The sequence below is a fragment of the Chitinophaga sp. Ak27 genome, from assembly GCF_012726295.1.
Lineage (GTDB): Bacteria > Bacteroidota > Bacteroidia > Chitinophagales > Chitinophagaceae > Chitinophaga.
Genome location: NZ_JABAOB010000002.1, coordinates 1 through 461,373 on the forward strand (window position 1 = coordinate 1; position 461,373 = coordinate 461,373).

Annotated in this window: 360 protein-coding genes, 2 tRNA genes and 1 riboswitch (1 of these 363 only partly in view); of the genes, 206 read left to right on the forward strand and 156 right to left on the reverse strand. The window is 47.6% G+C overall.

Annotated features, from left to right (window positions below; all coding sequences use genetic code 11):
- Positions 1-228: 228 nt before the first annotated feature.
- The 6 genes from HGH90_RS07895 to HGH90_RS07920 form a co-directional block, all read right to left on the reverse strand.
- Positions 229-966: an SDR family oxidoreductase gene (locus HGH90_RS07895; protein ID WP_169190800.1), complete on the reverse strand. Its 738-nt coding sequence runs from the start codon at positions 964-966 to the stop codon at positions 229-231.
- Positions 967-1,028: 62 nt separating this feature from the next.
- Positions 1,029-1,901 (reverse strand): helix-turn-helix domain-containing protein, encoded by an 873-nt coding sequence (locus HGH90_RS07900; RefSeq protein ID WP_168764531.1) that lies wholly within the window; start codon positions 1,899-1,901, stop codon positions 1,029-1,031.
- Between the two features lie 111 nt (positions 1,902-2,012).
- Positions 2,013-2,468, reverse strand: a complete 456-nt coding sequence (locus tag HGH90_RS07905) for a DUF6223 family protein (protein WP_169190801.1) — start codon at positions 2,466-2,468, stop codon at positions 2,013-2,015.
- A 77-nt stretch (positions 2,469-2,545) separates the two neighbouring features.
- On the reverse strand, positions 2,546-3,352 hold the full coding sequence (locus HGH90_RS07910; RefSeq protein WP_168764529.1) for a helix-turn-helix domain-containing protein: 807 nt from the start codon (positions 3,350-3,352) through the stop codon (positions 2,546-2,548).
- 39 nt (positions 3,353-3,391) lie between these two features.
- The gene (locus HGH90_RS07915; protein ID WP_169190802.1) at positions 3,392-3,805 is read right to left on the reverse strand and encodes a DUF5946 family protein; all 414 of its coding nucleotides are present in this window, start codon (positions 3,803-3,805) and stop codon (positions 3,392-3,394) included.
- 112 nt (positions 3,806-3,917) lie between these two features.
- Positions 3,918-4,496: a TMEM175 family protein gene (locus HGH90_RS07920; RefSeq protein ID WP_168764527.1), complete on the reverse strand. Its 579-nt coding sequence runs from the start codon at positions 4,494-4,496 to the stop codon at positions 3,918-3,920.
- Between the two features lie 158 nt (positions 4,497-4,654).
- Here HGH90_RS07920 and HGH90_RS07925 point away from each other — a divergent pair, with 158 nt between their 5' ends.
- The 5 genes from HGH90_RS07925 to HGH90_RS07945 all read left to right on the forward strand — a co-directional run bounded on the left by HGH90_RS07925 (position 4,655) and on the right by HGH90_RS07945 (position 8,141).
- Complete coding sequence (locus tag HGH90_RS07925; RefSeq protein WP_169190803.1) at positions 4,655-5,146, forward strand: YdcF family protein; 492 nt, start codon at positions 4,655-4,657, stop codon at positions 5,144-5,146.
- Positions 5,147-5,174: 28 nt separating this feature from the next.
- Positions 5,175-5,606 (forward strand): DUF3592 domain-containing protein, encoded by a 432-nt coding sequence (locus HGH90_RS07930; protein WP_169190804.1) that lies wholly within the window; start codon positions 5,175-5,177, stop codon positions 5,604-5,606.
- 10 nt (positions 5,607-5,616) lie between these two features.
- The gene (locus HGH90_RS07935) at positions 5,617-6,027 is read left to right on the forward strand and encodes a DUF3592 domain-containing protein (protein WP_169190805.1); all 411 of its coding nucleotides are present in this window, start codon (positions 5,617-5,619) and stop codon (positions 6,025-6,027) included.
- A gap of 306 nt (positions 6,028-6,333) precedes the next feature.
- A complete protein-coding gene (locus HGH90_RS07940) occupies positions 6,334-7,404 on the forward strand; it encodes a hypothetical protein (RefSeq protein ID WP_169190806.1) in 1,071 nt (356 codons plus the stop codon).
- Between the two features lie 20 nt (positions 7,405-7,424).
- On the forward strand, positions 7,425-8,141 hold the full coding sequence (locus HGH90_RS07945) for a hypothetical protein (protein WP_169190807.1): 717 nt from the start codon (positions 7,425-7,427) through the stop codon (positions 8,139-8,141).
- 26 nt (positions 8,142-8,167) lie between these two features.
- On the opposite strand, the gene HGH90_RS07950 is transcribed toward HGH90_RS07945, so the two are convergent.
- The 5 genes from HGH90_RS07950 to HGH90_RS07970 form a co-directional block, all read right to left on the reverse strand.
- Positions 8,168-9,175 (reverse strand): bestrophin family protein, encoded by a 1,008-nt coding sequence (locus tag HGH90_RS07950; protein ID WP_169190808.1) that lies wholly within the window; start codon positions 9,173-9,175, stop codon positions 8,168-8,170.
- Positions 9,176-9,190: 15 nt separating this feature from the next.
- Positions 9,191-9,508 (reverse strand): phosphoribosylpyrophosphate synthetase, encoded by a 318-nt coding sequence (locus HGH90_RS07955; protein WP_169190809.1) that lies wholly within the window; start codon positions 9,506-9,508, stop codon positions 9,191-9,193.
- A 35-nt stretch (positions 9,509-9,543) separates the two neighbouring features.
- Positions 9,544-9,732 carry a hypothetical protein gene (locus HGH90_RS07960; RefSeq protein WP_169190810.1) on the reverse strand — a complete coding sequence of 63 codons (189 nt, stop codon included), beginning with the start codon at positions 9,730-9,732 and terminating at the stop codon, positions 9,544-9,546.
- A gap of 75 nt (positions 9,733-9,807) precedes the next feature.
- Positions 9,808-10,563, reverse strand: coding sequence for an SDR family oxidoreductase (locus HGH90_RS07965; RefSeq protein WP_169190811.1), 756 nt, complete (start codon positions 10,561-10,563; stop codon positions 9,808-9,810).
- A gap of 167 nt (positions 10,564-10,730) precedes the next feature.
- The gene (locus tag HGH90_RS07970; protein ID WP_169190812.1) at positions 10,731-13,403 is read right to left on the reverse strand and encodes a sigma 54-interacting transcriptional regulator; all 2,673 of its coding nucleotides are present in this window, start codon (positions 13,401-13,403) and stop codon (positions 10,731-10,733) included.
- A gap of 191 nt (positions 13,404-13,594) precedes the next feature.
- Between HGH90_RS07970 and HGH90_RS07975 the strand changes: the two genes are divergently transcribed.
- A complete protein-coding gene (locus tag HGH90_RS07975; protein ID WP_169190813.1) occupies positions 13,595-14,683 on the forward strand; it encodes a DNA topoisomerase IB in 1,089 nt (362 codons plus the stop codon).
- 26 nt (positions 14,684-14,709) lie between these two features.
- On the opposite strand, the gene HGH90_RS07980 is transcribed toward HGH90_RS07975, so the two are convergent.
- A complete protein-coding gene (locus tag HGH90_RS07980) occupies positions 14,710-15,129 on the reverse strand; it encodes a DUF6157 family protein (RefSeq protein WP_169190814.1) in 420 nt (139 codons plus the stop codon).
- Positions 15,130-15,475: 346 nt separating this feature from the next.
- Here HGH90_RS07980 and HGH90_RS07985 point away from each other — a divergent pair, with 346 nt between their 5' ends.
- From HGH90_RS07985 to HGH90_RS07995, 3 genes are all read left to right on the forward strand, one after another.
- Positions 15,476-18,715: a non-ribosomal peptide synthetase gene (locus HGH90_RS07985; protein WP_169190815.1), complete on the forward strand. Its 3,240-nt coding sequence runs from the start codon at positions 15,476-15,478 to the stop codon at positions 18,713-18,715.
- 1 nt (position 18,716) lies between these two features.
- Positions 18,717-19,181 (forward strand): GNAT family N-acetyltransferase, encoded by a 465-nt coding sequence (locus tag HGH90_RS07990; protein WP_168764514.1) that lies wholly within the window; start codon positions 18,717-18,719, stop codon positions 19,179-19,181.
- A gap of 119 nt (positions 19,182-19,300) precedes the next feature.
- The gene (locus HGH90_RS07995; protein WP_168764513.1) at positions 19,301-19,858 is read left to right on the forward strand and encodes a GNAT family N-acetyltransferase; all 558 of its coding nucleotides are present in this window, start codon (positions 19,301-19,303) and stop codon (positions 19,856-19,858) included.
- Positions 19,859-19,884: 26 nt separating this feature from the next.
- Here HGH90_RS07995 and HGH90_RS08000 read toward each other — a convergent pair whose 3' ends face one another.
- Positions 19,885-20,745, reverse strand: coding sequence for a glycoside hydrolase family 16 protein (locus HGH90_RS08000; protein ID WP_168764512.1), 861 nt, complete (start codon positions 20,743-20,745; stop codon positions 19,885-19,887).
- A gap of 265 nt (positions 20,746-21,010) precedes the next feature.
- On the opposite strand from HGH90_RS08000, the gene HGH90_RS08005 reads away from it, so the two are divergent.
- Positions 21,011-21,334 (forward strand): S24 family peptidase, encoded by a 324-nt coding sequence (locus tag HGH90_RS08005; protein ID WP_168764511.1) that lies wholly within the window; start codon positions 21,011-21,013, stop codon positions 21,332-21,334.
- 23 nt (positions 21,335-21,357) lie between these two features.
- On the opposite strand, the gene HGH90_RS08010 is transcribed toward HGH90_RS08005, so the two are convergent.
- A complete protein-coding gene (locus tag HGH90_RS08010) occupies positions 21,358-22,776 on the reverse strand; it encodes a PLP-dependent aminotransferase family protein (RefSeq protein WP_168764510.1) in 1,419 nt (472 codons plus the stop codon).
- A gap of 90 nt (positions 22,777-22,866) precedes the next feature.
- Between HGH90_RS08010 and HGH90_RS08015 the strand changes: the two genes are divergently transcribed.
- Positions 22,867-23,325 (forward strand): GNAT family N-acetyltransferase, encoded by a 459-nt coding sequence (locus tag HGH90_RS08015; RefSeq protein WP_168764509.1) that lies wholly within the window; start codon positions 22,867-22,869, stop codon positions 23,323-23,325.
- A 29-nt stretch (positions 23,326-23,354) separates the two neighbouring features.
- Here HGH90_RS08015 and HGH90_RS08020 read toward each other — a convergent pair whose 3' ends face one another.
- Positions 23,355-24,134 carry a hypothetical protein gene (locus HGH90_RS08020; RefSeq protein ID WP_168764508.1) on the reverse strand — a complete coding sequence of 260 codons (780 nt, stop codon included), beginning with the start codon at positions 24,132-24,134 and terminating at the stop codon, positions 23,355-23,357.
- 304 nt (positions 24,135-24,438) lie between these two features.
- Between HGH90_RS08020 and HGH90_RS08025 the strand changes: the two genes are divergently transcribed.
- The 7 genes from HGH90_RS08025 to HGH90_RS08055 all read left to right on the forward strand — a co-directional run bounded on the left by HGH90_RS08025 (position 24,439) and on the right by HGH90_RS08055 (position 35,400).
- Positions 24,439-25,029, forward strand: coding sequence for an RNA polymerase sigma factor (locus tag HGH90_RS08025; protein WP_169190816.1), 591 nt, complete (start codon positions 24,439-24,441; stop codon positions 25,027-25,029).
- Positions 25,030-25,154: 125 nt separating this feature from the next.
- The gene (locus tag HGH90_RS08030; protein ID WP_168764506.1) at positions 25,155-26,192 is read left to right on the forward strand and encodes a FecR family protein; all 1,038 of its coding nucleotides are present in this window, start codon (positions 25,155-25,157) and stop codon (positions 26,190-26,192) included.
- 4 nt (positions 26,193-26,196) lie between these two features.
- Positions 26,197-29,769 carry a SusC/RagA family TonB-linked outer membrane protein gene (locus HGH90_RS08035; RefSeq protein WP_169190817.1) on the forward strand — a complete coding sequence of 1,191 codons (3,573 nt, stop codon included), beginning with the start codon at positions 26,197-26,199 and terminating at the stop codon, positions 29,767-29,769.
- A 19-nt stretch (positions 29,770-29,788) separates the two neighbouring features.
- Entirely contained in the window at positions 29,789-31,156 is a 1,368-nt protein-coding gene (locus HGH90_RS08040; protein WP_169190818.1) for a RagB/SusD family nutrient uptake outer membrane protein, read from the forward strand.
- 2 nt (positions 31,157-31,158) lie between these two features.
- Positions 31,159-32,631: a TlpA family protein disulfide reductase gene (locus HGH90_RS08045; RefSeq protein ID WP_169190819.1), complete on the forward strand. Its 1,473-nt coding sequence runs from the start codon at positions 31,159-31,161 to the stop codon at positions 32,629-32,631.
- Entirely contained in the window at positions 32,628-34,232 is a 1,605-nt protein-coding gene (locus HGH90_RS08050) for a S41 family peptidase (RefSeq protein ID WP_169190820.1), read from the forward strand. Before HGH90_RS08045 ends, HGH90_RS08050 begins: the two co-directional genes overlap by 4 nt.
- Before the next feature lie 25 nt (positions 34,233-34,257).
- Positions 34,258-35,400, forward strand: a complete 1,143-nt coding sequence (locus tag HGH90_RS08055; RefSeq protein ID WP_168764501.1) for a TlpA disulfide reductase family protein — start codon at positions 34,258-34,260, stop codon at positions 35,398-35,400.
- A gap of 101 nt (positions 35,401-35,501) precedes the next feature.
- Here the strand turns inward: HGH90_RS08055 and HGH90_RS08060 are convergent, their stop codons facing one another.
- Positions 35,502-37,043, reverse strand: a complete 1,542-nt coding sequence (locus HGH90_RS08060; RefSeq protein WP_247679879.1) for a PLP-dependent aminotransferase family protein — start codon at positions 37,041-37,043, stop codon at positions 35,502-35,504.
- A gap of 203 nt (positions 37,044-37,246) precedes the next feature.
- Here HGH90_RS08060 and HGH90_RS08065 point away from each other — a divergent pair, with 203 nt between their 5' ends.
- From HGH90_RS08065 to HGH90_RS08080, 4 genes are all read left to right on the forward strand, one after another.
- On the forward strand, positions 37,247-37,858 hold the full coding sequence (locus HGH90_RS08065) for a hypothetical protein (protein ID WP_169190821.1): 612 nt from the start codon (positions 37,247-37,249) through the stop codon (positions 37,856-37,858).
- A gap of 35 nt (positions 37,859-37,893) precedes the next feature.
- Entirely contained in the window at positions 37,894-38,877 is a 984-nt protein-coding gene (gene bioB / locus HGH90_RS08070; RefSeq protein ID WP_168764499.1) for a biotin synthase BioB, read from the forward strand.
- A 154-nt stretch (positions 38,878-39,031) separates the two neighbouring features.
- Entirely contained in the window at positions 39,032-39,367 is a 336-nt protein-coding gene (locus tag HGH90_RS08075; RefSeq protein ID WP_169190822.1) for a YciI family protein, read from the forward strand.
- 12 nt (positions 39,368-39,379) lie between these two features.
- Positions 39,380-40,627, forward strand: a complete 1,248-nt coding sequence (locus HGH90_RS08080; protein WP_211172594.1) for an RNA polymerase sigma factor — start codon at positions 39,380-39,382, stop codon at positions 40,625-40,627.
- A 53-nt stretch (positions 40,628-40,680) separates the two neighbouring features.
- Here the strand turns inward: HGH90_RS08080 and HGH90_RS08085 are convergent, their stop codons facing one another.
- Complete coding sequence (locus tag HGH90_RS08085; protein ID WP_169190823.1) at positions 40,681-43,815, reverse strand: AsmA family protein; 3,135 nt, start codon at positions 43,813-43,815, stop codon at positions 40,681-40,683.
- A 386-nt stretch (positions 43,816-44,201) separates the two neighbouring features.
- Between HGH90_RS08085 and HGH90_RS08090 the strand changes: the two genes are divergently transcribed.
- Both HGH90_RS08090 and HGH90_RS08095 read left to right on the forward strand, forming a co-directional pair.
- Positions 44,202-45,197 (forward strand): DUF2167 domain-containing protein, encoded by a 996-nt coding sequence (locus HGH90_RS08090; protein ID WP_169190824.1) that lies wholly within the window; start codon positions 44,202-44,204, stop codon positions 45,195-45,197.
- Positions 45,198-45,345: 148 nt separating this feature from the next.
- On the forward strand, positions 45,346-46,878 hold the full coding sequence (locus tag HGH90_RS08095) for an MFS transporter (RefSeq protein WP_169190825.1): 1,533 nt from the start codon (positions 45,346-45,348) through the stop codon (positions 46,876-46,878).
- A gap of 107 nt (positions 46,879-46,985) precedes the next feature.
- On the opposite strand, the gene HGH90_RS08100 is transcribed toward HGH90_RS08095, so the two are convergent.
- The 11 genes from HGH90_RS08100 to HGH90_RS08150 all read right to left on the reverse strand — a co-directional run bounded on the left by HGH90_RS08100 (position 46,986) and on the right by HGH90_RS08150 (position 60,347).
- On the reverse strand, positions 46,986-48,608 hold the full coding sequence (locus HGH90_RS08100) for a glycerophosphodiester phosphodiesterase family protein (protein WP_169190826.1): 1,623 nt from the start codon (positions 48,606-48,608) through the stop codon (positions 46,986-46,988).
- A 1-nt stretch (position 48,609) separates the two neighbouring features.
- Positions 48,610-49,950 (reverse strand): PhoPQ-activated pathogenicity-related family protein, encoded by a 1,341-nt coding sequence (locus HGH90_RS08105; RefSeq protein ID WP_169190827.1) that lies wholly within the window; start codon positions 49,948-49,950, stop codon positions 48,610-48,612.
- Positions 49,951-50,000: 50 nt separating this feature from the next.
- Positions 50,001-51,704, reverse strand: a complete 1,704-nt coding sequence (locus HGH90_RS08110) for a SusD/RagB family nutrient-binding outer membrane lipoprotein (RefSeq protein WP_169190828.1) — start codon at positions 51,702-51,704, stop codon at positions 50,001-50,003.
- 22 nt (positions 51,705-51,726) lie between these two features.
- The gene (locus tag HGH90_RS08115) at positions 51,727-55,182 is read right to left on the reverse strand and encodes a SusC/RagA family TonB-linked outer membrane protein (protein ID WP_169190829.1); all 3,456 of its coding nucleotides are present in this window, start codon (positions 55,180-55,182) and stop codon (positions 51,727-51,729) included.
- An 84-nt stretch (positions 55,183-55,266) separates the two neighbouring features.
- On the reverse strand, positions 55,267-56,301 hold the full coding sequence (locus tag HGH90_RS08120; RefSeq protein WP_169190830.1) for a FecR family protein: 1,035 nt from the start codon (positions 56,299-56,301) through the stop codon (positions 55,267-55,269).
- Between the two features lie 72 nt (positions 56,302-56,373).
- Positions 56,374-56,922 (reverse strand): sigma-70 family RNA polymerase sigma factor, encoded by a 549-nt coding sequence (locus HGH90_RS08125; protein ID WP_169190831.1) that lies wholly within the window; start codon positions 56,920-56,922, stop codon positions 56,374-56,376.
- 98 nt (positions 56,923-57,020) lie between these two features.
- On the reverse strand, positions 57,021-57,536 hold the full coding sequence (locus HGH90_RS08130) for a hypothetical protein (RefSeq protein ID WP_169190832.1): 516 nt from the start codon (positions 57,534-57,536) through the stop codon (positions 57,021-57,023).
- 129 nt (positions 57,537-57,665) lie between these two features.
- Positions 57,666-58,895, reverse strand: coding sequence for an MFS transporter (locus tag HGH90_RS08135; protein WP_169190833.1), 1,230 nt, complete (start codon positions 58,893-58,895; stop codon positions 57,666-57,668).
- A gap of 15 nt (positions 58,896-58,910) precedes the next feature.
- A complete protein-coding gene (locus HGH90_RS08140; RefSeq protein WP_169190834.1) occupies positions 58,911-59,348 on the reverse strand; it encodes a MarR family winged helix-turn-helix transcriptional regulator in 438 nt (145 codons plus the stop codon).
- A gap of 152 nt (positions 59,349-59,500) precedes the next feature.
- Entirely contained in the window at positions 59,501-59,872 is a 372-nt protein-coding gene (locus HGH90_RS08145) for a DoxX family protein (protein WP_169190835.1), read from the reverse strand.
- A gap of 10 nt (positions 59,873-59,882) precedes the next feature.
- Complete coding sequence (locus HGH90_RS08150) at positions 59,883-60,347, reverse strand: hypothetical protein (RefSeq protein ID WP_169190836.1); 465 nt, start codon at positions 60,345-60,347, stop codon at positions 59,883-59,885.
- A 123-nt stretch (positions 60,348-60,470) separates the two neighbouring features.
- On the opposite strand from HGH90_RS08150, the gene HGH90_RS08155 reads away from it, so the two are divergent.
- Entirely contained in the window at positions 60,471-61,103 is a 633-nt protein-coding gene (locus tag HGH90_RS08155) for a MarR family winged helix-turn-helix transcriptional regulator (protein ID WP_169190837.1), read from the forward strand.
- On the opposite strand, the gene HGH90_RS08160 is transcribed toward HGH90_RS08155, so the two are convergent.
- On the reverse strand, positions 61,104-62,051 hold the full coding sequence (locus tag HGH90_RS08160; RefSeq protein ID WP_169190838.1) for a hypothetical protein: 948 nt from the start codon (positions 62,049-62,051) through the stop codon (positions 61,104-61,106).
- A 133-nt stretch (positions 62,052-62,184) separates the two neighbouring features.
- On the opposite strand from HGH90_RS08160, the gene HGH90_RS08165 reads away from it, so the two are divergent.
- On the forward strand, positions 62,185-62,985 hold the full coding sequence (locus HGH90_RS08165; RefSeq protein WP_211172595.1) for a methyltransferase domain-containing protein: 801 nt from the start codon (positions 62,185-62,187) through the stop codon (positions 62,983-62,985).
- A gap of 130 nt (positions 62,986-63,115) precedes the next feature.
- A complete protein-coding gene (locus HGH90_RS08170) occupies positions 63,116-65,479 on the forward strand; it encodes an ABC transporter permease (protein WP_169190839.1) in 2,364 nt (787 codons plus the stop codon).
- 7 nt (positions 65,480-65,486) lie between these two features.
- Here HGH90_RS08170 and HGH90_RS08175 read toward each other — a convergent pair whose 3' ends face one another.
- Positions 65,487-65,957, reverse strand: coding sequence for a hypothetical protein (locus HGH90_RS08175; protein WP_168764480.1), 471 nt, complete (start codon positions 65,955-65,957; stop codon positions 65,487-65,489).
- A gap of 126 nt (positions 65,958-66,083) precedes the next feature.
- Between HGH90_RS08175 and HGH90_RS08180 the strand changes: the two genes are divergently transcribed.
- Genes HGH90_RS08180 through HGH90_RS08190 form a run of 3 tightly spaced genes read left to right on the forward strand, consistent with a single transcriptional unit; the run spans position 66,084 to position 67,547 of the window.
- Complete coding sequence (locus tag HGH90_RS08180) at positions 66,084-66,518, forward strand: MarR family winged helix-turn-helix transcriptional regulator (protein ID WP_168764479.1); 435 nt, start codon at positions 66,084-66,086, stop codon at positions 66,516-66,518.
- Positions 66,519-66,549: 31 nt separating this feature from the next.
- On the forward strand, positions 66,550-67,119 hold the full coding sequence (locus HGH90_RS08185; protein WP_211172596.1) for a cysteine hydrolase family protein: 570 nt from the start codon (positions 66,550-66,552) through the stop codon (positions 67,117-67,119).
- Positions 67,120-67,163: 44 nt separating this feature from the next.
- On the forward strand, positions 67,164-67,547 hold the full coding sequence (locus tag HGH90_RS08190; protein ID WP_168764478.1) for a DUF5655 domain-containing protein: 384 nt from the start codon (positions 67,164-67,166) through the stop codon (positions 67,545-67,547).
- A gap of 9 nt (positions 67,548-67,556) precedes the next feature.
- Here HGH90_RS08190 and HGH90_RS08195 read toward each other — a convergent pair whose 3' ends face one another.
- On the reverse strand, positions 67,557-70,007 hold the full coding sequence (locus tag HGH90_RS08195) for an ABC transporter permease (RefSeq protein WP_169190840.1): 2,451 nt from the start codon (positions 70,005-70,007) through the stop codon (positions 67,557-67,559).
- A gap of 164 nt (positions 70,008-70,171) precedes the next feature.
- Between HGH90_RS08195 and HGH90_RS08200 the strand changes: the two genes are divergently transcribed.
- Both HGH90_RS08200 and HGH90_RS08205 read left to right on the forward strand, forming a co-directional pair.
- The gene (locus HGH90_RS08200; RefSeq protein WP_169190841.1) at positions 70,172-71,251 is read left to right on the forward strand and encodes an AI-2E family transporter; all 1,080 of its coding nucleotides are present in this window, start codon (positions 70,172-70,174) and stop codon (positions 71,249-71,251) included.
- Between the two features lie 31 nt (positions 71,252-71,282).
- Entirely contained in the window at positions 71,283-71,762 is a 480-nt protein-coding gene (locus HGH90_RS08205) for a hypothetical protein (RefSeq protein ID WP_168764475.1), read from the forward strand.
- A gap of 7 nt (positions 71,763-71,769) precedes the next feature.
- On the opposite strand, the gene HGH90_RS08210 is transcribed toward HGH90_RS08205, so the two are convergent.
- Positions 71,770-74,196, reverse strand: coding sequence for an ABC transporter permease (locus HGH90_RS08210; protein WP_169190842.1), 2,427 nt, complete (start codon positions 74,194-74,196; stop codon positions 71,770-71,772).
- A 203-nt stretch (positions 74,197-74,399) separates the two neighbouring features.
- Between HGH90_RS08210 and HGH90_RS08215 the strand changes: the two genes are divergently transcribed.
- The gene (locus HGH90_RS08215) at positions 74,400-74,918 is read left to right on the forward strand and encodes a GNAT family N-acetyltransferase (RefSeq protein ID WP_168764473.1); all 519 of its coding nucleotides are present in this window, start codon (positions 74,400-74,402) and stop codon (positions 74,916-74,918) included.
- Here HGH90_RS08215 and HGH90_RS08220 read toward each other — a convergent pair.
- Both HGH90_RS08220 and HGH90_RS08225 read right to left on the reverse strand, forming a co-directional pair.
- On the reverse strand, positions 74,907-75,242 hold the full coding sequence (locus HGH90_RS08220; protein WP_168764472.1) for a hypothetical protein: 336 nt from the start codon (positions 75,240-75,242) through the stop codon (positions 74,907-74,909). The genes HGH90_RS08215 and HGH90_RS08220 overlap by 12 nt on opposite strands.
- Positions 75,239-76,048: a DUF899 domain-containing protein gene (locus HGH90_RS08225; protein WP_168764471.1), complete on the reverse strand. Its 810-nt coding sequence runs from the start codon at positions 76,046-76,048 to the stop codon at positions 75,239-75,241. The genes HGH90_RS08220 and HGH90_RS08225 overlap by 4 nt, the downstream gene beginning before the upstream one ends.
- Before the next feature lie 133 nt (positions 76,049-76,181).
- Here HGH90_RS08225 and HGH90_RS08230 point away from each other — a divergent pair, with 133 nt between their 5' ends.
- From HGH90_RS08230 to HGH90_RS08255, 6 genes are all read left to right on the forward strand, one after another.
- Positions 76,182-77,204 carry a GlxA family transcriptional regulator gene (locus tag HGH90_RS08230; protein WP_168764470.1) on the forward strand — a complete coding sequence of 341 codons (1,023 nt, stop codon included), beginning with the start codon at positions 76,182-76,184 and terminating at the stop codon, positions 77,202-77,204.
- Positions 77,205-77,256: 52 nt separating this feature from the next.
- Positions 77,257-77,463 (forward strand): hypothetical protein, encoded by a 207-nt coding sequence (locus HGH90_RS08235; protein WP_168764469.1) that lies wholly within the window; start codon positions 77,257-77,259, stop codon positions 77,461-77,463.
- A gap of 55 nt (positions 77,464-77,518) precedes the next feature.
- Entirely contained in the window at positions 77,519-79,393 is a 1,875-nt protein-coding gene (locus HGH90_RS08240; RefSeq protein WP_168764468.1) for a M1 family metallopeptidase, read from the forward strand.
- A gap of 148 nt (positions 79,394-79,541) precedes the next feature.
- Positions 79,542-79,910, forward strand: a complete 369-nt coding sequence (locus HGH90_RS08245) for a YccF domain-containing protein (RefSeq protein WP_168764467.1) — start codon at positions 79,542-79,544, stop codon at positions 79,908-79,910.
- 63 nt (positions 79,911-79,973) lie between these two features.
- Positions 79,974-80,177: a hypothetical protein gene (locus HGH90_RS08250; RefSeq protein ID WP_168764466.1), complete on the forward strand. Its 204-nt coding sequence runs from the start codon at positions 79,974-79,976 to the stop codon at positions 80,175-80,177.
- Positions 80,178-80,427: 250 nt separating this feature from the next.
- A complete protein-coding gene (locus HGH90_RS08255) occupies positions 80,428-81,078 on the forward strand; it encodes a nuclear transport factor 2 family protein (protein WP_168764465.1) in 651 nt (216 codons plus the stop codon).
- 32 nt (positions 81,079-81,110) lie between these two features.
- Here HGH90_RS08255 and HGH90_RS08260 read toward each other — a convergent pair whose 3' ends face one another.
- The gene (locus HGH90_RS08260; RefSeq protein ID WP_168764464.1) at positions 81,111-81,689 is read right to left on the reverse strand and encodes a YdeI/OmpD-associated family protein; all 579 of its coding nucleotides are present in this window, start codon (positions 81,687-81,689) and stop codon (positions 81,111-81,113) included.
- 112 nt (positions 81,690-81,801) lie between these two features.
- On the opposite strand from HGH90_RS08260, the gene HGH90_RS08265 reads away from it, so the two are divergent.
- Both HGH90_RS08265 and HGH90_RS08270 read left to right on the forward strand, forming a co-directional pair.
- Positions 81,802-81,874: transfer RNA gene (locus HGH90_RS08265), tRNA-Lys, on the forward strand.
- Between the two features lie 416 nt (positions 81,875-82,290).
- Positions 82,291-83,355 carry an LPO_1073/Vpar_1526 family protein gene (locus HGH90_RS08270; RefSeq protein ID WP_168764463.1) on the forward strand — a complete coding sequence of 355 codons (1,065 nt, stop codon included), beginning with the start codon at positions 82,291-82,293 and terminating at the stop codon, positions 83,353-83,355.
- A gap of 282 nt (positions 83,356-83,637) precedes the next feature.
- On the opposite strand, the gene HGH90_RS08275 is transcribed toward HGH90_RS08270, so the two are convergent.
- Positions 83,638-84,996 (reverse strand): reverse transcriptase domain-containing protein, encoded by a 1,359-nt coding sequence (locus HGH90_RS08275; RefSeq protein ID WP_168764462.1) that lies wholly within the window; start codon positions 84,994-84,996, stop codon positions 83,638-83,640.
- A gap of 650 nt (positions 84,997-85,646) precedes the next feature.
- On the opposite strand from HGH90_RS08275, the gene HGH90_RS08280 reads away from it, so the two are divergent.
- The gene (locus tag HGH90_RS08280; protein WP_168764461.1) at positions 85,647-86,219 is read left to right on the forward strand and encodes a hypothetical protein; all 573 of its coding nucleotides are present in this window, start codon (positions 85,647-85,649) and stop codon (positions 86,217-86,219) included.
- Positions 86,220-86,429: 210 nt separating this feature from the next.
- On the opposite strand, the gene HGH90_RS08285 is transcribed toward HGH90_RS08280, so the two are convergent.
- A complete protein-coding gene (locus HGH90_RS08285; protein WP_169190843.1) occupies positions 86,430-88,043 on the reverse strand; it encodes a right-handed parallel beta-helix repeat-containing protein in 1,614 nt (537 codons plus the stop codon).
- Positions 88,044-89,016: 973 nt separating this feature from the next.
- Between HGH90_RS08285 and HGH90_RS08290 the strand changes: the two genes are divergently transcribed.
- Positions 89,017-89,841 (forward strand): M57 family metalloprotease, encoded by an 825-nt coding sequence (locus tag HGH90_RS08290; RefSeq protein WP_169190844.1) that lies wholly within the window; start codon positions 89,017-89,019, stop codon positions 89,839-89,841.
- Positions 89,842-90,135: 294 nt separating this feature from the next.
- Here the strand turns inward: HGH90_RS08290 and HGH90_RS08295 are convergent, their stop codons facing one another.
- Complete coding sequence (locus HGH90_RS08295; RefSeq protein ID WP_169190845.1) at positions 90,136-90,603, reverse strand: hypothetical protein; 468 nt, start codon at positions 90,601-90,603, stop codon at positions 90,136-90,138.
- Between the two features lie 192 nt (positions 90,604-90,795).
- On the reverse strand, positions 90,796-91,560 hold the full coding sequence (locus tag HGH90_RS08300; protein ID WP_169190846.1) for a glycoside hydrolase family 11 protein: 765 nt from the start codon (positions 91,558-91,560) through the stop codon (positions 90,796-90,798).
- 414 nt (positions 91,561-91,974) lie between these two features.
- Here HGH90_RS08300 and HGH90_RS08305 point away from each other — a divergent pair, with 414 nt between their 5' ends.
- Complete coding sequence (locus tag HGH90_RS08305) at positions 91,975-92,490, forward strand: GNAT family N-acetyltransferase (protein WP_169190847.1); 516 nt, start codon at positions 91,975-91,977, stop codon at positions 92,488-92,490.
- Between the two features lie 155 nt (positions 92,491-92,645).
- Here the strand turns inward: HGH90_RS08305 and HGH90_RS08310 are convergent, their stop codons facing one another.
- The 5 genes from HGH90_RS08310 to HGH90_RS08330 form a co-directional block, all read right to left on the reverse strand.
- Positions 92,646-95,918: a hypothetical protein gene (locus tag HGH90_RS08310; RefSeq protein WP_211172597.1), complete on the reverse strand. Its 3,273-nt coding sequence runs from the start codon at positions 95,916-95,918 to the stop codon at positions 92,646-92,648.
- A gap of 26 nt (positions 95,919-95,944) precedes the next feature.
- Positions 95,945-97,489 (reverse strand): pentapeptide repeat-containing protein, encoded by a 1,545-nt coding sequence (locus HGH90_RS08315; protein ID WP_169190848.1) that lies wholly within the window; start codon positions 97,487-97,489, stop codon positions 95,945-95,947.
- 16 nt (positions 97,490-97,505) lie between these two features.
- Positions 97,506-99,758: a pentapeptide repeat-containing protein gene (locus HGH90_RS08320; protein WP_169190849.1), complete on the reverse strand. Its 2,253-nt coding sequence runs from the start codon at positions 99,756-99,758 to the stop codon at positions 97,506-97,508.
- Between the two features lie 653 nt (positions 99,759-100,411).
- Positions 100,412-101,437 carry a glycosyltransferase family 2 protein gene (locus tag HGH90_RS08325; protein WP_169190850.1) on the reverse strand — a complete coding sequence of 342 codons (1,026 nt, stop codon included), beginning with the start codon at positions 101,435-101,437 and terminating at the stop codon, positions 100,412-100,414.
- 117 nt (positions 101,438-101,554) lie between these two features.
- On the reverse strand, positions 101,555-102,982 hold the full coding sequence (locus HGH90_RS08330) for a Gfo/Idh/MocA family oxidoreductase (protein WP_169190851.1): 1,428 nt from the start codon (positions 102,980-102,982) through the stop codon (positions 101,555-101,557).
- Positions 102,983-103,383: 401 nt separating this feature from the next.
- Between HGH90_RS08330 and HGH90_RS08335 the strand changes: the two genes are divergently transcribed.
- Both HGH90_RS08335 and sigJ read left to right on the forward strand, forming a co-directional pair.
- Entirely contained in the window at positions 103,384-103,908 is a 525-nt protein-coding gene (locus HGH90_RS08335) for a carboxymuconolactone decarboxylase family protein (protein WP_211172598.1), read from the forward strand.
- Complete coding sequence (gene sigJ, locus HGH90_RS08340) at positions 103,905-104,765, forward strand: RNA polymerase sigma factor SigJ (RefSeq protein ID WP_211172599.1); 861 nt, start codon at positions 103,905-103,907, stop codon at positions 104,763-104,765. The genes HGH90_RS08335 and sigJ overlap by 4 nt, the downstream gene beginning before the upstream one ends.
- A gap of 63 nt (positions 104,766-104,828) precedes the next feature.
- Here sigJ and HGH90_RS08345 read toward each other — a convergent pair whose 3' ends face one another.
- Positions 104,829-105,827, reverse strand: a complete 999-nt coding sequence (locus tag HGH90_RS08345) for a terpene synthase family protein (protein ID WP_168764450.1) — start codon at positions 105,825-105,827, stop codon at positions 104,829-104,831.
- Positions 105,828-106,311: 484 nt separating this feature from the next.
- Positions 106,312-106,902, reverse strand: a complete 591-nt coding sequence (locus tag HGH90_RS08350; protein ID WP_168764449.1) for a dihydrofolate reductase family protein — start codon at positions 106,900-106,902, stop codon at positions 106,312-106,314.
- A 194-nt stretch (positions 106,903-107,096) separates the two neighbouring features.
- Between HGH90_RS08350 and HGH90_RS08355 the strand changes: the two genes are divergently transcribed.
- From HGH90_RS08355 to HGH90_RS08380, 6 genes are all read left to right on the forward strand, one after another.
- Entirely contained in the window at positions 107,097-107,543 is a 447-nt protein-coding gene (locus HGH90_RS08355; RefSeq protein ID WP_168764448.1) for a GNAT family N-acetyltransferase, read from the forward strand.
- Between the two features lie 119 nt (positions 107,544-107,662).
- Positions 107,663-108,223 (forward strand): RNA polymerase sigma factor, encoded by a 561-nt coding sequence (locus HGH90_RS08360; protein WP_168764447.1) that lies wholly within the window; start codon positions 107,663-107,665, stop codon positions 108,221-108,223.
- A gap of 66 nt (positions 108,224-108,289) precedes the next feature.
- Entirely contained in the window at positions 108,290-109,285 is a 996-nt protein-coding gene (locus HGH90_RS08365) for a FecR family protein (protein ID WP_168764446.1), read from the forward strand.
- 388 nt (positions 109,286-109,673) lie between these two features.
- On the forward strand, positions 109,674-112,949 hold the full coding sequence (locus HGH90_RS08370; RefSeq protein ID WP_248276996.1) for a SusC/RagA family TonB-linked outer membrane protein: 3,276 nt from the start codon (positions 109,674-109,676) through the stop codon (positions 112,947-112,949).
- A gap of 11 nt (positions 112,950-112,960) precedes the next feature.
- A complete protein-coding gene (locus HGH90_RS08375; protein ID WP_247679878.1) occupies positions 112,961-114,415 on the forward strand; it encodes a SusD/RagB family nutrient-binding outer membrane lipoprotein in 1,455 nt (484 codons plus the stop codon).
- A gap of 71 nt (positions 114,416-114,486) precedes the next feature.
- A complete protein-coding gene (locus HGH90_RS08380) occupies positions 114,487-115,731 on the forward strand; it encodes an alkaline phosphatase family protein (protein ID WP_168764443.1) in 1,245 nt (414 codons plus the stop codon).
- Positions 115,732-115,765: 34 nt separating this feature from the next.
- On the opposite strand, the gene HGH90_RS08385 is transcribed toward HGH90_RS08380, so the two are convergent.
- The 5 genes from HGH90_RS08385 to HGH90_RS08405 all read right to left on the reverse strand — a co-directional run bounded on the left by HGH90_RS08385 (position 115,766) and on the right by HGH90_RS08405 (position 122,330).
- Complete coding sequence (locus tag HGH90_RS08385) at positions 115,766-116,686, reverse strand: helix-turn-helix domain-containing protein (protein ID WP_168764442.1); 921 nt, start codon at positions 116,684-116,686, stop codon at positions 115,766-115,768.
- 168 nt (positions 116,687-116,854) lie between these two features.
- Positions 116,855-117,760, reverse strand: a complete 906-nt coding sequence (locus HGH90_RS08390; RefSeq protein ID WP_168764441.1) for an NAD(P)H-binding protein — start codon at positions 117,758-117,760, stop codon at positions 116,855-116,857.
- A gap of 98 nt (positions 117,761-117,858) precedes the next feature.
- The gene (locus HGH90_RS08395) at positions 117,859-118,773 is read right to left on the reverse strand and encodes a helix-turn-helix domain-containing protein (RefSeq protein WP_168764440.1); all 915 of its coding nucleotides are present in this window, start codon (positions 118,771-118,773) and stop codon (positions 117,859-117,861) included.
- A 24-nt stretch (positions 118,774-118,797) separates the two neighbouring features.
- Complete coding sequence (locus tag HGH90_RS08400; protein WP_168764439.1) at positions 118,798-119,538, reverse strand: SDR family oxidoreductase; 741 nt, start codon at positions 119,536-119,538, stop codon at positions 118,798-118,800.
- Positions 119,539-119,657: 119 nt separating this feature from the next.
- A complete protein-coding gene (locus HGH90_RS08405; RefSeq protein WP_169190854.1) occupies positions 119,658-122,330 on the reverse strand; it encodes a hypothetical protein in 2,673 nt (890 codons plus the stop codon).
- A 458-nt stretch (positions 122,331-122,788) separates the two neighbouring features.
- Between HGH90_RS08405 and HGH90_RS08410 the strand changes: the two genes are divergently transcribed.
- Together HGH90_RS08410 and HGH90_RS08415 are read left to right on the forward strand one after the other, a co-directional pair.
- Positions 122,789-125,452: an ROK family protein gene (locus HGH90_RS08410; protein ID WP_168764437.1), complete on the forward strand. Its 2,664-nt coding sequence runs from the start codon at positions 122,789-122,791 to the stop codon at positions 125,450-125,452.
- A 43-nt stretch (positions 125,453-125,495) separates the two neighbouring features.
- Positions 125,496-126,872 carry a sugar porter family MFS transporter gene (locus HGH90_RS08415; protein ID WP_168764436.1) on the forward strand — a complete coding sequence of 459 codons (1,377 nt, stop codon included), beginning with the start codon at positions 125,496-125,498 and terminating at the stop codon, positions 126,870-126,872.
- A gap of 190 nt (positions 126,873-127,062) precedes the next feature.
- On the opposite strand, the gene HGH90_RS08420 is transcribed toward HGH90_RS08415, so the two are convergent.
- A complete protein-coding gene (locus HGH90_RS08420) occupies positions 127,063-128,499 on the reverse strand; it encodes a hypothetical protein (RefSeq protein WP_169190855.1) in 1,437 nt (478 codons plus the stop codon).
- Between the two features lie 252 nt (positions 128,500-128,751).
- Between HGH90_RS08420 and HGH90_RS08425 the strand changes: the two genes are divergently transcribed.
- The 9 genes from HGH90_RS08425 to HGH90_RS08465 all read left to right on the forward strand — a co-directional run bounded on the left by HGH90_RS08425 (position 128,752) and on the right by HGH90_RS08465 (position 141,821).
- The gene (locus HGH90_RS08425; RefSeq protein WP_168764433.1) at positions 128,752-129,318 is read left to right on the forward strand and encodes an RNA polymerase sigma factor; all 567 of its coding nucleotides are present in this window, start codon (positions 128,752-128,754) and stop codon (positions 129,316-129,318) included.
- Positions 129,319-129,412: 94 nt separating this feature from the next.
- Complete coding sequence (locus HGH90_RS08430) at positions 129,413-130,609, forward strand: FecR domain-containing protein (RefSeq protein WP_169190856.1); 1,197 nt, start codon at positions 129,413-129,415, stop codon at positions 130,607-130,609.
- Between the two features lie 190 nt (positions 130,610-130,799).
- Positions 130,800-134,225: a SusC/RagA family TonB-linked outer membrane protein gene (locus HGH90_RS08435; protein ID WP_169190857.1), complete on the forward strand. Its 3,426-nt coding sequence runs from the start codon at positions 130,800-130,802 to the stop codon at positions 134,223-134,225.
- Positions 134,226-134,242: 17 nt separating this feature from the next.
- On the forward strand, positions 134,243-136,120 hold the full coding sequence (locus HGH90_RS08440; protein ID WP_169190858.1) for a RagB/SusD family nutrient uptake outer membrane protein: 1,878 nt from the start codon (positions 134,243-134,245) through the stop codon (positions 136,118-136,120).
- Between the two features lie 195 nt (positions 136,121-136,315).
- Positions 136,316-137,311 carry a phytanoyl-CoA dioxygenase family protein gene (locus tag HGH90_RS08445; protein WP_169190859.1) on the forward strand — a complete coding sequence of 332 codons (996 nt, stop codon included), beginning with the start codon at positions 136,316-136,318 and terminating at the stop codon, positions 137,309-137,311.
- Positions 137,312-137,376: 65 nt separating this feature from the next.
- Positions 137,377-138,531 (forward strand): substrate-binding domain-containing protein, encoded by a 1,155-nt coding sequence (locus HGH90_RS08450; protein ID WP_168764428.1) that lies wholly within the window; start codon positions 137,377-137,379, stop codon positions 138,529-138,531.
- Between the two features lie 192 nt (positions 138,532-138,723).
- Positions 138,724-138,873, forward strand: coding sequence for a hypothetical protein (locus HGH90_RS08455; protein WP_168764427.1), 150 nt, complete (start codon positions 138,724-138,726; stop codon positions 138,871-138,873).
- A complete protein-coding gene (locus tag HGH90_RS08460) occupies positions 138,836-139,642 on the forward strand; it encodes a sugar phosphate isomerase/epimerase family protein (RefSeq protein ID WP_169190860.1) in 807 nt (268 codons plus the stop codon). Before HGH90_RS08455 ends, HGH90_RS08460 begins: the two co-directional genes overlap by 38 nt.
- Before the next feature lie 265 nt (positions 139,643-139,907).
- Positions 139,908-141,821, forward strand: coding sequence for a right-handed parallel beta-helix repeat-containing protein (locus tag HGH90_RS08465; RefSeq protein ID WP_169190861.1), 1,914 nt, complete (start codon positions 139,908-139,910; stop codon positions 141,819-141,821).
- Here HGH90_RS08465 and HGH90_RS08470 read toward each other — a convergent pair.
- The 11 genes from HGH90_RS08470 to HGH90_RS08520 form a co-directional block, all read right to left on the reverse strand.
- Positions 141,808-142,263 (reverse strand): AraC family ligand binding domain-containing protein, encoded by a 456-nt coding sequence (locus HGH90_RS08470; protein ID WP_169190862.1) that lies wholly within the window; start codon positions 142,261-142,263, stop codon positions 141,808-141,810. The genes HGH90_RS08465 and HGH90_RS08470 overlap by 14 nt on opposite strands.
- Positions 142,264-142,514: 251 nt before the next feature.
- Positions 142,515-143,198, reverse strand: coding sequence for an outer membrane beta-barrel protein (locus HGH90_RS08475; RefSeq protein ID WP_169190863.1), 684 nt, complete (start codon positions 143,196-143,198; stop codon positions 142,515-142,517).
- A gap of 9 nt (positions 143,199-143,207) precedes the next feature.
- Positions 143,208-144,470, reverse strand: coding sequence for a TolC family protein (locus HGH90_RS08480; RefSeq protein WP_169190864.1), 1,263 nt, complete (start codon positions 144,468-144,470; stop codon positions 143,208-143,210).
- A gap of 7 nt (positions 144,471-144,477) precedes the next feature.
- Positions 144,478-147,576 carry an efflux RND transporter permease subunit gene (locus HGH90_RS08485; RefSeq protein ID WP_169190865.1) on the reverse strand — a complete coding sequence of 1,033 codons (3,099 nt, stop codon included), beginning with the start codon at positions 147,574-147,576 and terminating at the stop codon, positions 144,478-144,480.
- Positions 147,577-147,602: 26 nt separating this feature from the next.
- A complete protein-coding gene (locus HGH90_RS08490; RefSeq protein ID WP_169190866.1) occupies positions 147,603-148,709 on the reverse strand; it encodes an efflux RND transporter periplasmic adaptor subunit in 1,107 nt (368 codons plus the stop codon).
- 41 nt (positions 148,710-148,750) lie between these two features.
- A complete protein-coding gene (locus tag HGH90_RS08495) occupies positions 148,751-149,482 on the reverse strand; it encodes a DUF4397 domain-containing protein (protein WP_168764418.1) in 732 nt (243 codons plus the stop codon).
- 286 nt (positions 149,483-149,768) lie between these two features.
- A complete protein-coding gene (locus HGH90_RS08500) occupies positions 149,769-152,318 on the reverse strand; it encodes a TonB-dependent receptor plug domain-containing protein (RefSeq protein ID WP_169190867.1) in 2,550 nt (849 codons plus the stop codon).
- Positions 152,319-152,432: 114 nt separating this feature from the next.
- Positions 152,433-153,422 carry a FecR family protein gene (locus HGH90_RS08505; RefSeq protein WP_169190868.1) on the reverse strand — a complete coding sequence of 330 codons (990 nt, stop codon included), beginning with the start codon at positions 153,420-153,422 and terminating at the stop codon, positions 152,433-152,435.
- A 78-nt stretch (positions 153,423-153,500) separates the two neighbouring features.
- Positions 153,501-154,019: an RNA polymerase sigma-70 factor gene (locus tag HGH90_RS08510; protein ID WP_169190869.1), complete on the reverse strand. Its 519-nt coding sequence runs from the start codon at positions 154,017-154,019 to the stop codon at positions 153,501-153,503.
- 118 nt (positions 154,020-154,137) lie between these two features.
- A complete protein-coding gene (locus tag HGH90_RS08515) occupies positions 154,138-154,869 on the reverse strand; it encodes a LytR/AlgR family response regulator transcription factor (protein WP_169190870.1) in 732 nt (243 codons plus the stop codon).
- 6 nt (positions 154,870-154,875) lie between these two features.
- Positions 154,876-155,892 carry a sensor histidine kinase gene (locus tag HGH90_RS08520; protein ID WP_169190871.1) on the reverse strand — a complete coding sequence of 339 codons (1,017 nt, stop codon included), beginning with the start codon at positions 155,890-155,892 and terminating at the stop codon, positions 154,876-154,878.
- A 192-nt stretch (positions 155,893-156,084) separates the two neighbouring features.
- Here HGH90_RS08520 and HGH90_RS08525 point away from each other — a divergent pair, with 192 nt between their 5' ends.
- Positions 156,085-158,532, forward strand: a complete 2,448-nt coding sequence (locus HGH90_RS08525) for a TonB-dependent receptor domain-containing protein (protein WP_169190872.1) — start codon at positions 156,085-156,087, stop codon at positions 158,530-158,532.
- Between the two features lie 57 nt (positions 158,533-158,589).
- On the opposite strand, the gene HGH90_RS08530 is transcribed toward HGH90_RS08525, so the two are convergent.
- The 6 genes from HGH90_RS08530 to HGH90_RS08555 form a co-directional block, all read right to left on the reverse strand.
- Complete coding sequence (locus HGH90_RS08530; RefSeq protein ID WP_168764411.1) at positions 158,590-159,573, reverse strand: methylenetetrahydrofolate reductase; 984 nt, start codon at positions 159,571-159,573, stop codon at positions 158,590-158,592.
- A gap of 83 nt (positions 159,574-159,656) precedes the next feature.
- Positions 159,657-160,583 (reverse strand): pentapeptide repeat-containing protein, encoded by a 927-nt coding sequence (locus HGH90_RS08535; protein ID WP_169190873.1) that lies wholly within the window; start codon positions 160,581-160,583, stop codon positions 159,657-159,659.
- Between the two features lie 261 nt (positions 160,584-160,844).
- On the reverse strand, positions 160,845-162,446 hold the full coding sequence (locus tag HGH90_RS08540) for a RagB/SusD family nutrient uptake outer membrane protein (protein ID WP_168764409.1): 1,602 nt from the start codon (positions 162,444-162,446) through the stop codon (positions 160,845-160,847).
- Between the two features lie 17 nt (positions 162,447-162,463).
- On the reverse strand, positions 162,464-165,622 hold the full coding sequence (locus HGH90_RS08545; protein ID WP_169190874.1) for a SusC/RagA family TonB-linked outer membrane protein: 3,159 nt from the start codon (positions 165,620-165,622) through the stop codon (positions 162,464-162,466).
- 93 nt (positions 165,623-165,715) lie between these two features.
- Complete coding sequence (locus tag HGH90_RS08550) at positions 165,716-166,765, reverse strand: FecR family protein (protein WP_169190875.1); 1,050 nt, start codon at positions 166,763-166,765, stop codon at positions 165,716-165,718.
- A gap of 70 nt (positions 166,766-166,835) precedes the next feature.
- A complete protein-coding gene (locus tag HGH90_RS08555; RefSeq protein ID WP_169190876.1) occupies positions 166,836-167,390 on the reverse strand; it encodes a sigma-70 family RNA polymerase sigma factor in 555 nt (184 codons plus the stop codon).
- A 144-nt stretch (positions 167,391-167,534) separates the two neighbouring features.
- Here HGH90_RS08555 and HGH90_RS08560 point away from each other — a divergent pair, with 144 nt between their 5' ends.
- The 3 genes from HGH90_RS08560 to HGH90_RS08570 all read left to right on the forward strand — a co-directional run bounded on the left by HGH90_RS08560 (position 167,535) and on the right by HGH90_RS08570 (position 174,255).
- Positions 167,535-168,710, forward strand: a complete 1,176-nt coding sequence (locus tag HGH90_RS08560; protein WP_169190877.1) for a FecR family protein — start codon at positions 167,535-167,537, stop codon at positions 168,708-168,710.
- Positions 168,711-168,952: 242 nt separating this feature from the next.
- Positions 168,953-172,309, forward strand: a complete 3,357-nt coding sequence (locus HGH90_RS08565; protein ID WP_168764404.1) for a TonB-dependent receptor — start codon at positions 168,953-168,955, stop codon at positions 172,307-172,309.
- 71 nt (positions 172,310-172,380) lie between these two features.
- Positions 172,381-174,255, forward strand: a complete 1,875-nt coding sequence (locus HGH90_RS08570) for a RagB/SusD family nutrient uptake outer membrane protein (RefSeq protein ID WP_168764403.1) — start codon at positions 172,381-172,383, stop codon at positions 174,253-174,255.
- A gap of 49 nt (positions 174,256-174,304) precedes the next feature.
- Here the strand turns inward: HGH90_RS08570 and HGH90_RS08575 are convergent, their stop codons facing one another.
- Together HGH90_RS08575 and HGH90_RS08580 are read right to left on the reverse strand one after the other, a co-directional pair.
- Entirely contained in the window at positions 174,305-174,859 is a 555-nt protein-coding gene (locus HGH90_RS08575) for an RNA polymerase sigma factor (protein ID WP_168764402.1), read from the reverse strand.
- Positions 174,860-174,979: 120 nt separating this feature from the next.
- Positions 174,980-175,783, reverse strand: coding sequence for an alpha/beta fold hydrolase (locus HGH90_RS08580; RefSeq protein WP_168764401.1), 804 nt, complete (start codon positions 175,781-175,783; stop codon positions 174,980-174,982).
- A 100-nt stretch (positions 175,784-175,883) separates the two neighbouring features.
- On the opposite strand from HGH90_RS08580, the gene HGH90_RS08585 reads away from it, so the two are divergent.
- Positions 175,884-176,570: a hypothetical protein gene (locus HGH90_RS08585; protein WP_168764400.1), complete on the forward strand. Its 687-nt coding sequence runs from the start codon at positions 175,884-175,886 to the stop codon at positions 176,568-176,570.
- Positions 176,571-176,623: 53 nt separating this feature from the next.
- On the opposite strand, the gene HGH90_RS08590 is transcribed toward HGH90_RS08585, so the two are convergent.
- The 5 genes from HGH90_RS08590 to HGH90_RS08610 form a co-directional block, all read right to left on the reverse strand.
- A complete protein-coding gene (locus HGH90_RS08590; RefSeq protein ID WP_168764399.1) occupies positions 176,624-177,163 on the reverse strand; it encodes a hypothetical protein in 540 nt (179 codons plus the stop codon).
- 1 nt (position 177,164) lies between these two features.
- Positions 177,165-177,875, reverse strand: coding sequence for a hypothetical protein (locus tag HGH90_RS08595; RefSeq protein WP_168764398.1), 711 nt, complete (start codon positions 177,873-177,875; stop codon positions 177,165-177,167).
- Between the two features lie 19 nt (positions 177,876-177,894).
- A complete protein-coding gene (locus HGH90_RS08600; protein WP_168764397.1) occupies positions 177,895-178,521 on the reverse strand; it encodes a hypothetical protein in 627 nt (208 codons plus the stop codon).
- A gap of 173 nt (positions 178,522-178,694) precedes the next feature.
- Positions 178,695-179,786, reverse strand: a complete 1,092-nt coding sequence (locus HGH90_RS08605) for a calcium:proton antiporter (RefSeq protein ID WP_168764396.1) — start codon at positions 179,784-179,786, stop codon at positions 178,695-178,697.
- Between the two features lie 196 nt (positions 179,787-179,982).
- Entirely contained in the window at positions 179,983-180,759 is a 777-nt protein-coding gene (locus HGH90_RS08610; RefSeq protein ID WP_211092970.1) for a type 1 glutamine amidotransferase domain-containing protein, read from the reverse strand.
- 98 nt (positions 180,760-180,857) lie between these two features.
- Between HGH90_RS08610 and HGH90_RS08615 the strand changes: the two genes are divergently transcribed.
- Together HGH90_RS08615 and HGH90_RS08620 are read left to right on the forward strand one after the other, a co-directional pair.
- Positions 180,858-181,430, forward strand: a complete 573-nt coding sequence (locus HGH90_RS08615; protein WP_168764395.1) for a Crp/Fnr family transcriptional regulator — start codon at positions 180,858-180,860, stop codon at positions 181,428-181,430.
- A gap of 29 nt (positions 181,431-181,459) precedes the next feature.
- Positions 181,460-181,744, forward strand: a complete 285-nt coding sequence (locus tag HGH90_RS08620) for a hypothetical protein (RefSeq protein WP_168764394.1) — start codon at positions 181,460-181,462, stop codon at positions 181,742-181,744.
- Between the two features lie 57 nt (positions 181,745-181,801).
- Here the strand turns inward: HGH90_RS08620 and HGH90_RS08625 are convergent, their stop codons facing one another.
- A complete protein-coding gene (locus tag HGH90_RS08625) occupies positions 181,802-182,311 on the reverse strand; it encodes a VOC family protein (protein WP_168764393.1) in 510 nt (169 codons plus the stop codon).
- A 149-nt stretch (positions 182,312-182,460) separates the two neighbouring features.
- Here HGH90_RS08625 and HGH90_RS08630 point away from each other — a divergent pair, with 149 nt between their 5' ends.
- The 5 genes from HGH90_RS08630 (at position 182,461) to HGH90_RS08650 (ending at position 187,058) form a co-directional block, all read left to right on the forward strand.
- Positions 182,461-183,279 (forward strand): helix-turn-helix domain-containing protein, encoded by an 819-nt coding sequence (locus HGH90_RS08630; RefSeq protein WP_168764392.1) that lies wholly within the window; start codon positions 182,461-182,463, stop codon positions 183,277-183,279.
- Positions 183,280-183,319: 40 nt separating this feature from the next.
- Positions 183,320-184,882 (forward strand): FAD-dependent monooxygenase, encoded by a 1,563-nt coding sequence (locus tag HGH90_RS08635; protein ID WP_169190878.1) that lies wholly within the window; start codon positions 183,320-183,322, stop codon positions 184,880-184,882.
- 112 nt (positions 184,883-184,994) lie between these two features.
- Entirely contained in the window at positions 184,995-185,897 is a 903-nt protein-coding gene (locus HGH90_RS08640) for a helix-turn-helix domain-containing protein (protein ID WP_169190879.1), read from the forward strand.
- Positions 185,898-185,983: 86 nt separating this feature from the next.
- Positions 185,984-186,760, forward strand: coding sequence for an alpha/beta fold hydrolase (locus HGH90_RS08645; RefSeq protein ID WP_168764389.1), 777 nt, complete (start codon positions 185,984-185,986; stop codon positions 186,758-186,760).
- 10 nt (positions 186,761-186,770) lie between these two features.
- Entirely contained in the window at positions 186,771-187,058 is a 288-nt protein-coding gene (locus HGH90_RS08650; protein WP_168764388.1) for a DUF1905 domain-containing protein, read from the forward strand.
- Positions 187,059-187,127: 69 nt separating this feature from the next.
- Here the strand turns inward: HGH90_RS08650 and HGH90_RS08655 are convergent, their stop codons facing one another.
- Entirely contained in the window at positions 187,128-187,577 is a 450-nt protein-coding gene (locus HGH90_RS08655) for an SRPBCC family protein (RefSeq protein WP_168764387.1), read from the reverse strand.
- A 198-nt stretch (positions 187,578-187,775) separates the two neighbouring features.
- Positions 187,776-187,952, reverse strand: a complete 177-nt coding sequence (locus tag HGH90_RS08660; RefSeq protein ID WP_169190880.1) for a hypothetical protein — start codon at positions 187,950-187,952, stop codon at positions 187,776-187,778.
- Positions 187,953-188,131: 179 nt separating this feature from the next.
- Between HGH90_RS08660 and HGH90_RS08665 the strand changes: the two genes are divergently transcribed.
- From HGH90_RS08665 to HGH90_RS08770, 22 genes are all read left to right on the forward strand, one after another.
- Positions 188,132-189,436 (forward strand): hypothetical protein, encoded by a 1,305-nt coding sequence (locus tag HGH90_RS08665; protein WP_169190881.1) that lies wholly within the window; start codon positions 188,132-188,134, stop codon positions 189,434-189,436.
- A gap of 280 nt (positions 189,437-189,716) precedes the next feature.
- On the forward strand, positions 189,717-190,181 hold the full coding sequence (locus HGH90_RS08670) for a hypothetical protein (protein ID WP_168764384.1): 465 nt from the start codon (positions 189,717-189,719) through the stop codon (positions 190,179-190,181).
- A 146-nt stretch (positions 190,182-190,327) separates the two neighbouring features.
- On the forward strand, positions 190,328-190,903 hold the full coding sequence (locus HGH90_RS08675) for a sigma-70 family RNA polymerase sigma factor (RefSeq protein ID WP_168764383.1): 576 nt from the start codon (positions 190,328-190,330) through the stop codon (positions 190,901-190,903).
- Between the two features lie 66 nt (positions 190,904-190,969).
- Positions 190,970-191,941 carry a FecR family protein gene (locus HGH90_RS08680; protein WP_168764382.1) on the forward strand — a complete coding sequence of 324 codons (972 nt, stop codon included), beginning with the start codon at positions 190,970-190,972 and terminating at the stop codon, positions 191,939-191,941.
- A 27-nt stretch (positions 191,942-191,968) separates the two neighbouring features.
- A complete protein-coding gene (locus HGH90_RS08685) occupies positions 191,969-195,439 on the forward strand; it encodes a carboxypeptidase-like regulatory domain-containing protein (RefSeq protein WP_211172600.1) in 3,471 nt (1,156 codons plus the stop codon).
- An 18-nt stretch (positions 195,440-195,457) separates the two neighbouring features.
- Positions 195,458-197,134 carry a DUF4397 domain-containing protein gene (locus HGH90_RS08690; RefSeq protein ID WP_169190882.1) on the forward strand — a complete coding sequence of 559 codons (1,677 nt, stop codon included), beginning with the start codon at positions 195,458-195,460 and terminating at the stop codon, positions 197,132-197,134.
- A 20-nt stretch (positions 197,135-197,154) separates the two neighbouring features.
- Entirely contained in the window at positions 197,155-198,471 is a 1,317-nt protein-coding gene (locus HGH90_RS08695) for a hypothetical protein (protein ID WP_169190883.1), read from the forward strand.
- 42 nt (positions 198,472-198,513) lie between these two features.
- A complete protein-coding gene (locus HGH90_RS08700) occupies positions 198,514-199,644 on the forward strand; it encodes a fasciclin domain-containing protein (RefSeq protein ID WP_169190884.1) in 1,131 nt (376 codons plus the stop codon).
- Positions 199,645-199,664: 20 nt separating this feature from the next.
- The gene (locus HGH90_RS08705; protein WP_169190885.1) at positions 199,665-200,894 is read left to right on the forward strand and encodes a fasciclin domain-containing protein; all 1,230 of its coding nucleotides are present in this window, start codon (positions 199,665-199,667) and stop codon (positions 200,892-200,894) included.
- 12 nt (positions 200,895-200,906) lie between these two features.
- Positions 200,907-201,890: a fasciclin domain-containing protein gene (locus HGH90_RS08710; protein ID WP_169190886.1), complete on the forward strand. Its 984-nt coding sequence runs from the start codon at positions 200,907-200,909 to the stop codon at positions 201,888-201,890.
- 10 nt (positions 201,891-201,900) lie between these two features.
- Positions 201,901-205,173 carry a carboxypeptidase regulatory-like domain-containing protein gene (locus HGH90_RS08715; RefSeq protein WP_169190887.1) on the forward strand — a complete coding sequence of 1,091 codons (3,273 nt, stop codon included), beginning with the start codon at positions 201,901-201,903 and terminating at the stop codon, positions 205,171-205,173.
- Positions 205,174-205,329: 156 nt separating this feature from the next.
- Positions 205,330-205,707, forward strand: coding sequence for a cupin domain-containing protein (locus tag HGH90_RS08720; RefSeq protein WP_168764375.1), 378 nt, complete (start codon positions 205,330-205,332; stop codon positions 205,705-205,707).
- A 227-nt stretch (positions 205,708-205,934) separates the two neighbouring features.
- A complete protein-coding gene (locus tag HGH90_RS08725; RefSeq protein ID WP_169190888.1) occupies positions 205,935-206,519 on the forward strand; it encodes an RNA polymerase sigma-70 factor in 585 nt (194 codons plus the stop codon).
- Between the two features lie 140 nt (positions 206,520-206,659).
- Positions 206,660-207,205 (forward strand): RNA polymerase sigma-70 factor, encoded by a 546-nt coding sequence (locus tag HGH90_RS08730; RefSeq protein ID WP_169190889.1) that lies wholly within the window; start codon positions 206,660-206,662, stop codon positions 207,203-207,205.
- Positions 207,206-207,303: 98 nt separating this feature from the next.
- Complete coding sequence (locus tag HGH90_RS08735) at positions 207,304-208,470, forward strand: FecR family protein (RefSeq protein WP_169190890.1); 1,167 nt, start codon at positions 207,304-207,306, stop codon at positions 208,468-208,470.
- Between the two features lie 258 nt (positions 208,471-208,728).
- A complete protein-coding gene (locus tag HGH90_RS08740) occupies positions 208,729-212,073 on the forward strand; it encodes a TonB-dependent receptor (RefSeq protein WP_169190891.1) in 3,345 nt (1,114 codons plus the stop codon).
- Between the two features lie 12 nt (positions 212,074-212,085).
- Positions 212,086-213,642, forward strand: coding sequence for a RagB/SusD family nutrient uptake outer membrane protein (locus HGH90_RS08745; RefSeq protein WP_169190892.1), 1,557 nt, complete (start codon positions 212,086-212,088; stop codon positions 213,640-213,642).
- Positions 213,643-213,758: 116 nt separating this feature from the next.
- Positions 213,759-214,880, forward strand: coding sequence for a DUF6528 family protein (locus tag HGH90_RS08750; protein ID WP_168764369.1), 1,122 nt, complete (start codon positions 213,759-213,761; stop codon positions 214,878-214,880).
- 4 nt (positions 214,881-214,884) lie between these two features.
- Positions 214,885-215,940, forward strand: a complete 1,056-nt coding sequence (locus tag HGH90_RS08755) for a DUF6528 family protein (protein WP_169190893.1) — start codon at positions 214,885-214,887, stop codon at positions 215,938-215,940.
- Positions 215,940-217,850, forward strand: a complete 1,911-nt coding sequence (locus tag HGH90_RS08760) for a family 20 glycosylhydrolase (protein ID WP_169190894.1) — start codon at positions 215,940-215,942, stop codon at positions 217,848-217,850. The genes HGH90_RS08755 and HGH90_RS08760 overlap by 1 nt, the downstream gene beginning before the upstream one ends.
- A gap of 9 nt (positions 217,851-217,859) precedes the next feature.
- Entirely contained in the window at positions 217,860-221,018 is a 3,159-nt protein-coding gene (locus HGH90_RS08765; RefSeq protein WP_169190895.1) for a glycosyl hydrolase, read from the forward strand.
- An 82-nt stretch (positions 221,019-221,100) separates the two neighbouring features.
- On the forward strand, positions 221,101-221,508 hold the full coding sequence (locus tag HGH90_RS08770) for a hypothetical protein (RefSeq protein WP_169190896.1): 408 nt from the start codon (positions 221,101-221,103) through the stop codon (positions 221,506-221,508).
- Between the two features lie 60 nt (positions 221,509-221,568).
- Here HGH90_RS08770 and HGH90_RS08775 read toward each other — a convergent pair whose 3' ends face one another.
- Genes HGH90_RS08775 through HGH90_RS08785 form a run of 3 tightly spaced genes read right to left on the reverse strand, consistent with a single transcriptional unit; the run spans position 221,569 to position 223,324 of the window.
- Positions 221,569-222,459 (reverse strand): alpha/beta fold hydrolase, encoded by an 891-nt coding sequence (locus HGH90_RS08775; RefSeq protein WP_168764364.1) that lies wholly within the window; start codon positions 222,457-222,459, stop codon positions 221,569-221,571.
- A gap of 9 nt (positions 222,460-222,468) precedes the next feature.
- Entirely contained in the window at positions 222,469-222,957 is a 489-nt protein-coding gene (locus tag HGH90_RS08780; RefSeq protein WP_168764363.1) for an SRPBCC domain-containing protein, read from the reverse strand.
- A 4-nt stretch (positions 222,958-222,961) separates the two neighbouring features.
- Entirely contained in the window at positions 222,962-223,324 is a 363-nt protein-coding gene (locus HGH90_RS08785) for an ArsR/SmtB family transcription factor (protein WP_168764362.1), read from the reverse strand.
- A 182-nt stretch (positions 223,325-223,506) separates the two neighbouring features.
- Positions 223,507-223,700: riboswitch (cobalamin riboswitch) on the forward strand.
- Between the two features lie 167 nt (positions 223,701-223,867).
- Here HGH90_RS08785 and metE point away from each other — a divergent pair.
- Together metE and HGH90_RS08795 are read left to right on the forward strand one after the other, a co-directional pair.
- Entirely contained in the window at positions 223,868-226,192 is a 2,325-nt protein-coding gene (gene metE, locus HGH90_RS08790; protein ID WP_169190897.1) for a 5-methyltetrahydropteroyltriglutamate--homocysteine S-methyltransferase, read from the forward strand.
- Positions 226,193-226,250: 58 nt separating this feature from the next.
- Positions 226,251-226,631, forward strand: coding sequence for an acyl-CoA thioesterase (locus tag HGH90_RS08795; protein WP_168764360.1), 381 nt, complete (start codon positions 226,251-226,253; stop codon positions 226,629-226,631).
- A gap of 150 nt (positions 226,632-226,781) precedes the next feature.
- Here HGH90_RS08795 and HGH90_RS08800 read toward each other — a convergent pair whose 3' ends face one another.
- From HGH90_RS08800 to HGH90_RS08820, 5 genes are read right to left on the reverse strand one after another with little or no spacing between them, the layout of a single operon-like run.
- The gene (locus tag HGH90_RS08800) at positions 226,782-227,585 is read right to left on the reverse strand and encodes an alpha/beta fold hydrolase (protein WP_247679877.1); all 804 of its coding nucleotides are present in this window, start codon (positions 227,583-227,585) and stop codon (positions 226,782-226,784) included.
- 24 nt (positions 227,586-227,609) lie between these two features.
- Positions 227,610-228,623, reverse strand: coding sequence for an alpha/beta fold hydrolase (locus tag HGH90_RS08805; protein ID WP_168764359.1), 1,014 nt, complete (start codon positions 228,621-228,623; stop codon positions 227,610-227,612).
- A gap of 27 nt (positions 228,624-228,650) precedes the next feature.
- Positions 228,651-229,418: a DUF1223 domain-containing protein gene (locus HGH90_RS08810; RefSeq protein ID WP_169190898.1), complete on the reverse strand. Its 768-nt coding sequence runs from the start codon at positions 229,416-229,418 to the stop codon at positions 228,651-228,653.
- A gap of 23 nt (positions 229,419-229,441) precedes the next feature.
- The gene (locus HGH90_RS08815) at positions 229,442-229,876 is read right to left on the reverse strand and encodes a hypothetical protein (RefSeq protein ID WP_168764357.1); all 435 of its coding nucleotides are present in this window, start codon (positions 229,874-229,876) and stop codon (positions 229,442-229,444) included.
- A gap of 7 nt (positions 229,877-229,883) precedes the next feature.
- Entirely contained in the window at positions 229,884-230,810 is a 927-nt protein-coding gene (locus tag HGH90_RS08820; RefSeq protein WP_169190899.1) for a heme-binding domain-containing protein, read from the reverse strand.
- Positions 230,811-231,065: 255 nt separating this feature from the next.
- Between HGH90_RS08820 and HGH90_RS08825 the strand changes: the two genes are divergently transcribed.
- Together HGH90_RS08825 and HGH90_RS08830 are read left to right on the forward strand one after the other, a co-directional pair.
- A complete protein-coding gene (locus tag HGH90_RS08825; RefSeq protein WP_168764355.1) occupies positions 231,066-232,094 on the forward strand; it encodes a sensor histidine kinase in 1,029 nt (342 codons plus the stop codon).
- The gene (locus HGH90_RS08830; RefSeq protein WP_168764354.1) at positions 232,069-232,833 is read left to right on the forward strand and encodes a LytR/AlgR family response regulator transcription factor; all 765 of its coding nucleotides are present in this window, start codon (positions 232,069-232,071) and stop codon (positions 232,831-232,833) included. The genes HGH90_RS08825 and HGH90_RS08830 overlap by 26 nt, the downstream gene beginning before the upstream one ends.
- Positions 232,834-232,880: 47 nt before the next feature.
- Here the strand turns inward: HGH90_RS08830 and nadC are convergent, their stop codons facing one another.
- Positions 232,881-233,720 carry a carboxylating nicotinate-nucleotide diphosphorylase gene (gene nadC / locus HGH90_RS08835; protein WP_168764353.1) on the reverse strand — a complete coding sequence of 280 codons (840 nt, stop codon included), beginning with the start codon at positions 233,718-233,720 and terminating at the stop codon, positions 232,881-232,883.
- Positions 233,721-233,843: 123 nt separating this feature from the next.
- On the opposite strand from nadC, the gene HGH90_RS08840 reads away from it, so the two are divergent.
- Positions 233,844-236,015: a TonB-dependent receptor family protein gene (locus tag HGH90_RS08840; RefSeq protein WP_169190900.1), complete on the forward strand. Its 2,172-nt coding sequence runs from the start codon at positions 233,844-233,846 to the stop codon at positions 236,013-236,015.
- A gap of 79 nt (positions 236,016-236,094) precedes the next feature.
- Here HGH90_RS08840 and HGH90_RS08845 read toward each other — a convergent pair whose 3' ends face one another.
- The gene (locus HGH90_RS08845; protein WP_168764351.1) at positions 236,095-237,165 is read right to left on the reverse strand and encodes a 3-oxoacyl-ACP synthase III family protein; all 1,071 of its coding nucleotides are present in this window, start codon (positions 237,163-237,165) and stop codon (positions 236,095-236,097) included.
- A 280-nt stretch (positions 237,166-237,445) separates the two neighbouring features.
- Between HGH90_RS08845 and HGH90_RS08850 the strand changes: the two genes are divergently transcribed.
- Entirely contained in the window at positions 237,446-238,477 is a 1,032-nt protein-coding gene (locus HGH90_RS08850; RefSeq protein WP_169190901.1) for an RNA ligase family protein, read from the forward strand.
- A gap of 39 nt (positions 238,478-238,516) precedes the next feature.
- Here HGH90_RS08850 and HGH90_RS08855 read toward each other — a convergent pair whose 3' ends face one another.
- The 3 genes from HGH90_RS08855 to HGH90_RS08865 all read right to left on the reverse strand — a co-directional run bounded on the left by HGH90_RS08855 (position 238,517) and on the right by HGH90_RS08865 (position 243,368).
- On the reverse strand, positions 238,517-240,949 hold the full coding sequence (locus HGH90_RS08855; protein ID WP_169190902.1) for an ABC transporter permease: 2,433 nt from the start codon (positions 240,947-240,949) through the stop codon (positions 238,517-238,519).
- A 193-nt stretch (positions 240,950-241,142) separates the two neighbouring features.
- Positions 241,143-241,580: a GNAT family N-acetyltransferase gene (locus HGH90_RS08860; protein WP_168764348.1), complete on the reverse strand. Its 438-nt coding sequence runs from the start codon at positions 241,578-241,580 to the stop codon at positions 241,143-241,145.
- A 12-nt stretch (positions 241,581-241,592) separates the two neighbouring features.
- Positions 241,593-243,368 (reverse strand): tetratricopeptide repeat-containing sensor histidine kinase, encoded by a 1,776-nt coding sequence (locus HGH90_RS08865; RefSeq protein ID WP_168764347.1) that lies wholly within the window; start codon positions 243,366-243,368, stop codon positions 241,593-241,595.
- 362 nt (positions 243,369-243,730) lie between these two features.
- On the opposite strand from HGH90_RS08865, the gene HGH90_RS08870 reads away from it, so the two are divergent.
- From HGH90_RS08870 to HGH90_RS08930, 13 genes are all read left to right on the forward strand, one after another.
- On the forward strand, positions 243,731-244,288 hold the full coding sequence (locus HGH90_RS08870) for a sigma-70 family RNA polymerase sigma factor (protein ID WP_169190903.1): 558 nt from the start codon (positions 243,731-243,733) through the stop codon (positions 244,286-244,288).
- 86 nt (positions 244,289-244,374) lie between these two features.
- Positions 244,375-245,526, forward strand: coding sequence for a FecR family protein (locus HGH90_RS08875; protein ID WP_169190904.1), 1,152 nt, complete (start codon positions 244,375-244,377; stop codon positions 245,524-245,526).
- A gap of 282 nt (positions 245,527-245,808) precedes the next feature.
- Positions 245,809-249,342: a TonB-dependent receptor gene (locus HGH90_RS08880; protein WP_248276987.1), complete on the forward strand. Its 3,534-nt coding sequence runs from the start codon at positions 245,809-245,811 to the stop codon at positions 249,340-249,342.
- A gap of 17 nt (positions 249,343-249,359) precedes the next feature.
- A complete protein-coding gene (locus tag HGH90_RS08885) occupies positions 249,360-250,781 on the forward strand; it encodes a RagB/SusD family nutrient uptake outer membrane protein (protein WP_168764344.1) in 1,422 nt (473 codons plus the stop codon).
- A gap of 22 nt (positions 250,782-250,803) precedes the next feature.
- The gene (locus tag HGH90_RS08890) at positions 250,804-251,886 is read left to right on the forward strand and encodes a TlpA disulfide reductase family protein (protein WP_169190905.1); all 1,083 of its coding nucleotides are present in this window, start codon (positions 250,804-250,806) and stop codon (positions 251,884-251,886) included.
- A gap of 22 nt (positions 251,887-251,908) precedes the next feature.
- Positions 251,909-253,117, forward strand: a complete 1,209-nt coding sequence (locus HGH90_RS08895; protein WP_169190906.1) for a TlpA disulfide reductase family protein — start codon at positions 251,909-251,911, stop codon at positions 253,115-253,117.
- 128 nt (positions 253,118-253,245) lie between these two features.
- Positions 253,246-253,587 carry a hypothetical protein gene (locus tag HGH90_RS08900; protein WP_169190907.1) on the forward strand — a complete coding sequence of 114 codons (342 nt, stop codon included), beginning with the start codon at positions 253,246-253,248 and terminating at the stop codon, positions 253,585-253,587.
- 41 nt (positions 253,588-253,628) lie between these two features.
- The gene (locus tag HGH90_RS08905; protein ID WP_169190908.1) at positions 253,629-254,702 is read left to right on the forward strand and encodes a hypothetical protein; all 1,074 of its coding nucleotides are present in this window, start codon (positions 253,629-253,631) and stop codon (positions 254,700-254,702) included.
- Between the two features lie 203 nt (positions 254,703-254,905).
- Positions 254,906-255,643 carry a hypothetical protein gene (locus HGH90_RS08910; RefSeq protein WP_169190909.1) on the forward strand — a complete coding sequence of 246 codons (738 nt, stop codon included), beginning with the start codon at positions 254,906-254,908 and terminating at the stop codon, positions 255,641-255,643.
- Positions 255,644-255,667: 24 nt separating this feature from the next.
- Positions 255,668-256,009, forward strand: a complete 342-nt coding sequence (locus HGH90_RS08915; protein WP_168764338.1) for a hypothetical protein — start codon at positions 255,668-255,670, stop codon at positions 256,007-256,009.
- Between the two features lies 1 nt (position 256,010).
- Positions 256,011-256,370, forward strand: coding sequence for a hypothetical protein (locus tag HGH90_RS08920; RefSeq protein ID WP_168764337.1), 360 nt, complete (start codon positions 256,011-256,013; stop codon positions 256,368-256,370).
- A 12-nt stretch (positions 256,371-256,382) separates the two neighbouring features.
- Positions 256,383-256,895 carry a hypothetical protein gene (locus HGH90_RS08925; protein ID WP_169190910.1) on the forward strand — a complete coding sequence of 171 codons (513 nt, stop codon included), beginning with the start codon at positions 256,383-256,385 and terminating at the stop codon, positions 256,893-256,895.
- 375 nt (positions 256,896-257,270) lie between these two features.
- Positions 257,271-257,708 (forward strand): SRPBCC family protein, encoded by a 438-nt coding sequence (locus tag HGH90_RS08930; RefSeq protein WP_168764335.1) that lies wholly within the window; start codon positions 257,271-257,273, stop codon positions 257,706-257,708.
- A 71-nt stretch (positions 257,709-257,779) separates the two neighbouring features.
- On the opposite strand, the gene HGH90_RS08935 is transcribed toward HGH90_RS08930, so the two are convergent.
- The 3 genes from HGH90_RS08935 to HGH90_RS08945 all read right to left on the reverse strand — a co-directional run bounded on the left by HGH90_RS08935 (position 257,780) and on the right by HGH90_RS08945 (position 261,785).
- Entirely contained in the window at positions 257,780-259,120 is a 1,341-nt protein-coding gene (locus HGH90_RS08935; RefSeq protein WP_169190911.1) for an ankyrin repeat domain-containing protein, read from the reverse strand.
- Positions 259,121-259,124: 4 nt separating this feature from the next.
- Positions 259,125-260,312, reverse strand: a complete 1,188-nt coding sequence (locus tag HGH90_RS08940; protein ID WP_168764333.1) for an ankyrin repeat domain-containing protein — start codon at positions 260,310-260,312, stop codon at positions 259,125-259,127.
- Between the two features lie 228 nt (positions 260,313-260,540).
- On the reverse strand, positions 260,541-261,785 hold the full coding sequence (locus tag HGH90_RS08945; RefSeq protein WP_168764332.1) for an amidohydrolase family protein: 1,245 nt from the start codon (positions 261,783-261,785) through the stop codon (positions 260,541-260,543).
- Positions 261,786-261,930: 145 nt separating this feature from the next.
- On the opposite strand from HGH90_RS08945, the gene HGH90_RS08950 reads away from it, so the two are divergent.
- Both HGH90_RS08950 and HGH90_RS08955 read left to right on the forward strand, forming a co-directional pair.
- Positions 261,931-262,410, forward strand: coding sequence for a DinB family protein (locus tag HGH90_RS08950; RefSeq protein WP_169190912.1), 480 nt, complete (start codon positions 261,931-261,933; stop codon positions 262,408-262,410).
- 60 nt (positions 262,411-262,470) lie between these two features.
- Positions 262,471-262,860 (forward strand): STAS/SEC14 domain-containing protein, encoded by a 390-nt coding sequence (locus HGH90_RS08955; RefSeq protein ID WP_168764330.1) that lies wholly within the window; start codon positions 262,471-262,473, stop codon positions 262,858-262,860.
- Positions 262,861-262,873: 13 nt separating this feature from the next.
- Here HGH90_RS08955 and HGH90_RS08960 read toward each other — a convergent pair whose 3' ends face one another.
- The 7 genes from HGH90_RS08960 to HGH90_RS08990 all read right to left on the reverse strand — a co-directional run bounded on the left by HGH90_RS08960 (position 262,874) and on the right by HGH90_RS08990 (position 277,776).
- Complete coding sequence (locus HGH90_RS08960) at positions 262,874-264,856, reverse strand: KUP/HAK/KT family potassium transporter (RefSeq protein WP_168764329.1); 1,983 nt, start codon at positions 264,854-264,856, stop codon at positions 262,874-262,876.
- Positions 264,857-265,100: 244 nt separating this feature from the next.
- Positions 265,101-266,015, reverse strand: a complete 915-nt coding sequence (locus HGH90_RS08965; protein WP_168764328.1) for a PorP/SprF family type IX secretion system membrane protein — start codon at positions 266,013-266,015, stop codon at positions 265,101-265,103.
- 10 nt (positions 266,016-266,025) lie between these two features.
- On the reverse strand, positions 266,026-274,785 hold the full coding sequence (locus HGH90_RS08970; RefSeq protein WP_169190913.1) for an MBG domain-containing protein: 8,760 nt from the start codon (positions 274,783-274,785) through the stop codon (positions 266,026-266,028).
- Between the two features lie 88 nt (positions 274,786-274,873).
- A complete protein-coding gene (locus HGH90_RS08975) occupies positions 274,874-276,016 on the reverse strand; it encodes an ABC transporter substrate-binding protein (RefSeq protein WP_168764325.1) in 1,143 nt (380 codons plus the stop codon).
- Positions 276,017-276,034: 18 nt separating this feature from the next.
- Positions 276,035-276,607, reverse strand: coding sequence for a phage tail protein (locus tag HGH90_RS08980; RefSeq protein WP_168764324.1), 573 nt, complete (start codon positions 276,605-276,607; stop codon positions 276,035-276,037).
- A gap of 25 nt (positions 276,608-276,632) precedes the next feature.
- On the reverse strand, positions 276,633-277,187 hold the full coding sequence (locus tag HGH90_RS08985) for a phage tail protein (protein ID WP_168764323.1): 555 nt from the start codon (positions 277,185-277,187) through the stop codon (positions 276,633-276,635).
- A 13-nt stretch (positions 277,188-277,200) separates the two neighbouring features.
- The gene (locus tag HGH90_RS08990; RefSeq protein ID WP_211092968.1) at positions 277,201-277,776 is read right to left on the reverse strand and encodes a phage tail protein; all 576 of its coding nucleotides are present in this window, start codon (positions 277,774-277,776) and stop codon (positions 277,201-277,203) included.
- Positions 277,777-277,960: 184 nt separating this feature from the next.
- Here HGH90_RS08990 and HGH90_RS08995 point away from each other — a divergent pair, with 184 nt between their 5' ends.
- The 7 genes from HGH90_RS08995 to HGH90_RS09025 all read left to right on the forward strand — a co-directional run bounded on the left by HGH90_RS08995 (position 277,961) and on the right by HGH90_RS09025 (position 288,669).
- Positions 277,961-278,809 (forward strand): hypothetical protein, encoded by an 849-nt coding sequence (locus HGH90_RS08995; RefSeq protein WP_168764322.1) that lies wholly within the window; start codon positions 277,961-277,963, stop codon positions 278,807-278,809.
- Between the two features lie 215 nt (positions 278,810-279,024).
- A complete protein-coding gene (locus HGH90_RS09000) occupies positions 279,025-280,872 on the forward strand; it encodes a type VI secretion system Vgr family protein (protein WP_168764321.1) in 1,848 nt (615 codons plus the stop codon).
- Positions 280,873-280,915: 43 nt separating this feature from the next.
- Complete coding sequence (locus tag HGH90_RS09005) at positions 280,916-282,304, forward strand: DUF3289 family protein (protein ID WP_168764320.1); 1,389 nt, start codon at positions 280,916-280,918, stop codon at positions 282,302-282,304.
- 1 nt (position 282,305) lies between these two features.
- Positions 282,306-282,809 carry a hypothetical protein gene (locus HGH90_RS09010; protein ID WP_168764319.1) on the forward strand — a complete coding sequence of 168 codons (504 nt, stop codon included), beginning with the start codon at positions 282,306-282,308 and terminating at the stop codon, positions 282,807-282,809.
- Positions 282,810-282,815: 6 nt separating this feature from the next.
- The gene (locus HGH90_RS09015) at positions 282,816-283,580 is read left to right on the forward strand and encodes a hypothetical protein (protein WP_168764318.1); all 765 of its coding nucleotides are present in this window, start codon (positions 282,816-282,818) and stop codon (positions 283,578-283,580) included.
- Between the two features lie 12 nt (positions 283,581-283,592).
- Positions 283,593-287,525 (forward strand): PAAR-like protein, encoded by a 3,933-nt coding sequence (locus HGH90_RS09020; RefSeq protein ID WP_169190914.1) that lies wholly within the window; start codon positions 283,593-283,595, stop codon positions 287,523-287,525.
- A gap of 10 nt (positions 287,526-287,535) precedes the next feature.
- Positions 287,536-288,669, forward strand: coding sequence for a hypothetical protein (locus HGH90_RS09025; RefSeq protein ID WP_168764316.1), 1,134 nt, complete (start codon positions 287,536-287,538; stop codon positions 288,667-288,669).
- Between the two features lie 73 nt (positions 288,670-288,742).
- Here the strand turns inward: HGH90_RS09025 and HGH90_RS09030 are convergent, their stop codons facing one another.
- Together HGH90_RS09030 and HGH90_RS09035 are read right to left on the reverse strand one after the other, a co-directional pair.
- On the reverse strand, positions 288,743-290,071 hold the full coding sequence (locus HGH90_RS09030; RefSeq protein WP_168764315.1) for a PQQ-dependent sugar dehydrogenase: 1,329 nt from the start codon (positions 290,069-290,071) through the stop codon (positions 288,743-288,745).
- Between the two features lie 119 nt (positions 290,072-290,190).
- Positions 290,191-291,150 carry an SGNH/GDSL hydrolase family protein gene (locus HGH90_RS09035; RefSeq protein WP_168764314.1) on the reverse strand — a complete coding sequence of 320 codons (960 nt, stop codon included), beginning with the start codon at positions 291,148-291,150 and terminating at the stop codon, positions 290,191-290,193.
- 219 nt (positions 291,151-291,369) lie between these two features.
- Between HGH90_RS09035 and HGH90_RS09040 the strand changes: the two genes are divergently transcribed.
- A complete protein-coding gene (locus tag HGH90_RS09040; protein WP_168764313.1) occupies positions 291,370-292,341 on the forward strand; it encodes a DUF1080 domain-containing protein in 972 nt (323 codons plus the stop codon).
- A 108-nt stretch (positions 292,342-292,449) separates the two neighbouring features.
- Positions 292,450-293,670: an MFS transporter gene (locus tag HGH90_RS09045; RefSeq protein ID WP_169190915.1), complete on the forward strand. Its 1,221-nt coding sequence runs from the start codon at positions 292,450-292,452 to the stop codon at positions 293,668-293,670.
- A 462-nt stretch (positions 293,671-294,132) separates the two neighbouring features.
- Here HGH90_RS09045 and HGH90_RS31615 read toward each other — a convergent pair whose 3' ends face one another.
- On the reverse strand, positions 294,133-294,771 hold the full coding sequence (locus HGH90_RS31615) for a hypothetical protein (protein ID WP_211172601.1): 639 nt from the start codon (positions 294,769-294,771) through the stop codon (positions 294,133-294,135).
- Between the two features lie 229 nt (positions 294,772-295,000).
- Between HGH90_RS31615 and HGH90_RS09055 the strand changes: the two genes are divergently transcribed.
- A complete protein-coding gene (locus HGH90_RS09055; RefSeq protein ID WP_168764309.1) occupies positions 295,001-295,600 on the forward strand; it encodes a hypothetical protein in 600 nt (199 codons plus the stop codon).
- Here the strand turns inward: HGH90_RS09055 and HGH90_RS09060 are convergent.
- Positions 295,597-296,253: an NAD-dependent epimerase/dehydratase family protein gene (locus HGH90_RS09060; RefSeq protein WP_211172602.1), complete on the reverse strand. Its 657-nt coding sequence runs from the start codon at positions 296,251-296,253 to the stop codon at positions 295,597-295,599. The two genes, HGH90_RS09055 and HGH90_RS09060, sit on opposite strands and share 4 nt — an antisense overlap.
- 112 nt (positions 296,254-296,365) lie before the next feature.
- On the opposite strand from HGH90_RS09060, the gene HGH90_RS09065 reads away from it, so the two are divergent.
- A complete protein-coding gene (locus HGH90_RS09065; RefSeq protein ID WP_168764308.1) occupies positions 296,366-296,872 on the forward strand; it encodes a DinB family protein in 507 nt (168 codons plus the stop codon).
- A gap of 74 nt (positions 296,873-296,946) precedes the next feature.
- On the opposite strand, the gene HGH90_RS09070 is transcribed toward HGH90_RS09065, so the two are convergent.
- Together HGH90_RS09070 and HGH90_RS09075 are read right to left on the reverse strand one after the other, a co-directional pair.
- Positions 296,947-297,831, reverse strand: coding sequence for a dihydrodipicolinate synthase family protein (locus HGH90_RS09070; RefSeq protein ID WP_169190916.1), 885 nt, complete (start codon positions 297,829-297,831; stop codon positions 296,947-296,949).
- A gap of 24 nt (positions 297,832-297,855) precedes the next feature.
- Complete coding sequence (locus HGH90_RS09075; protein WP_168764306.1) at positions 297,856-298,317, reverse strand: cupin domain-containing protein; 462 nt, start codon at positions 298,315-298,317, stop codon at positions 297,856-297,858.
- A 325-nt stretch (positions 298,318-298,642) separates the two neighbouring features.
- On the opposite strand from HGH90_RS09075, the gene HGH90_RS09080 reads away from it, so the two are divergent.
- The 12 genes from HGH90_RS09080 (at position 298,643) to HGH90_RS09135 (ending at position 320,344) form a co-directional block, all read left to right on the forward strand.
- Positions 298,643-299,218: an RNA polymerase sigma factor gene (locus HGH90_RS09080; RefSeq protein WP_168764305.1), complete on the forward strand. Its 576-nt coding sequence runs from the start codon at positions 298,643-298,645 to the stop codon at positions 299,216-299,218.
- A gap of 54 nt (positions 299,219-299,272) precedes the next feature.
- Positions 299,273-300,457: a FecR family protein gene (locus HGH90_RS09085; RefSeq protein ID WP_169190917.1), complete on the forward strand. Its 1,185-nt coding sequence runs from the start codon at positions 299,273-299,275 to the stop codon at positions 300,455-300,457.
- Positions 300,458-300,704: 247 nt separating this feature from the next.
- Positions 300,705-304,034: a SusC/RagA family TonB-linked outer membrane protein gene (locus HGH90_RS09090; RefSeq protein WP_168764303.1), complete on the forward strand. Its 3,330-nt coding sequence runs from the start codon at positions 300,705-300,707 to the stop codon at positions 304,032-304,034.
- A gap of 18 nt (positions 304,035-304,052) precedes the next feature.
- Complete coding sequence (locus HGH90_RS09095; RefSeq protein WP_169190918.1) at positions 304,053-305,486, forward strand: RagB/SusD family nutrient uptake outer membrane protein; 1,434 nt, start codon at positions 304,053-304,055, stop codon at positions 305,484-305,486.
- Positions 305,487-305,508: 22 nt separating this feature from the next.
- Positions 305,509-307,848, forward strand: coding sequence for a PDZ domain-containing protein (locus tag HGH90_RS09100; RefSeq protein WP_169190919.1), 2,340 nt, complete (start codon positions 305,509-305,511; stop codon positions 307,846-307,848).
- Between the two features lie 149 nt (positions 307,849-307,997).
- The gene (locus HGH90_RS09105; protein WP_168764300.1) at positions 307,998-308,585 is read left to right on the forward strand and encodes an RNA polymerase sigma-70 factor; all 588 of its coding nucleotides are present in this window, start codon (positions 307,998-308,000) and stop codon (positions 308,583-308,585) included.
- A 95-nt stretch (positions 308,586-308,680) separates the two neighbouring features.
- The gene (locus HGH90_RS09110) at positions 308,681-309,685 is read left to right on the forward strand and encodes a FecR family protein (protein ID WP_168764299.1); all 1,005 of its coding nucleotides are present in this window, start codon (positions 308,681-308,683) and stop codon (positions 309,683-309,685) included.
- Between the two features lie 190 nt (positions 309,686-309,875).
- Complete coding sequence (locus HGH90_RS09115) at positions 309,876-313,355, forward strand: TonB-dependent receptor (protein ID WP_169190920.1); 3,480 nt, start codon at positions 309,876-309,878, stop codon at positions 313,353-313,355.
- A gap of 18 nt (positions 313,356-313,373) precedes the next feature.
- Positions 313,374-314,975, forward strand: a complete 1,602-nt coding sequence (locus HGH90_RS09120; RefSeq protein WP_168764297.1) for a RagB/SusD family nutrient uptake outer membrane protein — start codon at positions 313,374-313,376, stop codon at positions 314,973-314,975.
- A 64-nt stretch (positions 314,976-315,039) separates the two neighbouring features.
- Positions 315,040-318,132 (forward strand): PQQ-dependent sugar dehydrogenase, encoded by a 3,093-nt coding sequence (locus tag HGH90_RS09125; RefSeq protein WP_169190921.1) that lies wholly within the window; start codon positions 315,040-315,042, stop codon positions 318,130-318,132.
- A gap of 3 nt (positions 318,133-318,135) precedes the next feature.
- Positions 318,136-319,332, forward strand: coding sequence for a nucleoside permease (locus HGH90_RS09130; RefSeq protein ID WP_168764295.1), 1,197 nt, complete (start codon positions 318,136-318,138; stop codon positions 319,330-319,332).
- 10 nt (positions 319,333-319,342) lie between these two features.
- Positions 319,343-320,344, forward strand: coding sequence for a Gfo/Idh/MocA family protein (locus HGH90_RS09135; RefSeq protein WP_168764294.1), 1,002 nt, complete (start codon positions 319,343-319,345; stop codon positions 320,342-320,344).
- Between the two features lie 3 nt (positions 320,345-320,347).
- Here the strand turns inward: HGH90_RS09135 and HGH90_RS09140 are convergent, their stop codons facing one another.
- Positions 320,348-321,292 carry a DUF1574 family protein gene (locus HGH90_RS09140; protein WP_168764293.1) on the reverse strand — a complete coding sequence of 315 codons (945 nt, stop codon included), beginning with the start codon at positions 321,290-321,292 and terminating at the stop codon, positions 320,348-320,350.
- A 2-nt stretch (positions 321,293-321,294) separates the two neighbouring features.
- Positions 321,295-322,731, reverse strand: a complete 1,437-nt coding sequence (locus HGH90_RS09145) for an MBOAT family O-acyltransferase (protein WP_169190922.1) — start codon at positions 322,729-322,731, stop codon at positions 321,295-321,297.
- Positions 322,732-322,972: 241 nt separating this feature from the next.
- On the opposite strand from HGH90_RS09145, the gene HGH90_RS09150 reads away from it, so the two are divergent.
- Complete coding sequence (locus tag HGH90_RS09150) at positions 322,973-323,554, forward strand: PhnA domain-containing protein (RefSeq protein ID WP_168764291.1); 582 nt, start codon at positions 322,973-322,975, stop codon at positions 323,552-323,554.
- A 75-nt stretch (positions 323,555-323,629) separates the two neighbouring features.
- Here the strand turns inward: HGH90_RS09150 and HGH90_RS09155 are convergent, their stop codons facing one another.
- A complete protein-coding gene (locus HGH90_RS09155) occupies positions 323,630-324,850 on the reverse strand; it encodes a glycosyltransferase family 87 protein (RefSeq protein ID WP_168764290.1) in 1,221 nt (406 codons plus the stop codon).
- A gap of 329 nt (positions 324,851-325,179) precedes the next feature.
- On the opposite strand from HGH90_RS09155, the gene HGH90_RS09160 reads away from it, so the two are divergent.
- Both HGH90_RS09160 and HGH90_RS09165 read left to right on the forward strand, forming a co-directional pair.
- Positions 325,180-327,579, forward strand: a complete 2,400-nt coding sequence (locus HGH90_RS09160) for a glycoside hydrolase family 2 protein (protein WP_168764289.1) — start codon at positions 325,180-325,182, stop codon at positions 327,577-327,579.
- A 148-nt stretch (positions 327,580-327,727) separates the two neighbouring features.
- Complete coding sequence (locus tag HGH90_RS09165) at positions 327,728-328,873, forward strand: hypothetical protein (RefSeq protein ID WP_168764288.1); 1,146 nt, start codon at positions 327,728-327,730, stop codon at positions 328,871-328,873.
- A gap of 60 nt (positions 328,874-328,933) precedes the next feature.
- Here the strand turns inward: HGH90_RS09165 and HGH90_RS09170 are convergent, their stop codons facing one another.
- On the reverse strand, positions 328,934-329,767 hold the full coding sequence (locus HGH90_RS09170; protein WP_247679875.1) for a ThuA domain-containing protein: 834 nt from the start codon (positions 329,765-329,767) through the stop codon (positions 328,934-328,936).
- 219 nt (positions 329,768-329,986) lie between these two features.
- Here HGH90_RS09170 and HGH90_RS09175 point away from each other — a divergent pair, with 219 nt between their 5' ends.
- Entirely contained in the window at positions 329,987-330,463 is a 477-nt protein-coding gene (locus HGH90_RS09175; protein ID WP_168764287.1) for a VOC family protein, read from the forward strand.
- 1 nt (position 330,464) lies between these two features.
- On the opposite strand, the gene HGH90_RS09180 is transcribed toward HGH90_RS09175, so the two are convergent.
- Positions 330,465-330,884: a VOC family protein gene (locus HGH90_RS09180; RefSeq protein WP_168764286.1), complete on the reverse strand. Its 420-nt coding sequence runs from the start codon at positions 330,882-330,884 to the stop codon at positions 330,465-330,467.
- A gap of 111 nt (positions 330,885-330,995) precedes the next feature.
- Between HGH90_RS09180 and HGH90_RS09185 the strand changes: the two genes are divergently transcribed.
- From HGH90_RS09185 to HGH90_RS09200, 4 genes are all read left to right on the forward strand, one after another.
- Complete coding sequence (locus HGH90_RS09185; RefSeq protein WP_168764285.1) at positions 330,996-331,988, forward strand: GlxA family transcriptional regulator; 993 nt, start codon at positions 330,996-330,998, stop codon at positions 331,986-331,988.
- Positions 331,989-331,990: 2 nt separating this feature from the next.
- The gene (locus HGH90_RS09190; protein WP_168764284.1) at positions 331,991-332,428 is read left to right on the forward strand and encodes an SRPBCC domain-containing protein; all 438 of its coding nucleotides are present in this window, start codon (positions 331,991-331,993) and stop codon (positions 332,426-332,428) included.
- Between the two features lie 102 nt (positions 332,429-332,530).
- Entirely contained in the window at positions 332,531-335,158 is a 2,628-nt protein-coding gene (locus tag HGH90_RS09195; RefSeq protein ID WP_169190923.1) for a glycoside hydrolase family 2 protein, read from the forward strand.
- 128 nt (positions 335,159-335,286) lie between these two features.
- On the forward strand, positions 335,287-335,757 hold the full coding sequence (locus HGH90_RS09200) for a GNAT family N-acetyltransferase (protein ID WP_168764282.1): 471 nt from the start codon (positions 335,287-335,289) through the stop codon (positions 335,755-335,757).
- Here HGH90_RS09200 and HGH90_RS09205 read toward each other — a convergent pair.
- The 3 genes from HGH90_RS09205 to HGH90_RS09215 all read right to left on the reverse strand — a co-directional run bounded on the left by HGH90_RS09205 (position 335,754) and on the right by HGH90_RS09215 (position 338,795).
- Positions 335,754-336,839: a mechanosensitive ion channel family protein gene (locus HGH90_RS09205; RefSeq protein ID WP_168764281.1), complete on the reverse strand. Its 1,086-nt coding sequence runs from the start codon at positions 336,837-336,839 to the stop codon at positions 335,754-335,756. The genes HGH90_RS09200 and HGH90_RS09205 overlap by 4 nt on opposite strands.
- 173 nt (positions 336,840-337,012) lie before the next feature.
- Positions 337,013-337,651: a VOC family protein gene (locus HGH90_RS09210; protein WP_168764280.1), complete on the reverse strand. Its 639-nt coding sequence runs from the start codon at positions 337,649-337,651 to the stop codon at positions 337,013-337,015.
- Position 337,652: 1 nt separating this feature from the next.
- Complete coding sequence (locus tag HGH90_RS09215) at positions 337,653-338,795, reverse strand: FAD-dependent monooxygenase (protein ID WP_169190924.1); 1,143 nt, start codon at positions 338,793-338,795, stop codon at positions 337,653-337,655.
- Positions 338,796-338,872: 77 nt separating this feature from the next.
- On the opposite strand from HGH90_RS09215, the gene HGH90_RS09220 reads away from it, so the two are divergent.
- Positions 338,873-339,484, forward strand: a complete 612-nt coding sequence (locus HGH90_RS09220) for a TetR/AcrR family transcriptional regulator (RefSeq protein ID WP_168764278.1) — start codon at positions 338,873-338,875, stop codon at positions 339,482-339,484.
- Positions 339,485-339,536: 52 nt separating this feature from the next.
- Here the strand turns inward: HGH90_RS09220 and HGH90_RS09225 are convergent, their stop codons facing one another.
- Both HGH90_RS09225 and HGH90_RS09230 read right to left on the reverse strand, forming a co-directional pair.
- Positions 339,537-340,019, reverse strand: coding sequence for a glycine zipper domain-containing protein (locus HGH90_RS09225; protein ID WP_168764277.1), 483 nt, complete (start codon positions 340,017-340,019; stop codon positions 339,537-339,539).
- Positions 340,020-340,073: 54 nt separating this feature from the next.
- Positions 340,074-340,529 carry a GNAT family N-acetyltransferase gene (locus tag HGH90_RS09230; RefSeq protein WP_168764276.1) on the reverse strand — a complete coding sequence of 152 codons (456 nt, stop codon included), beginning with the start codon at positions 340,527-340,529 and terminating at the stop codon, positions 340,074-340,076.
- Between the two features lie 213 nt (positions 340,530-340,742).
- Between HGH90_RS09230 and HGH90_RS09235 the strand changes: the two genes are divergently transcribed.
- Positions 340,743-341,693: a pectinesterase family protein gene (locus HGH90_RS09235; RefSeq protein WP_168764275.1), complete on the forward strand. Its 951-nt coding sequence runs from the start codon at positions 340,743-340,745 to the stop codon at positions 341,691-341,693.
- Between the two features lie 5 nt (positions 341,694-341,698).
- Positions 341,699-343,312 (forward strand): glycoside hydrolase 43 family protein, encoded by a 1,614-nt coding sequence (locus HGH90_RS09240; RefSeq protein ID WP_169190925.1) that lies wholly within the window; start codon positions 341,699-341,701, stop codon positions 343,310-343,312.
- On the opposite strand, the gene HGH90_RS09245 is transcribed toward HGH90_RS09240, so the two are convergent.
- The gene (locus HGH90_RS09245; protein ID WP_317166138.1) at positions 343,299-344,435 is read right to left on the reverse strand and encodes a LacI family DNA-binding transcriptional regulator; all 1,137 of its coding nucleotides are present in this window, start codon (positions 344,433-344,435) and stop codon (positions 343,299-343,301) included. The two genes, HGH90_RS09240 and HGH90_RS09245, sit on opposite strands and share 14 nt — an antisense overlap.
- A 104-nt stretch (positions 344,436-344,539) precedes the next feature.
- Here HGH90_RS09245 and HGH90_RS09250 point away from each other — a divergent pair, with 104 nt between their 5' ends.
- The 8 genes from HGH90_RS09250 (at position 344,540) to HGH90_RS09285 (ending at position 357,770) form a co-directional block, all read left to right on the forward strand.
- Positions 344,540-347,497: a SusC/RagA family TonB-linked outer membrane protein gene (locus HGH90_RS09250; RefSeq protein ID WP_169190926.1), complete on the forward strand. Its 2,958-nt coding sequence runs from the start codon at positions 344,540-344,542 to the stop codon at positions 347,495-347,497.
- Positions 347,498-347,514: 17 nt separating this feature from the next.
- A complete protein-coding gene (locus tag HGH90_RS09255; protein WP_168764272.1) occupies positions 347,515-349,155 on the forward strand; it encodes a RagB/SusD family nutrient uptake outer membrane protein in 1,641 nt (546 codons plus the stop codon).
- Positions 349,156-349,168: 13 nt separating this feature from the next.
- Entirely contained in the window at positions 349,169-351,400 is a 2,232-nt protein-coding gene (locus HGH90_RS09260; RefSeq protein ID WP_169190927.1) for a glycosyl hydrolase family 28 protein, read from the forward strand.
- A complete protein-coding gene (locus tag HGH90_RS09265; protein WP_169190928.1) occupies positions 351,390-352,562 on the forward strand; it encodes a glycoside hydrolase family 105 protein in 1,173 nt (390 codons plus the stop codon). The genes HGH90_RS09260 and HGH90_RS09265 overlap by 11 nt, the downstream gene beginning before the upstream one ends.
- Before the next feature lie 6 nt (positions 352,563-352,568).
- A complete protein-coding gene (locus HGH90_RS09270) occupies positions 352,569-354,035 on the forward strand; it encodes a tagaturonate reductase (protein ID WP_169190929.1) in 1,467 nt (488 codons plus the stop codon).
- A gap of 18 nt (positions 354,036-354,053) precedes the next feature.
- Positions 354,054-355,709 carry a UxaA family hydrolase gene (locus tag HGH90_RS09275; RefSeq protein WP_168764268.1) on the forward strand — a complete coding sequence of 552 codons (1,656 nt, stop codon included), beginning with the start codon at positions 354,054-354,056 and terminating at the stop codon, positions 355,707-355,709.
- A 19-nt stretch (positions 355,710-355,728) separates the two neighbouring features.
- Positions 355,729-357,135: a glucuronate isomerase gene (uxaC, locus tag HGH90_RS09280; RefSeq protein WP_168764267.1), complete on the forward strand. Its 1,407-nt coding sequence runs from the start codon at positions 355,729-355,731 to the stop codon at positions 357,133-357,135.
- A gap of 113 nt (positions 357,136-357,248) precedes the next feature.
- Positions 357,249-357,770, forward strand: a complete 522-nt coding sequence (locus HGH90_RS09285; protein ID WP_168764266.1) for a DinB family protein — start codon at positions 357,249-357,251, stop codon at positions 357,768-357,770.
- Between the two features lie 2 nt (positions 357,771-357,772).
- Here HGH90_RS09285 and HGH90_RS09290 read toward each other — a convergent pair whose 3' ends face one another.
- The gene (locus HGH90_RS09290; RefSeq protein WP_169190930.1) at positions 357,773-358,744 is read right to left on the reverse strand and encodes a GlxA family transcriptional regulator; all 972 of its coding nucleotides are present in this window, start codon (positions 358,742-358,744) and stop codon (positions 357,773-357,775) included.
- A 140-nt stretch (positions 358,745-358,884) separates the two neighbouring features.
- Between HGH90_RS09290 and HGH90_RS09295 the strand changes: the two genes are divergently transcribed.
- On the forward strand, positions 358,885-359,379 hold the full coding sequence (locus HGH90_RS09295; protein WP_168764264.1) for a DinB family protein: 495 nt from the start codon (positions 358,885-358,887) through the stop codon (positions 359,377-359,379).
- 14 nt (positions 359,380-359,393) lie between these two features.
- On the forward strand, positions 359,394-359,606 hold the full coding sequence (locus HGH90_RS09300; RefSeq protein WP_168764263.1) for a hypothetical protein: 213 nt from the start codon (positions 359,394-359,396) through the stop codon (positions 359,604-359,606).
- 156 nt (positions 359,607-359,762) lie between these two features.
- On the opposite strand, the gene HGH90_RS31620 is transcribed toward HGH90_RS09300, so the two are convergent.
- Positions 359,763-361,016, reverse strand: a complete 1,254-nt coding sequence (locus tag HGH90_RS31620; protein ID WP_211172603.1) for a YXWGXW repeat-containing protein — start codon at positions 361,014-361,016, stop codon at positions 359,763-359,765.
- Positions 361,017-361,373: 357 nt separating this feature from the next.
- Between HGH90_RS31620 and HGH90_RS09310 the strand changes: the two genes are divergently transcribed.
- The 3 genes from HGH90_RS09310 (at position 361,374) to HGH90_RS09320 (ending at position 364,097) form a co-directional block, all read left to right on the forward strand.
- A complete protein-coding gene (locus HGH90_RS09310; RefSeq protein ID WP_169190931.1) occupies positions 361,374-361,844 on the forward strand; it encodes a RidA family protein in 471 nt (156 codons plus the stop codon).
- Between the two features lie 20 nt (positions 361,845-361,864).
- Positions 361,865-362,938 (forward strand): dipeptidase, encoded by a 1,074-nt coding sequence (locus HGH90_RS09315; RefSeq protein ID WP_168764260.1) that lies wholly within the window; start codon positions 361,865-361,867, stop codon positions 362,936-362,938.
- A gap of 175 nt (positions 362,939-363,113) precedes the next feature.
- On the forward strand, positions 363,114-364,097 hold the full coding sequence (locus tag HGH90_RS09320; RefSeq protein WP_169190932.1) for an ABC transporter ATP-binding protein: 984 nt from the start codon (positions 363,114-363,116) through the stop codon (positions 364,095-364,097).
- Between the two features lie 11 nt (positions 364,098-364,108).
- On the opposite strand, the gene HGH90_RS09325 is transcribed toward HGH90_RS09320, so the two are convergent.
- Positions 364,109-364,501 (reverse strand): YrdB family protein, encoded by a 393-nt coding sequence (locus HGH90_RS09325; protein WP_169190933.1) that lies wholly within the window; start codon positions 364,499-364,501, stop codon positions 364,109-364,111.
- A 66-nt stretch (positions 364,502-364,567) separates the two neighbouring features.
- Here HGH90_RS09325 and HGH90_RS09330 point away from each other — a divergent pair, with 66 nt between their 5' ends.
- The 4 genes from HGH90_RS09330 to HGH90_RS09345 all read left to right on the forward strand — a co-directional run bounded on the left by HGH90_RS09330 (position 364,568) and on the right by HGH90_RS09345 (position 367,467).
- Complete coding sequence (locus HGH90_RS09330; protein ID WP_169190934.1) at positions 364,568-365,233, forward strand: GDSL-type esterase/lipase family protein; 666 nt, start codon at positions 364,568-364,570, stop codon at positions 365,231-365,233.
- A 7-nt stretch (positions 365,234-365,240) separates the two neighbouring features.
- Positions 365,241-366,326 carry a Gfo/Idh/MocA family protein gene (locus HGH90_RS09335; RefSeq protein ID WP_169190935.1) on the forward strand — a complete coding sequence of 362 codons (1,086 nt, stop codon included), beginning with the start codon at positions 365,241-365,243 and terminating at the stop codon, positions 366,324-366,326.
- Between the two features lie 4 nt (positions 366,327-366,330).
- Positions 366,331-366,714, forward strand: a complete 384-nt coding sequence (locus HGH90_RS09340) for a hypothetical protein (RefSeq protein WP_168764255.1) — start codon at positions 366,331-366,333, stop codon at positions 366,712-366,714.
- A gap of 258 nt (positions 366,715-366,972) precedes the next feature.
- The gene (locus HGH90_RS09345) at positions 366,973-367,467 is read left to right on the forward strand and encodes a hypothetical protein (protein WP_168764254.1); all 495 of its coding nucleotides are present in this window, start codon (positions 366,973-366,975) and stop codon (positions 367,465-367,467) included.
- Here HGH90_RS09345 and HGH90_RS09350 read toward each other — a convergent pair.
- Positions 367,435-367,851 (reverse strand): helix-turn-helix transcriptional regulator, encoded by a 417-nt coding sequence (locus HGH90_RS09350; protein WP_168764253.1) that lies wholly within the window; start codon positions 367,849-367,851, stop codon positions 367,435-367,437. The two genes, HGH90_RS09345 and HGH90_RS09350, sit on opposite strands and share 33 nt — an antisense overlap.
- 222 nt (positions 367,852-368,073) lie before the next feature.
- On the opposite strand from HGH90_RS09350, the gene HGH90_RS09355 reads away from it, so the two are divergent.
- On the forward strand, positions 368,074-368,859 hold the full coding sequence (locus tag HGH90_RS09355; RefSeq protein WP_169190936.1) for a DUF4349 domain-containing protein: 786 nt from the start codon (positions 368,074-368,076) through the stop codon (positions 368,857-368,859).
- On the opposite strand, the gene HGH90_RS09360 is transcribed toward HGH90_RS09355, so the two are convergent.
- The 4 genes from HGH90_RS09360 to HGH90_RS09375 form a co-directional block, all read right to left on the reverse strand.
- Positions 368,856-369,557, reverse strand: coding sequence for an alpha/beta fold hydrolase (locus HGH90_RS09360; protein ID WP_169190937.1), 702 nt, complete (start codon positions 369,555-369,557; stop codon positions 368,856-368,858). The two genes, HGH90_RS09355 and HGH90_RS09360, sit on opposite strands and share 4 nt — an antisense overlap.
- Positions 369,558-369,607: 50 nt before the next feature.
- Positions 369,608-370,216: a Crp/Fnr family transcriptional regulator gene (locus HGH90_RS09365; RefSeq protein ID WP_168764250.1), complete on the reverse strand. Its 609-nt coding sequence runs from the start codon at positions 370,214-370,216 to the stop codon at positions 369,608-369,610.
- Between the two features lie 34 nt (positions 370,217-370,250).
- Positions 370,251-370,715 carry a PA2169 family four-helix-bundle protein gene (locus tag HGH90_RS09370; protein ID WP_145670968.1) on the reverse strand — a complete coding sequence of 155 codons (465 nt, stop codon included), beginning with the start codon at positions 370,713-370,715 and terminating at the stop codon, positions 370,251-370,253.
- A gap of 260 nt (positions 370,716-370,975) precedes the next feature.
- On the reverse strand, positions 370,976-371,818 hold the full coding sequence (locus tag HGH90_RS09375) for an MBL fold metallo-hydrolase (RefSeq protein WP_169190938.1): 843 nt from the start codon (positions 371,816-371,818) through the stop codon (positions 370,976-370,978).
- Between the two features lie 111 nt (positions 371,819-371,929).
- Between HGH90_RS09375 and lgt the strand changes: the two genes are divergently transcribed.
- The 3 genes from lgt to HGH90_RS09390 are packed head-to-tail and all read left to right on the forward strand — an operon-like array spanning position 371,930 to position 374,527.
- Positions 371,930-372,745 (forward strand): prolipoprotein diacylglyceryl transferase, encoded by an 816-nt coding sequence (gene lgt, locus HGH90_RS09380; protein WP_169190939.1) that lies wholly within the window; start codon positions 371,930-371,932, stop codon positions 372,743-372,745.
- Complete coding sequence (locus HGH90_RS09385; protein WP_169190940.1) at positions 372,732-373,676, forward strand: CobW family GTP-binding protein; 945 nt, start codon at positions 372,732-372,734, stop codon at positions 373,674-373,676. The genes lgt and HGH90_RS09385 overlap by 14 nt, the downstream gene beginning before the upstream one ends.
- A gap of 56 nt (positions 373,677-373,732) precedes the next feature.
- Entirely contained in the window at positions 373,733-374,527 is a 795-nt protein-coding gene (locus HGH90_RS09390; RefSeq protein ID WP_211172604.1) for a DUF4846 domain-containing protein, read from the forward strand.
- Positions 374,528-374,587: 60 nt separating this feature from the next.
- Here HGH90_RS09390 and HGH90_RS09395 read toward each other — a convergent pair whose 3' ends face one another.
- The 5 genes from HGH90_RS09395 to HGH90_RS09415 all read right to left on the reverse strand — a co-directional run bounded on the left by HGH90_RS09395 (position 374,588) and on the right by HGH90_RS09415 (position 382,842).
- The gene (locus HGH90_RS09395; protein WP_169190941.1) at positions 374,588-375,484 is read right to left on the reverse strand and encodes a metallophosphoesterase family protein; all 897 of its coding nucleotides are present in this window, start codon (positions 375,482-375,484) and stop codon (positions 374,588-374,590) included.
- Between the two features lie 8 nt (positions 375,485-375,492).
- The gene (locus HGH90_RS09400) at positions 375,493-377,292 is read right to left on the reverse strand and encodes a RagB/SusD family nutrient uptake outer membrane protein (RefSeq protein WP_169190942.1); all 1,800 of its coding nucleotides are present in this window, start codon (positions 377,290-377,292) and stop codon (positions 375,493-375,495) included.
- 25 nt (positions 377,293-377,317) lie between these two features.
- Positions 377,318-380,782, reverse strand: coding sequence for a SusC/RagA family TonB-linked outer membrane protein (locus HGH90_RS09405; RefSeq protein WP_169190943.1), 3,465 nt, complete (start codon positions 380,780-380,782; stop codon positions 377,318-377,320).
- 293 nt (positions 380,783-381,075) lie between these two features.
- Positions 381,076-382,143, reverse strand: coding sequence for a FecR family protein (locus HGH90_RS09410; RefSeq protein WP_169190944.1), 1,068 nt, complete (start codon positions 382,141-382,143; stop codon positions 381,076-381,078).
- A 105-nt stretch (positions 382,144-382,248) separates the two neighbouring features.
- Complete coding sequence (locus HGH90_RS09415; protein ID WP_168764242.1) at positions 382,249-382,842, reverse strand: RNA polymerase sigma-70 factor; 594 nt, start codon at positions 382,840-382,842, stop codon at positions 382,249-382,251.
- Positions 382,843-383,007: 165 nt separating this feature from the next.
- Here HGH90_RS09415 and xseA point away from each other — a divergent pair, with 165 nt between their 5' ends.
- Positions 383,008-384,444, forward strand: a complete 1,437-nt coding sequence (xseA, locus tag HGH90_RS09420) for an exodeoxyribonuclease VII large subunit (protein WP_169190945.1) — start codon at positions 383,008-383,010, stop codon at positions 384,442-384,444.
- A complete protein-coding gene (xseB, locus tag HGH90_RS09425) occupies positions 384,437-384,652 on the forward strand; it encodes an exodeoxyribonuclease VII small subunit (protein ID WP_145670958.1) in 216 nt (71 codons plus the stop codon). The genes xseA and xseB overlap by 8 nt, the downstream gene beginning before the upstream one ends.
- A gap of 271 nt (positions 384,653-384,923) precedes the next feature.
- On the opposite strand, the gene HGH90_RS09430 is transcribed toward xseB, so the two are convergent.
- The 3 genes from HGH90_RS09430 to HGH90_RS09440 form a co-directional block, all read right to left on the reverse strand.
- Complete coding sequence (locus tag HGH90_RS09430; protein ID WP_169190946.1) at positions 384,924-386,075, reverse strand: BamA/TamA family outer membrane protein; 1,152 nt, start codon at positions 386,073-386,075, stop codon at positions 384,924-384,926.
- 152 nt (positions 386,076-386,227) lie between these two features.
- Positions 386,228-388,471 (reverse strand): hypothetical protein, encoded by a 2,244-nt coding sequence (locus tag HGH90_RS09435; protein ID WP_169190947.1) that lies wholly within the window; start codon positions 388,469-388,471, stop codon positions 386,228-386,230.
- Positions 388,472-388,549: 78 nt separating this feature from the next.
- Positions 388,550-388,668 (reverse strand) — tRNA-OTHER (locus HGH90_RS09440).
- A 241-nt stretch (positions 388,669-388,909) separates the two neighbouring features.
- Here HGH90_RS09440 and HGH90_RS09445 point away from each other — a divergent pair.
- Positions 388,910-389,320 carry a hypothetical protein gene (locus tag HGH90_RS09445; RefSeq protein WP_168764238.1) on the forward strand — a complete coding sequence of 137 codons (411 nt, stop codon included), beginning with the start codon at positions 388,910-388,912 and terminating at the stop codon, positions 389,318-389,320.
- Between the two features lie 76 nt (positions 389,321-389,396).
- On the opposite strand, the gene HGH90_RS09450 is transcribed toward HGH90_RS09445, so the two are convergent.
- From HGH90_RS09450 to HGH90_RS09475, 6 genes are all read right to left on the reverse strand, one after another.
- Entirely contained in the window at positions 389,397-390,836 is a 1,440-nt protein-coding gene (locus HGH90_RS09450; RefSeq protein ID WP_169190948.1) for a c-type cytochrome domain-containing protein, read from the reverse strand.
- The gene (locus tag HGH90_RS09455; RefSeq protein ID WP_168764236.1) at positions 390,833-391,765 is read right to left on the reverse strand and encodes a sugar phosphate isomerase/epimerase family protein; all 933 of its coding nucleotides are present in this window, start codon (positions 391,763-391,765) and stop codon (positions 390,833-390,835) included. The genes HGH90_RS09450 and HGH90_RS09455 overlap by 4 nt, the downstream gene beginning before the upstream one ends.
- 7 nt (positions 391,766-391,772) lie before the next feature.
- Positions 391,773-393,266, reverse strand: a complete 1,494-nt coding sequence (locus tag HGH90_RS09460; protein WP_168764235.1) for a DUF1501 domain-containing protein — start codon at positions 393,264-393,266, stop codon at positions 391,773-391,775.
- Between the two features lie 5 nt (positions 393,267-393,271).
- Positions 393,272-395,998, reverse strand: a complete 2,727-nt coding sequence (locus HGH90_RS09465) for a DUF1553 domain-containing protein (protein WP_169190949.1) — start codon at positions 395,996-395,998, stop codon at positions 393,272-393,274.
- Positions 395,999-396,086: 88 nt separating this feature from the next.
- Positions 396,087-396,968 (reverse strand): AraC family transcriptional regulator, encoded by an 882-nt coding sequence (locus HGH90_RS09470; RefSeq protein ID WP_168764233.1) that lies wholly within the window; start codon positions 396,966-396,968, stop codon positions 396,087-396,089.
- Between the two features lie 204 nt (positions 396,969-397,172).
- Positions 397,173-397,757, reverse strand: a complete 585-nt coding sequence (locus tag HGH90_RS09475) for a pentapeptide repeat-containing protein (RefSeq protein ID WP_168764232.1) — start codon at positions 397,755-397,757, stop codon at positions 397,173-397,175.
- Between the two features lie 88 nt (positions 397,758-397,845).
- Between HGH90_RS09475 and dinB the strand changes: the two genes are divergently transcribed.
- Positions 397,846-398,964, forward strand: coding sequence for a DNA polymerase IV (gene dinB, locus HGH90_RS09480; RefSeq protein ID WP_168764231.1), 1,119 nt, complete (start codon positions 397,846-397,848; stop codon positions 398,962-398,964).
- 353 nt (positions 398,965-399,317) lie between these two features.
- On the opposite strand, the gene HGH90_RS09485 is transcribed toward dinB, so the two are convergent.
- From HGH90_RS09485 to HGH90_RS09505, 5 genes are all read right to left on the reverse strand, one after another.
- Complete coding sequence (locus HGH90_RS09485; RefSeq protein WP_145670946.1) at positions 399,318-399,728, reverse strand: contact-dependent growth inhibition system immunity protein; 411 nt, start codon at positions 399,726-399,728, stop codon at positions 399,318-399,320.
- A gap of 335 nt (positions 399,729-400,063) precedes the next feature.
- A complete protein-coding gene (locus HGH90_RS09490; RefSeq protein WP_168764230.1) occupies positions 400,064-400,372 on the reverse strand; it encodes a hypothetical protein in 309 nt (102 codons plus the stop codon).
- A gap of 92 nt (positions 400,373-400,464) precedes the next feature.
- Positions 400,465-401,367 carry an NAD(P)/FAD-dependent oxidoreductase gene (locus tag HGH90_RS09495; protein ID WP_169190950.1) on the reverse strand — a complete coding sequence of 301 codons (903 nt, stop codon included), beginning with the start codon at positions 401,365-401,367 and terminating at the stop codon, positions 400,465-400,467.
- 54 nt (positions 401,368-401,421) lie between these two features.
- Positions 401,422-402,267, reverse strand: a complete 846-nt coding sequence (locus HGH90_RS09500) for an ankyrin repeat domain-containing protein (RefSeq protein WP_168764228.1) — start codon at positions 402,265-402,267, stop codon at positions 401,422-401,424.
- A gap of 134 nt (positions 402,268-402,401) precedes the next feature.
- Positions 402,402-404,165, reverse strand: a complete 1,764-nt coding sequence (locus HGH90_RS09505) for an ABC transporter ATP-binding protein (protein ID WP_168764227.1) — start codon at positions 404,163-404,165, stop codon at positions 402,402-402,404.
- A 121-nt stretch (positions 404,166-404,286) separates the two neighbouring features.
- Here HGH90_RS09505 and HGH90_RS09510 point away from each other — a divergent pair, with 121 nt between their 5' ends.
- Positions 404,287-404,802 (forward strand): DUF4251 domain-containing protein, encoded by a 516-nt coding sequence (locus HGH90_RS09510; protein ID WP_168764226.1) that lies wholly within the window; start codon positions 404,287-404,289, stop codon positions 404,800-404,802.
- Positions 404,803-404,845: 43 nt separating this feature from the next.
- Here HGH90_RS09510 and HGH90_RS09515 read toward each other — a convergent pair whose 3' ends face one another.
- Positions 404,846-405,322: a GNAT family N-acetyltransferase gene (locus tag HGH90_RS09515; RefSeq protein ID WP_169190951.1), complete on the reverse strand. Its 477-nt coding sequence runs from the start codon at positions 405,320-405,322 to the stop codon at positions 404,846-404,848.
- 58 nt (positions 405,323-405,380) lie between these two features.
- Between HGH90_RS09515 and HGH90_RS09520 the strand changes: the two genes are divergently transcribed.
- From HGH90_RS09520 to HGH90_RS09555, 8 genes are all read left to right on the forward strand, one after another.
- Entirely contained in the window at positions 405,381-406,001 is a 621-nt protein-coding gene (locus HGH90_RS09520) for an HAD family hydrolase (RefSeq protein ID WP_168764224.1), read from the forward strand.
- 365 nt (positions 406,002-406,366) lie between these two features.
- Positions 406,367-408,223 (forward strand): DUF1080 domain-containing protein, encoded by a 1,857-nt coding sequence (locus tag HGH90_RS09525; protein ID WP_169190952.1) that lies wholly within the window; start codon positions 406,367-406,369, stop codon positions 408,221-408,223.
- Positions 408,224-408,244: 21 nt separating this feature from the next.
- Positions 408,245-410,182 carry a hypothetical protein gene (locus tag HGH90_RS09530; protein WP_211092965.1) on the forward strand — a complete coding sequence of 646 codons (1,938 nt, stop codon included), beginning with the start codon at positions 408,245-408,247 and terminating at the stop codon, positions 410,180-410,182.
- Positions 410,183-410,637: 455 nt separating this feature from the next.
- Positions 410,638-411,270 (forward strand): TetR/AcrR family transcriptional regulator, encoded by a 633-nt coding sequence (locus HGH90_RS09535; RefSeq protein ID WP_145670938.1) that lies wholly within the window; start codon positions 410,638-410,640, stop codon positions 411,268-411,270.
- A complete protein-coding gene (locus HGH90_RS09540) occupies positions 411,260-412,618 on the forward strand; it encodes a TolC family protein (RefSeq protein WP_168764222.1) in 1,359 nt (452 codons plus the stop codon). The genes HGH90_RS09535 and HGH90_RS09540 overlap by 11 nt, the downstream gene beginning before the upstream one ends.
- A gap of 70 nt (positions 412,619-412,688) precedes the next feature.
- Positions 412,689-413,777 (forward strand): HlyD family secretion protein, encoded by a 1,089-nt coding sequence (locus HGH90_RS09545; protein ID WP_169190953.1) that lies wholly within the window; start codon positions 412,689-412,691, stop codon positions 413,775-413,777.
- 169 nt (positions 413,778-413,946) lie between these two features.
- Complete coding sequence (locus HGH90_RS09550) at positions 413,947-415,524, forward strand: DHA2 family efflux MFS transporter permease subunit (RefSeq protein ID WP_168764220.1); 1,578 nt, start codon at positions 413,947-413,949, stop codon at positions 415,522-415,524.
- Between the two features lie 151 nt (positions 415,525-415,675).
- The gene (locus tag HGH90_RS09555; protein WP_168764219.1) at positions 415,676-416,245 is read left to right on the forward strand and encodes a hypothetical protein; all 570 of its coding nucleotides are present in this window, start codon (positions 415,676-415,678) and stop codon (positions 416,243-416,245) included.
- Between the two features lie 2 nt (positions 416,246-416,247).
- On the opposite strand, the gene HGH90_RS09560 is transcribed toward HGH90_RS09555, so the two are convergent.
- On the reverse strand, positions 416,248-416,703 hold the full coding sequence (locus HGH90_RS09560) for a DUF962 domain-containing protein (RefSeq protein ID WP_168764218.1): 456 nt from the start codon (positions 416,701-416,703) through the stop codon (positions 416,248-416,250).
- Positions 416,704-416,777: 74 nt separating this feature from the next.
- Entirely contained in the window at positions 416,778-422,543 is a 5,766-nt protein-coding gene (locus HGH90_RS09565) for an alpha-2-macroglobulin family protein (RefSeq protein ID WP_169190954.1), read from the reverse strand.
- Positions 422,544-422,708: 165 nt separating this feature from the next.
- Between HGH90_RS09565 and HGH90_RS09570 the strand changes: the two genes are divergently transcribed.
- Complete coding sequence (locus tag HGH90_RS09570; RefSeq protein WP_168764216.1) at positions 422,709-423,596, forward strand: NAD(P)-dependent oxidoreductase; 888 nt, start codon at positions 422,709-422,711, stop codon at positions 423,594-423,596.
- On the opposite strand, the gene HGH90_RS09575 is transcribed toward HGH90_RS09570, so the two are convergent.
- Positions 423,593-423,985, reverse strand: a complete 393-nt coding sequence (locus HGH90_RS09575; RefSeq protein ID WP_168764215.1) for a winged helix-turn-helix transcriptional regulator — start codon at positions 423,983-423,985, stop codon at positions 423,593-423,595. The genes HGH90_RS09570 and HGH90_RS09575 overlap by 4 nt on opposite strands.
- A gap of 136 nt (positions 423,986-424,121) precedes the next feature.
- Between HGH90_RS09575 and HGH90_RS09580 the strand changes: the two genes are divergently transcribed.
- The 4 genes from HGH90_RS09580 (at position 424,122) to HGH90_RS09595 (ending at position 428,499) form a co-directional block, all read left to right on the forward strand.
- The gene (locus HGH90_RS09580; protein WP_168764214.1) at positions 424,122-424,511 is read left to right on the forward strand and encodes a DoxX family membrane protein; all 390 of its coding nucleotides are present in this window, start codon (positions 424,122-424,124) and stop codon (positions 424,509-424,511) included.
- A 240-nt stretch (positions 424,512-424,751) separates the two neighbouring features.
- Positions 424,752-425,255, forward strand: coding sequence for a hypothetical protein (locus tag HGH90_RS09585; RefSeq protein ID WP_168764213.1), 504 nt, complete (start codon positions 424,752-424,754; stop codon positions 425,253-425,255).
- A 13-nt stretch (positions 425,256-425,268) separates the two neighbouring features.
- Entirely contained in the window at positions 425,269-426,618 is a 1,350-nt protein-coding gene (locus HGH90_RS09590; protein ID WP_169190955.1) for a hypothetical protein, read from the forward strand.
- A gap of 21 nt (positions 426,619-426,639) precedes the next feature.
- Positions 426,640-428,499: a WG repeat-containing protein gene (locus HGH90_RS09595; protein ID WP_169190956.1), complete on the forward strand. Its 1,860-nt coding sequence runs from the start codon at positions 426,640-426,642 to the stop codon at positions 428,497-428,499.
- Positions 428,500-428,511: 12 nt separating this feature from the next.
- Here the strand turns inward: HGH90_RS09595 and HGH90_RS09600 are convergent, their stop codons facing one another.
- The gene (locus tag HGH90_RS09600; protein WP_169190957.1) at positions 428,512-429,927 is read right to left on the reverse strand and encodes an AAA family ATPase; all 1,416 of its coding nucleotides are present in this window, start codon (positions 429,925-429,927) and stop codon (positions 428,512-428,514) included.
- 179 nt (positions 429,928-430,106) lie between these two features.
- Entirely contained in the window at positions 430,107-432,017 is a 1,911-nt protein-coding gene (locus tag HGH90_RS09605) for an SPFH domain-containing protein (protein ID WP_168764209.1), read from the reverse strand.
- A 431-nt stretch (positions 432,018-432,448) separates the two neighbouring features.
- Between HGH90_RS09605 and HGH90_RS09610 the strand changes: the two genes are divergently transcribed.
- From HGH90_RS09610 to HGH90_RS09640, 7 genes are all read left to right on the forward strand, one after another.
- Positions 432,449-433,327: an ROK family protein gene (locus HGH90_RS09610; RefSeq protein ID WP_169190958.1), complete on the forward strand. Its 879-nt coding sequence runs from the start codon at positions 432,449-432,451 to the stop codon at positions 433,325-433,327.
- Positions 433,328-433,478: 151 nt separating this feature from the next.
- Positions 433,479-434,093 carry an RNA polymerase sigma factor gene (locus HGH90_RS09615; RefSeq protein ID WP_168764207.1) on the forward strand — a complete coding sequence of 205 codons (615 nt, stop codon included), beginning with the start codon at positions 433,479-433,481 and terminating at the stop codon, positions 434,091-434,093.
- Positions 434,094-434,156: 63 nt separating this feature from the next.
- Positions 434,157-435,275 (forward strand): FecR family protein, encoded by a 1,119-nt coding sequence (locus HGH90_RS09620; RefSeq protein ID WP_169190959.1) that lies wholly within the window; start codon positions 434,157-434,159, stop codon positions 435,273-435,275.
- A gap of 118 nt (positions 435,276-435,393) precedes the next feature.
- A complete protein-coding gene (locus tag HGH90_RS09625; protein WP_169190960.1) occupies positions 435,394-438,669 on the forward strand; it encodes a TonB-dependent receptor in 3,276 nt (1,091 codons plus the stop codon).
- Positions 438,670-438,687: 18 nt separating this feature from the next.
- The gene (locus tag HGH90_RS09630; RefSeq protein WP_168764204.1) at positions 438,688-440,286 is read left to right on the forward strand and encodes a RagB/SusD family nutrient uptake outer membrane protein; all 1,599 of its coding nucleotides are present in this window, start codon (positions 438,688-438,690) and stop codon (positions 440,284-440,286) included.
- Between the two features lie 202 nt (positions 440,287-440,488).
- Entirely contained in the window at positions 440,489-441,766 is a 1,278-nt protein-coding gene (locus tag HGH90_RS09635; protein WP_145670918.1) for a Gfo/Idh/MocA family oxidoreductase, read from the forward strand.
- 34 nt (positions 441,767-441,800) lie between these two features.
- Positions 441,801-445,157: a family 16 glycoside hydrolase gene (locus HGH90_RS09640; RefSeq protein ID WP_211172605.1), complete on the forward strand. Its 3,357-nt coding sequence runs from the start codon at positions 441,801-441,803 to the stop codon at positions 445,155-445,157.
- A gap of 52 nt (positions 445,158-445,209) precedes the next feature.
- Here HGH90_RS09640 and HGH90_RS31625 read toward each other — a convergent pair whose 3' ends face one another.
- A complete protein-coding gene (locus HGH90_RS31625; protein ID WP_211092963.1) occupies positions 445,210-445,347 on the reverse strand; it encodes a VOC family protein in 138 nt (45 codons plus the stop codon).
- A 65-nt stretch (positions 445,348-445,412) separates the two neighbouring features.
- A complete protein-coding gene (locus HGH90_RS31630; protein ID WP_211092962.1) occupies positions 445,413-445,553 on the reverse strand; it encodes a hypothetical protein in 141 nt (46 codons plus the stop codon).
- Between the two features lie 211 nt (positions 445,554-445,764).
- Between HGH90_RS31630 and HGH90_RS09650 the strand changes: the two genes are divergently transcribed.
- The 8 genes from HGH90_RS09650 (at position 445,765) to HGH90_RS09685 (ending at position 459,692) form a co-directional block, all read left to right on the forward strand.
- Entirely contained in the window at positions 445,765-446,814 is a 1,050-nt protein-coding gene (locus HGH90_RS09650) for a hypothetical protein (protein WP_168764203.1), read from the forward strand.
- Between the two features lie 25 nt (positions 446,815-446,839).
- Positions 446,840-448,282, forward strand: coding sequence for a coiled-coil domain-containing protein (locus tag HGH90_RS09655; protein ID WP_248276988.1), 1,443 nt, complete (start codon positions 446,840-446,842; stop codon positions 448,280-448,282).
- A gap of 79 nt (positions 448,283-448,361) precedes the next feature.
- Positions 448,362-451,604, forward strand: a complete 3,243-nt coding sequence (locus HGH90_RS09660) for a hypothetical protein (protein ID WP_169190961.1) — start codon at positions 448,362-448,364, stop codon at positions 451,602-451,604.
- A 65-nt stretch (positions 451,605-451,669) separates the two neighbouring features.
- Positions 451,670-456,160: a DUF6443 domain-containing protein gene (locus tag HGH90_RS09665; RefSeq protein WP_211172606.1), complete on the forward strand. Its 4,491-nt coding sequence runs from the start codon at positions 451,670-451,672 to the stop codon at positions 456,158-456,160.
- 9 nt (positions 456,161-456,169) lie between these two features.
- Positions 456,170-456,667 (forward strand): hypothetical protein, encoded by a 498-nt coding sequence (locus HGH90_RS09670; RefSeq protein ID WP_169190962.1) that lies wholly within the window; start codon positions 456,170-456,172, stop codon positions 456,665-456,667.
- Between the two features lie 158 nt (positions 456,668-456,825).
- Positions 456,826-457,188 carry a hypothetical protein gene (locus tag HGH90_RS09675; protein WP_169190963.1) on the forward strand — a complete coding sequence of 121 codons (363 nt, stop codon included), beginning with the start codon at positions 456,826-456,828 and terminating at the stop codon, positions 457,186-457,188.
- Between the two features lie 125 nt (positions 457,189-457,313).
- The gene (locus HGH90_RS09680) at positions 457,314-457,598 is read left to right on the forward strand and encodes a hypothetical protein (protein WP_169190964.1); all 285 of its coding nucleotides are present in this window, start codon (positions 457,314-457,316) and stop codon (positions 457,596-457,598) included.
- Positions 457,599-458,531: 933 nt separating this feature from the next.
- On the forward strand, positions 458,532-459,692 hold the full coding sequence (locus tag HGH90_RS09685) for a hypothetical protein (RefSeq protein ID WP_169190965.1): 1,161 nt from the start codon (positions 458,532-458,534) through the stop codon (positions 459,690-459,692).
- Positions 459,693-459,735: 43 nt separating this feature from the next.
- Here HGH90_RS09685 and HGH90_RS09690 read toward each other — a convergent pair whose 3' ends face one another.
- Entirely contained in the window at positions 459,736-460,524 is a 789-nt protein-coding gene (locus HGH90_RS09690; protein WP_169190966.1) for a zinc-dependent peptidase, read from the reverse strand.
- 7 nt (positions 460,525-460,531) lie between these two features.
- Positions 460,532-461,373, reverse strand: the 3' portion of a protein-coding gene (locus HGH90_RS09695) for a M28 family metallopeptidase (protein ID WP_248276989.1). 778 nt of this gene lie beyond the right edge of the window; 842 of the gene's 1,620 nt are visible here — the last part of the coding sequence; its start codon lies beyond the right edge, outside the window — the gene reads right to left on this strand; its stop codon occupies positions 460,532-460,534.

A 461,373-nucleotide genomic window follows, 5' to 3' on the forward strand; every position in this document is an offset into this window, starting at 1 on the left:
GGAATATTATAGAATCAATTTCTTTATATTTGCCTATCATTACTCCTGACTATAACGGTTATACGTAATCAGGTTAGCATTACGGTTAGCAATAAACGCTCACCACTCTAAAACACAGACTCTACAAGACATTACGAACATACGTGATACTCCCAAGGGGATCACGAAGGAGACGCTTCAGGTTTTAGGCCTGAAGCGTTTTTTTTACAAATACCCTATTAGTGGTTCTTACCAAGGTATTTCTCCTGTTTCGGGATTATTCTCCTCACTAAAGAATTTTCCTGTAGGCCCATCATTGCCAATTAGCGCATATTTTACTATTCGTTTTCCGGCATCTTCAACGGATCCGGGCCCGCGATGTCCATTGAAATCTGTTTTTGTATATCCCGGGCAAACGGCATTTATTTTGAAGCTGGTATTTTTAAATTCGTACGCCAAAACAACGGTGTACATATTCAGGGCCGATTTTGAAGAAAGATATACAGCGCCTTTGTAGTCGTAGTATTTGTAGGTGGGGTCGCTGTGCAGGGTAATGGAACCCTGGCTTGAACTTACATTTACAATACGGGGTGCTGGCGAATTTTTTAATAAATCAATAAATGCCTGCGTAACCCGCACCACACCGTAAACATTTGTATCATAAGCCGCTTTAAACTGGTCGATAGTTGAGTCGAGTGCCGTTTGTGGATAACCACCATAAACACCTGCATTGTTAATAAGTATGTCCAACACGTTTGTTTTTTTACCTATTTCTTTACGGGCTTTGACTACTGATTCGTCATCTGTAATGTCGAGCGGAATAGTTTCTACATTGTTTAATCCCTCCGCTTTTAATTTATCAACGGCTTCAACACCGTTTTCTACATTACGGCTGCCGAGGTAAACATAGATTCCCCGTTGAGCAAGTTGCCGGGCAACTTCAAAGCCAATGCTTTTGTTGGCGCCTGTTACTAATGCAAATTTCATTGCTGTGAATTTTATAAAGCAAAAGTAGAGGGCCAAAAAATAGCGGAAATGGACAATTCAACTTATTTCCCCGACAAATCTTGCCTGGGCAAAAAATCACTGGCACTTTTTCCCGTACTTTTCTTGAAGAGCCTGGAAAAATAATCAGGGTCATTAAAGCCCAATTCATAGGCCAGTTCTTTGACAGATGTATTGGAATAGCGTAACCTCCGCTGCGCTTCCGCCATCAAACGGTTAATAAAATAATCTTTAGGCGACGTTCCTGCGTATTCTTTTACAATCCGGTACAAACTGTTGGTAGATAAAGCTAATTTTTCTGCAATTGCATTGATAGAAGGTTGTTCTGTAAGGGACGTTTCCACGACTAATTTGAACTCGGCAAACTTTGAAAGGTTAGTGTTTAAGATATTGACGGGTCCTTTGTTTTTGAAATAAGCGCTGTTAAATTCTGATAGCAATGAGTTCACATAAGCTAATATTATTTCAGTGTCGGTCGCATATTTATCTGAGAGAAGTAGCTGGTTTAAAATTTCAAAAACTTTTATTACTCTTTCTTTTGCAGGATTGTCAAGAACGATGGTTTGTGCATTTGAAGGGTTGACTAAAAAGGGAAATTGTTGTGGCAACAATGCCAATGTATTTTCGTCAAACAGTAGCTTGAAATATTTAAGATCGCCTGTTTTAGCGGGTGGCGTAAAAATCTGATTGGGCATTGCAAAAAGAAGGTGGCCGTCAGTAAGTGTGAAGTCTTGTGCGTCTAAATGGTATGTAATTGACCCGCTTTCAATTAGTACAATAAAATAAGAAGATAACCTGCGCGGTTGCAGGATTTTTTGTTGCATATCAGCTGAAAGATAAGGATTGTCGTCTGAGCGAACCTTTATTCCCAGCTCATTATGTTGTAAGCCTTCATGTTTCCCTTTTTGTTCTTGCATATTGTTTGCTCAAAAGTTTGTGGGGTATTGCTATATAATGACTGCCGACTGTAATTACGTTATTACGAAATTCGCACTCTTTTTTTATATTTCATAATCGCCTCGAGCCTGTTACTTTTGGCGACTCATGCTTTCTCGTCGAAGAATCGATCCGCTAAGCACTATCCCTACCAAACTTAATATTATGGCGAGGATTGCGCCTGCTTTTCCACTGCCCGACCCAAACACGGCGCCTGCTGTTGTAGCGAAATGCAGGATACTGGAGGTAATTGCCAGTAAGCCTAGCGTGAGGGCTGTTTTTTTTCCTGTTAAAGAAGAGCGTTTCCTGGCCCGAACGGCAAAGACGATACTTAGTATACTTAAAAGCAATTCAGCTAGCCCGATAGCGCGTGCTGGCGTGATACCTTTTACATAACCACCTTCATTAAAAAGGCCTGGCTTTTTTGTTTCAGCAGTGCCTGTTTTATTTACGATGTCAGCGCCCTGAGAAAATATTTGTGTAGTTGTAAATAAACAACCAGCTACGATCAAGGTGATGGTTAGAATGAATAAGGTAATTTTTCCCATATCGGTATGTATTTATATTTTCGATTACAAAATTATCTTTCTCATGAAAGACAAAATTGTAAAAAAACGACATGCTGTTATGTAAACTCTACCGTACCTCTACCGGCCGCTGCCAGCGATTTTCTTTTGAAGTATTCTTTGGGGCTGATCCCGGAAAACTTTTGGAAATCATGAATGAAGTGCGATTGGTCATAATAGCCGGATTCGACACCTATTTCAGTTAAAGATTTGTCTTGAAAATCTTTAGTGAGAACAGAATTAAACCTCATGATCCGTAAAAATGACTTTGGTCGGAAACCCGATAATTCTTTGAATCGCCTCTCGAATTGTCGCAATGACAGGAAATTGGTATCGGCTAAAGTTTGTACCGAACTTGTTTGATAAGCATTCACAATAGTAGTAATTGCCGAGGAGATAGGTGAGTACTCGGTTCTTACATTTTTTAGCCTTGCTTCCAGGAAGTTTGATACAATTTTCGCTCTTTGGGCATTATTTGACGCTAATATCATTTTATCTTCAAGTATCTCACCATCTTTTCCCAGTACGGCGCTCATGGCGGCATAATGACTGGAAAGTTCGCTTGCAGGTAGGCGGAATAATTGAGGAAATGCATGAGGGTACAGGTAGATGCCAAAAATGCCAAAGTACTCATTATTTAAAGTCACCCGGCTAAAGGTGGCTGTTTGTCCGAATATGCCGGAAGTAAGCATGGTATCTTTACGATGTTCCATGCCATACTTGAAATATCCTTTGTAACAAAAGATAAATTCGGGGCAGGGATAAGCAAAAGCATGATGCACATACGGAAGGTTTCCTTCTACAAACCAATAGAATCGAACATAGTCGGTAAGATGTTTGGGCGGTTGTATAATACCATAGTCCATGTGTGATCCGGATGAATTGATTGTCTAATAGCCGAAAAATCAATATGATTTTTCAGTGAGTTTATTTTTAATTATTTGTAAAACATTCTCTGCCCAGTGCCGAACATCCCGGCAGTAGGCAGCTGCATTCAAGGTGCTAATGCTCAATATATCAATTTCCCAGTCAAATCGATTTAAATTTCGTTGCTGCTTATTTTCAATACCATGTTTATAATCAGATGAGTTTTGATGGAACTCGATAAATTGTTTCGGAGATATTCCCTCGTAAAGAAAGCCTTCGAGTAATTTGATTGCTTCATGGAAATATCCGGGGCTGTAACCATCTGTTTGCAACATATAGGTGATTACAAGTAAATGATGCACCTTGAAATAGGATGGAGCAGAAAATTCAATTGCCAGGCAATCAAAAAATTTTTGCTCCCACAATTCACTCGTGTAGATATTTGTTGCCATTTCGTTCATCCCAAAAATAGGAAAGATATTTTTACTTTAAAAGGTAATAAAGTGCCAATTGTGCCTCTAGCGGGTACTACCGGATGTTTTCGGTAGTACCCGCGGTCATTTATTACGATTCCAGCGCCTTGGCAATATTATTATCCGGGATAAACCAGAGTACGGCCACCAGGAAAATCAATGCGCCGGAAATAGCTGTATTTACGAAGGTCATCCCTATAGCTACCAGGTAAATGGTAACAGATAACAAGGCTTTGCGTTGTTGCCGTTTTAACACTCCCCGCATCTCCGCTGAATAAGGATTTGATTTGACGATGGTGAACTGCAGGATGGTAAAAGCGCCGCCTACCAGCATCAGGAATATTGCATAAACAATAACTGTGTGCGCTGCAAAGTGGTTTTCTCCCATCCAGGCAGTGGCAAAAGGAATCAGGGATAACCAGAATAATAGATGGGCATTGGCCCATATAATGGATGGCGTTACCTTTTTAACAGTGTGCAGCAGATGGTGATGATTGCCCCAATAAATAGCTACGTAAATAAAACTCAGTATATAGCTCAAGGCTACCGGGTACAAGGGCAGCAGGTCCCTCCACTCGGCGCTGTGCGGCGTTTTTATTTCCAGGACCATAATGGTGATGATGATGGCAATTACGCCATCGCTAAAGGCTTCCAGCCGACTTTTATTCATAAATGATATTGTTGAGGAAATAAATATAAGAGAAAGAATGGCTTGCTCCTAAATATAAGTCATTTTCATGCCCGTTTATTTTAATAAATTGAGTACCTTTTAATTATTATCATCATCAGGATAATACGATTTGAGGTAACCCAACAGGAACGAATTTTATGAATAAACTATTGATTGTACTTGGCGCACCCAACGATCACTTGGGAAACTTATCACAAATGGCAGAAGACAGGTTAGCATGTGTTTATAATTTCTATGACGCAAACAATGATTTTAAACTTGTTTGTACAGGAGGCTTTGGTCAGCATTTTAATACAACTGATAAGCCGCATTATTATTACGCTAAGAAATACCTGACAGACCGGGGCATTCCTGTGGATGCTTTCCTCAAGTGTCCGTCTTCTTCCAACACCATCGAAGACTTTCAAATGACTAAAGATTTGGTGCTTGAGGAGCAACCTGACATATTGGTAATTCTAACATCCGACTTTCATCTCGCAAGAGCCAGGGCGCTGTATCATAGGATTATCAATTATCCCAGGGTTGTTTTTATACCAGCTCCTTCTTCTTTGCCAGAGGAGCAGCTTTTACCTTTGTTGGCGCATGAAGACAAAGCATTGAAGAAACTGAATGATACGGCCTCGATATAACATTTTATAATACAATTCAATTCATCCTATGTGGTACAAACTATATTTGTTAGCCGGTATCATTTTACTTACTGTTTCCTTATACAAATTTAAACAGTCTATTGATTTCATCCGCAGAAGTGAGCGGACCGTTGGTACGGTTATCTCGCTCGAAGATATTGACGACGCCTACTCGCCGGTTTTTGCTGTGAAGACAAAAGAGAATGATCAGATTATTTACCATCATGCGGCCGCAAGTAACCCTGCGGCCTGGGATATCGGGGAAGAAGCTACCTTTTTGTACGATCCGGAGAATCCGGACTCTGCTACGATGATGAGTTATTTTTGGCTTTTCAACTGGGCGATACTTTTTCTGGCCATTGCTATCCCGTTGGTTATTGTTGGCGCTGGTTACTTTTTGCTTAGCCCACTGATAAGATTGCCGGAGGCAGCTACCATTGTTAAAAGGCGAATTATTTAAAGTTAAACAGATGATCACATATCTCATTTTTATAATCGTAGGGGCTTTACTATTAGCGGGTGCGTTAACGAGCCTGAAAGGCAGACTGGCCTTTGTGAAAAATGGTGAGCGGGCTTTGGGTACTGTTGTGCAACTTGTGGAAAGAACAGATGATGAGGGCACCTGGTATATTCCTGTTTTCGATATCCCCAGCCGGCAGCAGGAAACAATTACGTACAGACATGACGCTACATCTTCATCGTTCGAATGGCAATTGGGAGAGAAAGCTGCATTTATATTTGAGCCGGGAAAGCCCGATACAGTAAGGTTTCTCAGCTATTGGAAAATTTTTGGATGGTCATTGAGCCTGCTGGCGGCGGCGGTAGATCTTTTGCTGATAGGTGGCGGTTATTTCCTGTTGAATGGATATTGGGGTGCGTAATGCAGGGAAGCAACTTTGCAAGTTGCGAGCGGATAAAAATGAAAATTTGATACGTACATACAATGCGGATCGCTGGATTATTTTAGAAGAACAATCAATTTTTGTACTTCTAAAATTTCAGTCTATGATTATTCAGCGTATTTCGTCCTTGTCTACAACCCCGGGAACAGTAAACGATGTAGCAGAAGTATTGGGCTACTATACAACGGGAGATGGTGGTGGTCTGCGACTATCAAACTAGCTGGTATTGATACTAGAAAAATCAAAGAATAAACTACATTAGTAGCAGTAAATTTTATTATATCTATGAAAAAATGTTTGTTTACCGCCACCCTGGGACTTCTTACTGTATGCGCTAAATCCCAGGACCTGCAATCGGTGACCACCAATGGAAATACAACCACCAACCGTGTTGTACTGGGGTCCACAGATGATGGTTTCAGTAAACTCCAGGTAAATGGAGGTATAGCCCTTAGTTGGGGGCTGAGTAATTCCTCTAACCGGCCGCCTATTACTAATGGTACTTCCTACGAAATCAGGGGAAAGAGTACTTCCTATTATCAGGATGACGGTTTTTTGAGATTAACTGCGGGAGGAGGGACGAATGCGAGTACGAAGTCGTATATAGACTTAAGCGGATATTCCATCGTGCCCGACATGCAGCAGAACATCGTTTTCGGAACTTCCGCCCTGGAACGGATGCGTATCAACGCCGCAGGTCTTGTGGGTATAGGTGTTGCAAGTCCTACCGCGAGACTGGAAGTAGCAGGAAATGCAAAGATAAATGGACCGATTACCAGCACTATTAGTGATCCGGGCATTGGTGGGATGATTGTACTCGATAACCCGGCAAAGAAAACACTGGGTACCGCGAGGAGTTGGAAAATAATGAACATGAGTGGAAGCTATGGTAACAGTCTCCAGTTTTGGGCATATGATAGCATTGGTTGCCCATCAGGGTTATGTGCCCCTCGCTTTACGTTAATGGATAACGGCAACGTGGGTATTGGTACAAGCGCCCCGCAATCGTTGCTGGCCGTAGCCGGAACACTCACCTCCCAAAGGGTCAAAGTAACCATGACCGGCTGGTCAGATTATGTATTTGATCCCGGTTATAGACTGCCGTCATTGCCTGCCGTGGAAAAGTACATTTCCGATAATAAACATCTTCCTGGTATTCCCGCTGAAGCTGAAATTGTAAAGGAGGGACTGGATGTAGGTGATATGCAGCAAAGGCAAATGAAGAAAATAGAGGAGTTGACTTTGTATTTAATAGATCAGCAAAAGCAACTGGAGCAGCAGCAGCAGTTAATACAACGCCAACAACAATTGTTATTGGAGTTAAGCGACCAGATAAAGAAATTGGAAAAGAAATAATCCAAATAAAACCAGGCTATTTGAGAACTACTTCATTATCCCGGACAGCCTATCTCACCGCGGCCTGCATGGTACTCATCTACATGCTGGCGATTTCATTTAAAAGCTATGTATTCTATGTGGATCCGCCAGTGGATACTACGTTGCGTACAGCGATGTTCAAGGGAGGCTGGCCACTGTATCTGGCGTCATCAGCTGTAATGCTGGTGGGTTCATTTGTAATACTGTATCCGTTCGTAGTAATATGTGTGCATAACTTTCCTGTTTCACCAACGGCGTCTGTCACTGCGCTGTTAGGAATTTTCTTTTTCTTCGGCGTGAAGATATGTCTGCTGGCGATCTCGTTATTCAGAATACAGCGGATATTACCGGATCTAATGATGGAAATGAATGGCCCTGGTGTTCAGGAAGGTATACTCGGGGAATATTACCAGTTTCTGAAGCTATATAGATATCTCGATTTTCCCGTAACGGCAGCTGGCATGGTATCGAGCTTCTTGCTGCTACGTACCTTCAGCTCACAGTATCCACTCAACCGGTTGATAAAACTGGCATTGGGTATAAACCTGCTTTATCTCTCCGTACATTTTGCGGACCTTTTATTAAGCCTCTCTGCGCTGCAGGATTATAACCGTACTTTATGCTTACCGGTAGAGTTGTTGATATATGGACTGATATTTATATGGTTGATGTCCGCGCCAACAGTATTCATAAGCCGCTCGGAGAATGGCTTATGAATACTGTTGGTACGGACAGGGACCGGCTACAAGACTATATTATTCCGGAAGTCAAATGCCGGCGGCAGATCCGGTTTACCCAGCATCTCGAAAATATCCCGCTCTAAGCTCCTGCTCATCTGGGAAATGGGAATATCATTGGCATTGCCTTCAAATGGATTCTCTGTACTTTCTCCCACCTGCTCCAGCGAAGTATATACCCATGATATTAAAACGCTGAAGGGAATCACCAACCATACCATTTGGCCCTTAAACATGCCGGATGCAACATTATTGAGTTCATTGAACTCCTTGAGCATGGCAAAGGGCAGCAACAGGCAAAACAGCCATACAAAAATCCGATTGACAGTAGCATACTGCCTTGGATAAGGAAAGTTTTTGATTTTTTCACTTTTCCCCTGGAGTGCCGAAAACTCCCTCAGTGATTTATGTAATTCAAAAAAGCGGGAATTATCCAGGCGCCCTTCGTTGGCCAGCTTTGTTAATGCGTTACTTTGATGATTTAACAGTTGCATAGCAGGATGATGCTGAGAAAGAATGGTATCCAGTTCACCTGTGGAGATGTATTTTGCTAACTCCGTTCTTATGGGAATTTCTTTTTCAGGAATGCTATAAAACCGTGCATACTCCCTGTTGTACGACTTGCCGGTAGATTCCCAGTTGCGTGTAGTCCTTAGCTGGTAGCGTAAGGCAGTGAGCCAGGCCAGGTGGCGGTAAATCATTTGTTGTGCGATGTCGGTGTCGGTGATGAAATCCCGGCACATCATAGCCCAGGTCCTGCTGGCGCTGATAGTGGTTCCCCAGGTTTCCCGGGCTTCCCAGGTACGATTATAAGTCTGCTGGTTTTTAAACCCTACAACGAAAGCGGCGGCAGTTCCAAGAAAAGCTACAATTGGCCAGGGAACAGACAACCATTTGAAACCGAATACCTGGTATAATATGGTGGGAATGGTGCCCATCAGTAACAGCCAGAGGATGTTGCGGCGCGTCCAGAAAAGAAACTCAGATATTTTGTACGATTTTCCGGTATACATGAAAAATAACTTGATTTAATCCAATGGGCTGAGAAGTATTTGTAACTTGTTATCAAATACCAGGCTACAGGATAGCGTTCCTGTTTCATCTATCAATGTACCTCTCACGCCGGAGGCGGGCACCGATATAGCGTAGAGTACTGCATTACTATTGTAGTTGCTATTACAGTCGAACCGGTAGCATTCATCCACATGAAACTCCCGCGGATCCAAGCGTGTGTCAAATTCCCCGCTATACAAACAAAGGGTGTCCGTTTCAGCGGTAAAATCTGCGTTGTAGCCTCTTTGTTTCAGATCTGACAGTGCGTCGGTGAGCGATAAGTATTTTTTCATAAGAAAAGTTTAACCTATAAAGAATAGGAGCCAGATCAGTCTTCTTCCACGATGTTGCCGCTTTTTTCTTGTTCTATGGGTGATTCGTCATCCATACGAATGGCATCATCAAGAAATTCGCCACCTTCACTGGTGTTATGTTCCTGTTCGTGTAATGGAACCAGGGTATCTTTATCGGCGCCGGATTTAGGGCCTCCGGCGTGAGGCAAAAAAGGGAAGTGCATTATATTAAGGAATAATAGTTAAGAATAAATAAACGGGCTACCGCCTGAGTTCGGGCAGGTAGCCCGTTGAAAGCGTTATACACGCTGCAATTGTGTGCTGAGCCACTTTTCAAAGCTAATGGCGCCCAGGTTGGCAGCGCCGGCTGGCACCAATGCAGTATGCGTCACTTCCCCGCCAAAATACTCGGGTTTGCCATTCGCTATCACTTTACGCGGATCGCTCATGTATTGCAGGTAGCGTGCTGCCACCTGGTACATGTCAAACCGGTCGGGCCCCGCGATTTCTACTTTGCCATTGAGCGGCGCGGCCAGGGCATATTTAACTACAAATGCCGCCACATCGTCTGAGGCGATGGGCTGGAACTTTACATCAGAAAGGTGTACTTCCCCATCACGGGTGGCCTGGTTGGCAATGCCACCGATAAATTCAAAGAATTGCGTACTCCGGATAATCGTATAAGGTACGCCAGACTGACGGATCAAATCTTCCTGCACCAACTTGGCACGCATATAGCCAATGTTCTGCATGATGTCAACACCCACAATAGACAGCGCCACGTGATGCTTTACGCCAGCGCTGATTTCTGCACCCAGCAAATTCCGTCCCGCTGTCTGGAAGAATTCCACCACTGCTTTATCTTCGAAAGATGGAGAGTTCGCGAGATCGATCACAATATCTGTGTCTTTCATCGCTGCGGCTAAGCCTTCCCCTGTTATCGTATCAATGCCCGTAGACGGAGACGCTGCAATCACCTGGTGTCCTTGCTGACGAAGTTGCGCCACTACTTTTGTTCCGATAAGGCCGGAACCGCCGATAACTACGATTTTCATAGCTCTTTTTTTAATTGTGAAAAGTTGACCTGGTTAAGCCAAAGCCAATACCAATTATTTTAAAAGTCTGAAAATCAATTAGCTAATGAAAGTTTGTAATTATTTTTTCACTGTATTTCGTGAAATTACGACCGGATTCACGGTATGAAGTGAAGAGAGGAAGGCATTCAGGAGAAATAATCACTCTTATGAATACCGAGCTTTTTCATTTTGGAATGCAGGGTATTACCCGGTATTTTCAGTATATCGGCGGCGCCGCCAGCACCAGAAATTTTACCGCCACAACGTTTCAATGTTTCGATAATGTAATCGCGCTCTACTTCATCTAACGAACGACTAGCGGAATACGCTGCACTTTTTTTATCTTCGGCAGTTACCTCCGGAATATATACATCGGCTATCTTACCATCTTCTGATAATATTATGCTGCGTTCTATAAAGTGTTCCAACTCCCGTACGTTGCCCGGCCAGGCATAGCTACGCAGCTTATGCCATACTTGGGGCGAGATGTCTTTTATAGGGCGGCCGGCACTCCGGGCGTATTTCTGTACAAAGAAATGGGTGAGTGGTTCAATATCTTCCGCACGTTCACGTAACGGAGGCAAATGTATCGGAAATACATTGAGCCGGAAATAAAGATCTGCCCTGAAACGGCCTGCTTTCACTTCTTCCTCGAGGCTGCGATTGGTGGCCACAATCAGGCGAACGTCCAGCTTGATGGTTTGTTTTCCCCCTATCCGCTCCAGCTCGCGCTCCTGGATAACGCGCAACAACTTTGCCTGAGCGTCCAGGGGTAATTCCCCGATCTCATCCAGGAAAAGGGTACTGTTATTGGCTAATTCAAATTTGCCTATACGCCGGTCAATAGCCCCGGTAAATGCTCCCCGTTCATGCCCGAATAGTTCGCTTTCAATCAGGCTGGTGGGCAATGCGGCACAATTTACCTTTACCATTAACTTGTCCTTCCGGGAAGATGCATTATGTATGGCTCTTGCAATTAATTCTTTCCCTGTCCCCGTTTCCCCGGATATCAATACCGTTGTATTGGAATCGGCTACCAGCGAAATCAGGCGATATACACGCTGCATAGGACCGCTGTTGCCGATGATCTCTGAAAAATTATAGATGGTCTGGATCTGTTCTTTAAGGTAGTCATTTTCTACTTCCAGCTTCTTTTTATACATCAGCAATTTTTCGTTGGCCTGGATATTGGCAATGGCCATGGCTATCTGCGCGCAGATACCCTTTACCAGCAACGGGCTTAGGCGATTAGCCAGCAGCCAGATAGTGCCAATATTTTTATCACCTACCCGCAACGGTAACGCATACATGTTTCTTAAACCAGTCGATTTCCACAGCCGGGCATAAGCATTACCATTCTTCCATTCCTCTTCCACACTGAAACGCATGCCTTCCTCACTTGCCAATACCTGCGCCGTATACGTTTCATCAATGGTGATTTTATGGCCAGCCAGGTCATCAAATGTATCTTTCGCGTTGGTAAACAGCGACCGGTCGTACATAAAGGGCGACAAGTGAATACCATCATCCTCTATTACCCTGATCATGGCCAGCTGTGTATGCAGGGTTTTATCGAGTACTGTGAAAATGGCGTGCTGTAAGTCGGCACGGGTTCTCACCCGTGTAATATCCTTACTGAAATCCAATAGGAACGATTGCTCTTGCTGTGTTCTATCGTTCTGCTCATTGGCCATCAGGTTAGCCATCGCAATAGATATCTGCGCACAAATGCCTTGTAACAGCCTTACGTTGACGTCATCTATGTCGAGCAATAAGATACCCAGGTTGGTAGTTCCATTGCGCAGGCGAATACCCACAAAATTTTCAATGCCCATTTGTTTCCAGTAGGGCAGATAGCCGGCAGTGAGACCGCGCTGTATTTCCCTGTTGGCATTAAATAAGACAGGTATAGCGCTGTTGAGAATACGGTCCTGTAGTCCATCATTGATGGGAAAACTGGAATTTTCCAGGGCCGTTAATATCTTTTTGTTGGGCGCTTGGGTGAGATGATATACATAGGGACTCATCGTGCTTTTATCGTCGTTGATCCGGCGAATGATAAAATCGCCGCCAGGACTCAGATGGCGCAATGCTCCCTGTACGGCCCGGGCCAGGCTCTCTTTTGTCCGCACAGTGGCCATCTCGCTGGAAAAGTCCAGGAGGAAAGATTTTTCCTGCTCTTCTTTCAATAATGCTTCATTCTTGATAATGTTGGAGACCGCACTGGATATTTGCGGCACAATGCCGTTGATAATACTTCTGAAAGCTGCACTAAAGCCCTCAGGTTGGTCGCTATAAATATGTAGAAATCCCAAAGGCTTGCCGCCCTTCATTAATTTGGCCATCATGATTTCCCTGACGCCCTTTTCATAATTTACGCGCAGGAAAGGCGGGCTTTGCGGCTGATCCATCACATCTTTCAGCAAAAAAGAGATAGGCGCCTCCGCCTGCAACACAGATTGAATAAATGGTTCATTCAATAAAAAACGGGATTGTACCATCTCCTGGTACCGGTCGTGCGAACGGATAGGGGAACCGTCATTATCCAGCAGAAACGGCGTATAGGTATCATCTTTATAATCGATGAGCGTAACGATTGTATGGCTGATATAAAATAACCCTTTAATACTTTTTTTGAAAAGCAGGATAAGATCATTTTTATCGCGCACCTTAGTGAGGTCATTACTTAATGCCAAAAGGATTTCCCGCTCTGTTTTATAAAAGTCAACTGTTTTAGGAAGGGCATCATCGGGCAATACGGCTGCTTTTTTGCGCGGTTTTTTATTCCGGTTATTTTCTTTGAGCCCTTCCTTTTTCATTAGCTGAACGGTTGTTGGAGGTAATGGTCATCACCCCGTTGATGTGATCATAATTTTTTAAAGCCGGCCATGTGGCTGGCTGTACAGCTTATAGCTATTAATGCGGCTTAAATGTAGCTATTTTTCTCCGCAAATATCCATGCGAACTCCTCAGATCCAATTTTGGCACGCAAAAGGTGTTAGTTATCCGTATGGAAAATACCGTAAAAACATTGGAGCAGATCGGCCGTGACCCGAAGTTTACGGCAAAAGCAATCGGCCTGCGTTATGTTTCAGATACCACCCCGGGCTATTCCCGTAGAAAAGCCGGCAAAGGCTGGAGCTACTATGACCCCAACGGCATATTGGTGAAAGATAAGATGCTGATCGACAGGTTTCGTAAACTGGTTATCCCTCCAGCGTATACGCAGGTATGGATATCGCCGTATGAAAACAGTCACCTGCTGTTTACGGGCATCGATGCGGCGGGGCGCAAGCAATACCGTTATCATGCAGCGTGGAATAAGGTACGCAACCAAACCAAATATCACCGGATGCAACATTTTGCTGATTTTTTGCCGGCTATACGGGCGCAGGTAGACAAAGATCTGTCCCGGCATCAGCTCGACCATGAAAAAGTAGTGGCGCTGGTAGTACGTCTGATGGAGCTTACCAGCATCAGGGTGGGTAACGAATCGTATAAAAAACTCTACGGTTCTTTTGGATTAACCACGCTGATGAATCGTCATGTAAAGGTAGATGGGGCAAAAATCTGGTTTCAATTCAAAGGAAAAAAAGGTGTGTTGCAAAAGGTATCACTGAAAAGTAAAAGGTTGGCCCGCATTGTAAAGCAGTGCCGCGATATTCCCGGTAAAGACCTGTTTCAATACTACAATGAACAAGGCGAGCCCTGCACCATAGGGTCGGGCGATATCAACGACTACCTGAAAGCCATTACCGCTGAAGATTTTACCGCCAAGGATTTCCGTACCTGGGCAGGTAGTATTAATGCACTCTATGCCATCAAAGAAGCGGGTGAATTTACCACCATGGCTGAGTGCAAGCGAAAGCTGGTGATGGTGATTGATAAGGTAGCGCTCAACCTGGGCAATACGCGAACAGTCTGCAAAAAGTATTATATACATCCCACTATCATGAAAAGCTACGAAGAAGGAACCATCTTCCGCTATATAGATCAATTCAATGGTGCAGAGGAGGTGGAAGTTGCCAACTTAAGCCTGGCCGAACAGGCATTACTGCAACTCCTGGAAAAGGAACAGCTGCTGGAAACAGTGGAATAAGTGACTGCTTCCAACAGCTGATTTTTTTATCGTTTTGAACGCATGGCTTTCACTTTCTTTAGCTGTCCATCGGCCACAAATTTTTCATAAGCCGGTGTCTCTACCCCATAAATGGCCACTTTTCCGTGACTGTCACAATGAACACCGAAACCATAGGTTTTGGTTAAGGGAGAGGCTCTCAGGCAGGCCTGCCCTTTAGAGAAAAACTGTTCCCTTGCCTGCTTATATGCTGCCTTAGTCAGGTCATTCCTTTCAGCAAATACCAGGAACAGTACGTCGTCCGAGGTATATTGATAAGGATGCTTCGCAATCAGTTCGTATTGCAGTTCGGCAATACTTTTTTTATCGCCTTTGGAAGGAGGCCTGGTGCCATTGACGGCCTTCGTATCTGTTGCCACTTCGATAAAGGTATCCTGGTAATTGGTGGTATGTATTTTAGTATTCATATGTTGGATAGCATGGTGGTGATGTTCAAAAATAGGAAATTTCTGCACTGGGGAAAATAAGATAGCTATAGAATACCTTTTATTGGGAGTTAATTGACGGGATAAAAAACCGGCTACATTAAACATTTCGCGTCCCGAACAGTCAAACATTTTATAATGTTAAAATCTGTGGAATACACTTTACACTGATAATAAATGTCCGAATTAATGGCACCTGCTAAAGCATTGTAATTTGGCCCACCTACCTTGCTTGGCGATCGTCTTATTTTGTTTCTCTTTGCCTGCGCCTACGGAAGGCACTGGCACGAATAATTGAAATTATTTTAATATTAAAATTGCTAGATGAATGCGTGGCGATCCATTACCTATTAGGAAATTACCGGCTAATTCATTGTCCGGTAATGGTAGCAACGGCATGAACGGCGTTCCGGTTCCAATTAAAGCCGACAACAGGTTAACAGCCCAGTTACTGCAATGTAGCCAGGAACTGAATACCAGTCCCGTTAACATACTGTTGACCGTATTTCAAATCCTTTTATACCGCTACAGTAGCCAGCGCGATATCTTTACCGTGGCATTGCTGGAAGATACTCCCATTATGCTACCCAATAATCTGACAGGCGATCAGACTTTTATGCAAGCATTAAAGCAGGCAACGCTGGCCATCGATGCTGCAAACGAGCCGGCACTGGAACTGCCGGCAGATGATACATTGAGCGGCGTATTTGTTTCAAATCCCTCTTCTGTAGCATTGACAATGGATGATGTTGCTTCAGAAGACCGGGTGGTAATGATGATCGATACACATGAGGTTGTCCTGGAAGGGCAGCTATTTTACCATGATGAAGAAGCAGCCACCAGCATGGTACGGCATTATAAGCAGCTGCTCACCGCCGCGTTTGACCAGCCCAATCAGCAGATAGGTGCCCTGCGAATGCTCACAGAAGAGGAGTTGCAGGAACTGGCGCTCTTTAACCATACTAAAGCGCCCTATCCCACCGATAAAGGGTTACATACCCTTTTGGAGGAACAGGCGTTAAAAACTCCGGGTAATGTGGCCCTTCAGATAGGCAACACCACCCTCTGCTATGAAGCGTTAAACCGGCAAGCCAATCAACTGGCGCGATTACTGGTTGCACAAGGTATTACACCCGGAAGCAATGTAGGGCTGATTACCTCACGCGGCTTTAACATGATTGTGGCCATGTATGCTATATTAAAGGCCGGCGCCGCCTATGTACCTGTCGATCCCGATTACCCGGTAGACAGGCAGCAGTACATACTTTCCAGTGCCGCGGTGAGCCTGTTGCTGGTGGACCAGGAATATCCACTGGTAGCTGCAGCTCCTGCCATACCGTATATTGATATCAGCGCTGCCCGACTGGATCGTTATGATCCGGCTAATCTCCGGCTCCCGGTTGATAGCCGCCAACTGGCGTACACCATCTATACTTCCGGTTCCACCGGCAAGCCCAAAGGCGTCATGATCGAACACCATGCGGCGGTGAACCTCATTTTATGGGTGAATCATCGCTTTCAGATAGGCCCGGCCGACCGGCTGCTTTTTATTACCTCTATGTGTTTCGATTTATCTGTTTATGACATATTTGGCATATTAGCAGCGGGAGGCACCATAGTGATTGCCGGGCAGGAAGAAGTGAATGATATTAACCAGCTACAGGCCATGTTATGGCGATACCAGATCACTTTCTGGGACTCGGTGCCTTCCACACTGGACTATGTGGTGAAAGAGCTGGTAGTAATGAACCCTGGCTACCGGCAACATACGCTGCGGTTGGTGTTTTTAAGTGGAGATTGGATACCGGTCAATTTACCGCAGCGTATAAAACAGTTTTTCCCTGCGGCAGAAGTGGTGAGCCTGGGAGGAGCTACGGAAGCTACGATATGGTCCAATTATTTCGTGGTGGAAGAAGTGCCGCCTCATTGGAAAAGCATCCCCTATGGCAGGCCCATTACCAATAACTTTTTTTATATCCTGAATGAACAGCTGCAACCGGTGCCCAACGGTATTACGGGAGAATTATACATCGGCGGGGTAGGCGTTGCCAGGGGCTATGCCGGCGAGCCGGAAAAAACAGCAGCAGCTTTCCTGGCTGATCCTTTTCACCCCAACACCGGCGGCAGGATGTACCGTACCGGCGACCTGGGTCGCATGCTTCCGGATATGAACATGGAGTTTATAGGCCGGAAAGATACCCAGGTGAAAATAAGAGGCTTCCGGGTAGAACCAGGAGAAATTGAGCACGTACTTTACCAACAGGGACAGCTGGAAAGCGTTGTTGTATTGGCCAGGGGTGAAGAAAAAAACAAAAAGGAACTCATAGGATATGTAGTAGCAAAAGGACGCTTCGACAAAGAGCAAATCACTCAATATTTACAATCCAGGCTGCCCGATTACATGATACCCACACAATGGGTAGCGCTTGAAAGTATGCCGCTCAATATCAATGGTAAGGTAGACCGGAAAGCCTTGCTGGATATGGTAATCCCCAGGCAGATGGTAGTAGGCGACAGTCCTGCGTTAACAGGAGAGGAAGCCATTATGGCTGCTATCTGGAAGCAGGTGCTGGGAACAACAACGATCCGTGTAAATGATAATTTCTTTGAGCTGGGAGGGCATTCGTTGATGGCGCTGCAAATCATGTCGCGGTTTGAACATGCCACCGGTATCAAACTCCCGGCAGCTATCTTATTCAAGCATCCTACCATTGCTTCCCTGCTGGGCTCCATAGAAAGAAAGGATACTACTGCCAGCTGGCAATCACTCACGCCAATTAAACCTGGCGGAAGTAAGATGCCGCTGTACCTCGTGCACGGGGAAGGCTTATATACTTTTAGTTTCAAAGAGCTGGCCAGTTACCTGGACGACGATCAGCCGGTATTTGGCTTGCAGCCGTGGGACCTGCAAAAAGCCAGCGATGTGGAAATTACCATGGAAGATATTGCCCGCCACTATGTGGGCGAAATATTGAAACATAATCCCAACGGCCCTTATGCTATCACCGGCTACTCCTTCGGCGGATATGTGGCCGTGGAAATGGAACGTCAGTTAACCGCCCTGGGCAAGGAAGTGAAATTGCTGGGTATCTTTGATACAGATGCTGAAAATGCATTCTATAATAAATCGTGGCGGGAAACGCTGCCTAAAAAGATCAGGCGGCAATTTCCCAAGTTCCTCTGGATCCTGCAATCGGCTGTAAAAGCGCCTTATATCACCATTCATTACCAGTATTCCCTGCTGGTGAAAAAGCTGCGGAAAATGGGCGTATTGAAAGAAGCAGCAACCGGGGAGGAGAATGTCTACGGCGAAATAAAGGTCATTAACCAAAGATATCATGCGGCGTTGAAAGCATACCATCTCCAGCCGTTTGATAATTTCATTTATCTTTTTAAAGCCAAAAGCCGTATCAACTTTATTGAAGATGCCAGGTATTTTGGCTGGAGAAAATATGCAAAGAAAGGAGTGAAAACATTTGATGTACCAGGAGATCATGTGACCATGTTGCACCAGCCACATGTGCGTGAACTGGGAGAAATATTGCAGGATGCTTTAAACAATTGCTGAGATGAATTATTCAACTACTATAATAAAGCCGGTTACCCGGCAAGATATCTCCGCTTACACGGAGGTGTTCATGCAGGCCTATAACCAGCCACCATGGAATTACCAATGGCAGCCTGAAGATGCGGCCAGGTACCTGATGGAGTATTTTTTGTCAGATAATTTTAAGGGCTTTAGCCTATACGAAAACGATGTTTTTGCCGGCGCCCTGTTTGCCCGTACCAAAACCTGGTGGAATGGACGGCAACTGTATATTGACGAATTTTTTATCGCGCCCTCCATGCAGGGAAGGGGATATGGGAAGTTGCTGATCAGCCATGCAGAGCAGTTTGCACGGGAGCAGCAGCTGGGTAGCATTACGCTGATGACACACCGGTTTATGCCAGCTATGAAGTTTTACACCGGCATAGATTTTATGCAGGCCCCTCCTTTTGTGATGTTATTTAAGCCATTAAACGGCGATGTATAAATGGTTGTTGCTGACGAACGATGGACACAAAGTATCCCCCCATCTTCATAATTTATTGCCTAAATTTAGCTGGAATAAGTAGGTTATTCTTATCCTGAAATAAATGCTACTGTAGCGATATGCATTTTCACCTCAACACCCAAAGATTAGTACTGCGCGATTTTTTGCCGGGCGACTGGCCTGCATTACATGCACTTTACCTCCTGCCGGAAACTGTCAGGTATAACCCCAGCGGCTATCCGGAAAATGAAGCAGCCACCCGGCAACTGGTGAATAGTTGGGTGGCTCAACCAGAAGCCGCCAGGAGAGGGGATTATACGATTGCTATTATTGATCCGTCTGACCAGCGCTTTGTAGGAGTAATATCATTGGATTTGGGAGAAGATAAATATGCGAGAGCGGAAGTATGGTACAAGCTATTTCCAAAATACTGGGGTAAGGGATATGCTACTGAAGCACTAATGGGTATGCTGACATTCGCCTTCGGGCAACTCCGGCTGCACCGGGTAGAATGCGGCTGCAGCATTCATAACACCGGCTCTTATAAAGTAATGGAAAAGGCAGGGATGACCCGTGAAGGGATAAAACGCAAAGTGCTGCCATTGGAAGATGAGTGGCATGATGCTTATATATACGGCATCCTGGCAGAAGAATTTATATCTCAAAGGACCACGTAGCCGTGATCCTTTGAGAATAGCGATAGTTATTGATATACTTTTACCCAGTCTACAATCATTTGCACGGGTAGATCAGACGGATTAATCTTTCCTACCCAGTCGCCTCCCAGCTGCTGATCTATCAACAGGTAGAAGGGCTGGTCGTAGGGCCACTGGGAAGGATCTGCGCCGGCCACTCTTGGATAGGTAAATGTTTCTTTTCCATTCACCGTAAAAACAATTTTATCCGGGAACCATTTGATGCCATAGGTGTTAAACTCCAGTGGCTGAATCGCCGCTGTACCATAGTGTGGCGGATTTTTATCCTGTTTTAGGTTAAGCGTATAGTAGGAGTGAGTTGTCTGATAAACGATACTGTCGTGGTTCAGGTGTTCCATGATATCAATTTCTCCATTCCGTGGATATTGCCCATATTTGTCGGTTTCCGCCAGCATCCACATGGCAGGCCAGGCGCCCCCGGCGCATTCCAGTTTAGCACGAATTTCCACCTGTCCATATTGAAAAGCGAATTTGCCCTTGCTGTATATGCCACCGGTAATAAAAGGTCTTGGATCTTTCAGGGTATCAGGATTAATGATGCCGCGGAGGAATAACTTCCCATCCTTCAGGTCATAACAGCGGGGATCTGCGCTCATATGCTTATTCCATGCCGAGCCGCCCGGAGGTACCATTGTCCATTTACTGGTATCGAGCCGGGGCTGGTCGAAATTGTCTTCCCAAACCAGTTTCCATTGTTTTTTTTGACGGCCGTCTTTCTGGATATACATATAACCATTGCTGGTAGTGCTCCTGGAACTGGAGCAGGACGAAAATATGCCCAATAAAATAACAGGAATAAACCGGGTAAGGCCAGTTCGGCCTTTTCGGAAAGTGTGTATTAACTTCATCGTTCACGTTGATTTAAAAAAGCGCGACAATCACCCGTAACTGCCGGCTGACGCCAATTTATATAAATATCCGGGATAGTTTTTTTTCAAATGATGAGCGGTAATACAATCGATATTATTCAAATGACTATCTTTGCGAAGAAAATAGTAACCCTGTACCCCGAATAACTACAGACATTTTATTTAACAACAATACCAACAAGCATCCATATCACCGCCCCTTTTACTCCCCCGCAGTCCACTTAATTTTTTAAATACATATCATATGAACAAGTACGAACGACTCAAACAAGAGCTGGCCATGGCTGGCACAGGAAAGATGAAGGCCTTTGGCACTTCTATGTTGCCCATCTTGAAAAGCGGCACACTATTGACTTTTATCAGCTCGCCCGATTACGCTATTGGCGACATCGTGTTTTGCAAGGTAAAAGGCCGGTATATCGATGCCCATAAGATTATTAAGAGAGACAAGAACAAAGGCTACCTGATTGCCAACAATCATGGCTTTGAAAATGGCTGGACGAAGATCATCTATGGCAAAGTTATATTGGGAGAATATGAAAAAGGGATCGTCTATAGAAAAGAATGATCCCCTTTTTATTTGTAGACCTGTCATTGTAACATCCCTGCCAATTTTCCCAGCAGCTTCAGTTTTCCCTCCAGCTCCTCCGACCAGGGCAATCCCATACAAAGCCGCATACAGTTTTCAAATTGATTTTGCAACGTGAAGATCCTGCCAGGCGCAATGCTGATTTTTTGCCGGATAGCTACGTTGTAAAGATCAGTAGTATTGATGCCCGGAAGTTCCACCCATAACGTTAATCCACCCTGTGGCCGGGATACTTTTGTGCCGGCCGGAAAGTATTCGGCAATAGCGGCCATATATTGCCGACAATTGGCCTGTAATGTTTGCCGCATTTTGCGCAGGTGGTTGTCATACCGGCCACTCTCCAGAAAACCTGCTACCACTTCCTGTGTAATGGCGGACGAAGAGATGGCGTGTACCAGCTTTAATTTCAACACCTGCTCTTTGTAAATGCCGGGCGCCACCCAGCCCACTCTATAGCCAGGTGCCAGCGTTTTGGAGACAGCGCTGCACCAAAGTACCGTGCCCGTTTTGTCGAAGGCTTTACAGCATTTAGGGCGACTGCTTCCAAAATATAAGTCGCCATACAGATCATCTTCAATCAGCGGTATATGATGGTGGGCTAATAGTTCCACCACTGCTTTTTTGTGGCTGTCGGGCATGCAGCTGCCCAGGGGCGTATTGAAATTACTGACGAGCAAACAGCAATTGATACGGGGAATAGCTTTTTCCAGCGCTGTTATATCTATACCGGTTTGGGGATCGGTGGGTAACTCCATGACCCGCAAACCCAGGCTCCGGGCCAGTTGTAGTATGCCGTGATATACAGGGCTTTCCACGGCGATGGTGTCGCCGGGTTTAGTGGTGGCCATCATGCAGAAGGAGAGGGCATTCATGCCGCCGGCGGTGGTGATGATATCATCGGGTTGCAGGTGGCCTCCCCAGGTATAGGAGCGGCGTGCTACGGCCCTGCGCGTTTTTTCGTTGCCGGGCAGGGGTTCATACGCCGTGCCGCTGCCGGAAAGTGCCCGCATGGCTTTGATCATTTCTTTATTGAGCCGGGCTATGGGCAACAATGCTTCGGAAGGTACGCCGATGGAAAACAAGGTAAGGCCAGGATCCGGGTGTCCCATATGACTGTATACTTTGTTGATCAGCGGTACCGGTTCTTCTTCACTGGAGGCCGGCACTGGCCGGCTGATTTCTGGCAGCGGCAAGGCACGGTGCCATTGGTGGCTGACGAAGTAGCCGGATTGAGGCCGCGATTCGATGAGCGATTGCCCTTCCAGCTCCAGGAATACCCGTTTGGCGGTGTTCATGCTGATGCCATGTTCGCGGCAAAGCATTCGCACAGAAGGGAGCCGGTCGCCCGGTTGGAGCGACTGCTGCCGGATCAGGTGGGCTAGGTGCCGGGATATTTCCAGGTATAAATATTCCTTTTCCATCTCCAAATATAAACTGTACTCATTAATAATTACAAAACTGTATCTGTATTCATTAGCTGCTTTCACCGATTTTTGTGGAAAAAACGAAGGATGAACACAATAACAGTAACGATCAGAACGGGTAAGGACAACATGGATATCCCGATGATACATGATTATTTATCGACAGGCTCCTACTGGGCACAGGGCATCTCCTATGCGTTGGTGGAGGGCGCACTTGCACATTCGTTTTGTGTAGGCGCTTTTGTGGAAGGGCAACAGGTGGCTTTTGCGAGGTTGATCACCGACTATCACACCTTTGGTTGGCTGGCCGATGTGTTTGTGCTGCCGGTGTATAGAGGCAAGGGGATCTCTAAGCAGATGATGGCGTTTTTGCAGGAGCAACCGTGGACAAAGGGATTGAGGCGGATCATGCTCAGTACACGGGATGCACACGAATTATACCGGCAGTATGGGTTCAACGATATCTGCAAACCATCGTCGCTGATGGAAGTACACCGGCCCGACATACACCGCCACTTTACGCTCACAGAAATAACGCGCGGATAATGGCTATATAAGCGGGCCAGGTACGGTGTTTAGAACTTAATCAGCAGTTTTTCGGAAACCAGCTTATTCTCTTTATAATATTCGAAATACCAGTCGCCGCTCTTTTTCAGCACAATGCCGTGAGTGGTATCATTGTCGGCGATAAAGTAGTCCTGCACCGATGTTTTAAGTAAGGTTAACACTTTCTTCGGAGTGAGGTCTATCAACTGGAACCCATTGGGAGTTGCCTGCGCATATAAGGTGCCGGCAGCTTCCTTTACTTCGGCTACTGCTGCAGGGGCAGGAGCGGGTGTCGACGCCTGGGTAGCAGCCGCCGGTGCAGGGGCAGGAGCCGGAGCTACGGCTACCGGTGTTGTGGCCTGCGGAGCCGCGGTAACGGTGCCATTATAAGCATAAGGGACATCTTTCAGGGAGGTGAAAGCGTCCTGTAGAGCGAGGTTATAGGCGGTAGCGAATTCCTTCTCCCGGCTTTTCCCTTCTTTACTTTTAAAAATGATATTACCCTGGCAGTCTTTCAGGATGAGTGTCAGATTGGTCACAAACAACCCTTTTTTCTGCGTTACATCTGCATTCAGGGCATTACAGCGGTTGCCAGCCAGTTCCTTGGGCACTTCGGCATTATCGAAATAAACGGTAAATCCTTTTTCTTCCAGGAGCGATTTCGCCAGGGTGTTTAACCCATATTGATTGTCTTCCCGCGTAAAACCGAATTTCTCCGGTACCAACACATATTTGTAATTGTTGATCGTGTTCTGGGCATATGCCGTACAGGAAATAAGTAAAGCAATGATTAATGTGTATCTCTTCATATGGTAGTTTGTCTGCTGATGGGAACGAATATATATAAAATACTCATTAAAACCCTCCATCCCCAGGGGAGTGAAAAGTACCGGAGAATAAAATCAACCATATCATCTTCTTGGCGAAATATATATAGTGTGTATGCGACACTTATAAATAACAGTAAACCAATTGGCTGCAATAAACCCCAATAGCCCATGCTGACTGCATTTGCGGGCACACTGGCTCATGGTTTTTATATTCCTGTTGAGTTTGAAATGTAAAACATTTTCAGCAATTTCGCACCTGAACCAACAGTATCAACCAGGCCGCATGCAGGATGACAAAGATATATGGGATGCTTTTCGATCCGGAGATGAATCCTCCCTGCAAATGATCTTTGATAGGTACTATACACCACTATTTAATTATGGACATAAGTTTTCTGCCGATGACCACCTGATAGAAGATGCCTTGCAGGACCTGTTCGTAAAGCTCTGGAAGAACCGGAAAACGATTAAGGATACCGAATCTGTCAGGAATTATTTATATAAGTCGTTTCGCCGGGTACTATTGCGTATGCTGGAAGTACAGCAGCGTAAGTACAGTTTTACCGTATTGGACGAATGGCCAGGACCTGGCCAGGAACTGGGATACGACCAAACCCTCATCAGCCGTGAGCGGCTGGAAAGTATACGTGGCAACTTGTTGGCCGCACTGGAAAAAATGACGCCGCGACAAAGGGAAATCATACACCTGCGCTACTATGAAGAAATGGAATACGAAGAAATAGCGGCACTCATGCAACTATCTGTATCCAGTACTTATAAACTGGTGTATAAAGCCATCGATACCCTCCGGCAATACCTGTCCAAAACTGATCTCCTTATTTTGTTAGCTGTCACCTCATTAAAAAAAATCTAAGACGGCACTATTTATTGACGTGATTGTTAGAAAATATTCATTTTCTGATCGCAAAAATAAATTTATTGATTTTTTAACCTCGTGAAGGGATAAAATTTCGAAGTGCAGTGTATATATAATCGGCTATGGAACATCAGCACCAGGATTATACGCAGTATACAACGACCACCTTCTTTAATGATGAACAGTTTATTCATCACATACTCAAGTGGGACGATGCCGCAATCGCTTATTGGGAGCAACTATCCGGGCAATATCCGGATAAGCGGGCCGCTATGGAAGAAGCCCGCACCTGGATACTGCTCCTGAACAGGCAACCAGCTTATCATCCCGGTACAGACAAATCCCAGCTATGGAAAAAAATTGCCAACCACATCGCCGTTGATGAGCACCGGCAACAACATTATTACAAGCCACTAAAACTGGTCGCCAAATGGACAGCCGCTGCTGCAGCCGTGTTGCTGTTCATGATAGCCGTCAGGGAAATGGCCACCCATGGGGAAAAGTCTTTCAGTACCACCTTCGGAAAACATGAACAGGTGATATTGCCGGATGAATCGGTAGTAACGTTAAACGGAAACTCTGCTATTCACTATGCCCGCTCCTGGAAAACAGATAAGCCAAGGGAGATCTGGCTGAATGGAGAAGCTTATTTCGAAGTAAAACACGTGGCCATTAAAAACCGGCTGCAACAATCCGACTCATTCCAAGTACATGTCAGCGATCTTTCCCTTATGGTACTGGGCACGAAGTTCAACGTCAGGAACCGCCGCAGCATCACCGAAATATCCCTGCTGGAAGGTAGCCTCCGGATTGAAAAGAACGGTGCCGGCGCATTTGTCAAAATACTCAGGCCCGGAGATGCATTTATGTACGACAGCAGCAAACAACTGCTGACAGCCATGGAAAGAAAGGCCCCCGCTAATAAAGCGTGGACCGCCAACGAACTAGACCTGGACGGGTACACGCTCCAGGAGATACTCGACGTACTGGAAGATAATTATGGGTATCAGATCACTTTAGCAACACCGGCACTCGCGCAAAAACGGCTTACCGGAACAGTGCCTGCCGCCAATGCCAACGACATCCTTTTTGTTATCAGGAAGGTATTTAATCTTAAAATCAGTCAACAAGCAAATCATTTAACTATCAGCCAAAATTAGTTGCATGTATAAACGAATGTTATTTGTCATGTGTTGCCTCCTCGCAGCACTGCCAGGGAGGCTATTTGCACAACAACCCGTAAAGTTGAAAGCGGCACTGGAAGAAGTAAAAGCCGTATACGGCACCCGCTTCTCCTATGAAGAGCATCTGCTGGATAATATCTACGTGAGCCTGAAACGCCCGCTCACTAAGAAAGAACCGGTAGAAGCCCTGCTGAAGGAGCTACTGTACAGCAAAGGATTTATTTTCCTCTATGTACAGGAAAACTATTATACCATCATCAAAGATAACCGGCCGGCAAAAAGCCCGGATGTGATCCCGGCAGAGTCGTCGACCAATGCCCCGGAACCGGATTATATACAAACCATCACGGGTGTGGTAACAGATAAGAAAGGCCATCCGCTGGTAGGCGTTACCGTTATCCCGGAAGGATACGCCATCCGGTTTGGTTCCCTTACCAGCAGCGATGGCAGGTATACGCTTCGCCTGAAGGAAAAGACCAATGCCCTCGTCTTCACTTTCGTAGGCATGGCGCCCCTGAAAGTAGAGGTGGGAGATAAAGTGGTGATCAACGCACAAATGGAAGAAGATATTCATCAACTCCAGGAAGTGAGCGTCGTCTCCAACGGCTATCAAACCCTCCCCAAAGAAAGAGCCACCGGCGCTTTTGAACAAATTACCAGCAAGCAGATCAAAACAGTACCAGCCGTGAACTTAATGGAGCGACTGGAAGGCGTAGCACCAGGTGTACGTTTCGACGTAAGAAATAATAAGATCAGTATACGGGGTTCCAATACCCTGGGCGCCGGCGACGGCTCCACGCCATTGATTGTTATAGACGGATTTCCCGCAGTAGACCAGGACCTGACCAGGGTCGGTAATGGCCTTGCCAGCGGCGGATCTGTTTTAAGTCGCTATAACCCCGAAGACATTGAATCAATTTCCATCCTGAAAGATGCCGCCGCCACCTCCATCTGGGGCGCTAAAGCGGCCGCCGGGGTGATTGTGATCACTACCAAAAAAGGAAGAAAGAATTCCTCCCAGGTCAACTTCGGTACCAACCTTAGTATTTCCAACCCCGCCAACATGAAGAATCTCAATCGCATGAACACAGCGGAATACATTGACCTGGAAAAAGAAATGAAAGGCCTGGGATTCTTTTCCGACCCCGCCATATGGGATAATAGCTGGATGACCTTCAACCAAAATAAGCCCGTAAGCGAAGCCCTGGAATGGATGTTTAAAGCGGACCGTGGTACTGCCACCGCTACCCAGCGCGACTCCGCCCTGTCGGCCCTCAGCAAAATAGACAACCGTGGGCAGATCCGCGACCTGCTGATGCAACGCGCCGTTTCCCAGCAATACAACCTCTCTTTTTCCGGTGGCGGCCAGCATAGCACTTACTATGTGTCTACCAACTACACCAAGGATGTACCGGTTTTTAAAAACAACAAAAGCGAGGGGTATTTTATCAACGCCAACCTGAGCAACGAATTGTTCAACAACCGGGTAACCATCAACACCGGCCTCAATTATAACTATACTACCAGCATCTCCAATACCGCCGCGCTGAATGCCATTGGCAACGGGCGGCTGGGCCTACGTCCGTATGAATTATTGCAGGATGCTTCCGGTCAGCCCATTGCCCGCTCTATCGATTTCCGCGATGAAGTAGCGGCCGACTTCCTCAGTAAAGGCTATCTTCCCTGGACCTATAGCCCGCTGCAGGAGCTGAACTACAGCAACTATGCCTATAAAGAGAATCGCTATCGTTTCACCACCGATATCAGTACAAAAATTACCGATTGGGTAAATGTAAGCGTGGCAGGTACCCTGCAACGCAACCTCACGGAAAATACCATGCTCGATGAACTGAATAGTTATAATACCCGGGTATTGGTAAATACAGGAACCACGGTGGGCGCAAATGGCCGCCTGGTATATGGTGTGCCCTTCGGCGGCAAAATGATCAATACCACCGGCAACACCTTTAACTATGGTTTACGTGGACAAGTAAACGTGAATAAATCGTGGGGAGATAAATTTGCGCTCAACGCCCTGGCAGGAACAGAAATCCGGGAGGACCAAAGCACCGGTTACCAGCAAACCCGTTACGGGTTTGATAACGATACCTACTCTTCTGCTTCCTGGGATCCAAGTGTATATTATAAAACCGTGATGGGATGGAGCACGCAACTGGGCTTTTCTGATGGATCGGTCAAACGGTCTATCAACCGTTTCCTTTCTTACTATGGCAATGGCGCCTTGTCGATCATGAATAACAAATACATCGTATCAGGAAGTGTGCGCTTTGACGATTTTACCCTGGCAGGCGCTTCCCGCAGCCAACGCGCCAAACCCTTGTGGAGCGCTGGTGTGAAGTGGGATGTTACATCGGAAGATTTTATGAAGTCGATGGCCTGGCTTAATAAATTAAACCTGCGCCTCACTTACGGTACCGGCGGCGCCGTGCCTATGAGCGCCAGCAATGCCGCTTTGCTGGATCTGAAAGGATTGGATCCCGTTACCCGGGAACCCTATGGTAATGTATTATCGCCTGCCAATAACCAGATCAGCTGGGAGCTGACCAAAACCTGGAACCTGGGCGTAGATGTGGATGTTTTCAACAACCGCCTGCATATCAGCGCCGACGCTTACCGGAAAAGAACTACCGATATCTTATGGAACTTCCCGGTGAACAGTACTTACGGCTGGACATCCCTGTATTACAATGCCGCCAGCATGAACGGGCACGGATATGACCTGGGTATCCGGGGAGATATCATCCGCGGCCGTCAATTTGGATGGAGTTCCGCTTTCAATTTTGCCTATAATACCAACGAAGTAACCGACGCCCGCTTTACCCGCCCTACCAGCAGCATGGCAGTAGCCAGCAGCACCCCTATTGAAGGAATGCCCAAAGATTATATGTATGCTTATCGCTGGGCAGGACTGGATAATAAAGGGCGTTCACAGGTATATACCAAAGATGGTAAAATCGTTAATGCAGATATGGGTAATAACCAGCTCACCGCGGATGACCTGGTGTATATGGGACGTACCACTCCGCCATTCTTTGGAGGTTTCTTCAACGATTTCAGTTACAAATCCTTTACGCTGGGGGTACGCATCACCTATGAAATGGGACATGTGTTTCGTCGCCTGTCGATAGAAAACTATCCCGATTACGCCACTAACAACTACTATGGGCTGATTGGCACCCAACGTGACCTGGCGCTTCGCTGGCGCAAACCCGGCGATGAGCAGTTTACCAATGTGCCAGGGCTGACCAACGTAAATTTCAACAGCAGCAACCGGTACAAGATGTCGGATCTCCTGGTGGAAAGTGCCAGCCATATCCGGCTGCAACAAATTTCCCTGGGATACCAGGTGCCGGCTAAAGCCTTGTCGCATATGATGATAAAATCAGTGGGCATGAGCCTCGCCGTGAGGAACCTGGGACTCATCTGGAAGCAGAATAAAGCAGGCATAGATCCGCAGTACGCCATGAGCACCAACTACACTAACCTGCCGCCTGCTCCCAGTTATTTCATGAGCCTGAACGCTTCTTTCTAACACCGGAAAAATGATTAACATGACAATGAAACGTATTTGTATCGCGCTGATGGCATTGACCATGGGAACTGCTTCCTGCCGTAAGTTTGTGGAAGTGGAGCAACCCAATCAGCGCCAGTTTAAATATACCGCCGATTATCAACGCCTGCTCAACAATGTAAGCCTGTTCGAAATTTCCGCCAGTCTTCCTATGCTGTCCTGCGATGACATCAACCTGGGATCCAATACCAACCTGGAATCCCTGCTCAATAGAGGCGCCGATAATATTTATACCTGGGCTGCCGACTACTATACCTCCGATCAGAGCGATGCCGGATGGGACCAGCTGTATAACCAGATTTATGTGTGTAACCAGATCACGGCCAACGTGATGGAAAGTACAGAAGGTACTACGGAACAAAAACAACGCATCTATGCAGAGGCGCAAGCCCAACGCGCCTCCGCTTATCTCACGCTGGTAAACCTGTACGCACGGGTGTACAATACAGCCAATGCCACCACCGATCCCGGTCTGCCTTTATTGCTGAAGCCCGACCTGCTGGTGCCGCTCAACAGGGCTTCTGTAAAACAGGTGTATGACCAGGTGATACTCGATTTGAACCAGGCATTACCACTTTTGCCCGACAATCCCTCCAACAGGCTGCATCCGGGCAAAGCGGCTGGCTATGCACTGCTGGCAAGAACCTACCTGTATATGCAGCAATACAGCGAAGCAGCTGACTATGCTGCCAAGTCACTGGCCGCATACAATACGCTCCTGGATCTGAATGATTATGCCGATGGAGCCAAAGCGTATCCCCGCCGTCTCGACAACCCCGAAGTACTGATGTCCAAAGCTGCTTCCAAACCCGGTTATATCGACTTACCGCTGAGCGCTGTGCTGGTGAATAAGTTTGCGCCGGAAGACCTGCGTTACCAGCTGTTTACCCGCGGTGGAAATACTTTCCAGCCATCGTTTACCGGCAGGGGCTCGTACCGCGACCGCCTTTTCATGGGCGATAATGTGACCACAGGCGTGTCGGTGCCGGAGATGATGCTCACACAGGCCGAAGGACTGGCAAGGGCCGGTAAAACAGATGAAGCCCTGGCATTGGTCAATAAGCTGCGGCAAAAGCGTTTCCGTCCGGCGCAATATACAGCCCTCACCGCCGCTACCAGCGATGCCGCACTGCGTATAGTCATCGACGAAAGACGCCGGGAATTGTTTGGCACCGGGCTGCGCTGGTTCGATCAACGCAGGCTGAGCGTGGAGCCTGCGCTGGCAGAAACCGTAACCCGTGTATTCAAGGGCAATACCTATACCCTGGTGCCGGGCGACCGCTATGTATATCCCATTCCGCCTAAGAATATTGAATTGAACCCAGAGATTATCCAGAACCAACGATAAAAATGATGAAAAGAAAAATAAGTTTATTCGCAGGCTGCCTGCTATTGGGAATTACTACCGTATTTGCCCAAAAGTACGAGCCCTACAGGAATGCCGACCCAAAAGAGCTGGTGAAAAGAAAAGACCTGACAGAGCAGCAGTTGGGAGACATCCAACGGTATTACCAGTTTCAACTGAAAGATACTGCCCGTGGCGCTGAATTGCTCCGGTTGCTGATCAATAACTATCCAAAGGGCGCTTCGGCCCGGTTAGCCACTTTTCACAAAGTGTCGGCTGCCAAAACCCTGGCCGATATGACAGTGGCTTCCGAAAAGTTCCTCGAAGCATTTCCCTATGCCGACTGGAAAGCGCATCCTACTAATCAGGAATTTATTTATTACACCATTCACCGTCAATTGGGCACGGCGTATATGGACAACCGGCAGTTTGATAAGCTGGTAACCTTTTGTTCGCCGCTCAATTTCAAAACGGAAAATGAAATATACCGGTGGAATATTATGCGGGCGTATGTGTTCAAAACAGTAGGCCGCGATACCCTTACCAGGATATCAACAGCGTTGGTGAATGAGCTGATAAAAAAAGTGAATGACCACTCTTATGAAGAAGCAGGCGTATTCAATGCCGAAAAGGCGGCCGCCAATGCCAGCGAACAACTGGATAATGAACTGGAAACGCATATCTCGTTATTGTACGACGGGAAACAATATGCTGCGGCAAAAGAATATTTCAAATACCTGTCTCCCAAAGGCGCCTATGGAAAAGCAGACCTGAATAACAAACACCTGGATATCCTGCAGCAAACAGGCGACCTGCAAGTCATACTGCCATTCCTGGAAAATTGCGTGAAAGCCAATGCTATGACGGCCAACATGTTTGAAACACTGAAAAGCTTATACACCGCAAAAGATAAAACGCCCGGCGCCTATGATAAATACCTGGCTTCGCTGAAATCGGGAGAAGAACAGGATGAGCTAAAAGCAGCTGTAAGAGCGGGCCTGACAAACCAGGAGTATATTCCTTTTGCATTGGAAGATGCCGATGGTAACATGGTACGGTCCAGCGACTGGAACGATAAAATTGTAGTGCTCGACTTCTGGGCTACCTGGTGTAAGCCTTGTATTGCGGCTTTTCCCGGTATGCAGATGCTGGTAGATAAATATGCCAACGATCCACAGGTAGCCGTGTACATGGTAGGTACTATGCAAAATGGCAACTATAAAGAGAAATCGGTAGGTTATGTAAAGCAGGAAGGGTTCCGCTTTTACCTGCTGCACGATGCGGTCGATAAAAAAACAGGGGAACAGGACCAGGTATTTAAATCATTTGTGCCTTACTTCCATTCATCTGCCATTCCCCGGAAGGTGATCCTCAAAGATGGCGTGATGCGCTATACCGCGGAAGGATATCCTGGTAGCCCCAGTAAGCTGGTAGATGAACTGAGTTATGCCATTGAACTTTTAAAAGCTGAAAAATGATGTTGCTGAAAAAATATGTGCTTGTAACACTGGGCCTGGCAGGACTTTCCTTGTCTCTCCAGGCACAGGTAAATCCAAAGGAGAAGCTCTGGCAAACGCTGAAAGCGATCCAGGGGAACTATGTGGACTCGTTGACCGATGAAACGCTGGTCAATGCAGCTATTGCCGGTATGATGGGTGAACTGGACCCGCATTCCCGCTATTTTTCCAGCGAAGAAGCGGCCCAGATGCAGGAAGCGATGAAAGGCAATTTTGCCGGCATCGGTATCCAGTTTATGATGCAGCACGATAGCCTGTATGTAACCCAGGTCGTGAGCGGCGGTCCGGCGGAGAAAGCTGGTTTGCAGGCAGGCGACCGGATCACAGCGATTGACAAAGCCGCGGTAACCGGCGCCACCAACTTCGCCATCATGAAAAAGATCCGTGGCGAAAAAGGAACGCCGGTAGCCCTGGAAATACTGCGTAAATCCAACGGAGATAAGTTTACCGCGGAAATCGTCAGGGATATCGTGGCGGACAGGTCGGTAAAATCGGCCTATATGGTCAATGACAAAGTAGGGTATATTTCGTTGCGCATCTTTAGTGAAACTACCCGCAATGAAATAGATAAAGCGCTTATGCAACTGAAATCGCAGGGGATGAAAAGCCTGATCCTGGATTTGCAGGGAAATGGGGGAGGCCTGGTACAAGCGGCTATAGGTGTGGCGGATGAATTTTTGCCGAAAGATAAACTGGTATTCTACAGTGTGGGGAAAGATAAAGGGAAGGACTATTACTACACCGGCGGCTTCGGCAATTTCATGGAAGGTAACCTGGTGGTACTGATCGACCAATATACCGCCTCCGCCAGCGAAATTCTCACCGGCGCCTTGCAGGACTGGGACCGCGCGGTAATCGTAGGTAGAAGGAGTTTTGGTAAAGGATTGATGCAGCACCCCGTGCCAGTGTTTGATGGTTCTGTACTGGAGCTCACCGGCGCCCGTTATTATACGCCGTCTGGCAGGTCTATTCAAAAACCTTATCATGGCAACCACTATACCGATAACGTACAAACGCGTTTGGCCAGCGGGGAGTTAATGCATGCCAGCGTCGTTCATTTCCCCGACTCCCTGAAATATACTACGCTGACGAATAAACGTACTGTATTCGGTGGCGGAGGGATTATGCCGGATAAATTTATTCCCATTGATACGGTGGAATACAATGGCTGGCTGCAGGAGGTATCAGATCATAACCTCGCTGGTAAAATAACCTTCGACTACCTCGATAGTAACCGTGCTGCGTTGTTATCCAGCTACCACGATTTTAAAACATTCAATCAACAGTATACCGTCCCCGACTACCTGGTACAACAGGTAGTGGGCGCCGCAGAAAAAGCGGGGCTACAACTGCAGCCGGGTTCAAAGAACCGGATCATCAGTTTATTGTCGCTCGAATTAAAAGGACAGCTGGCCAGCCAGCTCTTTGCAGGAAACGATTATTACCTGCAGGTATTGAATACCGACAATGCCAGCTTCCAGGAAGCCCTGCAGTTATTACAACAGCCCGAACGCTACGCACAGGAGCTGAATCCGGCGCCGGCAAAAAAAGGAAAGAAATAGTATTGACCCGCAAAAAAGACAAACCATGCATTTCAACAAAATAATGATACTGGCCGCACTGAGTGCACCCATCGTTACCTGTGCCCAGCAATCCTATACTATTAAAGGAAGCGTAAGCAATATCAAGGAGCCGGTAAAGGCGTTCCTGACTTACAAGGTAAATGGAGAGCGGAAGATAGATTCTACCATCATGAAAAATGGAAAGTTCGTATTCCGCGGTACCGTTGGCGCGCCAAAGGAAGCGCACATTGTAGTGAAGCACGACAACCTGCCTCCAGATCCAACTACCCGTCACCAGGAAGATATCCTGCCTTTCCTCATTGAAGACAGAACGATCACCATTGCTGCAAAAGATTCGATCAAAAAGGCCGTAATTACCGGCAGCCCGGTGAATGACGATAATACAAAGATCACCGCTTTGCTGAAGCCTTACTATGACAAGTACGGTTTGCTGAACGATGAGTTTAAGGCGCAAACGCTGGAAAAACAAAAAGATAGTGCTTATCTGGCCAGCCTGGATCGCCGGGCCAGCGAGATACAGTCAGAGATCATTGCGGTGAAGGTGAAGTATGTGAAAGCTAACCCGGGTAAGTATATGGCGCTGATGGCTTTTAACTCTACCCTGCCTCCTGAGTTTGACGCAATAGCTGCAGAAAAGACTTTCAATGGACTGGACGTTGCTATCCGGAAATCTGACCTGGGCATGGAGTTACAGGAGCGGATTGCCAAAGTGAAGAAAACCCAGGAGGGCGCCATCGCCCCGGATTTTACCCAGCTCGATGTAAATGGTAAGCCGGTGAAGTTGTCTGATTTCAGGGGCAAATATGTATTGCTCGATTTCTGGGCATCGTGGTGCGGCCCTTGCAGAAGAGAAAATCCGAACGTTGTAAAGGCTTACAATGCTTATAAAGACAAAGGCTTCACAGTATTGGGCGTTTCGCTCGATAAAAGTGGCGACCGGGACAAATGGCTGGCGGCTATCGAGAAAGATGGCTTAACCTGGACCCAGGTATCAGACCTGAAAGCCTGGGAGAATGAAGCGGCGAAGTTGTACGAGGTGAATGCCATTCCAATGAATTTCCTCATAGACCCCAATGGAAAGATCATCGGCAAATACCTACGGGGCAAGGCTTTGGAAGAAATGTTACAGAAAGTATTATCTAACTGATTTATCCTGCCAACCATATACAATGGCTTTATGTATTTCTCATAAACAGTCGGTACGCCCCAACGCTGGCCTTCGGGCCGGCGTTGGAAAGCCATTGCTTGTTATTGATGACGCCATTGCTCCAACACTCCCTGCCGTAATATCCGCACGCTGTTTTCCGCCTCTGGTAGTGTGAAATGGCCAAACCCCAGCCGCATAGCGGTAAGGTCTTTATGCTGGTATAATAATGTTTTAGGTATAAACAGGTTGTTCCTGGCGCAGGCTTTACTCAATTGCAATAAGTTAATAGGCTGTTTCCACTTTGTCCATACCGCCAGCCCCCCGGCCGGTTTTTTAAAGTCGATGAATTCGTGTAGTTGTTCCTGTAAGATGTTTACAATATGATCCCGCCGTTCCTGGTATACTTTCAATGATTTTTTTAGGTAACGGTGTATATCTCCTGCTTCAATCATCTCTCCCAATACCTGTTCCATTAGCACATCGCCCTGGCGGTCGATAATGCCCAGGTGTTTCCGCATTTCTACCATCAGGTTTTCCGGCGCTACAATAAACCCCGTTCTGAAACCAGGGGCCAGCGATTTGCCGAAGGCGCCGGTATATACCACCATGCCGTGGCTGTCGGCACTGGCCAGAGGTAGTACGGGACTGTTGTCGTAATGAAAATCATAATCGTAGTCATCTTCCAGTATGACAAACCCGAATTCGCTGGCCAGGTGCAGCAGGGCAATGCGTCGGGCAGCGCTCAGTGTAACGGTAGTAGGGTAGTGGTGATGCGGCGTAATGTAGAGCATCCTGATTTTATGATGCTGGCAAATGTTTCTCACGGCGTCTACATCAATGCCTTCGTCATCAATAGGTACGGGCATGATCCTGGCGCCTGATTTCTGGAAGATCATGTTCACCGAAAAGTAGCTGAGTGCGCCCACCAGTACAATATCGCCGGGCGAAAGCAATATTTCTGAAGTAATGAATACACTCATTTCCGTGCTGCGGGTAATGAGAATATTATCTTTTGAAATGTGCAGGCCGCGGGATTGGTTCAGGTAGTTGGACAGGTGCTGTTTAAAAAACTCGCTGCCATCGTGGTTATAGTAGCCCAGTTTTTTATGGTTGCTTTTCCTTTTCAGGTTAGCGCTGTAAAGGCTCGACAGGTGATTGATCTGGGTAAGCCGTATATCGGGTGTGCCATCGTTGAACACGTATTCGCAGGAAGAGTGTTCAAAGGGATTGTCTAACAGGTTGCTCTTTTTGAAAGAGAAGCCTGTCACCAGGGGATAATGCGCCAGCTGATTTTCGTGGGCGCTGCGTATTTTCTGTGGCCGGATGGTTGTTTTCCCGATAATGAAAGTGCCTTTATTCGGACGTGTTTCCACCCAGCCCTGGGCATCCAGCTCTTCATATACTGCCACGATGGTATTCCGGTTAACGGCCAGCAATTCGCTGAATTCCCGGGTACCCGGAAGCCGGGCGCCGGTGACCAGGAAACCACGCTGAATAGCGTTGATCAGCTGATGAGCTATCTGTAAATAAACAGGCGTGCCCGACTGCCGGTCTATCTGCACAAAACTTTTATAAGGTACTTGTGTCGGACTACTCATGTTGTTGTCTTTAATATGGTCTGATAGTCCGGCAAGATATTTCATTTACACTGTATTTACTTGTAAGTGTAATATTTATAATGTATAACATGTTTTTAATCTTTTTTATAGAGAGGAAATAATGCTGTGAAGGCCCTGCCAATAAGATCTTTTGAGAGAGGGTACAAAACCGGACTAGTAAAAATGTGAAAACTGGCCTAGTGGAGTCATCCGGTAAGCGCCTACTTTTGGGCGGAAACAAGTTGACTATGGAAGAACTACTGCAACAGATTGTTGGTCGCGATACCCTGCATGCCCGGTGGCTGAATACCTTGTCTTTTATGGAAAATGCCGGCGCCCGGAAAATATCTGCCTGCGAGCATCCTACGCTGGTGAACTTTATCCAGCTGAAACACGCAGCAGAAGAGCATCGCCATGCCTATTACCTGAAAAAGCAGATTGCCAAAGTAGATCCGGACCACTGTAAAACTTACCAGTTGCACGAGCTGATGGCGCCGCACCAAACCCGGCATTATCTCCATCAGCTGGACATGCAAACCTGTCGCTACCTGAAAAAAGTGTTCGGCCTGGAAGGACAGGCACTGAAATATGCTGCCTATCTCTTTGTTACCTACGCCATAGAAGTGCGGGCAGACCTGTTATACCCCGTATACCAGGCCACGCTGGACAAAGCACAGAGTAAAGTAATGGTGCGGTCTATCATCCTTGAGGAAGAAGGACACCTGGAAGAAATGATCAACCAGCTCAACGAGTTTGCGGCCGATTGGGAAGTACATGCGCAGCAGGTACAGTTGTTCGAGCAGCAATTATTCGATGCCTGGATGGCCGCCGTAGGCCAGGAGCTGTGCCAATACGCCTAACCACATTCATATACTACTTATAATCCACTCATACGATGACATCCGCTATCAGAAACGACTGGACCCTGGAAGAAATCCAGGCCATTTACGACCAGCCTTTGCTGGAACTGGTTTTCCAGGCAGCTACCATCCACCGGCAATACCATTCTGCAAAGGAAATCCAGGTGTGCACGCTTTTATCTATTAAAACCGGCGGATGCCCGGAAGACTGCTCTTACTGCGGACAGGCAGCCAGGTATCATACCGATATTAAAGTACAGGCACTACTGCCCACAGAAACAGTGATTGCCCATGCGCAAAAAGCCAAAGAAACCGGGTCTACCCGCTTTTGCATGGCCGCCGCCTGGCGCGAAGTGCGCGACAATAAAGACTTTGATCGCGTAATCGATATGGTAAAAGGAGTGAATGACCTGGGACTGGAAGTTTGCTGTACCCTCGGTATGCTCACAGAAGAGCAGGCAGTGCGCCTGCAGGAAGCAGGGCTGCATGCATATAATCATAACCTTGATACCTCAGAAGAATACTATAAGGAAATTATTTCCACCCGGAAATTTGATAACCGTATCAATACCATCAACAACGTACGCAAAGCCGGTATCACCGTTTGCTCCGGGGGTATTATCGGTCTGGGAGAAACGCATCGCGACCGTATTTCTATGCTGCTCACGCTGGCTACGATGCCTAAACACCCCGAATCCGTGCCTATTAATGCACTGGCCAGGGTAAAAGGTACGCCGCTGGAAGATAATCCGAAAGTAGATGCCTGGGATATGGTGCGCATGATTGCTACCGCCAGGATCGTGATGCCGGCATCTACGGTGCGCCTCACCGCCGGCCGTATCGAAATGACGGAGTCAGAACAGGCCTGGTGCTTTATGGCAGGGGCCAACTCCATCTTTACCGGCGAGCGCCAAACCCTGCTGGTAACACCGAATCCAGGCGTAACAGAAGATATGCAGATGTTACAAAACCTGGGGCTGGAGCCTAAGCTAAGTAAGAAAGAGGTGTCGGCCTGCTGATAGTCCTAACGATAACCACTATACGTAAATTAAAAGGGAAGCGCTGAAAGGCGTTTCCCTTTTTTGTTTACCCCCTTCTGAAAAAAAATTAACTTTATTTGTCCCCCCGGGAAACTTTCATTCGTCATCTGGATGAAAACAAAACTGATAAACCATGAAAGAGTTTGTATTAATCTTCCGGCTGAATAATCAATCCCAGGAAAAGCCCTCTGCAGAACAAATGCAGGAAAGGATGAACTGGCTGGCTGGCATTGCCGCACAGAATAAACTGGTAGACAAAGGCAATACCTTGTCGCCCGTAAGCGCCAAAACAGTCAGACCTGATAATCTAGTGACTGACGGCCCTTATACAGAGATTAAGGAGTTTGTGAGCGGGTATATTATTGTAAAGACCGACACCATCGACGAGGCGGTAGAAATGGCCAAAGCGAATCCCATCTTTAAGCTGGGCGGCAATATAGAAGTACGGGAAATCATGAAACGTGATTAAAGCCAGCAGCTGATGATTGATCATGCAGCCTCTCCCCACGAGCTATTGCCTCACCTGTTCAGGGTGGAGTACACCAAAATGACGGCAGTACTATGCCGTCATTTTGGGTTGCAGCATATTGAAACTGCCGAGGATATCGCCAGTGAAACATTCCTGAAAGCCATGGAATCATGGGGCGAAAAAGGTATTCCGGAGAACCCTACCGCCTGGCTATATACTGTGGCAAAGAATAAAGCCAAAGACTATCTCCGCCGGCAGGTGGTTTTTGAAACACAGGTAAAAGACGCAGTAAAGCCCCGTGAACAATTAACCTTTGAGGAACCGGACTTTACCCCGCAGATGATCAGCGACAGCCAGCTGGCTATGATATTTGCGGTTTGTAATCCCAGCAATGCCCCGGCGGCGCAGATCTGCCTGGCCTTACAGGTGCTCTGCGGATGCAGCATAGCGGAGATTGCTGCCGCCTTTCTCACCAAAACAGAAACAATCAAAAAGAGGCTGCTACGTGCCAGGGCCAATCTCCGTAAAGATCATTTCCAGGTGAAACAGCTGGACCCCGCTGCTATTGCTGAGAGACTGGATACTGTTTTAAGGACCATCTATCTCCTGTTTAACGAAGGCTATTTTTCTGTGTCAGGAGATCAGCTGATCCGGAAAGATCTCTGTTCAGAAGCATTGCGACTGGGACTCATCCTTACAGAAAATCCGCTTACCAATACCACCCAGGCCAACGCCCTGTTAGCGCTGATGTGTTTCCAGAGCTCCCGCCTCGATGCCAGGGCTAATGAAGCCGGGGATACCATTCTTTTTGAGCAGCAAGACAAACACCTCTGGAGCCAGGAACTAATCGATAAAGGGAACTACTACCTGGTGAATGCCTGCACCGGCGACGAAGTCTCCAAATACCACCTGGAAGCCGGCATTGCCTACTGGCATACTACACCCACCGATCAGCATAAATGGGAACATATTTTACACCTCTACAACCAGTTGATCCTGCTGGAATATTCGCCGGTAACAGCGCTGAACCGGACCTTCGCTTTTGCCAAAGTGTACGGCACGGAAGCAGGTATTAAGGAAGCAGAAAAATTACAGCTGCACGACAACAGCTATTATCATTCCCTGTTAGCTTATTTATGGGCAACTACCAACAGCGGCAAGGCCATTGCCAGCTACCAGCAAGCTATACGGCTGACAAGATCGGCGGCAGAAAAGAAAACGCTGTTAAATGCTATACAGCGGCTACAGGAAAAACGTTAGTTGGTTATTAACAAAAAAAAGCGTTCACCGGAGGCGAACGCTGGAATGCATCTTTAGTTATCTTCTTCCGATTCCGTTGTTTCCTCCAGCTTATTATCGCTACCCCGCCGTAGTTGTACTTTGGGGTTACTTTGTGTGCCGGTAACATTAAACGGAATACCGATAATACCGAATGGAGGCAGTCCTACACGTCCTTTCAGATTAAGTTTGCCGTCCATACTCACCTGCCCCTCAAACCGGGGCCGGAAGCCGGCAATACGGAGTTTGGTTCTCTCTACGGTAATAATATTATTGCTGATGGTGGATTTAATATCGACTTTGGATACATCGGGATCTTTGATATCCGACTTGCCGGTGGACTGGCTCACGGCATTCATCAGTTTAAATCCTTTCAGTTTTATTTTTTTCACCGACAACACGCCACCGCCTTTCAGGGAGGGGTAAATGGGGTTCATATTGCCATCCAGTTTACCATTCAGGTGATAGTCTATACCCACAATACCGCTGGCGCTGGCGGCCGAACTGGCCATGTCGTGAAAGATCTTTATTTCATTATAGGCGCGCCTGATATCAAATTCCTTCGCGCTGATATGGTAGTCGAATGCAGCCCGTTGGGGGTGAATGCAGGCGTAGGTAGCATCCATTTCCACGGGAGCGCCAATAATATTAAAGCCGGTTTTATTCATCACCACCTTGCCACTGTCCAGCACTACCTGGCCATGGAAGCTGTCGATATCCATGCCTTTAAAGCGGATTTTCGCTGCGGCAGCGTTGAGGGTGAGCGCCAGGTTAGTGGGCAGCCGGATAACACCGGAACCGGAGGTAGTGGTTTTAGTTGCTGTGGCGGCAGGTTCGGTGGCATTAGTCATCAGTTCATCTACCAGTATATAATTGCTTTTAAAGTCGAAAGAGCCGTGCAGGGTTTGGTTCGGTTGAGTGGCATAACCGATCACATTACTTAAGAAGCCATTCATGGTCAGCTTTGATTTACCATAGTTGGCTACGAAGGTATCGAACCACATTTTGTCCTGGTCGAACCGGAAAACACCGTTGCTGATGCGGCAGGGCAGGGGGAGCAGGGAAGTGGTAAGTACAATATCCTTCACCGTGAGCGTACCCCGGTTATTGAGTTTATTATAACGCCCGGCAACAGCATCGGCCTGGGTGCCGCTGAGCGCCAGGTTGGTGGCAATAAAGCCTTTCACATCATAGCCTTGCAGGGCAAATACTTTGTAGATGGCGCCCAGGTTGATCACCCCGTTGGAGGTAATATTATACCGGAGGTTATCAAAATTGTTAAGGTCTGCTTTTAATACAAAGGGCTGCCCTTCGAATTCGAAGCCTACTGGCTTCAGGTTCACCTTCATCGACTGGAGGGTGCCAGTGGTGTTGGTAACGGTGGCGTCTATATTAATTTTCTGGATAGGCGTCGGGTAATATTTGGTCCGTATGGTGCCGTCGTTCATGGTGAGTTGAGCGGTAGTAACGGGGAAGCGCCTTTTCGCGGGTATATAACTGCCTTTGGTATTTACATCTATATGTAAGGCCCCGGTGATATCGAGGCTATCCATATGGTAAAATTGCCGGATGTCGGCCAGGTTCATCACGGCTGCGAGCTGGGCATCTACTTCCGGGGCTTCGGCGTTGTGGAAGCGGAAATAGCCTTTAATATAATTGCCCAGGAGGTTGGCGTTGATGTTGTCGATACTGAAGTGCGTATGTGCGTAGTTGCTGTCGGGGCAGTTGGCCTGCACCTGGAAGCTGATATTTTTAAGGGCTTCCGGCAGGGACGTAAATTTAAAGTAGCCGTCGCGCAGGCTGGCATCCAGGTTAAAGGCTGGTATGCTCGCGATTACGGTATCGGGCCGGTGTTTGGGACCACGGTCCTGTATCCGGGTGGCATAAAGGCCATCCGCAAGCAGGTGCGCCTTGAGGCGGCCCTTCAGCTCAAAGGAAGGGTAGCCCATGGCCTTACTCCATTTTTCCAGGTCCAGGTCTGTATTCATTTTTACATGCACTTCCGGTGTTTTAAGCCCTTTTACCCGGATGATGGAGCTGAAATAGTCTTTGTCGATGTTGAAGAAGATAGAATCCACATTTACAGAGAGGCTGTCCGTATTGAGCTGGGCCAGCTTTGACTGGAAGTTCAGGAACAGGTTTTTGATGGGCGCCGGTGCTTTGGGATTGCTGATCTGGCCATTGCGTACCTGCATGTTAAAGGTCAGGGTAGGCATGGTGTTGGTGGCGGCAATGTATTCGCCAATGAGACTGGCATTTACATCGGCCATACCTTGTACATCGGTATGTTGCATCCAGGTGAGATATTCCGGTGGCAGGGCGCCGAAAATAGCATGCAGACTGGATTCCATGGAGCTAAGGCGAAAGTCCATCTTGTAGCCGTTTTTCAGGAAGGCGAAGGCGCCTTTCAATCTTACCGGCAGCTCATTTATTTTCAGGTCATTTCTTTCGAAAATAAAATCGAGGGAGTTGGTATTTATTTTAGTGATCAGTTCTCCGTTTAATTTTTTAGACAGGAGATAGGAGGTGTTACCATAAGTAAAGTCAAATGAGCCGATGTTGATTTTAGAGTACAGGTCAAAAACTGCTTTACTCAGGTCTCCTTTACCGATGTAATTCACTTCTTTGGCTTGCAGGTACATGGGGAGCGACTGGTCATCGTAAATGAGGTGGCAGTGTTCTATCTGTATCCGTTCAATTTTCATGGAGGCGCTGCTGCTGTCGGATTTGTTGGTGTTGCTGGCAGGAGCCGACTGGTATACGTTGTAGTTTGGATGCCCGGAGGAATCCACCATGATATGGATTTTTCCGTTGGTCAGGTATATTTCGTCGATGTTAACGGCGCTGGAGAAGAGGCTGCCCAGGTTTACGCCCAGGGCTACTTCGTTGGCCGCTACGAGGGTATCCTGTTGGAAAGGTGCACCTCCTTTGAGGCTAAAATCGTATAAAGTGAGCGTGAGCGCCGGGAAGTGATTAAAAAAGGATAGCCGGGCTTTGGAAAAGTTCAGTTCCCCGGTTATGCTGTTATTGGCCCAGGTCTTTATTTTGTTGGACACCGTGTTAGGAAACAGCATGGGGAGCAAAAACAAAAGCGCAAGAATAGCGGCTAAAGATATGGATATAATTTTTAATGTTTTTAATGCGACTTTTTTAATGAAGGCATTACGCATATGATTCTCGGTATATATTATAGTCTTGCCCGCAAATACCCGAAAAATGGCGGTTTACATGCCAGGCAATTGATGATGGTTACCCGGCGAAGGTAGTTTTTTTTTAAGTGCGGGGAGGTAAGGGGGGATAGTTTAATAGCATCTTAAGATTCGTACTACGGGTGAAGTAAAAAGGCCGGGGTAAGGTGAGGTACTATCTACTATTTTCGTATAGTCTTTATTGTTAGTTGACATCATGTTCAGGATCTTGCCTTGTTGTTACCTCTAAATCAAGTAGGTGCTATTCATTCCCGGGCTAACCTTTGTTCATTCTTCTGTCCCTGGCGGGTAGCAGCTTTTTAATTTGAAATATTTATTGCATTTTTGCCCCGAAATATTCATTCATTATGTTAAAGAACCTATATCTGGCGTGTACGCTGTTTGTACCCCTTTGTACCCACGCAGCCCCCATTAGTGATTCCCTGGAAATTTCCAGCCAACAGGTGGAAAAAACGATTGACTCCATCCGGAAAGCACAAAAGTATGAAACGGGTCTGATCCACCTTCCCGGCGGTAAAGCAGAAATTAAGATCCCGGCAGGCTTTAAGTTCCTGAACAAGGAACAGAGCAAGTATGTGTTGACCACCCTGTGGGGCAACCCCGAGTCGAATGCGGCCAATACCCTGGGCATGATCTTCCCGGAAAAATCAGACCCATTCAGCGACAGCAGCTACGCATTTGTGGTAGAATATGAAGACATCGGTTATGTAAAAGATGACGATGCTGAAAAAATCAACTACGATGAAATGCTGAAAAGCCTGCAAAAGGACGAAAAGGAAGAAAATGCGCAGCGTCTGAAAGAAGGCTATCCGGCCATTCACCTGGTAGGCTGGGCCCAGGCGCCGTTTTATGACAAGGAAAATAAAGTGTTGCACTGGGCTAAGGAAATTCATTTCGGCGACCAGGACGGCATTAACACCCTCAACTACCAGATCCGTATCCTAGGCCGGCATGGCATCCTTTCGCTGAATGCGGTATGTACCATGCAGGAACTCCCACTGGTAAAAGCAGATATCGGCAAGGTACTGCACATGGCCACCTTCACCGACGGGAATGCTTACACCGATTTTGATCCTAAGATCGATAATGTGGCTGCCTGGACCATAGGTGGACTCGTAGCAGGTAAAGTGCTGGCGAAAGTTGGTTTCTTTGCCATCATCGTGAAGTTCCTGGCTGCCGGATGGAAGTTTATTTTGCTGGGATTTGCCGCACTGGCAGGATTTATCAGGAAATTATTCCGTCGCAATAAAGAAGAAAAAGCACTGGCAGGCGACACTACTGTAGGTGGCACTCCCAACGAAGAAACTATACCCCCGGTAGAAGAAACTGGTTCTTCCCTATAACCGACAAGGGTATACAATAAAGCATTTACATTTAGCGCAAAGGCGCGAAGCAGCAAAGCGGTCAAACACTTTCCCCCTTTGTTACTTCGCGCCTTTGCGCTGAAAATAGTGTATATTTAAGGATACCTCCCCGGCTAAAAATAACGCTATGACTCCCACCGTATCTCTTCGCAGTAAGGAAGGCAAATGGATCATGGTTGCCACTATCCTGGCTTCAGCGATGGCATTTATAGATGGCACCGCACTCAATGTGGTACTGCCTGCACTACAGCGGGCTTTGCAAGCCTCTGCAGCTGATCTTTTCTGGGTATTAAATGCATATATGCTGATGCTGGCCGCATTGATACTGATTGGCGGTGCGTTGGGCGACAAGTTGGGACGTAAGAAAATATTTATGACCGGCATAGCCATTTTTATATTGGGATCAGCTGCCTGTGGCGTGGCGGGTAGCGCGTTGTGGCTGATTATCTTCCGAATTATCCAGGGCATCGGCGGCGCCCTGATGATACCGGGAAGCCTGTCCCTTATCGCTGCTTCTATCGATGAAAATGAACGGGGAAAGGCGATCGGCACCTGGTCGTCGGTTACTACGCTGGTGACTATGGGCGGACCGATACTAGGCGGCGCCCTGGCCGATGCTGGCCTGTGGCGTTATATCTTCTTCATCAACCTGCCTATTGGCGTAATCGCATTGCTGCTGCTGGCTACCAAAGTGCAGGAAAGGAAGGAAGACAACAGCGCGCCCGGTATAGATTTTATTGGCGCAGGGCTGATTGCCCTGGCGCTAGCGTTGCTTACATTTGGACTGCTGCGGATGCCTTCACTGGGCTTCGCTCATCCACAGGTATATGGCACATTGGCTGGCGGCATATTGTTACTGATAGTTTTCATCTGGGTAGAATATAAAAGTGCGGACCCTATGTTGCCATTGACCTTATTCCGGAATATGACTTTCACAGGCGCCAATCTCCTTACTTTTTTCCTGTACGCCGGCCTGGGTGCGGGCATGCTGTTCCTGTCGCTCAACCTGGTACAGGTGCAGGGTTATAGCCAGCTGGCGTCTGGACTTACCTTTTTGCCTTTTACGATACTGATGATTTTGTTGGCCCGGTATGCCGGTAGCCTGGCAGATAAATATGGCGCCCGGCTGTTCCTCGTATTAGGGCCTTGTATCGCTGGCGCTGGTTTATTATGTTTGTCTTTTGTAAAACAAACCAGGGGGCCCGCCGATTATTGGACTACTTTTTTCCCGGGGATGCTGGTGTTAGGACTAGGTATGGCATTTACGGTAGCGCCATTAACGGCTACGGTGATGGGGGCTGTTAGTCCGCATTTATCGGGTACCGCTTCTGGTATCAACAACGCCGTTTCCCGCCTTGCCGGCGTTTTTGCCAACGCCGTATTTGGTGCGCTGGCCGTATTGTTTTTCTCTGCAGTAGTGCAACAGCGCATCGCTGCACTTTCGCTTACCTCTGCCCAGCAGGCTGCCGTAAAAGAACAAACGGTGAACCTGGGCAATGCCGCTGTACCGGCCGATATAGCCGCTTCACAGCATGGTACGGTTGTCGCTGTTTATCACGAGGGATTTATTGATGCCTACAGCAACATTTTACGTATAGCCGGTGCGTTAGGATTCCTGGGGGGACTGATGGGAGGGTTGTTTGTAAAGCAGAAAGCTTAAAGCAGAAAGCAAAAAGCTATTGTGGAGAAGAACTTAGCGAGTATTTAAGAATTCGCTTTAATCATTCTTGACAATAGCTTTTTGCTTTCTGCTTTAAGCTTTCTGTTTTACAAGGCTGGATAGTATTGCTGTAACCAGCCAATCAGTTTCGTAAATACATCCATGGCGGCCGCAGCGCCCACGCCATGCTTTTCATGCGGGTATCTTTCGAACCGCGTGGGAATATGCAGGGACGTAAGTTTGGCATATAGCTTTTCCGATTGACTCACATGTACCAGCGGATCTTCGTCGCCATGAAATAACAACGTAGGCACTCCATTAGCAGCGCTGAGCTGATGATAGGGACTGGCATCATAGGCCAGTTGAGCAGCAGGATCAGCAACGCCCAGCAGCCGCACCACCTTTTCGTCGGCATCTTTATTTTCCTGGCGTACTTTTTTATCTGTGAAATCCGTAGGCCCCCAGAGGTCGATGACCGTTTTTACCTCGCGCAGGGAATCATAGGCATAAGCGTATTGTAAGGCGAGGTAAGCGCCGGCGCTACCGCCTATCAGCGCGAACTGCGTACCGTCGAACTGGTATTTCTCCGCTTTGCTGCTGATAAAAGCCAGTGCTTTTCGGATATCGTCTAACTGTGCCGGGTATACGTTTTTTCCATCCCTGATAAGACGGTAATTCATAGATATCACGCCGTAATGCAGTTTGCCTGCCAGTTCGTTGATCAGCTGGGCCGGCAGTTCTTTTTTATCGCCGCCTGTCCAGCCACCACCATGCAGGTATACGATCATCTTTGTTTGCGGTTGGTGGTCTTCCGGAAGGTAGGCATCCAGCATATTATCTTCCCCGGCATCGCCATAAGGTACATTACGGAGGGTGATATAACGACTGGCAGCAGGCGTATAGGTGTTAGCGTTAGTAAATCCGTCCCGCAGGTTATTTTTCCGGAGATAGCTGACCAGGGCGTCCGGGTGATCGCTTTGTATTCCCTGTACGCCCTTGCGTAATACGGCATTCCAGTCGCCGGGGCCTTCCGTAGGCGTTTGTGCATCCAACCACACCGCCACGTTATGTTTCCGGGCCACTGCCAGCATAGTGCTGTCGGTGAGATTGTCCAGCACGGAAATCGTCATCATCTTCAGAAAGGCTTCCAGCTGCGCAGGCGTATTCATTTCATCGGGCAGACTGGTCATCAGTGGAACCTGCGGTGCGATGCTTCTCCAGGGGCGGTATTGCTCTTTTTTGTTCAGGTATACCACTACCTGTTTTTCCATGCCGGCTGCCTGTATTTGCTTCCAGGTTTCCGCCACATCGGCTTCTTTGAAATCGAGATATATATTTACTTTTCCCTTTGCCGCCTGCAATACTTCGGCAAAGGTAGGTACCCGGTAAGTCCGGCCATCATTGCCTTTCAGCGATAGCTGCTGAAGTTGTGCGAGGGTAAGGTCGGCTACCTTTCCCTCGCCGCCGGTAGTCCGGTTTACGGTAGCATCATGCATCAGTACCAACTTGCCGTCTTTCGTGGTGCGCAGATCCAGTTCGGCATAGTCAGCACCGCATTGCGCAGTAGCCTCTACTGCGGCCACGGTGTTTTCAGGAACATGTATATGATAACCCCGGTGCGCTACTACTACAAATTTGTGTGAGGTAGCCGGTAATACGGGCGTTGCTTGTTGGCCCAGGAGCGTATAATGTGTGAGTAATGTGCCTGCGAACAGCAGTAATTTTTTCATGCTATAATATCTTTTGGGTATCGGTTACAAATACGCGTGTGCTAACGGTATAGGTGCCACCGGTAGGATTCGTGTATTTAAGGTCTACATAAAAAGCACGGTACCCGCTTTGCGGCAGGGGAGTGCTTACTTTTACGGTGGACTTGTGCGTAATGCCCATACTTTTCGACGTCCATTTGTCGTTCCGGAAATCAATATCCGGGGAGTTGGCAGACCACAAGATCACGTCTACCAGTTTGTCGGCGCTGGCTTTGGCAGTTACGTTTACTTTACCACGCCGCGTGCGGGTGATCCAGCTGCAATTTGGGTAGGGCTGTTTGGTGAGCGTATTGCCAAAGAAGGCGCTCAGTGTTTCAAAAGCCTGTGCTTTGTTGCCCAGGCTGTGTCCTGCGTTGGGCACATAGTTAATCAGGTTTTTGCCGGGTATGCTGTCTATATAATTTTTGATATTATCTACTACCCAATACTCATCGTTGGTGCCCATAAAAATCATTTTGGGCATGGTCAGGTACTGACGGTAGGAGTAGGGATCAATCATGGTGTTGATAGCCTGTCCTTCACCGGTATGGGCGGTTTGTGGGATGCCCAGTTTTACATAATCTTCTATCTGTATACTGTATTCTTTCCATGTTTTGATCTGGTAGTCGAGGCTTACCGGCATGTTCAGCACATCAATTACCATGGGGGCGATAGCTGCTACGCGGCTGTCATTGGCGCCGGTAAGCCAGGTGGTCCAGCCGCGTTTAGAGGCGCCGGATACTACGAAGCGGGAAACAGGAATAGATTTGCTTTTAGTGAAATCCTGTATTACATCCATGGCGCGGACAGCGCTTTTTACCATGGGGAATAACAGTGGCCAGGTATAGTCGCCGTCTTTTTTGAAATTATGCAGGGTAAATGAAATCAGGGCATCTTCGGTGAGCTTTCCAAAGAGCGGCTGATTGGGCGTTTGCCGCAATACGGAAGTTACTGCGTGATTGGTAGCGGCTACGGCAGCGACCTGTTGATACAGTTCGTCCGTAGGACCGTTCCAGTTAGGTTGTTCATCACGGTTAGATCCGCCGGTTACAAAGAGGAGTGCGCCGTCGTAATCGATGGTTCCGGGCACAAAAATGGTGAGTTGATGTGTCCAGGTATATTCCCGCCACTTTTGAGAGGTGAGCAGTATACTGTATGCCGTAGTGTTATTCACCCGGAAAGAGTCTTTTACTTCCCAATGAAAGGATTTGTCATTGTTATTGAGATATGCCCTCAGTGCGGTGGCGGGCGTGATGGCTTGTTGAGCCATGGCTGTAGCCAGGAATAACATGTTTACCTGCAAAACAAAAAATAGTTTCTTCATATGCGGATTAATTATGGGTATAGTTACGATACGTTTAAGATAAGCAATACTTACCAGGGTTTGCCAGTGCCCTGGATAATCCATGGTTTGGACCAGGGACTATTTTGTGCGCCGTTGGCGCCGAAAGAGGAATAGTTAGTCACTTCCAGCCGTTTCAGGGCATCAGCCAGATTGGCTTTATTCAGGTTCCTTTCTTCCAGCATGTAATAAAGACGCACAGGCACTACAGGACCTTTGGCGTAGGGGCCTGCATGCAGTTGCGGATAGCCGGTCCGTTTAAAGTCGGCCCAGGCTTCAGTGGCCGCGGTCCAGCTAGCAACCCATTTTTGCTCCACAATCTGTTGCTGGGTATGATTGTATTTTACCGCAGGTTGGGAGATATAGGCGTCATAGTAGCCTGCTAATCCCCAGGTAGTGAGCGAAGCCTTGATAGCGGCGTTATAATGGGTTTCAGCATCGCCGGCGGCCCAACCTTTTATACCGGCTGCTTCGGCTAAAATAAAGTGCACTTCTGCGGCGGAAATGAGCCTGGCTTTTAACAGGGGGCCTTTCGCCTGTTTGTAGATATCGTTGAGCCAGGATACATGCGGGTTCCGGGAAGCCTGGCTGGCATCGGGACTTAAATTATACACGGCAGGACCAGGGATAGCAGGAGGCAGGCCTACGTAATCTATGTCCTGGTTAATGTCACTAAGCGTAAGTCCTTTAGCCGCCAACACATCGGGCGATATATACCGCACTTTCCGGTTTTCGCCGTTCACTACGGTGTCTACAGGTTTGTATACATTGCCTGTACCGGGAGGCTGGTTATTATCTACCCGTAAAAAACACTGTACTTTATTGGCCCATACGCCGAGTCGCGGATCATGCCGGGCTTGCAGGTACGTTACCAGGGTATTGCACATTTTCAGTCTCCGGTAACCACTGCTGTCGGAATCATAGGTAGCGTTGGCTGGCCAGGAGTCTGCGTTGCTGTTGCCGGGAAACGACATGGCTGCATCTTCGGACGCATCGGTGATGATGGGATACTTTGCCGGATCACCTACTATTTTTTCAATGCCCGCTTTGGCCACATCCGGTAGCTTTTCCGACAGGCGCATATAATACCGTAACGCCAGAGAATTGGCCATTTTGCGCCATTTGGTGGGGTCGCCTGAATAATACACATCCACTGCATCGATAGGGTTGGTATACTCGCTTTTGGATTTAGACAGCAAAATGTTGGCTTTGCCCAGGTCGGCCAGTATGCCGGCATAAATCACCTGTTGAGGATCATATGCCGGTAACGTATTGTCTGTGCCGCCCAGCTGCCCTTTCAAAGCCTGGGTATAAGGCGCATCGCCCCATAGGTCAGTAATCAATCCGAACATCATGGATTTCATCACCAGCGATACGCCCTGCTGCAACTCATTGTTGAGTGTTACAGCCCGGTCATATACCAATTGGTTATTTCTCAGGATGTCATAGTAGGCCGTCCAGCTGTTGGTACCTGCCCAATCGTATTCATTGTGGGTGGTGGTCCATCCGTCTTTCTGGGTATGTTGCATCACCCCCGCCATATCCTGGTACCCCAGCGTTACGATCTCTATACCTGCCTGTGTCAATACCGTGGATAGTACCAGGTTGGGATTGATGGTAGCAGGATTGGAACCATTAGGATTGTCGTTTAATTTTATGAGATCCTTTTTACAGGCGGGCAAAGTAGTAAGCAGTAACCCCAGGCACAAAAGGATTGATTTATTAACTGGTTTCATATGTCAACGATTAAAGAAACGCTTAAAAGGTTACGTTTAACTTGGCGCCCATTGGAATAGACCATGGGGTTACGTTATATCTTTCTATGCCCTGCATAAACTGCATACCGGAGCCTTGTACAGTGGTGGAAGGCTGGTAGGCATTTTCAGGATCTATGCCAATTTTAGCAGCGGTCCACAAGATGATATTCCGGCTATAGATAGACACGGCCGCATTTTGCAGTTTTGCGGAGGCGATCCATCTTTTCGGCAGCTCATACGACAGTGATACTTCCCTCAACTTCAGGTAAGAAGCGGGGAACAGAAATGCCCGGGTAAAAGACCAGGCAGTGCTGGCGGCATACGGAAGGGTAACCGTACCATCATTGCCGAGGTTTTCAATATAGCCGGTAGGGTTACCATTGGCATCATAGCCTTTGGCTCTCACACCAGGAATGAATACGCCGCCGTAAGGCAATACATAAGGGCCATAGCTAAAGGGAAAGCTATTGTATTCTGGCGTAGGACCGCCTACCAGCGGGAATTTGTTGCCGCTGGGTATGACCAGCTGATCCTGGTGACTTACGAGGTAATCCCGCAGTTCCTGGCCTTTCATGTTGCCGGGATTGGTAAGTTTGTCGAGGAACAGCTGGGAGTTGCCATGTTCTTCTCCGTAGCGGTAAGTCTGGGAAACAAAGTCACCTCCATTTCTCCAGTCGAAGGTCATGCTCAGTGTAAAGTTTTTATAGCTGATAGCTGTCTGCAAACCCATAATAAACTTAGGGTTGAAGTTACCGATCTTGTTGCGGGTGTTAATAGCGTCTATACTTTGCCATTTGCCGGTATTATCCAGTATCGGGTAGCCGTAGTAGGGGGATGATTTATCGGTTACGGTTACCAGCTCTGCATCGTATATATCGCCAATGTCTTCTCCTACGTACGTCCATGCGCCGCCTTTACCTTCTTCCCAGAGGGTGTAGTAGGGCAGGTCATTGGGCAGGGAAATAATTTTGGTACGGTTGCGGGTAAAGTTGACATTAACATCCCATCTCCAGTTTTTACGATCTACCGGGGTGCCTCCCAGTGTGAGCTCTATGCCGCGGCTCCTCAATAAACCTGCGTTGATATTGCGGGAAGAGTAGCCAGAGGAAGGAGGTGTTTTGGGACTGAAGATCTGGTTTTTATTTTCTACCATATACCAGGTAGCCGCCATGCGCAGGCGATTTCGGAATAGATTTACATCTATACCGCCTTCATACGAAGTAGCAATTTCCGGTTTCAGGAAAGGATTCAATAAAGTACCGGAAGTACTTTGGCGGGGAATATTGCCCCATGCGCCTGCATTGTATAAAGTACCCAGCAGTTGATAAGGCGCCGCGTCGTTGCCTACCTGAGCTGCGCCGCCCCGGAGTTTGATCATATTGATGTTATCGGAGGTGATATGCATCATTTCGTTGACCAGCAGGCTCAGGGAGGCAGAAGGATAAAAGTAGGCAGCGGCTTCGGGCAAGGTGCTGGACCAATCGTTGCGGCCGGTGAGGTCCAGGTAGGCCATACCCTTGTAGCCCACGTTCAGCATGGCGTACACGCTGTTAACGCCTTTTTCGTAGCGGGTACTGTTATAATCCAGGTTTTGCGGCGCGATATTTTGAATGGTGTATACCCCTGGCGTAATGAGCCCGGTACCGTCTTTGGTAGCGGTGGTAATATTTTTGCCAGTCTGGTATCGTTTATTGCCACCGGCAGAGAGGGTGAAATCAACATCGCCAATATCTTTTTTGTAGGTCAACAGTACATCGATATTGCGTTCATAGCTGTTGATATTGATAATACCATAGGCGCCGCCCGGATTGCTGAGATAGCTGGCAGCGATCTGGGTTTCTCTTTTTTCATTATAGGTGTCAAGTGCATAGCGGGCCATGAAGCTCAGGGAGGGCAATATTTTCCAATCGGCCCTTACGTTGCCGAATACACGATCTCTCACAAAACCATTTTTTACTTCATAGGCCAGGAAATAAGGATTGTTGAATACGCCATTGTATTGGGTGCGTTGTTGTAATCCTTCCTGCCCGGGCATCCAATAGTCTTTCAGGTCGCGTACATCAATGTGTGGGGAAATACTGTATACGGCCTGGAGTGGATTGGCGCCGCGATCGCCCGCCGGGCGGTTATTGGAGTTGGTGCGACTGAAATCAACGTTGGTGCTTACACTGAATTTTGAATTTACCTGTAAGCTGGAGTTCAGGTTCAGCGCATTTTTGAACAGGTCGGTATTCGGAATGATGCCCTTGTTGTTCATGTTTACATAGGCCAGGCGGTAGGCAATCTTATTGTTATTATTAGCCAGTGAGACGTTGGTAGTAGTGGTGATGCCGGTGTTGACAAAATTTTTCACATTGTCTTTATGTGATACCAGTGGCATGGGAATGCGTTTGCCGTTTTTATCGAGTGGACTGTTCCACTGTACTTCTTCGTATCCCATATCCAGCTCCGCGCCGAAGGTGCCGTCTACATTTTCAGAGATAATAGTACCAAAGGGATTGGTGAGCAGGTTGCCGCTGCGGGAAACCGGGATGCCGGAGAGCTGGCCGGAACCAAATTTATGTTGCCATTTCAGGAATTTGTAGGGCTTGTCGAATACGGTGTTGATGGAGGCGCTGACTGTTGTGCGGTCTACCTTTTTACCGGTTTTGGTGGTGATCAGCACCACGCCGTTGCCGGCGCGGGAACCGTATAGGGCAGCGGCGCTGGGACCTTTCAGGATAGTCACGCTTTCGATGTTATCCATGTTGATATCGGAGATAGCGTTACCGTAATCCACCATATTATCTTTCCCTATTTTACTGATATTGTTGATGGTGTTGGCCAGTGGTACGCCATCTACCACGAACAGGGGCTGGTTGTCGCTGCTGAGGGAGGTAGCGCCCCTGATGATCATGCTGACGGATGATCCCGGGCCGCCAGTGGAGTTGATCGTTACACCGGCTACCTTACCGGAAATGGCGTTGAGGAAATTTTCCTGGTTGACACGGTTAAATTCTTTGCCTGCCAGTTCTTCCACAGAATAGCCCAATGCTTTCTTTTCCCTTTTAATGCCGAGGGCGGTCACCAGTACCTGTTCCAGCTCCTCTACTTTTTTTTTCAGGGTGACGGCCAGGGATAGTTTGCTCGAATCGGTAATCGTATAGCCGTGCAGGGTATCCGTTACATATCCCATTTGAGAGAGGATAAAATGATAAGGGCCGCCGGCAGGTAGTTTGGCAAAGGTGAAGATACCTTTGTCGTTAGTGATAGTGCTGGCCAGTATTACGTTATCGACGTTGGCTACTCTTACCATCACATTGGGGAGCCTTTCGTTCTTATCATTTTTGATAATGCCGATGGCGGCAGGGTGGGCGTTTTGTGCCCATATGCTACCAGTGTACAGCTGTAGGAACAGTAGCAGCCATATAGTTTTGGTGCGGCGACAGATCGGGGATAGTCGTTTGTTTTCACGCATAATATTTCATTTTTAGGCAAAGGAATCGCCTGTCCCGTATGACGGGAGCAATTAGCCAGCGCATTGAATCGGTTTAGTAAAGGATTATTGTGTTATGTAAATAGTTTCATTGGTTTGCTTAATAGTAAGGTTGTTTAATGTGCTAATGGTACCCAGGAAATCAGCTAACGACTCTTTACTACTATCGAAAACGCCTGTAAAACTCATGTCTGCCAGGGTGCTTTCCTGGTACTGGATTTTTACATGGAATTTTTCGGACATCAACCGGAAAATATTTGCTAATGGTTCATTACGGAAAGTAAATACTTCATTTTCCATTTTCGCCGGTGCTTGTTGATGGGTATTGGATATAGGCATCACGCCTTGCTGATCGAAGCTGAGCGCTTGTCCCGGCAGCAGGTAAGTGGCTTTGATGCCTTTGCTGCCCAGCAGGCTGTCTGGTTTCACCACTACTTTACCGCTGATCAGTTGTACCCGGATCACGCTTTTTTTGCTGTTGAGGATAGTTACCCTGAACACCGTGCCCAGGGCGGTAGTGCCATAGTTGCCGGCATACACGGTAAACGGCTTTTCTTTGTTGGCCGCTACGTTAAATAAAGCGGCGCCGGAGAGCTGTATGGAACGGTTGCGCGTGGCAAATGGTGCTTCATAACGTATCTGGCTTTGTGGCGCCAGTTCTACGGTGCTGCCATCATTTAAGCGGAGGCGCATCGTTTTGGATGTACGGTTTACCTGTTGGGCAAATACCGGCGTTACAGCGGCAGGCGTTGTTGCAGGCGGCGTGACAAGGTGCTGTTTTATTGGCGCAGTATGTTGCTGCATCCACCAAACGCCGGCAAAAGCCGGAATGGCGATAGCGGCGGCAACGGCCAGCCATTTATAGAAGCGGCCTGCCGGCGGTTTCTTTTGATACGTGCTACTTTCAATAGCGGCCAGCATTTTTTCGGAAATGTCGGTGGGTAGCGTTGACTCCGGATGAAAAGAATGCCAGCTCTCCTCTGTCAGCCAGAGCTGCAAAGCCTCCGGGTGTTGTATAAGGTATTCCCTTACCACCTGGTTTTCTGCTTCGTTGCATTCGCCCCGGAAAAACTTTTCAAGTAATGTTGCTGGATGCTTCATATCTATGTATTCGTTTCAAAACCGTAAACCCCTCACTGTCATTCATCAATTAATATTTGCATAACAACAACATCAGAGCAGGTGACGGATCAGGAGAATAAGTACCACTAAGAGCGAGTCTTTCAGTTGGCGTACTGCACGCAAGATGTGGTTTTCCACAGTTTTTGGAGAGATAGATAACTGCTTGGCTATTTCTTTGTGGGGAAGTCCTTCGAAGCGGCTTAGTTTAAAAACATTTTTCCGGATGGGGGATAATTGTTCTATATTATTATACACCTGCTGTAGTTCTTCCTTTATGGTAATGTCTGTTTCCATATGCCAGTCGGGCTGTTCCTGTACCATACAGGCGGTGTGCCTGTTTCTTACCTGTTGTTTACGTAACAAATCGGTCATAACGCTTTTGGCTATACGAAATAATTGAGCAGAGATGTTATAGCTGGTTGATAATTTTTCCCTTCTTTCCCAGAGCAGTATAAAAGACAGCTGCACGGTTTCTTCCGACAGGTAGGCAGAATGCGTACATTTCAATACGTAGAAATAGAGCTTTGCATGGTATTGTTGGTATACCATTTTAAAGCGTTCGATATTTCCATTCTTTATATCCTGTACGATACTTTCCATAATGATCGCAAATATCTGGTGGGCCTAAACAAGATACAAGGAATTACTGATTATGTTAATGTTATTTTAACCACGCTGTCGTAATGCCACTGCGGATTTTACTGCTTTTGCAGTTTCAGGATCAGCGGGGCGGTAGCTACTCCCGGAATGGTAACAGTGATCGATAATTCGAGAGTGTTGCTGCTCACATTTTGAATCCAGTGGGGATCGTTTACGCCTTTCTGGGAGGTGAGTAAAAATACCGCATCGTGTACATCCAGTTTCCAGGTGCCGCTATTGCCCGCGGCGGGTAGTATTAAATCCGTACATCCATTGATCGAAAAGGTACCATCCGTGTTGAACTGGTAGCTATTATTTTTGGTACAGGTAATCAGTGCGCCGGCGGCGCCCAATGCCGGCGCCAATGCCAGGATACTGGTGCCGGCAGGAAGGTTTTGTCCCCCCAGCTTGGCCGGTACGGCCAGCACAATGTCCTGCTGTTTCCAGGCGCCGGATACCTGTTCATATTTCTGTGACTTTTCCGGGATACTGTCATGGTTCTTCTTGCAGGACAGGAGCAAGGAGGGGACCATCAATACGGCGACCACGATCTTAACAGGGATAAATGAGCGCATAGTTGTTGGAATTAATGATACAAAGTACAGTGTGTAACGTCTTTACTATGTATTCGTTTGGCAAATAGAAATCCCTCAGCGCGTAACAATTCGTTAACGTAGTGCTGTTTACCGACAGTAATGTAAGCTTTACGATTGCAGGGGTAATGATACCGGGCGGTTTACGTGCAGCTGCCGGTAAAGCAGGCCGCCGATGAAGATGGTAATGATTCCCTGTAGTAATACCGTATCCGGGGTGCCTATCCATTGTGAAACGGCGCCTACAAGGAGTCCGCCCAATGGCTGCATGCCAAAGAACGCCATGGCATAGAAGCTGATCACCCTTCCACGCATGGCCGGATCTACGGTGGTTTGGATCAGGGTATTGCTGATGGTGATCTGCGACATCATGCCAAAGCCGGCGAGGGTCACAAATAAAAGCGCCAGGGGATACCAGGGAGTATGAGAAAATAATACCAGCCCTGTGCCGAAGATCATGGTGTTAATGGCGAGGATCTTCCGCAGGTTTTTGCCGGGTTTCAGCGAAGCCAGGAAGATAGCACCACACAGGGCGCCCAGCCCAATAGCGCTGTCTATTACCCCAAAAGTGGAGGCATTGCCTTTGAAAATATCTTTGGCATATACAGGCATAAGCGTAGTGTAAGGTAATACCAGCAAACTGATAGAGGAAAGGGTGAGCAGCACTACGGAGATAGCGGGGGTGGCTTTGATATAGGCAAATCCCTCTTTTAGTTCACCGGCCATATTTTTAGTCCGGGGCTTAGGCACATAGGCGGGCAATTTCATCTGTAGCAGCGAAGCTATCACTGCAATGAAGCTAAGCGCGTTCAACGCAAAGCATATATCTTCCCCGAATTTTTCCAGTGCCAATCCTGCTATACCCGGGCCTATCAACCGCGAAAGGTTTACCATGGAGGAGTTCAGCGCCAACGCATTGGGCAGATCGGCTTTATCCTCTACCATTTCGTATACAAGTGATTGGCGGGCAGGTACGTCAAAGGCATTGATCAGTCCGAGAACGGCACTTAGCCCAATGATATGCCACACCGAATAATGTTTAAAGTAGATGAGTACCGTTAGTGCCAGGGCCTGTACCATGGAGGCGACCTGTGTGAGCAGGAGCAATTTATAGCGGTTGTACCTGTCGGATGCCACGCCGCCCAGGAAGGAAAAGACAAAGGAGGGAAACATGGTAGCGAAGAGGGTAACGCCCAACATGAACTTGGAATGGGTTTGGGCATAGATCACCCAGCTTACGGCAGTTTTCTGCATCCAGGTGCCAATCAGGGAAACAGATTGTCCGCTGAAGTAAAGTCGGTAATTACGGCTTTTAAACGCGCTAAAGGTGCTTATTTTCATCTTACGTTCCTCTCTTTATTCAAAATCCACCAGTTTGGATAACGGTGAAATGGCCGCCTGCAGGATAGCCTGTTCTTCAGGTGTGCAGGCGCTGCTGATGGCGTAACTCAGCCATTCATCCCTTTCTTTCCTGACCCGCTCTATCCTTTCTTTGCCGGCTTTGGACAAGGCAATGATAATTTTACGTTTGTCGTCCGGGGAGATAGTTCTCGTGATAAGGTGTAAGGAGAAAAGATGTTGCAGCAGTTGCCCCATGGATTGCGGGGTCATTTTTTCCATTACCGCCAGCTCTGCCGATAACAACTGTCCGTGCTGGTCCAATAATACCAGCACAGAGCGCTCGCTCTGCGACAGGTCTTCGTTGGCAGGCGATAACTTACGCAGTTTTCTCACCAGCCGGGCTAATACGGGCCGCAGTTGAGCAGCGAGCTGGTCTTGTTTCCTGGATGGCATATTTAGCAAAGTAAATTAATAAGTTTACCTTACAAATATAGGATTTTATTCCGGATAGAGGATGCAGCGTTTATTTTTTTGCAGGAGATTTTGATAGGTCTGCCGAAAGCATGATCTGGACACACTGACGACTAATACAACTTACTTTATTGTCATCCTGCCTGTCGCAATCTTTTATGATAATATAAATAAGAGACGATAAGGCTGGCCAGGAAAGTTAAATGCCCCACTTCCAGCCACACACTGTCTCCGCTGGACAAATGCGCCACCGAGGCAGAGATAAGTGTAATGCCGAAGCCAAAGTACGCGAACTCTTTGACGCGGGGAGGTACAAAGGGAAGGAGCAACGCCATTACGCCCAGCAATTTGGCTATGGTGAGTTCTACCCGGAACCACGGCGGTAGCCCCAGGTGGGCAAACGCGCCTTTCATATTTTCATTAAAAGCGAAGTTGAGCGCACTCCACAGCATCACGCCGGTGAGTATACCGGTGGCGATCCAGTAAATGATCTTGTCTTTTTTCATGGCCGGTAACTTAATTGAATTTGAAAACGCTCAGCAGGATGATGATGAAAATACCTGCCAGCTGTACCAGGTGAAAACGGAGTGCACGCTGCCTGATCCTGGAAACTGCCATAGGATCGTCTTTTAAAGCCTTATCCAGCGAAGCTCTCAGCCGCCTGCCCACGATAATACCATTGAGTATTACCAGGAGCACCAGCGCGAATTTTATCCGGAACCATACCTGTTCCCCGTACACGCCGTGCGTGAGGTACATAATACCAATACCGGAAGGAATAATAACGCCAACACCTGTACGTAACAATACCTGCAATCCCGACATGGCTTGCAGCACCGTAGCCGCCCGGCCGGAGTCGATCGCATACTGTTTCCATAGCTGCCGGAAACCGAAGAAACTGGCAATTGTGCTTCCCGCAAATAACAGGAACCCGATCAGATGCCCTACCAACAGGCTTTGATAAAGTGTTTGTGTTGACATATTTCTATTATTTTATTGTTTCGAAATAGAAGTAATTTGTTCAAATGTATAACGGAAATGAAATAAAAACAAGAATTCCGAAGTATTTTTTATATTATTGCTTCGGAAGTAATATAAATGACAATGAATAAAGCTGTTACACTGATCACCGCGTGGGGAGCATTTGATGAACAACACCCGGAGGGTAGCCTGGAAGAGTTTTGCCGCCACTACCTGGCACACCGGGAAGGGAAGGCTAACGCGGCCCCCGCCGGACGATTTATGCCAGTGAGCAGTGAAGGAGTATTAATGCGCACCATCGGCAGGATATTTAAACTGCATACTATCTATACTGCTGCAGCACTGGAAGGTACCGGCATCAGCAACATCGATGAATACTCTCTGCTCAATACCGTAGCGCAGCTACAGGAACCACGGAAAACAGAGGCGATATATGCTGCCTTACAAGAGCTATCTACGGGTACCGACAAACTTAACCGCCTGAAAAAACTAGGCTACCTGGCAGAATACGATGATAAGGAAGACAAACGCTCAAAACGGCTGAAAGTAACTGCCAAAGGCGAAAAGGTATTGGTAACCTGCCGGAAGCGCATCACTTTACTGGCCACCATGATGTTTCATGATATGCAGGAAGACGATATGAAGCTTTGTACCCAGTTACTCAAAGGTGTAGAGTCAAAATTCGCCGCTATCTGGCTGTCCCATAAAGGGAAAGACTTTGAGGAAATTTACCAGGAAGTTACCAGCACGCCCTGATTATTCCATTGTCTGCAGGTACTGCAACAGCTGCTGTAAATCCTGGTGAATGGAACGGATAGTAGATTGCAGCTCATTGAGCATCGCCGCCCGGGTATGCAGGTCGTCGGCGGTATATACGCCACCATCGCCAAAGTATAACCGCGTTTCTCCTGGAGAAGGCGTTCCCCGAAGGTCGAATTGCAGCCAGCGCTCCCGGATACTGGCCGACAGCGACACCTTTCCGCTGTTGCTGAAATGTGGCTCGTGCAGCATATACCGGATAAATGGCGAATAAATGGAGGACGCAGTAGTATCGTACCAGATGTCCTGTAAAAGATTCCGGGTATGCAGCAGCTTCACTTTTTTACGGTTAGCGTTGATGGTCATTGCGCCGAGCCCCGCGGAGAGAAGGCCGCCGCCGATAGCCACCGCATTTTTGGGCGCATCTTTCGTAATCACCACGCTGGCCACCGTGGTAATGGCCCCTACAATAATCGAAGCAACGGTAAAATGCGTATTTCTTTTACTGTTGATATTGTCCAGGTAACGCGCCAGCTGATCCGCCTTTTCACCTTCACAATCCAGCTCCCCGGCCACACTGCCTATTTCCGTGGTAGCCAACAGGCATCGCTGTTGTATGGTTTGTTTCAATTCCATCTTTTTTACCCGGCCAGCCAGACTGGTGTCTGTACGCAATAGCTGTAGTTGTTGTAGAGGCGCCAGCGTACGGGTAGCATTGGCCATGAGGACCTCGTGTACTGGTATACCCGGATATGCGGATATCAGCGAATCGGTATTCTCAAGGAGAATTGGTGCTCCTGTTATAATGGTAGTATTGGCAGGGGCGCAGTAGTTGCTATAAACAGCACTGCTGCTGATCAAACGGCCTGTCTGGCAGGCATTACACAACAGCAGGCACCCGCCAATTGTTAGCAAGCGAAAGTGAACGGTTTTAATGAAAGTCATTGTCAGCATATTTCTCTCCGGTACTATTTACAAAAAATCCGGGAAATGGTTTGATGATTCCCCTATGATAACGCGTATACGTATTATAATTTTTCCTCCTTATGCTGTATATTTAAGCATACAACTTTTTGATATGAGTAATACCGCCAGCGAAAGGGCTGCCATGCCCAAAGGTACCAGCAGTGTGCTGGACAGCCGCAGTTTGCAGAACAGTTATGCTACCCTGATTCCTCTCCTGCGGGAAGGTATGCGGGTGCTGGATGTAGGCTGTGGTACCGGCGCTATTTCCGCCGGCATTGCCGAAATGGTGGGGCTTACCGGCGCCGTAGTGGGGATAGACAGCAGTCCTCATTTAATTGCCAAAGGAAAAGACGATCATGCACATATTCCACAGCTAACCCTGTTGGAAGCAGACCTGTTCACTTATGCCCCCGCCCAACCATTTGACCTCGTGGTATCTGCCCGCGTTTTACAGTGGTTAAGCAACCCAGGGGCCGCGCTGGCAAAATTTGCCTCGCTGCTGAAACCCGGCGGATGGATCTCTATACTGGACTATAATCATACTTTACTGGAGTGGACACCACAGCCGCCTGCCAGCATGCAGCGGTTTTATAAAGCATTCCTCGACTGGCGCACCGATGCCGGCATGGATAATGAAATTGCTGATCATTTACCCGCTTTGTTTGAACAGTTGGGTTGCCAGTATATTACAACGTTAAATGCGGATGAAGTATACGAAAAAGGACACCCGGATTTTGTAGACAAAGCCGGCATCTGGTCTAAGGTAGCAGAGCTGAGAGGCCCGCAGGTAGTGGCCAGCGGTTTTATCACCGACGCCGAGAGATTACAGGCACTCAGCGAATATAATGACTGGTTGCAGTCCTCCGGGGAACGGATGATCATGAAGTTAAAAGAAGTGCGGGCTACGGTTTAACTAAAACCGGTCAGCCACTGTATCAAAAATGGACATATATTAATTAAATACCTTTTTAATTAATTGATAAGGAGATAATTTTATCCGTGGCATGTTTTTTCTCTCCAGGAAATCACATACCTGGTTCATTATGATACGTAACTACTTCCGCATTGCCTGGCGTAACCTGGTTCGCCACAAAACATTTTCCACCATTAACATCCTGGGCTTAGCGCTGGGACTGGCCTGCAGCATGTTGATGATTTTATGGATCCAGGATGAAAGGAATATGGACACCTTTCATACACATGACAACCAGCTATACCAGGTATATGTACGGGAGCTGGCTGGTGGAAAGATAAATGCCGGCTACCTCACCCAGGGACCACTCGCCAGCGAACTAAAGAAGGAAATACCAGAAATCGTATATACCACCCCGTTACAATATTATCCCCCGGCAGCCTTCCGAGTGAAGGAGAAAGCCTTTAAAATGACGGGCGCCTACGCCGGAGGTGATTTCTTGCGTATGTTCAGCTACCCCTTGTTGCAGGGTGATGCTGCTACTGCATTAAGTAAGCCCGCCAGCATCGCCATTTCCCAACATATGGCCGACGTATTTTTTGGAGGCGCTAGTCAAGCCATGGGGCAAACAATCCGCAGCGAGGATACTACGTTGCTCACGGTGAGCGCGGTATTCCAGGTGCCGGCCAGTTCTTCCCAGCAATTTGATTTTCTCCGCAACTGGGATGATTTCAGTAGCGCTAACGGCTGGACGAGAAGCTGGGGTAGCTTTAGTCCGGCTACGTATATACAACTCCGTGATAATGCCGTACCCGGCAAGGTGGCCGCCAAAATAAAAGACTTTGTATATCATTATCAGCCTAAACAGCCCGAATCGGTGATGGAGTTGGGGATACAGCCTTACCACGATAAGTACCTTCATGGCGTATTTGAAAACGGGGTGCCGGCCGGTGGCCGCATCGAATACGTACGGCTGTTTACGTTACTCGCCATCTTTGTATTGCTGATTGCGTGCATCAACTTTATGAACCTGGCCACCGCACGCGCAGCGCAGCGGGCCAAAGAGGTAGGAGTGAGAAAAGTAGTAGGCGCCGGCAAAGGCGTACTGGTCATGCAGTTTATCGGGGAAGCGCTGTTGCTGACCCTGATCGCCACCAGCTTGGCGTTGGTGATGGTGTTGCTGTTATTGCCCGCCTTTAATCAACTGAGTGGTAAACAATTGTCCCTGCCCCTGGAAGCCCCTTTTTTCTGGGGCGTGTTAGTAGCGTTGGTCAGTATCACCGGCTTTGTAGCGGGCAGCTACCCGGCACTGTTCCTGTCGTCGTTACAACCTGTACGGGTACTGAAAGGCAGTCTCCAGTTCAGTCCAGGCACCACCTGGTTCCGCAAAGGCCTGGTAGTTTTCCAGTTTACCCTGTCCATTGGGTTAATGGTGGGGATGACGGTCATTTACCAACAGATGCAATATGTGCAGACGCGCAACCTGGGATACGACCGGACTAACCTGGTGTATATACCGATAGAGGGAGGGCTCATTTCGAAATATGAACCGTTTAAAGCCGCCGCCACTATTATACCCGGTGTAGCAGCGGTGTCGAAGATGAAGGAAAATCCAACCGTGATTGAACATCATAAGAGTGGTCTCAATTGGTCCGGTAAAGACCCCAATGAAGCGATATCGTTTGCCGATGCAGCAGTGGGATATGATTACGTGAAGACGATGCGGCTGACCTTAGTAGATGGCCGTGATTTTTCGAGAGACTTTGGCAATGATTCCGCCAGTTATATATTAAATGAAACTGCTGTGAAAAGAACGGGATATACGCACCCGGTAGGACAACCATTTTCCCTGGATGGGGTGTCCGGACACATCATAGGCGTGTTAAAAGATTTTCATTTTAACTCCCTGCATGCCACCATAGAGCCGCTGGTATTGCGTTTGGACGAGCATCCCAAATGGGGAAATATCCTGGTGCGTATTGATCCGGGAAAGACCAAACCGGTGCTGGCAGCATTGGAAGGCATCTGTACGTCGATTAATCCCGGTTTCCCGTTTACTTACCAGTTCTCCGATGAAGAATATACGAAGCTATATAAAAGCGAACAGGTGGTAAGCCGCCTGTGCAACTATTTTGCGGTGCTGGCCGTATTTATATCCTGCCTGGGTTTATTTGGGCTGGCCATGTTTACTGCGGCTCAGCGCACCCGGGAAATTGGTGTACGCAAGGTAATGGGCGCTTCGGATACCAGTATTTTTGTATTGTTATCGACTGGCTTTTTGCGGCCGGTAATAGCTGGTATGGTGCTGGCATTCCCACTGGCCTGGTATGCCATGGATCGCTGGCTACAGCATTTTGCCTACCGTGTAACGCTGGAATGGTGGGTATTTGTACTGGCCGGTATGACCACGCTGCTGGTAGCCCTGCTAACAGTGAGCTTCCAGAGCGTCCGTGCAGCCATGATGAATCCGGTGAGAAGTTTGCGCGCCGAATAGTTTCCCTTTAGAAGATCCTCGCCACATAGCTCCGCCTGGACAGGGCGCTGATCCGCTGTTCCAGGTCGATAATGAAGTTGTCGTGACCCTCCCTGGCCTTATTGATTTTACGGGCTTCGCTGAACAGCAATTCCATGCTCAATTCCAGCGAGCGGAATACATCCCGCCAGAATAGCTTCCGCTCTTCCGGTGTATGGCAGGGATCCACGGTTTTGTTTTTGAACTTTTCGGGGTCAATGATCAGCAGGTCCTGTGCATCGAGTCCCACCTCGGATGCCTTTTCGCGCAGCTGTTCCCGTAACTCCCAGTTATCGAACCACAGCGCACCTTTTTCATGATCACATAAGAAATAGCGTCCTATCCAGGTTACCTGGTTCCATTCCGCCAGGCCCAGCTGGTCGGCAATGGTCTTGTACGCCGGGTGCACAACAAAGCAATCCAGGTAGTCGATGTACTCAAATATTTTTACACTTTTCATAACTGGGGTTGTTTGGGTGTAGGGGAAAACAGGCGCTTAAGATACGTGATGGTACGGAAAGTAAATAGCAGTGATTTGGTTTTTATAAAATACCAAAGTAACTTTGCAAAGTTGATTTGATATTTTATGGCAACAAAAGAAGACCTGACTATTGCCCATGCCTTACGGCACCTGATAACGAGGATGAATAAACGCCTGCGGCGGGAGATGAGTAACCCCGGCTCGCTGTCGATCGCGGAGAGAAACGTGGTGAGCATCCTGATGAATCACAAAGCCATGTATCCTTCAGAGCTGGGCGCCCAGCTGGACATATCTTCCCAGTTTATGTCGCAGATATTGAAGCGGCTGGAGGGATTAGGATACATTGACCGGAAAACGGCGCAGGAAGATAAACGGAAAACCTGGGTAGCCCTTACCAAAAAAGGATGGCAGATGGTCAACGACAGCAGGCTGGAGAGAGAGGAATGGCTGGCAGGGGTGATCGGAGAGAAATATAACAGCCGGGAAAAGAAACTGATCCGGGAGGCGCTGGAACTGTTGAGCGATATACCGGAATTATAAAAAGTTCATACAACTATATAAACATATGGATATGACTGCAACCCCGCAACAGCACACTGCGCTGCTGGTAATGGATTTTCAGCGTAAGATGATGGAAAGACTGGCAGATCCTACCGCCCTGCTGAACAATGTGGCCCGTGCGATAGCCGGCGCCCGGAAGGCCGGTATACTGGTGATTTACGTGGGACTTATGTTCAGACCCGGTTACCCGGAAGTAAATGAAAAGAATATCGCCATGGGCTACGTGAAAAAAACGGGCCTTTTTATCGAGGGCGGTGAAGGCACTGCCATCCACCCTGCAGTGGCGCCATTGCCAGGTGAAACGATCGTCGCCAAGAAGCGTTACAGCGCCTTCGCAGGCAGCGACCTGGACACGGTACTAAAAGCGCAGCAGGTAGAGCGGCTGGTATTGGCAGGTTACTCTACCAGTGGGGTAGTACTCAGTACTTTAAGAGAAGCGGGAGATAAAGACTATCAGCTTACCGTGTTATCTGATGGATGTGGTGATACGGATGCAGAAGTACATCAGCTACTGATGACTAAAGTATTTGTAAGGCAAGCTGAAGTGACCACAATAGATGAATGGCTGAAAACGTTGTAGCGCCAAACGGAGAATATACTACCTTCGCCAGTAAAAAAAAGCGCATGTCTTCCTCTTTACTGGATACCACCCATGATCCCCTGCTGACCGCTTTCCTTGCCGGAAAATCCGAACAGGCGTTGTCACTGTTACGGCATTTCCTGCAACAATACCAGCAGCTAGGCAAGGTATATTTATATCCAACCAAATCGATGATCGGCATAGGTATCGGCGACCGCCGGGTAGCCTGGGTAAACCAGTTAGGAAAGGCATTCATCCATGTAGTGTTTCCGTTTAACACACCCCACCCCGACAATCTGTGTTTTACTAAAATAGCCCAGGTACCGGGTGATGCACACCAGTTCAACCACCATTTCCGGATGCTATCGCCGGAAGATGTAAATGACGAAGTGCTGCAATTTATGCGCTTGTCGCTTCAACCCGTATAAGCGTTCCCGTTATTCTGATTTTAGCGACTTCACCGGGTTAGTGAGGGCAGCTCTCACCGACTGTAAACTCACCGTCATCAGGGCGATGGCCATGGTGAGCAGGCCTGATATAGCAAATAACCACCATTGTATTTGTGTACGGAATGCAAACCCCTGCAACCACCGGCTCATGATATACCAGGTCAACGGGGTGGAAATTGCTGCAGCAATAGCCACCAGCTTCACAAAATCTCCAGAAAGCAAACCTACGATACTGGTTACCGACGCACCCAGCACTTTACGGATACCGATTTCTTTACTGCGGCGACTGATATTATACGCGGTAAGCCCCAATATACCCAGGCAGGTAATAAGTAAAGTAAATAATGAAAAGATGCGTACTAATGTACCAAACTGCTGGTCAGCCTTGTATTGCTGGTCATATAGCTGGTCGAGGAAATGATATTCGAAAGGATATCCCGGATACTGTGTTTCCCAGTAGGATTCAATTTTAGCGAGGGTTTGCCGGATGTCCCGGGTTTGCAGTTTAACGGAAAAGAAGGAGCCCCTGCTTTCGTCGTACCAATGTATCATAGGAAGTATAGCCCCTTTTAATGATTGCTGATGATAGTTATCTACTACACCCACCACCGTACTATACGGCTGTTCGTGAAAGGCCAGGGTTACTTTCTTGCCCAGGGCTTCTTCCGGTGTGGTGAAGCCCAGCAGCCGGCAGGCTTCTTTGTTCAGTATTAATTCATTCAGATTAGGTTGTCCTGCCCTGAAATTATGTCCTGCCAGTAATTTAATGTTCATCAGCGGAACGAAACCGGCATCGACAGAATAGCAATAGAAATTGTAACCATTGCCTTCGCCGGATTCATAACGCTTGATGTTGTTAAACGTGCTGAGTTCATGCAGGCTAACGCCCGGCAATGATTCAGAGGTGCTGACATGTTCTACCTGGGAAAGTTGTTTTACCTGGTTAATAAATCCCAGGCTTTGCAGTCGCCTGATGGAATCAATAGATTTACCCTCTCCATGCGGGGAGCGGAGCACTAATATCTGTGAGGTGTTGAGTCCCAGATCCTGCTGCTGCATGAACGACAGCTGCTGGAAAATGATGCCGGAGGCGGAAAGTACCATAAGCGCGGCGGCAAATTGTCCTACCACCAGCACCTTCCTGAAGGTGGCATTTCCGGAAGCTGTGGTGGTTTTCCGGGTAACGCTCACCGGCTTAACGGCGGAAAGCACCAGGGCAGGATAGCCGCCTGCCAGCAGGCAATTAAGTACGAATAAGGCTGCCACCATCCACCAGAAAAAGGTGGAATGGAAAAAGCCATAGGTAACTGGCTGGCCGGTAAGCCGGGTATATACCGGTAGTAGCAGTTGAATGAAGATAAGTGCCAGGCCGGTGGCCAGGATATTTATCAGCACCGTTTCTGTCATAAACTGTTTAATTAGCGATGCCCTGGATGATCCCAGTGCTTTACGCATGCCGGTTTCGCGCGACCGGTCGGAAGCGCGGGCAGTGGTGAGATTAATGTAGTTAACCGCGCCTACCAATAGTATCAATACGGCTACTGCCAGCATAAACTGCACTGTTCTGATATCGCCATTTTCTTCCGGCTCAAAGGATTTATGAGAGTGTAGATGGATATCCCGGATAGGCTCAGCGATGCAGAGATCTTTTTTCAATTTCTCCCGGGAAATTTGCCGGAGTTTATCATTGAAGGCAGCCAGGCTGGCATGAGGTATCAGCTGTACGTAAGTATAGTTGTTATTGGCATTCCACGTATCAAGGTTTAAGCCCCGGGCAGTGAGGGAGGCGAAAGAAAACAGGAGATCGAATTTCAGATGGGTATTGGGCGCCACATCTTTCACTACAGCAGATACCGTATACGCCATTTCTCCGTCGATGATCGTTTTACCTACCGCAGATTGGTTGCCAAACATGCGATGGGCGCTGCTTTCGGTTAATACCGCTTGTCCGGCTTGTTGCAGGGCCGTGGCGGGACTGCCTTCTATAAAGTCGAAGTTAAATATGGTAAACAGGGAAGGATCTGCTGCCAGCACATGGTTCATCTTGAAAATTTTGCCATCGGCTTTTACCTCCGGTACTTCTTCCATATTTTCTACCCGTACATAGTCTACTACTTCCGGCAATTGCCTTTTTAGTAACGGTCCCAGCGGTGGATGTGTTTCGCAGTCGGTACCAATGAAAGCGGCATCTTTATATAGTTGTAAGGTAATGCGGTAGATATCGGCGGCATTCTTATAGCCATTTTCGTAGCTATATTCGAACCGGGCATAGTTCATGATCAGCAGGAAAGCCGTGGTGGCTAATGCCAGGCCCACAATGTTGACAAAAGCGTAAAACTTATCTTTCTTGAGGTTACGCAGGGCGATCTTCAGGTAGTTTTGCAGCATACGTAAGCAAATTGATAAATGGTGATGGAGGGCGCACAAGAAGGTTGCCATAAATAGGATGTTTGACAGATGGGCATTTAATCAGCGGTCGTTAGAGAAGGGTGTCCGTTTCCGGACAAATGTGTCCGGAATTAAGAAGTGGGTATCTGGTGAAGCTGGTCAACACTAAAGGCGGATTCTTGTTATATTTATGATGTAGCTTTAAATATGACGGTATGAATAATTACGGGAGGCCCGGTTCCAGAAATATGATTGAGTCTATCCTGGTGCTCTTATTATTGCTGGCGCTGCTGCTGGCCCTTTATAGTGTACTGCGCCTCTTTTTTGGGGTACTCACCTTTGCCCTGATATTTTCTATTTCCTTTCACGGCTTTTTTGAGCGCATGGTCCGGTGGATGGGCGGTCGCCGGAAGCTGGCGGCCACTATTTACGCCATTGCCGTTATGGCCGTCATCGCCTTGCCGGTGACCTATATCATAGCAGAAATGAGCGCTCACCTGCGCGGGGCGGTACACTGGATCCGGGATGCCAGGGAAAATGGATTGCCACCCCTGCCAGAATGGGCAGCAAACATGCCCTATGTGGGCGGTGATATCCGCAACATCTGGCAGCAGATGCAGGACAGTCCCAAAGATTTGCTCAATGGCCACGAGAGCCAGGTACGGATGTTATTGAATCGTATTATCAGCAGCGGGGCAGGCATCATAGGCGCCGCGGTGCAGTTGCTCATCGGGATTATTGTATCTGCCTTTTTCCTGGTAAGCGGGGAAAAATCGGTGAAGCCTATCCGTGCTGCGGTGCAGCACTTGCTGGGGCGCAAAGATGGAGCTGATTTGCTGAATGCCACTACCATGGCCATCAAAGGCGTATCCATCGGTGTAATGGGTACAGCGTTTATAACGGCCATCGTAGCCTGGATAGGGCTTACTATTGCCGGTATTCCATATGCGCTGGGGCTGGCAGCCCTGATATTTTTCCTGGTCGTAATACAGATAGGTCCACTTATCGTTTGGGTTCCCCTCACTATTTGGGTGGCCACGCAAGGACATCCAGGCATGACGGTTTTCCTGATCATCTATGGCAGCGGTATTCTCATTGGTGAAGCGATACTTAAGCCCATCCTCATTGCCAGGAGCGGGAAACTGCCTTTCCTGGTGCTGTTTATAGGCGTTATTGGCGGCGTGGCAGCATGGGGATTTACGGGCATGTTTAAAGGAGCTATCATTGTAGCGGTATTTTATACCATCTTCAATTCATGGCTGGCGCGTAAAGACAGTGCGCGGGCTGGAGAATAGATAGTAACTTTGTCTCCTTATCCTCCTTATTATGAAGGCTGCTTCTATCAGCGAAATAAAGAAAGAATTATCTGTACTGGCCCCTGCCGAACTGGCGGCGCTATGCTTACGGCTGGCCAAATATAAAAATGATAACAAAGAGCTGCTGACCTACCTCTTGTTTGAAGCACATAACGAAGAAGGATATATTACCGCGGTGAAAGAGGAGATAGATAACGGGTTTGCGGAGATCGCCAGCGATAAGTTATACCATGCCAAAAAGCGCCTGCGTAAAATATTGCGTATAACGAACAAGCACATACGTTATACCGGCTCTAAACAGGCGGAAGCAGAGCTGTTGATCTATTTCTGTACTAAGATGAAACAATCCGGATTATTATCTTCCTATAGTATTCAATTACATAACCTCTTTGAGCAACAGCTGAAGAAGATTAAGAAGGTGGTGGCCGCACAGCATGAAGACCTGCAATACGACTATGAACGGCAGCTCCGGCAGCTGGCAGAAGAATGACAACCCGCTATTCTGTTCTCAAACTTTTGACAGGATTTACCAGCGCCGCCCGGATAGCCTGGTAACTTACCGTAAACAAGGCAATCAGCAGGGCCAATATCCCCGAGCCGGCAAACATCCACCATTGTAAGTGGACCCGGTATGCGTAGGCCGACAACCATTTATCCATGGCATACCAGGCAATAGGAGTAGCAATGGCCATGGCGATCAATACCAGCTTCAGAAAATCGCCCGACAGTAATTGTACGATACCGCTTACGCTGGCCCCCAAGGCCTTGCGGATACCGATCTCCTTTCTTCGCTGTTCGGCGCTGAAAGCCGCCAGGCCAAATAATCCGAGGCAGGAAATGAGGATAGCGATAATGGTAAAATAATTGATGATGCGGGAGAGCGTTACCTCTGTATCGTATTGTTTTTGTACCGCCTGATCCAGGAAAATATATTCAAACGGCACTTCCGGCAGGTAGCTTTTCCATACGCCTGCCATCTTAGTGAGCAGGGCAGCATAGTTTTTACTGCTGCTATTAACGATCATGTAAGTATAGTCAGACACCTGTGTATCAAACAAGATCATAAATGGCCGTACATTATCATGTAGGGAATTATAGTTAAAGTCTTTCATCACCCCGGCAATTTCAATACTGGCAGGCGCGCTCTGGTCGGCCGGTTGTGTGTAAAGCAGCTGCCCCTGTGCAGTTTGAGGGGTGAGTCCCAGTTTGCGGGCCATGGTTTCATTGATCAGCACACGGCCGGAGTCGGAGGAGAGAAAATCCCTGCCGCCTACAATCTGTATACCCATAGACGATGTAAAATGTTCGTCGGTGAGCATGAACTGAACAGCTACCATGCCGTCGCCGCTACTAGTGGCCGTACGCAGGTGTATATCGTTGAACACAAACTGACTGGGGTAGTTGTTAGACAAGCCTACTGCTTTTATTTCAGGAAGTTGTTTGAATGCGGCCGCCAACCCGCTCATTTTATTGCGTGCATCGGGTGTATGGAAGCTGAGTACCAGTTGCTGATCTTTCTCGAAGCCCAGGTCTTTTTGCCTGATATAGTTCAGCTGACTGTAGATAATAACGATGCCGGTAATCAGTACAATAGCCAGTGAAAACTGGAATACTACCAGGATGCGGCGTATTCCCGATGCAGATACCCGGTTGGTAAAATTGCCTTTCAGCACTTTGGTGCTGTTGAAGGCAGATAGATAGAAAGCTGGGTAGCTGCCAGCGACCAGCCCTGTTACCACGATGAGGAGTACAATGATGGTCCATAACCGGTAGTCGGTGAGGAAAGACAGCTGTACTGTCGCTTGCGTAAGTAAGTTGAGCCAGGGAAGGGCGAGCGCCAGGAGCGGCAGGGCAATCAATACGCCCAGGGCAGAAAGCAGGAGCGACTCTCCGAGGAACTGCTGTACCAGGTTGTTGCGTTTGGCGCCCATCACTTTGCGGATGCCTACTTCTTTCGCCCTTTTGGAAGCGCGGGCAGTAGAGAGGTTCATAAAGTTGATACAGGCGATCAGCTGTATCAATGCAGCGATCAGTAACAACAGGTACAGGAAGCGGGGGCTCACCGTTTTGCCCAGTCCCAGCTCAAAGTCGGTGCTGGTATGCACTTCCTTTACCGGTTGCAGCACCAAGGATTTTTCCATGCTGGTATGCTTCAGCTGTTCTGCGCCATGTTGCCGTAGAAAGGCTGGCAGCTTCTTTTCCAGTGCAACAGCATTGCTATGTGAGGTGAGTTTAACATAAGAAGCCACAAAGTTGTTGGTTGCCCAGGAGTTGCTGGTACGCACATAATCGCCAATGCCGCCGCTATTCATCGAAAAGAAAACAGGCGCCTGCACATGTGATTTTCCCAGGCTTTCATCTATGACGCCATCTACTTTAAAGTCGTGTATACCATCGGTATTTTCCACCCGTACTATTTTCCCGGTAGGATCGGTGGCGCCAAATAATTTTTCGGCCATACTTTTTAACAGCACCATAGAATAGGGGCCAGATAAGGCCGTAGCGGGTTGGCCGCTGATAAAATGATAAGTAAAAATATCGAAGAAGGTGGAGTCAACATACGCGGCATCTGAGATATAAATCGCCTTATCCCGGTAATGTAACAGGTGTTTGTTGGCATCTTTGGGGATGACGATGCGGGTATATTGTGCTATTTCGCTGAAGTCGTTTTTTAATGCAGGGGCAATAGGGGGAGAAGTAGTTGCAGTATGGTGCGTTTCGCCGGCCCGTTTCATCAGGGTATTGACCCGGTAAATATTTGCTGCATCCTGGTAGTGCCGGTCATAGCTGTATTGTTCCTGTACATAGAGCAGGATATACAGGCAGCATAGCGTACCAATGGCCAGGCCGAATATATTGATAAAGCTGAAAGACGTGTTTTTTTTCAGGAAGCGAAGTGCTGTAAGAAGGTAGCTTTTGAGCATATAAACAAGATAGTCTTATGGTGGCGCACTAATCGGATGCCAGAATCCGGTAAGTTATAAATCAATAAATTACGTTCCATAAAATAACGGAAATGTCCGTTTCTGTACAGTTGTGTCCATTTTTGGGGTCAAAAGCAGCCATGCTTATTTGCTGTCTTCACTGGAAAAATCTATTTTGTAAGGACTCGTTATAAACTGGATGCATGAAAATCTTATTTGAAACACCTCGTTTGCAGCTACGTACGTTTGCTGCATCGGACGATAAATTTATCCTGGAGTTACTGAATACGCCCAGCTGGCTGCAATATATCGGGGACCGGCAGATACGCACCCTGGCGGATGCGCAGCGCTATATCATGAATAATTTACTGCGTTTATATGCGGAGCAGGGATATGGAGCCTGGGTAGTGATATTGAAGGAAACGAATGCGCCTATTGGTATTTGTGGTTTGTTTAAACGGAAATACCTGGAGCAGCCGGATCTTGGCTTTGCTTTTTTGCCGGAAGCAGAAGGGAAGGGCTACGCTTATGAAGCGGCAGCGGCTACGCTGGAGTATACACGAAAGGAGCTGGCTTTGCCCTATTTGTTTGCTATTACCCAGCAGGATAATTACCGGTCGGTACGTTTGCTTACGCGTTCCGGTTTTACCCTGCAAGGCACTATTCTCCCGCCGGGAGAGGCAGAGGAACTGATGTTGTTTAATATCGCCTTAGGGCTTTGACCTGGCGTGCCGGTGTTGCTGCAGCAGGTGTAATCCTTTGTTCAGCACCAGGTATATTAATGAGCCCACACACAACACCACCAGCCCTGTTCGCAGCCAGGTGGCCACGGTAACAGATAGCCCTATTCCTGTGCCCAACGCTATGTAAGCAGCCAGACAAATGGGACATTTAGGTATCAGTGCGAGGGTGATGCCCGGGAGCAACCATCGCACGGTTTTGATGATACGCTGACGGAACGAGGGCGAACCGGTGGATTGTGGAGGTGTTGCTTTGCTGCTGGTGTTGCTGCCCGTAGCACCACCGCAGGAGCAATACGGTTTCATGACGCACCCTCCGCTGAACTGCAACAGCTGTGCGACGTTTTAGGACTATCGTATTTATCGTGATGACGCACCCAGTTGGAAAGATCGGTGCCAGCACCTTCATTACGCCCCAGTGGCGCTATATCCAGGTAATTATAAGTGACCAGCTGTAATTCTCCTCCTCTTGCATAGGTGGAGTAAGTATGATAGATTGTTCCGGTTTCATCTTTATAAAAGCAGCTGAGTCCCGGCAGGTCTTCCATGTGTACTGGTAAATCGTCTATGGTGCTGTAATTGTAAGCCACTTTCCCTTTTTCTATATCTTCTTTATGGAATGACACCTGGTAGTCGTAGTTGAAGTCGCTGCCGGCAGAAGATACCCACGGGAATTTCCAGCCCATACGTTTTTTGAATGCATCCAGCTTGGAAAACGGCGCCCGGGCTACTACCACCAGCGATACGTCATGGTTTTCCAGGTGGGGCAATGCGCCATCTATGGAGTCGGCTGCAAAAGAACAGCCTACACAACCTTCAGCATCATTTGGGCCCAGCATAAAGTGCTGGATGATCAGCTGACTGCGGCCATTGAATAAGTCGGAAAGGGTTACTTTCCCGTCAGGGCCTTCAAACACATATTCCTTCTCCACTTTTACCCATGGCAGCGCCATACGTTCGCGGCTCAATTCATCGCGCAGGCGGGTGAATCGTTTTTCTTTCTCGAGAAATTTTTTCCTGGCCACCAGCCATTCTTCAGGAGATACTACCTGGGGAGAGAACCCAGGTTTTACGGGTGAGGGCGTTAAGCCGGCAGATGCATTGGTACTCATGATTTCTGCTGTTTAGTGTCTTACAAATTTCTCCCGTTTAACGGAAAAATCACCTGTGCAAACACGCCTAATTTGGGGGGCATTTGTGCCACCAGAATAACCTACTTTTGTATAGCATCATACACTAATTGCCATGAAAACAATTTCCTTGCTCATTTACGAAGATGCTATTCTTTCTTCTATCGCCAGCGTGATGGACATTTTCAACGGCGCCAACCGCTATTGCGCGCAGGCCGGTAAAGAGCCCGCTTTTAAGCTGGAGCTCATTGGCGAAAAGATGAAGAACATACAGTTGCAGTCGCCGGCACAATTTATCTGTTATAAAACCATTGATGAGGTAACTCAAACCGACCTGATCATGGCGCCCGCTTTCCAGGGCACGCCCGACCACGTACTGCCTAAAAATAAAGGGTTAGTAGATTGGATCCGGGATATGCATGCCGGGGGCACAGAAGTGGCCAGCCTGTGCCTGGGCAGTTATTTCCTGGCAGAAGCAGGGCTGCTCTCCGGTAAGTCCTGTACTTCCCACTGGCAGGCGCTGGATGATATGCGTACCCGCTATCCCGACATCAACGTATTGGCCGATAAGGTAATGACCGACCAGGAAGGCCTCTACACCAGCGGTGGCGCCTTTGTTTCCCTGAACCTGGTGTTGTACCTGATAGAAAAATTCTGCGGACGCGATGCCAGCATCTGGGTGAGTAAAATGTTTTCTATCGATATGGACCGCGTTAATCAATCCCACTTTGCCGTGTTCCAGGGACAACGCCGGCATGAGGACCAGGACGTTCTCAAAACGCAGGTGTATATCGAACAGCATTTCGACGAACAGCTGTCTATCGACCAGCTGGCTGCCATGGCCAATATGAGCAAACGAAACTATATCCGCCGGTTTAAACAAGCCACCCAAAATACCCCACTGGAATACCTGCAACGGGTAAAAATTGAAGCGGCAAAAAAAGAGCTGGAAAAGAGTACGCAGAACATTACCACGCTGATGTTTAATGCGGGCTATAACGATGTGAAAACATTCCGCCAGGTATTCAAACGCTTTACCGGTCTTACGCCGCAGGAATACCGCAAAAAATATAGCCGCTCGGCTACAGATACATCGCCTTCAAAAAAATGGGGCACCCTGCATGGCCGCATGCAGTAAATGTGCCCGTTCTTATGCGGCTAATTGGTTAACTTTCCATAAACGAACAGCCATGAAAAAAGCGATCATTCATTTAGACGGCAAAGACTATCATATCTTTCCGGCGGCGGATAAGGAGAAAACCTATCTCGTAAAAATAGATGAACACCAGGTAGTTTTTCAGCCAGATGAGCAAGGGAAGCTTGCGGCTTCGCACGATCATATTCCCAACGAATTTCTGTCGCGGCTGGCACAGAAGATCGAATCGTATTTCTTCTGACAGGGAGTATCCGTCAACTTTTCCCTATTTTTATCCCTGTAACCAGTACTAAGGTATGAACAAGATCATGTATAGCCTGCTGTTGCTGATGGGTGCACACACCCTGGCATCCGCACAAGAGTTGTATATGCCCCGCAATATTAAGCAGGCATATATTAATGAAACAAGAAGTAAAACCGGCGCACCCGGTAAACATTACTGGCAGAATAAGGGAAGCTATAATATCCAGCTATCGGTAAATCCGCCTGGCAGAACCGTGACCGGCACAGAAACCATCAGCTATGTAAATAACAGCCCCAATGCATTGAAAGGAATGATGCTGCGCATCATCTGCAACCTGCATAAGTACCAGTCGCCCCGCTCCGGGTATGTGAGTAAGGATTTTCTAACCGACGGGGTCACTATCGATACGCTGCTCATCAACGGCGTGGCGGTAAAATTCAACAACGATGTAGGCACTACCGCATATGTATCTTTTCCACAGACGCTGGCCTCGAAAGACAGTGTGCAGCTGCAGATCAACTGGCATTATGATTTGTCGGTATTGAGCGGCCGCGAAGGGATGATTGACAGCACCACTGTATATATGGCCTATGCATACCCGCGGGTATCTGTATACGATGATTACAACGGCTGGGATGGTATTGACCATACCGACCGGGTAGAGTTTTACAGTGATTTCAACGACTACCAGGTAGCGGTAAAAGTACCGAAGAACTTCGTGGTGTGGGGAACCGGCGATTTGCTGAATGCAGCAGAAGTGCTGCAACCGGAGGTAGCCAGGCGTTTAAAGCAATCCTATACCAGCGATGATATTCTGCATATTGCTACCCTGGACCAGATGACGCGCGGAGCGGTTACGCAACAGCGCGACTGGAACACCTGGAAGTTTGTAGCGCATCATATTGCCGATGTAACATTTGCGGCCAGCAATCATTATGTATGGGATGCGTCGAGCGTAGTGGTAGACAGCAGCACCATGCGCCGGGCCAGTGTGCAGGCAGCGTATAATGATACCGCAACCGATTTTCATCATTCTGTTGCTTTCTCGCAAAATGCGTTGAGCTGGTTTTCCCATCATTATCCCGGCGTTCCTTATCCATTTCCCGTAATGACGGCCTTCCAGGGCTTTGCTGATATGGAATACCCAATGATGGTGAATGACGGGTCGGCAGGGGATGACCTGGGCTTTGCCCAGTTGGTACAGGATCATGAAATAGCGCATACTTATTTCCCTTTTTATATGGGCATCAATGAAAGTCGCTATGCCTTTATGGATGAGGGATGGGCCACCACTTTCGAATACCTGATTGGCATTGCGGAGAAAGGAAAGGAAGCGGCGGATGACTTCTACAAGAAGTTCCGGGTCACTAAATATATTACCGATCCTTCCACAGAAGAAGATCAGCCTATCATTTCCATGTCTAACCAGGTAAGCGGCATGGGCTATAGCAACAATTCCTATGGGAAAGCGTCGCTGTCATACCTGGCTATTAAAGACCTGCTGGGGGAACATCTCTTTAAAAAATGTTTACATGCCTATATGGACAACTGGCATGGAAAGCACCCGATACCGTGGGATTATTTCTATTCGTTTAACACCGCTGCCGGCCAAAACCTTGACTGGTTCTGGAACAACTGGTTCTTCAGTAATAACTACATTGACCTGACTTTGTCGGATATAAAAATCAGTGGAAAGAAGGCGCTGTTGCATATTACCAATACCGGTGGGTTTGCCGTGCCTTTTGATGTAGTGATTACCTATGCTGACGACAGCAGAGAAAGCATTCATCAAACGCCGGCTGTCTGGAAAGCAAATACCAGGGTGGTGGTACTACCGGTAACGTTGAAGAAAGCTGTGAAGCAGGTGACCCTGGATGGCAACCTGTTTATGGACGCCAACGAAAAGGATAACAGCTGGAAAAAGTAATACCTGCCGGATGCTTCCCCGGGTGCAGGTGGCTGGAAGCTGGTAGCAGATGTATTTGAAGCTGATCGGGGTCATTAATTTTGGTATAATTTCCCGGTAAATTATCGAGCTGCTTTAAAATGTAGGTGTTCCGTTCTACATTTGGGATATGAACTTACTTGGTAACATTTTATGGCTCATATTCGGGGGCTTTGTTGCATTTATCCAGTATATGATCAGCGGCTTTTTGCTGTGTCTGACGATCATTGGTATTCCATTCGGCATACAATGTTTTAAGATAGGGTTCTTTACCCTGTTTCCTTTTGGGCGCCATGTGCGGGATGTACCGGGGCAGACGGGGTGTTTGGCGACCATTTTTAATATCATCTGGATATTTATCGGGGGCATCTGGATTGCGTTGGCGCATTTATTTTTTGGCTTGTTGTTGTGCATTACGATCATCGGTATTCCCTTTGGGCGTCAGCATTTTAAGCTGATGAGCCTGAGTTTTACACCTTTCGGTAAGGAGATCTATTAACGGCTGTGTATGCCGGTGTTGGCATGACAATTGGGTTTTTATCATGGACCAAAAACCTGGCATATGAAAAAGATATTGATTGCAGCCGCAGCGGTAGGTACCGCAGTGTCCCTGGCAGTAGCCTTGTATATCAGGAAGCGCCAACAGGGTTCAGGTATTATAGATGACACCCGCAATGCGATGAAGAAAACAGGCCGCAAAGCACGGCGGTTTATGGAAGACGTGCAGGAAAAAGCAGATGGCATTTACAGTAATGCCATGGGATAGGTGAAAAAAAATTATAAGTGGCAGGCGTCCGGGATTCCGGGCGCTTTTTTATTTTATGGCGGCAGGCATTGGCGATCTCCAGAGAATGCGCTATGTTTGTTATATCAGTATTTACGCTTCATATCTCATCTCCCGGATCCAACATCCGTCTTCCCGGAAAGGAAGCGGGTTTTCCTTTCCCTGATATTTCTCACCTTATTATTTAATCTTGTTTTCCGGGGCATCGTGCCACGGAGATATATTTACTATTATGACTACAGCCAACAATAAGGCCATGGTATTGGCCGCCGTAAAGCAGTTGATAGGGGAGCGTAACCCCCAAGCAGTAGATACTTATGTACACGATGATTATATACAGCATAGTCCACAGGTAAAAGGAGGTAAGGCGGGCTTGAAAGCCGCATTGGAACAGCTCCGGCAGCTGCCGGCACCCGGACGGCAGGAGTCGCCGATAGTGATGGTAATAGCAGAAGATGATTATGTACTGTTGTTGATGCAGTTGACCTTTATGGGGAAACGCCTCGCTATTGCAGACCTTTACCGGGTAGTAGACGGGAAGCTGGCCGAACACTGGGACGCTACCCAGGAGCAGGCTATCACCATGGTTATTCCGGGTGTTGAGGAGTTGGGAGTTCCTGCTGTGAACAAAGCTATCGTGCGGGAGTTTTTCAGGAGTGCCGATGGTGCTTTAGTGGCGCCGGGGTATGGCGGTCCGCTGGATTTTGGCGGGCATACCCTTCACCGGATGGTGGCAGAGGGGGCGTTGGTGATGGTGCAGTCTTCCTGCAACGGCGCTGTTTTTTACGATATCTTCCGTTTAAAGGATCAGTTGCTGGCGTCGCATTGGCGGGTGAGTCAGGTGATACCGGCGGTGATGCCGCATGAAAACGGTATGGTATAATCTAATACAGCCGGGTCTTTTTGCGGGCCCGGCTAATGAAATTTTTCCTGGCGACTGAGCATGTCGATGATGGTAACGATGCGTTTGGCTCTTGTCTCCGGTTTTTTGGCGGTTTGTAGCCGAAAGTAAATAGCGAATAAGTTTTGCTTGTTGAGGGTATCAAAAAAGGCTTTTGCTTTTTTGTTTTTCTTCAGGGCTGCCATAAAATCTTCCGGGATAGCTGCTTCTTTTGACGTGGCGTAAGCGCTTTCCCAGCGTCCATCGGCCTTGGCTTTTTCCACTTCCCGCTGGCCGGCAGGCTTCATTTTCCCGGCGGTGGTGAGTCGCTCTATATGCTGGGTATTCCTTTGCGACCAGATGCTTTTGGTACGGCGTGGCGTAAATTTCTGTATGAAAGAAACGTCATCCAGCGCCTTTTTTATCCCATCTATCCAGCCGTAACAGAGGGCTTCATCCAGCGCCTGTGCATAATTGATCGAGGGTGTTTGGGTGTTTTTTTTAAAGATACGTAGCCAGGCGCCATCCGTATCGGCATGATGTTGTTCCAGCCAATGGGCCCATTGTTCCTGGGTTTGAAAGGTTAATATGGGAGATTCTTTAGGAGTTGTCATGGTATCAAATATACGTTGTCAGACAACGTGTAACCATCAGCGTTATAAAAAGATAAAAAAAATTTGGAAGTAATAAATAAATTACTACTTTTGCACTCCCATTAAATGAAACGATTCCCTAGCTCAGTTGGTAGAGCAATACACTTTTAATGTATGGGTCTTGGGTTCGAGTCCCAAGGGGATCACAAGAGACGTATAAAACCTGCGCTGGTCGCAGGTTTTTCTTTTTTAGTTGAGCGTTTAGTCGAGTTCCTTTTGTGTGACTCCGATTTCTTTCCCATACTTTATACAGGTTAATCAGCTTTTACTAAACTACAAATTTTATCAATAAATACTAACATTTTTTGGGGAAGTCTTTTACTTGTATATACTTTAATATAGCCTTCGCTCCAAGGTTCTTTTTTGTACCTTTATCTGAAAAGAAATTCAATATGGAATGGATAATTCAAAATAAAGAGTGGTTCTTCAGTGGGCTAGGTGTTGCTATTATCACGATCATCTGGAGCCTCCTCAGACGGGAGAAATCTGACCGTATCGTTCGTCAGAAACAGAAATCCGGATCCCATTCGAATAACATTCAAGCAGGCGGAAATATCAATAAATGAGCACCCAAAAACAGGAGCAGAAATCAGGCTCCGATTCTACAAACATCCAGGCAGGTGGTGATGTCAATTTCGGCTTGAGCTATGGAGACTTGAGACAGGCTGTGATGGACATTTTCAAAGCCAATTTTTATGAGCTATCCGAAGCTGCCAAACAACTGGCAATGAAAAGGGCAGAGGAAATAACAAAGAGCTTCTTGGAAGAGTTCCTTGAAAAACATGCTCAACATACTACAAAACTTCAAGAGCCTGGTGTCCAGGCTTCCCTATTTGAAGTACAGAAGGCTTATGCTAAAACCGGTGATAAAGAACTGGGACAGCGGCTGCTCGCAGTTATGTTGCAACGAGTCTGCTCAAAGGAACGTAGCATCCGTCAAATCGTGCTAGATGAGGCAATTGAAGTCCTTCCGAAACTAACTGACGCTGAAGTCAAACTGTTAACGCTTTCGGTATCTGCAACAAAGATTAAGTACACCGATATTAACTCGCCTCGGAATTTTGAGAACTTCATTAAAAATGCACTTTTAAAGTTTTTTCCGGACAGCATAACCCCGGCAGAATCAAGTCATCTGCAATATTGCGGATGTTTTACGCTGCCAATGGGTATGTCCAAAATGTATATGAGTCTTGGTGAATACTTGGGCCATCGGTACCGTGGATTATTAACGCATGGCTTTACTGAGGAGGAATTCAAAGTTGCCAGTGATGGTCGTGAATTGGATAGCTTAGGTGACTTTGTAATCAAAAGCCTCAGAGATGAACACTGCTACCAATTTAATGCCATGTTCGACGCAGAGTTTGACAACAAACTCGCAAAGCATAGTCTTGGAACCACTGCAACGTCTTTAAAAAATCTGTGGATGAGAAAGGCAATGACCAAAGAAGAGGTGGAAGCACTCCTGATAGAGATGGACCCACGGATGAAAATGTTGATCTACGCTTGGAACAGAACCATTCTTTCCGCAATGGAGCTAACCCCGGTAGGATATGCCATCGCTGCCGCGAACTTCAACCATGTAATGAATGGCGATATAGATTTTCTGACATTAACAAGCATGCCTTAATAAGGACCGATCGGATTATTTAGCTCTCTTGCAATTCACTCAATAGCTTTAAATCCACCAGAAGATGGTTCGAGTTTTGTATCATAAGGTTTACAAACAACTTTCAACCTCGTGCTAGTCGCGAGGTTTGCTTTTTTAGTCGAGTTCCTTTGGTATAACCTCAATTTCTTTCCCATACTTTATACAGGTTAACGACCTTTTGCAGAGATACGAAATATATGTTTTGGAATTTATAGATTCAGTCACTGTTATGCTAAGGAAGATTGCTTATTTTAATCCTGATTAGATATTAGCAATAGTGACTGCTTGTTTCTTCTGTGGGGGCAGATTGGAAGAGTCTTCAATCGCTTTTATTGTTTCTTCTACTGCATTTAGTCGCTTCCAAATTTCTACTGCATATGGAATACCGGAATTTCTTCTCTGTGATGGGCTTAGCGCGATAATTTCCCTTTTCTTACCCTTATATTTTAACTTGGTAACAGATTTTCTTTGCAGGGTAAAGTCGAGATCAGTAAATAATAAATACAATTGTCTGTCGATATATTTATCTATTTCTCTTGCTTGATCTTCTAAATCGACAAAATGATATGCCGCAATCCATCCTTCGACTGTGTTCTTTAATGAAGTCAACATTGGTAATAGTCCATATGAGTTTGAACCTACAGTTGTTATTCCAATAATTTTTTCTTTTAAAGAATCGAATTTTTTATCGATTACCCAACATTTTTTTCCGTCAAATCGGATAGATAAAAATGAAAATTTGTTGAAAACAGGATCAACTATCCTTGTTTTCGCAGAGTTATCATTGGGCGCGCCAAGCTCATGAACAGTCAGTTTTAATTTTTCCTCTAATTCCTCTATCGCAATTTGATATGCTTTTTCAGCTTCTTGCTTTGTTTTACATAATATTATAAAATCATCAGCATATCTGATCATTCGATATTTTTCAGAGATCATCCTCGCGTCAAAAGGAGAAAGGTATATATTGGCTAATAGTGGAGATAAAGCATTTCCTTGGGGAATACCATTTTCTGTGTTTTGGAAATATTCCTCAAATATTTCTGAGGAAAAATTTTGGGGATTGCCTATTTCTTGCTGTAATGCTTGTTCAATAAGGGTCTCCAAGCTGCTATCAGGTAGGCGGCTGTTAATATTTTGTACTAGACCTTTTTTATCAACATTATCAAAAAACTTTTCAATATCAGCTTCAAGTATATATCTGTATCCTTCTTCGTAGTAATTGCGCATTGCCCTAATAGCATCTTCTACATTTTTCCCTTTACGATATGCGAAACTGCAAATATTGTCAAGATGGAACTGTTTTGCTAATAAATCATCTAGCTTCAATGCGATTGCTTTGTGTACAATCCGATCCTTTATTTCGGATACTCTTAAGGGCCTTAACCCACCATTGTTTTTTGGGATTGTAACAGCTTTTACTTGGCTAAATGTGTAGGTTTTATTACGAAGCTGTTCTGAAATTTTTTTAAGATTTCGTGATAAATTCTTTTCAAACTCCTTTATTGAGATGTTTGAAAGACCTCGTGAATTTAAGTTGCTTTTGTCGAGCTTTAACCATGCTCTGTGCAGATACTTAACTTTAGAGATTTGGTCGATTAACAACAAATTCTTTTTTCCCATTTTCTTTCTGAGATTCAGGTTCCTAGTTGCTCTGAACAACTTTTGCAGGTACAACTCCGTAAGCATAGAAGTGAACCTATTAAACACAGGGTGAAGAATCCCCTCATCCTGGTCTGCCTAACTAGCTCGAACGCGTTAGCCATCTGTCGGCAATATGCACCAACCCAGCGCGCTATCGCGGCGGACAGTACCGCCTTTGTACTTCTTTTGTTTCTTTTTTAACCGCCATTTTCAAAGCTACATTTTTTTCTCACTTGACGAAATTTTTTCAAATTCCTGGCCGCCCGCAGCCTTCCCTGCTTTGATTGTCCCACTTCTACAGTCAAGGAAGCCCTGAACCTGCAAATAACCGTAGTAAACTGGGAGCAGAGAAGTGAACCTATTAAACACAGGGTGAAGAATCCCCTCATCCTGGTCTGCCTAACTAGCTCGAACGCGTTAGCCATCTGTCGGCAATATGCACCAACCTCAGGCGTACTGCAAATATATCACTTTTTTGATGAAAAATTAAAATTTAACAAAAAGTTATGAAAAAAACTGGTCTTTTTTACTTATATTATTAGAGCGAAGCTGTATATGGATTAATATTGATATATTTAATCAGCATTTAAATTAACTACATGGATATGAGAAGTTTGAACATGAAGTAGTTGAAATCCGTCTTCACCTTTGACCTACCTGTTAAATACAGCTACATTTATTCCCGTTTTCGTAAAACTCATGAAAGGCAGCGCGATATTTATGCCAGTTGGCCGGTAGAGGCAACGCGCCGCCAGATGATTAATGGGTATTGGAGTAGTGCACTTTGGCATTATTTGCTTTTGGTTGTTGTTGCTGCTGTTGCCGTGTGGTTTTATAATGGTCAATTGAATGGTATGTATATGCTTGTCGGCGTGACGTTGGGGATAACTGCCTATCTGCCGTTGTATTTCATTCTTTATCGGCCCATCTTTACCGGTGATTTCTTGCCAAAGCTAGAAACGGTGATAGCAGCATATCAAGGGCGTGAACGCGCATGGCTTGAAAAATGTAAACAGGACCAGTTAACCAACAGGGCGTTGGTGCTGCTTTTCTACACATTTGATAAAACAAGTAAAGCCAACTATCTAACCCCCAGTGATAAATGTGCAAACCTGCTGCACAAGATTTTCGGAGTAAGCCCCGATGGAATAAAAAAGGCGCTTGACCTGGTCTTTAAAAAAGATAAGAGAGCCAAATTATAAAGAGTGGTTGGCAAAAGTAATCACGCGATTCCGCCAGGTAGTAACTGATAGCCTTTGCCGCTTTTATTAGTAACAGCAATAAATTGCCCGTTCCAGGAATGGTAACGGGCTTGGTATCTATGCGATGGGTTTGCATATGAGTAATAAATTAGTCAATGGATCGCACCCGGGAGAACAGAATCAATATCGCTCATGATATATAGGCGCAGGCTATTTCACATATGTGCTGCCCTTGTCCTGTCCAAATGTTATAGGCCGGTTATCTGCGGAAGGATGATCTGGTACCGGAGGAGCGGGGGCTGTCCAGTTTTTCCATGATACGCGCGAGCCATCAGGATTAGTCACCTCAAATCCGGCAAATTGCCAGTCGCCGTAGTAATGATTGTTGCGGAAAACATTATCCTGCTGAAACGTGATCCGCCATGGAATCACGTAACCACTGAATTCAGGAAACGAGCCATACTCAGAGAATATTCCATTGATGCCGCAGAAATTTCCGCCGACATATCCCAGCATCGCCTTATCTATTCTGAACTCGTTATTCTCCACTATTATATTTTCTGTTGACCAGCGACAGGCAAATTTATCCGGAACACTGCCGGGAATAGTATTTGGCACACCGGATTTGCAGGGGGAGTCATCATACAGGCTTTTTATCTTTATGGTACCTGCTATATGGGTGTTACCGCTGGATCCACTATAGCGGTTGGGATTTTCCCATAGCACCACACCGCCCCAATTGTTTTCGAAATTATTTTTACTGATTAACATGGGGGAAGTTTTAAGATTAAATCCACGGGGGCTGCCGGCTTCGGAAATGTAGATGGCAGGAACCGGGAAATTGTCTCCATGCTGCATATTCAGCATGCCGGCAACGATCGCATTCTTCTTAAAATTATTGAAACGTACCCTGGCGTCATAGCCGGCTTCTATCATTAATCCGTTGCCGTCATTATCATTGATGTAATTGTTTTCAATTACGAAGCCACGATTGTTATTATCCAGCCACAGGCCTACTCCCTTATTATGATGAACCCAGTTATTCGTCACCATAACATTCTTGTTGATCCAGAACTTTGCGCCACCGGTACAACCACAACCTTCAATTTTTTTCTCCCAGTCGTCGGTATTGTTGCCCGTAATTTCGTTATGATCCAGTACGAAATTTTCTACCTCATTTAGTTCCGTTCCGCAGCAGGAGTTAATACCATATTGACCGTTATCTTTTATACAATTATACCGGTAAATATTATTAGGGCCAGCCATCAGGCCTGCACCTTTGTTGTTGGAAATAGTATTATACTCGATGGTCCATTTATTGCCGGCATCGTGGTTAACAACGCCCTCGTCGCGGGGCGCCACGAAGTTACGGATGGTAAGATAGCGAATGGTTACATTGGATGCCCTCTGCGTAAATGCATAGTGATTAATGTTTTGGCCATCCAGGATAGCACCGGGGCCACCAATGAAGGTACTGCTGTCTTCCGGGATAATCTGGCTGTATTTGTCGCCGCCTATGGTATGTACGCCCGGTGCAAACCAATAGGTAGCTCCCCTGATTTTGAAATTGACGTTGCTGTTATTGCCCGCCTGTACAATGATAGCACCCGGCGGTGCAACGCCGGGGCCGGTCAGTAATTGTGTGTTGCCGCAAATTTCGGCTGGAGGGGACGACGGCCATACGTTGGCCTCACCATTATCCTTACCTCCGGGATCCTCCTTAGGTCCTGCTTTATCAGGCTTATGACATCCGGCGGTATACAGAATACACAGCAGCATTAATAAGCTGCAGATCTTTCGCAATAGTAAATCAGATTTTCTCATTAGGTATGAATTGTTGTGAATAAAAGGTCTCCATGGTCACTTACGGTTATCATCAGTAAGTAGCTTATATAAAATATTTAGTCAGCTTTTTTAGAAGCTGCGACAACAGCTGACGAATTTCTTCCCTGCTACAGCGCAGTTAAATGCATGTCGCATTGGTAAAGACATAAAAATTGTTTGCGGGTAATTCAGAAAAGGCATTCATAATTGAAATGGTTTGGGCAAGGTTAAATACGTCAGCGCTCAACAGATAATTGATCAAATGCATCATGGGCCTGGTTCTTTCCTTCTTCTCAGACAGAATATTTCTCAGATTGCCCTGGATCTTTGTGTACAGTAGTAGGGAATATTGGTGGTTGTTACTATAAACACGGTTTTTCAGACTGGTTTTGTGCTAACCGGGAAGTAAGTTACAAATAAACTTGAAAGATTTATCGCAGGAAGAGTTTTTTTATCAGATATAGGTGTCTTGTATGATTTTAATAGGCTGACCGGCCAAAAGTGTCCGGCAATTTACTTGACCCGAATCTACAGCGGATGGAGATTAGAAAATGCTTAAAAAGTGATTAATAAAACATTAGAATAGGCTTAAAGAAAGGTACAAAATAGTTCGGATTGCTGCTATTTCATTACTGATGAAAAAAGGGTGTTTAATTTAAAATATTTTTTTCAGTAATTGGAAAGCTGTAATATTGGAAAACGATCACGATACAAACCCGAACGCAGAGCCATAATCTTTAAGCAAATCTAAGTAACCCACATTTCAAATCTGTAATACCGGAAAACTAATCTGTTCATACTAAATATGCGTTGATAACGATTGCTACAGGTGAATAGCCTACGTTTTTCCCGTCATTTAAAATAATTGAAAGCCTAAACATTAGTTGTAAATACAGCTATAGTAAACCCTTTTTTTCATGCAGGCACCATAGCAATCTTAAATCTAACATCTAAAACCCAAAATCTTAACCCGATGAGAAATCAAGTATTTTTTCTTCTGATCTGTCTGTTGGCAGGTTTGTTCATCACATCATGTCAGAAAGATAACAAACAAGGGAATACGGATAAACCCGGTATTTCCAATGACGTATTAGCACAAATCAAGGCAAAAGGCTTCAGTACCCGGAATGTACATGCCGTAAACGGAGGTTATCTCGTAGAAGGAGATATTTTTCTTAGCTCAAAAGACCTCAGTCAGAAGGCCAGAACTAATAAAGTCAGAGTGGCCAAAACAGAACAGTATTCCACTAATAACCTGGTAAGCAGCCTGCCACGTGTGATTACCGTGAAGGTTAGTAACCTGGGCAGTGCTTTTGTACAAGGCACTGACCTGGCCATCCAACGTTACAATGCCCTGGGGCTGCGCATCCAGTTCCAACGCATTTCCAGCGGTAATGCGGATATAACTATTCAGGGATTTTATGAAGGGCCCAGCGGTGGCTATATTACTTTAGGATCATCCGGTTTCCCTACCGATGCGGGAGATCCTTTTAATCTCATTCAGATGAATACCCATCCTGACGCCTACGGCAGTAACCCCAATGTGCAGTATGTTGGCTCTGTGCTTCAGCACGAAATAGGGCATTGCATCGGTATGCGCCATACCGACTATATGGACCGTTCTTATAGCTGCGGCGGTGATCCGGTGGATGAAGGAGATGGTGGTGTAGGGGCAGTATATCTGCCAGGTACCCCAGCTGATCCTGACCCGGATTCCTGGATGCTAGCCTGCTCCAATGGAGGGAACCGTACTTTTAATGCTAACGATATTATTGCATTAAATTATCTGTATCAATAATCCATTGCTAAACGGAAATGCATGAAAAAAGAAAGGTTACACCGCGGCTATCGTGCCCGGTGTAACCTCTTTGTTGTAGCTGCCCTCACTATATGAGGGAGCTGGTGGACTACGTTACCCAGAACTGGAAAGCATGGTTGGTAGCAGGATTTTTCCAACTCCCTGATCTTTGCATTGTTAATAGTAATGTCCTGAGAAGGATAAACGAGGATGCCTATTCCCCATTCGCCGGTAGTACCGGGTGGCAGTAGAGCGACATGAAGATTGCACTTTGATGAAAGGTATGCATATTCGTCAATTTACGCTTTCACTTTTTTTGGGTGCTCTTGCTTTTTTTAGTAGTTCTTGATACAGCTGCTCCTCCCGCTTTTGCGTACCATCAGAAATTTTTATTCCGGCTTTCTCAAATTCCCGTATTAATCTTTTATCGAAACCTGCGAGGTATGATGCAAATGACAAAGAATCTTTTGCTTCAGGAATTGTCTTAAAAGGAACAGGTAACTCTTTAAACCTATATAAAGTGGCTTTGGTACTATCGTTGCCTTCAAGTAGTACTGAGTCGCCGTAGTCTATAATCTTAGCCGCGTAGTGATTTGTAAGATATTTTAAAGAATCGTTTTCTATTTTATAAAGAAGCCCGAACCGGCCAACTTTCTGATTATAAAAGACTATGTATTGCGAATCGATATCAAATTCGCTATATCCATTTGCTATTGAGAATCTATGCCATTTCCCGATCAGAGAGTTTTTATTTCCTTCCATGTTTTTAATATTCGGTGAATGGCAGGCGAAAAGTGCAAAAATGAAAAGTACAAGAAAATAGGGCGTTGATCTCATCAGAACTAATTGTTGAATAATATTAAATAGGTATTCAAATGACAGGGAATACCCGCACTGAATACTGCCCCGCTTCCTGCGGGGGCAGTATTCGTTTGCTATTAATTAAACCAGTGCTTATTGCATCCAAATAGTACAGTTAATATTGCCGTTAGTATTAGAGCCCCAGGTCTCTGAAACCATAATGGCCGGGATATTTAACTGACCAAGCGTATATCCTAAACTACTCCATTTGTTATAGTGATTGGCAAAAGTAATGACGCGATTTTGCCCGGTAGTAACTTTTGTAACCCTGGAGCTGTAAATCTGTCTGAAGCCATCACCACCATCGATATTTTTACCTGTCACCCAACGGGTCCATACATTATAACCTGCACCATCGCTTTCAAATGTCCCTAAATAAGTGCCGGTATGAGGTGATACGGCGCCCCATGTTTCATTCACATAATACTCATAATAAGGGTTTCTGCTCCATCCGTACCAGCCGAAAGTGCCACCACCAGAGTTTGAGTAAGTACCCAGATTATATCCTATTTTGTAGGATGCAGAACCTACCGAATAGCCTTTGCCGCAGGTGAAATTGCCGTTAAATCCGTTCCAGTTAACGCTGTAATTTCCGCCAGGGCCATTTGCGTAATTAACGGTGCCAGTGGCGCCGTCACTTTTCCAAAGTGACCAAAAGAAGCCGTCATGGGTACCCGATTGGTAGAATTGGGCCGTGGCCTGAGCTTTGGAAAGCGTTTCAATACCTGCTGCCTCGGGCTGGGTTCTTGCCTCTTTTCTACAGCTTGTTAAAATTGTAGTGCCTGCAAGTACAATGGCTACAGCAGTGCCAAAAGCAACCTTCCAGGTTACTCTTGTAAGTGGGTTTTGTTTTTTCATATCGTGGGTTTATTGGTTAGAGAAGCAAATGAAGCATATTTTAAAATGGAACAATGCTAATAATCACCAAATTTGTTACACAAATGTTCATACGCCGGCCAGGAACAGGCTACAAACAGGAGCTTGGTTCCGGGAATTTCCTGATCCTGTCCAGGGGAAGGTCTTCTTTTAAATATTTGCTTTTCATAAAACTGTTTATCGATAACATAAAAAATATACTTCCCCGTTATAAAGGTCGTATCAAAGTTTTCTTTATTTTAGGGTGGAATACTACCTTTCTTCAATTTGAGCGTATGATGGATATTGTATTACAGTAATTGCCGTCTGGGTAATTACATCTTAGCTGATAATTTTATTCATGATCTCTGCGCTTTCGGCGCAGGGGTATCTTCTATTTATTTAATTCTATCAGTAATGCTTAAATACAATTATACTATCAGGAGGGAAACGCCTTCTGACATCAACGCTATCGATCAGGTAACAAAGACCGCGTTTGCCTCAGCTGCATATAGCAGTGGAACAGAATCATTCATCATAAAAGCCCTGCGCGCAAATGGTCAGCTGACCATTTCTCTGGTAGCAGAGGAAGAGGGAGTAGTGATAGGGCATATTGCTATATCGCCTGTATTTATTTCTTCAGGAAGTAAAGGCTGGTTTGGACTAGGGCCAGTGTCGGTGATCCCTTCCAAACAGGGATCCGGCGTTGGTGCTGGCCTGATCAGGGCCGCCATTGACGCATTGCGCGGCCTGCATGCAGCCGGCTGTGTGGTGTTGGGCGAACCCTCTTATTATGGCCGGTTCGGATTCAGGAGTGAGGCCCGTTTGCAGTACCTGCATGCTCCTGCGGAGTATTTCCAGGTACAGTCATTTACAGGAAAGATACCAGAGGGGACTGTGGAATATGATGATAGTTTCAATGTCACCGGCTGAGAATAATCAGATGTAATAGAAGAGGCTGTCTCAACGGGATTGAGCAGCCTCTTTTGTGTCATCAGATCAGTTTATTTCAGCAGCGTTTTTACGATAAGAACAAAAAGGTTCGACTATTTGGTAGTGAATTAATCAGCCTTATTAACCCCAAATTACTATTGCGGAATCGGCGGTAGCCATTCGCTAACGGAGGGTACTGTACGTCCAGGAGCGGCGCCCGGCCCTGCATTGTGGCCACTGCTATCTTGTGTCATTTGCCAGTTGAGTGTGTATAATGTATGCCACATATCCACATTGATCTTGGCTGCCGGTATATTCGGCGTGGTGACAAGCAGATTACCTGCGGGAGCGCCTTTGCCATATTGATAAATGGTCATGTTATAATCGCTGGTTGCGGTGCCTGAATTGTTATAGTAGAGTATGAACAGAAATGTAGAACAATTGTCTCCTACGGCTGCCACATCCAGGTAGGTAGCATTTGAAGGCAAGCTTAGAGTAGGAGACGCGCCATTTTCACCGGAAAAGCAACTAACTGGGTTTCCGTTCAGGTCGAAAGCTTGGATCCTGGCAAGATTAAAACCACTTGACGCAACCTGCTCCAAAACGAGGATGGTGCCGTCATGGGAGCAGGTAACCGCAATGGGAATGAAGAGAAGACCGGGCCTGCCGCCGCTTCCGTTAAAGTTCAGGGCCTTCCCGGCAAAAGCCCGGGCCAGCGGGATATTATTGTCGGCAAGTCCTGGATCAGCTGCCAGCGGTGTGATCATCATTTTGCAATATTTTTGATTTACACCTATGATATGTTTGCTGGGGTGTAGCGTCACGGAGTCGGGGAAATAAGGGAATCGTCCATAACTGTTTTGGCCCGCAGACATATCAAATGTAGGGGAGTTATCATCCAATATAACCTTACGCAAATGATAACCACCGTCGGTATCCAGACCGTTATCTGATTTACGTGGGTCAATGTAGTAATTACCTAAATCGGGAAATTTCGGATCAGGAACCGGCAGATTATTTTCTAGCACAAAATTCCCGTTGTCCATTTGGAATTTAGGAGGAAAACTGTCGTATATCAAATGCGACAAGCCGGATAATGCGCAGGTGGGGAATTTTACTGCATTCATATCGGTTCCGGGAATATTAACATTCTGGAATGCATAGAGCTGTCCATCAGCATGATTGAAGCAATCCGTAATCCCCAAACCCGCCGCCTTCCAGGAAAGACCTATCATGCCATGGCGCTGACTGATGGCAAGGCCCATCCATTCCGAAATAGCATTCCCTGTTTGACTGTTATCGGCATTGGAAAGCGTCCCGGTGGGGGGAAAAGATTGCTGCATCCAACTATACTGGCCAGAATAACCCAATATCGCCGTATGTGTGTACACCGATTTGCTGTTCAGCGGTATGGGCACCTGTACCAGGTAAAGTATAATGCTGGCAGTATGCTGTTCGTCGTTTTCCAATTCCCCGGTAGTGGCTTTTCCTGCCGTCCAATTATCAATATAGAAATCTACCTCGAACTTAACCTTGCCCCCCAGCGTATTTTCGAAGCTGGCGCTCAACGTAGCAGGATAGCTGGATGGATCAAGCGCCACCTGGGATGAAGTAACACTGGGACGGTTCTGATCCAGGTATATCATTTTGGCAACGTAGCTGGCCTTCGAGCCAGACGGGACAGCAGGAAAAGAAATATGCCTTGGGTCAGGGTGGATCGTCAGGGTACTCGTAATGGTAGTGGAAATGCTATTGGAAATCATCCAGGGACTATCTACCACTTCTACTATCGTTTGCGACATCTGCGCAACATCGGCAGCGATATTTACCGCAATCATCGCCCAGCCGGCAAAAGGTATTTCATCTTCTATTTCGCCTTCAACTATTTGCTTTTCGCACCAGACCAATAGTTTTGTAACGGCCTTATCGAAAATAATCTGTCCGATCGTAGAGAACTCAACCCAGTTCATCTTTTTGTCCACAAGCCCCACATATAGAAAATCTCCGCCAAAATAAGTAATCCCAATGGCAAGCGCCGCTGCAATAAATTTGGAGTCATTAAATAAATCATAGGCTGGCTTCCAGGTTTGCCCCGCCACGCCTACACCCAGGAATATGGATGGCAACACAAAGTTCAACATGGCGGTAGTAACACCGCCAATAACGGCACTCTTGGGGTAATGGTTTTTGCCTGTTCCCAGGCCACATCCATAAATATTTGCGGAAACGGCGCCTTCGGGGAATGTGACGTTTACAGTGAGCGTTCCTGGAAACTTTGTATCCGGCACACCAAATATGGTATCGATCGGACTTATCCAGCCAATAAACCGTAAATCGTCATAATCCAATTGCAGGTCTGCGACAATTTCGGCAGACATGCCGCCATCATCGGGTTGCCAGTCCGGTGTGTTCATTGTATTGCCGTCTGCGTCAACAAACTGGATATAGGCTGCCAGGCAACGGATATAGGTATTCGTCATGGTTATTTCAACCTGGCGTTTACCTGAGTCAATTACATTAATACTTGTTTCAAGGCCGTAGGTGGGATCAGTATTTGCAAGGGCTGCTGTCCAATGATCGTCTTTCCTGGTACGGGCTTTCAGACTAGCGGGCATGTATATACCAGCTGCCATTTCTCCATTGTCGCCGGCAGATTTTACGCTGGTGCCTTCCTGTAAAGTCCAGCTTGTTCCCTTGAGGCGCACATCGTTCTTGGTGCTGATCTGCACAGCCGTCATGGCGTCTCCGGCAGCTTTCATGATATCGGTGGTCGGGATGAGGAGTTGCTGTTCCCCCATGGAGCTGGTATCAAAGTTTTGATAGTTAGCCCAGCCGGAGTTAACTGCAGGAGGGCCGGCTGCGCGCATGGCATCAACAAGCGTCTGTATTAAACCATAAGTAATAGGTGCTTTAAACTGGTCCATGTGTTCAAGTATATAACCGGCAATAGTGGCATCCTTTGTATTAAGGTCTCCATGATGCCGTATCAACGTTTGGGCAGTTGTTTCGTAATCACTGTGCTTTACTTTAACGCCTGGCCGTTTATTCAGCATTGATTCGCCATCAGCAGTCTCGTTGGGAACAACCAGGATATCTACATGATGGATACCTGATTTACCGGGCAGGGTGTTGGTTTTATTTTGATGCCGGATGCTATACCGTATCACTGTTCCCTGCTGAATATGGACTGCATGCGGAGTATAATGAGTAAGCGCGGTGTCTTCCAAATGGGCCAGCGAAGGGTGTTCCATCCTGGCTTTCGACCGCGATTCAGGGGTGTGTTCAATGAGCGGGTGTTTTTCTCCGGCAATATATACCCAGTAATCTTCCCCCGGCAATTTATCTGAAAGGTTCGTATGAAAAATATGGGGTATGGTGGCTTTGCTGGTCCTGGGGGAAGCTGCGCGCTGTGTTTGTTCAACGGACATAAGAAATATTTTAAAAGTTTTGGAGATCAGTATTGAATCGTTTCGGCGGTAATGCCTGGAAGTCCCGGTTGACCGGACTTTCCAGAACAGTTTTTATTAGGATTGGACGAGCTGGGGCCACCGTCTCCCGGTTTCCCGGCCACGCCGCCATAATAGATAGGCGTTCCCGTTATAGCAGCATTGCCAGCCAGTACAACTCCCGCAGCAAGGCCGCCATTGCCACCGGCACCACCACCTGCACTGTAGGCGCCATAGCCGCCATTCCCTCCATTGCCGCCACCGGCGATATCAAATTTATCCGTGATATCTACTACAAGCCTGGCATCGAGCAGTACGACGCAAAAAGAAGAACCACCCTGCGCACCTCCGCCACCAGCACATTGGAGATAGCAATCACTAGAGGAACCCGTACCGCCATTTCCTCCCGATGTTCCGAACCATCCAAAAGGAATAACACCGGGAGTGCCTTTGACATTACTATTAGCGGCTCCTCCGTCTCCACAGCTGGCATAGTCATTTCCATGACACATGAGGCAGCAGGACATGGTACCTGCTGTTCCATTTTCTCCATCAGCAGCTACAGCACCGTTTAAATTCACGTTTGACAGGGTGACCGTACTTCCTGTAAATGCCTGCAGCACGGTGGTAGCTATCCTGGTGGAGTGAGGTGCTGCATTCAGTATAAAATATTCAAAACTGACATTTACCTGTTTGTCGATAATGAATACAGGAAGGCCCAATTCGGACGATCCCACCCAGGTTTGGCCCCCTGTAGGCTGCCATTGATTGTCCAGGCCTCCTACAAACGTGAGATTTTTAGAAATGATTATAGAGAATGGATAAAACTTGCCATAGGAAACTGCAACCACCCCGTTGTCGGGCGCTTTTTCTATAGCCGTCTTAAAGGTCTTACAAGGATGGTCGGCCGTTCCACAACTATTATCATCTGTACCACGAAGAGATAGATATACTGTATCTGTACTTGCTTTGCCAGATTTCTGGGCTTTTCGCGATATCGGTGTTTTACAGGGAAAAAATTTCACTTTATCCGGATCTGCTCCAGGGAAAAAGGGTTTAAGCGAACATGGGAGAACCGTTTTTTCAAAACTGGGCGGTTGAGGGTTCAATGAATCCCTTATCTCCAGTCTCAATCCGAATAACGCATCGGTTAAATCAGTTCGATTGAAATTGGTGGCGCTCATATTGGCATAAGTAAAAACTGCGCCTTGAAGGGAGGCCCCGGTAAAATCGGCACTCCTGCAATCTGCATTTGAGAAGTTTGCAGGTCCCTTATCGCTTATGTTGAGTTGTGCGTTGTTAAAACGGGCACCCTTCACACTGGCATTGGCAAACATAGCGCCGTTAAGTTTGCAGTTAGTGAAGTTGGCATTGTCCAGGTTCGCAAAGGACAAATTCGCATTTGTCAGATCCTGGCCGCTGAAGTCTTTCCCATGCAAGTCACAGGAAGAGCAGCTATAAGGCGTTTGGGCCGTTCCTTTCATACCGGATAAGAGCAGTGTACAATAAACCACCAGTATAGAACCGGATAACTTTATTTTCCATCTTTTCATAAAAAAGGTTTATGTATTATCGTGATAATGGTTTTACATTGGTATTGCAACCTGGATCGGTTTTGCCGCATTGAGAAGAATTTAGCAGCTGTTGTCCGCTTGGATCAGTTAATCCAAGTGTACTACAATCGAATTTGGCGTTACAAGCGAGGTTTAAAAATGTAAGATTTGCGTTACCGTCGTCATAGATCGCGGCGAGATTGCCAATTTTTGTCAGGGAATTATTTTCAAGGAAAATGGCAGTAAGCACCTTCAGCTGGCTCAAATCGCCTACAGTGGTAAGTTTGTTATAAGAAAGATCCAGGTAATTCAAATAATACTGAAGTGAAAAATCCTGCTGGCTAAGCTGGTTGTAAGATGCGTCAACAAAATTCAGATAAGAGTCGGCATCAAACTGAAGGGAGGCAAGCTTATTATTGGAGGCATCCAGGTAGATCAGGTTCTTCAGTCCCCGAAGGTCCATGGAGGGCAGGTTATTATTGGCAACTTTAAGTGTAGCGAGTTGCGTTAATTGCCTGAAAACATCACCATTGCTAAGGTTATTCTGGTTTAGGTTAAGGGTACGAAGATTTTTGAAATACTGAAGCCCCTCCAGGTTACTAATATTATAACCCGCACAGTTAAGTGTATATACATGTGCGGCCAGCGAATCGGTAATGACCTTGGTATTGTCGCCATTAAAAAGATCATGAACAATAGCTGCCTTTAAGTTAGGATCCGGAAAATGAATTGTACCTACGGTATCCTGTACACTACCGCCACAATCTGGTTTAGCCCACACTGTTTGCGCGGTATGTTGCGAGTTACAATGAACGGTATTCCAGTTGGGCACAATCCATTGCTTACCCTGGCAAATGGCGTTATCACCATTGGGGCAGGTAACGGGAGCAGTTAGTTTTGGTAACACGGTTGCTCCATACCCCCTTTGATTAATAATAGTAGTGCCGCAAAAGGTTCCCTCCAACGTTTGGCAACAGGAATCTGCCGGAAGCATAACCGCATCTGCGAAATTAACATTAAGCACTTTCGCATTGGTAAAATCAGCTCCTCCCAGCTGCGAGCAGCTTAGATCTACGCTCGCCCCACCTGAGTCGGGCACCAGGCTGGAGCCGGTAAAGTCAACATTCTGAAGGATGGCGCCGGTAAGCAATACGCCTTCCAGAGAACTATTGTTAAAACTGGCCTGCGGCATTACGGCTCCCGTAAAATCGGTTGTTTGCATGGTACAATTGGCAAACTGCGTACGGATAGCGAATACATTAATAAAACGAACGCTGTTTAACGACGCTTTATTGAAAGAGGACCGTGAGATGTCTGCCCCCGAAAAATCGGCAACGCTATAGGTCCCTGCGGAATTAAAAAAGGCGTTATTAAAAGAGCAGCTATCGGCATGAGCACCTCTTAATAGCGCGCCGGACATCACAGCGGCAGAAAAATTGCCACGATCTAGAATGGCATTGTTCATGGTAGCCCCGGTAAAATCCGCGTTGCTATTATTGGCGCCAGTGTAGCATTTGACATCAGATAAATTTGCATATACCAGCCGGGTACCTCGCAGCTTTGCATTGAATAGCAAAGCGCCGGATAAATTGGCGTAGCTCAGGTTGGAGTTGGACAGATCCGCACTTGACATAATGCACTTGCGGAAATCGAAATGTGAGAAATCATTTCCCTGCATTTTGGCGCCGGAGATATTCCTGGACGCAAAAGAAAATGTTTTGGGAGTGAACCCTGATATCTTACAGCGACTAAGGTCTGTACACGACCAATATGAAGAAGGCCACCGGGCAATGGGAAAGTGATTCATGTCAAGAACTGTGCCCACAAATTTTGTCCTGATAGAATCCGGAGACGCATTGATGCTCATGAATGGGCCAAATTGAGCCCCTATCATTTGGGCATCTGTAAGATCTGTAGCGGTAAACTCAGCGTATTCCAGGTTGACATCCTGCATCTTGGCCTGTTGAAAGTTGGTATGATCGAGCGTAGTGCCGGATAGATCAACGTAAGATTTTTCTGATCTCTGCATGGTGGCATTTGTAAAATTGGCGCCTGTAAGGTCCATGTTCTGGAATTGGGCGCCATTGAGCGTAGCATTTGAAAAGTCCGCACCTATAAGCGCACCCTGCGGCATAGTTGTGAAATTGGAGTCCGTCATATTCCTCCCTGAAAAATTGAGGTGTTTGTTCGAGGGATTTCTATGCTGGGCCAGCCCATTAAATGGCAGGGCTGATAACGTAAGTAATAAAAATTGAGCAAAGGTTTTCATAAGGTTATAATTATAGATTTGACCCAGAATGACAACTGCCAGCCAAATATTCCGCGGAGGAAGAGCTGGATTTGATGGAGAAAAAATGGGTCAGATCAGGTGGTTTACGATAAGTTATACGAAATGCTGTTAATGATGCAGCATAGATATGCTGGTTGCAGAGATCAACTTGTGATGCAACCGGCAAAAATGATATAACATGGGTTGTTATTGAATGTTACAGAGTAGCAGGCATTTATATCCCGTGTGCTTTATTGAACAAATATCGCAGATAGGAATAAATATGCCCGATGACTGAATTATACCAATGCCGTCATGAGAGTACTGGGTTATTTGAGAGTTCTAAAATAGTTCTTAGGATATGTAATATTAAAATTGATATGAGTTTTTGCAATGGCGCCTTTACTGATCTATACCATTCGATTTTCTTCCTGTCTATATTGAGGGCAGCTCAAAAGCTGAAACTAAACTATTAAAACTTTTCCAATGTGAAAAATATTTCTTTGAATTGGAAAATAAATGTTGAGTAAACAATTATTTACTTAGGATAACTTATATTATACAAAAAAGGACATGCGAGTAATATCTAATTAGGCGCGCGCTGTGTAACTCAAACACTCCTCCTGTTGGATGTCAAGTTAGCATACTAATGATTAACGCCCCCTTAAAGACAGATTACGGGAAATCGCCTGTTTAAAGACTTTACGCAATTCCTTAGCCGTAACAAATTGCCATTCAAATAATCTACTTTTAAAAAATAATGGAAGAATTCTTTTTTCTTTGTTATGTCTTAAAAGTGTATACCATTTTTTGTAGAGTATTTCATTGAATACCTGGATGGGATAATTCCCCGAAGTAGCATTGCCTTGTTTTAAGGCCTCAAAAACGGGTAGAAATTCTTTTGCGCTTCTGGATGAAAACCGGTAACAGGAGTAATCATGATGAATCCGAATTAATTTTTCATCTTTACGAATACCCAGGTTGGTGTGGATGTTTTCAATGATGCGGAGTTCTGCATTGAGTATTCTCTCGTGCTGCACCTTTGAAATGTTATTTCCGTGAAGGCGATAGTAGACAAGTACCTCGTTAAGGTTGGCTACCGGATGACGTAAAGAGATCCTGTAAGAAAGATCATAATCCTCCGCGGGAGAATAATCTCTATATCCACCTGCTTCGAGCATAGCTGACCTTTTGATTATTAAGGTCGAATTGATAAAGGTATTATGAAATACCAACTCGGGAGATATGTTATCGCCGGCTATCACATTTAAGTTACCGGTTTGTTCGCCGGATTCATCAATAGCGATAGCTTGTCCGCCACATATGGCGATATCAGGATGGGACGCTAAAAAACTGATTTGCGTTTTAAGACGATCAGGCAGGGCTATATCATCACAGTCCAGGATGGCAATGTATTGCCCTTTTGCCTCTTCAATTCCACGGTTACGGGTGAAAGTAAGCCCTTTATTGCCATCATTGTGAACTAAACGGATGCGGGGATCCGTAAATTGACGAATGATGTCAAGTGTACGATCCGTAGAGCCGTCATTAATAATTAATAGCTCAAAATTGGTAAAGCTCTGATTAAGGACGCTTTGTATCGCCTTTTCAATATAGGCTTCGCCGTTATAGGCGGCCATAAAAACAGTAACTAAGGGATTATTTATATTAATATCCATGCGGCTGGCAGTATTGAATTGCGCAAAGATAGCAAAGGATTAATAACCGACCTTGGATAGGCCAGTTTAAGACTGATTTTATTGAAACGCAAAAAAGAGGACCATAGTCCTCTTTTTTTAAACTTTATAGTACTGCTCCCAGCCTTTCCTTGGTGGAGGACCTATCAGCAATTCATTGGCATGTTTATTATTCGTGATGATCTTCTTTTCCCGGTCGAATTGTAATTTCTCTCCTGTCCACTGCGCCAGTACACCGAGACAGAATACCTGGCTGAGCGGACCTGCGATGGCGAAGGGAGACCGTGTTTGCTCCTCACCTTTACAAGCCCGTAGAAAGTTTTGGAAATGATTGGACGGACTTGCCGTTACTACCGGCAGTTTGCCTGCCATTTCTTTCGCTTTTTCCTCCGGAATGATCGAGAGGGTACTACCATGTGAGCCTCCTTTAAACGTGAGGTCCTTACTGTAGATAATTTTACCGGGATTCAGTTTAGCCGGTGCGATGGGACCATTGCTGGGAGGTGGAATATTAGGATCGAGGCCCGATACGCCGTATCCGGCAGGAATGGGTGGCAGGTTATCTACACCGTCGTACCAGGTGATATCCAGCGCGGGCATATTTCCTCTTTTAGGGAATTTGAATGCCAGCGTGGTAGACATGGGGTAGAAGAAATTATTATGGCCGGTGAGCTTCACCGGATCAACTTCATAGGGCAAGCCAAGATCAAGGAATTGGTGGGCCGTATCGAGGATATGTGCGCCCCAGTCGCCCAATGCGCCCATCCCAAAGTCGAACCAGCAGCGCCATTGGCCGTTTACGAAATCCTTGTTATAAGAGTGTCCTTGTGTGGCCATCTGCCAGATATTCCAGTCGAGGGTAGCTGGCGCCTGTTCTGCAGGCGGGAAAGCCGTGATATTGGGGTTCCAGCCATGCCAGCGCCGTGGAGAGTTCATATGGGCGGTAATGGCAGTTACATCTTTGATGATGCCGGCTTCTGTCCATGCTTTAAACTGGAAGTAGTTAGCTTCAGAATGCCCCTGGTTGCCCATTTGTGTCACCACTTTAGGATGCTTCCGGGCGGCCTTCATCATCAGTTCCACCTCGTTGAAGGTGCGCGCCATTGGCTTTTCTACGTATACGTGTTTGCCCAGGCCTATAGCCATCATCGTGATCGGAAAATGCGCAAAGTCGGGCACCCCGATGGATACCGCATCAATCTGGTTGCCCATTTTATCGAACATCTTGCGGAAATCCTGGAAGCGGGGTACGTTAGGGAACATTTTCATTACCTCCAGGGTATGCGGTGCGCCCATGTCTACGTCGCAGAGGGCTACAATATTCGCCAGGCCTGTCTTGTAGAGCGCCTGGGCGATTTCTCCACCCCTGTTGCCTATGCCAATGAAGGCAAGGTTTACTTTTTCATTGGGCCCGATTTTGCGGGTATAGGGCTTCGCTGCGGCCATCAGCAGGCCAGGAGTAGCGGTGGCAAGGGTGGCCAGCGCCGCCTGTTTCAGGAAGCTCCTTCTTGAGTTGTTGTAATTCATTGCGTGGTTGTTAATTGCCTCTCCAATATATAAAAAATGGTTTTGCAATCGAAAGCATTATCAAAAAAAGATCGAAAACTTTACATAAATGGTAAAATAATGGAGGAATCTGCGAGTTTGTGCTAGATAATTTGGATGACCTGTGGTGTTTTTTAATATCTGTAAACTAAGAAGGAAAAGAATATCTTTCAGCATAAACAGATGGTCCTATGAATCATCATTGGAAAATTTTTATTGCCGCAGATATCTCCTATTATTTGTTGCGAGAAAAATAATCACGGTAGGTTGTCACATTTGCACTTCACGTGGTGTCTTGATGTTTGAACAAAAAATTATGGAGGACCTTCATTATGGCATTACGTATTTCAAAAGCAGCGCTCCCTGTTGAGCTAAAGGAAAACATGATTAAGCAATTTGGCGCCATTCCTGAGCCTGTTGAGGTAGTATGGCACAACCCCAACGTGGCCACTGTTAGTCTTGAAATGGGGCGCAAGGTGGCGGAGTGGAACGCATGTGATGAGCATCTTAAATCGTTTGCACACATGGCTGTTGCAGCAATGGTCGGTTGCAGCTGGTGTCTCGACTTCGGTTACTTTCAGGCGCAGCATAAGGGTTTAGACCTGGCTAAGGCCAGCCAGGTGCCACGCTGGCGGGAGTCGGGCGTGTTTACGCCACTGGAGCGGGACGTAATGGAGTATGCAGAAGCTATGACCTCCACGCCGATAACCGTTACTGATGAGTTGTCGGCCCGTTTGCTGGAACAGCTGGGGCCTGCAGCATTAGTGGAGCTGACTGCGCTCATCGGCTTTGCTAACCTGTCGACCAGGGTCAATACGGCGCATGGCATTACATCAGAGGGATACTCTGATGCCTGCGAAATTCCATTAACCAAACGTCCCGGGAAGGCCGGCGTAGTATTGAAATGATAGAACAAGATTCCTTTATTTCCCACCGGAACCTGTTGTTCACGGTAGCGTATGAGATGCTCGGTTCGGCGACTGATGCAGAAGATGTATTGCAGGAGGCTTGGCTCCGGTGGGTCGACGTTGATCAATCGCAGGTGCATAACCCACGTGCCTACCTTATCCGGATGGTGACGCGGCAGGTGCTCAACTGGAAGCGGACGTTGTTGCGTCGCCGTGAGGAATATGTGGGGGAATGGTTGCCAGAACCATTACTGACCAACCCGGATGCAGCAGAGGTCCTGGAGCTGTCGGAGAGCATCTCGATCGCTATGTTGGTCGTGCTGGAAACACTTGGACCAACAGAACGCGCCGTATTTGTGCTCCGCGAGGTTTTCAACATGCCATACGACGAGCTCTCGGAAATAATCGGAAAGCCTGCGGCTACGGTCCGGCAGATCGCGCGAAGAGCACGTGAGCATGTTGCAGCCAGACGTCAACGGGAGCTGGTAAGCCGATCTGAGCAGCAAGTGGTGGTAGAGCGTTTCCTGGCTGCATTGCGAACCGGACAATTGCAACAGCTGATGGCTGTCCTGGCACCGGACGTTACACTGATTGCTGATGGCGGCGGATTAGTAGCTGCCGCCCGGGCTCCGGTTCACGGCGTTGGGCTGGTGGCGAATTTGCTGGTACGTCCGAATCGGGCAATTGCCGCAAGTGCATTATGGCTTAATGGTGAGCTGGGAGGCATTATCCAAAGTGAGGGCGCAATTGCCGCAGTGAGTTTCGTGGTGGAGAATGAACAGATAGTCCGGATCTACGCCATCGCAAATCCCCAAAAGCTGACAAAACTGGACAAGCCAGTTGAACTTGCCAGGTAAGGATAATGATCGATAACGTATTGAGGCCCGCCACTACGGAGGGCCTCAATACGTTATCGATCATTACATAGAAGGACTTTTCTCAGGCCAGGCAAATCCCTTTCCTCCCGGCAGGTATCTTTCTGTTTCCTGCACATAAAACGTATTCACGCCCTGGACACCAAGCCCAAAATAGTAGACGAATTTGTCTACATGTTCCTGGTATTCTCCAAACTCCCGGTACTCCCTGTGTAATGTAAGCAGCTCTTCCAGATCCTCATTGTGAATTCGCAGTGTCTCCTTGCAGGCATCCTCCAGCGAAAGACCGTACTGTCGCTGAAGCACAAAGATCACATTGAAAACCTCGGTTCCTTTCGCCAACTCTTTGGGCAACGAGTGAATATCATTTTGCCATATAATAATTCTAACCATCAGGCTTATCATTCGCCGGACGACACAGTGCTCCACGATATGATCGGGCAAAACCAGGCCTGATTCAATCTCCCCGAGAACCAGGTAAGGGTGCATCAGGACGGCATATTCGCGAATGGCTTTATATACCGCGAAAGAGGGTGGGGGTTGATGGGCTGCTTTATAAGAATGTTCGACTTCAATCCCATACCTAAAGGTCAGGTAGAAGTATTGAATGAAACGCTTCATCCATATTTCAGGCATAAATGCCCGGAATTCATCCCTGATGAGCGCCAGGTGCTGGTAAATCGCATTTTCTTCCGGCAACGGAGAGGCCCCATTCAGAATTTCCATGCAACGAATGCGCTGTCGTTGCTTTTCCTCCAGCGATAAATCTTCCAGCTGATCGTCGAGCACTACATACTGGAGCATGAACCTGTTACAAGGGATAGTTTGTTCATACGTTAAGTCGGGCCACATACATGCAGTGCAGGCGTGTAACCGCATTTTTTTGTACTTCACAATTTGTTTAGGCGTCAGAAAAGTATAGTCATTATCGATCCATGATTCCATATCCTTACCCATTTGTTCCAAATGAGGATTAACGCGGTTGGGCCATGGGTAATAGTTTAGCGGCAGATAGTCTCTTGGGTTAATTTCTCGGGGTGTCATTGAGGGCGTTTTTGCTGTTTACTGATAAAATATATCCGGATGCATTTGCGCGTCCGGGCTAAGAACGTATGCAGAAATCTCTTTCTAAATATTCTCCGTCTATCCAATGCTGCTCAGTTATTTCCTACACGGGCGCCGGCAAATGTATTTTTGAATACGGGGAAGGATGGTGGAACTGGGAAAGTATGGAAGCTATCGCCGGAGTCATATAAATCGATTGGGTTACATTGAGGGTGAAATAATAACCAGTTTGAGCATGGGAATTTACAAAAAGTTCCAAAACATTGGCATTTTTTTGAACTTTTTTATGATGTAATTACCTGGAGCGTTTCATGGAATGAAAAACTGATGATAAGGGATACCGTCTCCTGTCTGGTGAAGACATGCGACTGATAACGATTATTCCAGGCAGTTATTTAGCCTTACATCTGGGGATGATGATAGGTAAAATAGTTACAGGGACATTTTAGATCGAAATGTAAATTTAAGCCCGATAAGTCTGTGCAATAACCCCCTTCGGAAAAACCTTTACCTCGTCTAACTTCAGGTAAAGCGGTATTTTCAGCCCGGTGAAGATGGGTAATCCTGCACCCAATACGACAGGATGAATGGCCAGCTGGTACTCATCGACGAGACCTGTGGCAATAAGGTTCTGTATAAATCCTCCTCCGCCAATGGCTACGATCGGTTTTCCCGACTCGGTTTTAAGTGCCTTGATTCCTTCGGCCAGGTCGCCGTCGAAGATTCGCGCCCCGGCCCAGGAAGCGACGGCAGGCGACTGTTCCGCATTTGTGGCATGCCCTGGATCGATGCCTTTAAATCCGTTTTGGGTAAAGACGGCCTTGGGTATTTCGTTCATCGGCGCGGCAAACGGCCCGGTGGCGGTTGGCCAGTATGGCGCCAGCGTCTCAAACGTTTTCCTGCCCATGATGATCAACCCGGCTTGCCGGATTTTTTCGACACTCCAGGCGGCCGACTCTTCGTCGCCGGTTTTGAACACCCAATCTTTCCCGCCATCAGCGGCGCTTACAAAACCATCGAATGAAATCGACATTTTCACTATTAATTTTCGCATAGCTAAATGATTTGTATCACAAATGTACCGAGCTCCTTTCTCAAGTTGCGGGTGCCAAAGCGACAATCTGAAGGGGCAAATGCGACTTGATTTATTGGAAAGTGCCTGGACTACTTTTTTTATAAAGAACTGGACCATGAACGTGGTCCAGGTAAAAAGTAGTTTTGTCATTTCATTCAATATAATTGACAGCAATGGATTACAAAATTAAAAAAGCAGGTCTGGCGGACTTAAACGATGCCGCGGAATTATTCAACCTGTACCGGGTTTTCTACCGCCAGGCCGATGACTATGAAAAATGCAAGCAATTCATACGGGAAAGGCTAGACAACGAGCAGTCCAATATTTTTCTTGTTTATACAGGAGATAAAGCGGTGGGATTTGTGCAGCTGTACAAGATGTACCATTACATTAAACTGGCCAAGCAATGGTTGTTGAGCGATTTGTTTGTTCATCCCGATTACAGAGGAAAAGGGCTATCTGTTGCCCTGATAGACCATAGTAAGCAATGGTGTAACGAAACAGCCGCCTGCGGTTTGATGCTTGAAACGGAAAAAACAAATGACATCGGTAACACACTTTACCCTCGTTGTGGATTTGAATATGATGGGTTGCACAATTACTATTACTGGTGGAAATAAAATAAGGAATGGCGGACCGTTACGGTTTCGCCATTTCCGAAATAAAATTTGTATGATTGGAGTTTAATATCGTTATATTTAACATTGTATTCACAAACCGATGTTACTTTTGGCGGCTCATGACTGCTAATCATACAGATGATTTACAACTACTTGCCCGCATAAAAGTGGGTGAATCGCGGGCATTTGATTTGTTGTTCGTGAAGTATTATCCCAACTTATTGCACTTTAGCAGGTCACTATTGCCTTATCCGAGTGATGAGGCAGAAGATGTTGTGTTAGAAGTATTCCACCAGTTCTGGCGAAACAGGGATACCATCAACATACATACTTCACTCTCCGCTTTCCTATACGTTTCCGTTAAAAACCGCATTTACGATTACCGCCGTAAATTAAAGCTCAATACCCCCCTGGAGGATATTCACGGCGACACGATGGCTAGCCAGGAGGGGCCGGATCATACATTAAATTATAAAGAAGTCGCAGAAAATATCGAAAAGCTCATACGGCTGCTCCCTGAACGGATGCAGTTGATCTTCCGGATGAACAGGGAAGATGAACTCAGCTACCAGGAAATTGCAGACCTTTTGGAGATCTCTATTAACTCTGTCAAAACCCAGATGTACCGCGCCATCAAATTCCTAAAAGAAACCTACCGGTTCGACAGCTCTGTTGTCTAAAATATTTTTTTTTCGTTGTCATGATTTGTAATTGTTCTTACGTCTTATAGTAAAAGGACGTATAAATTGAGAGAACAAGAACTTTACCTGTTGGTCACCAGGCACCTGTCGGGGCAAACCAGCGACGCGGAAAATGCCTGGCTGATGGACTGGATAGCTGCAGATAAGCGTAACCAACAAGACTTCGACGAAATAAGAAGAGTGTGGCAGGAGCATCAGCGAGCTACCGATGAACAGGTGGGGCAGGCACTATCTGTTTTGCGGGCGAGGATTGCAGCCGATGAACAACGGCCGGCGCCGGTAAAATCCAAACGGGTACAGCTATACTGGTTTGCGGCAGCAGCCGGCATATTGGGTATGGTGCTGACTACCTGGTATCTCTTTACACCTAAGCCCACCCATCATTTGCTTTCTTTAAAAGTTATTACACGCCCAGGAGAGAAAAAGACCATTGTGCTGGAAGACAGCACCAGGGTAATATTAGGGCCCGAAAGTGAACTGTCTTATCCAGCGGCTTTTGATAAAAATAACAGAACGGTATCGGTAAAAGGGCAGGCCTATTTTGAGGTAAGCCAGGCGCCTCATCAGCCCTTTGTCGTAGCAACTTCCCTGTTGTCGGTACAGGTATTGGGTACCCGCTTCAATGTACAGGCAGATCCGAAAGCACCTACCAACACGGTAGCTCTACTGGAAGGCGCAGTTAAAGTAAAACTGACAGGAGAAGAAACTTACCTGCTCAAGCCGGGACAGGAAATCTCCGTGAATCGTCATACCAACCAAATAGCATTAAATCCCCTTGATTCCACGTCGGTATTGGGATGGCAGCAGAATGTGCTGATATTTAAGAATGAAGAATTTGGCAGCGCAGCTGCAAGGATAGAAAAAATGTACGGTGTAAAGATTGTCTTTAATAATGGCGACGCAGCAACTACCCATCTTTATGCGCAATTTAAAAATGAACCGCTGGATGCTGTAATGGCGGCTATCTGTACCTCCGGTGTGCTGACCTACCACCAACAGGGCGACACTATTTATGTGAATATGAAGAAAGGAACTAAATAAAAAGCCGGTATCTACGAAATGCCGGTTACCGCTATCAAATTGTTGGAATGTACTTGTATCTGGCGCAGGCCAGTTGAATTTGACTACCACCTAAACAACTAAAACTATTGCAACATGAAGACTATGTAAGCTGTTACCAGGGTATGAATTAAAAAGAAACCGGCATCTACGAAATGCCGGTCGGATCGCTATTAAATTGTTGGAATCTAATTAACGAATTTGCTAATTTATGAAAAAAAAGAGTTATCCTGTATCTCTGATTTTACGTCTTTGCAGACTTTTAACAGTTATTGCACTTTTTTTGTGTTCCCGGCAAGCTTGGGCGGCACACCGGGTTGGAAATCTACAGGACCTGTCAAAGGTAAAATGCTCGCTGGCTGCGGTGAATATGCCACTCAGCGATGTATTTGATATACTGCAAAAACAAACCGAATTTAATTTTATCTGTGTAGACAATACCAGGCTGCTAACAAAAAAAGTAAACCTGGTGAAGCGCGATAAAAGCCTCGCCGTCATCCTCGATGAAATTGGCCAGGAGTTAAGCTTCTCCTATCGCCTTTCCGGTCATCAAATTATCATTGAATCTTTACGCGCACAAGCCGCAGCGGCCCCAGTACCTGCACCCCGCCTGATAAAAGGGCATGTAACGGATGCAAAGAAGGTAGGCCTTCCCGGCGTATCGGTGCTTGTTAAAGGTACACATACAGGTACGATCACCAGCCAGGAAGGCGACTTTTCCATCAAAGCCAGTACGGGCGATGTGCTCATTTTCAGCTTTATAGGCTTCCTGGTAAAGGAAGTACCCGTAGGTGATGGCGATAAGTATGATGTACAATTGGAAGAAAACTCCAAAGGCTTATCAGAAGTGGTAGTAACAGCTTTGGGTGTAAAGAAGGAAAAAACAAAGCTTGGCTACGCTGTACAGGAAGTACAGGGCGAAAGCCTGGTGAAAGCACGGGAACCCAACCTCGTAAACTCCCTTACCGGTAGGGTAGCAGGCTTAAATATCAAAAACTCTACTGACTTATTTCAGGACCCGGGCATATCCTTACGCGGCCGTAAACCCTTAATCGTGATCGATGGGGTGCCCGACCAAACAGCCGATTTCTATAAAGTAAATGCCGACGATGTAGAAAGCATGACCGTCCTGAAAGGCGCCAGTGCATCTGCATTGTATGGATCTATTGGCCAAAACGGGGCCATTATGATTACCACCAAACGCGGTAAAGGCAAAACATTAAGCGTAGAGATCAATTCCTCCACACAACTACAACCCAGCTTTATACGTATACCTAATGTACAAACCGTTTACGGCGCAGGATTTAAAGGGAAATATACGTATGTGGACGGATCCGGTGGCGGACCTGAAGGTTCGGGTTGGATCTGGGGACCCAAACTTGATCAACGGGACCCCAGCACACCAAGCGGATATTTCGAAACGCCACAATTCAATAGTCCTATTGATACCGCCACCGGCAAACGTATTCCCTTGCCATTTATCTCCCGTGGTAAAAATAACGTGAAGGACTTCTTCAACACCGGCGTGGTAGCCAGCAACACCATTAGCATCATGCAAAGCTCCGATAAAGGATCCTTCCGGGCCTCAGCTTCACACATCTATCAAAAAGGTATTGTACCTAATACCGGTTTGAACAACAGTTCATTTACAGTAGCCGGTAACTACAAATTATCAGATGCGTTAACCATGGATGCGCGACTGACCTATAATAAGCAGTATACCGACAATTTCCCTGAAACCGGCTATGGCCCTACCAACTACCTCTATAATCTCGTATTATGGACGGGCGCCGACGTAAGTGTAAAGGACCTGCGTAACTATTGGGTGCCAGGCAAAGAAGGCATTCAGCAACGTAACTACAACAACTCTTACTACAATAATCCCTATTTCCAGGCATATGAATACCTGCGTGGATACAATAAGGATAATACTTTCGGCTCCCTGAACCTCTCGTATAAGATCAGCCCTGAGTTTTCAGTACAGTTCAGGAATGGTATCAATACGTATGGTCTTAACCGTACCTATAAGGAGCCTAAGAGCTATATCGGCTATGGCAATAAGTCGAGGGGCCAGTTTACAGTAGCAACACAAAACTATTTCGACATTGCGTCTGACCTCATTGGCGACTATAATCATACTTTTTCCAGCAAGTTCAAGATCCACGCGCAACTTGGCGGATCGAACTATTATCGCAACTACAAGTGGGGAGATGCCAACACAGATGGTTTAACGGTTCCGGGTTTCTATAGTTTAAGTAACTCTGCTAACCCGGTACAGGCAGAGAATTTTGTGGAAGAGAGAAGAACCAGCAGTGCATATGGCGTGATCGACCTTGAATTCCTAAACGCCCTCTATCTTTCTGCTACCGGAAGAAATGATATTATCTCCACTTTGCCAACAGAAAACAACAGCTTTTTCTATCCATCTGTCAGCGCCGCTGTAGTCATTTCTCAACTCACTAAGTTGCCATCATGGGTTACTTTTCTGAAGGTGAGAAGTTCCTGGTCGAGGGTGTCCAGCGCTACGCTGAACGATAATAGCTATACCTATAGCTACCTGCCTTCTTTCAATAAAGGAACTATCTGGAATAACGTGCCCTCTTTGACTTACGGAAACGCCTTGCTGAACAAAAAGTTGATTCCGCAAACCTCAGACAGCTGGGAAGCCGGCGTGGATGCGAAGTTTTTTAACAGCCGGATTGGCATAGAAGCTACCTACTACCAAACCCGCGATTATAATAACATCGTTTCTGTGCCGACGTCCATTTCCAGTGGTTACAATAGCCTGCTCGCTAATGGTAACGTATACCAACGCAAAGGCATAGAACTGGCGTTGACAAGTTCTCCAATACGGGGTAAAGTATTCAACTGGGATGTAGCGGTTAACTTCAGCAAATATCGCCGTTATCTGAAAGAGATCTACGGCAATGCGGAAACCCTGAACTTCCTGCGTGTAGGTGACCGCACCGATAAGATTTTTGCAGATGTATATCAGAAAGATCCGCAGGGTAACATCATCTACGGCAGCAATGGTTTTCCTTTGGATGATGCCTTCTCCCGTTTTATTGGTTATAATGATCCTGATTGGACTTATGGTATGGAAAACAGTTTTACCTATAAGCAGTTCACCTTTAAATTCCTGGTAGATGGCCGTATCGGAGGGATGATGTATTCTACTACCAACCAGAAAATGTGGTGGGGCGGTACTCATCCGGGCACAGTAAATCATTTCCGTGATGAGGCGAATGAAGGTAAATCTACCTATGTAGGTAATGGGGTAGTGGTAACAGGTGGTGAGGCCACTTATGACAGCTATGGCAACATCGTAAAGGATACCCGTACGTTTGCGCCTAATACCAAGGCGGTGAACTATATCGACTATATGACCAACACCAGCAATGGCGCCAACAATAACTACAACTATTTTTCACAGACTTTCCTGAAGCTCCGGGAGGTAACGCTAACCTATCAGTTCCCATCGTCGTGGCTGCAAAGGTCATTTATCAAAGGTGCGACCGTATCCTTTGTGGGCCGCAACCTGTTGCTGTTCTCAAAAATGCCAAATGTAGACCCGGATCCAGCTGCGGATAATCTGCAGACGCCATCTACACGCTCTATGGGTATCAATTTTAATGTTAAGTTTTAATGCGCTGGTTTATGAAAAAAATCGTCTTTATATTATTAAGTATCCTTGTCATACAGGCGGGATGTAAAAAGTTCAGTGAATTCCAGACAGACCCTAACAAGTCTACTATCGCTACGCCCGACCTGTTATTGAATGCGATCATACAGAATGCTTTTCAGTCTACCACCATCAGTGCTGCACTGGCCTGTCGCCAGATGGTATACACGGATGCGTCCAACGTCAACCAGTATTATGGCTGGAATAGAGCTGGCTTTGACACCTATGGCAGCTTGCGTCAGGTGCTGAAAATGGAACAGGCGGCTACTGCACAAGGCAAACCTGAATACCAGCCACTGGCCAAATTTTTCCGCGCCTGGTATTTCCTGCAGCTCACGCAAACCTTTGGCGATGTGCCTTATTCCAGTGCACTGAAAGGAGATGATGGGATAGGCGCTCCTGCCTACGACAAGCAGGAAGATATTTATCTCAACATCCTGAATGATCTGAATGCAGCCAATAGCCTCATTGCTGCAAGTACTACGGCTGTGCAGGGTGATATTCTCTATAACGGCAACATGCAGCAATGGAAACGGGCCATCAATGCGCTGTCACTGCGCGTGTTGATGAGTTTATCACTGAAGGAGGGCAAGTCTAAGATTGAAGTGAAAAAGCGTTTCGCAGATATCGTTAACAACCCGGCAACTTATCCGCTGCCAGCGGGCAACGATGATAACGTAGCGCTGAAATTCTACGACCTGCAGGGGAACCGGTATCCGTACTTTAATAATAACGACTTACAGACGGCAGATTACATGGAGGAGAGCTTTGTTAATCTTCTGAAAGGACTCAAAGATGCACGGCTGTTCAGCTTTGCAGATAAGGCCCCCAAATTTGCCGCTTTACCGGCCACTGATTTCAATGCCTATGGTGGTGCAAAAGCGAGCGCACCAGTGAATGAAAATAACGCGCGCACCGTTGCGGGCGAGGTGTCTAAAATCAATCCACGGTTTTATAATAACCCGGTAAACGAACAAAGCATTGCCCTGGGATATCCGGAGTTGCAGTTCATCCTTGCTGAAGGGGTGCTGAGGGGTTGGATTAGCGGTACGGCCAGCGACTACTATGAAAAAGGGATCCGCGCATCTATGGCTTTTTACAAGATTGACCAGGCAGCTATTGATAGTTACGTAGCACAAACTGCCGTGAAGCTATCCCCGACCGATGGCTTACGCCAGGTGATTACGCAGAAATACATTGCTGCATTCTTTAACAGCGGCTGGCAGCCATTCTACGAACAACGCAGAACAGGCTTTCCTGTATTTGATGTTTCCGGCGCAGGGATGCTTAATAACAATAAAATACCTAAAAGATGGATGTACCCGGAGAGCGAGTTGCAGCTGAATAAAGACCATGTACAGGCAGCTGTTGCCAGCCAGTATCCGGAAGGTGACAACATCAATGGCGTGATGTGGCTGATTAAACCGTAGAAATTTTATAAAGTATAAATAGGCTACGCTGCATCCATACCGGTGCGGCGTAGCTTTTAAAACAGATTGCAATGAATAAATGGACAAAATCATTAGCGATTGTATTCCTGGCTTTTCAGTCTGGTGTACATGCACAAAGTGTTAGAAAGACAGTCTTTGTAATTGCAGATGGTATCCCTGCAGATGTGATAGAACGTTTGGAGCTTCCCAACATGAAAAGAATTATCAACGACGGTACCTATACCCGGATGCATGTGGGCGGTGATAAAAATTCGTACAATGAAACGCCTACTATTTCTGCGGTTGGTTACAACAGCCTGCTGACCGGCACCTGGGTGAACAAACATAATGTACCTGATAACGATATTACGGCGCCGAATTACAACTATCAGAACATATTCCGCCTGTTTAAAGCGCAGTATCCCGGTAAAAAGACGGCGATATTTTCCAGCTGGCAGGACAACCGCACTAAGTTGATCGGCCATGAACTACCTGCAGCAGGCAACGTAAAGATGGATTATTATTTTGATGGCTATGAGCTGGATACAATCCACTATCAGCATGATAAAGCACATCAGTTCATGCACCGTATCGATGAAAAAGTAGTAGACGAGGCGACGGCCACCATCAGGAAAAATGCACCGGATTTGTCATGGGTGTACCTGGAATACACGGATGATATGGGACATATGCATGGCGATAGTCCTGAGTTTGAAGCCGCTGTTAAAATGTTGGACGTACAGATGGGCAAACTGTATGATGCCATTCAATATCGTAAGCAACAGTTTAAGGAAGACTGGCTGTTGGTGATCACTACCGATCATGGCAGGGATGAGAAGACAGGTAAGGGGCATGGGGGACAGTCGTTGCGTCAACGAACCACCTGGATGGTTACCAATTACAAGCCATTGAATGCTTATGCTACCCGTTACCGGCCGGCTATCGTAGATATCATGCCTACGATCAATCGTTATATGAATATTAAGGTGCCACAAGATGTGCAGCGGGAGATCGACGGTACGCCGCTCATTGGCAAGGTATCTATCTCCCAGGCGCTGGTGAACAGCGTGCAGGGACATCTTGATATTACCTGGAAGGCGTTGGAGCCCGCAGGGAAGGTAAAAATTTGGCTGGCTACCACCAATGATTTTAAAGCAGGTAAGGCAGATCAATATCACCTGGTGGGCGAAGTGCCGGTAAAAAGTCAGCACGCCTGGATAGATGTTAAGGATTACCCTTCAGATTATTATAAGATAGTGCTGGAAGCCCCGGAAAACACCTTGAATCAGTGGATAACAAAAGAGATTAAAAAATAAAACCTTAATTCGGGGCGCAGTGCGTCCCGAATCCTCAGTTCATATCAAATGACTTCCGGAATTCCAGCGGGGTAAGGGAGGTCTTACTTTTGAATAGCTTACTAAATGACTGGGTATGCTCAAAACCCAAATTATAAGCTATCTCGCTGACACTAAGGTCAGTGATGGACAACTGCTCCTTGGCTACTTCTATCAATTTATCATGGATAAACTGCTGCGCTGTTTGCCCTGTTAAGGCTTTAAGCATGGTGCTTAAATATTTTGGTGACAGGTGTAGCTTTTCCGCGAAGTATTGTACAGTAGGCAGGCCTTTTGTACTGGCAATATCATCATTGAAGTAAGCAACAAATAATGATTCCAGTTGTTCCAGCATCTGGTGGCCGGCACGCTTCCTGGTAATAAATTGGCGATTGTAATAACGCTCAGCGTATTTAAGCAATGTTTCGATCTGGGAAATAATAATTCCTTGGCTGAATTTATCGATGTTGGTATGATACTCCCGCCTGATATTATTGATGATATCCATCATGGTATCTTCTTCCTTTTTGGATACAAACAGCGCCTCGTGGATGGTGTAGCTGAAATATTCATACTGCTTTATTTCTTTAGCTAAAGACGTATTCCAAAGAAAATCAGGGTGGATAAGCAACATCCAGCCGGACCTGTCGACGGGTGAGCCCGTGGTGGATTCTATGCGGAAAACCTGTCCCGGAGCGATAAAGAACATAACGCCTTCATCAAAGTCATAGGTTTGTTGACCATACATTACTTTACCGCCTATATTTTTTTTAAGTGATATTAAATAGAAGTCAAGCGTCCAGCTGCAGTCGAAGTAGGCTGGCTGCATCTGTACATCCGCATAATCTACCACGCTGATTAAGGGGTGTTCCGGCGGAGGAAGGTTCCGGGTCTGATGAAACTCCTTAATGGTCTTTAACTTTTGAATTTTCCCCATGCGTTTAAATTTTCGGTAAGGTGATTAGGCAATGAATCCTTCATCTTACGGTATCCTTTATCCGAAGTTAAAAAATACTTTTAATAGCACTGCTGCGTGGCTAACGCCATTTCCTTTTGCCGGCGCCAGCTGCCAGAGAGCCGGCGCCGGGCAGAAGATATAAGGGAATTATTGCTTGTTATATGCGGCTGCAAAATCTTTGACGAAGTCGTTCAGTTTTACCTGACCCAACAGGGGTTTGTGTTGGTGGTAGTCTTCGTAGAGTTGACCGCTACCCTGACTTTCCTGTAGTTCAACAAAGCCTTTAGCTACCTGCTCATTAAAGCCAATGCTTAGCCAGCCATCCAACAGTTGCTGACTTGGAATAACGCGCCACTGGAGGTCAGGTTGGCCGATGGCTTCGCCTAATGCCCTGGCTATTTCATTGGGCGACACCTCATCGCTGGCCACGTAGCGTATTGTTTTACCCTCAAATGGTTTGTCTACTTCTTCGGCAATAACAGCAGCAATATCTTTCGGCGACACCCATGGTTCTTTAACATCACCGCCATAGTTGGAAATGATGGCGCCCTGCGACTTAATCGTATGAATGTGCGAAAACAGGTTGATGTAGAAGCTGACCGGGCGAATAAATTTAATAGATACGTCGGCCGGCAGTTCCCTGAGAATGGATTCTACCTCGTGATGGAAACGGATAATACCTGTGCCCTTATCCGTATGTGCACCGATACTGCTGAGATGTATCACTTTTTTTACGCCGGAGCGTTCTACAGCTTCTTTATAATTTTCACCTATTTGGGCAATGCCGCCAATAAAGTCGACCGATGTATCGAACATATCACCAACGGCTTCCATTGTTTCCATCAGGTAAACAATATCTGCGCCTTTGAAGGTGTCCGTCAGGAAATCCACCTCCTGTAACTTGCCTATGGCTGCTTTCGCGCCAATGAGCTCAATATCTTCCCGACGGGTTGCGTTGCTGCTGATAACAGTAACGGTATGACCGTTATTAACCAATGCCGCTGTAAGTGGCTTTCCAATGTTTCCAAGCGAGCCTGTGAGTACAATATTCATGACCGTGTTTTTTTGTTGACTCAAAAGTCCGAACAATGAATAAAACGCATGTAGCCAAAAGTCGCAACGTTGTAGCCAAAAGTCGACAATGGATATTTTTAATTAAACGTCTGACGGAATGCCAAAGGAGAGAGATTAGTTTTGGCTTTGAATAGTTTACTAAAGGATTGCGGGTGTTCAAAGCCCAGGTGATACGCAATTTCCGCCACAGACAACGACGTGGAACTCAGCAGGTCTTTTGATTGTTCAATGACCTTGTCCTGGATGTATTGTTGTGTATTTAGTCCTGTTAGCGACCGCAGTATATCACTTAAATAGCGTTGCGATAGTTTTAATTGGGAACTGATATAGTGTACAGAGGGCAAACCGTTTTGTAATCCCTTATCTTTTTGAAAGTAGTCGTTCAATAATTTATCCAGGGTGGCCATTACCTCGTGATTGATGGTTTTTCGGGTAATAAACTGACGATTGTAAAAACGGTTGCTGTAATTCAGTAGTAATTCGATATGTGAAACCAGGATATCCTGGCTAAATGGGTCTATATGATGCTTTAGTTCATTGCCGATGGTGTGGAACAAATGCGTAATAATCTCTTTTTCACTGGCCGACAAAAACAGTGCTTCAGCCACATCATAGGAAAAAAAGCCGTATTGATGAATAGCCGTACCTAACGGATAATTTCGTATAAAATCCGGATGAAAGTATAATACATATCCTTCATAGCTATCAATATCCGGAGAAGAAATAACGACCTGCTTTGGTTTTAGAAAAGCGAGGCCGCCTTCTTCAAAGTCATAATAGCCTTGTCCATATTTCACTTGTCCTTTAAAACTGTTTTTGAAGGAAATTTTATAAAAATCCAGGCTGATTTTTATGCCCTTTTCGAATGTGTTTGATGGAACATTGTTGTAGTCAATTAATGCGATCAAGGGATGCAGCATAGCCGCCAGGCCCAGTTGTCGCGTTAATTGCGAAATACTGCTAAAATGTTGGATGTCGCTATTTGACTTCATTGGCTTATTACTATACTAAAATAATCAATTTTGCGCGGCGGGGCGAATAACAATATCACCTATTTCTACTTCTTTAGGTTGGCTCATGGCATAGATAACGGCGCTGGCAATGACTTCCGGGTTAATTCCCAGCTTTTCCATATTTTCTAAGCCTGCATTCCTTATGGCTTCATCCTTCAGGCGGTCGATAAAATTTGTTTTAACGTACCCGGGGGAAATGCCGGTAATACGTATAGTGCCGTCTGATTCCTGCCTGAATGCTTCTGTAATCGTACGAACCGCATTTTTGGTGCCTGCATATACTCCTTGCATAGGAACAATCTTGATGCCGGCAGTGGAGATAATGTTTATAATATGCCCCGACTGCTGTTGCTTGAAAACGGGGATGGCGGCGGCCATTCCATAAAGTACTCCTTTCAGGTTGATGTCTATCATTTCTTCCCAGCTTTCGACATCCAGGTGATCTATGCGGTTAATTTCGCTTACACCGGCATTGTTGATGATAACATCCAATCGTCCATAATTTTTAATAGCAAGGTTCACCAAATGAACTAAGTCGGCCTTGTGCCTGACATCAATGGTTACACTGGTGGCCGTTCCACCATTAGTTTTGATAAGATCAACGATTGCGGCTAGCTGCGCCGGCCGGCGTGCGCCTAAAACTACTATGGCGCCGTTTGCAGACAGCGCCATAGCGGTGGCTTTGCCGATGCCACTACTGGCTCCGGTGATGGCAACAACTTTCCCTTTGATTGAATTTTGCATATGACATAGTTTAAAGTTAATGCAAAACTCATCTTTCTGCTGCCGCAAAAAGTAACCGGGTTGGTAATTGTCGTAGCCGGATGTGGCTTTTTCTCTTTTCTCTTTTCCCTTTTATACTATCAATCCTGGTAAACAAGCTGAAAGGATGCCGGAGAATATTTGCCCAGTTGAAAAGCGAATGCTCCGTTCTTCACCGCAATGGCCGGTCCTGTTTTATTACCACGCAAATCAATTGGTATTACTGATTTAATAGTTTTTTGATCATTAAATGTCACTTTGCAGTTTCCGGAAATGCCGGCTTGTTCCCATACCCGTAAAATGCGGCCGTTCCCATCCGGGTTTTCGCCAAAAGCGGTGACCAGCACGCCGCTGCGGGACACAACGATACCGCTTCGTTTTGCCGGTAGTTTTCCAGCTTCCCCGTTGGCGACGGCAGTGAGCAGCGGCAGGCGGGTTTCCCAGGCATGTTGTACGAGGTTGGGAACTGTTGCGGTACCTTTATCAACCGGCCAGATACGCACAGTTTCGCTCCAGGAGCCGTCTTGCCATAAGCGGAAGTTAGTGTTCCACATGTTGTTGTAGAGATTGACAAATACAGCGGGTGTTTTTGGGATATAATCCATGTCCCATTTCCATAAGCCGGGTTGTCCCGGGCTGATTAATGGTGCATCTGCCGAAGCTAATGCCATCCCGGACTTGTCGGGTTGTGTAACGGCTACGCCGGAATTTACGGCCATCAGGTAGCGGTTGCAGCCTGGTACAATGTCTGTTGCGGGGTTGATGGGGCCTCCGGGGCGACCAATGGTAAAGGTGGGTTGCTGTACGTTGAACGGAAAACACAGCCATCCTCCTTCGGGTTGTTTATCGGGTGTTTTATCAGTCACGGCCCATGCTACATCTACATAGGCTGCATTTCGTGGGAACGTATACGTGAGGGTATAATGTTGTGCGTAGCCACCTGTCTCAACCGCTGTGAGCGTAACAATATCTACGACGTTGGTGCGGGCAACATCAATTTTCCAGGCGTTAGGTGTAAACGCGAGGTAGGGAGTATTGAGCATGCCGGGTTTACCCAGATCGTTTAGTCCCCAACCATCTTTTACGCGGCTATAGGCATTGAACCATTTATTTACTTCATTGGTGCTGAAACGTTCGTGTAAAAACTGGCCGAGTACATATGCGGAGGATTGGTCTACCAATTCGCGGCCGGTTGACTTTTCCAGGAGAGACGAGATACCGCCTTTGGTCAGGTCGAACGTTACATCGAAATAGGGCGTACTAAGTGCGGGTTGTTCGCTGTGGGTAACGTTTGATGCCTTGAGCTCATCGGGTGAACAGGTAACGTAGCCGGAGGCGGGAATATCCCGCAGGTAGCAGTATTGGCCTTTATTCCAGGGATCTTCTATCATACCCGATCTTTTCCATGGAAGCGGATTGTATACCACTACGCGTTTTCCTTCTTTATTGATCGCAGCTGCGAGCTGGTCCAGGCATTGCAACAATGCGGGGCTTACGATATCATTTGTATTGCGGATGTATTGGCGTTTTTCATCGTAAGAATGAAGCCATTTTCTTTTGCTGCCGATGGAAGTATTATGCGCATCGCTGTTTTTCAGGCTGGCGTAATTCCCGTTTTCGGGGATGGGCTCTGCGGCGGCTTCGTTCATCCATTTTTTCCAGTCGTCGCCATAGCTGTAACGGGGGCCGTATTCGGCGTTCATACCCCAGGTATGTTCCCCGTAAAGGAGGCTTTGTTCATAAGCTTTTGCCAGTTTTCCTGCAACAGATGCTGTTGGTATTCCCCAGCTGTTCATTTGGGTGTTCAGGGCGTCGAGGGCCGATTCGAGGGGACGGATGTTCCGGGCAATTTTAGTTTCCTCTGGATTTGATTGTATACCATGTATCCAGGTGTCAGGACAATCGCCTTTTACCGTGGGTAAGTTTGGATGCTCTGCCAGTACTGCTTTGGTGAAGTCGTCCAGGGTGCCGAAGTGTATCTTAACACCGGGCATTTCCTTTGCAGCGAATGCCAGGAGCTTATCTATTTCCTGGGAGGAGGGTGGACCATGGTTATCGCCCGTCATTTGCATCGCGAGGTAATTTTTGCAAGGCCAGTTTTCGGTGGGCCTGATGTCAGATCCATAGAGCGGGGTGTAGTTGCATAATATTTTTGATCCATCCGGGCCTTCCCACCAGAACAGCTCCGGGAACCGCGGATATTGACTGGCGGGGTTACAGCCCAGTTGCAGGAACTTAATTCCGGCATGATGCAATAGGGTGGGCATAATCCAGGAGTGGCTGGGTACATCCGTCATCTTGGCGCTGATGGTCATAGGGAGCCCATATTCACGGCTGATTGCGGAGGTATAGCCCAGGCCCCGTACCAGGTCTTCATAGTCCAGGGATTCTGTATGCGTGGTAAACGGAATGCCATGTGCTACCAGGGCGCCGGTTTTGATGGCCTTTTCAATTCTTGCCTTTCGTTCCGGTGATTGCCGGGGACCGAGTATCTGGGCCTGCAGCGGCCAGCCTGAAACTGTCCACGCAAAATGCTTTTCGGGCGGAAGTGTGGCGCTTTTCTCGATGACGGCCAGGGCGTTGTCCATCATTTCTTCCCGGTACCGTTTGAATACGTTTTCCGGTAAGTCAGTGAAGCCCAGGTCGAAGTGTGTTTTAAACACGACCCATATGTCAGTGACTTTAGGGTTGATGCGCGACCTTTTCTGTTCCTGCGCAGAGGCTGTGGATATGGATATTGCAGCCAGTAGTAATAAGACTTGTATGCTTTTCACTATCGTAATTTTTAAATGCTGATATTGGTTGTTTGCCTATAAATGGCTTAACATCATTTCATCTTCATAACACAGCTAAACTGGATTCTGTTTCAAATGTATGTACATATATACATAATGTCAACCTTTTTTTAACTTTTTGGATGAGCGGTTCATAAGCAAAATAACTGATTATACATTTCATATAAGTGTAGAAACAAATTGTAAGAGTCCGGTTTTTTCTATATTTAAACAGCAAAGTTATCCAGGCTGATCATTAGGTACCATCAACGTCATAATGGCTTTGTCGGAAATTTTTCTGTCCCCGGGCTCTGCGCAGGTCAATATTTCTTTTTACCTGGGGCTGAAGAATGATTTTAAGGAATTATTTGGGAAATGATCAGATTCTTAATATGTTTGTACATATGAACATGCTGCCTTGTGCGGCGATTATATAGCATTTAACCGGTGGGAAATAGATGGAACCCAAAAGTAGAAGCATAGGGATGGACGTGGGAGGCAGCCATATATCGGCAGCCCTGATAGAAGGAACAAGCGGACTGCCCGTTCTGAAAACAAGGACAGGACTCGATTCTCACGACAGCGCTCATAATATCATTGCTGCCCTGGGGAATGGTATAAAAGAATTGTTGGCAGGGAAAAACGACATAGCAGCTATAGGCATTGCTTTCCCCGGCCCTTTTGATTATGAGAAAGGTGTTTGCGCGATCGCTAATGTAGGAGGGAAGTTTGAAAAAACATTCGGTCTGCATATAGCGCAGGCAATAAAAGATTATACCGGTCTTTATAATACCCGGTTCCAGTTCTTCAATGATGCGCACTGCTTTGCTGCCGGCGCCAGGCGGCTATACGGCCTTACTGGGAAGCGGACTGTTTTCATTACACTGGGTACAGGATTCGGGTCTGCTTTTATGCTGGATGGATCATTATTACAGGTGCATCCGGACATTCCCGCTTCCGGCGCTTTCTATGACCAGGATTTTTGCGACGCGAAGGCAGACGATTATTTTTCTACCCGGTGGCTATTAAATACCTATGCACAAACCACCGGCGTCACTATTTTTTCCGTAAAGGATTTAGTAGAGAGCGGAACAGCCGATGCACAGGCTGTGATGAGCCGCTATGGAGAAAATATGGGATCTTTTCTATTACCCTGGTTGCAGCGATTTAATTGTGATGAATTGGTAATCGGCGGCAATATTACCAAAGCCTTTTCTTCATTCGGCCCTTCTTTAAAAGAAGCATTGGGACACGAGGCTGATACCATAAATATTATACTGTGCAACAACACGGAAGACTGCATTATAACTGGCGCAGCCGTTATGGCGGGCAACGAAAAACTTTCAAACAGCGATAAGACAATGAGAAAAACGTCACAGGGATTATTACCCGTAACGGCATCAACAGACGATTCAGGAGTTTATAATATCTATCCTTCCTTTTCTTCCGGTGAAAAAGTATACAGGGGATTTGCTTCATTGGCAACAGCCATACGCAACGAAAAAGTGATCATCATAGATGGCTACGGCGGTGTACTGTGGGAGCATTTCAGGGAACAATTGCAGGGAGCATTGAGCACTGAAAATAAAAAAATATATTGGTACGATATCAGCACCTGCCAGAAGCCGGCAGCAGCAATAGATGAGATGATTGCGGGCAGTCTCAATGGAGATGACCCTGTGTTCGGAAAAAGATACACCGGTGACCTGCTGGATTTCTTTGACGAAAAGAAATTGAAGTTGATCAATCCAGATCCGGCAGCCGATATTTGCATTATTTATGGAACAGGCGCCGCACTGGCTGGTATAAAAGGAAAGCTGCTATACGCCGATGTGCCCAAAAATGAAATCCAGTATCGCATGCGGGCGGGCAGCATTACCAACCTGGGCGCCAGCGAAGCAGGCGAGCCTACGCAGATGTATAAACGCTTTTATTTTGTTGACTGGCCGGTATTAAGCAAGCATAAAGCAAAACTTCTTCCCCGGGTTGATTACATTATCGATGAGCAGCGTATCAATGAAATTACCTGGATGAAAGGCGACGCCTTCCGCAATGCGATCGGCCGGATGCTGGAACAACCTTTCCGGGCAAGGCCCTGGTTTGAAGCCGGCGTATGGGGAGGCGACTGGATGAAACAGCATATACCGCAACTCAACCAGCATGAAGTGAATTATGCCTGGTCTTTCGAGTTGATTACACCTGAAAATGGTATTGTATTAGAAGGAGAGAACAATTTACTTGAAGTATCTTTTGACTACCTGCTATATGCAGATAATACCAAACTATTGGGTAAAGCCGCGAAAAGGTTTGGAACCGAATTCCCTATCCGTTTTGACTTTCTCGATACCTTCGATGGCGGCAATCTTTCTATTCAGTGCCACCCCAGGCCAGCATATGCGAAAGAACATTTCGGCGAGAACTTTACGCAGGACGAAACCTATTATATCCTCGATTGTAACGACGACGCGGTCGTTTACCTGGGCTTCCAGGATGACATAAACCCGGAAACGTTTGAAAGGGCATTGGTAGACGCACAGGAGACAGGTGTTGAGATGGACGCAGAGAAATATGTACAAAAGTTCCCCGCGCATAAGCATGATTTGTTCCTGATTCCCAATGGCACCATACATGCTTCCGGTAAAAATAATATGGTGTTGGAGATCAGCAGTACGCCTTATATTTTTACTTTTAAACAGTATGATTGGCAACGCCTGGGGCTCAATGGGCAACCCCGTCCGATTAATATTGAACACGCGATGAACAACCTTTACTTCGACCGGAAAGGGGACTATGTAGCCAGCAAATTAATATCGCATCCGGTAGTAGAAGCTGAGTGGGAGGGTGGCCGGAAAATACAGCTGCCTACGCACGAAGAGCATTTTTACTGTGTTTACCGGTATGAATTTACCGGCAGCATCAGCATTCCCACCAACAATCAATGTCATATCTGTATGCTGGTGGAAGGAGAAAGCATTTCGGTAGACAGTCATGGTCATTCAGCTGACTATCACTACGCGGAAACGTTTGTAGTGCCGGCAGCCGCGGGTAATTACCAGGTAACTAACCGGGGCAATGGAAAGGCATTTGTAGTAGTGGCCCATGTAAAAGACGATCATTGCTGAGACAGGCTTAAAAAATATAATCATCATCCGACAACCAAAATTTATGATGCAGGCAAGAACTAGCCGGTTTATTGTATTCATTACGCTCATTGCAGCGTTGGGAGGTTTTCTTTTTGGCTTTGATATGGCCGTGGTGAGTGGTATTATAGAGCCTGTAAAGTTACAGTATGGATTATCCTCCTCACAGGAAGGCCTGTTTGTTTCCTGTGCCTTGTTGGGTTGTATTGCAGGGGTGGCATTTTCCGGTTACCTCAGTGATAAGATAGGACGGAGAAAGGTATTATTTATTGCCGCTTTTCTTTTCCTGGTCAGCGCGGTGGGCTTTGCTTTTGCAAAGGACTATGCCATATTAATTTTCTTTCGCGTAATGGCAGGTATGGCCGTAGGGGTGGCCTCCAATGTATCGCCGCTTTATATTTCGGAAATAGCGCCGGGTCATAAGCGGGGAGCGTTAGTCACTTTTTACCAGCTGGCTATCACTATTGGCGTACTATGTGCCTATCTAAGCAATCTTTTTTTACAAAGAAATGCCGCCGCACATACAAGCGGTGGCGGTGGCTTGCTGTATTGGCTGTTCATAGAAAATGTATGGCGGGGAATGTTCCTGGTGGCGGTGATACCTGCAACAGCATTTGCTTTGTTGTTGCTGATAGTACCTGAAAGTCCCCGTTGGCTGGTACAGTATGGCAGAACAGCCGAAGCGCTGGCGGTATTGGTAAAAACTTCCGGTGAACAGGAAGCGGTGGTGGAACTGAAAGCAATCCAGGAAGTAGCCTCACAGAAGCAGGGTGGTTTTTCCGAATTGCTACGCTTGCCGCTCAGTAAGTTATTGGCGCTGGCTACGATACTCACCGCTCTCTCACAACTCAGCGGCATTAACGGTATTATCTTTTATGGTCCCACTATCATGAAATCCGCCGGCATCGTTACCAGTGATGCCCTTTTTTACCAGGTAATATTGGGATTGGCCAATACCCTGTTTACCGTTGTTGCTATCCTCAAAGTAGATAGCTGGGGCCGCCGCCCGTTATACCTGTATGGCTCTTTGTTTGCTGCGCTGGCATTGCTGCTGACCGGTTTCTGTTTTTTGAACGGCATCACGGGTTGGTTAATGCTGGGGGCTATTATCCTGTTTTTGTTGTTCTTTGCACTTTCGCTGGGACCGTTGAAGTTTGTTATTTCAACAGAAATATTTCCAACACATATACGTGGAACCGCAGTATCTGTGTGCATTATGACCATGTGGGTATCGGATTGGTTCGTCAACCTGCTATTCCCCGTTATGAGGGATGGATTAGGCATAGCGGTCACCTTTTTTATCTTCTCCTTTTTCTGCTTGTTGTCCTTTTTCTATGCTAAAAGTAAGTTGATGGAAACGAAAGGAAAGAGTTTGGAAGAGATTGAGAAGATGCTGGTATAGGAGGAGGGCTGATCCGTCGTGTTTTGGCACAGCGGAGCAGACCACTTTGCCGTGTAAGATTATAAAAGATTCCTTACAAGCCCACCGGCCGATGACTTTATTTTATAATAGATATAAGCGAGCAAATCCTAGCCAGCGCCCGCGGATTTTTATCCGCGGGTATTTTTTGTTCAGTCAGCAGCGTAAAATATTAGTGGATAACTACCACCGCAGCATTTCCCCTGGGCACATTCACAATGAAGTTGCCATTCGCCGGGTTATATATTGTCGGGCTTGAAGGCGTAAATTTGCCATTCGCATCCGGTTGACTACCCGCAAAGGTGACGCCATCGGTTGAAGTGATGCCGGGAGCGGTGAGTATAAACACTTGTGCGGTAGCGGCTTTTATGCCGGGTGTGATCGTGAAGGATATATCCTGGTTTTCTTCCTTATTGATCAATGTAACATATTCGGTGCTGGCATCTTTACAGGCATATGCGCTCGCATTAAGTTGCCCGGTGTTGACATCGGTGGGAACCAGATTCCCGTGTGCAGCCTGGTGGAAAGCCAGCATGGCATAATATTCCGGGCGTGCCACGGGCATACCGTTCGCCATGGCAATAGGGGTATAGGCGCCGCCGGTGCCACCATGGAAGTTGATGCCCTGCCCATTATATTTTGCTACGGTCCACATATAATCCAATGCCCATAGTGCCGAGGCGAATATATCACTCACTCCTTTTCTCCCACCGGAATAAATGCTGTTACACTCGGAAATGCGGTATGGCAGCGAATAAGGCTGTGCGCTGTTTTTAAGTGCCATGAGGTATACAGGCAGCTTAGTGTCCGATGCTAGTATGGTATGATAGGTGATGCTACTGTCAGAACCGGGACCGGTAACATAATAGTGACCATCGAGGAGGCGGATGTTTTGATGTTCGGCTATGGCGAAGCTGTTGATCCAGGCAGTTTTGTAGGCTACATCGGGTCCTGCAAAAGGAACTGCGGGCAGTGCATTGCGTACTGCCTGAAAGTATTGGTTCCATTCCTGCTGGTAATTGGTGTATTGATAAGTGGCGTCGCGGTGGCCGTTCCTGCTGAAAAGATCTGTTTCATTGCCTGTTTGAAGGGCCAGCAGGTTGCCGCCCAGCGCCTGGCTCACGTAACTTGCTTCTGTGGCAGCTCTTTCGGGGTCATATATGCCCAGGTTAAGACCAAAGAGCACTGGCCAGCCGGTGGCTTTGGCAAAGGCAGCAAAGCGGTCGATATCGGTGGTGGAGACGGAGTCCTTGCCGGTGACCGCGGTGCGCGCCATATTGGTCCAAACAAGACGGTCGCTGCTGTTGCCACCTACCCGGATCACCCCATTACCGAGATTGCGGATCAGCTGTACCAGCACGGTATTGGATGGGGTGAGAAAAGTGCTGTCTGGCAATATGCCGGTTTCGTAACTGAAGCCTAAAAAAGATGTTGAAACAGGAATGCCGGTTTCATTGGGATGTACAATTACTGTTGCCGGAGTACCTTTTGCTTGCGCCGGCGGCAAAGCGGATAAGGCGGTATCGCTCTTTTTGCTACAGCCGGCAGCGATTAAACTTCCTGCTACAGCCATGATAACAAACTTACCGGGTGAAAGAAATATGCTCATATTACGATTCAATTTGCTTGATAGTAAAGACAATGTGGCCGCCGGGAGGTTTAATGTCGTACAAAGTTATACCCAGTATAAGGCAATATGCCCCCTTGAGTATATAGCCTTCTTTACATAAATGACGCTAATGGCGAAAGAAATCCCGGTATGCAAAAAAAGCACCGGTTATTGTCAAATTAGCTGAAGTCTTGAGCCGCATAATTTTCCTAGATTTAATTATCGCAATATCTATGATCAATCATCAACGAGATGGAATGTGCCAATGACTATAATGAGCAAGCACTACTCACCATGGTTGCCCAAGGCAACGAGTTGGCATTCCTGAAATTATTCAACCATAATAAGGGTAAAGTTTACACGGTTTTATTGTCGATTACCCATTCATCGGTACATGCCGAAGAATTACTGCAGGATGTTTTTATCGTTTTATGGAAAAGGCGGGATCGCCTGTCACAGATAGCTTGTTTTCAATCCTATCTTTTTATTATTACCCGCAACAAGGCCTATAAAGCACTCAGGCAAATAGCGCAGGAGCGGCTTACTTCCCGGGAGCTTCAGCCGGAGGAGCTACATCACAATGATGTGATGGAAACAATATTTGCATCAGAAGAACGGCAGTTACTTCAGCAAGCTGTCAGCAGTCTGTCGCCCCAGCAACAGCAGGTATATCAGCTCGTGAAAATAGATGGCTTATCGAGAGAGCAATCGGCTCATGTGCTGCAAATAAAGCCAGAAACGGTGAAGGCCCATCTTGCTAAAGCAGTGAAGCTGGTGAGAGCATATTGCCGTGCAGGTCTCCGGTTATTCACTTTATAATCTTCTCTTCTTTTTAAATAAAATTATTTTCCACAGCGCTAACCCGTTTTGTTTTTCCCCCTACTCTTTACTATTAATAATGCTTTTTACGATCATGCAACAAGAAAGGCTACAATATCTTTTTGACCGTTATATAAGACGCGAGGCAAGCGAAAGGGAAGAGAATGAGCTAATGGAGATGGTGGTACAACCAGCTAATAAGGGGCTGTTGATGAAGCTGTTGCAGGCCTCTATGTACGAAGAACTGCCGCTCGCTGTTCCGTCGGATGCGGTGGAAGAGGCACTACTGGCCTTTATCCGGGAAGAGCATGTTAACCGGCGGAGTGGTGGGGTGCACGGGCGTTGGTGGATGGTGGCCGCAGCAAGTATTGTCGTATTGCTCACAACCTTTTTTCTTTTCCAACACCGGCGTCATTCCTCTATCACGGAACATGAGCTGGCATTGGCAGATGTGCCTGCCGGGCATGCCGGCGCGGTGCTTACCCTGGGAAATGGAAAGGTAATACAGCTGGATGCCGCCGGCAACGGGGCGTTGGCAGCGCAGGGCAAAGTGACGATCAGCAAGTCGGCAGATGTGGTGAGCTATACATCATCAGGCCATGAAAGTGGACCGGTAGTATATAATACCTTGAGTACGCCGAGGGGCCGGCATATGTCCATCGTATTGGCAGATGGTACCCAGGTATGGCTGAATGCTGCCAGCAGCATACGTTTTCCGTCAGCGTTTACCAGTAAGGAACGTCATGTGGAGGTAACGGGAGAAGTTTATTTTGAAGTGGCGAAGGCATCTACACCCGATGGAAATCGCCGGCTGCCGTTTACGGTGACTGCGCGCGATATGACGATAGAGGTACTGGGCACACATTTTAACGTAAACGCCTATACAGACGAGCCCTTTGCATCAACTACCTTGCTGGAGGGCGCCGTAAAGGTGAGGAAAGAAGGAGAGGAGGTAGGCCTGGTACCGGGGCAACAGTCGGTAATGGGTCAAGATGGTCATCTTACAGTAAATAAACACGTGAACACAGCAGAAATAATGGCCTGGAAAGAAGGGTATTTTCATTTTGAGAGCACTACGCTGGCGGCTGCGCTTCGCCAGTTTTCGAGATGGTATGATGTGGATATTGTGGTGGAAGGAACCGTGCCGGAAGACAAGATTTTTGCCATTATAAAGCGCAGCAACAGTTTAGCAACGGTGCTGAAAGCCTTGCAAACTACCAATACTCATTTCAAAATAGAGGAAGGGCCAGTCACCGGCACAGGAAAGAAATTAATTATCACTATGCAATAATTATTATTACCACGTTATCATGTCCAAAAAAAACCAGGAGTGGCCTTAACACTCCTGGCGTAAGATGGGCTTTAAATACAGTGTCAACCAAATTTATAAACCCAAACATTGCAAAGCTATGCAATTAATTCCTATTTACATTTTATCAAACCAAAGGGCGCTCGGGCCCACTCAAAAATTTTTGAGGATCATGAAAGTAACCGCGTTCCTAATACTCTGTATAGGCTTGCAATCGGCTGTTGCAAGTACGAACGGGCAGAATGTTACCATGTCGGTCAAAGATATGCCAGCAAAAGAAGTTTTTCGTGAGATACAGCAGCAAACCGGTAAGAGCCTGGTGGTAAGCGAAGAGGCGCTTTCAAAGATCGGCAGGCTTACACTGGACGTAAAAAATCAGCCGGTAGAGAAGGTGCTGGAGCTATGTCTGAAAAAAGACCGTTTTACGTATAGTGATATCGACGGGATCATTGCTATTGCGGTAAAGTCGGCCCCGGCGCTGCCAAAGAACGTTGCACCGGTGGTGGATACGCCGGGGATGGTAGTCACCGGCCGGGTGGTAGATGCCGGCGGTAACCCGCTTCCGGGCGCATCGGTATCGAAGGAAGGCTCCCATGATGGTACCGCCACGGATGCCAACGGCGCTTTCCGGTTGAGAATACCGGCTGGTAACGCGGTATTAGTGGTGAGCTATATTGGGTATCAATCAACCCGTGTGAACGTTACTAAAGCCGGTTTCCAGGTCATCACCCTTAAGCCTGCCGAAGCTAGAGTAGATGAAGTAGTGGTAGTGGGATATGGTACCCAGAAAAAGGCCAGTCTTACCTCGGCGGTCAGCACGGTGAATGCAAAAGAAATGACAAATATTGCCACGTCCAACCTGTCAAATGTATTGGCAGGACGGGCTTCCGGTACCTTCGTGCAAACGGGTACAGGTATACCGGGTAAGGCTTCCATCGTACGTATCCGCTCCTCTTCTTCCTGGAACAGCGCAGGCCCGTTGATTGTAATTGACGGTATTGTACGTGACCAGGTGGCATTTGATGCCCTGGACCCGAACCAGGTACAAACGATCACCATCCTGAAAGATGCAGCATCAGCAGCTATTTACGGCTCCCGCTCCTCCGACGGAGTATTGCTGGTAACTACCAAGACGGGGAAATCAGGCAAGTCCACTGTTCAGTTCAATTCCGTATTCGGCGTATACAGCAAGCCGGAAATAGATGTGAAATACCTGGGCATGGACGAAAGTATGGACATGTATAACTCCACACATACAGGTGCAGCTGATTTCCGCTACAACCAATATGACCGTGACTGGATACACCAGCATAATCCAAAGGGAAATCTGCACTATGATGAACTTTATCACAATCCTTTCAATCAACGTCAGTCACTGAATATCTCAGGAGGGACTGACCGCGTAACTTACTTTATCGGTGGTACTTTCTATGATGAAAAGGGGTTCCTGCCACAGTTGTCTTACCAGAAATATAATCTGCGGAGCAATGTACAGGTGGCCGTTACCAGGGACCTCTCCCTGGGGCTAAACCTGAGCTATAATAATGGGCAACGGCGTAGCATACCAGGCCAGACCGATGATTTATCCGGTTTGTATGAAAAGTTGAAATATATCATGCCGCCTACCACTTATGCATATATCGATGGTAAACCGATGTCGCCCAACTGGGTCACTAACCCGGTGGAGTTCATCAAGAATGGCGGGTATCAACGTACCACCCGGCAGTATATGGATGGTATTATCAACCTGGAATACAAGGTGCCCTTTATCAAAGGGCTTTCATTAAAAGGAGTGGTTGACCTGTATAATGGAAACGATTTTTCTAAAGCATATGCAATACAACCTTTATTGTACCAGTTCAAGTTAGATCCCAAAAGCGGTATACAGCAGCTTTATACCAATGAGGTAATTGGCACGAGGTTGTCCACCTCGCCAGCACAACCTTATGTGGGCAACGAAAATGGGAAGACCAATTCTTACCAGCTAAATGCCATTGCTAATTATGAGACACATTTCGGTAAGCATAACCTCCATGTTACGGGTGTTTACGAACAGTCTGACGGATATTATACTTATTCCAGCATTTATAAATATAATTTCCCGGTATATACTACGGATCAATTTCCCTTTGCCAGCCGCGCTTCCGGCGATACCAAGGCAGATGGTTTTGAAAATTACCTGGATGCGCGTGTATCTTACGTGGGTAGGGTGAATTACGACTATGGCCACAAGTACCTGGTATCAGCTTCCGTGCGTGCTGATGGCTCTTCCAAATTTTCGAAAGATAAACGCTGGGGATATTTCCCAGCAGCTTCTTTAGGCTGGGTATTGTCTGAAGAAAATTTCATGTCTGGTTTGAAAAGAAGTGGCGTGGATATGCTGAAACTGCGTGCATCCTACGGATCCACTGGTAATGACAATATTCCCGCCTGGCTGTTCAAGGAGATATATAATGCGTCTTCCACACCATTTTACCTGGGCGATCCGGCTTCCCTGAAATCTATCCTTGCCTATAACGGTATTGCACAAACGAACTATACCTGGGAAGGGGCCAAATCTTATAATGCCGGTGTAGACCTGAACTATAGGCAACATTGGAGTGCGGTATTTGACGTATGGACTAAAAATACTTTTAACATTCTTGGACAACGCATACTGGAGACCCCGGTGGAATTTGGTTCCAGCTACCCGATAGAGAACTATGGCAGGATGAGCGCCAAAGGGATGGACATCGAGTTGGGATATATCAATGGAAAAATAGGAAAAGATTTCACCTTCGACGTAAAAGCCAATTTTGGATTGGCCACTACCAAAGTACTGGTAAAGGATAAAGCCTTGGGTGCTACTCCGGCGGAAGATCCTGTTGGTAAGCCATTGAACTACCAGGTAGGATACCAGACCTCCGGCATTTTGCGCACCGATGCTGATATATCCGCTCTCCCCGCCGGCTATACGATCTTTGGTGTAAAGCCGGAGAAAGGAATGATGAACTTTGTTGATGTAAGCGGCCCTGGTGGAAAGCCAGATGGGATAATAGACAGTTATGATAAAGTGGTGGTAGCGAAATATTCCAATGCACCGATCCTGGGCAGCCCCAGTAACGGAGGTGCCCCCCAGTCCAATAACGCACCTATCTCTTATGGGCTTAATATTAATCTCGAATACAAGGGCTTCCGCCTGAACCTACTGTTCGCCGGTCTGGCGGGTTACAAGGTGATCTATAATGACCCATGGGGCAGAAACGGTGGTCAGATTCCATACCCTGCGTATTATGCGGATTCCTATTCCGATAGTAATCCAAATGGTAAATTCCCGAAACTGTACAACTCCAGCGGCAATCAACGCCAGGACTATTCCGTAGTGTCATCCCTGAATATATTCAGCGGTGATTTTATCCGTCTCAAAAATCTGAACCTCTCGTATGATTTCTCTCAAACATTGTTAAAAAGGAGTGGCTTAAGCTCAGCGCAGGTATTTGCCGGGGCTACCAATCTCTTCTGCCTGAGAAAGTTCAAATTGTATGATCCGGAAGTGTATTCCTATGGCAGTTATCCGATTATGACGAATGTTACCCTGGGCTTTAACGTACAGTTCTAATGCTAAAAAGTGCAACCATGAAACGCAATACTTTAAAATATACACTATCAGCCATCCTGGTACTTGCAAGCTTTGCCAGCTGCCGGAAAATATTGGAAAGAGATCCGCTGAATGCCCTTACCAACGAACAGGTATGGGGATCCGAGCGGGCCGCAACAGCTTACCTTGATACCGTTTACTATGACCTGATGCCTTGCTGGCCGTATGGGATGGGAAATCCCGGAGGTTGTTCCCGGGTATATAATAACTGGTTCTGGGACGGCTGGGTAAAGAACTGGCAGTTTGTAAATTTTGGTACCGGTAATGGTACCGATGAGGCGATATCTCCACACCGTTATTCAGATAAAGTATTGTTGGGTACCGCCACGTACGACTGGCTGGAAAACTACGATAATGCAGCTGCCGGCGTGCGCCTGAACTGGGCCGTAAATACCTTCGGGGATATCCGTACGTGCAACAATGTACTCGCCAACATCGACAAGGCCACCTTTGCTCAGCAGTCGAAAGATCAGATAAAAGGACAGGCATTGTTCTGGCGTGCCTGGGCTTATTATAAGCTCGTGAAAGATGTAGGCGGCGTGCCCCTGATACTGACACCACAAGCCGCAGTGAGCGATCTTTCGCAGGTGCAAATGCCACGTAACAAGACTTCAGAATGCGTGAAGCAGATATTGAAAGACCTCGACGATGCCATTGGCATGCTGCCAGACAGCTGGAAAGGCGCTGACGTAGGACGGATCGACAAAGGAATAGCGATGGCTTTTAAGGGCAGGGTATTATTGTTTTTTGCCAGCCCGTTGTTTAATGGGTTGAATGGGATAGCCACCTGGCAAATGGCCTATGACGCCAACCTGGCGGCTAAAAATTTCCTCGCAGGAGTAGGAAAAGGATTGTACCCGGTGTATGGTGATATCTGGAATACAGAGATGAACAAGGAGCAGGTAATGGTACGCCGCTTCACTTTCCCTGATGCATTTTATGCAGCGCCGGGAAATGCGCCACTGCGCTATTCGGCAGATGATTGGGACAATGACGCGCCATCCCTGGAACTGGTAAATGCTTTCCCGATGAAGAATGGTAGCCGCTTCGTACCGTCAGATGCCAATTATCCAACTTTCTTCCAGAACAGGGACGATCGCTTCTACGCTACTATCTATTATAACGGAGCCCCGGTGCAGTTTACGCCCAAAATGGCCGCCAAGAATGAATACTACTGGACGTATTTGACCAATCCCACTTTTACGCCAGCAGGTGGCGTAACAGGTACCCTGAATTCCATTGTGACCGATGGCAATTGGATAGGTCAGGGTATGGGTGAGCTCAACTGTTTTTTCCTGAAATTGAAAGGGGTAGACAGGCATGCGGCGAATGTAGAACAGTCGGACGTAGATTGGCCGGAAATACGTTATGCCGAAGTGCTGATGAACTACGGAGAGGCGGCCAATGAGCTGGGCAAAACCAATGAGGCATTACAGGTACTGTATGATATCCGGCAGCGTGCCGGCATTTCCCAGGGAACAGGCAGCTATGGCATTACCGCCGCCAGCACCGACGATATCCGTAAAGCTTACCAGGATGAACGTTTCGTGGAGTTTGCTTTTGAAGGCAAACGTTGGGATGATCTTCGCCGTTGGAAAAGATTTGACCTGCTGAGAGGCAAGCAGCGGCATGGCCTGGCTATTACGCTGAAGCCGGGTGAGGCCGATCCCGCGCCGATGGCAGATATCAATAAAGTATACAATAAGTTTAACTATACGGTGATTACTACAGATAAAGATAATCTGGCTATTCCCGATAAGATGTACATATACGGATTGCCGTACAGCTTTTTGTCGAGAAACCCGAAGTTACAGCAGAATATGATGTGGGGGGGCACGTTTGATCCGTTTCAATAAGTTTAGATCAATAATCGGTAGTTAATAGAATGAAAAGGGCCTCCCGTTTCCCGGGAGGCCTGGCAATTGAGGGGCGATTTGCAAAACATGGGTTAAGTTCGCAAAACGACAGTTTTTTTTCGCAAACCGACAAGTTGGATACTTGCGTTTTCGGATATATTGCTGTAATACTTTTAACATCCACCAAACTACGTTATGAAAATAGATGCATCCACATTATCATTTGATTTGGCAGACCACGGAGGTCCTGTTGGAGACCTCTTTCCTCAGCCGGTGCGTGCGGAGGATTGGGAACAGTATATCCTCAGCGAAGCGCAGGTGCGTGCGTTCCAGGAAGATGGATATATCTCCGGCATTCCTTTACTCACTGGTGAACAGGTAGATGTGCTGAATAAAGAGTTGGAAAGATTACAGATGCCGGATGAGAAGGAGAAGGCGTTGTTCTTTCATTATGAAAGCAATGAATCAGAAGATCCGGACAAGGTGCTTTTTCATGCGATTGGCGGATGGCGCGTTACACCCGGGTTTCACGACCTGATCTGGAGCCCTGCTTACCGGATGGCGGCATATCAGCTACTGGGGGCGCCTTTCCGGCTGTTTCACGACCAGTTGTTCTGCAAACCTGCAAAGCACGGCGGTGTAGTAGCCTGGCACCAGGATTTCTCTTACTGGACTTTCACCAAACCAATGCATCATCTTACCTGCTGGATTGGATTGGATGACGCTACCACAGAGAATGGTTGTTTGTATTATGTGCCGGGTAGTCACCGGTGGGGGCTGCTGCCCATCACCGGATTAACGGGCGATATGGACGCAGTGCGGAATGTGTTGAGCGCAGAACAGGTAACTGTTTTCGATAAAAAAGTAGCCAATGCACTACCCAGGGGATATGCCAGTTTTCATCATCCGTTAATGATGCATGGTTCGTATGCGAATGATTCAGCGCGCCCGAGGCGCGCCATTGTGCTTAATGCCATGTCGGACGGCACCCTGAGTAATATAGAAAATTATGAACGGCAGGAAGCATTGCGGCATTTCCCGCCCATGCCACAGGATATAGCGCTGACCAGCAAGCATTTTCCACTGTTGTTTGAGGCGAGTGGTGAGCTGGCATCTTTACTGCGCGCGATACCGAAGGTGGATGCAGCTGCACTGTACCCCTGTAAGCATAATAGAGTGCCTCTCCCGTGAAGGGCTTCCGGAAGTTGAGTGATGTTTGGTGTGTTTAGATTATGATGTTATCAATTAACAAAAAGGTGAACAATAAGCAGAAAGTAGCGGTGTTGCTGGATGTTTCCAGGGCTTACGACCGGGATATCCTGGCCGGCATTGCCGATTTTAATAAGATTCATGATAAGTTCCTCTTCTTTTTCTTCTCTCCGAAATTTATCCATGCAGATCATCAGCATCGCCTGATTGAGCGCGTGAAGGCATGGAAACCTGATGGCATCATCACAAGGGAGATAGAAGGTATTAAGAGCTTATTTCGGTTGAAGGTACCCCTGATCATATTGCCACATACCAGTCCTTATGAAGAGCAGGTGAATGTATGGGGCGATAACTATGCTGTTGGTGAGATGGCGGCCAGGTATTTCATCCCGAAGGGTTACAGGAATTTTGCATTCCTGGGCTTCAAGGATTTCCAGTGGTCGCAGGAGCGGGAAGCCGCTTATGTGAAATGTGTTGAAAATGTTGGCTATGATGTGCATCGCTTTAATTTCGATAATACCCATTTGCTATGGGAAGATCTACCTGGTAAACTGGCGAAATGGTTGACCAGATTGCCCCGGCCCTGTGCGGTTTTTTCTGTCACGGATGAGCTGAGCACCCAATTGCTGGAAGCGGCCAAAACGTTGGGGATGCGGGTGCCAGACGACCTGGCTATCCTCGGAGTCGACAACGATGAAATGATCTGTGAACTATCGAGTCCTACTTTATCCAGTATTAACCATAGCGCGAGGTCGGCAGGTACGCAGGCAGCAATGGCATTGAACCGGTGGATAGAGTATCATGAAAAACCTGCAGACATCATTGCTGTGAAACCAGCGACTATCATGGCCAGAAGCTCCACCAACGCGATGGCGGTAGATGATGAGCAGGTACGGATCGCCCTGCACTATATTGCCAATGCCGCACCAGTGGAAGATATAATGGTAGCAGATGTAGTAAAGACCACTACACTGTCAAGACGCGCATTGGAGAAAAAGTTTCAGCTGTTATTACAGAGCTCCATATTGGAAGAGATCAAAAAAGTACGGGTAGAGCGGATCAAGTATTTGCTGGATCATTCCACATTTACCGTACAACAGATTGCCTGTGAAATGAACTTCAGGAACCTGGATAATGTTACGCGGTATTTCCGGGAATATGTGGGTATTACTCCCAAAATGTATAAGCAACAATGCAGGTGAAATGGTGGTCGCAAATTGACAGTCTTTTTTCGTAAAATGACATTCTGCAAAGACATAGATTAGAATAACTTGCCGTTATACTTTGCGGTGATGCTTGCCGGTATTAACCTGGCGTACGGTTGTTTTATTCCTCGTTTTTGATAACAAACATTTGTTAATGGAAAACTGATTTCTCTCATCAACATAATTTTTATGAGCAGTGAACAAGCGTTTATACCGGCAGCAGGTATCAGCGAGGAAAATATTCTCTTTTATGCCACCAATGGCTACCTGGTAGCCCCCAATAAAAAATTTGTAGTACAACATGGCTATGCTGTTCTTTTGCCCGCGCTGGGGAAGTGAAGTTATTCCCTGGGAAGTGTTTCTTAAAAAAGTAAAAGAGGAGGGCTATGACGGCATTGAATACGGAATAGGGTTTAATATGTCGGAGCAGGCAATGGACCTGATTTGGAACCAGGCGGATAAAGCGGGGCTGAAAATTATCGCGCAACATTACGATACCAATGATGCTGATTTCTCCCGGCACTATGATAATTATTGTCAGTGGCTGGAAAAGCTGGCAGGATATCCCGTGATAAAGATCAACTCGCAGACAGGCAAGGATTATTTTTCCTTCGACCAGAACAAACAGCTGATTGATGTAGCCAATGCCTGTGGGCAGCCTATGGTGCATGAAACGCACCGCAACAAGTTTTCGTTTGCAGCGCACACCACAAAAATGTACCTGGAAAATATACCGGCATTGCGAATTACACTGGATGCCTCTCACTGGGTATGCGTGGCGGAGTCATTCCTTGGCGACCAGCCGGCTGCCATGCAACTGGCCATGGAACGTACGGATCATATCCACGCAAGGGTGGGGTATCCGGAAGGTCCGCAAGTCCCCGACCCCCGTATTGCCCAATGGGAATATGCCCTGAACAAGCATTTATCCTGGTGGGACGCTATTGTGGCCAGGATGCGGACGGAAGAAAAAATAGTGACTATTACTACCGAATTTGGCCCTTATCCCTATATGGTGCACGAACCCGCCACGGGTAAGCCGATAGCGGATCAATGGGAAGTGAACGCATATATGATGAGCCTGTTGAGAGCCAGGTATTTGTTGTAACAATGAATAGTTCACTATAATAAAAGATGATACCCCCGCGGATATTTATTCATGGGTTTTGTTTTCTGACATTGGACATATTGAAACGTGAAGGCATAAAATTTTTCTGGGTTTTAAATGAATTATAACGTGAATATAAAGAACCTCTTTTCCAGGAGGTTTACTGACTTTGGTTTGTGTTTAAATAGAGAACACAACGGACGTGGAAATAACGGGTTGTTCTCAGCCCGTGTTTTTTTAATTTTATAATAAGGAGACAGACACTATGAAGCATTTTTTTTGTTGGCTGATAGCCGTAATGATCAGCACCGTGGCTTTGGCGCAACAGCATGACAGGGAATACCATGTTTCCGTGAATGGAAATGACAGTAATGATGGTAGTTTGCAGCGCCCTTTTAAAACGATATCTGCGGCAGCCAGGATGGCTTTGCCAGGAGATGTGATCACTGTGCATGCCGGTGTATACCGCGAGCGGATCACACCACCGCGCGGAGGAGATTCCGATACTAAGCGTATTACCTACCAGGCAGCGAAGGGCGAGCTGGTAGAAATAAAAGGATCGGAGATCGTGAAAGGATGGAAGCGGGTACAAAACGACACATGGGAAGCTGTTGTCGCGAATGATTTTTTTGGCGGCTTCAATCCTTATAAGGAACAAATACATGGCGACTGGTTTACACCTACACCGAAGGATCGCCTATATCACCGCGGCGCCGTTTACTTCAATGGCAGCTGGTTGATGGAGGCAGCCAATTCTGAACAGGTGATGGCTGCTGCTGATGCTGGCAACCCGCTGTGGTGGGCAGCGGTAGACAGCGCTCATACTACTATCCGGGCACAATTCAAGGGCGCGGACCCTAACAATGCAGTAGTGGAGATTAATGTGCGGCCAGTAGTATTTTATCCCGACAAGCCCTTTATCAATTTCATTACAGTGCGTGGTTTTGTAATGGAGCAGGCAGCCACTAACTGGGCGCCGCCCACAGCAGAACAAATGGGCCTTATTGGCACACATTGGAGCCGGGGATGGATCATAGAAAATAACACCGTGCAATACTCCAAATGCGTTGGCATTGCCCTGGGTAAATATGGAGATGCATTTGACAATAAAGATACCGAATCGGCAGAAGGCTATGTTGGTACGATCAAACGCGGGCTTGCTTTTGGATGGAATAAAGGTACGATCGGTGGCCATATAGTGCGTAACAATACGGTGGCTTATTGTGAGCAAACAGGTATCGTAGGTAGCCTGGGATGCTCCTTCAGTGTTATTGAGCACAACACGATCCATGATATTCACGTGCATAAGCTGTTCACCGGTGCGGAAATGGCGGGTATTAAGTTTCACGGCGCCATAGATGTACAGATCACCAATAATCATATTTACAACACCAATATGGGTATCTGGCTCGACTGGATGGCGCAGGGAGTACAATTGCAGCGCAACCTGATGCACGATAACGGGCTCGATATTTTCCTGGAAGTGGATCACGGACCGATGTTGGTGGCCAATAATGTGTTGCTTTCTTCCACCAGTTTATTGATGAATTCCAGCGGTGCCGCTTTTGTACATAATATTTTCGCCGGTAAAATGGATGTGATCCATTACGATTCCAGGATGACACCTTTTATGATGCCGCATTCCACCTTTGTGACTGCACTGCACGATAACCCCGATGGCGATGTCCGGTTTATCAACAACCTGTTTGTAAATGGCAGTAACGCCAGTCAATACAGCAGTGCACTGTTACCAGTTACCTTCAATGGAAACGTATATACGAAAGGGGCAACAGGCATCATTAAGGATAAATTGAAAAAAGGATATGGTGAAATAGACCAGCAGGCGCAGCAGAAAATGCAACGGTACAAAGAAGCACCTGCAAAAGAAGAAAGAGCCGTGACTGACACGACATTCAACGCTCATACACGCCTGGTGAATGAGAAAGCCAGTATTTTCCTGGAAATAAATACGAATAAAAACTGGCTGAGTATAGATAGGGATATCGTCACAACAGAAGGGCTGGGGAAAACACTGATACCCGGCCTTTTCTTTGAAAACCCCGATGGCTCCCCGGTGAAGATCACTACAGATTATAACGGCAAGCAAAGGAATGTGCACCCTTCTCCCGGGCCTTTCGAGATGGGGGCAGGTGGTAAACTTCATTTTAAAGTATGGTAGACGAATCGTCAAAAAAACAACGTGAGCGGTAAGCTCTCAATAAATGCTGGCTGTCGAACGACTGCCGGCTTATTTCGCCCTTGATGCTATCGGTAAGATGCTGAAAGAGGGGGACATTTTTGGATTGTAAAGGCAGTATCGGCAATGAATCAGCGTTACCAAAGTAATAGAGCCGGTGGAGGAACAGGTGGTCTTTCAGGAACGTTTCCATAAATTCCCCTTCAAATATCACCATCCTGCAATCAGGTGTAGCCGGCACTTTCCATTGCCTGGGGCGGGAGGGGGGCAGGAATAATACCGAAGGGCTTTTGAAGTCCAGCTGACTGCCTTCAAATAGAATGGAGCCGTTGCCTTTCAGAAAAAAGTAGATCTCGTAGAAGGAGTGGCATGCAATTCTTTCAGTGCCAGGCTGCGGCCAGCTATTTCTGAGAGCTTGAGCCAATCTACCAGTAGCTCCTTTCCATATTTATATTTATGAAAGTGAAATTTTAACATAGTTTCTGTAAAAGAGCGCCAGGAATAATAGCAAGGGGCTAATTTCGTTAAAATTACCTCCCGGGCAAAATAACATTATATGACGCTGATCCCAGCAGATATCATCCGGGTGAAATGACCGCCATAGGTGATATGGCCAATAGAAATTAGATATTAATAGAGCCCCCGCAATAATGCGGAGGCTTTGTTTTTCCTGGTTTATTTTTTCCGCCATTGATAACCCAGGAAAAGGTTGAATTGTTGGTTGTATATTTTCCATTGATGTTGCATACGAGGATCTTCCATCACCGGTATAAATCCACGGGAGTAACCTGCGCCTATATTCCAGCCGTTTTTACATTCATATCGCAGCTGCACCACGATGCCCGCATCTAATTTGTAGCGAAATCCCCCCGGCGCTGTAGCGGTGCCGAAAATGTTTTTACCTGCTGTTATTTGTCCATCGGCGCCTTTCCGTTCTATGCTGCTATGCAGCAACCCACTCACATAAGGACCGGCAGATAGCCGGAATCCATGAAAGTCTACGGTAGGTGTAATGGGAGCAATGAGGAGGTAAGTACTTTTAAAACGGCTGTTGTATACCTGGTGGCTGTTGCTGTCTAACAGGTGCAGCATGACGGGATTTTGTCCTACTGATACCTCGGATTGGATACCAAAATATTTGCTTAGCCTGGTGTGTACCGTAATCCCGGCAAATACGCCGGGTAAAGGTTTTACGTAGCTGCCGGCCGACAATAAATGGAGGTCCTTGCCATATAGTGAGCCGGCCGACATCCCTGCCTTGATACCAAATGATACTTCCCGGTATCCGCTGCCATCTTGCTGGGCGCAGACAGGCCGGAGCAACGCGAGAAAAAATATCATCATCAGAATATGTTTCATATCATTCGTTTATAGATTAATGTCCCAAATACCGGCTGTTCTTTCCATTTCTACCAGCGCTGCGGCATATCCATTTAATGCCTCGTAATAGCTTTGTTTCAGGCTGTTGTAGGTACGTTGGGCATTCAGTACTTCCAGCAGGTTGATTTCGCCAGACCGGTAACTGTATATTTTACCTGCCAATGCTTTTTCTGCATCTTCCAATATCCCGGTATGAAATTGATTTACCTGCTTGCGGGCAGCGAGGTAGTTATAATAGCTGGTAGCTACTTCGGTTTGTACCTGTAATGCTGCCTGCTGATAACGGGCGGCAGCCTGGGCGGCACTGTATTGGGCTGATAGCAGTTCCGCCCTGGACCTGCCGGAGAACTTCAAAGGAATGCTAATGCCCGCTGAAATAACATTGGTAGAAGGCGTAGGTGCGATGACGTTAGTGGCTCCGGAGTTTTGTGCTATGCCAAGTGTCAAACCCAGGTCGGGCATCCGGTTGGCCTGCGCCAGTTTCACCAGGTTATGAGCTACCTCTTTATCCTTGCCGGCCGCCAGGATATCTGCGCGGTGGCTGATCGCAGCATTGATCAGATCTTTTAAACTAAACTCCCGGTCAAAGCTGGATTTAACGACAGCGGGGTAGTAAAGTGTATCCGGTGATTTTCCCATCAGCATGCCCAGTTGTAATAAGGCGGCCTTAAAGCTGGCTTCATTCCGGTACACCGTATTCAGCATATTGGCAGCTTCCAGCTTACTCTGGCGGGCATCTACTGCTTTTATTTCTCCCAGCCGGAAGCGGATACTATCTGCACGGGCAAATAGCGACATGCTTTGATAAGATTCCCGTGTTACGGTAAGCAGGTTTTCCTGTAGTATGGCTTGCAGGTAGGCCAGCGTGGCATCCGCCTGGAGGTTGCGATAGTAGTTTTCCAGCAGAAGATTTGTTAGTTCCAGCTGACTCAATGCCACGCTGCTCCTGGCTTGCCGTTTATTGCCGAGTTCCAGCAACCAGCTGACGGAGGTGTTAAACCCATATCCCATTTTCATTCTCTTTTGCCCGTTATCCACCCAGCCAAGTGACAGGCTGGGGTCCGGGAGAACCTTTGCTGCCGCCACCCTGGCGGTGGCCAGGTTCACGTTAAACCGCTCAGCAGCATACGCCAGGTTATTATTGGTGACTGCCGCCATGAAACGGGGATAGATCAGTGAATTTTTGGTTTGTCCATTTCCTTGTATTGCCAAAAAAAGCAATAACAGGATAGTACCATATCTGATAGCCATCTGTTTACTATTTTTTATCCTTTTGCTGATAGTCTGTAGCACCCCACTTGCTTTCAGACAAATAATACAATGCCGGCAAAACAAATAACGTGATGACCGTAGCTGCCAGCAATCCATATACTACTACGGTAGCCAGGGGGCGCTGAACGTCTGAGCCTATGCCGGTAGCCAACGAAGCAGGCAGTAAGCCAATAATGGCTACGGTAGCGGTCATCAGTATAGGCCTGAACCTGTTGGCAGCGCCGGCAATTACCGCCTCCAATAAGGTAGCTCCCTGGATACGCAGTTCATTGAAATTGGAAATCATGATCACCCCATTTTGAATGGCTACGCCAAACAAGGCGATAAAGCCCACTGCAGAAGATACATTCAACGTCATTCCCCGGATGTTGAGCGCCAGCATGCCACCAAACAGCGCCAGCGGAACAATGCTCAGGATCAGTCCCGCCTGCCTGAACCGCCCGAATGCGCCATACAACAGGAAGAACATAAACAGCAGTGTTACGGGCACCACCACCGCCAGTTTTGCGTAGGCGCGCTTTTGATTTTCGAATTGGCCTCCCCATACAATCCGGTATTTCCCATGATCATAAGAGATGTCTTTTTCAATACTGCTCCTGGCCTGTTCCATAAAGGAGGAGAGGTCCACGTTCCGGAGATTTAGCTTTACCGTTAAATGCCTTTTGTTCATTTCCCTGGTGATGGTGCCTTCCCCCGTGGTGGTGCTGATAGTAGATACCTGTGACAAAGGGATCCTGGCCCCGGTGGGGGATGCCAGCGTCAGGTTAGCAATTTTCTCTGGCGTATTCCGGCTATCTTCTTTATAGCGGCAGGTGATATCATATACTTTATTGCCGGTAAAAAGCTGCGACACCGGTTTGCCGCCAATAGCCACTTCTATGAGCTCTGACACCGTACTTACATTCAGTCCATATTGTGCCAAAGCAGCCCTATCGATTTTAATTTGCAACTGTGGGAGCGGAGGCTCCTGGGCGATAGACAGATCTACCGCACCTTTTATTTTTTTAAGGGTTTGCAGCACCTGTTGCGCTATTCGCCTGGTTTCTGTAAAATCATCTCCATATACTTTTACCACCAACTCACTATGGGCGCCAGATATCCGGTCCATCACATTATCAATCATCGGCTGGCTGAACCCCACGGTATAACCCGGCATAGCGGCATAGTCGGCCACCAGTTCCTCAATAAGGTCCGCTTTGGTTTTTCCTTTAGGCCATTCTTTATAAGGCCGGAGGCCTATAGAACATTCAAAATGGGAGGCCGACCAGGGATCTGTTCCATCGTCATTTCTGCCGGCATGCACCATCATATAGGTGATCTCCCTGTGTTTCATGGTCACTATGCGTAATGAGTCACTCATCTCTTTCGACTTCTGCAGCGATATACCCGTGGGGAGTTGCACCTGTAGCCAGATAGAGCCCTCGTCTAAAGAGGGAAGAAAGTCCTTGCCTACGGTAGCGGAGAGTATGGCGGCGCTTACCAGCACCGCGCCCAATGGCCATAATACCCTTTTAGGCTTTTGCATAATCTTCCTGATGCGGGCCAGGTAGGCCACAGATAATTTCTCCAGCCATTTGTTATGGTATAGCTTGCGCGGCTTCCGGTATACACTGTAAGCGAGACCGGGTATCAGCAACATCGCCACTATCAATGCGCCTACCAGGGCGTAGCTCACCGTAAATGCCATCGGTGTAAACAGCTTACGTTCTACTCTTTCAAAGGCAAACAAAGGCAGGTAAGCGGTAATGATAATGATGGTCGCAAATAATACCGGCTTGCCAACGAGCGCCGCCCGCTGCGCGATGGAATGCTCCTCCAGCGGTACCGCCTCATTTTCTTCCCGCTTTTTCAGGATTGTTTCCATCATCACAATAGCGCCATCCACGATAATTCCGAAGTCAATAGCGCCGAGGGAAAGCAGGTTGGCCGGGATGTTGGTGAAGTACATCAATATAAAAGCGATCAGCAATGCCAATGGTATCGTAATGGCCACAATCAGCGCCCCACGCCAGCTGCCAAGAAATACGATGAGCACGATGATGACCAGCATCATACCTTCTATCAATGTGTGAGAAACTGTATTCAGGGTAGTATTCACGAGGTCAGTGCGATCCATATAGGGCCTGATGCGCACCCCATCAGGTAACAGGTGATTGTTGAGATCATCAATGGCATTATGTACTCCTTGTAATACCAATGAAGGATTTTGCCCTTTTAGTAATTGTACTACTCCTTCAATGCTCTCATTGTAATCTACTTCCCGGTCGGTGAAACCCAGGATGCTCTTTCTTTCGAGGTTGCCATACCTGAGTTCACCTACGTCTTTCAACAGGATGGGAACTCCGTTATTGGTTTTGATAACGAGGTCGCCAAGCCCTTCCAGTGTTTTCACCAGTCCGATACCGCGGATGACGTAGCCAAGATCGCCCTGGTTAAGAATACTTCCGCCGGCGTTGGCATTGTTATTAGTAATGGCAGCCTGGATATCACCGAGCGACAACTGATATTGCTCTAACCGTGCCGGATCCAGTTCTACCTGGTATTGCGTGGTAATGCCGCCGAAATTGGTAACGTTGGTAACCCCGGCTTCCTGTTTTAAGCGCGGTACAATTACCCAGCTTTGGAGGTCGGTCAGTTCCCGCAGGTCATGGCCTTTACTCTCAATAACATACCGGTAGATTTCGCCGATGGGCGATGTCAACGGGTCCATGCCTGGCTTGGCGCCATAGGGAAGGGTCAGCGCATTTAACCTTTCGTTGATGCGTTGCCGTGCCCAGTAATCTTCGTAACCATCCTGGAAAACCACGGTAACGATAGATAAGCCGAAGGTACTTTTACTGCGCATGACGTTCATGCCGGGAAGTCCATTCAGTACCCGCTCTACGGGGATGGTAATCTGTTGTTCCATTTCCTCTGCTGCCAGGCCAGGTACCTGCGTAATAATCTGGGCACTTACATCCGCAATATCCGGGTAGGCTTCGATAGATAATTGTTTCCACGAATAGTAGCCAAATAGCGCCAGCATTATAAAAAAGCCTATCAGTAACCATCTTTTCCGGATGGTTATATAAATCAGGTTCATCATGTTGTTCTCAGATTAATAGGTAATGGCTACCTGGCGTCCAGCAGATAATAGGCGCCGTCGCTGATGATGGTATCGTTTTTAGAAAGCCCCGACTTTACCACCACCTTGTTGCCGAGGACACCGTTTGTTTCTACCTGCTGGCGTACGTACCTGCCAGCAGCGATCTGCCGGAATACGAAGGAGGTATTGCTTTGCTGCAGCAATGCTTTTGGGGCAATCAGGACGGTAGGCTGCGGCGTATTTTCAAAATTAACGTTCACATACATGCCCGGTTTAAGTATGTGATCGGCATTTTCGCACTCCATCAATACTTCCACGCTGCGGGAGCTTTCCTCGATCAGTTCGTTGATATGGAAGATGGTGCCTTGTATAATTTTACCTGGTAACGCCGCAATCGTGATCTGTGATTGACTCAGCTGGCGAATAGCACCCATGTCTTTTTCCTTGACGTGACCTGCCACCCATACCTTTGAAAGTTCCGCCACCGCAGCCACACTGGCGCCGTCATTTTTTATCAGTTGACCTACTACCACTTTATTTTCCACTACTTCACCAGCAATGGGGGCATAGATGATCAGGGGCTGTCCCAGGATCAACTCATCGGGGTTGGCTTTGAACAACCGGATGCTTAGCCGTGCGCTTTCATATTCTTTTTTTTCCACGTCGTAATTCATCTGCGCCTCTTCCAATTCCCGCTGAATGCCTACGCCATTAGCGACTAAGTTACGCTGCCGTGCCAGTTTTTTCTCTGCCAGCAACAGTTGCTCTTTCGCCTGGAAAAATGCTTTCTGTGCGGTAATAAAATCCGGTGAACTCATGGCAAACAGGGGCGTACCTGGTGTTACGTTCATGCCAAGTTTCAGGTAAGCGGCAATGATCCTGCCTGAAAAGGTAGGCGCTATTTCAGCGAACTTGTTCGGAATTAATTTTACCAGGCCCACTGCCGGCATCTGCTGGCGCAGCAGTTGCGTGGTAATGGTATCGACATGGATTTTTTTTGCCAGGCCGGATTGTGGATATACAATCACGGTGTCGCCGTGTAGTTCACAGCTGCTGACAGGTGCCCGGGAGGTGCTCTGTGTACAGGATGCCAGGAGTAATGTACCGTAAAATAAAGCCAGTATATGTTTCATTGTGCCATTGTTAAGCGTCATAAGTGCGGGTGCCGGATATTTTATCTATGCAGCCATAGTTGTAAACCGGTAGCTGCATCTGCTTTACCGTCGGAAAGGCCTTTCAGAAATAAAGTGACTGTTTTCTTCCCATCCAGCTGAAGTGAAGGGATATCCAGCAGGGTGACTGTCTTACTGCCTACCTGGGTTTTCACTTTTACCCGGTATGTACCAGCAGCAATGGTTTTGAAGGTGCCAAGCGCAGCGGCGTCAGGATTATTGCCAATGTAGGCAGTGGCTTTTACCAGCCTGGTGCTGTCTTTATCCTTGAATACATCAATATCTACCGGCGTAGTATTAGGCGAGAGGTGCAGGAAACGGACATTTGTTTTAGTGGCGCCCGGGTTGCTAACCATGTCTTTGAGCACAACGAATTTTACTTTGTTATTCTTGAGTGTATCATATATGAACAAGCTATAGCTCACCGCATTTTCGAAAGTAAATTTACTTTCCGCTACCACATTGTTTCCCAGGGTTAGTTTAATAGGAAGGTCTTTGCCGGGTTGCAGCATCGTATAAGGTTTTTGGCCAGATAGATACTGTACTTTCTGCTGTGTTTGCTTTTCGTTTACATTAACGACTACTTCCGCTGTTTTAGGAGAGGCATGTATCACCTGTAGATAGGCTACTGCTACATCAGGTGTATTATCTGATTTCTTTTTGCAGGCGATTATTGATAAACCAGCCAGTACACATACAGATGCTACTTTTAGTGCATTTGTTGTTTTTCTCATTTTCATTAATTTTTAGTTTGCGGATAAATATTTTGGTGTGCTGCACGCTTTATAAACAGGAAGTGGAATCATCTTCCTATCGCTTGTGGATGGAAACAGGATCTTTAACATTTTATTTTATGGGTGAGATAGAGGCTGTATAAATGAGAATAGGAGGCGCTATAAAAGCGCCTCCGGGTTAATTGTAGGTATGATATGAGCCAAAAGTTATATTTGGGGTCAACATAACCATATCTGTCATGAAAACACCAAAAAGTGGAAACTTCCTACGCCGGAGAAAAAAAAGTCAGAATTTAAGCGTATAGGACAAATAAAAGGTGAGATCAAATAAACGGTTTCCCGATAAAGTAGTATTGTAGCCACTATTTTCCAGGTTCCAGACATCCGGAATATATTTATTACGGGCCTGGTAGGCATTGTAAAGACCGGCAGATAACTTGTGAGCAAGGTGCTTACCGGTAGGGAAAAAGAAGCTGGTATTAAAGTTCAGGCGATGATAGGTTGGTAGTCGTTTGAACCGGTACCCGCTTCTGTCAAATACAAAAGGATTATTATTGTCGGGTTCTTTATTGCCCGGATTTACGGGTGTGGGGGTATCAAAGTCTTCGTTTGTTCCAGGGGGCAGGAATTCAGCATCGCCGGAGCTGAAATACCATACCAGGCCCAGCTCCCAGTTTTTAAGCGGGCTATAGTTGATGGTGGCATTTAAATTATGCCGCCGGTCGTAGCGGAATGGATATTTTTTTCCTTCGTTAATACCCGGAAACTGTCTTTCGCTCCACGTAAGGGCATAAGAGAGCTGGAACTGCCATTTGTTGATTTGCTTCCTGGATAGCAGCTCCAGGCCATAGCTCCAGCCTTTTCCGGCAAGGATATCTGTTTCCCAGGTTTCTTCATCATAGAAAATATTCCCCTTTTCCGCGAAGTTGGTATTATTTCTCATCGCCTTGTAATAGGCATCTGCAGAGAGGAATAGTCCTTTTTTATCATTGAAATTATATCCCAGGTTGAGCATATGGCTTTCCACAGGACGCAGTAACCCGGTACTGGGTACCCAAAACTCGCTGTTGATGCCCAAAAACGGCGTGGTTACCTGGTGGAGGTATTGTACCATGCGGGCATACGAAAAAGTAAACTGCTGGTCTTTATTAATCCGCCATGCGGCAAATAGCCGGGGCTGCAGGGAACGGTGGGTATAATCACGGAATTTGTAGGTGGCATAGTTCAGCCCTGGCCGGATTAAAATATTAGACCCAATGCGCCATTCATTTTCAGCATAAAGGGCAAATTCGCCGAAGCGAAGGGGTTGCATGGGCTGATAGTAATCCACCTGTTCCAGGAATTCCGGGGAGATGTTGGTATTGAAAGGTTTGATGGTGGTATGGGCGTACCGGGCCCCAAACCGGAACCTGGCATTGGGTAATGCGTTGTATTCAAACTGACTTTTTGCTTCCAGCTTGTCAATAGAAGCATAGTTGTTAAACGCTTTACTATCTTCAGTTTGCCGGGTAGAGTCATTGAATAGCGCGAACTTAATCCCGGCGAGATTACGGTAGTTGCTGGCATTTACAGTAGTGCTTACAAACGAGCGGGCGCCGAGTAAATGAATCCAGTTAAGCGTTCCCAGCCGGTTTCCCCAGGCCTGCAAACGCTGATAGTCCGGGCGGTTGAGGTTCAGGTGGTCCTTGCCGAGGTAGCCGGTAAACATCAGTTTATTATTGGCATCCAGGAGATGTGTTAACTTAAAATGGATGTCATAGAACCGCAGCCGGTAGTTATCATCCTGGATATTTAACAGGGGATTGGACCAGCTATGGCGCATCGAGAACATCATAGCGGTTGTATGTTTTCGTAACGGCCCTTCTACGGACATGGCGCCAGCCAGCAGTCCGGCATTGGCTTCTCCCGTCCATTTATCCATGTTGCCATCCCGGGTATTCACTTCCGTGATAGAAGAGATAGCACCATCGAAACGGCTGGGGAAATCATTTTTATACTGCCGGATCGATTTAACCAGGGTACTGTTGACAATGGAAATTTCACCCAGCAGGTGACTGGGATTATATACCTGGTTGCCATCCAACAGGAAAATGCTCTGATCCGGATCGCCGCCTCTGACCACTAGTTTTCCGGTAGTTTCCTGTGTTTCCACATTGCCTGGCAACAGGTACAGGGATCTGACCGGATCTGTTTCTCCCAGGAAGTTGTTATAGGCATCTGTTTGGTATTTATCCATCCGGGAGCCGCCATCGGGTTGAAGGATATTACCCGCATCAATTTTCACCTCCGGCAGTTTAACCGGGGAGATCACCAGGTTTTTTTTGGTAGAAGCCTCGATCAGGATGGTGATTGTTTTGGGAGGCAGGCTGCTGTGTTTTACTTCCAGGTAATGTTTGCCTGGTGATAACATCATGTTGTAGTAACCAAACCTGTTGGCCTGGCAGATCTGACCGGATGCCAGGTCCTGCACAGTGGCATAGGCCAATGGTTCCAGGCTGCCTTCTTCCATCGTAAAGCCATAGAGGGGATACCGCTGAGGTAATTTTTTTGCGGGCAGAAGAATGATCTTGTTGTTTATTTCTTCTATCGTCACCGGTTGTCCGCTCAGTAACTTATGCAGTATAGTGCCCAGCATGATGTTGCCATCGGCAATAGCATAGGTGCTGTCGGTAGTGAGGTAGTTGGTAGAATATTCGATCACCGTGCCGCTGTAACTGCTTATTTTCGATAATAAGGAAGGAATGCTACCGGTGGCAGCATGGCACACAAATGTTTTCTTTGTAAGGGATTGCTGGGCCTGAGTGCTCAATGCAGTACAAAGCAGTACTACGGACATGAGAATGCCGACGGCATGATAGCTGTTGAAATGACAATGCCGTAACGACCGCCGGCCGCAAATGTGTGTGTATCTGCTATGCTGAAAATTCCTTACAATAAGTCAAATAAAAAGTTAGTACAGAATAAGGGTGTCTTGTTGTTGTCGGTAATGTAGTCCTGTTAATTTTGCTATTTCATCTACTGCCTGATATAACGATTCTTTTCCAAAGCTGGCGGTGATTGATATTTCGCCAGCCCCCGGCGTCTGTGTGCTATCAATTTTAACAGGATGGTTATAAAAAATAGTTAGTGTTTGGATCACCTCTTTTAAGGAGGTGCTCCTGAAACTCAATTCTTCCTGTTGCCATTGCAGCGGTGAGCTGGTAAATGTTTTTCTTTCAAATGTTTCTCCTGTGAAGATGGCTTCTTCATTGGCAGATAGCGTACATCTTTTTTGCGGATGATCTTTATCTGCAAACAATACCTTGCCGGTAACGACGGCTACTCTTTCGTGTTGCTGCCCTGCATTTACGAGGAAAGAGGTACCGAGTACCGTGATGAGTCCTTTCCCGGTTTCGATACGGAATGGCTGCTGTATGATTGTTTTTACATCAAAATAAGCCTCCCCTGAAAGATATATTTTCCGCTCATCAGCTTTAAATATTTGGGGAAACCGGATAGTTGCTCCTTTCCGTAACCATACCGTAGTGCCTTCAGATAGTGTTATATGCTGATCAGTGGCAGCGGTAATGATGGTAAAGGACTCCTGCCGTTTGTTATACCAAAACCAGCCACCGAAAATGAATCCTGCTACAATAGCTGCTGCCACTAGTGTTTTTAGGAGCGTATTCATCCAGAAAACGGTGTTGGTCGTATCATTTTTTTTCTCCGTGGCCAGTGCAATTCGTTGGTCTATTTTTGACCATGCGCTACTGGTATCAAATTCTTTTTCTTCCAGCCATTCGTCTGTCATGCGCCAGGTGGTAGTCAGCTGCGCGATTTCTTCTTCATAGGCAGGGTCCTGCGATGCCCAGTCGGCAATTATTTTGTCGTCTGCTTTGGCGGATATACCATGCAGCTTTCTGAGCAGTAGTTTTTTTATATGGTCAGGTAATTGTTCCATTTGTTTTCTTCTCCCATTTACTAAAACATAATTATTTGTGAAATTCCTACAAGCAGGAAGAAATAATTTAAAGATGGTTTATAAGGTACTTTTAACGAAATTTCTCAGGAACTTCAACGCTTTCCAAAGCTGGTTATTCACCGTTTTAATGGATATGCCAAGGTTGTCTGCTACCTCCTGGTTACTGAAATTCCCCAGGCGGCTTAATAGAAATACTTCCTTGCATTTGGTGGGAAGCTGGTCAATTCCTTTTCCCAACAATGCTTTATAATCTACCAGCTCGCCTTCACCTGGTTCTGTGCCTACCGGCCAGGCATCTTCTTCTATATCCATGTCGGTCAAACTGTACACAGGCCTGCGCTGCCCACGGTGCAGGTGAGTCAGGCAGTTATTGCGAACAGCGGTGAAAAGATAAAATTTTACACCTTCGACCACCAGGATATCTCTTCGGTTTTCCCATATCTTCACGAAAACATCCTGCACGATATCTTCACACACCTCCTTTTCCTTGATAAAGCTGGTGGCGTACTTGCAAAGCGGGTTATAATACTGTTCAAATACTAATTGGAACTGTTTGTAAAGGTCATCTGTACTCACAAATGAATTTTATAAATATGATACTTAATACGCATGTGTTTCCCGCTACAGGTATATGGGAATTTTATTCAAAAAATTCCCCCTGGTAATCTATAAACGCGCCGTTGTTATTTTCCCTCTATTGAGCTGAGCGTTTGTTCGTAAAGTACTCCCAGATTTCGCGTTTGTAAGTCTTGCCAACAGGCAACGTCAAACCATTTTCCAGCAGTACCTGTGCTCCTTCGAGGGACTGTATTTTTGACAGCGCTACAATATACGAACGGTGTATGCGCTTGAAATGACGTTTATCCAGCTGTTGTTCTATTTCGCTGGTAGTGGAGGCGCTCAGGTACATTTTATCCTTTGTAAATACCTTTACATAGTTGCCATAGCTTTGAATATGGGTAATATCATTGGTCATTATCCTGACGATACCTGTATCGACTTTTAATATTAAGGAGATGTCTGATGTTTGTGGTGGGGGAATGTCTGCGTGACGGGCAACAGGAGGTTTGAAACGGGCAAACACATTATCCACGGCGGCCATAAATTTGGCTATTTCAAAGGGTTTCACCAGGTAATCGACTACCCGGTATTTATACCCTGTGAGTGCATACTGGGTATAAGCCGTAGTTAATACTACCAGCGGTGGATTGGACATGGCTTCCAGCATATCGAGCCCGGAGATGCCCGGCATGTTAATATCCAGGAAGAGTAAATCAACGGGATGCTTAAATAGGAAGTCCATGGCACTCACGGCATTATAGAAGTTACCCACCAATACCAGGCTGCTGGTCGCTTTAATATAGTGGTCAAGCACCCGGTGTGCGCCCTCTTCATCGTCAACTACGATACAGCGTAATGATTCCATCGGCTACTAATAGTTTAATTGCATTTTTAAAATAACTCTGAATTCACTTTCGTTGGAGGAAATATCCAAATGATACTTTCCTGCATACAATAGTTCCAGGCGCTCACGGATAGTGGCCAGGCCAATACCGGTAGAGTTGCTTTGAGGGGGAAGATCGCCTAACGAGTTGGCAATGACTACCATCAGGGTACTGCCATTTAATTGGATGTTGATATCCACAAACGATCGCCCGGCGGCGGTAGTACTATGTTTAAAGGCATTCTCTATAAGCGTAATCAGGATCAACGGCGCAATAGTTATCTTTTCCAGGCCAGGCTGCTGCGCATGCACGACAAAAGTAATTTCGCAACGCTGTCCCACCCGCTCTTTTTCAATAGCGATATAATTTTCTATGAAAGAAATCTCTTCCTGGAGCTTCACCTGCGGCTTTCGTCCATCTTCCAGCTGGTATCGCATGAGCTGCGATAACTTTAAAATCAGCTGGGGAACCCGATCGGGTTCGGTCAGGCTGACCCCATAAAGATTGTTGAACATGTTGAAAAGAAAGTGAGGATTCAGCTGTGCGTGCAGCAACCTTATATTCATTTCAGCGAGTAGCAGCCTGTCTTCCGTCCTTTTCCGGATCTGTGAGGCATGCTGCCTGACGAGGAATAAAAACATGATCGTACTTACGCTGGCGATATTGATAACAAAATAGTATAATAAAACATACAGTATATTTTCCTGGGGGAGTATGCCGGGTTCCACCCAAAAGAAATCTACCGGCCAGAGTATGAAGGTACCCAGCAGTAAAGCTCCCAGGGATATCAGCGCATATTTTCCATACTTCCTGTTCCAGAACAACGGGAAAATAAAGTGCCAATGCAGCTGCGCCAGCGCATATATGATGATAAAGAAAACAAGTCCCTTGAAAAGCGCCGTGAATGAATCCAGTTGGAAAAATTGATTCACCATCGTCAGGATAAACATGGCGACAAAGATCCCGATCTCCTGCAAGTAACGTTTTTTGAACCAATTTGTCATAGCTATTATCTTCTATTGTATTGCCAGTGCCAGCAATGTCAGATTTTTCTATGTATACCGGAAAACTAAATGATGAAGGACGTTCGTCATTAAAATATAGGCTTTACTCATTCTCATTTCCCGGTGGAAAAATAAACATTTTCTTTTGTGCCGACTAAAATTATACCCGTCAATATTAAATTGATAAATCAGATGCCAGGTAAATTTGCCGCTATTTTATTTTTAATCATCGCTTCTTTGCCGGTGCGCGCACAATCCATTATTTCCGGTGGTACGGCTTCTTTTAAAGTAAGAGGAGTGGTCCTGGATGCATTGGATAATAAGCCGCTTGAACTGGCCACCATCCTGTTGAAAGATAAAGGCCAAGCCGTTATTAAAACTGCATTGACAGATGCCGCAGGTGCGTTTAATTTGACAGTGCAGGAAAAAGGCACTTATTTTTTAACGATTTCGCATACGGGCTATGAACCCTACTCGGGAACGATAGACGTGAAGGCATCCACGGGAGACGTCATTAAATTTACCCTGTTAAGGCAAAGCCAGCAGTTGCGGGTAATTGAAGTGAAAAAGCGTAAGCCTTTGGTACAAAGCAAAGGAGATAAGTTGGTATATAATGCGGCCGCTGATATTGGTAATAAAAGCGGGTCGGCCGCAAATGTGCTGCGGAAGGCACCCATGGTAACTGTCAGCGCCGATGGTGTTGTCAGCCTCCGGGGAAATTCAAACATTAAGATTCTTCTGAATGGTATGCCGTCAGGCATCCTTGCCAAAAATCTGAAGGAAGCTTTGAAGATGATCCCCGCCAGCTCCATATTATCGATTGAGGTAATTACGGCCCCCTCGGCCAGGTATGAAGCAGAAGGAGCAGCAGGTGTGATTAATATCATTACGAAGGAGAAGATAAAAAGTACTTCCGGTACGGTTGATATAAGCATGGGAAACCGGGAACAGTCTGCCAGTATCGGCCTGAACATGTCGGGCGCTAAGTTGGACTTTAGTGTTATGGCCAGCGGCATGTTTGAGCAAACGCAAAAAGAGAATGAGCTAAACCGGGCATCATTTTACAAAGGACAGCCAGCGGGCAGCCTGGTGCAGCGAGCTGATAGCCGGCAACGGACAAAAGGAGCCAGCCTGGAAATGGGTATGGAATACCGGCCTGATTCAACGCAGAAATTCGGTACAACGCTTTCTTATTGGCATGATCAATGGCCGGTACGTAGCAATTTGTATAATGATTATAGAGATGCCAACAATCCGTCGCGCTATAACCAAAGCTCAGATCAGCAGGGACGCTTTCATTACATTGATCTTTCATTAAATTACCAGAAACGGTTTAAACGCAAGAAGCAATCGTTACAGTTATTGGGAAATCTTAGCCGTTCTACAGACCGTTTCAGTTACCAGACAGATCAATTCACAATTGATGGTACCCATTTTTTCCGGGAAGTGAGTCCTAACTCCGGAAGGAGTAAGGATTACAGCTTCCAGGCTGATTATACGCATCCTTTTAATAAAGCAGGGAACAGTTTTATTGAAATGGGTGTGCGTTGGAGTAAAAATGATGCTACCAGCAACTTTGCCGTTTACAATAATATAAACAACCGTGGTAGTAAGGATTTGAAGCAGGACCAGGAGCGTAGCGATTCTATGACGTACTTCCAGGATGTTTTTGCTTCCTATGTCAGCACAGAGCTCCAAACGAAGAACAACTGGCGCTTCCGCCTGGGCGCCCGTTACGAGTATACGCGGATAAACGCGGCCTTCAAAGGAACCAAGCCTTCATTTGGCGCCAATTTCAGTAACCTGGTTCCTAACCTGTTAATTGCGAAAAAAGTTAATGAAGCGCATGAGCTTAAGTTCAGCTATACGGAACGCATTCGCCGGCCCTTTATCTGGGACCTCAATCCCTACATAGATGCCAGTGATCCCCGTAACCTGACTATGGGTAATCCCCGATTACGTCCGGAACTTACACGCATGTTAGAAGCATCTCACATTTATAGCGCAGCTTCCGGTCTTAACCTCGTTAGCAGCGTTTACTTTAACTTTAACTCCAACTCTATTGAATCGCTTTTAACTGTTGATAGCAATGGTATTTCACGGACGTTACCCCAGAATATTGCTGCTAACAAACGGTTGGGGGCAAATATCAATGCATATACGCAGCTCAGCGATAGCTGGACAATCAACGGAGGTCTGGAGTTGTACCAGGTGTGGTTTAAAAGTAATGCATTGCAGGCTGGTAACAGCGGCTTCTTTCATGCTTTCAATATAAATACTTCCTATACCATTCCCAGCGGGTATACGTTTGAGTTATCCGGCGACTATAACAATGGCTTTATAACACTGCAAGGTAAAAGTACATCGGACTATACCTACCGTATAGCCGTTCAGAAAGAAGTGCTGCAAAAACGGGCAAGCATTACGCTGTCAGTGGTGAATCCCTTTCAGCGTAACTTCCGGCAGCGTAGTATGGCAACCGCTCCTGCGTTTAATCAGCAGTCGACGACCTATCACTATAATAGATCTGTTGCGATCGCGTTTAACTGGCGGTTTGGCAAAGCGACTAAAAGTAAAGAGAAGAAAATGCCGGAAGAACAACCAACGCGTCCGGAGCGGCGGCGGACAGACAGGTATTAACCGGTGTTGTCGTCTTCGCCATATCAAACGCGTTGGAATGTATAACTAATGCGCTTATCAGGAGATCAGCCGGAGATTGTCGGTATGCGTTGCCAGATCAAGGCTGCCAGCCGAAGTGCCGGCACCCTTTGCTAACTGCAATACATCTTTTAACAGTTCGTTGGCAGCTTCTATTTCCTCTTTTTTAATAGAGATGCTTTCAATATTAAAACCGATAGGAATATTTTTGGCCTGCGTATAGTTCAGAATTTCTATCGCGATATTCTTGCAGGTTTCGATGGAGGAAGACAAAATATCTTTCGAGTGTTTTAGATCGTTATAAAGCCACTTTGGTACTTCTATGCCCAACCATTCCATAAACTGCAATGTTTTGAGCGATCCGCAAGGCGCCAGGGTGAAGATTAACGGGGAAAGTGATTGGTCGTTATCCTGCCCGGCATAATAGTAGTCGGAGAGAAGGTTTTTTGTATCATTCAGGCTATAAACGCACTGCGATACAAAAAAGCTGCATCCCTGGTTTATTTTACTGAAGATGCGGAGGTGTTCGTCGCCTTTTTTGGTATGGCGCTCGGGAATGGTAACTCCACCTAATACGAGCGACTTGGCATACTGGTTCCGCAGGTCATATGCATCCTGGAGAGAAAAGTTAGTGGCTTCCACCTGTTGGTGAGAAGAGGCGCCTACAAAAACGGCGTAATCGATATGTTGATTGGCCTGAAGCCAGTTGGTAAACTGTGCTTTATCCAGGTTGCCAATGCTTTTGTAAATCACTTTGGGGACTTGCAGTGAGGCTAAATAGTTTTTGCTATAGTCCTCCGGCGTAATGGTAGATTGGAAAGCAAAGGTTCTTTCCTTTTCTGTCCGGGTAGATTCATCCTGGATATCGTAGAGCAACAGCCCATCAATGGAAAGTCCCTGGAGCCTTTCAACTTGTTTGCCGGCAATAATTTTTACCTGTTCGGACTGAGTAGTAGCCTTCGGTGGCGTCAAACTATAAAAGACCAAATTGGACCCTGGCTGATGTATCTTTTCCTTGAGCATGCATGATGATTTCGGCAAAAGTACAAATTGGGCGGGGATTTTGGGAGATTTATTGATCCGTGGGCATATCGAGCGAATGGTATTTATATAACAGTAACTTTTGATAAATCAATCACGCGTAATCCTTTCAGCGCCGCATAGGTCAATTTATCCATCGAGGCGCCGTCAAAGCACATAGTTTTGATCGCGAGGTATGATTTGTTGGTGAGTGAAAAAGGCAGCGTAAAAGATACATTCCTGAGTGTGGCCCCTCTGAATGACACATCTTTCAAGGCAGACTTGTTAAAACGGACGCCGGTGAATGACTGCCCATCAAAGCATACGCCTTGTAAATCGCAGTGATTAAAGTCAACGTTATTAAAAACGCATTGCTCGAAGATCGTTGTTCTAAGGTCCGTTTTGGTGAGCTGAACGTCTGTGAGGGCAGCGCCTATGAATTGGGCGCCTTGTCCTGAGATATGCAGGGTAGTGCCTACCAGGACAGATGCACGGAAGCTGGCGCCTGTAAGATCAGTGGTGGAGAAACGGCAGTCTTTCAGGTGGGCGTCATCAAAATTGGCTTCGCGGGCATCCACTACGTCAAATGAAGTCCCGGTGAGGTCAGCGCCTGCAAAGTTGGCTCCGCGGAGGGAGCTCGCTTCGAATTTTCCTTTATGTAAAGTAACGCCGGCAAAATCGCCTTTTTGCAGGTCGATGGCGGTGAGGTCAATTTGTACCTGCCGCCCGGGCGAAGATGAGGGCGAAGGCTCGCTGGCCTCCACTACCGGTTGTTTCACCAGTGTTGATAGTTCATTATCCGTGGTGGACGTGCCTGCTGAAAAATGGTTTAGGTCTACGCCTAATATCTCCGTAAGACGGTTAAACGTAGTGATATCAGGCATGGATTCTCCACGTTCCCATTTTCCCACCGCCTGGGGACTAATAAACAGTTGTTGGGCAAGCTTTGCCTGAGACATTCCCATTGCCTTTCGTGCTTTGGCGATTTTGCCGCCGATTACCTTAGTGTCCATACACGATATATTTATTTTTCGATAAAACGAAGATAGGCTGCATCCTTTCCAGAATCAACTAAAAATGAAAACTATTGGTGGTAACGGCACTACTTATAGTTGTTTACATACAAAAAGCCCCGCTACAGCGGGGGCTTCGTGGTAAATCCCTTGGCGTTGACAACAGGGAAGAAAAACGATTGGGGTGACCGGATGGAAGGCCAGCTGTTATTTTATCTGCCGTGTAAGGCCCTTTCGCCGGCGGTGATAGTTTTACGTGTTTTAATTCCAACCGTTTTTGATGTCCTTGGCAACATTTGGATTATAGTTTTTCTCAACATCAGGTATAGGGAGCAACAGGTTTTTATCCTGGAAAGGTTGTGTTCCAGTGCCTGGTTCTATGGCCTTTTCTGCGTTGATAGTTTGTTTAAGGAGGCCCCATCTCAACAGGTCGAAATACCGGCATTGTTCTCCGCATAATTCCAGCTGGCGTTCCCGCATCAATATTTTCATCGCGTTGTTTTTGTCGCCCAGCGTGGTGTACAAAACGGCATGTGAGCGGGAACGTACGCTGTCGATCAGTGCCAGTGGTGCATCGCCGGTATTGCCTTGCTGGATATGTGCTTCGGCCAGCATCAGCATTACGTCGGCCAGGCGGATCACCTGCCCGTTAATCGGGCTTTTGGGATCACCATACTTTTCCACCAGGTTGTAATATTCATATTTTTTCCAGCGATAATCACCCTGTGGATCGGTAGCATCAAATGGATACGGTTTAGCGCCTGTGGCGCATTGCTGGCAGTACGCGGTATCTCCGCCGGAAGCCGGAGTGCCATAGAACGTGGAATTAGCACGAGGGTCGATATAGGGTAGACCTGTTGTGGGATTGGGATAGGTAAATGCTTTTACGGCAGCATTGCTGATATACACGTTCTTCCAGTCGTTCCAGCCATATTCCATCGCGCGACCGGTATGTGTTTGTTTACCTACCTGCTCTGCGCCATTGCCAAACATGTAGTAAGGGGAGCCAATACCCCAGTCGGTCCACTGCTGGTCCATGATCTGGAAGATATTTTCCGGCGTGTTCTGGTTGGTAGTGCTGAAAACATTATCAAAGGAAGGGTCGAGTTTGTAGGCGTAAGGTGCTCCCATCAGCTTTTCAAAGGAAGCTTGTGCCTGCGGCCATTTTTTCTCGTATAAGTATACTTTGCCGAGCAGGGCTATCACAGCGCCTTTGGTAACGCGGCCCAATTCTGCGGAAGGATATACAGTAGGTAATTCTGCGGTGCTTTGAGCTTCTGTCAGGTCCTTTTCTATCTGTTTCCATACATCGGCGGCCGGGCTGCGGGATAAATAGTTGTTGTGAAGGGTGGTTTGATAGTCGGTATACAGTGGCACATCTCCCCATAACGTTACTAAATGGAGGTAAGCGTAGGCCCGGAGGAACTTTACTTCGGCCAGGTATTGATTCAGCTTTGCGCGATCCGTGGTGGCAGTGGGATTCCACGCGGCTGCCCGGTCTATCACCAGGTTGCATCTGAAAATCATCCGGTAAAGAGAACCCCATAAGTTGCCCAGGTCTGCATTGTTGGTACCGAAGGTATAGTCGCCCAACTCCTGTTCTGCTCCCAGCAAAAAGCTGGCGCGTTTGGCTTCATGGCCCATCAGGTCAAAAATGAAATAGTATTCCCTGGCCCATAACCCTGGGTGCAGCAGGGTGGCATAACTGGCGATGGTAGCCTGGTTCAGGGCAGATATGTTGGTGAAATAGGTATCGTATGCGTAGGCGCTCTGATCTACCAGGTCGAGGCGCGATTTTTTACATCCCGTGGAAATGGCCATCAGACCTGTTATCAGCAGCAGTTGACGTATGTACTTCTTCATAAAATCACTTTTAAAAATTAAAGCCCTAATTGAATACCTGCCAGGAAGGTTCTTGGCTGTGGCACCTGTCCCTGATCAATGCCGCGTGCAAAAATATAGTCGCCCGCTACCTCCGGATCATAGCCGGTATAGCGGGTGAACGTCAGTAAGTTTTGCGCGGCAATGTAAATGCGCAGGGATTTCAGGGTGCCTTTGGTGACATTGCTTAACATAGCAGCAGGCGCGTTGTATCCGATGGTAATATTGCGCAAACGCAGGTAGCTGCCATCTTCCAGCCACCAGTCAGATGGACGGAGGTTACCGTTGCCAGTTACATTCTGGCCTATCCGGGGCAGCGCAGCTACGTCGCCGGGTTTACGCCACCTGTCGAGGATGTCGGTGGTAGCGTTATGGCCGGTAGACATGAAGCTGGTATTTAATTTCAATCCATTAAAGAGTTTGGAGCCGCTAACACCGGACAATACGAGGTTCAGGTCAAAGTTTTTATACGTGATACCAGCGTTGATACCGTATACATATTTAGGAATGGCATTGCCTAATATTTCCTGGTCTTTTGCAGTTACTACGCCGTCGCCGTCGATATCTTTATAAATAAAGTCTCCCGGTAACAAACCATCCTGGTACCTGGCATTGGGGTTGCCTGTTTTTTTAGCTGCTTCCTGGTTGAGGGCAGTTATTTCGTCAGCATCCCTGGCCACATGGTCCATACGGTAGCCGTAGAAAGAACCGATGGCATAGCCGGCTGCAGTATAGGTAGTAGTAGGTACGGGGGTAAAGGCACCGGCCTGTATAGGGGCGGAGAACTGGTCACCTAGTGATAATACTTCGTTGTGGTTAACAGATCCGTTTACGCTTACATTGAAGCTGAGGTTGTTGTTGATTTTATCGCGGTATCCGATCGTCAGCTCAAAGCCTTTGTTACGGGCGTTGGCAGCGTTAACTGTTTTCTTTGGCTGGGCGCCGGTAGGGCTTACACCAATACTGGCGGGCAGCAGTGTGGTTACCAGCAGGCCGGTGCTTTTACGATTGTACCAATCGGCTTCCAGGGTGAGACGGTTATTTAAGAAGGCGAGGTCGAGACCGATATCAGCCTGGTTGGTTTGTTCCCATTTTAAATCGGGATTGCTCAGGGTGGTCAGCGTAGTGCCGGATATAAATGTTTCCGTACTGCCTAAAGAATACACCAGGGCTCCTCCGGGAGTACCCTGGTAGGTTTTGGATGTGTTGAGGAAGTTAGGAATATTATTGTTACCGGTTTGTCCCCAGCTAAAGCTCAGCTTTCCATCTGATAAAATGGGAAAGTTATTTTTCAGGAAGTTTTCTTCTGAGAAGCGCCATGATAAACCGCCGGCGGTGAAATTACCATAGCGGTTATTAGGGCCGAAGTTGGAGGCGCCGTCTCTTCGGTAGCTGGCCGTCAGGATATATTTATCATCATAAGTATAGTTGGCCCGCGCATAATAAGAGATCACGGAAGGGCGTGAATAGTTTGAATAGGTATTGGTAACGGATTGGGAAGAGGCCACTACCACATCTGTGAGATTATCATTGGGTTGACCGGTACCCCTGATAGACGAGCCGTTGGTACGTCCCGGGTCAATGTAGCTTTGTCCTGCGATTAAAGCCAGCTGGTGTTTGCCGAATAATTTATCGTACGACAGGTAGTTCTCCAGCATGTAGTAGGAGTTTTCTGAAAAGACAAGCATCGACTGGCGTGCCTGGTTCAGGAAGTTAGAGGACTGGTACTGTTTCTGGTAGCTGCTGGTGCGGCTGGAATTCACTTCTGCTGCAAATTGTGAGCGGAATTTTAATCCATCGATGATGCGTACTTCACCGGATAGTTGCGGGAAAAAAGCCAGTGATTTGGCGGTCTGACTTTTCATCGCAATTTCCTGCAGTGGGTTCACCGCATTGCTGTAGTCATCGATATTGGAAACGATAGAGTATCCGCCCTGGATAGATGGATCGAGCACCGGTTTATAGGGCGCATACTGTATGGCGTTGATGATATTGGCGTAGTTGCCTTTACCTACGTATTGGCGTACAATCACGTTTTGTGTAAACCGGAACCGGCCCATTGTTTCCTCCAGGCCTACGCGTGCCTGGAATCTTTTGTTGGTGGCATCGGTTAAGATAGACTGCTGATCGATGTAGGTGGCAGATACGCTATAGTTTACTTTTTCGCCGCCGCCGCTGATGTTCAGGTCATTTTCAGACACCATGGCGTTATGGAAAATGGCGTCCTGCCAGTTGGTGCTATCCTGTAAGCCTCCTGGTGTGTTGAACTTGGCAGGTAGCACAGTGTTCTTGGTAGCGGCAAGATCTTTCAGCGCTTCCACATATTGTGCAGTATTGAGCAGGTGCAGTTGTTTCCAGGCTTTAGCCATACCCCATTGAGAGGTAAAGCTAACGCGGGGAGGACCTGTTTTTCCTTTTTTGGTAGTGATGATGACCACGCCGTTGGCTGCTGCAGAACCATAAATGGCGGTAGAAGAGGCATCTTTCAGGACAGTGATATTTTCGATGTCCTGTGGATTGAGTGTGTTAAAAAGGTTTTTGGTACCCTGGATACCGTCTATCACATACAAGGGATTGACGTCGGTAAAGCTACCAGTACCCCTGATGATTATCTGGGCATCTGCGCCTAATATGCCACTGCTTTGCAGTACCTGTACGCCGGCGGCTTTACCGATGAGTAACTGGGAAGGGTTGGTGGCGTTTACAGCACCGGCTTCTTTCACCGTTACTACGTTAAAGGCGCCTACCACATCTTTCTTCCGGGCAGTGCCGTAACCGATAACGACGATGTCGTTGAGGGCTGCCACTGTTTTGACGAGGCGTATGGAAAACGTGAGTGTGGCGCCTGATTTCAGGGATACGTTGTTCAGTCGCTGGGTTTCGAAGCCCATGTAAGAAACGCTGAAAGCGTATTTTCCTTCAGGGGGTAATCCGGAGAAGCGGAATACGCCATTGCTGTCAGTTACCACGCCGGCGGTGTACTTTGTTTTTTCATTAAGCGCTACTACGGAGGCATTGGGGAGAAGGTCGCCCTGATCTGTGCGCACGGTGCCGGTCACCTGCATGCGGCCTTGCGCGGGGGCGATCATTGAAAATCCTGATATCAACATGACAAGTAGCAGGAACAGGCGCCATTTTGGTCGATAGAACATCTTCATAACTGGAACGTGTTTTAAATGTATAGGGCAAAGCAAGCCCTCAACGCTTAAGGCGTCGCAAATGGAATAGAACTATATTGGTGAATTATTTCTTTATTTCCTCTTAATTATAAATCCGCTATCATTCCGGATCAGCCTCAGGTTATTGGGAAGCGTCAAATCGGTCAGGATCTTTTCCAGTGAGTCTGTTTTTTCAAATTTACCATCAAAATAAATCTCCATCACGTCTGAAGGATAATAATAGATGGCTATTCCATAGTAATTACTCAGCTGATCCAATACTTGCGACATTGGTTGATTGTTAAATTTATACCAGTCCGGTTTCGTATAACCGGGGCCGTTGTTACCGGCTTTTACCAATACGTCTGTACCCCTGGTATTGAAGTCGGATACAAAAGCTTTTCCTGTTTTGCGGTAGTACTTAAGTTCTTTCCCGGGCGTAAGTACCACATCGTTGATAATTTTCTTTTTATTGATGGAGCCTTGTACCATTACTTTCCCGTTATTTAGTCTTATGCTGATCATATCTTCCCCGGGGATGGCTTTCACATGAAAAAAGGTGCCCAGGGCGGTGGTATATAACTCTCCGCTATATACTACGAAGGGATGTAATTTGTCGGCGGCTACTGTAAAGTCGGCTTCTCCGGTCAGGTAAATGTTCCTGTTTTCCCGGAATTGTTTATTATATACCATGGAGGCTGCCGGCAGCAGCTGTACTACCGAACCATCTGGCAATACGATGGCCATGGCTTTACCACTGGTGTTGGTGGTCAGCTGCTGTTGGTCGGAAGGGATGGTGATAGTCATTCCCGGGTCGACAGCGGCACTTTTTTGCTGGTCGCGGTGGAACAATAACATAGTACCGCCTACCAGCGCGCCGGCGGTAACGGCGGCAATGGCCAGTCGTTTGGCCCACTTCTTCCGGTTATTACCCAAAACCGTTTGTTGATGAATATTTTTCAGCCACTGTTGGGAAACGGTTTCCGGGAAATGACCATCTTCCTGTGATTGCAGGAATTCGGCTTCCGGCAGGTATTGCTCGAGCATATCAGGGTGTTCCAGCAGGTAATTGGCTACCATGCGGGCTTCTTCCGTTGAACACTGATTGCTGAAGAACCGTTTCAGTAATTCATCATTGATCATATTAAATAGGCTGATAGATAAGTAATACGTTTGTAAAGACCGAACTACGTAGTCTGATTCAAAAAAAAAATTAAAACCGGCTGAGCCAGGCCAGGAGGGAGATCAGGAGCCCGAGATAATATTTTATCTGCTTGATGGCCTGGAAAATATGTGTTTCCACCGTTCTGGACGACAAGGAAAGTTCGTGTGCGATCTGCTGGTAGCTCATCCCTTTAAAACGACTCATTTCGAACACCTTACGACGCATCGGCGGCATTTCTTTCAGGGCATTGGCCAACTTCATCTGTAATTCCTTCTCTGCCAGCTTCTCCCAGAGATCATCTACCGGCAGGGTATATTTATCTATTACATGGATCACCTTTTCCTTGTAAACAGTTTCCTTGCGGAGAAAGTCGATCAGGGTGGTACGTGCAATGCGGAATAGCTGTAACTGTATATTGAGGTCATCAGTGAGATTTTCCCGGTAGTTCCAGCATTTGATGAAAGTGAGCTGCGTCACCTCCTCTGCAATGAAGGATGACTTGGTTTTTTGAAGAATAAAATAATAGACCCTTTTGTGCCAGGCGTAATAGACTTCGTTAAATACCAAAAGGTTACCTTGTTTCAAAGCAGCAATCGTATTCAAAACGTGGAGGTTTACTACAGCAATTTAAATAAATAAATGGGGAAATTCCTAGAAATGCAATCGATACGAGATGGCTTAGAAAAAATCTCACTTTTTTTTTATCCGGCATAGGTATCTCATCTCCTTCAGTATACTTCTATTATCATGGACTTACCAATTCACATCATAGAGAAGTATTTGCGTGGAGAAGCCAACGAAGAAGAAACCCGGCTGGTAAACGACTGGTTCTATTCATCCGATGCCGGCGCCGAACCTGCCAATGAAGCGGTGGCAGCATTGAGAGAGGAGATAGGCAAAAAAATACAGCGTCGCTTGAACCAAAGTATTGATCTGACGATCAGGCGGCAACAGGAGCGGCGCACCCGGGTGTTGCAATTCGCTGCGGCGGCCGCTATGCTGTTGGGCATTGGATTGTATTTCCTGGTGCAGCGAAACCGGCAAACACCATTGATCGCTAAAGTGGCAGAAAAGAGAACTGCAACAGGCAACAGTAAAGCAACGCTTATCCTGGCCAACGGCAAAGCTATTGCGCTGGACAGTACGGCTGACGGGCCTATTGACAGCAAGAATGGCATGCAGATCATTAAACCTGAAGATGGAAAGGTGGCCTATGTGCCTACCCAGCAGGTTTCATCATCACCCACGGTGGTGTATAATACTATTATCACCCCCAAAAGCGGACAATACAGTATTACCTTGTCTGATGGAACAAAGGTGTGGCTCAACGCCGCCTCGTCGCTACGGTACCCGGTGCCATTCAGTGGCAGCTTGCGGGAAGTGGAATTGTCTGGCGAAGGTTATTTTGAAGTCGCCACGGCGATGTCAGCACAAGGCAATAATATTCCATTTATTGTATCCGTCCGTAATGCAGGTTTGCCCAACGACATGAAGGTAAAGGTGCTGGGTACCAAGTTTAACGTGATGGCCTATAGCGATGAGGGAGCCATAGAAACCTCGTTAGTGGAAGGAAAGGTGGAAACGGCCTACTCCGGTAACAATGCCTTGCTATCGCCGGGTTTACAATCTTCGCTGGAGAAAACAACTTTAGGATTTAAAGTTTCCAGGGCCGACCTGCAACGGGCGCTCGCCTGGAAGAATGGAGAGTTCCGGTTTAGCAGGATGGATATTAAAGGTATCATGCGGCAAGTTACACGCTGGTATGATGTATCGGTAGAATACCAGGGGAATGTGGATCATATTTATCTCTCGGGTGTTTTTTCCAGGCAAAACGATATCCGGCAAATGCTCGACATCCTGGAAGCCACCGGTACAGTGCATTTTCAACTAGCAGGCAATAAAATTACTGTATCAACCAAATAAGCATATTCCCAAAATCGCTGACAATGAATAGTACTTAAAATTCCACGAACACGCAGGTCCTAAAAAATAAATCCGGAAGTGCGGACACACTTCCGGATGGATACATTTGGGCCTAAACCGTCTGTAAGAAAATCGCTTTACAACCAATTTATCACCCAAACATTCTAAAGATAATGAATCTTATTCCCATTTGGGGCAGATTTAAATATCTGAGGCCCTTTCATGCCCGTTTTTTTCTACTCATGAAGTTAATGATCTGTTTTCTACTTGTTGCTACCTTCCAGGTGAATGCCACCACCATGGCTCAAACCGTAACAATAAGAGGTACGAACCTTCCGCTGCTGACCATATTTGAGAAAATTAAGTCACAAACCGGGTATGCTTTTGTATACCAGGACGACCTGCTCAAAAAAGCCATGCCGGTTACGGTAGACGAAGTCAATAAACCGCTGGAAGAAGTGCTGTTACAGGTTTTCAGGAACCAACCGCTGGTATATGAATTAAAATACAAAACCATTATTATCCGCGGCAAGCCTGTTGCGCCAACAACGAGGCAGGGGCAGTATTTCCAGGCCAGCGGCACCGTCTATAACAATATCGGCGAACCATTGGTGGGCGCCACCATTGTGCTCAAGGGAACACAACTTTCCACGATCACCAACAATGCCGGTAAGTTTTCGATGAAGGTGCCCGATATTGGCGGCACACTGGTGATCAGCTATACCACCTATGTTTCCCAGGAAGTCAGCGTACTCAATACCACCCGCTTCCCGGTAGATGTGATACTGCAGCTGAATGCCAAGAGCATCGAAGAAGTGGTCGTGGTGGGATATGGTACCCAGAAACGAAAGTATCTCACCGGGTCCATTGCCTCTATTGGCCCCAGGGAGCTAAGACAGAGTCCTGTAGCCAATATCAGTAATGCGCTGGCTGGGCGGTTACCAGGCCTCATCACTGTACAAAACAGCGGAGAACCCGGCGCCGACGGATCTAATCTCTTTATCCGCGGATTAAGTACTACCGGCAACAACAGCCCCATTATCCTGGTGGACGGTATCCAACGCTCCTTTGGCGACATTGACCCCAACGAGATTTCAGACATCAGCATCCTGAAAGATGCCGGTTCTACAGCTATCTATGGTATCAACGGCGCTAATGGCGTTATCCTGGTGACCACCAAAAGAGGTACTTCTTCCAAACCCCGTATCAATGTAACCTTACAAAACGGGTGGCAAAGCCCAACGAGGCTGCCGAAATATGCCGACTCTTACGATGGGCTTACCATGTACCGTGAAGGCCTGATCAACGACGGCTTGCCGGTGGCTATACAGTACACAGATTCTGTGTTGCAGTATTACCGCGATAGAAGCAAACCCGCTTATCAATATATCTATCCCAACATAGATTGGATGGAAGCGATGCTGAAGCCCTATTCCCTGATGCAACAGGGAAATATCAACGTTACCGGCGGTAATGAATTTGCCAAATACTTTGTATCCATGGGATATTTACGGCAAAATGGATTATACCGGTATGAAGATCAGATCAAAGGGTACAACATGCAGGCCATTACCAATAAGTATAACTTCCGTTCCAATATTGATCTCCAGGTGTCGAAAGACCTTAGCATGGAATTGGGACTGGGAGCTATTGTGCGTGACAGGAACTATCCCGGCTCCAATGCAAGTGATATTTTCGGCGCCATTAAATCAACACCCGCCTGGTGGTATCCTGTCACCAATCCCGATGGCAGCCCGGCGGCATTTAACAACGTACCGGCCTCTCCATATGTGCAGTTAACCCAATCCGGTTACCAGCGGAATTTTGAAACGAACCTGCAGTCAACTGCCGGTTTCAAATGGGACATGCGTTATTTCCTGAAAGGACTCAGTTCAAGAGTAAGGCTGTCTTTTGATAACACCAACTACCGTAATGTACGGCGGGACCTCTCCAGGCGTACTTTCCTGTACAAGCTGTTGCCGGGAGTAGTAGCGGATACAGTTACCGACCTGGCGAGAAGCGGTACCTACCAGGTGGTGGAAAACGGGGATGGTACCCTTGGGTATGGTGTGACGGCTAACGGTAGCAGGCGTACGACTTTGGAAACCTACCTCAACTATGACAACACTTTCGGACGTCATACCGTACAGGCGATGGTGCTTTACACGCAATCCTCATTTTTTGATGCAGTAGATGGAGGAGTGGCCAATGCTATCCCGGGGCTGCCATACAAAAACCAGGGTGTGGTTGGAAGGGTAATGTATAACTACGACAACCGTTATACGGTGCAGTTTTCCGGTGCTTACAACGGTGCGGAAAACTTTCCGGCAGGCAAGCGCTTTGGCTTCTTCCCCGCTATCTCTGCCGGCTGGGATATCGCAAAAGAACAGTTTATAAAGTCGAGCCCCAGCCTGGACTTTATTGATCAGATAAAGATAAGAGGTTCTTATGGGATCACCGGTACTTATGCATTGCCATCGGGCAGGTTCTCCTATCTGAGCCAGTGGAATCCGAATGATGCAGGATACCAGTTTGGTGTAAACCGGGATGGTACCAGCTATGGCGGCGCCTATGAACAGCGTATTCCTAATCCTAATCTTACCTGGGAGAAAGGATATAAGACGGACCTGGGATTAGACCTCGGTTTATGGAAAGGAGGATTGAACCTGACGGTGGAATATTTCAGGGAGAAACGCAACGATATCCTGATTAACTCAGAACTAGTGCCTGCCACTGTGGGACTGTTGAATCAACCTGCATTGAATGCCGCCATTGTGAATAAACATGGCATTGATCTGTCGATAGAGCACCGGCAGGAGTTCAGGAAGCAGGGATACGCTGTTCGTGTTAACTATTCATATGCCACTAACAACATTGCCTACTATGCACAGCCTGATTATAAAGGCCGGGAATGGCAGGCAAGAGCAGGTACAGAAGTCGGATCTATTTATGGCTATACTGCCATTGGTTTCTTCAAGAATGCTGATGATATTGCAAAGAGTCCTTCTCAATCCGTGTTTGGCAACGTTCAGCCGGGAGATATCAAATACAAAGATATCAATGGTGATGGTATCATCAACTCTCTTGATGCCGGTTTCCTACCTGGTAAGCGTAATCAGCCCACCTCTATGTTAGGTGTGAGTCTTTCTTACCACTATGCAGGCTTCGATGTCAGCGTATTATTCCAGGGGGCTTATGGTGGATCATTATTGGTAAATGGATCCGGTATTTTCCCATTTTCAAGATTTGCCGGCGTGCTGGCAGAGGTGAAAGACAATCATTGGGTAGCTTCCAATCCTGATGGCGATTATAAATATCCGCGTCTCTCCTCACAAGACAATACCAACAACCAGCAGAATTCCACGTTCTGGATCTATTCCAGCAATTACCTGCGTTTAAAGACAGTAGAGATAGGATATAATATTCCCCGGTTTTGGCTTAGCCAGATAGGGTTCAGCAATGCCCGGATTTTTGTAAATGGTATTAACCTCATTACCTGGGACAAACTGAAAATTTTTGATCCTGAGATTTCCAATGGTGGTACAGGTACCTATCCTCAGCAGCGGGTTATCAATGCTGGATTAACTTTTTCATTTTAATAATATCAACGCGATTGGATAATTGTACGTTTCCCGCACTGGCTATTTGATTACATTAAAATCAGCAACAAATGATGCGCAAATTATTATACTACGGACTAATGTTGTTTTGCATAGCAACCATATCCTGTAAGAAATATCTCGATGTTGTTCCCAAGGAGGTGGTTACTGAGAAAGATATTTACGACAATATCAACACTGCGGAACGGGCTTGGGCCAATATGTACACGTCATTAAGTACAAATTCCACAAATATTTATACCAATACTACCCTTGCGGCGTGTACCGATGAGTGCAAGAACCACTGGGAAAATGTTCCGGAGCTAAAGTTTAATTCCGGTGCCTGGGGCCCAACAGACAACTCCCTTGATACCTGGGGCACTGCCTGGCAGTTTATCCGGAGAGCTAATATTTTCCTGAAAAATATCGATAAGACTCCCATACCCCAGGACAGGGCAGATTACTATAGTACCCGTATTCCCCAGTACAAGGCGGAAGTACGTTTTCTCAGGGCCAAATTATATTTTGAGCTGCTCCGGGCCTATGGCGCAGTACCTCTGCTGGGAGATGATGTTACCGACGTAAGTGCGAAAGTACCTGATGAGCTGAACATCAGGAAGCCGATTGATGCGGTGGTAAATTATATAGTAACGGAACTGGACCAGGTAGCGCCCACTTTGCCTATTGACTACACCGATAATCCGGGGGAAACGGGCCGTATTACTCGTGGTGGCGCGATGGCATTAAAAGCGATTACTTTACTATATGCGGCGAGCCCTTTATTGAACGGTAATACAATGTATGCCGGTATAAAAAATACAGATGGAACGCAGCTTTTTCCACAAGCTTACGACAAAGAAAAATGGAAGAAGGCCGCCGACGCGGCGAAAGCGGTACTGGATATGAACGTGTATGCATTAAATAACCCCAATCCAACGAATCCTATCGACAACTACGCCCGATTGTTCTTCTCACGTGAGTACAAAGAAACCATCTTGCCCTTGTTACTGGGCTCTACCAGGGATCTGGACCAGAATATACAGCCGAATGGACAAGATGCCCAGTCTGCCGGAGGATATGGTAAATTTAGCGTGCTACAGGAAATGGTGGATGCGTATGAAATGAAAAACGGGTTGCCGATTACAGATCCCAATTCCGGGTATACTAAAGATGGTTTCTGGAATGGCCCGCTGTGGGATGGGAAAACATTCAGGCAGGCTGCCAACATTTCCAATATGTATAAAGACAGGGATCCCCGTTTTTATGCCAGCATCAATTTCCAGTATGCTTACTGGGATTCAGCTAATCACCGGCGGCCATTGCGATATGCTTATTTCGGTAATAATGGCGGTGCTTCCGACGGTTGGCCCAAATCAGGCACCAATTGCGAGACCGGGTATAACATGAGAAAATGGTGTGATCCAGGCGTGAACCTGAGAGGCTCAGGAAATGGTAACCGGAATTTCCCGATCATCCGGTTGGCGGAAATTTATCTTATTTATGCAGAAGCAATGAATGAATACCTGGACGCTCCCAACCAGGACGTATATGACGTCATCAACAAAGTAAGGGCCCGTGTATCGATGCCGGCATTACCGGTGAGCGGCACAAACGACAATACCAAAGCAGGCATGCGGAAACGGATTCAGAATGAATGGCGCGTAGAGTTTGCCTTTGAGGGAAAACGTTTCTGGAATGTACGCCGCTGGCTGATTGCAAAGAATGTGGACAATGGAAGCGTACATGGTATGAATGCGCGGCCCACGGCAGCAGAGTTACAGGGTACCGGACTTGATCCCAATAGCGAAGCCGCAGGCGTTGCGGTATTTTACAAGCTCACTACCATACAAACCCGTGTGTTCCTGGACCGGCATTATCTGATGCCAATCCCACAATCAGAAATAGACAAGGGAGGAGGGAAGCTGGTGCAGAACTTAGGCTGGTAAGCGAAAAGCAAGGTGCCGGTGCGAAGTCTGCGCACCGGCGCCTTTCCTGTTATCCCAGGAACGTAAAAAGCATGTGCTTCAGCCGGAACTTCAGGCGCTCCAATGCTTTGTGGATTTGGTTATCCACTGTTTTTTTACTGATGTTCAGCGTTTGCGCTATCTCTTTTGAGGTCATGCCTTCTTCCCGGCTATATTGGAAAATAAGTCTGCATTTTTCGGGGAGTTGGTCAATTTCTTTATACAGCAGTTCCAATATTTTTTTGTTGTGCACTACCTGGCTGATTTCCGGCACTAACTCAGCTGCACTATCCATAGCGGCCTCCCGGGTATATTTGCGGGCATAGGCTTTTTTCTTTATTTGAGTGAGCACCTGGTATTTGACAGCCGTAACCAGATAGTTCTCGACCTGTTGGATAGCTACTTTTTTCCTGTTATTCCATAAACTCAGGAATACGTCGTGTACCACATCTTCGGCCGCCACAGCATCTTTTAGGTGCTTGTTGGCAACAAGGAACAATTTTTCCCAATACCGTATATATAAATCGTTAAATAGATCTTTATCACCATTGGCTAAAAAAGTGGCTGAATCTTCAGACGTGGACATAGCTATAATAACCTATTTAATCAAGAATCGTTACACTAATATAGAGCACAAACAAGTGGATTTTTAATGTGATTGTTGGAATAGTACAAATATAGTAAATTCAATGGTGTAGTTATTGTCTTATATTGAACAGCGAATTGATCGCAGGAAGTCACTGACAGCGGCAGCAAAGCGCTCCGGCTGATCCATATGAAGACTGTGCCCCGCTTCCCGGATTTGTTCCACGCGAAGTCCGGGGTTCGGCTGTTGCAACGATTCCGCAACGGCAGTTGTTACCACTCCTTTATCGCCAAATATTAACATACACGGAACGTCAATTTTTTGTACTAACTCTTTATAGTCGGGGTTCGGTGGTGTGAGCACATCAAACGCGGCCATGCTGGTTTGAAGTCTCGCTTTGGCAAATAGCTCAATCGTTTCGGCTGACCGGTTAGGGTGCCTGATTCTCGCAGCTGTCATCACTTCTTCCAATGACAATGTCAGCATTTTCCGATGCTGTTCGGCCACGTCGCTATCGCGTACTTCCTGTTGAACTTGCGGGCTTAGAAAGGTAGGATCGGCTAAGATGAGGCCACGGAGCAGATTAGGTTTGCGGCTTGCCACTACGGCGGCGGTCATGCCTCCCATGGAATGCCCGAGCAGAATGGGAGATGGCAGTTTGAGGGCGCCTATTAATCCGGCTACATCATTAGCATGGTCTTCATACTGGTATCCATAGTCAGGAACACTCGATTGGCCATGTCCCCTGGCATCCGGCATGATCACGTCATAGTCTTGCTCTAATGCGCGGGCCAGGTTTGTCCAGCACAGGCCGTTCGTCATGAGTCCGTGCAGTAAAATTAAAGGCGGTTTGTTGCCGCCGGTTCTTGTGTAGTGGATGTTAATGTTATTTGCTTCGCAGATAGCGCTGGTCCAGTGGGTCATTTGTTATTTTTCCTTTCCGGTGTAAGATTTGGATAAAGTTAATGAGTTATAAGGATATTATTAGGTTGAAGCAGTATCTTTACAACACTATAGCATACCTATGAAATCATTACTCACCTTTAAAAGGTTTCACGCAGCAGAGCAGGCTGCCGAAATTATTTCCCTCCTGGAGGCACATCACATTCCGGTGCAATATGAAGAAGAAGTACTGTTGACCGATAGCATGTATGTGGGTCAGAACTTTGATCAGCGACACCTGGTAAAAATTCCAGCTGATTATTTTGATCAGGCAGATGCGCTACTGAAAAGCCAAATCAACGTATCCCTGGAAGATGTACCATCTGATTATTACTTGTTGTCCTTTTCCACAGAGGAGCTGGAAGAGGTGGTCATCAAAAAAGATGAATGGGGCGATTATGATTACGCGTTAGCCGTGAAACTGCTGGAAAAACAAGGGATTTCCTATTCCCCGGAGCAATTAGCGCTTTTGAGGAACACCAGGTTGGAAATACTCTCTCAACCGCAGGACCTGCCCGGCATCTGGCTATTTATCGGTTACCTTTCTCCTTTGATAATATTTGCGCCAGTTCCTGCTACATTTGTTTTATCCTTCCTGGGTATCTTTATAGGAGCATTTGTGCGCCTGACTAAGAAAACATTGCCCGATGGATCCCGCATAGCCGCCTTTTCTATTAAGACCAGGAATCACGGGAAATGGATGATTATTTCCGGAATCCTGCTGGCTATTATTTGCTGGACATTGCTTATTAGAATAGGGCACGGCTAATGTGAAGACTATATAATTACATAAACTTCACACTAGCTTAATAGGCTTTCTGTCTAATTCGCCTTATGGCTGGATGTTGAATGTTGAACTGTAGGAATTACGTTATTTTTTGAAATTGTCTTGCTTGTTCCGATTATTAAGGCATCCATAAGATATACTGGCCCCTTTACTTGAATATCAAATCCGTCAGTTAAAATAGATCTGAATGTTTGAGGAGTAATGGAATCAGGACAATATTGATCAGGATGGATAACAAGGGGGAATAAAATATTATAGCTGGTGCCTTGCGATATACCGAAATAATCCTTCGTTAAGTGCTTAATATCCAAAAAACCAAAACATCTTTTTATTTCGTCTCTCAAAGATTTCGGGCATCCTTTAGAAGATACAAAATTTGCTTGAATTTTATTGCTTTTAATAGATATTTCTATTGTAGTAAAAAAAGTTGTGCAATCCGCCATATCACGGGGAAGCTTAAATTCTCTTAGAAACGGGCGGATGATTTCTTCTTTAGTCTTTCTGTTTTGTCCAAATAGAAATACAGGTAGCAATAGAAGGCAGATCAATAGATTTTTTTTTGAATCAATTTTCATATCAATTGCATTTTGTTCCAGAAGCTGAAGTTCTATACTTTTGATTAGTATCTATTATTTTATTGGCATTTGTTGGAGAATTCTTAATCAATTGAGCCCATGCATATGACTCCTGTACTCCTCCCCAAGATAATGCTCTTGCATCGTCATCGCTTATGCCGGGAAATACTTCTTTAATACCACCGGCCATATTGTCAATATAGAATAATCCCATATCATTATGATCAACAAGCGGATTACTTCCCTTTGCTCTGAAATAAGCATGGAGTACTTCATGTAAGATAGTAGCAGCAATATACTCTTGGGATGAATGAAATGTAGTAATCAATTTATTATTCAAGGTGATATCTATATTCAAGGTTGTCACGCCATTACTAACTACTGGAGAGGCATTGGTATCTCCATCAATCTTGTCATCAAGCTTATCTTCATAAAAACGGACATTTAGTTTATCTGTCTGGTTAAAAATGTCTTTAAGAATTTTAGAGACCTGATTTTGAAGTGTTCCGCTGTTTACGTTATGCAATACATTTATGAAGCATGGGCTTGTCAGGTTATTAATGACATCGTTTATCACATTAGAGGTACTGCCTCCTCCTGTTCCAGGAGGAACAGGGTCATCTACCCACACTGTTTGGCAAACTTGAATCGGAACAGAATTAATTAGTTGAAATGGTATATCCGTGGGGCCGGAGCTATAGCAATCACTCATTGTTAATGGAGTTGGTGGATCACATGATGTTCCCGTTGTAGGCATATGTTGCAGGGCATAATGCTCCCCAATGGCATTCGTATTCGGTATGACATTGTTGTATATATCCTTCTGTCGTAGCTTTTCCTGGATTAGGATGCTTTAGAATATTGCCATTTATATACTCATAAACAAATGCTTTCCCTGTATTATAACTCTCAATTTTTAAGGTTCCAGTGAAATTATTGACGAAATCCCAGTCTGAAATAGACTTGATAATTTTTCTGGTATAGACAGCCTTTGTAAATTCATTCCCTTTGGGTGTTTTTCTTACCAAAAGAAATTGTCTGTTATTAATCTCCGATAGATATAAGTGTTTCCCTGACCTGTTTCTTAATTGTGGCTGAAGGGGGATGAAATAGTAGATAATAGAATCAATGTTGTTTTTTCTATAGGCAGAATCCCACCGTGGTACTAGGTTCAACTCTAATGAATCTCCGTTTTTTTGTCGCAACTTGGTTGAGTAATTATGGGAGATAAATTCCTCTTTTAAGGCTGTAATTTCATTTTTGACCTGTGCATCGTTACTTGCGGGGGGATCTTTTTTACAACTATTAAAGCAGAAAATAATAAAAAATGCGGGTAATAAGAGAAGATACCTTTTCATTTCTTGTTGGGATTGGATTAACTGATATTTTATTAAAATATAATAGATAATTTGACACTTCTATTGCAAATAGAAACTTATCTAAATAGGGCGCTTGCTTACAATAGTAAGCCAGGTAAATTAGATTTAAAGCCGATGGGTTATGATTTAATATTAAAATAACTTGCGTATTGTCACGGAAAAACCGTCAAAAACAAATAAGCCGCAAAAATCGTCAACAACACAATCCCATAGAGCATATTCGTTTTACCGGTGATAAACGAAAGTAACACCGTGAAAATGGAGAGTATCAGCAAAACGATGGAGGTGGTGTCGATACCTAATAACACCTGCGTATGACTGAACATCGTGAAAATAGCGATAGAAGGAATAGTGAGTCCGATGCTTGCCAGGGCAGAGCCTAATGCCAGGTTCATGCTGGTCTGCAAGCGGTTTTTCCTGGCAGCCCGCACCGCTGCCAGGCATTCAGGCAATAATACTACCAGTGCAATCACCACGCCCACGAGGGAGTTGGGCGCTCCGATAGATTCCACAGCTGTCTCAATGGAAGGCGAAAGTTTTTTCGCTAATAGTACCACTGCGCCCAAACATACTACCAGTAAGACAAAGCTGGTCAGCGTAGTGGTGAGGGTAGGAGGTTGGGCATGGGTGTCTTCGTCGCTCAGGTTGCCGTCTTCATCTTTGGGAAGGAAATAATCACGATGGCGCACCGACTGTATCATGATAAAGCTCGAGTAAAGGATTAAACTTACTACGGCCACGAAAACCAACTGTGCCTGGGTATATTCCGGGCCGGGTTTACTGATGGTAAAGTTGGGTAATACCAGGGTGAGTACCAGGATAGCGGTCAATGTCATCAAAGCCGAGGTGGCAGCATGTTTGGTGACAAATTGCTCCCGGTACTTTACGCCTCCTACCAGGATGCAGATGCCTATAATGAAGGTAAGGATGATCATGATGGCGGCAAAAACAGTATCCCTGGCCAGTGCAGCGGTTTTTGGCCCACCTGAAGACATGAGGGAAACAATCAATGCCACTTCGATGACAGTAACTGCCAGGGCGAGAATAAGCGTACCCAAAGGTTCGCCTACCCGATGGGCAACCACCTCCGCATGGTGAACGGCCGCGAGTACACTGGCGATGAGTATAACAGCCAGGATAGTAAAAGCAAGGGCGCCCGATTGATTGCCTGCAGTAAAGTAAGCGATCCAGGCCAGCACAGGGCTTATGATCGTCCAGATGGGAAGCGTAAGGTTCAATTTCATATCTCAGCCTTCATAGTTTTACTATTGACAGATTTTCCCCGGGTTTTGTTTGCCGCGCTACACTGTTTATCTAAAAATATTAATTTCTTCCGCTTTTATTGCATATATGGGAAAGATCTTTTGCTGTTCGGATGCTGAATATGTTATAAACCCAGAGAAAAGCAGCCCACTGCGGGCTGCTTTTCTCATTTTAGTGCTATAATACTTTTAACAACAGGTCGGCCACGGCTGCTGCGGAAGCAGGGTTTTGCCCCGTGAGCAGCTTACCGTCTGCGACAGCAAATGGTTGCCAGTCTGCTCCCTTCTGATAAATAGCGCCCCGTTCTTTCAGGCGATCTTCCAGTGGAAAAGGTACCGCGTCGGTGGTTTGCCCGGCCTGTTCTTCACTGTTGGTAAATCCGGCTACTTTTTTGCCTTTGATCAGGAACTCGCCATTGGCCGTTTGCACGTTTACCAGCGCCGCCGGGCCATGGCACACCAGTGCTACCGGTTTACCCTGGACAAAGAAGGCGTTGATGAGGGCGATTGATGCCTTGTTGTCCGGCAGGTCCCAGGTGGGACCGTGGCCCCCGGGGTAGAATATGGCGTCGTAGTTGCTTGCGTCGACGTCGGCCAGTTTAACGGTATGCTTTAATTTTTCCTGTGTTGCTTTATCCTGGTTAAACTTTTTTACGTTGTCTGTGATGTATTCCGGCTGCTCGCTTTTCGGATCTATGGGCGCAGCTCCTCCCTGTGGCGTAGCAATCGTAATCTTAACGCCTTTCTCCAGCAGGGAGTAGTAGGGCGTAGCAAATTCTTCTATCCAGGTACCGGTAGGGTGGCCGGTAGCTGCTATTTTGTTTGTGGAGCTCAGCACAAACAGTACGTATTTTTGTTTCATACCTGATTTTTTTTGGTTAGATGGCTGGGCATATCCTGCTACTGCTATGAGTAGGAGCAATGCGCCGGCCACTATTTTTGTCATAGTTTTCATACTTTCTTATTTTGTGCAAAGATCACCACAGGATGACCAGTCCTCAAAGGAGCCTGGTCACACTTTTGATGTGAGGTAGATCACATAAAACGACGATTATGGAGTTGGTTTTCCGGCAGCAATTAGAAAAGATTATATCACTTACAGACAGTGAATATGAATATGTGCGCTCTTTTTTTATCAGCAGAAAATATAAAAAGCATCAATTTGTTATACAGCAGGGCGACCATGTAAACTACGAGTACTTTGTATTGTCAGGGTTGATAAAATGCTACGTCCTGGACGATGATAGCAGCATGCATATCCTGCAATTTGCCATGGAAGACTGGTGGGTATCTGATTATATGGCGTATCAGGCGGGCATGGCTGCTACAACATTTGCCGACTGTCTTGAAGATACGGAGTTAATGGGCATCACCAAAGAAAACAAAGATAAATTATGCGGTGAAATGCATAAGATGGAACACTTTTTCAGGGTAAAATCCAACCTGGGTTATATCGCGTTGCAACGTCGCATACTCTCGTTACTTAGCAATAATGCCGAAGAAAAATACCGGCAGTTGTTTGAATTGTATCCTTCACTTTTTCAACGGGTGCCAAAGGCATTGCTGGCATCGTATATTGGCGTGTCGAGGGAAACGCTGAGCAGGTTGAAGCTACCTGGCAGGTAAGAAGCGGGTTTTCTCCATAAAATAATATTATGAATAAGACAGCACAAATATTTTCAGAAAGGGCATTGAAAAGAGGTGGATTGTATCTCTACTCCAGGAGTGATGCTATGGAGTACATTCTGGCCTGCCAGGTAGAGAAAATCCATTTGTTAGGAATAGATGGCTTTAGACTTACAGGAGATACCACCCAACCCAGCATGAATAACAGCGTTGATTTTTCATCCTCTTTTTTTGAGGAGGATATTTATAAGTACGCGCTCGCCTTTTTGGTAAAACAACCGGAAGAGCTATTTTTTGAGATAGTATTTGAATAATGTCTACCGGCTTTTAACCCTGTAATTGTGCCACAGGTTGCGGCACAACTCTCAAACTCATTTTACCTTTTCCATTTGCTCAATTGCCTTCCATCCTTCTGGTGTAATACCCATAATTTCAGTGGCCACACCAAGGGTAGAATAGGTATCAAAGAAAGCCATTCGGGCAATAGGATGATCTACTTCACTGATAACAGCAAAGCCTTGTTGACGTAAGCTATCGGTGATCCGCTCAAAACCGCTTATGGGCAAACGAAAAGCCAGGTGCTGTGTGCCGCCGGCAGGATGCTGGGCCAGGTAGTCATGGAACATGCTTTGACCCGAAAGCGGCTGAACGAGTTCTATGAAGGTGCCACCATTATAAGTTTGCGTGGTGAGCCAATCGGCAGCTACTACCTTACCGTGGTAGGTCATATCCAGGTCTTGTGCACGGACATGTTGTGGTGCAGGAAAACCGGCAATACCCAGGGCGCCTTCCAGGAATTGCACAGCAGCATGGATGTCGGGGACTACCCACCCGATTTGTGCCAGCTCTAAGCCGCTGATGGTATCATTGATAGTATTCATGATGTTTACTTTTGAAACAAAGTTAAAATGGATGGAGCGTTTGATACGGGGGGATTTGCGCCAATATGGAGGTGGATTACGACTATTGGCAATATGATGGCGCCCCACCGTTTTTTGTATCTTTGGACAACATTGTTTAACGAGAAAGTATGTACCACCAGGAATTCCCCCCACCCGAACAACTATCAGACGCTATTAAATGCTTCTGGTATAACCGCGACGACTTCGGCCCGCAACCCACCAGTTTCGAGGTCGTGCCTGATGGCTACGCAGAAATCATTTTTCATTTCGGAGGCGACTGCAGCGTTATGCACGACGGCAACCTGCAACCGTTGCCTTCACCGTTTATGGTGGGACTGCTCAATCAGCCGGTTCAATTTTATGCGAAAAACTGCCTGGAAATTATTGCGGTCCGCTGTTTTCCATGGACAGTATTTGATTTGCTCGGCCTGCCTTCCGGTAAATACGGACTACATGTGTTTGAGCATCCTGTTGCCAGGCTACAATCGTCGCTGAGTGCGTATATCCGTGCAGGTAAGATCGTGGATGCGATTGCCCTGGTGAAACAGTATTTCCTGGAGGCGCGGTCGCATATCGCGGTAGACAGTATGTTGTATAAAGCGGGGGTGGCCATGAGCAAGGCCAAGGGTACACTGCCGGTAAGCCAGGTCGCCTCGGCAGCGCATGCCACGGTACGCACGCTGGAACGGAAGTTTAAACAATCTTCAGGCTATACAATAAAAGACGTATCCGGCCTGATGCGCTTTGAGCAGGTACGAAACCACCTATGGCATTACCCCGAATCGAATATTGCCGCGTTGGCAGCGGAGATGGGCTATACAGACCAATCGCACCTGAGCCGCGAGTTTAAACGCTACAGCGGCGTTACGCCTGCCGCATTTGCGCGGAAGGCCAGGAAAAGGAAGCTGGAGGTGAGCGACGATTTTGTCGCGTTTATACAATCCTGATAGGTAAGCTTTCCGGAATTTTGTGTTTCAATCATGCTATATGAACACAACACTTGAAAACCGGGAATCCGCGCCACCTGTTAACTACGATGTCATCATTTCCGGTGGCGGCCCTGTAGGACTATTCCTGGCCTGTGAACTGGCCCTGGCAAAATGCTCCGTACTGATATTGGAAAAGTCAGAAGATCCGCATTCCCCATTAAAACAATTTCCTTTTGGTATACGTGGCCTCTCGGCGCCTACTATTGAAGCCCTTTACCGTCGTGGGTTGCTGGAAGAACTTGAACTCCATAAACGGGTGAAAAATCCACATGCCATGCCGGCTGTTACGCAAGGCCCACCGCCGCCGCGCCAGGCGGGGCATTTTGCAGGCATCTCGTTTTACGAAAATAATATTGATACAGCTCAATGGCAGCATGTGCTGCCTGGCTCACCAGGCACACATCTATTGACAGAAATGCGGGAGCTGGAAACTGTATTGACCCGCCGTGTACTTGCGCTGGGCGTGGAAATCAGGCGTGGCCAGGCGGTTACCGGCTTTCGGCAAACTGCCGGTGGCGTAACTGTTCAGGCAGGCGATCAATCCTTCCGCAGCAAATGGCTGGTGGGCTGCGATGGTAGCCGCAGTGTGGTACGCAAGGCCGGCGGCTTTGATTTTGCTGGTACAGAGCCTGAATTTACGGGCTATTCTGTCCAGGTTGATATGGCCGATCCGGAGAAGCTCCGCCCCGGCCGCAATCTCACGCCTACCGGCTTATACCTGCAATCACAGCCAGGCTATTTTGGCATACAGGATTTTGACGGAGGCACATTCCATCAATCGGGCCAGCCAATTACGCTAGCGCATGTGCAGTCGGTGCTGCGCCGTATTTCAGGCACTGATGTTACACTCACCGCTCTGCATATGGCTACCACCTGGACCGACCGGGCACGGCAGGCCACTGCCTATCGCAATGGCCGTGTGTTGCTGGCCGGCGATGCCGCGCATATTCATTCGCCTTTAGGTGGGCAGGGGCTTAACCTGGGCCTTGGCGATGCTATGAACCTGGGTTGGAAGCTCGCGGCCGCCATCCAGGGACGCGCGCCGGAAGGCTTGTTGGATACTTATTATACCGAACGGCATCCTATTGGCGCCCAGGTACTGGAGTGGTCGAGAGCCCAGGTGGCCATTATGAAGCCGGAACGGGGAGCACGCGCCATGTATGCCATCATGCAGGACCTGGTCAATACCCGCGACGGTGCCACCTACATCGCCGGCAGGATATGGGGCGTTTTCACGCATTACCCGATGGAGGGCCACCCACTGGCCGGACACAGCGTTCCTGACTTCGCATTTGAAGACGGCGCCCGCATGGGCGCATTCATGCGCGATGGCCAATGGATACTGCTCGATTTTGATGAAAATGCCGCACTCAAAACATGGGCGCAGGATGAAGGAATCAGGTATATCACCGGGCCAGCAGAAGACCGGTTAGGCATCAGCGCCGCGTTGATACGTCCTGATGGCATAATGGTATGGGTGGCCGACAGTACTCAGGATATGAGCGGCCTCCGGCTGGCTGCAGCATACTGGTTGGCAGGAACTGAATTATTAGCCCAATAAGTAATCATCATATCTCTCTCCTCCCACCTTCTTTATATTTTTCTTATCTTCAGATAGTCCGGCAGACAACTATTTGCCGGCCTATCTTTCATTAGAAAAACATCCAGCAATAATGGCCCATTCCAAAGGTGTGATTCCTTTTTATGATGATATCAATGAATTCTTTGCCAGTACACCATTTCCCGATCGAACAAATGATCCCAACCTGTTTTGTTTCCGGGTAAACAAAGGTGAGGACGTTAAAAAATTCTACAAGCCACCCTTCAGAAGATCATTTTATTTTATGGCGCTGCTGGATGGAGTTGGCCAATCAAAAATCGTGTACGATAATATGAACGAGATGCGCATGAATAGCACCCTTGTTTTTCAGGCGCCAGGACTGCTGTCCAGCTTTTATCGTACAGAATATGCTTATGGATACCTGATGTATTTCAAGCTGCCCTGCTTTTCCTTTTTTAGACCTGATTTCGAAAAGCAATTTCCCTTTTTTGATGTACAGAAGACCCATTTCTTTGAATTGACGCAAGAGAAATATCGGGAGTTTGCCCTGTCGTTCGAAGATATTTATGCAGCCTACGAAAAATCGGACGATAAACAACATACTGTAGCCAGCCTGAAGATACTGGCCACCTTATACCAGTTAAAGAATTTTGTACAACTTACCCAGCAGCAGGAGCGGCTCACCCAGCCGGAATCTATTTTACTAAAACAGTTCCTGCAGCTTGTTAGCGACAACTATATAGAAAAACGTACCGTGAATGAATATGCGGAAATGCTTTCTATTACACCCAAGTATCTTTCCGAGTATATAAAAAATACCACCGGCAACAATGCCCTGCTCCTTATTCACCAGCGGATCATTGCGGAAGCAAAGTCACTGGTGCTGTATACTAACCTGGATATCTCTGAAATCTGCTATCAGCTTAACTTCTCCGATCCCGCTAATTTTAATAAGTTCTTTAAGAAACATGTAGGCGCTACGCCCCTGGAGTTCAGGAACCAGTATAACAGGTAAATATACCATTCAAGCCGGCTTTTGAACAAAGCCACCCCCAGTTGCCCGGCTATCTTTGTGTTGCATTACATCAAAAACAAATCACGATGAAAACAACACTATCTAAAGATGGAACAAAGCTGGCCTATAATGTAACAGGCAAAGGCCCGGCCCTGATCTTAATTACCGGGGCTACCTGTTACCGGGAATTTAAACCTGTGTTATATGACGCATCGGTTTTTTCGGAAGAATTTACAGTATACAACTATGATCGCCGCGGACGGGGCGATAGTGGTAACACCCTGCCATATGCCGTGGACCGTGAGATAGAAGATATTGAAGCGATGATCGATGCAGCCGGCGGCCGGGCTTACCTGTATGGACACTCTTCCGGCGCTATCCTGGCGCTAAAAGCAGCAATGACCCTGGGCAATAAGGTGGATAAACTGGTCATGTATGACGCTGCCTATTCGCACGACCCTGTCTACCTGGAAGAGTTTAAAACGCTTAGCGAAGGGCTGTATCAACTCCTGGAAGAGGGTAAAAACGAGGAAGCTATCACGGGATTCCTGGAAGGCATAGGTATTCCCCGGGAAGCATTTGACAGCCTGTATCCCGACTGGCAAATCATGACTGATCTGGCGCCTACGCTTGCTTATGATACCACCCTGGCCAGCCATTTACCGCCGGTACAGGAGGCCGCCGCGCTTACCACACCCACGCAAATCATCGTGGGAGAAAAGAGCCCGGAGTCTATTCAGTCCGTGGCCCTGCAATTGAATACAGCCATTCCCGGCGCCGCCTATACGATGTTGAAAGGCCAGGATCATATGCCGGCGGCAGAGGTGGTGCTGTCAGTCTTAACCGGTTTTCTGAAATCTTAAAAGGAATGTTATGGCACAAAAACTAAACATCAGGATTCATGCAAAGCTGCAAACGGGGCCAGGTCAGGGTGCATGGACTTATATCGTCTGGGATGGGGTTGGAAATACTTTTGGCACCAGGCGCTCCGTAAAAGTTCGTGGCAGGATAGATGGTCACCCCTTCGAAAATTCCTTCCTGCCGGTCAACGATGGTACGCACCTGATGGGAGTGAATGCGAAACTTCGCAAAACCTTAGGTAAAATAGCAGGGGATGAAGTAAGTGTAGAGATCTTTGAAAGAGTTGTACCCACTAAATAGTAACCTGGTTAAAGCCGCTTAAATTGCCCGCTTTACGCGGCTTTAACCGGGTTAGTATATTATATGGGATCAGGCATCTGGTATTTCTGGTTCTACCAGTTTGGTAAGCTTTTCCAGGGATTCCTGCCAGCCCAGGTAGCACATTTCTACAGGTATCACAGCGGGGATACCTTCTTGGGTAATCTTTATTTCTGTACCAGCGATCGTTTTCCGGAGTGATACGGATGTGATCATTTCTCCCGGAAGATTAGGATCATCAAATTTATCAGAATACTTCAAAAACTCATTAGGTTTGAGCTCCAGGTAATTGCCGCCGAATGAATGGCCATTACCGGTAGAAAAGTTGTGGAACGACATCTTAAAAGTACCACCCACTTTCACATCCATTTCATGAACGGTACAAAGGAAGCCGTAAGGAGGTAACCAGGAAGCAATCGCAAGGGCATCCGTAAATGCGCGGTAAACTTTTTCCGGAGAGGCTTTCAGCATTCTGTGTAATGAAACAGTATTGTTTGACATATCATATTCTTTTGGTTCCTACTCATCTGGCTTTTCGGTTCCGCCCGTTTTTTGAAATGGTGGCTGCTCCATTTATCAGGTATGCTAGCTAACTTTTGATAGCACAAAGATGAAAGGAAAATGGGATTTGTAAGGAGGGGGTATGCGACAAATTAAAGGGTTAATTGCGACTATCCTAATGATGAGAAAGGCCGGAAATTATAATTGCCCTAGCAATGCTTTTGCCCGTTTATGCTCCGGATTGGCTTTGATCCCTTTCTCCAGGTAGCGCCCTGCATTCGATTTATCATACAGGAGAAGATCGTCTTTGCCTACACAATATCCAACTTTGATACACAAGCGAAGAAGAACAGATAGGTATATTTTCTTTGACATGCGAAAGAGGCGATTTATACCGGTCATAAATTGCAGCTTAAATATTTTAGATGGCCGGTAAGTTTATTGTTCCTCATCTTATCTACTGAAAAACCAGTAGATTTGATTCCCGTTAACCCGGTATATGCCGTACTTACAAAATCACCTATTTTTGTGTTGTCAGATAAAAGATCACAACTATGCTTTTTCATTTTCGTAAACCCATCCTGCTAGCCGCGGCTTCTCTGCTCTTTACCGCTATCGCCGCACCTGCTCAGGCACAGGATAAATTTGATAGTAAACTGCTGAAGAATGGAAAGTATACCCTTGCCTGTTATTCCGTTAACGGCAGCGATGCATCGGTCATCGGTACTTTTACTATTGATATCAATACGGCCGGCGATAAGCTGACCTTAACCACCAACACCGCACTGGCAGGGCTGGAAGAATGGAAAGATACCGCCATCTCTAACCTGAACAACTTTAAGCCCGTTTACCGTGCCTCTCACAGCACCCTGAAAGATATGGTGCTGCACTTCGGGAACGATGTTACCGGGTATTATGTAGATAAGAAAACGAAGGCAAAAACCCAGATCAAGGAGCCGGGCAACCAGTACTTCATCGACAGCTATACGTATCCCTTCCTCTTATCACTGTTGCCGCTGACTTCCGGCTACAGCACCGATTTGCCCGTGTATGAATACAAACCGGAAAATAAAGAGAACCTGAAAAAGGCCGTGGTGGAAGAAGTGAAAAACAGCAGCTGGGTGAGCAAATACACCGGCAAACATGATGTGTGGGAAGTGACCGTAGTGGAGCCGGCTACCGACGAAAGATCTGTTTCCTACATCGATAAACAAACCCGGCGCCTGTGGCAGGTAGATATGTGGTCTAACGGTCAGCAAATCAGGATGGTGGACACGGAAACAGATTTCAACTCTGTGAAAGCACCTTTCGATAAAGATCTTACCATGAAAATGGTAAAAGGGGGTAACTCCATTATTTCCGGGCAGGTATTTGCCCGCGATTTTAATGATAATGGTACGGTATGGTCCAAGATGCAGGTGATGAACATCCAGGCCAAACAGGTGGCGCCCCGCGGCACCCAGGTGATCCTCATTCCTTACAACGATTATTTCAAGGAATGGGTCAAGGTAAATGAATCCCAACGCAAAAAGGGCCGGGAAGGTATTGCCCTGCTGGATGAAGCGGCACAATGTATCAAAAGCACCCGTGTGTATGACGATGAAGGGCACTTCGAATTTGTAAACCTCATGCCCGGTGAATACCTGCTATATACCGAATTTGGTTACGATCATAGCTATAGCCAAACAGAAGTGACTGGTTATACCGATCACTATATCAATGGCATGTTCCAGGGAACCTCCGCCAATACGGTGAACAGGAACTATAGCACGGGTACCAGCGCGGTGGTGAAGAAGGTGGTGACGGTGAATAAGCCCGGAGAAAAAGTGGAGGTGAAGCTGAAGAAAACGCGCGCTTAGGCAAATGAAACCGCATAAAGGAAAGGTAATGCCCCCAAAAAGCATATAGCTTTTTGGGGGCATTGCATTTAAAGGAGGCGGTTTTGTCTTAGTGGTTAATAGGTTTTGAAGAAAGATTAACAAATCATTATCCCACCATATAACAGGTACGCCTGATTGAATTTCACATTATATTTACCTGCATAGTGGTAGCATATCCCGAACCGTTCGTGCCGATGCCCGGAAAACCTTGTAAGTGAACACCTGTCATTTGATTACCTGAATATAAAACCCAAACCACATGCAAAACACCGTAAAAATCCTTTCCCTGTGCGTCGTACTGTTCGCCTCTTTTAATTTACAGGCACAATCCAGCGCTGGAAATCGTTCCACAACATCTACACTGGATGATAGTGAAGCTAAAGAAAAAGCCCGGGGATACGTATTTGTTGCCGCCAAAAAAGATGACCAACCGAACGATCCTTACAGAAGCCAGGTATTTACCGCTACCACCGGTGGAACCGCCACCCTGACCCTGAACATCCCACTGTGGCACAGCGTAAAGCAACCATATGTGACTTTTGAAAACCTGACAAAAGGGACTTACCAGCGCTTTACTACCTGGCCCGGTGAAGCCACTTACAGAACTACTACGGTCACTTTACAGGCAGGCGATCAATACCGCTTAACCGCCAGCATTCAGCCTAACCCCAGCGATCCTAATGATGATACCGATGAGGATGTGCTGGCTACTTTAAGCTGGTGAAAAATAATTTAATGCAATGGCGTGATGCTCATCTATAGGAGGGTATCACGCCCCATCAATACCACTGCTCCCACTTAATAAATTGATAACATACCCGGGCTACACCTGTTACCGCAACTATTTTACTTTTGCCGTACTATCAGCCCATGGAATCTTCAGTATCACACGATTTATTTAAGGACATTTACCTGACCTATTGGGATACCCTTTTCGGGATCGCCAATAAGAAGATAGGCTATGCCCCCGATGCGATGGACATTGTGCAGGATACCTTTACTTATGTATGGCAGCAGTTTCCTACACTGCAACTGGATACGCCCACTGCGAAACCTTTTTTAATCACCTGTTTGTACTACCGGATATTCAATTTTTTACGGTCCCGGGGATTGAATGAAAAACACCTGCTCCATTTCAGGACCTACCTGGAAAATGAGGAAAGCCTTGATTCGCATTTTAATGTTGGGGAGATGGAAGCAGAACTGGAGGCCATTAATATCGCAATCATGGCCGAACTCGACCGGATGCCGGAACGCATGAAACAGATATTTGTCATGAGCCGCTATGAAAATAAATCGATCGAAGAAATTGCCCACTTATATGCTGTTGCACCCAAGACGGTTAAAAATCAGCTGAGCGATGCCATGCGCCGCCTGAAAGATTTTGCCGGCTCTTATCCCGCTACTGCTTTACTACCTGTTATCCTGCTGTTCCTGGAGGATTAAATCTGGTAACAATTCCTTAACCCAAACTACCCGGGACTTTTTCAATGTTGTGCTCTAACTATATGTATGGCGCAAGATCAACAAATACCAGGAGATATACTCGACCGCGTTTTTAAAGGAACGGCCAGCGATACCGAGCAAGAACTAGTTCGGCGCTGGATGATAGCGATGGATATCTCCGACACTACGATGTCGGCAGAAAGATTGCAGGCCGCAAAGCAGGAGATGCTGTACCGCGTAATGGCCACGCCGCCAGCTGCGGTGCCTCCTCCACCCGTTAAAAAGACGGTAAAATTATTGACCATCTGGAAAGTGGCGGCAGCAGCAGTGGTATTCGCCTTTTTGTCCTGGTTTTTATTAACCAATACCCGTAAAGGCCGCAAGGAACCAGTGTATGTCACTATCGCCGCTACCGGGAAGGATGCCAAACATATACAGCTCCCCGATGGATCGGCCGTATGGCTGAATGCCCGCTCCAAACTGGAATATATCGCTGATGAGTTTAACAAAGTGCACCGCCAGGTGCGCCTTACGGGTGAAGGGTATTTTGAAATTACCAAAGATGATACGCGCCCTTTTATTGTCATCTCAGAAAATATAGCTACCCAGGTATTGGGTACCAGTTTTAATATAGAAACATACCCGGGTGAAGCAGAAATCAGGGTAGCCCTGGTAGATGGCGCCGTAGCAGTGAAAGATATGCATACCAACCATTACACGCTGTTGCATCCCAATGAAATGTTACGCTACTCGAAAGGAAATAAGAAATGGGGCGTGGTATCCTTCTCTTCCAACATGATACGTAATTGGCTGAACGGCCACCTGATATTTGAAGAATTGCCCCTGGCAGATGTGCTCGACCGCTTCGCCTACAAATATGGCATTACCCTGCAGTACGATAAGGAGCTCGTAAAACATAAAAGAGTAACCGGTGATTTCAGTCCCGATAAATGGCAAACAGTATTGGATAATATCCTTTTCATACACAAACTGAAGTATACCACTAAAAACGGAATTGTATATATAAACAAGCGGTAACTACACCCTTATTCAACTAGTTTAAAAATGGATCATAAGATTAGAAAGAAACCGGCACAGCGCCGGTTCCTTAAGGCTATGCTATTGACTATATTGTTCCTGCCGCAGGTATATACCTGCCAGGCACAATGGGGCGGCCTTAAACAAAAAGTGGATCTCCGGGTGGAACATACCACTGCCCTCGTGATCATCACTTCTCTGGGGCAACAGTCGGGATGCTCATTCTACTATACCGCGGCAGAACTGGGAAGAATAAAAATAAATACTTTCCAGTCCAAAGGCCCTCTCGGTACGGCCTTGCAGCAGCTCAAGGCTATGGCGCCATTGGATTTCCGGGTGTCGGGAAACAACATTTCCGTACAGGTAACCACGGCGCCAGCACCGGTGAATGGCGATACCATGGCGTTGTATCTCTTTAAAGGACATATTACAGATGCCCATAACCACAAGCCGGTACCCTATGTGGAAATATATGCACAGGAAAGCCATGTGTCCGCCACCACAGATGGCAACGGCGATTTCACGCTACAGGGAAAAGCGGCGCACGACCTGCTCATATTTTCCCGCGCGGGCTACGCCAGCCAGGTGATCACCGCCAACACCCACACGGCCATGGACCTGAAGATGATGCCGGATAACCGCACTTTATCCGGTGTTACCGTATCCTCCCGCCGCCGGATGAACAGCGAAGTAGCATTGCTCAATGAAAGACAACATGCCGCTACGGTATCGGATGGTATCTCTGCAGAAAATATTGAGAAAACAGCCAGCATCACCACCACGCAGGCCCTGCAGCGGGTGTCCGGCGTTACCGTAACTGACGATAAATATGTGGCGGTACGCGGACTCGGCGACCGTAGCGTAATCGGCCAACTGAATGGCATACGCCTGGCCTCCTCAGACCCCGACAGGAGCACCATTCCACTCGACCTGGTACCCGCCAACCTGCTGGATAATATCGTGGTATACAAAACGATGACGCCCGACAAACCCGCAGATGCTTCCGGTGGTATAGTGGAACTGAAAACATTGTCGATTCCTACAAAACAAACACTGAGCTTTACCGCGCAAACGGGACTCAATGCTAACGTAGGACTAGGAGGTAAGGTGAACAGCTTCTATAACAGTGATATGGGTTTTTGGGGTAATAAAATTAAGGAACATGACTTGCAACCCGCGTTCATGGACCTGAATAAGCAATACCCTGGCGGGTTGTCTCAGATTCAGCAACTGGCGGCCGCTGCAAAAAATGATCCGGCATTACTCACCGAAATCGATCGTATCAATGGTATCATGCATCACTTTGACCCGGTGCTGACCACCCGCTATAAAAGAGCGCCGCTAAATGGTATCTATAACATTACCTATGGCAATTCTTTTTCCGTTTTTAAACAACATAAGCTGGGATTGATTCTCAGCGGCAGCTACTATAACCGCACCACCGATGTGGCAGACGGAACATTGAACCAGTACAGTATTTACCAGGGCGTAATGACCGGTAACCCGGTGATTGATGAATCCCGCAACATACCGGCCTATATCACACCCAATACGCCCAACCTGGGAAAGTATGTAGGATATAAAGAAAACACCGGCACACAAACACTCAGCTACGGTTTACTCGGTGGACTGGCCTATCGATTTAATCCCAACCATGAAATCAGTTTTCAGTACATGGGCAGCCGCGGAGGAGAAACGCAGGCCACCAGTCTTAGTGGACAGTATGCGTATGTAACGGGGCTTAACGGACCTGTTTACAGCAACATCTATTCGCTGAAACAAACGTATCGCACCTTCAATACCTATAATCTTCAGGGAGAGCATAAATTCGGCGATGGCAAATATGCGCCTCGCCTGAGTTATAACGGCGCTTCGTCGAAGTCAACGCAAGATGACCCCGACTACCGTTTCATCAACCTCGCTGATTACCGGCCTGCAGGCGGCGGATATTACCAGTCGCCTGTTCCGGATGTTAACGGCACCAGTTACATCGGCGTCACCGATTATTATGCACAGGTATCCGGCTATGTAAACGGCTTCGGCCCCTATGGTAAGATACAGGCAGACCCTAACGGGCGCCGCTTCCGCGGGATGACAGAAACTAACTACAATTACAAGGCCGATGTAAGTCTGCCATTCGGCATCCGTGGGTTGGACCAGGTGTTTAAAGTAGGGGTGAACTACCTGTACCGCGAGCGGGATTTCAGTGAAAATGTATTATCCCTGCCCGGATCTAACTTTTCTACACTGAAGCAATATCCCATGTACCAGGTATATGGTAACCTGGACCGGTTGGTTGGATATGACCAGGTAGGCATCCATCTCCCTACTGCCACCTCACCGGAGGGAACACCGCTGGCGAGTGGCTTTTTATATAACATCAGGAAATCACCTAATAACTACACCGGCTTTTATGAAACGAATGCCTTTTATGGCATGCTGGACCTGTACCTGATGAAGAACCTGCGTTTAGCCGGTGGCGTGCGTTTTGAGAAAACGAATATCCAAAGCAAGATAGATACAGCCGGTGTTTATATCGATCCATCGCTTTCTGAAGGTGGGATCAACCTAGTGTATACTGACCCGGTATCCAAATATATTTCAGGTTACAAACCCTATTATTCTGCTAACCTCACTTACTCCCTGCATGATGTTATGAATTTCCGCCTGGCCTATGGTACATCACTCGCGCGCCCGGAGATACGGGAGTTGACAAATGTTTTTGAATTCGATCCTTTCCAGCAGGCATTGGTAGTGGGTAATCCTCACCTGGTGAACCAGCAGACAAAAAGCTACGATTTCCGTTGGGAATGGTTTCCTAACAAGGGAGAAGTGCTGGCCGCCTCATTTTTTGCGAAGGAAATCAATAGCCAGCTGGAGAAAGTTTTTATACAGAACTCTGATGGCGTTAAAGCGACCTATCCTGAATTTCCCACCATTGCTTACCAGAATAACCCCAATACCGGTCATGTGTGGGGCATAGAGCTGGAAGTAGTAAAGAACCTGGGATTGCTCTGGCGCCCGCTGCAACATTTCTTCCTGGGCTCTAACCTGATGATAGCCTCCAGCAATGTGGACAAGAACAATGAGCGCCTGGATGCTGCAAGGATCATTGATCGCCAGTCGCCCGAAAAAAGCCCGTTGTTTGAACAGGCCCCTTATTCAGTGAATGGCTTCCTGAACTATGCCAACGAGCAATGGGGGACTGATTTCACCGCCACATTCAACATGGTGGGAGAGCGGCTGATACAGGTGAATATGGACGGCGCACCTGACCTCTACAGCCGGCCTACGCCGGTGCTGGACCTGGTGTTTAGCCAGAAGCTGGCAAAGCGGCTGGTGATAAAAGGATTCGCCAAAAACCTGCTGAACAGTGCCTTTGAAGAAGTGTACAGCAATCCTGGTACGGGTGGTAAATATTATGGAACAAAGTACGTCAGGAGAAGTTATCGCCGCGGTACGGAGTACATGTTGGGTCTTACTTATAATCTCTTCTGAAAAAATTACCAGTAACATATGAACATTACAATTACAAAAACTTTTTATCATACCCTGTTGGCTGGTGTATTGCTATTGACGGCAGCGTGCAGCAAAAGCAAGGAAGATGTGCGCACCGGCAATGAACCGGATTACAGTAATTCTGCAAAGTCGTCGGTGAGACTGGTCACCTTCAATACGTGGGATGTTATGGTGAATGGTAGGAAGGTCACCAATTGGATCTTTACGCCAGACAACATGCCGGTACTACCGTATCCCACGCCATATTTCCCGGTAACGGGTAAGCTGAAAGACAGCTGGTACCTGCCTCAGCAATTCCTGGATAGTAAAGGAGAAGCCACGATAAAAATCGGGAGTCCCGGTGGCCCTTCACAGCCCGATTACCTGGCAGACTCCTTTACAGTAAAAGATGATTACTACCAACCTTCAGACTATTACCTGTATACCAGCGCCGTGGATCACCTGGGGGTCTATAGCACCACCCGTGTGCCACGTACCACGGCTATCCCTGCCGATCCTACGCATATACGTATCCGCCTGGTGAATCTTTGCGCGGCAGCCGGTAATGGCAGTGATAACGGGCTTACACTGGCCCTGGCAAATGGTACGCCGGTGAGTGGCGTTACCTCGCATATTGCCAATCATACCTGGTCTGACTATGTTGAACTGCCCTTTGGTACTTATCAGTTCAAGGTATTGATCGATGGTACAGAGCAACAAATACCCGGCAGGCCGCCTACACTCCTTGGCACCGTTTCGCCCGACAACTATTCCCTGAATGGTACACAGGTGTATTACAGCCCGGTACAGACATTTCAGCCCGGCGGCGTATACACGGTAGTAGTGGCGCGTATGTCGGGAGTATACCGGTATGGTGAGTATCCATTATTCCCCAATACATTTTCCATCATCGCGGATATAGATCCCCCGGTGAATATCGCGTATGGACGTATACAGGTGGTAAATGCGGCGGTGGAAGGAGAGAAAGGGATACATATCAGGGTAGACGGCCGGGATGCCCCCGCAATAGCCTATGGAAAAGCGGGCGATTACATAACGCTGGTGACAGGGCAACATACTATCAGCATCACCGATGCCTCCGGCAAGTCGCTCGCAGAAAAGACGATAGACCTGAAAGGCGGGGATAATGTTACGGTATGGGCTTATCCTGCAGCCGGTGACGGAATGGGAATTACCGTAGTGGCCAACAATATGGGAGGTACGCGGATCATCGGCTCTAATGCCGACGGTTCGGATGCGTTGAACAATCTATACAACCCGCTTAAGTTTAAAATGCTGGTGCAAACCAGGTTCCTTAACCTTTGTCCCGAGCTGCCGGAAATAACCTTCACAGGTATAAACGGGGTACTGTTTAAAGAAGATAGATTTTCTGCTGCTGTGGCAGCGCAACATTTAGTGCCGGGACAGGCATCTGCCGCGCCGTATCCTTATGTAGACCTGGGACCTATTACCGGCGGGTCTGTGCAGGTATACCGTTCGCAACCGGGTACACTACCCGGCGACCGGATTACCAGTGTGCCTGCATTAACGCCAGCAGATTTTGTAAAGATGCCGGCCACCTTTTACCCTGATGGGAATTACGGTAGTGAGCCGGGCGTGTATACGGTAGCGTTAGTGGGGCATAATACCGCAGGGCAGCATCCGCGCCTGATCGTGATAAAACATAACCAGTAAAAAAGACAAGCAATTATACGATGACACATTTCTTTAGCATGATACGCAACCGCTGGGGCCTGATCCTGTTATGTTACTGGCTGCTCCTCGTGGCGGGTAGCTGCCGGAAAACCACTTACAACGTTATTCCGGAAGCGGCCTACCTGCGGGTGTTCAATAGCCTCAATTACGATGTGAATGTAACCACTAAAGATCAGCCGCCGCCTTTCCTGGCTATGATCATCGACCCGGAGTATGACGGCGCCGGGTTGATCACCGGCGGAAAAATAATCGGCGATCACCTGGATCAGCGCAGCGCCTATGCGGGGCCATATCCTGGTAACGCAGGTAATACCTCCTTCAGGAATACAGAATATCCCGGTAGTAAAAAAGTATTGGTAGGTCCGATTATCAACGGCATTAATTTGTCCGGCTGGGCGCAGATCCCCTCCGGGAAACACCGCGTGGTATTCTATAGTCGTCCTATCAGTGAACAACCTTTTTTCGACCTGCTCGAACGCGATCGTAAAAGCCTGCTGGTAGATAGTACCATTGATTTTAAACCGGGAGAGATTTATACCATGGAGGTGTTGCAGAAAACCGTAGCTACGCAGTATCCATTGCCCATCACCTTATACCTGCGGCAGGAACAGTTTGCCAAAATGCCTTTCTCTGATTCTATGTTGTACGTGAACTGTTATAACCTGAGCGCTGAAGGCTATGCAGCCGCTCACCCTGAAACGTCCACTAGCGGGTTACAATCTTATTATAACGCCACTAATAAGTCCGTAGCGTTTGGCGATACGCTGAATCTTTTTTACTCGCTGTATCAAAACGATTGTCCGTATCCCTATGTAGATGGCGCACCGGTTAGCCCCGACCTGATACCGGGTTACAACAATATCTGGCTGGGTACAGTGGTGCGTTCGCATGTGGCTGGTGTGGCGCCTTATTACAGTATGCCTATGTTTGGCGCTACCGACACCACCGGCGGTATTCTCAGCAGGCAATGGGAATTGCTGATCCTGTTGAAACCTGGTATGTTCCCCTTGCCCGGCCCGGTGGCAGTGAGCGCAGACGGGGGAATGGCAGGCGCCAATCCTGCGTTTGGCGCCATTGGCTGCAGCAATGGCAGCAACGATGGAAAAGGTACTACCTCAGCGCGAGCCAGGAGAAGTATTCCCAGGATATCGAATACTACTTACCTGGCCAGCTGCTGGTTGCCCAACCTGATCCGGTATACGCCTTCCGGCAATTATGACCAACGCTCTTTCGCTACCATCAGTACCATAGAAATTATCAATAACCAGGTGTATATGATGAGCGTGCAGCGTGCTTATCCACCGCCTGCCAAATGATCCGGTATACTTCTATGGTTCAACTAAAATAACTCTGTGCAAATGACTAAACGTATATATAATTCCTGGCTCCTCATCGCATTGCTGACAGCGGTTGCCTGTAAAAAACCAGATTTTGAGGCGCAGCAACAGGCCATGGCAGCGAGCACCGTGAGCGACTACCTGAAAAACAACTTCGACTTTTCTCTCTTCGCAGCGGCGATAGGTAAGGCTGGGTTAATGGATACCTTGAATCAGACTACCGCCGCTTTTACAGTGATAGCGCCTACCAACAGCGCATTGAATAAGGACGGTATTTATAACGCCAGTGATTTTGACAAATGGCCGGCCGACAGTCTCCGCTACTTTGTTAAAACACATATACTGCCCATTAAACTGTTTTACAATACCATCCCACTGTCGTCCGACAACCGGTATGATAACCTGAACAATACCCGCTTGTATATTTCCCGTGCGACCGACGCACAGGTGGGGTTGACAGTTAATGGTGTGAACGTACAAAAGCAACCTTCCCTGGGTACTGCATCGCAAGCCAGCTATAGCATCACACAATTGAACGGCGTAGTATATGCATTGCCCAATACGGTAAAAGTGCTGCCAGGTACCGTGCAGGCGTTCCTGTTAGCCAGGCCTTATTTTTCTCACCTGGTAGCGGGGCTGAAGAAATTCGGCTACTGGGACCAGCTGGCCACCGATGGGCCATTCACCCTCTATGCTCCCATGGATTCCTGCTTCGAACGTCAAGGGATTACGCTGGATAGTATCAGCCGTATGGATGCTGCGCATTACGATCCGGTGGTGTTTGGAGGGTATTTCCTGCGGCCTAATCACCTGTTTGTGTTGGATGTGAAGCAACTCCCACCACCTAGTGGGGTTATTTACCTGGCTTTTCAATGCCCCGATGTCAAATACAAACTGATTATGCTGCAACAGCCTTTTGGCTCTGGCGTGGGCATCGTAACAGCTGCATCCACCTCCATGCCCGAACTGGCGCCTGTAGGCCCTAATGCCAGCAAGCCTTATGGCGAACAAGGAACACTTTTCCTGGGTGAAACCAGTAACACCATTTTCATGACAAGCTTAAATGGCATTTACACCAACTACACTTGTACAAATGGAGTCGTGCATTTGCTATCCGACCTGCTGGTAATGCCGGATAAAGTGAGCAGGTAAATCATAAACTACTACAACAGATGATATTTTTTATGAAGCAATATCGCTTATCTGTTCTCTGTATACTACTGCTGGCATTTGCGGCCGCCTGCAGTAAAACAGAAGAACCGCCGAAGCCCGTGGGGGATAAAATACCATATAACAATACCACTACTAAGACCCTGATAGCACTGCTGGATAGTATTCCCGAGGCCTCTGTTTACCGCGCTGCATTGGGCAGAACGGAAGTACAACAATACATGGATAGCCTGGCAGCAGGTAACAGCAAGGCTTACTATACGCTGTTTATTCCTACCAACAAGGCCTGGGCAGCAGCCGGTTATACGATGAATAATATCAACAGGGTGCCGGTAGCCGAACTGGATACCATCATCCGCTACCTGGCCGTGCAGGGCGGCCTGCCGGCCGACGCTACCGACCTGTTTGGCGAAACAACCTGTTATCCTTTAATGTATCCGGACCGCGACATCACCCGGTCACAGGTGCCTTCTCCTTTTCAACTCTGGAGTGGCGTGTATTATTACTACCGGCTCATTGTGGGTATGACGAAAGGTACTTTACGGTTGAATGGTTTACAGGTCGGGCATACACCTGCCATCCCTGCCACCAACGGCGCTATTTTTATGATCGACACGCTGATCACCAAACCGTTTTACGAAAGCTACCAGGTATTGAATGCCGATACCAGCTTTAGCTTTTATATGGCGGCGTTGAAGAAAAGCAATGACCTATACCTGGAGAAAGGTTTGCTGGCGCCAGAAGTGGTGCAATATAACGACACTATCTCGCTTGTACTGAAAGTAGGAGGATTTGCACCTGGCGCCGACCCCTTCTCCATCACCTTTGCACCGGATAATAACGCCTTCCGGAAAGCCGGATTTAATTCTGTTGCAGCAATCAATCAGTACATTGATCAGTCGGCGTTGGTAACCGCAGACCCTTATACGCCTATGCTTACCAACCTGGATTCCATTTTGGCGCACCATCGGATATTAAGCGTGTATGGCAATGTTAATGAAAACTATGGATACCTGTATAGCATCGACCTGCTGAATCATTTCTATAACGTAAACCTCAGCAATGCGCCTATAACAGGTGCTTTACAGGTGCAATCCGGCGGCGGGAAGATTACGCTGCACCGCCAAGATGCACCATCGGGGCGGGGCGCAACAATCATCCCTGGCTCAGACATCACCACGCTCACGGGCGTAATACACCGTGTAGATAACCTGCTTTTACCTACACCCTAAAAGAAAGTATGTATGAAATATAACCGAAATTTTTTGTGGAGATGGCTGCTGGCGGGAACCCCGTTACTCACCGCCTGCTCAAGAGATAAAGTACAACCGGAAAATGTGTATGCAAAGAATGGCATTGCCGCCGTGGTGAATAGCAACTTCAGTCTCTCTTTATTTAAATATGCCCTGGTAGCTACTGCCTACAATGATACACTGCGTATGCCCGGTCCCTATACCTTACTGGGCCCTTCTAATGATGCATTGATAGCTGCCGGCCTGCCCACCGGCGCCGCGATGATGCGGGCGGTCGACTCTATAAAAGGATTGATACCGTATCATGTGATACGTGGTAATGTTCGGCTGGATTCACTACCCCTGGCCTTTAACCAGGCGTTCACAACGCTCACTGGGCAGCCGGTATATGTAACCCATTGGATCAACGCCCGGGATACTGCCGTAGTGGTGAACGGCGTTCGTGTGAGCACCCGTGATAAGTCTGCCACCAACGGCTTCGTGAATGTATGCGACGGCTTGCTGAGTCCCATTACCTACAGCAATGTACAACAGGCCATTTCCGGCGATCCTGCGCTTTCACTTTTCAACGCCGCCATTATTCAAAGCGGTTTGGCAGCCACGTACCAGTCGGGCGGCCCCTATACGGTGTTTGCGCCGGTAAACGACGCCTTCCTGGCCATCGGCATCCCTACTACCGACAGTATCTATCACATGGACCCGGTTAAGTTGCAGGCCATGGTGAAAGCGCACATTACCAAAGGGAGAAATTTTGTGTACGATTATATCCTGAAGGCCGATGTAACTACCAACAGTTACACCGAGCAAATGCTCGATGGCACTACCACCAACATTACCCTGGTGAGTGACGCAGCACAGCCTGGCCGTTTTGCCGGTATCAACATACAGGGTGCGGCAATGGCCACGCTTTCCCGGAAAAATGTCATCGCAGGAAATGGCGTGCTACACAACATCTCCAGCATACTTACCCAATAAATGATAACCAATGAATAAACGAATAAAACAGGGCTGGATAACGCTGGTGCTTTTCCTGTGCTGTATGGCCGGCGCCACCGCCCAGCAAACAGACGGCAGCCTGATAGGGAAGATCACCGACAGTAGCCGGCTTCCCCTGGCCGGCGCCACCATCATAGCCGTACATCAACCATCCGGTACTACTTACAGCGGCACGGCCGACAAAACCGGCGCTTTCTTCCTGCCTGGCTTACGTATAGGCGGGCCTTATAAAGTAACGGTGAGCATGGTTGGTAAAAAAACTACCAGTCTGCAACAGGTAACGGTTCGCCTGGGTGAGCCACAGCAACTGAATTTCATGTTGGCGGGAGAACAAAAACAACTGGCCGAAATTGTGATCCAGTCCTCGCCACGAACTGCCAAAGCCAACACTTATGGCACAGCACAAAATATTACCCGTGACCAGTTAAACAGCTTGCCTACCATTAACCGCAGCTTACAGGATATCACCCGGCTGGTACCACAGGGATCTAAAGACAACAGCTTTGCAGGCACCAACTTCCGCTACAATAATATCACTGTCGACGGCGCCATCAATAACGATGCTATCGGCTTCAGTCCCTCTGCAGGCGGGATTACCGGTACCTCCGGCGCACCAGGCGCCAGTACGCGCTCCAACGCTATTTCGCTGGATGCCATTGAAGACATGCAGGTATACCTGGCGCCCTACGATGTGAAGATTGGTAACTTCACCGGCGGTAGTATCAACGCGGTGACCCGCAGCGGCACCAACACTGTTACCGGTTCCGTCTACGCTTTCGGTCGCAATGCGGCCATCACCGGGAAAGATAAGATAGGCTCGTTAGGTAAAATGAACAGCGATTTTTACGATTACCAGGCGGGCGTTCGTGTAGGCTTTCCGATTATTAAGAATAAGTTGTTCTTTTTTACCAATGAAGAAATTACGCGCCGCCGGGATCCTGCCCAACTGATGGCAGGCCAGCCGGAAACCGCGCAGATACTCAGTGCCAAGGATGCCGATGATATCCGCAATTTCACCATCGGGCACTATGGCGCTATCTTCGATCCCGGAACGACCGGCGCCTACAACAGCGAGGCGCGGTCGGAAAAATACTTCAACCGGATCGACTGGAACATCAATGACCGCAATCAATTATCTATCCGTAACAACACCATCTTCTCCCGTTCGGTAAATATGGATCGCGATCAGATGGATTTCCGCTTCAGCTCCATGGCCTACCGGCAAACCAATAATCAAACGTCGACGGTAGCGGAGCTAAAAACAAAATTCCATAATGGCTTCTCCAATAGTCTCATCGTAGGCTATACCTCTATACACGATTACCGCGATCCCCTGTCAGATCCTTCTTTACCGCAGATACAGATCATGGGCCGTACACCGGGAACCACTATCTACATGGGTACCGACCGCGAAGCCGCTATCTTTAACATGAAGCAAAGCACCTGGGAAATTACCAACAACCTCACCTGGCACAAAGGCAAACATACCATGTTGTTAGGTACCCACAACGAATTATATCATATCAGCTATGGCTTTGTTAATTCCTGGAATGGAAGGGTCGACTACCTCAGCATAGAAGACTACCTGCGTGGTAATCCTTACCGGGTGCGGGGCAACTATAATTACACCAACAATAGCAGGGACAATATCCTGTCGCATCCCGAAGCCGTGTTTGATGTAGATATGCTCAGCGCCTATTTCCAGGATGAGATCAGGATTACAGACCGGTTTCGTATTACCCCGGGGCTCCGGGCCGACTATAGCCTCGTGCCCAATAAGCAGCCACTCAGCGACCAGGTAAAGACAGCGTATACTGACAGCTATTTCGGAAATACCTATACCTATACGCCCCTGTCGCGCATCACAAACAACTACCTGAATCATATACAGGTATCGCCACGTATTGGTTTCCGCTATGATGTAACCGCCGATGGCCGCCTGGTACTAAGAGGGGGCGCCGGGTTATTTACTGGCCGCATTCCATTGGCCTGGTTGGGATACGCCTTTTACAACACCGGCATTCATTACGGCTCCTACGATCAGAAAGCCGATCAGCAGCCTTTTGCCGCCGGAACCGACCCTGTGAAGCCCGGCGCCAATGGCATCGCCGATTTTATTGCAAAGAATGGCACTGTTGTGAATAGCCCACAGGCGGGGAAAACTCAAGTAGACCTGGTAGATAATAACTTTTCCATGCCGAAGGTATTGCGTACCAGTCTCGCCCTCGACTATACCACCCTCAATGGCTATAAGCTGGGCCTGGAAGGCTTGTACACCAAAACGATCAAGGACGTGTATTTCCAGCAGGTAAACATCAAAGATAATCCCCGCTACTTTGGCTACGACACAAAACATGAGCAACCCGTATACAGCGGTTCCGTAGATCCGCGTTTTGCAAATGCCTATGAGTTGAGCAATACCAGCCTGGGCTACCGGTATTCGGTAACGGGTACCGTAAGTAAGCGGTTTAACATGGGCGTCAACGGATCGGTGGCTTATACCTATGGTGGTTCTAAAGACGCCTTCAATGGTATCCGCAACTCTATGGAAAGCAACTGGCAGCTCAACCAGGCCCTGAATCCCAATAATGCCGACCTGGCCTGGTCTAACTTCGATATCCGTCACCGGATGATTATCAACCTGGGCTATCAGCATGCGTGGAACGAAAAATGGACCACCACGCTGAACCTGTTTGTGAGCGCCCAATCCGGCAGCCCCTTTACCTATGGTGTTGTGAATAACAGCCTGCAGGGATTACCGCAGCAACTGAGCCTGGCCTATATTCCGCAGCGCCATGAAGCGATCCGTTTCTTCCAGGATTACGCCGGTGCCGGTGGCGCTATAGTTACGGCGGCACAACAGGCAGATGCCTTTAATACCTATATCGATGGTAACAAATACCTGAGCAGCCGGCGTGGCAGCTTTACAGAGCGGAATGCCGGTCGTACTCCCTGGAATACTACAGCCGACTTACACTTTGCACAGGAATTCCACTTTTCGAAGAGCAGCAGGTTTATTACACTCACGATAGATATCATGAACTTTACCAACCTGATCAATGTCAACTGGGGACGGGTATATTTTTCGCCCAATACCTTCAATTCTACCGCCAGCGTGGGACTGGCACCGGTGCTATTTCCCCAGAAGCAGAATACAGGCAACTACCCGGTATTCAGGTTCGCCGACCCTGGGAAACCTTATGCTATCGATTACTTTAATTCAAGGGCACAGGGACAATTAGGAGTCAGGTACTCTTTCTGACAACTGTTATATGGAGAAACATCTGGCGGCAGCTTACCATTTATCGACGGTCTGTCGCCGGATTTCCGTTATAGCACACCAGATAATAACCGGTGCTTCATGCATCATGCGCAGGGGGCTAACTTCGCCAGAAACTCTTCACCAAAACCCCTGATTATGAAATCAATCTCTAAATGTACATTCCTGCTGGGAATAGCGGCAGCGCTATCTCTTTGCACGCCTCACAAAGCATTGGCCCAGGATGTTGTAAAAGTAGCTCCCGAAGGCTACAACAAGGTACTGCTGGACAACGAACATGTTCGTGTACTAAAAGTGGAAATGAAACCAGGCGTAGAAGTACCCTGGCACAGTCATCCTAACCATGTGGTATATGCAGAAACTTCCGGGAAAGTGCAGCTTACCGAAAAAGACAAGCCGGCCCAGGATCAGGATATCAAAGCCGGAACCGCGATCTACGTACCTGCTGTAACGCATATGGCTAAGAATATTGGGAAAACCACCATTAAGCTGATAATGGTAGAAATGAAAGACTAAGTTAACCCCTCCTGTTATCCGACCCTGCTCACTTTTATCTGCTATAGCAGCAGATGGTATATGCTGTATGCCATAGCAAACCCCTGTCACTAGTTCTTGTTGTTTCACTTGTTTGTTAGCCCTATTTATGCGCGCTCTGAAATGTTTGTTTCATATAATATTATATTTCTGTTTCCTGCTACAAAAGCTGGATTTATTTTTATAATCTTGCGTACCACATCACTTATATGAACCGGTACCAGCAACAAACGGATGCAGACCTGATGTTGTCCTTGCAACAGGACGATGGGCATGCCTTTACCGAAATCTACAACCGTTACTGGAAGAAACTGCTGGCTATCGCATATATCCATTGCCGGGATAAAATGGCAGCGGAAGAAATTGTACAGGAAGTCTTTATCAGCTTGTGGAACAGGCGGCAAGAGCTTGCTGTTGATAAAGTAAATGCTTACCTGGCTACGGCTGTACGGCTATCTGTTTTTAAACAGTATGCCCGGCAACAACGCCGCGAGCAGATCATCGCTGCAACTGCCGACCCGGTGATATCCAGCTGGGACGAGGAAAAAATATATACCCGGTTCCTGCAGCAACAGATTAATGGCATCATAGAAGTTTTACCCGAAAAATGCCGCCTGGTATTTAAATTAAACAGGGTAGAGGGTCTGAGCATCCCCGAAGTTGCCCAGCGCATGGGAATTGCCGAAAAAACGGCAGAAGCGCACCTGACTAAGGCGCTGAAAGTACTGAAGCTCAAATTGAATCGCCCTTATATATGGGGACTGATGATACTTCTGAAAATACTGATCCCATAGCTTTTTCCCGCCTCACAAAAAAATAGCGCGTACACTAAGGGAAAGTATGCCCCTTAGGGTACATATCCCTGTAAGGATAATTCCATGTTATAGGAAAATAATGTATTTCGCCTGGCACGGGGCGGAAATTGGCCAATTGTATGAAGGGATACCAGCAACAAACGGATGCAGAGTTAATGACGTCCCTGGGGAAGGGCGACCGGCATGCTTTTACCGAAATTTACCAACGGTATTGGAAGAAGCTGTTGGCCATTGCCTATATCCATAACAAGAATAAAGCAGCAGCAGAGGAGATTGTGCAGGAAGTCTTTATCAGCCTTTGGAACCGGCGCCATGAACTGTATGCCGATCATCTTAACGCTTACCTGGCAACGGCCGTAAGACTATCCGTTTTTAAATGCTACCTGCGCCAAAAGCGCAGAACGGAAATTATCGCGCAAACAGCGGGACCCGCCACAAGTACCTGGGATGAAGAAAAGATCTACACCCGGTTTTTGCAGCAACATATCAATGGAATCGTAGAAGTACTGCCTGAAAAATGTCGCCTGGTATTCAAGCTAAGCAGGATAGATGGTCTCACGATCCCTGAAGTTGCGCGGCGAATGGGCATTGCGGAGAAAACGGCAGAATCGCACCTTACTAAGGCGCTGAAAGTACTGAAACTGAAATTGAACCATCCCTACTGACACCACTCATCTTTTCTCTCTCAAAAAAAATTATTTCAGGCACTAAGGGGTAACCTTATTTCCGTGGTACATATTACCGTAACTATAAAAACCATACGTTGAAGGACAATATATCTCAACTCATTGAAAAATACCTGGACGGTACTATTACACCAGCGGAGGAAAAAACGCTGATGGACTGGTACCAGCATCGCAATCAAACCGATGCCGAATGGCCATCCGATACTGTTGACGAGGAAGAAACGGTACGTTTGCGTATGCTGATGCGACTGCATCAGCAAATGGAGGCGCCCGTAGCTGCGCCCAAAACGCCGGGGCGGATACTGTATTACCTGTCGGCCGCCGCCTCTGTGATCGTTATATTGGGTATTGCTGCGTATTTTATTTATCCGCGGCTTCATCCCGCGCCTAAACCGGCAGCCATTGCGCAGGCTACCAATGATATTGGTCCCGGTAGTAACAAAGCTATATTAACGCTGGATAACGGCGACAAAGTGGTACTGGAAGATGCGAAGAACGGCGTGATCTCTCAGCAGGGCAATGCGGCGGTGAATAAAACAGACAGCGCTAACCTGTTATATAATAACGTAGCCGGGCAGGGGACTACGGCCGTTGTTTACAACACCATAAGCACACCCTATGGAGGACAATACCAAGTAACGTTGCAGGATGGAACTAAAGTGTGGCTGAACGCCGGATCTTCCCTGCGCTTCCCTACTACTTTCCCTGGAAGTGAGCGCCAGGTGCAACTGTCCGGCGAAGCCTATTTCGAAGTGGCCAAAGATAAAACGAAACCTTTCCTCGTGACTGTAAATACTACCAGCGATAGATCCATGACGGTGCAGGTATTAGGTACCCATTTTAATATCAATGCTTATCCCGACGAACAGCATCATATCACTACGCTCCTGGAAGGATCTGTAAAGGTAAACTATGATCATACCAACTTGTTGCTCGTACCTGGTAAAGAGGCCATCCTGCATAAGATTTCCGGGAAAATGGATATCAAAGAAGCCGATACCGAAGAGGCTGTAGCCTGGAAAAATGGCTATTTCTTATTTAATAATGATAAAATAGAAAATGTCATGCGGCAAATCAGCCGCTGGTATAACGTAGAAGTTACTTACCAGGGCGATGTGTCGAAAAAGGCCATCGGCGGGAGCTTATCACGCTATAAAAATGTATCTGAAATATTAAGAATGCTGGAACTCACCGGCGCCGTTCACTTTAAAACAGAAGGAAGGAGGATCACCGTTATGCCATAAAACTATCTGCAACCTGCAGGGAGGCTATAAAACAACCGGGAGCGCGCCAACGCCCCCGGAAATGACCGCGGAAACGGTCAGTTTGAGCGCTTATCCCTGTGGAAGACAAATTTTTCTAGCAATTGTAGTCACAGTCATCTGATTATAGAACTCAAACATCCAAATGTAATGAAATTTTACATACCTAACGTATGCCATGAAAAAGGCGGTTGTACGCACAAAAAACTCCTGTTGATTATGAAACTAACCTTTGTTTTAATGATCGCAGTTCTTATGGAGGTAAGCGCTTCCAGCTATGCGCAGAAGATAACGCTATCCGCTAAACAGATCTCACTCGAAGATGTATTCCGCCAGATACGGAAGCAAACTGCCTATAATGTTTTATGGGATGTAGAAACGTTAAAAGATGCCAAACGGGTGGATATACGCGTTAACAATGCCACTGTAGAAGAAGTATTGCAGAAAAGTTTCGTGAACCAGCCCTTTCTTTATACCATCCAGGAAAACACTGTTGTGGTAACACGCAAGCGCGAAGAAGCGCCAGCAGCCATTACCATTAAAGGACGGGTAACGGATATGAGTAATCATCCATTGCCCGGCGTAGCAGTGCGATTGAAAGGAACCCAAACCGGTACGGCTACCCAGCCGGATGGTTCCTATTCCATCAACGTGCCCGGTGGAGAAGGCGTGTTATCCTTCAAATACCTGGGATATACGCCGAAAGAAGTACCTATTAATGGTCAGACCGTGATCAACGTGCAGCTGGAACAAACCTCTTCCCAACTGGGAGAGGTAGTGGTGGCCTATGGCAGGCAGCATACCCGCGAAATCGTGGGCGCCGTAGCTACCCTGTCGGCTACCGATATCAAGGACCAGTCGACAGGTACTTTCGCTGAAAGATTGCAGGGTAAATTGCCCGGTGCACAGGTAGCGCAAACCACCGGCCGGCCTGGACAAAGCATGGACCTGCGCATACGCGGTGCGGCGTCTTTAACCTCCAACGTACGCCCCCTGGTAGTAGTAGATGGGCAACCGATGCTCGGCAATCCCGATAATATCAATAACATCAACCCCGATGAAATTGAATCCTTTACCATTTTGAAAGATGCTTCCTCCACCGCCTTGTATGGCTCGCGGGCGGCCAACGGCGTGATCCTGATCACCACCAAAAGAGGAAAGTCAGGCGCCACACAGATCAATTTTAACTCCTACTACGGCGCCGCCTCCCTGATGCGCGAGCTGATTCCCCCGGTAATGGATGCCACGCAGCTGGCTACTTACATGAAAGGATTTTATGAAGATAAGATCAAGTACGAAGGATATACCGGGGGCATTCCCGCGGTATACCAAAACCCGGAGCAATACGGCAAGGGAACTGATTGGTTCAGCGTATTAACCCGGACAGCGCCTGTACAGAATTATAGCATTGCCATCAATACCGGTAACGACAAGTCGGCCTTTAGTATGGTAGGTGGCTATTTTGACCAGCAGGGCATCCTGAAGAATACCGGTTATAAACGCTTTTCGCTCCGTGTGAATGGCGATTTTAACCTGGGCAAGCGCGTGAAGCTGGGCTTCGGCGTAGCGCCTTCTATGCAGCTGGAACACAATAACCGCCAGGGTACTGGCTTTAACGTTGATGGTCAACGCGCCATTTTTGCGTCTGCCTCTATGATGCCTACCATGGGTTCGCCTTATAATCCCGATGGCTCACTGGCGTTGGGCATTTCAGGGTTTACTAACCAGTTTGTATGGGCCAATCCACTCCGGCAATTGTTGGAAGTACAGGATGATGCAAATCGCTTACGGGTACTGGCGAACCTGTTTACCGAAATAAAACTGCTGGAGCACCTCACCTTCCGCGCTTCCGGTAGTACCGACGTAGGCAATATGACCCGCAACCGGTTTATTCCATCTACCTCCATGGGTGGATTCAACGCACTGCCGATAGAAAACCCGCCACCAGGAAATAACACCGCCCTGGGAGAGTCGCTGGTTAATAACGATTATTCCTGGCTCAACGAAAACACGTTGACCTACCAGAACCGCTTCGGTGAAAATCACTCGCTGAATGTAATGGGCGGTTTTACGGTACAACGTTCCACCGGTTTTGCCAGCGATGTAGTAGGCCGCGATTATCCCGACAACAGCGTGTCCCAGTTGTCGGCTGCTACCCGCTTTACTACCAATACTTCCAGCTTTAATGCCTGGACGATGGCGTCGCTGCTGGCGCGTGTCAACTATAGCTATAAAGACCGTTACTTTTTACAGGCTACTATGCGAAGGGATGGCTCATCCCGCTTTGGCGCCGATCACAGGTGGGGGACTTTCCCTTCCATTGGCGCCAGCTGGATCGCGAGCGATGAAGCCTTTCTCAAAAATATATCTCAGCTCAGCTTACTGAAAGTGAGAGCCTCTTATGGTTTAACCGGTATGAATGAAATGGGTGGAAATTACAGGTTCGCAGCCGGTGTAGGCCCCGCCAACTATGTGTTTTCCGGCGGCCTGGCTCCCGGAAAAGTACAGAATAGCCTTGGTAACCAGGCCCTGGCCTGGGAACGCAATAAGCAACTGGATATAGGTTTCGACCTGGGCCTGTTCGACAACCGCATCACGCTGGCATACGATTACTACGATAAGCTAACAGACGGCTTGTTGTTTACCGTACCGGTGCCGCAATCTTCTGGTTTCAGCAGCGTACAGGACAACCTGGGTGATATCCGCCAGTGGGGACATGAAATTACGGTGAGCACAAAGAACCTGGTCGGTGCATTTAAATGGAATACCGACTTCAATATCTCCTTTAACAGGAACATCGTGAAAAGGATTGGCCTGAATAATATTTCTTTTGCAGATGCCCCTACAACAACACTCTCCGAATTCACCGACTACAGAACGCTGGTAGGCAAGCCTGTTGGCCAGTTTTATGGATATGTGTTTGACGGCATTTTCAAAAACCAGGCAGAAGCCGACGCTGGACCTAAATACTATGGCACAGGTACCACCACGCTTTCCCAGGCAGGCACTGTGCGCTTCAAAGATTTAAACGGCGATGGTAAGATCACCTTCCCGGAAGATCAAACTGTAATAGGGGATCCTAATCCCAAATTCATTTTTGGTTTGAGTAACAGCTTTCAATACAAAAATTTTGATTTGAGTATTGCCATATCAGGTACCTACGGCAACAAATTGAAGAATGGTATGCAGGAAAGTACCTATAACCTGGATGGCGTATTTAATGGTCCGCCGGAATTACTAAACCGCTGGCGCTCTGAGTCAGATCCGGGAGATGGAAAAGTGGCGCGCACATTAGCCAATACCACCGCGGCCTACCGTACGGACAATACCTTGTTTATCCATGATGCATCGCATATCACTATCAATAATATCACGTTGGGGTATATGCTGAGAAAGTTCAGGACGCAGTATATCAAAAATCTTAGGTTGTATGCTTCCGCACAAAACGTGTACATCTTCACCAGCTATCCCGGTAACCCCGAGGTGAGCGCCGGAGGACTGGCATTTGTGGCACAGCAGGGACAAGACCTGGGCGCTTACCCACTGCAAAGAACCTTTACGTTTGGCTTGAACCTTGGCCTTTAAAAATCAGCAAAAATGAAAAAGATTATCTATTACATATTAGCGGTACTAAGCCTCGCAGCAACGTCCTGTAAAAAGTTCCTTACTGAAAATGATCCTAACAACGTAACGCTGGGAAGTTATTTCAAAACAGAAAACGATTTTACACTGGCCGTCAATGGAGCCTACAACCAGTTACGCGGACTGTATAACAACAAGAGCGCCTGGACCATGGGCGAAATGCGCTCCGACAATACACACTACGACTATAAATCTTCCGACCAGGCCGTAGCTACGGTGAACCGTTATGCAGTGGCCGATTTCCTGGATGATAAATATAACAACCAGACGCCGCCCAAGTGGAACTCCGCTTATAATGCGATTTCCGCGGTGAATATTATCGTAGATCATATCAACGATATTAAGTTATCGGATGCCAGTCGCAACGCCATCCTGGGTCAGTCGAAATTTATTCGCGCCCTGGCTTATTTCGACCTGGTGCGTTTTTACGGAGGCGTACCCATTTATGAGCATGCACCGTTGGGCCGCGAGCAAACCTATATTCCGCGCGCTACTGCCCAACAGGTGTATGACCTGATCATTGCAGATGCTACCGATGCTGCAGCAAAGCTAGCTGCTCCCGCATTCCCGCAAACCGGCCGTGCCACCAAAGGCGCCGCTTTAACCCTGCTAGGCGATGTATACCTGACATTGAAAAAATACGACCTGGCAGAAGCAGCCCTGAAACAGGTAACCACCATGGGATATTCGCTGTATCAAAACTATGGCGACGCGTTTCAGCTCTCTAATAAAAACGGCCTCGAATCCGTGTTTGAAATCCAGTTCAACAGCGGGCTTGCCACCCCGCAGGCAAATACAGATGCATCGATCTATAATTTCCTGCCGCGTATGGTCAACACCACGGTGGTAACGGGCGTCAACTTCAACAGCGTAACCACTGTTGGAGGTTATAACACGCCCACACAAGACCTGATCGATGCTTATGAAGCAGGTGATCAACGCCTCGATGCCTCCATCGCCATAGCGGAAGGTACCTTTAATGGTACCGACGATTTTACCGCTACCACTGTAAAATCATCGGTGAATTATACGCCGGCGCCAGGCAAAGTAGGCCGCCCATTTCCGAAAAAGTTCCTCCACACCCATACCATCGGCAACCAAACGAACGACAACTGGCCTGTGTACCGCTATTCAGAAGTGTTGTTGTTGCTCGCGGAAAGTCTCAACCAGCAAGGTAAGGCAGGCGAAGCCCTGCCTTACCTCAATGCGGTGAGAGAACGTGCCTTTGGGGATGCACTGCATGATATCACTACCACCGATAAGACGAACCTGCAAGCCCTGCTGCTGAAGGAAAGAAGGGTGGAGCTGGCCTTTGAAAATAAGCGCTGGCTCGACCTGGTACGCACCGGTAATGCTATCACGGTAATGAATGCCTTTGGCGTGAAACAGAAGGCGCAGTACAGTTACCTGCGGCCAGGCAGCTACAATGTAACCCAGGACAGGCTGTTGTTTCCGATACCCAATGCGGAAGTATTGCTGAACGATAAACTTACTCAAAACCCAGGATATTAAATCCTTTAAACTCGCTTTACATAACAAGATGAAGCAATGATTTACACCAAGCGGGGGATAGGCAAGTCCCCCCTTGTTTTTACAAAAAACTGCATCCATAACTAAAACTTACTATCATGAAAAATGTCGTGATGAGGGCAGGTATTGCCCGCTTACGGTCAACCCGTGTTCAGTTAACAGTTGTTGCATGTAGCTTGTTAGCTGCCTCCTGTACACAACGGGCAGAACAACTACCCACTTTATCCGGCGGCCCCGGAAATACCGCTGTGAAAACAACCACCGCTACTACCACCGCCACCTGTTGTTGGGTAGCCGTCACCAACCAGGCTAACGGCAAGATAGAAGTATATGACCCCGCAGATGCTTCGTGGACTACGCCCAAATGGAGCTGGATGCCTACCACCGCGCTGTCGTATAACGCCACCAGTGAAATACCCCTGTGGGAAGCCCCTACAGATATTAAGGTGAGAAATAACACCGTATTTGCGGGCACCGCACAGGTGATCACCGCTACCTCTTACCGGTTAGCCACCATTGCCAGATATACGGGCACGGGCACACGTGGCCAGAAGCTGTGGGTAATGGGCTTTAATGATACTACGCGGCTCCATGCCATGGAAATACTGCCCGATGGCAACTGTGTGGTAGCCAGTGCCGGCGCTGCATGGCCGCAGGGATGGATACGTATCTACTCTTCTTCACAGCCATCACCCAATCATGGTGTTAATACCCAGTACTTTTTTACTTCTGTACATGCCGTGCTGTGGGACAACACCCACCAGGTATTGTGGGCGCTGGGCAATGAGTTGAGAAAATATGGTTACAATACAGCCAGATCGGGAGGTACTCTCGCCAATCCGAAATTAGACTTACTCACCTCCTATACCGTGTTACCTTCCCCCTGGGGACATGACCTATCGGCCGATGTAAATAACCCCGATCAGCTGTTGATGTCCACCAATGACAGCACTTATGTATTCCATATCTCTACCGGCACTTTCAGCCGCCTGCCGGGCGCAGCACAACAAGCTATGGTAAAAGGTATCAGCAGTCAACCGGGTCAGAACACCCTCGTGGAAACGGTGCCCAGCAATGCTTGTCCGTTATATCCGGCCAATACCTGGTGCACTTCTGTAGTCAATTTTTACGATGCCACCACCGGCGCAGCCACGGGCTCCCGTACCATCGGCGGCGCCGCTATCTATAAAGGGAAAACATTTGATCCAAACTACTATTGATACGATGAGGAAAATAATTTTTGCCAGCGCCCTGGTTGGCCTCATGATGTTTCAGATAGCTTGCAGTAAAAAGTCGGGCAGCTCCGACGGCCCAAGTATTAACCCGCCAACTGAACAGCCCCCGGTGTCTTATCCGGGGCAGTTGTTGGCGCTTACCAACGATAACAGCAAGCAGGTAGAGATTTATGATCCCACGGTGACTAACTGGAACACCAGCGAGGCAAAGAAATGGAGCTGGTCGCCCACCACCACGAAGGGATTTAGCACCGCCGAAATCAAAGCATTTGGCGGTGGTACCGATTTTAAAGTGAGGAAAATGAAAATCTGGCAAGACGCAGATTATGCAGCCATCAGCGATAACGGCATAGCAGCGGTGATCGCCTATCCCTCCGGCAAACGGGTATGGTCGAAAGTAATTGGCGGCAACCTGCATTCCGCAGAACTGTTGCCCAATGGAAATGTAGCCCTGGCAGCCTCCGATGGTAATTGGATCCGGGTATACGCATCTTCCCAGGGAGCAGACAACAATACCTATGCGGAGTTCACCCTGGGAGTTGCACATGCCGTGTTATGGGACCCCGGTATTAACGCGCTATGGGTAACCGGGCAGGACTTGTCCAACAATGCGCATATCCTCACCGCGCTGGCGGTGGGCGGCACAGATGCTATGCCTGCGCTAACGGAGCTCACACAATACCGCGTAACATTACCTACTGTGTGGGGCCACGAAGTAGGCGCATACTACGGCAATAAAAATCTGTTATGGGTAACTACCAACGGAGGCGAATATGTGTTTAATAAAACCACTAAAACTTTCAGCGCTTCGCCTACCAACAACCTCTCCTTTGTAAAAGGGATCGTGAATCAGCCCAGCGGGCAGATAGTACTGGTTCGCCCCGATGCCAATAAAAATCCCCGCCCGGAAGTGAGCTGTACGCAGAATGGCTGGTCTACCAGCACGATTGATTTTTATACCGCCGGCGGACAATGGCAGGGGGCGCGCGTAGTGAACGGCGCCTGCTTCTATAAAATAAAGATGGTTTACGATAATTACCAGTAATGTATTGGAAGAAATATATAGCGATAGGAGTGGCCTTGTTAGGCTTTGAGGTCAATAATAGCACGGCCCAGCATATGGCGTCAGCGCTGATTCCGGCGCCCCGCACCGTACAGTCGGATACAGGGAGTTTTGTTTTCAGTGCCCGCACGTTGATAAGTATCGATGTTGCGGAAGCGCGCACCGTGCAATTTTTTACAGACCATTTGCGGCGTAGTACCAGGTTTGATAACAAGGTAGTGGCGCACGCAGATAACAGCAGCCAGCCGGAGTTATTGATCACCAACAAGGGAGCCGCGCAGCTACCGGAAGAGGGATACCGGCTACAGGTAACGTCCACCCGTATCACGCTCACCGGCAAAGGCGCCGGCTTGTTTTACGGTATGCAAACCTTATTACAATTGCTGCCGATGCAAGCCAAAGATACCATCCTCATTCCGTGCATGCGCATAGAAGACGCACCCCGCTTTAGTTACCGGGGATTGATGCTGGACGTGTCCCGGCATTTTTTTACCGTAAAAGAAATCAAAAACCTGCTCGACCTGATGGCGGCTTATAAACTGAATCGTTTTCACTGGCATCTCACTGATGACCAGGGATGGCGACTCGAAATCAAGCGTTATCCTAAGTTGACGGAGGTAGGGGCCTGGCGGGTACCCCGCCTCGAGTTCGGCGATAAAACATTACCGCCGCAACCCGGCGAACCGGCCACCGATGGCGGTTTTTACACGCAGGAAGAGGTGAAAGAAATCATCCGCTATGCGGCCGGCCGGCATATTGAAATATTGCCTGAAATAGATGTGCCCGGGCATGCCATGGCCGCTATTGCTGCCTACCCGGAACTATGTGTAACGCGTAATCCGCATATTAAAGTGAATCCCGGTAGCAGCTTCGCCAAATGGTTCTCTACCGGAGGCTTTGAAATGTATGTCGATAATTCCCTCAACCCTACAGATGAAAAGGTATATGAATTTCTCAATAATGTGTTTGAAGAAGTAGCGGCACTGTTCCCTTATCCCTATATCCATATCGGCGGTGATGAGTGTTATAAAGGCTTTTGGGAGAAAGATACCGCCGTACTGCATTTTATGAAACAACATCAGCTGCGCGATGCGCATGCGCTGCAAGGTTACTTTATTTCGCGATTGAATAAAATTATTCTCTCTAAACACAAAAAAATGATTGCCTGGGATGAAGTGGCTGCCAGTAACCCGGATGGAAATTTTACGGTCATGAACCGCTTCGGAGAGAAGGGCGCCATTGCGCAAACCAGGAGAGGCCTGGATATTATACTGGCGCCTGGCGGCAACGGTTTTTATTTCGACTATGCCCAAAGTCTTTCTGACCAAGAACCTTCCAGTCACGGTGGCAATGCACCGGTATGGAAAACTTATCAATATAATCCGGAGTACCCGGCTTTATCACAAACTGATAAACAACATATCCTGGGCGTAGAAGCCTGTTTATGGACCGAACATATCCCGGACGTATCGAAGCTGCAATACATGCTGCTGCCACGTATGCTGGCGCTGGCAGAAACGGGCTGGTCGGCCGAAACAGTAAAAAGTTATCCACGCTTTGCCGGAACAGCACTCCCGGTACACCTGTTGCGCTTCGATAAAGCAGGCATCAACTACCGCGTGCCGGCTGTTTTCGATGATGTAGATACCACCATCGTTACCGCAACCTTTAAGTTAACGATTGCCCAACCACCAGTTCCCGGCGCTAAAGTTTATTACACGCTGAACAACCGGCCACCCGGCGATTACGATCACCTGTATACGGAACCCGTTACCATCTGCATTCCTAAAGGGAAAGCCATCACCCTTAAAACTATCGTAATTACTCCCGCAGGGCGCAGAAGCATTGTTACGCGCACTTTGCTGGATAACACTAAGCCATCTGAAAACTAAGTTTCTTTTATGCAGCATAATATTCGCCTCTTTCTTTTTCGTATGTTGATAGCCGTTCTTATATTGGTGTGCACCCGTGTAAATGCACAGCAGGAGCGGTTTGATAAGGTAGCAATGGGCTTTAAAAGTCCCGGCCGCGATTATGGCACGGTACCGTTTTGGGTGTGGAATACGAAGATTACTAAAACGCTGGTCGACTCCATGCTGAACGATTACCGGAAGAATGATTTCGGCGGCGTGATCATTCATGCGCGGCCGGGATTGATCACAGAGTACCTGTCAAAAGACTGGTTCGACTTGTTCGACTACTCGGTGCAGCAGGCAAAAAAATTGGGCCTCAACATCTGGATATATGATGAAAACTCTTACCCAACAGGCTTTGCCGGTGGATTGGTGGCAGATCAGATGCCGGAGTCCTATAACCAGGGGCAGATGTTATACATGGAAGAAGCAACGCAGTTACCCGCAGATCTATCACCTTTTTTCCTGTGTCTGAAAGAAGAAGGAGGAGTTTATAAAGATATCACGCTTCATACGGCCGATGAATCCGGTAAACAGGGACACTACCAGTTGTTCCGGAAAGTGAATTACCAGAAATCCAACCGTGGTTCGGTGGCGGGCCCTATTGGCGTATCTTATGTAGACTTGATGGCCAAAGGTGTTACCGATAAATTTATCGACGTTACGTATAAGCCCTATGAGAACGTGGTGGGGCGCGAATTCGGAAAAACCGTGAAAGGCGTTTTTTCCGATGAGCCCACCATTATCAACGAAGGGCAGCATTCGGTGCGTTGGACGCCCGATTTATTTGATCGCTTTTCCTATACCTGGGGTTATGATCTCCGTTTGCACCTGCCATCGCTGTTTAAAGAGGTGGGCGACTGGAAACGGGTACGGCACAACTATTACCAGGTACTGCTCACCCTGTTTATCGACCGCTGGGCCAAGCCTACCTACCGGTATATGGCCGCGCATCAGTTAACCGGCACCGGGCATTATTGGGAACATGGCTGGCCCAGCCCTTACCACGGACCAGATAACATGGCCATGTATGCGTGGCAACAAATGCCGGGTATCGACATGCTCTTCAACCAGTACAACGAAGATAAACCGGTACAATTTGGGAATATCCGCGCCGTACGTGAATTAGGAAGTGTAGCCAATCAATTGGGTAAAACCCGTACCCTGTCTGAAACATATGGCGGCGGAGGTTGGGAGCTAACCTTTAAAGATATGAAACGCCTGGCTGACTGGGAATTTGTGTTGGGCGTTAATTTCTTAAATCAGCATTTATCATTTTCTACGCTGACGGGCGCACGTAAATATGATTATCCGCCCAGCTTCTCTTATCACGAACCCTGGTGGCCGTATTACAACGAAATGAATCATTATTATACCCGCTTGTCTTACCTGCTGTCTAAAGGGCAACAGTACAACGATATCCTGGTACTCGAGCCTACCACTTCCGCCTGGATGTACTATGCCCGGAATGGAGAAAATAAACGTTTTTTCGATATCACGAAAGCATTTAATGACTTTGTAACGATGATGCAGCGGGCAAACCTGGAGTACGACCTGGGCTCAGAAAGCATCATCAAAGATCAGGGCAGTGTGCAGGGAAGTCGCTTTGTTATTGGTAAGCGAGCCTACGAATATGTAGTGATCCCGCCGGGCATGGAGAATATGGACAGTACTACCTTTCGCTTGTTGCAAAAATATATCGCTGCCGGTGGCAAGGTGGTATATTTTGAGCAGGTACAATTAATAGACGGGGCGCCGAACAAAGCATTGAATGCCATCCGTCAAACGGTGAATGACGTGAGTCGGTCTGCTTTACTGCATCAATTGCACAACAATGGTTTCAGCATTACAGCGCTACATGGCGACACGATTGGTGGCAACATTTATCATCAGCGCCGCCGGCTGGCGGACGGTGAACTGCTGTTGTTAACCAACGCCAGCATGACAAGCGCCGCTGCCGGTAAGATCAATATGCGGGGCAAAGACGTGCTGGCGCTGGATCTGTATACAGGAGGCATTCACCACTACGACTATACGCCAGGGGCTGACGGGCTGAGTATTGCTGTCAACATTCCGCCTGCCGGCAGCATAATGCTATTTGTGGCGGATAAAAAACTACCCGGTTATGGAAAAGAGATAGCGCCTGCGCAATGGATCACAGCAAACGCTTCATCTACCACGGTGAGCCGGCCCGCCAGCAACACGCTCACCATAGACTTTTGTGACCTGCAATTACACCAGCCAGATTCCGGTTATAGCCAACTGCATGTGGGAGTAGCCTCCAATACGGCGTTTAAACACTTCGGTTTTACAGATGGGGTGGGCAATCCCTGGAACAACCGTACTCAGTACAGGGATGCCATTGTACGGCGGGATACGTTTGCTACCGGTACCGGCTATACGGCTACCTATCATTTCAACGTGCAGGCTGGCGTAAACTATCAAGATTTCAGGGCGGTAATAGAACACCCGGAACTTTGGCAGCAAGTGAAAATTAACGGCGTTGCCATCCGGTCAGAGCCCGGGCAGTGGTGGCTGGATCGCTCTTTTGGTGTGTATAAAATTGGCCAATATGTAAAAGCCGGGGATAATGAATTAGCTGTAACGGTGTCGCCGATGCGGGTATACGCGGAGATTGAGCCGGTATATATTTTGGGAGATTTTAACCTGGAAGCCGCAGCGCAAGGCTGGAACATCGTGGCGCCGCAGCCACTGCAGCTGGGCTCCTGGCGTAACCAGGGTTTGCCGTTATATGGACAGGAAATAACGTACACTAAAACGTTTACGGCTACACAGGGCACATCCTATGCTATTGCGCTGGGGCAATGGAAAGGTACGGTGGCCGCGGTAAAAGTTAATGGCCGGTTGGCCGGCACTATTATAGCCGAACCTAATCGCCTGGAGATAGGATCGTTCATAAAAGACGGGAATAATACCGTAGAAGTAACCGTGATAGGCAGTCTCAAAAACCTGTTAGGCCCCTTTTATAATAAACCGGCACCGGGTTTAGTAGATCCCGGTAAATGGTACAATATCAAAGTACAGCCGCCGGGAAATGAATATGATTTGTATGATTATGGATTAATGGACGATTTCCAGGTGCAAAGAGCGGTTCTTTTACCAGCTGAGGAAGCTGCTGCGATTTGAATAGGTGGTCAATCGACTTGTCGTTTTTGTACTATTCCCTGATAGTAAGGAGTGCTAAATTCATTTCTTAAAATACTATTTTATGGAAAGTAAAACAAGAAAAGAAAAGTGGTGCTTCCGATGGAATACCTTCGCTAAAACGGCTGCAATGCTATTGATAGGCGTGTTTGGTACATTAGCAGTGAGTGCGCAGACACTGCCGCCGCTGAAACCTGCTCAGACTGCACCGGTGCTGACAACATTTGAACGGGAATACAACTATGGCTACCAGGAAGGAGAAAGATTTGCCAGCAGGAAAGACCGTGCGAACTATCAATGGTTCCTGGCAAAATATTATGAAGGCCTGAATATGTATCCGGAGGACGCAGATTTCTACCAGGGAAGGATACAGGGGCTTACCTATGGTTGGCTGGAGAATCAACCGGAAGCAGATTTCTCTACTTACGAGAAATTGTTGAAATCCTTACAACGAAACTCTGCTGAAAAGTAAATTGTTTAATAGGGGGTGAGTGCGTCTGTACGCTTGTACAGGCGCACTTTTTCATAAGTATTATCGCTTCGCTTTCTCTTTGTCCAGGAATCTTTCCACCATGGGAATTACGTAATCAGCCTCATGGGAGCCGGCTGTCAGCGTCGTTATTTCTTCAATATATTCCCCGTGTACGCCTGGTATAATGGCTAGTGCAGAATGAGCCAGCAGTCGGTGCATGGCTATTGCATGCTCGGGTTGTATGGCGTCCTGGTCGGCAACGATAATCAACGCGGGGGCATGAATGGCCTTGAGTTGCTCATCAGGTATATCCCTGAAGTTAAGCACTCTTTTTACATCCTTGTCGTGCATGTTCTGCAACCCCGCCGCATTGGGCGTCACTTGCAGGTAAGCAGTTTTGAGTTCGGCCGGCATATTGCTCAGCTGTGCCTGTTTCATAAAATCCCAGAACCCCGGAGGCATCCCGTTACGTTTGCAAAGCGCGGAACCCAGCACCATTTTATCAACGATTGCCGGGTGACGGATGGCTACCTGTAAGGTGGTGGTGCCACCATTGCTGAATCCGAAAAAGTCGGCTTTATTGATATGCAGTTGCTGCAAGAGTGTCGCAACATCATCAGCGTCTTGTTCAAAAGAGAGGTCTTTTGCCCGGTCGCTGGTTCTGCCATGCGCCTGTAGTTCCACTGCAATGAGCTGGCGGTGCTGTGCCAGCAAGGGAATTACTCTCCCAAAAGTAGTTTGAATGGTAGAACCGCCGCCATGGAGCAGTACCAAAGGCTTGCCTTCTCCATAAATTTCATAATACATTTTAATCCCGTTCACATCTGCATAACCATGCGTGGCGGGAAGGCTATCTTTGGTAGGCGGCGGGGTAGTGCTTACCTGCTGGATATCGTTGAACGACGATAACAGCAGCCATATCGCGGCGGTGTATATAGTAAATGTTTTCATGGGATGTCATTAGTTTTGATGAAGTAATATGCGCATCTTATCCAGCATTTGCAGCCAGCTGGGATAGGCGCCGGTTTTCTTTGCCAGTTCCTGGGAAACGGTTTGACGTAACTGCAATTTAGTTTTCCCATCTTCCGGGGTAAAGGTGACGGTTACCAGCGTAGCACCGGGCCAGTTGGCGTCCATACCGGCATCCACCGGGTTGATGGGGAGGCCATTTTCATCGGCATTGACCAGCGTAAATACAATTTTTTTATGCGGCAGGATCTCCCTGTATTCTCCAATGCACCAGCAGTCGCCGTACTGCGGGTTCCTGATACAAGAGTGGAATTGCCCACCTGGTGCTATTTCCAGTTTTTTGAAGAAGATAGTACAGCCTTCAGGGGCATACCATTTCATTAATTTATCAGGATCTGTCCAGGCGCTGAAAACCTTTTCAACAGGAGCATTGAATGTTTCCTCGATGAATACTTCGTTATCGTTGACGCGATTTTTCATGATATTATTTTTTAGCGGTGTTGGTGCGTGTATTTTTTTTCTTAGGGGCTGGTATTTCATCCTGTTCAATAAAGTCCTTCAGGGCTTTCAATCTGCCTGTCCACAGCTTGTGATATTGAGCTACCCATTCATGTACTTCATTGAGCTTTTCCAGTTTGGCTTCGCAGAGGCGTTCCCTGCCAGATTGTTTGATATGTAGTAGCCCGCATTCAGAGAGGACTTTAAGATGCAGGGAAATAGCCTGGCGGCTCACGTCAAATTGCTCCGCAATGGTGTTAACGTTGACGGGTTGCCGGGCTATCATCCCGATGATAGCCCGTCTTGTCGGGTCGGCAATGGCCTGAAAAACATCTCTGCGTGCTTCCATGATATGCAAGTATTTGCTTGCAAATTTATATGCAAGTATTTACTTGCGCAAATTTTTTTTTGAACGGGGCACCGGAAATATTTTATACGGAGTGGAAAATGGGACTGCTATGCCTTTTCGTTCAATACTATTTTTAAATCCTTCAAAATATCCTAATTTGCGCCCCTAAGTTCTTTCTTAACATTTTATCAAGCAGCAAAGGTTCCCACACAACGTGGGATTAATAGGGAATTGCGTGTAAATCGCAAGCTGTCCCGCAACTGTAAGTAACCGGAAAGTTTTTACCCTTGTTGTCCACTGTCTCAGTTAAAGAGAGATGGGAAGGACGGTAGAAATGTTACAAGCCAGGAGACCTGCCTTTATGTAATTGACAATGCTTTCGTGGAATGAAGCAGCTGTTGAACTGATATACGCTTTACACCGCCCCCGGCAGGGGCTGGAATGGATCATCGTGCGTATCACTCACACTATTATTTTCCCGCAGCATTGCTGGTGTATCAAAGAGCTTTTAACTGATTTTTTGTCAAATTAAAAGCATTCAGCATGCAAACACACAATCTCGGCTACCCGCGGATAGGCAGCCAGCGTGAACTCAAAAAAGCTTCCGAACAGTATTGGGCAGGAAAGCTCACCGCCCGGCAATTAATGCAAACCGGCAGCCAGCTAAGGTTACAAAACTGGCAACTGCAACAGGTGGCCGGCATCGACCTGGTGCCCTGCAACGACTTTTCCTTTTATGACCAGGTACTCGACACCAGCCTGATGGTAGGCGCTATCCCCACAAGGTACCACGACCTGATGGAAGAAAAACAACTGCCGTACATCGACCTATTATTTGCCATGGCGCGTGGCTACCAACAAGATGGACACGATATCACCGCCATGGAAATGACCAAATGGTTTGATACCAACTACCATTATATCGTACCGGAGTTCATCGCCAACCAGCAATTCACCGCTTTCAACAACAAAGCCCTCAACGAATTCAATGAGGCGAAACGCCAGGGCATCAATGCCAAACCGGTACTGCTGGGGCCAGTATCTTATTTGCTGTTGGGTAAAGAAAAGGAAGAAGGGTTTCACCGGGTGCACCTTCTCCAGAAATTGTTACCGGTGTATATAACGATACTGCAGCAACTGGAAGAAGCCGGCGCTTACTACGTGCAACTGGATGAACCCTGCCTATCCCTTAACTTATCGGCAGAAGAGCGCCAGGCCTTTGTTACCGCTTACCAGGAAATCAAACGTAAGCTACCCCAGCTCAAAATCATCCTCGCCAGTTATTTCGAATGTTATGGAGATAACCTGTCGACCGCGCTTTCCCTGCCCATACAGGTACTGCATCTCGACCTGGTGCGTTGCCCGGCTCAACTGGACGATATCCTTGCAACCGACATCACCCGCACCCGTACTATCCTCTCGCTGGGAGTGGTAGACGGCAGGAATATCTGGAAAAATAACTTTGAAAACTCCCTGGCACATATTCATAAAGCAGTAGCACAAATCGGTGAAGAACGTGTATGGATAGCGCCTTCCTGCTCTTTGCTGCATGTGCCCTGCGACCTGGATCTGGAAGCCAACGAGCAGGTACTGACGCCGGAGATCAAGCAGTGGCTGGCCTTCGCTAAACAGAAAATAGAAGAAGTAATCACCCTGAAACAACTGGCCTGCGGTGAGAACAGTGAAGCAGCCAACAACCGCCTACAGGAAAATAAACAAGCACATCATCTGCGGGAAATATCGCCTCTCATACACCACCCTGCCGTGAAAAAGAGAGTGGCTGCTATCACCGACCAGGATGCTGCCCGTCAGCATACTTTCGCCATCCGCAAAACAAAGCAGCAGGAAGCATTGCAGCTGCCATTGTTCCCCACTACCACCATCGGTTCTTTCCCGCAAACAGCCGAAGTGAGAAGCTGGAGAGCAAAGTGGAAGAAAGGCGCGTTGACGCAGGAACAATATGATGCGTTGATCGCTCAGGAAACGGAAAGCTCTATCCGCTGGCAGGAAGAAACCGGTATCGACGTGCTGGTGCACGGCGAGTTCGAACGCAACGATATGGTGGAATATTTCGGCGAGCAACTCAACGGTTTTGCATTTTCGCAACATGGCTGGGTACAGAGCTACGGCAGCCGCTGTGTGAAACCGCCTGTCATTTACGGAGATGTGAGCCGCGTGGCCCCCATGACAGTACGTTGGACCGCCTTCGCGCAGTCCCTCACCAAAATGCCGGTGAAAGGTATGCTCACAGGGCCAGTTACTATCTTACAATGGAGCTTCGTGCGTAACGACCAGCCACGCCGCGAAACCTGTACACAAATTGCCCTCGCTATCCGCGATGAAGTGGCAGACCTGGAAAAAGCCGGTATACGCATCATCCAGATCGATGAACCAGCCATCCGCGAAGGCCTGCCATTGCGCAAGGAAAACTGGGAAAACTACCTGCACTGGGCAGTGAAGGCATTTCGCATTTCTGCCAGCGGGGTAGGCGATGCCACACAGATCCATACTCATATGTGCTACTCCGAGTTTAATGATATCATTGAGCATATTGCCGCCATGGATGCAGATGTGATCACGATTGAATGCAGCCGCTCGCAAATGGAATTGCTGGATGCTTTCGCGGAGTTTAAGTATCCCAACGATATTGGTCCTGGTGTATATGATATCCACTCGCCCAGGGTACCTTCCCGCGATGAGATGGTACAGCTCATGGAAAAAGCCCGCGCGGTGGTACCCACCCGGCAGCTGTGGGTAAATCCTGACTGTGGACTGAAAACACGGGGCTGGCCGGAAACCAGGGCTGCCCTAAAAGAAATGGTGGCCGCTGCCCGCGAGCTAAGAGCGGTAGTCGTTGCCAATTCATAACCATACGTTCAACAGGCGTTACCCGCCTGTTGAATTATTCTAATAAAAAAACAATACCATGAACCAGGACAAGGTAGATCAATCTGTTACCCGGATATTTAAAGCCGTATTCCCCGATAGTATCAATCACTATGATACCTTGTTTGGAGGTACCGCCATGGCCTTAATGGACGAAGTCGCCTTTATCACCGCCACCCGCTACAGCCGCCAGAAGATGGTGACGGTAAGCAGCGATCGTATCGACTTTACCAAACCTATTCCGGCAGGTACCATCATCGAGCTGGTAGGCATGGTATCGTTTGTAGGCAATACTAGCCTCAAAGTAAAAGTAGAGGTGTTTATTGAGCAAATGTACTCAACAGTCCGGGAGAAGGCGATCACAGGGGAGTTTACGTTCGTAGCTATCGACAACGACAAGCGCCCGGTAAAGATTGATTAATGATATGGAAAAGCGGCAAGCCCCCCGGCTGGGGGAGGCTTGCCGCTTTTTATGCCATCATTTACATCAATGAAATGCTCATTTGACCGTGTACAATACTTTTGCTTGTATGTTAGTTGTCTGCATATAAATGGATTTTTTTCATGAAAACTATCGTTGTGCCTGTGTTGCTGCGATAATAACATTGGCCACTGCTTCAGGTTGGGAAATAAAAACGGCGTGGCTGCCTTTGATTTCGGTAATATGATCGCCGGCTCTTTTATACATGCGGCGTTGTATATCCGGGTGCAGGGCATGGTCATCAGTAGCCACAATCCCATAGCTGGGCCTATTTTTCCAGGCTACCTGCGATACTGGAGCGCCAAAGCATGCCGCAAAAATGGGTACCTGCGAGGCGGCCATAAAGTTGGACGTTTCGATGGGCAAGTCTGCTGAAAAACCGTTGTGAAACTGTGCCACATCAAAATAGATGATGCCTTTATCGTCGGGAGGAAGGATGCCCGACGGGTCGGTGGCAGGTCCTGAACCTGCCAGCTGCGCTGTGCTTTCGCCTTTGTCGGGCTGAAAGGCCGCAATATACACCAGGGCAGCTACCTTAGGATGTGTGCCTGCTTCGGTGATCACAGTACCGCCCCAGGAATGTCCTACCAGCACACAGGGACCATCTTGTTTATCGAGGATATTTTGGGTAGCGGCTACATCATCTTTCAACGACGTAAGCGGATTTTGTACCACTGTTACATGATACCCTTTGGCGGTAAGAATGTTGAATAATGCTTTGTAACCGGAACCATCTGCGAAGGCGCCATGTACTAAAACAATATTCCTGATATCCTTTGCAGGTGGATTGTCGTGCCCGGAAGCCGCCATAGTAGCTAGTGCGGGAAGACATAGGAGGAGGAAAGCGGTGAATCGTAAGCCTTCCTGGATACGCTGTAGAAACATCTTTTTCATTTTTTGTGTTGTTTTATTAGTGGATTAATCAGCCAGGCCGGCTGCTTCGATAATAGCGTTGGTAAATATGCCCGGTGCTTCAGCAGGAAGATTATGCCCGGCGCCGGGAACGATATGATGAACATGTTTTCCGACGAACTTCTTTTTATATGCCTGTCCATCAGTGGCGGGGGCAATTCCATCGGCATCACCGTCCAGCGTAATGGCGGGCACGCTGATCACAGGGCCTGCTGCCAGTTGTTGCTCCAGTGCGTCGTAACGGGGATCCCCGTCAGCAAGGCCCAGGCGCCACCGGTAGTTATGGATCACTACATCGGTATAGTCAGCATTGTGAAAAGAGGCGGCGTATTGCTGGAAGGTCTTGTCGTCGAATGACCATTTAGGAGAATTGAACTTCCATATCAACCGGGCCAGTTCCTCGCGGTGTTGTTTCAGTCCTTCCCGTCCACGTTCCGTAGCGAAATAATACTGGTACCACCAGCTCCACTCTGCCTGTGGGGGCAGCGGTTGTTTATTTTTCTCGCGGTTATTCACCAGGTAACCATTTACACATACCAGCGCTATCACCCTTTCCGGCCACAAGGCGCCAATGATATTGGCAGTGCGGGTACCCCAGTCGTAGCCCGCCAGGATGGCTTTTTTGATATGCAGGGCATCCATTAGCGCAATGATGTCGAGTGCTACGGCTGCTTGTTGCCCGGTACGCTGGGTGTTGGCATCCAGGAAAGTGGTAGAGCCATGGCCCCGCAGGTGAGGTACAATTACCCGGTAGCCTTTAGCTGCCAGCGCCGGCGCTACATCCTGGTAACTGTGTACATCGTAAGGCCAGCCATGAAGCAGGATCACCGGAGTTCCCCGGGCGGGCCCCATTTCTGCATAACCGGTATTCAGCACACCGGCATTGATTTGTTTGAAAGGACCGAAGGTAGTGTTGGAGGCAACGGCGCCGCTGAGATAGGAAGGAATGCTGAGTGCTCCCAGGGCCAGTGCACCTAGTCCGAGAAAGTGCCGGCGGTTATATGTTTTGGCAGTTTGCATAAAAAAGGTGTTTAGATAGATGTGCAATTAGTGAAGGGCTGCTTTGGTGGCGGCGATAATTTTCCCGTTTGTATCGTTTTGTACAAAGCCAATCAGTTCCCAGTCGGTGTTGTTAAACCCGGCAGGAAGCGCCAGGGTGACGTGATCGCTTTCCTTCGCATTCACGGCGGCGAGCTGTTGTACAATTTGCACATGCGACAATTTTTTGCCGGCATTTTCGCCGGCCCTTACCTGGCTTTGCCCGTTTTTTTGTACCAGTGCCAGCAAGAGGCGGGTATTTTTCCGGGGAGATGATAGCTGCCAGTTTACTTCCAGTTGGCGTGTAGTGGAATGCGCCTGCAATGTCAGGCTGGCACCTGCTGGTTGATCCAGCGCGGTGTTAACTGCCCGTTTTACTACAGATACATCGGAGCCTATCATTTCATGGCTGCCGTTGATCACCATTTGTGGGGTGTATACGGTAGAGAGTCCCAGCCAGGAAGCGTATTGTTGCTGTCTTTCGGAAAATGCATGTTGACTGTAGCTGTCACGCCAGCCCTGGTGGTCCCAGTAGTCTACGTGGTAGGCCAGCAGGTACAATGGCTGGCCGTTGCTTTCCTGCTCCAGCCTGGACAGCAGTTCATCGGCAGGCGGACAGCTGGAGCATCCTTCGGAAGTAAACAGTTCTACTACGGCAAATCCTTTGGTACTATCGGTATTAGCTATCAGCGGGCCGTTGTTGTTGCCCAGTACATCGGTACAGGCGCCCAGCAGGCTGCTGAGTGAGCAGATGGCGGTGATGATCAGTGATTTCATGAGACGAATATTTTAATGGTGAATTATTGTGGATCGCAGGGATACCAGGCTGGTTGTAATGATTGTATGAAGGCGGTTCTGGTAGCCGCATCGCTGGGGGCAGTGGCGCCATGGTACGGTTTGAACTGGTAAGCGGGCGGTTGTCCGTTGGCCACGGGCGTCATATCTACCGTTTCCACGCTTAATAGCTCACCGTTGATATAACTGCCAAACCAGAACTGATTATCCTGTTCGCGATAGGTAACCAGTTTGTATACGGCGCCGCTGGATGGTAAGTTCATCGCGGCTTTGTTGCCATATAGCATGGCTACCGAATTAGCTTTCTCATTAATCATGGTGGTGATCACCTGGTAGCCGCTGTCGTTGAATTCATAAGGTCTGATAGCGGGCAGGTGTTGTTGGGCGTGTGAGCAGCTTATCAAAGCAACGGCTGCGAGGGCAAAATATATGTAACGCATATATAAGTTAGTTTAAAGTAGATAGATCGAAGATGCCGCCTGTTTTGCTGGCAGCGCGGTGGCAGGAGCTGCATTCCCGGAAGGTCATGGGCGTGCTGCCATAAGGTTTTAAAGCAGGTGTTTCGAATTTGGCGTATCCCCAGCCATCGGTGTCCTGGTAGCGTTTGGCGTCTCTCACCATATACTGGATGTTCAGGAATTTACCCGGATGAATATTGCCGTTGGCGTCTATTGACTTTTCCCATACTACTTTTACAATGACGGCCCCATCAGGCCATGGGTTGATCTTTTTCTCTTTAATGGCCTGCATGGCAACCGGGTTGGCAAACATGACCCGCATCGTGGTGTTATCAAAGCGGGAGGTGGTGCTCATCACTTGCCACTGGCGGAATTCTGGCATATGGCGGATACCATTTACCGATACCGGGAGCTGGTCTTTTTCCCATTGTTGCCGGGTCTGGGCTGTTTTTACACTATCAGGTACTACTTTTACCCGTTTGGTATTAAGGTAGTTACGCAGCCCGGAAAGCTCCTCCCGCGTTACTTTGGCGTTGCCGTGCAGGGCGGCATAGGAGGGAAGCGGCATGGTACCTGAATTGATCATATTATAGGCTTCCCACAAGGCCGATTGCTGCTGAGCAGGCGTAAGCCGGTCCCATTCTGAGAAGTTGAGGTGCTGCCGGGCTGTCTCCACATCCTTCCTGACAAGACCCGCCACCACCGGTAGTTTATCATACCAGGCCAGCTGGGTGTTGTTGGAATGGCAATCGTAGCACGCATGTCTGAACAGTTGTTTCACTTCTTCAGGTGCGTTGATTTCGCCGGTTATTGGTGGATTTTCCACTACCTGCGTGGTAAACGAAATGGCTGCTACCGCCATGGTCAAGGCGCCCGTAGTAAGCAGCGCGATTTTAAGAAACCTGGATGTTTTCATGTGTCGAAGTATTACAACACAAAGAGACAGTAATCGGGCTGCCCGGGAAAACGCAATACCCTGTACCCGGCAATTAAGCGGTTGTACCGGACAAAAACGCACCTGGAAAAGCAGCCTTGTTTTTCCCGTCCGCCACGCCAGGTGCGCTTACCGGCCCCGTTAAGCCCGGAAAATGCCGGTATGAGGACCCAAAATGCCGGGTTGGCCCCTTCTTTTTGTCCTACGCCACCTAAATCCGTATATCTTTGAGGCGTTATGAAGCAAAAAAATACATTCAATATTTCCGGCCGGGTCATATGGTTTAGTTCCCTGTTCCTGGGCGTCATTGTATCGTTGCCCAGCCTGATCCAGCACCAGTTCAACGTTTATGAAACCATTGCGAACTCGGCAATCACCTTTATATTCTCCGTATTTGTCTGGTATTATAATATCTTCACTCTGCCGGTATATACTTCCCAGGAAATCAACCGGGGATTTTCTATGTATCCCCTTGTAAAAAACCTGGTGGTAGGTATCGTGGTGATGTTTCTGTTGTCGTATGTACAGCAGCTGATCTTAACCCATCTGAACTTTGGGCCGGTGATGCTCATGTTTGAAGTAAGAGGGGTGCTCATCAACCTCACCTTCTATATGTTTATTCATCTCCTGTACCAAACCTACCAGAACCAGCGGGTGAGCATTGAACTGGAACGCACCAGGATGGATAATCTCGCGGCACAATTTGAGTTGCTGCGGCAACAGGTAAACCCGCATTTTCTCTTTAATACATTAAATACGCTGAAATACATGGTGGAAAACCAGGATGAAAACAGCGTGGACTTCATCCTTAAGCTATCCGATTTCTACCGGTTCACGCTGGAAAACAGGCAGCTGGATCTCATCCGGTTTTCAGAAGAAATGAAGATTGTACAAGCCTATCTCTTTTTGCTGAAGGCCCGCTTTGAAGAAGGCATTGAAGTGGATATTCAGGTCACTGAAGAGCACCAGCAATCCATGATACCGCCGTTTACGCTGCAGCTGTTGATGGAAAACTGTATTAAGCATAATATTGTAGCGCCGGACAAGCCACTGCAGATCAGCATTTATTCAGCAGGGGAGTATATTGTGGTGAAAAATAACGTGCAGCCGAAAATCACGAAAGAATCATCTACCGGGATTGGGTTGGATAATATCAACGAACGGTATCAGCACCTGCTTCATAAAAATATTATCATCACCCCTGGAACAGACCTATTTATAGTAAAATTACCCATCATCCATGAGGATAGTCATAATAGAAGATGAGATAAAAGCCGCTAAGTCGCTGGCCGGCATGATCGCCAAAGTAAGGCCCGCGGCCACCGTGGAAACCATGTTACATAGCGTGGAAAGCGCCGTAGCGTATTTGTCGGCCAACGAGCCGCCCGACCTGGTATTTATGGACGTACAGCTGGCCGATGGCCTCTGCTTTGAAATATTTAAACAGGTGAAAATATCTTCCCCGGTAGTATTCTGTACCGCCTTCGGAGAATATTCCATGGATGCCATCAAATCCAATGGGGTCGACTACCTGCTGAAACCATACGCAGTGGCCGACCTGGAAGCCGCTTTCGAAAAAACAGATAACTTCCGGAACTTCTTCCAGCAAAAATCTGCACAGCCGGATTGGCAGGAGCTGATTAAACGGCTCGATAAAAATGAAGGCAAAACCAGCTTCCTGGTCTTTCATAATAACCGGTATATCACCGTACGTACCGACAACATTGCCTATATTTATATCAAGTACGATGCGCCGTATATTGTCACCTTCCAGGACCAGAAATACATTATTTCACAAACCATGGAACAGTTGCAGTCGCAGTTGTCGCCCCGGCAGTTTTACCGGCTCAATCGCCAGTACCTGGTGAACTTCGATGCCATCAAGGAGGTGGAACATTATTCAGCGCGAAAGCTGGCCTTGCAGCTGAATGTTGTTACACCAGAGCCATTGGTAATTGGGAAGGAGAAGATTACGCAGTTTTTGCAGTGGATGGAGAATCGGTAATAAGTCACGCCAGAGGTGAGCTTTATGATAAGACCCCAATGTCTTATTTATGCTAATTGTGCTTTTAAACTAAGGTCCATACTTACGGCATGGTTTATTATTGCACCTACCGATATATAATCTACTCCCGTAGCCGCATAGTCTGCTACTGAATCCAGATTTATGCCGCCCGATGCTTCTGTTTCATATTTACCATCTATCAATTGTACAGCTTCGGCTAATGTGGGCAGGTCATAATTATCCAACATGATGCGGTGTATATTGCCCACACTCAATATGCGTTTTACATCATCAAGGTTGCGGGTCTCTACTTCTATTTTCAAATCCAAATTATTTGTTTGCAGATAGGCCACCGTTTTTTCAATAGCTTTCTCAATGCCGCCGCAAAAATCGATATGGTTGTCTTTGAGCATCACCATATCGTAGAGGCCCATACGGAGGTTGGTGCCGCCGCCTGTGCGCACTGCTTCTTTTTCGTACACGCGAAATAATGGGGTAGTTTTGCGTGTATCCAATATTTTGGTTTTGTAGTTCTTTATTTTTTCTACATACTGATTGGTAAGGGTGGCAATGCCGCTCATGCGTTGCATACAATTCAATACCAGCCTCTCGGCCATTAGTATGGTATGTACGTCGGCAGCTACTTCAAAAGCTATCTCACCATTCTGTACATGATCGCCATCTTTTTTGTATAAGGTAAATGTTGCCTCAGGTTGCAGATAATGGAATATTTCCTGTGCCAATGTAATACCGGCCAGTATACCATCTTCTTTTATCTTCAGTACAGCTTTCCCTTTTGCCGTCTTGTCTATAGCGGCTAGTGTAGAGTGGTCGCCATTACCAATATCTTCTTTAAGAGCGGCTGCGATAAATATTGTATTATCCATATACGCACAATTTGAGCGTAAATATAGTAAATGCCATAATTTTCCTGATTGCGTAAAACAATTTCCCGATTTGATCATCTGCCTGCTGATTGACGGTCGACCTTTGCATCAGATCAGATATTTATGCGCAAATTATTGTCGGGGCTTCCCTTTATTTTATTGCCGGTGCTGGTTTCTGCGCAACGGCATACAGATTCAACCAGGATTTATTACCTGAAAGATGTCAGGGTAAAAGGTATTCGCACTGTAAGGGGAACTGGTCACCTGCCGGAGGAAGGTGATGGGGTTATTTATGCCGGCAAAAAGAATGAAGTAATTGAAGTGGACAGCCTGGATGCTAATAAGGCCATTAACAATACCCGCCAGATATTAGGGCGTATCCCCGGATTGAATATTACTGAAACGGAAACCGGCGGTTTTACCGCCAATGGTATTGCTACGCGCGGACTCAATCCTACGCAGAGCATTGAGATGAACACCCGGCAAAATGGCTACAACATCTCCGCAGATATTTACGGCTATAACGAAGCTTATTACCTGCCGCCCATGGAGGCCGTGAGCCGCGTGGAAATGGTAAGAGGCGCCGCGTCGCTTCAGTTTGGATCCCAATTCGGCGGATTGGTGAATTATGTTTTACAGACGCCTGCAGTTGATAAGGTATTTGAATACTACACGTCACAAACCGCAGGCAGCTTTGGGTTATTTAATTCCTTTCACGCTTTTTCAGGTACCATCAAAAAGTGGAGCTACTATAGCTTCCTGCAGTACCGCACATTAGACGGATATCGCCCCAATAGCCATCAACAGCAGTTTACCGGCTATGGCAGATTGCAATATAATGCTTCCGATAAGCTGAATGTGGGAGTGGAATATTCACTGTTACGCAATCGTATTAAAATGCCCGGAGGACTCAATGATAGTATGTTTCATGCAGATCCGCGTTCCTCCTTCCGTGCGCGTAACTGGCTGAAAAGCCCATGGAATGTGATCACAGGATATCTTAATTACGACATCTCCTCGGCCACCGCACTGCATGTAAAAACTACCTACCTGTTCAGCAGCAGGGCGCTGGTATGGAGAAATGAAGATGGCGGCCCTGGTGTGCTGGATACCATAGATCCGGCAACAGGACAATATATTCCCCGGGAAGTACAAAACGAAGTAATGCATAACACCACCACGGAAGTGCGCCTGTTGCATCATTACCAGTTAGGAGGAATGGATAATACACTGGCCGGAGGTATTCGTTACAGCTACGCATGGTTTAAGAGACAGGGAGGCGGTGAAGGTACCACCGCCGGCGATTTCGATCTGCATGTGAACGGGGAGTATGAATACGCACTCGACTTTACCACCACCAATGTGGCGCCGTTCATTGAAAATATTTTCAGGATCGGGAAAAAATTATCTGTTACACCCGGCTTCCGGTTGGAATACCTGAAAAACACGGCCAACGGTTATGTCACCGACAGTGAAAAAGTTTTTACAAACGACCGCAAATCGCGTAGCTTCCCGTTGTTTGGTATGGGTGCTGAGTATAAAACAAGCAGCTATACCAATGTGTATGCAAACATCAGCCAGGCCTATCGTCCGGTAGATTATTCGCAGCTGACGCCCATAGGTATTACGTCGAAGATAGATCCGCATATGAAAGATGCCTCCGGATTCAATGCCGACCTGGGGTACAGGGGCACTGTGAAAAATTTCCTGAACTTCGATATCGGTTTGTTTTATCTCGCCTACAACAAGAGGATTGGTACTGTACTCCTTAACGACGACCGGGGAAATCCTTATACCCTTCGCACTAACGTGGCCAACAGCGTACATAAGGGCGTGGAAAGCTACGTAGAATTGAATATATTGAAATGGCTGCATCCGTCTTCCAGGAAAGGTATCAGCATTTTTGACGCTTTCGGCTATACAGATGCAAAATATACGTCAGGCGAGTTTAAGAACAATCGCGTGGAGGCGGCTGCTAAATATATCAATCGTGTTGGCCTCATTTACAGCGATCCTCATTTCTCCGCTACCTTCCAGTTGAATAACGTAGGGGATGCCTATGGCGATGCTACCAATGTAAAATTCAGTGAAGATCCTATTGCAGGCTATATTCCTGCCTATACCGTTATGGACGTAAGCGCCACCTATAAAATCAATCGGTATACCTTCAAAGCCGGTGTTAATAACCTAGCCAACAAGGCCTATTTTACCCGTCGTACTGATGAATATCCGGGCCCAGGTATTATTCCTTCCGATGGGAGGAGTTTTTACGCAGGCGTGGCGGCGAAGTTTTAGAAGTGCTTCGCTTAATAGAAAAAAAATCGGGACCACTCCAACAATGGCCCCGATTTTTTTATTCGATTAAGCGGGAGTGTTAATACCGATAACACACCGCATTAATATTCATTCCCGCTCCCACAGAAGCAAACATAATCAGGTCACCGGGTTCCAGCGCATGTTCCGGTATCTGATGTTTAAGCACCAGGTCATATAGCGTGGGAATGGTAGCCACTGAGCTGTTTCCCAGCCACTGAATACACATAGGCAGCACATCTTCCGGGTAGGAGTCGATGCCGTATAACGCATAAAAACGTTCAATAATGGCTTCATCCATTTTTTCATTGGCCTGGTGAATGAAAATTTTCTTTATATCGGTGATGGCCATGCCACTCTTGTCCAGGCATAGCTTCATGGCTTGTGGAACATGCAGAAGCGCAAACTCATACACTTTCCTGCCAAGCATTTTGATATACATCTTTTCGGGATCCGGAACAGGGCTGAATGATATGCCCATATTGATATAATCTGCTTCCGAATAAGCATAAGTCTGGGCACAGGAGGAAAGGATGCCTTGCTGTTTCTCCGGCATTTCTATTGATTCCATGATGACAGCGCCGGCGCCATCACTGAAAATCATACTGTCCCGGTCGTATTTGTCGATCACCCGGGAGAGGGTTTCTGCGCCAATTACCAGCGCTTTTTTTGCCATGCCAGCTTTGAAAAGGCCGTCCATTTGGATAACGCCCTGGAGCCAGCCGGGGCACCCAAAGATAAGGTCATAGGCAATGCAGTTGGGATTTAGGATGCCCAGTTTTTGTTTAATAGTAGCTGCAATAGCAGGCACCATTACTGATTGTCTGCCATTTTCCTGGACGTCCCCAAAATTATGTGCCACGATGATTTGATCTATTTCTTCCCGGTTTATGCCGCTATCCACGATGGCAGCTTCTGCAGCGAGATAACCAATATCTGAGGTGTTGACATTGGGTACCACGTACCGGCGTTCTTCAATCCCGGTTATTTGTTGAAACTTTTTAATGATTTGCTGAGCTGGTTGTGTTAAAGGCTTGTTGTCTGCATAGAACTGCTGATCCAGGAAGTCATTATTTCGTTTTATCTCAGTCGGTATATAGGCGCCCGATCCGGTAATAACAGATTGAAACATATTCGTATTCACTTTAAATTGATGATGATGGCACAGGACTGGCTTGAGCCAGGTGTGCCAATAGTTTACTATCCTCTGTCAAACAGGGAAGGGATCTCGTTGCTGAATCTCTTTCCTGGCCTGTAAAATGCTGTCTTTGTAGTAGATGACAGAAATAGTAGACAGTAAAGTAAGCTATTTATTTCTAAACGAGTAATCGATGATCGGTGAGGGACAGAATATGCGATTGAATATCGCCGAAAGTTTTATATTGCTGTCCATCCAGATGTGAGTAACCGATATGAGCCCAAATGCTGAATACGAGAAAATGCCCAAAAACCTGAAAGGTCTTCAACTTTCAGAAAAAGCGCAACAGGACCTGAATAAATTAAAGTGGGTAGTCACCGAAAAAATACATGGCGCTAATTTCAGCTTTGTATATGAGGACCACCAGCTACTATATGCCAAACGAAAGGCTTACCTGAAATGGACTGACGATTTTTTCGGTTTCCAGGCCGTCGTTGCTGAAATGGAAGACCGGGTACTGGCCCTGTTTGAGCAGCTGAAGCAGGATAGGCCGGCCAATCGATACATCCTGTATGGCGAATTGTTTGGGGGGAAGTACCCTCACCCTGAAGTGGCGCCTGATCCGGATGTACAGGCCATTCAAACCGGTGTGTATTATAGCCCGGCAATACGTTTCTGTGCCTTCGATATTGCACTGGAAACAGATGATGCAGGCGGGAAAACCTACCTTGACTATGAAATAGCCCTGGCCTATTTTGAGCGCTTTGGCATCTTCCACGCGAGGGTGTTATTCACTGGTAAAATAAACGAAGTACTCAACTTCAATACGCGGATCGACTCCGCCATTCCCCGGCAGCTGCAGTTGCCCGAGCTAAGTCCTAACTTGATAGAGGGGGTAGTAGTCAAACCTTTGCGTCATACAGATATCATGGAGCCGGGTGTTCGTCCAATTATTAAGCTCAAGAACCCCGAGTTCGACGAAGAAAAGAAATTTCATGAAGCAGAAAAGTGGTCCTTTATCCCGGGCGTCAGCTCGCGGTGGGAAGAGCTGTCCTTCCTGGTAACGGAAATGGCCGCCTATATCACGGAAAACAGGCTGAACAGCGCCGTTTCGAAAACCGGTCGCCTCGATTTTGCTAATGCGCAGCGCATACGCGAAATCCGGCAGGAGTTCCTGGATGATATCTTCGCCGATTTCAACATCGATCACAACAACCTCCTGGCCGACCTGGAGCCGGATAAGGTGCAGTGGTTGCGAGATAGGGTAGATGCCCGCATTATTGAGTTTATGGCGGGCATGGCCTGATCCGCTCAATGGCTGGAATAGCTATTCCGGCTATACGTATTATTCCGTTTTGAGCGCTTTTACCGGGTTCATCAAAGCCGCTTTGATGGACTGGAAGGAAACGGTGAAAAGCGCGATGGACAGGGCAATTAAGCCAGCGATTACGAACAGCGACCAATTGATATCGGTTTGGTAGGCAAAATTCTCCAGCCAGCGGTGCATGCCATACCATACCAGCGGAATAGCCAGTATAATGGCGATCAGCACCAGCTTCAGAAAATCTTTTGATAACAATATCACCACGTTTTGTACGCTGGCGCCCAATATCTTCCGGATGCCAATTTCTTTGGTACGTTGTTCCGCCGTAAAGGCCGATAGCCCTAATAATCCAAGACAGGCTACTATCACCGCCAGTATAGAAAAGGTGGTAATAATGCTACCCGTGCGTTGTACATCGGCATACATCCTGGCAAAGTTTTCATCCAGGAAGGTATAACGGATAGGCTGATGCGGCGCAAAATCTTTCCAGACGCCGGTTATAGCAGCAATCAATTTGGGAAAGTCAGCGGTATGGGTTTTCACTGCTACAATATCCGGGCTATTGCCCAGTCTTAGGCAGAGTGGCCCAATGGGTTGTTTCATGGATTCAAAATGGAAGTCTTCCATCACGCCAATGATCGTATAGGTGGTCCAGGAGTTCGATACGCGTTTCCCGACAGGATCTTTAAGCGACAGCTTTTTAGCCATCTCCTGGTTGATCACTACGGCCTGGGAGTCGGTAGGCATGGCAGCGGAGAAATTGCGCCCGGCTATTATTTTCATGCCCAGCGTTTTCACGTAGTCCTGGTCTACTATCCATATTTGTGTTCCAAGCCCACTTTCCAGTTCCCGTTTGCCTTCATTCCAGAATCCGTTCTGGTCGCGGCGGGTACCTTCTACAGGGAGGTAACCACTCACGGTGGCATTGCTCACGCCAGGTACCTGCAACAGGGCTTTCCTGAACTCGGGTGCCCTTTCCTTCAGGGTACCGGCGCCCTGTATCACCATGACCTGTTCTTTGTCAAATCCCAGCTTTTTGTGCAGCATATACCCCATTTGCCGGTAAATGATCATCGTGGCAATGATGAGCACTACGGAAGCGGTGAACTGAAATACCACCAGGCCACTGCGTACAGCCGCACTTTTACTGCCGGCGGTCATGGTGCCTTTCAGTACGGATATTGGCTGGAAGGCCGATAGGTAAAAGGCCGGGTACAGCCCGGCTACTATCCCGGTGAGAATGGCGGCCACGAACATCCCGGGGGCAAACCACCACGCCTGCCAGGGAATAGTGAGCGACTTGTCGGCCATGGTATTGAAAAAAGGCAGTAGCACCCAGGCGAGCGCAATACCCAACAAGAAGGAAAGCAGGCTGTATAACAGGGATTCGCTGAGAAATTGATACACGAGGCCCGTGCGTTGTGCGCCAATGGCTTTCCGGAGCCCGACTTCTTTGGCTCTGCCGGCGGAACGGGCAGTGGCCAGGTTGATGAAGTTGATACAGGCAATTAATAAGATAAAGCCTGCTACAGCGCCAAAGAGCCATACCAGGCGTATATCGCCATGGTGGAGGCCATCATCAACGCCATCAGATCTGAGGTGGATATCACGTAGCGGCTGGAGCAGAAGGGAGGCTTTTTGTGCCAGGGTAGCAATATTTACATCGCCTACCTCTTTCATAGCAGGAATAAAGTAATGCTCAATAATGCCGGTGGTAATTTTCTTTTCAAGCGCACGGTAATCCGTTCCTGGCCGCAGTTTTACATAAGTTGCATAGTTGGAGGCGCGCCAGAAAGTTTGTTCTCCCGGCCAGAATTCAACACCGGCAAGGGTAATCAGGAAATTATGGCGGAAGTGGGTATTAGCGGAGAAGTCTTCAATGACGCCGGCTACCCGGTAAGGCTTATCTATCTTGTTGTTAAGTACCAGTAGCTTACCCACCGGGTTTTCTGCCGGGAAATACTTTTCCGCCCTGCTCCGGGTAATAACGATGGTATTAGGGGCGGTGAGTGCCTGTGAGGCATTGCCGTAGATGAAATGTGGTTGTAAGATATCAAGCAGGGACTGGTCGGCATATACCAGCCCTTCTTCATAATTGTTTTCTGTTTGATCGGACCGCCTTACCTGGCTGTTGCCGCCATCACCCCAGCCGGGGCTGTCGAGGTATCGTCCGGCCTTTTCTACTTCAGGGTAGTCCTTTTCAATGGTGTTGGCCAGTGGTGCAGGCCAGGCGGTACCTTTGTTTAATTTACCGTTGTCATTATAAGTACCTAATATGCGATAGACCTGGTGGCCCCCCGGAATCTGCCGGTCGTAGCTCACTTCATCTATGATGTATAAAAAAATCAGTAAACAGGCCGCAATACCCAGGGCAAATCCACCAATTTTAATGGCGGCATACATTTTTTGCTTGGATAAATTCCGCCAGGCAATTTTAAAGTAGCTCTTTAACATGAGAATTGCTTTTCAGGTCCGGGTACAAGAATGTTGCCGTCCTTTGAAATGTAGGACTGTTAATGGTTTGGGGCTGATGGCTATGTGGATTTTGTCCGCCAGCGAACGATTTACCGTCCGGAAGCGGACATCCAGGACTAGCCCGTCTGCATGCCGGTGGTAGAGATGGTCGCTTAATGCTATCAGTACATCATTAAAGCCGCCGCCATTGATCCACCGTCATTTCAAACTTGATTTCACCTTTTCCATGCAGGCCTGTTTCTTTCCAGCCGGCTTTCCTGTAAAAGGATTCAGCCCGGGTACCCGGTGCGGTGCCCAGCCACAGCGGCGCATCTGTTTGTGTGAAATACCAGTCCAGCATCACATCATGCAGTTGCCTGCCGATGCCCTGTCTGTCGAATTCCGGGTGAACGAATAACGCCCATATATTGTGCGCTTGTAAATCGACAATGGAAACTCCTACTACCTGGCGGCCGATTTCACATACCCAGCCTTTGCCTCGGGTAAACAGGAAGGTTTCGCAGTCCTGGTCGGTGACCAGGTTAGGATCCGACAACATATTTTCCTTCACCGCGTTTCTCACGGTTTGTATTTGGGGAATGTCGTGGAGCCGGGCTTCTCTAATGATCATAGGAGTAGTATTTTATGTTGTTGGGAGTGCTACAAAAAAGGTAGTTCCATAGCCTGGCTGGCTTTCATACCAGATACGGCCTTTGTGTGCTTCTACTATTTGTTTGGATATGGCGAGCCCCAATCCGAAGGAATGTTCTCCGGCAGTGCCCTTTCGCCGGGTGGTGGTAAACATCTGGAATATTTTGTCCTGCATATTATCGGGAATGCCTATGCCGCTGTCTTTTACGGTAATCACCACTTCCCCGGACCTTTCTTCCATCTGCACAAAAATATCGGCGCCGTCGGGACTGAATTTAATAGCGTTGGTAATTAGGTTGCTCACTACCCGCCATATTTTTTCGCGGTTGATGGGTAGCGTCACTCGTGACGCGCCGAGGTGGATGTGCTGTTTTTTATTTTCCGCCTTGAACTGTAATAAGTCCACACAGTAACGTAACATATCGTATATATCTGCTTTCTCTTTTTTTAATTCTTCTGAGCGGCTGTGCATCATCAAAAGGCTGTCTACCATTTCCATGGAATGCTCGCCGGAAGTTTTGATGAGGTCCAACATTATCTGGTTATCGGGCGATTGCGCTCCTTCTTCCAGCAGCATGGCGGCGATGGTGGTCATGGCGCCCACCGGGTTACGGAGGTCGTGCGCCACTACTTTCATGATCCTGGTATTGTCTTCCTGGCTTTGTTCCAGCGCCGTGAGCGTCGTTTGCAGGTCACTATTCTGCTCCATTATTTTTTTGTTGAGCTGGTTGGACACCCGGTATTGCCGGTAAGTGAAAACAGCCAGCAATGCACAGATGCTGCAAAGGCCAATTAATAACCAGATTTTCGATTCTTTATTACGATTGCTGATGGTGAGTAGTTTGTTTGCGCCTTCGATATTGCTGTATTTAACATAGTCGCCGATGAAATTTTTCAGGTTGTCATTTTCTTTCGTGAGTGCGTTTTCCAGTTGTTCATGGGCGCGACTGATATTGGCGGTATTGCCGGTCCGTTTTGCGGTAGCAAGTATTGCCTGTGCGCCCGGTATCATCATATTTTCATATCCCGTTTTCAGGGCAAGGTTATAGGCTTCATAATAGTACTTGAGTGCGCTATCGGGGTTACTTTGATCATAATAGCTACCAATACCGGATAAGCCATTCATTTCAAGTAGTTCGTTGTTCTGTTGCCTGCATCTGTCCAAGCTTTCTTTCAGTAATGGCAAGGCTTCTTTCTTTCCCTCGGTGATCATTACGTTCGCCTGCATTTGCATGATCATAATGGGAATCCATTCCGTCTTATGCCGGCGGGCAATAGCCTGCGATTTATCGAGGTAATAGTTGATACTGTCGGCGCTAAGTGACGGCATACAGGTACAGTAATTGACATATAAAAGACTCATGATACTGTCTTGCTGTAAATGGCTGCCCAGGGCCATGGCCTGGTGGAAGTAAGTCCTGGCCTTGGCGGTATCGGCTATTTGCGAATAGGTAATTGCCATGTTCATGAGCATTTGTACCATGTTGGCAGTATCGGCCATTCGCCCGTAACCTGTCAGTGCGTTGCTAAATAAGTTCAATGCTTCCCTGGTGAGCCCCCTGTTGGCAAGCGCAATAGCAATGACATTATCCGCATCTGTTTCACCTTTAAAATAGTGCATGTGGTGCGCCAGGGCTTTGGCTTTAAGCCCATAGTAAAAAACACTGTCTACGTTTTTTACCTGGTAAAGTATTCCTACCCCGTTCAGCGCATTCACGAGTGCAGTGCTGTCTTTGATGGATGATAACCGTGCCCTTTCTTCCCACATTTCTTTAGATTGAGCGATCGCGTTATTGATTATTAAAAATAGTAATAGCGCTAATAATAGGCAGGGTCCTGGCTTGGGTATATTCATGTCGTATTAATAGGTATATACAATTTACATTTTTTTTGCGGGAAATGTTACGCTTTTTACGGCCCGGGGGCTGTTATATATTTAGTGTTACGATGTAAGTTGAAAATTTAATTATCTCCAATTGTTAATACTTTTCTCTTTACGTTATTTCAAATACCTGCGCCCCGCGCAGGTATTCTTTTTTACCCACAACAACGTTTTTATATAACTTTCATAAATAACTCCCTATCTTGTTTGGCATTTTATGCCATTAAAGTAATAGATTTATAGGTGAGATGATGACCGATTACTCCCATTTTGCTGATGAAGAGCTGGTTCAGATGATGGGTAAAGATGATCACAACGCCTTTACCGCTATATATTACCGCTATTGGAAGCGGTTGTACGTATTGGCATATGATCGCTTACGTTCCCGTGAACTGGCTGAAGACGTGGTACAGGACGTACTTACCGGCCTGTGGCAACGGAGAGGGCATACAATTATCCGGTCTTTACCGGCCTACCTGGCCACCGCCAGCCGCTACGCGGTATTTACCCAACTATCCAAACTGATGCCGATAACACCGGTAGAAGCATTGCCGGAAGCGGTGCAAGCCGTAACCGATGATGCCGCCACGATACATTTCCTGCAACAATCTATGCAGGAACAGCTAAAGCAATTACCCGAAAAATGCCGGATTGTTTTTGAATATAGCCGGGAAAAGGGAATGAGTAACAAAGAAATTGCCGCCGAACTCCAGATCTCCGAGAAAGCGGTGGAAAAGCATATCACCAAAGCCTTACAGCGTTTACGCGTACAATTTCGGAACTATTTTCACACCCTGGTATTGTAGCGGAAAATTTTTTTTCCGGAGAGGTAGGGTAGGACGTCTATTTCCCTACTCTACTTATATAGCACCTTATTAAATCATGATTGTGGATGGAAACTAATGAGCTGGCCATACTATCGGAGAAGTACCTTGCGGGGAAAGCCAGCGAGGAGGAAACAACCCGGTTGTTGCAATGGTACAATGCCTACGACGAGACAGCTTTAACCGTGCATATAACGGCGGCAGAGGGAGAAACAGAAGCATCGCTGGAACAGCGCATGCACGCCCGTTTGCTGGCAGCAACGCTGCCAAGGGAAAGCCAGCCCCGTTTGCGCCTCGTGCTTTCCAAAAGCTGGAAAGTGGCCGCGGCAGTGGTTTTATTACTGGGAGCAGGTATTACCTATTATGTCTCTACCAGTAAACCTAAAAACAGCATAGCTGCCAAAGCTTTACCCATAGCCCCCGGGGGCGATAAAGCCACCCTTACCCTGGCCGACGGATCGGTAGTAAACCTGGATACCACCGGCAGCGGGTGGGCCACCATACAGGGAAGTAGCAAAGTGCAGAAAACCGGCAAAGGGGAAATTATTTACCAGCACGGCGGGCCGGTGGCGGAAGCGGTGAGCAACAACGTACTGCGCACGCCCAGGGGCGGACAATTTAAAATCAAGCTCCCCGATGGCACCGATGCCTGGCTGAATGCCTCCTCTTCTATCAGCTATCCTACGGCGTTTGCCGGCAAGGAAAGAGCAGTGACCGTTACCGGGGAAGTATACTTTGAAGTCGCGCCTAACGCGCATCAACCTTTTTCAGTAAGGGTCAACGATATGGAAATACTGGTGCTGGGCACCCATTTTAATGTGAATGCCTACGCCGACGAAAATACCATGAATACTACTTTGCTGGAAGGAGCTGTGCTGGTAAGAGCGGGCAGCCAGTATAAACGGCTGGACCCCGGCCAGCAAGCCAGGGTAACACCCGGCAAAGAGGAAATCACCTTCGTGAAAAAAGCAGATGTGAATAATGTGATGGCCTGGAAGAATGGCTACTTTTCATTTGATGATGCAGATATACCCACTGTGATGCGACAATTATCCAGGTGGTATAATATAGAGGTGAGCTATGCCGGCAAGATTCCGGAAGAGAAGTTCACCGGGGAAATCGGCAGAAGTCTTACACAAGAACAACTACTGAAAATACTGGCGCAGGCAAAGATCCAGTTTAAAGTGGAAGAGGGGAGAAAGCTTATCATTTATCCATAATCAAAAACCAATCACCAACCATTGCTGATACCACCAATATCAGCCACCAGGATGCCGGGTACCACCAACGCCTGCATCGATAGCTATCCTGTCAAACTTCGTGTTATGAGCGATAATAGTCCACCGGACAGGGGCTAGTTATATTCATCCATAAAAAAACCTGGTGTCAAGATTGGCGTCCGCACCAGGCTTTAGTTATGGTTAACTCATTCAGGAAAACGATTCTACTGCTTAGAAAAAAGCGGTTAGAAGCATTTTGTCAACCAAAAACCAATCTAAGGTATGAAAATTAATGTTGTTCACAGCGGGCATCACAACGACCCGGCTTTCAGCAACGCGTATTCCCATCAACCAGGGAACGATTATGTCACCAAAATCTGGAGAGTAATGAGATTGACCGCCCTCTTTTTAACGGTACTGGCCCTGCACGTTTGTGCCAAGGGATTATCACAAACGGTCAGTGTGTCCTGCAAGGATATGCCTTTACAGCAGGTATTCAGTATTATTAAACAACAAACCGGCTTCGTATTTTTTTATCGCAGCAAAGACCTGTCGGATATCACGCCAGTGTCGGCACAACTGAAAGAAGTACCCCTGAAAGCAGCCCTGGGAAAGCTGCTGCAGGATAAGCCATTGACTTTCGATATGGAAGGCAACACCATCGTTATTTCCCGCAAAACAGTGGCGCCGGAAACCGCCGCCGCCGAGCCTGTGCCTCCGCAGGAAGTAGAAGGAAAAATAGTGGATGGTAAAGGAACACCAATTCCTGGTGTTTCTGTGCGCGTGAAAGGCAGCAACACGGCCGCTATTACAGATGCTACCGGGCATTTCCGCCTGAAAGAAGTAACCCGGAATGCCACCCTGTTAGTGTCTTGCGTAGGCTTCGAACCACAAACCTTCAACTTGGGAGGCCGGGTCCAGCTGGAAATAGAGCTGAAAGCCAAAGTCGACGATCTCAATCAATATGTGGTAGTCGGTTATGGCAGCACTAAGCGGAAAGACCTGACCGGCTCCGTAGCCTCTGTTAATGTAGAAGAGGTGAAAAATGTTCCTTTCGCCAGCATCGACCAGGCATTGGCCGGTAAAGCCGCCGGCGTACAGGTAGTGCAGGCCGACGGCTCCCCCGGCGGCGTGGCTAAAATCCGCATCCGGGGCGGTACTTCCCTGCTGGGCGGTAATGATCCTTTATACATCATCGATGGCGTACAGGTAACGATACAAAACCGTTATCTCCAGAGCCAGGCGGAAGTGGTGAACCCGGTGGAAGGCGGTGGTAGCGACGACCGCAATGACGGCGTTTCCGGCTCTTTCTCCCGTGGATTAAACAGTCTCGCTGGCCTTAATATCAACGACATCGAAAGCATAGATATCCTCAAAGACGCTTCTGCTACCGCTATCTACGGTTCCAAGGCGGCCAACGGCGTAGTGATCATCACTACCAAAAAAGGTAAGCTGAATCAGAAGCCTGTGCTGGAGGCCAACTACTATGCAGGCGTAAGTGCTCCCATCAAGGAAAAACTCCTGAACGCCAGCCAGTACCTGAGCCTGATCAAGGAAGCAGCGAAAAACCTCAACGATGCCAAAGCGCAAGCGGGTCAAAATGCCGATCCCAAGGCAACCGCTATCCTTACAGATCCGAGTTTCCTGGGTACCGCCAATACCGACTGGCTAAAACTGGTATTGCGCAATGGCATATCACATAACGCAGATATCTCGGTACGCGGCGGTGGCGCCGGTTCCAGGTACTACACCTCTCTTGCCTATACGAAACAGGATGGAGTATTAAAAGGTACCGACTTCTCCCGTATCTCGGGTAAAATAAGCCTGGATAATGAAATTACCCGGCGCTTTAGGATCATTACCAACCTCGATTATGGGTTCACTAAAAATAATATCACCAACGGTATCTATACACAGGCGTTGTTTGCACCGCCTACCTTACCGGCTTATAATCCTGATGGCAGCATCTATCAGTTCAAGGGATCACAGGTGGGCGCGTACGACTACCAGGGCTTTCAAAATCCACTGGTATTGCTGGATGGCATCAACCAGGGTAAAACAGCCTCTCTCATCGGGTCATTGAGCGGCGACTATGATATCCTGAAAGACCTGAAATTCAGAAGTACCCTGTCTGTCAACTATAACAATTACCACCAGCTGAACTATGTGCCCAGCACGGCGGTAATTGCCTCCCCGGATGGTACCAGCAGCTCCAATGGAGGTACCGGTTCGCAGGCGCAGACCGAAGACGTGAACCTGTTTTTCGAAAATACCCTTACCTGGGATAAACAGTTTGATAAAAATAACCGCATCAACCTACTGGGTGGTACTTCCTGGCAGAAATACCGCTTCAACTCTTTTTCCGCTTCAGGACAAGGATTCCCGGATGATAAATTTCTCAATAATCTTTCTTCAGCCGCTGTTACGCTACCTTCTACCGGCATTTCCGGCCAAAACTCATTGTTGAGTTTTTATGTGCGTGCCAATTATGCACTGAGAGAAAAATACCTCTTTACCTTTACCGGTCGCTCGGATGCTTCTTCCAAATTCCCGGAACATAACCGCGTGGGTTATTTTCCTTCCGGTGGTATCGCCTGGCGTATTTCCCAGGAGCCTTTTATGGAACATGTAAACTGGGTAAATGAATTGAAGCTAAGAGCCAGCGGAGGATACACAGGTACGCAAAACTTTGGCGATAATTTATACTATACACTGTATACACCCGGTGCCTATGGCGGTACCAATGCCTTGATTCCTACTCAACTGGGCAATAGCCGGCTCAAGTGGGAATCAACGTTACAGAAAGACCTGGGACTGGACTTTGAATTATTCAATTCCCGCTTGCGTGGGGTAGTGGGTTATTATGAGAAGCATACCTCAGGGTTGCTGCTGCCTACCACGTTGGCGCCAAGTTCTTCCTATGGTAGTGTAGTAGCCAACATCGCCAATATTACTAACAAGGGCCTGGAGATAGATTTACGGACAGATATCATCAAGCATAAGTCTTTCCAGTGGACTGCCGCCATCAACCTGTCAGGCAACCGTTCCAGGGTAACGGATATCGATAAGGATTTCTCTGATCCCAATGAATTAGATGCTTTGAACATGGGGAACAGCATTGTAAGAAAAAATGAGCCGCTCGGACTCTTCTATGGTAAGCAGTTTGAAGGCATTATTCGTACGAAGGAACAGTTAGACGCCTATAAAAAAGCATATACCTATTATATGTATTTCAGTCCCTACCTGGGCATAGGCGATCCGATGTATAAATTGGACAGTACCGGCTTCCCCGCTCAGAACGTGATCGGACATGCCGAGCCTAAATTCTTTGGCGGTTTTACCAACACTTTTACCTATAAGCACTTTAGCCTTATTACGCTACTCACTTTCTCTTATGGTGGCCAGATGCTGTACCTGGCAGATATCCAGTATAAGAGCTTCCAGGAATACACCAACAAAGGCACGCGTATCCTGGGCAGATGGACTCCTGACAATCCCAATTCCGACCGTCCCAGGCTGATGCTGGCGCAAAACGGATATAATTATAATTCCAGCGCGGAAGTGTTTGATGGCTCTTATCTCAAATTAAAATCTATCACCCTCACTTATCAGCTGCCGGCGAAAGTAGCCACCAAAATGCATATCCGGGATGCCTCCATGTATATGTCGGCTACCAACCTGTTTACCATCACCAAATATCCGGGACCAGATCCGGAAGTGAGTAACAATCCTTACAGCTTAATCAATGGGAGTAACGATGTGAGCACTTACCCGACTGTGAAGCAATATAACCTGGGTATTCGTTTTGGATTTTAAACTATCAAACAGATTTTATGAAAAGTATCATATATACTATGCTGGGTGGCTTGCTGCTGACAACCGCATCTTGCAGGAAAGAGTTGGGGAAGCTACCAGAAAATGCCAAAGTAGATGGTAACACCATCATCGATCAGCGTACTTCTGAAATAGCGCTCAATGGCGCCTACTATCGTTTTGCTGCTGTTAACAGCAACGACAATGTGACCAAATGGATGGAACACGAAGTAACACCCGGCATCTTTGCCGGTTACCTGGGATATGGATATGGCGCTGACCCGGGAGAAATAAATGATATGGCGAATTCGAGTTTTAACAGCAGTTACTGGACTTCTGCCTATAACATTATCAATGCGGCCAATGGTATCATTAAAGGAGTGACCGCCCTGGATGATAAAGCTTTTACGGGCACCCGCAAAGCGGAAATTCTTGCTGAAGCCAGGTTCCTGCGGGCTTATGCCAACTTTAAATTATTGAGTTTTTACGGGCAATGGTTCAACCTGGGCAGTCCCTATGGCGTATTACTACGTGATGAATTTGTGATGGTAGATAAAATTTCTAAAGCGCGCAGCTCCGTGAAAGACAGCTACGCAGCTATCCTGGCAGATGTAGAGGATGCGATTACGCACGGTCCGGACGATAGGCCGAATTTTTACGCTACCCGCTGGGCAGCCATGGCATTGAAAATGCGGGTGCTGATGAGTCATGCGCAACCAGAGGATTATCCTAATGTAATTGCATTAGCCGACAGCATTATCAACAAGAATAAATACTCCTTGGAAGCCGTCACGAAGGATATCTTTTTAACCAAAGGACTGGGTAGCAGTGAAATCATACTAGGCGTGAAACCTCAGCAAAACCAGGAAAGCTTTTACTATACTTTAAGTAATCAATATTGGCCGGGCGCCTCAGCATTGTATGTAGCCAAAACGGCATTAAAAGACCTGTTGAATGGGGATCCGAGACAGCCCTGGATGGTAGGCACCGCCAACCGCTATTCACCCGGCACCTTTTTCTTTACTAAATACAAACAGCAGGGATCCACTACCACCGTGGTATCAGAAACAGCCTATGCGTTCCGCTTAACAGAAGTATATCTATTAAAGGCAGAAGCGCTGGTACGCTCCGGAGGCAGTACCGCCGCCGTGCGTACTATCCTGAAAACGGTGATGGGACATGCCGGTGTAACAGATTTTACAGCGATCGATAACGCCAGCGACACCAACGAATTGCTGAAGCAGGTCTACCTGGAAATTTCCCGCAACCTGGTTGGAGAAGATGGCCAGGAATGGATCGCCTTACTTCGCCTGCCGGTGGCATTAACTAAACAATTACGTCCTACGCTCACAGACCAGATCCGGTATATTATGCCTATTCCACACGAAGAATTCCTGTATAACCCAGCCATTGGCGATCAAAACCCAGGCTATCAAAAATAAGAACTGACCTTAAATTTTATTTATGAAGATGCATTCCAATCAACTACTCATGGGACTGGCGCTACTGGCAGCCTGCTCCCAGCCCAAGCCCAGGGCCAGTATCACGGCCGACATCGTTGGATTGAAAGATTCGGTGGTGTATATATCCATACCCCTAGCCGATTCTGCTAAAACAGATACCGTACCTGTAAAGGATGGCCACTTCACCTGGACCGGCGATATCACAGAACCGCAGAAAATATTCATCGGTACCCACACCCGTTATATTGAACTGTTTATGGAAAATGCTGCGGTACAGGTAAAAGGGAATATTGATTCAGTGGACCGGCTGAAGATCACCGGTTCTGCTACGCAAACGGCCTATGAAGCCTACCAGAAATCTATAGAAGACATTACCAGCCAGGAAGATGGTTTGTATGGAAAATACGACGAAGTAAAAGGCAACGATACCGCATTGGCCGCTGTGGAAGCTAAGCTGGAAGTACTGCGGGAGCAAAGACATGATCGGACTAAGGCTTATATTATAGCCCATCCGGAAAGCCCTGTAAGCGTAAGCATGATCGCCGATATGGCCGTAGTTGGGGAATATGCGCCCTTAGATAGCCTGTATCGTAAGCTTACACCGGGAGCGCAACAAACAGCAGCGGGTAAAAGACTGGCCAACCGGTTGGCGGTACTGAAGAAAAGCGCGATTGGCCAGCCCATGATCGACTTTACGCAGGCCGACGTAAATGGAAAACCGGTACGCCTGTCCGATTACAAAGGCAAATATGTGCTACTCGATTTCTGGGCCAGCTGGTGTGGTCCTTGCCGTGCGGAAAACCCGAATGTACTGAAAGCCTACAACCAGTTCAAAGATAAGAACTTCACTGTTGTGGGCGTATCGCTCGATGATAAAGCCGACAAGTGGAAAGAGGCCATCGAAAAAGACGGTATGCCCTGGATCCAGGTGTCCGATCTGAAAGGTTTCCGCAATGAAGTAGCCCAGCAATATGGCATACAGGCCATTCCTTTTTCTTTCCTGATAGACCCTCAGGGGATCATCGTTGCCAAAGAATTGAGAGGCGCCGCTTTACATGCCAAACTCGCAGAAATCCTGAAATAGTATACCCACAAAAAACAATATCATGAAATATGCTTTCACCGCGTTCCCCCTGGTATTATTATGCTTACAGGGACAGGCGCAGGAACAACAGCCCTTCACGCTGAAAGGGAATATCAAAGGACTACCTAACCGGTATGTGTATCTCAGTTATGCCACCGGTAACATGTCGTATAAAACTGATAGTGTCCTTTCCAAAGATGGAAAATTCACGTTCACCGGCAAGCTCGTACAACCCGTTGAAGGACGGATGTACCTCGACAAAAAAGCAGCGATGTATGGGGAAGGGGATATGACCAATTTCTTTATGGAGTCGACCACCATGCAGTTGACTGCTATCAATGGAAAATTAAAGGGCGCTAAGTTAACCGGTTCCCAAACCCAGCAGGAGCAGGATAAGCTGGAGGCGATGCGGGCGCCGGTAATGGCGAAGCTCAAGCCCTTATCAGATGCCTACAATAATGGCAACAAAGAATATATGGCTGATATGCGCGCCAAAAAATCCGAAGACGCCATGAAGCCCCTGAAGGAGAAACTGGACGCCATAAAAGAAAAAATGGAACCGTACTACGATGAAATGGAAAAGATTGATAAAGCTTTTATCGATCAATACCCCGATTCGTATGTATCCGCACAGCTACTCCGTTTCCGGGTAAGTGGCATGCCACTGCAGGAAGGCGAAGCCGCTTACGCTAAAATGTCGCCTGCCATGCAGCAGAGTATGCATGGCCTCGAAATCCGGAAGGAGCTGGATGGCCTGAAGGCCGGTTCTCCCGGTAGCACCGCCCATGCATTCACCAAAACAGACATAGAAGGGAAGACGCTCAGCCTGGCCGATTTTAAAGGCAAATACGTGATGCTGGATTTCTGGGCCAGCTGGTGCGGTCCCTGTCGTAAAGGAAATCCTCATTTGAAGGAGCTGTATACGAAATACCAATCCAAAGGTTTCGAAATCATTGGCATTTCTGATGATGATAGTAACCACGAAGCCTGGAAGAAGGCCGTAAACCAGGATGGTATTGGCATCTGGCGTCATGTACTCCGTGGGCTGGATTGGTCTAAGCGCCAAAAGAACCTGCCTAACCCCGAAGATGTAAGCGATTACTACGGCATTCATTCCCTGCCTACCAAAATCCTGATCGACCCCAATGGGGTGATCATTGGCCGCTATGGCGGTGGAGGCGAGGATGATGAAGCGATGAATAAAAAATTAAAAGAAATATTCGGCGCATAGGCGAATAGATGGATGATGATGACAATCCCCGTGGTGGCTTCACCACGGGGATTTTTTCGTATATCCTGGCTGTTTTTTTGCAGAAAATTGTATGTTTGCGGAGTTAATAACGTTAACCCATATCCGACATGGCATATACTATTCCGAAAAAAGACGTCATCAAATACGGTCCGGAAGCTTTAAAAATATTTCATCTTACTATTTACGAATGGATCGATAACCTGCATTTCGTGATGGATCCCCGGAAGTTCCTTGACAATGCTGCCGAATATATTGCAGTGGCCAGAGAACGTTTTCTCCAGGCGAGTTGGGAGGGCGATGGTGACATCGGGTTGATCTGGATACCTCCTTTTATGCTGCAACAATACGCCAACCAGGATGCGGCATGCGGGGTAGTGGTATGGCATGTAAAGCAGGTGGAAGATGGTATATCCTGGTTATTATCTCCCATAAAACTTCCTTTTGAATAAGGCTGCTATTATTTTTGAACCTACTGTAGCGAAAGATGCTTATGGCTTTTCAGCAAATACAACTCCCCGTTCAATATGAATTCGGACATGCTAACCTGAAAGTAAGAGGGTGTGCTATACATAAAGATTTTATCCTCCTTTGTTTTAAAGACAGTCCAATGCTGGCCAGAACCAGCCCTGACCTGCAACTGGAATGGATAAAAGATCTGGGCGTGGATGCCGGCGGGTATGTGTCGCCCCGTGTCGATATCAGCCCGGACGGAAAATTGTTCAGCATCACCCAGGCCGACCGGCTACGAGTCTTTGATGAAACAGGGGAGCCGCAATTTCATTTTGAGCACTCCGCCTGGGAGGCTTTCAATGGGGCCAATGGGTTTTTTACGCCCGATAACCGGCGCCTGTTGTTTATGTTTCCCGGAACAGATTGCGATCACCTGTCGGTGCTGGACCTTAACTCCCGGGAGGTTAAGATGACCACGCCTGTAACCGATCATCAATATTGCACCTATACGCTCAGCGCTATACCTGGCAGCGATAAAATCATGCTGGAAGCGGCGGCGGGGCAGGATGAATGCCGGTTGTCGCTGGTAACCCTGTTGGAGGACAACCTCCTCATCGAAGGCATTACAGAATGCCAGGACCGGGTAATGGGCACATTTGCACCCGATGGGAAAGCCTTTGTCACCGGGCCGCATTATGAGGAAGATATAGAGGTTTTTTCTTTCCCGGGATTAGTCAAATTAAATGACATTCCACAGGAGGACATTTTCCGAAACCGGGATGAATATGTATCAGAAGAGCCGGACAGTCTGAACTATTATGTGTTTTTCCTGGGCCAGCAGCATCTCATCGCGTTAACCCGCTTTGGCCGTCTCTTACTGATTAACCGGAGCTCCGGGGACTGCATCGGTGAGCTATGCCTGGAACATTTCAGTATGACTGCCTACGATGATGAAGGCGAGCCTACGACTGATCCGGACAAGATTGTCGACTACAGTAACGACCTGGGGGATATGCGGTTGGTGGCGCACGACCGTTTACTGGTCCACCATAGAACCGGACGGCTGTATATGTATTCCCTGGCGCCGGTGTTAACCTGGCTACAAACGCAGTAATGTTTGCTGGTAGCGGCTTTTGTATAAGGGCTGTAGATGTTTATCCGGTATTTTGTAGATTATATGTAGATACCGGAAATTAGCAGAATAAACAGATTCGCTGTAGTTTTGAACCACTTTATTAGCTATAACCCAATAACCCGGCAGCTAATAAATATTAACATTTTAATCATATAAATAACGATAAAGCCTAAATATTAGTCATGTTCATTATTTACGAAATCCGTACGCAGGAACACAAAACTGTAGCCCATCCTGAAGTAACCTGTCCTCTTTGTCAACAGCAAGGCGGCGTCCATATCGCCATTCGTCAGCGATATATATGGTGGTTAGGGCCTATGTGTCCAACCCGCAAGTTTGGCATTGCCTGGTGCGAACGCTGCGACGAGAAGATCCCTAATGTAAAATGGAGTAAGCCCCTGGAGCAGGCGTACCGAAATGATCGATCATCTGTGAAAACGCCCCTGCGTTTGTGGAGAGGCATGCTGGTCATCGGTGGGCTGTTGGCCACCCTAAGTGTGGTAGCCATGGTAAAAACAAAGATACGTGCAGTAGATACCAGTGCACAAACCGAATACTTTGCGCATCCGCAGGTGGGGGATATCTATTATGCCCACACCGGCGGCGAACTGAAAGTAGAGGGCAACAGCGCCAGCTCCGTTAACGAAGTGTATGCCCTGTTTAAAGTAGTAAAGGTAGATGGCGACAGCGTATTTGTAGTACAAGGCAATGGAAGCCGGGTAAGTACCGCGGGTAACATCATCAATGAATATACCTCCGGCTTTTGGGACGACATAGAAAAGGAAACTACTGCTTATTCCGCCAACCCTATTATTATCTCGCATCAAAGCATGATCCAATACCGTTTTTTTACACCGCTGCCAAGGCTGAAAGATGCTACGCCGGGGGCAATTAAGCAGATAAAACGCCCCGGAAAATAATCTTTATCTACAAAATTCATTGTTATGGAACAGGAAAAACCTTCGGAAAAGAAAATAAAGTGGACTAATCCTCACCGCGATGGGGACTACGAATATGTAAACAGCTCCTCTAAAAGCCCCTGGCCCGCCAGCATTATGTTTACCGCATTCGGACTCGGATCCATATACCTGGGCTGGCGCAGGTATAACGAGTTGTTGGAATGGCAAACCAGTGGCACTACTATTCGCATGCGCTCCCTGGAGAAGCTCTGCTATGACCTGGCTGGTATCTGGCTGTTCCCATTGATACTGGGGTTGTTTGGTCTGTTCATGCTCCTGGCTGCCATTGCCAATTTCCGCAGGAATCAAAAATTAAAGAAATCGTAAGATGGTCATCAGAAACGTAACAGAAAAAGAACCTGTTAACCAGGTAAAGGTAACTATCCCACCCTGCCAGAAATGCAAGGGCACAGAAGGTACCCTGTATATCGACTATTTCATCAGTTACCAGAAAATACTGGGCATCAATATCGTGGCCTCGCATAGTAAGAAAGCGTCGGTGCATTGCGATGCCTGTGGCAACTATATCAAGCGTGGACCCTGGTCGCCCGAACTGAAAGCCCTGGAGCAATCGGAACTGGCAAAAGTAAAGATCTCCTTTTGGAAACGATATGGTGGCTGGATATTGATACTCCTGGCCATAGTGGCCATTGAAGCCTATTACAGGATTAAAGCTCATTATCATTAAACTATATTTTCTATGGATAGTAAAACAATCGTTATTCAGAGAATAGAGAAGAAGTTAGCTGCTTCGGAAAGGACCATTAAAGTATGGGTACCGGTATGCCTGGTTGCTGGGCTGGTATTTGGCATCTGGGGGTATCAGCAAATGACAGCATCCGGTCCCGGATGGATATTCGGCGTGGGCGTTGCACTGATCGTCATCCCGCTGGCTTTACTATACGATGGCCTGAAAAACCGGAAAGATAAGTTCTTGCTGGAATACGCGAAAAATCAGCCTGCTAAGATCGTATGGATCTACCACCACATCCTGCGCATGAACGGGGTACCACAGGAAAGTATGATGATAGGAGACGATGAAGGCAACGTCTTTAAGATGCCCATCGTCCGGAAACGTGGACAGGAAGATGAGCTGATGAATGCATTGGTGAATACCTTTCCGCAGGCAGTGGTAGGATTTTCACACGACTTGAAAAAGTTGTATGCCCGTAATCCCCAACAATTCAGGGAGCAAGCAATGCAACAGCAATAAAAACAAACAGGGGTTTCACTAAGTATACAGCCTTCCAATGATAACATTGGGGGCTTTTTTTTTGTCGGATTTTTACAAACGCCCGCTTGTTATAAATTAAATCGCCGTCACTTTCAGCACCACGCTGGTCCTTCGAGCGCTCACCTCAGGATTTAAACCAATGGCAGTGCTTTTGGAAAGGAGGATGCCGACGGATATTCATGATGCGGTTTGTACAATAAATTTAACGGAAAAAAGTGTATTCCCTTTATTTATCTGACCTGGAGGGAATATGGCCGGATGTCCCCCTTAGAATGTCTTTTCTGCACCCCGTATGCCAACAGGAACCCACCTAACTTTGTTTGTATATTGTATCACTAAATAATAAATACAGTTATGAATAACCAGGATTTTACGACTACCATCGTAGTAAATAGTACGCCCGAAGCAGCCTATCAGGCTATCAACAATGTACGGGGATGGTGGTTGGGACAAATAGAAGGACCGACCGATCAACTCAATGATGAATTCAGCTACCGCAACCATGGTATCCACTACAGCAAGCACCGGATCACGGAATTGGTACCCGGTAAAAAGGTAGCGTGGCTGACCACAGATAGTTCCCTGGAATTTGTGGAAGATAAAAACGAGTGGACAGGCACCAGCATTACTTTCGATATTGCAGGTACAGGTAACCAAACGGAAATACGTTTTACACATCACGGGCTCGTGCCCAGTTGCCCGTGCTTCGGCGCCTGCTCCGGCGGCTGGACGCACTTTATTAACGGCAGCCTGCAAAGTTTTATTGACACAGGCAAAGGAAGGCCTATGTAGTAGCAAAAATGAAGACGCCAGGAATATATAAATCGCCTGGCGTCTTTCATTTTTTATTTTCTGTTTGAAAATTACCCCTTTAGTATTTTCGCTTTCTCCACGTCAAATTCTGCAGCAGATAAAATCCCCGCATCCAACAATTCTTTCAGGTCCAGCAAGGCCTGCTTCTTATCGGTAATGCTGCTGCCACCTGCGGCCGCCAGCGATGGCGCTGTATTTGGCGTTGCTTTAGCTGCGGTAGAATTATAGCTGAGCAGCAGGGCGGCAATTTCGTTATACCCTTTTATGGCAGCATAGTCGATGGCTTTTTGTTCTTTGGTATTTACCACAGATACGTCGGCTCCCCGTTCCAGCAGGTATTTAACAATATCTTTTTTCCCACCGGAGGCGGCGTAGTGAAGGGGCGTATTGCCCGATTCGTCTTGTATGTTGATGTTGGCGCCTTTCTCCAGCAGCAATTTTACCATACTTAGGTGGCCATTTTTTGCTGCCACATGTAAGAGGCTTTCTCCGCCGTAACTATACGTATGATGCAGGCTGAAAGCACTGTCCATCGATAAGTTGGAGGCGCTCTCCACCCAGTCGAGGTAGCTGTTCATACTGGCGGTATCGGCCGACAGCGGCTGGCTGAAATTAACATCTATGCCTTTGTCGAGGAACAGGCTAACTATTTCCTTCTGGTTGTTGGCGCATGCATACCAGATGGGCGACAACCCATTCTTAGAGGTAATAAATATATCTGCGCCATGTTCTACCAGCAACTGTGTGAGGGCGCGGTTGGTATCATAGCAGGCAATCAGCAGGGGCGATTCGCCGGCATGATTGATATGATTCACGGCGGCATGATTGTCGAGCAGGCAGGTAACCATCACCGGGTTCTTAGCACGAACAGCCACTATCAGCGGACTATCACCGGCTTTGTTGGTGGTGTTTACATTGGCGCCATGGTTAATCAGTGTTTGTACAATTTCTTTGTTACGCCAGGCGGCAGCAATTAATAAAGGTGTTTCGGCCTGGTTGTTTTCCAGGTCTACTTCCACGCCCTTTTCCAGCAAGGCATCTACCAGTTCTTTTTGTCCCGTTTTGGCAGTAAGGTGTAATAGGCTATTTCCCTGTAAATCGTTGATATTTGTCCGGGCGCCTTTTTCCAGCAGGTAAAGTGCCGCTTGTTTTTGTTTCTGCAGGCAGGCAAAGTAAAAGGGCGTTTCCCCGTTATGATCTTCATAATCCAGGTCGGCGCCGGCTTCGAGCAACAGCTTTACCATATCCAGGTAGCCATGATGCGCGGTATAGTGAAGGGCTGTCCTGCCTTTTTCATCCGTGTAGGCAACATCCACTTCATTGTTGGCCAATAATATCTCTGCTATCTTGCGTTTGCCGCTTTCACAGGCAATAATAAATGACATGGACATAGTGCTATGCTTTATGTTTTAAGAGTAACTCCACTGCTTTGGCTTTCAGGTTATCCTGTGCGGCCAGGTCCATGGGGAGTTGATCAAGGTCGTTGGTGATGTTGGGATCGGCGCCCTGTTCCAGTAATATCTTCACTTTCCGGTACAGCTGTTTGGCGGCTTCCTGGTCGTAGTTAACGTTGTATGCGCAAACTTTATGCAGCAAGGTATTACCCTGGTTATCCCGGCGATCGAGCGTTACAGCGCCGGCATCCAGTACGGCTTGCAGGGTATCGGCCGGCTGTTCGGTGATCCAGTCCAGCGCCGCTTTGTCAGCGCCATAATAAGTGGACGTTTGATAGATATCAGCTCCATCTTGCAGTAACGCCTTCAGGAGCTCAATTTCCGATTCACTACCGCGGCGGCGCATGCGTACGGCGCCACCAAGAATGGTTTCGCCGTTTTTATTGACGATGTCAAAATCGGGGGATGCGTAAGCAGTCAGCTTACGATAGAGTTTCGTATCACATACCTGGTGAACGATAGCGGCATAAAACACCGTTTCCCCATCTTTGCCCGGTTGGTTAGGATCTGCACCATGTTGCAGTAACAGGTCGATATATTTCTCTTTCCTTTTCCCTACCGCCAGGTGTAGCGGCGTTTCCCGCACAATGTTGCCGGCATTAGGGTCCAGGCCTTCCTGTATAAGATATTCCAGGTAGACTACGCCGGTATCTTCTTTAATACCAAATTCCTGTACTATTTTATAGAGGTAATTTTCCTCGTAGTTGTTTTTATATTGAAGGTTGCAACCGGCATCTGCCAACGCTTTAATCACTTCTATCGGGGCAGAGAGATTAAAAGCCAGTTCCAGCAGGGTTTTATCCTGTACGGCATCGTTGATATTATCCAGCTTAGATAGGAAGGAAGAGAGGAAGCTGAGTTCTTCGGGGCTGTTGCCCAGGTAGCGAAACAGGCTTTCAAATACGCTGCCATCCAGCTTTTCATATTCGTACACATCGGTTTCAATGATACGGTCTTTGATCATGGCGTCGATGATATCGAACGCTTTTAACCGGAACAAGGTATCCAGTATTTGCCTTTTGTTGTGAGCCAGATCTTTCGGTAATTTCTCTCCGTCAGCTAGCTTTTGACGGACTTCTGCCACATTACCTCTTATCAGCGCGTCGGTCAGCGCATTTGTTTCGTGCATAGTTTCCTGATTTTTCGGGTCAATTTTTCTGTTTGAGATATGGATCTCGTGAAAGCATCTGCCTGAGTTAACAATAACAAACCTTTGTGGGCATAGCAGTCAATGGGATCAAACTTCCGATATTTCTCCCGAAAATTCAAGAAACCGTCAAAAAAAGTGTATATCCGGATGAAAACAAGCCTGTTTTCTCCGGAAAAATAACAAGAAGATCATACGCCGTTCTCCGGTTTAGGGAATAGTATCGGTATGGCTGTTATAAATAATTTTCCCGTTACGGATGGTATACACCACATCTGCAAAATGGCGAATGTCGTCGTGCGGATCGGCCTGCAGTAAAACAATGTCGCCATCCATGCCCTTCGCAATACGGCCGCTATGTGCTTCTTGTCTAAATCTGTGTGCAGGCGCTGTCGTCAGGGAGGCAAGGATCTGATCAAAGTTCAGTCCGGCTGTTGCTAATAGCATAAATTCTTCTGTAGTACTATAGTCGGAGATGTAGCCTACATCAGTGCCAAAGAGGATTTCACCTCCTGCGGCAGTATAAGCCCGGAGCTGTTGGAGGGCGGTTGTTACCAGCGGATTATCCTGCCAGGGAATATGCTTTTTCTCTAGTTCCCATTTGTATAATTTAAGGGTTGGGATGAGTGCTATCTTATGCCGGAGCAGTAGTGTCACTTCGTTTTTATTCCAGTTGCGATAGCCATCGGGCGATACATGCGCGAGGATATCTACGCCGCCGGCAATGGCAATATTCAGGCCGGTATCGGCGGTGGGATGGGCAAAAACCGGCTTGTGATACTTGTGGGCGGTGCGACTGGCGGCCTGCAATATGTTCAGCGGCATGGGTACTACGCCATGTCCATCGGGAGAAGCCGACCACAACTTGATACCATCGGCGCCGGCTTGTAGCTGCTGCATCACGAATGCTTCCGCTTCTGCCGGGGTATTGATTTCTGGTAGCTTTAACGGCTGTATATAAAAAGGGCTTCCGTGCGGCGGCACAAAAGGCACGCCTACGGTGAGTATCGCCGGACCCTTTACTTCCCCGGACATTACCCTGGCTTTCAATGCCAGCAGGTTAGGATAGTCCAGTGCTGCCAGGTCAAATACATGGGTAAAACCATGACTGTTGATCATGTTATTCATATGCCGGGTTAATTCCGCAGCTGGCGCATTGGCGGCATTGGCCCACTCAGGAGCAATAAAATGCACATGGCTGTTCCAGAATCCTGCCATCATCACCAATCCTTTGCAGTCCAGCACTTCCGCGGGCGCGGGTATCTTAATCGTTTTACTGTTTTCTATGGCAGTTATTTTCCCATCGGTAATGATCACAGTACTATTTTCCAACGGTAGTTTCCCGGGAGAAGTGTAGATACGTGCGCCGGTCAGTGCCAGGCACGAATGAACGGGCGTTTGGGCATAAGAGGCGCAGCAAAGCAAGGATAGCAACAAAAGCAGATATGTTTTCATGATGCGGGTATTTCTACTATGAAAATAACGATTAATAAAGGCATACCATCAAACTGGTCCCAACCGAAGCATTGGTGTGATGAAAAGCCTCTTTTTTGTAATAATGCACAGAAAACAGGATATTACGATACCTGAAACATTGTTTATGAACGCAACCAAACAAATCGCCAAACATTTCCGGGATGTTCACCTGGGAGGAAACTGGACCAGCGTTAACCTGAAAGACACCCTGACCGGTATCAGCTGGCAGCAGGCCACAACCCAGATCGATGATCTGAATACCATTGCGGTGTTGGTATTTCACATCAACTACTACGTGGGCGTTATCACAAGGGTATTACAGGGAGGTCCGCTGGAAGGCAATGATAAACTGAGTTTCAACGTACCGCTGATATCCTCCGAAGAAGCGTGGCAGACGCTGGTAAACAAATCGATTACAGAAGCAGAAGAGATGACCGTGTTGATTGAAAAGCTCGATGATACTACCTTACAGGAAAACTTTACGGATCCTAAATATGGTACGTATTTCAGGAATTTATTAGGAGTAACGGAGCATACGCATTATCACCTGGGGCAGATCGCCATCTTAAAAAAAATCGTCCGTAACAGCGCGCAGCCATCATGATAGGTTTAATTTAAGTATATTTATTGCAGGAATGCAAAGTTGTATCAAAACCAGGTGTATATGAATCCTCCGGATCACCTCCCCATTATAAAGGGCGAAATTGCCGATTACTATTATGATCCATCCGGCATTTTATATTCCTATTCCAAAGGCATACGCAGAACAGTGGAAAATATTTCCGGCAATATAGCATTGGTAAAACAGGTAACGGGTAATAAGAAGGTGCCGTTGCTGATATATCTTACCGATTCTCCTGTTCCTGATAAGGCCACCCGCGAATTTTCTACTGCACAATTACCACACGTTTATACCGCTATGGCCATGGTGTCTAAACCTGGTTTGTCGCAGTTGATCATGCGTATCCTGTTTAAATTAAAGACGCCTCCGATTCCTATGAAATCGTTCACTAGTGATACAGCGGCAAGAGAATGGCTATTGCAGTTTGTTTAATGGGCAAGCAATTTTATATCGGCATCCTTTTATAGAACACCTGTTTTAGGTTATCGCAAGACTTCGGCGTTACCACCAATGGTATTTTTTCTACCAGTATCTGGCTACTGTCTAATCCAAACGCTTTACTGTCTGAAGTAGCCAGCTTATTGATAGCAAAATAGCTATTGAGGATGAATCCTTCGCTGACGGAAAATTCATTGTCGTACGACAACACGTTTTCGAAGATGACGAACTTATAATTGTTCAGGTTTTCGGCGATGAGTGCGGGATACCGCTGAAGAATATTCAATTCCTTGTTTTGCAGCATATCTTTTACCACGCTTCTGAACATCAGGCCTATCCTGGGTTGTACACGGAAACCCAACCGGAAGTCTATGCGGATAACTTTACCTTCGCTCATTTCTTCCACACCATATTCCATGGTGAAAGGCTCGTCGGTACGTTCCAGGTGTATCAGCCAGTACATATCCGCGCGCTTAGGGTTTTTCTCGAATATAGAGGTCAGCACCCTTTTTTCAATCTGGTTGGCATGATCTGCTTTGGTGAGATAAATTAAGTGCGAGGAAGTTTTGGGTGTGGTCACGTCATTACTCAAAGTCGCTATCTGCGGCAGGTATTTATTCAAATGCACAAAGCTCAGGAAGCGGTTGGTGATCTTACGGGCATTGAACCAGATATACATCGTGGAAATCAGCCCCAGTTCAAATACCAGGAAGAACAGCCTTTTAACGATCTTTACTGCATTGGCCACAAAGAAGGAGGATTCAACCGCAATAAACAGCAACATGATCACCGATACTATCCATAAAGGATAGTGCTTTACATAGCGAAGGAAGTAAAACATCAGTATAGTGGTCATCAGCATGGCAATGGTGATAGAGAAGCCATAGGCTGCCGTCATCGATTCACTGGTACGGAAGTATAATACTACCAGGAAACAACCAATGCAGAGTATCCAGTTAATGCTGGGGATATAAATTTGTCCGCGGATATTGGTGGGAAATTTCACCGTCACCTTAGGCCAGAAATTTAAGCTGATGGCTTCACTGATAAGCGTGAAAGAGCCGCTGATCAGGGCCTGGCTGGCAATAATCGACGCGCAGGTGGCAATCAGGATAGAAGGCAGCAGGAACCAATGCGGCACAATGGCGAAAAACGGGTTAGCCCCATCCAGGCTGTTTTTGTGCTGCAATAATGTCCAGGCGCCTTGTCCCAGGTAGTTAAGGATCAGTGTCACTTTTACAAATATCCACGATACCTGGATGTTCTTTTTACCGCAGTGCCCCAGGTCGGAATACAGCGCTTCAGCCCCTGTGGTACAAAGGAATACGGCGCCCAGCAACCAGAATCCTTTAGGATGGGCTGTCAGTAATTCCAGCCCGTATTTGGGATTTAAGGCCAGGAAAATATGTGGATAATGAATAATTTGACTAATGCCCAATATGCCCAGCATCATAAACCATAGGAACATGACCGGGCCAAACGCGCCGCCAACTACTTTGGTGCCGAAGCGCTGGAAGATAAAAAGCGCGAGGATAATCACCAGCACAATTTCTACCACCAGGTTATTCCCGGGAACAATCACCTCTTTCAGCCAGGGGACCATGTTCAGCCCCTCTATGGCCGATGTTACCGTAATGGGAGGCGTGATAATCCCATCTGCCAGCAGGGTGCCGGCGCCGATGATAGCCGGAAAAACAAGTTTGGGCCCGAACCGCCGTACCAGGGCATACAGGGAAAATACGCCACCCTCACCGCGGTTGTCGGCTTGCAGGGTAATGATCACATATTTGAAAGTGGTTTGCAGGGTCAGTGTCCAGAAAATGCAGGAGATGGCGCCAAAGACGAGGTGCTCATCAATAAACCCGCCATCATTCATGATGGTCTGAAAAGTATAGAGGGGAGAGGTACCGATATCTCCATAAATAATCCCGAGTGCAATCAGCAAACCAGCGGTCGTAACACGCTTAAAATGACGATGATGAGCATCCATGTTGCAGGTATAAATAAAATACATAGGCCGGCCCAAAAGAGCCAGGCATCTGACAGATTTAAAGCAGGGTAATTACACCCTGTGTATAATTCGGCGCGAATGTACAACTTGTGGGGTTCACAAGAGGAGCAGAGGGGGGAGATAAAGGGTATTTTAAGCGTATTTTAAGGCATATAGAAGACAGGAATAGAAAAGGCCCCGGATTATGCGACCCGGAGCCTTACTGTTTTAATGGGCAAAATGTTTACCTGGCCAGGTTAACGGTCAGGTTTAGCTCAAAAGCACCATTGGTATAATTACTTAAACCCGCGGTCTGCGAGTTGTAAATCACCTGGAAACCTGCGATAGACCTATAATTGGCTCCGGCTCCTACGCTAAAGCTTTTGGTACTATGATACAAGCCGAAAACATTCAACTGGTTTTGCAGAAAGGCAAAGTTGGCGCCGGCATCTACAATGTCTTTATAGCCTTTAATCCCCCGAAGACAGACTTTGGGCTCAATGGAGCTCAGCTGCTCCCCCGTTTCGAATTTATAGCCGGCGGCGGCAAAGAAGAGTGCCCGGTCAATCCCTACATCTGTATCGCGGGTTTTAACGGCACTTACCAGGTTGGGCATGGCGGCCTGAACAGTAAGACCTTTACGTGTAAACGCCACCCCAAAATCCGCTTCAAAATAGTTATCCCTCCTGTTGAAGGCATTAATATTCGGATCGGTCACATCTCCGTTGAGCTTTTGCGTATCCAGGCGCCGGGCAATGAAAGCGCCGGATAGCCCAAAATGTAATGCACTGGCGCCGTTTGTGCTCAATGGCAGGTGATAGGCATAAGTAAAGGCCACTTTGGTATTGTTGAGCAATCCGGCTTTGTCGTTGTAAATATTCATGCCGATACCTACCCGTTTAAACAACATATAGTCGGCCGATAGCGCCTTCGATTCGGGCGCCCCAGGGATACCCGACCACTGACGCCGGTAGGCCAGCGTTACATGCAACCCGGTATCAATGCCCGCCATGGCTGCATTGGCCATATAGGGCGCCTGGAAGTACTGTGCTGTCATAGGTTCGTCCAACGGAGGGGTATTACCTACCGTTTGTGCGTTTGTATGAAAGCTGCAGAGGGCACATACTCCCAGTGACACATATCTGATAAAATGTTTCATACCCGTTCAATTAATTTTGATGGATGACAGTGATAAAGCCTTTGAATTGTGGTTTATTATCGCCCAGGTCTATTATATAGTAATAGGTGCCTTCTGCCAGCGGTTGCCCGTTAACAGTAGCATTCCAATTGTTTGTATAACCATGTTGCTGGAATACCAGGCGGCCCGCACGATCAAATACCTTCACTTCATTTTGTGGATACATATCAATATTTTTTACGATCCACGTATCGTTCTTGCCATCGCCGTTAGGCGTGATAATATTATTGGCTTCCAGTTTATAGTCTTCTTTTACCGTGATGGTAATATCACGGGTAACACTGCAACCAAAGGCATTGCTGATAGTCACCTGGTAAGTAGTGGTTTCCGCCGGACGGGCCATCGGTGCCGCAATGGCAGGGTTGTTAAGTCCCGTTGCCGGTTCCCAGCTGTAATTGCTGCCGCCGGAAGCTACCAGCCTGATGGTTGCTCCCTTGCTGATCGTGGTATTGCCATTGGCCTGTACATTGCCTGCCGGTAACGGATGGACGGTCACCTGCAGCGCTGTAGAGCTGAGCTGATAGTTGCTGCTGTATATCGCCTTCACGGAATAATTACCACTTTCTTTCACGATGAGCGACTGGCTGTTGGCCCCGGCTATTTTTACATTGTTGAGATACCACTCGTATGCCGGTGCTGCACTGGATTGCAGGGTAACGCTGCGGCCTTCACAGAAGACAATATCCCCGTTAGCCGTAATAACCGGCTCGCTGTAAGCAGTTACGTTAATGGTTTGTACCACAGCGGTAGCCGGTTCATAGTTGTTATTACCTGCCTGCGTAGCCGTGATATGCGCCATACCCGCTACACCTACTTTCGCGGTATTACCGGTTACGTTGATCACATTAGCAGCATCGCTGCTGAATGTTACCGGCAATCCAGAGCTGCTCGAAGCAGTAAGCGTGAAATCAGGATCACCCTGGTTTTTATCGCCGGGACTATTGAACGTAATTTGCTGGGTAGCCCGCGTAATCACCAATTGACCATTTGCAAAGCCGATGTCGTAGTTATTGCTGCTGAGTCCTGTTGGTGCGATGACATAGCTGCCGGCATCGATGGCCGATTGTGAACTGCCGGTGTAAGACACGCTGCCATTAAGTTTGGTCGCATCGTCGCCGTTAACAAAACCGCTGTAGCTCACGCCGTTGCCGCCGGTGTACGCTGTGCCAGTGTATACCCGGGTATCATCGCTGGCTTTCACAGCTAATGCCGCTTTAGCTACCTGCAATGTTTGGGTTACAGGCATAGCTGCACTGTAATTGCTGTTACCAGCCTGACTCGCGGTAATGGCAATGGTACCGGCGCCGGTGATGGTAACGGTATTCCCATTGATGGTAGCCGGGCCGCTTTGAATACTGTAGCTTACCGGTAATCCTGCATCGCTGGTGGCGTTAATAGTAAATGCAGCATCGCCATATGTTTTATTCGGTATAGCGGTGAATGTAATAGTTTGTGAAGCCGGTGTTACGTTCAGTGTACCATTTACAAAAGTGAAATCGTAGTTGGCTGCGCTGATATTGCTGGCAGTTACCGTTATCGGATAAGTGCCTATGATGCTGTTTATATCAGCGATGGTGCTGATGGCAGCATGATTGCTGACTACACTAATGTCTTCATTTTTCACAAACCCGGTGATCGCATAATCCAGTGCCGGATTAGGCTGTAAGTAAATCTTCGATTTATTGTTAGCCGTTACGGTCAGCATCGCTTTAGAGATGTTAAAGCTTTGCATTACCTGTGCGGCTGCCTGGTAGCGGTTGTCGCCTGCCTGGTCAGCAGCAATAGTTACGTTACCAGCACCGGTAATGGTAACGGTGTTACCATTAATAGTAGCTGGCCCGCTGACCACTGAATAGGTAACTGCCAGGCCGCTGTTACTGCTGGCGCTTAGTGTAAAGTCAGCATCGCCATACGTTTTATTAGTAAGAGCGTTGAAAGTGATGGTTTGTGTAGCCGGTGTTACCGTGAGCGTAGCACCGGTAAACTGGAAGTCATAGTTAGCAGCTGTCAGCCCGCCAATGCCTACGGTAATCGGGTAAGTATTCGGCACACTGTTAACATCTGCAGTAGTGCTGGTAGCAGCAATACCGGAGATTACATGGCTGCTGTCTTCATTGTTTACAAATCCGGTCACCACGTAATCGAAGGCAGGATTAGGTTGCGCGTAAGCCCTGAATTTGTTATGTGCTGTTACCATAAGCATCGCTTTACTAACAGTGAAGCTTTGTGTAACCGTGCTGGCAGCAGGGTAGTTGCTATTACCTGCCTGGTTAGCAGCAATGGTGACATTGCCCGTACCGGTGATGGTAACGGTGTTACCGCTAATGGTAGCCGGGCCGCTTTGAACGCTGTAGCTTACCGGTAATCCGGCATCGCTGGTAGCGTTAACGGTAAAGGCAGCATCGCCATATGTTTTATTGGGTATAGCGGTGAACGTAATAGTTTGTGAAGCCGGTGTTACGTTCAGCGTACCATTTACAAAAGTGAAATCGTAGTTGGCAGCACTGATATTGCCGGTTGTAACAGTGATCGGGTAAGTGCCTACAACGCTATTGATATCCGCTGTAGTGATGATGCTTGCACTGCCAGTCACCACACTGGTATTTTCATTTTTCACAAACCCGGTGATCGTATAATCCAGCGCCGGATTAGGCTGTAAGTAAATTTTCGATTTATTGTTAGCCGTCACGGTCAGCATCGCTTTGCTAACAATGAAGCTTTGCGTTACCTGTGCGGCTGCCTGGTAGCGGTTGTCGCCTGCCTGGTCAGCAGCAATAGTTACGTTACCAGCACCGGTAATGGTAACGGTGTTACCATTAATAGTAGCCGGCCCGCTGACCACTGAATAGGTAACTGCCAGGCCGCTGTTACTGCTGGCGCTTAGTGTAAAGTCAGCATCGCCATACGTTTTATTAGTAAGGGCGTTGAAAGTGATGGTTTGTGTAGCCGGTGTTACCGTGAGCGTAGCACCGGTAAACTGGAAGTCATAGTTAGCAGCTGTCAGCCCGCCAATACCTACGGTAATCGGGTAAGTATTCGGCACACTGTTAACATCTGCAGTAGTGCTGGTAGCAGCAATACCGGAGATTACATGGCTGCTGTCTTCATTGTTTACAAATCCGGTCACCACGTAATCGAAGGCAGGATTAGGTTGCGCGTAAGCCCTGGATTTGTTATGTGCTGTTACCATAAGCATCGCTTTACTAACAGTGAAGCTTTGTGTAACCGTGCTGGCAGCAGGGTAGTTGCTATTACCTGCCTGGTTAGCAGCAATGGTGACATTGCCCGTACCGGTGATGGTAACGGTGTTACCGCTAATGGTAGCCGGGCCGCTTTGAACGCTGTAGCTTACCGGTAATCCGGCATCGCTGGTAGCGTTAACGGTAAAGGCAGCATCGCCATATGTTTTATTGGGTATAGCGGTGAACGTAATAGTTTGTGAAGCCGGTGTTACGTTCAGCGTACCATTTACAAAAGTGAAATCGTAGTTGGCAGCACTGATATTGCCGGTTGTAACAGTGATCGGGTAAGTGCCTACAACGCTATTGATATCCGCTGTAGTGATGATGCTTGCACTGCCAGTCACCACACTGGTATTTTCATTTTTCACAAACCCGGTGATCGTATAATCCAGCGCCGGATTAGGCTGTAAGTAAATTTTCGATTTATTGTTAGCCGTCACGGTCAGCATCGCTTTGCTAACAATGAAGCTTTGCGTTACCTGTGCGGCTGCCTGGTAGCGGTTGTCGCCTGCCTGGTCAGCAGCAATAGTTACATTACCAGCACCGGTAATGGTAACGGTGTTACCATTAATAGTAGCTGGCCCGCTGACCACTGAATAGGTAACTGCCAGGCCGCTGTTACTGCTGGCGCTTAGTGTAAAGTCTGCATCGCCATAAGTTTTGTTGGCAAGTGCGTTGAAGGTGATTGCCTGGGTAGCGGTAGTAACGGTGAGGGTGGCGCCTGTAAACTGAAAACCATAGTTAGCAGCTGTTAACCCGCCAACGCCTATCGTAATCGGGTAGTTGTTGGGTATACTGTTGATATCTGCGGTGGTGCTGATGCCAGCAATGCCAGCGATCACGCTGCTGCTATCTTCACTATTTACGAAGCCGGCTATGGAGTAATCCAGGTTAGGATTTGCTTGTCCGTATGCCCTGGATTTGTTATTGGCAGTTACGGTGAGCATTGCTTTATTAACCGTAAATGTCCTGGTGGCTGTTGTAGCAGCATTGTAGTTACTGTTGCCTGGCTGGTCGGCGGCAATGGTCACGTTGCCCGCACCAGTAATAGTTACAGTATTCCCACTAATAGTAGCCGGTCCACTTTGAACGCTGTAAGTGACCGATAAACCTGCATCGCTGGTGGCAGTCACCGCAAAGGCAGCATCACCATACGTTTTATCTGGGATGGCTGTAAACGTGATCGCCTGTGAAGCAGGTGTTACGCTCAGGGTACCATTTACAAAGGTGAAGTCGTAATTGGTGGCGCTGATGTTGCCGGTGGTCACCGTAATGGGGTAATTGCCCACGGTGCTGTTGGCATCGGCTGTGGTACTGATGGCGGCGGTATCGCTTACCACGCTGTTATTCTCGTTTTTCACAAACCCGGTAATCGTATAATCCAGTGCCGGGTTAGGTTGTAAGTATACTTTTGACTTATTATTGGCGGTAACAGTCAGCAGGGCTTTGGCTACGGTGAAGCTTTGTGTTACCTGCGGAGCGGCCTGGTAGCGGGTATCGCCAGCCTGGTCGGCGGCAATGATTACATTGCCAGCTCCGGTAATAGTAACGGTATTGCCGCTGATGGTAGCAGGCCCGCTGACAACAGTGTAGCTAATACCTAAACCACTGTTACTGCTGGCGTTCAATGTAAAGTCTGCATCGCCATATGTTTTATTGGATAAAGCATTAAAGGTGATGGTTTGCGTAGCCGGTGTAACGGTGAGCGTACCATTTACCAAGTTGATATCGTAGTTGATGGCGTTGGCACCCTGGGACGCCAGTGTAATCGGGTAGTTGTTCGGTACGCTGTTGTTATCTGCGGTGGTGCTCACATCAATGGTGCCGCTTACTACGCTGATATCTTCATTATTTACAAACCCGGTAGCCGTGTAATCCAATGTTGGATTCGGCTGCAGGTAAGCCTTCGATTTGTTGTTGGCGGTAATGGTGAGTGTTGCCTTCTTTACGAGGAACGACTGTGTTACCTGTGAAGCGCCGGAATAGTTACCATTTCCTGCCTGGTTGGCAGCAATGGTCACCGTACCATTACCGGTAATCGTGATGGTATTACCGCTTACCGTAGCAGGGCCGCTGACAACAGCGTAGCTAACGGATAGTCCTGCATCACTGGTAGCGCTGGCGGTAAAAGGTTGGTCGCCATATGTTTTGTCCGGTATACCCGGGAAGTTGATCGTTTGCGGCGCAATGTTTATTGTTAACAGGTTATCAGTAGTAGAGATATTATAATTGGTAGCCGCGTAGGTACCGCTTACCGTAATAGGGTAGTCGCCTGGCGAACTGTTAAGTACGGCAGTGGTGTTCAGTGTAACCGTACCTGTTATCACGCTTTGGTCTTCGTTGTTAACCAACCCGGTAACAGAATAGGTAAGCGTAGGATTGTTTTGTCCGTACAACCGTTGTTGATGGTCTGCCTTGATCACCAGCGGCGCTTTATTTACGGTAAATGTTTGCTGTACCGGTGTGGCTGCCAGGTAGTTGCTGCTACCGGTTTGTTTGGCGGTAACGGTCACGGTGCCAACGCCGGTAATAGTCAGCAGGCCATTGTTCATTGCAGCCGGACCTGTAACGGTATAGGTAATATCTGTTTCTCCATCGCACGTAGCTCCCGGCGCGAAAGGCGCTGCTCCGTATACTTTGTCGGCAATAGAAGGGAAGGTTATGGTTTGAGAAGCCTTGTTAATGGTCAGCGTTCCATTGGTGAGGTTGAAGCTGTAATTTGCGGCACTCAGCGTGTTTTGAGCGACTACGATAGGATAATCGCCAGGTGCGCTGTTGTTATCCGCATTCACGGAGAGCGTCGCCGTACCACTAAGTACGCTGCTGCTGTCCTCACCATTTACGAAGCCGGTTACGAAGTAGTCCAGGGTTGGATTGGCCTGGTTATAGGACCTGGTTTTGTTGTTTGCTGTAACCCTCAGCGTAGCCTTGGCAACGGTAAATGTTTGCGACACCGGTGTGGCAGCAATATGGTTGGCATCTCCCGGCTGACTGGCGGTAATGGTTACATCACCTGCGCCGGTAATGGTAAGCATATTGCCGCTGAGCGTAGCCGGACCGGAGGTTACAGTGTATACTACCGATAAGCTGCTGTTAACACTGGCGGTCAGGGCAAATGCAGGGTCGCCATATGTTTTGCTGGACAGGGCGCCGAAGGTAATGGTTTGCGGCGCCTGCGTAATTGTTAAGGTTCCGGTTCCGGCCGATAGTGTGTAGTTGGCGGCTATTGCAGCGCTTACATTTGGTGTAATGGCGTAAGTACCTACACCACTGTTAATATTGGCGCCGTAGGTGGCGGTGATAATGCCTTTGATAGCGGCAGTGCTATCGTCGTTGTAGGCAAAACTATTATAAAGGAAAACCGGGTCGGGGTTGGCCATGCCGTAAGGGCGGCTTGTATCCCGCACGTTCACCGTCAGTGCTTTTTTATTCACCGTCAGGGTGCGGGTCTGCGGCGTAGCTGCCAGGTAGGCCCGCGTATAGGGGGCGTTGGCAGTGATTTGCGCGGTACCTGCTCCTTTGATCCGGATCTTTCCGTTTACGGTATCGGCTACTGCGGTATTGTTGGAGGAATAAATGATGGTGGTATCGCCATTGGTGGTAGCACCGGGCGCAATATCCGGGTCACCATAGGTAACAGGCGATATTAACGGGAAACTAATGTTTTGTGTTGCTGCGATATACTCATACGCCCCGAGGTCAATGATGGGGTTAATGATACGGATGATACCATCTAAATCCAATGTTCCCGCCTGTACGGGGTACGAAGCTTGGTTCGTTTGCGGATCGCCGCTGTTAATGGCAAAATTGGCGCTGGTAAGATGCAGATTGCCCTGGGCGGCGTTCACAAATGTTACCGGGTCAATTGTTTTAAACGTATTGTAATTGGTGTAAAAGCTGTTTCCTACAATGTTGTAGTTAAACTGGAATGCTGGGATAGACGATATTTGCGATCCGTTGCTACCTGGCGTATTGCCGGAAATAATACTGTTATAGACAGTAGTCGAGCCACTGGGATTATATACCGCATAGTCATTGCTGGCCGTATTCCCACTGATAGTAACATTGGTGAGCTGTGCGCCGCCGAAGTCGCTGATAGCGCTACCCTGGTAAGTGCTGTAGTTGCCGAAGAAAATACTATTACTGATTTTGGTCGTGTTGGATACATAAATGCCGCCTCCATACATTGCGCTGCGGTTGCCATAAAAGGCAGTATGCTGAATGTTCAGTTTTGCATTACTGTTATTGATACCTCCGCCATTATTGGAGGCATCCCCGGCGGTAATAATAAAACCATCTATTAATGTTTCAGTGGTATTATCGCTGGCAACGATCACGTGTTGACTATTTGTCCCCCGGATATTGCCGGCGTTGAGCGTAACTTTGTTGGCGTTTACGATATCGTCGCCGCCAAGGTCACCGCTTAGAATAGTGCGATTAGCGCTCAAACTTCGCAGGTTAATGGATGTTTCTGAGCCAATAAACCCGCCGTACAATTTCAATGCGCCGGGAAGCACAAAGGATATGCTATTATCTGCAGTGGCTGTTGGTTTGTAGACACCGTTTGCTACCCATATCTGGGTAACGCCGTTGGAAGGATCGGCGGCCACAGCAAGTGCGTCGCGTAGTTCGGCCAGCGGAACGCTCCAGCTGCTTCCATCTCCATGGGAAATGCCCGTATTGTTATTGACATATAGAATGCCATTTGCATCGGGATTGGCGACAGTCAGGTTACAGGGAGGCATCTTTTTCAGGTTGGCAGAATCAGGCACCGGTGTCGCGAAAGTATTGTTAAGTACCCAGTTGGTGGTATCCTGTAAGAGTGTGCGAAGTGTTTTGGGGGTGCCGGCCAGCTTCAAACAGTTATAACGGCCATTCACAGCATTCATACTGGGGAAATTAAGTACGGCCGTGGTAGCAGGTTGCGTTGATTGAGAAGAGGTGAAGTCGCACGAGCCCAGGGTGCTATCCCATACTTTCCGGTTGATATTAATACCGGCAATGAGTGTCGGGTTATTAACGGAGCCGGTAAAAGCAAAAAGTTGGTCGCCTCCCAGCCCGAGACTTACATACTTGCCGGCAGATGCCAGGGTAGCAGTAATGGCAGTTATCGTACCGGTGCTGGCTGTTAGCGGGGCATATTTGCAAGAAACAATAATTTGTTGTCCTGCCCGGATCACCGAACTACCGGAATTCCATTGGATGACACCATCCGTTTGGGAACCATTGCCGGCTGAGCAGGTGGTTGACTGGAACCCCGTCCCCGTCCAGCCAAGGTCCGTAAAGTAAATGACGGTGTTAGCCGGACAGTCGCGGAGTAACACAAATGAAAACATATCATTCTGTGTGGAGCCGGTGTTATTATCATCAAAGCTATTGATCCCGGTGAATACCAGGTCACCGGCGCCGATTGTTTGCGCCTTCAGGGAGGTAGTAATACCGATAAATAGTAACAGGCCTGTTAAAGCCTTGCGTAACATTGCCTTCATATAGGGGCGAGGTCTAGGTATAAGAAATATGTTTGTTACATCCCGTATTCCAGGACGAAAAAAATGATTCTACAAGACGCTGTTTATACTACGCGCAGAGATATGTATTAATCCAGCCGGAGGCTATCCCGGCGGGCTGCTCTCTCACTACATCCTGCCACACCTGTAATGTGTCCACGTTTTCACCAATGATAACCGGTTCCAGGTTTTCACTTGTCTCCACCAGCCAGGAAGGAGCGATCATATGATGGGTGGCGATGTCCATGCGCAGGGGCCCGCGTGGACTATCGATTGTAATATCTGCTAAAGCGGCCAGTATTTTTTTTGCCTGAAATTGATGACCGGCAGCGGTATTGAAAATATGCTCCAGGATGATGCCGGTTTCCCAGCCATGCATGCTGTCGAGGGAAACAGCACGTCCACTATATTGTTCAAATTGTACCTTCAAGAGTTGATTGGCCTTATGAGGAAGCGATGAAACCCAGGGCACATAACCCCTTATAGGAAAGGGAACGGTTAATTCGCCATGTACACTGGTTAATGTTTCATCGAGCAACATTGGGCTGGCAAATATTTGTAGTTGCGGCGCCAGTGTTAACTGCTGTAACTGTTGCAGGAAATAATGTGCAAGGTCCCCGTTGAAAAGCGCCAATAGCGTTTGTACCTGCGGGTTAGCATGCAGGAAATCCGTAAGGGGAGCAATGTTGAAATCTTTCAGGATATACTGGCTTACGAAGTTATACTGTACGCTGCCGCCGCTATCCGAGTATGGTTGCACCAACGCATGCGTGTGTGCATATCCTGCATCGTAGAACGAGGTGCAAACAGCAGCATCAGCTGCGTTGCCTGCTGCATACAGCCCGGTAAGCCGGCAATGGATGGTATGGTTGAGTGTATTGGATAATACTGCGGGGTGAGGCTCCCAGGCATGCATATATTTGGCGCCACTATGCATTAGCAACACCAGTTTGTTTAAAGACCTGGCGAGTTGGGCAATTTTTTCTACCGCCGCCTGGTCTGCATATAACAATAGTACGTCAGCTCCGTTTTCCAACAGCATCGTTTCTGCCTGTTGTAACATCAGGTCAGCATCCACTCCGTAGCCGATATTGGCCGTCACTATTTCGGCGTTGATCTGCCGGTAATGAAGATAAGCCTGCACGCCTTTTAGCAGGTTGTGGTGTAGTAATGGATAAAAAGTGGATTTAGGTAAAAGTGCTCCTATTTTCATATGTTTATTTAGCTCCCATTATCCAGGTACCGGATATTCGCCAAAAAGGGAAATAATAAAGTTCACCGCCAGGTATGGTTGCCTGTTTTCTTTTGGCTGCCCAGCCCAGGCGGATGGTTGCACCGTCATCATAAAAGTATTGTTATTTACATCCGGAGGTGTAATAGGCGCAACTGTCAGTGGCTTCAGGCGGTCGCCCTGGGTGGTTGTACTGTACACCATATTACCTGCAGTTACAGCAGGGTAATTGTTGTCGGGTGACAATAAAGGGCCAGGATTTTCTCCAAGTGCGGGGATGAACGCTGATATTGTTACCGGATGCGAGTGCGCGGGTACGTGGTTACTCATCAATATTACAGACTCACTTCCTCCCGCGTCGGCAAATAAGTGTCCAGCGTCCTGATGCATCGGTACTCTCGACTGGAGATTCGGCAACGCAAATGTTTGCTGTCCGTCGCCCCCAAAAGCGGTACCGATTAAGTTGTAAAGTGTATCGTTTTCTGATATTGGTAAAAGAGATCCATCACAAAATGCCCATCCTACGGGGGCGAAATTGCCGGCAAAGATTTTTATTTCTCCTAAAAGAGGCATCGCTGGTAAAGATTAAGGTCAGTTTTTATTGTCGCGCAGGAAATACGCCCTGCAAAGAAATAGAAAAGTTAAGAGTCAGGTACGGCTGCATATTATTTACCGGGTCATTGGCCGGATGAAAAGGGGCCGCCTGTATGTTGGCTTTTACCGGGATACTGCCGCTACCTGCACTGGTTGCATACAACGGTGTGCTCGCCGCTGCACCCATATAATTGCCCAGCGGATTGTAGCTGTTATTAGCTGCGCCGGCAGGAAATGATAATTCCCTGGTTTTAATGGTATGTATATGAGGCGGTAGCTGCGCATTGGTTAAGGTTACCTGTTCCAGACCTCCGATCTCTCCCAGGTCATATTGCGATAATCCCTGGCCTTGTCCTGCGCCTATAGGTACTCTCCCCATAAGGTTTGGTAATCCGAATGTACTTTTCCCATCTCCGCCATAAGTGGTGCCGAGCAAGGAAAACAAGGCCGTATTCTGGGAAATAGGCATTAATTGGCCGTTACAAAATGCAAAACCTTTGGGCGAAAAATTAAACGGTGTCATAATAATTTCTGCCACGAAGGGATTCAATGCTGACATACTGAATGCAACTTTAGTTTTGAGATGGAAATACGCCTTGAAGCGCGATAATAAAATTCAGTACCAGGTAAGGCATCACATTGTAGTATGGTTGTGAGCCCGAATTGTTCTCTGTCATTAAAGGCCCCTTGGACAACCGGTCTGCCAACAAAATATCCTGATTGGCCACCGCCATTTGGTCATCGGCCTGCGATGCATATCGGGGACTTCCTGCTGGCGCCGGCGCCGGAAAGGCGCCCTGTGGCGAAGTTGCGGTGGCATCAGTCCCTGTCGGAAGCGTGATAGTGGCCTGTATATTATGTGTGTGATCAGGTAAGTTCGACGCCGAAAGGATAGGAGCGCTATTACCAGATACCTCCCCCAATGTATGACCCTGTCCTGTATGAATAGGAATTCGTCCCCTCAGGTCAGGAAGCATAAAAGTAGTTTGGCCATTTCCTCCATAGGTGGTACCAAGGAGAGCAAATAGCGCCTGGTTCTGGTTGATAGGCAGTGTTTGCCCATTACAAAATGCAAAACCTTTAGGGGCAAAATTAAAGGCAATGATGGTTATTTCTGATAGAAATGATTCGTCAATACTACCGGCCATTAGTGATTCAGTATTTGCAGGGATAATAAATAAAGCGCTGTCCCGAAGATTTCAATAAGGTATAGCTAAAAATTTTGCGTAAAAGTATAGCTAAAATTCTTTTCCAGCGTAAATTATTTTGAATTTTTTCATTTTGCGTATAACTACCTATCTTCGTTTCACTTTTACGAACCCCCTTTACCTTATGAATCATCATCGTCGGTCCTTTTTACGCAATGCGTCGCTGGCAACAGGTGTACTGTTACTGCAAAATCCATTCAGATCACTGGCTGCAGTTACTGAAAATGCTACTTACCTGCCGGGAGATAACCGGGAACTTTTGATCTGGCATACCAATGACCAACACGGACAATTAACTGCCCTACTGCCAGAAAGCAGGCCAGGATTGTTGCTGGACGCAGGAGATTTCTTAGATGATACGGCTAACGTGCAGGCACATATGAAAATGATCCAGGCCATGAATGCAGCTGGTTACCAGGCGGCTACTATTGGCAACCGGGAACTGGCCGGAGGCACGGCCGCCCTGGCAGCACTCATTCCGCATATGCACTTTGCATTGGTCAACTGCAATTACCGTTTTACAGATAAAGCGCTCGCGCAAAAAGTGCAGCCTTATAAAATCGTATATGTGGGCGCGTTAAAAATCGGCATCACCGGTGTTGGCCCCCAACTGCCCGGCTGCAACGGGGTAACCTGTTTGCCACCGGTACCCGCCGCCGATGCCGTTGCCGCCATGCTCAAAAAAGATTACGGCTGCCAGGTGGTTATCTGCCTTTCTCACCTCGGATATAAGCAACCCGATACCATCACCGATAACCATAACATGGCCACCGATACCAGGCATATCGATTTCGTCATCGGCGGCCATCAGAAAAAAATACTGGCATCTACCATGGTATGCCGCAACCTCCAGGACCGGGAAGTATATCTCAGCCAGGCAGGATGGAATGGCAATATGGTAGGAAAAATGAAAATGATGTTCAATGAAGAACGCCAGGGCTGCGGTATCCAACCAGGCAGCATCATGGCTTAAGATATACGTATCCGTTAATAAGGGCCTGGCCTTCTTTATAAGAAAGCCAGGCCCTTATTGTTATGTTAACCTTTTTACTAATGTTTTGTATTCCCGCTTACGAAGAATTCATATTGGGTTTCCACACAATTTCAAAATTTTTGTATAACTTCCCGCTTTAGTTTGTAACCATAAACAGGCAATGTTAACCGCCTCACCATATCAATTTTAAACTAATGGCCTTATACACGCTAACTAACGTATCTATCGGAGAAGAACAATTCAAGCAATTTCATGCCCTGTCGCTGCAGCAAACGATGGACGGCCACCATTCACTGGAGCTGAAAATCGGTTACGACTGGTTATCCCGCTTAGGCAGGAATCCAATTGCCGCCGGCAAATCTTTCTTGGGCAAGGATGTTACCGTATCTGTACAAGCCATCGACAAAAGCGGCGATTTTAAACCGCTCTTGTTTAACGGCATCGTTACCGCTGTCAGCTCCGGTAAAGAAAGTGATGGCATCAATGGCAGCTGCGTTATACGGGCTACCGGCCCTACCGTATTGCTCGACGGCAACCCGCATATCCAGTCGTACGAACGCCAGGAACTGGGAAGCATCGTTAACACCGTGCTTAAAACAGGCAGCGCCTCCGGCTCCCGCCCGGAAGTAAATCCCGCTACCAGTAAACCACTTAAATACATCGTACAATATAAGGAAACAGGCTACCAGTTCCTGCGCCGTCTATCTGAACGCTACGGGGAATGGTTCTTCTATAACGGTCAACAAATCATCTTCGGCCAATACACTCCCCGCAAGATTAACCTGGTACACCAGGTAGACCTGATCGATTTCGACCTGGAACTGCGGGTATTACCTAATAACCAGTCGATGAACGGATGGGAATACCGCCAGAATAAAACCGTGGAAGACAGCACCAACGCCAAATCTGCCGGCAACACTGGTGCTTATACGCAACATGCACAGGCCATGAGCGAAAAGCTGTACCAGAAGCCGGCACTCTATAAAGTACCTTTCGCCTTCAGCAGCAATGCCGCTGAAGAATTACAATCGCTCACCAAACGCCAGCAACAAGGCCAGATGGCCCGGATGGTACAACTGAAAGGACATAGTAAAAACACCGGCCTGCGTATAGGGGATATCGTCAGTATCCAGGAAAATGTTTTTTCGAGAGAAGATCATGGCGAATTTGTCATCACTGCCCTCGAACATCATTGTAATGGCAACGGCGAATATAGCAATACTTTCGACGCTATGCCCGCGGAAGCCGCTGCTCCCCCGGTAAACCTGGAAAATATTCCCCGCTGTGAAGCACAAAGCGCCATCGTTACCGATAACTACGATCCCAAAGGACTGGGACGTATACGCGTTCGCTTTAACTGGCAAACCGGCTCCACGCCCTGGATACGCCTGCTCCAGCCCCATGGTGGCGGCGATAAGGGATTTTATTTCGTGCCCGAAGTAGGAGAGGAAGTATGGGTAGATTTTGAAGGCGGCAACGCAGAAGCACCTTACGCTACCGGCGCTGCCTACAACGGCGGCGCAAAAGCCGGCTTCGGCGATGCACAGAATAACGTAAAAGTAATCAAAACCCGCAGCGGCCACACCTTCCGCCTCGACGACAGCAGCGGACAAGAGTCCATCACCATCTCCGATAAATCAGGAAATGTGATAGTCATGGATACCAGCACCAGCAGCATTTCTATCACCGCACCGGAAAACATCAGTATCAAAGCCACCAACATCAGTATACAGGCCAATGAAAATATTGATGTCAATGCCGGCTTCAATATGACACAAGCCGCCGGAATGAACATGAGCCACTCCGCCGGCGTAAATATATTGCACAATGCAGGCGATTCTATCAGTCACTTTTCTGTGAATGATTACCGCCTCACTGCTACCAATATCACTAAAATAGCAACGGAAAATATGGACGTACAGGCCCGGAAAATTGAGAAAACAGCAGAAGAAATGAAAGTCGACAGCTCCAAAGAAGAGATGACCATCAACTCCGGTAAGTCGGTGGCCATCAAAAGCGCAGAGAAATCCAAATTGTTCTAAGCCATTGCAATAACCCACTTCCATTATCTTTAAACTGAAACCTATGGGTGATAATAAGACCGGTAACATGGTCGTCATCTGTAAAAAATATACAGAAAACGGCGAAAATATACGCTGGAACAGCCAGGGCGAAACCTCCCTCAACTCCGGGAAAAGAATCCGGATGGCTGGAAAACAGGAAGGCGTTACCTTCCATAAAAATGACCCCGTTGTACTCAATACCGCTACTACCATCAAAGTACTGAAGGTAACCGGCCCTGCCAGCGTTATCAACGGTAATACGCACGAGTTCAAAGCCATCGCGTTTAGTGAAACAGTACCCGACCATCAGCTCATGCTGGTCAACTGGGCCTTTTCCTTCGACGACGGTAAAACCATCATTCCCTTTAAATCCGGTACCACCAAAGCAGAGAAAGGAATTGCCTATAAAACGATTACAGTAGCAGGCAATACCGTCGATAAGCAAGTATCAGTATACGCCTACTTCCGCAAAGCTGACCCAAATGTAAAAGCTACCGCCAAAGTGATCTATCTCCCCCTGGTGGTAGACGTTTACCGGGTACCCGGCCTCAATGAAACCGGCCTGGATATCGCCAACGACATGGCCTACGGCAAAGGCAACGGGAAAAAACCAGTGTATTCGGCCGCAGATATTGCCGCCTACCGGAATGCTTATCTCGATACCGGCTTCGATGCGGCCAAACATGCCAAATTTGCCAATGCCGACCCCAGTGATAAAGGTATTTATACTACTGCACAGGTATTGAATACCGGTACGCTGATGAAGCTCTCTAACTTCTCGTCCGACTCCATGCTGTTCCTGGATTTCCGCGCCATGGTGGAACTCATGGCCCGCGGAGACCTCAACGATAATATCCGGAATATGATCGACCGCTTCCAGAGCAACAAAGGCGGTGTATATGAAAATGCAGCACTCACCCAAGCGGTGGTAGCTAACCCCTCTACCCAACGCTTCTGTACAGGCATTGAAGATGAAATGGCCGACAGGATTAAAAAAGCAGGAGGAGAACTCACCGCCATGGAAGACAAACAGGTGTACTATGGCGATGAAGCAGGATATAAAAGTAAACATCCGTACGGGCACCCCGCCTTTCCATATAGCCGCGATTATAACCTGGCTACCGGATTGACCATTGCGATCAACGATGTTTGGTCCTATAAGGTAACACTCACAGCGTTTAAGTTGACCGGCAATACTTACAAAGCAAAGTACGAAGTACAGCTATGGGACCACTTTGGCCTCGATTTACCAGATATGGAGAAGTTTTACTCCTATGGCGCAGGTTTCCGTGCCTGGTTTATATTACAACACCTGAGAGGGTACAAACCCTTCCTGACCAAAGTACAATTTGAAAAGGAATTCACCGGCAACATCACAGAAGGCGCAGCCGAAAGGAAAAGTAAAAGATAGTATGAAGCGAATGATAAAATATAGCTATGCAGGCATCCTCCTCTTGAGTATGTGGGCCTGTACGCAACCTGTCCAACACCAGGCGCCACATATCCTGGCATTGAATAAACTGACCCGTAAAGGGCCCGTGAATATAAATGGCCAGGCCAGGCCAGGGTTGTACCAATATGCACTGATAGAAAATACACCCAACAACAGGGATAGCCTCCGGCAATTGCTGCGCAGCTGGTGCGATACTGCCATTGACAAGCCCGCCATGGAAAAGCAGTATTATCGCTACTTTATACAATTCTTCAACCGATCTGCCGCTACGGAAAGTTATCTGCAGGGAAAGGAAGATTTTTGGGATACACATAATGATATTAACCAGGAGCTGAGCGACTACCGGGGAGAATTACGCTATGAACGCTGCTCCCAGGATTCGTTACACGGACAATGGACCCTGGAAGTAAGCCTGCCTGGCTATCACCAGGTAGATACCCTCGGACATAAATGCACAGAGTAAACGGATATGGGGCTATTTTCTCTAAGCAAAATATTCAGTAAAACAGCAGCGCCACCGGTGTTGCAGACCTCCCATATATATGTGGTCACCGCCATTTACCAGAACGAAAATATCACTACGCTCCGGTACAATACAACCATTTGCCGGATGATCGTTGGTGATAACGGGAGCGACTATTTCCAGGTGAACCGCTCGGAAATGACCGTCAATGACGAACCAGCCTCCGATCACCTGGCCTCCGACCTGGCCGCCCAATGCGGTAGCGTCATGTGGCCGCTGCAAATACAAACAGCAGAAGATGGTAGTATTACCGGTATTTATAATCACCCGGAGATCGTGAAACGATGGGAGGAGAAAAAAATACAGCTGTTGCAGTATTTCACCGGGGCGGAAGCCCGCAGCTATATCAGCGCTACGGAACAAACGCTGTTGCAACCAGCTGCCTTCTTGGAAGCGGTGAAACAAGACCTGTTGCTCATTACCTGGTGCTCCCTGATGCGCGCCGGTCAACGCAATACATTCTCCGCCGCTTACCCGGTACAACCCTTTGAACCGCCGGTAAACTTCCTGGTCACAGCACAACGAACCCCTGCCGGACAAATCCTGCAAACAGGCCAGCCTGCCCAGGATGCCCCGGAAGGACATATGGAAATAAAAGCAGTACAATTACATCCACCTGGTTTTTTACAACGATTAGAAGGAGTATGGACACAGGGTAACTATAAAGTTACCCTGCGCGCCATCAATATCAGCGATGAACATCAACAATAAAACATCCATTGTATGGCCGATAAACACTTTGTAGTACAGGGAGCCACCTGTAAATGCGATTTTGCCGCCAATACTGATAAGCTAGTCATCAGCGGTAACAACCGTGATTATATCAATGATGGAGACGGCAGCGAAAAACCTATCGCTAGCACAAAAGATACCGGGACACCCCTGGAAGCAAAAACATTTGGCAGCTGCAGCAAAAATAACAACAATGCTTGCGTACCGTCTATCACCGCCTGGCAACAGCCATATGAAAAGGTAACCCTTACCAATGGAGGAAAGGTACTCACAGAAGATAGTAAAGCAGTATGTGCTACCGCAGGTACTCCCTGCATCTCTATTGTTTTCCATGGGCAAACCGCCGCGGTAAACAGCGCTCATTTCGATAAAGTGGAAGTAGAAACGATGTCGGCACTCAACCCGATGGCGCCCAAGCCAGCAAATCGTAGGGAAATGCCTAAAGTGCATACGATTAAAGCTGTGGTAGAAGGAAGGGTGCCAGCGCTGGAACTGGTGAGTGGCAGCCAGAAAACAGATGCGGTAAAAGTACTGATCGTAAGAGTAGATGAATCGATTAACTTCTCGGTAAAATCTTATTTCAATGAAGCGAAGGCAGATAAAGACAAGGTAAGTTGGAAAATCCTCGAAGGACAAGGCTTTGAAGGCGCCGCCCGGGATTTCAACGAGGCAGGTCCTACCCTGAAAATGAACTTCGACGTAGCCGGCAACTATCGCGTGATGGCCTATGGCAATGAAGGCGATGATACCCGCTGTTCCCTCGACGTGAAGGTAACGGTTAATAAACTGAAAGACCGCCTCAGCGTAGGAGAGGGCATGGGGCGACTGCTAAAGGGCAGTGAACAACGCATTCGTAGGGGAGTGCCCGTTACTGTGAATGCCGACTATGAAATGAAGCCGGCCACTGCAGATGAAAAGAAGCGTGTATCCATGCAGGTGACCGACCAGGCAGGCAATATCGTAGCAGCTACGGAACCCGGCAATGACAAGATTACGTTTACACCCGACAACACTGCTACCACTTATAAAGTAACAGCCACTATGGCGGCGGATACACCCGACGGCGCGCCACAGACAGTAAGCCAGGATATGGTGTCGGAAGCAAATGGCGTAGTAGCCGTTACCAACGACCAACAGGCCGATGTAGTCAGACCCGGCACCACCATGAGCTTTAAAGTAAGCGAAATGGTATACAAAACGCAGGTACAGGACTTTGAAAGCAGCATGGTCAAGTGGCAGCTCAACGGCCGCGATGTGGGCACCGGTTCTGCTATTTCACTGGATGGCCGCATGCACTTTATGCGCCCCGGCAAGTATGTAGTGGAAGCTTACGTGATGAAAGCCGATGCCTGGGATGCCCGCAAAGGCGCACCCGCCGGCAATCATCAGAAAGACGACTGGCGCTTCGAAGTGAAAAACAACGAAGTGGTACAGCTGGAAGTGGAAGGTGGTACCACCGACTGGATAGTAGGTAAACACTACACGCTGGTAGCTAAAACCCTTATGAAATACCAGCGGGAGCTGGATGGCCCGCTGACATGGGTGCCTAACAACAACAGCAGCACAGAAAAGAATGCAGGCGTTTACGCCACCCATGCAGGCAAATTCTATATGACCGCCACGCTCGGCACTTCTACCAAAAGGCTGGAAGTAAATGCAAAATATGCCGCCATCACCCGCTGGTGCTTTGGAGATAAAGAAGGCGTGTATAAATCCTTCGCCGGCTGGAAAGAAACGATGAAAGTCCTGGTCAGCTGCCCCGCGGCAGCAGGAGAAAAAGTCAACCTGCATATCCTGGAAGCCGACAAGTCGAGCTTTAATTATATTAAAGACCTGGGTGAGGCCACTTTTGATACCAACGGCGATATCAAACTCGATGTCAAAACCGATGATCTCAAACCACTGCTGAAGAAATTATATGAATGGAATGAATACGACGTTTGCTTCGGTATCCTGCAAAGACCCGGAGGCATTGAGTTTGCAGATGTGAAAACGGTAGAGGCAAAGGGCAAAAAGTTTTGGTATCCCAAAAAAGAAAGCAACCTGCGTGACAAGGAAACAGGAAAATATGTGTACATCGACGGCACCAAAGAAGTGGTGTCCGTTCACTTCTACGACAGTAAAGATTATCCCGCTTATAAAGTGTATAAATATGGGGAGAAGATAAAGATCCATATCCAGACGCGCAACCTGGGAGGGGAAATGCTTACCCTGCAGCTCTGGGAAAATAAATACAAGGAAGAAGATAAACTGGTATTGGAGCTGACCACTAAGGTAGGCGACCAGGAAATCCTGAATATAGATTTGGACACCGGCAAGTTAAAAACGGGCGTAAAAGCTAAAGATGATAATCTTCGGGCTTTCTATGTCATTATCAAATCCAAGGATGCCGATAAGTTTGAATTCCCGAAGGAAGTAGCAGATAAAAACACCTTCAATCCTAAAACCATTAGTTATTACCAGCATATTAAACTCTCGGATGGTGCGGCTGATTTGCTGAATAAAGTGACCAAAGATGTAGCGCCCACCGTGCTGGGAGAAGCATTGGAGAAAGAAGAATCTTCCGGCGGCTGTCCGCGCTGCAATGAAAAAATAACGCCGGCTACATTGAAGAAAATGTTCCCGGATGCTACGCCGGAAAGCCTGCAAACAACTGCCGACATCTACAACAAATACATGAAGGAACTGGGCATGAACACCTGTTGGAATAAAGCCCATTTCTTTGCACAGATCATGGTGGAAACCGGCAGCACGCTGCACCTGAAAAGCGGGGAAAGCTTTAACTGGTACTGGAAAAGCCTGATTGAAAACTTCGGCGCCTTTCAAACCACAGAAGGCCGGGCCAAAGCGGAACTATGGGGTAGGGCCAATGAAAAGCCTCCTCACCCGGGCGTAACTCCTGAGAATGAAAAGAATATTGCGAACTACGCCTATGGCCCCGACGCCGCTAAAGGAAGGGAGCTGGGAAATACCCAGGCCAACGATGGCTGGAACTTCCGCGGGAAAGGCCCCATCCAGCTAACGGGCCGCACCGCTTACGACTACGCCAACACCTACACGAAGCGGGAGAACGCAGATATCATTGCTGATCCCGACCTGGTGATTAAAGACCTGAAGATAGGAGTGCTGTCGTCTATGGCTTTCTGGAAATGGAAAGGACTGCAGAACGCGGCCAATGGCAATACAGAAGTGACCGAAAAGATCAGCAAGAAAGTAGGTAAAGATGCCGTGACATCCGACGGCAAAAGTAGCCACGCAGAAAAGAAAAAAGCATTTAAGGAAACAACATCGGTCGTGTTTAAAGTGAGTGAATGCTTGTACGGTATCATTCCCGCCGGCGACAACAACAAGTACCGGATTGATGTGGACCTGTTTACCTACCAGCAGATCCGGATCAACAAAGAATCTAAGCAATACCAGTTTGATGTGTACAACAAGAACGCCCTGGTGAAAACATATGTCATCAACGCCAACGAGAAAACCCTGTTGCCTTTCCCTGAAACAGGGCCTAACTGGGGCCGTTTTGGGACCAGGGATGCCGGTGGAGATAACTATGCGGCGCCGAAAGTAGCCGCGGCCTTCTTTGGCTTCTTTTATTCGCTGCCGCTCAATGGATATGCCGGCACGCTCTACTATAACGACATTTCTGCCAATGACGGAAGAAATATCGGGCACCAGGGCCACGTGCACGGCGATGATATGGATATCCGCTATCCCGGCGCAGCGCCTGATGAGCGGTACTGGTATGACGCTAAAGCACATTATCCATCAGAAGAAAAATTTGTAGAAACCCTGGAAAATATTCTTACCATTGCCTTAAAATGGGGCTTTAATACCAACTATGCGTATAAAGCAGGTATTAAACATACCAAAGGAGTGGCGATGAGCGTTCATCAGGATCACTTTCATATCGGATTAAGATAAACAACAAACAATGTATAAACACACCTTCACCGGAATCGTTGCGATGGTATTGGCTTGCGTGGGCTGTCATCCACAGGAAAGTAATACGAAACAGGCAGCGCAAACCGATAGTGTTAAACCAATTGAAAACGTATATACCATGAATGCTGCTTTACTGAAAAAGCACAAGGAATTGCAGATGAGGCTGGAAGCATCAGAAGATGGATCTTATCCTATTTATAAATATACCGAAACCGATGTAAACGTGGCACTGCCAGCCATCGCAGAAGGGTTGAAAGCGCAGCATTTTGTGCAGTTGTCCGACGACGCTTTTAAAGCAAAGATCCGCAGTATATTCGGCGATGTTTTTGAACCCGGTAGTTGCGACACCAAAAAACATGAACAGTTTATCACTTTGTTTGACGGGAAGAAAAAAGAAGACGAAGAATATTGGTATACGGTTGATAATATTTTTGTTTCCACGGGATATCATTTTATTACCCATGTACCGCTGGTGGGCGACTTCGTAGAATTTACCGACAGTGCCCACTATAAGATACAGTTGCTGCCCACGATGGTATCCAGGAATAAATACCTGCTCAACGACAGCAAGGCCGACCTGGCCATCCTGCTGGCCAACGACTCCGTATTCCTGAAAAGGTTGGTAAAACAGTACGGCTATACGAAAGAACCCCGTATCAACGACCTGGTCATGAACGATTATGCCCGTATGGATGATAACCATATTGGTACCGTGGGTGAATCCATTTTTGTGAAGGATTGCAGGGGGAAAATGTCTATCCGGGAAGACCTGCTCACCTGGATAAAAGACCATACCACCGCGGAAGATCACCGTTTACTGGATGGCCTGAACTGGTATGCTTCGGCATTGTACGACAACAGCGGCAGTACCGAATTTACCGGGCAAAAGCCTTTTGAGCTGTGGTCGCTGGAAGAAAAGAGAAAGATTGTGGCCTATGTAGCTAATATTTACGTGCCGCTGTTTCATGCGCTGGTACCTAAGAACCCCGCTACGTGGCCGGCTGGCACTATCCTGGAAAACCTGTTCCTGGAAGATAAAGGGCTGCGTGACTATTTAATTCAGCAACAGTATTTCGGATTACCGGAATTAAGAAAAGAAATAGAACCCAGTATTGTGAAGTAATCAAGCATATTAACAGGCAATAAGAAAAGGGTTGCATTCCATCCGGAATGCAACCCTTTTCTTATTGATAATATTATTTTTTTACCGACACCCGCCAGATGGTATTGGCAGCATCATCAGCTACCAGCAGGGAACCATCTTTCATCATGGCCATACCTACGGGGCGGCCATGTACTTCACTTTTAGGCTCGTTGGCGATAAAGCCGGTCAGGAAATCTTCCGCTTTACCGGCAGGCTTGCCGTTTTGGAAAGGAATGTAAATGATTTTGTAGCCCGACAGGTAAGTACGGTTCCAGGAGCCGTGCTGGCTGATGAAAGCGCCATTTCTGTATTTTTCCGGGAAGGCAGTTCCCTTATAGAAAAGTAGGCCCAGTGAGGCAGAGTGGGCCATCAGCGCTACATCCGGCGTAATAGATTTTTTTACCAGCTCAGGTTCCTTGCCTTTGAAAGAGGGATCTTCATGCTGACCAAAATACGCGTAAGGCCAGCCATAAAAGCCGCCTTCCTGCACACTGGTAAAATAGTCGGGCACGAGGTCGTCGCCCAACTGATCCCGTTCATTGACTACCGTCCACAAAGTATGGGTGCCCGGCGCCCAGTCCATACCCACAGGGTTGCGGAGCCCGTTGGCATATATCTTCAGGTCGGAGCCATCAGGATTCATGATCAATATATTGGCCCTGTTTTTTTCCACTTCCATTCCCTGTTCGGCATCGTTGGTACCAGACCCTACAGACACCAGCAACTTGCTGCCATCTTCATTGGGAATGATGTTCCGCGTCCAGTGATTATTATAGCCGCCAGCAGGCAAGGTCACTATTTTCTTGCCATCAGCCTCCATGGTGGTCATCCCGGTTTGATAAGGATACTGTACAATACCATCGGTGTTGGCTACATAAAAGATATTATTCAATATCAGCATACCCATGGGCTGGTTCAGCTTTTTCAGGAAGGTATACCGTTCCTCCGGAAGCCCATCATGGTTAGTATCCCGGAACATGGTAATCCTGTTGGCCGTAATGTTGTTATTTTCTGAGTTCGCTTTACCGCTCCATTTGTTGATCACCTCTTGGGTAAACCGCTTGATCGCATGCGCTTCTGATACAAACACATCGCCATTGGGCGCTACGTATATCCATCGGGGGTTTTGCAGGCCGTCTGCAAATTTGGTCACCTCAAAGCCAGGAGGAGCAATAGGTTTGCTGCCGTCTTTCCAGCCAATTACATCGCTGAAGTTGGTGACAGACTTGGTAGCTCCCGGGAGAGGCAGCGAATCCGGCGGTGTGTTGTTGGCCGCAGCCAGGGAGTCTTGGGCTGCATGCGCCGGGGGGCGTGAACCATGACAACTGCATAATGACAATAATAAGGCAGTCACAGCTGCAGACAAGTATTTTTTTTCCATCGCTATAGGGGTTGAAGGGCAAAAGTTACATCTTTTTACATTAACGGGTTGATTTTTTCATATTAATTACAACTAAAAACGGGTATCTCCATCAGCAGAGATACCCGTTTCCTTTTGCCTTACATCTTCACTAGTTTATATCGTTGCGATTGGTTCACCATAATAAAGTAGATGCCGGGCCTCCAGTTTCTCACATCCAGGCGGTTGCTCATCGTATTTTGTTGCAGGTGGATCAATGCGCCGCTACTATTGTAAACAGCCACGCTGAATACCGTTTCTATGATATCCTGCAGCAGTACATGATTTGTAGCAGGGTTAGGAAATAGCCAACCCTGTTTAGGAGGCATAGGGGGAAGGGTAGGCGTAGTAGCAATAGATTTATAGCCACAGAGTGAATCCGGTATTGCGGCAGCTACTACACGGCTGAACAGGATACTTTGTCCCAGTGAATTAAAATGCACGTCATCGCCGCTGTTGTACAACGGGGTAATGAATCCCCTGTTGGTGGCCATACCTGTATAGAAATCGATCGCATAGGCGCCAAAGTACTTGATAATGGTATCTTTCATTTGTCGCAGGCGGGTAGCGGCGTCATACCCCAAATTACCCCTGGGCTGCGTAGTGCTTGCCCACAGGGGGATATGAGCCTGCTCGGCGGCCTGCTTCAACGCGAGGAAGTTGGCCCGCTGTTTATCCAGCGGAAAACCTTTTGCCTCATCGTTGGTGGGCATATTAACGATGATGGCATCAGGATGCAGCGATATGGCTTTGGTAATGTTATGCGCGGTATCTACGCTGATGATGATGCCCAGCGTAGTATAAGGCGGTGTACCGTTGGGCATGATCTGCTGGGTGGTATACCCGCCAATAGCGAGGTTGATCACCGTATCATCGACGTTATGACTGGCTTTGAGATAGCGGGCATAACGGAATGGCCAGGCGCTGTCACGGCTGGGCAGTCCATTGCCCCAGGCAGTGGAAGAACCCAGTACGACGATTTTCAACGGGCTACTGCAATTTTGTGCATAGCTGATGCAGGTACCAAGACAAAAGACTGCCAGGAGTAAACACTTTTTCATGGTAGTGGTATTGATAAAAATGCTGGTAGTAGTACTGCAGAGGGTATCTGGAACAGGAAGGTGGATTAGCCACTGCCTCAAAGTAATAGCATAGCACTGCACTCATATTGCAGTAGACCTGTTTTCGGTTCATTTACTGCTAACTTTCTCTCTCTCAATAAAAGCCGGAAAAAAAAGAACCAAATATTTATCTTTATAACTTCTTCAATAATTATGAACATGAACAGAAAACGTATTATCGCAGGTCTGATATGTTGTATGGGCCTGGGACTGGCATATCCATCCGGTGTGATGGCGCAGGTGTCAGCTATTAAAACGGAAACCGTGACAGGTGGTTCCCTGATTGGCCGCTGGGATATCAAAGTGAATGAAAATGGGACAGACAAACCATCCTGGCTGGAAGTAGAACTCTCCGGCTTCAGAACCCTGGTAGGCCGCTTTGTGAGCACAGGTGGTAGCGCCCGGCCTATTTCAAAGGTCAACTTCGATAACGGTAAATTCAGCTTTGCTATCCCTCCACAATGGGAACGCGAAGATCGCGATCTGACACTTGAAGGAACCGTAACTGCTGACGGTATCAGCGGTACTATTCATACCAGCGACGGGCAGTCTTATCCCTTTACAGGCGTAAAAGCACCCGACCTGAAAAGAACCACACCTCCCGTATGGGGCAAACCCATTAAATTATTTAATGGGAAAGACCTGACCGGCTGGAAAGCACTGGGCGAAAACCAATGGATCGTTAAAAACGGTGTGTTGAGTAGCCCTCACTCCGGCGCTAACCTGATTTCCGAAAAGACTTTCACCGACTTCAAATTACACCTTGAATTCCGCTATCAGAAAGGAAGTAACAGTGGTGTATACCTGAGAGGCCGCTATGAAACACAGATCATCGACAATCCTAAAACCGACCATCCAAACAGTCACCTGTTCGGAGGCGTATATGGATTCCTGGTGCCCAGTGAAAATGCGGCGATCGGACCTGATCAGTGGCAAACATATGATATCACCCTCGTTGGCCGCATGGTAACGATCGTTGCTAACGGCAAAACTATCATCAGCAACCAGGAAATTCCCGGTATCACCGGCGGTGCGCTGGATAGCAATGAAGCGGAACCGGGACCGATCTATTTCCAGGGCGACCATGGCCCTATTGAATTCAGGAACATCGTCATTACCCCGGCGAAATAATATTTTCCACGAGATAGCAAAGGAGCAAAGCGCAGGTATCTCCGCGTCTTTGCTCCTTTGTTGTTGGTATTAATACCTATTTTTGCAGGATAAGAATCAACAGCAATAATGGGAACCAGTATCAACAAACGCAGCAACATTAAGGAGAGCAATATCGGAATAGCTACTATACTCGCTTTCGCCATGATACCCATGTCGGGTTTTGCCACCGACATTTACCTACCCTCCCTGCCAGGCATGACCAGCGCCCTGGGCATCACCAACAGCCAGGCACAATTGACCCTCAGTCTTTTTCTGATCAGCTATGGCGTGTCTCAGTTGTTCGTAGGCGGTCTGCTCGACAGCTACGGCCGGTATCGGATATCGATGGTATCGATGTTTATCTGTTGCATATCCTGCGTAATTGTAGCCAATACACACAGCATTTATGTAATCTATGCCATGCGCATCGTGCATGGTATCACCATGGCGGCTATGGTAGTAAGTAAGCGGGCGTTTTTTGTTGATTTATATTCAGGAGAGAAATTAAAACATTATCTCAGCTATTTTACGATCATATGGTCTACAGGGCCTATCATTGCACCTTTCATCGGAGGCTACCTGGAGGTGACTTTTGGATGGGAATCCAATTTTTATTTCCTGGGTGGATTTGCTGGTTTGCTGTTTATCCTGGAGCTGATCTTTGGCGGCGAAACCATTAAACACACTACCCCTTTCCATCCCCGCGCTATTTTTTCTATTTACTATACTATGGCGCGCACCAGCAGTTTTACCTTAGGTATCGGTATGCTCGGACTGGCCTATTCCATGGTAATGGTATATAACATGTCGGGCCCTTTTATCATTGAACACTACTTTAACTTATCGCCGGTAATCACCGGTTACTGCTCGCTGTTCCTCGGTCTTGCGTGGATGGCAGGAGGCTTCCTGGGTAAGGGTTTGATCAATAAACCCTTTGTGAAGAAGATGAATATCAACGTAGCATTGCAGTTCCTCGCCGCATCGCTGCTGCTGCTCACATTCATACTTTTCGGCGGCTTATGGACTATCCTGGTATTCGCTTTCCTCGTGCATGTGGGCGCCGGATTTACCTACAATAACTACTTCACCTATTGTTTGCAGAAATTCCCCCGGAATGCAGGAATTGCAGGCGGCTTAACAGGAGGAGTATGTTATGTGATCGTATCCATTCTAAGTTATAGTCTCATTTATTTACTGCCCGCAAAAGATGGACATAATTTATCCTACAGCTACCTGTTGTTAATCATCATCAGCGGTATGGTGATGTATCGGGTAAGGATGTTGGATAAGCAGGAACGGAGTGTGTGACTGCATCATCGCAGCAACAAACAATGACCATCCTGCTGTTAACTGATACCGTTAACAAACGATAACAGTAGATAACAGTCTACCCGTTACTCTGGCATAGTTTTATCATACTTTATAGTGAGCAAGAACATTAAACCGTCTGCAGGCGCTTAATAGCTACTTATTTCCAGTGTTTATCAAATCTTGTAATCATGAAAACGTTAAAGTATTTTATACTCGCCATCCTTCTCGTATCTGGTTTGAGCAGTTGTTTGGTAGTGCGCGACAGGCCCGGATATTATTACCCTCATCGCCATTATCATCACTATTACCACGGATATTACAGATAGCAGCATCATACGTAAGGAATCAACGATCCGATAGAAGCCTTCCGCCATATTTGGCCGGGGGCTTTTTTATTGGGTATGCATAAAAAAGCCTGTATCGCAACGATACAGGCGATATCTTTTTTGCAAGGTGCAGCTAATCTTTTTTGATGTACGTCTTATTTCCATTCTTATTGATATAGTATTGTCCACCGCGGCGTCCCTGGTAAATGGTTCTGCCTTTAGCGTCGGTACCGATGGCCGGGTCGGAGCTATTAGCAGGGGCGGAAGGCGTAACAACCGGTTTTTTAGCGGCAGTTACTGCAGGTGCAGGGGGAGTAGGCCGGGAAGGAGCAGTAGCAGCAGGAGCAGGGGGAGCAGGCGTAGCTGGTACAGTTGGTGCTGTAACTACTTCCTTGTTCTTTTTGGCCCTCGTTCTTTTAGGCGTTTCCAGGGTGGTAGTGGTAGCTGGTACCGCAGGCGTAGCTGGGGTAGCTGCAGTGGTTACTTCCTTCGTCTTTTTTGTTCTTGTTTTCCTGGCGGTTTCGGTAGCAGTAGTGCCGGCAGCGTCGGTAGCTGCTACTGCTTTTTCTGCTTTAGCCCTGCTTTTTTTAACCTTGGTAGTGGCCTGGTCCTGGGTGGCTGTTACCTGGTCGTCCGCTTGTTTCTTTTTCTTCTTGGCAGCCTTGGTGGCTTTTTCGGTGGTTTGCTGTGCGGTAGTAGTGCTTTGCGCATAGCTGTTTATTGTGCCTATTGAAAGGGCACCTGCCAGCATCAGCATGACGAGTCTTTTCATAGCAAGTAGATTAATTGGGTGTTACTGGAAATCAAAAGGAATCTTGACAAATTGAAAGGGTTACGATAGGTAACCGGACAGACGTATCGCTGCAATTTAGGCTATTTTTTAATACAGCTATATGGTTTAAATGGTAGAGGTAGCTATATGTACAAGTTTTCAAGCCAATAACTGTTTCGGCAAATCAGTGCATTATCGATATTTTACAAATCTCTAAAACCCAAATGGAATGAAAAAAATGTTACTGTTAGCAGGACTGTTTGTTGGCCTGAAAAGTACCTATGCACAGGTGGTTCACCTGAACATGGGGATCACCACTTCCAACCTCCGGGTGGAGGCTTTTAAAGTTAAAAATAACCCCCTGGTAACCCCTACGATCATGGCAGGCATTGAGTACCTGCATAAAAAATGGTTTTATTTGTCCAGTGAAGTGGGCTATGTTGCATTGGGAGAGCGCCATACACTGCTCATTGGCAGACCAGGAGGGGACATGTCCTGGTATAACTTTGCGCAGGTGAACACCACTTTCCGTGCACGGCATCTATCTCCTTCCGCACATACTGAGTTCTTCGCCGGCGCAGGACCTTACTTAAATATCCTGCTGAATAATAATGAAAAGGATCATCCCCTTTTTGAAGCCTATGATACCAAAACATGTAATACCGGTATCAAAACGGAAGCAGGTATTGTGCGTAACATTAACCGGTTTAGAGTGGGACTCACAGGCAACTATCTGCTAAGACTTTCTCCCCTCGCTACCAGCCGTTACACGAAGATAAATTACAATGCCTGGGGAATCACGCTGGGGCTGGGCTATAAACTCCGTTAACCGCGGGCCAGTAACTTAATATCTTTTACTTCCAATATAGGCCTGGGATATCCTTTGAGTGCCGCCAGGATCATCGCCAGGCCTACTTCCCGCATAGTGCTTACCTGGTTGGGAAATAACCAGCGCAATAACGGATAGAGGTGCCCAATCATCCGGTAATAACGTTTTATATTTTTTTGTCCCGGCGTCGGCTGCATAAAGCCGGGCCGTATATAATATATTTCTTTGAACGAAAGTTTTGCCAGCGCGTTTTCAGTTTTCCCTTTCACCCGCGCCCACATAATGCGCCCCTGTTCAGAACTGTCGGTATGACTGCCTGATACATATTCAAAGATCATATTCGGCTGAATGGCCGCCAAACGGCGTGCAAAATGAAGTGTTACGTCATAGGTAATAAAGGTATAGGCTACCTCGTTCATACCATTGGAGCTGATACCGGCACAGTAAAAACAGGCGTCATAGCCGGTTATTTGGGTTACATGATCTTCCAGCTGCATAAAATCAGGAATCAGGCATTCCTGTAATTTTGGATGTTGTAAGCCATAGGTTTTGCGACTCACCAGCAGTATTTGTGTAATGTCCGGATGGGACAAACATTCCAACAGCACTCCTTCTCCAACCATGCCGGTAGCACCGGTAATGATCACTTTCATAATGATGATATATTTAAGGAATACGGGTTATTATTGCTGCGCTTGATGTAAGATTAATGAATATATTTGATATGGAAACATGCTTTATTGTTATTGAAAAAATTTCATGCTCATGAAAAGGACCGAATGGTTTAAAAGAAGTTTTCCCATCATCGACGATAACGGGGTGTTACCCGACATCATAGAGCGGCTGAGAGGCACGCCAATCAGACTGGAAGCGATGTTAAGCCCACTGGATAATACTATGTTGACAGCCAAAGCGGAGGGGAAATGGAGTATGAAAGAACAGGCCGGCCACCTGGCAGATATGGAACCACTCTGGCTGGGCCGCCTCGATGACCTGGCCCATGGAATCCCTGAACTCCGCGAAGCAGATCTCACCAATCAAAGAACACATACCGCTAACCATAATGCGACTAACCTGTCCGAACTATTGCAGCTGTTTAAAGTGCAACGGCAACAACTCGTGAATCGCCTGCTCACACTGCAAGACACTCAGCTACTGCACGTGGCCTTGCATCCCCGTTTGAAAACGCCTATGCGGATCATCGACCTGGCCTACTTTGTAGCAGAACACGATGATCACCACCTGACCAGTATCCGGGAAATCATGAAATAGCAATATTATCTTTTATAATAAAAAACAGCCCGGGAGAAAAATCTTCCGGGCTGCTTTATTTCTTATTGGCGGTATCAATTCAGTTGTTCTAATATCTCCCGCAGCTTTTGATAGTCCGCAGCGCTAAGCGGTTGCAGGGGACTACGAAGATAGCCGCTTTCTATCCCCTGTATTTTTAGTCCTGCCTGTATCGCTACCGGCAACCCTTTGGCAACGATGAACTGCAACAGTTCCAGCTGCTGATAAAAAACATCCCTGGCAGTGGTCATGTCCTGCCGGGAGAAGGCCTCAAATAACCGGTTGTTCAACCCCGGGATGAGATTATACGCCGCTGTACACCAGCCACGGGCGCCGGCAGTAAACGCTGCCAGTGCCAGCGGGTTGGAACCATTGTAAAATGCCACAGCTTCACCCAGTTCTTTACGCAGGGTAAACATGCGCTGTATATCTCCCGTACTTTCCTTCACCATGGTGATGTTGGGGATCTGGAGCAAACGTTTCAGCAATGCGGGCGACATATCAATACCTCCGGTAGCGGGGTTGTTGTAAGCCATGATGGGCAATGAAATGCTGCCGGCTATCTTTTCATAGTGCCGGAAAATTTCGTCTTCCGTCAGTTTCCAGTAACTCATAGGCAGTATCATCACGGCGTCAGCGCCCGCCTTCTCTGCAAACAGAGCATGACGGATAGCGCCCGCAGTAGTGAGATGCGAAACTCCCACAAGTACGGGTATACGTTTGGCAACCTGTTGAATAGCGGCAGTAGTAACGGCTTCCTTTTCTTCTTCTGTAAGATAGGGCAGTACACCGGTGCTGCCCAATGGAGCAATTCCGTGAGCGCCTGATTGTACCAGGCGCTCGGTGAGGGATTTAAATAAGGGAATATCTACTTTTTCCTGCGCATCAAACGGCGTTATAGGATAAGCAATGATACCTTTGAATAAATTGGTTTGTACCATGTATTTAATTTTTTTTGTGAGAGATTAGAGATCCCGGCCTTCTTCTTCTCTTAAGGCTACACCCAGGTTTTGCAGTTGCGGGGCATTTTCACAGGCAATGTAGCGGGCGGGCTCACTGTCGCTGAGGTTCTGATGCCGGTGCCAGGCCCAGCTGGGGATATATACTGCATCCCCCGCCTGCCATTCTACTTTTTCATCTTCTACTTCCGTATACCCTTTTCCTTCCAGTACATACAATACCGTTTCATAAGTATGCCGGTGCCGGTTAGTGATCTGGCCTGGTAAGAGCCCGCCGATGGTCATGCTTACATTTTTCGTCGGCAGGTCTACAAAGAATACCGGGTGTTTACGTTCAGTAGAAAATGAGTCGTGTGCCCCCGCCTGTTCTACATTTTTGTGAATCAGCTTTCCTGGTTTTACATAAGCAGGACGAGCATAGGTACGGTGAAAATCCCTGGAGGTAAAGGTGGCTGTTTGCTTTTCCATGTGTCAGTGTTTTTTATTTGTAATAAAATGTGATAGCTTCTGCTGTTTGCTGACACAAAATTTGTCTTTTTCTGGATCATCAAGATCGTCCAGTTTTTACTTAAATAGATGGTCCAGGTAGAATGCGTCCTGTATACGCTTAACGGGACGGTTACGGGAAATGCCCAGCTTACATGGCTTGCGGGTCGATATGATTTTCTTTTTTATCAATATTTTTTTCTCTTATCTGCATTTTTAGGGAGATGGATGCCTCCTTTATCTTTATATTTCGGGTATCAACCAGACGTTATGACCGCCACGTGTTTCAATAAATAATATTAGCTGTATGTCAAGGGGAGTGCATTTGTTCAGTGACGAGGAACTGTTATGCCTGATGGCCGACGATGATGAAGCAGCATTTACTGCTTTGTATCATCGCTATTGGGAAACGTTGCTGGGCATGGCATATCAGCGCCTGAAAGATTTACCGGCAGCGGAAGACATCGTGCACGATGTCTTTGCAGGCATCTGGCGTAACCGGAAAACCCTTGCCGCGCAACATTTGAAAGCCTACCTGGCGGCAGCGGTGAAATACATGACCATCGCACACTTCAGGAAAAAAGAATACGGCCATCAATACGGGGCCTCCCTGCAACAAACCTCCCTGCCAGGCAACGATATGGAAAACAGCGTGCATTACCGCCACATTCTGCAAATGGTCAATGAAGAAGTAAACAATCTCCCTGAAAAATGCCGCGTGGTATTCCGCTATAGCCGCCACGATGGTATGAGCTCCCGGCAGATCGCCGAACAGATGGGCATCAGCACTAAAACGGTCGATAACCAACTCCATAAAGCCATTACCCACCTTCGTCATAAGATGAAACATATCCTCCATACTTTTTTCTCTACTTTTTTTTAAAACGCGTAGGTATTTTTTTGCGCCCGGCTCACTTACTTAGTATAACGGGCATTTATGGACGATTTACACAAGGCCATCAACAACTATCTGGCGGGAAAAGCAACCCCGGAGGAGCAACAGCTGGTCAACAACTGGTACTATGCCACCCCGGACGATAGCGTTGAAATTCCGGCCGACGATGCGGCGCTGCGGGAACAGATCCGCGACCGGATCCACCATCGCCTGCAACAAACCTTACAGCAAAACAGGCACCCCCGGGGGCGTACCGCATTCTTTACCCCCTGGAAAGTAGCGGCCGCCATCGCCTTACTCATTGGCTGCGTCATGGGTGGATGGCAATTGTTCCGTACCCGTGCGCCACATCCGGCGCCATTGGCCTCCGCTGCCACCCGACCCGGTACTATCTTACCAGGTGGCAACAAGGCTGTATTACTGCTGGCTAACGGCGATAGCATCCTGCTCGACAATGCCGGCAATGGTATGCTAAGTCAACAGGGAAATACCCGCGTCATTAAACGCAATAACGGGGCATTGACCTACCAGGCTGCCGGTGAGACCGCCAGTACTGCCGTTGCCTACAATACCCTCCGTACGCCCCGCGGCGGGCAATACCAGGTAACGTTGCCCGATGGCACCCGGGTATGGCTCAACGCCGCTTCTTCCCTGCGCTTTCCAACCACCTTTACCGGTGGCAGTCGCGAGGTAGTATTGAATGGAGAAGCCTATTTTGAGGTCACTACCATTCACAATAAAAACGGCACCAAAATTCCTTTTATCGTAAAAGTGCATCACAGTAAAGCTGATATGGACGTCAAAGTACTGGGCACCAAATTCAACGTGCTGGCATACGACGACGAACCGGCCGTAAGCACGGCATTACTGGAAGGCGCCGTATTGGCCAGCACACATACCGACAGCGTATTGATCAAACCCGGGCAGCGGGCCAATCTCGCGGTAGATCACCCGGTGTTTAAACTGGGCGCCGCCGACTTCAGGGAAATACTGGCCTGGAAAAATGGAGAATTCCATTTCCGCGAAGCCGGTATCAAAGAGATTATGCGCCAGCTATGCCGGTGGTACGATGTGGAAGTAGTATACCGCAGCGATGCCAACAATGTAAAACTCTCCGGCATTATCCCTAAAACAGAAGATATCAACCAACTGCTGGATGCCTTGCAAGCCACCGGCAAAGTACATTTCGAAGTAAAAGAGAGGAAAATTATTGTACAACCATTATAGTGATCACATCATTGTCATCTGAATAATTGCCACATATGAAAACATAGCCACTTACACACGTACAACCAAATAAAAACCGGAAGCGCTTGCAACACTTCCGGCGGATATCTGGATCTACGATTTCACAGCCACTTGAACTGACATATTGAAATTTCATGAATCCAAACTGTACAAAAATATGGAACAACACTCCATTATCAAAATTCCCTTGTCCGGCCTGCCGCGACGCAGACAAATAATCCTGGTTATGAAATTGACTGCTGGTCTTCTTTTATTAACCTTACTACAGGTAAGTGCGAAAACGTTCTCGCAAACGGTGACCCTGAAAGGCCACCGGCTGCCGCTAGAACAGGTATTCGATCGCATTAAAGATCAAACAGGCTACGCATTTGTATACGATGCTAACCTGATCAAAAAAGCCAGTCCACTGGAAATAGATATTAAAAATATGCCGCTGGCCACCGCGCTTACGCTCATCGGCAAAGGGCAACCCTTTACCTGCGAAATCAGGCACAAGATCATCGTAGTAAAGGAAAATCCGGCTATTGTCACTGCATCATCCGCCACCACACCGGTGCTGTTGCAAAGCATCAGCGGAAAAGTGCTCGATGAAAAAGGCAACGCCGTGGAAAATGCTACGGTAACACTCCTGCCCGGTGCCAAAGGCGCTCTCACCGATGCCAAGGGCGCTTTTACCATACACGGCATAATGCCGGGAAACTATACCCTGCGCGTCACTTTCATCGGCTTTGCTCCCCATGAACAAAAAATTACGGTAAATAAAGACCTGACGGGGTTGCAAGTAACGCTAAAAACATCTTCCAGCTCCCTCAACGATATCGTGATCGTAGGTTATGGCGCTACTAAAAAATCGGACCTCACCGGCTCGGTAGGTTCTGTCACAGCCGATCAGATCACCCAGGTAAACGCAGTATCCAACGTATCCCAGGCGCTACAGGGGCAGGTGGCCGGCGTACAGGTCAACCAGGCCTCCGGGCAGCCGGGCGAATTTATGCGCATTAAAATCAGGGGTACTACCTCTATCGGCGCCAGCAGTAGTCCCCTCTATGTAGTGGATGGACTGCCACTCGACGATTTATCAGCACAGCTAAACCCCGACGATATCGAACGGATGGAGGTACTGAAAGATGCTTCCGCTACTGCCATATACGGCTCCCGTGGCGCTAACGGCGTAGTGATGATCACCACGAAAAGAGGTAAAACCGGTAAAGCCAGGGTAAGCTATAGCGGCTACTATGGCATCCAACAACTGCGCAAAAAGATCAACCTGGTCAACGCCAGGGAATTTGCTGCCCTGCAGAACGAAGTCGCAAAAAATGACGGTACCCCTTTACCATGGACGGCTGCCCAGATCGACTCCCTGAGCGGCAAAGGCAACGACTGGCAGGACCTGGTATACCGCAAAGCGCCGGTACAGGATCATAATATTTCCATCTCCGGTGGAAACGAAAATACCCGCTATTTTACGTCCTTCGGCTACTTCAATCAACAAGGGATTATTGATAACTCTTCTTTCAAAAGGTTTTCCTTCCGCACCAACCTGGATCAAAAATTATCAGACCGTTTTAACATTACTTCCAACCTGTCGCTACAGCAGTCGCGCTACGCCCAGGCCCAATACCAGGGCGCAGAAGGCGGTGGTGGCGTTCCGTGGACCACCATGGTGATACCACCTACTCAGCCTGTATATAATCCCGATGGCTCTTATACCCGGTTTACCGGCGTTCCCTGGGGAGAATCCAATCCTGTAGGCATCTCCAGAGAATTATACCAGCCTTCCAGTTCCATGCGCATTATTGGTAATGTAGCATTGAATTACAATATTGCTCCCGGCCTGGTACTGAAGCTCTCCGGTGGTATCGATAAAAATGATACGAAAGAGGACTACTATGCCCCGGGCACAATTACCATTGGTCGTGGTACGGATAAAGATGGTAACCCCATTTCCGGCGTGGCACGAAAGAACTACTACGGCACTTTCACTTTCATCAATGAAAATACGCTCAGCTACAACAGAACTTTTGGTAGCCATACCATCGATGCGGTAGGGGGTATCACTTACCAGCAAACCTCGTCTGATGGGTTGTATAGTAACGATGCTACTGGTTTTATTACGGATCTCTATAAAAACAATAACCTGGGAGCAGCAGTAGTACCTGCACAGCCTTCCAGCAACTACAACGACTATAAACTGGTATCTTACCTGGGCAGGATCAATTATAACTTTAAAGGGAAATACTACGCTACTTTTACCGGCAGATATGATGGTTCTTCCAAGTTTGGGCGCGATAATAAATTCGCGTTTTTCCCGTCAGCCGCCCTGAGCTGGAATGTATCGCAGGAAGACTTCCTGAAAAACAGCCAACAGGTTACCAACCTGAAGCTTCGCCTCAGCTACGGCGCGGCGGGCAACCAGGCCATCAATCCTTACCAGACGCTGGCTACCGTAAGCAATACGCCGGTAGTATTCAACAACACCCAATATAACGGATTCTATCCCTCGTCACTCGATAATGCCGGCCTGAAATGGGAAACTACCCGGCAACTCGACGCCGGGTTTGACCTGGGCCTGGTCAAAGACCGGGTACAGGTAACGGCAGACTACTACCATAAACGCACCAGCGACCTGCTGCTGCAAGTAAACCTGCCTTCTTCCAGCGGTTATAATTCCGTAATTCAAAACGTGGGGGTGGTACAAAACCAGGGCTTCGAATTCCAGGTAAATTCCATTAATCTGGATGGTGCGCTCACCTGGAAATCAGGTTTGAATATCACAAGCAACCGCACTAAGGTGCTGGATCTGGGCAAGGACGCACAGGGTAATAAAATTACCTATAAAGAAATTGGCCCCGGTGGCAACTGGTTCCCTACCATCGTTGGCCAGTCCATGATGCAGTTGTATGGCTATACCGTTACCGGCGTGTATCAGACCGACCAGGAAGCGATCGATAACGGCGAACCTTCCAAACATGCCGGCGATTATAAGTTTAAAAACTGGGATGGAAAAGGTACAGTGAACGACCAGGACGATCGTACCGTGATCTCTCACCTGGAGCCTAAGTTCACGTTCGGATTCAACAATAATTTCTCCTACAAAAATTTTGATCTGTCTATACTCTTCGTGGGTTCTTATGGTAACGATATCGTGAACGAATTCCGTAAATACAACATTACCATGAACGGGAAATGGGCGCCTACACAGGAAGCCTTTGATAACCGTTGGAAAGGAGCCGGTACGGGCAACAGCATCGACAAGCCTTCGGCCAACAGTGGCAACTCTATCCGCGACTATGCCAACAGCCTTTGGGTAGAAGATGGATCCTACCTGCGTTTGCGGGATATCACCCTCGGATATACTTTCTCTGCGAAACAATTATCGTTTGCTAAATTATCGTCTATCCGGGTGTATGTAAGTGCACAAAACTGGCTTACCATTACCAACTATTCCGGTTACGATCCTGAAGTATCGTGGGCGATCCCTACCATCAATGGGTGGGACAGGGGCAATTATCCTTCCACCAAATCTATTACGGTAGGTGCAAAAGTTAATTTTTAACATTGAAAATGTAGAGAGATGAAATACTATTTTTTATTGCTCGTCACCATATGCCCGGTGTTCTTCCTGTTGCCGGCCTGTAAAAAAACACTGGAAGAAAATCCACGCTCCTCTATCAGCCCGGATACCTATTTTACCAGCCCTGAAAGTTATGAGTCGGCGGTAATAGGTGTGTACGATGGCTTACCACTGAATGTGACAGCGCTCAATGAAATGTTTTCTGATATCTATGGTACGCCACAGCCGGCAGAACAGGCATTGCCTGTTTATCAAAACCAGCCATCCGCCAATTTCTATTCCTCCGGAACGGCCTGGTCAGTGCCATACGCCATGATTAAGAACGCCAATTTCATCCTGGATAAATTACCGGCCGCACCACTGTCCGATGCAAAGAAAATCCAGCTCACCGCGGAAGCCAGGTGCTTACGCGGCTATGCCTTCTTTTACCTGGTGCAGATGTTTGGCGATGTGCCCATGCCTTTAAAAGCCGCTACCAATTATAAAGACGTGCAGCTGCCCCGTACACCACAGGCCGACGTATATAACCAATTGCTGGGCGACCTTGAATATGCGGAAGCTAATTTGCCGGATGGTGCAGCACAACAGGGGCGATTATATAAACTGGTGGCCACCGCATTGCTGGCCAAAGTGTACCTCACTACCGCCGGTAATCCCATGCACCTCACGGCTAATTATACCAAAGCGCGTGATAAGGCACTGGCGGTCATCTCCTCTGGTAAGTTTACATTGAGAGATGACTATGCCACCGTGTTTCATAACACCGCTTATACCAGCGAATCTATTTGGGAAAAACAATACATTCCCGGCAGAACCAGCAATCCGCTGCATAGCCTGGCATCGCCTGCGCCCGGATACCAACCCATCATTTTACCGGCTACCTGGTTTATCAACAGTTACCCGGCCGGTGATCAGCGCAAGGCCTGGGGCATTAAAATCAACTATCCTTCTCCGGCAGGTGGCACACTGCCCGCTTTTTTTACTAAGTTTGTCGACCTTACTACCATCGATCAGAACATAGGTCCGTCTACAGTATTGGTGCCTTATTCCTTCCCAATATTACGGTTGGCCGAAATGTACCTGATCGCAGCAGAGGCAGAGAATGAAGTCAACGGGCCAGCTATGGCGTATCAGTACGTGAACAAAATCCGCTGGCGCGCCAGGATCAACAAAAGCAGCATTACAGATGTACCAGACCTGAAAGGGCTCACCAAAGACCAGCTCCGCGATGCCATCATCATGGAACGTAAATGGGAATTGTCGAATGAAGGAGATGCATGGTTCGATTTGAAACGTACCAATACCTTCCAGCATATTCAAACGGTAAGGGGCTCCTCGTTAAGTGTGCCCATCGGTCCCTATAACCAAACATGGCTGATCCCTGCACAGGAAATCACCAACAATAATATTCAGCAAAATCCACAGTATCACTAGTCAATTTTTATCGCAGGAACATATGAAACGATTACTCTTCTTTTGTTGTATGCTGTTCTCCGCCCACCTGGGGAAAGCACAAACTGTCTGGCACGTAGCTATCAATGGTAATGACAGCCATAGCGGCACTGCGGCCCAACCTTTGAAAACACCGGGTAAAGCGGTGGAATTAGCCATCAAACGAAAGAACGAGCAGGCCGTTATCCTCCTGCATGGGGGCACTTACTACCTGGAAAAGGAAATCAACCTGCAGGCCGCCAACATGGCCTGCAGGAGCCTCGAAATACGCGCGTACGATAACGAGCCGGTGTTTATCAGCGCTGGGCAAAAGTTGTCGCTCACCTGGACACCTTACAAAAACGGGATCTATAAAGCCGTAGTGCCCACAGGTATTACTTTTGAACGCCTGTACATAAACGGGCAACTGCAGGTACTGGCCCGCTATCCTAACTATGATTCCACCGCTAAAGTATTTCATGGCACCGCCGCCGACGCCCTGGAAAAGGCAGCCCAATGGAAACACCCGGAAAACAGCTACGTACATGCGTTACATGCATACGACTGGGGAGGCTTCCACTACCGCGTTACCGGCGTTAAAAATAATCAGCTGGCGCTGGAAGGCGGCTGGCAAAACAACCGCCCCAACGGCCTGCACAAAGAGTTCCGCTTCGTGGAAAATAACCTGGAAGCGCTCGACGCTCCCGGCGAATGGTTTCTTGATCAACAGCAACACTTGTTGTATTACTATCCAACAGCAGCTGTTCAACTGCCTGCCGCCCGCATAGAGGTAGCCCGGCTAAAGAAAAGTATCGTATTAAAAGGCAGCGCCGCTAAACCAGTAAAAAACATAACCCTGCGCGGGCTACAGTTTGTGCATAATGAGCGTACTTTCATGGAAACGAAGGAGCCGCTGCTGCGCAGCGACTGGACCATCTACCGTGGCGCCGCCGTATTGCTTGATGGAACGGAAAACTGCCGCATCATCGACTGCGGCTTCACTAACTTAGGAGGCAACGCCATCATGTTGAGCAATTATAACCGCCATGATACGATCAGCGGTTGCGAAATACAGCACGTGGGCGCCAGCGCTATTGCGTTTGTAGGCGATGCCAAAGCAGTACGGTCTCCTAATTTCCGTTATGAAGACTTTACGCCATATGCACAGCTGGATAAGACACCTGGCCCCGCCAGCAATAACTATCCGCAGGAATGCGTGGCTGATAACAACCTGGTACATCATGTAGGGGAGATAGAAAAACAAGCAACGGGTGTAGAAATAGAAATTTCGTCCCATATTGCAGTCACACATAATAGCATCTATAATACGCCCCGTGCCGGTATTAACATTGGCGACGGCTGTTTCGGCGGTCACCTGCTGGCTTATAATGATGTGTTTAATACCGTACTGGAAACCGGCGACCATGGCGCCTTTAACTCTTGGGGGCGCGACCGCTTCTGGGCTGCCAACCGCGGGTATATGGACAGCCTGGTGGCTGTACACCCGGAACTGATATTCCTGGATGTACAGGAACCGGTAACCATCCGCAATAATCGTTTCCGCTGCGATCATGGTTGGGATATCGACCTGGACGACGGTTCTTCCAACTACCAGATCTATAATAACGTTTGCCTCAATGGGGGCCTTAAACTCCGGGAAGGCTTTGGCCGCATCGTGAAAAACAATATTATGATCAACAACTCTTTCCACCCGCATGTATGGTTTAAAAACAGCGGTGATGTGTTTGAACACAATATTGTTACCCGTAAATATTTTCCTATCGAAATCAATTACTGGGGCAAAAGTATCGACTACAACCTCTTCCCCGACGATGCGGCATTGCAGGAGGCCCGTAGCAACAGCACCGATGTGCACAGCGTGGTCGGTGATCCGCAGTTCATTAATCCACAGGAGGGCGACTATACCGTAGCAGCTACTTCGCCGGCGCTGCGGATTGGCTTCAATAACATCCCGATGGATAGCTTTGGTGTAATGCAGCCCCGGTTACGCAACCTGGCTGCGAAACCTGTTATCCCGGTGTTTATGAGCAGCAGTCCCGACGCCGCAGCGGTACCGGTTGATTTCCTGGGCGGGAAGATTAAATCCATTTCCGGCCTGGGAGAACGCTCCGCCTATGGCCTGGCCGATGAGTCGGGAGTCGTCATTGTAGCAGCCAATGCCGGTAGCCTGCTGGCTGCCTCAGGACTGAAAGCGAAAGATGTGATCATCTCTTCCGGCGGGCATCCTGTAAAAACTGCCAAAGACCTGCTGGAATTGGCCCAGGGGGCTTCCTGGAAAAGCAGTATTCCGGTAGTGATTATGCGTAACCAACAGCAGCAGGAAGTTACGCTGAAACTGAAGTAAACGAAACTCAACAGCTACTTGCCGTCAGCCGGACAACCAACGAGGTCGTCCGGCTTTTTTCTTTTGCAGAAATATTTGATAGTCTAGCTGGTTTTGTATTATTTATTAAAAAGTAATCGCTTTTACCAGAAAAATTTTATTTTGTGGCTATGCACGTGACTATGGAGGAGTTACTTTACCGCATACAATTTCACGATGATCAACTCGCTTTCAAAGCGCTGTACCAGCAGCAGGTATTCAGGTTATACCAGTTTGCCTTTGCTTTCGTAAAACAGCGCCAGCCAGCGGAAGAAATAGTGAATGACGTATTTGTAAAGCTTTGGGAAAAGCGACACCAGCTGGATAAGATCGGGCAGATAAGAGTGTACCTGTATGTGGCGGTAAAGAATGCCGCGCTAAACCAGCTTCGCCGGTCTTCCATCTTTACAGAAACAGATCTCGACTCGCTCCATGTACAGCATTTCCGGCTCGAAGCTGACACGGAGCAGTTGCTGCTCACCCACGAGCTACAGCAGGCGATTGCTTCGGCCGTAGAACAATTGCCTCCTAAATGCAAAATGATCTTCAAGCTGGTAAAGCAGGATGAACTATCATACAAAGAGGTGGCAGGCATCCTCGGTATCTCTCCTAAAACGGTAGATGCCCAACTGGCCATTGCCGTAAAAAAGCTCGCCGCCCGCCTCCAATGTTTTGCCCCCGTACATGCCCTCCCGGATGCCGGCGGAAAGAATGACTAAGCCCTTCTCTCTATCTCTCAAAAAAAATATTTTCCCCCCTTTTAGGGAATCGCGGTTTGCCCCGTGTCCTTATACACAGGTCCTATTTGAATGAAATGAAATCTGAAAGAATAGCAGTATTGATGGCAAAAAAGGCCAGCCGGTCTGCCAGCCAGGAAGAGCTGGAAGAACTGGATCAATTGCTGGCAGCGGATCCCGGTGCAGCTTTCACAGCTTCCATCATAGACAGGATGGGTAATAAGGCGGCCGGACAAATAGAATTTGCAGAGCAGGGCTGGGAGAAAATAGCGCCCCGTCTGTCTGCCGCGCCAGTTACTGCCCTGCGCATTAAACGTGGCTGGTGGGCTGCTGCCGCTGCGGCGGTAGTGGGACTAACGGCAACGGGCATAGGGTGGCAGTGGTGGCGTGAGCAGCACCCTGCTATCGCCTCCCGGCAGGAAATTACCGCCCCGCTCGGGCAAACCATGAAAGCGCTGCTACCCGATGGTACCACGGTATGGCTAAATGCGGGGAGCAAGTTGAGCTACGACCAGCGCTTTAATAATAACAACCGTGATATCCATGTCAGTGGGGAAATATTCCTCGATGTAATAAAAGACGATGCCAGGCCCTTTGTAGTGCATACCCGCAAACTGGATGTACATGTACTGGGCACCAGCTTTAATATAAAAGCATACGATGATGATAACCGCTCAGAGGTAGCCGTAGTGGGAGGGAAGGTGCAGGTGGTGATGCACAACAGCCCGGAGAAAAAAGTAATCCTGTTGCCACATGAAAAACTGATTTTATCTACCACCGGAAAAACCGACAGCCTGTCGCTGGTCAATTTCGCCGAAATCAACGGGAAAGATAGCCTGGTGGCCGAAACCGCCTGGCGCGAGCAGAAGCTGGTGTTCAAAAATGAAACCTTCGAATCAGTAGCCCGGAAAATGGAACGGCAGTTTAACGTCACCATCTCCTTCGAAGATGAAAGCCTGAAGAAAGAAATACTCAGCGGGGTATTTGAAAAAGAAGGGATCGTAAAGGCATTGAAACTGTTACAGATGACGACACCTTTCCATTTCCGTATCCAACAGCGACAAGTATATATATCTAGATAACAGCGCACATTTTATCAAACCAAAAACTACCTGTAATGAAAACACGCGTAAACAACTGCAGCACCTGACCAAACCATAAAAAAAGGAAGAGCGGAGCTCTTCCTCAAAAGGCTTATAGGTATCAACAGGGGTAAGCAGGCTTCGAAACTTCACTTACTCCCTTCTTTACAAACCTTTCTAAAACAAATCTATGAAAAAAAGAAGATTTGGCAGGGCATCCTATGCGCTCCGCCAGACACTCAAACTATTCCTCATTATGAAGTTGTGTTTTGTCGTGGTGCTGATATCCTGCCTGCATGCGTCTGCTACTGTGTTTTCACAGGAGAAGTTCACCTTGTCCTTCGTGAAAACGGACGCAGATAAAATTTTTGAGAAAATCCAGCAGGAAAGCGACTACCGGTTCTTTTACAACTACAATACCATCCGGCAGCTGGGCAAAATAAACCTGCAGGTGAAAAATGCCAGGCTCTCCGAAATTATGAGCCGGGTGTTGGATAGCGCCTTCGCATATAAAATCATAGATAATAACCTGGTAGTAATTGCGCCCCGCAACGAAGCCTCTGCAGCAGATAAAATCACCGGGCGCGTGGAAGATGCGAAAGGACATGCCCTGATTGGCGTATCTGTAAAGGTAAAAGGCGCCAGCACCGGCGCAGTAACAGGCGCCGATGGCAACTTCTCCGTCATGGCCCCCGCCGGCGCCACGCTGGTATTTACCTACATGGGCTATGAACCCAAAGAAGCCATCGCTGTTCCCAACCAACCTTTATATATTGTACTGGAAGAATCTACCAGCGGCTTAAATGAAATTGTAGTAGTAGGATATGGTACCCAGAAGAAAAAAGACGTAACGGGCGCCATCAGCTCCGTTAGCAGTGCCGACCTGCGCAATGTGCCGGTACGCAATGCGGGTGAAGCCTTACAAGGCAAAGCCACCGGCGTAACCGTGGTGCAAAGCAGTGGTAGCCCCGGATCGGCTCCCGTAGTACGTATCCGCGGTATTGGTTCTATCACCGGCAGCAACAGCCCCCTGTATATCGTAGACGGCTTACCACAAACAGATATCGGCTGGCTCAATCCCAACGACATCGAGTCGATGGATATCCTGAAAGATGCCTCTACTTCTGCCATCTACGGCGCCAGGGCCTCCAACGGCGTGGTAATCATCACTACCCGTAAAGGCAGTCGCACGGAACAAAAAATGCACGTCACCTTCGACAGCTACACCGGCATGCAGTCTGCCTGGAAAAGGCCCCACATGCTCAACGCCGCCGAGTTCATCGAATATAAACAAAGAGCCGCCACCGCCGGTAATTCTCCCATGCCCACCAGCTTAAATACACCGGAGAAAAAAGCGGAAGTACTAAAGTTCGTGGCGGAAAACACCGGCAGTCCCAATGGCACCGATTGGTGGAAAGAAATTATCCGCGACAATGCGCCTATGCAAAGCTATAACGTAGGACTCACCGGCGCCGGCAAGAATATCGTTTATGCTACCAGCGCAGGATATATGAAACAGGAAGGTATCGTGAAAGGCTCCGATTATGAACGCATTTCCTGGAGAACCAATGTAGGCGCAGATATCAGCCCCCGGGTAAAACTTACTACCAACGTTGGCCTCATCTATGAAAGCCGCCGCAATGTTGATGAAAACAACCCTTTTACCGGCACCATCTTTAGCGCCATGACAGCAGATCCGATAACACCGGTATACCGCAATCAGCTCAAAAATGTACCTGCTTTCTTTAGCAGCATCATGGATGGTTATGAAGCTAACAACCCGTACTCGCAATACGCTGGTATCCTCTATTCCAACAAACCTAACCCGCTAGGGCAAGTGGAACGCATGCAACAATCAGTATGGGAAGGCATCGCAGTAAAAGGCGGCGCTGCCCTCGATGTTAAAATTATTGACCCACTGATGTTCCGCAGCAACTTCGGCCTGGACCTGGGAAGAGGGATCTCTAAAGGATTTACGCCATCCTTTTTCCTGAATGCTTTTGATTACAGCACTTACAATACCATCAGTAATAACTCTTCCTGGAGTAATTATTTTGTATGGGAAAATACGCTCAACTTCGACAAAATTTTTGGTAATCACCATATTACCGCCCTGGCAGGTATTTCGGCAGAACTCACCAAAGGTTTGTCCTACGCTGCTTCCAAGCAGGGAATAGTGAACAATGATTATGATATGCGCATCATCGATGTGGCTACGCTGAATCCTAACGCTTCCGGCTATACGTACTCCAGCGCCATGCAGTCTTTCTTCGGGCGTATCAACTACGTGTATGCCGACCGCTACATCCTGGCGGCCAACGTACGCCGCGATGGCACCTCCAACTTTGGAGAAGGCTATCGCTGGGGTACATTCCCATCTGCCTCTGCTGCCTGGCGGTTTACGGAAGAAAACTTCGTAAAAGATGCCGGCATCTCCTGGCTGAGCAGCGGTAAACTGCGCGCCAGCTACGGTTCTATCGGTAACCAATACACTGGTACGGGCAGTGGCCTCTATCTGTCTACCTACGGTAACACCTATCAGCGCTACATTTTCGGAAACACCAGCACTGGATACCTGGGCGCCGAACGTAAAACCATGGCCAATCCTTCCCTGCAATGGGAAACATCCAACCAGGCCGATGTGGCCCTGGAACTCCAGCTGTTTAACAGTGAACTGGACGTAACCGTCGACTATTTCAATAAACGGGTAAACAATATGTTGGTAGTAGTACCACTACCAGCTACTATGGCTTACCCTGTAGATATTCCTTTCTGGAAAAATGCCGGCAGCATGGTGAATAAAGGCTGGGAATTATCCATCGGCCACCACCATACCTTTGGCGATTTCTCTTACAATGTTCGCGCTAATATTTCCACGTTTAAAAATGAGGTGTTGACAATGGGCGGTGGAGAACCCGTGTACTCCACTGCTCATTTGGGTGAAGTGATCAGCAAAACTGAAGAAGGAAAACCTGTAGGCTACTACTTCGGATGGAAAACAGACGGCATCTTCCAGACACAGGAGGAAGTAGATAAAAGCCCGCAGAAAGGAGTGAGCTCTCCCGGCGACCTGCGATTCAAAGATATCAATGGCTACGATGCCAACGGTAAAGTAGTGCCCGGCCCCGATGGTAAGCTGGATGCGGCCGACCGTACCATGATCGGTAACCCCTGGCCCGACTTTGTGTATGGCCTGAGCATCAATCTCAGCTTCAAACGTTTTGATCTGAGCATGTTTTGGCAGGGCTCCCAGGGCAATGATGTGATGAACATCCTGCGCTATGATACAGAAGCCGGCACCGGCTGGTATAACGCGCCCAAAGGCTTCCTGGAAAAGTCCTGGAACGGCCCCGGGTCTACCAACAAGTACTACAAAATTTCTTCTGTGGCAGCGTTGAACAACAGCGTGTCTGATTACTTCGTGGAAGACGGTTCTTACCTGCGCCTGAAAAATATACAACTGGGATATAACTTCCCCGCCAACTGGCTGGAACGTGCGCGTATACCACAGCTACGGCTATACGTAGGTGCACAAAACCTGTTCACCTTTACGAAATACAGTGGGTTAGACCCGGAAATGGGTAGCAGCGATCCTAAGCTAATGGGTATCGACCAGGGATATTTCCCACAGGCCCGCACGTATATGATCGGACTGAATGCCAAGTTTTAATCACTAACACTGCCACTCATGAAAAAATTCGTATATTCTTTACCCTTAATAGCTGTTTTGCTCGTCACTTCCTGTGCTAAAGATTACCTCAACAGGCCACCACTGGGCAGGCAAACAGATGAGAATTTTTACCAGTCGCCCGGCGCCGGTTTCAAAACTGTTGTCAACTGCTACCTGGGATTTTATGACTTCTGGGGTTACCAGGCCGCCATCGCGGAGCTGGGCAATATGGCCACCGACGAAAGTGATAAAGGAGGCTCCGATGGCAACGATCGACCCTTTGTACTCGACCTGGGATTTGGCCGTACCCTTTCCAATAATGAAACCCTCTCCAATCTCTGGAAAGCCTGCTACAACGGTATCGGCAGCTGCAACGTAGCACTGGAACATCTGCCCGATGCACCGCTCCTCGATAACAATGGCGTTAAACTGGACGAAAATATCCGGAAGCGTTACCTCGCTGAAGTACGTTACCTGCGCGCCTATTATTACCTGGATTTGGTACGCATTTTTGGTGGAGTGCCTTTGGTCACTAAAACCCTGGGCGTAGATGACCGCAACAAAATTGTACGTGCGTCTTCCCAGGAAGTATTCCAGTTTATTACCAGTGAACTGGAGGCCGCCGCCAACGATGCCGCACTCCCTTCCCGCAAGGATATGCCCGATGGAGAGCAGGGCCGCGCTACCAAAGAAGCCGCCTGGGCGCTGCTGGCAAGGGCCTACCTCTTCTTCGCAGAAGATGATAAAACACTCTATGCTAAAGCAAGAGACGCGGCTAAAAAAGTGATCGACTCCCAGGCCTTCATCCTGGAACCACAATACCAGCAACTGTTTTTGAAAGATGGTTATAAAAGCAGGGAATGCGTTTTCCCACTGATCTTTGGCGACGATCCTGCCGCCTTTATCTATGGCTCCACCCAGCCTGTATATTGCTCGCCCCGCAGCGCCGGCGGATGGGGCTTCGATTGCCCCACCCAGTCGCTGCTCGATGCCTTTGAACCCGGCGATCCCCGCGTGCTGTTCACCATCCTCGACCAGGGCGATGTATTTCCTAAACCCGGCGGACAGGAAGTGCTCGACTTTTCCACCTATCCCAACACCGGTCATCATAACCGCAAAGTGTTTCTGCCAGCGGCCCGCCGCGGCCAGGGCTGGGGCAACGACGCCTGGACCATGCACCTCATACGCTATGCTGATGTATTACTGATGTATGCAGAAGCGCTGCTGGAAAGTGGTGGCGATAAACAAACCGTAGCCAACTACATCAACCAGGTACGTACCCGCGCCGCCGCTTCCCCACATACTGATGCGGAAGCCACTTCCCGGGTGCGCACGGTGCCTGCTACGCCTTTACGCCCGGTTACGGCCGGCGATGACCTTCGTGTGGCAGTGAGGCATGAACGCCGCGTAGAACTGGGTGGCGAATACGGCCGCCTGTTCGACCTGCTGCGCTGGAATATTTATGTGACCACCATGAAAGACTTCTCTACGAAACCTTACGCCAACGGCAAAGGCAATAGCTTCAAAGCACCTGCCAGTGGTAATAAATACCTGTTCCCCGTTCCGCAAACGGAAATAGATAAAAGCGGGGGATCTATCAAACAAAACCCAGGATACTAATACGATGGCCCAAACCGGCTGAAAGCCCTCCTTTCAGCCGGTTATATTTTTATTTCAGAGAACTATGAGAAAGCTTTGTCCACTGTTGTTGCTGGTACTGCTTTTTGCCTGTACCTCCAGGAGAAGTACTACCAGGATTTTATGTTATGCCACCCTGCGCGATAGCGGATGGGTGAAACAAATACAGGCTGCTGCCGCTAAAGAAGGCTGGCAACTGGTGCTAACGGGCGACCGGCACCTGTTCCAGGAAGACTCGCTCCGGGAGTTCAGCGCGGTTTGTTTGCCCTTTTCTTTATCTGATAGTCTCGACTTCCGGCAGGTGCCGGCATTGAAGCGCTATGCTGAATCCGGCGGTGGTGGCATACTCGCTGTGAAAGATACCACCGCACTACGCAAAGACTGGCCATGGATAAAGGAATGGACAAGTTTACCCACCGGCAAAGCACTCAAACAGGACGATGGCAGGTTATACCTGCTCGCTCCCAACGCTGATGCAGTTAGCTTCCTGACCGCATTGACCTATCTCATCGGCGATAACGCTTTACCCGATTATAAACAATCGCTTACCCTGCTCCCGCCCGATACGAGCCGCTACACCTATACCGTGCTCGATCATGGCCTGGATGAACCCATGGAAATGTGTATTCTCCCCGAAGGAAATGTATTGTTTATCGAACGTAAAGGCGCCGTAAAACTATACGACGCCCGGCAGCACCAAACAAAAAACATCGGGCATTTCGATGTATTCAGCGGTATAGAAGATGGCCTGCTGGGCGCAGCGCTGGACCCTAACTTTAAAAGTAATCACCGCGTATATTTTTACTATGCACCCGCCGGCGAAAAGTGGTTCAATAAACTGGTACGGATGGAGCTGCACGGCGATACGCTCGACAAAGCTTCTGAAAAAGTAATGATGGAAGTACCTACGCAACGCCGCTACTGCTGCCACTCCGCAGGATACCTGGCATTCGGGCCGGGCGGTCTGCTATATCTCTCCATCGGCGATAATACCAACGCAGAGGAAACCGAAGGATATACCCCCGTAGATGAAAGAAAAGGCCGGGAACTGTCTGATGATCAGGCCAGCGCCGCCAACAGCAAAGATCTCAGGGGAAAAATTTTACGCATCAAACCGGAAGAAGATGGCAGCTATTCGATCCCGGATGGAAATCTCTTCCCGAAAGATGGCTCGCAGGGCCGTTCCGAAATATACGTGATGGGATGTCGCAACCCTTACCGTTTTCACGTAGACATGAAAAACGCATTTGTATACTGGGGCGACATCGGGCCCGACACCAAAGTACCTTCTCCGGAAGGTAACACCGTAAGCTTCGATGAGCTCAACCAGGCACGGAAACCAGGCTTTTTTGGATGGCCTTACTTCAACGGCAACAATCAGCCGTACCCGTTATGGGACTATGCTGCAAAAAAAGAACGCCCAATAAAAGATCCGCAACATCCGGTCAACAGCTCACCCAACAACACCGGCGTCAAAAACCTTCCACCCGCGCAACCAGCCATGATCTGGTACAGCGATGCCCGGTCGCCCATATTTCCTATGTTGGGTAAAGGAGGAGAATCGGCCATGGCTGGCCCGGTCTTTTACAGCGACCTATATAAAAATGCCCCTTACAAACTATCGGACTACTATAACGGCAAACTTTTTTTCTACGACTGGGTAAGACATTGGATCATGGCAGTTACCATGGATAAGGAAGGCAACTACCTCCGTATGGAGCCTTTCCTGGAACATATTCCGTTTGCCGCCCCAGTAGATATGCAGATTGCCCCCGATGGCAGTATTTACATGCTGGAATACGGTACCAACTGGTTTGCTAAAAACTCCGATGCCAAACTGGTACAGATTACTTATGCAGAAGGAAATCGTAACCCGGTAGCTACTATCAGCATACCGCAACAATACGGTGCAGCGCCGTTTACCGCCCATCTTTCCGCCGCCGCCTCACTCGATTACGATAAAAATGACCAGTTGACCTATACCTGGAAAATAGGAGATCAACAGCTGAAGGGCGTGGAGGTGCAACACACCTTCACACAGCCCGGGAGTTATAAAGTAACACTCACGGTAATGGATGATCATGGTGGTACCGGTACTGCTACCGCCGATGTTAAAGTAGGTAATACGCCGCCGGTAGTACAGATCAATACCACCGCTAATCGCAGCTTCTATTGGGACAATGCCGTACTCAATTACCAGGTAAGTGTGAAAGATCCGGAAGACGGAAAGATTGACAGCAGCAAGGTACAGGTAAGCTTCGATTACCTGCCTATAGGGAAAGACCTGGCACTGGTGCTGGCCAAAGGCAGTAGCGCGGGACTTAACCCGGAATTTGCCAAAGGCAGCCAGTTGTTCTGGTCGCTCGATTGTAAAGCCTGTCACGCCGAGAAAGCCACTTCGGTAGGCCCGGCATTAGTAGACATCGCGCACCGCTATAACGCCAACGAACCTACAATCAATAAACTGGCAGCCAAGGTTATTGCCGGCGGCAGCGGTAACTGGGGCGGCCGTACCATGTCGTCGCATCCTGATATGTCCAAAACAGACGCGCAGGAAATCGTGAAATACATTCTTTCCCTGGGCGCCAGTACTGCCTCCATCCCCCTGCAAGGCGATTTACCACTGGGTAAGCATACCGGCAAAGGGCACGAAGGCGCTTACCTGCTCATGGCTACCTACACCGATAAAGGCGCTAACGGGATAGCGCCAATCACCACGCGTGACCATATTATGCTGAGAGATCCGTTGCTGCAAATCGAAGATGCCGACGAAGCCAAAGTATTTCTCACCACGCAAACCACGCTGGCACTCAGTTACGGTCTTCCGTATCACAACAATTTTGTACGCTTCAATCATCTCTACCTCGATGGCATACAAAGCGTACAATACAATATACAGGAACAAGGTATGGGAGGGGTGATAGAAATGCGTCTCGACAAACCCGATGGTGCATTGATCAGCCAGCTGACCATTGCCCCGGGCAAAGCGCCCGATGCTAAAACCGGTTGGAAGGTGGTGGCTGCCCCCGTGAAACCGGTAACAGGACTGCATGATATCTATTGCCTTTTCAAAAGTACAGATGGAAAAGAAGGCCACCTTTTTAACATCGATTGGCTGAAGTTTTCAAATCAACATTAACATATGCCTGTAGCCATTCGTATTCGTTTATCCATACTCATGCTCCTGCAATACTTCACCTGGGGAGCATGGTATGTTACCATGGGCACTTACCTGATTACAGCACTCAAAGCCAATGCCGTACAGGTAGGCGCCGCCTACGCCAACCTGTCGGTTGCCGCCATGATCTCTCCTTTTTTTGTAGGGATGGTAGCCGACCGGTTCTTTGCAGCACAACATGTACTGGCGGTCCTGCATATAACAGGAGCGGCGATACTCTGCTGGTTAAGTGTAGTACCAGGATTTAATGGCTTTTGGTGGCTGATTCTCTTATATACCCTGTTATACATGCCTACGATGTCGTTAGCCAATGCCATCTCCTTCCGCCAGATGACGGATGCTGGCAGGGAATTCCCCTCCGTACGTGTATTCGGCACCGTAGGATGGATCATAGCAGGGCTGCTGATAGGTTCCCTGGGTATAGAAGCCACCGCCATACCTTTTCGTATAGCCGCCGTCTGCTCCCTGTTGCTGGGTATTTACAGCTTTTCCCTGCCGCCAGCGCCGCCTGTACGAAAAAAGGTGATGTTGTCGGACGTAATCGGTCTCGATGCACTGGTACTCTTCAAGGACCGTCGGTACGGTGTGTTTTTTATTACAGCCATTACTATCTGCATTCCGCTGGCTTTTTATTACAGCCTGGCCAATCCTTTTCTCAACGATAAAGGCATGGTAAATGCGGCGGGTAAAATGACCCTGGGGCAGGTATCGGAAATGGGATTTATGTTGTTGATGCCCCTCCTGTTTAGCCGGCTGGGGGTAAAGAAAATGATGCTGTTGGGCATGGGCTGCTGGATTATGCGCTATGTCTTCTTCGCCCTGGGCGATAATGATACCAGCGCCTGGATGCTGTATGCTGGCATCCTCCTGCATGGCGTATGCTACGATTTCTTTTTCGTAACAGGGCAGATATATACCAACCACAAAGCCGGGGAAGCTGTAAAGAGTGCGGCACAGGGGCTCATTACTTTCGCCACCTATGGGGTGGGCATGCTGATAGGGTCCTATGTATCGGGCTTTACGGCACAGTTATACAGCAGTAAAACAGGAGAAATGATACATTATCACTGGGCATCTATTTGGCTGGTGCCGGCGGTTATCTCCGGGATAGTATTAGTATTCTTCGGGTGTTTTTTTAAAGATCATCATCATAAAAATTAAAGTCATTGCAATGAATCATCCATACAATCGCCGGCAGTTTATCCGGAACACCGCTATTACAGGAATTGGATTAGGGCTAACCGCCGCTGCGCAACCACTCATGGGCGCTATACCCCTGGCCGGTCAGCGGAGAGTGGGTATTATAGGACTGGATACGTCGCATAGTGTGGAGTTCACCAAAATGTTGAATGCTGCCAGCCCTGATCCTGCATTTTTGGGATATCATGTCACCGTAGCCTATGTACAGGGCAGTAAGGACATTGCCTCCAGCCTGGAGATGGTGCCGGGCAACCTGGCTAAGATAAAGGAAATGAACGTTGAAATTGTGGATACTATCGATGCATTGCTGAAAAAATGTGATGTGGTGCTGCTGGAATCCAACGATGGGAGAGTGCACCTGGAACAGGCTTTACCGGTGCTGAAAGCGGGGAAACGCCTGTTTATAGACAAGCCGATGTCAGCCTCCCTGGCAGATACGAAAGCTATTTTTAAGGCAGCGGCTCAATACCATGTTCCCGTATTTTCTTCTTCCGCTCTTCGCTTTATCGACAGCATCCGGCAGGTGAATGGAGGGAGCATTGGAAAAGTAACCGGTGTGGATATTTATACGCCTTCACCCACGGAAAAAACACACCCCGATTTGTTTTGGTACGGCATTCATGGTGTGGAAATGCTTTATGCCCTCATGGGGACGGGCTGTAAACGCCTGACCCGTACTACGGAAACAGATATGGATCATATCACCGCCGTTTGGAACGACGGACGTATAGCCACTTTGCGGGGCGTGAAAAAAGGCCCCTATGGCTTTGGTGGCCATGCCTTTGGTGAAAAAGCCATTGCAGCGATCGGTGATTTTAACTCCTATCAGCCCCTGGTGGGGCAGATCACCCAATTCTTTCAAACCGGTATCCCGCCGGTAAAACCGGAAGAAACCATCGAGATGATGGCGTTCATGGAGGCGGCGGATGAAAGCAAGCGGAAAAACGGTGCTGCGGTGACGTTGAACGGATAATGGTCAACGGCTTACATTCACCTGCTGTTGCAACTTTACAGCATCTATATCTCTCAGCAGGGTATCTATTTTTTTACTCAGGATTTCTGCGCCGGGGCCATTCATATGGTCGCCATCGTAGAAGTCCTGTATCGTGAAAGACGAATCCCGCAGGAAATTGTGATAGTAAACATTGTCGTTATTGCTCACCAATTGATCAATGGTACGCAAGGTCAATGATAGCTGTGCGGTATCGAGGTGATTGTAGTAGGTGGGATAAGCAGGCGGCGTATAGAAGAGGACTGTAGCATTTTTTTGTTTAGCTATAGAGATGATTTCATTCAAGATAGCCTTTTGCGTTTCATACAATGCCCTGTTTTTATTGGTGTGCTTTTTGGCGCCTTCCAGCCCGGTGGCAGCTACATCCTGCATTTTTTGGAAGGGGATTTGCCAACCCAGCGCAGTGCAGCCCACGCTTTCCCGCTTTAATAGGTAATAAAGGATCAGCCTTTTAATATTCAGCTCCAGGCTACCGGTCAATATTTCGGTGTAGTCGGTTGGCCTTTTAGAGCTGTGCAGCTGAAAATAGAGCATATAATATTTCACCCGCCATGATTCACTGGCTTCAGATAAATTCGTAAACAAGGTGAAATAGGAGATGGGTAACACCACATGCTTCAGATGTGTGAGCTGTGGCGCAAATTTCTTCAATATTTCAAGGTCGTAATCAATGCTCTGGCTGCTGATAGCGGCATTAAAACTGTTGCCGCTGATAAATGCAGGATTGATGCCGAGGTAAGCATGTGAGCTGCCGAGGAACAGCGTTTCAATACTGTCGGCATGCTGCTCCATATAATGCCGCTTATACGCATATTCATTGGGAATGCGGCGTAGCAACACTTCGAATACCAGTGCCAGCACGATGATAGGCAACAGGAAAATAGCTATCTTCTTAAGTATTTTTTTCATGTCTAAAACTGGAAATAAATAAATTGCTGATCAGTACCGGCAAAATAGAAAATGCAGAAAATAATGGCATAGTACACCGACCAGCGGACCAACCTCGGCCGGCGTATCGCCAGGCGGGCAATGGCATATTGTTCTTCTCTTCCCATCCACTCAATGACCATAAAGATAAATATCAGTACAAAAATTTTTACCGGCATTACTTCCGGTACGGTAAACAGCGAGCGTGAAAATATTTTCGCAATAAAATCCCAGGCCTGGCCTATGTTTTCTGACCGGAAAACAATCCAGGCAAGGTTAGCTAGTGCGAAGGTGAGCACCATATTGATGGCCTCCCTCATAGTTGGCCAGGTTCGGCCCTGGGCAACTATTTCCAGGTGATTACGATTGTTCTTGGAAATAATCAGCGGCAGGATGAACAAGGCATTTAATCCGCCCCACACAATAAACGTCCAGTTGGCGCCATGCCAGAACCCACTCACCAAGAAAATGATAAACGTGTTTCTCACCCGCATCCAGGTGCCTCCCTTACTACCTCCCAACGGAATATACAGGTAGTCACGGAACCATGACGACAGCGATATATGCCAGCGGCGCCAAAACTCAGCTATATCCCTGGAAAAATAAGGATAGGCAAAGTTACGTAGTAAGTCTATCCCAAAAAGTTTGGCCGTACCTAAAGCAATATCTGAGTAGCCGGAAAAGTCACAATAGATTTGGAACGTAAAAAATAAAGCGCCGATAACGTGTGTACTGCCGGAATAATCGCCGGCATTGTTAAAAATCATGTTGGCATAGTAAGCGCAGTTGTCCGCTATCACCACTTTCTTGAACATACCCCACAAAATCTGCTTCAATCCATCTATTGCCTGGCTGTAATTAAAGTGACGTTCCCGTTTAATCTGCGGGAGCAGATGAGTGGCCCTTTCAATAGGACCTGCCACCAACAGGGGGAAAAAGCTCACAAACACAGAATACGTCACAAAGTCTTTTTCCGGCTTGATCCTGTCTTTATAAATATCTATCACATAAGACAACCCGTGGAAGGTATAAAAGGAGATACCCACCGGTAACACGATATGCAATACCCAGGGACTGGTATGCAATCCAACCAGCGATAAAGCCTGGGCAAAAGAGGCCGCAAAAAAATTGAAATATTTAAATACCCCCAGGAACCCCAGGTTGATGCATACACTCAGCCAGAACCAACTTTTTTTGATGGCCGGTGTCCGCGCTTCTGCCATCTTCAGGCCCGTAAAATAATCCAGCAGGGTGGAAAAGATAAGCAGGAAAAGAAAGCGGTAATCCCAGCAGGCGTAAAAGAAATAGCTGGATACCAGCAGCAAAGCATTCTGCAGTTTCAGGCTTTTATTCGTGACAAACCAATAAAGTGCCAGCACAATAGGTAAAAAGATGACAAAGTTTATCGAGTTAAAGAGCATGAAACAGGTTTATTTTTTCCTAAAAATTTTGTAGGTCAATTTCATAGGTATCACAAAATTATTTGATGGGACAGGATTTATTAGAATTCGCGAAGCTAGGTAAAAAATAAGATAACAACAACCCATCCGCAATTACCTTGAAATTTGATGCCGTTTCCCCGCCACACGTGGTGTGCGGGAGCAGAATCATCCGTATCCCTGGAAAAAAGATTACCTTTGCGGACATTTTCAAAGGGATATTATGAAGTTGAATGAACTATTACAGGAAAGGGCCAATCACCAGTGCGAGTTATGCCAGGCTGCTGCTACGTTAACCGTATATGAGGTTCCTCCGCAATCCTATGCTGACCAGGATAATTGCATCCTTATCTGCGACACCTGTCAATCGCAGATAGCTCGTAAAGCAGAACTGGATAGTAATCACTGGCAATGCCTGACTACCTCCATGTGGAGCGAAGTCCCCGGCATACAGATCGTTTCCTGGCGCATGCTCCAGCGTTTAAGACATGAAAGCTGGGCCATGGAAAGCCTCGACATGATTTATCTCAACGATGAAGCGCTGGCTTGGGCCAAAGCTACCGGCGACCATGAAAGCGATGCCGCCGTGGACCTCCACAGGGACAGCAACGGCGCCATCCTGCAAAATGGCGATACGGTAATACTCACCAAATCCCTCGATGTAAAAGGATCTACCCTGAATGCCAAAATGGGTACCGTCGTCAAAAATATCCGCCTCGTAGAAGATAATACCGGACAAATTGAAGGAAAAATAGAAGGTCAGCTAATCGTTATTCTCACCAAATACCTGAGAAAACAAGCATAACCTGTTACCGCTATAAAGAGAAAGGAGCCACACATTGCGCGGCTCCTTTCTCTTTATAGCTTGTATCTCCAGGGATCAGACAGCCCGGCTAAATTCCTCCTCCCTGGGGGCCGACAAGGACTCCTGCGACAGGAAGAACGGCTCCAGCACAATCTTTACCCATACGATAGAACAGAACACCGCTTTCACGGCATAGGGCTCTACATAAGTCCTGGCAATCCAATACGGCGTAATCAGGTCGGTAGACGAAAACGAAGTAAATACGAGCGTTAGTACAGCCAGCACCGTATTGATACGGGTGGGAGGCTGGGTAAAATACCAGATAGCTACGCCGGTTAATGCAATAATATAAGTAGGCGACTCCCCCTTGTGATTGAAGATAACCACCCAAATAAGTATAGAGGCCAGCATATTCAGGCGCAATTGAGGAGTGCTGCCACTATACAAGATCTTGATGAATGGCAGCATAAAGATGGCAGCTGCGGTTAAAATGAATCCCTGCTTGGGGATGTCCATGTTAAACCAGGTATGCCACCAGCCCATTACCGATACGCCGTAGGAAGCAGAATAGTCGTTGGCCAACAGGTGTGCCCAGCTCTTATAGAGGAAGGTCAGCTGATCAGCGGAAATGACCAGCAACGGCATTACCGCAATCACCAGGGTCCAGAAAACGGTGTATAACGCTGCCTTCCAGCGCTCCGGATATAGTAGGAACAGTGACATAGCCACTACGCCAAATATCTTGATATATACCGTAATGACCAGCAGTAAGGTGGCCAGCCACACTTTCTTGTTTTCCATACAATGCCAGGCCAGTATAAAAAAGCCCGCGATGAAGACGTTGATTTGTGAACTGGTTAAAGCAATCATCATCTCAATAGCCAGGAACAGGAGCAGGATGGATTGCCGCTCCTTAGGTATCGGCAATTTCCGGATCGCCACCAGGAATATTATCACATTCATCAGGTTCCAGCAGATCAATGCCGGTACGTCCGGCATCCACGCAAAAGCACCCATCCACATCGCAAAAGAAGGACTGTACTTATACAGGTCGTAATATTCATCTTCGTACAGCACATATAAATCCTGGTTGTGTACCAGGTGCGACCAGGCATCTTTAAAGATCAGGAAGTTATTGTAACGGGTCCAACGCTCCATGTCCTGGGAAGAATACCAGGAATGAAAAGAAATGGCTACCGCCATCAGTAAAAACAACGCATATAAATATTTAATCGGAATCCTGCTCACGGCATTACATACGGCATTCCAGCGCCCCTTAACGGCAGATATTAACATGATACGGTTTTAAGTGTGACAGTTGTTTCAGGTTCTGATGCCAAAATTATATAAAATTTTTTTTATTCGTCACGGTAGAGATACCCGGGAAAAGAATAATGACAATATTAATATACCCTTAATATATTATGAGTATTTAATATGAATAGACAGTATCGTGAAAAGCCTAAAGTTGGGGTCACTCAATCGCCGATAATTCCGTATATTTTGAAGCTTTTGTTCAACGCCCGGACCTGTTTACAGACGACTTTTAGCACCATACCGGTATTTATTACACCCCTATTGCATTTTCTCAATTAACCAATAAAGCCATAAAGTACAGCACCGTTATGTTACAACACATCTGCAAACAGCTGCTATTCATCGCACTGCTAGGCCTGCCGGGACTTTCCGCCCTTCAGGCACAACAAAGTTATCAAATGAAGCCCGTTGCCATCCAATCCCGTTGGGCCAAAGAAGTCAGCCCCCAAAACGCTTTGCCAGCTTATCCGCGCCCTCAGCTCGAACGGAAGACCTGGGAAAGCCTGAATGGATTATGGGAATACGCTATTACGCCTGCTAATGCGGCCATCCCTGCCACTTTCGATGGACAGATCCTCGTGCCCTTCCCCCTGGAATCCGGCTTATCCGGCGTAAAAAGATCACTGCTGCCCGATCAGCGGCTCTGGTATCGCCGCACGCTTCAAATGAAGCCGGCTGCCGGCGAAAGAACCCTGCTGCATTTCGGAGCGGTCGACTGGCAAGCCACCGTATATCTCAACGGAAAAGAAGTGGGTACGCACACAGGCGGCTACACCGCCTTTACCATCGACATCACTGCTGCAGCCAAAGCAGGGGAAAATATCCTGTTGTTGAAAGTATACGATCCATCAGATAAAGGAATAGGTCCTCATGGCAAACAGGTACTCAATCCCGCTGATATCTATTATACCCCCAGCTCGGGGATCTGGCAAACGGTATGGCTGGAACAGGTGCCCAGGGATTATATCGCCGGCTTATTGCTGACGCCCGATATCGATAAAAGCCTGCTGGATATCACCGTCAATGCGCCTGCCGGTTATACCGTAACCGCTACTGCACTTAGGAATGGCGCCGTGGCCGGCCAGGTAAAAGGGAAAAGCGGAGCACCCCTTCAATTGAAGATAGCTCATCCTGAATTATGGGCGCCCGGTCATCCCGTCCTCTACGATTTGTCGGTACAACTGCTGAAAGGTAATACCACGGTAGATGAGGTAAAGAGTTACTTTGGCATGCGAAAAATTTCTGTGGCAAAAGATGAGAAAGGAGTGGACCGCATCTTCCTGAATAACAAACCCTATTTCAACCTGGGCACGCTCGACCAGGGCTTCTGGCCCGATGGTTTGTATACCGCTCCCACAGATGAAGCTCTGGCCTTCGACATCAAAGCCATCAAAGCCATGGGATTCAATACCATCCGCAAACACATTAAAATAGAACCGGCCAGGTGGTACTATTGGGCAGATAAACTGGGCATACTGGTATGGCAGGATATGGTAAGCCCCCATCACAGTCTCCCTGAAGGCGCCAAAGCTGCTTTTGAAGCCCAGTGTAAGGAAACGCTGGCACAACTCCATAACCATCCCAGTATTACTACCTGGGTGCTGTTTAATGAAAAATGGGGCCAATTCGATCAACAGCGCCTCACGGAATGGATCAAACGCACCGACCCTTCCCGCCTGGTAAACGGGCATTCCGGCGAATACCTGTATGTCAACGAAAAACTGCGGAGCCCCAGTCCCAACGCCTATATCAGCGCCGACCTCACCGACGTACACAGTTATCCCAATCCCCGTAATGCCATACAGCTCCCCGGCAAGGCCCGCGTGCTGGGCGAGTTTGGAGGTATAGGCGTCTTTATTCCCCATCACCAGTGGAATGCTACCAGCGCCTGGGGATATATCCTGGAAAAGCCTGCCGCCCTGAAATATAAGTACACCATCATGAACCAGCACCTGCAACTGTTGCAACGGCAAGGCCTGTCCGCCAGCATTTACACCCAACCCTTCGATGTGGAAGGCGAACAAAACGGCCTGATTACCTACGACCGGGAAGTAGTTAAAATTCCTTTTACAGAGATAAGAAAAATACATGCGCCCCTGAATCCCGATATGGGCGACATACCCGCCATTGCCATTCAGGACGCTGATGTTACAGATCCCGCCGCCGCCTACAGCGCCCGGCTACAGGAATATATTGATGGTAACCGGGCACCGGAGTTTTTAAAACAACTGGCCATGATGGCCACTCAGGCAGGCGATAAAGACGGCGCCGCCATGGCCAGCGATGAATATTTTGCGGTCATGAAACCGCCCTATTCAGAAGATGATCTTCGCTACGTGATGCTGGTTACCGCCAGCACGAAAGACACCGGCTTTACCATCATCCGGAATAACGCCAATGCCATCGATAAAGCCATGGGAGCCAGGCAGGCCGCCGTGAAAATGATGAACCTCATTTACCAGGATGATATTGCACCCGCCATACCGCCAGGCAGCAATAACCCCGATTGGACAGCCATCTATACCACCGTAAAACCTTACGGCGCTCCCGGCGAAGAGATCTTTTTAAGAGCCCGGACCATCTACCAGCTCAACAAACAAGATAAAAATGGCTTCAAACCCATTGCCCGGGAATATCTCGACAAATACGGTGAATATGTAAAGCAGGAGGAACGGAGGAAGATTGAAGCCTTCATGAACCAGGAGTAATGGAAAAATATAAACGAAATAACGCTCCTTCATGGGGCGCTATTTCGTTTTCTTAATTACTATCATTTTTCTATCTTTGAATGAATCGGTTAACCTTATAAGTAACCCTAAAACCTATTCTAATCATTATCCCTTAAAAAGAATGTTCATGAAAAAATTGCTGACTGTAGTTGCTGTACTGGCAACCTTTGCCGTTAATGCCCAAACCAATACTTTCCCTACAAGTGGTTCAGTAGGTATTGGAACGACTACACCGACCGCCAAATTGCAGGTGGTTGACAATGCCCGTAATTACTATGTAAATCGTGCCATTCCTGGTAGTACTACCGATAACGTGACGATTGACTACCTGTTATTGCATGAAATTTACACCAGTACACTGGTGCCAGACCAGTGTGTGATGGGGAAAATTACCGGGGTAAGAGGAAACACTGGGGCGTATAACAGGAAGTGGACAGTAGAAGTTAATACAGCTTCGGCCTATAACACCAATAAAGGCACGCTAATTAGTTATAACGAACCTGCCAAACTGGTAACCGTTGTTTATAACGGTAAAAATTATCTCGCCGTGGAAATTGCCAAACTCGCTTCTTTATACTATTTTTCGTTTACCGGTTATGCTAATAATGAAACATTGCTATTGGTAACTGGAAGCGCTGTTAGTAACCCCCAGCCATTTATACCCACTGATGTTGTCTCTATCAGTGGCATAGCCGCTACAAGCGGCCCTAGCTGGACTACCAATGGCTGGACTAAGGCCCTTAAATTCAATAATGGCGGAGCCATTGAATTTACTTCTCTTACCCGGTCATTTGGCCTGGGTGCCACAGGTAACCAGTTGTATCTCTTTCATGCCAATGCAGATGGAACCGGTGGCTCCAATTATTTTATGATGGCAGATGGTAATAATGGCAACATGACCATTGGCGGCAGTACTATTCCTACTAATTATAAACTCACCGTAGAAGGTACTTTGGGTGCGCGTAGGGTAAAAGTACAACAAGGCGCCTGGTCCGATTATGTATTCCATCCCGATTACCAGCTACCATCCCTGCAGGAAGTGGAAAGTTTTGTAAAAACTAACCGCCACCTGCCAGATATCCCTTCCGAAAAAGAGGTGAAAGCAGATGGCCTCGACCTGGGTGAATTCGACAACCGCTTGCTGAAGAAAGTAGAAGAACTGACATTGTATATAATTGAACTAAATAAAACGGTAGAAGCGCTGAATAAAAAAGTGGCCACACAAGAAGAGATTATCTCGAAGCTATCTCCTGCTTTATCCGCCGCGAAGTAATTTGTATATCGCCCTTCCCTCCGTTGATGTGGGAAGGGCTTTTTCGTATAGATTTCCCCGTTATTTCCCCCTTCCCATCCACAACAACGCATCCAGTATCAGCTGGTTTTGTGCTGCACTACTGAAAGACGATGATAACGTCCGGTTGCTATGATGCTCATAATCCATATCATTATGCCCCATGTTGATGTATAGCATCTTAAACCGCCGGTTTGTCCATACTACGGGATAATAGCCGCTATGCCATATTTCATGCGCCTTGGGACCGGTGCCCAGCGGGAAACTGCTGCTGTCGATTGATAACAGGATGCGGATGTTCTTATTTTTTCGCAGGTCATTGCGCCAGCGATACCACTCGTTCGGCGCGGCCGAAAAAGTATCCGGCAGGTGGCGCGTTGCCGGATGCTGATGGTCTTCTACACGCAAGGTAGCCGTTGTGGGGCGCCAGGTATTGCTCACATAGGAACCGGAGCCCAGGAACGTTTCATGATACCAATCCCAATTTTGTGGTACATCAGAGGGTGTAAGCGCAAATGCGGCAAAGTGAAAACCGATCCAGCCGCCGCCCTGTTCCATGTATCGCTGAAAAGCAGCCCTTTGAGCCAGCGCCTCCGGACGGGTATCCAGGAAAATAACGACCTGGTATTTCGACAAAAACGACGGCTCCATTAATTGCCAGTTGTTGGTGGAATCATACACGAAATGATACTGCTGGGCCATCCGGGAAAACCACTGATGCGCTTCATGTACAAAGCTGATATGAGCAGCGTCGTTTTTGGCGGTATAAAATGCGATAACCCGGAAGGAGGAAATACTATCCTGCGTATAGCCGTTGGCGTAATACAGCAGGCCCAGCATCAGCAGGAGAATGCGTAGGTGGAATTTTAGCTTCATATATCCGGAGAGATAGATATCTTACTAAAATACTCATTTCACAGCAATATTATTACAGGTGCTGCATCCTTAATTAGCGGATTTATTTGCCGCTTTGCCCCTTTGCATGACAAAACGAATTGTCGCAAGTCCCCCTTTAGAATGTCGCTTTTGCACCTGTTACCAAAACCATAGGGCGGGTATCTTTGTAAACGATCATTTACCCTAAAAACATTGGTTATGCAAAAGATTGTTCCATCTCTCTGGTTTAATAATAATGCGGAAGAAGCCATCGACTTCTATACATCCATTTTTCCGGAGTCAAGGATTATAAAGAAGTCCTATTACGGCGAAGGCGCCCCCTTGCCTAAAGGCACCCTGCTGGCAGGTACGTTTCAGCTGGCAGGGCAGGAGTTTTTTGTGCTGAACGGCGGCCCCCAGTTTACCTTTACCGAGGCCATTTCGTTTACGGTGAATTGTAAAACCCAGGAAGAAGTGGATTTCTACTGGAGCCGGTTAACGGCAGATGGAGGCAAAGAAGTACAATGCGGTTGGCTGAAAGATAAATATGGTTTGTCCTGGCAAATTGTGCCCGCTATCCTCGGTGAACTGATGAGCGATAAAGACTCCGCAAAAGTAGGCAGAACAATGGCTGCCATGATGAAAATGGTAAAGCTCGATATTGCCGGCCTGAAAAAAGCATATGATGGCGAATAACTTATTGCCGGGAATTGCCTTCAAAATTAATCAGCCAATGCGTACCATATTTATCTGTCAGACCTCCGAACAATGCTCCCCAAAACGTACTTTCCAACGGATGGGTAGCAACACCGTCGGTGGACAGCTTGGCGTAAAATACACGGGCTTCCCTTTCAGTACTGCAATTTAATAACAGGGAAACGGCATTGCCGGTGGTAAGCCCCGATTCGGGCACCATATCGGTTCCATTGATTACTAATGAACCTTTCGTAAGACTCGAATGCAGGATAAGAGATCTCATACAAGCAGGTATGCTGAGGGAGGCAGGGGATTCGCCGATAGTTTGAAGGATTAATTTTCCACCCAGACATTCTCTGTAAAAAGTCATCGCCTCCCGGCAGTTGCCGTTAAAAGTCAGGTAAGTATGGATGGTGGTCATTTAACCGTTTTTTTGTGTGAAATCATATTGCAAAAATCGTAACGCTGCCGCACTTTCCCAGGGGTGTTTAGCGACAATTCAAAGGCTAATTGCGGCATTAATTGTTTTATTATGATACATGTTTCTGTCCTGGTGCCACTTGGGCATACCAGCTTAGTCAACATTGAAGGCTCCCACCAGATCTTCTCCGATGTCAATAATTTCCTGGTGGCAAAGCAAAGAGAACCCTTATTTAAAGTGCAGTTAGTGGGACTCAACTGGGAAACCAGTCAGCGCAACCGCCTGTTTACCATACAACCGGATATACTTATCACCAGTGTCGGGAAAACAGACCTGGTCATTATTCCCGCCATCCACGACGCCCCCGCTGAAGCCATCGCCCGCAACCAGGATTTTATCCCCTGGATTCGGCAACAGCATGAACGAGGTGCAGCGGTAGCCAGCCTATGCCTCGGCGCCTTCCTGCTGGCTGCCACCAACCTGCTCGATGGTAAACCCTGTGCTACACATTGGATGTTTGCCAGAGCCTTCCGGGAAATGTATCCCAAAGTACTCCTGATGGACGACCGAATCATCACGGAAGAAGACCGGCTTTACACCAGCGGCGGTGCCTACTCTTATCTCAACCTGTTATTATACCTGGTAGAAAAATACGCCGGCAGGGATATCGCCATCCTGCTGGCAAAAGCTTACGCCATCGACATCGATCGCCAAAGCCAGTCGCCCTTCATCATCTTTGAAGGTCAGAAAGCTCATAATGATGAACCCATCAGGAAAATACAGGAATATATAGAAGCCAGCTACCAGGAGAAATTCACGGTAGACCAGCTCTCAGATATGTCGGCCATCGGCAGGCGCACCTTTGAACGGCGGTTTAAAAAATCTACCGGCAACACCGTCATGGAATACATACAGCGCATCAAAATAGAAGCCGCCAAGCGCGACTTTGAAACCAGCACCAAAAATGTGAATGAGGTGATCTACGACGTAGGATATATAGACACCAAGGCTTTCAGAACGGTGTTCAAGAAAGTAACCGGGCTTACACCACTGGAATACCGGAATAAATATAACCGCCAAATCACTAACACGGTAAATGAATAGTTATGGAAAAACTCACTTTTAAAACAACCATCAACGCCCCCCGTAACCGCGTATGGGACATACTCTGGGGCACAGACACGTACAGCGAATGGACCGCTGCCTTTGCCGCCGGCAGTAAAGCGAAAACCGACTGGCAGGAAGGCAGCAAAGTATTGTTCGTAGATGACACCAACCGGGGCATGGTGTCCAGGATTGCCGCTAAAACGCCGGGAGAATACATGTCTTTCGAACACCTGGGAGGTTTCGACAACGGCGTGGAAGATCTCGATAGCACAGAAGCAAAGGGATGGGCCGGCGCACACGAAAACTACCGCCTTACTACCGTTAATGGTATTACAGAGTTGCTGGTAGAATTGGATACGGCTGATGAATACAAAGACTATTTTCAGAAGACTTTCCCATTAGCACTGGAAAAAGTAAAGGCCCTCGCCGAACAATAACCGCTCATGTAAATAATGAGATATGCTTTGATCGGGGATGAGCTTGCCCTATATTTGCGGATATTGCAACAAAAGGTAACCACTGCTCGTAAAATATATCTCATGAGATTTTGGACATCATCTACCGTGTCCTGTATGCTGCTATTCACTTTTCTGAAATTGACGGCACAGGAAAAATATGAACTCAACAGCGGATGGCAATGTAGGAACGTAGAAGGCGTCAAAGCCACGGGGCAGCAGCTCTCTGCACCCGGATACACATTGACAGACTGGATACCGGCCACCATACCGGGCACTGTGCTCACTACACTGCTCAATAATAAACAGGTACCGGACCCGCTCTACGGTATGAACAACGAAAAAATACCAGATATCTACCACACTGGCCGGGAGCATTATACTTATTGGTTTGTGAAAGATTTTACGGAGAAAGCACCTGCCGGCGATGCCCAGGTATGGCTGCACTTCCGGGGCGTGAATGATGGCTGCGATATTTTTCTCAACGGCCACCGTCTTACAAAAGATACTCACTATGGCGCTTACCTTCGCCAGGCTTATAACATTACCCCCTGGCTGGCTAAAGACGGACAAAACCGCCTGGCTGTAATCGTATATCCGCCCCAATTCCCGGGTAATCCTAACGGTGGACAAGGCGGCGATGGTACCATTGCCAAAAACGTAGGACCGCAATATACCGCCGGCTGGGATTGGATACAACCGATGCGCGATCGCAATACCGGCATCTGGGATAAAGTAACCATTGAAAGAACCGGCGCTATACGCATTAAGGATCCACACGTAATTACCCGGGTACCGGGCGTTCGCCAGGCCCAGGGCCCACAGTCACCCGCCATAATAGAGGTGTCTGCCGGACTCGAAAATGCCACTGCCAAAAGCATTGCCGGTACGCTCCGGTATAAAATAGCCGGGGAAACTGTTACCAAACAAGTCACCCTCGCGCCGCACAGCACTACCACCGTGCAAATGCCGAACCTCACACTGAAACAGCCCGCACTCTGGTGGCCAGCCGGATATGGAGACCAGCACCTCTATTCACTGCAGCTGGAATTCCTTAATAAAGGCAAAACAGACGACATACAAGCGGTGGAAGTAGGTGTACGCGAAATACAAACCTATTGGAATAACCATACCCGTAGTCGCGAAGTGGCGGTAAACGGCCAGAAAATATTCATTAAAGGTGGCAACTGGATCACCTCTGATGCTATGTTCCGCTTCAGCAAAGAACGCTACGATGCAGAAGTGCGTTTTCACCGCGATATGAACCTCAACCTGATCCGCATATGGGGCGGTAGCTTAACGGAAAGGCCCGAGTTCTTCGAAGCCTGCGATAAGTACGGCCTGCTGGTGTTCCAGGACTTCTGGATCTCCGGCGACTGTAACGGCAGATGGCAGGACCCGCAGAAAAAAGACGATCAATGGACCCGTCGCCGCTATCCCGATAATCATTCACTCTTCCTCGAAAGTGTGGCCGACCAGGTGAAGCTGATTCGCAATTATCCTTCGCTAGCCTTCTGGTGCGGAGGAAATGAAATTACACCTCCTGCAGATATCTTTGCCGCTATGAAGGATACGATCATTCCTTCCCTGGATGGTACCCGTTACTTCTTCGATTACTCCAACTCCGACAGCATGTCGTACAATTCCATTGGTGGCAACGGCGATGGACCCTACGGTATCCAGCCTATCGCGCACTTTTGGAATGAACGCACTTTCCCGTTCAACTCAGAAGTAGGGTCAGTAGGCACCGGCGATTATGAATCGCTGGCCAGGTTCCTGCCAGCCGAAAGCCTGGTGCCGCCAGATCGGCAAACAGGCAAGACCGATGCGGTATGGAACTATCACAAATACATTTCCTATAACAATGCCGTTGATCCCTATGGTAAAACAAATGATCTGAGAGAATGGGCCAACAAAGCGCAGCTGGTCAACTACGATCAATACCGCGCATTAATGGAAGGCTTCAGCGCACATATGTGGGATTGGTATACCGGCGTTATCATCTGGAAAACCCAGAATCCCTGGACGGCCCTGAGAGGGCAGATGTACGATTACTACCTCGATCCCAATGCCTGCCTCTATGGTACCCGCAAAGGCGCCGCGCCGCTGCATGTGATGTACAACCCAACAGATGGGATGGTGATGGCAGTAAACAATACTTTCCGCTATGCCCGCGACCTGATGCTGGAGCTAAAGACTTACGACATGCAGGGCCACGATTCGCTGTTGACACAATTGTTTGTCGAAGCAGGCCCGGCTACTGTACAAAAGTTTATGTCGGTGAAACCTATGCTGGACAAGCTAAGCGAACAACAAGGCGTATTTTTTTCCCTGCGCCTGCTGAATACGCATCAACAGGTGGTAGATGAAAACCTTTACTGGCTGCCCGATGCAAACGGCAACTATTCCGGTTTGCAACAGCTGGCCTCGGCCAACGTGTCTGTGAAGGCGGTGAAGGCCGGACCTGACAGCATCCGGGTCACGATCAGCAACCCTGCCGGCGGGCCGGTAGCCTTCTTCAACCGTATATCACTGGTAGATGCACAGCATCAGCAACGTATCCTCCCCGTGTTTTACGATGATAACTATGTGTCGGTATTACCCGGGGAACAGAAAATCATCACCATTACCGGCGCCGCCATAGGTGCCGCTCCCGGAGCGGAGATTGAAGTGTACGGACATAATGTGAAACGACAGTATATCCGCTTTTAACCAATATGCTTTCAATACTTAGCTTTCAGAGATCCTGTGTATTTTCTGAAAGCTAAGTACTGAAAGCAAAAAGCTTTTTGTATATTTATTTTGTTAATCTTCTTATACCTCCTCAAACTATTCACCAGATGACCACCCTACAGGATACTACCATCCGGAAACTCAATGCCCAGGAGAAAATCCCCTACGACCTGTTACTGTTAGCCGATCCCTCCGTTGTTGCTATCAATGCTTACCTCTCATCAGGAGAGCTGTATATAATGGAACAAGACCACCAGGTGATTGGCCTCTATGTATGGGTAAAGGACGGCGACACGCTCGAAATAAAGAATATTGTAGTACATCCCTCTTTCCAGGGAAAAGGGTTTGGTAAAATGTTATTGCAGGACGCAACCCACCGGGGCAGGATAAGTGGCTACCACCGCCTTTGTATCGGTACCGGTAATTCCAGTATAGCCCAGTTGTACTTGTATCAGCGCCAGGGTTTCGAAATGGCCACTATTATCAAAGACTACTTTACAACAAACTACCAGGAACCCATCTACGAAAATGGCATCCAATGCAGGCATATGATTATGCTGGAAAAAAGACTAAGCTAAGCTGAGGGGGCAGGAGGCTGCGGCTCAATAAACGCACGGGTTTTAGGCAGGCTATCCGGAAATTTTTCCTGGATATACTTTATCAGGTTTTCGCGGATATAGCAGCGCAGGTCAAACGCATTGCCGGAATTGGAGGAGCTCATGAGCGCCCTTACTTCTATCGTCCGCTCGCTGGTATTGGTCACCTGTAAGACTTTGGCGCGCTGATCCCATAACGGCGATGCCGCCAGCAACCGGTCAAATTCTGCCCGCAACTGATCTATTGGCACGGTGTAATCCAGGTAAAAAAATGCGGTGCCCAGCATCTCAGCACTGTTGCGGGTCCAGTTCTGGAACGGTTTCTCAATAAAATAATTAATTGGTAATATCAGCCTGCGCTGGTCCCATATATTTAATACCACATAAGTAAGGGTAATTTCTTCCACACGTCCCCATTCTCCTTCCACCACCAACACATCATCGATGCGGATCGGTTGGGTAAAGGCGATCTGGAATCCGGCCAGCAGGTTGCCCAGCGATTTCTGGGCAGCAAAACCAATGATAATACCACCTACGCCTACGCCCGTCAGTAACCCAGCCCCCAGTTTACGCATGCTGTCGAAGCTCAGCAGGATAAAGCAGGCGGTTAAAATTAATACCAGGGAGATGGATAACTTACGTATAAACTGCAGCTGCGTACGTATCTTACGCTCTTTCAGGTTGTTAGCCTTTTTAAGATCATACGTATGATACACATAGTCCTCGAATACTTTGATAGCGCCGATAATCAGCGCAGCAAATGATAGCGTCAGCGCTATTTCCGTTATCTTACTTAATGTGGGCACAAATTTAGGCGGCACCCGCATCATAGGAATGGCCATGTTCAGCAACAGCAAGGGCAGGAAATAATTGAATGCTTTGCCCAGCCGGTTCAGTATACTGCGCATCAGCGAAAATTCATGCTGGTCAGCTAGCGATTTACGCAAAAATAAAGACAGCAAAATTTTAATAAGCCAGCCAACGATAACGGCAATGCCCGCCAGCAGCAGGTTCCATAGCCAATCAGGCAGGTGATCCGTATTTTCTATCAATTGATTCCACATGCGCGCCCAAGCCCAAAGATGATGCCGGTATATGCCAACTGGTACGCAACATCCGGTGAAAGTACCGCCATTACCAGCTTTCGGTCCTTGCTGTTGTCTCGTAGCAGATGCGACTGTTGCACAGCCTCCACACTTCGTCTTCCATGATTTGTGCCCGGCGGACGCAAAAGATTTTATAAGCCAAATGTGTACAGCATCCCTTCGTGATGAACGATAACGCTGCCCGGAAAATGCTTAGCCGGCGTGCGCGTAGGAAACCAGTTTCGCCCGGCGGCAACGATAATCAATAAGCCGTAATCGTCGCCCAGGGCGGTAAATTGATCGGAGCGGGGTTGTTTGGCAAATACAGGTATTTGTTGCTGAAGAAGATGCGCAGCATGAACAGGCACATCTTCGGTAACGATGCCTATTTCGCTGATACATTCGATATGCAGCTCCGGCGCATCATTGAGGAGATCATGACGGGCAATGAATTCCAGCAGGTTGCCATTGTTGTCGTAAAAGTACACGGCGTCGGCATGCCATAGCTCGAAATGCGCAATGCGATTGTCATCCGCAACAGGAACCAGGTCGGTCATTTGTTGCAACCAGTCAATAGCTTCACTCAGCTGGTTGTGTGGTATATTAAAAGCAAAATGATACACCGGGTGCACAATGGCATCGCTTTGTTCAAATACAAGTGTCGAGGTACCTGCCTGAAAACTGATACAGGTGCTGCTTTGTTGTGTCACCGCCAACTGAAGCTTTTGGCTGTAAAATGCTGCCGTAGCCGCGAGGTCGTTTGTATAGAGATGTATGGAGGCGAGCTGCATATTATTCAATGTTTAAGTTAACGCCGTAAAGAAAATCAAATTGTTTACGGGCAATGCGATTGGGAGTATGCCGGATCAGGTAATTACGCAGGAGACTGCCGGTAGTATTCTTTACGCTGGTAAGACGTCCGAGCATCCAGGAGAGGTCCACTACACGTTTGGCGCGCTTTAACCGCCTCAACTGGTATTTGGCGAAGGCCTTTTCCGGTTGTGATTCCTGGCCCAGGTAAGCAGCCAATACATATGCATCTTCGATGGCCTGGCTGGCGCCCTGTCCCAGGTTGGGAGTGGAAGCATGTGCTGCGTCACCTACCAGTACTACATTCCCGTGGTACCATTGTTTCAGGGGTTGTATGTCATAAAGATCGCCATGTATCAAAGCATCCGGATCCAGGCGGCTCACAATGTCCTGTATGCGCAGATCAAAAGGCGCCAGTTCGCGCCGTATATAGGTCAGCGCTTCTGTGGGAGAAAATTTGCTGCCTGCAGGCATGGCTTTGGTCATCCAGAAATATACCTGTTGGTCGCCTACCTGTGAAATGGAAGCCCTTACGCCGCCTTTACGGCTCCATACTTCCCCGCTGCTCACCTGTTCTGATGGCGGAAGGGTGGTATTGATAATGGCCCGCCAGCAGGTTTGCCCGGAATAGCGGTATTGGGCTTTGGTTACATACTGTTCCCGCACTACCGACCGGATCCCATCTGCGCCTATAATCACATCGGCGCTATCGGTGGTACCATCCTCAAAACGTACTACATTGCCATTAATGCCTGCACATCTTTTCCCCAGGTGTATCGGCTGCTTTACGGCGTTGGCCAGTATTTGCTGCAGGGTGCCACGATGTATGGCATGGGTAGCGTTACCATAACGCTGTTGAATGTCGAGGTTGTCGATGAATTGCAACAAATTGCCTTTCACATCTTTTATAAATACTGACTCCAGGAATATGGAGGATGCTTTTAATGCGTCCGCCAGGCCCAGGCGCTCATATACATTCATGGCATTGCCCCCCAGCCAGATGCCCGCTCCTACGGCCTTTAGTTCCGGCGCTGCTTCATATATTTCGAATTGGATCTGCTGTTGCTGTAATGCAATGGCGGTGGTGAGTCCCCCTATGCCTGCCCCTATGATAATCGCCTTCATGATTTTTTAATTTAGTACAAATGTACAAAAATATTCCATTCTTGTACATTTGTACTAAATTTTCTATTTTCGCTGCTATGAGCACCAAAGAAAAGATACTGGTTACCGCCACCCGCCTGTTCAACGAGCAGGGGATAGACGTGATTACTATCCGGCACATTGCCAAAGAAATGGGGATCAGCCATAGTAACATTCAATATTATTTTAAAAATGCCGACGATATTATTGCTACAATCTATACCAATCATATTGAGGAACTGAACGAATTACCGATGTTTAAGGAGTTGACCCTCGACGCGCTGAAATCATCTATTGTAGCTATTATGGAGCATATCTATAACTACCGTTTTATATATATCCATTTTGTAGTGATCGCCAGGCGTTTACCATCGGTAAAGAAAGAATACGCCCGGCGGTTTACGCGCCGGCGGGAGCAGTTCCTGGAGTTATTTGCGCATTACCGCGAAACGGGTATTATGCGCACAGATATTCCCGCTCCAGTATGGGAAAGCCTGATCAGGAACATTTATATCATTGGTGATTTCTGGATTTCTGCTAATGAGCTCAATACGGGGTTAAAAGGGAAGAAGGCGGTTAGTTATTACGTTACACTGATTGAACAGCTGTTTTATCCGTATTTAACAGAGAAGGGAAGGGCAGAGATAATAAATAGTACCGCACTGATATAAAAAAAGAAGCCATGCAACGCTGCATGGCTTCTTCTTTTATATCGGCAATAACTTATTGTCCGCTTTGTTTTTTCTTATGATCTACGATGGCGCCGGTACCTGCGCCTACGCCTGCACCGATCAGGGTACCAATAGCAGCACCTTTCAGGTGGTCTTTGTTAACGATAGCCCCGGTAATGGCGCCAGCGCCGGCACCTACTACGGCGCCTTTAGCGGTATGGCTCCATGATTTCCAGCCTTTCTTTTTAGGAGCAGGTGCTGGAGCAGGAGCTGCTGCTACATCACCACCACCGCCACCGGCAGGCGCAGTCATCGCAGCATCGCTGTAGCCTTCCTGGCCGGAAGTACCTGTATGATGATGACGCCCTTTCACGTGATTCATTGAATCTATAACAGATTGCCTGATGGCACTCACATTGTTCATCGAATCAATAGTAGCTTTTTTCGCACTCTCTATGGCTGCAGCATTATCCCCATTGCTTTTGCAGGAGAAGAAAACTACGGCTGCCGCTAAGGCTACAAGTAACTTTTTCATGGTGATACGGTTTATTCCCCGCAACTCACGAAAACTATGCCAAACTGTGTATAGCTATAGTGGAAGCCGCATTTCTACCAGGTTTTGACGGAAACCGAACTTTTCATATGCCCGCACCGCAGTGGTATTATCAGCATATACGTCCAGCCGTAACTCGCGAAGGCCCAGCCTCACCGCCCAGGCGCCCAACCCCTCAATAATCATCCCGTTTACTCCCTTGCCCCGGTATTCGGGTACTACATACATAAATCCCAGGTAGGCATATTTCGGAAATACCTGGTAAGGCTTCGCGTCCCGAATACGGACATGCCCCGATCCAATTATTTCGCCGGCATACTCGGCTACCAGCACCTCCGCATCATCGGCAGCGATCAGCGCAGCCAGGTCGTAATAATGTATAACGCCTTCTTTTAATGTATTGTCAAACGGACGTTCGGCAGCTACAATCCCTTGCTCAAATTCCAGTAATACCGGGAGGTCGGCCGCAGTGGCAGGTCGGATATGTATCATGACTAAAATCGTTGAGCCGACGAATGTACAACTTTTCTATCCCTGGTGCAGGTTTTGAGCCAGGTTTGTTGGTACTGCCAAGAAGGATATTTCAATGATTTACAGGTATATATATCCACTTCGGCAACCATTCCATCGGGAACGATTGCGTAAATAACGCCCGGCATCTCCCGTCTCTTTACTATTTTAACCGGCAGCTATTAATTCCACGTTATGAAACAAACGATTTTACTATTAGTTTCTTTCCTGCTCATTGGTAAGAGTCTACCCGCACAAGTCATACAAAAAACAGTCGCAAAGGATGGCAGCGGCGACTATACCACCGTACAAGCCGCCCTGGACGCCGTTCCGTTGCATAATACAGTGCCTGTGCATATTTACATTAGGAAAGGCATCTATAAAGAAAAATTACACCTCGATTCTACCAAAGACTTTGTGACCCTCACCGGAGAGGATGCACAAAACACTATTCTTACCTACGATGATCATGCCGGTATGCATAGCCCCACCGGCGACACCATTACTACTTATTCGTCGCCTTCCTGTATCATCCATGGCAATAACTTCCGGGCAGAAGATCTCACCTTCGCCAACACTGCCGGTATTTCCGCCGGCCAGGCCGTGGCGCTCAGCGTTAAAGGCGATAAGGCTACGTTTATTCATTGCCGTATGCTGGGCTTCCAGGATACCCTGCTGGCCGGCACTTTTTATGTAAAACAGTATTACGAAGACTGCTACATTGAAGGCAGTACCGATTTTATATTCGGCTATGCGGCTGCGTTTTTTAATAGGTGTCAGATTAACAGTAAAAGCAATTCTTATATCACAGCAGCAGCCACACCACCCGCTTATCCGGTAGGATATGTTTTTAAAGACTGTAAGCTGACAGCCGACAGCGGCGTTACCAGGGTATACCTGGGAAGGCCCTGGAGGCCCTATGCCAGCGTTACCTGGTTACATTGTAAGATGGGAGCGCATATACTTCCTGCCGGCTGGGACAATTGGAGAAAAGCCGCCAATGAGAAAACAGCCCGTTATGCGGAATATAAAAGTAAGGGCTCCGGCGCCAACAGCGAAAGGCGGGTGAACTGGGCGAGGCAACTCACAAAAAAGGAAGCCAGACAATTTACCCTGGCAAACATATTTGGAGACTGGAAATTCTAAATGCGATGAGAATACTGGCTTGTTTATGCGCCTTGCTGGCTTTCCTGCCGGCTATGGCACAATCTGTTCGTGAAAAGTCTAAAGTATGGGTAGCCGACAATGGAGACGGCACCTATAAGAACCCGGTTATCTATGCCGACTACTCAGATCCTGATGTAATTCGTGTAAATGATGACTATTACCTGGTGTCCTCCAGTTTCGATGCTGTACCGGGCTTACCTATTCTGCATTCGAAAGACTTGGTCAACTGGCGCATCATAGCCCATGCGCTCCTGCGGCAGCCGCCCCACGACCATTTTTCGACGACGCAGCATGGCAACGGCGTTTGGGCGCCCGCTATCCGTTATCATCAACAGCAATTTTATATTTATTACCCCGACCCCGACTTTGGCATTTATGTGATCACTGCCAAACAGGTAACCGGTCCCTGGAGCGAGCCGCAGCTGGTGGTAGCCGGCAAAGGATTCATTGACCCCTGCCCGCTATGGGACGATAATGGTAACGTATACCTGGCACATGCTTTTGCTGGCAGCCGTGCCGGAGTCAAAAGTATGATCGTGGTAAAACAGCTGGATGCAACAGGTACCCACGCCATTGATGAGGGCGTGCTGGTATTCGACGGGCATCCACAACATCCAACACTCGAAGGACCTAAGTTTTATAAGCGTAATGGATACTATTACATTTTTGCTCCCGCTGGCGGCGTTAGCACGGGCTGGCAGCTGGTACTGCGTTCCAGGCATGTTTATGGCCCCTATGAAAGTAAAATTGTAATGGACCAGGGGCATTCCCCGGTAAATGGACCACATCAGGGCGCCTGGGTGCAAACACAGAAAGAAGAGGACTGGTTCCTGCATTTCCAAGACGAGGAAGCTTACGGCCGGGTAGTGCATCTGCAACCCATGACATGGGTGAACAACTGGCCGGTAATAGGCGCCGATCCCGATAAAGATGGGAAAGGAGAACCAGTGATGCGTTACAATAAACCAGATGTAGGGAAAACGTATCCCGTGGTTACACCACAGGAATCAGATGAGTGCAACGGCAGTACTCTTGGCTTACAATGGCAATGGCAGGCGAATCCTGCTGCCGGATGGGCATTCCCTTCGCCAGCGCTGGGCTGCCTGCGGTTGCTGGCGGTACCCTTGCCCGACAGCGCCCGTAATCTTTGGGACGCCCCCAATGTACTCCTGCAGAAGTTCCCGGCTGCAACGTTTACGGCCACTGCTAAATGTAGCTTTGTTCCCCACCTGGAAGGAGATTGTGTAAGCATGCTGGTAATGGGCGCCGATTATGCCGGTATCAGGCTGGAGAAGAGAGCCGGTGGTCTTTATCTTACCCGCTTTACCTGTAAACAGGCCGACCGCGGGAATGCAGAGGTAATTGAACCCATCGCACCTATAACGGTAACGGATATATTTTTCAGGATAACGGTGGAAAAGAATGCGCAGTGCCGTTTTAGTTATAGTACCGATGGTCAAACCTTCCATGATGCAGGAGGAACGTTTGCTGCAGTGCCGGGGAGGTGGATTGGCGCAAAGATAGGACTGCATTGCAGCCGCACGGCCAGGACCAACGATGCTGGCTGGACCGACATCGATTGGTTCAGGGTGGAGTAATGAGCGAGGTTTGCAGCACCCTGGTTTCAAAATCTTTCACCGGACGTTTGCTTTCTATCAGTTGCAGCAATAGCTCCGTGGCTACCTGCCCCATTTCAAAGGCAGGTTGCCGCACCACCGTGATAGGGGCATGCAGCAGCTCTATCAGGTCGGAGTTGGAGAAACCGGTCAGGCCAATATCTTTGGGGACGTCCAGTTTCGCTTTCTTCAGCGCCCGCATACAGCCCGTGGTGAGTTTATCAGAGGTAGCGAAAATTGCATCAGGACGTTTTTTTTCCTGGAGCAATTCCTGCACCGCATCGCTGACTTCCTCCTGCAACATGCCGCCATGAAAACAATATTTGATCAGCGATGCCGGCAACCGGATACCCGCTTTGTCCAGTGCGGCCACGTAGCCGGCTACCCGCTCTCTCGTAATGGAAAGATGGGCTGAATTGGTAATACAGCCAATACGCCTATAGCCCTGCTGCAATAAATGGGTGGTAGCGTTGTAGGCGCCTTGGAAATTATCTACCCTCACCTGGTGCGTCGCTATTTCTTCTACAATCCGGTCAAAAAAAACAATCGGGAATCCATACTGATGCAACGCTTTTAATGGCGCCAGGTCCTTGGTAGCACTGGATACAGAGATCAATAACCCATCGATCGACCGCGAAGCCAGGTATTGCAAGGTCCTTACTTCTTTCTCAAAAGATTCGTGACTCTGGGAGATAATGACCGTATAGCCTTTCTCGTTAGCTACCGATTCAATACCGTTGATGGTTTGGGAGAAAAAGCTATTCGCAATTTCAGACACCATCACGCCAATAGACCGGCTCTTTTTTTCCTTCAGGCTTAATGCTATAGGGTTGGGATGATAGTTCAGCTGCGCAGCATGATCTAATACCAGTTGCTTGGTTGCTGCACTGATTTCATGGCTGTCGCGCAACGCGCGGGATACCGTGGAAGTAGATAATCCCAGCGCCTGTGCAATATCTTTTATGGTAGCAGCTTTGTACTTCATATCGTTCCCGGACCGTGGTTTCCGGCGTTTTTTTCCAGACAGTGAATGTACTGATTTTCCGGGAACGATTGCGTAAATAAACTTCACCGATAGTAATAAGTTCAGTAGAATTGTAATCACACAATACCGGTTTCAGATTCTTTTTCAACCAATGTATCGCCACGTTAAATAAATACGATTAAGTAGCACAACCTTTATTTGCCAATAAATTCACGCCTAACGTTATGAAAACAATTTACCTTTTTTGCTTGCTGTTGCTGGGTTTTAGCAGCTTGGCAATTGCACAGACACGCACTGTAAAAGGACGGGTGACTGATGCTGCTTCCGGAGAACCACTCCCCATGGTGAGTGTTCAGGTGAAAGGAACAACCAGTGGAACCCAAACAGATAACAAAGGAAATTTTTCCCTGCAGGTACCCACCGGGAAAAAAACAACCTTATTATTCAGCTACATAGGCTACACGCCTGTTAGTATACTGGCTGATGATGTCAGCATGACAATAAAAATGGAATCCAACAATAGAAAATTAGATGAAATTGTGGTAGTAGGATATGGTATGGTGAAGAAAAGAGATTTGACTGGCGCTGTGGTGTCGGTAAAAGGAGAGGAGTTGAAAAAAGTACCTTCCACCAATGTCATGGAATCGGTACAGGGAAAGTTACCGGGAGTGGATATCACACGTAGCAGCGGCGCCGCCGGAGCCAGGGTAAATGTAACCGTAAGGGGGAATCGCTCTATCAAAGCCAGTAATGGTCCTCTCTACATCGTAGACGGCGTGCAGTACGAAAACATACAGGATATTAATCCGAATGATATACAGTCTATGGAAGTGCTTAAAGATGCTTCTTCTACAGCCATATATGGTTCCCGCGGCGCTAATGGCGTTATCATGGTCACCACCAAAAGGGGTACAAGCGGAAAGCCCAAAGTAAATATCAGCTCCTATGCGGGCATTGCGGAGGTAAACGGTTATCCCCGCTTGAACAATGGACAGGAGTACACAGCCTTGAAGAGAGAAGCCAATCGCACTACCGGCCGATGGGCCAGCCTAGCCGACGATCCTAAAATATTCAACGCCTTTGAGCTGGATGAAATTAAAAATGACTTATGGACCAATTATGCTGACCTGCTGTTGCATAACGGCTTGCAGCAGGACTACCAGGCGGGCATCTCCGGAGGATCAGAAAAAACAAAGGTCTATTTCTCCTTCGATTATTTTAAAGAGAAAGGACTACTGAAACTGGATGTCCTCAATCGCTATTCGGCCCGTTTAAATATTGATCAAACCATCAACGATGCCATCAAGGTAGGTGCGCAAAGCCAGATCACCTATTATGAGCAAAGCGCCCGCCGCGATCCGCTAAACCAGGCTAACAAATATATTCCCCTGGGGCTTCCATACGATTCTGCCGGCAAGCTGGTATTGTTTCCTAACAGCGGTTCGGCCATCAATCCGCTGGCAGATGAACAACCCAATGCTTACGAAAATAGTACCCGCACCACCCGCACCTTTGTAAACGCCTATGTGGAAATCGCTCCCTTGAAAGGGCTGCTGTTTCGCTCCAACTTTGGCGTTACCCTCGAAAATGCCAAGCAAGGCGTATTTGCGTCTAAAAGCTCCATCGACCGGTCCACCGCCTCTACTTCCCGTTCCCAGTTAAACGGCAGTACCCGCCGCTACCTGAGCTGGGAAAACGTACTCACCTATAATAAAACAATAGGCGATCATTCCTTTGGCGTAACAGGCGTAGCCAGCTTACTGTCTGATCAGCGCGACTCCTCCCTGATGCAGGGGGAAGGGCAACTGCTACCATCACAACTGTATTACGCTATGCAGAACAATGTGAGTGGTATCGCTATCCGCAGCATGTATCAATCCAGTAAGTTAATTTCTTTCACTGGTCGCCTCAACTATGCCTATAAAGGTAAATACCTCTTGTCGCTCACCGGCCGCTCAGACGGGTCTTCCAAGCTGTCGCCGGGTAATAAATGGGCCTTCTTCCCATCGGTAGCCGGCGCCTGGCGTATCAGCGATGAAACGTTTATGAAATCGCAAACATTCATCAGCGACCTGAAACTGAGAGTCAGCTACGGTATCGCCGGTAACGATGCAGTGGATCCATATTCCACTGCCAGCTACCTGGTGAAAATTCCCTTCTCTTATGATGATACCAATGCCGCAGTAGCTTATACAATTGGCGATCAAACCGGCAACAAAGGCCTTAAGTGGGAATTGTCGGCCACCAAAAATATAGGTATTGACTTCGGTATCATCGCCAACAGGGTTACAGGAAGCATCGATTATTATGACACCAAAACAAAAGACCTACTGCTGCAACGTACATTGCCTACCTCTTCTGGTGTCAGTAATGTGATTCAGAACGTAGGTAAAACCCGCAACAGGGGAATAGAAGTCGGTATCAATACCACCAATATTTCCACCGCCAATTTCCGGTGGACCTCCAACATCGTATACTCCCGTAACAAAGAAGAAATTGTAGCGCTGACCGACGGCGGCGCCAACGATGTGGCTAACGGCTGGTTCATCGGGTATCCTGTAAAGGTGTACTACGACTACCAGAAAGTCGGTATCTGGCAAACATCAGAAGCAGATGAAGCCGCAAAATATGGCTATAAGCCAGGTGATATCAAGGTGAAAGACCAGGATGGTAAAGGTGTGATCAATACCTCCGACCGGGTTATCCTCGGCGCCCAGGTGCCTAAATGGAGCGGCGGATTTAACAATGACCTGCGGTACAAAAATTTTGATCTCAACATATACGTATTCGCCCGCATTGGCCAGTGGATCAATTCGGAATACGCTGCCAAATATGATCCACAGGGACTGGAAAACAGCGCCCCCGTAAATTACTGGACACCGGAAAATCCGTCTAATGATTATCCAAGGCCCAATGCGAGCCTTTCCAAAGATGGTACGCCCTTTATTAAAACATTGGGATACAAAAATGGCTCCTTTGTGAAGATCCGTAATCTCTCTCTGGGATATACTTTCCCTGCACAGGCCCTGCACTCGCTGCACCTGAGTAGCTTACGTGTATACGTTACCGGTAAAAACCTCTTTACCTTCAGCAAAGTAAAAGACTATGACCCGGAAAGAGGAGGCGATCTGAGCAACCCGCTCACCAAAATGTATGTGGCCGGAATCAATGTTGAGTTTTAATATTTAAAAAATCCGTTATGAAATCAATCATTCATAAATACGTGGTTATAGGCATCGTTACATTGACTGCGATGACGGCCTGTAACAAGCAATTGGACGAGTTTAACCCTGGCGGTACCACTACCGATGCGGTTTTTTCCACCCCGGAAGGATTTGAAAGCCTGGTGAATGCCGCCTATACGTATAACCGTTGGTGGTATGGAAAAGAAGAAGGCTATAGCATCTCGGAAATGGGAACAGATATATGGACCAGCGGTACCGGCGATAAGTATCCCGATATCACTAACTATAATAACCTTCAGGCCAGCAACAGCGTGATGAGCGTGTTGTGGAAACAGCTGTATGCAGCCGTCAATCTTTGTAATACCGGTATTGGCCGTATTGATAAAGCTGGTCTGACAGCCGACAGGCAGAAGATACGGAATGCAGAATTGCATTTTCTCCGCGCATTTTACTACTGGCATATCGTGGAAACCTGGGGGCCGGTACACTTCACCTTAACAGAAACTTCCGGGGTGATTACTACCGCTAACCGTACGCCGGTAGACACGTTCTATGCGCAGATATTCCGTGACCTCGACGTGGCGGTAAACGATTTGCCGGTAACGACTTCTGATTATGGACGTGTAACCAAACCCGCCGCAGAAGCCTTCCTGGCAAGGATGTGCCTGACCAGGGGCAAAAATCAACAGGCGGCCGACCTGGCAGACAAAGTGATTAAGAGCTACGGCTATACCTTGCTAACTAAGTATGCAGACCTCTGGCGAATGGATAACCTGCAAAACAAAGAAGTGATTTGGGCGGTAAACTATATGAAGAACCTGGTGTTCGATGACCGTGCGGATGCAACATTGTTTCCCAACGGGCATTCCCGTGGCGCAAACAACGGTCACCTGATGTTTGCCATGAAGTACGATGACCTGCCCGGTATGCAGCGCGACATCCTGAACCAACGCCCCTTTAATCGTTACATGCCTACGCTTTTCCTGCTCAATCTTTTTGATGAAACAGTGGATGCCCGCTACGAGGCCTCTTTCAAACAGGTGTGGTATTGCAACAACCTAAAAACTGCTCCCACAGGCATGAAGCTGGGCGATACGGCAGTGCTGTGCAGCAAGAAAGTAATCAGCACCACGCTCCCTTACCGGGTGTACGACCGGAACGCAGTATACAACGCCAATGGCGGCGGTAAGGACCGGACACACTATGTATCCCTGCAGAAGTTCGACGATCCCACACGGGCCTCCATCAATGAAGAACAAAGCGCGCGCGATGCATTTATTATTCGTCTCGCTGAAATGTACCTGGTGGCTGCAGAAGCGCAATTCAACCTGGGCAACAGTGCCAAGGCCGCCGACTATGTCAACGTGCTGCGCAAGCGCGCCGCCATCCCCGGGCACGAAGCCGCCATGCAGGTTGCCGCGGCAGATATCAACATCGATTTCCTCCTCGATGAAAGAGCCCGGGAGCTGGCAGGAGAGCAGCTGCGCTGGTTCGATCTGAAACGCACCGGGAAGCTGGCTGCCCGCATTGCGCTGCATAACCCCGATGCCAATCAGTACTTTCAGGCATATCACCTGCTGCGCCCGATTCCGCAGGATCAGATAGATGCGGTGAGTAATAAGAATGAGTTTAAACAAAACGACAAGTATAACTAAGTAAAGGAAAGTGATGAGGTATATTCAATTATTGTTATGGTCATTATTGGGACTGGCGCCAGCCAGTCCCAAGCCCGTTGTATTCCTGGTCGGTGATTCCACGATGGCCGATAAACCGCTGGAAGATAACCCTGAAAGGGGTTGGGGACAATTATTTCCACAGCTGTTAGTTCCGGAAGTGCAGGTGAAGAACTATGCAGTGAATGGTCGCAGTACCAGGAGTTTTATCACAGAACATCGCTGGGATAGTGTGCTGGCACAGCTGAAAGCAGGCGATTGGGTGATGATACAGTTCGGACACAACGACGCCAAAATCAGTGATACCACCCGTTATGCAGCACCACAGGGCGCTTATAAGACTAACCTGGAACGCTTTGTCAGTGAAACCCGGGCTAAAGGAGCCTACCCAGTGTTGATTACCCCCGTGGTACGACGACAATTTATAAACGGTGTTTTGCAGGATACCCACGGCGAATACCCGGCAGTAGTGCGGTCCGTAGCCGCAGCCATGCAGGTGCCGCTGATAGACCTGCAGCAAAGCAGCGAAGCATTACTGAAGAAAGAAGGAGAAGCAGCTACGGAGAAGATGTTCCGGAACATACCTGCCGGTCATTATCGTATACTGCCACAAGGAATTACAGATAATACACATTTTACGGCCTATGGCGCGGCAAAGATAGCAGCGTTGGTGGCCGCAGAAATGGATCGTAAGAAAATAGGTTTATCGGCGTACTTGGCGCCCACACCTTTTGAGGGCAAATACCGGTATGAGCTTCCGGTGATCTATGAACCGCATTTCAGAAGAGATACCTTTGATATCCGGGCTTTCGGCGCTAAAGCAGATGGGATCACGCTCAACAGCAAAAGTATTAACGAGGCTATTACTACCTGCAACAGCAAAGGGGGAGGAGTAGTGTTAGTACCCGCCGGCTTGTGGCTTACCGGTCCTCTGGAGCTGAAGAGCAATGTGAACCTGCATCTTGCGGCCAATGCAGTGTTGCAGTTCACTACCGATTTCGATCAGTATCCCCTGGTCACTACTACTTATGAAGGCCTGGTGGCCATGCGCTGCCAACCTCCGGTATCAGGCACAGGGCTTGAAAATATAGCCATTACCGGTAGTGGCATCCTCGATGGTGGAGGCGACGCCTGGCGCATTGTGAAAAAGGCGAAGCTGACCGAAACACAGTGGGAAAAACTGGTCGCTTCCGGTGGGATGGTAGGAGAAGATAGCGTAACCTGGTATCCTTCCCGTTCGGCTTATCTGGGTTCCAAAACCAGCCAGGCCGGTGTTATCAAGCGGGGTAGCCAGCCTTCAGACTATGCCGCCATCAAAGATTTCCTCCGTCCCAACATGATCAGCATCACGTCTTGTAAGAACGTGTTACTGGAGGACGTTACATTTCAGAATTCTCCCGCCTGGTGCCTGCATCCATTGCTGTGTGAAAATATTACGTTGCGGGGCGTATATGCGAAAAATCCCTGGTATGCCCAGAACGGTGATGGGATAGACCTGGAGTCCTGCCATAATGCGCAGATCACAGATTGCACTTTTGATGTAGGCGATGACGGTATTTGTATTAAATCCGGCAGGGATGAGCAGGGACGTAAACGTGGTAAACCTACGGAAAATGTTATTGTGCATCATTGTACCGTATATCACGCCCATGGCGGTTTTGTAATAGGTAGTGAAATGTCTGGCGGCGCACGGAACATTTATGTGTCGGATTGCTCTTTCCTGGGCACCGATATCGGCCTTCGGTTTAAAACGGCCCGTGGCCGCGGTGGTATCGTAGAAAACATCTATGCGGCCAACATCAATATGAAAGATATTCCGGGAGAAGCCATCCTGTTCGACATGTACTATGCTGCTAAAGACCCGGTGCCACTGGCCGGAGAACAGCGGGTGGCGCCCAAAGTGGAAACAGTACCGGTAACGGAGGCCACTCCTTTATTCCGTAATTTTTATATCAATAACGTTGTATGTCATGGCGCCAAAAAAGCGGTATTCATCCGCGGGTTACCGGAAATGCCGGTCAGCAATATCTGGCTGCGCAACCTGGTGATAACGGCAACAGCCGGTATTGACTGCCTGGAGGCCACGGGAATTCATTTTGATAATGTTTATCTCGTTACTTCTTCCGGTACCCCGCCCATGCATACACGTAACACCAAAGACATCAGCACCGGTAACTGCCGCTACCGGGATACTAAAACCAATTCAACCAGTGATCATGCTTTTTAAGAAATGTTCTTTTGCCGGATGGCTGCTGCTCTCCGTCACCGCCATACAGGCGCAAACCGGCGCGGCCGGCATGGCGGCCACCGTCATGCGCATCTGGAAAGACTCACTCGTGTTGCATCCGGGCACGCCCGTAAAATGGACCTACGACCAGGGAGTAGTACTGGAAGGCATCACTGCTTTATGGAAACACACCGGCAACCAAAAGTACTTCCGGTATATACAGCAGAGCATGGACTTCTTCGTGGATCAACAGGGAAATATCCGCACTTACCGTTTGGAAGATTATAATATCGATAACGTAAAAAACGGGCGGGTGCTGCTCACCTTGTTCAAAACTACAGGTGATGCCAAATACAAGCTGGCAGCAGATCAGCTGCGCAAGCAATTAGCCCGGCAACCCCGCACCAAAGACGGCGGGTTTTGGCATAAACAGCGCTATCCCTGGCAAATGTGGTTGGACGGGCTTTACATGGGCGAACCTTTTTATGCGGAATATGCCGCGCTCGTAAAAGACAGTGCCGCCTTCCAGGATATCACCCGCCAGTTTGTGCTGATGGAACAACATGCCCGGGATGCCAACACCGGCCTGTTATACCATGCCTGGGATGAATCAAAGGAACAACGCTGGGCCAATAAAATAACCGGGCAGTCGCCCAATTTCTGGGGCAGGGCCATGGGATGGTATGCCATGGCGCTCGTAGATGCGCTGGAGTACTACCCTGCCAACGAGCCGGGCCGCGACAGCCTGGTGGCAATCCTGCGCCGCACAGCCGTTGCCATTAAGCAATACCAGGATAAACACACCGGCTGCTGGTTCCAGGTGCTCGACAAAGGCGGCAAAGAAGGAAATTATGTGGAAGCCTCCGCCTCCTGCATGTTCGTATATGCGTTGGCGAAAGGCATGCGATTAGGTTATCTCCCAGTTACCTACCGGCAGGTGGCCGCAAAAGGTTATGCAGGTATCCAGCAACAGTTTATCCGGAAAAACCCGGAAGGCGATATCACCTTGGGCGGAACCGTCAGCGTAGCGGGATTAGGCGGAGAGCCCTACCGGGATGGCAGCTATGCATATTATCTCAGTGAGAAAGTAATCGACAACGATCCCAAAGGGGTAGGAGCCTACCTCTTAGCCGCCAATGAAATAGAAATGATTAACAAATAAAAGTGTATGAAATTATCTCGAAAAATGCTGCCGGCAATACCTGGAAAAGCTAACCGGCAGCTGCCTGCCGACAACTGGTGGGCATTACCGGAAAAGGTATTGCAGTTCGGTACTGGCGTACTGTTGCGGGGCCTGCCCGATTTCTTTATCGACAAAGCCAACAAACAAGGAATCTTCAATGGCCGTATTGTAGTAGTAAAATCTACTGCACAGGGCAATATCAACGCCTTTGCGGAGCAGGACGGCCTGTTTACACAGTGCATCCGTGGCATTGACGGTGGACTGCAAGTAGCCGAAGATGTTATCAATGCTGCCATCAGCCGGGTGCTAACGGCTACCTCGCAATGGCAGGAGATACTGGATTGCGCAACCAACCCGGATATGCAGCTGGTAATATCCAATACCACAGAAGTAGGTATTGTATATGTAGAAGAAGATATCCGCCAGTCGCCTCCTGCTTCGTTCCCGGCCAAACTGCTGGCATTTTTGCACCACCGTTACCAATATTTTAAAGGAGATCCGGATACGGGAATGATCATCATTCCTACAGAACTGATTCCGGATAATGGCAGCAAGCTGGCTGGTATCCTGGAAAAACTGGCATTGTTTAACCAGCTGGAACCAGCATTTATAGAATGGCTTACCCAACATAATTATTGCTGTAATTCCCTGGTAGATTGTATTGTGCCAGGCGCAGCTGCTAATACAGCGGCCGATTATGAAGATAAGCTGCTGATTATGACAGAGGTGTACCGGCTCTGGGCCATTGAGACAGACGTGGAGACCGTGAAAGCAAGGTTGCCTTTCGGCGCAGTGGATACAGGCTTTGTGCTTTCGCCGGACATTAACGTATTCCGGGAACTTAAGCTACGCCTGCTCAATGCTACGCATACCCTGAGCTGCGGATTGGCTTTCCTGGCAGGATTAGATACCGTGAGAACGGCTATGAGCTGCGAGCCCATGGCGGCTTATATGGAGGGACTTATGATGCATGAAATTATCCCGGCTATAACAGACAGGCATATACGCAACGATGCTGCCATCCGTTTTGCCTATGCTGTACTGGATCGTTTCCGCAATCCTTATATAGAACACCGCTGGTTAAATATTTGCACTCAATATACCTCCAAAATGAAAATGCGGGTATTGCCAGTGCTGCTGAACTACTACGAACGAACAGGACAAGTGCCCGCATTGATTTCACTGGGCTTCGCTGCACACCTGCTGTTTATGCGCGGTGGTACATCATACAGCATCACAGATGAATTTGCTGCTTTATACCAGCATGCCTGGGAAGACGCCATGCCTGCCCAGGTAGTAAAAAGGACCCTTGGCAATGAGCAGATATGGGGCCGTGATCTGGCTGCCATTCCTGGTTTTGTGCAGGTGGTGACGGCCATGTTGCAGCAGCTGCAGCAAACGGGGGCCATGGCTTATCTCGAACGTGTAGCAACGGAAATCACCTTGTCATAAATATTTTAAGAGCAGTTCATGAAACAGAAAGTATTAAAGGTACACCCCGACGATAACGTGTTGGTAGCCTTGCAGGACCTGTCGCAGCACGAAGTAGTGCAGTATAACGGCGCCAGCTATACGTTGACGGAGCCTATTCCTGCAAAACATAAATTCGCCGCTACGGCATTCGATAAGGAAGATGCCATAACCATGTATGGTGTACTGGTAGGACGGGCAAAAGAACCTATTCCAGTTGGCAGCAGGATTGCCGTGGAAAATGTGCATCATGCAGCAGGTAGCTATGCGTTGTCTGATCTGCGCAAAACCGCATGGACAGCGCCTGATATTACCCGCTGGCAGCAAAAAACATTCATGGGATACCATCGGGCCGATGGGAGTGTGGGTACTGCCAATTATTGGTTGGTGATACCACTGGTATTTTGCGAAAACAGGAATGTGGAGGTGCTGAAAGAAGCGCTGCTGGGAGAGTTGGGCTATAGCCGGCCCGATAAATATGCCGCCTTTACCCGCTCCCTGGTAACACAGCAAAAAGCAGGTGCGGATACCACCCAAATACTGGAAACTATCTATACAGAAGATCCCACCGGCGCCGGTCCTACCAGGATCTTTAAAAATGTAGACGGTATTAAGTTTCTTTCCCATGATGGCGGTTGCGGAGGTATCCGGCAGGATGCACAATCGCTCTGTGGGTTACTGGCAGGCTACATTACCCATGCCAACGTAGCCGGAGCTACGGTATTAAGCCTGGGTTGCCAGAATGCCCAGGTGAGCATGTTACAGGAAGAAATCAGGAAACGGGATCCTCACTTCACAAAACCGCTGTACATCCTGGATCAACAGCAAACCGGTGCCGAAAGTGTTTTGATCAGCCAGGCTATCCGGCAAACATTTGCCGGTTTAATGGAAGCTGATCGCTGTACCCGTCAGCCTGCTCCGCTAAGTAAGCTATGCATCGGACTGGAATGCGGCGGCTCCGATGGGTTCTCCGGTATTTCCGCTAACCCGGCGATTGGCTACACATCCGATTTATTGGTAGCCCTGGGCGGCTCAGTGATATTAGCAGAATTCCCTGAACTGTGCGGCGTAGAACAGGAAATGAGTGATCGTTGTACCGATGTTGAAAATGCTACGCGCTTCATTCAACTTATGCGTACTTACCAGCAACGCGCGGAAGAGGCCGGCTCCGGATTTGATATGAATCCTTCTCCGGGAAATATTAAAGATGGACTCATTACAGACGCGATTAAGTCGGCCGGCGCGGCTAAAAAAGGCGGTACCTCCCCGGTAGCCGCTGTACTCGACTATCCCGAAAAGGTGCAGCGCCCTGGACTCAACCTGCTTTGCACACCGGGCAACGATGTAGAATCTACCACGGCAGAAGTAGGTAGCGGCGCCAACATAGTGCTGTTCACCACGGGTTTGGGTACGCCCACCGGCAATCCTATAGCACCGGTAATAAAGCTGTCGAGCAATACCCGGCTCTATGAGCGCATGCAGGATATTATCGATATTAATACCGGCACCATCATCGATGGTACAGAAACCATTGCAGCCGCAGGCGAACGTATACTCGATTACGTTATACAGGTAGCCAGCGGCGCTGCCATCGCCAAGTCCGTTGTCAACGGCCAGGATGATTTTATTCCCTGGAAGAGAGGCGTATCATTGTAGTGATTAAAATTTATTATCGATGAGAAAGAAATTCATGGATGAAAATTTCCTCCTGAATAGCAAGGCGGCGGAAAGATTGTATCATGACTATGCCCGGGATATGCCCATTATTGATTACCATTGCCATCTGCCACCCGCCCAGATAGCGGCAGATACCCGTTTCAACAGCATCACACAGGCATGGCTATACGGAGATCATTACAAATGGCGGGCAATGCGTACCAACGGGGTGCCGGAAAGCTATTGTACCGGCGATAAAACAGATTGGGAGAAGTTTGAAAAATGGGCGGCTACAGTGCCTAAAACGTTGCGTAATCCCCTTTATCACTGGACTCACCTGGAATTGCAGCGGTATTTTAACGTATCGGAACTGCTGCATGCCGGCACCGCCGAACGTATTTATCATACCTGCAACGCCTTGCTACAAACCCCTGAATACAGTGTGCGCGGCTTGCTCCGCAGCAGGAATGTGGCCATGATCTGCACCACTGATGACCCTGCTGATGACCTGTCTCACCACCGGCAAATAAAAAAGGAGGGCTTCGAAATACCCGTGGTGCCAGCCTTCAGGCCCGACAAAGCCATGGCAGTAGACGATCCACTCGTTTATAATCAATACTTGCAACAATTGGAACAGGCGGCCGGTATAAATATCCGTACCTACGATGACTTGTTGCAGGCATTGAAAAATCGGCACGACTATTTTTCCACCCGGGGTTGTAAGGTGTCCGATCATGGCATAGAGGAAATGTATGCAGAAGATTTCCTGGAAAGTGAAATCCGGCAGGTTTTCGCCAAAGTGCGCAGTGGCCAGCCGACCTCTGTTACAGAAATACGGCAGCTCAAATCAGCCCTGCTACTGGAGCTGGCTGTAATGGATTGGGAAAAAGGATGGGTACAGCAATATCACCTGGGAGCCTTGCGGAATAACAATACCCGCATGATGCGTGCCCTCGGGCCAGATACCGGATGGGATTCCATCGGTGATTTTTCCCAGGCACGGGCTTTATCCAAATTTCTGGATAAGCTGGATAGCCAGGATAAACTGGCTAAAACCATTATTTACAACCTGAACCCGGCCGACAATGAGTTGATGGCGACCATGACCGGCAATTTTAATGATGGGTCGGTAGCCGGAAAAATCCAGTTTGGCGCCGCCTGGTGGTTCCTCGATCAGAAGGAAGGCATGATCCGGCAAATGAACGCCCTATCGAATATGGGGCTTATTTCCCGCTTTGTAGGAATGCTCACCGACTCGCGCAGCTTTCTTTCCTATCCCCGCCATGAATACTTCCGCCGGCTGCTCTGCGACCTGCTCGGCGATGAAATCGAAAAAGGAGAAATACCGGCAGATTTTCAGTTGGTAGGCAGTATGGTACAGGATGTCTGTTATAACAATGCAAAGTCGTATTTCGGCTGGGAGTAACGATCGAAAAAAAAATTCAACTTTTTTAAGGGCTGCTGACATACCGTTGTCACATGCCCTTTTTTACTTTGTATTGTAAACGAAAAAATACAGACTTTAAAAAATACAGACTTATGGAAAACAACACACTGACTGCTACCGCCCCCGCTACTGCTGTAATCATCACTCCTGAACAGCTGCTGAAGCACTGGCAGGGCCATCGGGGACTTACACGCCGCATTATTGAAGGTTTCCCGGAAGATAAACTCTTCGATTTCAGCATCGGTGGCATGCGTTCATTCGGCACGCTGGCCATGGAAATGATTGGCATGGCTGTTCCCAGCGTACATGGTTTTGTAACCGGCGAATGGTTGGATAACGAAGCTTTACTGGGTGATGGTATTGATACCAAACCCACCACCAAAGCAGGCTTACTGGCCCTGTGGGACGTTGTTACCGAAGCCATCAATGATTATTGGCCCCGCGTAACCCTGGACAGATTTCAACAACAGATCAAGGCCTTTAATCAATACGATGGTACCGTTAGCAGCATCCTGTTGTACGTGATCGATAACGAAATTCATCACCGCGGACAAGGGTATGTTTATCTCCGCGCTTTAGGAATTGAACCCGCTCCATTTTGGGATAGACCCTAAGTCTATCTTACTGCATTGAACTTTTCCCGGTATTCAGAAGGCGTCATTCCCACAGTTTTGCGGAATACCTTTCTGAATGCCTTGGGATCGTTATAGCCAGAGTTGTAGATGATCTCCGTCATTTGCTGGCCGGTTTGTTCCAGCAGCTTTTTGGCAGCTTCTATACGGGTGAGTTGCAGGTATTCGATAGGCGTAACACCAGTTACCTGTTTAAACCGTCTCACGATATTGCGGCGACTCGAGGGAATGTCTTTAATCATTTCCTCAATAGTGCCGGCTTCCTGGTAACAGGTTTCAATTTTTAGCTGGGCAGTGGCCACCAGGTCGTCGTGGTGGTTACGTGTAGGCTGGAAGGTACTGAAATAGGACTGTTTATCGCGACCCATATCGATAGCAAATATTTTGGCCGTTCTTACCGCCACTTCAATTCCGCAATGTATTTCCAGTAAATGTAACAGCAGATGAAAGGTGGAGGTAGCGCCCCCGCTGGTATAAATACCGGCATCATGGGTTACCGTTTTATCTGACAGCAGGTTTACCCGCGGAAACGCACGGGAGAACTCTTTGCAGGCGTCTACATGTGTGGTGGCTATCTTGCCATCCAGCAATCCTGTAGCGGCCAGCAAAAATGCCCCGGTGCAGAAACTGGCCAGCTCTGCTCCATTTTTATATTGCTGCCGCAGCCAGGGAAGCCAGGCTTCGTTTTCTGCCAGTACCTGCGGTATGTCATCGGCTGTAAAAGAAGGAATCAGCAATAATTTAAATGTACCTGCGTCAGCTAAAGTTTGAGCCGGGTAGGCCGGAAAAGCCGAAGTAAGATGCGCGGTGTCGGGCGTATACAGTAACGTCACTGTAAAAGGAGCAGGCTGATCGCTTTTTTGGTAAATTTTGTTGACGGTATCGAGGACGTCTGTGATAGCAGCCAGACTCAGTAATTTATAATGACGGGTTAGCAGGATACCTATCTGCAGCATATGGTGGCAATTTTAAATTCTCTTTCCAAACTTAAGGATTTTTTGTCGCAAACGCCCCTAAGATTGACTGAATTAACATCCTTCCGGGCTGGAATTATCAGTTACCTTAGAGATAGTTTGAAACCATAAATTACAACAACATGAAAGCTGCTAGTAACAGGATGCTGGGCATTCTGGCCATGTACGATCTGCAAACCGGGCTTTATCCCAGGGTATTGGAAGGCATAGCGGACGCAGATGCCTATAAACGCTTGGATTCAGCTGCCAACCATATTGCCTGGCTGGCTGGCTCACTGGTACAGCAAAGGTTTGAGGTAGCCGGTTTAATAGATCCCAACGTGAAGGAGAAGTCAACCGGAGATGCGCTTTTTACACACAACCAGGGCATCAAAGAAGGCGTTACTTATCCTACACTGGAAGTATACCAGCAGGACTGGGAACGGATTACGCCAATTTTCCGGGAAGTGCTGGCACAGGCCACCGATGAGCGGCTCGATAAAATCATTGAATTTCCCGGGATGAGCTTTCCCTGCTGGGATATGGTCACCTTCACTATTTACAGGGAAGCCAATTGTATTGGCCAGATTGCTTTGTGGAGGCGACTCCTGGGCTATCCGGCGATGAAGTATATGTAATAAACTTTACACTGATGGTAGAAGTATTTAAAACCAATGTGCAGCGTCGTGGCGTTGCCAACGCATTGGTGGCACTGTTGCACAGTAACTTCCCGGGTAGCCGGATTAATTTCGACCTGGAAGATCGTGACAAGGTGTTAAGGGTGGAAGGAGACAATTTTCACCCGGAAAAAGTAATGATGCTGGTCAATGAAAATGGTTTCCAGTGTCACATTATGGAAGATTGAGAAAGGTGTTGCTGACCAAAAAAGAATTGCTGGTCAGCAACGCTTTTCATCCATCCGGGCCAGCCTTTTGGCGAGGAAAAAAGAGAAGCATCTCTGTCAGGAGATGCTTCATTTATAATGCCGGATGAAAGGGAATATTTATACCAGATGATGGTGTTAGTGCCGTACCCGGCCACCACCTTCATGTCCGCCGCCGCCGCCGCGACCGCCACCAAATCCACCTCCTCCAACACGGCCACCGCCGCCGAATTCACGACCGCCGCCGCCACCGCGAGGCATCTGCTGTGAAAAGTGGGGCTGCTGTTGCGCCATCACACGACCCTGTCCACCGTTATAACTTGGCCGGCCGCCACCCGGATTGCCGAATCCCTGCCTGGCCGGATTGTAAGAAGGAGCGCTGCGCTGACCGGCAAATCCTTCTCTCACATTATTGTCTGGCCGTGTATATCCCTGCCTTACATTATTGCCGGGTTGATGATAGCTTTGTCTTACGTTATTGTCTGGCCGGGTAAATCCTTGTCTTACATTATTACCTGGCTGAGTAGTTCCCTGCCTGATATTATTGCCCGGGCGTACATTGTTATTGCCCCTGTCTGCAAAACCCTGCCGGATGCTGTTACTACTTCCCTGTTGCGTGCTGCCCTGCCGGATGCTTCCCTGGTTAGTTAACCCCTGTCGAACCGAAGGCCGTGCTGCATTAGGATTGCCGCTTACGCGGTTACCCTGCTGAGGACGCATGACTGCATTGGCTGGCCGGCCATTATTAACAGACGCCAGCATATCACGGTTACCGCTCGCCACCCGTTGGTTGGATACCTGTGCAGAAGTGGCCTGTATATGGCGATCCCGCATAGCTAACTGGTCGGTACGCGTAGGGCGGGCGGTTATACCGCCGGGGCCATTATAGCTGCTGCGGTTATTGATCACAGTCCGGTTATTAATGACCGTATTGTTAATGTAAGTATTGCGAACAATAGTAGTGTTTACATTGGTATAGGCCGTGTTATAACGATATACATTACCTGCCCAGCCACCACCATAGAATCCGGAACCAAAATATCCGCATCCATAGTTAACGCCACCATAGTATCCTACCCGGTGCCCCCAGTAGCCGGCATGCCAGCTATAAATGCCGCCTATACAACCCCAATATCCCGGGGTCCAAAGTAAGCCAACGGCTGGAGGCATTACCCATGCACCTGGTACCCAGTAGTAACCATCGGGCCCGTACGCCCAGTATCCCGGTGTCCAGAGATATCCATCCACCGGACAAGGGGGCTGTGTATATACGGGTAACAGCGGGGGCGCCAACCGGATGGAAATTCCCACGCTTACCTGTGCCTGCGCCACCGGTGCGGTGGCAGCCAATGCTGTACTGGTGAGCATCAAGGCGATGATAATGTTTTTCATGATATGATAACTCTTTATCCTTTCTATTCGACAATTATGCCATAAAAAAGTTTAACCCCGGAGAAGGGCGTCTGTCGCGTTACTACAGGAAATAAAAAAACGGGCAAAGCGTGTCGGATGTTGTGTTGGTTGCGGATATAGAAAATTGAGCCTGGTGTAAAAGAACATGGAAAGTAAAAATTAAAGAGTTGTTAAAATGTGGGAGTGATGGGCGAGGCAGGACATTTTATATTTTTTTAGCGTAAGTGATACCGGCTTTTAGAGAGTCAGAGAATATTTTAACTGAAGTATTAAAATACGATGTTATCTTGGTCAGAATTGACAGGTAGAATAAATTAAGAATATAAAACAGCAACTATGGAAAATAATCATGCAGAAGAAAAATTTGCGGCGCTGGGATTGGCATTGCCGCCTGCACCTGCGCCGCTGGGTGTTTATAAGCCTTGCTTTGTAGATGGTAAATATCTTTATTTGTCTGGTCATGGGCCTGTACAGGATGATAAATCCCTCATCATTGGCCGGATTGGAGACGCGTTAGATATGGAAGCCGGAAAACTGGCCGCAAGGCAAGTGGGACTAACAATGCTGGCAACTATTAAAACGCACATAGGTAGTCTGGATAAGGTTAAGCGGGTGATTAAAGTATTGGGGATGGTAAATTGTACGCCCAGCTTTGAGCGGCATCCATATATCATTAATGGATGCAGCGAATTATTTGCCGCCATCTGGGGAGAAGAAAATGGGATAGGCGTTAGAAGCGCAGTTGGTTTTGGCTCTCTGCCTGATAATATCCCGGTGGAAATAGAAGCTTTATTTGAACTATACTAGGCTGACTAAAGGAGTTAATTATGTTTACGATAGATGCACACCTGGATCTTAGCATGAATGCGCTGGAATGGAACAGGGATCTGCAACAACCGGTAGCCGCCATCCGGGAACGGGAAGCGGGACTGAGCGATAAGCCGGACCGCGGTAACGGCGTAGTGGCTTTCCCTGAATTGAGAAAGGGAAACATAGGATTGGTGGTGGCCACACAAATAGGCCGCTTCGTAGCTCCCGATAATCCACTCCCGGGCTGGCATTCCCCTGAGCAGGCATGGGCGCAAACCCAGGGACAACTAGCCTGGTATAAAGCCATGGAAGATGCCGGGGAGATGGTAATGATCAGAGACCGGAAAGAATTGGAGCAACACCTCCTGCGGTGGAATGACGATACCCCCAACGATAAGAAACCAATAGGTTATATCCTTAGCCTGGAGGGCGCCGATTCCATTGTTGATATAAAATACCTGGAACGTGCTTATAACAATGGATTGCGTGCCATCGGTCCAGCGCACTATGGGCCCGGCCGTTATGCCAACGGCACCGATGCTACAGGACATTTAAATGAGCGCGGCCGCCAGTTGATCCGGGAAATAGAGCGACTGGGCATGATACTCGACGCCACTCACTTATGCGATGACGCGTTCTGGGATGCCATGGAATTGTTTAATGGTCCCGTGTGGGCGAGTCATAATAATTGTCGCGCGCTGGTAGATCACAACCGACAGTTCAGCGACGACATGATACGGGTACTGGTGCAAAAAGGAGCCGTTATCGGCGGCGCATTGGATGCGTGGATGATGGTACCTGGCTGGGTGCGCGGAAAATCTACCCCGAAGGATATGCATTGCAATCTCGAAAAAATGGTAGACCATATGGATCATATCTGCCAGATAGCAGGTAATGCCCTGCATATCGGTATTGGTTCCGATCTGGATGGCGCTTTCGGCAAAGAGCAATGTCCTTATGACCTGGAAACGATCGCAGACCTGCAAACACTCCCCGCCTTATTGTCGAAAAGAGGATATAGCGCTACGGATATTGAAAACGTAATGCATGGTAACTGGCTGCGCTTCCTGCGCAATGCCTGGAGAGACTAACACTATTTGTGTATGTGATTACGACAAAGCCCTTCTGTATGGAGAAGGAGCTTTGTCTTTTAATGCTTACATTAGGTTGGTTATCAATGGAATCAATTTGATTACCTGCGCGCCTACTTCAATGGTTGCCCGCTTTTTGCTTCCCCTTTCCGGCAAGTTTTACTAACTTGCGCGAATGAATTTTCTTGAAGTCTTCAATATCAGCAAACAACAGCACGGCGCATATATTTTAAAGAATGTCAGCTTTACACAACACCAGTTTCAAAAGGTAGTGATTGCCGGAGAAACAGGTTCCGGAAAAAGCTCCCTGATGAAAATTGTAGGAGGCATGGGACAGGCCGATGAAGGTACGGTCATGTTTGAAGGAAAGCGGGTGAGGGGCGCCCTGGAAGTGCTCATCCCGGGCCATCCGGGCACAGCGTACCTGTCGCAGCACTTTGAACTGAGGAATAATTACCGCGTAGAGGAAATTCTGTCTTATGCCAATAAGCTCACGGAAGAATCAGCCAACGAAGTATACGAGGTGTGCAGGATCAGCCACCTGCTGAAAAGAAAGACAGACCAGCTGTCGGGTGGAGAAAAGCAGCGTATTGCCATGGCCCGGTTGCTGATAGGCGCACCGCGCCTGTTTTTACTGGATGAGCCTTATTCTAATCTCGACATGATCCATAAAAGCATCCTGAAGAATGTAATCAGCGATATCAGTGAAAGACTGGGTATTACCTGTATGCTGATTTCCCACGATCCTATAGATATACTGCCCTGGGCCGACCAGATCCTGGTGATGAAAGATGGGGAAATTGTACAGCAGGGCACTCCCAGGGAAATTTACAACCAGCCGGTGAGTGAATATGTAGCGGGATTGTTTGGGAAATACAACCTGATTGCGCCAGCTAAGGCCGGCATACTGGAAGGACTACCAGGTATTACCCGTAATGGTAAGCACATTTTTATCCGGCCGGAGGACTTTAAAGTAGTGCGTACCAAAAAAGACGCGATTCCCGGTAAAGTAAAGGAACTCAGTTTTTACGGCAGCTTCCTGGAGGCAGAAATAGCATTGGGTAACGAAATCGTTACCATTAAAACGGCTAATGCCGGGCTGAAGAAGGGTGCTTCCGTGCAGGTAGCTGTAGACCCGGAAGCGGTGTGGTATTTTTAACCAGACTTTATTTATCTTCTTTCCGCAAAGCCATTATAGGGCTTGTTACGCAGCATATCCCAGGTTCTATCGTAGGATACAATATAATGAACGATTACCACAGCGGCGAGGATAATGCTCCATTGGGGATGTTCCATTACGCGGAGCCCCCATACGGCCAACCCGAATAATATCCACTCCAACAGTAATCTTGCTTGTCCGGGGATAGCTACGGGTGCTTCTTTCGGATCATTAGGAACACGGAAGACGCCCCAGAGAGTGGCTGCGCTGAGCGGAAAACCCAACGCCAGCACATATCGCAACCAGCTATCGGCGCCCATCTGCCAGCCCCAGAGGCCCAGTATCACTAACATAATAATTTCCAGTAAGAAACGTACAGCTAAGTTGACGGGATTGGTATTCATATCGTTGACTATTCCGAAATAAATATATTTCTTTTATCTTAACGGCTTGGTGTTAATTAAATTGTTATGAGAAAAAATTTATTGCTGCTGTGCCTGGCCTGTCTGTATGCAAGCGCTGGCCTCTTTGCACAGTCGCCACTACGGTTTGAAAAGGATATCCATACGATCCGGGACTTTGATAAAATGTATGCGCCGGCGCCGCATCCTATTTTATTTGTGGGGAGTTCTTCTATCCGCAAATGGGACGACCTGGAACGGAATTTTAGCAGCTATGTAGTGATGAACAGGGGTGTTGGCGGGGCTGAAACCAACGATGTAACTTACTATGCCAATGACATCATTTTTCCCTATGCGCCCCGGCAGATAGTGATTTATGTGGGAGAAAATGATTTGCCGCATGCTACTGTTACCGCCGATACTATGCTGCTACGCTTTCAGCAGCTGTATGGCGCTATCCGCGCTAAGCTGCCGGCTATCCCCATCATTTATATTTCCATTAAGCCCAGTCCTTCCCGCGCCGCATTTTTAGAGAAAGCAAAGCAGACCAATGCGCTGATCAAAAATTTCCTGGCAAAGGAAAAACAATCCGTTTTTGTAGATATCTACTCCAAAATGCTGGATAAATCTGGGCAGCCGCGTAAGGAACTATTCCTGGACGATATGTTGCACATGAACAAACAAGGATACGCAATATGGGAAAAGGCCATACAGCCGTACCTGTTGCATAAATAAAAGCAGTATGCGTATAGTTTTCATCACTTTCCTGTTGCTGCTGACCTGGCAAATAAGCTGGTCGCAATCGTTACGGGTAGCCGTGGCCGGTGTATCGCACGGCCATGCGGGTTTCATCCTGGGCCGCCCCGATAAAGGGGATATCCAGATAGCGGGCATTTACGAACCGGATGTTGCCGTAGCAAAATTGCGCGCAAAGCAATACCATCTGCCGGAAAATATTTTTTATACGAACCTGGCGGAAATGTTGGATGCGGTGAAGCCCGCTGCGGTGCTGGCATTTGGTTCCATTAAAGCTCACCGGGAAGTAGTGGAGGCAGCAGCGCCCCGGCATATACATATCATGGTAGAAAAGCCGCTGGCCACCACCGTGGCGGATGCGGTGTATATGGACTCCCTTGCCCGCAGATATGGAGTACATCTGCTCACCGACTATGAAACCAGCTGGTATCCGTCTGTTGCCAAAACGTTCCAGTTGGTCGAGGATAGCAGTTTCGCCGGAAAGATCAGGAAGGTAACTATCAACGATGGGCACCAGGGGCCTAAAGAAATAGGCTGCGGGCCTGAATTCCTAGCCTGGCTCACCGACCCGGTGCTGAACGGTGGGGGCGCCCTGATGGACTTTGGCTGCTATGGCGCCAACCAGATGACTTACCTGGTAAGGAATCGTTTGCCCGTTTCCGTTACCGCGGTAGCCCGGCATTATAAACCACAGGTATACCCCAAAGTGGAAGACGATGCCACCATCCTGGTAGACTATGGAGATACACAGTGTACCATACAGGCCTCCTGGAACTGGACTTTCAGCCGTAAAGACATGGAAATATACGGCGACAAAGGCTATCTCATTGCGGCCGATAAAAATACGCTGGTACAACGTAATAACGAACGGGCGCCTGCTACTGCCCGGCATATAACGGCAACGGATATACGGGTATATGAGGATCCTTTCCGCTACCTGATCGATGTATTGAATGGTACAGTGAAAATGCCGGCCTATGGCTTATATGCGCCGGAAAACAACGTGATCGTGGTGCGTATCCTGGAGGCAGCCCGGGAGTCGGTGCGTACCGGTAAAACTATTAAATTCTGATACAATGGGACTCCGGGTTTTTGTTTGTAAGCAATGCCATGAAATGCAGCGGATGTCTACAGCCGATCTGTTGCTACCGGAAGTAATATGCAGCCACTGTGGGCACGTTACCAAACATTCTCCCAAAGCGCAGGAGCGAACCCGGAACATGCTGGCAGAAAATAGCTGGTATGCCGGGTTCCTGGAGTTGTTGCTGTCGATGGAGGAGCAGCTGGGCATTGATTATGCCGACGAAGATTTCCCGGCGCCATTCGTAACATACCGGCAGCTGATGGCAGTTACACTGCAACGATGTCATCATACTATCACAGAACAGGAGCTGATAGCGCTGATTACCAGGCTCACAGGCGCTCCAATCGCCGACCTGGACAGTCCTTTGTCCTGCTGAAAACTTTATATCTCCATAGGATAATATTCTCCCGGATAAAACGTTAATCCCTTTGCAGGTGGATCGCTCCCAACTTTATTTCTCTCGCGGCGAATAAATGATACTTAGATATTATATGCAAGCTGATGCGATTCAATCGAATCTATTTTGCCCTTATTTTTTTTCTTTTCCTGCGATCTTTTTAGGTGGAAGATATCGTATCTTAATATTAACAGGGTAGGCGTTAACGTTATTTCATGTTGTATGAAAACAGGTTTTATGAGATCTAATCGCTTCCATATTATTAGCCTCATTATCATCGTAGGTAGTTTATTTCCCCAGCTTATTGTTCAGGCGCAACAAACGCCCCTATTCAGCAATACGTACCAGCAATTAACCCGCTTTATGGATACGGCGTTAATCCCCATGAAAGCCGGAAGTACCAGCCTTGCTTTTTCTATGAAGGCAGAAATAGATCATGGAAATATTACGAAGCTCGATTGCTCCACCAATATAGCCAGTGATTTAAAGCCCCGTTTATTCAGGTTGCAGGAATTGGATATCAGGTGGAACAAGTTAACGGGGAAGAGTGGAAAATACTATGTGATTATCCCGGTATATTTTATCGTAGAACATTCAACGGGTAAAGTACAACTCAATTCCAAAACGGAATTTACCAACGGATTTTATTATGACGATGGTGATTTGTTTGACAATAAACCGCTGAACAACTACTTTTTCTTAAAGCCCATCTACCTGCAGCGCTATCTCTGAGGATGTCATGGCTGCGCGTTGCAGCCGGTATTGAGAGGGCGTTACTCCTTCAAACCGTTTAAAGAATTTGGTGAAATTGGAATTGTCGAACGTTAGTTTGGTGGCGATTTCCGTGATGCTCAGCTGCGGCATCTCCAGCATTTTCCTGGCCTCCTCCATCAGCCTCATCTCAAAAAAATAACAGGGCGCTTTACCTGTATGCAGCTTAATGGTATTGCTGAGGTGTACCGGGTGAATGAATAGCAGCTTCGCAATGTCTTTGATATGATACATATGATCTGCGCTGCCATCCATGATCTGATCCACATGTTTGTTAACCGCTTCAATAAAGGCAGTGGTGATTTCTGCTTTCCTTGATTGGTATTTCTGAGGAAGTACGGGCATGATACATAATATAATGAGTAATAAAGATACTAAATAATCAGGCATCCGATTTTTATCGTGTGGAGGAATGGAAAATATTTTAACAAATTAGGAAGGTTACCTTTTTCTGTCTGTTTGTATAAAGTTTAAATTCTCCTTGTTATGCGCCTTTCATTCTCGTACTTGATGATCCCCGTGCTCTTTTGCTGCGCCTGCAGTGCTAACAGAGCCGAAAAACAGTCCATGGCAGCATATGCTTCCACCGCCGATTCCACTACCTTCTCCAATGACATCAGCCGTATTACTTCCACCTCGAGGAAGCGGGTAAAGTCTGCCGATGTACGGTGCCGGGTAGCGAACGTATTTGCTTCCACCAGTGCATTGGAACAACTGGTAACCCGCTCTGGCGGTGTAGTAGAAGAAAGCAACCTGCAAAACGAATCAGTTGAACAGTACCGCCTGCCTTATTCGGCCGATTCCGTAAAACGCGTGCAGCTCTATACGCCGGTAGCCAATCTCACCCTGAGAGTGCCGGTCGACAGCCTGGATATGGTGGTCCGTGCGCTTACTTCCACCGCTGTTTACATTGATCATCGCGTGGTAAAAGACCAGGATATGACCCTGAAATACCTGGCCAGCGCTATGAAGAATGAGCAACAGGAAAACAGTGCCGGCAAAGCCGTAGCGCCTTCCAAAAAAGGCAATACGCTCGACATTACGGAGTATAACGATCAACGTGGCGAACAGGCAGTAGACCGCCGGATCAGTAACCTGACAATCCTGGATGATGTAGCTTACTCGACTTTTACCGTACAGCTTTTTCAGCCCGAATTGGCAGATGTACAGATATTGGTAAACCCCGCGAAGATGAGCCGTGCAGGCTTCGGAACGGAGTTGGCGGTAGCCCTGCGTGGAGGTGCGGATATATTCCGCAACATTTTACTCTTCTTTGTAGAGCTGTGGCCTTTCCTGCTGATCGGCGCTGCCGGTTGGATCGGATACCGGAAGCTCTTGTTACGTAAAAGCTAGTCTTTCTCCAGGAAGGAGGTCAACACTTCATTGAACGCCGCCGGAAGTTCCATCATAGGCGCATGTCCACATTTTGCCAGCATCACCAGTTCCGCTTGTGGTAACAGGCGCCTGAATTCCTGTGCGACATCCGGCGGCGTAATTTTATCATCTTCTCCCCAGATCAGCAAGGTGCGGGTGGGGATGTGCGGCAGCAGGCTGGCTACATAATTACGATTGGCCGACTTGGCCATTTTTACAATCCGGAAACATTTGCGGGCATTGGTGGTAGTACTGAATACTTCTGCCACCAGGGTGTCAGTAGCAGTGGCAGGATCATAGAAGGTGTAAGCCACCCGTTCGCGGATATAGTCGTAGCTACCACGCTTAGGATAACTACCCATACTGGTGTTTTCGTATAGTCCGGAGCTGCCGGTTAATACCAGGCTGGCCACTTTCTCAGGGCGCCGGTGGGTATACAGGATGGCTACATGACCTCCCAGTGAATTACCTACCAGGATTACATTTTCCAGCCCTGCCGAAGTTATATACTGGTCGAGAAATTGTACAAGATATTCCAGGTTATCTCCGGGATGCTCATCATAGATAGGCAGCGCAGGGATATGAATGTCGTATTGTGCAGAGAAGTGATTCACAACGCCTTCCCAGTTACTAAGCCCGCCGAATAGTCCGTGCAATAAAAGCATGCTTTGTTTCATACCTTTTTTGCATACAAAACTATAGTGCGGATTACATGAAGGGCGTGATTTCAATCACAAACGTTGCGGGCACGGTTCAGTAGCAGCAACCTGGCCCTGCTAACAGCTTCCCGGCTGGTATACAGGTAGCGGGCAATGTTGGTAAGCGATATTTTTTGGATGATGGCAGGGCGTTTTTCCAGCAGGAATTTATACCGTTGTAAAGGACTTTTCAGGGAAAGGATATATTGATGTTCTGACTGTTGCTCCAGCAGCTCCTGGAACAGCTGAAGATTTACATGTAGCAGGTTCATGTGCAGGGCATAGAGCGGTTGTATTTTTTTGATATTGATTTTTAACACCACGGCATCTTCTACCGCAACAATGCTCAGCGCAGACGGGACCTTTTTATTGTAGCTTTCGCAATTGGCGAGAAAGTCATTCGGGAAACTGAACTTTACAATTTTTTCGTTGCCTTCTTCGTCGAAGATGGCAAATTTGAACATCCCGGATATAACAAAAGCAGAATACCTGGCTACCTTTCCATAGCGTAAAAAGGCATCTCCTTTTTTTATATGTTTTATGGTGGCAATGGAATCCAGCAGCTGCCATTCTGCTAATGTTACTACCGGGTATTTTTTCATTAATTGATCATACCAGGCCGGCAATGCATGTGTCATCGAAGCAATCGGTTTGACTGCAATATAAACATTCTTATTTTCTGGCCTGATCGCGTAATGTTTTTACCTTATCATGTGCCTGTTTCAGCAAAGCCTTTTGCTGGGTAAGCAATTCCCGTATGTACGCAGGCATCGTTTCCAGGTCGAGCGAATCCTGGTAAGCCTGCAATACGGCGTCTTCTGTGGCTTCACAGTTGGCAAGTATTGTTCTGCGGTCATGCCCGGAAAACAATGCTTTTACCTCTGACCAGGCCCGGTATATTTTACCGGCAGCGGTGGTACCGGTTTCCATGGTACCTCCGTTGGCTTGTACTTCATTGCCCAAAGCATTCCGGAGCTGATGACTTTCCGTGATCATGGCAGAGAAAACAGGTTTGAGGTCTGCATCGGTGGGAGGTAATTCCCGTAGCGCCTTTTCATAACCGGCAATGCGGTCGTTGTTGATGCCAATTAGGTCGTTCAATATTTCGTTGGTAACGGCGGCGGTTATTGTTTCCATGAGTAATATTAATTTGATGTAATGTAATATCGGCCATAAAACATGCCAACAGGTTTATTTACGGTCACAGAAATATACAAGGAAGCGGGCGTTTTTGTTTGATTGTCACGGGGTGTTTTGTGTTACAGCCTGGTTTTTCCGGCCGGCTTTCTGGCCCTCAGCAACCGGCGCCAGGCGGTAGTAAGATGGAATACGAGGTGTGGAGGCCTTTAAACAGTATGTGGCGGAACATCATCTACCACCCTGTAAGCGAACCCGGCTTAAAACAGTTTTCCTTGCAGCGCTTCTGCTGTTATAACAGGTAACGGTGTTGTTACTACAGTTTCGCCGGAGTTGGCAGCGCTGATGGCGTATACGGCCGTTTCCTGGTACCGGGAGGCTACTATAATCTGTGTGCCGTTGGCATGCTGATCAAAAAGTGCCTGTACCAGGTCGGGATTGTTATTATCGCGGGAGAGATGGGCGAGCAGGAGATGGCTCATAAATGCCGGGCGGTGCGTCGTAAATATTTCCAGCGCCTGGCGGTTGGATAAGTGGCCCTTTCCTCCACGGATGCGGTTCTTCAGGTAGTACGGATACCGGCCTTTTTCCAGCATTTCTTCATCGTAATTAGCTTCCAGGAAGGCAGCATGGCATTGCTGGAAATGGCGGACTACATGTTCACACGGAGCGCCAATATCCGTAAAGATGCCAATGGTAACGGCGTTACCACTCACTACAAAGCTGTGGGGCTCCGAGGCATCATGATGTTTTGGAAATGCGGTAACAGACAGGCTGCCTACCGGGATGGCCTCATACGGGTTAAAATCCACTACCAGCTGGGCATCGAGTGACAGGCCGCCATGGGTAAGGGTACCGGGAGTAATGTATACTGGCAGCCGGTATTTTTTTGCCAGCACTTCTACTCCCCGGATATGATCACTATGCTCGTGGGAGATAAAGATCGCCTTTACTTTTTTCATGGTAAGCCCCAGGCGGGTCATCCGCTTCTCCGTTTCACGGCAGGAAATACCTGCGTCTATCAATACTGCCTCGCTGTCATTCCCGATATAATAACAGTTCCCGTTGCTTCCCGAATTCAATGAAGTAATAAATAGCGACATGCCGACAAAGGTAAAATTTCATGTCGAGATTTGATGATGCATTAACCGCTTCCCGGAAGATTATTTTAGAGAGTTGTTTGTTAATTTGCAACATTGTTGCAAATTTGCAGAATGGATAAAATACTGATACTGTCGTGGAACGTATCCCCGGAAATTTTTCGCCTGGGTGGCTTCTCCCTCCGTTACTACAGTGTAGCCTTTATGTTAGCAATCCTGGCAGCCTATATGGTGCTCGACCGGGTTTTCCGTCGGGAGCGGGTACCGCCCGGCACGCTCGATCGCCTGCTGGTATACATGGTCACAGGAACCTTGTTAGGCGCACGTTTGGGACATTGTCTTTTTTATGAGGCAGCCTATTACAAAACCCATCCCTGGGAAATTTTCCTACCGGTTGCTTTCCATAACGGACAGATCGAATTTACGGGCTACGAGGGACTGGCCAGTCACGGTGCGGCGATCGGTATGCTGCTGGCTGCCTGGCGCTTCAGCATAAAATACAGGTTATCGCTTACCTGGATACTCGACCGGCTGGCGATAATAGTACCACTGGCTGGAAGCCTTATTCGTATAGGCAATTTTTTTAATGCTGAAATTATCGGGGTGCCTTCCACACTGCCCTGGGCGGTGATATTTACCCGCGTAGATGCGCAGCCCAGGCATCCGGCGCAATTGTATGAAGCGTTTTGTTATGCACTTATTTTTTGCTGGCAGCGCTATCGTTACTACCAGGCGCCCCGGCCAGGGCAACTCTTTGGCAGCTTACTCCTGCTCGTATTTACCACCCGCTTTTGCATCGAATTCGTTAAAGAAAACCAGGTAGCCTTTGAAAATGGCCACCTGCTGAATATGGGACAGATCCTGAGCCTTCCGCTTGTATTCCTGGGTATTTATTTTTTAAAATTTTATAAAGTATATGGAGAGAGATAAACGGATAAAAGTCTATATTATCACCGGTTTCCTGGGAGCGGGCAAAACAACTATCCTGAATAGCTTACTGCAACAGTTTACAGGCTCCCGTAATGTCGTGATCGAAAATGAGGTAGGCAAAGTGAATATTGATGCGAGCCTGATCGATGCTAAAATTGATCAGCTCTATGAGCTTACGAGCGGCTGCATTTGTTGCTCACTCGACAACGACCTATTGGAAGTGCTGGGCAATATACTAGGCCAGGAGCAGCGCCCGGACCATGTTTTCATAGAAACCACCGGCATCGCCGACACCGGCAATATCATCGGAATGTTTCATATACCAGATGTGCAACGTCATTACAAGCTGGAATGCACCGTTTGTGTAGTGGATGCAGAAAATATCTTTGAACGCCTGCAACAGGCGCCGGAAGCCGGTAAGCAAGTGGCTGCAGCGGATGTGATCATCGTCAATAAAATTCAACAACTGCCGGTACCTCAGCTCGTTTATTTGTCGCAGCAGCTGGAGCAGATGAATCCACTGGCTTTCATTACCACCTCCGAAAAGGGATCTATTTCCCTAAAAGACCTGCAGTTCCGGGAAAAGCCTTTACCTGCAAAGGAGCGCACCGCTCCTCTAAAACAGCCTCATAAGATCAATACTGTTTTATTTGAATCGCCTATCGCCTTCGATCTGAACATGTTTGTGTTTGTGCTTGATTTTTACTGTAACGCCTATCCTGAGCAGTTGTACCGTATCAAAGGATATATCCGGGTCTGCAACAGTAAAGAAAAAATGCTGGTACAATCTACCGGTCGGTACCTGCATATTGTATCAGCAGGAGAGTGGGAAGATGAAAGCCCTTCTTCGACTTTGGTATTTATAGGTCGCGAGTTGAAATCGGCTACTATTCAGCGCATACTGGCGCCTGCGCAGAAAGAAAAAATATAGCAGATCTGCCGGTTATGGAAAATTTATAGAAATGCATCTTTTCTAAAACTATTCATATGTCGATAGCCCGGATATATTCATTATTGTTTGCCATCCTTATCAGTACAGCCGCTTTTTCTCAAGCCAGGACGGTATCCGCCATCCCGCTGCCAGCGGGATATAAACGCCTTGCGCAACCAGCTGGTTCCTTTGGCGCCTGGTTACGATTGCTGCCATTAAAGAAAGATAACCGGGTATATCTCTATAATGGGCAGTTAAAACAAAACCAACAGGCGCAATATGCAGTAATTGATATTTCCGTGGGTACAAAAAATTTGCAGCAATGCGCAGATGCGGTAATACGGCTGCGGGCAGAGTATTTATTTGCCAGCGAACGGCTGGAAAAAATTGCATTTCATGCTACCAGTGGTACGCTGATGGATTATAATGGATGGAGTAAAGGCGACCGGTGGATTTTAAAGAACAACCAGCTGCAACGAAAGCAAATGGCATCGCCTTGCAGCGGACATGCCTGCCTGATGTCGTACCTGGAAACGGTATTTTCCTGGGCAGGCACGCTTTCGCTCAGCAGGGAGCTGGTATCGGTAAAGGATACACGAAAACTATTGCCTGGCGATGTGTTTATTAAAGGAGGTAGTCCGGGGCATGCGGTGATAGTGGCAGACGTAGCAGAAGACGCGGCTGGTAACCGGATTTTTCTCCTGGCACAAAGTTACATGCCTGCCCAGGATATACATATTTTAAAGAACCCGGCAGCTGCCTCTCCCTGGTTCACAGCAGGATTCACTGGCAAGTTGCTGACCCCGGAATGGATATTTGATACCAGTGAATTATCGCGGTTTCCGGGATGATCATTACACAAAAAAAGGGGCGCACGATGCGCCCCTGGATACAAAATACCATAATCGCTGTTACCAGTGATGTGGAATGTAGTCATTTTCCACACTGCCATCTGCGTACAAACGGAGGATAGCATAGCCGGGAGGTGTTTCCAGGTAATAGCCTTCGCCGGCAGATTCCTTATCGCCCTTGCCCCACCAGAAGCCGCTCATAGCGCCGTTGCAGCAGTAACGGATATCGTTATAAACAGCGTTGTCGGCCAGGTGGTTATGGCCGCTGAGGCATACCTTTACTTTGTCGCGGTGCTGGAAAAACAGGGTCTTTAACCGCTGATGGTCGCCATGTCCGCCGCCTACCAGCATGGGGGTAACACCCAGGATAGGATAATGCGACATCACGAGGGTAGGAGTGCCAGCTGGCAATGCCTGCAGATCCTTTTCCAGCCATTGGTATTGTTCTTCATCCAGGGAGGTTTTGTCGTTGTTACCGTCCAGGATAATGAAGTGCCAGCCTTTGCGGGTAAAGCTATAGTAGCGGTGCGGTATTTTCAGGCGTTTTACTACGTAGTCCTTTCCATACATACTGTCGTCTTTGGAAGGCGCTTTCCACCACATATCGTGGTTGCCCAGGCAGCTATGCACCTCGTAGGATTTGAGGCTGCTGACACAGTCATCCCAGATGCTCCAGAGTTGTGTTACGCGGTCGCGTACCACGTTGTCATACGAGGCATCAAAGATGGAGTCGCCGCCATTGAGGAAGAAATCGATTTTTTTCTTTTTGATTTCTTCCAGGCATTTTTTGAATCGCGCTGGCGCGTCGAGGTCTTCGCGTATATGCACATCTGTGATATGCGCCACGGTCAGCACCGGGCTGCGCTTGCTGTTGTCGGCGGCTTTAACGGCAGCCGGCCCCAGGAGGGTACCGGCTGCAAGTAAGCCTGAATGTTTTAAAATGTCTCTTCTATTCATACGATGGTTTATTCCCAGCCAAAAATCTGCTTCAGGTTTGGATTCAATGCTACCTGGGTATAAGGAATAGGACGGTAATAGAACTTAGGTTCTGTAAACGTGCGTGCGGCGGTTTCTGTTACTATAGCACCGCCCGCAGTACCATTTTTCAGGTATACCGTTACGTTTTCTCCTATATTACCAGCTTTGTAATAAATCAGCGAAATTCCCAGGGAATTTTTCTCCTTTTTATCTTCTGCTGGAATATCCTGGCTCTGATCTATCAAAATAATATCCTCAATACCATCGCCGGTCATGTCATATTTGCCCAGGCCGGGGAAGTACATGCCTTCTGGTATTTTTTCCAGCACCTTGCCCGCATGCCATCTCATCAGGTCATCGAAGCGATAGCCTTCGAGGGCAAATTCAACTCTTCTTTCGCGGCGGATTTCCAGGATAACGCCTTTCATTGGTCCGGTTACGTCGGGGTACTTGGTTGCCAGTATCGGATCGGGATTGGCATTACTGAGTGCCAGGTTCATGGAAGGTATACCAGCACGGGCGCGTACCAGGTTTACTGATTGATCAAGGTCGCCCTGCGTGAGGTTATTTAGTTCTGCCTTTGCTTCTGCATAGGTAAGCAGGGCCTCCGCATAACGATAAACCGGGAAATCTATACTGCCGGAGATACTGTTATCAGTGGTGTTGAAATAACCTTTTACCTGGTGGTAACCGGTAAAATTTTTATTCAGGCGTTGAATGTAGGGCGCGTTATCTCCTGCACGTTTAAACCCGGGAGCGGCCAGTGTTTGCGCCATGCGGGGATCCCTGTTTTGAAACTCCTGTGTATACTGGAGTTTGTCGTAGCCGGGGAGGTCGGTAAAGCGCGTGCCGTCTTTCATCAGGTACGTCTGCACCAGGTCGCGGGAAGGTGATTGTTCATAATCACCAAATACGTAACCGTTAATATTACCACTTGCGCCTTTTACATAATCATAAGGGTGAGCCAGTATCACTTCGCCTATCCTTGTCAGGTCCTGGCTGTTAAACAGTGCAGCGTAGTCGCTCGCCGGAGAGCCGGTATTATAAATGGTGAATTTGCCCGAATTCATAATGTCCTGTGCCTGCGCCCGCGCAGTATCCAGGAATCGCCCAGCTGTTGATTGCAGGTTTAATTCCGGATGATATTTACGGTAAGTGCCTTCGTAGAGGGCGATGCGGGCATACAACATTTTTACCGCCCAAAGGTTAGGTGTACCGGCAGGTACTTTTTCGCGCACATGCTGAGCGGCAAAAGACAAGTCGGCCATCATGCTATCCACCACCACGGTGCGTGGATCCCGGGCTTTATACATATCCTGGTTATCCGGGAGCAAAGTTTTTCCATACCAGGGCACATCAGAGAAGCGGCTGATTTTACCGAAATAGAAAATAGCGCGATAATACCTAGCCAGGCCGGCGTAATGATCCTTTACTTCCTGGGTAGCATCGGCTCCGCTGTAACGATCGAGGAAGAAATTGATATTACGCAGCCTGCTCCAATCTCCCCAACCACTGGTAATGGTTTGAGAACTTGGGTGGCCAGTCATCATGTTTTTTATTTCCAGTGATGCAGTGGTAGCAGTGTTATCACTACTTTGATCTCCGATGTACTGCCAGGTATCTGACAGGCTAAGCAGGCCGTTAACATACAGTGACAGGTCTGTTTCCGATTTAAAAAACAGGTCTGCAGCTATTTGATCCTGGGGATACCGGTTCAGGAAATCTTTTTTACAGGAAGCGCCCAGCAATAGCGCTCCAAGAATAATATGGTACTTAAATTTTTTCATGTTGTAATGTTTAAATGGTCCGGTGTTACAGATCGAGGTTTAGTCCTATGGCATATTTGCGCTGGTAAGGATAAGCCCAGCCGTAACCATCTATAATAGCTTCCGGATCTACGTATTTTTTGATGGCGGAAAATTCGAAGATATTTTCGCCGGAAGCATAGATGCGCAGACGATTAATGTGATAACGTTTAGTCAGCGATGCAGGTAATGTATAGCCGATGGTCACATTCTTGATACGCAGGTAGGCAGCATTGAGCAGGTATTTGGTTTGTGGCAGATCCAGTCCTTTACCGTAGTTGTTATCTGCCAGCCAGGCTTGCATAACAGGATAGTAAGAGTTGGTATTAGCATCTGCCAGTCCCGCTTTGATATAAGATGCGCTGTGCTGTGCACGGGTTGCTTCATTATCTGCAGTAGCGCGATAGAAGTCCAGGTTCCATGGATAAACGTTCGCATAAGGCTGCTGGAGCGGGCCCCAGAACAGGTAATGGTGTGGATAATAATCCATTTTGGCGATTCCCTGCATGAATACAGAGAGGTCAATACCATTCCAGTTCATGTCCAGGTTGATACCATAACGATAATGCGGACTAGTATTACCAATTACTTTCAGGTCTTTAGGATCTTTGGCGGAAATACCTTGTTCTATTTTACCGTTTCCATCCAGGTCTTTGTATTTTGGCCAGCCTTGTACGATGTCCAGGGCGCCCCATGGAACAATGTTTGATTCATCCAGTGTTTTTACATCGTCTTTACTTTTGAAATAACCATCGTTGGTTAAGCCCCAGATTTCGCCGAAGGTTTGCCCGGAGTAATATTTGCCGCTGAATAATTGCTGGTCATTTTTATAGCGGGTGATTTTAGTTTTATCGTCAGATAGTGTCACCTTAATTCCAAAATTGAAAGGTTTGGAAGCCACATTGAAATTATTGCGATAGCCGAGCATCAACTCCCATCCACGGGTAGATAAGTCAGCTGCATTTTGCATGGGGGCAGCGGTACCCAGTACGCCGGGAAGCTCCTGTCCTGGTGCTAACATACCGGTGGTATTGCGCACAAAGTAATCGAATGACCCCTGGAAGCGGTTATCCAGGATACCAAAATCGGTACCTACGTTGCTGGTCGTTACCATTTCCCAGGTATAGGTAGATGGATCCACTTTGAGTAATGGTGCGCCGGTAATGATGGTTTGATTGAGATTACCGTCTATCAGGTAGGAGGATTTTCCTGTTGGAAGATTAAATTGATAACCGAAGTTGGAAACATTCTGATTACCCAGGCTACCGTAAGAACCTCTAAATTTAAGCACGGATATCAGCGGGAAATTTTTGATGAATTTTTCCTCGCTGGCGATCCAGGCTGCAGATACGGAAGGGAAGAATCCTACACGGTTGGTGGAAGGGAAACGGGAAGACGCATCGGAGCGGCCATTGGCCTCTATAATATAACGATCTTTGAAAGTGTAGTTAATTCTTCCAAAGAGACTTCTGATGGCATAGGAATCATAAACACCACTCACTAAAGGAGCGCCACTGGTTAGTGATAAATATGGCAGCGCTGGAGAGATGATATCTTTCTGGCTGGCATTAATGGCCTGGGATTCGTAGTTCTCCTGGTTATAACCAGCCATGAGGGTAATCGTATGATGTTGGGCGAAGGTTTTATGGTAGTTGGCGTAGAGGTCAAAAACATCCTGTTTTCTATAGGCATTATTTTCTGTTACTGAGCTGCTACCTTCCTGGCGTATATCTTTAGGACCATACCCGATCTTATAGTAGTTCTGGTCTACATGGTATTTCCATAATTCCCTCTTGAAACTTGCATCTCCGGTGATCTGCAGGTCGTTGTTGAGGAAGGAGGCCACTCCTCTCACTACATCCTGGAAGCCGAAGCGGGTGGTAACATTGCGTCCGCCATCTACCAGTTGGGCTGCCAGGCGTCCGGCGCCGGTATTGGCCCAGGTACCATCCGGGTTTACCGCCACCTGTGTAGGGTTTAAGTAATATACGTCGGTAATGTTATAGGTAGGCCCATCGCCCTTTGTTTGATAAATGCTCAGGTTATTATCCACCTGTAACCAGCTGATAGGTTTTATATTGATTTTGGCGCGCATGCCGGTGCGGCCCCAATCATCTTTCGATAGTTTATTTAACCCGTTTTCTTTGGTGTAGTCGGCTGACAGCAGGTAGCTGATCGGCATTTTTTTAGCTGTTTCGGCGCTACCACTCAGTGTTATGCTATGGTTCTGGGAGAAATTATTTTTACTGAAGAAGTAGTTATTCCAGTTGTTGCTGCCCATATAAGCCCATTTGGAGGGGTCGCTGGGATCAATACGGGTATCAGGCAAAGAAGGATTATCAGATCTTTCTTTGGCCCATTTATAATACTCGTCAGAGAAGTTAACATAATCCCATGGCGTGTTATTGGTAGATGTTTCCAGCACACGGGAATAGATATATGGATCTGTTACAGGATCGGGCATTACTGTGCGGCGCGACATCGCAAAGTAATTGCTGTAGCTCACGGTTTGTTTGCCGCCGGTGGTACCTTGCTTGGTAGTAATCAGGATCACGCCAAAAGAAGCCCTGGCACCGTAGATAGCAGCAGAGGCAGCATCGCGTAAAACGGAAATAGACAAGATGTCTGTCGGATTAAGTCGCATCATGTCATCAGTCGTGGCAGTAATACCATCAATGATGATCAATGGTTGCACCATCCCGTTGGAAGAAGCGATGGTGGCTACGCCACGAATATTGATGTTGGGAACCTGTCCGGGTTTGCCGCCACCGTAGCTGATATTCAGCCCTGGGCTTAACCCTTGCAGGCCTTGCATTACGTTGGCAATAGGGCGTTCAGCCAGCTGTTTACCGGCAATCTGGTCGATGGCGCCGGTTACGTTGATCTTTTTCTGGGTACCATAACCTACCACAATTACTTCCTCCATGGAATTTTTTGAAGGTTCCAGGGTGATAGTCAATGTTTCCCGGCCATTCACAGATACTTCCTGTTGATCAAAGCCAACATAGGAAATCTGCAGGATGGCATTTTCCGGTACTTTTAATTCAAAGTTTCCTTTATCGTTGGTAACAGTGCCGATAGTAGTGTTTTTCAGCCGTACGCTTACACCCGGCAAAGCTTCGCCAGCGGGGTTTACCACCCGGCCTTTTACCACAACGTCCTTGCTGGCAGCACCTGCTGGCGAAATCACGATCAGGTTATCCGACATTTTCCGGAACCCAAGGGAGGTATTGTTAAGTATTTTATCCAACACTGAGTCGATACTCCAGTCTTTGGCATCCAACGATATTTTATGGTTGGCCGGGAGATTGTCGTCATTATAAACAAACCGGTAATGGCTGTTTTTTTCTAACAGGACCAGCGCCTTCTCCAGCTGTACCTGCGTAAGTTTCACCGTAATGGTAGATTGTGAATGGACCGATGCGCTTACATGCAAACAGGCAACGGTCATCAGCAGCATTGAAAGCTTCATAAAAATTAACAGTTTATACAGCTTCCGTCCGGGCGGAAGCCAATTGCCCACTGTACTTTTTTTCATACATTTGTTTTGTTGGTTAATAAATTGTTGATGGAATGTTTACCCAATACAATGCTGTTAACCGATATTATAGCGGGGAATGGTGCGAACATTTCCCGTTTTTTTTCGGCTACGTGCTAAACATTGTTCGCTTTAAAATTTTAAATTACTGTCTGTTCAGGCGGTTTGTCTGTTTTACAAGTGAATAGAAATATATCGTGTTTGTTATCTTACAAAAAGACCAGTTATTACCTGATCCATATTTTCCCTGTATTATCTTTTTCCCAGGTAAAGGACTGGGTATTTTCCATGGCATTTAAAACCTGTTCCAGGCTTTCTGTTTCGAATACGCCAGTGAAGTATAATTTTCTTTTGTTATTGTTGTGGAAGTCTATTTCTACACCGTACCACTCTTCCAGCATGGCAACTACTTTTTCCAGCTCCAGGTGTTTGAAGGCCAGCTTGTTTTGCACCCAGGCGGTTTCCGGGATAATACTATCCTGTACTAATGTTAATTTACTTTTTTGCAGGGCTGCCATGGCAGGGATGGAAGCTGCAGTGGCGGCTTCGGCCGTAACGGGATGAACCGGTACGGTCAGTTTCTCGTTGGGGTGTAATGCCACCACCTGTTTACTATTGTTATTTAATACTACTTCCACGGCGCCCTGTACCAGGGAGGCTACTGCACTGTCTTCCAGGGGATAGGCCCTTACATTGAAGGAAGTGCCCAACACATGCACATGAAATGCTTTGGTGTGTACGCGGAAAGGACGTTCGGCGTCGGCGGCTACTACAAAGAATGCTTCTCCCTCCAGGTGTACTTCCCGTGGGCTATGTGGTGCAAATTGTTCGGGATAATCGAGTTTACTGCCGGCATTCAACCATACCCGGGAACCATCGGGTAATAATATTTGTGAACGCATACGCTTGGCAGTAACCAGTTGTGCCAGTGGGGCTGGTTTCGGAGCTGGCCGTTGGTGCAGGAACCAGGCGCCCAGGGATACCAATACCAGCAGGCAGGCGGCTATAGCGGCGTACAGCTTCCATACCTTGCGTGGCGTAGCGGTGTCGGCTTCCGGCGCATCCTCCTGCAGGGTGGCTGCCTGCAGGCGCTGCTGATGTTTTTCCAGTAATTGCTGTACCTGGGAAGGCCCATATTGCTTGCCTGCCGGTACCCAGTTCTGTGCAAATACTTCCCGTATATAACTGGCATCAGGATATTGTTGCAATAATTGCTGCAAAGTGGTGGCTTCTTCTGCTCTGAGCTCGCCGGCCATTTCGCGGGCCAGTAACGTATAAAGTCTTTCCTGATCCATAGTTCCAGATAGGCGGTAAAAGGCACCGCAACAACGGAATTTTTCCGTCCCTATAAAGAGGACCAATAAACACCTGAAAACTCCCTAAGGAAAATGAAAAAAAATTTAAGAATCTATCCGGAGAAAGGTCTGGGCTACTTCATCCGATAGGTCGAACCGGATAGCCTGGGAGATTTTTTTTACCGCAATGGTTAGTTGGGCATCTACGGTTTTGGATGAGATATTCAACAGGGTAGCCACTTCCCGGTAACTGAGCCGGTCTTGTTTAATCAAACGGAAAATCACCTGGCAACGGTTAGGGAGACTGCGGATAGCCCTTTCTATCTTTTGAGATACTTCTGCAGATACCATCCCATTTTCCGCCTCCGGCGCGATAGAAAGCATATCGGGGTTGATATGGTCCAGGGCGTGGTGCTGGTGCCTTTTCTGCTGTTGTAAGGTATTAAGAGAAAGATTTTTAGTGCTTACGTAGAGGTATACCACCGGGTTTTCTACGTGCAGCAGGTCGTTGCGTTTTTGCCATAACGCAATAAATACATCCGACACAATTTCTTCTGCCAGGTGGAACGAGGATACAATGGATGCAGAAAAATGAATCAGCCGGGTGCACAGCGCTATGTATAATTCGTTATACGCCTGAATATTGTCATCACAGCAGACCCTTTGAAAAAGCGATTTTATCTGCTCATCTTTTCTCATGGCGCAAAAGTATATAAAACGGAATAAGTCTTCTATTAAGTGTTTGTTACGATTTCGGTTGTTTGTCAGTCAAAGTCATTGTTCATATATGGCGGCAATATATACAATTTTTGGATTTCCTATAGCTGTCATTCTCCGCAGGTGAATAACGTTTTCCTTATCTTTATGCGTAGCATGACCACCTCCGCCTCCATAAAATTGTCCGTGCTCACCGGGAAAATTCAGCAAGCGCTCCACCAGGTTTTTGCTGAACAAACCTGGTGGGTGGTAGCAGATGTCACCAACCACTCTTTTTACCGCCAGAAAGGCTACCACTATTTCGACCTGGTGGAAAAAGATGAATATTCAGGTGGTATTGTTGCCAAAGTATCTGCTGTAGCCTGGGGCAATGGCGCCATCAGGATCAGCGAATTTGAATTCGTAACCGGCCAACAATTTAAAAATGATATTCATGTATTGGTGCGCGTATCTGTCAGCTATCACCAGGTACATGGGTTACAGATTACACTGCTGGATATAGACACTAATTTCACGGTAGGCCTGCTCGAGCAACAGAAACAGCAAACCCTGCTGCGATTAACCACGGAATGTGCCGACTTTATCCGCAAAGCAGGAGATCGTTATATTACCCGTAACAATCAGCTGGCGTTGCCCAGGGTGATACAGCGGCTGGCGGTGGTAACTTCAGGCAATTCGGCTGGCTACCAGGACTTTAAACATACGCTCGATCATAACCTTTTCGGCTATACGTTTGCGATCGACAATTATTTTACGGTAGTGCAGGGAGAAGCTAAGGCGGAACTGGTGCAACAACGGCTGATTGATATCTACAACAGTCAGGTTGCATATGATGCAGTGGTGATTATCCGTGGCGGCGGCGCGCAAACCGACTTCCTGTTGTTCGATACGTTTATACTCGGAAGGGCCGTCGCAAAATTTCCCATCCCGGTTATTACTGGTATCGGTCACCAGAAAAATGAAACGGTAACAGATATGATGGCGCATACGGCTACCAAAACGCCTACTAAAGCGGCAGAGCTGATTATTGCGCATAACCGCAGTTTTGAAGAGTCGGTGATCAGCGCGCGGCAACAAATCCTGATCCGTGCACAGCAAACGTTTTCCAGTCATTTCCAGTCGCTGTCTTATTTAAACAGCAGCATTATTAACCAGGCCCGCAACCTGCTGGCTACCCATAAAGAAGCCCTGCACGCTTGCAATAACGTAGTGCTGCATACATCGCGCGATATCCTGTTAAACAATCACCGCGAGCTGATCGCCGTATCCAACGCGGTGCTGAGTAAGCCCCGCATGATGGTGTCTAACCGCCGGAACGACCTGGAGAATGCCATTGGTAAATTCCGCTCTTTCAGCCGCCTGTTTATACAGAGCAAACGGGGACAGGTAGCGCATTACGATACTTTATTTAAATTGATGAGCCCCGCCAATATCCTGAAACGCGGCTTTGCCATGGTATACCAGGACGACCAGGTGATCAGCAACGCCGCTAACATACAACCAGGCGCCCATATCCGGGTAGTGATGCAGGATGCATCCATGGAGGCGACGGTCAACACAAAAACGAATAACGCACATGAGTGAAACACTAACATATGAAGCTGCCTACAGCGAACTGCAATTGATTGCAGAAGAAATAGAGAATGAAGCGGTGTCTGTAGACCTGCTGGCCGAAAAGGTGAAACGCGCCGCCATCCTGATAGAATTCTGTCAACAGAAATTGAGGGCCACGGAAACGGAAGTAAATAACATTATCAAACAAATGGAAGGCAACAAAGGGAAAGATAGTTAGCGTTGTACAGGCAGTATGCCATGAAATAGCCCAGGCGGCACCGGTAAGCCAGGTTATCTGCCCTACCATATCCGGGTCATAAGCGTATTTAATGTATGCTTCCGCTTCTTTGTCCAGCAATTACTTCCGAAAATGTTCCCTCCTCCGGTTATTGCGGAAAGAAATATTTTTATAAACTGGTTAATATTGGGTCCCTGCCTTACGGCGTGAAACAGGTCCCTTAACGGATGGGTATCGTCATCCAGGAAGAAAAGACGCGGGAGATATCTCTCTAAAAAACTTCATTAATACCAAAATAAAAACCAGACTGGTCTTTACCCCGGCCGTAGTCGAGCCGGATGTTGACTCTTTTCTTAAACTCCCACCGGTAGCCGATGCCATAGCTGATAAGGGATTGGCTTAATTCCATGTTATTGAAGCTGGGGAATACATTGCCGCCGCCTACCCACAGGGCCATGCCACTGCGGCCATAGATCCGCTGCCGTAGTTCTACCTGTGCAGCTAAATAATTTTTATCGCGGAAGCGGCCTTCGTAATAGCCGCGCAGCCGGCTGGAACCGCCCGCCTCGGCCAGCAAACTCCAGGGAACGTCGCCACTGCGTTCTTCTGCGTACAAGTCTGTTGCCAGCACACCGCCTTTCCAGAGCTGTTTGAACCAGTCGAATTGCAGATCAAATTGAGAGTACACGGATTTATTGGCGAGGAAGGAGGGGAAAAACCGGTAGCCAAGGCGAATGTACATGCCCTTATAGGCGTTAGGGATGAAATCGCGGGTATCGTATACTATAAAAGGACCTACGCCGATACCCAATATTTTTTCGGGCAACATCAGCGGTTTGCCGCCAGCAGTATCTATTTGCCGGGCCTGTACATTTTGTATCTGGGTACAAATGCCCATAAATAGTTTTCCGTTGATATTCATCGCGAAATCTGCCTGTGCTTTTTCGGTGAGTTGTAAAAACTTGGTATAATGATCTTTATTGCTACCGGCTTCATAACCTATTCCCCAGTACCTGTTGGGCCGGGAGCTGAAAGAAGCTTTGAGGGCCAGCCGGAAGCGGTTATGCGGAAAAATGGTGGTACTGCTGATACCTATACCATAAAAGCCTGTCAGGGCACCGGAAGCATAAATAGCGGCGTTGGAAATGGGCAGCAGGGAATCCCGCCGGTCGGTTCTGAATTGGGCAGCCATCATCACCGCGATGCCGAAGCTGGTTTCCGGCGTATAAACCGGGCCGCCGATGAAGCTAAGGTCTACTTTCTTTTTCTTCTTCTCGACGTTGGTATTTTTCAGGTAATACATGATCTGATCGAAGAATCCGCGGGGCACAGCAACGGTGGCCGTCGAATCGGCCCGGTCGTTTTGCTGGGCGTGTAGTACAGCTGGGGTGATAAGCAGTAGTAAAAGCAGGTATCTATTCATGATGACAATGCACTGAATATAGGAAAAAAAGCGGAAAGCCAAAGGCTGAAAGCAAAAAGCTATTTCCCCGGGTGACCTTTACAGCTATTCAAAATAGTGCTGGTCATTTGCGTCGATAGCTTTTTGCTTTCAGCCTTCGGCTTTCTGCTCCTCTAGCCAATCAATAATTGTGTCACGGCGGCAGTATTCACAGCCCACTGGAGGGTATACACCTCATCGGCGGCAGGTGTTTCCATGATTTGCAGCTGTTGTGCAGCGGCTTTAGCTTCCAGCAGTTGGCCTATGCTCAATTTGCTCTCCAGTTTTCGCAGGAGGCTGTTGATGTTAACCAGGTCCAGCTGTTGCACCATCTGTCCGCCGAATGCCAGTTCCAGCCAAATGATTTCCCTGGCGGCTACATCCAGTACGCCAAATACGAGTCCTTTTGTAAGTCCCTGGGTGATGCGCAGCATCTGGTCTACACAGGAAGGGTCGTAAGCTACGCCGGTCTTTTCGCTGACCGTCATTTTATGCTGGCTGTTCATCCATCCTACTACCAGGTTAGGTGTTAATGCGCCGCCGCTATAGGCATTGCAGGTGAACGTTACATAGCGGGCGCCTGCTGCATCGAGTTCAGCAATATCCAGCTTGATGTATTCCGCGGTACCTACCTGGTGAGGTATGGCGCGGATATCGCCGCTATGGCTACATCCTGTGGTATGCAGGCGGGAATAGGAACAGATGTCTACCCGCTGGTGGTCGTAGGCGATAAAGCAGCTCAGGTCCATGTCGAGATGCTGGGCTGGCAACCCTTTACCCCATTGCAGGAACAGGAGCAGGTTGTCGCTATCCACTTTATAACGGGTACCCATCAACGCTGCTGGCAGGTCCTGTATTTGTTCGCTACGGTCGCCTATAGGAACGGGTATATTGTATAATGCTGGCGCTATGTAGATGGTTTTTGCGTTGGTAGCCACGGCTGCGAAGCGCTGTTGCATCACCTGTACACAAAGCACCGTTACGGCGTTTTGCATTTCCTTTAGCTGATCAGCTTCATACATCAATACCAGCTTATTCACCGAGATATGTTTGTTAACGCCTCCCAGCGGCTTTACCGCACGTTGGGTGGCAGGATCAAAATAATAGGCAGCGTACATCTGTAATGTCAGCAGCAGGCGGGCAGGCACTTTATGCGCTACTTCCGCAAATGCGGGAATAACCGCTTCTTCACCAAACCACAGGATGTTGGCAAACAGGGACCGGGCAAAAAGTCCGGGGCGTTGTTGTAACAACTTTAACGTGTTGTCCCTGTCATAGCGCAGCTGGTAGTGATTCACACGCCCCTGCCACACGGTATAATCCTGGCGATAGAAAGTATCCATCAATGTACGCAGGTGGGCAAACCCTTCGCGGCGGCTGAATTCCGCCAATCTTAGGGCGCGGATAAAGCGTACCCACATCCCGCGTTTAGGGTGCATGATTTCACACATAGTGGCCACGTCCAGGGGCATGTTGTTCAGCCAGCGGGCAACCATTAATCCTTCCTTACGGCTGTATTTCAGCTTCAACGCCGTGATGGCGGCTACTTTTTCCGCCGCGGCTGATTTGGCTGTTTTGGCAATGCCAAAGCCGCTGTTATTTTTCAGCCGGCGGCGCAGGATGGTTTTAGGCATGATCAGCTGGGCAAAGCCGGTATGCTTATACCATAGGTAACGGAGTATATCCGTAGGGGTGGTGAACAGCGCGCCTGCCCCGGCCTGGTCGTCACGGGCAATCAATACATCTGCTACTATGGCCAGGGTTTCTTTCATGGCAGGTTGAATAGCAGGCAGCGGAAGCGCCTGCAGTAAGGACTTGAGGCTATCTGTCTGACTGGCATCCAGCGGGGTTTTAGACCGCAGCAGATCTGCGAGGTAGGCGCCGGCCTTTTCGGTAGTCCACAGGTGCAGCATCCGCACCTTGCTATTCTGCTGATAGTTTTCTATACCACCGGTTTCAAATGGCGTACCGCAGAAAGGGCATCCATTATATCTTTCCAGCGGAAAGGTGTTGGGAGGAATGATATGACCGCAACGCAGACGGGCGCCTTCCCCGCCAAATACGCTGGCGAAAGCAACAGCCATGTGGTCGGCAAACGACTCATTGGTAGGTACTTCCCAGTTTTTAACCAGGGGCATCCAGTTTTGATTGACGCCCATTACTTCCCGGAAGGTTTCCAGGATGGTGATCTGCCAGGCAGGGGGGGTATGGTTCAACGCGTGCAGTAATGGCTCCGATACACCGAAACCCAGTTTAGCAAGATTGGCTACCAGTACGCCGGTAGTAGGCGTGAGCTGATAGGCGCCGGAATGGACCGCGGTTTCGGGGATAAAAATGGCTTGTTGGCGTAATCCTGTTTGTAATAATAATGTGTGCATGTGGATGAAAATTATAATCAGATAATGTTGTTACTATTTACCAAAAATGAAGTAAGTAACAATTGACCTCGATTGTTGTAAAGCAAACCGGACTCGAACCGGTAACTCCGTCCCCCTGTAAGCAGTAAGTTTTAATTGACCTCCCCGGTAATTTCAAAACTTTTAATGACGGCGTCTTACCCTTAGACGATTGCTTTTCCCATCTTCGGCGGTAATGATAAATGTTCTTTGGATCGAATGAAGTAACATTGACTTGACCGCTACCGATGATACAAAGATGCCAGTACATGTGCGCAGTCTAGCTGCGCATATAAATATTTTCCTGAAAAATAATTTAATATACTGATTATTAATTAATTAGGAGAGATATGATAAACAGTGGTTGCCTGCGCATGTCTAATGCGTGGCGACGGTCTTTCTTTGTTTAAAAAGAAGGGTATGTCCATCAACAGGTTGGCATTGATCCGTTATAAGGCAATTGATGAATGTTTGCGCAACCACGGGCAACAATGGACGCTGGACCAGCTCATAGAAAGGGTGCGTGATATCTTACGCCGGGAGGAAGGCATTGACCGTGTGAGTAAAAGAACCATACAGGCCGATATTCAACGCATGCGCAGCAATGAGGCAGGATATAATGCCCCTATTATTGTTAAACAACGAAAATATTATACTTACAGCGATCCGGCGTATAGTATTACCACAGCGCCGCTCAATGAGGCAGACAGGGTGCAGTTAGAGGAAATGATCGCCGTATTAAAACAATTAAATGGGTTCAGTTATCTGCCGGATATCAGTGAGGTAATTGTGCGGTTGGAAAAGATACTTCGGAAGGCAAGAGGGGCCTGATACCGGGGAAATACCTGGACCAGGAACCATCACAAGGATCGTTCCTGGTCCAGGATTTATAGGTACGCTAACCTGCTTAGCTGCTCACTTTATGATAGATGGTAGTATCGGAGGCCAGTTGTGGCAGACGATAACCACCGGTATCAATTTTAAGTTTGGGCAGGGAACGCTGAAGCTGCTGCACACTGGCGGCTGCTACGCCTGTCTGGTATAGGAATACCTGCTCCAGTTTTTTGTTGTCTTTGAGCGGCGCTAAGGCATCCGAACCAACCGTAGTACCCGCGAGGTTGAGGTAACGCAGGTCTTTACATGCATTCAATGCCGCAATGCCTTTGCCTTTCAACGCCACATTGCGCAAATCGAGCCGGGTTAAATGTTTGAGCTGACCGGATACCGCAAAGACCTGGTCGGTGACCGCCGTACCGGCAAGATTCAACCACACTATCTGCGATTTTAGCGGCAACAACAACTGCAGGTCGGCATCGCTAAAGCCAGCGGCATTCACACCATCTACCGTCACATAATTGCTGCCGCTGCCCACTGGCAGTACTTTTACGCCTTTGGCTTCCAATGCCTGGACATGCTGTGCGCTTGCAGCGGCTACTTTTTCTTCCGGAATAAACTCCTGTTTATCCAATGGCGTAGCCGGTTGCATACCATCCAGCACGGCCAGTATCCGCGGTGTCTTCGTAAGTTCCTTCACCGTTTTTTTAGTTGGCGCACCCTGTGCAATCCACCAATGCAAAAGTTCCAGCTCTTGCGGCGTTACCGGCGGCTTGCCTTTAGGCGGCATGCGATGTTCATCTGTTTCAGGTAGCAACAGCCGTTTAAATAATTCACTCTCTTCCGGCATACTGTCTTTCAACACCGGACCATGTTCACCACCCTTGCGGATAAGCGCTAAAGACTCCAGTTGTAAGCCGCCTTTGAGCTTTTGCTCATTGTGGCAACCATAACAACGGTTGGCCAGTACCGGTTGTACCAGGTCTTCATATAAACGGGCATCGCCTATATTCGTATAAGCCGCCACGTTAGCAGCCTTCTGGTGAACACCCACCAGCTGCTGCAACCCCGCCGGCATAGCCTGGGAAAGGTAGTCGTCGCCATGTGTTAAACTGCCTCCATAATGCCCGGCAGCACTCAGCAACAACACCATCACTGCTGCGGTAGCCAGCTGTAGTTTGGGAAAACGCTCCCGGTACCGGTGTAAAAGATATAACAGCGTGCTTACTATTGCCACGCTGATGCCCAGGTATTTATGCGTTTGCAGCATGCCCTCTTCATATCCTCCATCCAGCGATAACAGGTAACCGGTAATACAACTGAAGATGGCCGATAAAGCCGCTGCCAGCAAAACCACGGGGAGTGCGCCCTGCAGGTGCCGCCATTTTTCACGGCGCGATAATAGTATCAGGATAAAAGCAATCAGTAAGATGCCAATAGGTAAGTGTACCAGCAAAGGGTGCGAACGCCCCAGCAACATTCCCCAGCTGCCATTGTTCATCAGTAATTTCATGATTTGCTATAACGTTGTTTAAGCTGGTTCTTCATATATACATTGATATCCCATTGATCTGCCAGCGGCTGACGGGTATAAGGCAGGGTAGGCAGGTAGTCGGCCGGGCCAAACTCTGTCAGGACAGTCAATGGTTTACCGGCGGCCTGGTGTTTTTGCACCACCTGGTCCCACCAGTCGAAATGCGCTTTTACCGTATTGGCCCATTCTGGTGCGCGGGGATCGTTTACCTGCGGACCTTCGGGGTGTCCGATACGGGCGTGTATATGCGAAGCCCGGTCCAGGGCCTTAGCTATGGTAGCGCCCTGGTCCTGTAAAAGACTTTCATGCACATTACACCAATGCGAAATATCCAGCGTTAACCGGAGGTCTGGTTTGGCTTCAATGAACTTCCGCGCCACATGCGCCGCAAACAGCATCCGGGAACGGTGGGTTTCATGATATACCGGTACACCCGATTGTTTGGAGATACGGATGGTCATATCAATCAACGCGCAGTTTTGCTCAAACGTAAAGTAGTCGCGCCCGGAGTGACAGTTGATATACAGCGGTTGTATCTTATGGTGGCTGGTAGCAGCTTTCAGCGCAGTTTCAAATTGCTGGGCATGTTTCGTATAGTCGCTGTCGTAGCCGGCGCAAAGGTAGCCTACCTGCAGACCATGTTTTTCCAATGCGGCGTATAATTCTTCCCGGGGTGCGTCTTCGTTGGGCCACCATACTTCGATGCCATCGTAACCCGCATTTTTGGCTTTTTCACAAAATGCATCGATAGTACCGTTGTAGCCCCAGCTGGTGGCCAGTATAATTAATTTGAATCCATCTTTTACCGGTGTGCGACTGGCGGCTGCGAAGGATGGCAGCGAAGGAACACAGAGGGCAGAAGCCAGTATGGCAGATTGTTTCAGGAAATTACGTTTGTTTTTATCCATTGACTGTTTAGCTTAAAATAGGAGTAATGACTTTTCCACCGGTGTCTGTTAAACGGAAGGGGCGGCCCTGGAACTGGTAGGTGAGCTTTTCATGGTCGAAGCCCAGCTGTTGCAGGATGGTAGCGTGGATATCGTTGATGGCTACTTTACCTTTTACGGCGGCATAGCCTATTTCGTCGGTTTCGCCATAAGAGGCTCCTTTTTTGATGCCGGCGCCGGCCATCCACATAGTAAAGGCTTCTACGTGGTGGTCGCGGCCCATGAACGGCATATCTTTACCATCCCGGTTTTCCTGCATGGGCGTGCGGCCAAATTCGCCACCCCATACTACCAGCGTTTCATCCAGCAGTCCGCGTTGCTTGAGATCCTGCAGCAGTGCGGTAATAGGGCGATCTATTTCGCGGCATTTGTTGCGCAGGCCGTAGTCTATAGAACCTCCTTCATCGGTGCCGTGGGTATCCCAGCCCCAGTCGTAGAGCTGTACGAACCTTACACCCTTCTCCACCAGCTTACGTGCCAGCAAACAGTTGTTGGCAAAGGATTCCTTACCTGGCTGGGTGCCATACATTTCATGGATATATGCAGGCTCATTGTTAATATTCATTACATCGGGTACAGAGATCTGCATTTTGTAAGCCAGTTCATACTGGGAAATGCGGGCCAGCGTTTCGGGATCGCCGTAGGCGGTATATTCCTGTTTATTGATTTCGTTGATCGCTTCGATCGATTCCTTGCGCAGATCGCGGCTCATACCGTCGGGGTCTGTCAGGTACAGCACCGGTTCTCCTTTGGTTCTGCATTGTACGCCCTGGTACACAGATGGTAAAAATCCGCTACCCCATACGCTTTTACCCGCATCGGGTGTTTTACCGCCGGAGGTGAGTACCACAAAACCTGGCAGGTTGCTGTTTTCGGACCCGAGCCCGTAAGTTACCCAGGAACCAATGCTGGGGCGGCCCAGCCTGGCGCTACCTGTTTGCATCAGCAATTGTGCGGGGCCGTGGTTGAACTGGTCGGTTTGCACTGCTTTCAGGAAGCTCACATCGTCCGCCATGGTGGCGAAGTGGGGGAGGTGATCAGAGATCCAGGCCCTGGATTGGCCATGTTGCTGAAACACTGCCTGTGGTCCCAGCATTTTAGGTACGCCGCGGATGAAGGCGAACTTTTTCCCTGCCAGCAGGGAGGGCGGGCATAATTGGTTATGCAGCTTTTGCAGTTCGGGTTTATAGTCGAACAGTTCCAGCTGGGAAGGAGCGCCGGCCATGTGCAGGTAAATTACGCTTTTGGCTTTAGCAGGAAACATAGGCGCTTTAGGGGCCATAGGATTGCCGCTGGCATCTACCAGGGTTTTATTGCTACTGCTGCTGCCGCAGCTGGCCAGGAAGGAGCCCAGCGCTGCTGCGCCCAATCCTGTTACACAATCCAGCAGAAAGTGCCGCCGGGTAATATACCGTAGCGTGGTATCATTTGCTTCCTTTATAAGTCTTTTATGCTTGGTCATACTGCTTAGGATTTAGTAAGGAATTCATCCAGGTTCATAATCGCGTTGGCTACTACCGTTAATGCGGCCAGCTCTGCTTGTTGTGGTATATTGTCGGTCGTTTTTATCAATTTTTTAGCGGCATCAGGATTTTTCCTATACTCCTGTAATGCCTGGTTGTATAGCTTTTGTAACACGGCCAGTTTATTGTCGGCCAATGGTTGATACAATGCTTTCTGGTAACCCCAACGGATACCCGCTGCGGCATTGTTACCTCCGTTTTCCAGCATATGCTTTGCCAGCGCCAGGGCTGTTTCCATGTACACCGGGTCGTTGAGCGTAACCAGTGCCTGTAGTGGCGTATTAGTACGTATGCGCCGTTGCAGGCATACTTCCCGGCTGCTGCCATCAAAAGAAATCATGGAAGGATAAGGGCTGGTGCGTTTCTGGTAAACATACACCGCACGGCGGTACTGGTTGCCATCGGTGGCGGTAACCCAGGAGGCGCCATTGTATACGGTCTGCCAGATATTATCAGGTTGATAAGGCATAATAGGAGGGCCATATAGCTTCCTGTTCAGCAATCCGCTCACTGTGAGTGCCTGATCTCTTACTTCTTCTGCAGTAAGGCGGAAACGTGGTCCCCTGGCCAACAGGCGGTTAGCAGGATCTTTTTCTGTCAACTCCGGGCTGGCATTGGAAGTTTGTTTATAGGCGGCCGACAACACTATTTCCCGCAGCAGTGGCTTGATATGCCATTTGTAGTCGTGCATGAATTTATAGGCCAGGTAATCGAGCAGCTCAGGATGAGAAGGTGTGAAGCCCTGGGTACCAAAGTCTTCCAGCGTTTCTACGATGCCGGTGCCGAACAGTTGTTCCCAGCAACGGTTTACCATTACGCGGGCGGTAAGTGGATTTTGTGTAGCCGTCATCCATTCGGCCAGCCCGAGCCGGTTGCGGGGGGCATTGGCAGGGAATGGATTCAGCGATGCCGGTACATCCGGTGTTACCACTTTCCCTTTCACCAACCAGTTACCTCTTTCAAATACGTGGGTGGCACGCTGCATGAAGGGCGGGTTTTCAATCATTACCGGGATATCATCCGGGTTCTGATTAATCACCGTCATCATTTCTGTATTTACTTTATCGTATCCTGGTTTTCCTTTACCGGGGAGATCGTTACGGAAGGCAAACCATTCTACGCCGCAAACCGCATCTGCGGGGTTGAGGGCGGGATTACGAAATACCAGGTACAGGTCGTGTGTACCGCTCACCGGTTTGAAAGGCATGCTGATGGCCAGCCTGCCATTGGTGGTGGCCAGCTGGTGTGTGAGCAGGGTGCGGCCTTTCAGGCTGTCGAGCCTCACTTCCAGGGTACCGCCGGGGGAGCCGGTCCAGTAGTTCATGAACATTTGCGTTTTACCATCCAGTTTTTGTTGTGGTAAACGACAGCTACCACCGGAACGGATGCCCAGGTATTTGGTGTCGAGCAGGGCGCCGTTAATATATTCATCGCAGTTATGGGCATGTACTTTAGGCTCCAGTACCTGCAGGAATTCTTTCATGTCCTGCTGTTGACCGGTATCGCCATATTGGGCTACCCAGCTGCTGATTTCCTTTACCTGGGAAGTGCTAACGCTATCGTATAAACGTAGTTTAGGATGCTCCATGTGGGTATCTTCATCACGGGTGTTATTAACGAAGGCCAGCAGCTTATAGTAGTCTTCAAAGCGGAAGGGATCGTAGGGGTGACTATGACATTGCACACAGGCAATGGTAACGCCCTGGAACACATCCATGGTAGTGGCTACGCGGTCCATCACGGCGGCGGTACGGAATTCTTCATCCTGTGTACCTCCTTCATCGTTGGTCATGGTATTACGGTTGAACGCGGTAGCAATGAACTGTGCGTTGGTAGGATGAGGAAGCAGGTCGCCCGCCAGCTGGTTGATGGTAAAGCTGTCGTAAGGCATATCGCTGTTAAAGGCATCGATGAGCCAGTCGCGGTAGCGCCATATTCTCCGGCCTTCATCTCTTTCATAGCCTTTGGTATCGGAATACCGGGCGAGATCGAGCCACATGGAAGTCCATCGTTCGCCGTAGTGTGGTGACTGCAGCAGGCTGTCCACGATTTTTTCGTAGGCCTGGGGGTCTTTGCTTTCGGTAAATTGCCTGGCCATTTCAGGGCTGGGAGGAAGGCCGGTAAGATCGAAGCTAACCCGGCGGAGCAGGGTCATTTTATCGGCTTCCGGTGCGTGGCTAAGTCCTTCTTTCTTTAACTTCTCTTGTATAAATTTATCAATATTGTTACCGGCATCTATTTTAATGTCCGGTATGGGCACCTGTTTGGGAGGGATATAGGCCCAGTGTTCGCCCCATTCGGCGCCCTGTTTTACCCAGCGGGTCAGCACGTCTACTTCAGCCGAAGTGAGCGGCTCGCCTTTTTGTGGCATTCTTTCTTTAGGATCCTTACAGGTAAGGCGGCGTATGAATTCACTCTTTTCCGGGTGTCCGGGAATGATGGCCGGTTTGCCGGAATGGGTGTTGCCCATGGCTTCTTCGCGGAACAGCACACTAAAGCCCCCGCTTTGCTTCACCCCACCATGGCAGCTGATACAATGCTTGTTTAGTATTGGCTTTACCTCAGTGCTGAAGTCTACTTTTTTTTGTGAATGGCAGGCAGCCAGTATGATACCCGCACTGCCGGCAATAGAGAGGAACACCGTGATCCTCTTCGTGGAATAATGGCTCATTAACTTTGGATTGACGCAAGGTAAAAATAGATCAAAGCCCTGGTACAAAGGCTAGATAATCCGCTGGAAATGATGGATTATCTTACGGTTAGTTCTTCCGTTCCCGGTATTGGGCGGGCGATATACCCATTACCTTGGTAAACATGCGGGAAAAATAATAAGGGTCTTCCATGCCCAGTTGCATGGCAACTTCTTTGATGCGCAGCGTGGTGAAAAGCAGGTACTGGCAAGCTTTCTGGACTTTCAGGTGATTGAAATATTCGATAGGGGGAAAGGCTGTACTGCTTTTAAAAAGGAAGGAAAAATGTGACTGGGAGAGGTTTACTGCGGCCGCCATTTGCTGCAGTGTCAGCATCTTATCGAGGTTTTTGTTCATATAGTCAATAGCCTGATCTACTGCATCGTGTTGCTGGTTGGCCTGCCCGGGCTTGTGGATACCAGGGTAAATACAGGAAGATAAAAAGGACCAGAAATTCATGTTGGAATAAGCCAGGTACTCACTGCGGTACCCGCGTTGCAGCTGCTGATAGATCCGTTCAAACTGCTCCAGTCTTTCAGGGGAATGCGGCAGGAAAGTCTTATACCCGCCCCATTCCTTCAGGGCTGTCTCTGCAATTTCATCGCTGCTGCTGCCCAGGAAATGCGCCCAGTAAATAGTCCATGGGTCTTTTTCATCTGCACTGTATTCATGGGCCCATTTACGCGGCAGCAGGATGCAGTCGCCTGCCTGTATGTTATAGCTGACTTTTTTCAGCGTAACGGTTCCTTTGCCCTCCAGGCAATAGATCAGGATATGTTGGTCGGCGCCCTGGGGCCTTTTCCGGTGATGAAAATGCGCCCGCGGATAATAGCCGATATCTGTAATGTATAAAGGGCTCAGCAACGCTTCCTTCGTGCATTTTCTGCTGAGTATATTGCGTGGAATGACGATCATTCGCTGGCCCTGGAATCCTTCTTTCTTCCTGATCATATCATGGCGGTTTGGTCCCTAAAGTAAGAAAATCCATTTATTCCGCGGTAGTGATTCATCGCTTCTTCATGGCCGTTTTGATAAAGGGGGAGCTGTTGAAATAGCGCATAAAGCATACAGCTATTGTGAAGAAGCATTTAGCGGGTATTAAAAATTCGCTTCCATCATTCTTCACAATAGCTTTTTGCTTTGAGCTTTCCGCACTTACTCAATAATTTCTATGCCGAGTCCATCCAGTAATGCCAACGCATCAGGCAAACTGAATTTGGCTTTTCGTACTTTATTTTCCTGTATGTTAATGGCGTACCGATGTGCGCCGACGAAGTTGGCCTGGGTGAGATCTGTTTCGGCAAAGCGCGCGCCGGCCAGGTCGCTGCCGCTGAAGTCGGCCTGCATTAAATTGCAGCCGGAAAAATCTACTTCATCGGCCTGGCAATGTTGAAAGATGCCCTTCTTCAGATTTTTACCGGAAAAGCTGCTATAGCTGATGCGGCAATGCCGGAATGATACCACCAACGCCTGGCGGGCATTATGCCAGGCAATACCAATGGCTTTGGTATGCAGGAGCTCTACCCGGCTGAACGCTGTTTGCTTCAGCTGGATTAATGAAAGATCACAATCTTCAAACGTGCATTTCTCGAAGGTGCAATCTTCCAGGATACATTCCTTCAGGCTGCATTTATAAAAGTGGCAGTCGTAAAACTCCCGGCCACTGATGGTCTTTCCTTCCCAAACGATGTTTTCAAATTTTTTATGTTCATGTGAAAGTTCCTGCTCATAGGCGTCCATAACGGCTAAGTTTAAAGTCTAAAGTTAGCGGAATAATTTTAGCGAAGACTTACTTTCGTATCTTTACGAGGCTTCCTGAGAGATAGTAATGGAGAACAGTTCAAACAGCATACAACGAAAAATTATTCATATTGATATGGATGCGTTTTACGCATCTGTAGAGCAGCGTGATAACCCGCTTTACAGAGGTAAGGCTATTGCTGTAGGTGGTTCGCCGGAGGGCAGGGGAGGTGTAGTAGCTACCGCCAGTTATGAAGCCCGGAAGTTTGGAGTTCGTTCTGCGATGCCGTCAAAAAGAGCGGCGCAGTTGTGCCCCGGCCTGATATTTATTCGTCCCCGTTTTGATGCATACAAAGAAGCCTCCCGCCATATCCGCGAAATATTTGCGCGGTATACTGATCTGATAGAACCGTTGTCGCTTGATGAGGCCTATCTGGATGTGACCAATGATAAACAACAGATCGGGTCTGCTATTGAAATTGCCAAACTGATAAAACAGGCTATCCGGGATGAATTGCAGCTGACCGCTTCCGCAGGGATATCCGTCAATAAATTTGTCGCCAAAATCGCATCGGATTTGAATAAACCTGATGGACTAACTTTTATTGGCCCTTCTTCCATAGCTGCTTTTATGGAGCAGCTACCCGTAGAGAAATTCCATGGGGTAGGGAAAGTAACGGCCGATAAAATGAAGAAAATGGGACTTTTTACCGGGGCTGATCTCAAGAAATTATCAGAGCAGGAGCTGAAAACACATTTCGGGAAGGTAGGCAGCTTTTACTATCGTATTGTACGTGGTATCGATGAACGGGAGGTACAGCCACACCGGGAAACCAAGTCGCTCGGTGCAGAAGACACTTTTCCGTACGATCTTACTACCGTGACTGATATGGAAGCCGAGCTTACCAAAATCGGCAAAATTGTATGCGACCGTTTACAGCGATACGGTCTGAAAGGGCGTACGATTACCCTGAAGATTAAGTATGCTGATTTTAAGCAGATTACCCGTAACCAATCCTTTCCTTTCCCAGTGGGCGATTTCGAAACGATTGTAGATACCGCAAAGCAATTGCTGGCGGCTACTTATCCTGAGGATAAGCCTATTAGGCTGTTGGGTATCACATTATCCAACTTCCATGAGGTATTATCCGGCCAGGAAAAGCCCAATCAATCGGCGCAATTGTCGCTTTTTGATTTTGAGGAATAATAGCATGCAGCCATTGTTACCACCATGACCTGATGGCGGTGTGGCCATGCCCGTAATGACATGCAGATTTCCTGTCCACGGGGATTCCCTGGACTCCAAAAAAGGATATTGGCTCAATGCGATTGTCAGTGATCAGCTGCATTGGATGCATGTGTCTGACTTGAAGGCGTGGAGCAATGAAGCAGCTTGCCTGTGCGGCATTAACGATATACCACAAAATTTCCTGCCCTATGTAAGATGATGGCCAGGAGTCTACGTGGAGCTACGTTAATCAATAAGCTGAAAGAAGTACTATAGGTTTTTCCGGGTGGCTGAAAGGTAAAGCCATTGCCTTTGGGCCAGCCTTATTGTTATCAGGCTTCGGCTTTCGCTTTACGCCAGTACTCGGGTAAATCGAGTTCCGTTTCTATTTCTTCACTTCTGCGCTGCATCATGTCGATGAGGTTTTTGTGAAGATCGGGATGTTCTTCCCAAAACGTGGCTGGTACATCCAGTACATTCTTTAACAGATCCCCGGGGTACATGCCGGCAGTTACTAAAACGTCGTTCTGTAATATCTCTAATGCCAGGGGTACCAGGTAAGTAGGATTAAATGATTGTCCGATTAACAGCCTTAATTCGCTGGCTGATAATTTTACTACTGGTACTTTTACTAAGGCAAGACATTTTTGAATGAGTCCCGAATCTGCTTCTGTAGCTGTTCCCCAACTTCTATTCTCCAACTGCTCCAAAGATTTATATCTCCAGATATCTTTCTTATTCATAAAAAATGTGTCTCTCTTTTCGTGCTAATAAAATAATAACTTATGAAAGTGATTTCAACGCGCAAATGTTCTTTGGATGGTGATCATCTGTAAGATTCCTGCGGAGTAATGCAGGTCTTGCGGTAGCCGGTCGGCGCCGGCGGTTATAAGAAACCAGGATCAACAGGTATAAATATAGGGAATATTGTTGATGCAGAAATAAAAAATTTCCACCTTTAACATTTTGTGTGAGAGCAGAAAGCATAAAGCGGAAAGCAAAAAGCTATTGCAGCGGACGATTTTAGCGAACAATAGTCGCCCTGATAATCCATTACAATAGCTTTTTGCTTTATGCTTTATGCTCGCTGATATTTCGGCAGCACCAGCAGCTTTACAATACTATGTGCTACTGCCGACAGTACCAGCGCGATAACAATGAGGAGGGAGGCTTTACCGGGTGTATCGAATACATCGATGACACCGGATACAGACTTACCTGCAAATAAAATGGCGATCAGGCAGGCAATGCCGCCGGTAATCCATAGTGTGATATGCGACCACAGGTATTTCTGTTTCTGAAACCCACTTTTCCCAAAGGAAGTAAACAGCAGGTACACATGTGCTACGAAAAACAGGGCGGCTAAGATAGCAAGGGTTGTGAGCATTCAAGGTTATTTTAGGTGATGGTATAAGAGTATTTCGTCTAATATATCAAAACCTTTTCAGATATACAAACCCCTGGTAAATATCTTTCCATTTAAACAGCGGTGGCCATCATCAGTTCCTTGTTAATCATGGCGCCGGCCAGGGAACCTGCACCCACAGCGGCAGATACGCTCCTGAACATGGTAGTGGCATCGCCGGCGGCAAATATGCCGGCTACGGTAGTAGCCTGGAAAGCATTGACTACAATGTGGCCGGTTTCCGACAGCTGGCATCCCATGGCCTCGGGAATAGGGCAGTGTTGCTGATAGGCTGGCCGGGCATACAGCGCCTGCAGGGCCTGGATGCTGTCATCTTCAAAAAGCAGGTGCTGAATATGGCCCTGCGCTGCCACGATGGCTTTCACTGGTTTATCGTTAATGGCTATACGCAGTGCCTGTAACTGGGCCACATGATCAGCCGGTATGGTGATGGGGCCGTTGGTAAATATTGTGAGGTTGCCGGTCCAATGGCGGATCAGGCGGCCGAACTCTGAGGCCTGCTCGCCATTGACGAGTATGCCGGTGGGTTTGTCTTTCACTTCATAGCCATGGCAGTAAGGGCAGTGCAGTACAGAAATACCCCAGCATTCAGCAAACCCTTTTATATCGGGCATTTCGTCTTTTACCCCGCTGGCAAATAATAGTTTCCTGGCCTGGAAATGTTCCCCATCTGCGGTATGGATCGTAAACGTATCGCCCGTTTGTTCGCCGCGGATTGCCAGCCCGGTTTTAAACTGTATGGTAGGATACTGCGCTACCTGCGCTTTGCCAATGGCGGCAATGGTGGCCGGCGCTACACCATCCTGTGTCAGGAAGTTGTGCGAGTGCGGTGTTTGCCGATTGCAGGGCGCCCCGCTGTCGATGACCAGCACCTGCCTGAGAGAACGGCCCAGTGCCATAGCTGCTGCGAGGCCGGCATAGCTGCCTCCTATAATGATTACGTCGTAAGTATGCATGGTGCTAATTATCTTGTTCCCTGCAAAAATAAGTATTTGCAACAATGTTGCAAATTAATTTACAGGCTGATAGTCATCCGTACCCGAGCGGATATGGGAGATATGCTCTGCAATCAGGTGCAGGCGGTAATAATATTTCTCAAAGATATCATCGTACATGCGATGCCGGTTTTCCAGGAAAGCATTGAGGGCCTCGTAAATAAATTCCTCGAAAGTATGGTGCTCACTCACTTTGATCACACATTCAAACACCGGTTCCATACTCGTGGAAAATTTGGGTTTTACCTGTATATCTGCTATACAGGTGATCATGTCTTTATAAAGATGAGGAGCCTTGGCAAACGGGACATAATGTATGGCGGTAAGCCCATCTTCATCATATACATACTTATCTACTTCTTCTCCCAGGAGAAATTGTATCACCTCCCGGTTATTGTTGTGCCGTACAGCCAGCAGCAAAGGAGTATCCAGGCTGGCCAGCACAAAGTTGAAATGGATATTGTGTTCAATCAGGATCATTAACATGTCCGTGATAGCGGCCAGCCGGTGATGTTTGAAGATATAAGCGATGGCAAAGAGGTAATCGGGGTTGTCGATCACCAGGCGCGCCCCTTTTTTAATGGCATACAATACCGCCATAGGTTTGTTGGCGCCTACGGCGCAGAATATTATGGGAATGACACCTTCTTTTTTATAATGAATATCTGCACCGCCTTCTTCTATCAGGAGTTCCGCCGCTTCAAAAAATATTTCCTGGTTTTCCAGCAAATCACAGAGCAGTTCAGAACGTTCATCCCTCGTAAGCGAGGAAAGATTATAGCCAATACCGGTGATGATATCGTCCGGCTCCTGGCTGATCTTCACTTTACGCCGCAAATCATTCAGCGAAATTGGTTGCATAGGCTTTCATAGTATAATAGCTCCTGGGAGAGAACGTTGCATAGGATGAAAGCACAGTGGCATCGGTATGCGCCAAAGATAATAAAAAATAATAATACGGTGTGGCGGTCAACAGGCGCCCGACAGCGCCTGTGTTATGATTTGTTTTCCTGGTGCTTCCATAACTCCTGGAATATCGGGCTTTGCTGACGCAGCGTGTTGAAAGTACCCTCCGCTGCAATACGACCGCGACGCAGCACGTAAATATAATCGAACTGGGGAAGCAGGTGCAGGCGATGCATGGCGGAAATGATGGCTTTATCCTGAAAGGCCTGGAACATCTTCTCATAAATCATTGCCTCTGTTTTTGGATCTACACTGCTGGTAGGTTCGTCCAGCAGGATCACCTGGCTGTCGCGCGCCGCCAGTATACCCCGCGCCAGTGCCAGCCGCTGCTTTTGTCCACCTGATAAGTTCACGCCTTTTTCCCGGATATCTGAGGCCAGTCCCTGAGGCAGCATGTCCACTACGTCCATAAAATGAGCGCTGTTGCAAACTGCCAGCACCTCGGCTTCGGAAAAGGGAAGTCCCAGCGTAACGTTATATTCAATCGTGTTCTCAAAGATTTCAGGCTCCTGCGGAAACAGGGTTACACTTTCATTCAGGGAGCCTAATGGAAACGCGGTTCCATCGACGTGCAGCATGGTGCTTTGCTCTGGCTCATATAATCCACGTAAAATAGCCAACAGCGTGCTTTTACCGCTGCCGCTTTCCCCAATGAGGGCAATTCTATGTCCTTTTTCTATATGAAGATGCAGCTCATGCAGGCTTTGCGGAGCATGTGCTTCATCATAGGCAGCCAGGTGCGAAAAGCTCAATCCCTCCAGGGTAATGGTCTGCCAGCTCACCGGCAGCTCCGGGGCCGTGTCTGCCCGGTGCTGCAACGTATAGGCATCGCTGATATTACGCGCCGTTTCCACAGCGGTATTGTATTGCACAATATCGGTGTATTGCCAGGCCACGTCCTGGAATACGCTGGTAAACTGGTTTACATAGCCCAGCAGCATTACCAGTCCCGCTACCTGGAACACCTGTCCCGGTACCCAGTGCTGGAAACAGTAACCGATAGCAATTACGCAATAGATCAGCGTAATCATCATTTCTGCTACAAACCATTTCCATTCATTGATCACGGTATTTTTCTTAAACGGAGGCCATATACGCTGCACCTTGGCCAGCAGCCCATTTTCCATGCTTTTTTCCAGCCTCAGGGTAATCACGGTCATGATATTGGAAAGGCTGTCGAACAGCGTAGCCGATACCAGGTGTTCCTGTTCATTGACTTCGTTCAGCGTTTTAATAAAGGGGCGGTCGAACCGCAGCACCAGCCATATACAGGTAACGCCGAGCGCAATGCCAATGGCGCCATACAGGGGAGAAAAGTACAGCATGGCCATCATCGAAAACAGGAGCTTACAGAGCGCATGCACGTACATAAATCCTCTCTCGAAAAATTCTTTCAGCGCTTCATAAGCTTTGCGAATGCGGTTAATCACCGATCCGCTATGATTATCCTGGTGCCATTTTACCGGCAAATGAAGCGCCTGGTGGTATCTTTCCTGCAGGAAGTTGCGGCTCAGGTTAAACGCTACCTGTCTTTCCATAATCCTGGCAGGGCCGTGGAAGCACCATTCCAGGAATTTGATCCCGAAGTAGCCGCCGGCAAACAGCAGTACATACCGGGGCAAGTGAGGAGAGTCTTGCTGCACCTTGCCTACGAACCAGCCAAACAGCACAGGATTCAACGAAAAAATGACGTTGGCCATGAAGAACAACACGTAAATGAACAGGTATTGCTTACGTTCCCGGCGGGCATATTTCCAGGCGGTTTTCAGTAGAGAAATATAAGGGTTAGGCATATTTCCGGATTTAATCATCAGCCCCTAAAAATACAATATACCCCGGGAAACGCTGAACAAAAATATCAGCCCGCTGTTATGGTACGATATTAGCGCTTTCAGTACATTAAAATCAAAATATATGAAAAGGTATCTTTTGTTTACCGCAACGATATTCCTTACCCTTGCTATGTTACAGCCTGCCAGGGCACAGGAAACCAAAGCACAGAAAAAAGCAGCAAAGACAGCACAGGTAAAATCCTGGATGGACGCCCAAAATTATGTGTTCGTGGCGCAAACAGCGCTCCCGATGAATGGCAGGTCCAGGAACATTACGCCGGACTATAACCTGGTGGTAACCACCGATTCTGTGGTCAGCTACCTCCCGTTTTTTGGCCGTGCGTATACAGCCGATTACGGTGCTACCAAATCGCCGCTGGACTTCAAAACGAAATCGTTTGAATATAAGATTACACCGGGCAAAAAAGATGGCTGGAATGTGACTATCAAACCGAAGGACAATAAATCGGTGCAAGCCATGAACTTAACCGTATCCAGCGAAGGATATGCTTCCCTGCAGGTAACCAGCTACGACAGAACGCCGATGAACTTTAACGGCTATATAACAGAAATGAAAGTTAAAAAAGATAAAAAGTAAATTGCAAAAACAGGCTATCTCGATACAGGAGATAGCCTGTTTTTTATTGCCCCTGTTCCAGTGATTTTATCATCTTGTAGTTAATCAAAGATACTTCTCCCAAATTAACCTGCTGGTTTTCCACTACTTTAAAGCCCATCTTCTCAAAAAACGGGCGCGCGGTAATACTTACATAGGATGTGAGGGAAAGCAAACCCAGTTCCCTGGCCTTTTCAAATATCTGCTGAATGAGTAGTCTGGCAATCCCCTGACCCTGGAAATCCTTATGCACAAACATCATATCCAGTTCCCCGTCGGCTTCTACAGAGGCAAAGCCGGTAATGGTATCTTCCGGAGTCACTGCTACATAGAAGTATTGCTCCTTGATTTTATTTTCCAGGGAAGCAATCCTTTCTCCAGTAGCCGCCCAGGCCCTGACTTGCTCCGGGTTATAATGCCGGCTGTTGATATGCGTAATAGTTCCTTGGTACAAGCTTTTCAGCTGACCGGTATCCTGCAGGGTGGCCTTACGTATTTGCATGTTGCACTTTTATTGCAAGGATAACCTTATTTTTAGTGCAGCATAAATTTTTATTGAGATGGATAAGATTACCCCGATTACGACCCTTTTCCTGGATATAGGTGGCGTATTGCTCACGAACGGATGGGACAGGGCCGCCCGTAAGCTGGCTGTACAAACGTTTGGACTGGATGCCTTGGAAACGGAAGAGCGGCATCACCTTACTTTTGATACCTATGAAGAAGGGAAACTTACGTTAGATGAATACCTGAACCGGGTTGTTTTTTATGAAGACCGCAGCTTTACCCGTAAACAGTTTCGCGATTTTATGTATGCGCAGTCTGCGCCTTACCCGGATATGCTGGAAATGGTGACCGCCCTGAAAGCTAAGTACCAGCTGAAGATTGCCATCGTAAATAATGAAGGAAGGGAGCTGAATGAACACCGTATTCATCATTTTGATATCAACCGGTTCGTTGATTTTTATATCTCTTCCTGTTTTGTACACCTGCGTAAACCGGATGCCGATATCTATAAGATAGCGTTAGACATTGCCCAGGTAAGGCCGGCGGAAGTCGTGTACCTGGAAGACCGGTCCATGTTTGTGGATGTAGCCAATGGGCTGGGTATTAATGGCATTTGCCACCGGGATTATGACAGCACCCGGTTACAGCTGGAAGCTTTTGGATTAAAATTATAGGAATTACTTATTAGAATGAAGCGGAGGGAAGTAGCCTGTTTACTTCCCTTTTTCTTTTTAAAATATTTTAAGAATTAGCTGCCAGCTTACTTTTCGTGACGGGGTAGTTTGTTCGTAACTCCTTTTTTACCGCTGGTGTAATTTTTTGACCCCTGCTACTACTTTTTTACAATTAATTTCTATTTTGGCGCCTCGTTCTAGGTTTAGCGGTGTTCCACGTTATTAGTTTAGCAAACAAATAGTTGAAATTTAAATTTTCATTAAAAACAATTTTGGGAATTACCTGAATAAAAAAACTAAAGCTATAGCAAGCGAGCTAAATGCATTTAGCAAACAATGTAAACTCTTTAAAAAAATCCAGATCTATGCTTAGATGGAACAAGTTCCGTCCAAAGTTGAAACAGTTACGTGTGTACGACCGGAGAACTTTGGTATTGATGTTAAGTATTGGCAGCTGTCAGCAGTTGATGGCCCAGAACAAACTGCCATTAACTGATTTATCTGCTTTTCAGCAACCAGCGGCCAATTGGCGTATAGCCGGTGGCGTTAAAGCAGACCTGCAGCAACAGAATGTATTGCAAACAACGGAAGGAACCGGTATCCTGGTGAACCTGCCTGCGAAAAACACGCACGGACAGGATCTTTTCAGCAGCTGGCAACATGGCGATCTCGATCTGGAGCTCGACTACCTGATGTCGAAAGGTTCGAACTCCGGCATTTATTTACAAGGCAGGTATGAGATTCAGCTGCTCGACAGCTGGGGCACCGCTGCTCCGCGGGCTTCCGACAACGGAGGTATTTATGAACGCTGGAACGACAACCAGCCTGCCGGTCAGCAAGGATATGATGGACATGCTCCCCGTCAGAATGTAAGCCGCGCGCCAGGTTTGTGGCAGCATATGAAAATATCTTTCCAGGCGCCCCGCTTCGACGCTGCCGGCAATAAAATTGCCGACGCCGTGATCCTGAAGCTGGTGCTGAATGGCGTTACCATTCATGAAAACGTAGTACTGTCGGGCCCCACCCGCGGTGCGGTACAAAATAATGAAGTAGCAGCAGGCCCGCTCCGCATCCAGGGCGATCATGGCACCGTGGCCTTCAGAAATATTGTAGTCAATAACTATAACTCGCCCCGCCCCGAGCTGCAGGACGTGAAATACAGTGTATATAAAGGCCGCTTCGACAAAGAACCGGATTTTAGTACGCTGAAACCAGCTACTACCGGTACTTCCGCACAACTGACCTCTAACATCAACGGTTTGCCTGATAATGAATTTGTAGTACGATATACCGCTACCCTGGTGGTGAAAAAAGCGGGAGATTATGGATTTAATCTCCATACTTCCGGTGGTCCGGGTGCACTGAAAATAGATAACAAACCAGTGATCACTCCCCGCGGTTGGGATGGTCGCGGAGATGTGAACCTGGAACCGGGCAACCACGCGGTGGAAGTGCTGTATGGCAAAACTACCGACTGGGCTAAAGCTTCCCTGACATTAGCGGTGAAAGAAGCAGGCATCCGTGAATTTGTGATCAGCGATGCCAACGTACCGGCGGATGATGTTACTGATCCAATCCTGGTAACGGCCAACGAAAACACCGTGTTGCGCAGCTTTATGGATATCCCGGGTAAACGCGTGGTACACGCGGTTTCTGTAGGAAGCCCTGCTAAAGTGCATTACACCTATGATATGGACAATGGCCAGCCTATACAGGTGTGGCGCGGCGAATTCCTCAACACCACCCCGATGTGGCACGACCGTGGCGACGGTTCTTCCCGCCCTATGGGTACAGTACAGGTGCTCACCCCACAGGTGGCATTAGCCATTGAGAAGCTGTCGGGTAAAGACGCGGCATGGACGAATGATACCACTGGTACGGGTTATCGTCCTTCCGGCTATACACTCGACGAAACAGGTAAGCCTACTTTCCAATACCAGGTGTATGGTACCGCAGTAACAGATGATATCAGCGTATTGCCGGAAAACCAGGGTATTCACCGTACTGTAACAGTAGCACAACCTGCGGCTGAGCTGTATCTGCGTATAGCCGTGGCAGATAGCATAGAACAGGTAGCCCCTGGTATGTATTTGATCGGCGACAAATCTTATTATGTGAAGATGGACGATACCAAAGCGAATGCCATCATCCGCAACCAGAATGGCCGTGCAGAACTGATTGTGCCAGTACAGGCTAAAACAGGTTATGCGGTTATCTTCTAAGCAGCAATACTAATGACTATTATGAAACTGAATTATAAAAGAATTACAGCAGGAATTGCCGCCGGCATGTTGTTGATGACGACTGCTATCACCGGGGTACAGGCACAGGAGTCGCCCAAGGAAGAAGACTTTTTCCGCATTGCACGTATCAGCTCCCCGGAAGGTACCCTGCTAGAAGTAGGTGGCTTATGTACCCTGCCTAATGGCGACCTGGGCGTGGCTACCCGCCGCGGCGATATTTTCATCGTGGAAAACCCTACCAGCAAGCAACCTTATTTCAGGAAAGTGGCCTCGGGGCTGCATGAAGTATTGGGACTGGCTTACAAGAACGGTTCCCTGTACTGCGCACAACGCGGCGAACTGACCAAAATGACCGATACCAACATGGACGGTAAAATAGATAAGTTCGAAACCGTTTATGCATGGCCGTTATCCGGTCATTACCACGAGTACAGTTTTGGCCCGGTACTGGGACCTGATGGATCTTTCTTCGTATCCGGCAACGTTGCCTTTGGTGACGAAGAGTGGTGGCGTGGTGAAAGCCGTGTACCCTGGAGAGGCTGGATGATGCATATCACCGAAGACGGTAAAATGGAACCATGGGCAACCGGTTTCCGCTCTCCCTGCGGTTTAGGTACTATTGATGGCGAACTGTTTTACACCGACAACCAGGGTGACTGGATGGGCTCCGGCGGACTTACCCACGTGAAGAAAGGTAGCTTCGTAGGACACCCGGCTGGCTTGCGCTGGACAGGCTTACCCAATTCACCGGTAAAACTCACTACTGAAGCGCTGTATGCCAAGGTAGATCCCCGTTTCCGCAAAGATGCCAATGGACGTGCCATCAAACCGGAAAACGTAGAAAACGAAAAGTTCGTGACGCTGTTTGATATGAAGAAATATTTCCCTGAAGTACAGTTGCCAGCCGTATGGCTACCACACGGTGTATTAGGGATTTCCAACTCACAGCTCACCACCATTCCTGAAGGCGTATTTGGTCCTTTTGCCAAACAAGTGCTGATCGGCGACCAGGGTCAGAGTAAGATTATGCGCGTGTACCTGGAAAAAGTGAATGGTGAATACCAGGGTGCTGCCTGGGATTTCAGAAGCGGTTTCCAATCCGGCGTGCTGCGCCTGGCCTGGGGTAAAGACGGTTCCCTCTTCGTAGGCGAAACCAACCGTGGATGGGGTTCTGCCGGCGATGCCAATCAAGGCCTTCAACGCCTGGTGTGGAATAACCGCGTACCATTTGAAATGAGAACGGTGAGCGCTCAGCCCGATGGTTTTGAAATCACCTTTACACAGCCCATCGATAAAAAATATGCAGAAGATATTGCTTCATACAATGTAGAAAGCTTTATCTATAAGTATCACCCGGTGTATGGAAGTCCTACTGTTAACACAGAAAAACTGACAGTTAAAGGAGTACAGGTATCGCCCGATGGTATGAAAGTGCGCCTGGTGATAGATGGTCTGCGTCAGTACTACATCCACAAACTGACCCTCAATGGTATCCGTGCGCAGGAGAATGCCTATTCCCTCGTACATCCGGATGTATACTACACGCTGAATAATATTCCTGAGGGTGCGAAGCTGCCGGTATCTGCGCTGAGTACCAAAAACTCCGCTGTTAAGTCGGCTGCTGTCAAAGCCGCAGAAGCCAAGGCGGTTGCGAAGGAAGCGGCTCCTGCTGCGACAAAAGCGCTGACCTATGAGCAGATCAAGCCTTTATTGAATAAATACACCTGCTCTTCCTGCCACAATCCTGATAAAAAACAGGTAGGTCCGGGTTTCCGGGATGTAGCAAAGAGGAATTACTCAGTTGCCAAAATCCTCGCGCTGATTAAAAATCCTAAGCCGGAAAACTGGCCCGGCTATGCTACCCCAATGCCTCCTTTACCGCAGGTGCCACAAGCCGATGCGACGAAGATTGCGATGTGGATTAATTCACTGAAGTAAGTATAAGCCGAAAGCATAAAGCTATTGAAGCGGATCATCTTTGCGACATTTAAAATCGCATTGGTGATCCGCTTCAATAGCTTTATGCTTTTTGCTTTTATGCAGGGCAGAGCTTTTACAGAGGTCGCACCGCCTTTTTTTTATTTTAACCCATTCTGTCCATTTCGTGGACTTCCAGTTGTTATACGCCGGTAGTTTGTGCTCATTTTAAGATTTCCTTAACGGGAAAACCGGGCCTTGTGCAGGTTGACTGGCTGGGAATCCGGGCGCTTTTTTTGTCATCCTGGATTACCTTCTTGTTAACAAAAATTAAAAAGTGCTTAATTTATTTTCACTATATATTGATTATTAATACAATATAAATATAATTAAATAAAATTTAAACATTCGATTAAATAAACGCTTGTTTAAATTAAACGTTTGTTTAACTTTGCTTTGTCAAATCAAAAAGGAACATGGAAGAGTATAGTGAAAAACAGCTCGCGATTTTAAAGGTTGCAGAGCGGCTATTTGCCGACCAGGGCTTTCATGGCACATCGGTAAGAGACATAGCACAGGAGGCGGACGTGAATATTGCCATGATCTCCTATTATTTCGGATCGAAGGACAAGCTGCTGGAAACTATTTTCAGATATAGAATGGAGGCTTCCCGTAAGTTCATCAATGAATTGTTGGAGAACAATACACTGGAGCCGCTGGAGAAGATCAACAGCCTGATCGACCGGTTTATCAATAAGATGTTGGGAGAGCAATACTTCCAGTGTATTATGAGCCGCGAGCAGCTGAACAGCCAGGCAAGCCCGGTAAGGGACCTGATCTGGGAACTGAAAGGAGAGATGCTCGGGTTAATGCAGCCCATCGTAACCCAGGCACAGGAGGCAGGCATCTTTTATAAAGATGTAGATGTGGAAATGTTGATGACTACATTATTCGGGACTATTCACCAGGTAATACCTGCTCAACATATATTAAAGAAAAGTGCCCCGGCTACGGTGACGAATGACGATGAATTCCGGGAATATGTCAAAACCAGGGTAAGTACCCATTTAAAAAAATTGTTTAAAGCAATCCTAACACATGAATTCTAAAAGCATATACACACGATTATATGCGCTTGCATCGGGAATCCTGCTGACTTTTTTTTACCAGACAGCATCCGCACAACAGAGCATAAAACCGCTTTCGTTAAATGAAGCCATATCGCTGAGTATACAAAACAGCAAACAATTGAAAGTGAGCCAGGCCAGAGTTGCTGAAGCCACTGCCTCACTGAAAACAGCCAATGAACGCCAATTACCGGATGTTAGTGTCTCCGGTTCTTATCTCCGCCTTACCCAACCCAATATAGATCTGAAGCTGAATACGGGAAGCGGCAACGGCGGCAGCAGCGGATCCAGCCCTAAAGTAAATTCTGCCGCCTACGGTATGGCCAATGTGTCCATCCCCATTTTTGCAGGCGGTATCATACAGAGTGGTAAAGAATCTGCCCGGTACCTGGAACAGGCAGCCAAACTGGACGTTGATAAAGACAGGGAAGAGATCATTCAAAATACTATTGCTGCCTACAGCAACCTGTATAAAGCTAAAGCAGCCGTGACGCTGGTAGAAGAGAATATTAAAACTTCGGACCAAAGAGTGAGAGAGTTTTCCAACAAAGAACAGAATGGATTATTGGCACGCAACGACCTGTTAAAAGCAGAGTTGCAACAGTCTAACTACCAGCTGGCATTGATGGACGCACAGAATAATCTCAAAATTGCCAATCTCAACATGAATATTATGCTGGGATTACCAGACAACACTTTGTTGCAGGTAGACAGCACCGTATTTAAGGTAGATAATAACGTAGACGGACGCGGAGAGGCAGAGTTTGAGCAGCTGGCTTATCAGAACCGTAAAGATGCCCAGGCTTTGGGAGCGCGTGAGAAAGCAGCTAATGCTGGTGTGAAAGGTGCAAAAGGAGAATATTTTCCTTCCCTGGCGGTTACCGGTGGTTATGTTGCAGCTTATATCCCTAACGTGGTTACCATCACCAACGCAATTACCGGTGGGGTAGGGCTGAAATATAACTTGTCTTCCCTCTGGAAAACAGGTTCCAAGGTAGCCGGTGCGAAAGCGCAACTGGCAGAGGTACAGGCCAATCAAGCCAAACTCATAGATGGTATTCATATGGACGTTTACCAGTCTTACGAAAACTATCTCCTGAGCCATAAGAAAATGGACACTTATATTAAGGCGATTGAACAGTCGGAAGAAAATTACCGGATTACGAAGAATAAGCACGATAACAACCTGGCTACTACAACAGACTTGTTGGATGCCGATGTGGCAAACTTACAGTCGCACCTCAACTACGCTTATGCGAAGGCAGATGCACTCGTAGCTTACAACAAACTGTTACAGGCAGCGGGCATACTGGAATCCAACAACAAATAATACGCACAAACCAAAAAATATCAAAGCCGTGGAAACGCAAACACAAACAAAACCTACTAACAATATAAATATGCAGGAAACAACCGCGCCTAAAAAGAGAAGCAAAGGGTTCATCATAGTGCTGGCTGCGCTGGTAATTGGTGGTGGTGCTTTTGGTATCACCAAATATATTCACGCCTTACACCATGAGGAAACCGATAATGCGCAGATCGATGCGAATGTGAGCCCAGTAATACCCCGTGTATCCGGTTATGTGAAAGAAGTAAGGGTGAAAGATAACCAGCTGGTGAAGAAAGGAGATACCCTTGTTATCCTGGATGACCGCGACCTGGCCATCAAAGTACAACAGGCGGAAAACGCATTATATACTGCACAGGCTAACCTGGGAGCTGCTGAAGCTACCACCGCCGCTGCACAGGCAAATATCAGTACTGCTGAAGCACAGATAGGTACGATCGACGCACAGATAGCCGCAGCTAAAGTAAATCTCTGGAGAGCCAGCCAGGATTTCGAACGCTACAGCAACCTGATTAAAGATCACTCTATCACGCAACAGGAGTTTGAACAGGCTTCTGCTGCCAAACAAACTGCTGAACGTCAGCTGGATGTATTGGCTAAACAAAAAGCAGCTGCCGCCCGTCAAACAAATGTAGTGTCTTCCCAGAGCGGCGCTACTTCCAAACAAATCAACATCGCCAGCGCTGGTATCAAACAACGCGAAACCGACGTAGCTGATGCTAAACTGAATCTCTCTTACACCGTGATCACTGCTCCGGAAGATGGTGTGCTGTCAAAAATATTTGTACAACCAGGTCAGTTCGTGACTGCCGGTCAGTCTTTATTCAGCGTGGTATTGAGCACTACTCCATGGGTAGTGGCTAACTTCAAGGAAACACAGCTGGACAAGATGAAGCTGGGTCAGAAAGTAACAGTACATATCGATGCTTATCCTGAAAAGGCGCTGGAAGCTAAAGTAACTTCCTTCTCGCCGGCCACCGGTTCTAAATTTGCGCTGCTGCCTCCGGATAACGCTTCTGGTAACTTCGTAAAAGTGGTACAACGCTTACCGGTAAAAATTGAGTTCGACAACCCTAACGATGAACTGGTTAAACAGTTACGCCCGGGTATGAACGTACTGGTAGACGTGCACCTTAACTAATCATATACATGAATAGCAACTTATCCGGAGTTAATAATTAATGGAAACCATGCAAAGACTAATGACAGGCAAATACCAACAGCAAAGACCAATTCAACAGACAGGTACTTATCGTCATTAATTATTAACTCCGGGCAACGTTGTCCTCATTCAAAATATAAACTGCTGCATGCAACAAGAATCATTGATAGAATACGGTTCGCGCAGGGTGATCATTACGATCACCGCTATTTTCTGCGCTTTGCTGGAGATAGTGGACACCACTATCGTAAATGTGGCGTTGAATGACATGCGTGGTAATATGGGTGCTACGCTGAGTGAAATCGGATGGGTGATCACCGCCTATGCCATCGGTAACGTAATCATTGTACCGATGACCAGTTGGTTATCCCAGCAGTTCGGTCGTCGTAACTATTTTGCGGCGTCAATTATCATATTCACCGTTTCCTCCTTCCTTTGCGGTAATTCCACTACCATGGTGGAACTGATCTTATTCCGTTTCATACAGGGGCTTGGAGGAGGTGCGTTGCTGGTAACCTCTCAAACAATTATCACGGAAAGTTATCCGCCCGAAAAGCGCGGTATTGCCCAGGCCATCTATGGTTTAGGGGTAATTATCGGCCCTACTTTGGGTCCCCCGCTCGGTGGTTACATCACAGATAACTACTCCTGGCCATACATTTTTTACATTAACATTCCCATTGGCGTTATTGCTACCCTGCTCACCCTGCAGTTCGTACGCAGCCCCAAATACGGTAATAAAAAGTCCATCAGCGAAATCGACTTCCTGGGTATCGGCCTTTTGGCCATCATGGTAGGTTCCCTGCAGTTTGTGCTGGAACGCGGACAGGAAGACGACTGGTTTAATGATCCTACCATCACCCTGTTGACCGTGATCAGTGCATCGGCCCTCTTCTTTTTTATCTGGAGAGAGCTTACCACACCCAATCCCATCGTGGAGTTGCGGGTATTGAAAGACGGTAATCTGCGGGCCGGTACGATATTATCGTTTATCATGGGCTTCGGGTTATATGGATCTACCTTTATTATCCCGCTGTATACACAGGGATCTTTGGGATGGACCGCTACCCAGTCGGGTATGCTCATGATCCCGGCAGCATTGACCACGGCCTTTATGATGCCGTTGATCGGTAAGCTGCTAGAGAAGGGAGTGCCGCAACAATACCTGGTAGCTTCCGGTATGTTCCTGTTCTTTGGCTTCTGTTTCTGGGGATATAAAATTATCACCCCTGCAGATACCGGGTCGGATGCGTTCTTCTGGATGCTGATTGTTCGCGGTGTGGGTATGGGATTGCTCTTCATTCCTATTACTACCTTGTCCCTCTCCGGCCTCAAAGGCCAGCAGATTGGTCAGGGTGCGGCCTTCACCGGTATGATGCGTCAGCTGGGAGGTTCATTCGGGGTGGCATTGATCACTACCTTTATGGCCCGCCAGAATATGCTGCACCGCAACGACCTGGTAGCCAAGCTGGATACCAACAACCCCGATGTCATAAACCGGGTAAATGGCCTGGCACACAGCTTCGCCGCCAAAGGTATGGATGCAGACAAAGCCCTCGGCAGCGGTTATAAATTGCTGGATTACAGCGTCACCAAACAGGCAGCAATATTATCCTACATGGATGTATTCCTGTACCTGGGGCTGATGTTCCTGATCTGCGTACCATTTGTACTGATGGTAAAAGCTAAGAAAGCAGCTAAACTGGATCCGTCAGCCATGCACTAACGGAACAGTTTTCGACATAAAAATATTGTTGCAATAACAGTGTAACAGTTGTAGGTTTAGGTAAATAAGCCCCGATTTTAATCGGGGCTTTTGTTTTATGAGATAGTTTTTATGGAGATAATTTTTTAATTTCCATATAAACCCCGGCGCTATGGAAACATTTGGACATATCAGGATGGTGATGGGCTTCATTCTTAGTTTAAGTATTGCCCATCTCTTAAAAGGGACTGTTAAGTTTGTACAACATCCAGGCCGTGAAAAACCTTACTGGATACACCTTGCCTGGGTGTTCTATATCTTTATCCTGCTGGTGCATTTCTGGTGGTGGGAAATTCCTTTACATGTCATCAAAAGGTGGACCTTCCCGGAATACATTTTTTTTGTATTCTTTATTGTCAACTTCTTCGTTTTGTGCGCCCTATTATACCCCGACGATCTGAAAGACTATAACGGCTACCAGGATTACTTCTTTTCCCGGCGGAAGTGGTTCTTTGGTGTACTGGCATTTTCCTTTGTGGCCGATGTGATAGACACCTTGTTGAAAGGCCCGGAATACCTGCAACATCTGGGCGTAGAATATCCTATTCGTAATATCCTGCACCTGGCACTCTGTTTATTGGCTATACGGATTACCAGCCGCACTTTTCATGGCGTACTGGTCATCGCATTTATCGTGTACGAGATGTCGTATATATTACGGCTATACCTCGCCGCAGGATAAGCTTACAGCGGTATACCCGCTCTTTTATATATAAAGCTCAGCAACCAGGCCGGACCTATCAGGAGGAATTGGAGGTCCTTGAAAAACGATGGCTTGGCGCCTTCTATTTTATGGCCTATAAACTGGCCAATCCAGGCCAACACAAAAATAACCAGCGCCACCTGCCAGGTCAGCCCGGTGGCAGCTATCATGCGCCACAACCACAGGCATATAATACCAATCAACAGCATCCCGGCAGCCAATGAAGCAGAAAGCCGCAGGTAGTAAAGAATGACCGCCAGCAAGGCAATATGCGCCAATGTCAGGTACATAAAAGAAACGCCGGGAACCGGCACCGCATACAGGAAGCCAACAATACTGAAGAAGATAGCAGGTACGCAGATCCAGTGAATCAGTTTGTTGGTTGGGTTACGGTGACTGGTACCGTAGTCATCCAGCCATTGGTGGATTGTTTTCATCGTGGAACGGTTTAATTGGTGTTGGTGTTGCTATTAATATACATTAAATAAACCATTTGCGGGAGGAAAGGGGGCTACTTTTTTGCTCCAGCGATATTGATCTGCGTCAGGCCTGTTCTGCCAAAGAATATGGGGAAATACATCATTTCCGCTTTGGCGGGGTTCAGGTGATAGCGACCGGTATAGCGGGGCATCAGCGCCACCTGGAAGGTATACCTGCCCTTGCTAAGCTGGTTACAGAAGATGCTCACCTTGTCTTTGAAATGTTCACGGTGTACCTCGTTGTTTGTCCAGCTGCCTTTTTTTTCCTCATAAGAACAACCGGCAGGAATAGGTATTTCCACCATAATATAATCGGCATTTGCCTTTACGTCTACTTCTACGGTGAGTTGTACACTTTTGCCGGCAGTGAGTTGCGCTACATTTTTACCTTCCTGGATGAATTTGCTGTTAACGCTGAACTGGTGACTGGCCGGTAATGGCGCCGGATTCCAGTGTTGCTGCCAGGCGCTGAAGTAAACGGTGGCGCCTCCACCTTTGCTTACCTGTAATGACTGGCTACCTGGCAACGTATGGTTGTACGGAAATTGAGTAACTGCTTGCCCGTTTATTTGTAACGTAGCCGGGTGTTGTTCTCCTGCCTCTAATACATCCGGCATAATGGTAGCGAGGATGCTGGCCGACTCGTATGTATTGCGCCAGTTACCACCGTGCCTTTTTTCGAGGAACCAGTTGCGGATGCTGTGCAGCAGCGGTTCCTGTCCGCCTGCAGCCTTTAATATTTTATAGGCCAGCAGGGTAATTTGTACGCTATTGTTAAAGAACTGGTAGTTTTCCTCGCCCCAATAACTGTTGCCCATCATAGTCGTTTGCCGGCGGGCCAGGAGTGAGTCTGTTTTAACAGTCATGCCCATACGTTGTTTAAGGTATAGCAGGCGATACTGGTCGTACAGGTTGTTTTTCGGCGCTTTCAATGTATCCAGGTAATCGGGGAAGTTCAATTTCGCGCCCAGCATATGTAAAGTTTCGAGCAGGGTGATTTTATCTGTGTACGCCGCACTGTTGAGAAGGAATACCTGGTAGTTAATCAGAGAGGTCTTATCCAGGTTAACGGAAAATCCTTGCCGTTCTGCCATTAGAAAGGCTTGTATCACATGTTGGGAAATCCAGTATTCCGTTGTTCCTTTATGCCACCATCCCCAGTTACCATCCTTATTTCTATTTCCCTGCAGGTCTGAGATTAGCTGCCGGATTTTCCGGTCTTTATCAAATGGTTGCCTCAGCAATTGGCGGCCTTGCTTTTCCAGGAGCAGGCCAGTGAGTTTGGATGCCATCTGTTCATTGCAGAGGTATTCGTAGCGTTCCAGGTAGTCTGTTTCCTCCAGTAATACCGGCAGGAGGGAGGTATTGGCATAAACGTGGATAACGCCCGTATCACGTGCAGCAAAGGTAAACGTGGTGTCGGCCGGAAGTGCGGCAAAGAAGCCGTTTGTTTCTTTCACGCCGGCTGGCATTACCGGGATAGCCCGGTACTCGCCATCGAAATAGTCGCCGCTGGTATGAATGCTATATTGAAAGGATGCGCTGTCACTCATTGGTACAGTGATCGGGAATGTATCGATATAACTGTTTTGCACCCCGATGTTATCTTGCTCCAGGAGGCGGTGATTGGCATAAAACGCACGACTTACCGTACTGCTATCTCTCCCGTAATTCAATATTTTACCGATAATGCGGATACTATCGCCTGCGATAGCAAATGTTGGGAGAGAGAGAGTAGCGCTCAGTGGTTTGAACGCCTTTATCTGTGCCTCTGTGCTGCCCGTTTGCCGCTGGTCTGTATATGCCAGGGCGTAGGCTTTCCAGCTGGTAATATCGTCCGGGAAGGTAATCTTAAAGCTGGCTTCCCCTCTTTCGTTGGTACGTAACCGGGGTTGCCAGAAGGCATCGTCCCGGAAGTGGGTACGGATAGAATTGCCAGCAGGTAATCCCTCCTCATTATTTAACGCGGCCAATGCACCTGCTTTACTGCTGGTAATGATAATCACGCCATTCGCTGCCCTGGCGCCGTAAAGCGCGGTAGCGGCTGCATCTTTCAATACTGTCATGTTTTTGATCTGATCGGGCAGCAGGCTTTTCAAATCGCCGGCATAAGGAATGCCGTCTATAAGGATCAGTGGCGGAAGATTACGGGTACTGTCGCCTCTTATATTAGTATTGTACGCGAAGAAGTGTTGCGATTCTTCTCTGCCATTGGAGATGGAGGCGGTAAGATTACTTTTCTTTACAGTACCATAACCCACCACTACTACCGATTCCAGCAGGTGTTGTTCCCTGGCCTCCATTCCCACATCAAAATAATCCTGGTTTTTCAGGGATACTTCCTCGCTGTTGTAACCGATTAAGCTGAAAATGAGTATCCCTTTTTCGGTGGCCGGTAACCGGAAGAACCCTTTCGAGTCAGTAACGGCGCCGGTGTTGGTGCCTTTCAGTTTCACCGTTACACCTGTGAGGGGAGTATGCAGTTTTTTGTCTGTAACCACGCCATAAACAGTCCTGGTAAAGCTTTTACTGGTAAGATATTCTTGATTAAATGCAGTATTAAAGTCTACTTTTTGTTCAACAGGAGTAGGCTGGTTGGAAGGCCAGTCGAGGATCGCCTGGTGCAATGCCCTGCTCACACTGTCGTTGAATACTATTTTATGTCCCAGTAACCTGTAATATGTGTTCCCGCCTTCTCTTACTTCCAGGCTATCCGCCACATAGTAGCGGTTGCTGTAATGCAGTACCAGCAGGCGGTAGTAACCTGGATCCAACCCCGTGAAACGCCTGGAACTTTTAGGGTAAATGGCTACAAAAGAAGGGTTATCATAGCGATAAAGAAAAAGCTGCCTGATTTCTTTCTCTGGTAAACAGGTGTCGGGAGTTATTTGGAGGTCATATCCGTTGCCTTGGTCACCGGAGCCAGGGTAAATATGATGGTCGATGGAAGTCTTCCCCTGCTCATTTTCCCAGTTGGTGTCGATCGCCTGTGTGGTGAATACCTCGTCGTAAAATGGTGGCTGAAGCCATTCTTTTACATAAAAGAATGGGCGGTGGCGTTGGTCGGGTATTTCTTTTTCCTTGACTAACCCTTTCCGGATGCTGAAGGCGTAACCTGGTTCGGACTGAAAGGTTTGGGAGAAGTTGCCTTTTACAACATATTCGGCCTCAGATGCGTGCAGCGGCCCTGCCAACACGACTTGCCCCCTATAGTAATTGCCTCTGAACCAGTAGATATTATTGCCCTGGCGAATGTACGTATACTTGGCAGGTCCGTTTAGTTCAAATGGAACCAGGTATCGCCTCCAGATAACTTGTTCTGCAGAGGTGAGGGCAGTCGGCATTTTTTCTGTTTTTATCCGGGTGTTGGGTTCGTCTACCGGAATACTGACAAAGGTTTTCATCCCACCAACTGCCTCAATGCTGTCTACGATGATACGTTTATCCCGGATACGGAGTTCCAGCCTGTGTTTACCCGGACTTACCGCAAAGCTGTAAGCACTGCTCTGGCCGGCCTGATCGAAGTATACCGGTTGTTCGTCGATAGTCACCATTGCAGGCGCCTGGATGGTATTGTTTTCACGGATAAAGGGCGCCAGTTGCGTAATCCCCGACGCTACCGGGGCGGTGTTGTAGTAAATGCCGGTTGCGTAGAGGAAACGATAGTAAGTGATGCTATCCAACGCCATATCATTTTTCCATCTTTCCCAGTTGATCAGCCGGGTAGTCAATACCCGATAGCTGTTGTTGAGGCGCTGCTGGCTGTACTTTCTCCGCAGGTTGTATTCCCTGCCCAGGTAAGGAACTGCCGGTACCTGGTAACCGCTGAATTTGCTGGTAATAGCGTAAGCGGTCACGTCAGCTCCTTTCACCGGGCGTCCCTCTATGTCTGTTACGGTAACGCCTATACGGGAAGTCTGACCTGGATAAATGGCTAATGGGCTGTTAATGCTTACCTGTAATTGCTTGTCGGCATAGGGTACGTAAAAGTTCTCGCGTTGCACCTGGTCATTCAGAATATATTGAATACTCACGGAGTAATACCGTGGAGTAATACTGGCGGCCTTCCACAGCAGCTGCTGATTGTAGCCCTTGTCTACCAGTTTGTTGTCGGCGAAGATGCTGTACCAGAAAGATAACTTCGATGGGTTATTGACGGAGATAAATACAGAATCATGGGTACGGAAATTATTTGCCGTGATCCTGGCTTCATCGCGGGCAATACTGTATTGCCTGCTGACGCCGCCGGCAGTGACCAGGTAACTGGCTGCAAAGGGCTGGACAGGGACGTTGGTTGGGAGCATCAGTGATAACCTGCCTATGGTATCCCCTGAACCATTGACTAAGCGAAGGACAGCCGGCATTGTTTTTACCTTCCCTGCGCGGTTAAACGAAATGGATATACTATCGGCCGTTTTTGAAAAACTGATGTCATCGGGCTCGTAAGTATAATCTATATAATTACTGCTACGCTGTGATTCATTGTTACTGTTAAGGAATTGAGATGCGATAGTATAAGAAAAGGTAGCAGCCGGAAAGATGCTGTCAGGAAGGGTTACCTTGGTTTCGCCGGTCATGTCCAGCGCGGTTTCATGTGTCCAGAGCGTTTTAGGAATGAACACAAACGGTGCATGATATTGGCGGACTGTATTTGGGGTAACGGTAATAGTTACCCGGCCATCCATAACGGGGAGGCCATTTTCATCGGTGGCCTTTAGGTAGAGCGACAGGGGCATGCCGCGGGTATGTTCCTCGTGATCGGTTCGGGTGCTGAAGTGGATGCTTTTCAGGTCGTATTCTTCATATTCGAAAGTGCCGCGTATCAGCACCGTTCTTTTGGCAGCATAGGCTTCATCGTCCAGGTCTGTTTCATTGTTGTCGAGCGCATATTTCCGACTGGCCAGTGTTTCCAGGGTGATGAGGTATCTGTCATCCAGGTCGAGATCGAGGCTGTCGTTCAGTACAAATTCGTAGTCATACCCACCGGCCCGGTAAGGATGGATCACGGTGAGGATGGTATCCAGGGTGGTTCGGCAGGAGAGCCGGAGCAGTAAGGGCGTATTTACTAGCCGTCCATCTTTCCGGGTAATAAAAGCTTTGAGACGTACTGTATCATTTGGCTTGTATTTGGGTTTGCTGAATGCCATGAAACCTTTATAATGTGTTTCTGAGGGCGTGGTCACGTAGAAGTCGGCGTCTTCCGGGCGGGTGCGGTAGGTGCGCTGATTGTGATGTGGCAGGAGCCTTTTCCACCAGGATGTTTTACGGGGCTGCCGGTTATTGGCTAGTTGAAACAGGTTCAGCACCTGATTGTAGCGCACGGTTACCGTACCGGTGCTGCGGAATCTGGGCAGACGGTAGGTATGAGTAGTTTCATCCCAGGGAATGTGATGGCCACCGACCTGCACCTCTGCATTGGATATAATGGCGCCCTGGTTGTCGTGCAGTAATATAGCGAGATCGTGATCGTTGGATACCAGCTTGAAACGGAGGTTATGTACCTGCTGAAAGGCATATGCCAGGTCATTTTTATTAGCGCTTACCACCAGGTAGTTGCCCGGAGGTATGGTAGCTGGAAATGGGTTGTCCTGCGGATAGGACGTTTGCAGGGTATGTAAATATTTTTCCTGTGCCCAGGTACGTTTTTTATGCCGCCATTGAAATATTTCCCTGGCTTCCTGGTCGCTTAACTGATATACGTATGCATGTGTACTGCGGGTAGTGCTCCGGGTCAATGGCTGTTGGGCATGCAATAGCAAGGAATACAAACAGCATAACAGAAAAAGGCTTCTTTTCAAGGCATCAGGATTATACCCGGAATTTAGTGAAAAAAAGGGGATGTGGCCACTGGTCAAGATAAGAACAGGTATGTTTTGTTGCCAAGAAAGTATTGGACAAATGTGTTTTCCATAAGTTCGCCCGAAACACTAGATTTGAGCAGTAAACTTTTTAATTGGATTTATATGGAAACCATTGGATTTATAGGAACTGGTAATTTAGGCTACCCCATTGCAGAAAACCTGGTGAAAGCAGGATACAAAGTGAAAATTTATAATCGTACCCGCGAAAAGGCATTGCCACTGGAGCAGCTGGGCGCGGTGCTGGTAGATACAGCGGCAGCTGCAGCGGAGAAAGGAGGCGTGGTATTGAGCCTGGTAGCAGATGATGCGGCGTTGGAAGCGATATCTACAGACGCCTTGCTGGAAGCACTGGGCCCCGGGGGCATTCACGTGTCAATGAGTACGGTGTCGCCCGATACTTCTACCGCGTTGTCCTTACGTCACCAGGCGCAGGGCGTACAATTTGTCACAGCGCCTGTTTTTGCCCGTCCGGATGCGGCGGCAGCCAAAGTAGGTAATGCTGTGATTTCAGGTCCGGCAGCAGCAAAGGAGCGGATAAAACCGCTGTTGCTGGCAGGATTTGCTAAAAATATTTTTGATTTGGGAGAAGATGCAGGTAGTGCCAATGTGTTGAAGCTGATTGGCAACTTTATGATTGCCGCCTCTATTGAGCTAATGGCGGAAGCGTTTGCACTGGCAGAAAAAAATAAGGTGGATGCGAAGGTGGCTTATGAAATGCTGACCACTACCTTATTTGCCAGCCCCGTATTTCGTAATTATGGTGCCATGATAATTGACCGGAAATTCACCGGTAGTCCTTCGTTCGGCGCCGCCCTGGGTTTGAAAGATATGGACCTGGTTTTGCAAACGGCGCGACGCTCATATACGCCGATGCCAATGGCGCAGTTGGTGCAGTCGAGGCTCACCACCATAATGGCAAAAGATGTGCATGATGCAGACTGGACGTCGTTGGCCATGGGAGCGCTGGACGATGCCGGCCTGACATATTAACCTTTATCCACCATAACCTGCGTTTCTGTCTTGTGGGTTGTGGTGGCCTTTTTATGCGCTACGCCCCAGTCAGACATATGTTGTAACAGTGCTTCCATACTCCATCCCAGCGGGGTTAGCTCATACTCCACGCGGGGAGGCACTTCCGGATATATAATCCGTTTTACCAGGTCGTCATTTTCCAGCTCTCGTAGCTGTAGTACGAGCACCCGTTCTGAAATACCGGATATTGATTTCTTTAGTTCATTATAACGCATTTTGCCGTCGAGCAACCGCCAGAGTATGGTGGGCTTCCACCGTCCGCCGATGAGCGAAAGGGTATAGGCCGTGCCACAATCGCCCCGTAACTGCCTTCCATTGATAGCATTGGAAGAGTTTTCTTTTCGCATACAATCATTTTTCTTTCCATTGGTAAAGATACGGAAAGCCCTGCTATAGTATAGGAAACCACTATCCTTCGGGTAAGTCTCTTTCCCGGCAACCAGAATACCGCTAGGTTTGTTGTATTATTAAAATTTATTTACTATGAAAATAGTTCCGTTGCTGGGCCGCATACTGTTTGCCCTCATTTTTGTTATGTCCGGGCTTAACCATGTAATGGGAGCCGGCGCCGATTATGCGGCGGCGGCCGGGGTGCCTGCTGCCCGCATTATGGTGCCTTTTGCTGGTTTGCTCGCTTTATTGGGGGGACTCAGCATACTGCTGGGCTACAAGGTAAAATATGGCGCCTGGCTGGTCGTTATTTTCCTGGTGCCGGTAAGTATTGCCTTACATAACTTCTGGTCTGTTACCGATCCGATGCAAAAGCAAATGCAGATGGCTATGTTTATGAAAAATATGGCGATACTGGGCGGCGCCTTGTTGCTGGCTTATTTCGGACCAGGACCTTATAGCCTGGATAAGCAGAAAGTGTAAAGCAGAAAGCAAAAAGCAAAAAGCTATTGTGGAGGATAACCGTTGCGAATATTTGAAAATCGTATAGGCTATTCGCTACAATAGCTTTTTGCTTTCTGCTTTACGCCTTCAGCTCTTCACGCGAATGTTTGTTTTCCACCCGCATATATAAACCTATAACCCGCATATACGCTACCGGCGGAGCCGGATCGGTTATTTTTCTTTACTTTCAGGCTTTTATAATCCGATCACACTACGAACATGAAAAGTTGCCTGTTGTACTGTTTGTTATTAAGTACTTTGTGGGCTTGTAACCGGCCCACACCCAAAAAGCCATCCGACATCATTCAAATAGATGCTATCACACGTGACAGTGACTTGCTGGCAGATTACCCCGTTCTCCATTTTGTCCGGAATGGAATCAGTGGATATGAATTTAACGATGAGCGATATATACAATTGTTGGGGATGCCGGTGGCAGGGATGACTATTGCCATAGATGAAGATAAGTTACACCTAAAGCGCGTATCCGTAGCGTTATTTAAGAATAAACAGGATGCTGTTAATCTCAAAGAAAAGCTCACTGCCTTATATGGCAAGCCCGGCGCCGATTCTACCGGGGAATTTTATGCCAATGAAGAGAACGACCTGTTGGTCTGGAAGAATCAGCAACAATTAATGGGCCTGTCTCTCCCTAAAAATATTAATACGGTTACTGAAATTGCTGAAGCCCCTACCTTCCGTATCTCCTTTATTCAACCCTAAGCACCTCCTCACCATGAATAAATTATACCTTGGCATTGTTTTGTTGTATGCCCTGTTGATGGCCAGCTGTGGCCATTCCTCCCTGACGGCGATCGAAAATATCCATCACCGGCAGCAGCTCGACTCCCTCATAGCCACATTATCAAAAAGCCAGGTACAGGTAGACTCTGTGCCCGTTCGTGTACTGGTAATGCACCTGAAGGGCGACTTTACCTACTATGGCCAGCCAGTAAAAGAACTGCAGGTTGAATTGAAAGAGGAAGCGATCGCCCGTATTTCCTTTCAAACAGAGAAAGGCGCCCTGGAAGTGCTCAATGGCCTGGAATCGGCATTCGGCACCGGGTTGAAAGAGGGCTCCGGCCCCGATCTAACCTGGAAAACTGTGGAAAAGAATATCATTTTTACCGTTACCGATTATAAGGGTAACCTGCTTACCCTTAGCAACAAAGAAAAATCGTACATCACCCTGTATTTTAATCAACCGGCAAACAACAAAGTTACCAACGCCTACACTACTGTTCCTGCCACCGGCGCCAGCGACAACTACCGGCTGGAGGTAGATAACAGTGAGTGCGGATACCGCGTGTATGTAAACGGCTTTTTGGCGCTTACACACCTGAGGGCAAATACCCTGGGCGTAACAGCCGATATTAATTCCTACCTGCAGAAAGGGAGTAAACAAACACTGATGGTAGAACTATTGCCAGGCGTTGATTTTGATGGGTATCCCCGAAGCCGTCTGCACCAGGAGTCGGTGGTAACGGTAGCTGTGCATAAATGGAGCGACCAGTCCTGCTTTTTACCGGTAATATTGCAGTTCAAGACTCCCAATGCCGATACGATGATCCAGCTGGAACCGCATTACTATAAAGCCATCCGGGCATCGCGGTTTTCAGGACAACTTTCCGCCACTATTAACCAAACCTTTGAAACCACCATACAGCCCTTTGATTTGCCGGCTTATGCCACTGCTACCGACATCCGTAAAGTACCGGATGCTAAAGATCGTGTGGTGGCACACTACCGGAAGTTGCAGGCAGCGTACCAAAGTAAAGATACCCAGCAACTGGCCAACCTGTTGTTTCCGCTGGAACAAAACAAGGCCATGGCCTGGCACCTGTATAAGCCTACCGATGGACAAGCCCAATGGAAAAGTATCATAGACCTGGCACATATAACGGATACGGTTACACTGGCTGAAAATACCAGCCTGTATGTTACGCCCGACGGTCGTTTTGCCAAATTGATCATAGACGGTAAAGACGATCCGGCCTGCTATATAGAAGATGCCAACAAGGTGTATCCACTGGATTATTATGTGAGTATCGATAAAAATAACGAGCCCCATTTTGTAATAGAATAAATCACTGATCAACGGATTTTTATGCAATATATGAAGCGCATTAGTTGTATAGCCCTGGCGGTGGCGCTGTTGGCCGCCTGTAAGATGAAAACGGAACCTTCTGAAGAACTGAAGGCATTTGTAAAACAGTTTGACGGGAAAACGCTGGCGGCTGCCAAAGACGAACTACAAAAAGAAAGTGAAAGAATAGATCACTTTATTAAGTTCCTGTCGCGTATGGCGGAGGACAAAGAAAATGACTACACGGGAAAAGAAGACACGGTAGCTCCCTACCAGTTAAAACCGGTGGATGTTTTTACATCAGGGTATGCCACTTACCTGGAGAATATAGGGTTAACCCAGGAAGTAAAGTATCCTAACAGTGTACTGGAAGCCAATAACGCCGTGCATGACAATGATAACTACGACCTGGAATCCCCCGATTTTATATCCGAGAGAATATTTTTTGCGGATGGTACTACCGAGGCTAAATCTTATGCACTGGATGGTTCTACGCCTATACCATCTTCCAAAACTATCGACAGCGTACTGGCCACGGTTAGTTACAGCTACCCTGTTAAGATGACGGTGCTTAAGCTGGATAAATCCAATTCCACGGCTACTTTCAAAGGGTCTGCCATTAAAATCGATAAGATGAAGGATAACCAGTTAAGGTTACTGATGGGAGACAGCGCTTACAAAAACTACCTCTATATAGAAGCATTTAACCAGGACGGCAAACCGTTGGATTATATCAGCAGGAACAACGGCAGTGGGCATAATCCTGACGATATGAACAAGTTATTGAAAACCTACAAAGATATCTTACAGCAACTGGTGAAGAAAATAGACAACAGACGTTTTAAGGATATTCATGCACTGCAGGAAGCCATGCTGGATGAAATGTCCGGTGGCACACCTTTTGACGCCGGCAGGGGAGGATATACACAAGGGTATTATAAAGGCAAAGTAGCCGGGGTGAGGGTATATATGGCAGAAGCCCGGGTAGAAGTGAAAAAGAAGCTGATGCTGAAAAATCTTTCTCCTAATTATGCCGGCCTCTATTTAGTAAAAGATACGAAGAGCGATCAGTATGGCTTTATGGATGCCGGTGGTAAATTTGTAATACAGCCCGTCTACAAAGAAATGACCGCCATCAATCCTTTCTTTTTTTCCAGTTCAGACTATAACGGGTACTATTATTACCGCCTGGATACTGCAGCCCGTCAGCTGGTAAAACTGGACCTGGTAGCAAAGGAGTTTTCGCCACAGCTGGTCCTGGTAATGAAGAACGAAGAAGGCGGGTTGAAAGGATTAATGGATGGCAATGGGAAAATGGTGATCCCGATGGTTTATGATGATATCATGAAAGATGAAAAGGAACCGGTGTTATATGCCAATAAATCAGAGCCGGACGGCCCCTTGCAGGGCATCTGTTCTTTATATGATTACCAGGGGCAGCTGTTGACATCTACGCCTTATTATACCAATGGTAATACTTATAGCGACGGCCTATTGTTGGTGTATGATAAAAACAGTCATCATTATTTCCTGGATAATAAGGGAAAGAAGGTCATTGATCTGAAGGAGTACCAGGACGTGGAGCCATTTGCAGGTGGTTTAGCCAAGGTAAGAAATGCGCACTTTGATTTTGGCTATATTAGTACCAGCGGACAGACCGTGATTCCCTGTATGTATGCCACCGCACGGCCATTTAACGAGGGTATTGCCTTGGTCACCAAAAAGGTGGATGGCGATACGGAGGCAGGATTGATTAATACAAAGAACGAGGTGATCGTACCTTTTAGTGCTGCATCTTATGACATCGACGGTAAAGGAGCGAAGATGGTGTATACCATTGGCGAAAAGAAGTATAGCGCAAAGGGGGTGTTAATGCCGTAAAGGAGGTGTATTCTACTTAAATAGCTCCTCCATTGTTATTTCATGATGAATCAACATGTTCTTATACTGGTTATCCTTTACACCATAGGAGGTAATCATTGTTAAAAACAACGTTTTTCTTGTTCCGGTTTCGTCCTGGAAGTTAGCGAGTTTGCGCTGTAACTCGGTGGCATATGATTTCTCGATGGTAAATGTGGTGTTTGAGAATTTCATCTCGCAAATATTAATGCAGCCATCCTGGCGGTCGAGTAACAGGTCTATCTGTGCTGTTTTAGATCGCCAGGCCGATTCTTCTGTGTAAACACTGGCAATACCTAATGCCTGCTTAATTTGAGGGGTGTGTTTCAGGCAAATATTTTCAAAAGCCATACCGCTCCAGCTTTTCCAGGAAGGAGAGGAAGCCCGCCTGATCCAGGTGCCAGGTCCTGTTGCCCGGGAATGTTCAACAAATTTGAGGTAGAACAGGCTATATTCATCGGCCAGTTTATAGATTAGATCCTTGGCATTTTTGCCAAAAGGGAGATAAGCAGCTGTGAATCCCGATTGGACAAGTTCTTCCAGCAATTTGGTGGTAGTTCCACCGCTCTGCAAACCTGCTTCGTGTATGATTTCATTGCGGGTGAGTCCAGATGGTTTGGCGGCAAGCGCTTTTACCACAGCGATATGGCGATCTGCCATTTCGAAGAGAGAATTATACAGGTTGGAAAATTCGCCTACAAGCAGACCATCCTTTGTAAAGCACAAGCGATCGATCGCCCGGGTAGCACTTTCTCCTTTCCTGATTTCCTTTAAATAGTGAGGGATGCCGCCAAGTGCCATATAAACCTGGAGTGTTTGGTAATGGTCCAGGTTTACAGACCGGCTCTTCAAATAGGCGGCTGTTTCCTGTAAGTCGAAAGGAAGCAGGCGTATTTTCCGGGTGATCCGGTTGTGTAATCCTCCTTTGTTGTTTACCACTCGCTGGATCATCCAGGAAGCGGCAGAACCACAGATAGTCACCACAAGATTGGCCTGTTTGGAGCCCCAGGAATTCCAGAAATATTCAAAGGCAGGCAGAAAGCCGGATTTAGCCGCACTTAACCATGGAAATTCGTCAAAGAAGATAACCATCTTCTTTTTTTTAAGTTGCGGAGAAAGTAGTTGAATCAGCAACAAAAATGCTTCTGTCCAGTTGTGTGGTATAGCAGGGAGAACAGGTGTATTTAATGTTAATGCGATAGCGTTGCGAAAATTTTCTAGCTGTTGCTTTGCCGGGGAGCCATGTACGCCGGAGAATTCATATGCCATATGATCCTGGTATACCTGTCGCACCAAGAATGTTTTACCAACTCGTCTCCGCCCATATACGGCTACCAGCTCAGCTTCAGAAGAGGAAAGCGTTTCCAGCAATATTTTTTTTTCATGTTGCCTGCCGATTAGTTTTTCCATTGCTGTAATTTTGAAAGTATAGTTTTGGCTGGCTATCCAAATAGATACGCAGCCAAAACAGGGTAAAAATACATAGTTTTGGCTGGCTATCCAAATCGATACGCAGCCAAAACTATATAAACACCCCCAAAGTATCTTACTTATGGGGGTGTTTTCTGAGGTTGCTACAGTACAATGGGTTAATTGGCCTTCTTATCTTCTTCTTTCTTTTTTCCGATATCTTCCAGCAGCTTTAGGCCAAGGAGTCCACTGATAGGACCATTAGCGCCATCGCCGCCGCCGATGAGTACATCTGGCATGATACGGATTTGTTGTGCACCGATAGCTTCCATTACTTTCAACTGGGTAAAGTTGTTGCCACCCATGGCTTCTACGGCCAGCTTATAGGATTCGGCGCTGGACTGACCGATGGCCAGGATTTTTTCTGCTTCAGCTTTACCGGTGAGGGCAATTTTTTCTGCATCGGCTTTGGCAATCCATTCGGTACGTTCTGCTTCTGCTTTGGCGAGCAGTCTTACTTTTTCCGCTTCACCGGCGGCGAGTAATTTCATGCGGTCACTTTCGGCGTTGGCTTGCAAACGTACGCTGTTGGCGTCACCGGTGGCCTTCTTCACAGAGGCGTCGGCTGTCCTTTCTGCAATCCATACGCCCTGGTCGGCTTTTACGATTTCCTTCTGCATTTCGGCGATGGCCGTTTCTTTTTCCAGTTTTTGACGGGTTTCCTGTGCCAGGCGTTCCGTATCGTAGGTGATCTTTTGTTCCTCTGCAATTTTACGGTCGGTAAGTGTTTTCATCAGGGTTTCCGGTGGCACAATGTCCCCGATGAGGGTGTCTACGCCAAACACATTATATTGATCCAATACCTGGCCAATATGTTCTTTGGCGGCTGTCTGCCTTTCTTTACGGCTGGTTAGGAAGCTGATCACATCGGAGCCCTGGGCAGAGTTACGGAAATAGTTACCGATAGTAGGTTCCAGTACCTGGGTAACCAGGTTGCTCATATTACCGAAGCGGGCAATTACTTTAGGCGCCTCGGTAGTAGGGATGTGGATGATCTGTGATACGTCGAGGTTAAAGGTAAAACCATCGCGGCTTCTTACCGTAATGGTAGAGAGGTTCTTATCCAGCTGGTGCGCTTCGCTTCTGGCGGAGGCCCAGTTGAGTACCAGGTTGGTGGTAGGTACCAGCTCTACTTTCATGATATAGGGATTAATAGGATATTTACCAGGGCCTAATGGTTCGGCCCATACGCCTTTGCTGCCTTTGGCGACGATGTTGCCATGTTTGAATTCGGCGCCGCTGATGTCCACGCCATCATTACCCACGAAGGAGATGACCACGCCTACGTGCCCGATAGCGATTTCCGTCATCTTCACCATTTCCAGTTTCGCAAACCAGGGATTGATAAAGTAGGAGCCGGCCAGGATAACCTGTTCCTGGAGACCTTTATAGCCGCCTTTGTCGAGGAATGCATCCACATCCTGGAAGTTGTTGTGGTTGTCGATCGTTTTACCGGCGATGGAGCCGGTTTCGATGGCTTTACCTTCCAGGGTGGTAACGATACCTACTGCATTATCGGGGATGGTGGACATGTCGGTGATTTCAATGTCGAACAGGAGGGTGTTGATACGATAAGAACCAGGCGTGATGATCGCCGTTTGCCGGCCTTTCCGGCCGCCATTGCGCAGGAAGGCTTCAGCATCCTGGAATGCGTCGCAGGCCACCTTGCGGGCCAGGATGGCGCCTGTTTCGAGTTCTGCGCCGTCTTTCGCCAGCACCAGTCCTATTTTGCCGGTGGGGATGATGGTAAAGGGCTGGAAGGCAACACTGTACTGCCAGGCCCATTTGCCGAAGTATACGCCAGGAGCCAGGGTTTGCGCCTGGAAACCGGCTTCTCCGTTGGTCGCGAGGATACGGCCTTCAGGCAGCTCCTGTTTACCCATGAGCACAAATTTTTTGGTGACCAGGCCGATACGGTCTTCCGGTACGATTACTACGCCAAAGCATATACGAAGAATGATCTTGTACAGTAACAGGCATAACAGGGGCAGGCCGATGAGCAATGCCCATCTGAGAATTGGATTTTCCATTGTGTTGGGTGTTATTAATAAATGTTGATGAGATATAGTGATAATTATCCGCACAGGCACGTGGCTGACAGACGTGTCAGTTCAAAGGTGAAACCGGGCATGTTTGAATTATAAGGCTGGGGGAGAAGTGTTAAAGTTAGTAGCGATGTAGGCTGTTAACATATTACTGCCGAAGCAATGATCAGATTCCATTGTGAAATGAATTACGATGTAAAAGTGATAATAATTTTTCATCTGTCAAAATATTTTACAACAGATTTCTTTTGAAAAGCGGCTGCGTTTTTTTGATTTCTGGAAAAACGCCCTATATTTAGAGCCAGTTTAACCATTTTTCATCTTGCTAAAACGATTTTTCTGAGCAAATCAACCAAAATATATTTTATATTTGTTTAGCTTAAACGATTTAGCAACCACTCTATCTTACAACTTTTATGAAGCATTCCACGGCGTTAGGAATTGATATTGGCGGCTCTCATATTACCGCAGCATTAGTAGATCTGGAAACACGATCTATCATAGAAGGTTCGTGGAACCGCACCCGCGTTAATTCACATGGGGAAGCAGCAGATATAATCGCAGCATGGGCCGCAGTGATCAATGAAGTATTCAGTCATGCTCCTGCAGGAGTAAAGCATATCGGGATTGGTATCCCAGGCCCTTTCGACTATGAGCAGGGTATCAGCCTGATGAAAGGGCAGGATAAATTTGACGCGTTGTATCAGCTCAATATAAAGCAGCTGCTGGCTGCGCAACTGGATATCCTGCCGGAACAAATCCGTTTTATCAACGATGCAGGCTGCTTTTTACAGGGTGAAGTATTCAGCGGCGCGGGCAGGAACTATCAACGGGGCATCGGCCTGACGCTCGGCACCGGCCTGGGCTCTGCTTGGTACCACGATGGGGTGGCTAAAGACGCCAACCGCTGGTGTACACCCTTTAAAGACGGCATAGCGGAGGATTACCTGTCGACCCGCTGGTTTGTAAAACGCTACCAGGAAATCAGTGGTGAAACCGTAGCCGACGTAAAAGCACTGGTAGCACGTATGCCTGCCGATAGGAGGATCCAGGAGCTGTTCAATGAGTTTGCCGTCAACCTGGCTGTCGTACTCACCGATTTTGTGAGAGACGAACAACCGGAAGTGATTGTTATTGGCGGCAACATCGCCAACGCATCCGATCTTTTCTTCCCTCTCCTGAAAACACAACTGCAACAGCAACAGATTACCATCCCTGTTGTAAAAGCTACGCTGGGCGAAGCAGCTGCACTGATTGGTGCTGCCAGCCTATGGCATGAGCTGGAGAAAGCATAAGACACAAAGAAAAAACACAAAGCAAAAAAGCTATTGTGGAGGATCATCTTAGCGAATAATAAAAATCGCACAGGTCATCTTCCACAATAGCTTTTTGCTTTCTGCTTTAAGCTTTTTACTCTATCTTGGGTGACGTCTAAATAGCAACTGTTTGAAAGACCGCGTAATGGAAACAGATAATGTTTTGTGGGATAATATCATACTGGGCGATCAGGAAGCCTACAGAGAATTGTATGATACATCTGCGGATATGCTTTTCCGGTACGGATTACGCTACGTACAGGACACCGCGCTGATCAAAGACTGTATCCAGGATCTCTTCCTGGACTTGTACCACTACCGGCGTAATCTTTCTCCCAAAGTAAATATCCGCTTTTACCTATTACGGTCTTTCCGCCGTAAAATTCACCTGGCGGTAAAGAAATATGCTATCGCCGACCAGCTGGAAACAGCTGATTATTTCTCCATTACCTATGAGCCGGATGTAGAGCAGCAACGCATTGCGGCCGAACAGCAGCAGGAAATGCTGCGTATCCTTACGCGGGAGCTCAACGATCTTCCCGCCCGGCAAAAAGAGGTGTTGTTCCTTAAATTTAACTGCGAGCTATCTTATGAAGAAGTAGCCGGCATCATGAAAATCAGTGTACCTACCTGCCGCACCCTGGCCTATCGCGCTTTCCGGCAACTGCGGTCCAGTATGGAGAAAGTACCGGTGCTGCCGCTCTTAATTTTACTGATGTCCTGGCTATCTCAGAAAAATAATTAAAAAAAGTTGTGTTCAGGAGTCTATACCTGATCTGTTGATCACTCTTTATTGGAAAGATGTTGCATGAAGCGCGGAAAAAAGTATCCGACCCTGGAAGATATACTGGGAAATGATCGTACACCGGAAGACCCTGTATTACGGGCTTTGGCCGGATCGGTGGAACAGGTGATCCGGAATGCGGGGAATGAAACATGGGATTCTGCCGACAAGGCTGCGCTCTGGGATGAGATTGCGCCGGGATTGGCGCCTCAACCGGTCCGCTACCGGTACCTATATCTCAAAGTGGCCGCTGCCATACTGGTACTGCTGGTGGCCGGGCTCTGGTATTTCCTGCCCCGGCAGAACGATTTATTGCGCTTTGCCCGGCAGCTGCCTCATGACCAACCCCTCACCGATACCCGGCTCCTGGTAGGGCAGCACCAGGCCGTAGTCGTGAAAGGAAAGAATGCCGCCCTGGTATATGCCGGCGGAGGTACTGGTATTACCATTAATAAAGACACGCTAAGCATTGCCGCCGCCACTTACAATACCCTGATGGTGCCCTATGGCCGCCGTGCCCGGGTGCAGCTGGAAGACGGCAGCGTGGTGCAGCTGAATGCCGGCTCCCGCCTGGTATACCCCGCCGCCTTTAAAAATGGAAAAAGAGAAGTGTACCTGGAAGGAGAGGCCTTCTTTGATATCGCGCCCAATTCACAGTCGCCGTTTTTCGTATATGCGTCAGGTTTAGTTACAGAAGTGCTGGGCACTACTTTTAATATCAGCGCCTATCCCGACGATATCCGGCGAAGCCTTGTACTGGCCTCGGGAAGTGTGCGCCTGCACGTGCCCGGGCATGGCTTTTCCCGGGAGCGTTCGCAACTGCTGCAACCAGCCGATATGGCTACTGTTGATGCCAAAGACGGGGGCTTGCAGATGAGCCGCGTAAACGTAGCCGCCTACACCGCCTGGAAGGATGGCCGCCTGCTCTTTTTCAATACGCCTTTGAAAGATATCCTGAAAAAATTAACGCGATACTATAACATACCGCTTGACCTGGCCTCCACAAAACCTGGATTGGAAACCTGTTCCGGCGACCTGGACCTGGAAGATAACCTTGATAACGTGCTAGAAGTAATCTGCGCCACCAACTCCCTGCGCTATGAGCGATATGGACAGCGCATTGTATTAACAGAGAAAGAGTAGAAAACCAAAATATGACCAAAAAAAACCGGAAGATGGTGGAACATCTCCCGGCGTCGCCACCCTACGGGGGTAGGGTAGCGTATGTCTTTTTATTAACCAAAAAAACTAACGTGAAGTTATGAAAAAAATCTATGCGCAATGGCGTGTCCCGCCAGGCAGTACTTTTGCCACCAAACTAGTGAAAACAATGAAACTAACCGCACTCCTGTTATTCACCGCCATGATGGGAATTGCCGCTACCGGGAGGTCGCAGGACAACCATCTTACTATCCGCTTAAGCCAGGGCACCCTGCCGCAATTGTTTAGCCAGATCCAGTCTCAAAGCACCTGGCGCATTTTTTACAAAGATGAACTGGTGAATAAGGAACAACCCATCACCCTTGAATTGCGCGACAAAAAATTAACAGAAGTGCTGGACCAGGCATTGGCTAATACCGCCCTCAGCTACCGGATTGTACGCAACCAGGTGGCCATCATTCCCCGGGAAAGAAAGCGCACAGAAAAAATCAACGGCATCTCCGCAGAAGAAGACAGCACCTACCTTATACGTGGCCGTGTATACGATAACCACGAACCACCACAGGCATTGCCAGGGGTAACCATCCGCGTAAAAGACAATAACAACATCGGCACCACCTCAGACGTAGACGGCTACTTTACTCTAAGGGCTAAGAAAAATGCGGTGATCGTTTTTACACAAATGGGATACCTTCCCGAAGAGCATACGGTAATCCGCAGCCACAATGCGCTCAATATCTCCCTGAAAGAAAAAGTAGCAGCACTGGATGAAGTCGTGGTAGTAGGGCTTTCCGAGCAACAGAAAAAACATATCGCCAGCTCCATCAGCTCCGTGAATATTGCCCAGCAAACCAATGGCAAACCCATTACGGCGTTGTCACAGGCGTTGCAGGGAGGTGTTACCGGGTTACAGGTAACCCAGAGTTCCGGCCTGCCTGGCGGGGATGCCGCCGTTATTAAAATACGGGGACTTAGTACGCTCACTGCCGATCGCGCTAATCCCCTCGTGCTGGTCGACGGAATACCGATGGACATGAACTATATCGACCCCGTTACGGTGGAAAGCGTCACCATATTGAAAGACGCCGCCGCAGCAGCAGTATATGGCGCCCGTGCTGCCAACGGCGTAATATTAGTGACCACCAAGCGTGGCGTGGCAGGCAGGGTAGCTGTCACCTATGATGGTTACTACGGCGTACAAACGCCATCTACCATGCCCAAGCTGGTAGAAGCGCCGGAGTATATGCGCATGTTTAACGAAGCACAGGTAAATGCCGGCAATCAGCCGTTTTATTCCGATGATGATATTAAACACACGGAAGCCGGTGATGACCCTATCAAATATCCCAACACCGACTGGCAAAAGGAAATTATTAACCCGGCAGCCGCCATCACCAGTCATTCGCTGGGGATCAGCGGTGGTAATAGCCTGGCGCGTTTCGCGCTTACCGCCAATTACCAGTTCCAGGATGGCATGATTCCACTGAATCATTCCAACAAGTATAATGTACGCGCCAATACCTCTATCACCCTCAGCAAGAAGTTCCTGGTGTACATGGACATGCTGGCTATTAAGCGAAATACGTTCTATCCTAACCGCCCCAATGGCAACAGTGGTAACCGTATCCTGGAAGATATTTTCCGGGTACCGCCCACTATTTTGCCCAAGTATCCGGAAAAAGACGGCGCGCCTACCATGTATGGCCGCTATGTTGATATCGTAAACCCTGTGGCTTATGCAGAGCATGGAGGAAAAAGTACCAATGAATACGGACAGTCCAGTATCAACCTGCAACCGAAGTGGGAAGTATTACCGGGACTGAATTTGCGGGGGCAATTTAGTTTTCGTTTAAACAGCGACGTGACCCGCAATACCAGGGATAACTACTATTTCTTCGATTATTTCAGCGGACAGCTGGTGCAAACCTGGGGCGTAAGCCGGTCTGCCAGCTTCGATAGAACCACGTATTACTACGCTGGCGTTACAGCAGATTATACCTACGATTTGAAAGATCATCACTTTTATGTGATGGGTGGCTACTCACAGGAAGAAAATAACAGCAGCTACTGGGAGGTAAGATCACTCTTGTCTTTTTATGGTAAGCTGAATTATTCCTATAAAGATAAATACCTGCTGGAAGGCGCTATCCGTACCGATGGCTCGTCCCGCTTCGGACCGGGACATAAGTTCGGTACTTTCCCGTCAGTGGCATTGGGGTGGAATGTACACAAGGAGAATTTTATGCAATCGCTGCGGGCCATTAACAGCCTGAAATTGCGCGCTTCCTACGGACGGTTGGGAAATGAGAATATCGAGCTGTATCAGTATCAAAACATGATCAGTGCCAATGATGGGGTAGAGTCGGTATTTGGAAACCCCGATATCACCTGGGAAACAGTAGACATGCTGGACCTGGGTGTAGATATGAGCCTGTTTAAAGGTAAGCTCGAACTTACCTTCGATTATTATGATAAAAGAACCAATGGCATCATCCTTAATCCACCAGTATCTTATGTAGGTGGAATGGGTACTACTCCTATTAATGCCGGAAAGCTGCGGAACAAAGGCGTTGAGTTGTCGCTCAATTACAATAGCAACATTGGGAAAAATATAACCCTGTCGGTAAGACCCGGTTTTTCCTATAACAACAACGAGTTGCTGTCTTTACGTGGCGGACCATATATCAGCGGAGGTACTATCCATAAAGAAGGGTACGCCCTGGGAAGCCTATATGGATATAAAACCAATGGATTACTACAGGCGAGCGATTTTAAAGCAGATGGTACGCCGCTGGTGCCTATTATTGCCAACGAGAAACCCGGCGACATCCACTATGTAGATGTGAACGGCGATAATGTTATTGATGGAAAAGACCAAACCGTAATAGGCAACCCTACTCCCAAAGTAGATTACTTCGCCAACATCCGCCTGACATATAAGAAATGGGAACTGGAAATGTTATTGCAGGGCGTGAGTAAAGACGATGCCATCTTAGCCGGTATGCTGGCCTATCCATTGGATATGTCGTTTGACGGTGGGGTGCCTACCCGTTACTATGCTGATAACTACTGGACGCCACAACGTACCGACGCACGTTTCCCAAGATTAACAACTTCTCCCAGTATCAATAAATTAAACTCTGATTTCTGGATACAGAATGGCGCTTACGCCCGCATAAAGTATATACAGCTGGGATACAACTTCAGCAGTGAACGTTTAAAACGTGTAGGCATTAATGGCGCCCGGATATATGTAAACGCCCAGAACCCATTTGTATTTACGTCTATGAAACTGGTAGACCCGGAAAGCCAGGGTAACCAGTGGACCTATGGTATCATGAAAATGTATACAGCAGGGGTAAGTATCCAACTTTAATGATTAAAATATTACACCATGAAATCCAGATATAGCATTCTTTTTATAATGAGCCTGGCATTGTTATCTTTCCCGGGCTGTAAAAAATTTTTGACGCATGATAGTCCCTCTGGCGTAACCGATGCCGTATGGTGGAAAACAGAAGGCCATGCCTACAGTGCGCTCGGATCTATTTATGCCGGTGTACCTGCAGGATCAACCGGCCGTAATGTAATGTTCTGGTCGGGCCTGAGCGATGAAGCGGTGTGCCGTGGCGACTTCCGCGGTAACTACGATATTTATACGAGGGGTTTGCAAAATCCTACCTGGGATGTAGCAGAGTGGATCTGGAGAGACGATTATATAGATATCCGCCGGGCCTGTCGTTTCCTGGAGAACGTAGACAAGTGTTTCATGGATGACCAGCTGCGTACCCGCATGAAGTATGAGGCCCGGGCCTTACGCGCCTATTATCATATGGAGATCATGCTTTTCTTCGGGGATATTCCTATTGTGACACAGTCGCTGACACCGGCTACCAACCACCTAAAAAGGGACCCGGTAGATAAAGTATATGCTTTTATTTTAAGCGAGCTGCAGGCGTGTGCCGAAAACCTGCCCAAGGAATACGACAGTGATGAAACCTGGCGTATTTCAGCCGGGGCCTGCAATGCCATGATCGTGCGCCTGGCATTGTTCTTCCATCACTACGATATAGCCCGTGATGCAGCTGCCAAAATAATAGGTACGGGCGTTTACCAGTTGTATCGCAGTGAAAAACCGAATGTGAACAATTACGCGGAGCTGTTTAGCTATACGGGTAAGCTGAATAAAGAAAGGATCTTTTTTACGCAGGGTGGTTGTAATAATGCCTGGACTACCTTTGCGCCTTACGGCATTGGTGGCGAAACCTATGTATCGCCTACTTCATTGGTGGTAGACAATTTTGAAACCAAACAGGGTAAAACCCCGGCGGAGCTGGGAGCCGACTCCCTGGCTGTTTACCGTAAAAATCCCAACTATAACAATAACCGGGACCCACGGTTGGTGGCTTCGGTATTATATCCCGGAGAATCGTTTATAGATGCGGGTTATATCCTGCAACCCTTTGATAATTCCACTAATAATACCGATAAAATTGGCGTACAGAAATCTACTGCCACCGGTTATTGGATACGGAAGTACCTGGATGCCCGTGACCGGCAGAGCAGAACAGGATCGCTCGATTTTATGATTATCCGGTATAGCGAAGTATTGTTATCGTATGTAGAAGCGTTGATAGAACTGGGCGACTGGAAGAACCCGGCGGTTGCGCTTTACCTCAATGACATCCGTAACCGGGCAGGGATGCCGCCGGTGGATATGCAGCGGTACAACAGCCAGGAGTTGCTGCGGCAGTTGGTGCGCCGGGAGCGGCAGTCGGAGTTGGCTTTTGAAGGACAGCGCTATTTTGATATCCGTCGCTGGGGCATTGTAAAAACGTTGATGAACGGACAGGTATTTGGTGCTACCAATCCACAGACCGGCGTACAGGTAAAGGTGCAGGATCGTGCATATACTGATCGCGATTACCTGTGGCCGATACCGGAGAAAGAGACTTTGTCTAACCCCGAGATGGTACAGAATCCGGGCTATTAATGATGCGTGGATTTTTACCGTTTATCATTTTTTCCGGGAGGAACACTTGCTTTTCACACCGTTGGATTATATCTTACCTGTCAGAGAGACCAAGATCTGCCTTGATAGTGAAAATATTATCATACGGTGTGAAAATACAGTGAACAGCTATAGTAACGTGATAACTTTAATAGAAGCATACAGCATTCAATCAAACTGAAATATGGCGAAACAAAACAGTGACTCAAGGCGGGCATTTCTCAAAAATTCCCTGGGAGCGCTTGCTGCATTTACAATTGTACCCAGGCATGTGCTGGGTCGTGGTTACCTGGCGCCGAGCGACCAGCTGACTAAAGCCGTGATAGGCACCGGTAGCATGGGACGCGGCCACTTTGGCTATGCCGGTACACGTGTGGTAGCCCTTTGTGATGTAGATAGCAGTCATTTGAAACTGGCGGTAGACCAGCTGGGCGAAAAAGGAAAAGGGGTGAAAACTTTTTCTGATTATCGTGAAGTGATTACCCTGCCGGAAGTAGATATTGTGCACGTAGCCACGCCACCGCACTGGCATGGTATCATTGCAGCAGATGCTGCCCGTGCCGGAAAAGATATCTGGTGCGAAAAACCTATGACGGCCACTATTGGAGAAGGAAAACGCCTGGTGGAAGCGGTGCAGCAGCACGGCAGAATTTTCCGCCTGAACACCTGGTTCCGCTTTGAAGACAGATTTTATGGAATGGGTACTACTGTAAAACCCATCAAAAAACTGGTGGACAGTGGTTTACTCGGATGGCCATTGAAAGTGACCGTGAGTAAGCATACCGGCTTTGACTGGAAGTTTTACTGGATTGGTAAAACCAACCTGGAAGCCATGCCGGTGCCTAAAGAACTGAACTATGACATGTGGCTGGGCCCTGCGCCTTATCGTCCTTACAACCCGCATCGGGTACACCAGACCTTCCGTGGGTACTGGGATTATGATGGTGGTGGTTTGGGAGATATGGGGCAGCATTACCTGGATCCTATCCAATACTTCCTGGGGAAAGATGATACCAGCCCAGTGAGTGTAGAAGTAGATGCACCACAACAGCATCCTGATGCGGTAGGTACCTGGAGAAGAATTACGTACACTTACGCCGACGGCTGCCAGATCATCCTGGATGGTGATGGCGCCGATGAAAAGGCAGCTTATATAGAAGGCCCCAAAGGAAAGCTGTACCCTGGTTTCCGTTCAGATATACCTGACCTGGAAAAGAAACTGGCTGCCTTCCCTGATCCGGCTCCTCAGCAAATAGACTTTGTAGACGCCGTAAAAAGACGCCGCAAATTTGCTTTGAACGAGGAAAATGGCCACCGTTCCGCTACCCTGGTCAACATGGGTAAGATTGCCTTGCGCCTCAACCGCTCATTGAAATTTGACCCGGTAAAACAGGAATTTATTGATGATGCCGGCGCTAATGCCCTCATCTATCAGCCTATGCGTGGACCATGGACCATCTAAAATAGCCGGAATCAGCACAAACAAGTAAACAATTATGAAAAAGATATTACACTTACTCATTGCATTACTGGTTGGCGGGAGTAGCCTGGTATCCGCACAGGGACCATCAGATCAGCGTGCTTTTCACACCAAGGTGGCCGATGTACTGGCGTTGATGCCGTCGCCGGGCCGGGCGCAGTTTAATGCCAATATGGAAGCGATTGCAGCCCTGGGAGAAGAGGGACTGAGCACCATTGCCGGTATGCTGGCAGCGCCGGGAAAAGGCGATAACACGCAGCTGGAATATGCCATTTCCGGTTACTGTTACTACGTAACCCAGCCCGGAAAAGAAACTGCCCGTAAACAGGCAGCAGCAGCGCTTTGTAAGTCACTGGGCAAAGCGCAGGATCCGGAAAATAAAATGTTTCTCCTTACCCAGTTGCAAACAGTAGGAGATAATGATGCCGTGAGCACCCTGCAAGGTTACCTGGCCGATGAACGGCTTTGTGATCCTGCTGCACGCGCGCTGGTAAAGATCAACACTGCCGATGCGCAACAGGCGTTATTGCAGGCACTAAAGAGCGCTTCCGGCGATCGCCGTATTACACTCACCGAAGCGTTGGGTGATAGCCGTTATACCGGCGCCGCCGCCGCTATTGCGCCGTTGGCTACTGATAGCGACAAACGCCTCGCTAAAGTTGCTTTGTATGCACTGGCCCAGATCGGCGCTCCGGCTTCCGCACCTGTATTGGCTGCAGCAGCGGCAAAGGCTGGATATGGATATGATGTAACAGATGCTACTGCTTCTTACCTGTATTACGCAGCTACGCTGACAGACAAATCAGTGGCAGAAAAGATTGCAGAAAATATCTTTAAACAGGCAAAAACAGATGCACAGGTACCTACACGTACAGCTGCGCTGAAGCTGCTCACCGCCATCCGTGGCGATAAGAGCCTGCCGCTGCTGCTGGCAGCTGCCAATGATAAAAACCGCGCTTACCGCGATGCTGCCCTGAAATTTGCAGGTCAATACGGCCTGGCTGGTAATCCACTTTGGCTGAAAAAATTTGCCGGCGCCGATAACGCCGATAAAGCAGCGGTAGTAGGTATGTTGGGAGATAATAAAGTAACCGGCGCCCTAACCGCTATCCAGTCATTGCTGGGTAGCAAAGACCAGGGCGTAAAGCTGGCGGCCATCACCGCTGCCGGTAAAATCGGCGGCAGCAGCGCATTACCAGCCCTGCTCGCTGCTATGAAAACAGGAGATGCCACTACCGTAGAAGCAGTGAAGAATGTGTTGCTCACCATCCCTGGTGATGAAGTAGCTGCCCAGTCAGGCGCCGCACTTTCCACCATGCCGGCAGGTGCGCAAACCGCTTTGCTTGCAGTACTGGCTGCACGTAAAGCCGACAGCCGCGTAGGCGATGTATTGCCGCTGACCAGCAGCAATGATGCGGGCACCCGCAGCGCTGCCATCGGCGCCTTGAAGGACGTTGCCACCCAGGCGAATTTACCTGCACTGTTTTCCCTGTTGAATAATGCCGGCAACGCTGCGGATATCAGTAATCTCCAGGCCGCCATCATCAACACCGGTGCAGGCAGTGCAGCGATACAGGCACAAATGAAACAAGGCAGCGCAGCACAGCAGGCACTTTATCTGCCGGTACTGGCAGGCATTGGCGAAACCAGCGCTTTATCTACTGTATTAAATGCCTTTAATAACGGCGACGCCAACACGAAAAAAGCAGCCGTAGCAGCATTGTCTTCCTGGAAGAATGCGGCTGCTGCACCTGCCTTATTGCAGATTGCGCGCGATAATACGGCTTACCGCGACGACGCCGTAGCAGGTTACATTGCACTCACCCGCAGATCCGGTTTTCCGGCAGATCAACGTTTGCTGATGTATCGCAATGCCATGGAGCTGGCTACCACGCCTGCTTTACAACAGAAAGTACTGGAAGGTATAGAACAGTGCAAAACACTGCCTGCTTTACTGTTTGCCGGCAACTACCTCGATAACGCTTCATTACAACAGTCGGCCGCCAATGCCGTAATGAATATTGCCCTGGCAGATAAGAGCTACAACGGTGCTACCGTACGCAGCTTGCTGGAAAAAACATCCCAGGTGCTGAAAGGGCAGGATGCTGACTATCAGCGGCAGTCGATCCGCAAATACCTGGCAGAAATGCCAGCCGGCGAAGGCTTCGTTCCTCTCTTCAATGGGAAAGACCTGAGCGGCTGGAAAGGATTGGTAGAAAACCCGATTGCCCGTGGTAAAATGGACGCTAAAACCCTGGCCAAAGCACAAGACAAAGCCGACGATAATATGCGTAAAGGCTGGTCGGTGAAAGACGGACTGTTGGTGTTCAACGGTCATGGTGATAACCTTTGTACCGATAAGAAATACGGCGATTTTGAAATGCTGGTAGACTGGAAGATCACTGCACAGGGTGATGCCGGTATTTATCTCCGCGGCTCTCCACAGGTGCAGATCTGGGATACCTCCCGCGTAGATGTAGGCGCGCAGGTAGGTTCCGGTGGACTGTACAACAATCAGCAGCATGAAAGTAAACCATTGGTACTGGCAGATAACGCTATCGGTGAATGGAATCACTTCCGTATCATCATGAAGGGCGATCGGGTAACGGTATACCTCAATGGTCAGCTGGTAACAGATAATACAATCCTGGAAAATTACTGGGACCGCGGTTTACCGATCTTCCCCGAAGAGCAGATAGAGCTGCAGGCACATGGTACGTATGTAGCTTACCGCGATCTGTACATCAAAGAACTGCCTCGTCCTAAGCCTTACGTGTTGAGCGATGAAGAAAAGAAAGCAGGATATAAACTGTTGTTCGATGGTACCAACATGCACGAATGGGTGGGTAACACGAAAGACTATGTGATACAGGACGGTAACCTGGTGATCGATCCTTCCAACGGAGGTCATGGTAACCTGTATACAAAAGATGAATATAAAAACTTCTCTTTCCGTTTCGAGTTCCAGCTTACCCCCGGCGCTAACAATGGTTTAGGCGTACGTGCACCGCTGGAAGGCGATGCTGCCTATGTAGGTATGGAATTACAGATCCTCGACAACGAAGCAGATGTATATAAAAACCTGAACGTATATCAATATCATGGTTCTGTTTACGGTGTTATTCCTGCTAAGCGCGGTTTCCTGAAACCAGTAGGAGAGTGGAACGTGGAAGAAGCGATTGTGGATGGTACACATATCAAGGTAATCCTGAATGGTACCGTGATCCTGGATGGTGATATTGCCGATGCCCGAAAAAATGGTACGCTGGATCATAAAGATCACCCGGGGCTGAAGAATGAAACTGGTCATATCGGTTTCCTGGGACATGGATCTACCGTGCGTTTCCGGCATATGAGAGTGAAGACGCTGTAGGAAAAAGTTATCATGAGAATAGGCCGTTTCTACTCAGTAGAGACGGTCTTTTTTATGCCTGTACGAGTTCTATTTTACGGCCGTCGGGGTCCTGAATAACAGCTGCGTAGCCCCATTGCGTAGAAGCAGGCATCGTCACGATGTTTCCGGCTGGTAGTTTCAGGACCAGGTTGTCAATATCATCTACCATAAAGCCTAACCTGGTTGTGCTATCGGCTATGGTGACTCCTTTCGGTAAAGGATAGATTTCCAGCGTTACGGGCGTTCCCCTGCTGGCGTAGTGAAAAGGGCCTTTGCCGTGTTGATGTGATCGAATTCGAATCCAAGAATGGTGTAGAAGGCCGCCAGTGCGGTAGGTTGGAGGGTTTTAATAACGAGTAGGTGGAGGGACGGCATTTTTCAGGGAAGGTAAAAATTTTTATGTTGACTGATACCGGATAGCGGGGGAGGGGCGTCTTTTTTTATTATAAAGCATTATAAATTAGCCGATTTGTGTTAATATTGCGGTTAATTGACAGTAGCATATTTAACCCATGAAATATTAAAACTATCTCACTTTATTTTATACTCAAAAGCATTTTAAACTTTTAATTATACCCCCTGATCTATGAAATGTATTGTATCGCTGGCGCTGTCGTCGCTGTTTTGTTTGCATGTAATGGCACAGAATAAACTTGAACCAACCGGGAATGCTGGTATTGGAACTATTACCCCTGCTACCAAACTGGAAATATTTTCAGATGGATTATCTAACATTCAGCTCACCCATCAATATGACGTGCTCGGGAATGTAGGAGCGCTTAAATTCAATATGGCCGGTACGGAGGTTGGCAAACTGGAAGTAGAAAGAACTATAGCTTCCAACAGGCAGAGTGTCATGAAATTTAGCATTAAAGGGCGGGATAGCTTGATGGAAGCAATGAGAATCTTTAATAACGGCTTTGTGGGTATTGGAGAACGTTCTCCTGATGCAAGGTTGACGGTATCCGGAGATTCCGGGACCTATGTTGTGAAATTTACACAACGTAATGTGGCTGCTACGGATGCGTCTTTATCAGTTAGAAATGCCACCAGTGCCACAGGGGTTTTTATTCCTAACCTGATTGGAAGATCCAGCATCCCTGGAAGATCCTTCGGTATCTATGTTACCGGTGAAGCAGAAGATGTACTACCGGCATCAGATGCGTCAGTGGCAGCTGTAATCCTCGATGGCAGGACCAAAACCAGCACCCGTTTAACCACCAATAATGTACTGGCGGTTAATAGTGCCGGAGTGAACCTGATGCAGGTAAAGGGAGATGGTAGTGTAGGCATTGGTACCACCGATACCAAAGGCTATAAACTGGCAGTTAACGGCAGTGGCGTTTTTACAAGAGTAGTAGTAAAAGCTTATAACAACTGGCCTGATTTCGTTTTTGAGCATGATTATCAGCTTCCCTCCTTAGGAGAAATGGAAGCTTATGTTCGTACCCATAAGCATTTACCGGAAATTCCATCTGCGGCTGAAGTGGCAGAGAAGGGACTAGACCTGGGAGAAATGAATCAGCAGTTACTGAAGAAAGTAGAAGAGCAGATGCTCTATATGATAGAGATGAATAAGAAAATAATTTCCTTGACGCAGGAAGTACAGGAGTTGAAAAGAAAGATTGCGCAATAATTTGTCACCTTATCTAGTGTTCGCTATGAAATTTATTTGTTGCCTCGCATTGTTCTTTCATATAGGTGTCCTGGGTGCTTATGCCCAGGGCAACCTGGCAAAGAAGCCGGATAGCCTGCTGAAGAAAGTTACCCCTATACCTGGAAAATATCTTTCCCAGGTAAAGCAAAAATCAGATAAAATGGAGCGGCTGGTGACTAAGCGCAGCGAGGTAGCGCTGGCCCGCTTCATGAAACAAGAAGAGAAACTGAAACGCCGCCTGGCGCGTATCGACTCCCTGAAAGCTAACAACCTGTTTACCCACTCCATCGATTCCCTGGGCAGTTTAAAATCGCGTGTAAAAGGTAAGCTCGGGAAATATTCCGGCGCATTGTCGCAATCGGGCGGCCCTTATCTCGATAGCCTTAGTAATTCCCTGGGCTTCCTAAAGGAATCAAAAGGTCTACTGGAACAATCCAAGGGCATTACCGATAAGCTGAATGGTTCATTAAAATCGGTCGATAACCTGAAAGACAAACTGGCCCAGGCGGAGCAGATCAAGGCATATATCCGCGAGCGTAAACAATTGCTGAAGGAACAGTTGAGCCAGTATACCGGCTTTACCAAAGACCTGCAGAAGATGAATAAGGAAGCCTACTACTATGCGCAACAGCTAAAAGAATATAAAGAAGTGTTTAAAGACAAGAAGAAAGCGGAGCAAAAGGCGATGGAAATGATTAAGAAATTGCCTGCCTTCAATGATTTCATGTCTAAACACTCGCAGTTGGCCAGTTTGTTCAACATCCAGGGTGCCACTGCTTCTGCCCAAAGCCTCGAGGGCTTGCAAACCCGCAACCAGGTGGAACAACTGATCCAGCAACGCCTGGGAGGGGGTCCTAACGCCGGCGCAGCAGTGAGTCAACAGATGGCAGAAGCCCGCAGCCGGCTCAATGAACTGAAAAGTAAATTCCCCGACCTGGACAATGCCGCGGAAATGCCGGACTTCAAACCCAAAGAAATGAAGACCAAAAGCTTCCTGCAACGGCTTGAGTTTGGCAGCAATATACAGTTCCAGCGAAGCACGCAGTTCTTTCCCACTACCAGCGACCTCGCAGGGCAGGTAGCGTATAAATTTCATAAAAATGGTAGCGCGGGAGTGGGGTTGTCGTATAAACTCGGCATGGGGACGGGCTTCAACGATATTCATTTCTCCGGGCAGGGTATGAGCATCCGCTCCTTTGTAGACTGGAAACTGAAAGGTACTTTCTTTTTGAATGGCGGCTATGAGCAAAACTATCAGCCCAGCTATGTGGGGGTACCTGATGGAGTAGGGCAGCCGTGGACACAGAGCGGGCTGGTAGGGATTAGTAAGAAATATAAGATCAATAGTAAGCTGAAAGGGAATATGATGGTGTTGTTTGATTTTTTATATAATTCGCATGTGCCCAGGACGGACCCGGTGAAGGTGAGGTTTGGGTATAATTTTTAATGGTTGTTAGCCTTGCAATAGCGTCAATAGACGCTGAATATTTTTATGTATTAACCTATATATCTAATTCTCAATTTCCATGAACACAAGATTTGCCAAAGTGTTTTGTTTGTTATTACCTTTTAGTTTTGGATGTGCTGTAACCTTTTCCCAAGTGGATACCAAAATTGTTCCTCCGAGGCCTATACCACCTTCCCCTGATGTAGCGTCGTTGTTTAAATTCAGTGAGGTACCCGTGAATAATTACACCGGGCTGCCACAGGTAGATGTTCCGGTTTATGATTTGAAATTGAAGGATATCACCATCCCAGTCAGGCTTCAATATCATACAGGTGGAGTAAAGGTAGATGAAGTAGCCTCCAGTGTGGGGATGAATTGGAGTCTTACAGCCGGGGGAAGTATTAATGTCATGATAAGGGGGAAAAGTGATTTAATGGGAGGATACCCGTTGAACAGTCCTATTACACCAGAGGTTTATGCCGGCCATGGAATATATGACCTAAATGCACCTGAAGGTGGGGTATCATATCGGTGGGGGATTGAGGCCGTTAATGGAACAACTGACCCGGAACCGGACATGTTTAATTTTAGCGCACCGGAAATAAGTGGTAAATTTTTCTTTGGGCTGAAGGGAGAGATACATACTTCTCCGGTAATGCCCCTGAAGATTGAACCTACTACCCAGGGGCTGAAGATAGTGAATAGCAAAGGCGTTATTTATTTGTTTGGTCCGCAGGAAATGAGTTATTCGACTTCGTCAGGATCAGAGAATATTAATTACTACCTGTTTAAAATTATTACCCCCTCAAAAGACACCGTTGATTTTAACTATGAGCCGGTTAACTATGCTTATAAAAACTATTTTGGTGAATCCCGGGTTAAGTTTTTGTCCGGATACCATAGCGTCGACTTAATGGCTCAGGCTGGGGATATGGTCAACAGCAGAGTTATGTATGATAGTATAAAAGTAATTGGCTGGAGAATCAAGTCGATTAATTGTACCAACGGCGTTAATGTGAATTTTAATTATGCTATCGCAGCACGTAAGGATTTACCAGGGACTAATAGCCTTGCCGACATTTCTGTATTTTACAAAACAAACTTCATAAAGAAGGTAGTACTTCAGCAGGAATATCGGGGAAATATTTCATCGCCGGACAAATGCCGGCTGTGGTTATCTCAATTGTATGAGGAGGGAGCTGGAGGACTGAAGGCTGCGCCGTATGTATTTACGTATAATTCGAAAGTACTGCCAGACCGACTGAATAACGGCCAGGATCACTGGGGATATTATAATGGTCGTGGCTCAAATAGCCGACTTCCGAAAAACGATGAATATTGGCCGGGTGACGCTAGAGCTGCGGACAGACGTCCGGATACCAGCGTGTCTAACGCTGGTCTGTTGACACGCATTCAATATCCAACAGGAGGCACCACCGAGTTTACCTATGAACCCAATGATATATGGGTGGAGAATGAGCGGACCATCGACCGTAGTTTTCCAATTGAAGGGGTGTATGGAACATCCTATACAGTGGCACAACGGGTGATTAGCATTCCTGCCAGTGCTAGTTCATTTAGGATATTTTATAACACATATGCTACTCCTCCGAGCGGAGGTACAGGGATAGAAGACCCTACCGCGGATGATCCAACTTGTGCTATTACTGTGAAGACACCCGGAGGACAAACATTGGATTACTCCACGAAGAATAGCAACCCCAATGGAGACCCTGTTAACTGGGTGCCTGGAGACTATACAGTTACCGTAAATACTTTTGGTGATAATATGAATGGCTTTTTTGAAGTCCATTACGATCAGAATGACACCAGTTATTATACAGGGAGTAAAATTGTGGGTGGATGGAGAGTTAAAAAGCTAGTCTATAACGATGCTTATAACCCGGGCGCTAGTAAGGTCTATAAATATGTTTATGATCAGAGTGACACAACACCCGGGCATTCGTCAGGTGTTTTACCGGTAGAAAATCCACAATATGAATACTTTAGAACGCTGGCAGTACGCAAAGTATTTAGTGGCCCGATTGACGACCCACAATCGGAGCCACCTACTGTTGAATTACAGAACTGCCTGGTTGTTGTGCAGAGTGCCAACAGTGTATTACCCTTGTGGGGAGATCATGGTCATATCTTTTATCCGGTAGTGACTGTTTATAATGGTGAGAATGGAGAAAACGGAAAAAGTATCTACAATTACTCTTATCTGCCTAGTGCTGGAGGATATTATGGTTATCCTTTTGTTCCTTCCGCAAATAACGAGTGGTATTGTGGCTCGTTGATTAAACAGGAGGACTATAGGAAAGAGACGAATGGAAAATATAAGTTGATTCAATCCACTGAAAATGTTTATGGAATTGGACCGGACTCAGTATTCTGGAAGCCGATGTTTAATATTCCTGAGCCACCCTCATATTTGAAAGGAATTGGAATTACAGTATATACGGAGTTGCCGGAGATGAATATAGGGCTGAACGTTTATCCTTATCAATTTATTTTCAATGACTATCATTATATTTCTGCCTGGTTACACCTTGATTCTACCATTGTGAAGCAATATGGAGATAATCAGGCTACTCCATTTATAACTACTACTGCTTATGATTACAAAAATGGCTTGAGTTTAAGGCCAACGGAGGTAAAAACTATCACCAGTAAAAATGAAACTATACGGATATTAAACAGTTACTCCAGCGACTATAAAGGAACGGCTGTTTACGATAAGATGGTGGCCCGTAATATTGTTGACCCAGTCATTACTGAAACTTCCTATCGTGATTCAAGAAAGTTGTTGTTTAAGCGTAATAATTATTTGCCAACCGTGGATGATATCCTGTTGCCGGCAAGTATAGACCGGGCTATATACAACAATGGGGTTGAAACAGAAATTAGTTTCAGCAAATACGACAACAGAGGTAATCTCCTGGAGTATACGGCAAAGGATGGTGTTATACATTCCTTCATATGGGGATATAATAGCAACTATCCTGTTGCAGAGATAGTCGGATGCAATTATACATTAGCCTCCTCTTATGTTACTTTGCCGGCGCTACTGTCATCTGCAGATCCACAGCAAGTTAGAACTGAACTAAATAAAATCAGGACGGGGCTAGCCAGCACTCCGGCTTTAGTAACAACAATGACCTATGTTCCGGAGGTAGGCGTTACAAGTGTTACTGATCCTACGGGAAATATTAGTTTTTATGAGTATGATGGTCTCAATCGCCTGAAGGTTGTTAAGGATCAGAATGGAAAGATTCTTAAGCAGTACGATTACCAGTTCCAGGTACCAGTAACCCGATAAACGCTATTTAAGAAAATCAGTAAAACCACAAACGTGGATAAAATATTTATAATATGGTTCTAAATATGTTTCGAACTGGCCTGGTAGTAGCACTATTGATTAGCGGGTTGTCAGTCAGTGCTCAAACTCCCGGAGGACCTGCGTACCCTGGTGCTAGCCCTGTACCATTGCCAGCTGCCTATACCAATGCTGTAATAAATTTTGTTCGTACCTGGGAGCCGGTAGTTGCTACCACGGACACTTCCTTTGTAGCGAATCCAGCCAGACTGATAACAGAAGTCCGACAGACAACTCAATATGTAGATGGCTTAGGAAGGCCACTTCAAATAGTAGCAAAGGCGATAAGTCCTGCTGGAAAAGATATGGTTACACCAATAGTGTACGATGCTTTCGGGAGAGAACAAACTAAATACTTACCTTATCCTGCTTCTGTCAGTGATGGGAAATTTAAAACAGATCCCTTTACAAATCAGAAATCATTTTATTTAACACAAACGCCCCGTGAAAGCGTTTACTATAGCCGGATTGACTTCGAAACATCGCCACTTAACCGTGTTGTAAAAACGTACGCTCCGGGAAATAGTTGGGCCAAAAATGATCTGTCAGGAGTGGAGAGGGGAGGGAATCGGCCGGTAGAGAATCAATACCTGGTTAATACTACAGCGGATTCTGTAAGAATATGGGATTTTATAAATGGCCTAGTCATTCCTACCAGTGCAGCTGGGCGTATATACACTGCCGGCCAGTTATATAAGAATGTAACTATCGATGAAGCTGGAGGTCAGGTGTTGGAGTATAAAGACAAAGAGGGTCGGGTGGTGCTTAAAAAAGTGCAATTATCTGCCACGCCGGGTACCGGGCATATGGGGTGGCTTTGTACTTACTATGCCTACGATGACTTAGGTAATCTTCGTTTTGTAATTCCTCCCAAGGCGGTGGAGGCAGCTCTTGGCAGCAGTTGGGTGATCAGTACTACTGTGGCAGGGGAGCTCTGTTTTATATACCGCTATGATGGCCGTAATCGCATGATGGTAAAGAAAGTACCGGGGGCAGATTCTACTGAAATGGTGTATGATGTGCGGGATAGGTTGGCATTTAGCCGGGATGGTAATATGAAAGGGAAGAATTGGCTGGCTACTTTTTACGATGGGCTAAACCGGCCGATAATGACTGCTTTATATAAAAATGCCAGCGCTACCCGTGAATCTCTACAAACCACATTGAATGGAGTTAATGGCAGCAGCAGTCAGACTATTGCTTATAGCTTCCCTGTGCCGACAGATCTGATCCTGGATAGCTTTGATTTGAAGCCTTTGTACCAGGCAAGTAACAGCATTGCCGTAGTGGACGGATTTGATACGGGTGCAGGCGCCACTACTGATATGGTGATTAACCCGACAGCTACCAGCGGTAGCGGTAATGTTGCTGCCAGCAGCACGTTATTGGCTATTCCAACGGATTCCCTGACGCCATTGACCTATACTTACTATGACGATTATACCTTCCCTGGCGCGCAGAGTTATGCGAGCAGTGATAATGCTAAGCCGCAGGCAGATGGTGGCCTTAATGCGGAAGCACTGCCAGCTACCCGCAGCAACATGACGAAGGGATTGGTAACTGGCACCAAAGTAAGAATATTAGGTACCCAGCAGTGGTTAACTACCACCAATTGTTATAACGATAAGGGACGGGTGATCCAGGTATTAACGGAGAATATTAATGGTGGATTGGATATCATGACCAGTCTGTATGATTTTAACGGAAAGGTGCTTAGTACTTACCTGCGGCATAAAAACCTCCGTAGCAGCCTTTCTCCGCAAACCACGGTATTAACGATGCTGCACTACGATGCTGCCGGTAGGCTCACCAGTGTTAAGAAACGGCTTAATGACGCCAGTTCTACCCTGGATAAAACCATTGCGGTGAATACCTACGATGAGTTAGGGCAACTGAAAACAAAGCGTTTGGGCATTGTGGGTAGTTCGCAGCTGGAAACGCTGACTTACGATTATAATATCCGCGGTTGGCTGACTGGTATCAATAAGGCTTATGCGAATACCGCCGGAAGCGCGGCCAACTGGTTCGGGCAAACACTGGCGTATGATTCAGGTTTCACCGCTTTGCAGTATAATGGAAACATTGCAGGAAGTACCTGGAAAAGTAAAAGTGATGGTATCGCGCGTGCCTATGGCTATAGCTATGATAAGGTAAATCGCCTGGTGTCGGCTCCCTTCTCTCAGCAGAATAGCGGCAGCACCAACTGGACGGCTGATCAGAAAGACTTTTCTGTCAGCAATCTGGGGTATGATGCCAATGGTAATATTCTGGCTATGAACCAGATGGGGATGTCTGGTACGACCAAAATTCCACTCGATCAACTCACCTATACCTACCGGCCGACCAGTAATAAGTTAGGTGCAGTGGTAGATGGTGTTAACACCGCTACTGCTAAGCTGGGCGATTTCAACAACGGCACCAACAGTGGAGATGACTATGATTATGACACTAATGGTAACCTGATCAAAGATCTCAATAAGAATATTACGTCCATAACCTATAATCACCTGAACCTGCCGGATAGCATTGTAATCACCGGCAAGGGAAGGATCAAATACCTGTACGATGCTGCGGGCGTAAAGTGGAGAAAGATAGTAACGGATAAAACCACCAGTACAGATAAAGTGACCGTTACCGACTATATAGGTGGTTTTGCTTACCAGAATGACACCTTGCAATTCCTGGCACATGAAGAAGGCAGGATACGGCCTATATTTAAAACAGGACAAGCTACCCAATATCCTTTCGATTACTTTGTAAAAGATCACTTGGGTAACGTGCGGATGGTGCTGACGGACCAAACCGACTTTACCATGTATGCCGCTACCATGGAGGCCCCGGCAGCAGCTACTGAAACGGCTTTATTCAGCAATATTGACAATACCCGTACCGATAAACCGGTAGGCTACCCGGCAGATGAAAGCGCCGGGCAGAATGCCTCCGTAGCCAAACTCACTGCCACGGGCGCGGGTAAAAAAATCGGCCCTTCCATCGTATTACGCGTAATGGCCGGTGATACTATTCAGCTGAGCGCCAAAGCGTTTTACAAGTCGAATGGCCCCAAGGATGGTAAATCCGCTATGGTCACCGCAGAAAATATGGTGACCGACCTGATGGAGGCATTCGGCGGAAATGCCGGGCAGAATAATGGCGCACACGGCGAGGCCGCATCAGACCAATTGACACCCTTTAACAGTAATTTCTATAACAACGACTACCGCCGCTTGAAAGAGAAAGAACCGGATCAACTCAATAGCGATCGCCCCAAAGCCTATCTTAATTTTGTACTTTTCGATGATGAGTTTAAATTAGTAGAAGAAAATAGTGGAGTAAAACAAGTGAAAGCAACACCAGATGAGTTGCAGACGCTCGGCCAGGATAAGATGGTGATTAAAAAGACAGGGTTCTTATATGCTTATACCAGTAATGAAAGTGCAGAGCCGGTGTTTTTTGATAATATCATACTGGGTGTTAATTCTGGACCTTTGTTAGAAGAAACGCATTATTATCCATTTGGGTTGACGATGGCGGGGATATCCTCGAATGCACTGAAAGGTACAAACTATGCGGAGAATAGACTCAAGTATAATGGTAAGGAACTGCAGAATAAGGAGTTTGCAGATGGGAGTGGGTTGGAGTGGTATGACTATGGTGCGAGGATGTATGACGCGCAGATAGGAAGATGGGGAGGTACCGATCCCAAAGTCGATATATATAGTTCGCTAAGTCCATATAACTATTGTTTAAATAACCCTATCAAATATATAGATCCGAATGGGGAGGATGTTTATTTAGTTATATGGTATACAGATAATGGGGAAATAGGGCATGCAGGTATTGCAACAGACAATTATCGAGTAGAAAAATATAAACAGAAGGAAAGATATCGCGACGAAAATGGCAAGAAGCAAACGAGAGAGGTGGAGAAGGAGCGGATGATAAGGGATGGAACAGTCACTTATTTTGATTTTTGGCCAGGCGAGGATGGAGCAGGGAAGAAGAATTTTGATAGTGACCAGGGTGGTATTATACAAAGGAAAAAGAATGTTACTCTTGACCAGCTTCTTAATACGGATATTGGTATAGGAGAGAAGCGGTCTGCTGGCGGTGTAGTACAATTTACAGCGGATGCCGCAGCTACGACAAGTGTTTATAAAGGCATAGAAAAGCAGTATGAAGATCAAAAGTTAGATAATGTTCAATATAATGGGGCTACTCATAACTGTTCGAATTTTGCTTTGAATGGATTGAATTTGTTATATAGCTTCAAACCTGGATTTGGGACTGAGAATATAAACACAGACGGGAATCGTTGGTTGAGAATTCCGGCCGTGAATATAAATTCTGTAACGCCCAATTTTTTATTTAACGGGGCTTCGAAGTTTGTAAATACCACGGGACTTGGAAAAGTCTTAAAAACAGATACTAAAAAAGCAGGAAATGATTTTATAAATGCTGTTACGAGACAATACGCATCTGACAAAACACCTGGAAAATAAATTTAAAATATGCGAATTTTTTTAATTTCTCTTATCGGTTTCCTAATCGGATTAAATTTGGGTTGTATAAACTCCAATTCTAAAAGGAAAAAAGAAAATATTGACACGACCGGAGTTTATCTAAGCAGTAATTTATTTGTTAGAGCAATTTCAACTAAAGACACCTTAGTATTTAACAAAGTCATAGATGGAGATAAATTGTTTGTTTATCTAAAGCGTAGGCATCCGGGGGAGTCCCTAAGCAGGCAAGAACTATTTTTTCCTTTCTTTTTTGTTTTTAGTCCACTTAAGATGCGGATGGACTCGCTCATTGCTAAAAGAGATGAAAATTTATTCCGGATGTTTAAAATCAATTCTATTAAATATTTAGATGAAAATGAAGCCGAAATTGAAGTGCTCTGGAACACAACTTTATCTGATGAAAACCAGAGAATTTCTTTGATTTTAATCAAGGAAAATAAAGATTGGAAAATAAAAGGAGCCGAGTGGGAGGAGTTGCCTGAATAGACATTGATAGAATTAATTTTAGAAGAAACGCGTTACTATCTATTTGAGTTGGCGACGGCAGAAATTCATACAGACAAAAAGCCTGGATACATGAGGGGAAGTGGGATAGATGCTGGAACACCGCCTGCAAAGAAGGGTATTTGACTTTGAAGTATACCATGATGGAATTCGATTTTGATGATTGCTATTGGCATGATTCTATTTTAGAAAGTATCTTCCTTGACAGAAAAGATTTAGGGAATAATGATATTATTGAGATTATTGTTGACTGGTATGACATACCAAGGTCAAAAATAATTTTCAAAGGAGTTTGTTTATTTAAAGCAACCATGAATTCAGGTATTCATGTTAAAGAAGCAATAGATATAGGCTATATAGGTCCTGCAGATGACCCAGATTTGCTGTCTTTTTATAAAAAATGGAAAGGTGCTTTTGATAGTGTTAAATTGAATTGCTATATAATTAAGACTTCCTCTACTGGCAGTGAAATAAAAATACTCGCCGAAGGGGTTGAAATATAGCGATGTGTTAACTTTTAGCTTAGCAGTATAATAGGCCGTAGGTAGTGCCTACGGCTTATTATACGAGTGTATCACGTGGGTTCATTAGAAATGGTATTCACCTTTTTTAAGGCACAATGAATATTATGGAAAGAACTCATTACAGTTTCAAGAGACTTTTTCTAGCTTACCTATTTGGATATATGCCCTTTGGATTGCTTGCTGCGATTCTTTCTTTAGTGCATATTTTACCGGTACATTTTAATGAACGTCCTTATTATGGGGTAACAGGTTTTCTAATAGCCGTTTTAACTATACCTTTTTTCGGACTTATTTTTAGTGTTTTAAATTGGGTTTATTTGAACTTTGGCAGCTTTGTATATCGTTGTGTGCTTAAGGTGTTGAAAATTGAAGAAAAGCGAAATGACTGATATGACTATATTTTTGGTCGGCTAAACAAAGCGTTAATACGCTTTGCACTTGCATACAGGGCTATAAACAAGCAGGATGAAGATATATTTATGGGAAGGAATTATAACGGTCTTAGCTTGTTTAATGATGACTCTTGGGAATTATCGACAATATTTGGCAGAGCGTGATGGTACCAAGTAAGAATGCAGATATTAAAAATGCCTGGTAGTTGCATTGGAACCAAGGTGAAACATCATGCTAAATTTATCTATGAAAAAAAAGTATGTAAAACAAGTCGGTGGCTCCTTCTGTGATAAACATTGGGAGGGAGAGTATGTGGAAATGAAATATATTGATGGAGTATCTTTCATTATGTTTCCATCGGAAACCGTAGTTCCGGCCTTCTATATACTTTTTGCGAGCTTAATGTTCGGAATGGGGAGCATAATCTATTATGTATGCTGCCCGAGTAGCACAACGCCAATGCTATCAAATGTATAACTGGATTTTTGTAAGCACCTACAAATACTATTCAAAATTCAAAAATGAAACGCCCAGATTTAGCGCTGCTGCCGTAGTTACGATCAGCCAATTTATCACTACCATTTTTATTTTGATCTTGTTAAAGAAGTTTTCGGTATGGGATTTTTCAAGATATATACCAAACAAATTAATTGCGGTGCCGATTATGGTTGGCTGGATGCTAATCATGTATAACTATTACTCTGAGAAGAGAATTGTTATGCTGCTTGATGCGTTCGAACAGTTACCTAAATGGAAACGGAAATTCTGGGCGGTCATGAGTGTAGTATTCTTCTTATTGCCGATGATTTTATTTCGGATTTGCTGCGAGAAAGTAACTGGATTCGGAAATATATTTAAAAGAAATGTACAATACTGAAAATAGACCAATTAATTCAACACACCTTTGTTAACTTAAACACCTTATCTCTATGCGTTTTCTTCTCAAACCTTTACTCTTTACCGTAATTTTCCTGTTTAACCTACCCCACCTCTACGCTGCAAAACCGGCAGGAATAGGCGATTGGGTCCTTCTCGGCGCCACTAACGAACCAAGCTCGCCGTGGGGATTACAGTACTTTAAACTACTCCAGGTAAATAGCGATGCCCACCGTTATGCCAGTATTTACGAAGTGAGTATCCAGGGAGATGCTAATTATTTCGAGCGTCAGGGTACTTACCAGATTAGGGTAGACAAATATGAAGGAACTACTGGCCGATTTGACGGGTTGGAAGTGAGATGTATTTCCGGTAATCCCGCTGCGGCTACTTTTTATGTCTTTAATAATGCGCTATGGCTGCGCTCTAATTATCAATGGGGTAACGTGTATTACCGCCCGGTTGCTGATTATGGAGCAATTCCATTAAATGCAGCTCCTTTCGGCCAAACGGTAACCGCGCCGGTTGGATTTGTCGCGAGCACCGGCACATCAGGCATCAAATGCGATTTCGACAACAATCAATTTTACTTGTTGCCGTCAACAGATGTAAAAGGAAATATGACAGTGCCGGGTAGTGTAGGCATTGGAACCAGCCCCAATTACCCTTTACACCTGGTCTCCCGCGGAAATACAAACAAAGCGGCTGCTTACCTCTGGGGCGAAAATTACGGGCTCGCTATTGGAACATTATCTAAATCGGCGGCTCAGTATGCGCTGGCTGTGCTGGGGAATGCGAATACAGATGGAAGCTCTGCCACGGGAGGGGCTAATCCCTTGCTGTATGTAAGAAACGATGGCAATGTAGGAATCGGTACCACCTTACCCCAGGCTAAGTTAGCCGTTAACGGCGACCTCTTCGCCAAGCGCGTGAAGGTCACCCAAGCCGGCTGGCCGGATTTTGTATTTCACGACACCTACCAACTACCCTCCTTACAGGAAGTAGAGCATTTTGTAAAAAACAATAAACACCTGCCAACCATTCCTTCTGAAAAAGAGATTAACACCAATGGTCTTGATATAGGAGAAATGGAGAAATTGTTATTGCAGAAGGTAGAAGAACAGATGCTCTATATCATAGAGCTGAATAAAAAGTTGGAAGCTTCTTTAGAACGAACCCGCAAATTAGAACAACAAATGGCTGGTAAGAAATAACAATAACGGTCACCAGTAAAGCTCTGGTGGCCGTTATTACAAATCATTGTTCCGTTTCCATCTTCCCCGGATCCTGCCGGAATATCTTCGTCAGCATCTCATACAACTCCGGGTGTTTCTCCGCCAGCAAATCCGGCCGCTCAAAAAAGTACTCTGATATCACCGCAAAAAACTCTGCTTCATTGAAGGCTGCATATGGATTAATATCGGTATGCCCTTCGGAAATTTCCTGTATGGTCTGATGCACTAGCTTCATCCAGGGAATGCTGTAGCTGTGCTCCATCAGTTTGGTAGGCATTCCATCAATAAGGCCGTCTGTTTTGTCCAGCAAGTGCACGAATTCATGGATGGCGGTATTGTTTTTATCTGTCATATTAGCGAAACCTTCCCGCAGCGCGGAGCGCGACAAGATCATCTGTCCGTTTAATGGACCGGTGCCTACCATGCCTAAGATATTGCGGTTATTGCCTTCGTACTGGTAGGTGGAGTCGAAGGTGTCGGGGTAGAGGATTACGTTAGTGAGATTAAAATACTCCCAGTCTTTAAATCCAAAAATAGGGATGATGGCGCTGGCGGCCACTAATACGCGGTCCAGCGGTTCTACTATAACGCCTACGCCTTCGATATGCGTTCTTCTGAGAAAACGTTGCACCATGGCTTCAAACCGAGTTTTTTCTGCTGGCGGTAACTGCTGGTAATAGCGTACATGTTCCTGTAGCAACGCCTGGTAGTCTATTGGCACCGCACTTTTCTTCAGCTGCCTGCGACTGTACATATTTTTGAAGTACAGGAACAGGATCAATCCTATCATTATCAATCCAAATAAAACCATCTTAACACTATTTTCTGTATGCGCTAAATTCTGATCCTTGTTTCCAGGCAGGGTAGCTGCTTTCATTGCTGAGATGATAGCCTACGTCAAACAACAGGCGTACATCTGCTACCATGCCATCCATGACCCAGGTGGCCGGGTTAAATTCATCGGTGGGGGAGTGGTAACGTAAACGGTTATACGCTGCTATCTGTGCTGTGCCCCAGCCGTGTTCGTGGCCTATGGCGTCGGTACCCGGACCGATATACAACCCGGGCACGCCCTTCTTGGCAAAGTTGAAGTGATCGGAGCGGAAAAACCAGCCCCCTTCAGGATTGGCTTCCGGAACAATCACCCTGCCTTGCAGGGCAGCGGCGCCTCGGGCGTATTCGTCCAGCATGGATTGTCCGTAGCCTATCACCGTAACATCGCGGGTGCGCCCAAAAGTATTCAGCACATCGAGATTGATATCTGCCACGGTTTTGTTCAACGCAAAGCTGGGGTGGGCTACATAATACTCGGAACCCAGCAAACCTTGCTCTTCCCCGGTAACAGACAGGAACAACACGGAGCGCTCCGGCTTTTGGGCCAACCGGGTGAAGGCAGTAGCCAGTGCCAGCAATCCCGCAGTACCGGTAGCATTGTCTACTGCACCGTTGTAAATAGAGTCACCTTTAACGGGCTCGCCTATCCCAAAATGATCCCAGTGAGCGGAATATACAACGCATTCCTGCGGCCTTTTGGCGCCCGGCAATACCGCCAGCACATTATGCGAGGTCGATTTTTTAATGGTATTGTTGATTACGAGAGAAGTGTGTAAATGGAGGTCTACCGGCTTGAAACCTTTTACCAGGGCTTTTTGCATAATAT

Excerpts from the sequence above, each read along its gene's own strand:
- HGH90_RS07895 (WP_169190800.1), bottom strand. The coding sequence starts at position 966 with ATGAAATTTGCATTAGTAACAGGCGCCAACAAAAGCATTGGCTTTGAA.
- HGH90_RS07900 (WP_168764531.1), bottom strand. The coding sequence starts at position 1,901 with ATGCAAGAACAAAAAGGGAAACATGAAGGCTTACAACATAATGAGCTG.
- HGH90_RS07905 (WP_169190801.1), bottom strand. The coding sequence starts at position 2,468 with ATGGGAAAAATTACCTTATTCATTCTAACCATCACCTTGATCGTAGCT.
- HGH90_RS07910 (WP_168764529.1), bottom strand. The coding sequence starts at position 3,352 with ATGGACTATGGTATTATACAACCGCCCAAACATCTTACCGACTATGTT.
- HGH90_RS07915 (WP_169190802.1), bottom strand. The coding sequence starts at position 3,805 with ATGGCAACAAATATCTACACGAGTGAATTGTGGGAGCAAAAATTTTTT.
- HGH90_RS07920 (WP_168764527.1), bottom strand. The coding sequence starts at position 4,496 with ATGAATAAAAGTCGGCTGGAAGCCTTTAGCGATGGCGTAATTGCCATC.
- HGH90_RS07925 (WP_169190803.1), top strand. The coding sequence starts at position 4,655 with ATGAATAAACTATTGATTGTACTTGGCGCACCCAACGATCACTTGGGA.
- HGH90_RS07930 (WP_169190804.1), top strand. The coding sequence starts at position 5,175 with ATGTGGTACAAACTATATTTGTTAGCCGGTATCATTTTACTTACTGTT.
- HGH90_RS07935 (WP_169190805.1), top strand. The coding sequence starts at position 5,617 with ATGATCACATATCTCATTTTTATAATCGTAGGGGCTTTACTATTAGCG.
- HGH90_RS07940 (WP_169190806.1), top strand. The coding sequence starts at position 6,334 with ATGAAAAAATGTTTGTTTACCGCCACCCTGGGACTTCTTACTGTATGC.
- HGH90_RS07950 (WP_169190808.1), bottom strand. The coding sequence starts at position 9,175 with ATGTATACCGGAAAATCGTACAAAATATCTGAGTTTCTTTTCTGGACG.
- HGH90_RS07955 (WP_169190809.1), bottom strand. The coding sequence starts at position 9,508 with ATGAAAAAATACTTATCGCTCACCGACGCACTGTCAGATCTGAAACAA.
- HGH90_RS07960 (WP_169190810.1), bottom strand. The coding sequence starts at position 9,732 with ATGCACTTCCCTTTTTTGCCTCACGCCGGAGGCCCTAAATCCGGCGCC.
- HGH90_RS07965 (WP_169190811.1), bottom strand. The coding sequence starts at position 10,563 with ATGAAAATCGTAGTTATCGGCGGTTCCGGCCTTATCGGAACAAAAGTA.
- HGH90_RS07970 (WP_169190812.1), bottom strand. The coding sequence starts at position 13,403 with ATGAAAAAGGAAGGGCTCAAAGAAAATAACCGGAATAAAAAACCGCGC.
- HGH90_RS07975 (WP_169190813.1), top strand. The coding sequence starts at position 13,595 with ATGGAAAATACCGTAAAAACATTGGAGCAGATCGGCCGTGACCCGAAG.
- HGH90_RS07980 (WP_169190814.1), bottom strand. The coding sequence starts at position 15,129 with ATGAATACTAAAATACATACCACCAATTACCAGGATACCTTTATCGAA.
- HGH90_RS07985 (WP_169190815.1), top strand. The coding sequence starts at position 15,476 with ATGCGTGGCGATCCATTACCTATTAGGAAATTACCGGCTAATTCATTG.
- HGH90_RS07990 (WP_168764514.1), top strand. The coding sequence starts at position 18,717 with ATGAATTATTCAACTACTATAATAAAGCCGGTTACCCGGCAAGATATC.
- HGH90_RS07995 (WP_168764513.1), top strand. The coding sequence starts at position 19,301 with ATGCATTTTCACCTCAACACCCAAAGATTAGTACTGCGCGATTTTTTG.
- HGH90_RS08000 (WP_168764512.1), bottom strand. The coding sequence starts at position 20,745 with ATGAAGTTAATACACACTTTCCGAAAAGGCCGAACTGGCCTTACCCGG.
- HGH90_RS08005 (WP_168764511.1), top strand. The coding sequence starts at position 21,011 with ATGAACAAGTACGAACGACTCAAACAAGAGCTGGCCATGGCTGGCACA.
- HGH90_RS08010 (WP_168764510.1), bottom strand. The coding sequence starts at position 22,776 with ATGGAAAAGGAATATTTATACCTGGAAATATCCCGGCACCTAGCCCAC.
- HGH90_RS08015 (WP_168764509.1), top strand. The coding sequence starts at position 22,867 with ATGAACACAATAACAGTAACGATCAGAACGGGTAAGGACAACATGGAT.
- HGH90_RS08020 (WP_168764508.1), bottom strand. The coding sequence starts at position 24,134 with ATGAAGAGATACACATTAATCATTGCTTTACTTATTTCCTGTACGGCA.
- HGH90_RS08025 (WP_169190816.1), top strand. The coding sequence starts at position 24,439 with ATGCAGGATGACAAAGATATATGGGATGCTTTTCGATCCGGAGATGAA.
- HGH90_RS08030 (WP_168764506.1), top strand. The coding sequence starts at position 25,155 with ATGGAACATCAGCACCAGGATTATACGCAGTATACAACGACCACCTTC.
- HGH90_RS08035 (WP_169190817.1), top strand. The coding sequence starts at position 26,197 with ATGTATAAACGAATGTTATTTGTCATGTGTTGCCTCCTCGCAGCACTG.
- HGH90_RS08040 (WP_169190818.1), top strand. The coding sequence starts at position 29,789 with ATGACAATGAAACGTATTTGTATCGCGCTGATGGCATTGACCATGGGA.
- HGH90_RS08045 (WP_169190819.1), top strand. The coding sequence starts at position 31,159 with ATGATGAAAAGAAAAATAAGTTTATTCGCAGGCTGCCTGCTATTGGGA.
- HGH90_RS08050 (WP_169190820.1), top strand. The coding sequence starts at position 32,628 with ATGATGTTGCTGAAAAAATATGTGCTTGTAACACTGGGCCTGGCAGGA.
- HGH90_RS08055 (WP_168764501.1), top strand. The coding sequence starts at position 34,258 with ATGCATTTCAACAAAATAATGATACTGGCCGCACTGAGTGCACCCATC.
- HGH90_RS08060 (WP_247679879.1), bottom strand. The coding sequence starts at position 37,043 with ATGAAATATCTTGCCGGACTATCAGACCATATTAAAGACAACAACATG.
- HGH90_RS08065 (WP_169190821.1), top strand. The coding sequence starts at position 37,247 with ATGGAAGAACTACTGCAACAGATTGTTGGTCGCGATACCCTGCATGCC.
- bioB (WP_168764499.1), top strand. The coding sequence starts at position 37,894 with ATGACATCCGCTATCAGAAACGACTGGACCCTGGAAGAAATCCAGGCC.
- HGH90_RS08075 (WP_169190822.1), top strand. The coding sequence starts at position 39,032 with ATGAAAGAGTTTGTATTAATCTTCCGGCTGAATAATCAATCCCAGGAA.
- HGH90_RS08080 (WP_211172594.1), top strand. The coding sequence starts at position 39,380 with ATGATTGATCATGCAGCCTCTCCCCACGAGCTATTGCCTCACCTGTTC.
- HGH90_RS08085 (WP_169190823.1), bottom strand. The coding sequence starts at position 43,815 with ATGCGTAATGCCTTCATTAAAAAAGTCGCATTAAAAACATTAAAAATT.
- HGH90_RS08090 (WP_169190824.1), top strand. The coding sequence starts at position 44,202 with ATGTTAAAGAACCTATATCTGGCGTGTACGCTGTTTGTACCCCTTTGT.
- HGH90_RS08095 (WP_169190825.1), top strand. The coding sequence starts at position 45,346 with ATGACTCCCACCGTATCTCTTCGCAGTAAGGAAGGCAAATGGATCATG.
- HGH90_RS08100 (WP_169190826.1), bottom strand. The coding sequence starts at position 48,608 with ATGAAAAAATTACTGCTGTTCGCAGGCACATTACTCACACATTATACG.
- HGH90_RS08105 (WP_169190827.1), bottom strand. The coding sequence starts at position 49,950 with ATGAAGAAACTATTTTTTGTTTTGCAGGTAAACATGTTATTCCTGGCT.
- HGH90_RS08110 (WP_169190828.1), bottom strand. The coding sequence starts at position 51,704 with ATGAAACCAGTTAATAAATCAATCCTTTTGTGCCTGGGGTTACTGCTT.
- HGH90_RS08115 (WP_169190829.1), bottom strand. The coding sequence starts at position 55,182 with ATGCGTGAAAACAAACGACTATCCCCGATCTGTCGCCGCACCAAAACT.
- HGH90_RS08120 (WP_169190830.1), bottom strand. The coding sequence starts at position 56,301 with ATGAAGCATCCAGCAACATTACTTGAAAAGTTTTTCCGGGGCGAATGC.
- HGH90_RS08125 (WP_169190831.1), bottom strand. The coding sequence starts at position 56,922 with ATGGAAAGTATCGTACAGGATATAAAGAATGGAAATATCGAACGCTTT.
- HGH90_RS08130 (WP_169190832.1), bottom strand. The coding sequence starts at position 57,536 with ATGCGCTCATTTATCCCTGTTAAGATCGTGGTCGCCGTATTGATGGTC.
- HGH90_RS08135 (WP_169190833.1), bottom strand. The coding sequence starts at position 58,895 with ATGAAAATAAGCACCTTTAGCGCGTTTAAAAGCCGTAATTACCGACTT.
- HGH90_RS08140 (WP_169190834.1), bottom strand. The coding sequence starts at position 59,348 with ATGCCATCCAGGAAACAAGACCAGCTCGCTGCTCAACTGCGGCCCGTA.
- HGH90_RS08145 (WP_169190835.1), bottom strand. The coding sequence starts at position 59,872 with ATGAAAAAAGACAAGATCATTTACTGGATCGCCACCGGTATACTCACC.
- HGH90_RS08150 (WP_169190836.1), bottom strand. The coding sequence starts at position 60,347 with ATGTCAACACAAACACTTTATCAAAGCCTGTTGGTAGGGCATCTGATC.
- HGH90_RS08155 (WP_169190837.1), top strand. The coding sequence starts at position 60,471 with ATGAATAAAGCTGTTACACTGATCACCGCGTGGGGAGCATTTGATGAA.
- HGH90_RS08160 (WP_169190838.1), bottom strand. The coding sequence starts at position 62,051 with ATGACTTTCATTAAAACCGTTCACTTTCGCTTGCTAACAATTGGCGGG.
- HGH90_RS08165 (WP_211172595.1), top strand. The coding sequence starts at position 62,185 with ATGAGTAATACCGCCAGCGAAAGGGCTGCCATGCCCAAAGGTACCAGC.
- HGH90_RS08170 (WP_169190839.1), top strand. The coding sequence starts at position 63,116 with ATGATACGTAACTACTTCCGCATTGCCTGGCGTAACCTGGTTCGCCAC.
- HGH90_RS08175 (WP_168764480.1), bottom strand. The coding sequence starts at position 65,957 with ATGAAAAGTGTAAAAATATTTGAGTACATCGACTACCTGGATTGCTTT.
- HGH90_RS08180 (WP_168764479.1), top strand. The coding sequence starts at position 66,084 with ATGGCAACAAAAGAAGACCTGACTATTGCCCATGCCTTACGGCACCTG.
- HGH90_RS08185 (WP_211172596.1), top strand. The coding sequence starts at position 66,550 with ATGACTGCAACCCCGCAACAGCACACTGCGCTGCTGGTAATGGATTTT.
- HGH90_RS08190 (WP_168764478.1), top strand. The coding sequence starts at position 67,164 with ATGTCTTCCTCTTTACTGGATACCACCCATGATCCCCTGCTGACCGCT.
- HGH90_RS08195 (WP_169190840.1), bottom strand. The coding sequence starts at position 70,007 with ATGGCAACCTTCTTGTGCGCCCTCCATCACCATTTATCAATTTGCTTA.
- HGH90_RS08200 (WP_169190841.1), top strand. The coding sequence starts at position 70,172 with ATGAATAATTACGGGAGGCCCGGTTCCAGAAATATGATTGAGTCTATC.
- HGH90_RS08205 (WP_168764475.1), top strand. The coding sequence starts at position 71,283 with ATGAAGGCTGCTTCTATCAGCGAAATAAAGAAAGAATTATCTGTACTG.
- HGH90_RS08210 (WP_169190842.1), bottom strand. The coding sequence starts at position 74,196 with ATGCTCAAAAGCTACCTTCTTACAGCACTTCGCTTCCTGAAAAAAAAC.
- HGH90_RS08215 (WP_168764473.1), top strand. The coding sequence starts at position 74,400 with ATGAAAATCTTATTTGAAACACCTCGTTTGCAGCTACGTACGTTTGCT.
- HGH90_RS08220 (WP_168764472.1), bottom strand. The coding sequence starts at position 75,242 with ATGAAACCGTATTGCTCCTGCGGTGGTGCTACGGGCAGCAACACCAGC.
- HGH90_RS08225 (WP_168764471.1), bottom strand. The coding sequence starts at position 76,048 with ATGAGTACCAATGCATCTGCCGGCTTAACGCCCTCACCCGTAAAACCT.
- HGH90_RS08230 (WP_168764470.1), top strand. The coding sequence starts at position 76,182 with ATGAAAACAATTTCCTTGCTCATTTACGAAGATGCTATTCTTTCTTCT.
- HGH90_RS08235 (WP_168764469.1), top strand. The coding sequence starts at position 77,257 with ATGAAAAAAGCGATCATTCATTTAGACGGCAAAGACTATCATATCTTT.
- HGH90_RS08240 (WP_168764468.1), top strand. The coding sequence starts at position 77,519 with ATGAACAAGATCATGTATAGCCTGCTGTTGCTGATGGGTGCACACACC.
- HGH90_RS08245 (WP_168764467.1), top strand. The coding sequence starts at position 79,542 with ATGAACTTACTTGGTAACATTTTATGGCTCATATTCGGGGGCTTTGTT.
- HGH90_RS08250 (WP_168764466.1), top strand. The coding sequence starts at position 79,974 with ATGAAAAAGATATTGATTGCAGCCGCAGCGGTAGGTACCGCAGTGTCC.
- HGH90_RS08255 (WP_168764465.1), top strand. The coding sequence starts at position 80,428 with ATGACTACAGCCAACAATAAGGCCATGGTATTGGCCGCCGTAAAGCAG.
- HGH90_RS08260 (WP_168764464.1), bottom strand. The coding sequence starts at position 81,689 with ATGACAACTCCTAAAGAATCTCCCATATTAACCTTTCAAACCCAGGAA.
- HGH90_RS08270 (WP_168764463.1), top strand. The coding sequence starts at position 82,291 with ATGAGCACCCAAAAACAGGAGCAGAAATCAGGCTCCGATTCTACAAAC.
- HGH90_RS08275 (WP_168764462.1), bottom strand. The coding sequence starts at position 84,996 with ATGGGAAAAAAGAATTTGTTGTTAATCGACCAAATCTCTAAAGTTAAG.
- HGH90_RS08285 (WP_169190843.1), bottom strand. The coding sequence starts at position 88,043 with ATGAGAAAATCTGATTTACTATTGCGAAAGATCTGCAGCTTATTAATG.
- HGH90_RS08290 (WP_169190844.1), top strand. The coding sequence starts at position 89,017 with ATGAGAAATCAAGTATTTTTTCTTCTGATCTGTCTGTTGGCAGGTTTG.
- HGH90_RS08295 (WP_169190845.1), bottom strand. The coding sequence starts at position 90,603 with ATGGAAGGAAATAAAAACTCTCTGATCGGGAAATGGCATAGATTCTCA.
- HGH90_RS08300 (WP_169190846.1), bottom strand. The coding sequence starts at position 91,560 with ATGAAAAAACAAAACCCACTTACAAGAGTAACCTGGAAGGTTGCTTTT.
- HGH90_RS08305 (WP_169190847.1), top strand. The coding sequence starts at position 91,975 with ATGCTTAAATACAATTATACTATCAGGAGGGAAACGCCTTCTGACATC.
- HGH90_RS08310 (WP_211172597.1), bottom strand. The coding sequence starts at position 95,918 with ATGTCCGTTGAACAAACACAGCGCGCAGCTTCCCCCAGGACCAGCAAA.
- HGH90_RS08315 (WP_169190848.1), bottom strand. The coding sequence starts at position 97,489 with ATGAAAAGATGGAAAATAAAGTTATCCGGTTCTATACTGGTGGTTTAT.
- HGH90_RS08320 (WP_169190849.1), bottom strand. The coding sequence starts at position 99,758 with ATGAAAACCTTTGCTCAATTTTTATTACTTACGTTATCAGCCCTGCCA.
- HGH90_RS08325 (WP_169190850.1), bottom strand. The coding sequence starts at position 101,437 with ATGGATATTAATATAAATAATCCCTTAGTTACTGTTTTTATGGCCGCC.
- HGH90_RS08330 (WP_169190851.1), bottom strand. The coding sequence starts at position 102,982 with ATGAATTACAACAACTCAAGAAGGAGCTTCCTGAAACAGGCGGCGCTG.
- HGH90_RS08335 (WP_211172598.1), top strand. The coding sequence starts at position 103,384 with ATGATTAAGCAATTTGGCGCCATTCCTGAGCCTGTTGAGGTAGTATGG.
- sigJ (WP_211172599.1), top strand. The coding sequence starts at position 103,905 with ATGATAGAACAAGATTCCTTTATTTCCCACCGGAACCTGTTGTTCACG.
- HGH90_RS08345 (WP_168764450.1), bottom strand. The coding sequence starts at position 105,827 with ATGACACCCCGAGAAATTAACCCAAGAGACTATCTGCCGCTAAACTAT.
- HGH90_RS08350 (WP_168764449.1), bottom strand. The coding sequence starts at position 106,902 with ATGCGAAAATTAATAGTGAAAATGTCGATTTCATTCGATGGTTTTGTA.
- HGH90_RS08355 (WP_168764448.1), top strand. The coding sequence starts at position 107,097 with ATGGATTACAAAATTAAAAAAGCAGGTCTGGCGGACTTAAACGATGCC.
- HGH90_RS08360 (WP_168764447.1), top strand. The coding sequence starts at position 107,663 with ATGACTGCTAATCATACAGATGATTTACAACTACTTGCCCGCATAAAA.
- HGH90_RS08370 (WP_248276996.1), top strand. The coding sequence starts at position 109,674 with ATGCCACTCAGCGATGTATTTGATATACTGCAAAAACAAACCGAATTT.
- HGH90_RS08375 (WP_247679878.1), top strand. The coding sequence starts at position 112,961 with ATGAAAAAAATCGTCTTTATATTATTAAGTATCCTTGTCATACAGGCG.
- HGH90_RS08380 (WP_168764443.1), top strand. The coding sequence starts at position 114,487 with ATGAATAAATGGACAAAATCATTAGCGATTGTATTCCTGGCTTTTCAG.
- HGH90_RS08385 (WP_168764442.1), bottom strand. The coding sequence starts at position 116,686 with ATGGGGAAAATTCAAAAGTTAAAGACCATTAAGGAGTTTCATCAGACC.
- HGH90_RS08390 (WP_168764441.1), bottom strand. The coding sequence starts at position 117,760 with ATGAATATTGTACTCACAGGCTCGCTTGGAAACATTGGAAAGCCACTT.
- HGH90_RS08395 (WP_168764440.1), bottom strand. The coding sequence starts at position 118,773 with ATGAAGTCAAATAGCGACATCCAACATTTTAGCAGTATTTCGCAATTA.
- HGH90_RS08400 (WP_168764439.1), bottom strand. The coding sequence starts at position 119,538 with ATGCAAAATTCAATCAAAGGGAAAGTTGTTGCCATCACCGGAGCCAGT.
- HGH90_RS08410 (WP_168764437.1), top strand. The coding sequence starts at position 122,789 with ATGGAACCCAAAAGTAGAAGCATAGGGATGGACGTGGGAGGCAGCCAT.
- HGH90_RS08415 (WP_168764436.1), top strand. The coding sequence starts at position 125,496 with ATGATGCAGGCAAGAACTAGCCGGTTTATTGTATTCATTACGCTCATT.
- HGH90_RS08420 (WP_169190855.1), bottom strand. The coding sequence starts at position 128,499 with ATGAGCATATTTCTTTCACCCGGTAAGTTTGTTATCATGGCTGTAGCA.
- HGH90_RS08425 (WP_168764433.1), top strand. The coding sequence starts at position 128,752 with ATGGAATGTGCCAATGACTATAATGAGCAAGCACTACTCACCATGGTT.
- HGH90_RS08430 (WP_169190856.1), top strand. The coding sequence starts at position 129,413 with ATGCAACAAGAAAGGCTACAATATCTTTTTGACCGTTATATAAGACGC.
- HGH90_RS08435 (WP_169190857.1), top strand. The coding sequence starts at position 130,800 with ATGAAAGTAACCGCGTTCCTAATACTCTGTATAGGCTTGCAATCGGCT.
- HGH90_RS08440 (WP_169190858.1), top strand. The coding sequence starts at position 134,243 with ATGAAACGCAATACTTTAAAATATACACTATCAGCCATCCTGGTACTT.
- HGH90_RS08445 (WP_169190859.1), top strand. The coding sequence starts at position 136,316 with ATGAAAATAGATGCATCCACATTATCATTTGATTTGGCAGACCACGGA.
- HGH90_RS08455 (WP_168764427.1), top strand. The coding sequence starts at position 138,724 with ATGAGCAGTGAACAAGCGTTTATACCGGCAGCAGGTATCAGCGAGGAA.
- HGH90_RS08460 (WP_169190860.1), top strand. The coding sequence starts at position 138,836 with ATGGCTATGCTGTTCTTTTGCCCGCGCTGGGGAAGTGAAGTTATTCCC.
- HGH90_RS08465 (WP_169190861.1), top strand. The coding sequence starts at position 139,908 with ATGAAGCATTTTTTTTGTTGGCTGATAGCCGTAATGATCAGCACCGTG.
- HGH90_RS08475 (WP_169190863.1), bottom strand. The coding sequence starts at position 143,198 with ATGAAACATATTCTGATGATGATATTTTTTCTCGCGTTGCTCCGGCCT.
- HGH90_RS08480 (WP_169190864.1), bottom strand. The coding sequence starts at position 144,470 with ATGGCTATCAGATATGGTACTATCCTGTTATTGCTTTTTTTGGCAATA.
- HGH90_RS08485 (WP_169190865.1), bottom strand. The coding sequence starts at position 147,576 with ATGATGAACCTGATTTATATAACCATCCGGAAAAGATGGTTACTGATA.
- HGH90_RS08490 (WP_169190866.1), bottom strand. The coding sequence starts at position 148,709 with ATGAAACATATACTGGCTTTATTTTACGGTACATTACTCCTGGCATCC.
- HGH90_RS08495 (WP_168764418.1), bottom strand. The coding sequence starts at position 149,482 with ATGAGAAAAACAACAAATGCACTAAAAGTAGCATCTGTATGTGTACTG.
- HGH90_RS08500 (WP_169190867.1), bottom strand. The coding sequence starts at position 152,318 with ATGTCCGTAGTACTGCTTTGTACTGCATTGAGCACTCAGGCCCAGCAA.
- HGH90_RS08505 (WP_169190868.1), bottom strand. The coding sequence starts at position 153,422 with ATGGAACAATTACCTGACCATATAAAAAAACTACTGCTCAGAAAGCTG.
- HGH90_RS08515 (WP_169190870.1), bottom strand. The coding sequence starts at position 154,869 with ATGGAATCATTACGCTGTATCGTAGTTGACGATGAAGAGGGCGCACAC.
- HGH90_RS08520 (WP_169190871.1), bottom strand. The coding sequence starts at position 155,892 with ATGACAAATTGGTTCAAAAAACGTTACTTGCAGGAGATCGGGATCTTT.
- HGH90_RS08525 (WP_169190872.1), top strand. The coding sequence starts at position 156,085 with ATGCCAGGTAAATTTGCCGCTATTTTATTTTTAATCATCGCTTCTTTG.
- HGH90_RS08530 (WP_168764411.1), bottom strand. The coding sequence starts at position 159,573 with ATGCTCAAGGAAAAGATACATCAGCCAGGGTCCAATTTGGTCTTTTAT.
- HGH90_RS08535 (WP_169190873.1), bottom strand. The coding sequence starts at position 160,583 with ATGGACACTAAGGTAATCGGCGGCAAAATCGCCAAAGCACGAAAGGCA.
- HGH90_RS08540 (WP_168764409.1), bottom strand. The coding sequence starts at position 162,446 with ATGAAGAAGTACATACGTCAACTGCTGCTGATAACAGGTCTGATGGCC.
- HGH90_RS08545 (WP_169190874.1), bottom strand. The coding sequence starts at position 165,622 with ATGAAGATGTTCTATCGACCAAAATGGCGCCTGTTCCTGCTACTTGTC.
- HGH90_RS08550 (WP_169190875.1), bottom strand. The coding sequence starts at position 166,765 with ATGATCAATGATGAATTACTGAAACGGTTCTTCAGCAATCAGTGTTCA.
- HGH90_RS08560 (WP_169190877.1), top strand. The coding sequence starts at position 167,535 with ATGGACTTACCAATTCACATCATAGAGAAGTATTTGCGTGGAGAAGCC.
- HGH90_RS08565 (WP_168764404.1), top strand. The coding sequence starts at position 168,953 with ATGAAGTTAATGATCTGTTTTCTACTTGTTGCTACCTTCCAGGTGAAT.
- HGH90_RS08570 (WP_168764403.1), top strand. The coding sequence starts at position 172,381 with ATGATGCGCAAATTATTATACTACGGACTAATGTTGTTTTGCATAGCA.
- HGH90_RS08575 (WP_168764402.1), bottom strand. The coding sequence starts at position 174,859 with ATGTCCACGTCTGAAGATTCAGCCACTTTTTTAGCCAATGGTGATAAA.
- HGH90_RS08580 (WP_168764401.1), bottom strand. The coding sequence starts at position 175,783 with ATGACCCACTGGACCAGCGCTATCTGCGAAGCAAATAACATTAACATC.
- HGH90_RS08585 (WP_168764400.1), top strand. The coding sequence starts at position 175,884 with ATGAAATCATTACTCACCTTTAAAAGGTTTCACGCAGCAGAGCAGGCT.
- HGH90_RS08590 (WP_168764399.1), bottom strand. The coding sequence starts at position 177,163 with ATGAAAATTGATTCAAAAAAAAATCTATTGATCTGCCTTCTATTGCTA.
- HGH90_RS08595 (WP_168764398.1), bottom strand. The coding sequence starts at position 177,875 with ATGAGTGATTGCTATAGCTCCGGCCCCACGGATATACCATTTCAACTA.
- HGH90_RS08600 (WP_168764397.1), bottom strand. The coding sequence starts at position 178,521 with ATGAAAAGGTATCTTCTCTTATTACCCGCATTTTTTATTATTTTCTGC.
- HGH90_RS08605 (WP_168764396.1), bottom strand. The coding sequence starts at position 179,786 with ATGAAATTGAACCTTACGCTTCCCATCTGGACGATCATAAGCCCTGTG.
- HGH90_RS08610 (WP_211092970.1), bottom strand. The coding sequence starts at position 180,759 with ATGAAAACTATGACAAAAATAGTGGCCGGCGCATTGCTCCTACTCATA.
- HGH90_RS08615 (WP_168764395.1), top strand. The coding sequence starts at position 180,858 with ATGGAGTTGGTTTTCCGGCAGCAATTAGAAAAGATTATATCACTTACA.
- HGH90_RS08620 (WP_168764394.1), top strand. The coding sequence starts at position 181,460 with ATGAATAAGACAGCACAAATATTTTCAGAAAGGGCATTGAAAAGAGGT.
- HGH90_RS08625 (WP_168764393.1), bottom strand. The coding sequence starts at position 182,311 with ATGAATACTATCAATGATACCATCAGCGGCTTAGAGCTGGCACAAATC.
- HGH90_RS08630 (WP_168764392.1), top strand. The coding sequence starts at position 182,461 with ATGTACCACCAGGAATTCCCCCCACCCGAACAACTATCAGACGCTATT.
- HGH90_RS08635 (WP_169190878.1), top strand. The coding sequence starts at position 183,320 with ATGAACACAACACTTGAAAACCGGGAATCCGCGCCACCTGTTAACTAC.
- HGH90_RS08640 (WP_169190879.1), top strand. The coding sequence starts at position 184,995 with ATGGCCCATTCCAAAGGTGTGATTCCTTTTTATGATGATATCAATGAA.
- HGH90_RS08645 (WP_168764389.1), top strand. The coding sequence starts at position 185,984 with ATGAAAACAACACTATCTAAAGATGGAACAAAGCTGGCCTATAATGTA.
- HGH90_RS08650 (WP_168764388.1), top strand. The coding sequence starts at position 186,771 with ATGGCACAAAAACTAAACATCAGGATTCATGCAAAGCTGCAAACGGGG.
- HGH90_RS08655 (WP_168764387.1), bottom strand. The coding sequence starts at position 187,577 with ATGTCAAACAATACTGTTTCATTACACAGAATGCTGAAAGCCTCTCCG.
- HGH90_RS08660 (WP_169190880.1), bottom strand. The coding sequence starts at position 187,952 with ATGTCAAAGAAAATATACCTATCTGTTCTTCTTCGCTTGTGTATCAAA.
- HGH90_RS08665 (WP_169190881.1), top strand. The coding sequence starts at position 188,132 with ATGCTTTTTCATTTTCGTAAACCCATCCTGCTAGCCGCGGCTTCTCTG.
- HGH90_RS08670 (WP_168764384.1), top strand. The coding sequence starts at position 189,717 with ATGCAAAACACCGTAAAAATCCTTTCCCTGTGCGTCGTACTGTTCGCC.
- HGH90_RS08675 (WP_168764383.1), top strand. The coding sequence starts at position 190,328 with ATGGAATCTTCAGTATCACACGATTTATTTAAGGACATTTACCTGACC.
- HGH90_RS08680 (WP_168764382.1), top strand. The coding sequence starts at position 190,970 with ATGGCGCAAGATCAACAAATACCAGGAGATATACTCGACCGCGTTTTT.
- HGH90_RS08685 (WP_211172600.1), top strand. The coding sequence starts at position 191,969 with ATGGATCATAAGATTAGAAAGAAACCGGCACAGCGCCGGTTCCTTAAG.
- HGH90_RS08690 (WP_169190882.1), top strand. The coding sequence starts at position 195,458 with ATGAACATTACAATTACAAAAACTTTTTATCATACCCTGTTGGCTGGT.
- HGH90_RS08695 (WP_169190883.1), top strand. The coding sequence starts at position 197,155 with ATGACACATTTCTTTAGCATGATACGCAACCGCTGGGGCCTGATCCTG.
- HGH90_RS08700 (WP_169190884.1), top strand. The coding sequence starts at position 198,514 with ATGACTAAACGTATATATAATTCCTGGCTCCTCATCGCATTGCTGACA.
- HGH90_RS08705 (WP_169190885.1), top strand. The coding sequence starts at position 199,665 with ATGATATTTTTTATGAAGCAATATCGCTTATCTGTTCTCTGTATACTA.
- HGH90_RS08710 (WP_169190886.1), top strand. The coding sequence starts at position 200,907 with ATGAAATATAACCGAAATTTTTTGTGGAGATGGCTGCTGGCGGGAACC.
- HGH90_RS08715 (WP_169190887.1), top strand. The coding sequence starts at position 201,901 with ATGAATAAACGAATAAAACAGGGCTGGATAACGCTGGTGCTTTTCCTG.
- HGH90_RS08720 (WP_168764375.1), top strand. The coding sequence starts at position 205,330 with ATGAAATCAATCTCTAAATGTACATTCCTGCTGGGAATAGCGGCAGCG.
- HGH90_RS08725 (WP_169190888.1), top strand. The coding sequence starts at position 205,935 with ATGAACCGGTACCAGCAACAAACGGATGCAGACCTGATGTTGTCCTTG.
- HGH90_RS08730 (WP_169190889.1), top strand. The coding sequence starts at position 206,660 with ATGAAGGGATACCAGCAACAAACGGATGCAGAGTTAATGACGTCCCTG.
- HGH90_RS08740 (WP_169190891.1), top strand. The coding sequence starts at position 208,729 with ATGATCGCAGTTCTTATGGAGGTAAGCGCTTCCAGCTATGCGCAGAAG.
- HGH90_RS08745 (WP_169190892.1), top strand. The coding sequence starts at position 212,086 with ATGAAAAAGATTATCTATTACATATTAGCGGTACTAAGCCTCGCAGCA.
- HGH90_RS08750 (WP_168764369.1), top strand. The coding sequence starts at position 213,759 with ATGAAAAATGTCGTGATGAGGGCAGGTATTGCCCGCTTACGGTCAACC.
- HGH90_RS08755 (WP_169190893.1), top strand. The coding sequence starts at position 214,885 with ATGAGGAAAATAATTTTTGCCAGCGCCCTGGTTGGCCTCATGATGTTT.
- HGH90_RS08760 (WP_169190894.1), top strand. The coding sequence starts at position 215,940 with ATGTATTGGAAGAAATATATAGCGATAGGAGTGGCCTTGTTAGGCTTT.
- HGH90_RS08765 (WP_169190895.1), top strand. The coding sequence starts at position 217,860 with ATGCAGCATAATATTCGCCTCTTTCTTTTTCGTATGTTGATAGCCGTT.
- HGH90_RS08770 (WP_169190896.1), top strand. The coding sequence starts at position 221,101 with ATGGAAAGTAAAACAAGAAAAGAAAAGTGGTGCTTCCGATGGAATACC.
- HGH90_RS08775 (WP_168764364.1), bottom strand. The coding sequence starts at position 222,459 with ATGAAAACATTTACTATATACACCGCCGCGATATGGCTGCTGTTATCG.
- HGH90_RS08780 (WP_168764363.1), bottom strand. The coding sequence starts at position 222,957 with ATGAAAAATCGCGTCAACGATAACGAAGTATTCATCGAGGAAACATTC.
- HGH90_RS08785 (WP_168764362.1), bottom strand. The coding sequence starts at position 223,324 with ATGGAAGCACGCAGAGATGTTTTTCAGGCCATTGCCGACCCGACAAGA.
- metE (WP_169190897.1), top strand. The coding sequence starts at position 223,868 with ATGCAAACACACAATCTCGGCTACCCGCGGATAGGCAGCCAGCGTGAA.
- HGH90_RS08795 (WP_168764360.1), top strand. The coding sequence starts at position 226,251 with ATGAACCAGGACAAGGTAGATCAATCTGTTACCCGGATATTTAAAGCC.
- HGH90_RS08800 (WP_247679877.1), bottom strand. The coding sequence starts at position 227,585 with ATGAAAAAGATGTTTCTACAGCGTATCCAGGAAGGCTTACGATTCACC.
- HGH90_RS08805 (WP_168764359.1), bottom strand. The coding sequence starts at position 228,623 with ATGCAAACTGCCAAAACATATAACCGCCGGCACTTTCTCGGACTAGGT.
- HGH90_RS08810 (WP_169190898.1), bottom strand. The coding sequence starts at position 229,418 with ATGAAATCACTGATCATCACCGCCATCTGCTCACTCAGCAGCCTGCTG.
- HGH90_RS08815 (WP_168764357.1), bottom strand. The coding sequence starts at position 229,876 with ATGCGTTACATATATTTTGCCCTCGCAGCCGTTGCTTTGATAAGCTGC.
- HGH90_RS08820 (WP_169190899.1), bottom strand. The coding sequence starts at position 230,810 with ATGAAAACATCCAGGTTTCTTAAAATCGCGCTGCTTACTACGGGCGCC.
- HGH90_RS08825 (WP_168764355.1), top strand. The coding sequence starts at position 231,066 with ATGAAGCAAAAAAATACATTCAATATTTCCGGCCGGGTCATATGGTTT.
- HGH90_RS08830 (WP_168764354.1), top strand. The coding sequence starts at position 232,069 with ATGAGGATAGTCATAATAGAAGATGAGATAAAAGCCGCTAAGTCGCTG.
- nadC (WP_168764353.1), bottom strand. The coding sequence starts at position 233,720 with ATGGATAATACAATATTTATCGCAGCCGCTCTTAAAGAAGATATTGGT.
- HGH90_RS08840 (WP_169190900.1), top strand. The coding sequence starts at position 233,844 with ATGCGCAAATTATTGTCGGGGCTTCCCTTTATTTTATTGCCGGTGCTG.
- HGH90_RS08845 (WP_168764351.1), bottom strand. The coding sequence starts at position 237,165 with ATGTTTCAATCTGTTATTACCGGATCGGGCGCCTATATACCGACTGAG.
- HGH90_RS08850 (WP_169190901.1), top strand. The coding sequence starts at position 237,446 with ATGAGCCCAAATGCTGAATACGAGAAAATGCCCAAAAACCTGAAAGGT.
- HGH90_RS08855 (WP_169190902.1), bottom strand. The coding sequence starts at position 240,949 with ATGTTAAAGAGCTACTTTAAAATTGCCTGGCGGAATTTATCCAAGCAA.
- HGH90_RS08860 (WP_168764348.1), bottom strand. The coding sequence starts at position 241,580 with ATGATCATTAGAGAAGCCCGGCTCCACGACATTCCCCAAATACAAACC.
- HGH90_RS08865 (WP_168764347.1), bottom strand. The coding sequence starts at position 243,368 with ATGTGGGAAGAAAGGGCACGGTTATCATCCATCAAAGACAGCACTGCA.
- HGH90_RS08870 (WP_169190903.1), top strand. The coding sequence starts at position 243,731 with ATGATGACCGATTACTCCCATTTTGCTGATGAAGAGCTGGTTCAGATG.
- HGH90_RS08875 (WP_169190904.1), top strand. The coding sequence starts at position 244,375 with ATGGAAACTAATGAGCTGGCCATACTATCGGAGAAGTACCTTGCGGGG.
- HGH90_RS08880 (WP_248276987.1), top strand. The coding sequence starts at position 245,809 with ATGAAAATTAATGTTGTTCACAGCGGGCATCACAACGACCCGGCTTTC.
- HGH90_RS08885 (WP_168764344.1), top strand. The coding sequence starts at position 249,360 with ATGAAAAGTATCATATATACTATGCTGGGTGGCTTGCTGCTGACAACC.
- HGH90_RS08890 (WP_169190905.1), top strand. The coding sequence starts at position 250,804 with ATGAAGATGCATTCCAATCAACTACTCATGGGACTGGCGCTACTGGCA.
- HGH90_RS08895 (WP_169190906.1), top strand. The coding sequence starts at position 251,909 with ATGAAATATGCTTTCACCGCGTTCCCCCTGGTATTATTATGCTTACAG.
- HGH90_RS08900 (WP_169190907.1), top strand. The coding sequence starts at position 253,246 with ATGGCATATACTATTCCGAAAAAAGACGTCATCAAATACGGTCCGGAA.
- HGH90_RS08905 (WP_169190908.1), top strand. The coding sequence starts at position 253,629 with ATGGCTTTTCAGCAAATACAACTCCCCGTTCAATATGAATTCGGACAT.
- HGH90_RS08910 (WP_169190909.1), top strand. The coding sequence starts at position 254,906 with ATGTTCATTATTTACGAAATCCGTACGCAGGAACACAAAACTGTAGCC.
- HGH90_RS08915 (WP_168764338.1), top strand. The coding sequence starts at position 255,668 with ATGGAACAGGAAAAACCTTCGGAAAAGAAAATAAAGTGGACTAATCCT.
- HGH90_RS08920 (WP_168764337.1), top strand. The coding sequence starts at position 256,011 with ATGGTCATCAGAAACGTAACAGAAAAAGAACCTGTTAACCAGGTAAAG.
- HGH90_RS08925 (WP_169190910.1), top strand. The coding sequence starts at position 256,383 with ATGGATAGTAAAACAATCGTTATTCAGAGAATAGAGAAGAAGTTAGCT.
- HGH90_RS08930 (WP_168764335.1), top strand. The coding sequence starts at position 257,271 with ATGAATAACCAGGATTTTACGACTACCATCGTAGTAAATAGTACGCCC.
- HGH90_RS08935 (WP_169190911.1), bottom strand. The coding sequence starts at position 259,120 with ATGTCCATGTCATTTATTATTGCCTGTGAAAGCGGCAAACGCAAGATA.
- HGH90_RS08940 (WP_168764333.1), bottom strand. The coding sequence starts at position 260,312 with ATGCACGAAACAAATGCGCTGACCGACGCGCTGATAAGAGGTAATGTG.
- HGH90_RS08945 (WP_168764332.1), bottom strand. The coding sequence starts at position 261,785 with ATGAAAACATATCTGCTTTTGTTGCTATCCTTGCTTTGCTGCGCCTCT.
- HGH90_RS08950 (WP_169190912.1), top strand. The coding sequence starts at position 261,931 with ATGAACGCAACCAAACAAATCGCCAAACATTTCCGGGATGTTCACCTG.
- HGH90_RS08955 (WP_168764330.1), top strand. The coding sequence starts at position 262,471 with ATGAATCCTCCGGATCACCTCCCCATTATAAAGGGCGAAATTGCCGAT.
- HGH90_RS08960 (WP_168764329.1), bottom strand. The coding sequence starts at position 264,856 with ATGGATGCTCATCATCGTCATTTTAAGCGTGTTACGACCGCTGGTTTG.
- HGH90_RS08965 (WP_168764328.1), bottom strand. The coding sequence starts at position 266,015 with ATGAAACATTTTATCAGATATGTGTCACTGGGAGTATGTGCCCTCTGC.
- HGH90_RS08970 (WP_169190913.1), bottom strand. The coding sequence starts at position 274,785 with ATGAAGGCAATGTTACGCAAGGCTTTAACAGGCCTGTTACTATTTATC.
- HGH90_RS08975 (WP_168764325.1), bottom strand. The coding sequence starts at position 276,016 with ATGAAAATAGGAGCACTTTTACCTAAATCCACTTTTTATCCATTACTA.
- HGH90_RS08980 (WP_168764324.1), bottom strand. The coding sequence starts at position 276,607 with ATGCCTCTTTTAGGAGAAATAAAAATCTTTGCCGGCAATTTCGCCCCC.
- HGH90_RS08985 (WP_168764323.1), bottom strand. The coding sequence starts at position 277,187 with ATGTCAGCATTGAATCCCTTCGTGGCAGAAATTATTATGACACCGTTT.
- HGH90_RS08990 (WP_211092968.1), bottom strand. The coding sequence starts at position 277,776 with ATGGCCGGTAGTATTGACGAATCATTTCTATCAGAAATAACCATCATT.
- HGH90_RS08995 (WP_168764322.1), top strand. The coding sequence starts at position 277,961 with ATGAATCATCATCGTCGGTCCTTTTTACGCAATGCGTCGCTGGCAACA.
- HGH90_RS09000 (WP_168764321.1), top strand. The coding sequence starts at position 279,025 with ATGGCCTTATACACGCTAACTAACGTATCTATCGGAGAAGAACAATTC.
- HGH90_RS09005 (WP_168764320.1), top strand. The coding sequence starts at position 280,916 with ATGGGTGATAATAAGACCGGTAACATGGTCGTCATCTGTAAAAAATAT.
- HGH90_RS09010 (WP_168764319.1), top strand. The coding sequence starts at position 282,306 with ATGAAGCGAATGATAAAATATAGCTATGCAGGCATCCTCCTCTTGAGT.
- HGH90_RS09015 (WP_168764318.1), top strand. The coding sequence starts at position 282,816 with ATGGGGCTATTTTCTCTAAGCAAAATATTCAGTAAAACAGCAGCGCCA.
- HGH90_RS09020 (WP_169190914.1), top strand. The coding sequence starts at position 283,593 with ATGGCCGATAAACACTTTGTAGTACAGGGAGCCACCTGTAAATGCGAT.
- HGH90_RS09025 (WP_168764316.1), top strand. The coding sequence starts at position 287,536 with ATGTATAAACACACCTTCACCGGAATCGTTGCGATGGTATTGGCTTGC.
- HGH90_RS09030 (WP_168764315.1), bottom strand. The coding sequence starts at position 290,071 with ATGGAAAAAAAATACTTGTCTGCAGCTGTGACTGCCTTATTATTGTCA.
- HGH90_RS09035 (WP_168764314.1), bottom strand. The coding sequence starts at position 291,150 with ATGAAAAAGTGTTTACTCCTGGCAGTCTTTTGTCTTGGTACCTGCATC.
- HGH90_RS09040 (WP_168764313.1), top strand. The coding sequence starts at position 291,370 with ATGAACAGAAAACGTATTATCGCAGGTCTGATATGTTGTATGGGCCTG.
- HGH90_RS09045 (WP_169190915.1), top strand. The coding sequence starts at position 292,450 with ATGGGAACCAGTATCAACAAACGCAGCAACATTAAGGAGAGCAATATC.
- HGH90_RS31615 (WP_211172601.1), bottom strand. The coding sequence starts at position 294,771 with ATGAAAAGACTCGTCATGCTGATGCTGGCAGGTGCCCTTTCAATAGGC.
- HGH90_RS09055 (WP_168764309.1), top strand. The coding sequence starts at position 295,001 with ATGAAAAAAATGTTACTGTTAGCAGGACTGTTTGTTGGCCTGAAAAGT.
- HGH90_RS09060 (WP_211172602.1), bottom strand. The coding sequence starts at position 296,253 with ATGAAAGTGATCATTACCGGTGCTACCGGCATGGTTGGAGAAGGAGTG.
- HGH90_RS09065 (WP_168764308.1), top strand. The coding sequence starts at position 296,366 with ATGAAAAGGACCGAATGGTTTAAAAGAAGTTTTCCCATCATCGACGAT.
- HGH90_RS09070 (WP_169190916.1), bottom strand. The coding sequence starts at position 297,831 with ATGGTACAAACCAATTTATTCAAAGGTATCATTGCTTATCCTATAACG.
- HGH90_RS09075 (WP_168764306.1), bottom strand. The coding sequence starts at position 298,317 with ATGGAAAAGCAAACAGCCACCTTTACCTCCAGGGATTTTCACCGTACC.
- HGH90_RS09080 (WP_168764305.1), top strand. The coding sequence starts at position 298,643 with ATGTCAAGGGGAGTGCATTTGTTCAGTGACGAGGAACTGTTATGCCTG.
- HGH90_RS09085 (WP_169190917.1), top strand. The coding sequence starts at position 299,273 with ATGGACGATTTACACAAGGCCATCAACAACTATCTGGCGGGAAAAGCA.
- HGH90_RS09090 (WP_168764303.1), top strand. The coding sequence starts at position 300,705 with ATGAAATTGACTGCTGGTCTTCTTTTATTAACCTTACTACAGGTAAGT.
- HGH90_RS09095 (WP_169190918.1), top strand. The coding sequence starts at position 304,053 with ATGAAATACTATTTTTTATTGCTCGTCACCATATGCCCGGTGTTCTTC.
- HGH90_RS09100 (WP_169190919.1), top strand. The coding sequence starts at position 305,509 with ATGAAACGATTACTCTTCTTTTGTTGTATGCTGTTCTCCGCCCACCTG.
- HGH90_RS09105 (WP_168764300.1), top strand. The coding sequence starts at position 307,998 with ATGCACGTGACTATGGAGGAGTTACTTTACCGCATACAATTTCACGAT.
- HGH90_RS09110 (WP_168764299.1), top strand. The coding sequence starts at position 308,681 with ATGAAATCTGAAAGAATAGCAGTATTGATGGCAAAAAAGGCCAGCCGG.
- HGH90_RS09115 (WP_169190920.1), top strand. The coding sequence starts at position 309,876 with ATGAAAAAAAGAAGATTTGGCAGGGCATCCTATGCGCTCCGCCAGACA.
- HGH90_RS09120 (WP_168764297.1), top strand. The coding sequence starts at position 313,374 with ATGAAAAAATTCGTATATTCTTTACCCTTAATAGCTGTTTTGCTCGTC.
- HGH90_RS09125 (WP_169190921.1), top strand. The coding sequence starts at position 315,040 with ATGAGAAAGCTTTGTCCACTGTTGTTGCTGGTACTGCTTTTTGCCTGT.
- HGH90_RS09130 (WP_168764295.1), top strand. The coding sequence starts at position 318,136 with ATGCCTGTAGCCATTCGTATTCGTTTATCCATACTCATGCTCCTGCAA.
- HGH90_RS09135 (WP_168764294.1), top strand. The coding sequence starts at position 319,343 with ATGAATCATCCATACAATCGCCGGCAGTTTATCCGGAACACCGCTATT.
- HGH90_RS09140 (WP_168764293.1), bottom strand. The coding sequence starts at position 321,292 with ATGAAAAAAATACTTAAGAAGATAGCTATTTTCCTGTTGCCTATCATC.
- HGH90_RS09145 (WP_169190922.1), bottom strand. The coding sequence starts at position 322,731 with ATGCTCTTTAACTCGATAAACTTTGTCATCTTTTTACCTATTGTGCTG.
- HGH90_RS09150 (WP_168764291.1), top strand. The coding sequence starts at position 322,973 with ATGAAGTTGAATGAACTATTACAGGAAAGGGCCAATCACCAGTGCGAG.
- HGH90_RS09155 (WP_168764290.1), bottom strand. The coding sequence starts at position 324,850 with ATGTTAATATCTGCCGTTAAGGGGCGCTGGAATGCCGTATGTAATGCC.
- HGH90_RS09160 (WP_168764289.1), top strand. The coding sequence starts at position 325,180 with ATGTTACAACACATCTGCAAACAGCTGCTATTCATCGCACTGCTAGGC.
- HGH90_RS09165 (WP_168764288.1), top strand. The coding sequence starts at position 327,728 with ATGAAAAAATTGCTGACTGTAGTTGCTGTACTGGCAACCTTTGCCGTT.
- HGH90_RS09170 (WP_247679875.1), bottom strand. The coding sequence starts at position 329,767 with ATGAAGCTAAAATTCCACCTACGCATTCTCCTGCTGATGCTGGGCCTG.
- HGH90_RS09175 (WP_168764287.1), top strand. The coding sequence starts at position 329,987 with ATGCAAAAGATTGTTCCATCTCTCTGGTTTAATAATAATGCGGAAGAA.
- HGH90_RS09180 (WP_168764286.1), bottom strand. The coding sequence starts at position 330,884 with ATGACCACCATCCATACTTACCTGACTTTTAACGGCAACTGCCGGGAG.
- HGH90_RS09185 (WP_168764285.1), top strand. The coding sequence starts at position 330,996 with ATGATACATGTTTCTGTCCTGGTGCCACTTGGGCATACCAGCTTAGTC.
- HGH90_RS09190 (WP_168764284.1), top strand. The coding sequence starts at position 331,991 with ATGGAAAAACTCACTTTTAAAACAACCATCAACGCCCCCCGTAACCGC.
- HGH90_RS09195 (WP_169190923.1), top strand. The coding sequence starts at position 332,531 with ATGAGATTTTGGACATCATCTACCGTGTCCTGTATGCTGCTATTCACT.
- HGH90_RS09200 (WP_168764282.1), top strand. The coding sequence starts at position 335,287 with ATGACCACCCTACAGGATACTACCATCCGGAAACTCAATGCCCAGGAG.
- HGH90_RS09205 (WP_168764281.1), bottom strand. The coding sequence starts at position 336,839 with ATGTGGAATCAATTGATAGAAAATACGGATCACCTGCCTGATTGGCTA.
- HGH90_RS09210 (WP_168764280.1), bottom strand. The coding sequence starts at position 337,651 with ATGCAGCTCGCCTCCATACATCTCTATACAAACGACCTCGCGGCTACG.
- HGH90_RS09215 (WP_169190924.1), bottom strand. The coding sequence starts at position 338,795 with ATGAAGGCGATTATCATAGGGGCAGGCATAGGGGGACTCACCACCGCC.
- HGH90_RS09220 (WP_168764278.1), top strand. The coding sequence starts at position 338,873 with ATGAGCACCAAAGAAAAGATACTGGTTACCGCCACCCGCCTGTTCAAC.
- HGH90_RS09225 (WP_168764277.1), bottom strand. The coding sequence starts at position 340,019 with ATGAAAAAGTTACTTGTAGCCTTAGCGGCAGCCGTAGTTTTCTTCTCC.
- HGH90_RS09230 (WP_168764276.1), bottom strand. The coding sequence starts at position 340,529 with ATGATACATATCCGACCTGCCACTGCGGCCGACCTCCCGGTATTACTG.
- HGH90_RS09235 (WP_168764275.1), top strand. The coding sequence starts at position 340,743 with ATGAAACAAACGATTTTACTATTAGTTTCTTTCCTGCTCATTGGTAAG.
- HGH90_RS09240 (WP_169190925.1), top strand. The coding sequence starts at position 341,699 with ATGAGAATACTGGCTTGTTTATGCGCCTTGCTGGCTTTCCTGCCGGCT.
- HGH90_RS09250 (WP_169190926.1), top strand. The coding sequence starts at position 344,540 with ATGAAAACAATTTACCTTTTTTGCTTGCTGTTGCTGGGTTTTAGCAGC.
- HGH90_RS09255 (WP_168764272.1), top strand. The coding sequence starts at position 347,515 with ATGAAATCAATCATTCATAAATACGTGGTTATAGGCATCGTTACATTG.
- HGH90_RS09260 (WP_169190927.1), top strand. The coding sequence starts at position 349,169 with ATGAGGTATATTCAATTATTGTTATGGTCATTATTGGGACTGGCGCCA.
- HGH90_RS09265 (WP_169190928.1), top strand. The coding sequence starts at position 351,390 with ATGCTTTTTAAGAAATGTTCTTTTGCCGGATGGCTGCTGCTCTCCGTC.
- HGH90_RS09270 (WP_169190929.1), top strand. The coding sequence starts at position 352,569 with ATGAAATTATCTCGAAAAATGCTGCCGGCAATACCTGGAAAAGCTAAC.
- HGH90_RS09275 (WP_168764268.1), top strand. The coding sequence starts at position 354,054 with ATGAAACAGAAAGTATTAAAGGTACACCCCGACGATAACGTGTTGGTA.
- uxaC (WP_168764267.1), top strand. The coding sequence starts at position 355,729 with ATGAGAAAGAAATTCATGGATGAAAATTTCCTCCTGAATAGCAAGGCG.
- HGH90_RS09285 (WP_168764266.1), top strand. The coding sequence starts at position 357,249 with ATGGAAAACAACACACTGACTGCTACCGCCCCCGCTACTGCTGTAATC.
- HGH90_RS09290 (WP_169190930.1), bottom strand. The coding sequence starts at position 358,744 with ATGCTGCAGATAGGTATCCTGCTAACCCGTCATTATAAATTACTGAGT.
- HGH90_RS09295 (WP_168764264.1), top strand. The coding sequence starts at position 358,885 with ATGAAAGCTGCTAGTAACAGGATGCTGGGCATTCTGGCCATGTACGAT.
- HGH90_RS09300 (WP_168764263.1), top strand. The coding sequence starts at position 359,394 with ATGGTAGAAGTATTTAAAACCAATGTGCAGCGTCGTGGCGTTGCCAAC.
- HGH90_RS31620 (WP_211172603.1), bottom strand. The coding sequence starts at position 361,016 with ATGAAAAACATTATCATCGCCTTGATGCTCACCAGTACAGCATTGGCT.
- HGH90_RS09310 (WP_169190931.1), top strand. The coding sequence starts at position 361,374 with ATGGAAAATAATCATGCAGAAGAAAAATTTGCGGCGCTGGGATTGGCA.
- HGH90_RS09315 (WP_168764260.1), top strand. The coding sequence starts at position 361,865 with ATGTTTACGATAGATGCACACCTGGATCTTAGCATGAATGCGCTGGAA.
- HGH90_RS09320 (WP_169190932.1), top strand. The coding sequence starts at position 363,114 with ATGAATTTTCTTGAAGTCTTCAATATCAGCAAACAACAGCACGGCGCA.
- HGH90_RS09325 (WP_169190933.1), bottom strand. The coding sequence starts at position 364,501 with ATGAATACCAATCCCGTCAACTTAGCTGTACGTTTCTTACTGGAAATT.
- HGH90_RS09330 (WP_169190934.1), top strand. The coding sequence starts at position 364,568 with ATGAGAAAAAATTTATTGCTGCTGTGCCTGGCCTGTCTGTATGCAAGC.
- HGH90_RS09335 (WP_169190935.1), top strand. The coding sequence starts at position 365,241 with ATGCGTATAGTTTTCATCACTTTCCTGTTGCTGCTGACCTGGCAAATA.
- HGH90_RS09340 (WP_168764255.1), top strand. The coding sequence starts at position 366,331 with ATGGGACTCCGGGTTTTTGTTTGTAAGCAATGCCATGAAATGCAGCGG.
- HGH90_RS09345 (WP_168764254.1), top strand. The coding sequence starts at position 366,973 with ATGAGATCTAATCGCTTCCATATTATTAGCCTCATTATCATCGTAGGT.
- HGH90_RS09350 (WP_168764253.1), bottom strand. The coding sequence starts at position 367,851 with ATGCCCGTACTTCCTCAGAAATACCAATCAAGGAAAGCAGAAATCACC.
- HGH90_RS09355 (WP_169190936.1), top strand. The coding sequence starts at position 368,074 with ATGGCAGCATATGCTTCCACCGCCGATTCCACTACCTTCTCCAATGAC.
- HGH90_RS09360 (WP_169190937.1), bottom strand. The coding sequence starts at position 369,557 with ATGAAACAAAGCATGCTTTTATTGCACGGACTATTCGGCGGGCTTAGT.
- HGH90_RS09365 (WP_168764250.1), bottom strand. The coding sequence starts at position 370,216 with ATGACACATGCATTGCCGGCCTGGTATGATCAATTAATGAAAAAATAC.
- HGH90_RS09370 (WP_145670968.1), bottom strand. The coding sequence starts at position 370,715 with ATGGAAACAATAACCGCCGCCGTTACCAACGAAATATTGAACGACCTA.
- HGH90_RS09375 (WP_169190938.1), bottom strand. The coding sequence starts at position 371,818 with ATGTCGCTATTTATTACTTCATTGAATTCGGGAAGCAACGGGAACTGT.
- lgt (WP_169190939.1), top strand. The coding sequence starts at position 371,930 with ATGGATAAAATACTGATACTGTCGTGGAACGTATCCCCGGAAATTTTT.
- HGH90_RS09385 (WP_169190940.1), top strand. The coding sequence starts at position 372,732 with ATGGAGAGAGATAAACGGATAAAAGTCTATATTATCACCGGTTTCCTG.
- HGH90_RS09390 (WP_211172604.1), top strand. The coding sequence starts at position 373,733 with ATGTCGATAGCCCGGATATATTCATTATTGTTTGCCATCCTTATCAGT.
- HGH90_RS09395 (WP_169190941.1), bottom strand. The coding sequence starts at position 375,484 with ATGAATAGAAGAGACATTTTAAAACATTCAGGCTTACTTGCAGCCGGT.
- HGH90_RS09400 (WP_169190942.1), bottom strand. The coding sequence starts at position 377,292 with ATGAAAAAATTTAAGTACCATATTATTCTTGGAGCGCTATTGCTGGGC.
- HGH90_RS09405 (WP_169190943.1), bottom strand. The coding sequence starts at position 380,782 with ATGAAGCTTTCAATGCTGCTGATGACCGTTGCCTGTTTGCATGTAAGC.
- HGH90_RS09410 (WP_169190944.1), bottom strand. The coding sequence starts at position 382,143 with ATGGATCAGGAAAGACTTTATACGTTACTGGCCCGCGAAATGGCCGGC.
- HGH90_RS09415 (WP_168764242.1), bottom strand. The coding sequence starts at position 382,842 with ATGAGAAAAGATGAGCAGATAAAATCGCTTTTTCAAAGGGTCTGCTGT.
- xseA (WP_169190945.1), top strand. The coding sequence starts at position 383,008 with ATGCGTAGCATGACCACCTCCGCCTCCATAAAATTGTCCGTGCTCACC.
- xseB (WP_145670958.1), top strand. The coding sequence starts at position 384,437 with ATGAGTGAAACACTAACATATGAAGCTGCCTACAGCGAACTGCAATTG.
- HGH90_RS09430 (WP_169190946.1), bottom strand. The coding sequence starts at position 386,075 with ATGAATAGATACCTGCTTTTACTACTGCTTATCACCCCAGCTGTACTA.
- HGH90_RS09435 (WP_169190947.1), bottom strand. The coding sequence starts at position 388,471 with ATGCACACATTATTATTACAAACAGGATTACGCCAACAAGCCATTTTT.
- HGH90_RS09445 (WP_168764238.1), top strand. The coding sequence starts at position 388,910 with ATGTCCATCAACAGGTTGGCATTGATCCGTTATAAGGCAATTGATGAA.
- HGH90_RS09450 (WP_169190948.1), bottom strand. The coding sequence starts at position 390,836 with ATGAAATTACTGATGAACAATGGCAGCTGGGGAATGTTGCTGGGGCGT.
- HGH90_RS09455 (WP_168764236.1), bottom strand. The coding sequence starts at position 391,765 with ATGGATAAAAACAAACGTAATTTCCTGAAACAATCTGCCATACTGGCT.
- HGH90_RS09460 (WP_168764235.1), bottom strand. The coding sequence starts at position 393,266 with ATGACCAAGCATAAAAGACTTATAAAGGAAGCAAATGATACCACGCTA.
- HGH90_RS09465 (WP_169190949.1), bottom strand. The coding sequence starts at position 395,998 with ATGAGCCATTATTCCACGAAGAGGATCACGGTGTTCCTCTCTATTGCC.
- HGH90_RS09470 (WP_168764233.1), bottom strand. The coding sequence starts at position 396,968 with ATGATCAGGAAGAAAGAAGGATTCCAGGGCCAGCGAATGATCGTCATT.
- HGH90_RS09475 (WP_168764232.1), bottom strand. The coding sequence starts at position 397,757 with ATGGACGCCTATGAGCAGGAACTTTCACATGAACATAAAAAATTTGAA.
- dinB (WP_168764231.1), top strand. The coding sequence starts at position 397,846 with ATGGAGAACAGTTCAAACAGCATACAACGAAAAATTATTCATATTGAT.
- HGH90_RS09485 (WP_145670946.1), bottom strand. The coding sequence starts at position 399,728 with ATGAATAAGAAAGATATCTGGAGATATAAATCTTTGGAGCAGTTGGAG.
- HGH90_RS09490 (WP_168764230.1), bottom strand. The coding sequence starts at position 400,372 with ATGCTCACAACCCTTGCTATCTTAGCCGCCCTGTTTTTCGTAGCACAT.
- HGH90_RS09495 (WP_169190950.1), bottom strand. The coding sequence starts at position 401,367 with ATGCATACTTACGACGTAATCATTATAGGAGGCAGCTATGCCGGCCTC.
- HGH90_RS09500 (WP_168764228.1), bottom strand. The coding sequence starts at position 402,267 with ATGCAACCAATTTCGCTGAATGATTTGCGGCGTAAAGTGAAGATCAGC.
- HGH90_RS09505 (WP_168764227.1), bottom strand. The coding sequence starts at position 404,165 with ATGCCTAACCCTTATATTTCTCTACTGAAAACCGCCTGGAAATATGCC.
- HGH90_RS09510 (WP_168764226.1), top strand. The coding sequence starts at position 404,287 with ATGAAAAGGTATCTTTTGTTTACCGCAACGATATTCCTTACCCTTGCT.
- HGH90_RS09515 (WP_169190951.1), bottom strand. The coding sequence starts at position 405,322 with ATGCAAATACGTAAGGCCACCCTGCAGGATACCGGTCAGCTGAAAAGC.
- HGH90_RS09520 (WP_168764224.1), top strand. The coding sequence starts at position 405,381 with ATGGATAAGATTACCCCGATTACGACCCTTTTCCTGGATATAGGTGGC.
- HGH90_RS09525 (WP_169190952.1), top strand. The coding sequence starts at position 406,367 with ATGCTTAGATGGAACAAGTTCCGTCCAAAGTTGAAACAGTTACGTGTG.
- HGH90_RS09530 (WP_211092965.1), top strand. The coding sequence starts at position 408,245 with ATGAAACTGAATTATAAAAGAATTACAGCAGGAATTGCCGCCGGCATG.
- HGH90_RS09535 (WP_145670938.1), top strand. The coding sequence starts at position 410,638 with ATGGAAGAGTATAGTGAAAAACAGCTCGCGATTTTAAAGGTTGCAGAG.
- HGH90_RS09540 (WP_168764222.1), top strand. The coding sequence starts at position 411,260 with ATGAATTCTAAAAGCATATACACACGATTATATGCGCTTGCATCGGGA.
- HGH90_RS09545 (WP_169190953.1), top strand. The coding sequence starts at position 412,689 with ATGCAGGAAACAACCGCGCCTAAAAAGAGAAGCAAAGGGTTCATCATA.
- HGH90_RS09550 (WP_168764220.1), top strand. The coding sequence starts at position 413,947 with ATGCAACAAGAATCATTGATAGAATACGGTTCGCGCAGGGTGATCATT.
- HGH90_RS09555 (WP_168764219.1), top strand. The coding sequence starts at position 415,676 with ATGGAAACATTTGGACATATCAGGATGGTGATGGGCTTCATTCTTAGT.
- HGH90_RS09560 (WP_168764218.1), bottom strand. The coding sequence starts at position 416,703 with ATGAAAACAATCCACCAATGGCTGGATGACTACGGTACCAGTCACCGT.
- HGH90_RS09570 (WP_168764216.1), top strand. The coding sequence starts at position 422,709 with ATGGAAACCATTGGATTTATAGGAACTGGTAATTTAGGCTACCCCATT.
- HGH90_RS09575 (WP_168764215.1), bottom strand. The coding sequence starts at position 423,985 with ATGCGAAAAGAAAACTCTTCCAATGCTATCAATGGAAGGCAGTTACGG.
- HGH90_RS09580 (WP_168764214.1), top strand. The coding sequence starts at position 424,122 with ATGAAAATAGTTCCGTTGCTGGGCCGCATACTGTTTGCCCTCATTTTT.
- HGH90_RS09585 (WP_168764213.1), top strand. The coding sequence starts at position 424,752 with ATGAAAAGTTGCCTGTTGTACTGTTTGTTATTAAGTACTTTGTGGGCT.
- HGH90_RS09590 (WP_169190955.1), top strand. The coding sequence starts at position 425,269 with ATGAATAAATTATACCTTGGCATTGTTTTGTTGTATGCCCTGTTGATG.
- HGH90_RS09595 (WP_169190956.1), top strand. The coding sequence starts at position 426,640 with ATGCAATATATGAAGCGCATTAGTTGTATAGCCCTGGCGGTGGCGCTG.
- HGH90_RS09600 (WP_169190957.1), bottom strand. The coding sequence starts at position 429,927 with ATGGAAAAACTAATCGGCAGGCAACATGAAAAAAAAATATTGCTGGAA.
- HGH90_RS09605 (WP_168764209.1), bottom strand. The coding sequence starts at position 432,017 with ATGGAAAATCCAATTCTCAGATGGGCATTGCTCATCGGCCTGCCCCTG.
- HGH90_RS09610 (WP_169190958.1), top strand. The coding sequence starts at position 432,449 with ATGAAGCATTCCACGGCGTTAGGAATTGATATTGGCGGCTCTCATATT.
- HGH90_RS09620 (WP_169190959.1), top strand. The coding sequence starts at position 434,157 with ATGAAGCGCGGAAAAAAGTATCCGACCCTGGAAGATATACTGGGAAAT.
- HGH90_RS09625 (WP_169190960.1), top strand. The coding sequence starts at position 435,394 with ATGAAAAAAATCTATGCGCAATGGCGTGTCCCGCCAGGCAGTACTTTT.
- HGH90_RS09630 (WP_168764204.1), top strand. The coding sequence starts at position 438,688 with ATGAAATCCAGATATAGCATTCTTTTTATAATGAGCCTGGCATTGTTA.
- HGH90_RS09635 (WP_145670918.1), top strand. The coding sequence starts at position 440,489 with ATGGCGAAACAAAACAGTGACTCAAGGCGGGCATTTCTCAAAAATTCC.
- HGH90_RS09640 (WP_211172605.1), top strand. The coding sequence starts at position 441,801 with ATGAAAAAGATATTACACTTACTCATTGCATTACTGGTTGGCGGGAGT.
- HGH90_RS31625 (WP_211092963.1), bottom strand. The coding sequence starts at position 445,347 with ATGGTAGATGATATTGACAACCTGGTCCTGAAACTACCAGCCGGAAAC.
- HGH90_RS31630 (WP_211092962.1), bottom strand. The coding sequence starts at position 445,553 with ATGCCGTCCCTCCACCTACTCGTTATTAAAACCCTCCAACCTACCGCA.
- HGH90_RS09650 (WP_168764203.1), top strand. The coding sequence starts at position 445,765 with ATGAAATGTATTGTATCGCTGGCGCTGTCGTCGCTGTTTTGTTTGCAT.
- HGH90_RS09655 (WP_248276988.1), top strand. The coding sequence starts at position 446,840 with ATGAAATTTATTTGTTGCCTCGCATTGTTCTTTCATATAGGTGTCCTG.
- HGH90_RS09660 (WP_169190961.1), top strand. The coding sequence starts at position 448,362 with ATGAACACAAGATTTGCCAAAGTGTTTTGTTTGTTATTACCTTTTAGT.
- HGH90_RS09665 (WP_211172606.1), top strand. The coding sequence starts at position 451,670 with ATGTTTCGAACTGGCCTGGTAGTAGCACTATTGATTAGCGGGTTGTCA.
- HGH90_RS09670 (WP_169190962.1), top strand. The coding sequence starts at position 456,170 with ATGCGAATTTTTTTAATTTCTCTTATCGGTTTCCTAATCGGATTAAAT.
- HGH90_RS09675 (WP_169190963.1), top strand. The coding sequence starts at position 456,826 with ATGATGGAATTCGATTTTGATGATTGCTATTGGCATGATTCTATTTTA.
- HGH90_RS09680 (WP_169190964.1), top strand. The coding sequence starts at position 457,314 with ATGGAAAGAACTCATTACAGTTTCAAGAGACTTTTTCTAGCTTACCTA.
- HGH90_RS09685 (WP_169190965.1), top strand. The coding sequence starts at position 458,532 with ATGCGTTTTCTTCTCAAACCTTTACTCTTTACCGTAATTTTCCTGTTT.
- HGH90_RS09690 (WP_169190966.1), bottom strand. The coding sequence starts at position 460,524 with ATGGTTTTATTTGGATTGATAATGATAGGATTGATCCTGTTCCTGTAC.